We start from the raw sequence: 461,373 nt of genomic DNA, 5'->3' as shown, positions 1-461,373 counted from the left end.
GGTCGACACGCCGGCATCGTGCAGCTGGTGGTGCAGCTCGCGGTCGGTGTAGAGCGGGTTGACGTTCACCACCGTCAGCCCGGCGCGCAGGATGCCGAAGATCGAGAGCGGGTACTGCAGGCAGTTGGGCATCATCACCGCGACGCGGTCGCCGCGCTTGAGCTTGAGCTCATGCAGCAAGTAGCTGGCCATCTGCTGGCTGAGGCGGTCGATGTCGGCGTAGGTCAGCACCTTGCCGAAGTTGGAGAACGCCGGCTTGTCGCGGTAGGTGGCGATGGCCGTGTCCAGCACATCGACGATCGAGCGGTACTCATCGACGTCGATCTCGTGCGGAACTCCTGCGGGATAGCTGGCAAACGAGGGCCGTTCCTGCGTCATCGTGTCAAGCCCCTCCCAGGGTGCTAGGGTCGAGGCGCGGCCGGCCGATCCGGCGTTTCCCCCGAAAAATCGCGATGAGCATACCGGCAGTCGCCGCAAACCGGAATCTTTCCATACCTTTCCGAATGGTCAGGGCGGAGGGATCAGGCGCGGAGGGCTGAAGGGGCGCTCGATGGCGCGCGGTTTGGACCGGTCTTGCGCAGAAGAAAGTCCAGGGCTTGCGCAGCATTGGCGCGCCGGCCGCGGTCGTTTCAAGGGCGACCGGTCAGATCCGGATTCCCGCGCACGCGCAAATCCGGTGCCGTTGACTGTCTGTGCGGAAGTCCATGGGTTCCCGCGTTCGCGGGACCGACGATGGAGTGCTTGCCGATGTCTGATGGGCCACCGGCGCCATGCATGTCATGAACGGGCGGCTGCGGCGCAGAGGGTTGCACGGATTCGAACGCTCCCGCGCGGCTGCGCGGGAGCGGGCGCATCGATGCCGAGGTCAGGCCGCCTGCTTGGCGGCGAGCTGGCGCAGGACGTAGTGCAGCAGGCCGCCGTGACGGAAGTACTCGACTTCCTTCGGCGTCAGCAGCAGCACGCGCACCTCGAACTTGACCTCGCTGCCGTCGGCCTTCTTCGCCACGACCTGCGCGGTCTTGGACGTGCCGTCGTCCAGGCCGGTGATGTCGATCACCTCCGAGCCGTCCAGTTCCAGGGTCTGCGCGTTCTCGCCGTTCTTGAACTGCAGCGGCAGCACGCCCATGCCGACCAGGTTGGAGCGGTGGATACGCTCGAAGCTCTCGGCGATCACGGCCTTGATGCCGAGCAGGTTGGTGCCCTTGGCCGCCCAGTCGCGCGAGGAACCGGTGCCGTATTCCTTGCCGGCCAGAACCACTAGCGGCACACCGTCGGCCTTGTACTTCATCGCCGCGTCATAGATCGCCAGCTTTTCCGGCGTGCCGCCGGCCTTGGGGTAGTACAGCGCGTTGCCGCCTTCCTCGCCGCCGAACACCAGGTTCTTGATGCGGATGTTGGCGAAGGTGCCGCGCACCATCACATCGTCGTTGCCGCGACGGCTGCCGTAGCTGTTGAAGTCGGCCGGCTGCACGCCGCGCTCCTGCAGGAAGCGGCCCGCCGGCGAGTCCTTCTTGATGTTGCCGGCCGGCGAGATGTGGTCGGTGGTGATCGAGTCGCCGAAGATGCCCATCACGCGGGCGCCGTGCACATCGTCGATGGTGCCCGACTGCGCCGACATGCCGTCGAAGTATGGCGGGTTCTTGATGTAGGTCGACTTGGCGTCCCACTGGTACAGGCCGCCGTCGGGCGAGGCGATGTTGTTCCAGCGGCTGTCGCCCTTGAACACGTCGGCGTAGTTCTTCTTGAACATCTCCGGGCCGATGGTCTTGGCGATGAAGTCGCCGATCTCCTTGTTGGTCGGCCAGATGTCCTTGAGGTACACGTCCTGGCCGTCGCTGCCCCTGCCCAGCGGCTGGGTGGTCAGGTCGATGTCGGTGGTACCGGCGATCGCGTAGGCCACCACCAGCGGCGGGGAGGCCAGGTAGTTCATCTTTACTTCCGGGTGCACGCGGCCTTCGAAGTTGCGGTTGCCCGACAGCACCGAGGTCACCACCAAGTCGCCCTTGGCGATGGCGGCCGAGACGTCTTCCGGCAGCGGGCCGGAGTTGCCGATGCAGGTGGTGCAGCCGTAGCCGACCAGGTAGAAGCCGAGCTTCTCCAGGTCGTCCATGACGCCGGCTTTCTTCAGGTAGTCGGTGACCACCAGCGAGCCCGGGCCCAGCGAGGTCTTGACCCACGGCGCGGACTTGAGGCCCTTGGCCACCGCGTTGCGGGCGAGCAGACCGGCGCCCAGCATCACCGCCGGATTGGAGGTGTTGGTGCAGGAGGTGATCGCGGCGATCACCACCGCGCCGTCCTTCAGCTCCCAGCCCGCGCCACTGCTGGCGGCCGGCTCGTTGACCGACTCGTGCGCGCCGACGGCGGTGCCGCCGCCGCCCTCGTTGGCCAGCCGATCCACCTGACGCGCGTCGCTGGCGCGCTTCTTCTCGCGCGCCTCGGCGAACGGCGCCAGGCTGTCGCGGTAGTTCTTCTGCATGTCGCTGAGCAGGACGCGGTCCTGCGGGCGCTTGGGGCCGGCCAGCGAGGGCTTCACCTCGCCCATGTCCAGGTGCAGGGTGGCGCTGTACTGGGCATGTGGGCTATTGGCGTCGTGCCACAGTCCCTGGGCCTTGGCGTAGGCCTCGACCAGGGCGATATGGTCCTCGCTGCGGCCGGACAGGCGCAGGTAGTTCAGCGATTCGGCATCGACCGGGAAGATGCCGCAGGTCGCGCCGTACTCGGGCGCCATGTTGCCGATGGTGGCGCGATCGGCCAGCGGCAGGTGCTGCAGGCCTTCTCCGTAGAACTCCACGAACTTGCCCACCACGCCCAGCTTGCGCAGCATCTGGGTGACGGTCAGCACCAGGTCGGTCGCGGTGGCGCCCTCGGGCAGCTTGCCGGTCAGCTCGAAGCCCACCACCTGCGGGATCAGCATCGAGGAGGGCTGGCCCAGCATCGCGGCCTCGGCCTCGATGCCACCCACGCCCCAGCCCAGCACGCCGATGCCGTTGATCATCGTGGTGTGCGAGTCGGTGCCGAACACCGTGTCCGGATAGGCGTAGCTGACCCCGTCCTTGTCGGCGGTCATGACCACGCGCGCCAGGTGCTCCAGGTTGACCTGGTGGACGATGCCGGTGTTGGGCGGCACCACCTTGAAGTCGTTGAAGGCCTTCTGGCCCCAGCGCAGGAAACTGTAGCGCTCGGCATTGCGCTGGAATTCGATCTTGCCGTTGAGGTCCAGCGCGTCGGGCTTGCCGAACACGTCCACCTGCACCGAGTGGTCGATCACCAGTTCGGAAGGGATCTGCGGGTTGATCTGCTCGGCCTTGCCGCCCAGTTTGACCACCGCATCGCGCATGGCGGCCAGGTCGACCACGCAGGGCACGCCGGTGAAGTCCTGCAGCACCACGCGCGCGGGCATGAAGGCGATCTCGGTGTCCGGCTCGGCCTTGGCGTCCCACTTGGCCACCGCCTCGATGTGCTCGGGCGTGACGCTGACCCCGTCCTCGCCGCGCAGCAGGTTCTCCAGCAGGATCTTCATGGAGTAGGGCAGGCGGGCGATGTCGAAGCGCTCGCCGAGCTTGGGAAGGCTGAAGTAGGTATAGGAGGTTCCCGCCACGTCCAGCGTGCTGCGGGTCTTGAAGGTGTCACTCATGCTCGGGCTCCTGTTCGAGGTGACTTGCGCCAGGACCTGGTGGCCCGGCGCTGGCTGTTCGATGACGGCCTCGCTGTTCAGTATCGGCCTTCCGGCGTGACTGGGGAGTGTCCGGATGGCCTGCTGTGTGCCTGCCGGCACACGATTCCGCTATCGGTATGGAGATCCAAGTATGTATAATCCGTGCATACTTCAAGAGGTGCACTCATGGAAGCCACCGTCGCCGAACGCGGCCAGATCACCCTGCCCAAGGCGGCGCGCGATGCCCTGGGGCTGACCAAGGGCACGCTGCTGAAGGTGGAGCTGGACGGCAGCCGCATCGTGCTGCGCAAGAGCGTGGACGATGCGATCTCCAAGGCCCGCGGGCGCTTCGCGCTGGATGGCTTCGACTCGCCCGAGGCCGCCGTGCGCGCCGCCCGCGAGCCGGCCAAGCGCTGATCCTGCGCCTGTGATCGCCATCGATTCGCCCGTGCTGGTGGACCTGCTGACCGACGGCCCGCAGGCCGATGCGGCCGAGGCCTGCCTGCGCCAGTGCCTGGCCAGCGGCCGGGTCGTGGTCTGCGACATCGCCCTGGCCGAGGTCTGCAGCGCCCTGCGCAACGGCGCCGAGGCGCTGACGGTGCTGGAGGAGATGGGCATCCATTTCAGCGCGCTGGAATCCAAGTCGGCCCTGCGCGCCGGCGAGATGCAGCGCCGCTACCGCCAGCGCGGCGGCGGGCCGCATGCGCTGCCCGATTTCCTCATCGGGGCCCACGCGCTGCTGCAGTGCGACGCGCTGATCACCCACAACCACGCCTTTTACCGCGACTACTTCAAGGGATTGAAGCTGATCGCGCCGCGGGTCTGACCCGCTCCCTCTTCACACACGTTACGTACCGGAGTCGCACATGTTGGAAGCCTATCGCCACCACGTTGCCGAGCGCGCCGCGCTGGGCATCCCGCCGCTGCCGCTGACCGCCCAGCAGACCGCGCAGGTCATCGAACTGCTGAAGAACCCGCCGGCGGGCGAGGCCGACTTCCTGGTCGACCTGATCACCCACCGCGTCCCGGCCGGCGTGGACGACGCCGCCAAGGTCAAGGCCAGCTATCTGGCGGCGCTGGCCTTCGGCAGCGAACAGAACCCGCTGATCAGCCGCGAGCGCGCCACCGAACTGCTGGGCACCATGCTCGGCGGCTACAACGTGCACCCGCTGATCGAACTGCTGGACGATGCCACCGTCGGCGCCATCGCCGCCGACGGCCTGAAGCAGACCCTGCTGGTGTTCGACGCCTTCCACGACGTCAAGGAAAAGGCCGACGCCGGCAACGCCAATGCCGTGGCCGTGCTGCGCAGCTGGGCCGAAGCCGAGTGGTTCACCAGCAAGCCGGAAGTGCCGGCCTCCATGACCCTGACCGTGTTCAAGGTGCCGGGCGAGACCAATACCGACGACCTCTCGCCCGCCCCGGACGCCACCACGCGGCCGGACATCCCCATGCACGCGCTGGCGATGCTGAAGAACAAGCGCGAGGGCGCGCCGTTCGTGCCGGAGGAAGACGGCAAGCGCGGCCCGATCCAGGCCATCGCCGACCTCAAGGACAAGGGCCATCTGGTCGCCTACGTCGGCGACGTGGTCGGCACCGGCTCCTCGCGCAAGTCCGCGACCAACAGCGTGTTGTGGTGGACCGGGCAGGACATTCCCTACATTCCCAACAAGCGCTTCGGCGGCGTGTGCCTGGGCTCCAAGATCGCCCCGATCTTCTACAACACCATGGAAGATGCAGGCGCGCTGCCGATCGAGCTGGACGTGTCGCAGATGGAGCAGGGCGATGTGATCGAACTGCGCCCGTACGAGGGCAAGGCGCTGAAGGACGGCCAGGTCATCGCCGAGTTCAAGGTGAAGTCCGAGGTGCTGTTCGACGAGGTGCGCGCCGGTGGCCGCATCCCGTTGATCATCGGCCGCGGCCTGACCGCCAAGGCGCGTGAGGCGCTGGGCCTGCCGGCCACCGACCTGTTCCGCCTGCCGCAGCAGCCGGCCGACACCGGCAAGGGCTTCTCGCTGGCGCAGAAGATGGTCGGCCGCGCGATCGGCCTGCCGGAAGGCCAGGGCGTGCGTCCGGGCACCTACTGCGAGCCCAAGATGACCTCGGTCGGCTCGCAGGACACCACCGGCCCGATGACCCGCGATGAGCTCAAGGACCTGGCCTGTCTGGGCTTCTCGGCCGATCTGGTCATGCAGTCCTTCTGCCACACCGCCGCGTACCCGAAGCCGGTGGACGTCAAGACCCACCACACGCTGCCGGAGTTCATCTCCACCCGTGGCGGCATCTCGCTGCGCCCGGGCGATGGCGTGATCCACAGCTGGCTCAACCGCATGCTGCTGCCCGACACCGTGGGCACCGGCGGCGACTCGCACACCCGCTTCCCGGTGGGCATCTCGTTCCCGGCCGGCTCGGGTCTGGTCGCCTTCGCCGCGGCCACCGGCGTGATGCCGCTGGACATGCCCGAGTCGGTGCTGGTGCGCTTCAAGGGCAAGCTGCAGCCGGGCGTGACGCTGCGCGATCTGGTCAATGCGATCCCGCTGTACGCGATCAAGCAGGGCCTGCTGACCGTGGCCAAGCAGGGCAAGAAGAACATCTTCTCCGGCCGCATCCTGGAGATCGAGGGCTTGCCGGACCTGAAGGTCGAACAGGCCTTCGAGCTGTCCGATGCCTCGGCCGAGCGCTCGGCCGCCGGCTGCACCGTGCACCTCAACAAGGAGCCGATCATCGAGTACATCAACAGCAACATCACCTTGCTGGGCTGGATGATCGAACAGGGCTACAAGGATCCGCGCAGCCTGCAGCGCCGCATCGACAAGATGAAGGCCTGGCTGGCCGATCCGCAGCTGCTCAAGGCCGACGCCGACGCCGAGTACGCCGCGGTGATCGAGATCGACCTGGCCGACGTGCACGAGCCGATCCTGGCCTGCCCGAACGATCCGGACGACGTGAGGACCCTGTCCGAAGTGGCCGGCGCCAAGATCGATGAAGTGTTCATCGGCTCGTGCATGACCAACATCGGCCACTTCCGCGCGGCCTCCAAGCTGCTGGAAGGCAAGCGCGACATCCCGACCAAGCTGTGGGTCGCCCCGCCGACCAAGATGGATGCCGCCGAGCTGACCAAGGAAGGCCATTACGGGACCTTCGGCACCGCCGGTGCGCGCATGGAGATGCCGGGCTGCTCGCTGTGCATGGGCAACCAGGCGCAGGTGAAGGAGGGCGCGACGGTGTTCTCCACCTCCACCCGCAACTTCCCCAACCGCCGCGGGGCGCAACTCCAACGTGTATCTGGGGTCAGCCGAACTGGCCGCCATCTGCTCGCGCCTGGGCCGCATCCCGACCAAGGCCGAGTACATGGCCGACATCGGCGTGCTCGACGCCAATGCCGCGGACATCTACCGCTACATGAACTTCGACCAGATCGAGGATTACCAGATAGGCGAGAAGACCGCCGCCTGATCGTCCCGCGCAACGCGACGCTGGAAAGCCCGGTCCTGTGCCGGGCTTTCCGCATTTGCAGGACCATCCGCTGTAGCTTGCGGTTTCCCGGGACGCCTGCGCCGGCTGCGGACCATGAGCGTCACCGGACAGCGAGATGGCTTTCAGACATGCAGAGGACATCGTCGAAATACGGGATCGCGCTTGAAGCACAGAGCGGACAGTCCGCATGAGCAATGCGCGCGTCTTTTGTAGACAGCTGGCCGGACTGATGAGCCTTGGCAAGGTGTCGCAGAAGAGTGCGGCGGTGGATTCCGAGCTGCTTGCTGACCTGCCTGGTGCTCCAGCCATGGTGATTGAGCAGATGCCAGGCTTGCTGGCACTGCGCCGGGCTCAGCGACGGCAGCCGTCCCAGACGCTTGCCCTCCGCGCGTGCGACCGCCACGCCTGCGCGGGTGCGTTCGCTGATCAGGTTGTGCTCGAACTCGGCCAGCGGGGCCATCATGTGGAATACCAACCGGCCGCCCGAGGATGAGGTGTCGATATGTTCGGTAACGGACTGAAAGCCGATTCCGCGCTTTCCCAGGTCGTCCAGTAGACGGACCAGGTCGATGAGCGAGCGTCCTAGTCTGTCCAGCCGCCATACCACCAGTTTTCCGCCTGGTGTGAGGTTCTGCATGGCCTGACTGAGGCCGGGACGCAATGCCAGGCGACCGGAGATGCCGTGGTCGGAAAAGATCGCGTGACATCCGCAGGCCTCGAGCGCTCGCAATTGCAAGGCGAGATTCTGTTCGCAGGTGGAAACGCGTGCGTAGCCGACAATCATGAGTTACTCCTGATCGCTATCCTGCCTATCTTGTTTCTGGTTGACTTGTGGGCATGGAACCCCCCGTGCGCCCGTTCGAGAACAGGCGCGAAAATGTCCTTCTGTCGGTGTGATCGATCGCTCTGACGCCAGCGGATCCGCCAGAAAAGTTCAAGGCCCGCTGCAAGCTTCGTGGAATTGAATCCCCCAGCCTCCGTGTTGCGACACTTGATTCGCGTCGGACCCCGAATGCGCTGGCTAATATTTCGCCAGCTCGCGTGAGCGCCCGGTGAGGGTGGCTTGCGGAACGACCGAGCTTTCCTTGCGTTGAAGCTTGTCTACATATCGCAGTTCCCGTGCGAATGTGTCACGCGTGCTAACGCCCAAGCCGGCGGGCGCGAGCGCGCGTAAATTCGTCAAACGTGGAATGAAGAAGAATCAGGACGCGGGTTGAAGCCACCGTCCTCCGGCGTCGGCTGCATCGAGCGGACAACTGCATTTCTTAGGTCCGATCTCGATCGCCGTTGGAGCGGCCAGGACGCTCACCGACAAGCGCCACGATCGCGTTGATGCAGAGTGCGTCCTGGCCACACTCGCTCATGCATGATCCATTGCGCCGACAGGACCTTTCGACCCCGGCTTTGATCAAAGGCCGGCGGGCGCATTGGCGCTGGATGCCGCGCCAGATGATGGTTCCGTCGATGCACTCAACCTTCTTAGTCCGCGCTGAAGCGTGCGGGGGTGCACGCCGAGATCCCTCGCGATCTCGGCCATGGACTGTTGGCCCTGGTCGCGCAGGAACGCGGCCGTATGCAGTTGCCCCGTGCTCAGCAGCGGCAGCCGGCCGATCCGCTTGCCGGCAATGCGTGCGGAGGCAAGCCCGGCCCGGGTGCGCTCGCTGATCAACGTGCGCTCGAACTCGGCCAGCGCCGCCATGAAGTGAAATACCAATCGCCCCCCGGAAGTCGAGGTGTCGATGCTTTCGGTGAGCGAGTGGAAGGCCACGCCCCGATCACCCAGCGCCTCGAGGAGCTGCACGAGGTGGGGCAGGGAACGCCCCAGCCTGTCCAGTCGCCACACGGCCAGCGTATCGCCGGGCTTGAGGCTGTCCATCGCCCTGTCAAGACCCGGCCGGGACCGGGTGGCCCCTGAAACGCCGCGATCCTTGTAGATGCGGTCGCAACCTAGACGCTGCAGGGCTTGGACCTGGAGATCGAGATTCTGATCCTCGGTCGAGACCCTTACGTAACCAATGATCATTCCTACGGAACCACCCTGAAGAGACGGGCGTGGCTCCCAGCGCGAGCAGCGATGTCGGTCGTGCGAATGACAAAACTGACCAAAGTATGCCGGGGGTCACACCTTGAGTTGACACAACGGATCCTTATCGCCACAGGGCGGTTTGCGAAGCTGAACAGGGCAAAAATCAGCTGATCGAGCCATCTGTGAGGATCGTCACACAACCGATCCATTGTGTACCCACTCCCTACTTTTGGCGAGCTTGACAGGCAGCAGCCGATCGGAGGCCGTCCGGTGAAGGTCGGGGTGACGCGGGACGATGCGGACCCGGTGCTGGTCGAGCTGTACAACCGCGATCACCTGGCGGCGGTGTACGGGGAGGACTTCGCGGCGGCAGCGTTACTCGCCCTGCAGCGCCGCGCCCATGGATGGGGTGGCTCGGTTTCGGTGGTGGATGACAGGCGCTTTCTGGTAGCGCTGGCGCCGGATGCGGATCGCGATCCCCCCGACCTCGCCGAGGCGTCGCTGGTGGAACGCTGGCAGCGTGCCTTCAGCGCCGCGCCTTTCGCTTTCGGTCAGCAGCGCGCCCTGCTCGCGGTCGGCGTCGGTCGGGCGACCCTGGGCGCCGGCCTCAGACAGATGGATGGCGGCCATTTCCAGCTTCAGGAAATCGAGTGCCGCAACAGCGGTGCGCCGCTGCTCCTGCCGCCGCAGTGCGGCTGGTCGTGGCGTCTGGGCTACGAGCTGGACATGGAAGCGGCCCTGGCGTTCCACGAGGCGCTGGCGCAGGGTCGTGCGCACCTGGCGTTCCAGCCCATCGTCAGCTCCGCGCAGCTGGCGGCCCGGCTCTCGCACACGGCCGAATCGGGGCCGACCGGCGTGCCGCTCTACCAGGAAGCGTTGCTGCGGATGGTCGCCCGCGATGGCGAGGCGCCTTTGTCCGCCAGCAGACTGGTGGCGGCCCTGGAGCGCCTGGGACTGGTGCGGCTGTTCGATCAGGCGGTGCTGTCCGCGGTAATCCGCGTGCTTGAGGCGCAGCCGGATCTCAGCCTCGGCTGCAATCTGTCGTCCCTGAGCCTGGTCCCGGATGAGGGCTGGTGGGGAAGCGTCCTGGCCCGACTCAAGGCGCGGCCCAGCGTCGCTTCGCGGCTGACCTTCGAGATCACCGAGACCGCGCCGCTGCGCGACTTCGACCACGCAGTGGCCCTGATCAGGCGGCTGAAGGCGCTGGGCTGCCGGATCGCCATCGACGATCTGGGCGTTGGCCACACCCGTCTGGACTTCGTACGCGCGATCAGGCCCTCGATCATCAAGATCAGCGCGGATCTGGTGCATGACGCGGCGGTCAACCGGACCGCGTCCGAACAGTTGGAGCGCCTGGGCGCCATGGCCGCGGCGTTCGCGCCCGTCGTGGTGGCCGAAGGGATCGGGACACGACGGCAGATGGACGCCGCGTGGGAGGCCGGCATCCATTGGCTGCAGGGCGAAGCCGCGGCGGCGCACATCCTGCCCAGCCCGCAGGTCTCGCTGCGTCTGCCCTGCGAGCAGATCTCGTGGAGCTAGATCGCGCGACCCGACAGGTAGACGCGCCGCGCGACCGCATCCGCGGTCCGCGCCTCGGGCGCGCGTCGGTCATCGCTGGTGGCCGCGCCACGCGCCATCCCCAAGCGGCCGGGCAGTCCGGCCGCTGGACGTCGGACGCCTCGCAGAAGCCGGGCGCCGCGCACACATCTTCAGTTCGGTTCACGCATGCATGGATGCGTTGCTTCCGTAGCACCAAAGCGGGTCAGAAGACCTCACTTGACCGACATCGCTGACGTCACGAGCGGGCAGCGTCACTTTTACGAATGAAGCAGGGGGAAGGGTCGTGAACAGAATTTTTCGCAAGATATGGAGCCGCGCGCGCGCGCAGATGGTCGTCGCGTCGGAGCTGGCCAGCAACAAGGGCGTCGCGGTTGGCGGCGGACGCCATGTGGACGAGCGGGCAGGGCAGACGGTCGTCCCGACGGTCACGGTCCGCACGCGCGCCGACAGGCTTGCGCTGGGCGGGTTCATGACGTCTCGTGTATCGCGCGTCGCTTCGCGTTCCATGCTGGCGACCGTTGCGTCTATCCTTCGTCTGCCGGCAGCGGTCGCAGTTCTGTGGCTGCCGGGCTACTCCATCGCCTTTGCCGGCACCTGCGTCCAGCAGGACGCGATCGGAAACGGTTCGGCAACCGGAGCCGGCGCCAGTAGTCCGGCCACGTGCGGTTCGTTCTCGATCGCGATCGGCGCTGGCAGTGGCTCAAATGCGCAGAACTACAGCGTCGCGGTCGGCGACGGATCGACATCGACGGGGCTGAACTCGGTCGCCATCGGCCGGCAAACAAGCGCAACGGCCGAGGCAACCTCGGTCTTCGGCCAGGCGTCCAGTGCGAACACCATCGGCGGCACTGCGATCGGCAATAAAGCGAAGACCACGGCGGCTTATGGAACGTCGGTGGGCACCAATACCAGCGCAGCGGGCGCCCAGTCGGTCGCCATCGGTTACAACGCGAACACGGGCAATACCGGCGATATCGCCATGGGGTCCGGGGCCACGAGCTCAAGTGGCACCATCGGCGCTGGCAATGTGGCGATCGGACAAGGCGCGACGGCCAGCAGTGTGGGAGGTGGGTTTGGCGTGATTGCCCTGGGCGCGGGGGCAACGGCTGGTAGTTCGGGGTACTCCGGGGCGATGGCGTTGGGAGCGGGCTCGACTGCCCAGTTCCGCGGAACCGCCATGGGCTCTGGCGCCAAAGCGCAGTCGGATCTGTCACTGGCGTCGGGCTTCAATGCGATTGTCGACGCCAACTCCAGCCAGTCGACCGCCATCGGCAACGGCGCGAAGGTCATCGGCACCCCGGGTACCAATTCCACGGGAGCCGTCGCCCTGGGCAATGGCGCGACCACCAGCTCCGCGTACGCCCTGGCGATCGGCAACAACGCCAGTATCGATGACAGTTCCTCCTCCGCCATGGCGCAGGGCGCCGGGAGTGGCGTGAGCTACGCCGTAGGTGCCATGGCGCTTGGCACCAACGCCAAGGTCAACGGCGCGTCCGGCGCCACGTCTGATGGTGCGATGGCGCTTGGGAGCGGCGCGACCGTGGGTTCGGCCGCTCAGTACGCGATCGCCCTGGGCTCGGGCGCAAATGTGACGGCGGGGTCCGGCATCGCGATCGGCCGTCTATCCCAGGCAACCGCCCAGGATGCCGCGGCGTTTGGATACTCGAACATCGCCAGCGGCGTGAACGCGACCGCGGTCGGCAACCAGGTCACCGCCGCGGCTGCCGGCAGCATCGCCATCGCCGGCAATAGTGGACAAGTCGTGGGAGTCGCGGCTGGCTCCAACAACGCGATCGCGATCGGCACGGCTTCGCAGATCGACGGAAATTCGTCGTTCGCGATCGCGCACGGAAACGGCGCCACGGTCGCCTATAGCATCAATGGCGTGGCGATCGGCAATAGCGCGGCGGTGAAAGGAACCTCCAGCGCCGCCTCGAACGGCGCAATGGCCATCGGCCCTAGTGCGTCGGTTTCCGCTGGAGCGTCGAACGCGCTCGCGCTCGGTAACTCAGCCTCGGCAGCCGGGGTCGAGTCCACGGTTCTTGGCTACTCGAACATCGCCAGCGGTGTGAACGCCACTGCGGTGGGCAATCAGGTCACCGCGGCGGCCGACGGCAGCATCGCGATCGCCGGCAATAGCGGGCAGGTAGTCGGTGTCGCGGCAGGCTCGACCAATGGCATCGCGATCGGCACAGCTTCGCAGATCGATGGCAACTCAGCCGCGGCGATCGCACAGGGCAACAACACCAACGTCACGTACGCAACCAATGCCATCGCCCTTGGCAATGGCGCGAAGGTGAGCGGAGCGTCCGGCACTGCGTCGAACGGTGCGATGGCCATCGGCAACGGCGCGGTGGTCGGCGCAGGCGCCACCAACGCGATCGCCCAGGGCACGGGCGCCAGCGCCACGAAGGCGAACGCCATCGCCATCGGTAATGCGGCACAGGCGACCGGCTCGAGTTCGATCAGCGTGGGTACCGGCAATGTGGTGAGCGGCGCCAACTCCGGCGCGTTCGGCGACCCGACCACGATCACGGGCAGCGGCTCGTACAGTCTTGGCAACAACAACACGATCGCCAACAACAACGCCTTCGTGGTCGGCAGCGGCGTGACCACCACGCAGGACAACAGCGTGGTCCTGGGCAATGCGTCGGCCGATCGCGCGGCGGTGGCCGTAACGGGCGGGACGATCAACGGCACCGCCTATACCTATGCCGGTCCAGCGTCCGTAGCCAACGGCGTGGTGAGCGTGGGTGCGTCGGGCAAGGAGCGCCAGGTGATCAACGTGGCGGCGGGTCAGGTGACCTCGACCAGCACGGATGCAGTCAACGGCAGCCAGTTGTACGCCACCAATCAAGCCCTCGCGGCGTCGCAGACGCACTACTACAGCGTGAACGATGGCGGCACGCAGGGGGGGCAACTACAGTAACAACGGGGCCACGGGCATCAATGCTTTGGCGGCAGGCGTCGGCGCGAGCGCTGCTGGAGCGAACGCGATCGCCCTTGGTTATGGTGCAACGGCCAGTTGGACCGGGTCCATTGCTTTCGGCAACAATGCCAAGACGTTTGCCACAGGAGACATGGCAATCGGCAATAACGCTTCTGCCAACGGCGGTGGATATGGTTCCCTGGCCATTGGTGCAAACGCAAAAGCGAACAGCCCGGCCATTGTCATCGGCAATGGTGCTGTCGCCGGGGTCACGGCGGTTGGTACGCCCATTGCAATCGGCTTCAATGCGAATGCCGTCAGTACCTCGGGCAGTGGTGTTGCGATCGGTGATTGGGCTAAGGCGTCCGGAGCCGCTGCGATCGCCATCGGGGGTCAGCCTGGCGGAGCCTATGCAAGTGGCTCATCCACGCTCGCAGTCGGCGATCGGAGTGTTGCGTTGGGAAATGGCAGCGGCGCCAACTCGGCCGACAGCATCGCGCTGGGATCTCAAGCCATCGTGGATGCAAACTCCGGAACCGCTGTTGCGCAAGGTAAAGGCGCGAGGGTGGCCTACGCGCAGAATGCCTTGGCGATGGGTAACGGTGCAAAGGTAAGCGGAGCGTCAGGGAGCGTTTCGGATGGCGCTATGGCGTTGGGTAACGGGCGCTACCGTTGGCGCAGGCGCAACGAACGCCATCGCCCAAGGCACGCAGGCCAGCGCCAGCAGAGCAAATGCAATTGCCATTGGCAACGGCGCGCAGGCGACGGGTGCCAGTGCGATCAGCGTGGGCACCGGCAATGTGGTGAGCGGCGCCAACTCCGGCGCGTTCGGCGACCCGACCACGATCTCGGGCAGCGGCTCGTACAGCCTTGGCAACAACAACACGATCGCCAACAACAATGCCTTCGTGGTCGGCAGTGGCGTGACCACCACGCAGGACAACAGCGTGGTCCTGGGCAATGCCTCGGCCGACCGCGCGGCGGTGGCGGTGACCAGTGGCACGATCAACGGCACCACATACACCTATGCGGGCCCGGGCTCGGCGGCCAACGGCGTGGTGAGCGTGGGTGCGTCGGGCAAGGAGCGCCAGGTGATCAACGTGGCGGCGGGCCAGGTCAGCGGCACCAGCACCGACGCGATCAACGGCAGCCAGCTGTACGCGACCAACCAGGCGGTGAACCAGATCGGCACCACAGTCAACAACATCACCAACGGTGGCGGCATCAAGTACTTCCATGCCAACTCGACGCTGGCGGACTCGACCGCCACCGGGACGAACAGCGTGGCGGTCGGGCCGACCGCGGTCGCTTCGACAGCGGACGGCGTTGCCCTGGGGCACGGTGCCGTCGCCACCAACGCTGGCGATGTCGCGCTGGGCGCGGGTTCGGTCACGGCCTCGTCCAACCCCACGCCTGGCGGCACGATCGCCGGCACCAGTTACACCTATGCTGGCACCGCGCCAGCCAGCGTGGTCAGCGTTGGCGCGACCGGAAGTGAGCGCCAGATCACCAATGTCGCGGCCGGTCGGGTGAATGCCAGTTCTACCGATGCGGTCAACGGTTCGCAGCTCTACGCCACCAACCAGGCGACTGGCGTGGTCAACAATCGCGTGACCACGCTCGGCGGCAACGTCGCGACCGTGCTGGGCGGCAATGCCACCTACAATACGACCACCGGCGGTCTGACGATGACCAACGTCGGCGGCACCGGCCAGAACAACGTCAACGACGCGATCTCCACGGTGGCGGCGACGGCAGGCAAGGGCTGGAACGTGACCACGGCGGCTGCCGGCACGGGTACTGTGTCGGGCACCACCGCTGCCAATGTGGCGCCGGGCGCGACGCAGACCGTCACCGCCGGCGACAACATCGCGATCACCCAGAACGGCACCGACTACACGATCGCGACGAACCCGGACCTGGTCTCGACCAGCATCACCACGGGCAACAGCAGGCTGGACACCAACGGCCTGACCATCACCGGCGGCCCCAGCGTACTCGCCTCGGGTATCGACGCTGGCGGCCAGAGGATTACCAACGTCGCGGCGGGCACGCAGCAGACCGATGCAGTCAACCTGTCCCAGCTGCAGCAGGCGACCACGCACTACTACAGCGTCAACAGCTCCACCGCCACGCGCGCGGCGGGCAGCGGAACCAATTACGACAATCTGGGCGCGACCGGGGGCCTGTCGGTCGCCGCGGGTGCCAACGCCTCGGCGGGGCAGATCGGCGCGACGGCGATCGGCGATTCCGCCAACGCGGCGGGCGTGTCCTCTGTCGCATTGGGGCAGGAGGCCGCTGCCATCGGGACCGGCGACATCACCATAGGGCGTGGCTCCGGTACCGGCAGCCTGTCGAGCAACTACGGCAACATCGCGATGGGTCTGTTCACGGGAACGGATGTTGCGGGCCGGGACAACGTCGCGATCGGCGACAACGCGGGCAGGACTGTCACCGGAAGCAACAACGTTGCGTTGGGCATCGGAGGCAGCAACGTGAGCGGTGACCAGAACGTCGCGATCGGTGCCGCCGGCACGAACGTCACAGGCAGCTACAACGTCGGGTTGGGCTCCCTGGCCGGATCCGGCGTGACCGGGTCCAACAACGTGGCCCTGGGCCAGAACGCCGGCAGAAACATCAGCGCAAGCGATGCCGTGTCTCTGGGCCATAACGCGAGCGCCAACAACAGCAACGATGTGGCCTTGGGCGCGCGTTCGGTCACGGCGGCGGCGGTCGGTACCGCCAGCACGACCATCCAGGGCACGACCTACGCCTTCGCCGGCACCAATCCGGGCAGCACGGTCAGCATGGGCGCCCTGGGCTCCGAGCGCACCGTCACCAACGTGGCAGCCGGGCGCATCAGCGACACCAGCACCGACGCGGTGAACGGCAGCCAGCTCTACGCCGCCAACCAGGCGATCGACGTCGTCGGCGATCGCGTGACCACACTCGGCGGCAACGTCGCGACCGTGTTGGGGGGCAACGCGACCTACGACCAGACCACCGGCGGTCTGACGATGACCAACGTCGGCGGCACCGGCCAGAACAACGTCAACGACGCGATCTCCACGGTGGCGGCGACGGCGGGCAAGGGCTGGAACGTGACCACGGCGGCAACGGGCACGGGCACGGTGTCCGGCACGTCGGTGGCCAACGTGGCGCCCGGCGCGACGCAGACGGTGACGGCGGGCGACAACATCGCGATCACGCAGAACGGAACCGACCTGACGATCGCCACCAACCCCGATCTGGTGGCCACCAGCCTCACCGCCGGCAACAGCAAGCTGGACACCAACGGGCTGGTCATCACCGGCGGCCCGAGCGTGCTGGCTTCGGGCATCGATGCCGGCGGCCTGAAAGTCACCAATGTCGCGGATGGGACCGTGGCCGCGGGGTCGAAGGATGCGGTCAACGGTGGCCAGCTCTTCTCGGCGACGAGCGGAATCACCTCGCAGGGGCTGAACTTCACCGGCGATGATGCTTCGGCCGGCGCGGTGCATCGCGATCTTGGGCAGACGCTGGCGATCAATGGTGGGGCATCGACGGTGGGCACTTATTCGGGCGACAACCTGAAGACGGTGACCGACCCGACCAACGGGGCGATCAGCCTGCAGATGGCCGATGCGCCGAAGTTCGGCGCTGTCACGGTCAACGATGGCGGTAGCGGGAAGATCACCGGGGTCACAGCCGCCACGCTGTCGGCGGCCTCGACCGACGCGGTCAACGGTTCGCAGCTCTACGCGACCAACACCTATATCAACAACGCGTTCGGTGGCGGGGCCGACGTGGCGACCGGGACGGCCCCGACGTATACCGTCGGAGGCAATACCTACAACAACGTAGGCGACGCGTTCACCGCAGTGAACAACGGCAGTGTGGGTGTGGTGCAGCGCACGACCACGGCGGATGTCGCGACGATGACGGCCGCAGGCGGCACGGCGGCCAATCCGGGCAACGCGCAGCGGCTGACCAACCTCGCTGACGGCATCAACGGCAACGATGCGGTGAATCTGAGTCAGCTGACCAATGCCACCTCGAGCGTCACCACGGCCGGCCTGAACTTCGCCGGCGACAGCGGCATGGCCGCGCACCGCGACCTGGGGCAGACCCTGAACCTCAAGGGCGGCGCCACCGGCACGCTGACCGACAACAACATCGGTGTGGTGTCCGACGGCGCCGACACGCTGACGGTCAAGCTGGCCAAGGACATCGACCTGGGCGCCAACGGCAGCCTGACCACGGGCAACACGGTGGTCAACAACACCGGCCTGACCATCGCCGGCGGCCCGAGCGTGACCGGTGCCGGCATCAACGCCGGCGGCAGCGCCATCACCAATGTTGGCGCGGGCGTGAACGGCACCGACGCGGCCAACATGGACCAGCTCAACGCGGTCAGCGCCACGGCCAGCAAGGGCTGGAACGTGACGACGGCGGCGACGGGCACCGGCACGGTGTCGGGCACGTCGGTGGCCAACGTCGCGCCTGGCGCGACGCAGACCATCACGGCCGGCGACAACATCGCGATCACGCAGAACGGAACCGACTACGCGATCGCGCTGAACCCGGACCTGGTCGCGACCAGCATCACCACGGGCAGTTCCAGACTCGATACGAACGGTCTGAGCTTGACCGGCGGCCCGGGGGGAACGGTGGTCCTGGGCAACGCTGGTCTGGACAACGGCGGCAACAGGATCGTCAACGTGGCGGCCGGCACCGCAGCCACCGACGCGGTGAACGTGAGTCAGCTCACCTCCGCCATCGCCGGTGCCACCACCCATTACTACAGCGTCTCCGACGGCGGTAACCAAGGCGGGAACTACTCGGGCGATGGGGCCACGGGCAGCAACGCGCTGGCCGCAGGCGTCGGCACCAACGCCTCGGCCGCGGGCGCGACGGCGGTGGGTTCGGGCAGCAGTGCTTCCGGGACGGGCGCGACCGCGATCGGCCGTAATGCGAGCGCGAGCGCGCAGGGCAGCGTCGCCCTGGGCGATGGCGCCAGCGACGGCGGACGCGGCGCGGAGAGCTACACGGGCAAGTATTCCGGGGCCAGCAATGCGAGCGTGGGCACGGTGTCGGTGGGCGATGCCGCCACCGGTGCGACCCGCACCATCAGCAATGTCGCCGACGGCAGGCTGGCGACCGACGCGGTGAATCTGCGCCAGCTCGACGGCGCCGTGCAGACCGCCAATGCCTATACCGACAGCCAGGTGCAACAGGTCAACCAGCAGGTCGCGCAGAACAACGCCGACATCAAGAACGTCCAGGAAGGCCGCGATGGCTTCTTCCAGGTCAACAACACCGGCGCCCAGGCCAAGCCTTCCGTCACCGGTGCCAATGCCAGCGCCGGCGGTGCCGGCGCCGTGGCCTCCGGCGCGAACAGCCTGGCCGTGGGGACGCAAGCCGCGGCGACGGCGGACAACGCGGTCGCCCTGGGTAGCGGCTCGGTGGCCAGTCGCGCCAATACCGTGTCGGTGGGACAGGCGGGCAGCGAGCGGCAGATCACCAACGTCGCGGCCGGCGTCCAGGCCACCGATGCGGTCAATGTCAGCCAGCTCCAGGCCTCCCAGCAGGGCAGCGTGCAATACGCAAGCAATGCCGATGGATCGGTCAACTACAGCCAGGTGGCATTGGGCAATGGCCAGGCACCCACGACCGTCTCGAACGTGGCGGCCGGCGTCAATGGCACCGACGCGGTCAACGTCAATCAACTCAACCAGGGCTTCGGCAATGCCATCCGCTATACCGACGCGGTGGCGGGCCAGGTCCAGCGCGATGCGAACGGCGGTATCGCCGCGGCGGTGGCGACGGCCAATCTCCCCCAGTCCTACATCCCTGGGCGGGGCATGACGTCGGTGGGTCTGGGCTCATACCAAGGCCAGTCCGCGATCGCGGTAGGCGTCTCGGCGATCACCGACAACGGCCGCTGGGTCATCAAGTTCAGCGGTACGGCCGACACGCGCGGCCAGACCGGCGTTGGAGCGGGGGTGGGCTATCAGTGGTGATGACGGACAGGCGGCGGGCTTGCGCGTATGCGCCTGTCCGCATCCCAACGCCCACGGCGGCGCGAAGCCTCGCGCGGCGATCTCTCAACGTTCCTGCTCCGAGGACGACAGCATGAAGACCCTCCAAACATCAGGCGTTCGCACACTGCGGCTGCTGATCGTGTTGCTTTCCACCGCAGCCCTGATCGGCTGCGGCACGCTCAGCAAAGGCATCGAACACGACGGATCGAGTGCGCAGACACTGGTCTGGCCCGCCCCGCAGGATGCCAACGCCTTGGCCAAAGACGGGACTTACCCGATACCCGAGAGCCTGGGCCTGCTGCATCCTGGGCTGGACAAGGCGCAGGTTCAGCGCCTGCTGGGGCCGCCGCATTTTCATGAGGGCTTCGGGCCGCGCGAGTGGGACTACCTGGTCCATCTGCGCCAGCCGGGCACGTCCGATTTCACGACCTGCCAGCTCAAGCTGCTGTTCGGCAAGGACGGCAAGGTGGGCAGCCTGCATTGGAAGCCGGCAGGCTGCCTGCCGGCGACTTCGAAGGACGTCGCCACTCGGGCGCCCGCGACGCCGTCCCAGCCCTACGTCAAGACGCTGCAGCTCGACCTGCTGTTCCCCTTCGATCGTTGGGAAATCAAGGACCTGCGGAGTGAAGGCATGCGCCAGCTCGACACCTTCGCGGGCGACCTGCGCGCGCCGGAACTGGCGTCCACCCGCATCACGGTGCGGGCCTACGCCGATCGCCTGGGCACCCGGGACTACAACCTGCGGCTCTCGGAACGGCGCGCGGCCACGATCGCCCGGTATCTGACGCAGCAGGGTCGGATCGCGCCGGATCGCGTGCAATCGGTCGGCATGGGCGCGAGCGACCCGGTCAGCAAGGACTGCACCGATGCGATGCCGCGGACGGCGCTCATCGCCTGTCTTGCGCCGGACAGGCGCGTTGAGCTGAGCGCAGCGCCAGCCGGTTAAGGCGGCGGCTCAAGCGTATCCGGGCTTCAACTTTCCACCGATGAACAAATGAGAGCACTTCGATGAGGACTTCATTCTCGACCGCGTGCATGGCGATCCTGATCGCCGCAGTCGCGGGCCCTACGGCCGCGCAGACCCCGGCGCCCGCCGCCAGGACCGGAGGGGCAGCACCGCAGGCGTCAGCGCGACCGCTGCCCCCCGTGCAACGGTTCGGCGCCTGGACCATCGGCTGCAGGGACGAGCAGGGCCAGCGCTACTGCACCCTTGCGCAGGAGTTGCGACGCGATACGGATAACCAGCGTGTGGTGCTGCTCGAGGTGAAGCCCGATGGCATGCGCCACGCGCTCGCCGGATTGACCCTGCCGTTCGGTCTGGACGTGCATGCGGGGGTGAGCCTTCAGATCGACGAGGGCCCGGTGGTCCCCAACGTCCCGTTCCAGACCTGCCTGCAGCAGGGCTGTACCGTGCCGCTGAATCTGGACGAGAACGCCTTGCAGGCGCTGCGTCGCGCCAAGACACTGAAGATCGTCGCGCCTGTGGCCTCGGGCGGAGCAGCGACGTTCCAGCTACCGCTTCCGGGCTTCGAGGCCGCCTATGCGCAGATGGTCGCGCTCGCCGCAACGGCGCCTGCGCAGAGGCCATCGCGCTGATATCCGTGATCCGCAGAATGCGCAACGCCGTGACCGGAGGTGGGTGTCGCAAGTGACTGCCGCGCCGTCATTCGCCACGCGAGGCATCCCCCTCAGGGATCGTCCGCGCGATAGCCCACCGCGGGCAGGAAGTCGTGAACCTGCTGGAACCAGGCATCGGGCTGCTCCAGCCAGGCGAAGTGCCCGGCGTTGGGCATCAGGATCAGCTTGGAATGGGCCAGACCACGGTGCAGGCTCAGCGTCTGCTGCCACGGCACTTCGACATCGTCCGCGCCGGCCACCACCAGGGCCGGCACCTGGATGCGCGACAGCGCTGGGGCCAGATCGGTACGCACGCCGGCGACGAAGCGCTGGAAGGCCACCAGGGAGAAGCGCACCTGTTCGAAGGCGTCCCTGCCGTTGGCCGTCTTGGCCATGTCGTACATCTCGATCGGCACCGTCGCCAGGATCTGCGCCTTGAACGCGGCATCCGTGGTAGGCGGCGGATCGCCCTTGAACGCCTTCAGCGCCGCCTCGAAGCCGGGTCGGCCACGGCGTGACTCGACCTGCTGCAGGATTTGACGCTCCACCTCGGCCTGGCGCGCCGGGTCCGGCGCGTTGTTGGTGATCACCGCCGCCAGCAGCAGCAAGCCGCGCACGTGCTGCGGATGGCGCAGGCTGTATTCGAGGCTCTGGGTGCCGCCCATGGAGTGGCCGATGAACCAGGGCTGGTCCAGTTTCAGATGGCGACGCAGATTGTCCAGATCGCCCACGAAATCCTCCATCGTGACGGCCTCGGCCGTCGGGACCTGCGAGCGGCCGGTGGCGCGGGTATCCAGATAGACGATGGTGAAGTCGCGTTCCAGCGGCTGCAGCGAGAGGAACAGATACTCCGCGCTGGGCCCCCAGCCGGGCGTGGGCAGCAGCGCCACCGGTCCGTGGCCGGACACTTTGTACCAGAGGCGCACGCCGTTGGAGACGAAGCTGTGCTCGCCAGGGGCAAGCGGGTCGGGCACGGCGGCCGCGGCGGGAAGGCCGCTCGACACCAGGAGGAAACCTAGGCTCAGCAACATCTGCAGGCGTTTCATCGGCGCGCTCTCGGTCAAGGGCAGGGCTGCATGCGGTCGGTCCGCGGTCGCCCAGGAGACTAGCGTGTCGCCCGCTTCGCCAGCTTCGAAATCTTGCTAAGTTGGGCACGCTCCCACCGGCCTGGAAGCGTCCCATGCATGCCGCCATGTCCGAACTGCGCAAGGTGCCGCCCTGGCTGAGCCACACGGTGTCGGCGCGGGCGTCGTGGTCGTGGTGCGCGATGGAGCAGTCCTGCTTCGGCCCCGTGCAGCTGGATGCGCCGGCGCTGCCGTTCCACCATCTCAGCCTGCCTCTGGATCGTGGTGCGCTGCGTATTGGCATGTGCGTGGACGGCCGCCGCCATGTCGCGCGCATGGGGCAGGACGATATCGGGATCATCGCCGCGGGCGACGGTGGACGCTTCTGGTGGGACCGGCCGGTGGACTCGGCCTGCCTGTACTTCACCGACGCCGCGCTGGGCGAGATCGTGGGGCATGAGGTCACTGACCGATCGCATGGCCTGCGCTCCACCTTGCAGCTGCGTGCACCGGCCATCGCCGGGCTGCTGCGCGTGCTGCGCACCGATGCCGCCACCGGCCAGCCGCATGGCGCGCTGGTCGGCGATGCGGTGTTCGTGGCGCTGATTCCGCAGCTGATGCCCATGGCGCGCGTGCCGCCCGGGCCTCGTGCAGCGGACTGGCGGGTGGGGCGCGCGTTGGCTTACATCCACGCGCATCTGAGTGAACCGCTGGATCTCGCCTCGATCGCGCGGGCGGCGGCCAGCAGCCCCTTCCACCTGGCGCGCGCGTTCCGGGCGCGCATGGGCTGCACGCTCTGGCGGTACGTGCTGCGCGAACGTGCGCGCGGTGCGTGCTGGCGTCTGCGCGACGAGCGTCTGAGTCTGGCCGCGGTGGCCGAGGCGGCCGGTTTTGTCAGCTATTCGGGTTTCATTGCGGCCATGCGGCATGAGTTCGGCCAGTCGCCCCATCAACTCCGGCAGGCGATGTCGGTGGGCAAGCATTCGGCGAGGGACACGCCCGTTCGGCCTTGAGACTGTGCAGCGCCGCTGCACCTGTTGCGCAGGCTTGTCGGTGTTTCCGACAGTACAGCGTTCCGCGCTTACGACAACGGTCGAATGATCGATGCCAAGCGGTGATCCGCAGGAGCGAAGGCTAGCGTGACTCGGGTCCCAGGACATCGCCACGAATCATTTCATGCGGGCCAGGCATGATTTTCTACACGGCGACAACACATCCGTCCGGCCTAAGGTCGTGGACAAGGTGTGAAAGTGCAGGCCGGCCAGAGGCATGCACGGACCGGCGTAAGGACCCAAGCGTCCAAAGCAGTTGGCCGGTTAGCAAAGCGGCACGTATTCACCGCGCGTGGCAACACGCGCCAAGGCGATGCATAGTAGGGCATCGCGCTTGCTTGGTTTGCAGAGAAGGCGCACGGCCTCGGGATATTTCGATGGCCGGCTCAACGGGAGGACAGGGATGGACGAAGCGCGAAGGAAACGGCATTCGAAGCCGGATCAGGCGGGAGGGCCGCCATTGGACCTGGCCGCATTGGCCGGCTTGCTCAAGGTCTGCGATCTGGATATGGTCCTGCTGGATCCGCAAGGTGCGTGTCCGACCGTGGAGACGTACGCCGATCGGGACGCGCTGATCTACTCGGTCACGCCAGCATTCACCTTCCGCGGGCGATTCACGCTGCCACCGGACTGGTGCCTGTTCGGCTATGTCCACCAGACCGACCCGGATGCCAGTTGGTGTCACGGTGTCAGCCTGGCCACCGGCATGGTCCTCACTGTGTTGCCAGGGGCGGGCAGCGAGTTCGTCCTCAGCGCCGGCTCCAGGCTGACGCTGGTCCTGATCCCGCTGAGCGCCTTGAAGCTTTGCCTCTCTGAACTCGGACTAGGGGCCTCGCTGCCGGCGGTCGGACAGTATGTGCGGCTGTTCAAGCCCTCGGGCGATGCGACCGCGCGCAGGCTGGAACAACTCGCCGCACGACTGACGAGCGGGTCTGGCCAATCAGGGATCCAGCAGCCCAGTGATCGCCTGGAAGGCGCCAGCGCCTACGTGCGCGCCCACCTGATGGCCAAGTTCGCCGCGACGCCGGACGATCGCCCGCGGTGCTCCCGCGGCAGGCTCATGCATTACCGGATCCTCCGCCGCGCGGAGGATTTCATGCGCATGCACCTGCACAGAAATGTTTATATGCAAGAAATATGTCACACAGTCGGCGTGAGCGAACGGACGCTGCGCTATGCCTTCGATGATCTGCTGGGAATATCGCCCAACCGCTATCTCTCCATGCTGCGGCTGTGCACCGCAAACCGCAGTCTGTCGGCCAGCGACGCCAGCCGACATTCGGTCAAGTCGATCGCCTTGAACTGCGGTCTCTGGGACCTGTCGAAATTCGCAGGAAAATATCGGCGAATCTTCGGCGAGTTGCCCAGCGATACGCTGCTGCGCGGTCCGCCCGTCGGGCTCTGGCGCATGTGAAGACGTTCGCCGACTCATCCTATCCAAATTCATCTGCACAACAGCAGCGCCTTGGAGCGGTTCCGCGGCCGTAGGCGAGCGCATGCTTCGGCGCGCACGCGTCTGTCTGAGATAACAGTCGTGTCATCCGGCCTCCTCGGAACACGACGAGGCGCGGCTGCGGATAATCGCCTACCGCGCGGCGCAGGCGATCGATAGGTGGTCCAGCGGCGCGTATTCATCCGCGTGGAATGCGTGTTAATCGCCAGGAATTTGCCGAAATCGAATAGGCGATGCCCGTTATTTCCCATATTCGTTCCGGAATGACGCACCGGCCTGCGATTGGGCCGAGCTCTAATCCCCGTAACCGCGCTGTAACGAAAAATTACAGCGGACATGACAGGGGGTGGCGAATGAATCGCGTCTATCGTTTGATATGGAATCCCGCGCTTGGCGCGCCGGTAGTGGTCTCGGAACTGGCTCGGGCGAGACGAAGTAGCGCCCGCGGCGCTCGCACGCGCGATGGCATCGCGACAAGTCGCCTGGCCGGCGCCTGCGTGGCGGCGCTGCTGTTCTTGCCCTGTGCCGGCGTCCACGCCCAGCAGGTCGATCCCAAACTGGACGAGCTGCGCGCCCTGGTGGACAAGTACACCCTGGTCGAAGATGCCGAGACATCGGAGCCCGCGCCGGCCCCGGCGATGCGCCCTTCGACAGCGTCCTCCGTTACGACGACGGCGCCGGATGAACCACGCCAACGCGCTGGCTCAATCGCCGGCAAGCGCCGCGTCATGGACGTAAGCGCACCCAAACCGGACGCGGCGCCGCCGTCCGACTCGACTACCGCCAGCGCCGCGATCGCGCCCGACACGTCCACCACGCCGACCAGCAGCGCGCGCCTGCAGGCCTCCCCCTCGGCGTTGGTGTCGACCCAGGCCGTGGGCGCGCCCAACCTGGTCGGGACTTCGAGCGTGGCCGCGCGTGCGTCGACCAGAACCGCCGCCACGGTCGCGGTGCCCGCCACGCTCACTGCGCCGACCAGCGACGCGAGCCTGCGGGCGTCCACCTCGGCGCTCGTCTCCGCCCAGGCCACCAGCGCGCCCAACCTGAGCGGCGCGCCGAATGGCACGGTGGTGGGCAATGGAGGGCTGGTCGGCGGAGTGGTGCAGCTGCTCGACCCGACCCTGTCCAGCGCGCTCGGCGGCGATGGCTGGGTGATCAACGGCAGCATGGCGCTCAACGCCGATAACGTGCAGAAGGCCTACACCACGGTCAACGTGCTCGGCATCCCGACGGTCAGTCTCAGTCCCGTGGGTGCGCTGCTGAGCTCCTTGGGCGGTGCGTCGACGGGCGGCAACTCGCACTTGACCCTGATCGGCGGCGTGGTCTCAAACAGCTATCTGACCAACGTCAACAGCGGCAGCCCGGGAGGCCTGCTGGGCTTGCTGCTGCCGAACGGTTCGCCGGCCTACGCCACCAACTGCGTCAACGTGCTGGGCGTGATCACCGCCGACTGTTGGGGGGTGAACGCGGCCCAGGACTATCAGACCCTGGTCGGCGAGGGGGCGACGGCGAACGGTTCCAAGGAAGTGGTGATCGGCTCCAACGCCAGCCACACCCTGCCGAGCGTGGATGCGACGAGCGTGTATGCCGGCGGTTTCGTCGACGCCAATTACGACGCCAGGCTCGGCCACTCGGTGGTGGTCGGCGACAACGCTTCGGGTTCGGCCAACGGGCAGACCATCCTGGGTGCCAATGCCACCTCCGACCAGGCCAACAGCGTGGCGCTGGGCTATCGCTCCAATGCCAGCCGTGGCGCGGCCAGCGGCTATACCGCTTACGGGCTGACGACCGCGCAGACCTCGGCCGGCGAAGTGGCGATCGGCGCCACCGGCAGCGAACGCCAGCTCACCCATGTCGCCGCCGGCAATCAGGACACCGACGCGGTCAACGTCGCGCAGCTGCGCGGCGCGGTGTCGCAGATCCAGGCGATCGGCGATGGCGCGGTGATGTACGACGTGGATGCCGGCGGCGTCGTGCTCGACCACGTCACCCTGGGCGCGACCGGCTCGGGCGCGGCGGTCGGCATCTCCAACGTGGCCGCCGGCGTGGCGCAGAACGATGCGGTGAACGTCGGCCAGCTGGCGCCGGCCGTGGCCGCGCTGGGCGGCGGTGCGGCGATCGATTCGACCACCGGCGCGGTCACCGGACCGGTGTATTCGCTGGACGATGGCACCGGGACCGGGACGCGCGCCAACTACACCGATGTCGGCACCGCGCTGGAGAACCTGGACGGCCGCACGACGAGCAACACCACCAACATCACCAACCTGCTCGAAGGCACGGCCGGCCTGGTGCGTCAGGACCCGACCTCGCTCACGGTGACCGTGGCCGGGCAGACCGGCGGCACGGGCGTGAACTTCCGCAACGCCTCCGGCCAAGCGCGCACGCTCGGCGGTGTCGCGGCGGCCCAGCAGGACGACGAGGCGGTCAACCTGGCCCAGCTGCGCTCGGTGAGCGGGGACGTGGACAACCTCGGCGCACGGATGGTGCAGTACGACGTGGATGCCGGCGGCGCGGTGCTGAACCACGTCACGCTGGGCGCGGTCGGCTCCAGTGCACCGGCCGGCATCTCCAACCTGGCCGCCGGCGTGGCGCAGAACGATGCGGTCAACGTCGGCCAGCTGGCACCGGCGGTGGCCGCACTCGGCGGTGGTGCCGGGATCGATGCTTCCACCGGTGCGGTCTCAGGGCCGGTGTACTCGCTGGACGACGGCACCAATACCGGCACGCGGGCCAACTACACCAATGTCGGCACCGCGCTGGAGAACCTGGACGGGCGCACGACGAGCAACACCACCAACATCAACAATCTGCTCGAAGGCGCCGCCGGCCTGGTGCGGCAGGATCCGAACTCGCTGACGGTGACCGTGGCCGGGCAGACCGGCGGCACGGGCGTGAGCTTCCGCAATGCCTCCGGCCAGGCGCGCACGCTCAGCGGCGTGGCGGCGGGCCAGCAGGACGAGGATGCGGTCAACATGGCCCAGCTGCGCTCGGTGAGCGGAGAAATGGACAACCTCAACGCGCGGGCGGTGCAGTACGACGTGGATGCCAACGGCGCGGTGCAGGATCACGTCACCCTGGGCGCGAGCGGATCGGGCGCCCCGGTCGGCCTCTCCAACCTAGCCGCAGGCGCGGTGAACGCGGCCAGCAGCGATGCGGTCAACGGTGCCCAGCTGTTCGCCACGCATGGCGCCATCGCGCAGTTCTTCGGCGGCAGCACCCAGTACGACAGCAGCACCGGCACCTGGACCGGGCCGACTTTCAACATTACTCAGATCGACGGGACGGGCGGCACGGCCGGCAGCAGTTTCACCAACGTCACCGATGCCTTCGGCGCGGTCAGCAACTCGCTGGTCAACCTCAACAACCGGATCGGCCAGCTGCAGTCGGCCACCTACAGCTCGAAGTACCTGGCCGTGCAGTCCACCCGCGCCGCCGCCACGGCCACCGGCACCGATGGCGTCGCGGTCGGCCCGGAGGCCGCGGCCTCGGGCACCGGCAGCGTGGCGGTCGGCGCCGGGGCCAGCGCCAGCCAGGACAACAGCGTGGCGTTAGGCGCCGGCTCGACCACCTCGGTCGGCGCGCAGAGCGGCTACGACGGCGCCTATGTCCAGGCCGGCAGCAGCAGCTCGGCCGGCGAGGTGTCGGTGGGCAGCACCGGCGGCGAGCGCAAGGTCACCCATGTCGCCGACGGTTCGGACCGCTACGACGCGGTCAACGTCGGCCAGCTGCAGGGCGGGGTGAACTACGCCATCGACCGGGCCAACGCCTATACCGATCAGCAGCTGCAGAATATCCAGGTGGAGTCGGGCGGCATGTTCCGCGCCAACGATACCGCCGGGCTGGGCCAGCCCTCCGCCAGCGGCGACAACGCCACCGCCGGCGGCGCCGGTGCGGTGGCCTCGGGCAGCGGCAGCACCGCGATCGGCAGCGGCGCGCAGGCCACCGCCGACCGGTCGGTGGCCCTGGGCGCGGGTTCGGTCGCCGACCGCGTGGGCACGGTCTCGGTCGGCAGCAGCGGCGCGCAGCGGCAGATCACCAACGTGGCCGCCGGCACTGCCGACGGCGATGCGGTCAACATGGCGCAGTTCAACCGCGGCCTGACCGGGGTGCAGGACTGGTCGCGCAACTATGTCGACCAGCGCTACCAGGAGACCCGGCGCGATCTGCAACGCGTGGACAACCGCGCCATGGCCGGCGTGGCCTCGGCGATGGCGGTGGCCGGCCTGCCGCAGCCCTATGAGGCGGGCCGCAGCATGGCCTCGATGGCGGTCAGCGGTTACGACGGCGAGGCCGGCGTCGCCCTGGGCGTCTCGGCGATCTCCGAGGGCGGGCGCTGGATCTATCGACTCAGCGGGACGACCAACACGCGCGGCGATGCGGGCGTGACGGTCGGCGCGGGCATCCAGTGGTGAGCGGCGTGGACCGGTCGCGGGGGCAGGGGACCATGGACAGGACAGCGGGCCGCGCCGGGCCCTGGGTCGGGTGGCTGGCGTTCCTCGCGCTGGCGCTTTCCGGCTGCGCCGGCACTTCGCCGCCCCGCGACGCGGGGCCGGCGAGCGCGGAGGAACCCGCCTTCCCCGATCCCGCCCGCGCCCGCCCGCGCGGCGGCACCTTCGTGAACGTCGACAACCTGCGCCACTACGCGCCGGGCCTGAGCAAGGAGCAGCTCTACGCGCTGCTCGGCCCGCCGCACTTCAGCGAGGGCATGTGGGGCGTGCGCGAGTGGAACTACCTGTTCAACTTCCGCTCGGCCCGCGGGCAGGAACCGTTCCAGTGCCAGTTCATGGTGATCTTCGACCGCGAGGGCATCGCGCAGCAGGCGCACTGGAAGCCGCAGAGCTGCAGCGCCGTGCTCGATCCGCCCGCCGCCCCCAGGCCCAGGCCGGAAGCGGCGGCCGCCCTGCCGGCGCAGCCGCTGCGGCTGTCCGCCGACGCGCTGTTCGGGTTCGACAGCGCTACGGTCACTGCAGGGGGGAGGGCGCGGATCGAGCGCCTGCTGCAGCAGGTACGCGAGGCCAGCCAGGTGCAGGACATCCTGGTGGTCGGCTATGCCGATCGTCTCGGCGATGCCGCCCACAACCTGAAGCTCTCCCAGCGCAGGGCCGAAGCGGTGCGGCAGGTGCTGATCGAAGGTGGCGTGGCCCCCGCGGCCATCCGCGCCGAAGGACGCGGCAGCACGCAGCCGCTCGCCGACTGCGCCAAGGTCAAGGCGCGCGCCGCGCTGATCGCCTGCCTGGCGCCGGACCGGCGCGTGGAAATCAGCGCCAGCGCGGACAGGCGCGGCTAGTCGCCGCACCTGCCGCCCTGGCTGAAGCGCCGCTTCAGGCCTTGAGCCAGTCCCGCGCGGCGCTGACCATCGCCTTGCGGGCGAACACGAAGTCCCACAGGCTGCCGCCCAGCTGCCGCCACAGCACGGCCGCACGGACGGCGGCCAGCAGGATGGCGCGGATCTCGGATACCACGCCCGGCTGGGCCAGGTAGTGCGGATTGCCCTGGACCATGACCCGGGGGCGCAGGTGACTGATGGTGTCGGCGTAGAGCGTGCCCAGTGCCATCAGCACGTCTGGATGGGTGCTGCCGCGCTCGCCGGCCTGTGGTGCGATCTCCTCAAGGCCGCCGCTGACGGCGGCCACGGTCTCGGATTCGCGCACGAAGCGGCGCTCGACCTGCATCACCGCCAGCGCCAGCCGCGGCAGCGACTCGTCCTTGTTCTCGCCGCTGAAGTAGTCGCGCACCAGGCGCAGGCCGGGTCCGAGATTGGCGGCGCGCTCGTAGACCGCCTCGGTCGACGCGGCGTCCATGCGGAACACGCTGTCCAGCACCACGCCGGTCGCGCCGTTGTCCGAATGACCGGTCTCGGCGATGCGGCGCACCTGGGCCAGCGACTGGGCCAAGGCGGCCAGGGCCAGCACGCGTTCGGGCAGGGGCGCGCTCATGCGGCGCGCTCCCGCAGACGCAGTTCCAGCGGCGCGTCGGTGCGGTCGATCACCGAGCCGCCCAGGCAATCGTCGCCGTCGTAAAGCACCACCGACTGGCCGGGCGTCACGGCCCGCTGCGGGTGGGCGAATTGGATATCCAGCGTTCCATCCTCCAATACATGGACCGTGCAGGGCTGCGCGGCCTGACGGTAACGGGTCTGTGCGAGGCAGTCGAAGCGCGCGGCGGGCGCACTGCCGGCCACCCAGTGCATCGCCTCGCTGCGCAGTCGCGTGGACTGCAGATACGGGCTGGCGCTGTCCTGCGTCGACATACAGCACGTTGCTGGCCACGTCCTTGCCGACGACGTACCAGGGTGCCGCCGCGCGGCCGCGAACGCCGCCGATGTTCAGGCCTTCGCGCTGGCCAAGGGTAAAGAAGAACACGCCCGGATGCTGACCGATGACGACACCGTCAGGGTCGCGCATCTCGCCGGTCCTGGCCGGCAGGTACTGGCCCAGGAACTGGCGGAAGTCGCGCTCGCCGATGAAGCAGATGCCGGTGGAGTCCTTCTTGTCGTGCACCGGCAGCCCGGCCTGACGCGCCAGGCCGCGCAGGTCCGGCTTGTGCAGATGGCCGACCGGGAAGAGGGTGGCCGACAGCTGCTCCTGCCCGAGCTGGTGCAGGAAGTAGCTCTGGTCCTTGGCCGTGTCCACGCCGCGCAACAGGTGCCAGCGGCGGCCGCGCTGCTCGACGCGCGCATAGTGGCCGGTGGCGATCTTCTCGGCGCCCAGCGCGCGCGCCGCGTCGATGAAATGCTTGAACTTGACCTCGCGGTTGCACAGCACGTCCGGGTTGGGCGTGCGCCCGGCGGCGTACTCGGCCAGGAAGTGCGCGAACACTCCGTCCCAGTATTCCCTGGAGAAGTCGCGGAAATGGAAGGGGATGCCCAGCCGCCCGCACACCGCCACCGCGTCGCGGCGATCCTCCTCGGCCCGGCAGCCACCCGCGCTGTCCTGCCCCTGGCCCGCGTCGTCGTCGGCCCAGTTCTGCATGAACAAGCCGGCCACCGGCTCGCCGGCCTGGACCAGCTGCAGCGCGGCCACCGACGAATCCACGCCGCCGGACACGCCCACCACCACGCGCGGGGTCGCGCTCACGCCAGCTGGCTCACGGCCGACAGCGGGAAGCGGCGACCGGCCAGGTAGTCGGCGGCCACCTTCCACACCAGCGGGCTGCGATGGCGCGGGGCGGCCTGGCGCAACTCGTCGGGGGTCATCCACAGCGCGCGCACGATGCCCTCGTCCAGGGCGCGCTCGGCGTGGTGGGTCAGCGCCTCGCCGGCGAAGGCCAGGCGCAGGTACTGGCGGCCGGTCTCGGCCTTCCACTGGTAGGCGCCGACGAAGTGGGTCAGGCGCACGGTCCAGCCGCTTTCCTCCAGGGTCTCGCGCACGGCGGCGTCGAACAGGTGCTCGTCCGGCTCCAGGTGGCCGGCGGGCTGGTTGAGCACCAACCGCCCCTCGGCGTACTCCTCGACCATCAGCAGGCGGCCCTCGCGCACCACCACGGTGGCCACGGTGGTGTCCGGCTGCCAGATACGGTCTTCGGCGACGCTCACGGGGGAGAGATTCCTTGCAGGGAGGATTGGCCCGATATCGGGACAGTTGCGCACAAATCCAGGCCGGTGCCGGGCTTGAAACGCGCGCGGGGGTGCGCAAATTGTGCGTGCGCAGACGCACCTCGTCCAATCCGTATAATTGCCCCATGCCCCGTTCCCCCCAACACGAGCATGATCACGGCGTCCTGGTCGAGACCGGCAAGCCCGAGGTCGCGCCGCCGCCGCTGTACCAGGTCCTGCTGCTCAACGACGACTACACGCCGATGGATTTCGTCATCTCGGTGCTGCAGCAGTTCTTCAACATGGACCTGGAAAAGGCCACCCAGGTGATGCTGCACGTCCACACCCGCGGGCGTGGCGTGTGTGGCGTCTACACGCGCGAGGTGGCAGAGTCCAAGGTGGCCCAGGTCAACGAGTATTCCCGGATGAGCCAGCACCCTTTGCTGTGCACCATGGAACAGTCCTGATCCGGCGCGGATCGGTTCCCATCGCCGGCTGAACACCCAGTTCCAAAGGGGCTGTGGAAATCCCCGCGACAGGCCGCATATTGTTGGCAACAGCAGTTGGGAGCCATCCATGTTCAGCAAAGACCTCGAGCAGACCATCGGCCAGTGCTACAAGCGCGCCCGCGAGGCACGCCATGAGTTCATGACCGTGGAGCACCTGCTGCTCGCCCTTCTCGACAACCCCTCCGCGCAGGCCGTCCTCAAGGCGACCGGGGCGGACACCGTGCGCCTGCGCACCGACCTGGACCAGGCGGTCGAGGCCTCGGTCTCGCGCCTGGCCGAGGACGACGGCCGCGACACCCAGCCCACGCTGGGGTTCCAGCGCGTCCTGCAGCGCGCGGTCTACCACGTGCAGTCCTCGGGCAAGAAGGAGGTCACCGGCGCCAACGTGCTGGTGGCGATCTTCGGCGAGAAGGATTCCCACGCCGTCTACTTCCTCAACCAGCAGGACGTGACCCGGCTGGACGTCGTCAACTACCTCTCCCACGGCATCGCCAAGCAGGGCGATGGCGAGGCCGCGCCGTCCGGCGAGCCGGGCGAGGGCGGCAAGGCCGAGGCGGGCGAGGGCGAGGCCAAGGGCGATGCCCTGGCCGAGTACGCCAGCAACCTCAACGAGGCCGCGCGCAACGGCAAGATCGACCCGCTGGTCGGCCGCGCCGAGGAGATCGAGCGCACCATCCAGGTCCTGTGCCGCCGCCGCAAGAACAACCCGCTCTACGTGGGCGAGGCCGGTGTGGGCAAGACCGCCCTGGCCGAGGGGCTGGCCAAGCGCATCGTCGATGGCGATGTGCCCGAGGTGCTGGAGGACGCGGTCATCTATTCGCTGGACCTCGGCGCCCTGGTGGCCGGCACCAAGTACCGCGGCGACTTCGAAAAGCGCCTCAAGGCGGTGCTGAGCGCGCTGAAGAAGGTGCCCAATGCGGTGCTGTTCATCGACGAGATCCACACCATCATCGGTGCGGGCTCGGCCTCGGGCGGCACCATGGACGCCTCCAACCTGATCAAGCCGGCCCTGGCCTCCGGGGAGCTGCGCTGCATCGGCTCGACGACCTTCCAGGAGTACCGCGGCATCTTCGAGAAGGACCGCGCGCTGGCGCGGCGCTTCCAGAAGATCGACGTGGTCGAGCCGACCATCGCCGAGTCCTACGAGATCCTGCAGGGCCTCAAGCCCAAGTACGAGGCCCACCACAACGTCAGCTACGCCGACGAGGCGCTGCAGGCGGCGGTGGACCTGTCGGTCAAGCACATCGGCGACCGCCTGCTGCCGGACAAGGCCATCGACGTCATCGACGAGGCCGGCGCCCGCCAGCGCCTGCTGCCCGAGGACCAGCGCAAGCAGCTGATCGACATCGAGGAGATCGAGACGATCGTGGCCAAGATGGCGCGCATCCCGGCCAAGCAGGTCAGCGCGACCGACAAGGACGTGCTGCAGCACCTGGAGCGCAACCTGAAGATGGTCATCTTCGGCCAGGATCCGGCGATCGAGTCGCTGGCCTCGGCCATCAAGCTGGCGCGCTCGGGCCTGGGCAATCCGGAGAAGCCGATCGGCAACTTCCTGTTCGCCGGCCCGACCGGCGTGGGCAAGACCGAGGTCACCCGGCAGCTGGCCATGCAGCTGGGCATCGAGCTGGTGCGCTTCGACATGTCCGAGTACATGGAGCCGCACTCGATCAGCCGCCTGATCGGCGCGCCTCCGGGCTATGTCGGCTTCGACCAGGGCGGCCTGCTGACCGAGAAGATCGTCAAGACGCCGCACTGCGTGCTGCTGCTGGACGAGGTGGAGAAGGCGCACCCGGACATCTTCAACATCCTGCTGCAGGTCATGGACCGCGGCGTGCTGACCGACACCAACGGGCGCGAGGCGAACTTCAAGAACGTGATCCTGGTGATGACCACCAACGCCGGCGCGGCGCAGGCCTCGCGCCGTTCGATCGGCTTCACCAAGCAGGACCATTCCACCGATGCGATGGAGGTGATCCGGCGCGGGTTCACGCCCGAGTTCCGCAACCGTCTCGATGCGATCGTGCAGTTCCAGGCGCTGGGCTTCGACCACATCCTGCGCGTGGTCGACAAGTTCCTGATCGAGCTGGAGCTGCTGCTGCACGAAAAGCACGTTACGCTCTCGGCCACCCCGGCCGCGCGCGACTGGCTGGCCCAGCACGGCTTCGACCCACAGATGGGTGCCCGCCCGATGGCGCGCGTGATCCAGGACAAGATCAAGCGTCCGCTGGCCGACGAACTGCTGTTCGGCAAGCTCATCGACGGCGGCAAGGTCAGCATCGACGTGGTCGAGGACGAACTGGTCGTCACCAGCCAGTCCGAGCCCGAGCGCCTGCTGCCGGCGACGGTCGAGTAAGCGCCCTCCGGCGTGCCAGAACAGGAAAGCGGCCTTCGGGCCGCTTTCTTTTTGGTCTCCTGGCGGTCAATGGATCTTCTTGGCGCGTGCGTGTTTCGGCTTCGGGAGGCAGCGGTCCAGGGGTGTTTCCGGCTTTTCTCTGATTCGGGCGCTCGGCATCCTGCCTCGCGCGTCGAGGCCACGGGCTTCGAGTCGAAGACGTCGTGGCCTTTTCACGCACCAGGCCTCGAGTCGGCCGGGCATGGGGCAGATCAGCCGGGATGACCGGCGACTGCGCGCGGCGACGTGCGGCACTCGCGGAGGGCCGACGCAATTCCCGTGGGAGCAACTGTCTCCTCAAATCCCGCAACGTCCCCTGTAGAGCGGAGCTTGCTCCGCTGCTCTTCGTTCGGATCTTGGGGGAAGGCCCCAGCGGAGCGAGCTCCGCTCTACAGGTGGGATCCGCGAGCTTGGGTCAATTCAAGCGTTTGGCCATGGAGGCTGGCTGAGCTGGCTGTAGATCAGCGCTCAGCCGGTTCCAGGCTGGTTGGCGAAGTGGCGCACCCAGCCTCGCACGTCTGTCATCGACGGATTGACGCCACCGCACGCCGGCGGAGCGCTTTTCGACCCGAGCTGGGCGCATCCCCGAATCGCGCCCAAACGAAAAGGCAGCCTGCGGGAGGCTGCCTTCGGTGCAAACCGCCGGGGCGGCTTACTTCATGCGGTAGGTGATGCGGCCCTTGGTCAGGTCGTAGGGCGTCATTTCGACCTTGACCTTGTCGCCGGTCAGGATGCGGATGTAGTTCTTGCGCATGCGGCCGGAGATGTGGGCGATGATCTCGTGGCCGTTTTCCAGGCGCACGCGGAACATGGTGTTGGGCAGCGTCTCGGTGACGGCGCCTTCGAATTCGATTGAATCGTCTTTCGACATGGAAGCCTGCTGAGAGTGCGGGAGCGGACGTGCTGGCCCGCGAAGCCGGGTATTGTACCCCGCGCGGCGGCCTGTCGCAAAATTCCCGTTAAATGTCTGCCAGATCAGCGACCTGCAGCGCGCCGACGCGATCGGTCCACGGTCCCGGCGCCTCGGGCAGGGCGACCTGGTGCGCGACTTCGGCCAGGAAGGCGGCGCGCGGCATGCCGGTCGCGCCCATGCGCAGCAGGTGGTCGTTCTCGACCTGGGCATCGATCAGCGGCCAGCCCCAGCCGCGCAGCACGTGCGCCAGCCCGGCGAGCGCGGCCTTGGAGCCGCCGGAGACCGCGCTGAACATGCTCTCGCCGAAGAACATCCGCCCGATCGCCACACCATAAATGCCGCCGGCGAGCCGCTGACCGTCCCAGACCTCCAGGCTGTGCGCATGGCCAAGCCGGTGCAGGGCCAGATAGGCCGCCTGCATCTGCGCGGTGATCCAGGTGCCGTCCTGGCCCGGGCGCGGTGCCTGCGCGCAGGCCGCGATGACCTTGGCGAAGGCGGTGTCGGCGCGCAGCCCCCAGCCGCTGCCGCGCAGCTGCCGGCGCAGGCGCCTGGACAGGTGCACGCCGTCGGTGTGGAACACGGTGCGCGGATCGGGCGACCACCACAGCAGCGGCTGGCCTTCCGAATACCAGGGGAAGACCCCGGCGCGGTAGGCGTTGAGCAGGCGCGTCGGATGCAGGTCGCCGCCGACGGCCAGCAGGCCGTCCGGCTCGCGCAGGGCCAGGGCCGGGTCGGGGAAGGGGGCGCCCGGGTCGGCGTCGAGCAGGAACGGCAGGCGGCGGGTCACCGGCTCAGTCCGCGTCCGGGGCGCGGAACGGCGAGCGCGCGGCCAGGACGCGGGCGTGCTCGTGCACCGCCGCGTCCTCCTCGCGGCACCAGCGCGCCAGCGCCTCGCGGAAGTCGGGGTCGGCGATCCAGTGCCGGCTGCGCACGAAGCTGGGCAGGAAGCCGCGCGCGATCTTGTGCACGCCCTGCGCGCCGGGCTCGAACCGGGTCAGCCCCTCGCGCAGGCAGTAGTCGATGCCCTGGTAGTAGCAGGTCTCGAAATGCAGCCCGGCCAGGGTCGCATCGGCGCCCCAGTAGCGGCCATACAGCGTGTCGCCGCCGCGCAGGCACAGCGCGGCGGCGACCGGGCGGTCCTCGTGCTGGGCCAGGAAGATCACCAGCGCGCGCGGCATCGTCGCCGCCAGGTGCCGCAGGAACTCCAGCGTCAGCGCCGGCGAGTTGCCGTATTCGTGGAAGGTCTGCAGGTAGAAGCCATACATCGCCTCCAGGTCGTCCTCGCTGGCCTCGTCGCCATGGACCACGCGGAAGCGCACGCCGGCGCGCGCGACCTTGGCGCGCTCCTGGCGGATGTTCTTGCGGTGCTTGTGGTCCATCGCGCCCAGGAAGGCGTCGAAATCGCGCCAGCCGGCCGTGTTGTGCCACTGGTACTGGACGTCGGTCCGCCCCAGCCAGGTCTCGTCGAAGGCCGCGTCCTCGGCCTCGGTGTGGAAGTTCACATGCGCCGAGGACAGCTCGTTGCGGCCGATATAGCCGCAGATGGCGCTCAGCAGCGCCTGGCGCGCCGCGCCGTCGCGGGCGAGCAGGCGCGGGCCGGTCACCGGCGAGTAGGGCGCCGCGCACAACCACTTGGGGTAGTACTCCTGGCCGTAGCGCGCGTAGGCGTTGGCCCAGGCATGGTCGAACACGAACTCGCCGTGCGAATTGGTCTTCAGATAGCCCGGCGCGGCGGCGACCAGGGTGTCGCCGTCCCACAGCGTGAGGTGGTGCGGGGTCCAGCCCCAGTCGCTGCGCAGGCAGCCGGTCTGCTCCAGACCGGACAGGAAGGCGTGGCGCACGAAGGGGTTACGGCCGTCGTACAGCGCGTCCCAGGTGGCGGGCGGAATCGACGACAGCGAAGGCAGCGCACGAAGCTTGAGCATGAAGCGCTGATGCTACGGGCTCAGCTCCAGCAGGTCGATGGTGGGCGGGTTGAACAGCCGCAGCGGCAGCCCGCTCTCACCGACGCCGCCGGTGGTGTAGACGCGGATGCGGCCCTGCGGGCCGGCGTAGGTCTGTTCGCCCTGGTCGAAGCCGTGCTCGACCGGCAGCACGCGCCGGTACAGCCACGGGATCCGCAGCTGCCCGCCGTGCGTATGCCCGGCCAGCACCAGCAGATGCGGGCGGCTGCGCAGCCGGTCGGCGCTGTCGGGGTTGTGGGCAAGGACCAGCAGGGGCCGGTCGGCGAGCAGGGCATCGAGAAAGCGCGCATCGTCCTTGCTCGCCCAGCGATCGCCCAGGCCGGCCAGGGTGAAGCCCTTGAACGGCAGCGCACGGCCTTCGATCACCTGCACGCCATGGCGCGCCAGCGCCTGGCGTAGCGCGCGGTCGATGTCCGGGCCGGGCTTGCCCTGGTCGTGGTTGCCCAGCACGGCGTAGGTCGGGGCCTTAAGCCCGGCCAACGGCGCCAGCAGCGCGTCGAGCGACTGGCCCTGCGGCTGGTAGGTGAGGTCGCCGGCGATCAAGACCGCGTCGGGATGTTCGGCGTTGGTGCGCTCGACCACGCGCTTGAGGAAGTCGGCGCCCTTGAACAGGCCGACATGCGGGTCGCCGATCAGCGCGATGCGGGCGCTGGCGCCGGTGCCCACCAGCACGGTGTGGCGCACCCGCAGCAGATTCGGCTCGGCGAAGCGCGCCCAGGCGAACAGCAGATCGCCGGCGAGCAGCACGGCCAACCCCAGGCGCAGGCCAAGGCGGCGCGCCCGCCACAGGCCCCACAGCACGACGGCGGCGACCGGCAGGGCCAGCCAACCGCCGTCGAGCACCCAGGCCCTCAGTAGGCCGTGGGCGTCCATTCCCAGCGAAACCACCGCCTGGGCAGGAATCAGGCGCCCTTGTCCAGATAGCGCTCCGCATCCAGGGCGGCCATGCAGCCGAAGCCGGCCGAGGTGATCGCCTGGCGGTAGTGCTGGTCGGCCACGTCGCCGGCGGCGAACACGCCCGGCACCGTGGTCTGGGTCGCGTTGCCGTCCAGGCCGGACTGGATGGTCAGGTAGCCGTTGTTCATGCCCAGCTGGCCCTCGAACAGGCTGGTGTTGGGCGTGTGGCCGATGGCCACGAAGAAGCCGTGCACCTTCAGGTCCTGGGTGCTGCCGTCCAGCACCGACTTGACCCGCAGGCCGGTGACCCCGGCCTCGTCGCCCAGCACCTCGTCCACCACGTGGTGCCAGACCGGCACGATCTTGCCGGCGTCGATCTTGGCCTGCAGCTTGTCCTGCATGATCTTCTCCGCGCGCAGGGTGTCGCGGCGGTGGACCAGGTAGACCTTGTTGGCGATGTTGGACAGGTATAGCGCCTCTTCCACGGCGGTGTTGCCGCCGCCGACCACGGCCACGTCCTGCTCGCGGTAGAAGAACCCGTCGCAGGTCGCGCAGGCCGACACGCCGCGGCCCTTGAAGGCCTCCTCCGACTCCAGCCCCAGGTACTTGGCCGTGGCGCCGGTGGCGATGATCAGCGCGTCGCAGGTGTACTCGTGGCTGTCGCCGGACAGCTTGAACGGGCGCTGGGACAGGTCGGCGGTGTGGATGTGGTCGAAGATGACCTCGGTCTCGAAGCGCTCGGCATGGGCCTGCATGCGCGCCATCAGGTCCGGGCCCATCAGCCCATGGGCGTCGCCCGGCCAGTTGTCCACCTCGGTGGTGGTCATCAGCTGGCCGCCCTGCTGCAGGCCGGTCACGACCACGGGCTTGAGATTGGCGCGCGCGGCGTAGACCGCGGCCGTCCAGCCTGCCGGGCCGGAGCCCAGGATCAGCAGGCGGCTGTGCTTGGAAGTGCTCATGTATACTCGAAAAAGTGGGCTGAAAAGCGCGCAAGCCGGTGTCATCGGGCGTGCTGCGGACCACGCATAGGGTGACGGCGGGGCGGGGGCGAATCAAGGCGCGCCGGTGGAATGCACCAGGGCCGCGGCCCCTTCGGATGCCTGCGGGCGCCGATCCGGCGCCAGGGCTGCCGCGCTCAGAGGCGGCGCTGAATTCCGGATTCGATTCGTTTAGTATCAAGCACTAACACGATATTTCTGAGGTCGGATCCCAAGGTGGCAAAAGCGCTCCCGGAACGCGGCAAATCCAAAGGCGCACCCGCGGCGCGTCGCACCAAGCCGTCCACGCCGCCCAATCCCCGTCGTCAGCGCCTGTGGCGCGACCTGGCGCTGATCGTGATCGCGCCGGTGCTGCTGTACCTGCTGGCCTGCCTGTTCACCTATTCGCCCAGCGATCCCAGCTGGACCCAGTCGGTCAGCGTGACCGGGCAGATCCACAACGTCGGCGGCCGGGTCGGCGCGACCGTGGCCGACCTGCTGTTGGGCTTCTTCGGCTATGTGGCCTTCCTGCTGCCGATCATCCTGGGCGCGATCGCCTGGATCGCGCTGTTCGGCATGGACAAGGACGGCGATGGCGAGTCCGACCTGGGCCCGGCGCTGCGCCTGGTGGGCATGGTCGGATTCCTGATCTCGGCCTCGGGCCTGCTGTACGTGCGTCACATCTCGGCGGTGGACATCGCCAACGGGCCCGGCGGCATCCTCGGGCGCCTGGTCGGGCGCTCGCTGGAGATGCTGTTCGGCGCGCTGGGCGGCAACCTGTTTCTGCTGGTGCTGTTCCTGCGTCTCGGTGACCCTGGCGACCGGGCTGTCGTGGTTCGCGGTGATGGAGCGGATCGGGCAGGGCGTGTCGGCGCTGCCGGACCTGCTGCGCCGCGGCAGCAAGCAGGCCGAGGACTGGCAGCAGACCCGCACCCTGCGCGAGCAGCGCCAGGAAGTGCGCAAGGCCGACGCCGAGGTGCGCGCCAAGCGCGAGCCGGTCAAGATCGAGCCGCCGGCCGCGCCGGTGGTGGAGAAGAGCGAGCGCGCCAAGCGCGAGACCCAGATCCCGCTGTTCCACGGCACCGGTGGCACGGCCGACGGCCTGCCGCCGCTGGCCCTGCTGGACGATCCCAAGCCGCAGGCTAAGGGCTATTCGGAAGAGACGCTGGAAGTGCTCTCGCGCCAGATCGAGTTCAAGCTCAAGGACTTCCGCATCGACGTGCAGGTGGTCGGCGCCTATCCGGGCCCGGTGATCACCCGCTTCGAGCTGGAGCCGGCGCCGGGGGTGAAGGTCAGCCAGATCTCCTCGCTGGACAAGGACATCGCCCGCGGCCTGTCGGTCAAGGCGGTGCGCGTGGTCGACGTGATCCCGGGCAAGTCGGTGATCGGCCTGGAGATCCCCAACACCAGCCGCGAGATGATCTATCTTTCCGAGCTGCTGCGCTCCAAGGAATACGACAAGTCGGCCAGCCCGCTGACCCTGGCCCTGGGCAAGGGCATCGCCGGACAGCCGACCGTGGCCGACCTGGCGCGCATGCCGCACCTGCTGGTGGCCGGCACCACCGGCTCGGGCAAGTCGGTGGCGGTCAACGCCATGGTGCTGAGCCTGCTCTACAAGGCCAGCCCGAAAGAGCTGCGCATGCTGATGATCGACCCGAAGATGCTGGAACTGAGCGTCTACGAGGGCATCCCGCACCTGCTGGCGCCGGTGGTCACCGACATGAAGGAGGCCGCCAACGGCCTGCGCTGGTGCGTGGCCGAGATGGAGCGCCGCTACAAGCTGATGAGCGCGGTGGGCGTGCGCAACCTGGCCGGCTTCAACAAGAAGGTCAAGGACGCCCAGGACGCCGGCCAGCCGCTGATGGATCCGCTGTTCAAGCCCAATCCGGACCTGGACGAGATGCCGCGGCAGCTGGACACGCTGCCGTTCATCGTGATCTTCATCGACGAATTCGCCGACATGATGATGATCGTCGGCAAGAAGGTCGAGGAACTCATCGCCCGCCTGGCGCAGAAGGCGCGCGCGGCCGGCATCCACCTGATCCTGGCCACCCAGCGCCCCTCCGTGGACGTGATCACCGGCCTGATCAAGGCCAACATCCCGACCCGCATCGCCTTCCAGGTCAGCTCCAAGATCGACTCGCGCACCATCCTGGACCAGTCGGGCGCCGAGACCCTGCTGGGCCATGGCGACATGCTCTACCTGCCGCCGGGCACGGCCATGCCGGACCGCGTGCACGGCGCCTTCGTCTCCGACGAGGAGGTGCACCGCGTGGTCGAGCACCTCAAGGCCAGCGGCCCGGTGGACTACATCGAAGGCGTGCTGGAAGAGGTGCAGACCATGGGCGATGGCGTGGTGGTCGGCGCGACCGGCCTGCCCGAGTCGGCCGGCAGCGACGACCCGGAGGCCGATCCGCTCTACGACCAGGCGGTGCAGATCGTCACCGAGACGCGCCGCGCCTCGATTTCCGGCGTGCAGCGTCGCCTGAAGATCGGCTACAACCGCGCCGCGCGCCTGGTCGAGGCGATGGAAGCGGCCGGCGTGGTCAGCGCGCCCGAGCACAACGGCGACCGCAGCGTCCTGGCGCCGCCGCCGCGCTGAAGCGGCGGGGAACTTCGGCTGAGCGGCGCAACGCCGCCCGGCCATCCTTCGCTGGATCGTCGAGGCTGCCTCGCCTGCCGCGCGCGGGCCTGCAGCCGGATCCCGCCTGTTCGCCGCAGCCGCCATGGCCCGCCGATTCAGATTCGACGCGTCACACTTGCCGCATCACGACATCAGGGGTTTTGCATGATCCGCATGCTGAGATTGGCCGTGCTGGGCACGGCGCTGCTGGCCGGCACCGCGCTGGCCGACGCGCGCGCCGAGCTGGTCGCCTTCACCAACGGCCTCAAGGGCCTGGACGGGCAGTTCAGCCAGACCGTCTACAACGCCAACGGCGCGGTGAAGGAGCGCTCCAGCGGCCGCGTGGCGCTGTCCACGCCGGACCTGTTCCGCTGGGAGTACGCCAAGCCCTACGAGCAGCTGATCGTGGCCGACGGCAGGAAGGTCTGGATCTACGAACCGGACCTGCAGCAGGCCACGGTGCGCGACCAGGGCAGCGAGGCGCAGAGCAGCCCGCTGGCCGCGCTGCTCAAGCCCAAGGAACTGGACGCCAAGTTCGACGTCTCCCAGGCCCCGGCCGCCCAGGGCTTGGAATGGATGACGCTGACGCCCAAGCGGGATGATGCGACCAGCGGCTTCGAAGTGGCCGAACTGGGCTTCGCCAACGGCCAGCTCAAGCGCATGAAGGTGACCGACGCGGTCGGCCAGCGCACCGAGGTGGAGTTCAGCGGCTGGAAGCGCAACCCGGCCTTCGCCGCCGGCACCTTCAGCTACAAGCCGGCCGCCGGCGTGGACGTGGTCGGCGCGGCGCAGTAAGCCCGCCGCGACGACGCCTGGGCGCGCACCGCCTACAATGGCGGTGTGGCCCGCACCCGCACTTCCCAGCCTCCCACCGACGATCTGCTGAGCGTCGACCGCAGCGCGCTGCAGCCGCTGGCCGAGCGCATGCGCCCGCGCACGCTCGACGAGATGGTCGGCCAGCGCCGCCTGCTCGCGCCGGGTACGGCGCTGCGCCGCGCGGTCGAGTCCGGACGCGTGCATTCGATGATCCTGTGGGGGCCGCCGGGCTGCGGCAAGACCACGCTGTCGCTGCTGCTGGCGCAGTACGCCGATGCGGAATTCAAGGCGATCTCCGCGGTGCTCTCCGGCCTGCCGGAGGTGCGCCAGGTGCTGGCCGAGGCCGCGCACCGCTTCGCCCAGGGGCGGCGCACGGTGCTGTTCGTCGACGAGGTGCACCGCTTCAACAAGGGCCAGCAGGATGCGTTCCTGCCGCATATCGAGCGCGGCACGATCCTGTTCGTCGGGGCGACCACCGAGAACCCGTCCTTCGAGCTGAACTCGGCGCTGCTCTCGCGCTGCCGCGTGCACGTGATGGAGGCGGTCTCGCCGGCCGATATCGCCCAGGCGCTGCGCCACGCGCTCCAGGACAGCGAGCGCGGTCTGGGCGGGCAGGGGCTGGAGGTCTCCGATGAGGCGCTGATGCAGATCGCCGGCGCGGCCGATGGCGACGTGCGCCGCGCGCTGACGCTGCTGGAGATCGCCGCCGAACTGGCGGTGGACGAGGGCGGGCAGGTCACCGAGGCCACCCTGGTGCAGGTGCTGGCCGACCGCACGCGGCGTTTCGACAAGGGCGGCGAGCAGTTCTACGACCAGATCTCGGCGCTGCACAAGTCGGTGCGCAGCTCCAATCCGGATTCGGCCCTTTACTGGCTCACGCGCATGCTCGATGGCGGCTGCGACCGGGCCTATCTGGCGCGCCGGCTCACGCGCATGGCGATCGAGGACATCGGCCTGGCCGATCCGCGCGCCCAGCAGATGGCGCTGGAGGCCTGGGACATCTACGAGCGTCTGGGAAGCCCGGAAGGGGAGCTCGCCCTGGCGCAGCTGGTGCTGTACCTGGCCTCCACCGCCAAGTCCAACGCCGGCTATGCCGCCTTCAACCAGGCCAAGGCCGAGGTCCGCGAGACCGGCACCCAGGAGGTGCCGATGCATCTGCGCAACGCGCCGACCAAGCTGATGAAGGGCCTGGGCTACGGCCAGGGCTATCAGTACGACCACGACGCCGAGGGCGGCATCGCGCTGGACCAGACCGGCTTCCCCGATGCGATGGGCGAGCGCATCTACTACCAGCCGGTCGAGCGCGGACTGGAGATCAAGCTCAAGCAGAAGCTCGATGCCTTGCGCGCGGCGCGCGCCCAGGCGCGGGCTGACAAGGCGGGCTGAAGCGGCTATCGTCGCGGCCCACAGGAGATGGCATTTCTCCTCGAACCGCCGGCGGCGCGACCGTCGTGCTGATGATGCCTGCCCAACCCCACGCCGGGGTGGCAGGTGCGTGCCCCGGCATCGATCCTTCGGAGACCGTCATGCCGCAACACGCCTTACACCCCTGTCTTGTCCTGTCGATGCGCGCCTCGCGAGGTGCGGCATGAATCCGTCCCTGTGGTGGCAGCAGCTGGCGCTGGTGATGGGCGGCGGTGCGCTGGGCGCGGGCCTGCGCTTCTGGATCGGCGGTCAGATGCTGCGCCAGTTCGGCAGCGGCTTCCCCTACGGCACGCTGACGGCCAACTTCATCGGCTCGCTGGTCGGCGGCTTCCTGCTGGTGTGGCTGGAGAACCGTGGGCCCTCGGCGCTGTACCTGCGCGCGTTCCTGGTGGTCGGCATCCTGGGCGGGCTGACCACGTTCTCCTCGCTGATGATGGAAAGCCTGATGCTGGCGCGCACGGGGCGCGGCATGGTGGCCTTCGCCAACCTCGGGGTCAGCCTGGCCGGTGGGCTGGTGCTGGTCGCGCTGGGCGCCTGGATCGCGCTGCAGCTGCGGCCGGCGTCGTAAGCGCCGGCCACATGCTCAAAGCTTGCGCACGCGGAAGCTGCGGCCCTTGATCTTGCCGGCCGACAGGCGCGCCACGGCCTTGTCGGCCTGGCCGGCCTGCACGGCGACATAGCTGCGCACCGGGCCGATCATGATCTTGCCGATCGCGCTGCCGGGCAGGCCGGCGTCGCCGGTCAGGGCGCCGAGCAGGTCGCCGGGACGCAGCTTGTCCTTCTTGCCGCCGTCCACGCGCAGGGTGGCGAACGGCGCGCGCGGCGGCTGCGCCGGGCGGCCGGTGGCCAGCGGGGTCTTCATCCATTCCAGCGGCGCGCCGGTGAGTTCCTCGAGCATCCGCGCCCGGGGCAGTTCGCGCGGGGCGACCAGGCTGAAGGCCAGGCCGCTGCGCCCGGCGCGCGCGGTGCGGCCGATGCGGTGGGTGTAGGTGTCGGTGTCGGTCGGCAGTTCGTAGTTGAACACCGCGGCCAGGTCTTCCACGTCCAGGCCGCGCGCGGCCACATCGCTGGCCACCAGCACATTGCAGCTGCCGCCGGCGAAGCGCACCAGCACCTCCTCGCGATCGCGCTGCTCCAGGTCGCCGTGCAGGGCCAGCGCGGAGAAGCCGTAGCCCTGCAGCGAGTTGGCCACCTCGTCCACGTCCTTGCGCGTATTGCAGAACACCACGGCCGGCTCCACGCGCTGGGCCAGCAGCAGGCCGGCCAGGGCCTTCTGCCGCAGGGCGGGTTCGACCTCGCAGAAGCGCTGCAGGATGTCCGGCGCGGCGGCGGCGGTCTGACCTGCGGCCACTTCGAGCGGCTCGCGCAGCATGTCCTGGGCGATGCCGCGGATCGCGTCCGGCCAGGTGGCTGAGAACAGCAGGCTCTGCCGGGTCTTGGGCGTGCGACCGACGATCTCGCGGATCTGGTCCTCGAAGCCCATGTCCAGCATGCGGTCGCCCTCGTCCAGCACCAGCACGCGCACGCCGTTCAGATGCAGGGCTTTCTTGCGCATCAGCTCCTGCACGCGGCCGGGCGTGCCGACCACCACGTGCGGGTCGTGCTCGAGCGAGGCCAGCTGCGGCTCCAGCGCCATGCCGCCGCACAGCAGCGAGACCTTCAGATTGGGCAGGCCGACGGCCAGGCGACGCACGGCGCGGGCGACCTGGTCGGCCAGCTCGCGCGTGGGACACAGCACCAGCGCCGCGGGTCTTGACCAGGCCGGTGTCCACCCGCGCCAGCAGCCCCAAGGCGAAGGCGGCGGTCTTGCCGCTGCCGGTCGGCGCCTGGGCGATGAGGTCGCGCCCGTCGAGAACGGCCGGCAGCGCGCGCGCCTGGATTTCGGTGGGGCGGGTGTAGCCGGCGGCGTCGAGGCCGCGCCGCAGCGCGTCGCTCAGCGGCAGTGTCGAGAAATCATCCATGCACCATGATCGCATGGCGCACCGTGCGGCTCGCGCTTCTGGCGGCGCTCCGAAGGCTTGGCCCTCCAGCGCAGCGCATCGCCCGCGCTAATCCTCGAGCGCGTCCATGTCCTTGTCGCGCAGCGCCAGGAACGCCCAGAACGGCAGGCCGCGTTCGCGCCAGGCCAGCTGCGCCTGGTCCAGCACCGAGACCAGCGTGTCGAAGTCAGCCTCGTTGCGCGCATGCAGCTCGCCGGCGCTTTCCAGCAGCAGCACGTAGCCGGCGCCGGGCAGCCAGCTCAGGTCGCGCAGGCCGTCCAGCAGGCCATCCCAGTTGCGCCCGGTGCCCAGGGGAAAGTCCAGCGCCACGGCGATGCGCAGCAGCAGGGTCTGCTTGTCGCGCACGCCGAGCAGGTCGATCCGCCGCAGCACCAGGCGCGCGCTGAAGGCGTAGGCGGCCAGCACGTCCAGGTCCTGCATGCCGACGAAATACACGCCGGCGCGGCTGGCGTCCTCCAGATGCGGATCCTGATCGGCGTTCATGGACGCGGCACCTGGAACGAGCGGAAGCTCTCGTAATGGTCGGCGGTGTACCAGTACGCGCGCGGCGGTGTGCCACCGGTGATGATCCGGCGCGCGCCGCGGTTGGGCGCGCCGGGCGTGCGCACCGTGTACTCGTGATACCAGCCGCGCGGCTGGTTGGGCAGGCGTCCTTCGTAGTTGCCGAAGACCGTGCCGTCCTGCGGATACGGAAAGGGCCCGCCGCGGGCGATCAGCGCCAGGGTGTCGCGCGCCTCGGGCGGCAGGAAGACGGGCAGGGCGTCGGCCTGCGCCGCAGCGCCGGAGGCTGTGGTGGCGATCGGCGCCGGTGTGCTTTCGGTGGCAGGCCGCGGCGCGCGCGTGGCCTGCCAGGCGACCGCGGCGATCGCCACAGCGACCAGCAGCAGCCGTCCACGTCCCTGCCAGAATCCTTGTGGGCGCGGTCCCCGACCCGACATGCCCTTCCCCATTCAGCTTGGAGCCGGCAGTTTGGTCGCAGCGCCCCGGCTTGTAAACCAAGGCGGCGTCTGGCCACGGATATTCACGTCTTCGCGGCGGCCGCCGAGCTGGCAGCGCGGCGGCCGGTCAGCGCGGCGTCTGGTCGGTGCGCAGCACCGGATACAGGCCGTAGCGCGTATCCCAGGACGGGTGCCGGCGGGCGAAGAACTCCAGCCGCGCGCGCGGGCTGGCGGCGAAGGCCGGATCGTCCTTCAGCCGCTGCTCGAAGGCCGCCTTGACCTGCGGATCACGCAGCATCTGCCGCGCCACGTCCTCGGCCACGTAGCTCTCCATGTATTCCTTGCGCTCGAACGCGGCGTTGAACAGGCCCCACTGCAGCAGCGAATCCGGCGCGTCCGGGTCCAGCAGCGCCACCACCAGCCGCGCGCGCGGCTGGGCGATGGGCACGAACAGGCTGCCGGCCGGCAGCTGCGCGGATTCGTCGGCCCAGGCGCCGGCGAGCTTGAGGCGCTGGTGGCCTTCGGTGGAGGTCTTGTCGAAGTCGATGCGCGTGGCGCGGTAGGCCTGCGCCGGCGCATCCAGCGCCGCGTCGAGGCGGCGGTACTGCAGCCCGTGCGCGCGCAGGCGCGGCTCGACCATCGGCGCCCAGGCGACCGGCACCAGGTAGCCGGCGCGCGGCGCGGTGGTGGTCACCGCCGGCTCCATGGTGTCGCGCAGCGGGATGTGCCAGACCTGTGGGGTGTCTTCGTCGTAGCGCGTCATCAGCCCGCCGGAGACCTCCGAGGGCGTGCGCGTATAGGCATAGCCGAGGAAGTCGATCATGCGCGGGGTGTCGTTGGCCTTCCAGTCCAGCACCTGCGGCTGGCCGCCGAGCCGGGTGGCCGCCTCATCGGCCGCGGCCGCATCGCCGCGCCAGGCCGCGCCGTGCGCGGCGGCCTGCTGCAGCACAGCGACGATGGCGTTGCCGGTGATCGCCACGCGCTGCGGATAGCGCAGCCAGGAGTGCGTCTCCACCAGCACGCCGAAGCGGTTACGCAGCTGGAAGTAGCCGTGCGAGAAGCGCGGCGGATAGATCTCGTCGGCGAACCCGGCCGCCGGATTGTCGTTCTCGGCCAGCGAGGGATAGAACGGCAGGGCGTGCGAGCCCTGGCGGTCCAGCTGCGCGATCATCGCCGCGCGCAGTGCCTGGCCGTCGCGCTGCAGGGTGGCATCGCCCTCGTGCGAGGGCTCGACCTGCACCGAGATGTCGTGGCGGAACTTGGCCCCGTCGGTGACATGCAGGTCCATGGCGATCAGCGGGTCCCAGGCATCGACCAGGGCCAGCATCGCCTGCATCTCCGGCGCGTCGGCCTTCATGTAGTCGCGGTTGAGGTTGAGGTTCTGCGCGGTGGCGCGGAAGCCCATCTCCTCCGGGCCGCGCTGGTTGGGGCGGTTCCAGGGGCCGAAGCGCTCGTGCCCGTCGGCGTTGAACACCGGTACGAACAGCCAGACCACCTTGTCCAGCGTGCCCTTGGCGCGCTTGCCCTCCAGCAGCTGGCGGGCGACCAGGAAGCCGGCGTCCTTGCCATCGATCTCGCCGGGATGGATGCCGCCCTGGATCAGCACCACCGGCAGGCCGCGGGCGCGGGCCGCGGCGGGATCGAGCGCGCCGCTGGTGGAGATGGCCATGGCGTGCAGTGGCCGGCCCTCGGGCGTGGTGCCGAAGTCGAAGCAGCGCACCGCCTGCGGCCAGCGCGCGGCGAAGGCGGCGCACAGGCGCCCCACTTCCTCGTAGCGGCCGGTCCTGGTGAAGCCGGAGGCCTCGGAGGCGCTGACCAGCGCCGCATCGCCGGGCGCGGCGGCCACTGGTGCCAGGGGACTCAACAGCAGACAGGCGAGCAGGGCGGGGCGCAGGCGCATCGGGACGGGCACGGTTGGTGTACGGGGCGGCCATCATGCCAGCGATGCCGCGCGCGCCGGCCCGCGCGCGCGGGTGGGGAAGATCTGACAGGGTGGTCAGCCAAGCGCGCCGGAGCGCTCGCTAAGCTGGCGCACGATTTTTTGCCGTCGAATTCCCATGCACGCCACCTCGTCCGCGGCCCGCCTGCCGCGCCAGATCCCCTTCATCATCGGCAACGAAGGCTGCGAGCGCTTCAGCTTCTACGGGATGCGCAACATCCTGACCTCGTTCCTGGTCGGCACCCTGCTGCTGCATGCGCCGGAGGCCGATCGCGCGGCGATGGCCAAGGACGTGTTCCACAGCTTCGTGATCGGGGTGTATTTCTTTCCGCTGCTGGGCGGCTGGTTGGCCGATCGCTACTTCGGCAAGTACAACACCGTGCTGTGGTTCTCGCTGATCTATTGCGCCGGCCACGCGTGCCTGGCGATCTTCGAGCACGACCGGCAGGGCTTCTACACCGGGCTGTTCCTGATCGCGCTGGGCTCGGGCGGGATCAAGCCGCTGGTGGTGTCCTTCGTCGGCGACCAGTTCGACCAGTCCAACAAGCATCTGGCGCGCAAGGTGTTCGACGCCTTCTACTGGATCATCAACTTCGGCTCGTTCTTCGCCTCGCTGCTGACGCCGATCCTGCTGCGCAGCCATGGGCCGGCGGTGGCCTTCGGCGTGCCGGGGGTGCTGATGCTGATCGCCACGCTCGTGTTCTGGCTGGGCCGGCACCGCTATGTGCACGTGCCGCCGGCGGCGTCCGATCCGCATGCCTTCCTCAAGGTGGTGCGCAGCGCGCTGCTGGCGCGCGCGCCGGGGCGGGGCAGGCCCGGGCTGGCCCTGGCGGTGCTGGGCGCGGTGCTGGCCATGGGCGCGCTGGCGGCCACGCCGGTGCTGGGCTTCGTGGCGGCCGCGTGCCTGGCGCTGGGGCTGGTGATCGCCTTCGGCGGGGCCGGGGCCTCGCTGCAGCTGGAGCGCGCGCGGGGCATTCATCCCGATGCGGCGGTCGACGGCGTGCGCGCGGTGCTGCGCATCCTGATCGTGTTCGCGCTGACCACGCCGTTCTTCTCGCTGTTCGACCAGAAGGCCTCGACCTGGGTGCTGCAGGGCCAGGCCATGCAGATCCCGCATCACCTGGCGTGGTGGCCGAGCTGGCTGGTCAAGGACGCCGCGCAGATGCAGGCGCTCAATCCGCTGCTGGTGATGCTGCTGATCCCGTTCAATGCGCTGGTGCTGTATCCGCTGCTGCGCCGGATCGGCATCGATCCCACGCCACTGCGGCGCATGGGCGCGGGCATCGCGCTGGCCGGCGTGGCCTGGGTGGTGGCCGGGCTGCTGCAGCTGGCGCTGGACGGCGGCCATCCGGTGTCGCTGGCCTGGCAGACGCTGCCCTATGCGCTGCTGACCCTGGGCGAGGTGCTGGTCTCGGCCACGGCGCTTGAGTTCGCCTACAGCCAGGCGCCGGTGGCGATGAAGGGCGTGATCATGGCCTTCTGGTACCTGGCCACCACCTTCGGCAGCCTGTGGGTGCTGCTGACCAATGCCGGCGTGCGCAACGCCACGGTGACCGCGCACATCGGCGATACGGGCCTGAGCGAGGCGGCCTTCCTGATGTTCTTCTTCGCCGGGTTCGCCTTCCTGGCGGCGCTGGCCTTCGCCGGCTACGCACGGCGCTATCCGATGCAGGACAATTACCGGGCCGCCTGACCCGCGCGCGCCTTCGTCCCGCTTACAGGAACCGCATGATCACCCTGATCCTCATCGCCATCACCGTGGTCGTCTCGCTGCTGGCCTTGAACAACCGCCGCGTCGCCGACCGCCTGATCCTGTGGCCGCCGGCCATCGACAAGCTTCACCAGTACGACCGGCTGATCACGCATGGCTTCATCCATGCCGACTTCATGCACCTGTTCTTCAACATGCTCACGCTGTTCTTCTTCGGTCGGCAGATCGAGGGCTTCATGGAACAGCAGACCGGCACCTGGTGGGCGTATCCGCTGTTCTATCTGTCGGCGCTGGTGATGGCGATCCTGCCGACCTATCTGAAGCACCAGAAGGACCCGAACTACTTCAGCCTGGGGGCCTCGGGGGCGGTGTCGGCGGTGCTGTTCGCCTTCATCCTGCTGGCGCCGTGGTCGCAGATCCTGGTGTTCGTGATCCCGATGCCGGCCATCCTGTTCGCCGTGCTCTACGTGGTCTACAGCATCTGGATGGACCGCCGCGGCGGCGATCGGGTCAACCACAGCGCGCATCTGGCCGGGGCGGCCTACGGGATCATGTTCATGCTGATCATGGAGCCGCAGGTGCTGCAGCACTTCCTGGCCGAGCTGAGCCGCCCGCGCCTGTAGCCGCCCTGCGCTGGCCGTACAATCGGCGCCCCCCTGACAGCTTCGCGGAGAACGACCCAGTGAGCCGAACCCTAGTCCTGCTGCGCCACGGCCAGAGCGAGTGGAACCTGTCCAACCGGTTCACCGGCTGGGTCGACGTGGATCTGACCGAGCAGGGCCGCGCCGAGGCGGCCGCGGCCGGCAAGCTGATGAAGGACGAGTGCCTGAAGTTCGACGTGGCCTACACCTCGGTGCTCAAGCGTGCGATCCACACGCTGCAGGGCGCGCTGAAGGAGATGGATCAGGACTGGCTGCCGGTGCACAAGAGCTGGCGCCTGAACGAGCGTCACTACGGTGCGCTGCAGGGCCTGGACAAGGCCGAGACGGCGGCCAAGCACGGCGAGGAGCAGGTCAAGATCTGGCGCCGCTCCTACGACATCCCGCCGCCGCCGATGGAGGCGGCCGATCCGGGCCATCCGGCGCAGGACCGGCGTTACGCCATGCTCGACCGCAATGCGCTGCCGGCGACCGAGTCGCTGGCCACCACGCTGGAGCGGGTGCTGCCGTACTGGCACGACGCCATCGCGCCGGCGCTCAAGGACGGCAAGACGGTGCTGGTGACCGCGCACGGCAACTCGCTGCGCGCGCTGTACAAGTACCTCAACCATGTGAGCAAGGAAGAGATCCTGGAGCTCAACATCCCCACCGGCATCCCGCTGCTGTTCGAGCTGGACGACCAGCTGCAGGTCAAGTCCTTCCGCTACCTGGGCGACCCGGAAGCGGCCAAGCGCGCCGCCGAGGCGGTGGCCAATCAGGGTAAGGCCAAATAATGGCAAGCGCGCCGCTGAGGCGGTAACCCCGGGTAAGGGCAGGCGGTCGCAGGCCTTAACTGGCCGACATCCATCTGAATCCCTGTGGGAGCCGCCATGGCGGCTTCCACTTGTAGAGCGGAGCTTGCTCCGCTGGGGCTTGCCGATGATCCGGTCGAAACGCAGCGGAGCAAGCTCCGCTCTACAAGGATGCTGCGGCTTGATCCGAGAGACAGTTGCTCCCACAGAAGCAGCGTTTCACCGAAAGAGGCTCCCGCTGAGGCGCGAGCCTCGGGCCATTCCAAGAATCGGCCAGGGGGGGGGCTAGCGGAGGGTCAGCACTCGGCTGTGTCGAGGCGGTTGGGGAAGCCTGTTCAGACTAGTGCCGACCGGCCACGCGCCCCGGAAAAGCACAAAAAAAAACGGGCAACCCCCGTTGCCCGTTTCCAATGGTGAAACGCGAATCCGGTGGCGCGGCTGGTCAGGACCCTGCCAGCGCGCTCTTGCTTTGATCGAACGGAACATCGTCGCTGCCATAGGACGAGAGCAGGCGCTCGTAGACGGCGTTGTTGAGCCGCTCGAACTCCCAGTCCTGGGTGTTGCCATTCACGGAAAGCTGGTACAGGCCTTCGAGCAGGGTGAAATCGCTGGACGACACGCCCGCCACGCTGCCCGCCTCTTCGATCTGACTCATCGCACGTCCCCCTAGCTGATTCGTCGCTTGGTTCGTGGGGACTGCATATGCAGCTTCCGTGCCAAAATTCGACGCCACGTGGCGGGGCGTCACGGGGCGGCATCCGACTTCCGGGCGGCGCGAAAGTGACGCGCTGGGTCAGACCCTGCCATGCGCCGGTCTCACGCCGGGCGTGGCAGGCTGTGCATCCTCTCAGCCAAGGTCAGCGCCCCGTGCCCGACGTCCAACATGATCCCGCCGCCGGCAAGTTCTTCCTGGACAAGGACGGCCAGCAGGCCGAGTTGGAGTACCGTCGCCACGGGGCGCAGATGGTCATCACCCACACCTTCGTACCCGACGCGCTGCGCAATCGCGGCCTGGCCAGCGAGCTGGTGCGCGCGGCGCTGGACCTGGCCAGGAACGAGGGCCTGAAGGTCGTCCCGGTGTGCAGCTACAGCGCGGACTTCCTGCAGCGCCATCCCGAGTACGCCGATCTGCGGGCCTGAAGGCCCGCCCTGCAGGCCCGCGCGCCGCTACACTCCTGCCGTTTTTTGCAAGAAGGAATGACTTCCATGGGTACAGGAAAGACCATCGTCCCCGCACTGCTGGTGGCGGGCCTGCTGGCCGCATGCAGCCCGTCGTCGCCGCCCCAAGCCAGCGCGCCGGCCAACGGCGCGACGCCCGCCAACACCGCGCCTGCCGCCTCGTCGCCGCCGGCCCAGGCCGCGCTGGCCGACGTGGCCGAATCCGACCCGCGCTATGTCATCGGCATCAGCTATCCGCCGCAGATCAACCAGTACCCGGGCCTGGCCAAGGCCGTCGGCGATTACGCCGGCGCCGCGCGCCAGGGGCTGATGGAGGCGGTGAAGGACCTCGGTCAGGAGAAGCCGACCGCGCCGTACGAGCTGTCGCTGGCCTTCGACATGGTCGCCAACACGCCCGAGGTGGTGGCCGTGTCGGGCAACGGCAGCCGCTACACCGGCGGGGCGCACGGCGAGCCGCTGGTGGCGCGCTTCACCTGGCTGCCGCAGCGGCAGACGCTGCTCACCACCCAGTCGCTGCTGACGCAGGGCAAGGGCTTGGAGGCGGTCAGCAGCTATGTGCGCGAACAGCTGCACACCGCCGCCTCGCTGCGCAACGACGATCCCGGCATGTCGCCGGAGGACCGCGCCAGCCTGCTGCAGTCGGCCACCCAGATGATCGACGAGGGCACCGCGCCCAAGCTGGAGAACTTCAGCCTGTTCCAGCCGGTGATGAACGCCGACGGCAAGATCACCGCGCTGCGGTTCGTCTTCCCGCCGTATCAGGTCGGGCCGTACTCGGACGGCACCCAGACCGTGGACGTGCCCGCGCAGGTGCTCGCGCCCTATCTGGCGCCGGAAGACGCGGGGCTGTTCGTCAAGTAAGGGGAGGGCGGGCGCCACGCTGCGGATCGCCCGCGCCGCTTTGGATCAGGCGGCCGCCTTGCGCGGCTTGCCGTAGAGCGCCCGCAGTTCGTCCTTGGCGCGCTCCAGGATGTCCAGCCGCTGCCGCGGCAGGGTGCTGCCGGCGCGGTTGATGTAGAAGACCAGCATCGACATGGCCGAGCGGAAGGGCGGCGCCTTGCGCCGGGTGCTGGCCTCGGCCGCACGCTTCAGCGCGTGGGCGATGTCCTTCGGGTCGTCCTGCTCGAAGACGCCGGGCTTGAGGTCCAGCGAATGGCTGGTTTCGGTGACGTGCTGTGACCAGCGTGGGTCCTGGTGATGCTCTTCTTCCTGGGACGGGTGTGCGTGTTTCAACGTCATCATCAGTCTTGCTCCTGTTCGCGCTCAGTCGGGGGATGCTGGGGCGCAGCACGTAGGACGCTATCGATGAGGACCTAAAGAAAACGCGAACTGACTGTTGCAAAAGTCTTTGCGTTGCGCGGGGTTCCGAGGCACCGGTCCCATTTCGCGTTCTGCATCGCATCACAGGCCGGCATTCCGGGCGTGTTGACCGCGGCCCCGGACGTCCCCATCTTGGGTTCACGCTTCCGTGCGAACGCCATGCCCGCCTTGTCCTTCCATCCCGCCGTCCAGCGCTGGTTCGCCGGGGCGTTTCCGTCGCCGACGGACGCCCAGGTCCAGGCGTGGCCAGCGATCCAGTCCGGGCGGCACACGCTGGTGGCCGCGCCGACCGGGTCGGGCAAGACGCTGACCGCCTTCCTGGCGGCGCTGGATGCGCTGGTGCGCGAGGGCGTGGCGGCCGGCGGCGCGCTGCCGGACGAAACCCGGGTGCTGTACGTCTCGCCGCTCAAGGCACTGTCCAACGACATCCATCTGAACCTGGAAGCGCCGCTGGCCGGCATCCGCGCCGAACTGCGCGCGCTGGCGCTGCCCGATGTGGCCATCCGCACCGCCGTGCGCACCGGCGACACCCCGCAGCGCGAGCGCGCCGCAGCGCGCAAGCTGCCGCCGCATGTGCTGGTGACCACGCCCGAGTCGCTGTACGTGCTGCTGGGCAGCGAATCGGGCCGCGCCTCCCTGCGCCACGTGCGCACCGTCATCGTCGACGAGATCCACGCCGTGGCCGCCAGCAAGCGCGGTAGCCACCTGGCGCTGTCGCTGGAGCGTCTGGCCCACCTGTGCCCGACCCCGCCGGTGCGCGTGGGCCTGTCGGCTACGCAGAAGCCGATCGAGGAAGTCGCACGCTTCCTGGTCGGCAGCCGCCATGTGCACGGCGACACGCCGGATTGCGCCATCGTCGATATCGGCTATACGCGCCGGCGCGATCTGGCGCTGGAGCTGCCGCCCACGCCGCTGTCGGTGGTGCTGTCCGGCGACCAGCTGCAGCAGATCCACGAGCGCATCGCCGCGCTGGTGCGGGAGCACCGCACCACGCTGGTGTTCGTCAACACCCGGCGCATGGCCGAGCGCGTGACCCGGCACCTGGGCGAGCTGCTGGGCAAGGATGCGGTGGCCGCGCACCACGGCAGCCTGGCGCGCGAGGCGCGGCTGCTGGCCGAACAGCGCCTCAAGGCCGGCCAGCTGCAGGTGCTGGTGGCCACCGCCTCGCTGGAGCTGGGCCTGGACATCGGCGATGTGGACCTGGTCTGTCAGATCGGCTCGCCGCGCTCCATCGCCACCTTCCTGCAGCGCGCCGGGCGCTCCGGCCATGCGGTCGGCGGCACGCCCAAGGCGCGGCTGTTCCCGCAGTCGCGCGATGAGCTGGTCGAATGCGCCGCGCTGCTCGATGCCGTGCGGCGCGGCGAACTGGACGCACTCCACCTGCTCGAGGCGCCGCGCGACGTGCTGGCCCAGCAGATCGTGGCCGAGACCGCCACCCAGGACTGGGACGAGGACGCCTTGTTCGAACTGGTGCGTGGCGCCTGGCCGTATGCGCGGCTGACGCGCGAAGAATTCGACGCGGTGGTGCGCATGCTCTCCGAGGGCTTCGCCACCCGCAACGGCCAGCGCGCCGGCTACGTGCACCGCGATGCGGTCAACGGCCGCCTGCGCCAGCGCCGCGGCGCGCGCATGACGGCGCTGACCAGCGGCGGCACCATCCCCGAGACCGGCGACTACAGCGTGCTGCTGGAACCGCAGGCGCAGACCATCGGCACGGTCAACGAGGACTTCGCGGTCGAGAGCCTGGCCGGCGACGTGTTCCAGCTGGGCAATACCAGCTATCGCATCCTGCGCGTGGAGCCGGGCCGGGTGCGGGTGGAGGATGCGCGCGGCGCCGCGCCCAATATCCCGTTCTGGCTCGGCGAGGCGCCGGGCCGCACCGACGAGCTGTCGCAGGCGGTTTCGCGCCTGCGCGCGGAGGTGGGCGAAGCGGCCGAGCAGGGCGGACGCGAGGCCGTGCTCGCGCTGCTGCGCACGCAGCTGCGGCTCGACGCCGAGGCCGCGCGGCAGATCGCCGATTACCTGGTCGCCGCGGCGACCGCGCTGGGCGCGCTGCCGACCCAGCAGCAGCTGGTGATGGAGCGCTTCTTCGACGGCAGCGGCGGCACCCAGCTGGTCATCCACAGCCCCTACGGCAGCCGGCTCAACCGCGCCTGGGCCTGGCGCTGCGCAAGCGCTTCTGCCGCACCTTCAACTTCGAGCTGCAGGCGGCCGCGACCGAGGACGCCATCGTGCTGTCCCTGTCCACCAGCCACAGCTTCCCGCTGGAGGAGGTCTGGCATTACCTCAAGTCCGGCAGCGCGCTGGAGGTGCTGGTGCAGGCCTTGTTGGATGCGCCGCTGTTCGGCGTGCGCTGGCGCTGGAACGCGACCAACGCCTTGGCGCTGCCGCGCTTCACCGGCGGCCGCCGGACCGCGCCGCAGCTGCAGCGCATGAAGTCCGAGGACCTGCTGGCCACGGTCTTCCCCGACCGGGTCGCCTGCCTGGAGAACATCGTCGGCGAGCGCGAGGTGCCCGACCATCCGCTGGTCGCGCAGACGCTGGAGGATTGCCTGCATGAGGCGATGGACGCGCAAGGCTGGCTGGCGCTGCTGCGGCGCATGGAAAGCGGCCAGGTGCGCCTGCTGGCGCGCGATCTGACCGGCCCCTCGCCGCTGGCGGCCGAGGCGCTCAACGCGCGGCCCTACGCCTTCCTCGACGACGCGCCGCTGGAGGAACGCCGCACCCAGGCGGTGCAGTCGCGCCGCTACGGCGATCCGGAAACGGCCGATGACCTGGGTCGGCTCGATCCCGACGCCATCGCCGCCGTGCGCGCCGAGGCCTGGCCGCAGGCGCGCGACGCCGACGAACTGCATGAGGCGTTGAGCGGCCTGGGCGTGCTGACGCCGGCGGAAATCAAGGCCAATGCCGGCTGGGCCGGCTGGCTGCAGCAGCTGACGCAGGCTGGCCGCGCCGCGCGGCTGGTCGATGCGCAGGGCGCGCCGGGGCTGTGGATCGCCGCCGAGCGCCTGGCCCAGTTCGGCCCGCTCTACGCCGGCGCCGTTCCCGAGCCGGCCATCGCCGCGCCGCGTGGCTACGAAGTGGAGGACTGGCAGCCCGAGCCGGCCTTGCGCGAGCTGCTGCGCGCACGCCTGTCCGGATTCGGCCCGCTGCCGGCGGCCGTGATCGCGGCGGACCTGCAGCTGCCGCTGACCCAGGTGCAGGCCGGCCTGCTGGCCCTGCAGGCCGATGGCTTCGTCATCGCCGGCCGCTTCACGCCCGGCGCCGCGCAGGACGAATGGTGCGAGCGCCATCTGCTGGCGCGCATCCATCGCTACACGCTGGGCCGGCTGCGGCGCGAGATCGAGCCGGTCCCCGGCGCGCGACTACGCGCGCTTCCTGTTCCGCTGGCAGCACCTGGATGCCGAGTCGCGCGTGGCCGGCCCCGAGGCCCTGGCCGGCGTCCTGGCGCAGCTGGAAGGCTACGAGGCGCAGGCCGCGGTCTGGGAGCACGAACTGCTCACGGCGCGGGTGCGCGACTACGCGCCCTCGTGGCTGGACGAACTGTGCAGCGCCGGCCGCACCCTGTGGACGCGTCTGCGTCCGGCGCCCGGGACCTCGGCCTCGGTGATTCCGTCATCCCCGCGCACGCGGGGATCCAGCGCCTCGCGCGCGAAGGCCGCCACCAAGGTCGCCAAGCCGGCCGGCGGCACCGGCCAGTCGCTGCGCGCCACACCCATCCTGTTGCTGCCGCGTCGCACCGCCGCCCACTGGACGCGGCTGGCGCCGCACGGCGAGGGCGAGGCCGCGCTGGGCTCGCGGGCGCAGCGCGTCGCCGACTATCTGGCCACGCACGGCGCCTCGTTCTTCGACGAGATCGCCGAAGGCACGCGGCTGCTGTCCACCGAGCTGGAGGACGCCCTGTCCGAACTGGTCGCCCGCGGCCGCGCCCACTGCGACAGCTTCGGCGGCCTGCGCGCGCTGCTGGTGCCGGCCTCCAAGCGCCCGTCCGCGTTGTCGCGCAAGCGCCGGCGCGTGCCGCTGTTCGGCATCCAGGACGCGGGCCGCTGGGCGCTGGTGCGCAGCGCGCCGCAGGCCGAAGCCGACGACGCGCAGGCCCGCGCCCTGCAGGCCGAGGCCCGCACGTCCTCGCTCGAACATATCGCCCGCGTGCTGCTGCAGCGCTATGGCGTGGTCGCCTGGCGCCTGCTCGAACGCGAGGCCACCTGGCTACCGCCCTGGCGCGAACTGTCGCGCGTCTACCAGCGCCTGGAAGCGCGCGGCGAGATCCGCGGCGGTCGCTTCATCGAAGGCCTGAGCGGCGAACAGTTCGCCCTGCCCGAAGCGATCGGCCTGCTGCGCGATACCCGCCGCCGCCCGCACGAAGGCACCCTGCTGGCGCTCTCCGCCTGCGACCCCGCCAACCTGCTCGGCACCGTCCTGCCCGGCGAACGCATCCCGCGCGTGCCCGGCAACCGCGTGGTCTACCGCGACGGCGTGCCGATCGCGACCTGGGCGAGCGAGCGCTTCGAGGCGCTGGTCGAACTGGACGCCGATGCGCGCGCTGCGGCGCTGGCGCTGATGACCGGCACGGGCTCTGCGATTCAAAGCGGGAGGTCTGGCGTAGCAGAAGGAGAGGTCGGATCGCTTCTCTCGCTGCTCGACAAGCGAGCCTGATCTCGCCTGTAGCGCGCACATCCCCGGCCTGAAACCGAGCCGTGAGGCGGCGTTGGCTCGAGCGGCTATGCGGCGCTCCGGCTGGCCTCCTCCAGATGCAACAACGGGAATGGCAACCCTTGGGCATCCAAGGGGGAGCGGCCAGAGACGACAAACCCATTGGAGAGGTAAAACGCGACCGCGCGGGGATTCTGCTCGTTGACGTCTACTTTCAGGGCGCCTTTCAACTTTCTCGCATGCTCAAGCATGACCTTTCCACCGCCGCGCCGAAAGCTGGTAGGAGCAATAAACAATGCCTCCATCTTGTTATCGTCCAGCCCCATGAAGCCGATCGGCGATGACGCCTCGTCGCACAGGATCCAGACTTCAAGACCCGGCAAGGCTTGATCGCGCACGAGGGGAAGCAGCGATTGGATGTCTCGCTCCGACAGGAAATCGTGCGACGCGCGCACCGATTGTTCCCAGATGCCAAGGAGCGATGGATGGTCTTCCGGCTGCGCTTTACGGATGTTCATTTGGTAATGCTCTTTATATGGCGGCGTCTGCCGTGCCCAGCGCCGTATGGTAGATGGATACCAATGTCCGCAGAGCTTCCGTGGGACGGAATCGGATTCAGGCGCAAAGTTCCTGTGCAGGAGCCTCAGGGTTCCTGATCATCCCACCGCACCGGAACGTACTTGATCTCATGGTCGTTGTACGCGGCGGCGACGGCACGGCCACGCCCGCCACCCCACTGGATGGATTGCGTGGCGTACTTGTAGCCAGGCCCCAGTTGTTGTCGCACCAGAGCCACGGCCTTGCTGGCAGCTGCGCCGTGAAGCGTCACATGGAGCAGGGCGGCCATCAGAATGGCAAACGCTAGGCCCACTCCGAAAGTGAAGTACGGCCGGGCCATGCGGCGGCCGGCCGCGCGTGACGCCTCCAGCACGGGCGCCTTGCGCAGCTGGCGATAGGTCCAGACCAGTAAACCCAGCCAAAGCAGGGCCGCCAACCATGACAGGAGGCTCTGTCCGGGATACAGCTTGACCTGCGTCACCAGCAAGCCGATCGGCAGGACAAATGGAAGGATCAGGAGCGTCACGCCGATGACGGCGCCCATGATGAAGGCGCAAAGCACAGTAATCACGTGTGCGGCGCGGAGACTGCCCCGCATCAGGAAGACGCCCGCTGCGATGGCAAAGATGTTGAAGCTCGAGGAGTAGCCCAAGCCGTTGACCACGCAGTAGATCATCAATGCCAAGTCGATCAGTCCGAACAGCACCAGCATCACGCCGACCGTCTTCAAGATGCTTCGATAGTTCATGGAAACTGGCTTGGTCAATTCAATGGAAGGTCTACTGCCTGCTGCTTAGCGCGCCTACTATCTTCGTAATGGTCGAAGTGGTTTAAATCGATCATTAGGCACTTGCGTCCTAACCAAACGGCAGGGGGAGCTCGTGCTTACCAAGTACAGATTTGTAGTGATTGAGATAGCCCCAAAGCGCATTGCGCAGGTGGTTGAGCTCCACATACGCATCAGAGTCCAACTTTCCCTTTGCTGCAGCACAAGCATCGTCCGCCTGAACACAGAGAGCGTGGAGCGAATCACCTTGGATCAGCACGCCAGGAAAGCGCCGTCCCGGATGCCGCAGCACCGCTGCGTTGGTCTGGTCTGAGTAAATCTCAACGTCCGCGGTATGCATGATCTGGTGCCTATCGCCTGAAGTAGGCCGACCCGCGCAGCGGATTCGGCTTGAATGAATCGTTAGAGATCATGCACCGCACCACCCAAAACGCCGCAGCTGCAAGTGCGCCGCAAGCACCAAAGAAGGAGATGCCGCCGAGGTATTGCACCCAGCCTGCCATGGTCGGGATGCCGTCTACCATCGTGTCTACGCCATTGACCGACGAGGAGCTCCCCGGTCCGGAGTACCGCAAAGGCCACGAAAAAATGCCGACCGGGACTGCTCCCAAGACGAAGCCGGAGAGCAATGCGCTCCACCAGCGGAGCGCGCGGCGCCATCGGAGCAGGAGATATGCGGGAATGCCTAAGGCGACTACGTGAGCCGCCGAAATCACCAAACAGATCAGCAGGAATCCACGTGTACGAATCCAAATATATGGATCGCTCGAGTCAAACGTGGCGAACTGACCATATAGATACCAAAGCCCCAAGGCGCACGTAGGTGCGAGTGCTGCTGCGACAAACGCGATGATCAGTCTCATGAGCACCTAACCACTAGTGCAACCAAACTTGAGCATAAGCCCGATTCTGTTGGGCGCGGGAGTGGTCAGTCAATCATTGAATCCTTGGCTAGGGTGTTTGGTGCCGAATTGTTCGAATGATTAGGGCGAGCGGACGATGACTATCGCCAGTATGCTCAGAAAAAGAGCCAAGCCTAGAGGGAGAAGGATGCGGATACGGTCTGCGTACTTGCGGGCTCGCGAGGACCGCAATTCATGCCGCTTGGTACTGAATGCAATGCCGATGGTGGCCAGCCCGACGTTCGGGTTTGCGAGGGAAGGCATGCCTGTGTAGAAGAAACCGAGCGATCCACGTCGATCCACCCAGTCAGGTCGTTCCACTTTTACCAAGGCGTAGAAATTAAACACGGCATGCATGTAGACAAGCACAGCTGCCAAGAACAGGAATGAAGCAACTAAAAGTAAAGCTTGCATATGCGTCCAACCCGCCTGTAAACCCCGCGCCGTGGCCTGCCCTGGATTCTGTGATTGGAGGAGCGATGGGTCAATCGGCTTTCTGAAGGCAACTCAGTTCCTTGGTGGCACTCGCGCGCACCCGATCCGCTAAGTGAACGTCTAAACGATGGCGACACCGCTTCATAAATGGCACAGGGCATTGGGAGCTACCAATGCATTAAGCCGTTGAATTTGCAGAATGTAATCCAAGTCCTCGAAAGGACTCCACGCCGTGGGGTGTTGCCCCTTACGGGGCCAATCTACAGCAGTCCGCTGCCCCCCTGCGCCGGTCACCCCGCCGGCGCCAGCGCCGCCATCAGCCCCTTGGCCGCATTGAACCGGTCGGCCGGCTCGGGCAGGGGCAGCTTGATCTTCAGCTTGTCCGGGCCGTCCATGGCGTAGATGCGGGGCTGCTTCTGGATCAGCTGGATGACGGTCATCGGGTCGACCTTGGGCTTGGCCTCGAACACGATGCGCCCGCCACTCTCGCCCAGTTCCAGCTTGCGGATGCCCAGCGCGTCGGCGCTGAGCTTGAGCTCGGCGGTGGCGAACAGGTGCTTGACCGGGTCGGGCAGCAGGCCGAAGCGGTCGATCATCTCGACCTGCAGCTCGCGCAGTTCGTCCACGTCGCGGGCGCTGGAGATGCGCTTGTACAGGGTCAGGCGGGTGTGCACGTCGGGCAGGTAGTCCTCGGGGATCAGCGCCGGCACGTGCAGGCCGATCTCGGCGCCGCGGGCTTCTTCGCCCACGTCCACGTCGGGCAGGTGGCCGCGGCGGATCGAGCGCACGGCGCGGTCCAGCAGCTCGGTGTACAGGCTGAAGCCGATCTCGGCCATCTGGCCGCTCTGGTCCTCGCCCAGCAGTTCGCCGGCGCCGCGGATCTCCAGGTCGTGGGTGGAGAGCATGAAGCCGGCGCCCAGTTCGTCCATCGAGGAGATCGCCTCCAACCGGCGCCGCGCATCGTCGGTCAGCGCACGCGTTTCCGGCGCAACCAGATAGGCGTAGGAGCGGTGGTGCGAGCGGCCGACACGGCCGCGTAGCTGGTGCAGCTGGGCCAGGCCGAAGCGGTCGGCGCGGTTGATGATGATGGTGTTGGCGTTGGGGATGTCGATGCCCGACTCGATGATGGTCGAGCACAGCAGCACGTTGAAGCGCTGCTTCTGGAACCCCAGCATCACCTGTTCCAGCTCGCGCTCGGGCATCTGGCCGTGGGCCACGCCGATGCGCGCCTCGGGCACCAACGCCTGCAGGTCGCGCTGCATGCGGCCGATGCTCTCCACGTCGTTGTGCAGGAAGTACACCTGGCCGCCGCGGGCGAGCTCGCGCTGGAAGGCCTCGCGCAGCAGCGCCTCGTCCCAGACGGTGACGAAGGTCTGCACCGCCATGCGGTTGGCCGGCGGGGTGGCGATGATCGACAGGTCGCGCAGGCCGGCCATGGCCATGTTGAGCGTGCGCGGGATTGGCGTGGCGGTCAGGGTGAGCAGGTGCACGTTGGCGCGCATGGCCTTGAGCGCCTCCTTCTGGCGCACGCCGAAGCGCTGCTCCTCATCGACGATCACCAGGCCCAAATCCTTGAACTTGACGTCGGCCTGCAGCAGGCGATGGGTGCCGACGATCACGTCCAGCTGGCCCTCGGCCACCTTGGCCAGTTCGGCCTTGATCTCCTTGGTCGACTTGAAGCGCGAGAGCACCTCCACGCGCAGCGGCCAGTCGGCGAAGCGGTCGCGGAAGTTGCGGTAGTGCTGCTCGGCCAGCAGCGTGGTCGGCACCAGCACGGCCACCTGCTTGCCGGCGCTGGCCGCGGCGAAGGCCGCGCGCACGGCGACCTCGGTCTTGCCGAAGCCCACATCGCCGCAGACCACCCGGTCCATCGGCTGGCTGCTGGCCAGATCGCGCAGCACCGCCTCGATGGCCGCGTGCTGGTCCGGCGTCTCCTCGAAGGGGAAGGTCGCGGCGAACGGCTCGTACATGGCCCGGTCCACGTCCAGCGCCAGGCCGGCGCGGGCCTGGCGGCGGGCCTGGATCTCCAGCAGTTCGGCGGCCACGTCGCGCACCTTCTCCGCGGCGCGGCGCTTGGCCTTGGTCCAGGCCTCGCCGCCGAGCGAATGCAGCGGCGCGGTCTCCACCGAGGCGCCGGAGTAGCGGCTGATCAGGTGCAGCTGGGCCACCGGCACGTACAGGCGGTCGCCCTTGGCGTACTCGATCTCCACGTACTCGGCCGGCATGCCGCCGGCCTCCAGCGTGACCAGGCCGCGGTAGCGGCCCACGCCGTGGTCCTCGTGCACGATCGGCGCGCCCTCGGACAGCTCGCCCAGGTCGCGGATGATCGCCTCGGGTTCCTTGCCGCTGCGGCGCCGGCGATGCGGCTGGTTGGCGCGCTCGGGGAACAGCTGGCGCTCGGTCAGCACCGCGATGCGCGGGGCCTCCAGGGCGAAGCCGTCTTCCAGCGGCGACACGGCGATGGCGAACTTCAGCGGCGCGGCCTCGCCGTCGCTGGCAGCGCGTCCGCCGAGGAAGGCGGTGAAGTCGGGGACCACCTGCGGCTTCAGCCCGGCCGACTGCATCACCTCCAGCAGCGCCTCGCGGCGGCCGGCCGAGTCGGCCGCCACCAGCACGCCGCCGGGGTAGCCTTCGATGAACTGGCGCAGCGCGTGACCGGCGGGCGCGTCGCGCGGGGCCAGGGGCAGCGGCGGCAGTGTGACGTCGCCCAGCGGCGCGGCGTCCTCCACGCGCGGATGCGTCGGCCCGCACAGCTCCACGCGCGGGCGCTGGTTGAGCAGCTCGCGCAGCGGGTTGGGCGCCAGGTACAGCTCCTCGGGCGGCAGCACCGGGTGCTCGACGTCGTGCCGGCGCTGCTCGTAGCGCGACTGCGCCTGCAGCCAGAACGCGTCGGCGTTGGCCAGCGCGGCATCGGCCAGCACCGGCAGCGCCTTGTCGCCCACGTAGTCGAACAGGGTGGCGGTCTGCTCGTAGAACAGCGGCAGGTAGTACTCGATGCCGGCCGGCGCCAGGCCGGACTTGAGGTCTTGGTAGAGGCTGCTGCGGCGCGTGTCCACGTCGAAGCGCTCGCGCAGCGCGTTCATCGCCTTCTCCACGCTGCGCGGGTCCAGCGGTACCTCGCGCCCCGGCAGGATGCGGATCGCCTCGGTCTTCTCCAGCGAGCGCTGGGTCTCCGGGTCGAAGGCGCGGATGGTGTCGATGCTCTCGTCGAACAACTCGATGCGCAGCGGCGCCTTGGCGCCCATCGGATAGACGTCCAGCAGGCCGCCGCGCACGGCGAAGTCTCCCGGGTCCTGCACCTGCGGCACGTTGCGGTAGCTGGCCGCTTCCAGCCGGCGCTTCTCGGTGTCGAAGTCCAGCTTCTCGCCGACTCTGTAGTCGAAGCTGCTGCCGGACATGCGCGCCACCGGCGCCAGGCGCTGCATCAGGGTCTGCACCGGCACCACCACGATGCCGCGCGCCAGGGTGGGCAGGCGGTTCAGCGCGGCCAGGCGCTGGGAAACGATGTCCGGATGCGGGCTGAAGCGGTCGTAGGGCAGGGTTTCCCAGTCCGGGAACGGCAGCACCGGCAGCGCGGCGTCGGGGCCGAGCAGGGTGTGCAGGTCCGATTCGATCTGGTGCGCTGCATGGTTGTCCGCGGCGATGGCCAGCAGCGGGCCATCGTGGGCGCGCGCGGCCTGGATCAGGTACCAGGCCAGGGCGGTCGGGGAGGCGGGTGCGCGCCACCAGGCGCGCGCGTGGCCGGCGCGAGGCAGCGGCGGGGAGGGGACTGGCTTACTCATCAGCCCATCATTTTAACGTGGCCAGCGAGCCCGGCCGCGTGAGGCGGCCCGTCGGGGGAGCCCGGCGGGCGAGGCGCTTCAGGCCGGGCTGGTGGTCTCGGCGGGCAGGCGCCCGTCGGCGGTGTCCAGGTCCAGCACCACGCGCACCAGCCCCTGGGCCGGGCGCTCGGGCAGGACGCGGAAGCCGAGCGAGCGCACCAGCTGCAGCATGGGCTGGTTGTCGTGCTGCACATCGCCGAGCAGCTGCCGCAGATTGCGGCCGCGCGCCCATTTGACCAGCCTGCGCATCAGGTGACGGCCCACGCCCTGGCCGGCGATGAAGCGGCTGACCAGCACGGCGTACTCGGCCTGCTGGCCGTCGGGCAGCACCCGGGCCCTGGCCACGGCGCCGACCAGCGCCTCGCCGGGAGGCAAGGGCTCGGCCGCCACCAGGGCGAATTCGGTTCTTGGGTCCGGGCTGCACAGGCGCGCGGCCTGGTCCGCCGGAAGTTCGGCCATGGTCGTGAGAAAGCGCTGGCGGATCTCGATCGGTTCCAGCAGCTCGAATGCACCACGGATCGGCGCCGCATCCTCTTGCCGGATGGGGCGGATCAGCAGTTCCCGGCCGTCACGCAACCGGAAGTTCTCATGCCACGGCGGCAGTCGCTTTTGCCCGCTCATGGAACCGATGCTGGCACGGGCCGGGTGAAGTCCGGATTGACATGGGTGATGACGGTGCGGACAGGGTAGGGCGCATGGTAAGCGGGGGCGGTGCGTGTCGGTGACATGGCTTGGACACGGGGTGGTCGCCTGGCTGAAACCGGAGCGCCGGTTAGATCCGGGGCCTTGAGCTTTTCGCGCGAACGTCCATGGGTTCCCGCGTTTCGCGGGAACGACGAGGGTGGGGTTCGAAGCTCGATGACCGGGGTGAGCTTCCGAGCTTGATGGTCATGGTGAGCTTTCAGGCTTGATGGGCGTGGCCAGGAAAGCTTGATGACCGTTGCGCGACGCGACCGGCGCTGACACGGCATGGACACAGCTTAGCCGCTGCCGTCATCTGCCGCGGCCACGACAACGACGGGAGCGACAACCCCGACCGTCATTCCCGCGAAGGCGGGAATCCATGGACGTCCAAACGTCGCATCAACCGGGTTTGCCATCGCCGCGCGCCGCTGGACCTGCCGCACCGACATGTCACCCACACCCGACTGTCATCTGCCCGTCGTACTGCTGCAGCGCAGCGCCGATATCGTCGCTGGCCCTTGCATCTGCCCATCTCCCCATGACATCACGCCTCGCGCTCGCCTCGCGGCTGCCGGTGGTCCTGACCGTGCTGGCCGCGCCGCTGCACGCCCAGACCACCGACGGCGCCGCCGCCACCGATCCTTCCAAGCCCGCCGAGCTGTCGCAGATCGTGGTGTACGGCGACGGCGCCGTGCGCGCCGAGCAGACGGTCTCGGCCCAGGCCATCGACCTGCTGGCGCCGGGCAGCTCGCCGCTGAAGGCCATCGCCCGGCTGCCGGGCGTGGCGCTGCAGTCCTCCGATCCGTTCGGCACCTACGAGCTGGGCACGCGCCTGTCGGTGCGCGGCTTCAACCAGAGCCAGATGGGCTACACCCTGGATGGCGTGCCGCTGGGCGACATGTTCTACAACACCTGGAACGGCCTGCACATCAGCCGCGCCATCGCCGCCGAGAACATCGACCGGGTGGTATTCGCCCAGGGCGCCGGCGGGCTGGGCGTGGCCTCGACCAGCAACCTGGGCGGCAGCCTGCAGTTCTATTCGCGGCCGCTGGGGGACAAGGCCGGCGGCGAGGTGGCCGCGACCTATGGCAGCGATGCGACCACGCACGTCTTCGCCCGCGCCGAGACCGGCCAGCTGTCCACCGGCACGCGCCTGTCCATCTCCGGCGTGTACCACGACGCGGACAAGTGGAAGGGCAGCGGCACCCAGCCCGACCGCAAGCTCAACACCAAGTGGGAGCAGGAGATCGGCCGCGCCACGCTGACCACCTGGGTCAACTACTCGCTGCACCGCGAGCGCAACTACGCCGACCTCTCGCCGGCCACGCTGCGCACCATCGGCTACGACCTGGACTTCCTGGCGCCGGACTACGCCACGGCCATCCTGCTCTCGCAGGTCGATGCCAACCGCAAGGCCGCCGCGGCGCGCAAGCCGCTGCCATTCCCGTCGGCCGGCACGCAGTTCCCGGCGCCGTACAAGACCGTCAACGACACCTACTACGACAGCGGCGGCATCCGCCGCGACTGGCTGGGCGCCAGCACGCTGGAAGTGCCAGTGGGCGACTGGCTCAGCCTGAAGGGCACCTACTACCGCCACACCGACAAGGGCTCGGGCGGCATCTATACGCCGGCGGTGTTCAGCCCCGACGGCTTCCCGCTGTCGGTGCGCACCACCGAATACGGCGTGGACCGCGATGGCGCGCTGCTGGAGGCCACCGCCACGCTGGGCGCGCACAGCCTGCAGGCGACCTACTGGTACGAGGACAACCGCGGTTCGACCGATCGCAATTACTACGCGGCCAGTCTGACTCACCGCCCGGACGTGACCGACTTCCTGTCCAATCCGTTCCGCAGCGACTTCCTCACCGACCTCACCACCATCACCAACCAGGTCTCGCTGAGCGATCGCTGGTCGGTCAACGATCGGCTGACCATCGACGCCGGCTTCAAGGGCGCCAAGGTGCGCAACGGCATCGTCACTCGCGCCGGCACGCCGTTCATCAACGGCTATATCGAGGCCAAGGACTGGTTCCAGCCGCAGGTGGGCGCGGCCTGGCGCGTGGGCGGCAGCGAGTTCTTCGCCAACTATGCCGAGAACATGCGCGCCTTCCAGAGCTCGTTCCGCGGGCCGTTCGGCACCACCCAGGCCGGGTTCGAGGCGATCCGCGGCACGCTCAAGCCGGAGACCTCGCGCACGGTGGAAGGCGGCTGGCGCTTCGATGCCGATGCGCTGCGCGGTTCGCTGACGCTGTACCACGTCGAGTTCGAGAACCGCCTGCTGGCGGCCTTCAGCTCGGCCAACATCCTGGGCAATCCCAGCGTGCTGCAGAACGTGGGCAGCGTGACCAGCCAGGGCGTGGAGGCCGGTCTGACCTGGCGCATCGACCCGGCGCTGTCGCTGATCGGCTCCTATTCCTACAACGACAGCCAGTACGACGACGACACCGTCAACGGCACCACCACGGTACCCACGCGCGGCGTGCGGCCGGTGGACACCCCTGCGCAGTTGGCCAAGCTGGAGCTCAACTACGACGACGGCACGCTGTTCGGCAACCTGTCCGGCGCCTACACCTCCAAGCGCAACGTGACCTACACCGGCGATGTCACCACGCCGGGCTACACCCTGGTCGATGCGACGCTGGGCTACCGCCTCGCAGGCGGGATCTGGGACAACAGCGAGATCCAGCTCAACGCCACCAACCTGCTGGACAAGCGCTACATCGCCGCGCTGGGCTCGGGGCAGTTCTTCAACACCGCCGCCTCGCTCAACAACACCATGCAGGCCGGCGCGCCGCGACAGGTGTTCGTGACCCTGCGCAAGAAGTTCTAGGCTTCAGTCCGGCTGCCGCAGCCATTCCAGCCGGGTGGTCGCGCCGGCCTCGCCCAGGGCCTGCTGCAGTTGCGGCAGGGCCGGGGCGATGGCCTGCTCGAACTGCCAGGGGGCGTTGATCATCAGCATGCCGCTGCCGGCCAGGCGCAGCGGCGAATCGTCGGCGCGCACCTGCAGCTCGGCCAGCCAGACCGAACGCGCCGGCAGCGCCGCGGCCTTGCGCAGGAAGGGCTGCAGCGTGCGCCGCTGCTTGATCGGGTACCGGACCGCGAAGCTGGCGCCGGGCCAGCGGGTCAGGCCCTCGCGCACGGCGGCGATGATCTGCGGGTACTCGGCGTCCTGCGCCTCGTAGGGCGGGTCGATCAGCACCAGGCCGCGGCCGTACTTGACCTGGCCGATGCGCGGCGGCAGCAGGGCCTTGATCGCGCCGTAGCCGTCGCGCGCATGCACCGCCACGCGTGTGTCGCGGTGGAACAGCTCGCGCAGGGCCTGAGCCTCCTCGGGCTGCAGTTCGCAGGCGGCCAGGCGGTCGCCCTCGCGCAGGTGCTGGGCCACCAGCAGCGGCGAGCCGGGGTAGGCCACCAGCGCGCCGACCGGGTTGTGCGCCTGCACGGCGCGCAGATAGGCCTCGATGCTGGGGTGCAGCTGCGGCTGGCCGAACAGCTTGAACACCCCGTGCTCGGCCTCGGAGGTCTTGCGCGCCTCCGGCGAGGCCAGCAGGTAGTGGCCGCGCCCGGCGTGGGTGTCGAGCACGAAGTAGGGGCTGTCCTTGCGGTTCAGCGCCTCCAGCAGGTTGACCAGCACCATGTGCTTGAGCACGTCGGCATGGTTGCCGGCGTGGAAGGCGTGTCGATAGTTCATGCGCGCAAGGATAGAGCGCGCGGCAGGGCGCGGCTATGCTGGGCGGCATGCCCAAGGTTCTGGTCGTGGAAGACGAGCTCGCCATCGCCGACGCGGTGCTCTATGCGCTGCGCAGCGAAGGCCTGCAGGCCGAGCACGTGGCGCTGGCGCGCGAGGTGGCGCCGCGCGTGCGCGGCGGCGGCATCGACGTGGTAGTGCTGGACGTGGGCCTGCCCGACGGCAGCGGCTTCGAGGTGTGCCGGCAGCTGCGCGCCTTCAGCCAGGTGCCGGTGCTGTTCCTGACCGCGCGCAACGACGAGATCGACCGCGTGCTGGGCCTGGAGCTGGGCGCGGACGACTACGTGGCCAAGCCGTTCTCCCCGCGCGAGCTGGTCGCGCGCGTGCGCGCCCGCCTGCGCCGGCCGGCCAGCGCGGCGCCGACCGAGCGCGCGCAGGGCGCGTTCAGCATCGACGACGAAGGCCATCGCATCCGCTTCCGCGACCAGCCGCTGGACCTGACCCGCTACGAATACGCGCTGCTGGCCGCGCTACTGCAGCGGCCCGGCGCGATCCTCAGCCGCGCCCAGCTGATGGACCGCGGCTGGGACCGCGATGCCGACAGCGCCGATCGCACCGTGGACACGCACATCAAGACCCTGCGCGCCAAGCTGCGCGCGGCCGGCGCGCAGCCCGATCCGGTGCGCACGCATCGCGGGCTGGGCTATTCGCTGGAGCTGTAGCCGATGAAGCTGGGTCTGCGGCTGTTCCTCGGCTTCTTCCTGATCACCGGCCTGGCGGCGTTCTTCGTCATGCGCGTGTTCGTGGCCGAGGTCAAGCCGGGCGTGCGCCAGGCGATGGAGTCCACGCTGGTGGACACGGCCAACGTGCTGGCGGTGATGGCCGCCGACGACCTGGCCGCCGGGCGCATCGGCACGGGGCGGTTCGCGCGTGAGATGGACACCGCCTTCCAGCGCGAGGTCGATGCGCACATCTGGCAGATCCCGAAGAAGCGCATCGACTACCGGGTCAGCATCACCGACGCGCGCGGGGTGGTGGTGTTCGACTCGCGCGGGCAGGACCTGGGCCGCGACAACTCGCGCTGGAACGATGTCTACCGCACGCTGCGCGGCCAGTACGGCGCGCGCTCCAGCCCCGAGACGCCGGGCGATCAGGTGAACACCGTGATGCACGTGGCCGCGCCGATCTATGCGCCGGGCGATGCGTCGCGGCGGCTGATCGGCGTGCTCACGCTGTCCCAGCCCAACCGCACCTTCGAGCCGTTCATCGCCGCCAGCCAGCGCAGCATCCTGCGCCGCGGCGGTTGGCTGGTGGGGCTGTCGGTGCTGATCGGCGTGCTGATGACCTGGTGGCTGGCGCGTGGCATCGGCCGGCTCAACCGCTATGCGCAGGCGGTCAGCGCCGGCCTGCCGGTGGCGCCGCCCAAGCCGCGGCGCGATGAGATCGGCGACCTGGGCCAGGCACTGGAAACCATGCGCCGCAAGCTGGAGGGCAAGGACTACGTCGAGCAGTACGTGCAGTCGCTGACCCACGAGATGAAAAGCCCGCTGGCCGGCATCCGCGGCGCGGCCGAGCTGCTGCAGGAGCCGCTGCCGGAGGCCGAGCGCCAGCGCTTCGCGCGCAACATCCTGGACCAGCAGCAGCGCCTGACCGAGACCATCGACAAGCTGCTGGCGCTGGCCGAGGTCGAACAGCATGGCTGGCTGCAGACGCGCGCGCCGGTGGCGGTGGCAGAGCTGTTCGCGCAGGTGGCCGCGGCCATGGCGCCGCGCCTGCAGGCCGCGGAGGTGGCGCTGGAGGTGCAGGCCGAGGCGGGGCTGGTGGTGCAGGGCGATGCCTTCCTGCTGCGCCAGGCGCTGGCCAATCTGCTGGACAACGCGCTGGCGTTCTCGCCGCGGGGTGGGCGCATCGTCCTGTCGGCCGGTTCCGCCGAGGGCATGGTGGTGCTGCGCGTGCGCGATGCCGGGTCGGGCGTGCCGGACTATGCGTTGGCGCGGGTGTTCGAGCGGTTCTATTCGCTGCCCGCGCCGGGCAGTGGGCGCCGTGGTACCGGGCTGGGGCTGCCGTTCGTGCGCGAGGTGGTGCGGCTGCACGGGGGGCGGGTTGCGCTGTGGAACGGCGAGGAGGGTGGGGCGGTGGCGACGGTGGAGTTGCCTGTCGCTTGAGGGAGCGTTGAGCTGCGGCTGAGGGTCTTCGCGAAGAGCACCCCCTCCCGGCCTCCCCCTTGCGCTTCGCGCAAAGGGGAGGGGCAGGTCGCTTGCGCTGGTCGCGCGAAGGGGAGGGGCGAGGCGATCGCGTCAGGCGGGCTTGCGGAAGCGGTAGTGGCCGACCATCCACTCGCTGCCGCCGGCGTAGCCGAACAGCTCGGCGCAGGCCATCCAGAACATGCGCCAGCGCTGGTACCAGCGGGCCGCCTCGGACACGCCGTAGGTCTGGCGCATCAGGCCCATGATCTGGTCGCGGTGCGCGTCCTGGTTGGCCAGCCAGGCGTTGGCGGTCTTCTCGTAGTGCGTGCCGGGCAGCAGCCAGCGCTCCTCCAGGGTCAGCGCCTCCTGGAACTGCAGCAGCGTGTCGGCCGCCGGCATCAGCCCGCCGGTGAAGAAGTGCCGCCCCATCCAGTTGTCCTCGCCTTCGGTCTGGAACAGATAGGCCAGCTCGCGATGGCAGAAGATGTGCACGAACAGCTTGCCGCCCGGCTTGAGCCAGCCGTCCACGCGCCCCATCAGCGTCTGGTAGTTGCGCATGTGCTCGAACATCTCGATCGACACCACGCGGTCGAACATGCCCTGCGACAATTGCAGCGTATTGACGTCGCAGGTGATGACCTCGACGTTGAAGATTGCCCGCTCACGGCAGCGCGCCTCGATGAATTCCTTCTGCGGGCGCGAGTTGGAGACCGCGGTGATCATGGTCTTCGGATAGCGCTCGGCCATCCACAGCGTCAGCGACCCCCAGCCGCAGCCGAGCTCCAGGATGCGGCTGGCGTTGGCCAGATCGGCGCGCTCGCCGTACAGGCGCAGCATCTTCTCCTCGGCCTGGGTCAGCTCGGTGGTGTGTTCGTCCCACAGGCAGCTGCTGTACTTCAGGTGCTTGCCCAGGCACAGGCGGAAGAACTCCGGCGGGAGCTCGTAGTGCTGACGGTTGGCGGCCTGGGTCTCCACCGCGATGGCGTCCAGGCGCAGCGCGTCGAGCAGCGCCTGCTGGCGCTGGCGCACGGCCTCGGGACCGCCGCGGCGTTCTTCCTTCAGGCGCTGTGCGCACTGGCGACGGATGCCCAGGCGCAGCAGCGGATCGGGCAGGCGGCCGGATTCGGCCAGGCGCGTGGTAAGGCTTTCGCGCGAGGCATCGTGTTCGGGCAGGGGGCGGGCGGCGGACATCGGCAACTCCAGGGGGACTCAATGCGTGTGATGGGATCTGTAGCGAATGCGAGGCGCTAGGAAGTTCGGGTGCTGCGTCATGGGCCGCGCCTAAAGGACGGAGCGCTCAGTCGCCAAGGCCCCTCTACCGTCATTCCCGCGCACGCGGGAATCCAGGGACTTTCTGGCGGGAAAGCAAGGTCCATGGGTTCCCGCTTTCGCGGGAACGACGAGGTGTGGTTGGCAGCGCTCATCCCGAAATCCATGACGCCTACGCCTTCGGCGGACGCGGGAAGAAGGCGCTGACCCGGCGCTGATAGCGCGCATAGTCCTCGCCGCGACTGCGCAGCGACTGGGCCTCGGTGAAGGGGATGCCGGTGAGCCGATAGAGAAAGGCCAGCATCAGCACCGGGCCGCTGAAGGCGGCCAGCACCCAGCCCCACGGCAGCCCGACGGCCAGCAGCACGTAGGCGAACCAGTGCACCCACTCGAAGAAATAGTTGGGATGGCGCGACCAGGCCCACAGGCCGGCGTCGCAGGTGCGGCCCTTGTGCGCGGGATCGCGCTTCCACGCGGCCAGCTGGCGATCGGCCAGGCTTTCGCCGGCCAACGCCACCAGCCACACCGCGATCCCGGCCGCGGTCCAGGCCGAGAACGCGGCGCTGGGGTTGTGCGCCACGATCCAGAACGGCAGCGACAGCAGCACGATCATCAGCGCCTGGGCCAGGAAGAACAGCAGGAACTTGCCCTGGTGGTCGTGCCAGTGCTGGCGCAGATACGCGTAGCGGCCGTCCTCGTGCGCATCGCCGAACACGCGCCGGCCCAGATGCCAGGCCAGGCGCAGTCCCCAGGCCCCGCCCAGCAGCGCGACCAGCGAACGCGGCAGGGCCGCACCGTTCGCCGCAACGGCGTAGTACACCGCGCTGCCGGCCATGCCCGCGGCCCAGACCACGTCGACCACGCCGGCGTTGCGCGTGCGGCGCTGCCACAGCCAGGCCAGCAGCATCACCACCGCCGCCACCAGCAGCACGTACAGAATCAGCCAGCCGTTCATGCGCCTGCCAACACATAGGGGTATTGCACGGCGCGTGCGCCGGGCCGCGTCAGCCACAGCTGTACATCGCCGATGGAGCGCTCCAGGAAGCCGGCCTCGCAATAGGCCAGGTAGAACACCCACATGCGGATGAAACGCGCGTCGTAGCCCAGGGCGCGGACTTCGTCGAGCCGGCTGGTGAAGCGCGCGCGCCAGGCGCGCAGGGTCAGTGCGTAGCTGGGGCCGATGTCTTCCAGGTTGAACAGGCGCAGGTCGCTGGCCTTGGCCATCGCCCCGGTCATCGCCGCGACCGAGGGGATGAAGCTGCCCGGGAAGATGTGCCGCTTGATGAAGTCCACCGAATCGCGCGCTTGCGCATAGCGATGATCCTCGATGGTGATCGCCTGGATCAGCGCCTGGCCGTCGTGGGCCAGCAGGTCGCCGATCTTGGCGAAGTAGGTGTCCAGGTATTGATGGCCGATCGCCTCGATCATCTCGATCGAGACCAGCCGGTCGAAGCGGCCCTCCAGGTCGCGGTAGTCGCGCATCAGCAGGGTGATGCGGTCCTGCAGCCCGGCCTGCGCGATGCGCTGCGCGGCCAGGTCATGCTGCTCGCGCGAGATCGTGGTGGTGGTGACATGGCAGCCGTAGCGCCCGGCCGCATGCAGGGCAAAGCCGCCCCAGCCGGTGCCGATCTCCACCACCCGGTGCTGCGGTCCCAGCTGCAGCTTCTGGCAGATGCGGTCGAGCTTGCGCGTGGCGGCGACCTCCAGCGACTCGTCCTGGTCCTCGTAGATGGCCGAGGAGTACATCAGGTTCTCGTCCAGGAACAGCGCGAACAGCGCATTGCCCAGGTCGTAGTGCGCGGCGATGTTGCGCCGGCTGCCGCGGCGGGTGTTGCGTGAGCAGGCATGCAGCAGCTTCATCGCCGCGCCGCCCAGGCGCGCGGTGCCGCTGTCCATGGCGTCGAGCAGGTCGCGGTTGCGCACCAGCAGGCGCATCAGCGCGACCAGGTCGTCGCAGTCCCACAGCCCTTCCATCCAGGCCTCGCCCGCGCCGACGCTGCCGTTCAACGCGGCCATGCGCCAGAACGCCGGGTCGTGGACGCGCATGTGCGCGCTCAGCGGCGCCGGCTCGTCGACCTCGCAGTGGCCGAGCACGTGCATCTGGCCGGCCTCCTCGAGCACCAGCCGACCGCCGCGCAGCTGGCCCAGGGTGTCGAGCAGGCGGCGGCGCAGCAGGCGTTCGACGAACGAGCCGGAATCGGCCGGCGCGCTGGCGGCGGGCGTGGTGGACGCGTCGAGGCGGGTCATGGGGCGGCCCTCTTGTCGGGATGGTCGTGGACGGGATTGCCGCGCAGCCACAGGCGCAGCGCATGCCAATGGATGCCGACGATCACCTGCAGGGTCATCAGCGGATAGCGCAGCAGCGCCGCGGCCATGTGCCGGCCGCTCATCGGCCGGCGCCGCAGGCTCAGGGCGGCGTCGAAGCGACGCCCGCTGCCGCCCTGCGGATCGGGCGGGCACAGCACATCCATATGCACGCGCAGCGCCTGCCCCGGCACATCGAAGCGCCAGCGGTAGTCGTGTTCCATCGCCATGAACGGCGAGACATGGAAGCGCTTGTCGAAGCGCCACTGCAGGAACTCGCCATCGACCATGGCCTGCGCCACCGGCAGCACATAGGCATGGCGCTGCTTCCAAGGCGTGTTGGTGATCTGTGCCACCAGCGTCTCCAGCGTGCGGCCGTCGGCGGCGAAGCAGTAGTAGAACGTCACCGGATTGAAGCTGTAACCGAAGGTGCGCAGGTGGGTGAGCATGCGGATCGGGCCGCGCGGCCGCTGGCCGGTGCGCGCCTGCACCAGATCGCGCACCGCCTGATCCAGCGGCACCGCGGCATCGCCGAGGAAATCCGCGCGCCGGAACTCGACCACGTTGCGGCGCCCGCGCGACCACAGCCAGCGCCCGGCGAACACGCGGTCCAACTCGTCCAGGTCCAGATAGGCCATGAACAGCGGCCAGGTGAAGGCATGCGGCTTGGGTGCGTGGCGGCGATGGCGCACGCGGCCCACGTACAGCGCGCTGGCCAAGTCGTTCGGGGCGGCAGCGCGCTCGAAACCATCGGCGCGCGCACTGGCGTCGTGCACCTGGCCAGGGGCCGAAACCGTCTCGCGGGCGTGGCTCACGGCCATGGCGATCCCAGTGCGCGGGCCACGTCCAGTCCGCTGCGCAGCCCGTCCTCATGGAAGCCGAAGCCCCAGCCGGCACCCGCGTGCCACACCTGGCCGCGCCCCTGGATGCGCGGCAGCGCCGCCTGCGCGGCCACCGAGGCGGCGGTCTGGTGCGGATGGCGGTAGAGCATCCGGCGCAGCACGCGGGCCGGGTCGATGTGTGCGTCCTGGTTGAGGCTGACGATGAAGGGCACCGGCGCGTCCAGCGATTGCAGGGCGTTCATCCAGTAGCTCACCGTGCAGGTGTCGCCATCCTGCTCGGGCAGGCGCGCATTCCACGCGGCCCAGGCGCGCCGATCGCGCGGCAGCACGCGCGCGTCGGTATGCAGCACGGTGTCGTTGTCCTGGTAGGTGACCGCGCCGAGCACCGCGCGCTCCTCCTGGTCGGCGTCCTCCAGCAGCGCCAGCGCATCGTCGGCGTGGCAGGCCAGCACCACCGCATCGAAGTCCTGCTCGCCCGCGGCGGTCCACAGCCGTACCCCCTGCGCCTGGCGCTTGACGCCGTGCACGGGCGTGGCCAGCTGCACTTCCACACGCCAGGTTTGCTGCAGCGCCTGTACGTAGCGGTTCGAGCCGCCGCTGACCACGCGCCAGGGCGGGCGCCCGGTCAGCTGCAGCATGTGGTGGTTGTGCATGAAACGCACCAGATGCCGCATCGGGAAGTCGAGGATCGTCCTGGCCGGCGAGGACCACAGCGCCGAGGCCATCGGCACGATGTGCGCGTCGCGGAAGGTGGCCGAGTAGCCGTTCGCCGCCAGGTATTCGCCCAGCGTCGGTCCCGGCGCGGGCTCGGCCAGCACCTGCGGCGCCTGTCGGTAGAAGCGGCGCAGGTCGCCCAGCATCCGCCAGAACGTCGGGCTGGCCAGGTTACGCTTCTGGCAGAACAGGCCGGCCAGCGTGCCGGCGTTGTATTCCAGCCCGCTGCGCGCATCGCTGACCGAGAAGCTCATCGTGGTCGGCTGCGAGTCCACGCCCAGCGTGTCGAACAGGCGCGACAGCAGCGGGTAGTGGAGCGGATTGAACACGATGAAGCCGGTATCGACCGCATAGTGCCGCCCGTCGATCTCGATGTCGTGGGTGTGCGTATGCCCGCCCAGATAGTCGCCGGCCTCGAACAGCGTCACCTGATGACGCTGCGACAGTCCCCAGGCCGCGCCCATGCCGGCGATGCCGCCGCCGACCACCGCGATGCGGCTCATCGCGCGCCCCGCGTCCGGCGCAGCAGCCCCGGCGGCACCGGCTTGAGGTCGCGCACCAGGCCCATCCACGACATCAGCTTGAGCCCGTACCAGGTCAGGTCCACTTCCCACCACACGAAGCCTTGCCGTGCCGAGCCGGGGAAGTGATGGTGGTTGTTGTGCCAGCCCTCGCCGAAGGTCAGCAGCGCCAGCAGCGCGTTGTTGCGGCTGTCATCGCGCGTGTCGAAGCGGCGCGAGCCGAAGCGGTGCGCCAGCGAGTTGATCGTGACCGTGGCATGGAACAGCACCACCGTGGAGACGAAGAACCCCCACACCAGCAGCTGCGGCCCGTCGGTGTGCAGCGACGGCGCCCAGCGCTCCAGCGCCATGCCCAGCGCGAACAGCCCGGCGGCCAGCAGCACCGGCAGCAGCAGGTCGAAACGATCGATGAAGCGCAGCTCGGGGAAGCGGCGCAGATCCGGGATCGCGGTCCAGTCGGTGCGGAAACCGCGCGGGGTCAGGAACCAGCCCATGTGGCTCCACCAGAAGCCATGCTGGCGCGGCGAATGCGGATCGTCCGGCGTATCGGTGACCCGATGGTGGTGGCGATGGTGCGCGGCCCACCACAGCGGGCCACGCTGCACGCTCATCGCGCCCAGCGCGGCGAACGCTGCCTGCACCGGACGCGAGGTCTTGAACGCCTTGTGCGCGAAGTAGCGATGGTAGAAGGCGGTGATCGCGAACATGCGCGCCGCGTACAGCGCCACCGCGGTGCCGACGGCGAACCACGACCAGCCCACCCAGAACACGCCCAGGCACATCAGGTGCAGCACGATGAAGGGCACCGCACGCAGCCAGTCGATGCGGTCGGCGCGGGCCGCATCGAGCGGTGCGTCTTCGGCGGTGTCGAACCAGCGCCGCAGCGCCTGCCACCAGCGCGCGCGGGCGGCGGGCGGGGCAGGGGAGACGGGCGCATCGGCGAGGGCCGGGTCTGGCACGAAGACTCCTTCAGGCATTGCGTGAGGAGATGTACGTCGCACGCACCCTCCCGGATGCAGGGGTCAGCTGCCCAGCGTCAGCGCGGTGATGGCGCCCTTGGCGACGACCGGGCCGGTCGCCACGCCGCCCGGCGCGCCGCCAGGCGGTTCCATCGTGACCGCCAGCAGGGCGTCGGCACGCAGCAGCTTGCGCATCGGCTCGGGCAGGACATGCTCGACCGGATGCTCGGGATCCATCACGCCCATCGAGATCGGCTTGCCGCCCTTGGGGATGATCCACAGCTCGGGCACGCGCCCGTCCTGATGCATCGGCTGCATCGGCATGATGGTCATGCGGCCGTTGCGCGCGTCCATGGTCGCCACGTAGCCGGTGCTGCCGTCGTCCTGGGCCAGGGTGGAGACCATCTGCGGCATGCCGCTGGACGCGGGCGGCTGCTGCGCCACCGGCGGCGGCTGCGGGGCCGGCGGCACGCTGCGCAGGGTGGACACCAGCGCCAGCACCGCCACCACGGCGGTGGCCAGGCTGCCGATGCCGACGCTGCGCCACAGGCCCAGGTTGTTCCAGAAGCCGCTCGGCGCCGCCTTCGGCGCAGACGTCGCCGGCACGGGCTTGGCTTCCGGCAGCGCGAGGGCCGCGCGCAGGCGTGCCCAGACATAGTCGGGCACCGCGACCGGCTCCAGCTGTTCGAGCAACGGCGCCAGATGCGCTTCCCACTGCGCCACCTCGGCGGCGAAGGCCGGATCGTGGGCGATGCGCGCCTGCACCTGCGCCCGCTGCGCCTGGTCGAGTACGCCCAGCACGTACTCGCCGGCCAGCGGCCCGTGGCCGGGCGGATCCTGTTCGAAGGGTTCGGCGTGGGTGTTCATCGTTCCAGGCACGCCTTGAGCTTGGCCAGACTGCGGCGGATCCAGCTCTTCACCGTGCCCAGCGGGGTCTGGCTGCGCGTGGCCAGCTCCTCGTAGGTGCAGCCCTCGAAGAAGGCGGTGCGGATCAGGGTGCGCCGCTGCGGTTCCAGTTCCTCCAGGCAGACGTCCAGGCCGTGGGCCTGCAGGGCGGCGTCGGCGAGCTGTTCGGCGCCAGGCGTGTCGTCGATCAGCTCAGGCCCCAGATCGATGGGGACCGACTGACGCTCGTTGCGCCCGGCGCGCAGGCGGTCGATCGCGCGGTTGCGCGCCAGCATCGACAGCCAGGTCAACGCGCCGGCCTTGCCCGGATCGAACTGCACGGCCTTGCGCCAGACATTGGTATAGACCTCCTGCAGCACGTCCTCGGCCTCGCTGCGCTGGGTCAGCACGCGCAGGCACACGGCATACAGGCGCGGCGAGGTCGCCTTGTACAGGCGCTCGAACGCAAGATGGTCGCCGCGAGCCGTGGCCAGCAGCAGCTGGTCGGCGTCGTCGGCCAGGATGTCGCGTTCGGGGAAATCCGCCATGCGGCGCGCGTCTTCTGAAGAGAGGGCGGAAGGTGCCGCAGATCCTACGGGGCTTCCCGTCAATGCGGTCTCGACACGTTCACCCGGCCCTGTTGCGCTGCCACAGGAACAGCCCCGCCGCGGCGAGCAGGAGCAGCCATTCGCCCGCCACCAGCCCCAGGGTCGTGCCGCCCGGCAGCCCGTAGCGCGCGATGGCATAGGCACGCCAGGCCACGATGGGCGCATAGAAGAGCAGGGCCAGGACCAGGCCGTTGCGCGGCTGCCGGCTGCGCGCGAAATAGGCGAACAGCAACCCGATCCCGAACTCCATGCCGCCATAGACCGCCAGGAACTCGGTCTGCCCGGCCGGGGTGAGCGCGGTGAATCCCACCGCCTGCGCGGTGCTTTCCGGCGCCAGCGTGCACCACAGCGCCAGGGCGATGTAGAGCAGCGCGTTGAGCCACAGGTAGGCGTTGACCATGCCGCGTTTCCTCCGCAATCGGGGATGAGGTGAGGGCGCCGAGGGCGCGACACGCCGGCTGAGCAGGGCAGGCTCAATCCGCATGGCGCGCCTGCGGCGTCGTGTGGAGTGCGCAGCAAAGGATGCTGCACGCGTCCGGGAACCGCTTCAAGACGGGGAACATGGGGATCGGCTCCGGCTGCGATACCCGAAACTACGTCGCCCATGCGCGCGCGGATGCAGCGCGGTATCCCCAGACGGGCGCGCGCGGCATTGTGCGGTGGGTCACACCGTCGCGACACGCGGGTCTGAGACCTGGTCCAGCGCCGGAGACCAGCCGATGCAAGACGGACGCGGGTCGTGGCTGCCCACGCGCCTGGCCGCCGGCGATGCCGGCGCGCAGGTTTCATTGCGGCCGTTGAAGGCGGGCTGTCGTGGCGACAGGCGGCCGAACGGTTCTGCGCCGATCGTTTTTGATGCCAAAGCCGAGACGAAAACATCGGCTCACTCCACCTCCAGTCGCTTGAGAGCAGCGCTTCAAGCCAGCGCCCGCGCTAGAAAGTTGCGGACGACCGGGCTCGTTTCGCCGCGACGGGTGGCGAGCGCGAGCCGGATTACCAGCGCGGTATCGGCGAGGGGGCGAAAGACCACGCCCGCGATTGCGACCTGCGCCATGCTGGCCGGCACGAGCGCTACGCCCAGGCCAGTGGCGACGAAACTGACGATCGACGTGGTCTGCGGCGCTGTCTGGCCAAGGCGGGGCTCGATTCCCGCGGCCCGGAACGCGCCAATTACGGTGTCGTAAAGGGTGGGTCCCACCAGGCGCGGAAAGAGGAGTAAGGGGTCGTCCGCCAGGTGCGCCAAGGTGACCTCGGAATCTCCGGCGGCCGGATGCGAGGACGGGAGCGCCGCCAGCAGGGGCTCCTCCGCCACAGGCCGCAGCTCGAAATCCTCCAGTCCAAGCACGCCCGGACGCAAGAAGACGGCGTCGAGCGAGCCTTCGCGAAGTCCCACGGCCAAGCGGGTCGTGTTGGCTTCTTCCAGACGCACCTCGACCGCCGGATAGGCTGTGTGGAAGGTGCGGATGGCTGTGGGCACGATCGCGTTGAACGCGGAGGATGCCGTAAAGCCGATGCTCGACGCCCCCTCCTCACCACGCGCTGCGCGCCGTGCCGCGCGGCTGGCGTGCTCAGCCAGCGTCGGCATTGCTTCCACACCCTTCAGGAACGCCGCTCCGGCCGCCGTCAGTTCCGCGCCATGGGGGACGCGGCGAAACAGTTGGGCACCGACTTCGCGTTCGAGGCCACGGATCTGCGCGCTGAAGGGCGATTGGGCGATTCCGACTTTTTCGGCGGCGCGAGTGAAGTTCTTCTCGGCGACGAGGGCAAGAAAATAGCGGATGTGACGAAGCTCCATCGCTAGATGTTTAACGTCTTAAGAAGCCCTCGTCAATGTGTTGGATGTCTGAAAGCTGGGGGCCTAATCTGGGTTATCCAAAGGCGACACGCACGATGCCTCCAACCAGATCCTGGCGATTCATGCCCGCCACGCGGCCGGAGCGCTTTCTCAAGCCCCGGACGCAGATGCCGATGTCCTCATCTCGACCTTGCGGATGCGGCCGCACCGGCAGACAAGACGGCGGCGCGACGGTCGGCCTCTGATGCGCTGGAGCGCGCGGGAGGCGGATGTGCTCGCGTGCTTGGAAGTCCGTTCGGGGGACGTCCATTGCCGGCCCCGTCGCACGCCCCGACCGTTCAACATCTGAAGGAAATCGCGATGAAGACCGCACAGGAAGTCTATGCAGACCTTAGAGATTCCATCGGAGTCGACCTCAACACCGCGGTTTCCCTGACCGGACACGATCCGGTGACGCCATCGGTCCATCGAATTGGAGACGGCGCTGCCTCGGCCCTCGGCTTGTTGGGCGCCGCCATGAGCGGTCTTGGCGAGTTGAGGGGCGGGGCACGCCAGATCGTCACGATCGACGTCGAGGATGCGATCTCGCAGCTGATGGCGGTGTTCCTTACGACCGTGAACGGCGTGCCCGCCGAACGGCTTTTCGAGGACCCCTCCCTGTTTGCGGACAGCGACTTCTACCGTGCAGGCGACGGCCGATATGTCTATCTCCTGCTGACCTATCCGCACCTGCGGGCGCTGGCCTGCCAGGTGCTCGGTTGTCCCCCGTCACGTCGGCACTATGCCGACGCGATCGCGCGTTGGGACGCCTTCGTGTTGGAGGACGCCATCAGTGGGGCGGGGGGCACCTGCGTTGCCGTCCGGACCCAGGCGGAATGGCGCAGCCATCCCCAAGGGCGCTACCTCGCCGAGCGGCCGTTGATCGAGATCACCAGGATCGGCGACACGCAACCGTTGCCCCTGCCCGGGGAAAGGGCGGCGCTGCCTATGGAGGGATTGCGCGTCCTCGACAACACCCATGTCATCGCCGGGCCGATCGCGGCGCGATTGATGGCTGAACATGGAGCCGAGGTCCTTCATCTATCGACGCCGCGTTATCCCGACCCGCAGGCGATGCAGGTCGAGACCAATATCGGAAAGCGAAGCGCTTGGTGCGACCTCGACGAGCCAGCGGGACGCGCCGCATTTGAGCGGGTGCTGGGCGATGCCGACATCTATGTCGGCAGCTACCTTTCGCTCGATCGCAAGGGCTACGGGCCACTGGCGCTTGCCGAGCGCCGGCCGGGGATTGTCGTGCTCGATTTCCACTGCTGGGGCAAGGCAGGACCTTGGTCTCAACGCGGTGGGTTCGATCAGCTCGCCTGCGCCGCCACGGGTTTCTCGGCGGAGGAGGGCGCATTCGACGGCCCGCGCTTGCCGCCGACCTATCTGCTGAACGACTATCTGGCCGCGATCCTGGGGGCCGCCGGCGTGGCCGAAGCCCTTCGGCGGCGCGCGGTGGAAGGGGGCACCTACCATGTCCATCTCGACCTGGCGCGGGTCTGCATGTGGATCCAGGATCTTGGTCTGCTGTCCCGCGAGCAGGTGGTCGGCTTGCCGCCGCCCAATGCCGCCCGGCTGAAGGATCGATGCGTGCGCGTGCCAGGACCGTTTGGCGAAACGACGTACCTGCCGACCCGGATCAACTACTCCAACATTCGCCCGGTTCTCTCCCGTGGCGCCGAGCCTCTTGGCGCGTCCGCGTGTGCCTGGATAGGCAACTCAGCCAAGGCGCGGTGAATCCGTAGCGTCGGGGGTGTCGAGTGCGCGTGGAAGCAGTTCTTCGGCGAGGAAGCGCCCGAAGAGCCGATGCGGTTTCCGGGTACACCGACGCGGCACGGATCGCGATGCATCATTTAGCGCTCTTCAAAAGCCGCTGAGCGGCGTTCGGCTGCTGCTTGCATTGTCTCGCCGACATCGGCGGCCGCGGAAAGCTGTGCCTGTCAGGGCAGTTCGGGGCGAACGCTGAATGCTCTACGGCGTCCGGCAATCACGTGAAGACGGGGAGCCTGGCGATCGGGTGCGGCTGCGATATCAGAAACCGCCTCGCCCATGCGCGCGAATGCAGGGCGGCATCGTCCGACGCCGCCCTGCGGCGTTGTCCGATGGGCTTAGGGCATCGCGACGCGCGAGCCTGAGGCCCTGCGGACACCGAGGGACGAGACGATGCGACACGGATGCGCACTGTTGTTGTTGCTGCTGGGTCTGGCCGCCGGCGATGCCGGGGCACAGGCGATCTATCGCTGCGCCGCCGCGCAGGGCGCAGCCTACCAGGAGGCGCCCTGTGCCGGCCTTCCGCTGCAGACCTGGGCGCGGGCCGAGCTGGTCGCCGTGCCGGGCCCGCGCCTGGAGCGGGACGAGGCGCAGCGCAGGATCGAGACGACGCGCGAGGCCTGGCAGGCCTCGCTGACCCAGGCGGAATCTCGCGCCGCATCGCGCGTGCGTTTCTCGCGTGGCGCCAGGTCGAGGCCGGCGCCGATGCGCATCCCGCGGGCCGATGCCTGCGCGCGTGCCCGCGCGGCGCGGGCGGCGGCCCATGCCCGCCGCGGCCTGCACTGGTCCTTCGACGATGCCTCGCGCTGGGATGCGGCGGTGTTCAAGGTCTGCCGCTGGGGCTGAAGCAAAACGGCCCGCCGCGCGGCCCTTGGGGGCACACGCGGCGGGCCGCAGCGTTCACGCCTTCGGGCTTCAGTGCAGGCCCGGCACTTCGTTGGGGCGCAGGTCGAACACCAGCACCTCGGCGCCGCGGCCATTGGCCAGGGTCAGCGTGCCGGCATCGCGCACGCGCACGCCGTCGCCTTCGTTCAAGGCCTGTCCGTCGAGCTCGATCGAGCCGCGGGCCACATGCACATAGGCGCGGCGGTCATCGCCCAGCGTCAGCGAGGCGCGCTCCTCGCCGTCGAACAGGCCGGCGTAGACGCGCGCATCCTGGCGGATCTCCAGCGAACCCTGCGCGCCATCGGGCGAGATGATCAGCCGCAGCTGGCCGCGCTTCTCGGCTTCCGGGAAGGACTTCTCCTGGTAGCGCGGCGGCGCGCCGGTCACGTTGGGCACGATCCAGATCTGCAGGAAGTGCACCTTCTCCCGGTCCGAGCCGTTGAACTCGCTGTGCGTCACGCCGGAGCCGGCGCTCATCAGCTGCACGTCGCCCGGGCGGATCACCGAGCCGCTGCCCATCGAGTCCTTGTGCGCCAGTGCGCCTTCCAGCACGTAGGAGAAGATCTCCATGTCGCGGTGCGGATGGGTGCCGAAGCCCTGGCCCGGGGCGACGCGATCGTCGTTGATCACGCGCAGGTCCGAGAAGCCGATGAACTGCGGGTTGTAGTAGTGGCCGAAGGAGAAGGTATGACGCGAGTTGAGCCAACCGTGGTTGGCGACGCCGCGCTTGTCGGCCCGGATGATGTCGTGCATGGGGTACTCCTGGCGGGGTGTTCGGGATGGGGCGGTGGGGCCTGGCCTCACCGTGCGAGCATCCTACTGTCGCCTGGTGGTGCTATAAATCCGTCTTGGATGGAAATACTGTCAACCAAGAGATGACAATAAACGCCCTCGAAGATATGCGCGTATTCCAGGAGGTGGTGGACGCCGGCAGCTTCACTGCCGCGGCCGAGCGCGTGGGCACCTCCAAGCAGCTGGTCAGCCGGCGCATCGCCGCGCTGGAGGCCCGGCTGGGCGTGCGCCTGCTCAACCGCACCACGCGCCGGCTGAGTCCCACGCCACTGGGCCTGGCCTATCTGGAGCATGCGCGCGAGATCGTCGCCGCCGTCGACCAGGCCGAGATGGCCATCTGCCAGCAGGGCGGGGCGCGTCCGCGCGGCACCTTGCGCGTTAGCGCGCCGATGTCCTTCGGCACCCTGCATCTGGGGCCGGTGCTGCCGGCCTTCATCGCCGACTATCCCGAGGTCAGCGTGGAGCTGGACCTCAGCGATCGCGCGGTCGACCTGGTGGGCGAGGGCTTCGACGTGGCGCTGCGCATCGGCGCGGTGGCCGAGTCCACGCTGGTGGCCCGGCGCCTGGGCGCGCTGCGCATGGTCACCTGCGCCAGTCCCGACTACCTGCAGCGCGCTGGCACGCCGCACCAGCCCACCCAATTGCGCGAACACGCCTGCCTGCTCTACGGCCACGGCCGCACCAGCCAATGGCATTACCTGCGCGAAGGCCGCGCCCTGGCGGTGGAGGTCTCCGGCCGCCTGCACGCCAACAACGGCGAAGTACTGGTGCAGGCCGCGCTCGCCGGCCACGGCCTGGTCCATCTGCCGGCCTTCCTGCTCGACGATTGCCTGGCCGATGGCCGGCTGGTCCCGGTGCTGGAGGCGTTCGAACCGGCCCCCATCGCGATGAACGCCCTCTATCCCCAGCACCGCCAGGCCTCGCTGCTGGTGCGCGCCTTCGTCGACTTCCTCGTCGAACGCTTCGCCCCGGCTCACACCTCCGCGCCGTAAGCCGCGCCCCGGTTCAATCGGCTCGAGCCGGTTCAACCGACACAAGCAATCAACGCGCGTGAGCCGCTCTTCCCCCTCCTTTTCGCCGAAGCCGAAGGGGAGGGCCGGGGAGGGGTCGCTCTTCGCGAAGAGCCTCAACCCCCTCCCAACCTCCCCCTTGCGCGTTCGCGCAAAGGGGAGGGGCAGATCCCGAAGCAGCTGGACACGTGCGGCAAATGGGTGGGCGACAGAGGCTTCTGCCCCCTCCCTTTCGCCGCAGGCGAAGGGGAGGGCTGGGGAGGGGTGCTCTTCGCGGGGAGCCTGCTGCCTCCAGCTCCGGCGCTTTGCCGTGGCTGCGGGTATCCGCGTCCAAGCCAGGCCATGCCGCGACCTGAGCCAACCCCCTCCCGGCCTCCCCCTGCTGCGCAAGGGGAGGGGCAGAGCCTGAGGTCTTAGAGCTCACTGCTAGGCGGCCGGCGGGCTTACCGCGGACCCAAGGGTAAGCCTGCCGGCTCAAAGCTAAGCCGCTCGCCTCAAAGCTGTGCGCGCAGGCTCGATGCCAAGCCCGCCGGCTCAGCCCTGAGCCTGCGCCTCTCCCACCTTCGGCTCGCGCCGCAGTCCGCGCACCAGCACGAAGAACAGCGGCACCAGCAGCACCGCCAGGATCGTGCCGGAGAGCATGCCGCCGATCACGCTGATGCCGATCTCGCGGCGGCTGGCCGCGCCGGCGCCGGTGGCGACGGCCAGCGGGATCACGCCGGCGACGAAGGCCAGCGAGGTCATCACGATCGGACGCAGGCGCAGGCGCGCGCCTTCCAGCGCGGCGGCCATCGGCGTGCGGCCGGCCTTCTGCTCGGCCTCGGCGAACTCGACGATCAGGATCGCGTTCTTGGCCGACAGCCCGATCGTGGTCAGCAGGCCCACCTGGAAATAGATGTCGTTGGTGAACCCGGCCAGCGTGGTCGCCACCACCGTGCCCATCACGCCCAGCGGGATCACCATCAGCACCGCCGCCGGGATCGACCAGCTCTCGTAGAGCGCGGCCAGGCACAGGAAGATGAAGGCGATCGAGGCCGCGTACAGGTACAGCGTCTGGTTGCTCGACAGCCGCTCCTGGTAGGACAGCCCGCTCCACTGCAGGTCGAAGCCCGGCTGCTGGTCCACCAGCGCCTGCATCCGGTCCATCGCCTCGCCCGAGCTGCGGCCCTCGGCCGCGCTGCCCTGCAGCTGCAGCGCCGAGAGCCCGTTGAAGCGCTGCAGCAGCTGCGGGCCGCGCGTCCAGTGGCTGCTGGCGAAGCTGGAGAACGGCGCCATCTGGCCGTTGTCGCCGCGCACGTACCACTGGCCCAGGTCTTCCGGCACGGCGCGATAGGGCGCATCGCCCTGGATGTAGACGCGCTTGACCCGGCCGCGGTCGATGAAGTCGTTGACGTAGGTGCCGCCCCAGGCCGCCGACAGGGTGGCGTTGATGTCCGACTGGGACAGGCCCAGCGCGCCAGCCTGCGCGTGGTCGATGTCCAGCTGCAGCTGGGCCTTGTCGCCCAGGCCGTTCAGACGCACCGAGGTCAGCGCCGGATCGTCGCCGGCCTGTTCCAGCACCGTGCGCTGCGCCTGGTCGAGGGCATCGCGCCCCTTGCCCTGCGCATCGCGCATCCACAGCTCGAAGCCGCTGGACTGGCCCAGGCCGCGCACGGCCGGCGGCGCGAGCACGTTGATCCGTGCGTCCTCATGAGCGCGGAAATACTTGTTGGCCCGCTCGATGATCGCCGCGGCGGTGTTGTGGCGGTCGCGCTCGCCCCAGGGCGTCAGCGACAAAAAGCCCTGGCCCGCGTTCTGGCCGATGCCGGCGTTGTTGCGGCCCACCACCAGAAACACCGCCTCGACGTTGGCCTTTTCCTTTTCCAGGAAGTACTCGCTGATGCGATGGGCCAGCGCCTCGGTGGTGGCCATGGGCGTGCCTTCGGGCGTGGTGAACTGCACCGACAGCTGGCCCTGGTCCTCCACCGGCAGGAAGCTGGTCGGCATGCGCAGATAGAGCACGGCCATGACCACCACCACCACCGCGTACAGCGCCATCCAGCGCTTCGGACGGGTCAGCAGCACGCCCAGCCGGCGCTGGTAAGCGTGCTGGCTGCGCTCGACGCTGCGGTTGAACCACTGGAAGAACCGCCCCGGCCTGCGCTCTTTCTCCACCGGCTTGAGCAAGGTGGCGCACAGGGCCGGCGTCAGGGTCAGCGCGACCAGCGCCGACAGCGCCATGGCCGAGGCGATGGTGATCGAGAACTGCCGATAGATGATGCCGGTGGAGCCGCCGAACAGCGCCATCGGCAGGAACACCGCGCCCAGCACTACGGTGATGCCGACCAGCGCGCCGGTGATCTCGCCCATCGACTTCTCGGTGGCCTCCAGCGGCGGCAGGTGTTCCTCGTGCATGATCCGCTCGACGTTCTCCACCACCACGATGGCATCGTCCACCAGCAGGCCGATGGCCAGCACCATGGCGAACAGGGTCAGCGTGTTGATGGTGAAGCCGGTCAGCGCCAGCACGCCGAAGGTGCCCAGCAGCACCACCGGCACGGTGATCGCCGGGATCAGGGTGGCGCGCGCGTTCTGCAGGAACAGGTACATCACCACGACCACCAGCACGATGGCCTCGATCAGCGTGTGCACCACGCCTTCCACCGACACGCGCACGAAGGGCGTGTTGTCGCGCGGGTAGGCCACCTCCACGCCGGGCGGGAAGGTGGGCTTGAGCCGCTCGATCTCCGCGCGCACCGCATCGGCGGTCTCCAGCGCGTTGGCGCCGGAGGCCAGCGACACCGAAAAGCCCGAGCCGGGATAGCCGTTGAGGAAGCTGCTGTTCTGGTAGTTCTCCGCCCCGATCTCCACCCGCGCCACATCGCCCAGGCGCACGCTGGCGCCGCTGGGCAGGGTGGTCAGGATGATCTGGCGGAACTGCTCGGGCGTCTGCAGGCGCGACTGCGCCGTGACCGTGGCGTTCAGCGACTGCCCGTCGATGGCGGGCAGGGCGCCCAGCTCGCCGGCGGTGACCTGGGTGTTCTGCGCCTGGATCGCGGCGCGCACGTCGCTGGGCATCAGCCGGTAGGCGTTGAGCCGGTGCGGGTCCAGCCAGACGCGCATGGCGTACTGCGCGCCGAAAACGTTGATCTCGCCCACGCCGTTGATGCGGCTGATCGGATCCTGCAGCGTGCTGACCAGAAAGTCGGCCACGTCCACGCGCGTCATCTTGCGCGTGGTGTCGTACAGCGCGACCACCATCAGGCTGTCGCCTTGCGACTTGGACACCGTGATGCCCTGCTGCTGCACTTCCTGCGGCAGGCGGTTGATGGCCTGGTTGACCGCGTTCTGCACCTGGACCTGGGCGATGTCCGGATCGGCGCGCTGGTCGAAGGTCACGCTGATGCGCGACTGGCCCGAGGACGAGCTGGACGAGGAGAAGTACAGCAGATGATCGATGCCCTTGAGCTGCTGCTCGATCACCTGGGTGACGCTGTCCTCCACCGTCTTGGCCGAGGCGCCGGTGTAGTTGGCCGCGATGTTGACCTGCGGCGGGGCGATGTCCGGATACTGCTCGACCGGCAGGGTGGCGATGGCGATCGCACCCATCGCCATGATGCAGATGGCCAGCACCCACGCGAAGATGGGCCGGTGGATGAAGAAGCGCGGCAGCATCGGGCGCTCAGCCCTGTCCGGCGCGGGCGGCGGCCTGCTTGACGCTCACCTTGAGCCCATCGCGCAGATTCTGGCGGCCGCCGGTGACGATGCGGTCCCCGGGCTTGAGGCCCTCGGCCACCAGCCAGCGGTTGCCGACCGCGCGCACGGTGGTGAACTGGCGCTGGTGCACCACGCCGTCCGCGCCGACCACCCAGGCCTGGGCCTCGCCGCGCGGGGTGCGATCCACCGCCGCCTGCGGCACCAGCAGCGCCTGCTGGCGCACGCCCTGGCCGACCAGCGCGCGCACATACATGCCCGGCAGCAGCGTGCCGTCCGGGTTGGGGAAGCGCGCGCGCAAGGTGATGCTGCCGGTGGCCTGGTCCACGTCGATGTCGGCGAATTCCAGCGTGCCCGGCACGGCGTAGTCGCTGCCGTCGGCCAGCTTCAGCCGCACCGGCGTGGCCGCCGGCTGCACGCCGCCGGCGGCGACCGCGCGGCGCAGCGCCAGGTAGTCGGTGCTGGACTGGTTGATGTCCACGTTCATCGGGTCCAGCTTCTGGATGCGCGCCAGCGGATCGGCCTGGCCGGAGGTCACCAGCGCGCCGGGCGTGAACAAGGCGCGGCCCACTCGCCCGGTGATCGGCGCGGTAACCGTGGCGAAGCGCAGCCGGGTGCGCGCGGTGTCCAGCGCCGCGCGGCTGGCTTCGGCGTTGGCCGCGGCCTGCTTGTAGGCGGCGTCAGCATCGTCCACCTCCTGCTGGGCGATCAGCTGGCTCTTGCCCAGCACCTGGTAGCGCTGGGCCTGCAGCCTGGCGCTGGCCAGCGCCGCCTCGGCCGTGGCCAGGTTGGCGCGGGCCTCGTTGCTGGCGGCCTGGTAGAGCGTGGGTTCGATCTGGAACAGCGGCTGCCCGGCCTTGACCGTCTCGCCTTCGGTGAACAGTCGCTTGAGCAGCACGCCCTCCACCTGCGGGCGCACCTCGGATTCTTCCGAGGCCACCGTGCGGCCGGCCAGTTCGGTCTCCAGCGCCAGCGTCTCGGGCTGCAGCGTCAGCACCGAGACCACGGGGGCGGACTTCGACGCGGGCGCCGGTGGGGCGCTGCACGCGGACAGGGCCAGCACGATGGCGAACAGCGGTGCGGCCCAATCGAACGGACGAGGGGACGGAACGGTCACAAGGATCGGGGAGGTCATGCGCGGCAGGGCGAGGTGGGAGAGGCGCGCGGGCTCCCTGCCCGATGCGCTTGGGCCATCCTACTAGAAGGCCCGGCCTTCGCCATGACCTGCCGGCAAGGCGATGCGCATTTCGGTCTGTCCCGTTCTCGAGTCGTTGCCTGGCGGACGCACGCTTCGGCGGCAAGGCGCGGCGCGCTAGGGAACGCCGCCCGGGTGCAGGAAGGCCCCGAGGTCGCGCGCCGGAATGCACGGGCTGATCCGGGTGTCGGAATGACGATTGCGTCAGCGCGGACCTGCAGTCGGACGCACAGCGCACTTCTACTTGCGAAGCGATGCCGTCCCTCGCGACAGCTTGCAGCGACCTGCTGCCGCTGCGGGCTGCGAGGCCCAGCACCATCGCCCACAGGCGGTATCCCGGATTCGGCGGTCGGGACAGGCGATGTCGGACTCAGTAAACGTCGCGGCGATAGCGGCCGGCGGCCAGCAGCTGGTCCAGGCCGTCCTCGCCCAGGATGCCGCGCAGGGCCTCGTCCACGCCGGCGGCCATGCCGTGCAGCGCGCCGCATACATAGAGCGTGGCCCCGCGCGCGACGCAGGCCTGCACTTCCTCGGCGTGCGCGGCCAGCAGGTGCTGCACGTAGCGACGTTCGGCCTGGTCGCGCGAGAACGCCAGATCCACGCGCGCCAGGTGGCCGCCGCGCTGCCAGGCATCCAGCGCCTGTTCGAAGACATGGTCGTGGGCGCGGGTGCGTTCGCCGAACACCAGCCAGTGGCCGTGCGAGCCGGCCGCCGCGGCCTCGTGCAGCAGGCTGCGCAGGCCGGCGATGCCGGTGCCGTTGCCGATCAGCAGCATGGGGCCGTCGACGCGGTGGAAGCCGGGGTTGCGGCGCACGCGCGCCTGCACCGCGGCGCCTTCCGGCGCGTGCACGCACAGCCAGCCCGAGCCCGACCCATGGCGGCCATCGGGCCGCGTGGCCAGGCGCACGACCAACTCGGCGGCGCCGTCGGAGGGGATCGACGCCAGCGAGTACTCGCGATGCGGCAGCGGCGGCAGGCCGTCGATCCACGCCTGCGCGTCGTGCACCGGGGCCAGCGGCAGGTCCAGCTGCGGCAGGTCGCGCGCGGCGGCGGCGCTCGCCAGCGCCTGCGTCCGGCCATCGACCGTCACCGGCGTGGCGGCGTCCAGGCCGACATGCGCCAGCACGGCCGCGACGTGGTCGGCGCCATGCCACGGCGCGATCTCCAGGATGTCGCCGGCCTGCCAGGACGCGTCGGCCGGGGGCTGCAGGCGCACATGCCACATCGCCGCCGCGGCGCTGCCGGGATTGAGCCGCGTGCGGTCCAGCAGGCGCCAGGCCTGGAACGGCACGTCTTCCACCAGGGGCGCATCGGCGGCCACGCCGGTGAGTTCGGCCAGCTGTCGCTGCCAGTGTTCCAGCGCCTGGCTGTCGTTGCGGTCCACCTCGACGCTGGGGAACAGCGCCCGCGCGCCCTGCGCATGCAGCCAGTGTTCGACCCGGCGCGAGAAGCCGCAGAAGCGCGCGTACTGGCGATCGCCCAACGCCAGCACCGCATAGCCCAGCTCGGGCAGGGCGTGGACGCGGTCGAGCATGCGCCGCTCGAACGGACGCGCGGTATCCGGCGCTTCGCCGTCGCCGAAGGTGCTGATCACGAACAGCGCCCGCCGGGTCCGGGCCAGGCGCGCGGCATCCAGACGCGCGATCGGTTCGACCTGCACCGGCAGGCCGGCCGCCTGCAGCTGGCCGGCGGCGCGCCAGGCGAGCTGTTCGGCGAAGCCGCTCTGACTGGCGAAGGACACCAGCCACGGCTCGCCGTCGGCCTGCAGCAAGGGCAGGCGCGATGCGCGCGCGGCGCGCTTCCTTCGGCGCCGATCCAGGTACAGCATCCAGCCGGTGACGAAGAACAGGCTCATGCACAGGGCCGAGACCATCACGATGATCCGCCCCGGCAAGCCGAAGAAGCTGCCCGAATGCAGCGCGAACACGCTGGTCAGCACCTTGCGGCCCGCCGGCAGCGCGGCATAGGGGCTGCGCTCCAGCACCGCGCCGGTGGCCGGGTCGAGCAGATAGGTGTCGTAGGCGCGGTCGTGCGCGGCGCCTTCCAGCCTGACCCGTGCGGTGAGCGGGCGATCGCCCTTGGGCGCGAAGCGCAGGTCGAGGTAGCCCCCCGCGCGCAGGGCGGGGACCGCCGCGTCGAGGCTGGCCTGCACCCGGGCCAGGTCGAGCCGGCCGAAGCCGGCCGCGCCACGCGCGTCCTCGCGTTCGGCACCGCCCAGCAGCCTGCTGACCCCATCGCGGTACCAGTCGTAGGACCACCACAGCCCGGTCAGCGCGATCAGCACATACACCACCAGCAACCAGGTGCCGATCACCGAATGCAGGCTCCACAGGAAGCTGCGGCCGCTGCGTTTCCACTCCACGGCCAGCCAGGTGCGTGGACTGCGCCACTGCCGGGGCCAGCGCAGATACAGGCCGGACAGGCAGAAGAACAGCAGCATGAGCACGCAGGCGCCGGTGATCGCCTTGCCGGTCTCGCCGGCCGCCAGCCGCCGATGCAGGTCCTCGGCGAAGTCGAAGAAGCGCGCGCCGCGCGGCGCGTCGATCACCTGCCCGGTGTAGGGGTCGAAGTACAGCGACGTGCCGCCACGGCCATCGAAGCGCACCTCGGACGGATGCGTGCCGGTGGTGTCCACGCGCAGGCGCTGGATCGGCCCGCGCCGGCCCTGCGACAGGCGCTCGACCAGCGTGGTCAGGGGCAGCGCCTGCTCGCCGGCGGCATGATGGCGCGCGACCTGGGCCAGCGGCGGGTTCATGGCCCGCAGCAGCTCGTCCTGGAAGGACAGGCTGGCGCCGGTGAGCCCCATCAGGGCCAGCACCGTGCCGGCGGTGATGCCCAAAAACCAGTGGGTCTGGAACAGGAGGTTCTTGAGCACGTGGGGATTCCTGCGCGCCGATCGCCGAAAGGGGAGAGTTAGAAGCGCAGGCCGAGATTGAACATCGCGGTGCGGTCGTCGCCCATCGCCACGGCCGCGGCCAGGCCGCCGCTGTAGTAATGGGTGTCGAAGATGTTCTTCAGGCTGAAGGCCGCGTGCCAGTGCGGCGCGTCATAGGCCACGCCCGCATCGGCGACCACATAGCCGGGTAACGTGTAGCTGTAGGCGAAGCGGTCGCTTTCCCCGCGCATGCCGCCGTTGACCGACCAGCGCGACCATGCGCCGGGCAGCTGGTAGCGCGCGAATGCCGTGGCGCTGTGGCGGGGCACGTTGTTGAGGCGGTTGCCGACCGTCGACACCGCCTGGCCGCCGTCGTCGGTGATCACCGCGTCGGTGTAGGCGTAGCCGGCGTTGAGGCTCAGGCCATGGCCCAGATCCGCGGCGATGCCGAGTTCGGCGCCCCGCGTGCGCTGCTCGCCGATGGCGATGCTGAAACCGTCGTTGAGCGGATCGCCCTGCAGCACGTGCTGCCGACGCAGGTCGAACAGCGCCGTGGTCAACGTCGCACGGCCCTGCGCCAGGTCGATCTTCAGGCCCGCTTCCCATTGCCGGCCTTCCTCGGGCTCGAACCCGCGGCCGTCCACGTCGGTGCCGGTGTTGGGATAGAACGAGGTGGCGTAGCTCAGGTAGGGCCGCACGGCGGGCGTGAGGTCGTACATCACCGCCAGCGCACCGGTGGTGGCGTCGGCCGGATCGCGTTCGACGCGGCCATTGGCGCGGTTGGTGGTCCGGGTGGTGGTGAAATCCCGGCGCAGGCCGGCACTGACCAGCCAGCGCTCGCCCAGGTGCAGCTGATCGCGCGCATACAGGCCCAGCATCTCGACCCGTGTGCGGGTGTTGGTGCGGGGCGTGGCAGGGCAGCGGATCGGGCTGCCGTAGACCGGCGCGTACACGTTCAGCGCGGCGACGGTGCAGGTATAGGACAGCACATCCTCGCGCGTATCCAGGTAATCCATGCCGAAGGTCAGGTCGTGGCGCAATGCGCCGGTGGCGACCTGCTTCCACGCATGCGTATCCACCGACAGGGTATGGCCATCGTAGGCCTGGTCCTGCGCGCCGCGGCGCAGGGTGCGCTGGTCGGCGTTCATCGCCGTATTGCTGACCAACTGGCCGGTGACCCCGAAGTCCTGCACGCGCAGATTCTGGTTGAGCGTCCAGCCGTTGCCGAAGCGGTGGCTGAAGGCGTAGCCGATGCGCGACTGGCGCGCGCGGTAGGGATCCTGTCCCGGCTCGCCGGTGAAGGTGTCGCGCGCGATCGGCCCATTGCGGCTGGGCAGGATCGACCCCACCAGCGGCAGGCCCTGCTGGCGCAGGTATTGGCGCGTCTGGTAGCTGGCCAGCAGGGTCAGGTCGGTGTCCGGGCCCAGATCCAGCGACAGCGCCGGCGCGATGTGGCGTGCCCGGAACCAGACGTGGTCGGTGGCGTCGTCGCTGTTCATGGCCAGGCCGTTGAGGCGCAGCGCGGCCTTGCCGTCGGCCGACAGCGGCGTGTTGAGATCGAACGTGCCCTGCACCAAGCCATGGCTGCCGATCGTGGTGTCGATATGGTCGAAACGCTCGGCTTGCGGACGCTTGCTGACCATGTTCACCAGTCCGCCCGGCAGCACCAGCCCGTACATCAGCGAGGCCGGACCCTTGAGCACCTCGACCTGTTCGTAGCCGAACAACTGCTCGGCCACGCGACTGGACGCGGCGGTGCGCAAGCCATCGACGAACAGCGAATCGGAGGCGACCTGACCGCGGATGATCAGGTCGTCCCAGCCGCGTCGGCCGAAGGTGTTGCTGACCACGCCGGGGACGTTGTGCAGGGCGTCGGCCAGGCTTTGCGCCTGCTGCGCATCGAGCAGGTCGCGCGTGACCACGCTGACCGATTGCGGCGACGCGCCGGGCGCCAATCCGGACTTGCCGACCTGAGCAGGCCCGCGGCTACGGAAGCCGCTCGTCGCCGTGCCGGTGACGCGCACGGTATCCAGTTCCCTGGCTTGGGGCGCGGCGTCGGCCGCGGTGGTTTCGTCGCCGGGCTGGGCATGCAGGGCGAACGGCGCGCAGCTCAACAGGCACGCGCACAGGGAAGTGGAGCGGGGCAGAAGCATCGAGGGGATTCTTGAGAACGCGAATTGTTCTCAACAATGATAGGTGGCCCGCGGTACTGCTGCAATGCAGCGGCGTCTCGTCGCGGCCCGCCTGACAGGCCACGTGTAGATCTCCTGGAGAAAAGACCCGCTGCGCAACGCGCCGGAAGGCATCTCTTGAGGCCTCAGCGCGGGCGCAGGCAGCCGCGCGACGTCCGGAAAACGACGATCGCTCAGGTATGCGCCGGGCGCGGCCCGTCCGCATCCTCGTCGTCGTGCTCGTCCTTGGCCGGCGGCGCCGGCTCGGGCATCAGCGCCAGCAGACGATCAGCCAGCGCCTTGTAGACCGGCTTGCGGCATACCAGCGCCGAGGCGCCGCGGGCGAGCAGGGCGGTGGCCAGGATCGGCAGCATCATGTCGCTGTTGTCGGTCAGCTCCAGGCAGATGATCGACGAGGTCAGCGGCGCCTGGGTCACGCCGGTCAGGTAGGCGCACATGCCCAGCAGCACCATCGAGGACGGGTCCACGCCCGGCAGCAGCAGCGCCAGGTTGTGGCCAATCCCCGCGCCCACGGCCAGCGCCGGCGAGAACAGGCCGCCGGGGATGCCCGCCACGTAGGACACCAGGTTGGCGGCGAACTTCATCAGCCCGAACTCGTGCCCGACCACCGCATGGTCCTGCACCAGGCTGCGCGCCTGCTCGTAGCCGGTGCCGAACGCGCCGGCGCCGAAGACGATGCCCAGCAGCGCCAGCACCAGGCCGCAGCCGCCGGCGAACAGCACCGGGTTGGCCGCGCGCATCCGGCCCAGCCAGCGCGGCCGCCCGTCCATCGCCGCCAGGATCATGCGGCTGAAGACCCCACCCAGCAGACCGGCCACGGCCCCGCACAGCAGCACCGCCAGCCAGCCCAGCCCCAGCGGCAGGGCCGCCTGCACCGTGCCGAAATAGGTGTAGGCGCCCAGCAGCCCCAGGGAGACCACACCGCCGACGATCACCGCCGTCAGCAGCGTGCCGGAGAAGGTGTGCTCGAAGCGGCCCGACAGCTCCTCGATCGCGAACACCACGCCGGCCAGCGGCGTATTGAACGCCGCCGCGATGCCGGCCGCGCCGCCGGCCAGCAGGAAGTGCGTGGCATCGCGCGGATCCTTGAAGCCCAGCGCCCGCCCGATCACATACATCAGGCTGGCACCCACGTGCACCGTCGGCCCCTCGCGGCCGACCGAGGCCCCGCCGAACAGCGCCAGCACGGTCAGCGCCAGCTTGCCGGCCGAGACCCCCAGCGACAGGTTGCGCCTGCGGAACTCGCGGTCGGGCAGCTGCAGCGCGGCGATCACCTGCGGGATGCCGGAGCCGCGGGTCGGCTTGAGCGCCCCGTTGGTGAGCCAGGCCAGCGCGGCGAACACCGTCGGCGTCAGCAGCAGCGCCCACCACACCGAGTGGTGGATGACCCGCGAGAACAGCCCGAAGGCCGCATCGGCCGCCCGGGCGAAGATCAGGGCCACCACCGCCACCGCGACGGCACCGCCCCACAAGGCCACGCGCCGCATCCAGCGCTCCCGCGACCACAGCGGCGCCAGCGCGCCGCCCGCTTTGAATGGCTCGAACATGTGACCCAGTGTCGCATGCGGCGGCGCGACAGCCCAAGGCTTGCACGCGCGGACAGGCATAATGCGCAGCCGGCAAGCCCTGCCTTTGATCCCTTTCGACACGAACCCATGACCGAAAAGAACACGCTGAACCTGGACGCCATCGCCCAAGCCAAGGCCAAGCTGGCCGAAGAACTGCGCAAGCTCGAGGCGCAGGAAGTCGAGCTGCGCCAGCAGGAGGCCACGGACGCGTTTTCCAACGTGATCAAGCTGCTGCAGACCTACGGCAGCCACTTCAACGCCAAGCAGAAGGCCGAGATCGCCGCCCTGACCGGCGCCAGCGAGCCGCGCGCCAGGAAGTCCGCCGGCTCCAGCACCCGCGGTACCACCGTGGCGCCCAAGTACTGGCTGCCGCATACCGGCGAGACCTGGACCGGCCGCGGCCGCACGCCCAAGGCCTTTGCCGCCTGGGAAGGCACCGCCGCCTACAACGAGTGGAAGGCGCGCCACCCGAAGGACAAGTTCCCGGCCTATCCGGGCTGAACCGCCCAGGCGGACGCCGCCATCGCTGCAACCCGACGCCCGCGCCCGCCGCGGGCGTCGCGTTTTGGGCGGCGGCGAGGGCAGGGACGGGGCGGGGCAGTGCCGAGGGCGTGCGCTACCATGCCGCGCCCCGCAATCCGACCTTGAAGACGAACGCGCCATGACCGCCACGCGCCTTGAACTGACCCGCCCCGACGACTGGCACCTGCACCTGCGCGACGGGCAGGCCCTGGCCTCGGTGGTGGGGCATACCGCGCAGCGCTTCGCGCGCGCCATCGTCATGCCCAACCTCAAGCCGCCGGTGGCCACCGTGGCCCAGGCCGAAAGCTATCGCGAGCGCATCCTGGCCTGCCTGCCGGCCGGGTCCGGTTTCCAGCCGCTGATGACCCTGTACCTGACCGAGGACACCGCGCCGGAGGAGATCGCCCGGGCCAAGGCCAGCGAGCACGTGTTCGCGGTCAAGTACTACCCGGCCGGCGCGACCACCAACTCGCAGTCCGGCGTGCGCGACCTGGCGCGCGTGAACGCGGTGCTGGAGGCGATGGAGAAGCACGAGCTGCCGCTGCTGCTGCACGGCGAGGTGACCGACCCGGCCGTGGACATCTTCGACCGCGAACGCGTGTTCATCGAGCGCCACCTGCTGCCGCTGCAGGCCCGCTTCCCCGGCCTGCGCATGGTGCTCGAGCACATCACCACCAAGGACGCGGTGGACTTCGTCACCGGCGCCCCGGCCAACGTCGGCGCCACCATCACCGCCCACCACCTGCTGCTCAACCGCAACGCCCTGTTCGAAGGCGGCATCCGCCCGCACAACTACTGCGCCCCCATCCTCAAGCGCGAGACCCACCGCCAGGCCCTGCTGCAGGCCGCCACCAGCGGCGATGCGCACTTCTTCCTCGGCACCGACAGCGCCCCGCACCCCCGCGGCGCCAAGGAAACCGCCTGCGGCTGCGCCGGCCTCTACACCGCCCACGCCGCCATCGAGCTGTATGCCGAAGCCTTCGACCAGGCCGGCAAGCTGGACCAGCTGGAAGCCTTCGCCAGCTTCCACGGCCCGGATTTCTACCGACTGCCGCGCAACCAGGAGCGGATCGTGCTGGAGCGCAAGGCCTGGACGGTGCCCGAGACCTATCCGCTGGCCGATTCGGTGGTGGTGCCGATGCGGGCGGGGGAGGGTGTCGCGTGGTCGCTGGCTTAGCGATAGCTGGCTCGGTGATCTTCAGGAAGCAAAAATGTTCTTCAGAGTGACAGGCACTCCCAGCTCCCTTGCATGCTTGGGGAATCAATTCAACGATTAGGAAGATTTATCGCGGGTAAGGAACGGGATGGCATTTTGTTACGAGGAAGTTGAACATTCAATGTGTACCGATTCGATATTGGCTGGGGCTTCTAGTTCATGGCGCGGCGAGTGCGCCATGTGAAGCATCGAATTCACCGTTGTCACTGCTATCCGGCCGCAAAGCGTATGAAACGAAGTTGAGAAACGAAACGGCCTTGAGGCTGTTTGCCTCGCTGTCGTAATCAAGACTTTCGCCATGTAAGACGGCGTGACGGTTTAGGCCGCCGCCTCGTGCGGCTCGCCGTCCGCCGCTTTCGGTCATCGGCGTTTCCCTCAGCAGTGGCTCAAGGTAAGCATGTTCCAATGTGTCCGGGTCGATGCGCTTGGCGTACTTGCGCAGGCCGCCATTGGCGAACAATTGATAGCCGGTGCAATCAAAGCAGATGCCGTCTGCCTGGGCGAACAGTAGTGGAATCGAACTGGCGTAATCGCCGGTGCGATGTGACGCCAACGCGCTGCGAATGAACCGTTCCCGCTTCGGGTGGTGCCTGGTCAATTCCTGCTCAATGCGGTCCAGTGCGTCGCAAAAGTATCCAGCCAGTTCCAGATGGACCTCATCGGGCGAGCCTTCGGCGAGTTCTTCCCTGAAATAGGTCAGGTCCGTGTACGGCATTTCGGGATCGAGGTACCACCCCGCCTCAGCCAGCGCGACCAGGTTGTCGCGCACCCGTTCGGGCAGGCGCTGGAGAGCTTCGCCAATCTCAGTCAGGCTGGGCAGCCGCGCCTGCAGGTTGGCGAACACGCTTCCGACCGTACTGGCGACGCGCTGCACGGCATCGAAGTTGGCCTGCCGTACCACCTCGCCGATCTGATCCATGCCGGTCATCTGAGCTTGACGTATGGTCTCTGAAAGGGCGCTGCCGATCAGGCTCGTGTTCCATCTCGGCTGCATCAAATCAGGCATTTGGGCACGTTGCGCGTCTACGTCTTGCGTGACGACCGACAGTGGCCGAGCGGCCTGCATGGCTTCCAGCCAAGGGATAGAAGTGCGGAGCGTCGACAGCGGCGCGAGACTGGCGGCGATCGTCTGGAACTGTCTGGCCACGGTGCTGCCGGTCACCTTGTTGATCGAAGGTTCGAGCGCTTGCTGGATTTGACGGACAGCGCTGAATTGCTGGCGACGAATGGTTTCGTGAACCAAGCCTGCCACCGTTTGTTGCCGCGCCTTGGCCCGGTCAACGATACATCTGGGCAGAGCATCATCGTTCTCAGTCCCCGAGTTACTTGTTTCATCGGCGCGGCTCTCTGTTCGCTGCAAAGCAATCTAGACATAAGGAATTTGTCAGCGCGGTGATCGCAAGAGCACGGCAGTTAGAAGAGCAGGCGGCGCAGGTCCAGCTGCGTGGTTGACGATGGCGGACATCGACTTCCCTATCTTGGAAGGAGTCAGGTGGATTTGTTCGGGAGGAGCCACAGCTGTGTCGGAAGCTCGATAACATCCTCGTCAACCAAGCCATGGGCACCGCGCCGCATGGCCCCTGCCTGGGTTCGGACAATCAGGTGCCGCTCCTGCATCAAGGCGAACACGGCCTCCTGTAGCTGTTGACGGCGTGCGGGCGTCTCGTTGGCCGTGAGCTGCACCAGGTCGCCGAAACGAAGCGGGGTATGCATCTGCTCGACACGCTTGGGAATGTCCTCGCGAAGCGCGTCCAGCGTGACGCGACTGGCGTTCTCGTCGAAACGGTTGTCGAAGGCCAACTGCCCGTTGTTGCCGATGAACCCAAGCATATTGAAGCCCGGGCCGCCGGGATGGTGCAGGTTGTTATTCTCCCAATGGATCCGTTTCATTTCCTCGTTTGCCCGCAAGTGCTGGGCGAGGTGCATCAGCCAATAGCCGCGCCGGCTTGACCGCGGCACGATATAGAACGGTGTGCAGTAGGTCGCGCCGGAGATGCTCCGGATCTGTTCTGTCATGATCGACTGGATAGCCCGCCGCCAAGTGAGGTCGCCGTCGCCATCGGTCCCCCCATTCTTGATCGCCAGCAACTGCTCGGCGGTCAGGACACCACCCAGGCCAGTGCGCTGCAAGGCCGGGTTGAGCTTGTCGACCATCTCCTCAGACAGAAAGTTAACCAAATTGTCGATCATCCAGGTCAGAAACACCTCGGCGAACGGCAACGCGGCGAAGATCGTCCTCACGGTCTCCAGGTTGACGCGGCTCCAGCCGTACTGGTCGAGGATGAAGACGCTGCGCCCATTCTTCTTCTGCCGGGCCTGAATATCCTTGAGCAGGTCCGGCAGCTTCTTATGGAAGTCGCTGTGGTGGACCTCGACCGTCGTGTTCCCGGCATGTGCGTCCGCGCTGTCGGCGATAACCCGATCCAGAAACGTTTTTGTGGCGGCGTGTTTTTCGATTAAATGAACATGCGCATGGATCGCGTACGGCTTGCGGATATTGCGCTGCTGCCGATCGAGAGCGACCAGCGCACGGGCTTCCTTAAGCGCCTCGAGCAGAACGAGGGGGGAGCCGCCTACGGTGCTGCCGGCTGGTGTCTGGTATTGGCCGCCGCCGGCGAATCCGTCCACCAGCGTGACACGAATACCTTCGCTGTTCGGGTTCTGGGCGAGGATGCGCAGGTAGTTAACGAGGTAGGCGCGCAGGACCTCATGCTTGGCGAGGCTGTGGTCTTCAATGGTGGGCAGCGGGCCATCCAGCGTCCATGCATATCCCCCTTTCGCCATGAATCAAGGTCCCCTGTTATCCCGATATATCCAGGGTAGCAGGCATTTCGTTCCAGGTGCGGCCGTTGAGTAGGCGGCCATTCTTTGACTTGGCACGGCGCTGGCCGTCGGCGCCCCAGCCCCCCCATTGCTTGAAGAAGAACGCAACTTTTTGCCGCTTGCACTGCAGCCGTACCGCCTCGGCCCACTCCGGCGCCATCGGTCGCGCCTTCGGCCCCGACTCGCCCCCCACGATCACCCAGTGAATATCGGTCAGATCGAGCGGCCCCACGTCTTCCAGCAATGGTTCCACCGACAGGAAGCGGATCCGTGCCTGGATGCCGCGCAGGTGATCGATCCGTGGCACGCCGTGGCGTCGGTTTTCGACCGACACCCCCAGCCAGACGTTGTTAGGAACGGTGCGTGTCTTGAAGAAGCGAGCCATGCGCGCAGCGCGCTTGGTTAGGACCTGATAGGAATGCTGCGGCGTCCGGGCCATGACATCGACGATCTGCTCAATGTACGTGTCGGGGACCTTTTCGTGGAACAGATCCGACATCGAGTTAACGAAGTAGATCGTCGGCTTTTTACGGCGCAAGGGCTCCTCGAGCCGGTGCGGGAGCAGGGTGAGTGCAAACCCGTTCTCATAGCCAGGCGTGCCCATGGCGCGTAGCCGCCGTGCCAACGTCTCGGCGTAGCAGTGCTTGCAGCCGGCCGAAATCTTGGTGCACCCGGTGACCGGGTTCCACGTCTGTTCGGTCCATTCGATTTTCGACGTCGTTGCCATGGAAGCATCCCTGAGTGCTTACGGTGTCCGCTGCGCGTCGCCGCGGTTGAGACCGCGCGCAAGTGTATGCGCTCGGCGGAGTGAATGACTGCCGCAACTGCTACCGTTCTGCGTCATGGCCGATCCTCCAACAAACGCGCCGCCGGATTGTCGGCAACGCCACCGGCCTGGAAATACCCCATGACGCTCGACACCGACCGGTGCTCGGTCAGCTGTATGATCGCCGGCAGCGCGACCCCTTGGCGGCTGGCCTCGGTCACGAACCCCGACCGCAGGCTGTGCCCGCCAAAATTCCCTTCCAGCCCAGCCAAGCGTGCCCAACGCTGCACGATCTCCCCGACCGCGGCCGGGGACAGGGTAGGGCCGACGCGCTGCTTCCAGAGCCGCCGGAAGATGCCCCCCTCGGTGATGCCTGCCGCCTCCAGCCAATCCTGCAGGGCGCAGGCATCGGCAGCAAACCACAAGGCGGAGCTGGCTACCGCCCAGACCTCCGAACTTCAGCGTTTGACAGTTCGGCTTGAGGAGCAGCTCAAGGAAGTCGGCCCGCAGCGCGATGCGGCCATTGCCAAGGCGGCGGATGGCGAAACCACCCGGCACACCCTGGAGGCGCGGATTCAGTCGTTGCAGGACGCTGCTCAAGCCGAGCGCGAGTCATTTGGCCTGCATGTCCGTGCGGTCGAGGATCGAGCCCTCAGTGAGATCGACCGAGCGCGGCAGGAGACTAAAGAGGCACAGGGCCGACTGCTGGAGGCTTCCCGCCAAGCGGCGGCTGCTGAGAAATCGCTGCGGGAGCAAATTCACCAGGCCAACTTGAAGACCCTAGAAGCGTCACGAGATTCCGCGGCGCAGCGGGCTCGTGCGGACGCGCTCGGGGGCCAGCTGGGAGCATCGGGAGATCTGCCCGCGGCACTTGAGGCGGCAATCCGCCGATCCGAGGCTCGGCCCAAGCCCCGGAAATCGCATAGTCGAGCCAAAGTTGCGGTCTCGAAGGCGGAACCAAAGAGGCAGCCGAGCTCGCCAGGATCACGCGGGCGTCGTACGAACTACGCAATCATTGGCAACTGTAGGTTCCAAGTTGTTGATCGAAATAGAAACGGCTGTAGGGGAATGACACAGTCACGGCCCACGTCATGGGTGAGGATCAGACGACAGAGTTTAGGGACTACCGACAGATATGATGCGGTGACCAGCCAGCAAAGCTTTTACATAATATACATTATGCGAAGTTAGATCTGGCGGGATCCCAGGCTGGCGGTCTGGTCCTGCCTGGCTCCCCGCCAAGCTGCCGCCTCACTTTGGAGGCGGTCCTCCACGTCCCCGCTATGCTCCAGGTCTTCGACCAGGGACAGGCCAATGAATGATCGCTACCAGCCCGCGCGTGGGCCGCACGATGGATTGTGGTGGCAGATCGCGCTTGGCGTCTTCGTCGGCCAGCTGATGAGTGCGGCTGTGGCGGGCATCGCGTTCCTCCTTCTGGCGGGCTTTGCGGCCAGTCAGGCCGAAGATGCGGCGAAGCAGCTCAGCCGTCAGCTGCAGCAGGCCACGCGCCAGGCGCAGTCTGCGGTGCCGCCCACGCCGAGCTACGCGCCGGCGCCGACCAGGACCAGGCGTCCGCTGTCGGACGATGAGCGCTGTATGGGCGGCCGCCGGCTCAAGCGACTGCCGAATGGCTGGCAGGACCTGCCCCATGAGCCTTGCTGAGGCCGCCGGTTTTGCGGACCAGGCGGCCCCTTCCGCCACCTAAGCCTCAAACCTCCCCGGCGCGAGCGCATCGATCATGTAGTCGATGAAGCAGGTGATGCGCGAGGCGAGCGTGGTGTTGCGGTAGTAGACGGCGTTGATCGATTGGCGCACGTCGAGGGTGGCCTTGGGCAGCAGCTGGACCAGGTCGCCGCGCTGGCGGTCGGCCGCGGTCATGAAGTCGGACAGGCAGGCGATGCCCTCGCCTGCGAGCGCCAGTTGGCGCAGGATCTCGCCGCTGGAGGAGGCCAGGTCGGGGCGGATCTGCAGCGGCTGGCCCTCGGCGTCGCGCAGCGGCCATCGGTTCAGCGACTCCGGCTGGGTGAAGCCGAGCAGCGAGTGCGCCTTCAGGTCCGAAACGCGCCTGGGCGTTCCGGCGCGCGCCAGATAGGCCGGGCTCGCCAGCAGGCGCAGCCGGCTGGTGGCGACCGGGCGCGCATGCAGGGTCGAGTCCTTCAATGGCCCTATGCGGAACGCCACGTCGGTGCGCTTTTCCAGCAGGTCGGTGATGCCCTCGTTGCTGGCCAGCTCCAGCTCCACCTTGGGGAACCGCGCGCGGAAGCCCGCCACCCGCGGCACGATGACGTGCAGCATGAAGGGCGTCGCCGCATCCACGCGCAGGCGGCCCACGGGCTGCTGCCGCCGGACGGCCATCTGTTCCTCGGCCGCCTCGACCGAATCCAGGATGGCACGGGCGCGGGCCAGGAACGCGGCGCCCTCCTCGGTCAGCTCCAGTCGCCGTGTGGTCCGGCGCAGCAGCGTGGTGTCCAGCTTGGTCTCCAGCCGGGCCAGGGTGCGGCTGATCCCGGACACGGTCTGCTCCAGGTGCTCGGCCGCGGCGGTGATCGAGCCGGCGTCCACCACGGCGACGAAGGCCTGCAGTTCGTCCAGGGTGATCTTCATTGTTGATGCCGGATCAAAAGTGTCTGACCTATTAGGGCGTTTTTCCGCGAATGTAAAGCCCCCAGACTGCACGCCATCGCTTCCTTCCGTGAAGCGCCCTGACGTGAGTCCACCATGCCGCTCGCCCTCCTCGCCCTGACCCTGGCGGCCTTCGCCATCGGTACGACCGAGTTCGTCATCGTCGGCCTGATCCCGACCATCGCGACAGATCTAGGGGTCACCCTGCCCTCCGCCGGCCTGCTGGTCAGCCTGTATGCGCTGGGGGTCGCCATCGGCGCGCCCATCCTCACGGCCATCACTGGCCGGGTGCCGCGCAAGCCGCTGCTGGTCGGGCTGATGGCCTTGTTCACCGTAGGCAACCTGTTGGCCTGGCTGGCGCCGGGCTACGCGACCCTGATCCTCGCCCGCCTGCTGACCGGGCTGGCGCATGGCGTGTTCTTCTCGGTCGGCTCCATCGTCGCCACCAGTCTGGTGCCGCGCGAGAAGGCGGCCAGCGCCATCGCTACCATGTTCAGCGGCATGACCGTGGCCTTCGTCACCGGCATCCCGCTGGGCACGTTCATCGGTGAGCACTTCGGCTGGCGCACCACGTTCCTGGCGGTGGCGGCCTTCGGCCTGGTGGCGATGATCGGCGCGCAGTCGCTGGTGCCGCGAAACATCGCGCATGCCGCGCCGGCTCCGCTGCGCCGCCAGCTGCGCGTGCTGCTGCAGCCGCGCCTGCTGCTGGTCTACGCGATGACCGCGGTCGGCTATGGCGGCTCGCTGATCGCCTTCACCTTCCTCGCGCCCATCCTCGAAGACATTTCGGGCTTCCGGCCGCAGATGGTGAGCCTGGTGCTGCTGGCCTATGGCGTGTCGGTGGCCATCGGCAACGTCTGGGGCGGTCGCCTGGCCGATCGCCGCGGGCCGGTCGGTGCGCTGAAAGTCATCTTCGGCCTGCTGGCGCTGGTGCTGTTGGTGCTGACCTTCACCGCCTCCTCGCCGTGGCTGGTCGTGCTGACGGTGCTCGCCTGGGGCGCGGTGGCCTTCGGCAATGTGCCCGCCCTGCAGGTCTATGTGGTGAGGCAGGCCGAACAGGTGGCGCCCGATGCGACCGATGTCGCTGCCGGTTTCAACATCTCGGCCTTCAACCTGGGCGTGGCCGGCGGCTCCTGGGCCGGTGCGCAGGTGGTCGCGCATCTGGGGCTCGCCCATACGCCCTGGATCGCCGCGCTGGTGACGCTGGGCGCGCTGGGCCTGACCGTCCTCTCGGGCCGGTTGGATCGCCGCAACGCCGCGTCCCTGTCCCACACCGCCTGATCTCCCCTCGCCTTCCTCTCAACGCAATCGGAGCTTTTCCCCATGAGCATTCCTTCCTTCGGCGTCGGCACTTTCCGGCTGACTGGCCAGACCGTCATCGATTCGGTGCGCAACGCGCTGGAGCTGGGCTATCGCCACATCGACACCGCGCAGATCTACGGCAACGAGGCCGAGGTCGGTCAGGCCATCGCCGAGAGCGGCGTCGCGCGCGATGCGCTGTTCCTGACCACCAAGATCTGGGTCGATCACTACGCCCGGGACAAGCTGATCCCCAGCCTGCGCCAGAGCCTGGACAGGCTGCGCACCGACCGCGTGGACCTGACCCTGATCCACTGGCCGGCGCCCGGCAACGGCGTGGCGCTCGCCGAGTTCATGACGGCATTGGCCGAGGCCAAGGCGCTGGGCCTGACCCGCCAGATCGGCGTGTCCAACTTCAATATCGCCCTGACCCGCGAGGCCATCGCGGCGGTGGGCGAAGGCGAGATCGCCACCAACCAGATCGAGCTGAGCCCCTACCTGCAGAACCGCAAGCTGACCGCCTTCCTGCAGGAGCAAGGCATCGCGGTCACCTCGTACATGACCCTGGCCTACGGCAAGGTGCTCAAGGACCCGGTACTGATGCGGATCGCGGACAAGCACCAGGCCACCGTGGCGCAGGTCGCGCTGGCGTGGGCCCTGCAGCTGGGCTACGCGGTGATCCCTTCTTCGACCCGGCGCGAGAACCTGGCCAGCAACCTGCTCGCGCGCGACCTGCGGCTGGATGCGGACGACATGGCGCAGATCGCCACGCTCGAGCGCAATGGCCGCGAGGTCGATCCCGCCGGCTTGGCGCCGGCCTGGGACTGACGCGCTGCCGCGCATGCCTAGCGCCGGCCTGATGGTCGCGGGCTTCCGCACCCGGCTTGGCCGAGTCCTTCCTTCCCAACTTTTCCAAACGGCCGGCCGGCGCTCGCCTGCCCGCCGAGGAGACCCATGATGTCCAACACCCAAGATCCTCTCTTCCAGCCCTATGTCCTGGGCGAGCTCGAATTGCCCAACCGCATCGTGATGCCGCCGATGACGCGCTCGCGCGCCAGCCAGCCGGGCGATGTGCCGAACGCGCTGATGGCCGCCTACTACGCCCAGCGCGCCAGCGCCGGTCTGATCGTCAGCGAAGGCACCTGGATCGCGCCGCTGGGCAAGGGCTATGCCTGGACGCCCGGCATCCACAGTCCCGCGCAGGTGGAAGGCTGGCGCCAGGTGACCGAAGCCGTGCACGCCGCCGGCGGGCGGATCTTCGCCCAGCTCTGGCACGTCGGCCGGCTCAGCCATACCAGCCTGCTCGACGGGCGATCGCCGGTGTCGTCCTCGGCCATCCAGGCCGAAGGCGTCAACGTGTTCGTGGCCGAGCGCGACGGGAAGCCCGGCTTCGTCCAGGCCTCGATGCCGCGTGCGCTGGCCACCGAGGAAATCCCCGGCATCGTCGACGAGTTCCGCCAGGCGGCGCGCCATGCGATGGCCGCCGGCTTCGACGGCGTCGAGCTGCACGCGGCCAACGGCTACCTGGTCAACCAGTTCATCGACTCCAACGCCAACGACCGCACCGATGCCTACGGCGGCTCGCTGGAGAACCGGCTGCGCTTCCTGGAAGAAGTGGCCACGGCGCTGGTCGAAGGCACCGGGGACAGGCGCCGCGTCGGCATCCGCCTGGCCCCGCTGACCACGCTCAACGGCTGCTCGGACGCGCAGCCGCAGGTCACCTACCTGGCCGCGGCCAAGCGGCTGGGCAAGATCGGCGTGGCCTACCTCCATATCGCCGAGGCCGACTGGGACGATGCGCCGCATATGCCGCTCGAGTTCAAGCAGCAGCTGCGCGCGGCCTTCCCCGGTGCGCTCATCTACGCGGGCAAGTACACCGCCGAGCGTGCGCGCGCCGCGCTGGAGGAAGGTTGGCCCGACCTGATCGGCTTCGGTCGGCCCTTCGTGGCCAACCCAGATCTTCCCGAGCGTCTGCGCGCCGGTGCGCCGCTCAGTGCGCACGATCCGGACACGCTGTTCGGCGGCGGGGCGCATGGCCTGACCGACTACCCTGCCCTGTCCGCATCCGTGGCTGGCGGCGGCTAGAAGACGGGTCATCGGCGTTGCGTGCACGCCTCGCGCGGAACTGTCTACGATGCCGTCCCCCTTCCAGGAAAGACGGCCTTGGCGATCTATCTCATCCGGCATGGCGAGACCGAATGGTCGCGGTCCGGCCGCCACACCGGCAGCACCGATCTCCCGCTGACCGAACACGGCGCGCAGATGGCAAGCGCGCTTGCGCCGCTGCTGGCCGGTGTGCGCTTCGCCAGCGTGCTGGTCAGCCCGCGCCAGCGCGCCCAGGACACCTGCCGGCTCGCTGGTCTGGGGCGCGATGCGCGGATCGAGCCGGATCTGGCGGAATGGGACTACGGCGACTACGAAGGCCTGCGCTCGACCGAGATCCAGGCCGCGCGACCCGACTGGGACATCTGGCGCGATGGCTGCCCCGGCGGCGAATCGCCGGCGGCCGTGTCCGCGCGCGCCGACCGGCTGGTCGCGCGTCTGCGTGCGCTGCCGGGCGATGTGGCGGTCTTCAGTCACGGCCACTTCGGGCGTGTGCTGACCGCGCGTTGGCTGCAGCGGCCGGTCGACCTGGGCCAGCATCTGATCCTGGATCCGGCCACGCTGTGCGTGCTCGATCTGGACGCCCGCCACGCGAACGTGCCGGTGATCCTGCGCTGGAACGTGTCCGCTCCGGCGCTCTAGTCGCTTTCGCGAGATCTGTCGCGAGGGCTCTGGTGCAGCGGGGTCGTCCAGGCAAGCGCGCGAGCGGGTTCGCGCAGCACATGCCAGGCCCGGCAATGCCCTGTGCGATTTCCTTCGCGTGATGCTTGCGGAAGGCCCGGGGCGTCATTAGAATGCCGGGCTCCCAAGACACCGGGGCCATAGCTCAGCTGGGAGAGCGCCTGCATGGCATGCAGGAGGTCGGCGGTTCGATCCCGCCTGGCTCCACCACGTTTCAATCGCAGTCGTTAGGCCCGTCTGCGAAGCATCACAGGTTTCACCGCGTCCCCATCGTCTAGAGGCCTAGGACATTACCCTTTCACGGTAGCGACCGGGGTTCGAATCCCCGTGGGGACGCCAAGTTGTACGAAGAGCGCAGCGTTGTCCGGCTGCGCTTTTTCTTGAAGTTCGGGGCCATAGCTCAGCTGGGAGAGCGCCTGCATGGCATGCAGGAGGTCGGCGGTTCGATCCCGCCTGGCTCCACCACTTCATCGCCGCATCCAAGACGCGCGGGTCGGAAGACCGACCCGTTCGCGTCAGATGTTCCAGACGCGTCCCCATCGTCTAGAGGCCTAGGACATTACCCTTTCACGGTAGCGACCGGGGTTCGAATCCCCGTGGGGACGCCAGGTTTACGAGAAGCGCAGCGCTCACCCGCTGCGCTTTTTTGTTTGCCGAGGTTTTGGCGTAAGCCTGCCTATGCGTTGAGCGGATCGAAGAGCTCACTTCGAACGGATCGAAGCGCTCACTTCACCAACCAGCCTCGACCCGGCCGGGCGTGGCTCCCCGGCTCGGTCCGCCATCCCTGGCGGATTCGCCGCCGCGGGCCATCCTAAGGCCCGCTTTCCGCACGCCCGACCGGGTCGAGGCGCTGCGGCGAACGGATCAGGACTTCTTCCAACTCGAAGGCATCGAGCAAATGCTCTGCCCCCTCCCTTTCGCCGCAGGCGAAGGGGAGGGCCGGGGTGGGGTGCTTTTGCTTTTGCTTTGGTGGCTCTACCGGGAAAGCCCCGACCCCTCCCCATCCCTCCCCTGCGCTGTGCGCAAGGGAGGGGGCCTCAAGTCGATGATTTCCCGTCGCTGATCGCGTTTTGCGCGAGGAAAGGTTTAGAACACCCCCGCGAACCGAAGCCTTGCGACCTGACGCTTGCGGCAGCGGGCCGGCGGGCGGTGGCCGCGACGAGCGAGGCAGGAAGCCGAGCGCCCGAGTCGGGGCAGGATGCCCCGACCGAGGGAAGAGCGGACGCCGCCCGCCGGCCCGCTGCCCCTCCGAAGCCATGGTGCCCACAGTCGAAGCCGTAACCGCCGCAGTCGAAGCCATAGCGCTCCTCGCAAAAGCGCGGGATGCAAGCAAGCTCAATATGCAAGTCGCGAGCGCACGAGGTCGGCAAGCATTAGCCCCACATGAAGACGAACACGCTTCAATCTTCATGCCCACGCCACCCCGGTTTCATCAAAATAAACAGGCGCAACGCCGTGCTTGCGATGTCGCCCCGCGTTCCGCCTGCCGATCCCTAGGAGTCTCGATGTCGAAGCCAGCCAGTGCCCTGTTCGCCCGCCATGAAACCGCTTTCGCCAGCTGGATCCGGCGCAACGGCTATGCGCCCGCGGAGGCTGTCGAGTACTTCTTGAACGACTCGCCCTACTTCAAGGGCGAGACCGAGCATCTGGATGCACAGCAACGTGCGGAGCTGGTGGAGCAGACCCGCGTGTTCCTGAGCAAGCTCAGCACCGAGAACCACTTCGCCATGCAGTTCCCCACGGTGTATCTGTGCACCGACAAGCAGGGGCGCCGGCTGCGCTACACCATCACCATGACCATCGGCGAAGACAAGGCCGAGTGGATCGGCCGCGTGTGGGCGGGCAGCGAGTATCTGGGCGAAGTGGCCGGCAGCGGCAGCGGCCCGAAGGCCAACTACCTGGCCCTGGCGCGCATGCATGTGGAGTCGCAGATCGACTGCGCCGACGCGATCGTCAAGCGTCCCCTGCCCGACTTCTGGTAAGCGCCCGCCTCAGGCGAGCGCGGACGCCTCGGCATCGACCGCGTCGACGCGGCGCAGCGTGGCCACGCCGTGGCCGCGTTCGGACAGATACTCCAGCCACTTGCCCAGGAAGGTGTTCATGCGCATGCGGTGGCTGATCAGCTCGGCCGGCGGCGGGAACAGCCCGATCACGTCCTGCCAGCGGCGCCCCACGTAGCAGTGCGTAGCCTCGGCCTGGCGCGCATCGCGGTACACCCGCACGAACGCCGAAGGATCCGGCTCGCCGGTCTGCGGATCGATCAGGCCGTAGGTCAGGCGCAGCTCGACCGTGTAGCGGTGGGTCTCGATCACGTCCACACGCAGATCCAGGCCATCGCCGATGCTGGACACGTACTGGCCCGGCGCCAGGTCGATCGGGGCGAACAGCCGCGCCAACCGGCCGTAGTTTTCCGCGTACAGCCCCATCAGCCAGCCGAAGCGGCCCAGCTTGGGGAGGTGCGCGGCGCGGGAGAGCGTCAATGCCATGGGGGGATCCTACACGCTGGCAGGCGCATGCGGCAGCATTGACGCCCGGTGGGTTGTGCACCTAACGTGGAGGTCCGCCCGCGCTTTTCCAACCGCCGGGCCGGCACCGTTTCCAGCGCCGTAAAGCCGGGCAGATGCCAGCGGCTTCAGAGCATTTCGCGCTGTAGGCCCAGGGTGGACATCACCTTGCTGGCGATTTCCTCGATCGAAGTGTGCGTGGTGCTCAGCGTGGGCAGCCGCTCGGTGCGGAACATGTCCTCCGCCGCGGCGACCTCGCGTTTGCAGGTCTCGAACTTGGCGTAGCTCGAGTTGGGCCGGCGCTCCTGGCGGATCTGGCACAGCCTGTCCGGGTCGATGGTGAGGCCGAAGAGCTTCTTGCGATACGGGCGCAGCCTGGCGGGCAGCCGGTCGGTTTCCAGATCCTGGTCGGTGAGCGGGTAATTTGCCGCCTTAACCCCGTAATGCAGCGCCAGATAGACGCAGGTGGGGGTCTTGCCGGCGCGCGACACCGCGACCAGGATCAGGTCGGCCTCGTCGTAGTTGATCGCCACGCCATCGTCGTGGGTCAGCGCGAAGTTCATCGCGTTGATGCGGCGGTGATAGGCCTCGAAATTGACGATGCCGTGCGCCTGGCCCACGCGCGACTGGCGCACCGCGCCCAGCTCGCGCTCCATCGGATCGATGAAGGGCGCGAAGACATCGAGCATCAGCGCACCGCTGGAGGCCAGCGCCTGGGCGATGGAAGGATCGACGATCGAGTGGATCACGATCGGGCGCGCATCGTGGCGCAGGCCCGCTTCGCGGATGCGTTCGATCGCATCGCTGGCTTTTTCCGGATCGTCGACGAACGGAATCCGGTCGGTGATGAAGGAGAAACCGGAGAACTGCGTGAGCAGGCTATGCCCAATGGTTTCAACGGTGATACCGGTTCCATCCGAGACATAGAACACCGGCCGGACACTCGACATTGCCTTCATCCTGTCTGTTGAAACTGAAAACCCCGCCAATTCAAGCTTGTGATGCTTGTTTTGGCACTGCATCATAACCGCCTTTCCCCCTAGGACGCGGCCCGACGCTGCAACCCCACCGGGTGTGGCAACGGCTGCTATCGGAGCGTAGCGCTTGAACCAGAACATCCTGTGGCTGCATGAGCTTGGCTTGTCGGATTTGGCCCGCGTGGGCGGCAAGAATTCCTCGCTGGGCGAGATGATCGGCAACCTGGCCCAGCTGGGCGTGTCGGTGCCTGGCGGCTACGCCACCACGGCCGAGGCGTTCAAGGACTTCATCGCGCACAACGATCTGTCCAAGCGCATCTTCGACAAGCTCGAGACGCTGGATGTCGAGGACGTCGGCGCGCTGACCGCGGCCGGCAAGGAGATCCGCGGCTGGGTCATCGATGCCCCGCTGCAGCCCGAGCTGGACAAGGACATCCGCAGCGCCTATGCGCAGCTGTCCGCCGAGAACGGCGGCGGCGATGTGGCCGTGGCGGTGCGTTCGTCGGCCACCGCCGAGGACCTGCCCGATGCGTCCTTCGCCGGACAGCAGGAGACCTTCCTCAACGTCACCGGCGCCGACGATGTCGTGCACAAGGTCAAGGAAGTCTTCGCCTCGCTCTACAACGACCGCGCGATCGCCTACCGCGTGCACCATGGCTTCAAGCACGAGGACGTGTTCCTCTCGGCCGGCGTGCAGCTGATGGTGCGCTCGGATGTGGGCGCCTCGGGCGTGCTGTTCACCCTGGACACCGAGTCCGGCTTCCGCGACGTGGTGTTCGTCACCTCCTCCTTCGGCCTGGGCGAGATGGTCGTGCAGGGCGCGGTCAATCCCGACGAGTTCTACGTCTACAAGCCCACGCTCAGCGCCGGCAAGCCAGCGATCCTGCGCCGCTCGCTGGGCAGCAAGCAGGTACGCATGGTCTATTCGGATGTGCCGGGCGAGCGCGTGCGCATCGAGGACACGCCCGGCGAGCTGCGCAACACCTTCTCCATCAGCGATGAGGATGTGCAGGAGCTGTCCAAGCAGGCGCTGATCATCGAGAAGCACTACAAGCGCCCGATGGATATCGAATGGGCCAAGGACGGCGTCAGCGGCAAGCTGTTCATCGTGCAGGCGCGCCCGGAGACGGTGAAGTCGCGCAGCCATGCGACCCAGATCGAGCGCTTCGCGCTGTCCGCCAAGGGCGCCAAGGTGCTGGCCGAAGGCCGCGCGGTGGGCGCCAAGATCGGCGCCGGCGTGGCGCGCGTGGTGCGCTCGCTGGAGGACATGGACCGTGTGCAGCCGGGCGATGTGCTGTTCGCCGACATGACCGATCCGGACTGGGAGCCGGTGATGAAGCGCGCCAGCGCCATCGTCACCAACCGCGGCGGCCGCACCTGCCATGCCGCGATCATCGCGCGCGAGCTCGGCGTCCCGGCCGTGGTCGGCTCGGGCAATGCGACCGAGCTGGTCCAGGACGGCCAGAAAGTCACCGTCAGCTGCGCCGAGGGCGACACCGGCTTCATCTACGACGGCGTGCTGGAGTTCGAGCGCACCACCACGGACCTGGGCAACATGCCGCCGGCGCCGCTGAAGATCATGATGAACGTCGCCAACCCCGAGCGCGCGTTCGACTTCGGCCAGCTGCCCAATGCCGGCATCGGCCTGGCGCGGCTGGAGATGATCATCGCCAGCCACATCGGCATCCATCCCAAGGCGCTGCTCGAGTACGACCAGCAGGACGCGGCGACCAGGAAGAAGATCGATGCCAAGATCGCCGGCTACGGCGCGCCGGTGGACTTCTACGTCAACCGCCTGGCCGAGGGCATCGCCACGCTGACCGCCTCGGTCGCGCCCAATCCGGTGATCGTGCGCCTGTCGGACTTCAAGTCCAACGAGTACGCCAACCTGATCGGCGGCACGCGCTACGAGCCGGAGGAAGAGAACCCGATGATCGGCTTCCGCGGCGCCAGCCGTTACGTCGATCCTTCCTTCACCGATGCCTTCGCGCTGGAGTGCCGTGCGGTACTGAAGGTGCGCAACGAGATGGGCCTGGACAACCTCTGGGTCATGATTCCGTTCGTGCGCACGCTGGAGGAAGGCCGCAAGGTGGTCGAGGTGCTGGAGGCCAATGGCCTGAAGCAGGGCGAGAACGGCCTGAAGATCATCATGATGTGCGAGGTGCCGTCCAACGCGCTGCTGGCCGAGGAGTTCCTGGAGATCTTCGACGGCTTCTCGATCGGCTCCAACGACCTGACCCAGCTCACCCTGGGCCTGGACCGCGACTCGTCGATCGTCGCGCACCTGTTCGACGAGCGGAATCCGGCGGTCAAGAAGCTGCTGTCGATGGCGATCAAGGCCGCGCGGGCCAAGGGCAAGTACGTGGGCATCTGCGGTCAGGGCCCCTCGGACCATCCCGACCTGGCCGAGTGGCTGATGAAGGAAGGTATCGAGTCGGTCTCGCTCAATCCCGATACCGTGGTCGATACCTGGCTGGCGCTGGCCAAGACCAAGGCCGCATGATGGGGGCGATGCACGCGCTGCTGGCCGCGACGACCGCCGCGCCGGCGCAGGCCAGGGCGGCCGGCGCACCGGCGTTCGACTGGAGCACGGTGGACTGGGCCGGGATCCTCCTCAACTGGGGGATCGCGCTGGTCATCGTGGTGGTGGGCATGTGGCTGTCCAAGCGCCTGAGCCTGGCGCTGGAGCGTGCCCTGACCCGCGCCCGCGTCGAGAGCACGCTCAGCAGCTTCCTGCGCAATGTGTCCTATGCGGTGCTGCTGGTGCTGGTGTTCGTCAGCGCGCTGACCAAGATCGGCGTGCCGGCGACCTCGCTGGCCACGGTGCTGGGCGCCGCCGGCCTGGCTGTCGGCCTGGCGCTGAAGGACTCGCTGTCCAACATCGCCTCGGGCGTGATGCTGATCGTGCTGCGACCGATGCGCGACGGCGACCACGTGGTCGCCGCCGGCCAGGAAGGCATCGTCGATGAGATCCGCGTGTTCCAGACGCGCATCCGCGCCTTCGACCAGCGCGTGATCACCCTGCCCAACAGCACCATCACCACCGCGCCGATCATCAACTACTCCACCCTGCCCACGCGCCGGCTGGAGATCGCGGTGGGCGTGGGCTACGACGACGACCTCAAGCAGGCCCAGCGCATCCTGCTGGAGATCGCCGAGCAGAACCCGCTGGTGCTCAAGGACCCCAAGCCGTTCGTGCAGGTCACCAACCTGGGCGAGAGCAGCGTGGACCTGATGCTGTTCGCCTATGCCAGCAATGGCGATTTCGGCAGCGCCAAGAGCACGGTGATCGAGGCCATCCGCAACCAGCTGCTGGAGCAGGGCCTGTCCATCCCCTACCCCCAGCGCGATCTGCATGTCTATCACCACGACGCCGACGGGCGGCCGCTGGCCGAGGTGCTGACCAAGGCGGTGACCGACGATGGCGATACGGGCGCGGCGCCGGGTGCGGCCAAGGGCAATTAACGCGGCTTCATCGTGTGAGTTGAACAGCAAGAAGGCGGCCAAGGCCGCCTTCCTGCTGTCTGTAGCTGGGTGGGAGCAGGTGTCTCCTCAAATCTCGCGGCGGTCCGCCTGTAGAGCGGAGCTTGCTCCGCTGCTCTTCGTGCAGTTCGCGGGAAAGCCCCAGCGGAGCAAGCTCCGCTCTACAGGTGGGAGCCGCCCGTGGCGGCGACGGGCTGTCCCCGGTTTCTCGGCGATCCCAGCTGTACCCAGAAGTCAGACTTCCCTTCCTGAGGAAACCCACACCCGTCGTTCCCGCGAACGCGGGAACCCAGCGTCTTGATCCACCGCGCGAAAGTCCCTGGATTCCCGCCTTCGCGGGAATGACGGTAGGAAGTGGCTGGCGTCTGTCAGTCGCCGCCCTTGTGTGAGCCGCCATGGCGGCGATGGGGCTCTACCGGGAAGGCCTCATCGCCGCCATGGCGGCTCACACCGAGCGAAGTTCGCCGCGAGATTGCAGCGTGCTCAGCCTTGCTCTGGCAGCGCCAGCTGCGCCAGGTAGCGGCGGTAGTGGCGCAGCTCGGCGATCGAGTCATGCACGTCGCTCAGTGCCGTGTGCGAGGACTGCTTCTTGACGCCCTCCAGCACCTGCGGCGCCCAGCGCCTCGCCAGTTCCTTGAGCGTGCTCACGTCCAGGTTGCGGTAGTGGAAGTAGCGCTCCAGGCGCGGCATCAGCCGGTGCAGGAAGCGGCGGTCCTGGCAGATCGAGTTGCCGCACATCGGCGAGGCGTTGGCAGGCACCCAGCGCGCCAGGAACTCAACCGTCGCCGCCTCGGCCTGGCCCAGGGTCACGGTGCTGGACACCACCCGGTCCCACAGCCCGGAGCGCCGGTGCTGGTTGCGATTCCATTCGTCCATGCGCTCCAGCGCGTCGAGCGGATGGGCGATGGCGAACTCGGGTCCCTCGGCCAGGATGTTGAGCTGGGAATCGGTCACGACCGTGGCGATTTCCAGGATCGAATCGCGGTCCGTGTCCAGTCCTGTCATCTCAAGATCGATCCAGATCAGGTGGCTGGCGTTGAGGGCTGTGGTCATGGCGAAGAAGTGAGCGGAACAGTCGTTCATCATAGCGCAGGGCTTCTGCGCGGCCGTCGGCGCGGGCTGTCCGGTGCAGGGACGCGCTCGCGTTATGGACGATGCAGATCAGCCATTACGGAGCCCGGCGTGCGCAACCCGCCTCACTTGCAGCCCGCGGCGGACGCCGGTGCATTGTCCACAAGTCCTATCTCCGCAGCGACGCGTCAGCGCGACGGTGGGAATGTGGGAGCCGCCATGGCGGCGACGGGGATTTATCGGGAAAGCCTCATCACCGCCGTGGCGGCTCCCACGGAAGCGGGACGGCGCGTTGCGGGCGTCGGCAAGGAGCACATGCCGGCGCTGGATGGCGTGCGCGGGCTGGCGGCGCTGGCGGTGGTGGTCTCGCATCTTCCGGGCAAGTCGGCGGCTTGGGATCGCGTGAACTTCGGTGCGTGCGGGGTGCTGCTGTTCTTCGCGCTCAGCGGCTTTCTGATGGCCTACCTGCATCTGCACCAGGCCTTCAACGCGCAGACGGTGCGCCGCTTCTGCGTGGCGCGGGTGGCACGCATCGTGCCGCTGTACTACCTGGTGGTGGTGCTGTCGTTCCTGGTCTCGCACTTCGTCCACCAGGGCTTCCACTACCAGATGGATGCGGCGCAGCTGGTGCGGCATCTGGCCTTCGTCGGTTCGGTCGGGGTGTTCTGGTCGGTGGGGCCGGAGTTCCAGTTCTACGGCTTCTTCGTGCTGCTCTGGGGGCTGACGCTGCTGCGGGGCACGCCGCGGACCCTGGCGCTGGGCGCGCTGGGGCTGTTCGTCGTGGCCAGCTACGTCACCTCGCCTGCCCTGCCCGGCGTGCTGTTCGTGACCAAGCTGCATATCTTCCTGGCCGGCGTGGCGGTGGCCATGCTGCGCTGGCGCCTGCTGCAGCGCCAGGCGCTGTTGCGGCCTGCGACCATCGGCGGCCTGCAGCTGCTGGCCTGCCTGGGCGTGGTGCTGCTGCTGATCCCCTATCAGCACATGCTGCTGCCGCTGTTCCCGGCCGGCGAGGTCGCGGAGCATGAGCACTGGTACTACTCCGATCTGGCGCGCACGCTGATGGCGGCCCTGGCGGTGCTGGCCTTCTCCTTCCGCACCCGCGTGTCGGACGCCTTGCTGGCCAATGCCGCGGTGCGCGAGCTGGGGCGCATCAGCTTCTCGCTCTACCTGCTGCACATGCCGGTGCTGGACGCGATGCAGGCGCTGGGCCTGTTCGGCCATCTGAACCCGTGGGTCGCCGGCATCGGCTGCGTCCTGGCGAGCGTGGCGCTGGCCGCGCTGGTCAATCGGGCGATCGAGACGCCTGCGCGGCGCTGGGTGACCCGCCGGCTGGGCGCCTCGCATCCCGTGCCGGCGGGCTAAGGGAGCCGGATCGGCGACGCGGCCGGTCCGACGGTCAGTCCAGCAGCGGCCTGCCGCGTTTGGCGCGGAAGTAGTTGGTCAGGCGGCGACCCGCCTCCTCGCCAAGCACCCCGCCGGTGACCTGCACGCGATGGTTGTGGCGCGGGTCTGCAAGCAGGTCGAACACGCTGCCGGCCGCGCCGGTCTTGGGATCGGAGGCGGCATAGACCACGCGCGCCAGCCGGGCATGGACCATGGCCATGGCGCACATCGCGCAGGGTTCAAGCGTGACGTAGAGCGTGCAGCCCACCAGCCGATGGTTGCGCAGGTGTGCCCCACCCTGGCGCATGGCGACGATCTCGGCGTGCGCGCTCGGGTCGTGGTCGCAGCGGTTGCGGTTGCCGCCCTGGCCGATGCAGTGGCCGTCGGCATCGACGAGCACCGCGCCGACCGGGATCTCGTCCAGCTCGTGCTGGGCCTGATCGGCCACGGCGAAGGCCTGACGCATCCAGGCCTCGTCCTGGGCATCGGGCGCGCGGGCGATGGCCTCGGCGGCGGGATCCATGACGACACGGTCTCTTGAGGGGGACGAGGGCGCGATTCTACGCGGCGCCCCTGCGCCGTTCACGCCGCGCTACCCGGATGCGGCGACAATTCGACCTGCAACAGCACCGCTGACGTGCGGCCCCGGGCCAACGACCCCGCCGCAGACGCAACGCGAATGCCGCCCTCGCGCGGCCCCTCAAGCGCAGCGTCATGATCGATCAGCTCACTCCTTCGACCCCGGTTCTCCAGGCAAGTCCTGCACTGCGTCTGGCGGCCGGTCGTGGCCCGGCGCGCTCGATCCGGCCTGCCCTCCCGATCATCCACCCCATGGAGGCACCATGAGCTACACCCTGCCCGATCTTCCCTACGCCTACGACGCGCTGGAACCCAACATCGACGCCAAGACGATGGAGATCCACCACAGCAAGCACCACCAGACCTACGTCAACTCGCTCAACGCGGCGGTGGAAGGCACGCCGTGGGCCGAGCTGCCGGTCGAGGAACTGGTGTCGCGCATCGCCGAGCTGCCCGACAAGCTCAAGGGGCCGGTCACCAACCATGGCGGCGGCCACGCCAACCATTCGCTGTTCTGGACGGTGATGTCGCCCCAGGGCGGCGGCGAGCCCAGCGGCGAGCTGGCCGCGGCGATCGACGCCGAGCTGGGCGGCTTCGAGGCGTTCAAGAAGGCCTTCACCCAGGCGGCGATCACCCGCTTCGGCAGCGGCTGGGCCTGGCTGTGCGTGGACAAGGCCGGCAAGCTCAGCGTGGAGAACAGCGCCAACCAGGACAGCCCGCTGATGCAGGGCCTCACGCCCATCCTGGGCCTGGACGTGTGGGAACACGCCTACTACCTCAAGTACCAGAACCGCCGGCCCGAATATATCGAGGCCTTCTACAAGGTGGTCGACTGGACCGAGGTGGCGCGCCGCTACCAGGCCGCCAAGCAGGGCTGAGTTGTTGCGGCGGGCGCGCTGCGATGGCGCGCCCACCGCTTCCATCGCGTGTTGCGGGACGCGGCCTAGTCGCGTCCCGCACCCGCCAGGCGGCTCGCTACTCCACGTCCGCCTTGACCTGCGCGTGGCTCATCAGCGCGAAGATGAAGGTGCCGCCGAGCACGTTGCCGACCAGGGCCGGCAGCACCACGCCGACGAGCGAGGGCCAGACCTGCGCCTGGCCGAGCAGGATCACATACATCACCTCGATCGTGCCTACCACCACGTGAGCCACGCCGGCCACGCCCATCAGCCAGGTCACGATCACGATCATCGCCAGCTTGTTCTGTTCGATCGCGTGCAGCATCCACACCAGCGTGGCGATCAGCCAGCCGGCCAGCACCGCGGTGCCGAAGGTCGTGGCCAGCGGCACCTGGCCCAGGTGCAGGCCGATCTCCAGCAGCGCCTTGTCCACCTCGGGCGTGAACATGGGCAGCCAGGCGAACACCGCTGCGGCGATGAAGCCGCCCACCAGGTTGCCCAGCAGCACGATGCCCCACAGCCGCAGCAGCCGGCCCAGGCTGTACAGGCTGAAGTTGCGCATCACCGGCAGGACCGGGGTGATGGTGTTCTCGGTGAACAGCTGCTGCCCGGCGCTGATGACGAAGACGAAGCCCAGCGCATAGCCGGCGGCCTCGATCAGGAACGCGGCCGGCGCATCCGGCAGGTACGCCTGCAGCAGCGCGCGGCCCAGGAAGGACATGCTCATCGTCATGCCGGCGGCGATGGCCGACCAGAACAGCGCGAAGAAGTCGCGCGCCAGCTCCTTCTCGCCCTGCCGGCTGATGCGCTCGTGGACCGCGGCCGCCTTGGACGGCGCGCGTTCCTCGAGCTCTTCCTCGCGGACATTGTCCAGCTCCGCGACCGGTTCGGCCATGGCAGTGATCCAGGGTGTGGGGGCGCATATCGTGGAAGCGCAGGTGTCTCCAAAGCGTGCACGAAGGCGCCGGCACGAGGCTTTCCGGTCGTCGTATGCTCTGGCTTCTCCCCTCCCGGCTATGCCCTCCCAAGGTCCGCCATGCGTTTCTCCTCCGACGAGATCGCCGCAGCGCTTGCCACCGTGCGCGCCGCCCTGCCGCCGACGCCGCAGTACCGCTGGCCGCTGATCGAACAGGCGCTGGGCGCCGAGGTCTGGATCAAGCATGAGAACCACACGCCCGTGGGCGCCTTCAAGGTGCGCGGCGGGCTGACTTATTTCGAGGAGCTGCGCCGCGCCCAGCCGGAGGTGCGGCAGGTGATCAGCGCCACCCGCGGCAACCATGGGCAGTCGGTCGGCTTCGCCGCGCGCCGCCACGGCCTGCAGGCGACCATCGTGGTGCCGCACGGCAACTCGGTGGAGAAGAACGCGGCCATGCGGGCGCTGGGCGTAGAGCTCGTCGAGCATGGCGAGGACTTCCAGGCCGCGTCGGATCACGCCGCCGCGCTGGCGAGCGCGCATGGCCTGCACCGCATTCCCTCCTTCCACCGCGAGCTGGTGCGCGGCGTGGCCACGGCCTACGTGGAGTTCTTCGAGGCGACCAAGGCCGCTGGCGGGGCGCCGGATGTGCTGTTCGTGCCCATCGGCCTGGGCTCGGGCTTCGCCGGCGCGGCGGCGGCGCGCGCCTACTGCGGCGTGAGCACGCGCTTGGTCGGCGTGGTCTCGGCGCATGCCGAAGCCAGCCTGCAGTCCTGGCGCAGCGGCATGCTGGTGGAGTCGCCCGCCAACACCCGCCTCGCCGACGGCATGGCCTGCCGTTTGCCGGTGGCCGAGGCGATGGCGGTGGTGCGCGCCGAGGCCGAGGACGTGGTCGCGGTCACCGACGATGAGGTGGCCGCCGCGATGCGCCTGCTCTACACGGCCACCCACAACGTGGCCGAGGGCGCCGGTGCCGCCGCGCTGGCGGCGGCCATGCAGCAGCGCAGGTTCTGGGCGGGGCAGCGCATCGGCGTGGCGCTCACCGGCGGCAATGTGGATGCGCCGCTGTTCGCCGAGGTGCTGGCCGGATGAGGCCGGGCGTCCGGGTCGGTCGCCCGGCCCTCTCGCGGCGGGCCTGACGGATGCTGCGTTCGATCCGCGTCAGGCGGACGCGGCGGCAAGCGCCCTGATGCGCTGCGCGACGTCGGGATCGGTCGGGTTGTAGACGATCATGCTCAGGTCCGGCCGACCGTCGACGGCGAAGGCCGAGTATTCCAGTGCGATGGGCCCCAGCTCCGGGTGCAGCAGGCGCTTGAGGTGTTCGCCGCCGCCCGCGTCGAGCACTTCGTTGTCGTGCCACAGCGCTTCGAACTCCGGGCTGAGCCTGCAGAGCTCGTCCACCAGCTCACCGACTTCGGAGGCCAGGCCGGCGCGCGCCACGTCGGCGCGGAAGCCGCCCACCACGAAGCGGGCCACGCTGTCCCAGTCGTGCTGTTTGGCGCGCGCGGCCGGATCGCGGAACAGGAAGTAGAGGATGTTGCGCTGGCCCACCGGCAGCGCGCCGTAGTCGGTCAGCACGACGGTGGCGGCCCGGTTCCAGGCCACGATCTCCCAGGTGGCGGTGCGGATGATCGCCGGGCTCGCGTCGAGCAGATCGAGCAGTCGCTGCAGGCGGGGGCTGACGCTGTCCACCGCCTTGTAGCGGACCTCGGGCGGCCGTCCCAGTCCGAGCATGAACAGATGTTCGCGCTCGGCCTCGGTGAGCATCAGCGCGCTGGCCACGCGGTCCAGGACCTCAGGCGAGGGCGCGCCGCCGCGGCCCTGCTCGAGCCAGGTGTACCAGGTCGGGCTGATGTGGGCGCGTTGCGCGACTTCCTCCCGGCGCAGCCCGGGCGTCCGCCTGCGACCGGTGAAGCCGAAGCTGGCCGGGTCCAGGCGCGTGCGGCGGCTTCTCAGGAATTCGCCGAGGGATTTGGCCGTGCCGACGGGCATGCGGAGCCTGTTAGTCGCTTTACTAGGATGAGATCACTAATTTACCGGTATGGCGTTCGGCCAGATAGTGCGCAGCTCCACGCTCAGGACACCGCACCATGCGCATCTTTCTTACCGGCGCGACCGGCTTCATCGGCTCGGCCCTCGTCCCCGAACTCATCGGCGCAGGCCACCAGGTCATCGGCGTCAGTCGCTCCGACGCGGGCGCCCAGGCGCTGCGCGCCGCGGGCGCCGAGGTCTATCGCGGCACGCTCGAAGATCCCGAAGGCCTGCGTGCCGGCGCCGCCCAGGCGGACGGCGTGATCCATACCGCGTTCGATCACGACTTCTCGCGCTTCGTCGAGAACTGCCAGAAGGACGGGCGCGTCATTGCCGCGCTCGGCGAGGCGCTCAAGGGCTCCGACCGTCCGCTGGTCATCACCTCGGGAACGGGATTCGGCATTGCCCGGGACGGCGAACTGGCGAGCGAGGACGTCTTCAATCCCGACCATCCCAATCCGCGCGTCGCCTCCGAGCTGGCCGGCAATGCCCTGCTGGAGGCTGGCGTGAATGTGTCGGTGGTGCGGCTGCCGCAGGTCCACGATCCGCTCCGGCAGGGCCTGGTCTCGCCGCTGATCGCCGTCGCCCGCGAAAAGGGCTACGTCGCCTATGTCGGCGAGGGCCGCAATCGCTGGTCGGCCGGGCATCTTGCCGATGTGGTGCGCCTGTACCGGCTTGCCGTGGAGGCGGCCGTTCGCGGGGCGCGCTATCACGCGGTCGGCGAGGAAGGCGTCAGCAGCCGCGACATCGCCGAATCGCTCGGTCGCGGGCTGAAGCTGCCGGTGGTGTCGGTCGCGCCGAAAGAGGCCCCGGCCTACTTCGGCTGGCTGATGCACTTCGCCGCGCAGGACATGCCGGCCTCCAGTGCCCTCACCCAGGCGCGGCTGCACTGGCATCCGACGGGGCCGACGCTGCTCGCCGATCTCGACCTGGCCCGCTACGCGCAATAAGCAGCGGCTGCGGTCGAGCGCGCCACGGCAATCCGCGGCGCGCATGGGTCATGCGCATCGGGTCGGCGAACGTGCGCAGCTGATCCGGTGCATGGACGCACCGGGTCGGGTGCTTCACCCGCCGGCGCGATACCGCGCGACCACCTCGGCCACCAGATCGGCATTCCCGCCGGTGACGCGCCCATCGCGGCTCAGACGCCCGTCCTCCAGCCCGATGCGCGTGGACCAGCGCTGCTCGCGGGCACGCTCGATGAAATGCCAGACGGTCGCATCGAAGCCGTGCAGCAGGATGGGACGCGCGACGCCGGCCCGCGTCAGCACCTGCACGATGTCGGTGGCGATCCGGTCCGCTTCGTCGATGTCCTGTTCGCCCACTTCGATCAGCACGCGCAGCACACGCCGATGGTCCTCCAGGGCAATGAAGCGCTCGGCGTCATCGACCGTGGACAGCCCCGCTTCGACCCCGACGCCGATCTCGTGTAGCAGCGACATCACCGCGGGCGCGTCCGGCTCGGACAGATTGACCGAGGCATAGTCGGGCAGATGCCGCCACGCCGCGATGCAGGCGCGCGTGGCCGCCTCGTCGTCTTCGATCCACGCCCCGGTGGACACCCCGATCAGCGTGCCGGGGCAGGCCTGGCGCATGGCCGGCATCAGCGCATCGACCGCGGCCAGATGCTCACGACCATCGGCTCCACGCGGATGAATATGTAGTTCCCCCGCGCCCGCCGCGACGCATGCGATGCCATCGCGGGCCATCGCCTCGATCGTCAGAGGAAGCCGCGGATGGAAGCCAGGCGGCCTTGCGCCGTTGAGACAGGCTTGAACGATCACCGGGACCCTCGTTCGTCGTCGTTGACCCGGCCAGTCTAATGCCGCGGATCGTCGTGTCCCGCGCAGCGGCAGCGCTGACGGCACGGCCGTGTCTCGGGTGTGGCGGCCTATCCGCAGCAGAAAGCACGACTCGCGACCGCGGCACCAGCAGTCGGCACCGCAAGATTTTCGCTAGGCTGTATCGACATTCAGTCCGTCCACATCGGTATCGAGGCGAGGTACAGGAAGGCCAGGAAGTGGCTGGGCTTGCGGTCGAATCGGGTCGCGATCCGGCGGAACTGCTTGAGCTTGGCGAAGCAACGCTCGATGCGATTGCGCAGGCGGTAGCGCGCCTTGTCGTAAGCCCGCGGCTGCTGGCAACTGCGTGGCGGGATCACAGCTTGGGCACCGTGTGATCGGATCAAAGCCACCAGCTCCCGGCTGTCATAGCCCTTGTCGGCCAGCACGAACTTGGGCTTGAAACCGGCCAGCAGTGCAGGGGCCTGCGTGATGTCGTTGCGCTCCCCGCCTGTGAGCAGAAACCGCACCGGGCGGCCCTGCCCATCCACGGCCAGGTGAATCTTCGTGCTCAGACCTCCTCGGGAACGCCCCAGAGCCGAGTCCGAAGCCCCCCTTTTCCGGTCGCCGCCTGTGCGTGCGCCCGGACGATGCTGCTGTCGATCATCAGGTATTCGTTGCCTCGATCCCGGATCAGGCTCTGGAACACCTGCTCCCAGATGCCCTTGGCGGCCCAACGGGTAAATCGCTTGTGCACGCTTTTATAGGCCCCATAGCGGGGCGGCAGGTCGCTCCAGCGCGCGCCAGAGCGCAACACCCACAGTACGCCATTGACGAAGGTGCGGTTGTCGGCTGCCGTACGGCCAGGATCACTGGCCTTGCCTGGAAGCAGCGCTTCGATCCGCTCCCACTGGGTCTGGCTCAACTCGTAGCGGCTGGGCCGCGCAGGCTTGGTCTTCAACATCCTGCGGAAGATAACCACTGAATGTCGATTCGACCTAGCGCTCCGCCGACGCGTCCGCAGGCTGCAGCAGCAGCCGCACCAGCGGATTGGGGAAGCGTCGCGACATGGTGACCGCGTGGAAGGTCTCCACGATGTCGGGCAGCTGATCGCCTTCCACCAGCACGCCTGCGGCGATCTCGTCCTTGACGACGATGGGCGGCAGGACCGCCAGGCCGATGTCCTCGCGGGCCAGCAGGCGCATCATCGCCATGTCCTCCACTTCCGCCACGATCTGCGGCCGTACGCCCAGGCGATCGGCCAGGGCGTCGAAGCCGGTGCGCACGCTGCTGTCCACGGTCGGCAGGATGATGGGATGGTCTCGCAGGCGCTCGGCGAGGCTCGCGGCATGGCCAAGCCGGTCCGGCGTGCCCACCAGGCTGACCTGGCGCTGTGCCAGCCGGTGGGTGACGAACGGGGTCAGCGCGTCGGCGGGCGGCGCCTGATTGAGCAGCACGACGTCCAGGTTGAGCGCCTCCAGCGCCCGCAGCAGTTCGCCCGCACTGCCAGAGCGCAGGATCAGATCGATGTCCGTGCGGCCAAGCACCGGGCGCAGGAACTCCATCTGGAAATTGCGCGACAGCGTGGCCAGCGAACCCACGCGCAGCGCCTGCCGTGCCGCACCGGTCTGCCGCAGCGTGCCCAGCAGCTCGTCGCCGGTGGCGAAGATCGCGTCGGCGTGGTCGAGCACGATATGCCCGGCCTCGGTCAGATGCAGCTGCCGCCCTCGCCGCTCGAACAGCGCATGGCCCAGGCGCTCCTCGAGCTTGCGGATCTGGACCGACAAGGCCGACTGGGTCAGGTGCAGCCGCTCCGCGGTACGGGTGAGGTTGCCGTCGTGCGCGACCGCCCAGAAGTAGCGCAGGTGGTTGTAGTTCAACGCGGCCATATCGTTCGATATTAGCGAACGATATGGCGAACACAATGAATTTTTGTTCGTCCCCGTCGATCCCTATCGTGGCGCCCGCCTGCCACCGCGCTCGATCCAGGGGACCGCCTTGTCGCTCTATCTGCTGCCGCTGTCTGCCCCGCTCCTCCTGCTGCTTGCCGCCAGTCTTGGCGGCCTCCGCAGCGGGCGGCGCCCGCCCCTGCTGCCCCTGGTCGCCGAAGGCGCGGCGCTTGGCGCCCTGCTCATCGCGCTGGCCTCGCTTGCGCTGCTGATCGTGCAAGGCGCTGGCACCAGCGCCTTGCTGGGCTGGGGCGGCATCGGCCTGTCGGTGCGGCTGGACGCGGTGAGCGCGACGATGCTCCTGCTGGTGGCCTTCGTCGGCTGGATCGTGGTGCGCTATGCCCGCACCTATCTGGACGGCGAGGCGCGGCAGGGCTACTTCATCGGCTGGCTCTGCGCCGCGCTCGCGGCCGTCCTGCTGCTCGTCCAGGCCGGCAATCTGGTCCAGCTCGTGATCGCCTGGATCGCGACCAGCCTCGCCCTGCGTCGCCTGCTGCTGTTCTATCCCGAGCGCGTGGCCGCGCGGCGTGCGGCACGCAAGAAGCGGCTGTTCTCCACGCTGGGCGCCGTTGCGCTGATCGGCGCGGCCGCCCTCATCTGGACGCGCCTGGGCACCACCGACATCGCCACGATCAATGCGATGGCCCGCGCGGGAGCACACACCTGGCCCCTGGTCGCGGCGGCTGCCTTGCTCGCGCTGGCCGCGGTCCGGAAGTCCGCCCAGTTCCCGACCCATGGCTGGCTGACCGAGATGATGGAGGCGCCCACGCCGGTGTCGGCCCTGCTGCATGCCGGCGTGGTCAACGGCGGCGGCTTCCTGCTGATCCGGTTCGCCGACCTCATGCTGCTCAGCCCCGGCGTGCTGGCCGTGCTGGCCATGCTGGGCGGCTTCACCGCGCTGTTCGGCGCGCTGGTGATGCTGACCCAGCCCGCGGTCAAGACCTCGCTGGCCTGGTCCACGGTCGCGCAGATGGGCTTCATGATCCTCCAGTGCGGCCTTGCGCTGTTCCCGCTGGCGCTGCTGCATATCGTGGCGCACTCGCTCTACAAGGCGCATGCCTTTCTCGCTTCCGGCGGCGCGGTCGAGCAGGTGGCGGCCACGCGCCGGCCCGGGCCGGTCGCGGTCCCCAGCGTGTCGGCGGTCGGTCGGGCCTTCCTGATCGCGCTGGCGATCTATGTCGGGATCGGTGCGGTCTTCGCGCTCACGTTCGGCTTCGGGCACAAGTCGCCCCAGGCGCTGGCGCTGGGCGCGATCCTGATCTTCGGGGTGGCCTATCTGCTGGCCCAGGGCCTGGCCGACGCGGCGCCGCGCGCGCTGACGCGCAGGACCGCGCTCTACGCCTGCGCCGCGGCGGTCGGCTATTTCGCGCTGCAGAGCGTCGCCGAGTGGCTGACCTCGGGCGTTCTGCCCGCCACGCCGGCGCCGGGTCGACTGGAGTGGACGCTCCTGGCACTCGCGGTGCTGAGCTTCGGGCTGGTCGCGGTGGCGCAGGCGCTGTTCCCGCTCTGGGCCTCGCATCCGGCGGCCGCCGGACTGCGCGTCCATCTCTCCAATGGACTGTACGTCAACGCCGCGCTCGACCGCCTGCTCGGCGGCTGGTCGGTCACCAAGGCCTCGTGACCCCACAAGCGACAGGACACTCCTCATGCCGATGACCTCGACCGAATCGCCGCGCCTGTCCCATGACGGGATCATCGATGCGGCGCATCGCGCGGCGCGCGCGATCCCCCCGCTCTGGCCGCTGGCCTCGAGCGTTGCGGTCAATCCCTTCCTCGGCCAGACGGGCGAGCCGCTGGCGACCGCGGCCGCGCGCCTGCGGCGTACAGCCGGCATCGCATTGACCATGCCGCGGGCCTGGTATGCGCAGCGCTGGCACGCCGGCGAGATCGCCGAAGCGGACCTGCAGGCGGCCTTGCAGCGCGCTCCGGCAGCGCCGCGCCCACCTAGCCTGTCCACCCTCAAGCACGCGATGCAGGGCGCGCGCGGCGCACCGCAGGCGATCCCGACCGTAGCCGATCTGGCCCGCCAGCTCGCGGCGATCGACTGGCCGGGCATCGTCAACGAGCGCATCGGGCACTGGGCATCGAGTTACTTCGATCAGGGCCAGGCGCTTTGGAGCGCCGGGCCATCCGGCGGCGCCTACGCCGCGTGGCGCGTCGTCGCGACCCACGACCTGACTCCGGAGGTCGCCGGCCTGACGGGGTTCGCGCGGCACGTGGCGCAGATGCCCGTCAGTGCCGACGACGCGATCGTCGAAGGCGCTGTCAGCCTCGGGCTCTCCCAGGACGCGCTGGAGAGCTACTTCCACCGGCTGCTGAGCACGCTCGGCGGCTGGGGTCAGCTGGCCCGGTATCGGCTGTGGCAAGCGGAGTTGAACGGCGGCCACGATGCGTCCGTCATCGACCTGCTCGCCATCCGCATGGCCTGGGACGTGGCGCTGCTGCGCAAGTTCGGTGCAGCGCTGGCGTCCCGGTGGCAGATGGCCCTCTGCGCTTACGCCGCGCCGGTGTCCGCGACGTCGGGGGACCTCGTCGACAGCCTCCTGCAGGAGGCGGCCGAATGCGCGGCGCAGCGGCGGCTCGGCGCCGTGCTTGCGGACGCATCCCCGCCGCGTTCGCACGCTGGTCGCCCGCAGCTGCAGATGGCCTTCTGCATCGACGTGCGCTCGGAAGTGTTCCGCCGTGCGCTGGAAAGCCTGGATCCCGGCATCCAGACGCTCGGGTTCGCCGGCTTCTTCGGGCTGGGCATCGGCCATCGGCGTTTCGCCTCGGATGTAGTCGAGGCGCGGCTGCCTGTGCTGTTGGCGCCGGCTGTCTTCACCCGCTCCGGGGAGGCCACACCTGCGCTGGCCGCTGCGGACCTGCGCGCTCGCATCAAGGCGCGGACCAAGCGTGCCTGGGGCCGCTTCAAGCTGGCCGCGATTTCCTCCTTCGCCTTCGTCGAGGCCACGGGCCCTGTCTACGTCGCCAAGCTGCTGCGCGACGGGCTGGCGCTGACGCGGCATCGCGCGCCGAACGACCCCGCACCGCATCCGGCCAGCAGCCTCGACCTTGAGACACGGCTGACCATGGCCACGCGCGTGCTCAAGGCCATGTCGCTCACCACCGGCTTCGCCAGGCTCGTCGTGCTCGCCGGCCATGGCGCCAACGTGGTCAACAATCCGCATGCCAGCGCCCTGCACTGCGGCGCCTGCGGCGGCTACTCGGGTGAGACGAACGCGCGGCTGCTGGCCTCGCTGCTCAACGATCCCGAGGTGCGCGCCGGGCTTGCCGAGCGCGGCATCGCGATCCCCGCCGACACGCTGTTCCTGGCCGCGCTGCACGACACCACCACCGATGCGGTCCAGCTCTACGCCGCCGATCATCCCTCGCCCGAGCATGCTGCCGATCTCGAACAGGCGGCGCGTTGGCTGCAGTCCGCCGGCGCGCTGGCGCGAGGCGCACGCGCCCTGCGCCTGCCCCGCGCCCAGCGCAGCCAGGACATCGCCCAGCGTGCCCGCGACTGGGCCGAGCTTCGCCCGGAATGGGCGCTGGCCGGCTGCCAGGCCTTCATTGCCGCTCCGCGGTCACGCACCGCGGGGCGCGATCTGGCGGGCAAGGTCTTCCTGCACGACTACGACTGGCGGCGCGACGAAGGCTTCGGTGTGCTGGAGCTGATCCTGACCGCCCCGGTCGTGGTCGCCAGCTGGATCAGCCTGCAGTACTACGGATCGACCGTCGCACCGGAGGTCTTCGGCGCGGGCAACAAGCTGCTGCACAACGTCACCGGCGGCATCGGCGTGGTCGAAGGCAACGGCGGCCTGCTGCGCGGCGGCCTGCCCTGGCAGTCGATACACGATGGCGAACGGCTCATCCACGAACCGCTGCGCCTGTCCGTCCTGATCGAGGCCCCGCCCGAGGCCATCGCCAACGTGCTGGAGCGTCATCCGCAGATCCGCGCACTGTTCGACAACCGCTGGCTGCATCTGTTCTCGATGGATGATCAGGGCCGCATGGCCAGGCGCTATGCTGGCGCGCTGCGCTGGGAGGCGGGCTTCGGCGACAGACATCCCGCGTCGGTGCCCGCCTGAGTGCCCGCCAGGCGGTCATGGCGGCCGAGGGGATCGTCCTGGAGAGCGAGCGGCCGAGACTTGGCTCGCTGAGAACACGTCTATCTGCTGCCACCAGGCACAAGGTTTTCCTGGATCCAGGAGGCCACGTCGGTGACTGGGATGCCGTGGCGATCGTTGAACGTTCCACGCTTGTCCCATGCCACGCCCCGCCCCTGAGCGAAGGCCGCTCGATACTTGCGCATCATGTCGTGCGGGTCGCGCGCCAGTTCGTCCAACAACTGCTGCTCTGTCCACTCCGAGCGACGGAATGGTCGGCCCAGGCCCGCCTGCAGTTTGTCGGCGACCTCTCCGTAGGTCACGGTGTCGCCGGCCAGATACACGATCTCGTTCCGGATGCGGGGCCGGGCGAAGACGATCTCGGCAGTCAGCACCCCGATGTCGTCGGGCGTCGTCAGCGTCACGGCGGTGTCGAGGCTGCCCAGTGCACGGACGGCGTCGTGCTGCAGGTCGACCACGCCGAACTCCGGTTCGAACAGGTAGCTCATGAACATGCCGGTCGAGATGATCACCCACTCGGTCCGATCCTGGCCGCGCAGCAGTTCGCGCACGTCCAGCTGCGCATCGAAGATGTCCTGCGGACTGCCGCGGCCGATCACGTCGAAATCGACGCCGAACTGCCAAGGGAAGTATCTTGGGATGCGCGCCTGCAATGCGGCGCGCGCCAGCTTCATCGGGGTGTCGATCCCCGCCGCATAGCCTGCGCAGCCGATGACCGTGTCGTATCGCGCGAACAACGCTGCCAGTTCGTCGATGGTGCTCTTCACCAGGTCGCCTGCCACGATCTCGATTCCAAGGTCCTGGATCTCGGCGATGTCCCGCCGCTTGGCTGGCGCACTCGACTCGATGGCGCTTGTACGCAGCAGAACACTGATTCTCGCGCCATCGACCTGCCTGGCCCGGCGCGCGAGATTGCGCAGCACCGGCAGGCCGAGTTCACCGGCGCCGAGCACGAGGATGTTCTGCGACGTCGCGTTGGGATCTGTCTGGTTCATCGGGTAGCCCATCGGAAGGAATCGCGGCACTCTAGCGACGAGCAGATGCAGGCATAAGAAGGCACAGACGTGATACCGAGAGGATCGTTGTGAATCGTGAAGACATTCTTCAGTACGCGCAGGCCGTGTGCGATGGCCTGCGCGATGATGACGACGGCCTGCGGCGTGAGGTGCTCGCGCACGCCGGAAGCCGTTGGTCCCTCGGCATCGTGCATACCCTCGGCGTGTACGGCAGGTTGCGCCACGCGGAGATCGGCAGGCGCATGCATGGAGTGACGCAACGCATGCTGACCTTGACGTTGCGGCAGCTCGAGCGCGACGGGCTGGTGCTTCGTCACGACTTCGAAGAGGTGCCTCCCAGAGTCGAGTACGAATTGTCCGAAACAGGCATGGAGCTGCTTGTTCGCATGGTCCCGCTGTGGACGTGGATCGTCGAGAACGCGGACCGCTTCCGCGAGGCAAGACGGGATTTCGACCTGAGGCACCGTGATGCGGCTCCCTGACCGGCGACGGCTTCGGGGCGACCAAGCTCGCCGAGACGAGCCTGCCTGGACAAGGCGACCTCGAACCCATGCGCTGCAACGCCATGCCCGGAGATCGCTGCTCCGCAAGGCATCGCCTCTCGATCAGGCAGGAGATCGTGGGATCACGTCGTTGTCTTGACGCCTTGCGTGGGCATCAGGAAAGGGCGTGTCCTCACTCCCACTCGATCGTCGCCGGCGGCTTGCCGGAGATGTCGTAGACCACGCGCGAGACGCCGCGCAGCTCGTTGATGATGCGGTTGCTGACGGTGCCGAGGAAGTCGTACGGCAGGTGCGCCCAGTGGGCGGTCATGAAGTCGATGGTCTCCACCGCGCGCAAGGCGATCACCCATTCGTAGGCGCGGGCGTCGCCGACCACGCCGACCGATTTCACCGGCAGGAACACGGCGAAGGCCTGGCTGGTCCTGTCGTACAGGTCGGCCTTGCGCAGCTCGTCGATGAAGATGGCATCGGCCTTGGCCAGCAGTTCGGCGTACTCGGGCTTGACCTCGCCAAGGATGCGCACGCCCAGGCCGGGGCCGGGGAACGGATGGCGGTAGACCATGGTGCGCGGCAGGCCGAGCTCGACGCCCAGTCGGCGCACCTCGTCCTTGAACAGCTCGCGCAGCGGTTCGACCAGGCCCAGCTTCATGTGCTCGGGCAGCCCGCCGACGTTGTGGTGGCTCTTGATGACATGGGCCTTGCCGGTCTTGCTGCCGGCCGATTCGATCACGTCCGGGTAGATGGTGCCCTGGGCCAGCCACTTGGCGTTGCTGAGCTTGTTGGACTCCTCGTCGAAGATCTCAACGAACAGGTTGCCGATGATCTTGCGCTTGGCTTCCGGATCGCTGACGCCTTCCAGCGCCTTGAAGTAGCGCTGCGCGGCGTTGACCCGGACCACCTTGACGCCCATGTGCTCGGCGAACATCGCCATCACCTGGTCGCCTTCCTGCCAGCGCAGCAGGCCGGTGTCGACGAATACGCAGGTCAGCTTGTCGCCGATCGCCTTGTGCAGCAGCGCGGCGACCACCGACGAATCCACGCCGCCGGACAGGCCCAGGATCACCTCGTCCTCGCCGACCCGGGCGCGCACGCGGGCGATCTGGTCCTCGATGATGTTGGCCGCGGTCCACAGGGTCTGGCAGCCGCAGATGTCGACCACGAAGCGGCGCAGCAGGGTCTGGCCCTGCAGGGTGTGGGTGACCTCCGGATGGAACTGCACGCCGTACCAGCGCTTGTCCTCGTTGGCCATGGCGGCCACGGGGATGCGGTCGGTGGTGGCGGTGATGGTGAAGCCCGGCGGCGCGACCGACACATGGTCGCCATGGCTCATCCAGACATTCAGTCGCGGCTCCCCGCCGTGGTCGCTCAGGCCCTTGAACAGCGCATCGGCGTGGATCACGTTGACTTCGGCATGGCCGAACTCGCGCTGATCGGCCGCTTCGGTCGCCCCGCCCAGCTGCGCCGCCAGGGTCTGCATGCCATAGCAGATGCCGAAGATCGGCAGGCCCGAATCGAACACTTCCTGCGGCGCGGCCGGCGCGCCCGGCAGCGTGGTCGATTCCGGACCACCGGAGAGGATGATGCCCTTGGGCTGGAACGCGGCGATCTCGGCCGGGTCGTGATCCCAGGCCCAGATCTCGCAGTACACGCCGATCTCACGGATGCGGCGGGCGATCAGCTGGGTGTACTGCGCGCCGAAATCGAGGATCAGGATCTTGTCGGTGTGGATGTTGGTCATCGGGGCCGGGAATCGGGAATGGAGAATCGGGAATGGGTAAAGCGGTGAAGGCGCTGGTTCATCGATTCCCGACTCCCGATTCCCCATTCCCGGGCAAGCATCAGCCTGCGCGGTAGTTCGGCGGTTCCTTGGTGATCTGCACGTCGTGGACGTGGCTCTCGCGCTGGCCGGCGCCGGTGATGTGCACGAACTGCGGCTTGGTGCGCATCTCCTCGATGGTCGCGCAGCCCACGTAGCCCATCGTGGCGCGCAGGCCGCCGATCAGCTGGTGGATGATCGCGCTCAGCGGGCCGCGGTACGGCACGCGGCCTTCGATGCCTTCGGGCACCAGCTTGTCGGCGTCGGAGGCGTCCTGGAAGTAGCGGTCCTTGGAGCCCTTCTCCATCGCGCCCAGCGAGCCCATGCCGCGGTAGCTCTTGTAGCTGCGGCCCTGGAACAGCTCGACCTCGCCCGGGGCTTCCTCGGTGCCGGCGAACAGGCCACCGGCCATCACCGTGGAGGCACCGGCGGCCAGCGCCTTGCCGATGTCGCCCGAGTAGCGGATGCCGCCGTCGGCGATCAGCGGGATGCGGTCGGCCAGCGCCTCGGCGACCATGTTGACCGCGGTGATCTGGGGCACGCCCACGCCCGCCACCACGCGCGTGGTGCAGATCGAACCCGGGCCCACGCCGACCTTGACCGCATCGGCGCCGGCGTCCATCAGCGCCAGCGCGGCGTCGCCGGTGACGATGTTGCCGCCGATCACCTGCAGCTGCGGATAGGTCGTCTTGACCCAGGCCACGCGATCCAGCACGCCCTGCGAATGGCCGTGCGCGGTGTCGACGATGATCACGTCCACGCCGGCGGCGGCCAGCGCCTCGACGCGCTGCTCGGTGTCGCCGCCGACGCCGACCGCGGCGCCCACCAGCAGGCGGCTGTCGCGGTCCTTGGCGGCGTTGGGACTGTCGGACTTCTTCTGGATGTCCTTGACCGTGATCAGCCCGCGCAGGGCGAAGGCGTCGTTGACCACCAGGACCTTCTCGATGCGGTGCTTGTGAAGCAGCTCGAGCACTTCCTCGTCGCTGGCGCCTTCGCGCACGGTGATCAGGCGATCCTTCTTGGTCATGATGTGGCGGACCGGATCGTCGAGCTTCTTCTCGAAGCGCATGTCGCGGCTGGTGACGATGCCGACCAGCTGGTGGCCGTCGACCACCGGCACGCCGGAGATGTTGCGCGCGCGGGTGAGCTTGAGCACCTCGGCGATGGTGGTGTCCGGGCCGACGGTGAACGGCTCGGTGATCACGCCGGCCTCGAAGGTCTTGACCTTGGCCACTTCGGCGGCCTGGGCCTCGACGGTGAGGTTCTTGTGGATGATGCCGATGCCGCCCAGCTGGGCCATGGTCACGGCCAGACGATGCTCGGTCACCGTGTCCATGGCCGCCGACAGCAGCGGCAGCTTGAGCTTGAGGTCGCGGGTCAGGCGCGTTTCCAGGTTCACGTCCTTGGGCAGGACGGTCGAGTGCGCGGGGACCAGGGAAACGTCGTCGTACGTCAGTGCTTCAGCCAGGATGCGGAGCATCGGCTCACCTAACCGGTTCTAGGGAAGCGCGACATTTTAACGTATTGGGGCGGGGATTGGGGATTCGGGATTGGGGATTGGCCACAACAAAGCGTCCCGCTGCCGTCCGATCCCGGACGCAAACGGAATCGGCCAACGCATGCCTTTTGCCCTCGCTTTCAACCAATCCCGAATCCCGAATCCCCAATCCCCGCCGCATCAGCAGCCTCGATCGTGTTCTGCATCAGCGTGGCCACGGTCATCGGGCCCACGCCGCCGGGGACCGGGGTGATCCAGCTGGCGCGCTGGGCTGCGGCCTCGAAGCCCACATCGCCGGTGAGGCGGCCGTCCTCGAGCCGGTTGATGCCCACGTCGATCACCACCGCGCCGGGCTTGACCCACTCGCCCGGGATCAGCTGCGGCCGGCCGACCGCGACCACCAGGATGTCGGCGTTGCGCACGCTGGCTTCGAGCACATCGGCCGGGGTGAACTTGTGGCAGCAGGTCACCGTGCAACCGGCGATCAGCAGTTCCAGCGCCATCGGCCGGCCCACGTGGTTGGACACGCCGACGATGGTGGCGTTGCGCCCGCGCACCGGCTGGTCGGTGTGGCCCAGCAGGGTGACGATGCCGCGCGGGGTGCAGGGGCGCAGGCCGAATTCGCGCAGGGCCAGGTGGCCCACGTTCTCCGGGTGGAAGCCGTCCACATCCTTGCGCGGGTCGATGCGGTGGATCAGCCGGCGCGCGTCGGGAATGCCCGGCAGCGGCAGCTGTACCAGGATGCCGTGGATCTTCGGGTCGGCGTTGAGCTGGTCGATCAGGGCCAGCAGCTGGCCTTCCGTGGTGCCGGCCGGCAGATCGTAGTCGTGGGCGACGATGCCGACTTTCTCGGCCGCGCGACGCTTGTTGCGCACGTAGACCGTGCTGGCCGGGTCGCCGCCCACCAGCACCACGGCCAGGCCCGGCGCGCCCTTGCCGGCGGCCACGCGCGCGTCGACCCGCTGCTTGAGCTGGTCCAGGAGGTCCTCGGCGATGCGACGGCCGTCGAGGATGCGGGCGGGGGCGGAAGCGGTCATCGAAGGCGCGGTATAGAGTGCAGGCCCCCTATTGTCCCCGATTGGCACCATGACCGACACCACGCACCTCGAAGCGGCCGCCTTCCGCCGCCTGCTGCAGCATCTCAACGTCGAGCGGCCGGACGTGCAGAACATCGACCTGATGATCCTGGCCGGCTTTTGCCGCAACTGCCTGTCGGACTGGTACCGCGAGGCGGCCGAGGCCGCCGGCACGCCGATGACCAAGGACCAGGCCCGCGAGGCGGTCTACGGCATGCCCTTCGCCGAATGGAAGGCCAGGCACCAGCCCGAGGCCACGGCCGAGCAGCTGGCCGCGTTCGAGGCGGCACGCAAGCGACACGGCTGAGCGTGGGGCTGAAAGCCCCTCCCCTGCACGCGCAGGCGCGCAGGACCGGTGCCGCTGCTCAGCCCTCGCCCACGCCCAGCTTCTCGCGCAGCGCGGCGCGGTAGGTGCGGCTGCACGGCAGCGTGGTGCCGTCCTTCAGATGCAGGCGGGCCTCGCCCCCGTCGATGGGTTCGATCGAGGCCACCTGGGCCAGGTTGACGATGTAGCTGCGCTGGATGCGCACGAAGCGGTCCGGGTCCAGTCTGGCGGCGATCTCGGTCATCGTGCTGCGCAGCGGGTAGTCGTGGCCGCGCACGCGCAGGTTGACGTAGTTGCCCGCCGCACGGACCCATTCGACCTCATCGGTGGCGACCAGGAAGTCGCGCCCGAGCTTGCGCACCAGGAAGCGCTCGGGCCGGTCCACCGGCTCCAGCGGCTGGCCCTCGTCCGGCGGGGCCAGCAGGCTGGCCTCGCCCTGCAGCCGGCGCATGGCCAGCCGATAGAGCTCGATCAGCAGCACCCACCAGAAGTAGCCGCGCACGTCCTTGAGATACTCGTAGAACAGGCCCTTGGGCCAGTCGCCGAAGTCGTAGTGACCGCCCATCCACCAGTAGGCCAGCGTGCGCAGGGCGACCATGCCCGACACGTGCGTCACCGAGACCGCCACGCTGAACAACAGATGCCGCGGCAGCTGCCTGCGCCAGGTGTCCCAGTGGAACGGATAGCGGCGGGAGAACCAGGCGATCGGCAAGACCATCGCCAGCCACATCAGGTGACTCGAGCATTCCCAGACCACCGGCTCCCAGTCGGCGAAGTGCAGCCCGACCTTGTGGATGTCCATGATCACGGTGACGCTGCTGAAGGTCGCCCCCACCACCGCGTTGAGCACCCAGAAGCCGATCTCGAACCAGCGCTTCCACGGCAGGAAGCGTTCGTAGGCGGTCGGTGCGGGTGCAGGCATCCGGCCATTCTACGAGTCCTTCGGTCCGTGCCGCTCCCATCGCGGCGCTTGCCGCCGCGCGTGCACGGGACCCCGTCCCCGCAGACCCGCGGTTGGTCCCAAACCCGCGGGGTGTGGTCACTTTCGGCTGGTCCGGCCAGGACGCAGGGGAAACACTGAGCAACATCCCGGCCGACGCTCTGCCATGACCACGCCCTTGCCTGCTCCTCTCTCCGATCACCACCCCGATGGCTCCGCGCTGTCTGCGGCTACTCCGGTCGGTGCGCGCGACCACCGTGCCGATCTGATGCTGCTGCTCGCGCTGGCGCTGGTGCGCTTGATCGCCCATCTGTGGCTCAACGGCGCCTATGGCTTCCACCGGGACGAACTGCAGGTGCTGGACGACGCCCGGCATCTGGACTGGGGCTATGTGCCCTACCCGCCGCTGGTGCCATGGCTGGCGCGGCTGGAGCTGGCCGTGTTCGGGACCTCGCTCATCGGCTTCCGCATCGTGGCCGTGCTCGCCCAGTGCGGTGCGATGGTGCTGGCGGGACTGATCGCCGCCGAGCTCGGCGGCCGGCGCTTCGCCCAGGTCTGCGCGGCGCTGGCCACGGCGTGCATGCCGTTCGGCCTGGTCAACAGCAGCATCCTCATGTACTGCGGCCCGGACCTGCTGTGGGTGGTGGCGGCCGCGTGGCTGGTGCTGCGCCTGGCCAAGGGCGGCGATCTGCGCCTGTGGCTTGCGCTTGGCGCGGTCTTCGGCCTTGGGCTGATGACGCGCTACACCATCGTGTACTGGGCCATCGGCCTGGCCGCGGGCGTGCTGGCCGGACCGATGCGCGCGCAGCTGCGCACGCGCTGGCCCTGGCTGGGCGTGGGCGTGGCCTTCGCGATCTTCCTGCCCAACCTGGTCTGGCAGGTACGGCACGACTTCATCTACCTGGACTTCGTCGCCCACATCCATGCGCGCGATGTGGCCATCGGCCGCACGGATTTGTTCTTCCCCGAGCAGCTTTACGCCAACGCCAGCGCGCTGACCCTGCCGATCTGGCTGGCGGGACTGGGATTCCTGACGCTGGCCGGTTCGATGCGCCCTTACCGCGTGCTGGCCTGGATGTATGCGGTGCCGTTGCTGCTGTTCGCGCTCTCGCGGGGACGCGGCTACTACATGGCGCCGGGCTATCCGATGCTGCTGGCGGCCGGCTATGTGGCCATCGAGCGCTGGTGCGCCTCCATGCCGGCGGGTCGCGCGCATGGACTGCGCATCGCCGTGGCTGCCTTGCTGGCGGTCGGCCTGCCGCTGGGCGCATCGCTGCATCTGCCGATCGCGCCGATCAACTCCCCGCTCTGGCACTTCAACCGGCGCCTGCACGGCGACTATGCCGAGCAGGTGGGCTGGCAGGAACTGGCCCAGCGCGTGGCCACGGTCTACCGCGCCCTGCCCGAGGCCGAGCGGGCCAACACCGCCATCCTGGCCAACAACTATGGAGAGGCCGGCGCCATGGCCCTGTACGGCCCGGCGCTCGGCCTGCCGCCGGTGATCAGCCGGACCAACTCGGCCTGGTATCGCGGCTATGGCAACCCGCCGCCGAGCGTGATCATCGAACTGGGCAATACCGAAGAGGATCAGCGCGGCAGCGTCGCCAAATGCACCTCACACGGCGTCTTCCGCAACCGCGAGGGGGTGGCCAACGAGGAATCTGCGAACGGCTACGCGATCTTCGTCTGCCGCGACATCCCGCCGATCTGGCCGCAGATCTGGGGCGTCAAGCCGCGGTTCGGTTGAGCGGCGCGGGCGCGCGGCCTGGTTCAGGCCGGAACGCAGTGCTCGACGATCAGCTGGATCGCGTCGCCGCCGCGATAGTCGTCCGGGGCCAGGCGATAGGCGATGTGCAGCCGAGGCGGTGGCGGTTCGCGCGTGAGGCCGTTGAAGTGGATCGCGTCCAGCGGCTTGCTGCGCTGCGGGCAGCGCAGCACCAGCTTGCGATGGCGCTCGCCGATCGGCCGCCAGTCGATCACCTCGAACACGCCGTCGAACAGCGGTTCGGCGAAGCCCTGCCCCCATGGCCCACCGTCGCGCAGGGCCTCGGCGTGGGCGCGGTCGAACTCGTGCGGCAGCAGCTCGCCGTCGCTGAGCAGTTCGGCCTGCAGCAGCGCGGCATCGAGCGAGGCGGCGGCGTACGCGTGGAAGGCGGCCTCGAACGCCGGCAGCTGCGCGAGATCCAGGCTCAGGCCGGCGGCCATCGCATGACCGCCGAACTTCTGCATCAGCCCCGGATGCTGGGCATCGACCGCCGCCAGCGCATCGCGGATGTGGAAGCCGGGGATCGAGCGGGCGGACCCGCGCAGCGCGTCGCTGCCGGGCTCGGCCGGGGCGAAGGCGATCACCGGGCGGTGCACGCGATCCTTCATCTTCGAGGCGACCAGGCCGACCACGCCAGGGTGCCAGTCGGCATCGAACAGGCACACCGCGATCGGCACCTCGCCATCGAGTGCGGCGACCTTGGACAGGGCGGCCTCGGCCGCATCGGTCATCTGCTGCTGCACGCCGCGGCGTTCGGCGTTGATCGCATGCAGCACGCCGGCCATCTCGCGCGCCGGGCCGTCCTCGTCGCACAGTAGGCAGGCGATGCCCAGCGCCATGTCCTCCAGCCGGCCGGCGGCGTTCAGACGGGGCGCGACGGCGAAGCCGACATCGGCGGCGCTGAGCGTCTCGGCGCGGCGGCCGCAGACCTCGATCAGCGCCCGCAGGCCGGCGCAGCCCTGCCCCGCCCGCAGCCGGCGTAGGCCGGCGGCGACCAGCGCACGGTTGTTGGCATCCAGCGGCACCAGATCCGCTAGGGCGCGGCGCCCGTCTGGACACTTTTTCGGTAGCTGTCGAAATTTAGGCAACCTCGCCTGTGGATTCGAAACAGAGCCGAACACTTCAGATATTCCTTGGGTTGTGCACTTTTGGCCAGGGTCCATCGTGCGAGGAGATGCTAGCTAACAACTTGCACCAACCCTACCAGCCGTGTGACTCCGTCGGAAGCGGACACAAAACAGACTTCGGCGCAGCCCCCGAGGGGCTGCCGATATCCGCCTGAAAGGAGCAATAAACCCAAGGATATGCCTTTAATATCAATTAGTTACTTGATACTAGCTGCCATAGTTGCTGCCCTGATTACGTTCGCCAAGGCTCAGGTGTGAGATCAGACGCTGCGTGATACAGCGGCAGACGATAGGTCCCGAATAGCCGCCGAAGCCGGCCCCAGTCGCGCCCTAGGAAGAGCCAGCGGAAATCTTCGTCGAATTGAAACTCCGAACGGAATGGATAGGTCGGCCTGTCATTGTCCACTCCTTCCAGAAGATCGAACCCATCTAGCGCAAGCACGCTGATCGCAGGCGCATCCTTCCGCTTCCGCCTACCCTCAAAGCCACATAGCCGCTCGGTTACCCTGCCAAGGAGTTCGGCAGGCGCAGGACGCAGATCAATGATCTCCGTCGCAACTCCTCTTGCACCTGCCGCACGCGTAACTGCAGCGAGCACTGCTTTGGCGCACAAATCGTCTGGGCAAGCCAAAAACGCCGGTGTTCGGAAACTCGGAAACAACGCATGTACGAATTCCGAGGCAACCTGTTCGGCGAGAACTTCACCTTCGCGTAGCGAGGTCATTTACTGCAGCCCCTGCGGACCAAGACCTATCCGCTCGCCCATGGCGCGCACATAGAACGGTTCGAGGCTGGCATCCTTTAACCAACCCGGGAGATCACCAGGCTCAAAAGCAGTCAGGTCGACGGTGGTTCGAAGCGCTCGGCAGTGCGGCTGCAATTCCGTCGTAGTGGCACGGGCGACACGCTCGGCATCTTTCGCTGGCACAGAGACGGCAACCAACAGTCCTCGCTGTTCGGAGCCATAGGGCGCACCGATGCCAGCCAGATAAGCCGCCTCGACACAATCCAGACCCGCGTAGAGCGCAATCAACCGGTCGACTAACCAAGTAGGCCAATCGCTGGAAGCCCCTATCCAAAGCTGCTGACCGCCCGTGTCGATCCGCTCGACGATGGCCACCTCTCCATGATCGAGCAGCGCAGCGATTTCTTCGGGATACAGCGTACAACCTACCTCGTTTGGGTTGAGCATCAGTGTCGCACCCCGTGTCCATTCGAATAGTTGACGTCCGGTTAGCACCAAGACAGTCGCTGCAGACCCGGCCGCTGTTCTGGCCTGCGATTCTTCGGTGAAGAATGGCAACACGGTCAGACCTTCGGGCGTTGTGAACTGGATGAAGCGCAGACGTTCACCACGACGACCACTGCGTGGCGTGTGAGCGTAGACCGTTGCATCCAGCAGCGCACGGAAAAAGGCCGGTTCCGCCGACTTGTCGGCGAGTGCCTCATGCATCAGCCTGGCGAGTTCGTCTGCAGGAATCACGCGTGTTCGTTGGGCTCGGTTAGACTAAGGAATACTTAGTCTAACCGGATTGTATGCCTCCGCGCCCATGCCTGGAAGCAAGCCCACGCCTCGGGCGCGACCGTGCGCGCCCCTTTCCCGACGCGCACTACTTGCGCACTATTTTGGTGATGGTGCCATCCATACCGGTCGAGGTGAGCTCGAAGTTAACCTGATCGCCCTGCTTCAGGGCGGTCAGGTCCACCTCGGGCGCCTTGAAGGTCATGGTCATCGCCGGCCACTTCAGAGCATCGATTGGTCCATGAGCGATCGTGATCGTCTTCGCAGCGGTGTCGACCGCCTCGACCGTGCCGCTGGCCGACGCCATGGTAGCCGCCGATGCCATTTCCGGCATGGGCATCGATTCGTTGGAAGCTGATGCCGCCGTGGATGCTTTCGATTCTGCAGGCATTTCCGCATGATTCGTCGACGCGGGGGCATTCGCATCCCCCGAAGGCGACGAGCAGGCGGTCAGCAGTGCAAGGGTGAGTACGAGGGTGGGCATTTTCATGGGTTCTCCTTGGGCTAGATGATGAGTGCAAAAAAGGGACCACCTACGCAGCTGCCAGTGCCCAGGTGGTCATACTTCGTCAGCAAGGGCAATTGCGGTCGCCCTCTTGTGTAGCAGCGGTCCTATCCGTGGTGATGACGCGGTCGTAGCGCTTCGCGGCGCCATCCACCAGTTCAGCGGTCACACACGAGTCCTCGGTGACGGTGACGCGTGCGTGGCCGATGGTTTTGTATAGCGTGGCACCGCTGCTCTTGTAGGGGACGAAGCCGCGCTGGATCGCCAGCGACGTGCCGACATCCGGTGCCGGCGTGTGCTTGAAGCACACCTGGAGCTGATGATCGGCGATCTGGTGGACCGAGCCGACTGGGGCTCGCTCACGCGGCGCGGCCGCAGCAGCGATCGGGAGCAGCAGGCTGATGGCGAGCGATGTTAGATGCAGTTTCATGGGAACCTCCTGATAAGTCAGAGGGAGTGGCACGCCGGGCACCAAACGGGGCGCTCGCCGTGGCCGGTCATGTCGGCAACGCCGACGAAGAAAGTGAGCTGGGACGTGATTGGCGTGATCGCCGCAAGCGACGCCGCTGCAGCAACCGGTACGCGGCCGGAATCACGAGCATCGAGAGCAACGGCGCACTGAGCATGCCGCCGACCATCGGCGCAGCAATGCGCTGCATGACTTCCGAGCCGGCGCCGCTTCCGATCAGGATCGGGAACAGACCGGCCAGGATCACGGCTACGGTCATCGCCTTTGGTCGCACGCGTTGCACGGCGCCTTCGCGGATCGCGGCGTCGAGTTCCGCCTCGCCCGCGCTCGGATTCGCGGCGAGTTGGCGTTCCCACGCGTGGCGCAGGTACAGCAACATGATGATGCCGAACTCGGCGGCGACGCCGGCCAGGGCGATGAAGCCGATCAGCGTGGCGACCGATACGGCATGGCCCATGCCCCAGATCAGCCACAAGCCCCCGACCAATGCGAGTGGCAGGCTGAGCATGATGATCGCGGCCTCCGACACGCGTCGAAACACCAAGTAAATCAGGCCGAAGATGATTACCAACGTCGCGGGAACCACCACGCGCAGCCGCTCACTGGCACGTTTGAGGTACTCGTACTGGCCGGACCAACCCACGGCGTATCCGGCTGGCATCGGCACCTGCTTTGCGACCGCACGTTGCAGATCGGTCACCACCGAGCCGAGATCGCGTCCAGCCACATCCACGTAAACATAATTGCTGAGGCGAGCGTTATCGCTGCGCAACATCGGCGGGCCTTCGCTGAAGCTCAGCTCGGCGACCTGTCCCAACGTCAGCTGCACACCACTTGGCGCGAGCAAAGGCAACTGCGCGAGTGCGGCCGGCGAGTCGCGGATCGTGCGTGGATAGCGCACCACCACCGGGTAGCGTTCGCGGCCCTGGATGGTCTCCGCGACCGGTTCTCCACCCACCACCGTCGCAATCAACCGCTGCACATCGGCCTGGCTTAAGCCGTACCGGGCGGCCATATCGGGCCGCACCTTCACGTCGATGTAGCGACCACCCGCGATGCGTTCGGCCAGCGCCGAACTCACGCCGGGCACGGTGCGTGCAACCCGTTCGATGCGATCGCTCAACTGCGCCAGCACCGCAACGTCGGGCCCCGAGACCTTGATGCCGATCGGGCTCTTGATGCCGGTGGCCAGCATGTCGATGCGGTTGCGGATGGGCGGCACGAACAGGTTCGTCAGCCCCGGCACCTTGACTGCGCGGTCAAGTTCCTCGCGCAGCTTCTCGGGTGTCATCCCCGGCCGCCATTGGCTGCGCGGCTTGAAGGTGATCGTCGTCTCGAACATCTCCAGCGGTGCCGGGTCGGTGGCGGTCTCAGCCCGGCCCGCCTTGCCAAACACGTGGTCCACTTCGGGCACGGTCTTGAGCATGCGGTCAGTCTGTTGCAGCAACTGCGATGCCTTGCCAGCAGACAAGCCGGGCAATGCCGATGGCATGTATAGCAGCGTGCCTTCCTCCAGGGGCGGCATGAACTCACTGCCAAGACGTAAGAGCGGAATCAGGCTAACCAGCAGCACGACACCGGCCAGCGCCAATGTCAGTTTCGGGAAACGCAGCACTGCATCCAGCACCGGCCGATACAGCGCGATCAGGATGCGATTGAGCGGGTTGTCTTTCTCGGATCGGATATGGCCGCGGATCAGGTAGCCCATCAGTACCGGAATCAGGGTGATGGACAGGCCCGCCGCAGCGGCCATGGCATAAGTCTTGGTGTAGGCCAGCGGTGAGAACAACCGTCCTTCCTGCGCCTGCAAGGCGAACACCGGCACGAACGACAGCGTGATCACCAGCAGACTGACGAACAGCGCCGGACCGACCTCGCTGGCGGAAACCGCCATCAGCTCCCAGCGCTCGGCGCCCTCGGGTTCACGGTGGTGCTCGTCGCGGAAATGCTCGAGGTGCTTGTGCGCGTTCTCGATCATCACCACCGCGGCATCGACCATCGCGCCAATCGCGATCGCGATGCCACCGAGCGATAGCAGGTTCGCGGTGATGCCCTGCATGTGCATGACGATGAAGGCCGCGAGCACGCCCAAGGGCAAGGTGATCACCGCCACCAAGGAGGAGCGTACGTGCCACAGGAACAGCGCACACACCAGGGCGACGACAAGGAATTCCTCGCCGAGCTTGCGAGTGAGGTTGCGCACGGCTTCGAGGATCAATTCGGAGCGGTCATAGGTCGGCACGATTTCGACACCGGCCGGCAGGCTTCCCTTCAGGTCCTGCAGCTTGGCCTTGACGGCTTCGATCGCGGCCAAAGCGTTCTTGCCCGAACGCAGAATGATCACGCCGCCGGCGACTTCGCCTTCGCCATCGAGTTCGGTGATGCCGCGGCGCAAGGCCGGTCCGCGTTGCACCATCGCCACATCCTGCAGTAGCACCGGCACGCCGTCGTTGCCGGTCGTCACAGGGACGCGCTCGAAATCGGCGCGCGTACGCAGATAGCCTTCGCTGCGTACCATGAACTCGGCTTCGCCCTGCTCGATCACCGAGCCGCCAGTGGCGCCGTTGGCGGACTGAATGGCTTCGACGAGTTGGTTGATGGTGAGGCCGCGCGCCGCCAGCGCCTGCGGATTTGGCACGATTTGCCAGGCTTGGACCATGCCGCCGACGCTTGCGACTTCGGCCACGTCGGGCACGGTCTTGAGGTCGTAGCGCAGAAACCAGTCCTGTAAGGCGCGCAGCTGCCCCAGGTCGTGCTTGCCGGTGCGATCGACGAGCGCGTACTCATAGATCCAGCCAAGACCCGTGGCATCCGGCCCGATCGCCGGACTGACCTGCGCCGGCAAGCGATCACGTACCTGGCTCAGATACTCGAGCACGCGCGAGCGTGCCCAGTACAAGTCGGTCTTGTCGTCGAACAGCACGTAGACGAACGAGTCGCCGAAGAACGAGAAGCCACGCACCGCCTTGACGCCCGGCACCGACAGCATCGTTGTGGTCAAGGGATAGGTGACCTGGTCTTCGACGATGCGCGGCGTCTGCCCGGGCCATTCGGTGCGGATGATGACCTGCGTATCCGACAGGTCGGGCAAGGCATCGAGCGGCGTGTGCAATACCGACCAGATGCCGGCCGCTGCCAGCGCAATGGCAGCCACCAGCACAAATAGCCGGTTAGCGATAGAGGCGCGAATGATGCGGGCGATCATGGCTGCCGTCCCGCCGCAGGCACATCACGAATGGTGCAATCCGGGTTCGCCTCGGGCGCGAACTTGGGCACCAACTGCATGTCCATGTAGGGCGACTTGCCGGGTTTGTCGAAGTGCTTGTCCGGCACCATCGGGTCATACCAATAGGTCACTGGGCATTGCCGTGCCTTGGGTGACGCGGTGACCGCTGGTGTTGCAACGGCTGGGGGCGCCTTCTTCTTGGGCGGTACTACGGGTGGCGCCGGGCGCGCGGGCGCAGCCTGCGGCGGCATCGCCATGTCTGGCATACCGGGCATGACATCGCTCGGCATGTTCGCTTCTTCATCACCCGCACCGGCATTGAGGCGTTCGAGTGCGCCTGACAGGTTCGCTTCGGAATCGATCAGGAACTGCCCCGAGGCCACCACCTTCTCGCCACCTTTCAGCCCCGCGAGAATTTCAGTCATGCCGTCACCACTGCGACCGGTCTGCACGCGCACGGGATGGAACATGTCGTCGGCGCCGAGCACGATCACGCGAGCCTGCGCACCCGCTCCGATCAACGCGTCCGTCGGTACCAGCGGCCGTTCGATACTCGCAGTTGGCTGCAAGGTGATCTGCGCGAACATGCCCGGTGCCAGGAGACCGTCCGGGTTGTCCAGAACGATGCGGGCCCGTTGGGTGCGGCTACTCATGTCCACTTGCGGCAGCAAGGTTTCCACGCGGCCGTGGAAGGCCTCGCCTGGCAATGCGTCGACAGCCGCTTCCACCAACGTACCCGTCGCGATGCCCGCAGTGCCCGCTTGCGGAATCGACGCTTCGAGCCAGACCGTCCGGGTACCGTTGACGCGGAACAGCAGCGTGCCTATCGGCGCCGACTGCCCTTCGCGCACGCCGATTTCGCTGACGACGCCGGTCACGGGTGAGGTCAAGGTGAGTCGTCCGCGCTGCCCCGCACCACTGCCCGCGGGCAGACCCAACGCACGCAACCGTTCGTGGGCGGCGGATTGCAAACCTCGTGCGGCGGCGGAGCGAGCTCCACCTAACGCTCGCGCTTCGGCAATCGCAGTGTTCCAACTTGGCGCGATGATGCTGGCCAGGGGTTGCCCCGCGCGCACCGGCTCAAACGGGGCACGCACGTGCAAGCGCTCGACGATGGCGTCGACTCGCGCACTGACGATGCGTTCCTGACGCAGGTCCCAGCCAATGGTGCCCGGCACGCGGACGGCTGCCGTCAGTCGGCCAGGCTTGACCACCACCGTGCGGATGCCGAGGTTCTGGCGCACGCCCGGTGCAACGGCAACGCCGCCGGCCGTCGCCTCGTCGGCGTACTTCGGCACCAGTTGCATGTCCATGAAGGGCGACTTGCCAGGCTTGTCGAAGTGTTGGTCGGGCACCATCGGGTCGTACCAATAGAGCGCCTTGCGTTCGGCGGACTGCGGGCTCGAGGTGTCGGCGGCGGATGAACTCCCGTGAGTGCGCCCCCACCAGTAACCGAGGCCGACGGCGGCCACCAGCGCAAGGGAAACAGCAGCAGTGACCACGCTGCGACGAGTGGTATTCATGGCTGCATCTCCGAGGGCAACAGGAAGGCCAGCGCGGCCCAGGCACGTCCGAGTTCACCCAGGTGTTCGGCGTGCGCGAGGTGCACATCGAGTTCGTCACGTCTGGCGTTGAGCCACGGCTGCAGTTCGCCGCCGGCGCGATACGCGGCGAGCGTCGTCGCACTGCGGTCCTGCGCGAGCGGCAACAGGGAGTGCTCATGCAGGGCGACCTGGCGCTTCAGCCCTTCCCATCGAGCGAGATCCGCGCGAATGCGCGCCGCTTCCTGGCGACGCAGGTCTTCGCGGGTCGCCAACGCGGCCTGATAGTCCGCTTCCCGGGCTGCGATGCCACGATCCTGCCGGTTACGCGAGAACAGCGGCAAGCCGATGCCCACTTCGAACATGATCATGTCGCTGCGACCACCGGCACGCTGGCCATAGGACGCACCCACGCTCCAGTCCGGATGCTTGTCGGCGCGGGCGACATCGATCGCAGCTGCGGCGGTTTCGAGCTGAGCGGTGGCGGGAAGCAACGGCCCTACCCGATTCACCTCTGCCAGCAATCGGGCTTCGGATACAGGCAGCGAGTCAAAGTTCGGGGCTTGATCGGCAACCTCGACCGGCGCGTCGCCCAGCCAGCGCGCCAGCCCGGCTTGTGCCGCCAGCTTCTCGGCACGGGCGGCCTCGATGCGGTTGTCGAGTTCCAGCAGTGCGGCCTCGGTGGCGAGTGCGTCGCTCACCGGTTCGCCACCGCTCGCCACGCGTGCCTTCGACACCTTCGCCGCCAGCGCGGCTTGCTCACGCAGCTTCTGCAGCGCCGTCAATTGGCGCTGCGCGGCCCACACGGCGATCCAGGCTTCGGCCGTGGCGCGGCGCACGGCCAGCACTTCGGCGTCTGCTTGCGCCTGCGCTTCGTCGATCTGGCGCGCGGCGAAGGACTGACGCGCTGAACGCTTGGCCCGCGAGGGAATCTCTTGCCGCAGCCCGATCTTCTTCATGGTCATGTCGTCGGCGCGCGTATCGAAGGCATCGCTTCCGGTGACTGGCAGGTTGTCGATGCCGACCATCAGCATTGGATCAGGCAAGGCGCCGGCGCGGGCTGCTTCTTCTTGCGCGGCCAACACACCGGAGCGGCGGGCATCGAGCATCGGCGCACGCTCGCTGGCCAGACGGATGGCTTCCGGCAGCGTGAGCTTATGGGATGCGGCCAAAGCCGCAAATGGCGTCGCCAGCACGGCCACGCACAAGGTCCGGACCAACGCACACTTAAGTGCGGCCCAGGACCGACAACGATCAAAACGGGAGTTCATGACGCCTCCGAAACGGACATGGCCGCGCGCACGGCGCATCGGCGCCGGCGCGGATTCGCTACGTCGTTTCGGGGGCTAGATCAGAAGACTGCAGAAACGCAGCCGTGGGGGCGGATCGGATCGGGCGATCGGCACGTCAGCCTGGATGGTGACGTGGGATACAGGTTGCACGTAGACCGGCGCCAGGATGAGCGCCGGCAACGCAAGCGGTGGCACCGATAGCTTGGCGGTGTCGGTAGTAACTGTGTGATCAGGATTACAGTGCTTCTGACAAAGAAGCGGATTGTCCTTGTCGTGCTGCTGGGCCATGCCCATCTCGGCGCAAGGCTCCGCCATCGCCATGGTCTGGGCGGACATCTGCTCCATCGGGCACAGATACGCCGCCAGCGCCGCCTGCTGGAACAGCAGGCAGACGATCACCAGGACGGCGATCTGTAGGCGGTGGCGGGCGCGCCGGGTCATGGGCGGGATGGTACTCCTCTGGCGGCGAGCAAGCCGAATAGTCCATAGACGCGGTTTAGCGCGGCGAGTTCCCAACATCCGGTGGCCAACCGACTACCCACAGCACGGCCTTTGCTGCTGGATGGGCGGACACGGCACCGTGCCGTAGGAGCAGAAAACACAGCAGTCGCCCGGTTCGGGCTTCAGCAGCTCGCCACAGGCCGTGCACTCGTAGAAGAACTGGCACGCCGTCGTCGGCATGGTCTCGACGGCCTGGTGACCGCATTGCGGACACGTCAGCGTGCTCTGCAACTGCAACTCAGCCACCGTTGGCCCTCGCCTTGGCCGGGAAGCCTGCCTCGGAGATCGCACGCGCGATAGCTGGCACGTTGGTGCGATCGGCATCGAAGTCCACGGTGACAGTAGCCGCCTTGGTGTCGACTTGTGCCTTGGAAACGCCGGGCACCTTGTCCAGGGCCTTTTCGATCGTGATGCTGCACGCCGGGCAGGTCATGTTTTCAACATCGAGGACGGCCTTCTTCGGCGTCGCGGCCCACGCCATGCCCGTCCACAAGATCATCAACCCAACAATCCACTGGCGCATCGTTCGTCTCCTACATGAACCAAGCTACGTAATACGGGAAGAGCAGCAGCAGCGCGATCACGACGGTTGCCATCCAGAGCCAACGCCGGCGGCGGCGCAGCCCGCCTGGATCAATGCAAGCTCCGTCCGTTCGACAGCGGGAGGCAGGACCGTACAGACTCCAAAATGCCCAGCCAAGGCACGCCAACGTGGCCACGCTGAACCAAGGTCGCCAGGCATCCAGCGCGGTGAGGTTGGCAATCCACGCGCCGCTGACGCCCAGCAGCACCAGAACCAGCGGCACCACACAGCACACGGACGCCGCGATGGCGGCAAAACTCGCCGCAACGATGGCTGGCAGGGAGGATTTGGCGGGGAGGTTGGCCATGAGCGCATACTACGGTCTGTACCTGGGTACGGAGTCAAGCCATGGCCGAGAGCGCCCTCACCATCAGCAAACTGGCGGCATCGGCCGGCGTGCATGTCGAAACCGTGCGCTACTACCAGCGCCGCCGGCTGTTGCCGGAACCCCAACGGCCCTTGGGCGGCTTCCGCCACTACGGACCAGCCGATGTCACCCGTCTTCAATTCATCCGGCGAGCCCAAGCGATGGGATTTACCCTGGATGAAATTGCCGGCCTGCTGGAACTCAAGGGCAAGCGGGCCTGTGAGCAAACGCGTCGACTGACCGAACTCAAACTGGTCGATGTTCGCGAACGACTCGATGCGTTACATCGGCTGGAAGTCGATCTTATGAACCTCATCGCTGAATGCAGTCAGGCGCCTGGCGGCGAGTCGTGTCCGACCCTGGACCGTCTAGAGCATGCGACGGAGCACTCGGACAAGCGCGGTCGATGCGCCGCGATAGCCGATTAGGCATGACCATGTGCATCGTCACATGGCGTCATTTCGACTTGCAGCGTCGCGTGGTGAATGCTGAACCGCTCCTCCAGTGCAGCGGCCAGTGAGCGCCGGACTTGTTCTCCATCGCCCCCATCGCGCAACACGATATGCGCCGTCAGCACCGGCTCCTTGGAGCCCAAGGCCCAGGCATGCAGGTCATGAACCGCGATGACGTTGGGGTGCGACAGCATCATGGTGCGGACCTCGTCCAACTCCAGGCCATGCGGCACGCCTTGCATCAGCACCTGACCAGCTTCCCGCAACAATGTCCACGTACGCGGCAGCACCCAAAGTCCGATGAGGACTGCGATGATGGGGTCGGCCACCGTCCATCCGGTGAACTTGATCACCAACGCGCCGACGATGACACCGACGGAACCCAGCATGTCGCTCCAGACTTCCAGATAGGCGCCCTTGACGTTGAGGCTGGTGCCGCTGCCCGCCTTGAGTAGGCGCATCGAGATCAGATTGATGACCAGGCCAATCGCAGCGATCACCAGCATGCCGCTCGAGGCGACTTCCGGCGGATCGCGAAAGCGGCCGACGGCCTCCCACAGGATGTAGCCGGCGACCAGGAACAGCAGGCCACCATTGATCATCGCGCCTATGGCTTCCATCCGCGCATAGCCATACGTGCGCTTGGCGTCGGGTGGTCGTCGGCTCAAACGCACAGCGAACAACGAGATTGCCAGCGCAATGACATCTGTGCCCATGTGAGCGGCATCGGACAGCAATGCCAGGCTATTGGTAATCAATCCACCGATGACCTCCGCAATCAGGAACGCGGTAGTTAAGCCAAAGGCCCACCACAATGGCTGTTCGTGCTTTATCTCGCCGGTGCCGTGATCGTGTCCTGCGCCCATAAGAAGTCTCCCGTAATCGAATCGATGGTTCGAACGCGTTATTCGGTCTGCGGACTCGTTCCGAGCATTGCCCGCATCAGTGCGGGCAATCGCCGGATGTGGCGAACAAGCAGTGCTACCGCCAGCGCGAGATACACCCAGGCCAAGGCCGTCAGCACGGCGATCTCGCGCTCGGGCGTGGCCTGGTAGAAGAAGGCCAGCCCGAGTTGCGTCACGAACAGACTCGCCAAGGCCAATGCCCCCCAGAGGCTAAGCCGCAGCGGCAACAGCAGCGCCAGCGCGAACACGGATTGCGCCGCCGTCAGGAAGAACTCCTCGTGCTGGCGCGCATCCAGCGGAAGCGACATCACTCGCCCAGCGCCGATGCTCATCGCGATCGGCAACATGCCGACCAACAGCGTCCACTGGTTGATCTTGTCACTGATCATGGTGGTGAGGCCGGCACGGGCGCGGCCATCAAGGGCGAACAGGATGGCGATGGTGACCGCTGGCGCTTCGCTGGCCAGCGGTGCCAGCCACTGGACTACAAGGAACTCGTCGATGCCTAGACGACGACCTGAAGCCACCAGCGATTCGGCGAAGGGTTCGGCCGCCAGCAGGATGACACCGGCCGCCACCACACTCATCGCCGCCATCACCGTCCAGCGCTTGGCGGGCGTCAACTGCGCGATCACCGCGCCTGGGCCCGGTTCTTCGTCTTCCTCTTCCTCTTCGTTCTCCGCGCGCGAGGTGCGCCACAGGTACAGGCAGAACAAGACGCCCAGCACGAGAAAGTCGATTATGCCAATGCTGTTCTTCAGCAAGATGATGAAGGCATACGCGCTGGCTAGGGCGAGGAAAACGATCTCGACCGAGTTTTCGTACTGCAGCACGATTCCTCGCTGTCGCGAACGCCACCAATGCAGGCCCACCAGCAGCGGCCAGGCCAGGCCGATCAGCAGACGATTGGCGCCTGTCATGTTCGCTGCGGCGTAGGCGACGTAACCCGAGGCCGGATCCTGCCCGGCGCGATAGGCGTAGTAGAAGTCGACCGCGTATTCGGGCAGCACTGTAATCAACGCAACCACCGCCAGCACGAAACCGGTGGCGATGTATTTTTCCGCCGCTTCGGCACCCCATGACAACAGGAAGCCCGCTGCCAGGATCGCAAGACCAAACAGCACCGCATCACCCAGCGCACCCGCGCTACCGCTGGTGATGCGCAGATACGTGGCGGGCAGGACGGCCGCTACTGCGGCGCTCACGGGAACGACGAATTCACGAATGCCGTTATGGAGGCGAGTCATGCGCGGCTTCTCCTTCGATGAGTCATTCGGCTGGGCTCGACGGGCCGATTGCCTCGTGCCGCTCCACCGGCACGACGAACACGGCCCCTACCGGCAGGTCGCCGATGCGGCCTACCTCATGGATCAGGGCCACAATCTGTTCGGTCCGCGCATCTTCGCAATAGGCTTCCAACCGCACGTCGGATTCACCCTCTGGCGCCAGATCGGCACGGACGATGGCTTCGTTCGGATGCACGACGCCGTGCACCCGGGACAGCGAGAGGTGGTAGAGGCCCGCACGCTCGATTACCCGCACGATGCGATCAGCCAGCGATGGACGGACAAAGGCGACAATCATCTTCATGGTGGGCACTCCCGATGTTGAAGGACGCGACAGGCCGGGCCCGCCGCACCCAGTCACGGCACCGCTTCGGCCATCAACGGACGTCGTTGATGGGAATCGACTGATCGATGGTGCTCACGTATATCCAGCCGGCTTCCGCTCGACCCGTCCGCCCGATCTGGCGAAAAATCTCCACCGCACGCCCTACGTCGCTGTCCTCGCAGAACAGTTCCATCTGCACTTCGTTGATCACTTGATCACCGAACTCGACCGAATACTCCTGCTCGCGCGCACTGAGTGCGCGCAGCAGGCCTTTCACGTCGAACAGGCTGAGGCGCTGGAAGCCGGCGGCTTCCAGCGCGTGGATCAAGTCTGAGACACGATTGCGGTGCACAAATGCCTTGATCTGTTTCATGACGCAGTCTCCTGAGAATTGTGCTCGGCCGCCTTGCGGTCGGAGCGGTTTTCAAGCCATTCGTACAGAACCGGAAGCAGGATCAACGTGAGCAGCGTTGAACTGATCAGACCGCCAACGACCACCGTCGCCAACGGACGTTGCGTTTCCGCGCCGACACCGCTGGACAGCAGCATCGGCACCAGACCGAGGATCGCCACGCTCGCGGTCATCAGCACCGGTCGCAGACGCAGAGCCGTGCCCTGCACCACCGCTTCGCGCACCGACAGGCCTTTCTCACGCAGCTCGTTGAGGAAGCTCACCAGCACGATGCCGTTGAGCATCGCCACGCCGAATACCGCGATGAAGCCGATCGCTGAGGGCACCGACAGGTACTGGCCGGTGACAAACAAGGCCAACAATCCGCCAATGGTGGCGAACGGCACGTTGGCCAGAATCAGCGCCGCGTACTTGACCGAGTTGAAGGCGGTATAGAGCAACACGAAGATGAAAAAGATCGTGACTGGCACGATCAGCGCCAACTTGGCCAGCGCACGCTGCTGGTTCTCGAACGCCCCACCCCACTCGATCCAGTAGCCCGGCGGCAGCTTCACCTGCTGCTTAATCGCCGTCTCAGCGTCCTGGACGAAGCTATCGACGTCGCGGCCTCGGACGTCCATCTGGATCACCGCATAGCGTTGCAGTTGCTCGCGACGGACGAACGAGTAACCTTCGGCCACGTTGATGTCGGCTACCTCCGACAGCGGCACCAAGGCGCCGGTTGCCGTGCGGAGCGGGATGCGACGCAATGACTCGACCGAATCGCGTGTCGCGTCATCCAGCCGCACTGCGATATCGAAGCGTTTCACGCCATCGAGCAGTACGCTCACCGGTTCGCCGCCCAGGCCATTGCGGACGATGGTGAGCACCTCCTCAGCGTTCATGCCATGGCGGGCCAGTTCGTCGCGCTTGACCGCGATGCGAATCTGCGGCTTGCCGATGTTGGCTTCCAAAGCAAGGTCGGCCACGCCCGGCACCTTGTCCAGCACGCGCTTGATGCGGCCGCTCAGCTTGTCGAGTTCGCCCAGGTCTTCACCGTAAAGCTTCAGCGCCAAGGTGGCGCGCACGCCGGAGATCAGTTCCTCCACGCGCATCTGGATCGGTTGGGTGTAGCCGGGCACCACGTTCGGCACGACCTTCTCCAGCGTCTCTTGCATCGCCGCTTCGAGCTGCTTGATGTCGCGGCCCGACTTCCACTCTTCCTCGGGTTTGAGCGCGGTGTAGATCTCCATGTAATTGACGTCGGCGGTCTCGCCCTTCTCGGCACGGCCGATCATCGCCAGCGTGGTCTCGACCTCCGGGAATTGCTTGAAGGCCGCGGCGATGGTGTTGCTGGTCTTGATCGATTCGTTGAGCGAGGTCGACGGGATGCCCGTCACGCGCCACATGATCGAGCCTTCCTGCAGTTGCGGCATGAACTCCTTACCCAGGAAAGGGAACAGCGCCAGGCTCGCGACCAAGGCGACAAGCGCGCTGATCACGACCACTTTCTTGCGGCCCAGCGCCTTCGCCAACAGCGGCTGATAACCACGCTTGATCCTGGCCACCAACCACGTATCGCGCTCGGGCTTGGGCTTGAGAATCATCGACGCCAAGACCGGGATCAGCGTCAGGCTCAGGATCAGCGAACCGGCCATCGCGAAGGCGATGTTGAATGCCATCGGCTTGAACATCTTGCCTTCGAGGCCTTCCAGCGCGAACAGCGGCAGGAACACCACGATGATGATGCCGATCGCGAACGTGATTGGATTGGCCACTTCCTTAGCCGCGGCCAACACCGCAGAAGTCTTGTCGACCTTCTCTCCGTGTTCCAACCGCTCCGCCATGATCCGGAAGGCGTTCTCCACCATTACCACCGCGCCGTCGACCATCATGCCGATGCCGATCGCCAGGCCCGCGAGCGACATCAGATTGGCGGACAAGCCGACCTGCCCCATGCCGATGAAGGCAATCAGCATGGCCAGCGGCAGTGTGACGATCACGACCAGCGCTGAGCGGACCTCGCCCAGGAACAGGAACAGGATTACCGCGACCAGCAGCGAGCCTTCCACCAGCGCCCGCACCGCGGTTTCGACCGCCTTGTTGACGAGGTCAGTGCGCTCGTACATCGGCTTGAGCACCATGGTCTTCGGCAGTGCATCGCGCACCACGTCAAGCTTGCCCTTGACCGCCTCGACCACGTCCTTGGCGTTCTCGCCGATGCGGGCCAGCGCCTGGCCCATCACGACTTCCTGGCCGTCGCGGGTCACCGCACCGAAGCGCGGCGCGGGGGCTTCGACCACGGTTGCCACGTCACGCAGATACACCGGCACACCGTCCTCCGACTTGAGCACGATCGCGCCGATGTCCTCGGTCGACTTCAGCAAACCCAGACCGCGCACCAGGAACTGCTCGCGGCCCACGTCCATCACGTTACCGCCGACCTGGCCGTTGTTGGCGGGGAGCGCGTTGATGACATCGCCGAAGCCCAGCCCGCGGGCGTAGAGGCGTTGCGGATCGATCTGCACCTGGTACTGGCGTTCGCCACCGCCCCAGGAACTAACGTCGTCCACGCCCGGTGCCGTGCGCAGGATCAGCCGCACGGTCCATTCCTGCCATGTGCGCAGGTCCATATCGGTGACCTGGTCCTTACTGACGCCGGGCGCGCGTTCGACGGTGTACCAGTACACCTGCCCCAGGCCCGACGTGTTCGGGCCCATGCTCGGCTTGCCATAGCCTTCAGGCAGACGATCGCCGATTTCCTGCAGGCGTTCGTTGACCAGTTGTCGCGCGAAGTAGATGTCCATGTCGTCCTTGAAATAGACCGACACGTACGACAACCCGAACAGGCTGACCGAGCGGATTTCCTGCACCTTCGGCAGGCCGGCCAACGCAGACTCCACCGGCGTGGTGAGCAACTGCTCGACGTCCTCGGCGGCCAGGCCCGGGGACTCGGTGTAGATGTTGACCTGGACCGGCGTCACGTCGGGGAAGGCATCGATCGGCACGTTGCGAACGGCGCTGATGCCGAGGAAGGCGACGACCGCGAACACGATCAGGACCAGGAACTTGTAGCGCAGGGAGAGTTCGACCAGGCGATTCAGCATGGCGCACCTCCCGCAAAGGCGGGATTGGCGTCAGAGATCATCACTCTTCTCCTAACTGCGACTTGAGCATCTGCGCTTTGACGGCAAAGGCGCCTTCGACCACGACGGCGTCGCCGGGCTTGAGGCCTTCGCGGATGACGGTCCGATCGCCGATCGCTTCACCGGTACGCACCGGCGTCGGTTCCAACGCACCGGTCGCGTTGCGACGGAACACGACCGTGTCGCCTTCCAACTGCACCACCGCGTCGGTTGGCACCGACACCATAGTCACGGCGGCGTTGCCATCCTTGGCGACGTCGCTGGCCTCGAAGAACACATCGACGTAATCGCCGCTGTGCAGGCGGTCGTCCCGGTTCGGAACCTCGATCCGCACCACCGCATTGCGGGTCGTGTCCGACGTGCGATGCGCGGGATGCTGAACGGTACCCTTCAGGCGCTCGCCGTTGAACACCACCGTCGCTTCCGTGCCGGGTGTGATGCGCGGAACGATCCCCGATGGCAGCTTGGCGTCGACCCAAACCACCGATTCATCGACCAGGCGGAACAGCGTCTTGCCCGGTTCAATTTTCTCGCCGACGACCACGGCATCCTCGGTGATTCGCCCGGCATGCGGCGCGGTCAAGGTGAACTGGCCGTTGCTGCGCCCGGCCGCCGTGCCCGGCAAGCCATACGCCTGTGCCGTTGCGCGAGCGCGATCGAGCGCGACCTGTGCCTCGTTGATGCGGCGCCCGGACACGGCCTCACGACCGAGTGCAGAGACGCGGCGCCATTCCTGTTCGGCGATGCGCAACTCTGCCTGGGCATTGGCGACTTCGACGCTGGACAGCGTCACCAGCGGTGCGCCGGCGCGCACTTCGTCGCCGAGCTTGGCATGGCGACGCACGACCAGGGCTTCGACACTGGGCGTGATCAGCGCCGTGCCGTAGGCATTGTCGAGCACTTCACCGGGCGCACGCAGCTGTTCGCTCATCGAAGCGGGCTGCAACGCCTGCACGACGATGCCGGCAGCTTTCATCGCTGCGGCATCGAGCTTGACGGGCGCGATGCCGGCTTCGCTTTCGGTGGGCGCTTCAGCGCCTTCGGCTTCGGTCGGGGCCGACTCGGTCGAGGGGGACCTCGAACATGCGGCCATGGCAAGCAGTAACGCCGCGGCCAGCAACGGCGACATCAGACGGAACGGGGTCATCGAAAGTTCTCTCATGGGGTGCCCTCCAGGCCGGCCCAGCGTTCAAGCTGTCCGGTGGCGGCGAGGTAATCGGCGTAGCTGCGCCACAGGCGCGCTTCGAGTTCGGCGCCGGCGAGTTGCGTGTCGAGGGTCTGCTTGAGTTGCAGCAGGTAGTCAGCGGTGGACAGCTCGCCCTCGCGCCACAAGCGCTCAAGGAGAGTGGCGCGACGCTCCACATCCGTGCCGCGGCTCGCCTGCCAGCGCGACCAGGCCGATTGCGCTGCGGCGTAGCTGTCGATCGCACGGCGACGATCGGCATCGAGTTCGACGCGCACGCGCTCGGCCTCGGCGATCGCGACATCGGCATCGGCCTGAGCTGCCACTACCTCGGCGCGATAGGAATTGCGCACGAACAGCGGAATGCTGAGCGACACGCCGACCACGTTGTCCTGCACATTGCCGTAGTCGATGCGTCCGCCGCGCACGCCCACGGTGGGATCGGCCACCCGATTGCGGCGGGCAACGGTCACTTCGCGTTCGGCAGCCAGCGCAGCGGCTTGTGCGGCTTGCCAGTCGGGCAACTGTTCGATGCCGGTATGGGAGGGCATCGGCGGCGGCAATGCGTCGCTGGGCAGCGTCAGGCTCGCCAGGAGTTCCGGCGAGCCGCCGACCGCGCGGAAACGCGCTTCGGCCTCCGCCTGTTCGGCGACGAGTTGCGACTGCTGGGCTTGCGCTTCATCGCGGGCCAGCAGTGCCAAATCGCGCTCCAACCCGGAAATGTCGGCTGCAGCAAACTGCTTTTGTGCCAACTCGCCAAAGCGCGTGACCAACGCCAATCGACGTTCACCGGTGCGCACACGTTGCTGCGCCGTCTGTAGCTCAGCCCAACTGGCGAACCACTGCTTGGCGAAATCGCGGCGACGCAGCTTGGCTTCAGCGGTGGCTAGATCGACCCGCGCGGAGGCCGCGTCGCGACGCGCGCGACGCTTGCCGCTCAGATCGAGCGTGAGGTTGAGGCCAGCGGTTGTGGTGCGATCCGGGCCTTCATCGTCGCCGGCCAACTCGACTTCGGGGTTGTAGAGCGGTCGTCCGGCCGCATCGTACCGGGCACGGGCTGCGGCCAGTTGCGCTTCGGTGGCGCGATAACTCGGATGGTGTTGCCAGGCGGCCTGCAGCGCCTCGCGAAGTGCGACTGGGGCCTGTGTATCGGGGGTTTGGGCGGCCATGGCCAAGCCCGACAGCAAACTCGCTGCCAGAACCAGGACGGCCAGCCGCGCGACGCGACGTCGTCGCGGCGAACGAACAAGGTGCATTGGAAGATCCTCTGAGTCGACGGTGTCCTCTGGCGCTCCGCGCCAAAGGGGCAAAACACCTGACTCAGGCGATCGGCGGCCTCAGTTCCAAGGGTTGCGACGCGCTGGGCGGCAACCCGGACGTACGCATAGGCAGCGCCTGCGGCACGAGCACAACCACGATCTGCGTATCCGGCACCATGGCGGCAGCATGATGGCAACCGCAGTGACTGCAAGCGGCATGCCCGAGCTTGAGCTTCGTGGAATCGTCATTACCGCTATCCAGCGGCGATGCCTTCACCGCCACGGCATGGCTGCCATCCGTGCCGAAGCCCATGTCCGCGAAATCGTGCTTCGCACAGGCGGCCGCCGCGCCGATCTTCAGGGCGAAGATCAGCAGCACCAGTACCGCCAGCCGCGTGGAAGCGCGCAGGCGGGCCAGCAGCAGGCAGGAGGAGGCGACCGGGTTCATCCTGCCAGCCTAGCCGGTGCCACGGACGTTATAAAATCTCATCAGGCCGGTTCCCGGGAGCGGGTCATGCCGTTCCTCGCTCGTGGACACATGCGCGACGGTATCCACGTCACTTCCTCAGCAGGCGCATGCCGTTGCCCACCACCAACAGGCTGGCGCCCATGTCGGCGAACACCGCCGCCCACATCGTGGCCTGACCGGTAAAGGTCAGCACCAGGAATACTGCCTTGATGCCCAGCGCCAGGGTGATGTTCTGCGTCAGCACGTGAGCGGTGGCGCGCGACAGCCGGATGAAGGCCGGAATCTTGCGCAGGTCGTCGTCCATCAGGGCCACGTCGGCGGTTTCGATCGCGGTGTCGGATCCAGCCGCGCCCATGGCGAAGCCGATGTCGGCCCGTGCCAGGGCCGGGGCGTCGTTGGTGCCGTCGCCAACCATGCCGCTGGTACCCTGTGCGGCGAGCGCTTCGACCTCGCGCAGCTTGTCTTCGGGTAGCAGGTTGCCTTGGGCGCGGTCGATACCGACCTCACCGGCGATGGCCTGCGCCGTGTGCGGGTTGTCCCCGGTCAGCATCAGGGTCTTGACCCCGAGCGCGTGCAAGTCGGCGATCGCCTGTCGGCTGCTGTCCTTGACCGTATCGGCGACCGCGAACACCGCCTGCACGCCGTCGCTGCCTACGACGGCGACCACGCTCTTGCCTTGGGCTTCCAAGGCCGCGAACTGCGCTTCCAACTCGGCGGAACTGGCACCCAACTCCTGCACGAGCCGGTGATTGCCCAGGTGGTAGAGCGACCCAGCGACGCGGCCACTCACGCCGCGGCCCGGCAGTGCAGCGAACTCCTCGACCTCTTGCATCGGCACGCTGTCATTCTGTCCCGCCACGGCGATGGCCTTGGATACAGGATGATCGGAACGCGCCGCCAGGCTGGTCGCTATGGCGCGCACGCGGGTCGCATCAGCCTGGCCCCAAGCCGCGAAATCGGTCTGTTTAGGCTTGCCGTGGGTGATCGTTCCGGTTTTGTCCAGCGCCAACCACCGCAGCTTGCGGCCATTCTCCAGGTACACGCCGCCCTTGATCAGGATGCCGCGTCGCGCCGCCGCGGCCAGACCGCTGACGATGCTCACCGGGGTGGAGATCACCAGGGCGCAGGGACAGGCGATCACCAGCAGCACCAGGGCCCGGTACGTCCAGTCCAGCCAGTCCGCGCCCATCAAGAGCGGCGGCACCACCGCCACGCCCAGGGCGACGGCAAACACCAGCGGGGTGTACCAGCGCGCAAACTGATCGACGAAACGCTGGGTCGGCGCACGATTGCCCTGCGCGGCTTCGACCGCGTGGATGATGCGGGCCAAGGTGGAATCGCTGGCCACGGCGGTAACGCGATACTCCAGGGAACCTGCTTCGTTGATGGTGCCGGCGAATACCGGGTCGCCTTCGGCCTTTTCGACCGGCAGGCTCTCGCCGGTGATCGGCGCCTGGTTGACCGTCGAACGGCCGAGCACCACCATGCCGTCCAGCGCTATGCGTTCGCCGGGCTTGACCCGCACTCGGCTGTCGAGTGCGACGGCCTTGGCATCCACCTCGATCCAGCGCTGATCGTCTTGCAGAACGGTGACACGTTCGGGCGTGAGATCCATCAGGCCGCGTATCGCATTGCGGGCGCGATCCAGCGACTTGGCCTCGATCACCTCGGCCAACGCGAACAGCACCATCACCATCGCCGCCTCGGGCCAATGGCCAATGAGCATCGCGCCCGTGACAGCGATCGACATCAGGGCGTTCATGTTGAGATTGCGGTTCTTGAGCGCAATCCAGCCCTTCTTGTAGGTCGACAGACCGCCAGTCCCGATGGCGACCAACGCCAGCGCGATGACCAGCCACGTCGGGGCGCCGAGCCAAGACACGACTTCGGCCAGGATCGCCGCCACACCGGAGACGGCCAATGGCCACCACGCGGTGCGTGTCGGTACCGGCGCGCCCGGCTCTGCGCCACCTTGGCTGCCCACCACCTCGGCCTCGAAGCCCAGCGACTTCAGGCCGGTCAGCACGTCAGGCAAGGCCTCGGCCGCGTGACGCACGGTCAAGGTGCGCTGCACGAGGTTGAAGGCCAGCGACGCCACCCCGGGCATGCCGCCGAGTTTGCCGCGGATCAGGCCTTCCTCGGTGGGGCAATCCATCTTCGCGATACGCAGTGCTGTTTCCACGTCGGAGGACGGCGTATCCATGGGCGCCGCCTGCATGCCGATCGCGGCCAGCGCTTCGTCCACGGGCGTCAGCGCAGACAAGGTGTGGTGCACCGACAACGTCCGTTGCACCAGATTGAATTCCAGATCCGTCACTCCCTGGACTTGGCCGAGCTTGTTGCGGATCAGCGCCTCTTCGGTGGGGCAGTCCATGTTCTGGATGCGATAGCGCATCGGCGACCGGACGGCCGCTGCTGCGGGCACCGTCGTCGTTGCCACTGCCTGCGTGCTACCGCAGCTATTGCAGGTGTCGCTCATCGCGTGGGTTCCTCCATGCAGGCCTGTAGGGTCTGCGGGATCGATCGCATCTGGAAGGCGTCGCGCCGAGCGCCGTCCCTGCTGCCGCGCGCAGGCCACATGCCGTGCCTCATTGTTCCACTCGTGCGGACACGCGCGAGGTGCGGGCGTTGAAGTAGAAGCCGCCGATGGCGATGACCGCGACAGTCACTTGCGCTAGCAGCGACTGCCAGGACGGATACACGCCGAGCCAATCGATTCTCGGAGCAGCGACCAGGGCCTGGCCTATCCAGCCGGCCTCCTGCAGCGCCGCCACGCCCTTGCCAACGAGCACAACCGCGAGCACCGCAATCAGGATCGAGCTGATCGAGAAGAACTGGCCGATTGGCAAACGCTTGCTCATGCGCAGCATCCAATAGGCGACCGCCGCGAGCACGACGCAGCCCGCCACTAGTCCGCCGAGAATCGCGGTGCTGTTCTCCTGGCTCCACATCGCGATGAAGAACAAGATCGTTTCGAACACTTCGCGATAGACCGCGACGAAGGCCAGCAGGAACAGGAACACCGCCGAGCGTCGCGTCAGCGCCGCCGACACCTTGGCGTGCAGATACTGTTGCCAGCGGCCGGCCAGGCTCTTCTGGTGCATCCAAATCCCCACGCTCAGCAGCACCGCGGCAGCGAACAATGCGGAGACGCCTTCAGTCACCTCGCGATTGGCGCCGCTCACATCGACCAGGTGGGTGGCGATCGCCCAGGTCGCCACGCCCGCCAGCAACGCGCCGATCCAGCCGGCGTGCACCGCCGGCAGGACCTCGCGGCGCTCGGCCTTGCGCAGAAAGGCGATCATGCCGATCACGATCAACAACGCCTCAATGCCTTCGCGCAACAGGATGGTGAAGCTGCCGAGGAACGCCGTGGTGCGATCGGTATGCGCGTCCTGCAGCACGCCCTCGGCGCGGTCGAAGAGTCCGGTGACCTGCGCGGCCTGCACGGTCGCGTCGGCCACCGGCACGCGCCGGCCGATCATGTCGCGATAGCGCGCCATCGTCGTTTCCAGCTCCCGCATCAGCGCGTTGTCGCGGGCGGCGAGCGTGGGTTCGACCGGCTCCACCCCATCCAGGTACGCCGACAAGGCCGCGGTCTTCGCCTGCACGGCATCGCCGGCCTCGTAGGCGCTGAGGCTTTCGGCCATGCGTTGGCGGGCCAGCGTGAACGGCCCGGCCGCTACGCCTGACGCCGGGTGCTGCAGCGCCTGCGGGTGCGCGCGCAGGTAGGCAACGATCGCCCGCGCTTGTGCCGCCTCGCTGCCGGCGGCCACCAGATCCGCCTCGCTGGTGCGGGTCAGCGCTTCCAGCGTGGGAATGCGCTGGCGCCAGGCGGGATCCTCGCGCCACAGGGTTTCACCCTCGGCCCGCGCCTGCGGCGAATGCGCCAAGCTGCCGACATGGAACGCCAACGCCCAGCGATCAGCCTCGGGCAGCGACGCGAAGCTGGTCATGGCCGTGCCCTGGATGCCTTGCGAGATCGCCTCGTACAAGGCGAAGGGCGTGCGCCGGGCGGCGCGGGTGGCATCGGTGAAGGCGATCGGGGGCGGATCAGGCTCGCCGCGGCCGGCCCGTCGCCAGCGCCTGACGGGCCGTGGCAAGCGGCACACTGCGCGGCGTACAGATCCGCGCCGTGGGCAGGATCAGGAGGCGTCGCCGGCACGGCACCCACCGGATAGCTGGCCAGCAGGCCGTCTGCCAACTGGTGCGCCAACGAGGCGACGTGCCCAGCATCGGCCTTACCCTCGACGGCTGCGACCAGTTGATCCGCCTGGCCGATCAGCGCCGCTTGGCCCGGCGTGGTCGGCAGCACCGCCAATTGGCTCCGCACGGCGCCTGCAAACTCGCGCATCTCTGCGTACTCGGCCTCGGACACGACGCGTCCGGCTTGCACGGCCGCGCTGTAGTCGACAGCCACATAGTCCAGCAATTGCCAGGTCTGGCGCGGATTCACTGCCGACGTGGGGGCCCCAAAGACCGGCAGGCACATCGAGGCCAACAACGCGATCAGCAAGCCACGGCAAAAGGAGTTCGTCACGGGAAGCGCCTGGATGGGAGAGAGTCGAAAACGGGAATGGGAACCAGTTGCAATTGCACAGGGTAAACCCCGTACCACCTACAGAGTCAAGCGGCTGTATTCCCTGGCATGGCGACTTCGTTGTTGCAGGGCATAGCACCCGTAGGCCCCACAGGGTAAAGTCCGTAGCCGCTATAGGGTCAAGAGGCGTCGATGAAGATCAGCGAAGCGGCCGAATCCAGCGGCTGCCATCTGGAAACCATCCGCTATTACGAGCGCGTGGGGCTCATGCCCAAACCGCACCGGACCGCCAGCGGTTACCGCGAGTACCGCGACGAGGAGGTGGATCGGCTGCGCTTCATCACCCGCAGCCGCAACCTGGGCTTCAGCCTGGACGAGATCCGCAGTCTGTTGCGGTTGGAGCACAACCGCATGTTGTCCTGCGCCGAGATCGATGCCATCGCCCGCGAGCATCTGGCCGATGTCCGTAGCAAGGTCCGCGAACTCAACCGCATCGCCCGCGAACTGGACCGCACGATCAACGCGTGTTCGGGCGGCGCCCGCGGCCAATGTTCGATCCTGGCCACCTTGCGCGAACCACCGCCGGCCAAGCGGACAGAGAAAGCAGCAAATGTGCGTCGGACCAGGCAAGCGTGAAGCGTCCCGCAGCCCGATGCAATGACCGAAACCGCGCATGAGCCTGCGCATCGCATTGGTCCAGGCGGACTTTCCGGTCGGAGACCTCGACGGCAATGCCGCTCGCATTGCCGAACGGATCGCCGAGGCGCGCGATCTCTACCGCGCCGACTTGGTGCTCTTTCCCGAACTCACAGTCAGCGGCTATCCGCCCGAGGATCTGCTGCTACGACCGCAGTTCCTGTCCGACTGCGTCGCCACGTTGCACCGCGTCGCGCAAGAGGTCACTGGGATCGTGGCCGTAGTGGGCTGGCCGGAAGCTGTCGGCGCTGTGGTCTACAACGCACTGAGTGTGCTGCGTGAAGGCGCCGTTACCACGACCTATCGCAAGCGCGATCTACCCAATTACGCGGTCTTTGATGAGCGGCGTTACTTCGCTGTCGATCCCGATGGTGGGCCATGCGTCTTCGACGTCAACGGCGTCACCGTGGGCGCGATGATTTGTCAGGACTTGTGGGGATTGGAGCCCACGTTTGAAACCGTCGCGGCCGGCGCTCAGCTGATCCTGATCCCGAATGCTTCGCCATTCGAGCGCGACAAACATGCTGAGCGCGATGCACTGCTCGCCGAGCGCGCCCGCGCGAACCAAGTCGCGCTCGCATACGTCAATGTCGTCGGTGGCCAGGATGCGATCGTGTTCGATGGCGCGTCCCTGCTCGCCGACGCCAATGGCCACGTACACCCGGCGGCCATTGCCTTCGAGGAACACGCACTGGTTGCTGATTTCGATCCGCATTCACGTAGCTTTACCCCAGTCGCGTGGCCGATCGACACCGATGTCGGCCGCGACGCGGTCGCCTGGCGGGCAATCGTGCGGGGGCTAACGGACTACTGCAGCAAGAACGGCTTCGATCGGGTCTGGGTCGGCCTGTCCGGCGGACTGGATTCGGCGGTCGTGCTGGCGATGGCCGTCGATGCGCTCGGCGCCGACCGGGTCACCGCCGTGCGCCTGCCATCGCGCTACACCAGTGCGTTGAGCAACGATCTGGCCGCCGCGCAATGCGCGGCCCTGGGCGTGGCACTACGGACGGTGCCGATCGACGCACCGTTTCAGGGCTACCTCGACACGCTCAGTGGTCTGTTCGCGGGTACGACGATCGATGCGACCGAAGAGAACCTGCAATCTCGCGCGCGCGGCGCGGTGCTGATGGCGCTGAGCAACAAGCTTGGCGGGTTGCTGCTGACCACTGGCAACAAGAGCGAGTACGCGGTCGGCTACACCACGATCTACGGCGACATGTGCGGCGGCTATGCCCCGCTCAAGGACGTGTACAAGACCGAGGTGATCGCACTGGCACGCTGGCGCAATACCGTGGGCGGCGCACCGGTCATTCCACCCGAGGTGATCGCCCGGCCGCCGACGGCAGAACTGCGCGAGCATCAGACCGATCAGGACACGTTGCCGCCCTACGACGTACTCGACGCAATCCTGTTCCGCCACATCGATCAGGAGCAGTCGCGCGAGGAGATCCTGGCGGCCGGATTCGCCGCTTTCGTTGTCGACCCGGTGCTGGAGCTGGTGCACCGCCACGAATGGAAGCGGCAGCAGGCGGCGCCGGGACCGAAGATCTCGCGCCGGGCGTTTGGACGCGAACGGCGTTACCCGATCACCAATGCCTATGCTCAGGTGTTCCCCACACCGTGATCCCACGAGCAACGTTAACCGCTACCTCGGAACCGCCACCCGCCCTTTCCGCACCTTGAACCGCGTGGCATTCAGATGCTGACCATCCTCGCGCCGTCCCGAAAACGTGCCTAGCCCGAGGAACAACGGTGAGCAAACCAGCTACTCAATCGGGCTTTGTCAAGCTCCCCACGATCCTCACGCAGTTAGTCGTGGATGTCGGCGCCGCACTGGCCGTGCTGATCGCGACGGCCACGCCGTCAGTGTTCAAACCGGCGGGCGACCCATCGCGGTTGGGCGACGAAAGCCGCCCGCTAGTTGATCGCATCACTCAGATCTTGAAATCATCGAAAGCCACGTGGCTTTCCGGAACCTCCAGTTCCGCCAGCATGTGGCGGGTAGCCGACAGCATCGCCGGGGGGCCACACAAATAGAAATCGCACGATTGCAGGTCGGGATGGCCTTGCAGCAGATGATGGGACGCCGCCTCGTGCACCAGTCCCTGCAACAGCGCATCGTCGCATTCGGCGGCTTCCGAAATCACCAGGTGCCAGGTGAAATTGGAGCTCCTCGACCTGCCCTTTCAAGGCAACTGAAATAACTGGCATCTGGGCATGGCCGCATCGACCCGCCGGGCTTGGCGGACACGCGCCGGTGGCACCAGGTGGTGCGCAAGGCGGACGAATCCGGTTCGCCGGGCGTCGCCCTGATGGGTTTGGCCAGCGATGAAGGCATCCGCCGCAATTCGGGCCGAATGGGTGCGATGCAAGGGCCGCTTGCGTTGCGGAAAATGCTGGCCAACCTGCCGGTGCTGCACGCCAGCGCGCTGTATGACGCCGGCGACGTAGCCTGCGAAGGCGAAGCACTCGATGACGCGCAGGCCCGTTATGCCGAACGCGCCAAGGCCCTGCTCGACGCCGGTCACTTCGTCGTCGGCATGGGCGGCGGACACGAAATCGTTTATGCAAGCTATTCCGGCCTGGCTTCGCATCTGGCGAACGCGCGGCAACGTATCGGCATCTTCAATTTCGATGCACACTTCGACCTACGCGAACAACCGCGCGCCAGTTCCGGCACGCCGTTCCTGCAAGCCATCGAGGACGCGCGACGCCTGGGCCACGACGTTCGCTACCACTGCCTTGGCGTCAGTCGAACGAGCAATACGCCAGACTTGTTCGCCGTGGCCGACAGGGTCGACGCGCGCCATATCCAGGACGACGCGCTATCATGGACGTGTGCCGAATTGTCGCCACCACTGGACATCGACAACGCGACCGCGCGCGTGGCAGCACGACTCATCCACTGAGTCGTCGGTCGCCGCTGAGCCGTATCGTGGAAGACGGGTTTCGGCTTCGGCCGCAACCGCTACCGAAACCCGTTCACCGCAAAGCGTCACATGCCTTTGCCGGCGGCGAACTCTTTCGGGCTCAGGCGACCATCCTTGTTGGCATCCAGCATGCCGAAATGCGGGCCGAGGCGGTGCTTGGCCAACTCGGCCTTGGACAGCGTGCCATTCTTGTCCGTATCAAGCGTGGTGAACTCGTCCGGCTTGGCATCCATCTTCATCGCACCATGGTTCATCTTGCCGTGATCCATCTGGCCATGGTTCTGCGCTGGTGCCGTCGTTTGTGCCATCGCGGTGCCCGCAAAGAACAAGGATGCCGCCAATAGGGAAATCATCGTTTTCATCGTTCTACTCCAGTGGAAAGTGGGACCTTAGTGACAGGACGAGCCGCCCGCGGACCCGGCGGGACGGAGCGTAGTGGTGGTAGCGGGTTCGGCAGTCGGCATCCGCGCAAGGCGAAGCGCGTTGGCAACCACCGATACTGAACTCAGGCTCATCGCCAGCGCGGCGATCATCGGGCTGAGCAGCAAGCCGAAGGCCGGGTACAACACGCCTGCGGCCACCGGCACGCCGATGGCGTTGTAGAGGAAGGCGAAGCCGAGGTTCTGCTTCATGTTGGCGACGGTTTCTTCGGAAATCGCCCGCGCCTGCAGGATCCGCCGCAGGTCGCCCTTGACCAGAGTCACCTGCGCACTGGACATGGCCACGTCGGTGCCGGTGCCCATTGCGATGCCGACATCGGCGGCGGCCAGCGCCGGCGCGTCGTTGATACCGTCGCCGGCCATCGCCACCCGCTTGCCCTGCGCCTTCAATGCCTGCACCAATTCCGCCTTGTCCTGCGGCTTGACGTTGCCGCGCACGTCGTCGATACCGAGCGTGCGGCCGACCGCTTCCGCGGTGGCTTGCGCGTCGCCCGAGGCCATGACGATATGCAGGCCCGCGGCGCGCAATTCGTTGAGCGCCGGCAGCGTGGTCGGCTTGACCGGATCAGCCACGGCGATGGCGCCGGCCAGGCGACCGCCGGAAGCCAGGTACATCACGCTCGCGCCCTGCCCGCGCAAACGTTCCACTGCATCGGCCAACGGCGCGACGTCGGCGCCAACGGATGCCATCAGCGCCTGGTTGCCGAGGACCATATCTTGGCCTTCGACGCGACCGCGCACGCCCTGCCCCGTCACTGAGTCGAAATCTTCGGCTGGCGTCAGCGTAACGCCACGACGCCGGGCTTCGGCGACGATCGCCTCGGCCAACGGATGTTCGCTGCCCTGCTCCAGACTGGCCGCCCATTGCAGCACTTGGTCGGCATTGAAGCCGTCCATAGTCAGGCTGTCCTGGAACGCCGGTTTGCCTTCGGTCAACGTACCGGTCTTGTCGACGACCAACGTATCGATCCTGCGCAGGTTCTCGATCGCTTCCGCATCGCGGAACAGCACGCCGGCGTGCGCGGCGCGACCGGTGGCGACCATGATCGACATCGGCGTGGCCAGTCCCAGCGCGCACGGACAGGCGATGATCAGCACCGACACGGCGTTGAGCACAGCATAGGTCCACGACGGCTCCGGTCCGAACAGGCCCCAGCCGAAGAACGTCGCCAAGGCCACGCCGAATACCGCCAACACGAACCAGAACGCGACCTTGTCGGCCATGCGCTGCATCGGTGCGCGCGAACGCTGCGCCTGCGTGACCAGTTGCACAATCTGCGCCAGCACGGTGTCAGAACCGATCTTCTCTGCGCGAATCACCAGGCTGCCGGTGCCATTGATCGTGGCGCCGATCACGCGGCTGTCTGCGGTTTTTTCCACCGGGATTGGCTCGCCGGTCAGCATCGATTCGTCGAGGTTCGAGCGCCCTTCCAGCACGACGCCATCGACCGGCACCTTCTCGCCCGGACGCACGCGCAGGCGGTCGCCGACATGCACGTGTTCGAGCGGCACGTCTTCTTCATCGCCACGATCGTTGATGCGTCGTGCGGTCTTCGGCGCCAATCCCAGCAATGCCTTGATCGCGGCCGAGGTCTTCGAACGTGCGCGCAATTCCAGCAACTGGCCCAACAGGGTCAGCGACACGATCACCGCTGCCGCTTCGAAATACACGCCGACGCGGCCGTGTTCGCGGAAGGAATCCGGGAAGACGCCGGGCACGAGCGTCGCCACCACGCTGTAGCCGAAGGCAGCGGCCACTCCCACGCCGATCAACGTGAACATGTTCGGGCTGCGGTTGCGGATCGACTGTACGCAGCGTTCGAAGAACGGCCAGCCGGCCCACAACACGACCGGCGCACTCAACGCGAGTTCCAGCCAAGTGCGCGCCTGCGTGGACAGGCCGGGGATGCGATGGCCGAACATGGCCAGTACCAGCACGACCACGCTGAGCGGCAGTGACCACCAAAAGCGATGACTGAAATCGCTCAGCTCAGGATTCTCTTCCTCGTCCAGGCTGGGCATTTCAGGTTCCAGCGCCATGCCGCAGATCGGACACGTGCCCGGCCCTTCCTGGCGGATTTGCGGATGCATGGGGCAGATATAGATCGTGCCCTTCGGCATCGCTGCCGGCACCTCGGGTTTCGGTGCAAGGTACTTGGCCGGTTCGGCGACGAACTTCTCGCGGCAACGCGCCGAACAGAAGTGATATTCGTTGCCCGCGTGACTGGCGTGGTGCGGCGTAGTGGCGGGGTCGACCTGCATGCCGCAGACCGGATCGGTCAGCGGATCCGCATTCGCGGCATCGGGTTTCTTGCTGGAACAACAGCCGTGCGCCGCATCGTGGTCGTGGTGCGCGGCCGGCGCCGGCGCGGTCGCCTTCGCATCGGACGAACAGCAGCCCTGTCCCGCGGCGTGGTGATGATGGTGGGGATGTTTGGAAGGATCAGGCGTGTTCATGTGTTTCCCCGACGAGCGCATTTAGGATGGGGCAACCCTGCAGTTCCCCGTGACCCGGACAGGCATCGACCAGGCTAACCAGGCCGTCGCGCAGGCGGGTCAGTTCCGCCAGCTTGGCTTCGACGCCGGCCAGCCGCGCTTGCGCGGCCTGCCTGACCTGGGCCATGTCGGAAGTACGGTCGCCCGACAGGCTCAGCAGATCGCCGATGTCGGCCAGGGTGAAACCGAGCGCCTTGGCGCGCTGGATGAACTGCAGTCGCGCCACGTCGTCCTGGCCGTAGTTGCGGTAGCGCGATTCCAGGCGCGCCGGCGATGGCAGGACGCCTTCCCGTTCGTAATAGCGGATGGTGTCCGGCGTGACGCCGGCCTGTTTCGCGAGTTGTCCGATATGCATGTCCCGGCTCCAAGGTCAGGCGTGGCGGATTTCCGCAGCCTCAATGACGCCGTCATGATTGCGGTCGATGCGGTCTCGGCACTTGGCCTGGCATGCTGCCGACATCTGCGGATTGTCGGTTTCGGCCGCCTCAAGGAGACCATCGCGATTGACATCGCGCTGGGCGAACTGGTGCTTCAAGAGGCGGGCCTGTTCGTCGGCCTTTTGATCGCACGTGGCAAGATGGATTTCGTGCGGCGTGGACTGACCCATGGCCAACGTGGTGAGGGGCGCCAGAGACAGCAAGCCGGCGCTGATTGCAAAGATGTGGGAAGCTATTTTCATGATCTGTCTCCAGCGACAAGTTCTGGAAGAATTCGGTTTTTCAGCTAGGTGACCCTGGCTGACAAGGCCAGCTTGCACTTTGGAGTTACCTCCAAGGTCAAGCGTTTTGTCTCGGATTCAGGAAAATATTTCGCCTTCATTCATGCAGGGATGTCCTAAGGCAAGATGGGCATCAATGCTGGGCGAAAGCCTGTGTGCTGCCATCACGGGCAACCTGCTCCACGGTGTACGGCTCCGTTCGCCCGTCCGGCAGTTCCATGCCCGGCGAACCGGCCGGCATGCCGGGAAGCACCAGTCCCTTCACGTCGGGCTTCCGCACCAGCAACCGCTTGATGTCTTCCGCCGGCACGTGGCCTTCGATGAAGTAGCCCGCCACTTCCGCGGTGTGGCACGACCCCTTGCCATACGGCACCCCAAGACGCTGTTTGATCGGGGTGACGTCGTTCTGGTTGTCCACCTGCACCGTGAATCCGGCTTGTCGCATGTGTTCGACCCATTGGTTGCAGCAACCGCAAGTGGGACTCTTGTGCACCAGTACCACTGGCAATGTTGGCGTGGCCGTTGCCTGCACCTCAGGCGATATGCGGGTACCTTCGGCGACGGTTGCAACCGGCTTGGCGCAGGCCGCCAGGGCAGTGCCGCCTAACAACACCAGGATCGGAAAAGCGTGACGAATCAACATGGCGGCTTCCTCAGCGTTTGGGTCGCGATGACCAATGGATGTGGACGATGCGCCAGCCCTGCGTCCCACGCTTGAGCACCATGGTCTCGGTACTGAGCAGGGTCAGGGGCTTGCCATCCTTGCTGGCATGCAATTCGCTTTCGCTGCCGACCCAAGCCAGTTCGCCCACCGCCTTTGCCGTGCGTTGCTTCAGCTGTACATGCGCGCCTTTCAGGAATTCCGCATCGTGCTTGGCATGCCCATCAGGTATTCGGTCCTGGAGCGCTCGGCACCACCGCTTTCCAAGATCAGCACATCATCGGCCAACCAATTGCCGGCGCGTTTCAGGTCGCCAGCCTGCAATGCACTCGAGAAGGCTTCCACGACAGCGACAGCAGGCTTCGCTTCGGCGGCGATGGCGGGCTCGCTGGCCTTCGCATGCTGCGCGGGATCATGGGCTTGCGCGGCGAACGGCAGGGCCAGCAAGGTCAGGAAAACGATTCGATGGATCATGAGACTAATGCTCCGGTCAGTGTTGGTGATCGTGTCCATCGCTGGCCGGTTTGGTTTCGGGCATGTCCATGCCGGCATGCGGGTCGACGACCGCCGGCTTGGCTGTCGCAGAGACAGCCGGCTTGGCGGCAGGAGCAGCGGCGTGGACGTGCTCCTTGCCATCGGCATGGGTATGCACTTGGCCGCCGGCCGGTGCTTTGGTGTTCTTCGGCGCGTCGTCGTGCGGTGGCGTGCCCGGAGGATGCGGGTGCGGCTTCGCCTCGCTCATCGGCATGCCGGCCATCTCGTCGTGCCCCTCGCCTTCGGCATGCTCATGCTCCTCGCCCTCCTCCGCATGCGAATGGCCGCCGCTCTCGCCACCACCATGCGAGTGCCCTCCGCTGCTGGCGACCAAGGTTTCGTATCCCGCCTTGTTGAGCTTCGGCAATTCCTGCAGGAAGGCGGCCATGTTCCAGATGTATTCGTCATTCATGCTCTTGCCCCACGCCGGCATGCCGCTGGCCTTGATGCCGTGCTTGATCACCCAGAACGCTTCGGCTGCATCGACCGATTCCTTTGCGAGATTGGGCGGCGTCGGGTACAGGCCCTTGCTCAGTTCGGTTTCCTGCATGCCCGGGCCGAGATGGCAACCCGTGCACATGGCGTTGTAGTTACCGGCGCCTTGGCGAATGCGTGCCGGGTCATTGAGGTTGGCCGGCAGTTGCAGCTTGTGCGCGCGGGTGTCGATCGAGCGCTCGCGCAGCGTTTGCAGCACCGCATACACGGGCTTGGTGTGTGTGTCGTCGGCGCCGATGTTGTAGATGCCCGACCAGACGAAACCGGCCGTCCCCACGAGGGCGACACCGGACAGGAGGCTCATAGCGAGCAGGGACTTTCGTGTTACGAACGGCATGGTGATCTCCCCAATCAGAACCAGATGCGGATGCCCGCCACAAAGCGGGTGTCGTTGACGTCTTCACCTTCTTCACGGCGCAAATCCGCGGTGCGGCCGAAGGCTCGTTCATGGACTACTCCGAGGTAAGGCGCGAATTGCCGGGTGAACTCGTAGCGCAGGCGCACGCCGGCTTCGGCGGTGCTCAGGCCGGAACCGATGCCGCGGCGCGCGTCGTTCTTGCCGTAGACATTGACTTCAATCAGCGGCTGCAGGATCAGCCGGTTGGTCAGCAACGTTTCGTACTCAGCTTCCAGGCGCGCACCGGTTTGCCCGGATTGGCCGATGTAGGCCGTGGCCTCGACTTCGAACTTGTATGGCGCCAGGCCCTGCACGCCGATCGCGACGAAGTTCTGCGAATCGCCGGGCTTGAAGTCGTGGCGCATGCCGGCGACCACGTCCCACCAGGTCGAAACGCTGCGCCCGTAAAGCACTTCCAGATCGGCCGACTCGGTACGCCCATCGACCCGCTCGCCTTCGCTGCGCCACCACAGGCGGTCCAGGTCTGTGCCGATCCAGCCTTGTCCTTCCCAAGCCTGCCCCTTGCCCGGATCGGCATTCCAGCCTTCCAGGCGATTGAGTAGCGTATAGCTGTGGATGGCATTATCGAGGTGTTCCATGTGCTTGGAGGGCGGCATGGCGGCAGCGCGGTCGGCTTCGATGATCGGCGGAATCGGCGTGCGCGGCTCGCCAGGTGCCATCTCCATGTCGCCGTGCTGCATGCCGGGCATGGCTTCCATCGACATGCCGGCCATGTCATGCCCCATGCCAGCGTGGTCCATCGGCGGTGCGATTTCGGCGGGGGGCTCCGGCATCGCATGGTCCATCTTGGAATGATCCATCGGCATCGCGGCAGGTTTGGCTGCCGTGGCCGGTGCCATCGGGTGCCCGGCATGGGGATCCGCAACCGCAGGCTTGGCGGCTATTTTCGGCGCCGGCTCGGCTACTGGCTGCTTCTTCGCCGTCGGCTTGGTTTCGGTCGACGGCGACATCGGCATGGCCATCTTCGAATGGTCCATTTCCTGCGCCCCGGCGGGCAGTGCCGTTGCCAGCGCGATGCCCAGCAGTGAGGTCTTCAAGGCATTCATGCGACGCCCTCCCCTACCTGCACGGCCCGCATCATGCCTGCCTCCATGTGATAGAGCAGGTGGCAGTGGTAAGCCCACAGGCCCAATGCATCGGCACGCACGCGGTAACTACGCTTGCTGCCTGGCGGCATGTCCACGGTGTGCTTGCGCACCATGAAGTTGCCGGCGGCGTCTTCCACATCGCTCCACATGCCGTGCAGATGGATCGGATGGGTCATCATGGTGTCGTTGACCAACACGATGCGTACGCGCTCGCCGTAGTTGAGCCGCAATGGCGTCACCTCGGAGAACTTCTGCCCGTTGAAGCCCCAGGCGAACTTCTCCATGTGCCCGGTCAGGTGCAGTTGGATCTCTCGACCGGGATCGCGGCCATCCGGATCCTCGAACGTGCTCTTGAGCATCGAATAACTAAGCACGGTGCGGCCGTTGTCGCGCAGGCCGTTGCCCGGATCGTCGAGGCGCGAGCTGACGGTCATCGCCTGGTTGTCGAGCAGCGGGTTGCGCGTTTCGCTGGCCGGGTGTGTGACCATGCTCCCGGGGTCCATGTCCGCCATCGCGCCGCCTTTCATGCCGGCCATGTCATGACCCGCGTCCGGATCGGCATTGGCCGGCTTCGACTCCTGCGTCATCGCGCCGTGGTCCATGCCGGCCATGCCCATGTTGGCGCCGCAGCTCATTTCCATGCCCTTGCCGCCGGACATATCCATGCCGCCCATGCTTCCATGATCCATTCCCATGTCCTGCATGGTCAGCAACGGGCGCGGATCGATCGCCGGGACCGGTGCGCGCAGGCCTTCGCGCACCGCCAGCGTGCCGCTCACGTAACCGGTGCGGCCCATATCCTGGGCAAAGATCGTGAAGGCATCCTGCCCCGACGGCTCGACGATCACATCAAAGGTCTCAGCCACCGCGATGCGGAATTCGTCCACAGTCACTGGATGCACGTATTGCCCATCGGCGGCGACCACGGTCATCTTCAGACCCGGGATGCGCACGTCGAAATAAGTCATCGCCGAACCGTTGATGAAACGCAGCCGCACCTTTTCCCCGCTGCGGAACAGACCGGTCCAATTGCCCAACGCCGTGGTGCCGTTCATCAGATAGGTGTAGGTGTTCGCGTTGACGTCCGACAGGTCAGTCGGCGACATGCGCATCTGCCCCCACATCTTGCGATCCTCGACCGTGGCGGCCACGCCATCGCGCTTTGCATCGTTGAAGAAGTCCCCGACGGTGCGCATGTAGTAGTTGTCGTACATCGACATCTTCTTCAGCCGCGCGAACAGCCGTGTCGGATCCATGTCGGTCCAGTCGGACAGCATGACCACGTAGTCTCGATCGTAGGCGAAGGGTTCCGGTGCGATCGGATCGATGATCAGCGGCCCGTACAAGCCGGCCTGTTCCTGGAACGCCGAATGGCTGTGGTACCAGTAGGTACCGCCCTGGTTGACCGTAAAACGGTATTGATACGCCTCGCCACGGGCGATGCCGTTGAAACTCAGCCCTGGCACGCCGTCCATGTTGGCCGGCAGGATGATGCCGTGCCAATGGATCGAGGTTTCATTGCCGTGGATCGAGCCGGTGGGTAACGCGTTCGCCACGCGCAGGTTCACCGTGGTGCCTTCACGCCAGCGCAGGATCGGTGCCGGCAGCGAGCCGTTCACAGTGATCGCCGGCCGCACACGCCCGGTGAAGTCCATCGGGGTTTCGCCGATGGTCAGATCGAAGTCGGTGCCGGCCAGGACGTTGGCGTTGCCGGGGCCTTTCAGCGCCCAGCTGTTCTTGGGCCACAACCCCAACCCCAGCGCCGCACCACCGGCGGCCAGACCTTGCACGAAGCGGCGGCGCGATGGCTGGAATGCGCCATCTGCCGTCCAGCCGAATTTTTCGGAAAACATGGAAACTCCATCAACGCGTCCAGAGGATCCGGTGTTAAGACCGGAACAGCCTGCGATCCCATGCGGTTCACAGCACGGTAAAACACACGCAAGCGAAGGGGCGCCGCAGGCGCCTTGGGACACTTAGCCGATGGGAGGTCGGACCAGATGCGGCAACGTGGGATCCGCGTGACGGAGGGACAGCGGACGGACCACGTCCGAGTGCAGCGGGCCCACGCCAAAGGCGGCCACGGTCATGAGTGCAGCCGCAACGGCCTGCGTACAGGCGCATCGGCAGACACTGGACTTGCAGCAATCCGGGGTCGAGTGCTTGGTTTTTTGCGCCTGTTCAGCAGGCAGCGCTCCGACAGTATTCGACGAGGAGCGTTCTGCCGTCATCTGCGCCATGTCGTGGCAGGGCGAACTACTCGACATCGCCACAGTCATCGGGTGTGATCGGGTCTGTCCCGTCGACACGCTATCCGGTGAAGCGCCAGGCATCAGTATGACGGACGCAGCTGCCGTCCCTGCCCCATTCAGGATCAGGGCAACGATCAGCATCACGCGCAACAGGGCAGACCGCAACGTCATTCAAATACTCTACCCCAGTCTGGCAGTGCGGGCCAGTCACATCCAGACACGAGCAGTCTGGAGTTCACTTCCAGGTTATCGAAGTGTTACGTCGCCGAACGGAGTTCGTTCTCGCCTTTCTCGTACTGGTTGATTCGAGGGCTCGCTGCTGTGGGTCAATATTGGTAGGCGAGCTGCGGCGACTCCCCCTTCGCACCTACCCGGCGAGTGAGCTGGGCTTGAATGGCGACACTCGCAGACGTGGACGTCATCGAAGTTCCTTGGCCGAAGCAGTGTTGGGAAGTACAACGCGATGCCCAGTCAATGTCGATCGAAGGTCTGCATTGACGCCTGTCCTGGACAGTGTACGAGCCGGAATGCCTGGTTGATGCGTCCGTGGACGTCACGAGGACTCGACGTCCACAGCCGCCAAGGGTTTGTGCCGGGGGAGCGACAGGGAAATCGCGGCGGCGAGCCCTACCAGCACTGCCGAGATCCACAGGCACGCCGCCAAGCCCGCCACCTGGAATATCCACCCGGACAGCACGGTACCCAACAATCGGCCAAGCGCATTGGCCATGTAATAGAAGCCTACGTCGAGGGAAACGCCGTCTTCGCTGGCGTAGCTGACGATCAGGTAGCTGTGCAGCGAAGAGTTGATCGCGAACAGCACCCCGAATACCAGCAAGCCAACGACCAGGATCGTCTGTACGGACTCCTCACGCGCCAGCAGCATCGCCATCACCGCCGGCACGAGCGCCAGGATCGCCGCGCATACGAAAGCCGAGCGTCCGTCTGGCACCTTGCCGCTGCGCTTGCCGGTGAAATACGGCACCACCGACTGCACGATGCCGTAGCCGATGATCCATACGGCCAGAAAGCCACCGACCTGCCAGAAATCCCAGCCCAGCGTCTGCGCCAGGAACACCGGCAGCGCGACCACGAACCATACGTCGCGGGCACCGAACAGGAATAGCCGTGCTGCCGACAGCAAGTTGATCGCCCGGCTCTTGGAGAAGATGTCGCGGAACTTCGGCTTGTGCTTTGCCTTGCCCAGGTCGCGCTTGAGCAACGCCAGGCTCAACAGCCATACGATCAGCAGCACGCCGGCCATCAGCGCCACCGCCGGCGCAAACCCCATCGTGGTCAGCATGGCGCCGCCGAGGAAGAAGCCGATGCCCTTGAGCGCGTTCTTCGAGCCGGTCAGCGCCGCCACCCAGCGGAACAGGGCCCCCTGCTGATCGCCCGGCACCAGCAGCTTGATGCTGCTCTTGGCGCTCATCTTGTTGAGGTCCTTGGCGATGCCCGACAGCGCCTGCGCCGACATCACCCAGGGCACGGTCAGCCATGCGCCGGGCACCAGCAACATCGACAGGGCCACGACCTGCAGGGCCAAGCCGATGTTCATCGTCCGGTTGAGGCCGATCCGCGCGCCCAGCCAGCCGCCGACCAGATTGGTGACGACGCCGAAGATCTCGTAGAACAGGAACAGCAGCGCTACCTGCAACGGCGAGTAGCCCAACTGGTGGAAGTGCAGCACCACCAGCATGCGCAATGCACCGTCGGTCAAAGTGAAGGCCCAGTAGTTGCCCGTGATCAACAGGTACTGGCGAACATCGGGCGACAGGCGGGACAACATGGACTTACCCTGCCTGACCCACCAACTGGACCAACTCGGCGGTACGGTTCACGTAGCCCCATTCGTTGTCGTACCAAGCGTAGATCTTCACCTGGGTGCCATTGATCACCATCGTCGACAACGCGTCGACGATGCTGGAGCGCGGGTCGGTCTGGAAATCGATTGATACCAACGGCTGGGTTTCGTAACCCAGGATGCCGTTGAGCTCGCCCTCGGCGGCGGCCTGCAAAAACGCGTTGACTTCCTCGACCGTGGTCGGCCGCTCGACCTCGAACACGCAGTCCGTCAGCGAGGCATTGGTCAGCGGCACGCGCACGGCATGACCGTTCAACCGCCCCTTCAGTTCGGGGAATATCTCGGCGATCGCGGTGGCCGAGCCGGTCGAAGTCGGGATCAGGCTGCTGCCACAGGCCCGAGCGCGGCGCAGGTCCTTGTGGGGCGCATCGACGATGACCTGAGTGTTGGTCAGGCTGTGGATCGTGGTCAGGCTGCCATGGCGGATGCCCAGCTTTTCGTGGATCACCTTGACCACCGGCGCGAGGCAATTGGTCGTGCACGAGGCAGCCGAGACGATGCGGTGCTGGGCCGGATCGAAGCGCTGCTGGTTCACGCCCATGACGATGTCGAGCGCGCCGGCCGACTTGACCGGTGCAGTGACGACCACACGCTTCACGCCCTGGTCGAGGTAGGGCCGCAGCACGTCGGGTTTGCGGAACTTGCCCGAGGCCTCGATGACCACATCGCAGCCGGACCAATCGGTGGCGGCGATGTCCTTGTTGCGGGCCACCGGGATACGGACGCCATCGATCACGAGGGCATCGCCATCGGCGATCGCCTCGTGCTGCCAGCGGCCATGGATCGAATCGAAGTTCAGCAGGTGCGCCAGGGTGGCCGCGTCACCGGCCGGGTCGTTGATCTGAACGAAGGAAAGCGCGGGATTGCCCCAGGCGGCGCGCAGGGTCAGGCGCCCCATGCGACCAAAGCCGTTGATGCCGATGCGTAGAGTCATGGTGGCGTGCAGTCGAAAGGAAGACGAAAGGTATCAGGTGGACGCCGTGCCGATCTCGCGGACGCGGGTCTCCAGCACCAGGCGATCGAGGGCTTCGACCTTCAGCGCCATCAGCAACGCGATCCGGTGCTGCAACAGATGAAGTGCATTGGTGAAGGCGCGGCGCACCTGGTCCTCGGTGCCGGTGACTTCGGCCGGATCCGGGACGCCCCAATGCGCGGTGATCGGCTGGCCGGGCCACACCGGGCACGTCTCGCTGGCGGCACGATCGCATACGGTGATGACGATATCCATCTGCGGCGCATCCGGTTCGGCAAACTCGTCCCAGGCCTTGCTACGCAGGCTGTCGGTCGACAATCCGACGTCCTGCAATACCTTCAAGGTCATCGGATGGATCTGGCCGCGCGGCTGGCTGCCGGCGCTGTAGGCATTGAATCGTGTCTTGCCCAGTTGGTTGGCCAAGGCTTCGCCCATGATGCTGCGGGCGGAATTGCCGGTGCACAGGAACAGGAGGTTGTAGCGACGGCTCATGACAGGGTCTCGGGGTTGGGCAAATCAGGGGCGCGCTTCGTACCACGCCTTGGAGGCGGTCACGATGCGTACGACGGACAACATGACGGGAACCTCGACCAGCACGCCGACGACGGTCGCCAGCGCCGCGCCGGAGTGGACGCCGAAGACGCTGACGGCGGTGGCCACGGCCAGTTCGAAGAAATTGCTGGCGCCGATCAATGCGGAAGGTCCGGCCACGCAATGGGCAACACCGAACTTGCGGTTGAGCCAGTAGGCCACCCCGGCGTTGAGATACACCTGGATCAGGATCGGCACGGCCAGCATGGCGATGATCAGCGGTTGTGCGACGATCTGCCGACCCTGGAAGCCGAACAACAGAACCAGCGTGACCAGCAAGGCGCCAAGCGAGACCGGCCCCAGTCGCTTCAGCAGGGCTTGCAGCGCCGCCTCGCCACCTCGCTGCAGGATCCAGCGACGCAGGACCGCGGCGATCAGCACGGGCACGATGATGTAGAGCTCCACCGACAGCAGCAGCGTCGACCATGGCACGGTGATCGACGAAATGCCCAGCAGCAAGCCCACAACCGGGGCGAAGGCGAACACCATGATCGCGTCGTTGAGCGCGACCTGGCTGAGGGTGAATTGCGGCTCGCCCTCGCACAGATTGCTCCAGACGAACACCATGGCCGTGCATGGCGCCGCGGCCAGCAGGATCAGCCCGGCGATATATGAATCCAACTGATCCGCCGGCAGATAACGGGCAAAGACGTGGCGGACGAAGAGCCAGCCCAGCAGCGCCATCGAGAACGGCTTGACCGCCCAGTTGACGAATACGGTGACGCCGATGCCTTTCCAGTGCTGCTTGACCTGTCCCATCGCGCCGAAGTCGATCTTCAGCAGCATCGGGATGATCATCAACCAGATCAGTACCGCGACCGGCAGGTTGACCTTGGCGATCTCCATCGCGCCCAGCGCGGCAAAGCCGTCGGGAAACAGGTAGCCCAGTCCGGTGCCGACGACGATGCACAAGGCCACCCACAAGGTCAGGTGGCGCTCGAAACCGCCCATGCGCCGGGAAAGCGGTACCGGTGAAGCGATCGTCTCGTTCATGCCGCGTCCTTCCTCCGGCGCGTGGGCTCGCACACCTGGCTTGGCAGGCAGTTCGTGGCACCGCCACAGCAGTTGCGGGTCAGGAAGGCGATCAAATTGGTCATGGCCTCGAAGTTGGCGCGATAGCGCTTGAAGCGACCGCGCGCCTCGCACTCGATCAAACCGGCACCACTGAGCTCCTTCAGGTGGAAGGTCAGCGTGGCGCCGGGCAGCGACAGGGTCTCGGCGATCTCGCCGGCCAACCGGCCTTGGGGACCTGCCTCGACCAGCAGGCGGAAGACCGATAGCCGGGTGGTCTGGCCCAAGGCGGCGAGCGAGAGGGTTGCGTCTTTGATTTCCATTTTTCTAAAATAATCGAATATACGAAGCGTAGCAACCCGCGATGACAGGAAAACGACAGCCTGGCTGGCACTGGCCTCACCTTCTCCTGCTGGCCGGCTTGCCGCTGGTGGCGATGGTCGCCATCCGCCTGCATTTGCCCACCACCGCAGTACTGTTCGGCTGGGTGCCTAGCTATTCCGCGGCACTGCGTGATCTCTTCGCTTTTGGCGCCTTGTTAGCTTCGACCAGCTTGACCAGCTCTTTCTTCTTGCGCAGGGACAGGCCGTTCCACTGCAGCAGAAGTTCAGCGAGCAGGTCGTCCTCGGTATAGAGAAAGGCCGGCGGGATGCCCAGCACCTCGGCTAGCCGCTTAGCCCGTTTGAGCTGGGGTTCGTGCTTGCCGCGCTCGTATTGATTGATTGTGGGAGAGGCCACGGCAGGATCCAAGCCGGCAAGCACACCGAGTTGCGTCTGCGACAGGCCTGAGCGCTCACGCGCCTGGGCCAGTCGTAGCGCAAAAACCGGGTATTTTGCCGTTCGAGTCGTCACTACCACCCCCTAAGGAAGCCTTAAGGATGGCGGAAGTGACCGGTTCTTGGATACTAAGTTATTCTTAGAGCCCCAACAACCACCTCTGCCCTACATGGCGTCGCCCGCCCCCGCCACCGTCGATGAACTCGGGCTAAGAGGATGCCTGTACCTATGGGCGCTATTGACTGGGCAGGAATACCGCCTACCGATCGCGCAGACCAAGCGGATGACCCTGGTAGCTATGGGGTACTTACAGGAGCGCGGCGTCATCGAAGTGCCTTGGCCAGAGGCACGCTGGGAACTAAAGCCCGATGCCCGGATCACGCCGATCGAAGGCTTGCAGTGGCATCTGTCCTGGGCCGTGTATGAGCCGGAGCGGTTGGTCGATGCGCTGGATGACTACTTCAACTCCCTGGAACGCGACGACTTTACGACGGCAGAACGATTGCGGCTTTGGACCGAACTGGGATCCGCCGAGGCCGAACGTTTCTTCGAGCAGCAACTGCTGAAGCATCGGTTCTCCGGTGAGTGGGCACAGGACATCGCGTTCGCCTATCGGGAAAGCGGAGTAGTACTAACGGTAGCCCAGTGGCGCTACTGTGCCTGGGCGGCAGTACGGCGTGGCGCTTCCATGGCCATGCAGCACGGACCCCAGGTGGATGGCCTGCGCGACACGATCTATCAGGAAATACGCCGACGTGCGACTTCAGTAGCGAGCGGCACGTGGGATGGCTGTTCGTTTCCGCCCTTTAACCCGCAACCTGAAAGCGCATTGGGTCGCGGCTTCGTTCATAGGCTGACGCGCTTGGGACAACTCTATTGGACAGGGTGGCCAAGTACAGAGGTGTTGATTGGCCACGGTCTCGAACATTGTCGTGTTTAACAGATGCTGCGGATCGTGACGGTTCTGTCCCACTCATTTCGCAACGCGTGGCTAGGTCATCCAAACTGCACAATCAACGCAAATCGATCCCCCGAATTATCAGCTGCAGCCGGGTGTTGCCGCGGTAACTTTGCGCATCCAGACAATAAGCAAACGTCACGCTGACTCCAACACTGACAGGAGGGTTCCCCTCTTTGTTGGCTCCAAACCAGACCGCATCGATGTCAGTTGCGCTGTTTGAGAGCCGTAACTTCAAGTGGGTTCCGTCGCCAATCAGGCGCATATCGTTCACGCGCCAAGTACCCATGAATATTGGCTGCTCGAATTCTCGGCCATAGGGCTCCAACGCCGACAACTCGCGTACATGATCTAAACCAGGTGCTTCGAGCAACCCGTCAACTAGCAGATACGGTGATGGCAGTTCTTCGCCATAGGCTTCTTTGACACACGTATCCCATGCATCAACCAAGGTGGGAATATCGCTTCGCTTCACCTTGAGCCCGCCCGCACCACGATGCCCGCCAGCGCTCAACAATAGGCCTGGCCAGCGTTGTTTAATTAATGTCAGCGCTTGCAGGACGTTAACGTGCGGCGTTGTTCGTATTGATCCGGTGGCAATGCTCTCGTCACTCGCAAGCGGCGATAGGCATATCGTTGGCAATCCGAACTGCTCCACCATTCGAGTGGCGGTAATACCGTGAACCCCTGCATGCGACCGTTCCCCCAGCCATAGACAGAGTCCGAGTCGCCCATCGCGGATACCGGCTTTAGCCAAAGGTTCTGCAATACTGCGCAGTGTCGCTTCAATGTCCTTTCGCTCGCGATTGTTGGAATCAAGTTCCTGGAGGATGCGGAATGCCTCCTCCTCGCTGGTGGCACACAGAAACTCCACCCCCAGCATGGCATCGGTTAGCCGGCCTCTAGCATTTATGCGTGTCGCGATCTGAAATGCAATATCGGCAGCTGTCCAGTCCCCTTCCTTCTTTAGCAAGCGGCGCATAGCTTGCCAACAAGGTCGCGGCTTCGAATTCATCAAACGGAGCCCGCGCTGCACGATCATTCGATTGTTTAGCGAGTACGCAAGAGACGACGCGTCCGCAATGGTCCCAACCGCGCAATAATCTAGAAGATCAGAGACACGTGGCGATTCCGGGGTTAAAGACCCACGCTCAATTAACAGCTCGCGAGTAGCCGCCATGACCAGCAATGCGGTATGGCAACCGGCTATCGCCTTATCTGGAAATTTGCTATCGCGCCGCACCGGGTTCACCACGGCATGAGCTGATTGCGGCGGCCCTTCTTCGGGAATGCCGTGATGATCCGTCACCACGACGGAATGGCCAGCAGCGACCAACCGGGAGATTCGCATCTCATCGGTACTCCCCTGATCCGCCGTAATAATGCACGTGCTTGGCGGAAGCTGAGGGAGCATGCGATCGACTAGCGCATCGCTGAGGCCGTACCCCTCGATCATCTTATGCGAGAGAAAACTATAGATTCGGCCAACCGGATACCCCATCGCCACTAGAGCGTTTTTGAGAATCGCGTGGGAAGTGGCGCCATCAGCATCGTGATCAGTAACCAGAGCAATTGGTGTGTGCGCAGAGATTGCGTCGGCAAGGTGCCCGGAGGCCTTATCAATGTCGGGCAATGCGTGCGGCCCATCGATCTCGTTAGGCGATGGGATAATTAGGGAGCGAAGCTGCGAGAAGGAAACCCCATGTAATCGACCTGATATCACCCGCGCCTGCAACGGCGTATAGCCGAGACTAATGGCCTGCTCCTCCACAGGCTTATCGCGCGATCGATCCTTAAGCATCATGTTTGTGCTGTCTGTCATCGCCCAGGCTTTCCTGCAGAAGGCTTGATTGGGAAGACATTGCTGCCTGCCTTCCGACTCTTGACTGCAGAAATGTCACCCCCACAGAACAGGCAAGCTGAAGCCTCCTTGCATTCCTCTGCCAGAAGCGGGGTCAGCAAAGGCGTTATATCCGCGGAGCTGTGGTGAAACCGCCTATATATTTCGACATGATGCTGTCGAAGCGCTTGAACTTGACGTTGAGCCACAGCTAGTTCTTCTTGCAGCCGTTCGTTTTGAGCGCGGAACAGCGCAATCAATGCTTCGCCTGAAGTAGATCGGCGCCCTGCCTTCAACGATTTCAGCGTTTCCGCTACAACATGATCATAACGCCTTAGAGTCGTTCTCGATGCGGGCACACGTGCCGAAACCTCGCTCGCATTGAATACGTAGCCCTTCCCGAGCTTCGCCGCCTCATCCGCCAACTCATGAATTACCGTGCGAATGCGACCAGACAATTCTTCACCGCGAAGTTGTTTTCTCATTTCGCTACAACCTCGACTCCGAGCCCCATCTGCTCCAGCTTGAGGGTCGTATTACTGAAAATACGCAGGTAATGACTGAACATGGGAGACTCCGAAGGAATAACTTTCAGCGCCACCTGCGCCTCGCTACGAAGGCGTCTGATCTCAGCGACATGCCCAGAATTGTTGCGATCTACGATCAGATGCTCGCAAGCGCCACTATTCTCCTCACTATCTCCACCGCAGGTGAAACAGCTGAGATAGTGTGGGCACGGGTTCATTGCCCAATTTAGGGTACACAGACCGTGCGGCATGATGTTTATCATTCGCAGTGCACCCGCCAGATATTCCTCCGCTTGCTCTCTAGAGATATCCGCCAGACGCGAATATGTGTCGCTGATCTCGCCGACGATCACTCCGTCTCGCACGGCATTCCTTAAGCGTTCTGCTCGCTCTTCGCTCGACGTTTGGTCATATGTGGCATTCTGACCGACGTCCTTGCGACCAAAGATCAGAGCAATCTGCTGCTGACTAAGACCGCCTCGCTGATACTGTGTGTTGAGCCAGTGCCGCACGTCATGCCAAGTAAACTTGGCGATCTCGCCTGTCCTTGGATCTACAATCCCGAATCTCTGAAAAACACTAATCTTTGTTTTTCCATCATTTCGACTTAGCCACCGCGCCAAGTCGGTGACGGTGACCGCTAGAAAATCGCTAGTGCGAGAATTTCCACCCCGGCCGCGCCTGCGGAGCAGCAACGCCTCGTGAGCTTCCAGGTATGATTCTCCCCCTGGGCCTCTAATGAGGGCAAATGATCGTTTGAATTGGGCCTCCAGGCCTTCATCTCTAACCGGATTCGGATAAAACTCTCCTCGCAACTGCATTTCTCTGGCGTCTTGAATGATCGCTCGGACAGACGGATACAGCTTGTGTGTTGTGGTTCGCGCGCGCAGCTTGAATTGATTCTCGTTAATGAGTCGAGGATCGAAATTCCAACTGCGTATTTCCTTCCCCTTGCAGGTCATGGTGCGGAGCTCACCTGCGCGGGCGGCACGCTGCTCGGCCAGCATCCTTTCCAGGCTCATGTACGTCACGCCCAGTCTGCGACCTGCTTCAGACTTATTACCACCGCACTCCTCTAACGTGCCGATCGCATCGATCAGCTTCTTCTTGAACTTGTGCCAAACCGCATCGGGATTAATGAGCCGATTGGCTGGATCTGCGGTCCATTCGTGCGCGAATTTTGATGTGAAGTAGCATGCAGCCGCCTCATTGGAAGACACCTTAAGCCAATCGACTGGCTCATTCTCACGCTGTTGCGCGGCAAGCTTTCGCAAATCCTCGGTGGAAGATTTCAATGCGGAAACAGCGGCACGGATTGCCGGCACTAGACTGGGAGGCACCACCTTTGGAACGGGACGCCCTTTCTTCTCGGGGAAGTACAGCAATTGCAAGGCGCCATCGTGCTCGATGAGACAATTTTCCGGCAAATTCGCCAACTCGCCCACACGAAATCCGGCCCCGACATCGATAGTGAAAATCTGCAGATAGAAGCGATCGATGTCACTTATATCGTCTCTTGAATTGACAGCAATCAGGTCGCGTATGACCTCGTCTGGCATTAACTTTTCATGGCGACCTGCATCATTGCCCTTGCGCCCGTGCTTAGCTGGCTTCTTCATGCCGGAGACGTAGCTCAGTCTCGATCGCGTCCGCAAATTCAGCCACTTCGCGAACGTCGCGAGCACCTTGCATAGTCCGTATGCGCCCGCAGCTGCGCGATTCTTTCTGATCCGCCGTTCTGCAGCGTAGAAATCTTCGTTCTTGAGCGTGTCGAATGACCGTGCCCCGAGAACTTCCCCTAAAATTGCCACGACCGTTAAGCGGGCCTGAGCCGAACCTTCTCCAAGATTTCGTGTCATCCGTCCATGGAGAATCCAAATCTTGCATGCCGCCTTCAAGTTGGCATGAACGATCTTGTCAAAGTAGAGGTATCTGCTGATGCCATTGCCAGGACGTAACACCCATGAAATTACATTCCATTGATCCGATTCGAATGACGCTCCAGGCGGAATCAAGGCGAGCAAATGCGACCCCAACTCCGAAATTGAGGAATCCGCCGTGTGCTCATGCAGCCAACGAGAAAGTGCGGCCGACATCCTAATGCCCCTCTTCAATAGCCGTGATCACGTCTTTGATCCCGGCGTATACCTGTTCAAAATCCTTGCCCAATTTGCTGCGCTCTTTTCCAGCCTCGGCATGGCTCCATCGTTCATGTTCGCGCTGGACATACTTCATTGAAGCGCTGTGATCGCCATCCCGCCACGCTTGAAAATGTGGGCATCCTCCGTAGCACGCCCAAAACGGATGAGTTGGGCACGCCCCGCTGCTGCCACATGAGCCAACGACAGCGGGGGCGCCCGAGTGAAAATCGGGAACGAGAATTTGCTTCTCTCCTAACGCAGGTACAACCACGCCTTGAAAGAAGGCCGCATTAAGACCGGCGAATAGCCCGCCTAGTGCACGGTCTGCTCGCTCGATGGCAGGCAGCAACTCCGAAGCCACCGCATCAATGTAGGCCTGAGCCGATGTAGGATCATCGTGCTCGAAGATTGTCTGGATTTCGTCTCGAGGAGTACCCTGCATGGCAAGACGCGTTCCGCCGGTATGACGAACGCGCTTCGCTCCAAAAACAAGTACCTTTCCAGTCCTTGGACTGACGATATTGCTTTCAATACTCCATCGACGCAGCAATCTGGTCATGGTGCCCGTAGGTACCTGCCCATGCTCATGCCACTCCATCGGAAGTTCTAGACCGTATTGATCGCGCGAACCGATAGTGGTTGCATTTCGATTGTTGCCGCCTTGTTTTCTGCCTGGCACGACAATCAATCGGTCGAATTTTTCCTGTAGAGCCAAGAGTAATGGGCGGTCGCCCAATGCCTGTATCGATTTCCCCAGCGCCTCGCTTACAGGCCACAACTCGGCAACATCGCCCGTTTGCGCCTTTACCTTCGGAATTCTTAAAAAGTATTGCCAGCGTTGCCCCTTATAGGTGACCAAGGCATCTTTGCGCATACCAAGTAGTTGCAGTGGACGCTTATAGGTCTCAAAGAGAATCCAGCCAAAAACCCGGATAATGCATTCAACATCAGATTCATCACCTACGGGCATGGCCAATGCGCGTCGGGCCAGTTCCGACTCCCCCGACGTGTATGCCCCAGTCTCTGCATTCCAGGTCAGTACGTCCTGCATGCCCGCCGGTTGTGGCCACGCGACCCATTCGTCCATTTCCAGTGCGATAGCTGGGCTCGCTCCCGCCATTGATCGCTGAGCCATCTCCCTATAGAAGATTCGGAGCATTGTTCGAGCTTCTTTTGAAAGCAGCACCCACATTGCTGCCCATTCCTTGATGGACAGAGCGCCAAGCCCACCTGAAAGCTCTATCCCCAGACTGTTTGCCGCCATAACAAGGCCATGCAACATCCGATGCACGTGCTGCGCCCACGACGCGGATTTGGTTCGCAATTGCTCCAATGCAATAACTTGCAAAGGCTCAACAACAGCATTTGACAGTCCGCCCTGTCGCCAATCCAACCTCCTCGCTGAACCACCCAGGCTGAACCGCCAGACATCATCCGTTACGTCGATAAACACTGGGGCGTCTGGATTGAATTCATTGCGGACGAATTTGCGTCCGTCCGAACCTTCCCACAGGCCAGTTTCATGGTTCTGCATCATTGCAATGCCGTCCATGACCAGTTCTCATTTTCGGATCGCATCACTCCCTTCGCTCGGTCGGCTCGAGCACGTCTTGAATAGATCTCAAGGCTCTTTTCGCTCTCCCAGCCACCCCAGTACACAAGATCCTGCAGTTCCTGATTGGTCTTGGCGCGCAGGTACATCCGATTGAAGAAGGCGTGTCGTGCCAGATGCCAGTGGAAGTTGATGCCAGTTGCCGCCTTGATCGCGGACGCCACATCATTCGCAGTGCTGATAGAAAGCGGCTTACCGTTCGTTGCTACGATCAGGAATGGATGGGGAAGGACCCACCGATATACCTGGCGGCCATGCTCCTTGACCGAGGCGCGACGAAAGCGAGTCGTGTATTGGGCAATTAGATGCGGAAACCTGGTCTCCTTCCATAGAAAGCGAAGGTCGCGACTTAGGGTTTTTGGCCTTGGGGCATGCGCTCCTCTCGAGTCAATCACTCCGTCGTCACGCTCTTCGATCCTGACGACACTAATGTAGTTGCGACCCAACGCCGGACAGTCCTGGAGCCTCAGGCTTAGCACCTCACCAAGTCGCAAGCCGAACTCAATCGTCAATCTCCAAAGTAGATAGTCCCGCCATGCAATATCTTGGCCGACGTTCCTACTTCTATTTTCAGGTAATAGAAATTCTTCGATCCGCGCCAGTTCTTCGTCCGTCAGATCTGGCGCTACTCTCTTCTTCCGCGTCTTGATCCGTGTCCTTGTCCACTCGCGACCTTGCGAGTTGGCAAGAAGTTCGATTTGCATAACGCGTTCTGCGACTGCTGAATTCGATGTCGCATACTGAGTTATGAAATGCACACAGATTTGTCGGCAGAAGTGCAGGGTCTGGTTGTGTGTGGTTCTCGATTCAGGCGTGAGCCTTGCTTTCCCGTCCTCACCTAGCCGTACCCGCAACCAGGCCGAGAAAGCGGAGATCTGCGACGGCGCCAAGCCTTCACCACTCAGGAGTTGTGCATCCAAGTCAACGCCGCGCTCGTCAGCCCATGAGTACAAGCTTGCGATCCCGTATAGCGATCCTGACCTTGTCTTCTGCGAGTCGCTCTTCTGAGCGAGATGCGTTTCATAGATGGACGACGCGATCGGCAGTCGACCGGATTCGCGATGCATCAAGACGTACCGGCTGGTTGCGTCCTGATCCAGGAACGGAATCACCCTATACGCCAAGCTAACTCGGTCAGGCCTCAAAGTGAACACCTATGAAGTTTATATCATTGATATAAATAGACTTATCTATAAGTCCAATACATGCCGCGCCTAAGACGTTAACGAAAGTTGCGTAGAAGGGCAACCAGTCAATATCCCTCTCAGGATTTAGGGGGGCAAAGACCGATCTAGGGCAGGTCTAGGAGCTTTGACCCTAGAAGAAAGTGTCCAGATCCGCCCCCACCTAAGTCGGCGATGGTGCCGACGGCGACCAGGTCGAGCAGTGCAGTCAGATCGGGCCGGTTTTTCGGAGGAACGCGGCCATGGAGGTCCGCCGTCTGATGCTCGCGATCAGCGCCTGCCCTCGACTCGCTCGAAGGATGATCGCCATGAAGCCTGCGACGCAGCGCCAGCAGCACGTAGAACATCACCCCGACCCCGGCCAGCGCCTTGCTGGGGAAGCCGTCGCCGGCCAGGTTGGGATTGACGATGGCGTGCGCGGGCGGCAGCGCGGCGCCGGGCAGATGGTGGTCGGTGACCAGCACCTGCCAGCCCAGGGCGCGCGCCTGCGCGATGCCGGCATGGCAGGCGATGCCGTGGTCGACGGTGACCAGCAGGTCGGGCTTGAGCGCGGCCAGCTCGGACACCAGCGAGGGCGACAGTCCGTAGCCGTGGGTCACGCGATTGGGCACCGCGGGGGTGACGTGGCGCGCGCCGAGCAGGATCAGCCCGCGCACGGCGACCGCGCAGGCCGTGGCGCCATCGCAGTCGAAGTCGCCGACCACGACGATGTGCCGGTCCTGCGCGATGGCCTCGGCCAGCAGCGCCACCGCCGCGTCCATGCCGCCGAGCAGCTCCGGTGGATGCAGCTGGGCCAGGCGCGGTCGCGCCTGGGCTTCGGCCAGGGCACCGCGCCCGGCGTAGATCCGCTGCAGCAGCGGCGGCACGGCGTCCGACCACGGGCCGCCGGCGGCGACGCTGCGCCGGGAGATGCGGGTGGCCGGCCTCATGCGTCCAGGCGTGTCAGCGTGCGGCGCAGCAGGCGCCAGCGCTGGCCGGCGGTGAGCCTGAAGCGCGCGCCGTCCTGGAAGTCCAGCACCACGCGCGCCAGCTCGCCGCGGCGCAGCTCGGCCAGTAGCGGCGCCAGCACCTGGTCGGTGAACATCGCCGGCGACTTGAGATGGCGCAGGTCGACCAGCGCGTCGACGCCCTGTTCGAGGGCATCGAAGGTGCCGGCCTGGCGCGCCAGCGCCAGCAGCAGCTCGTCGCGGCTGCGCACCTGCCGATACGGCGTGGTGACCGCCTGCGGCAGCACGCCCGGACCCCAGAACCACAGCGCGTTGACCGCCGGCTTGCCCTGCGCGGCGCGCTGGGCGTTCCAGGGATGCTGGTGCAGCAGTACCTGGGCTTCGGTGAACAGCGCGCGCCAGCGGCGCCCGGCATCGCCATGCGGCAGATGGCCGAACAGGTCGTCTCCCAGCACCTGCTCGGGCGCGGCGAATTCGGGCAGCGGCGTGTCGCTGAGCAGGCGCAGATACCAGCGCGCGGGCGTCGGCGCGTCCAGCAGGAAGCCGGCATCGCCGAACAGCGGCTTGAGCGCCGGCAGCAGCGCATCGACGTCGGCCTGTTCCAGGCCCAGCGCGGGTCCATGCGCGAGCAGGCGCGCGCCGGTCATGTCCGGCGCCAGAAAGGCGGGATCTGCGCGCAGCCAGCGCGACTGGGCGGCATCGCCGGCGTCGAGCTGCCGGGTCAGCGCCGCGACCGGCCAGTGATCGGGGACCAGTTGGAAATGGCGGCGCAGTTGGGCGCGCTCGCCCGCCTCGCCCTGGTCGCGGTCGGCGCGGGCCAGGGCCTTGCCGGCCTGGGGCGGCAGCTCGCCGGCGAGCTGGGCACGCGCCGGCAGCAGCAAGGTCGCGGACGCCATGCTAGTGCGACGGACCAAGGTCGAGGCGCACGTGACGCATCGAGCGAAGACGCGCGGCGTGCTTCAGCGCCCGGCCGAAGCTATGCCGCGCGATCGCGCCATCGCACCGCAGGCGATCAACGCCGCGCATCGGCACGCCCACGCGCTCAGGCGCCGTAGGAGACGCTGACGATCTCGTACTCGTGTTCGCCCGCGGGCGCCTGGATGGTGACGCTGTCGCCCTCGTTCTTGCCGATCAGCGCGCGCGCGATCGGCGAGGAGATGGCGATCAGCGACTGCTTGATGTCCGCCTCCAGGTCACCCACGATCTGGTACTTCTTCTCCTCGTCGGTGTCGACGTCGGCCAGCACCACTGTGGCGCCGAACACCACGCGCGTCCCGGCGTTGAGCGCGGCCACGTCGATCACCTCGGCGGTGGACAGCTCGCTCTCCAGCTGGTTGATGCGGCCTTCGATGAAGCCCTGCTGCTCGCGGGCGGCGTGGTACTCGGCGTTTTCCTTCAGGTCGCCGTGCGCACGCGCCTCGGCGATGGCGGCGATCACTTCCGGACGCTTGACCGACTTGAGGTGGTCGAGCTCGTCACGCAGGCGCTGGGCGCCCTGCTTGGTGATGGGGGCTCTCATGCTTGCAACTCCTTGTGCAGCTCCTGCAGCGCCAGCACGGGGCCGGTGCCGCGGAACTCCAGCGAATTCACCAGCGCGCGCGCGCCGGCGATGGTGGTCGAATACGTGAGGCGCTGCTGCAGCGCTTCACGACGGATGGAGAACGAGTCGGAGATCGCGCGACGGCCCTCGGTCGTGTTGACGATGTAGACGATCTCGCCATTCTTGATCAGGTCCACGATATGCGGGCGGCCGTCGGTGACCTTGTTGACCTGCGCGCATTCGAAGCCGTGCGCGCGCAGCCATTGTGCCGTACCGACCGTGGCCACCAACGTGAATCCGCGCTCGACCAGCGCCTGGGCCACCGGCAGCACGCGCTGCTTGTCCGGGTCGCGCACCGAGACGAAGGCCTTGCCCGGCTGCGGGGCCTTGATGCCGCCAGCCTCCTGCGCGCGCGCCATCGCCGCGCCGAAGCTGCGACCCACGCCCATCACCTCGCCGGTCGAACGCATCTCCGGCCCCAGGATCGGATCGACGCCCTGGAACTTGGCGAACGGGAAGATCGCCTCCTTCACCGAGTAGTAGTCCGGCACGACCTCGACCGTGGCGCCCTGCTCGGCCAGCGTCTTGCCGGCCATGCAGCGTGCGGCGATCTTGGCCAGCGCCACACCGGTGGCCTTGGACACGAACGGCACCGTGCGCGAGGCGCGCGGATTGACTTCCAGCAGGTAGACCACGTCCTGGCCGTCGTCGCCGGTCTGGATGGCGAACTGGGTGTTCATCAGGCCGACCACGTTCAGGGCCTTGGCCAGCTCCACCACCTGGCGGCGCAGCTCGGCCTGGGTCTGGGCGGAGAGCGAGTACGGCGGCAGCGAGCACGAGGAGTCGCCCGAGTGCACGCCGGCTTCCTCGATGTGCTCCATCACCCCGCCGATCAGGACCTGACCGTCCTTGTCGGCGATGATGTCCACATCGCACTCGACCGCGTTGTCCAGGAAGCGGTCCAGCAGCACCGGCGAATCGTTGGACACCTTGACCGCATCGCGCACGTAGCGCGCCAGGTCCGATTCGCCATAGACGATCTCCATGGCGCGGCCGCCGAGCACGTAGCTCGGGCGCACCACCAGCGGATAGCCGATCTCGCGCGCCAGCAGCAGCGCTTCCTGGTCGTTGCGGGCGATGCGGTTGGGCGGCTGCTTCAGGCCGAGCTTGTCGACCAGCTGCTGGAAGCGCTCGCGGTCCTCGGCCAGGTCGATCGAATCGGGCGAGGTGCCGATCACCGGCACGCCGTTGGCTTCCAGCGCACGCGCCAGCTTCAGCGGGGTCTGGCCGCCGTACTGGACGATCAAGCCCTTGGGCTGCTCCAGCTCGACGATGGCCAGCACGTCTTCCAGCGTCAGCGGCTCGAAGTACAGACGGTCGGAGGTGTCGTAGTCGGTCGAGACGGTCTCCGGGTTGCAGTTGACCATGATGGTCTCGAACCCGTCCTCGCGCAGCGCCAGCGCCGCATGCACGCAGCAGTAGTCGAACTCGATGCCCTGGCCGATGCGGTTGGGGCCGCCGCCGAGGATCATGATCTTGTCGCGCTGGGTCGGCTGGGCCTCGCACTCGTCCTCGTAGGTCGAGTACAGGTAGGCGGTGCTGGTGGCGAACTCGGCCGCGCACGAGTCCACGCGCTTGTAGACCGGCTTGACGCCCAGCGCCTTGCGCAGCACGCGCACGGCGCCCTCGTCGGTGCCGGCCAGCTGGGCCAGGCGCGCATCGGAGAAGCCGGCGCGCTTGAGCCTGCGCATGCGCGCGGTGTCCAGCGAGCCCAGGCCTTCGGCGGCCACGCGCTGCTCCTCGGCGATGATCTCCTCGATCTGGTCCAGGAACCACGGATCGATGAAGGACAGCGCGTAGATCTCCTCCACGCTCATGCCGGCGCGGAACGCATCGCCCACGTAGAACAGACGCTCCGGGCCCGGGGCCTTGAGCTCGCGGCGCAGCGTGGCCAGGTCGTCCTCGCTGGCCAGGTCCAGGCCGGTGGGGTCGAAGCCGACCTTGCCGGTCTCCAGGCCGCGCAGCGCCTTCTGCACCGATTCCTGGAAGGTGCGGCCCATGGCCATCACCTCGCCCACCGACTTCATCTGCGTGGTCAGACGCGCGTCGGCCTGCGGGAACTTCTCGAAGGCAAAGCGCGGGATCTTGGTGACCACATAGTCGATCGAGGGCTCGAACGAGGCCGGGGTCAGGCCGCCGGTGATCTCGTTCTTCAGCTCATCCAGCGTATAGCCCACCGCCAGCTTGGCCGCGACCTTGGCGATCGGGAAGCCGGTGGCCTTGGAGGCCAGCGCCGAGGAGCGCGACACGCGCGGATTCATCTCGATCACCACCACCCGGCCGGTGGTCGGGCTGATGCCGAACTGCACGTTCGAGCCGCCGGTGTCCACGCCGATCTTGCGCAGCACCGCGATGGAGGCATCGCGCAGGCGCTGGTATTCCTTGTCGGTCAGGGTCTGGGCCGGGGCGACGGTGATCGAGTCGCCGGTGTGCACGCCCATCGGGTCCAGGTTCTCGATCGAGCAGACGATGATGCAGTTGTCCGCCGTGTCGCGGACCACTTCCATCTCGAACTCCTTCCAGCCCAGCACCGACTCTTCCACCAGCACTTCGTGCACCGGCGAGAGTTCCAGGCCGCGCTTGATGATCTCCTCGAACTCTTCCTTGTTGTAGGCGATGCCGCCGCCGGTGCCGCCCAACGTGAAGGACGGCCGGATGATGGTCGGGTAGCCGACCTTGGCCTGGATCTCGACGGCCTGCTCGAAGCTGCGCGCCACCTCGGCCTTGGGGCATTCCAGGCCGATCTCGCCCATGGCCACGCGGAACAGCTCGCGGTCCTCGGCCATGCGGATGGCGTCGCGCTTGGCGCCGATCAGCTCGACGTCGTACTTCTCCAGCACGCCGTGATCGGCCAGGTCCAGCGCGCAGTTCAGCGCGGTCTGGCCGCCCATGGTCGGCAGCAGCGCGTCGGGGCGCTCCTTGGCGATGATCTTCTCGACCGTCTGCCAGTTGATCGGCTCGATGTAGACCGCGTCGGCCATCTCCGGGTCGGTCATGATCGTGGCCGGGTTGGAGTTGACCAGCACCACGCGGTAGCCCTCGTCGCGCAGCGCCTTGCAGGCCTGTGCGCCGGAGTAGTCGAACTCGCAGGCCTGGCCGATGACGATCGGGCCGGCGCCGATGATGAGGATGGTCTTGAGGTCGGTGCGCTTTGGCATTTCGCTACTCGTGTTGGCGTCGCGCAGGCGGCGGCGACGCTGGAATCGGAAGGCATGGCCGCGGCCATGCCGACAAGGCGGTCAGATGCGCGGACTCAGCCGCGCGCCTGGGTTTCCATCAGCTCGACGAACCGGTCGAACAGCGGCGACACGTCATGCGGGCCGGGCGAGGCTTCCGGGTGGCCCTGGAAGGAGAACGCCGGCGCATCGGTCAGCGCGATGCCCTGGTTGGTGCCGTCGAACAGCGAGCGGTGCGTCACGCGCACATTGGCCGGGACGCTGGCCTCGTCCACCGCGAAGCCGTGGTTCTGCGAGGTGATCATCACCCGGCCCGAGTCCAGGTCGATGACCGGATGGTTGGCGCCGTGATGGCCGTGTCCCATCTTCACCGTCTTCGCCCCGGCGGCCAGCGCCAGCAGCTGATGGCCCAGGCAGATGCCGAAGGTCGGCACCTTCCTGGCGACGAATTCCTTGATCGCTTCGATGGCGTAGTCGCACGGCTCCGGATCGCCGGGGCCGTTGGACAGGAACACGCCGTCGGGATTGAGCGCCAGCACCTGCGCCGCAGGCGTCTGCGCCGGCACCACGGTCACCTCGCAGCCACGTTCGGCCAGCATGCGCAGGATGTTGAGCTTGACGCCGTAATCGTAGGCCACGACCTTGAACTTGGCCGCGGCCTGGACCGGCTTGCCGGTATCCAGGTCCAGCTGGCCCTCGGTCCACGGATAGGTCTTGTCGGTGGAGACCACCTTGGCCAGGTCCATGCCCTTGAGGCCGGGGAACTTGCGTGCAGCTTCCAGTGCCTGCTCGACATCGATCTGCCCGGCCATCAGCGCGCCGTTCTGCGCGCCCTTCTCGCGCAGGATGCGCGTGAGCTTGCGGGTGTCGATGCCGGCGATGGCGACCACGCCGCGCGCGGCCAGCCAGTCCTGCAGCGAGATCTGGCTGCGCCAGCTGCTGGGACGGCGCGGCACGTCGCGCACGATCAGGCCGGCCGACCAGACCTTGGCGGCCTCGTCGTCCTGGTCGGTGCAGCCGGTGTTGCCGATATGGGGATAGGTCAGCGTGACGAGCTGACGGGCGTAGGACGGATCGGTGACGATCTCCTGATAGCCGGTCATGGCGGTGTTGAACACCACTTCGCCGACGGACAGGCCGTTCGCGCCGACCGATTCACCCTCGAATACGGTGCCGTCTTCGAGGACCAGGATTGCGGGTTGGGTCACTGCAGGTTCGCCTTGGGGATGGGAGGAACCCTGCGCCCACGTCCAACTTGCGGCTGCAAGAAACCGCGGACGCGGCGCTTCTCCGGTCCGAGGCGATGTGGGTTAACAGGCGAGTGCGAATTGTACGGACCCGGCGCCCCCCGCGCCAGCCGCTTTTTTCGCACGGCGCCCGGGCCTGACGAAATTCGCTCAACGTTGCGGCGGGGCGAGCAACCCCATCGCCTGCCACGCAAGGCCGCAGGATGTGGCGTGATTCACGCGGCGATCGGGAGCTCGACACGCCACGCCGACGGCTACACTGGCCTTGATGACGCTGAACGCCTACTGGCTTCACACCCTCATGGAGGTGGCCGCCTATTCGGTGGGCTTCCAGCTCTATCTGCGCGAGCGCCGGCGCCTGCCCTACCCCGGGCAGATCGACCGGGTCCAGGCGCTGCTGCTGGTGGCCGGCACCGTACTGGGCGCGGCCGTCGGCAGCAAGATCGCCTACTGGCTCTACGATCCTGCGTATGCCTTCGCCGACTTCCCCTCGTTCCGTCGCCTGCTGGAAGGCAAGTCCATCATCGGTGCGCTGCTGGGTGGCTGGGCCGGCGTCGAGCTCGCCAAGCGCCTTGCCGGGATCCGCGGCTCGACCGGTGATGCCTTCGTCCTGCCGCTGACGGTGGGCATGATCATCGGGCGCATCGGCTGTTTCCTGGGCGGCCTGGCGGACCATACCTACGGCAACCCCACCACCCTGCCCTGGGGCGTGGACTTCGGCGATGGCATCGCGCGCCACCCGACCCAGCTTTACGAGATCGTCTTCGTCGCACTGTGGGGCGGGCTGTTGACCCGCTATGGCGGGCGCCTGCCGCGCCCGGGCGACCGCTTCAAGCTGTTCCTGGTCGGCTACCTGCTCTACCGCCTGGCGGTCGAGTCGATCCGGCCGATCCCGCTGTACTACTTCGGCCTGCTGTCCGGCCTGCAGCTGCTGTGCGTCCTGGGCGTGGCCTACCATGTGCGCGACCTCCCACGCATCGCATGGACCCCTGCATGGCGGCAAAAGTAAGGCCTTACCTGTTCTACGACACCGCGGTGTCGGTGTGCTCGACCTGCCTGCGCCGGGTGGAGGCGACCATCCTGTTCAAGGACGGCGGCGTCTACCTGGAGAAGTGGTGCCCGCAGCATGGCCGCGAGCGCGTGCTGATAGCCGACGACATTGAGTACTACCGGCTGTGCCGCGAGCGCTTCATCAAGCCGCCCGAATTGCCGCAGCGCTTCAACACCGAGCGGCGCTGGGGCTGCCCCTACGACTGCGGGCTGTGCCCCGAGCACATGCAGCACAGCTGCCTGACCCTGATCGAGGTCACCGATCACTGCAATCTGCGCTGCCCGATCTGCTATGCCGATTCGGGCCCTCATCGCCCCGGCTTTCGCGATCTGGCCACGATCGAGCGCATGCTCGATGCGGTGGTCGCCAACGAGGGTGAGCCGGACGTGGTGCAGATCTCCGGCGGCGAACCGACCCTGCACCCGCAGTTCTTCGAGATCCTCGATGCGGCCAAGGCCCGTCCGATCCGCCACCTGATGGTCAACACCAACGGGCTGCGGATCGCCAAGGACCCGGCGTTCGTCGAGCGCCTGGCCGGTTACATGCCCGGCTTCGAGCTGTACCTGCAGTTCGATTCCTTGCGCGAGGAGGTCCACCAGGAGCTGCGCGGCGCGCGCCTGGTGGAGGTCCGGCGCCGGGCGCTGGAGGCGCTCAACCGGCTCGGCATCTCGACCACGCTGGTGGTCACGGTCAAGAAGGGCCTCAACGATGGCGAGTTGGGCGAGATCATCGACTTCGCCCGGCGCCAGCCCTGCGTGCGCGGGGTCACCTTCCAGCCGATCCAGCACGCAGGCCGCACCGAGGGCTACGACCCGGCGCGCGACCGTCTGACGCTGACCGAGGTGCGGCGCGGCATCCTCGAGCAGAGCGCGCTGTTCCGGCCCGAGGACCTGATCCCGGTCCCCTGTCATCCCGATGCGCTGGCGATGGCCTACGCGCTGAAGCTGGAGGACCGCGTCGTGCCGCTGACCGGTCTGATCCCGCCGGAGGTGCTGATCGAGGGCGGCCGCAACAGCATCGTGGTGGAGAAGGACGATCAGCTGCGCGAGGCCGTGTTCAAGCTGTTCGCCACCAACCATTCGCCGCAGTCGCAGGCCTGCTCATTGTCCGACCTGCTCTGCTGCCTGCCGCAGGTGCAGGCCCCGCAGGGGCTGGACTACCGCAACGTGTTCCGTGTGCTGATCATGGCCTTCATCGATGCGGAGGGCTTCGACCTGCGCTCGGTGAAGAAGAGTTGCGTCCACATCGCCCAGCCCGATGGCACGATCGTGCCGTTCGACACCTTCAACCTGTTCTACCGCGACGACCGGCGTCAGCAGCTGCAAGCGCTGCGCGCCTGGGTCGACGGCACCCCGCTCAAGGACGCAACGGCATGAACACCGCGGACCAAGACGACACCTCGCCACCGCAGGCACAGCCGCCCGAACTCCCGCCCGCACCCGAGCCGCAGCGCGGCGGCCTGCCGGTCTGGGCCAAGGTCATCATCGGCATCCTGGCCACGATCGGCGGGCTGACCCTCCTGCTGGCGGCGGCGTGCTTCGGCATGATCGCGATGAACAACTGAGCGACGCCGCGGCCGCGGTACCGCTTCAGTCCAGCAGATCGCGCACGCGATACAGCCCCGGCGGCCGGTCCGTGAGCCGCTGTGCGGCATGCAGCGCACCGCGGGCGAAGATGTCGCGGTTGGTGGCGCGGTGGGTCAGTTCCACACGCTCGCCCAGGCCGGTGAACTGGACCAGATGCTCGCCGACGATGTCGCCGGCGCGCAGGCTGGCGTAGCGCGGCGTGGCGCCGGCCAGTTCGACGCCCTGCCCCAGGGTCAGGGCAGTGCCGGACGGCGCGTCCTGCTTGTGGATGTGGTGGGACTCGATGATGTCGCAGTCCCAGCCGGGCAGCGCGGCGGCCGCGCGTTCGACCAGCTCGGCCAGCACGGCCACGCCCAGGCTGAAGTTGGAGGCCCACACCACGGGGATGTCGCCGCCGGCCTGCTGCAGCGCGGCGCGCTGGGCCTCGGACAGCCCGGTGGTGCCGGAGACCAGCGCGGCCTTGCGCTGCAGGCAAAGGGCCAGGATCGGGTCGAACCCTTCCGGCAGGCTGAAGTCGATGGCCACGTCGAACACCGGCGCGCCAGGCAGCTCGCTGGCGGCGAAGTACGCCACGCCATCGACCACGCGCGTGGCCGGCGGGCGATGGGTCACCGCGGCCACGACCTGCAGCGCTGGCTCGCCGGCCGCCAGTCGCAGCAGCGCCTGGCCCATGCGGCCCGAGGCACCGTGAATCAGCACCCGCAGCGGCGGGTTCGTGCGGTCGCCCTTCACCGTCATGCGGCCGCGGCGGCTGGCAGGGCGGCGATGGCCTCGGACACCAGTTCGCCCAGGATCTTCATGCCGGCCTCGATCTTCTCGCCCGGCACGGTCACGAACGACAGGCGCAGCGTGTTGATCTGCGGATCGGTGGCGTAGAAGGGTGCGCCGGGCACGAAGGCCACGTTGCGCGCGATCGCCTTAGCCAGCAGCGCGGTGGTGTCGATGCCGTGCGGCAGGGTCACCCAGACGAACATGCCGCCCTGCGGCCGCGTCCAGTGCGCCTGCGCCGGGAAGTAGCGCTCGAGCGCATCGAGCATCAGCTGGCACTGGCGCGCGTAGAGGTCGCGGATGGTCGGGATGTGCTCGTCCAGGAAGCCATCGCGCACGGTCTCGTAGACGATGCGCTGGCTGAAGGACGGCGTATGCAGGTCGGCGGCCTGCTTGGCCTGGACCAGCTTGGAGAACAGCGGCTCGGGCGCGACCACATAGCCCAGGCGCAGGCCCGGGGCCAGCACCTTGGAGAACGAGCCCATGTAGATCCCGCCCTCGGGGTTGAGCGAGAGCAGGCTGGGCAGGTGTTCGCCGCCGTAGCTCAGTTCGCCGTAGGGATCGTCCTCGACCACCGGCACGCCGGCGGCCAGCGCGGTGGCGACCAGCGCCTTGCGCCGGGCCAGCGGCAGGCGCTTGCCGGTGGGATTCTGGAAGTTGGGCAGGCAGTACATGAAGCGCGCGCCGTCCAGCAGCGCGGGCGTAAGCGCGTCGACATCGATGCCGTCCTCGTCCGACGGCATGCCGGCGAAGGCCGGGGCGAACAGCGAGAAGGACTGCAGCGCGCCCAGGTAGCTCGGCGTTTCGACCAGCACCTTGCTGCCCTCATCGATCAGCGTCTTGCCGAGCAGATCCAGGCCCTGCTGCGAGCCGGTGACGATCAGCACGCGGCTGGCTAGCACCGGCGCGCCGGCGGCCGCCAGGCGCTGCGCCACCCACTCGCGCAGCGGGCCGTAGCCCTCGGTCGGGCCGTACTGCAGCGCGGCCTGCGGCGCCTCGGTGAGCACCTTGTCGGTGGCCGCGCGCATGCGCTCGACCGGGAAGGTCGAGGCGGCCGGCAGGCCGCCGGCGAAGGAGATGACCTCCGGGCGCTCGGTCACTTTGAGGATTTCGCGGATCGCCGAGCTGGTCAGGGCCAGGGCGCGCTGGGACAGGGTGATCTGGGTGCTCATACCGCCAAGGATACCGCGCGCGCCGGTGCCGCATCGCGCTGCGACGCGGAAGGCCTAAGTGGGCGCTGGCCGTCCTGCTGGCGAAAAATCCACCAATGCGGAAACGGGCCTTATCCGGCGCGCCTGCCGCCGGGTTGTCCACAGGGTTGTGCCGCCGGTCATCCACAGGCGGTGTGGAAAACCTCAGCGGTGCGACAGACGCATGTGGAACTCGTGCGCATCCTCGCCTTCGACCACGAAGCCCAGCCGCTCGTAGAGGCCACGCGCCGGATTGGCCTTGAGCACGTGCAGGGTGACGTCCTTGCCGGCGGCGCGCGCCTGCTCGATGTACTCCTCCAGCAGCGCCCGGCCCAGGCCCTGCCCCTGCAGCTCGGGGGCGACCTGGATCTGCATCACCACATGGTCCGGCCCGCTGCGATCGAGCTTGAGCAGGCCGACGATGCGCTCCTCGCGCAGCAGCACCTGCGCATGCTGGTAGCCGTTCAACAGGCGGGCCAGCATGCTGCCGGGCGAGGTATCGACCCCGGAATTGCGCATGTGCTCGCGCATGGTCGCCTCGCGCAGGGCCAGCAGCGCCGGCACGTCGTCCGGCGTGGCCGCGCGCCGCTGCAGCGAGGCGGCCAGGCGCCGCGCCGGCGACAGCGCCGGCATCGACGAGGCCCCGTCGAGCACGCGGCCGATGCCGCTGGCATCGACCTCGGCCGCCGCCCGCGCCAGCGCGCCCAGGTCGACATCCGCATCGAATCCCAGCCGGAAGTGCAGCTCGCCCGCCGGATTGCGCAGCGAATGCAGCGAGGCGATGCTCACCCCGTGCCGCTCGAACACGTGCAGCAGCGCCCGCAGCGAGCCGGGCTGATCCAGCGGCAGATGCACCGACAGGCTGCGCGTCTCGGCCAGGTCGGCCAGTAGATAGCCGATGCGCTCGAAGCGGTAGTTGCCCTCGGCCAGCGCCGTGGCGCCGATGGCGGCCTTGTTGGCGGCCAGCACGTCCTGGCGGAATCCGCCGCGCGCCGCCTCATCGCCCTGCCCGACCAGATCGCGCAGCCGCGTGACCTCCTCGACCAGCGTGTCCAGCACCTGCGGCACGTGCGGATTGCCGAACTGGATGTCCTCGTAGATGGCCGGATTGAGCGCCAGGATGCGCGCGATCATCGCCCCGTCCATCTCGAAGGACGCCGAGCGGTACGGGAACAGCTCGGCCAGTGACCCGACGTGTTCGGCATGGCGGCGCAGCACGCCAGCCTGCGCCAGGTGGGTGGCGTGGACCAGGGCCTGCACCAGCGCCATGACCTGATCGTGGTGCTCGGGCGTGGTGCGCACGCACTGGGCCTGCAGCGCGTCGAGCAGCCGCTGCAGCCAGGGACGCCAGGCGTCCAGGCGCGCCTCGCACACCACCATCGGCCGGCCCTTGAGCGTGGGCGACTTGGGCGGCGCGGTCATCGGATGCAGGCCGACGACTTCGGCCTGCGAGGCGAGCATCGCGGCGACCGGGCCGGTCTTGATCGAGGTCAGGTCGATCCACAGCTGCCCGGCCTCGCGCCCGGCCGCCAGGCGCACGTAGTCGCCGATCACCTGCTCGGTGATGCGGATCGGCGCGCTGAACACCAGCACCTGGGCCTGTTCGATCAGCTGCTGCGGCGTGCGCGAGGCGGGATCGGCCGGATCCTGGCCGATGACACGCACGCCCAGGTGCCGCTCGAGGAAGGCGCCCAGCCAGCGGCCGTAGGCGCCGGCGCTGCCGACGATGCCGACGCAGGACACCGGGCTCATGCCAGCCGCTGCGCGGGGAAGCGCGCCGGGGTGGCCAGCGCCGCGGGCGCGGCGGCGTGCACGTCCAGTTCCTCCACGCCCGCGGCCAGGGTGGCCTCCAGCGCGGCGTGCACGCCGGCCAGGGCGCTGCCGATCGCACTCTCGAGCGGCTCACCGCGCAGATGCAGGCCCAGGGTCAGCGCGACCAGCACATCGCCGGTGCCGGCCACGTCCACCGGCAGCCACGGCGTGGCCCAGCGATACACCGCCTCGTGCCCGACCAGCAGCGTGACCAGCTCGCCCGGGGCTCCCTCGACGCTGTGCACAAGTGCCCACTGCGGCCCACGCGCCAGCAGTTGCCGCGCGGCGGTCAGCGCATCGTCCTGGGCCAAGCTGGGCAGCCCGGTGAGGCGGCCCAGTTCGAAGGCGTTGGGCGTGACCATCCACGCGCGCGGCAGCAGGCGCTCGACGAAGACCGTCTCCAGCGCCGGCTCGACATAAGGGCCGGTATGGGTGTCGCCGATCACCGGGTCGAGCACGTAGCGCAGCGCCGGGGCCTGCGCCTGCGTGCGCTCCAGCCAGTCGGCAAAGGCCTCACCGTTGGCCAGGCTGCCGAAGTAGCCCGACACCAGGGCGCGGGCGCGCTGCGGCAGGCCGCGCTCGCTGGCGCCGAGCAGCAGATCGGTTAACCACTGCGCCGGCAGGATGTGGCCGCGCAGGGTCGGATAGAAGGGTGTGTTGCTGAGCAGCGTGGTCGGCACCTCGGCCACCCGCAGGCCGAGCGCGCGCAGCGGCGGCGCGGCGGCGCTGTTGCCGGCATGGCCATAGACCAGCTGCGACTGCACGGTCAGGACATCGACCGGCGCTGGCCCTTCCGGGCGCTGGCGTCGACCGTGGACGAGATGGCTTTCGCGCGTGTTTTGGGTCATGCGCGCATTGTAAGTGGGTGGTGGGGCGGGGATTGGGGATTGGGGATTGGGGATTGAAGCGTCGCCCGCGCATCGCTGCTCCTGCCCCCTCCCTTGCGCGCAGCGCAGGGGAGCTCGAAGTCGCGGCTAGCGACTGAGGGGGAGGGGTTGGCTTTTGCTGTTGCTGTTGCTTCTGTTGTTGCTGTCGCTGCTTGCGCAGCAACGCCAAAAGCAAAAGCACCCCTCCCCGGCCCTCCCCTGCGCTGCGCGCAAGGGAGGGAGCGGATCAGGGTGCTTTGCGGGTGCCGATTGCGGGTATGGCGCGGAGGTTCTGAGTCGGCGAGCCGACTCAGGACCCCAAGCTCACGACGTCATCCGGTCCCAGAAGCCCTTGACGCCATCCAGGAACGTGGCCGACTTGGGCGAATGCTTGCGCGCGTCCTCGCCGACGAAGGTGGCCTCGAACTGCTCGAGCAGCTCGCGCTGCTGCTGGGTCAGGTTGACCGGGGTTTCGACCACGACCTTGCAGAACAGATCGCCGGTGGCGCGGCTGCGCACCGACTTGACGCCCTTGCCGCGCAGGCGGAACAGCTTGCCGGTCTGGGTCTCGGCCGGGACGCGGATCTCCGCCTCGCCGCCCAGGGTCGGCACGCGCACGGTGTCGCCCAGCGCGGCCTGCGAGATACGGATCGGCACATCGCAATGCAGATCATCGCCGTCGCGCTGGAAGATGGCGTGCTCGCGCACACGCACCTCCACGTACAGATCGCCTGGCGGGGTGCCGGTCGGGCCGGCCTCGCCCTCGCCGGCCAGGCGGATGCGATCGCCGGTGTCCACGCCGGCCGGGATCTTGACCGACAGCACGCGCTCTTCCTCCACGCGCCCGGCGCCATGGCAGACGCGGCAGGGGTTGCGGATGATCTGGCCGCGTCCGTCGCAGTGCGGACAGGCCTGCTGCATGGTGAAAATGCCGCGCTGCATGCGCACCTGGCCGCGACCGCCGCAGGTGGTGCAGGTCTCGACCTTGCCGTCCTCCGAACCGCTGCCGTGGCAGGGCTCGCACACGGCCATGGTCGGGATCTCGATGCGCTTCTCGACCCCGGCCACGGCCTCTTCCAGGTCCAGCTCCATCACATAGCCGATGTCGGCACCGCGACGGGCCTGACGCGCGCCGCCGGCCCCACCGAAGATGTTGCCGAAGATGTCGCCGAAGATATCGCCCATGTCCGGCCCGCCGAAGCCGGCACCGCCGCCGCCCATGCCGTGCTCGAAGGCCGCATGGCCGTGCTGGTCGTACAGGCGGCGCTTGCCGCCGTCGGACAGCACCTCGTAGGCCTCCTTGCACTCCTTGAACATCACCTCGGCGGTGTGGTCGCCGGGATTGCGGTCGGGGTGATACTTCATCGCGCAGCGGCGATAGGCCTTCTTCAGCTCCTCGTCGCTGGCGTTGCGGGCCACGCCCAGGACTTCGTAATAGTCACGCTTACTCATAGGCGGGGATTGGGGATTCGGGAATCGGGATTCGTTAACGGCAAAAGCGGAGAGATCCTGTCTCTTCCGCTCTTATGCACCGCAGACAGGGACAAGGATCGGGGGGGCGGGGATCCGCAGGCCAAGGCCTTTACGAATCCCCAATCCCGAATCCCTGCTTACTTCTTATCGTCCTTGACCTCGGTGAACTCGGCATCGACCACGTCGTCGGCCGCACCGCGCGCCTGCTGGGCGCCGGCGTCCGCACCCGGACCGCCCTGCTCGCCCGCCGCGGCGGCGGCGTACAGCGACTGGCCGGCCTCTTCCAGCGCCTTGGAACGCGCCTCGATCTGGGCCTTGTCGTCGCCCTTCATCGCCGTCTCCAGGTCGGCCAGCGCGGCCTCGACCTTGCCGATCACATCGCCGCCGACCTTGGCGCCGTGCTCGGTGATCGCCGTGCGGGTCGAGTGGATCAGCGCGTCGGCCTGGTTGCGGGCGCCGACCATTTCCTGGAACTTCTTGTCCTCGTCGCGATGCGCCTCGGCATCGGCGACCATGCGCTGGATCTCCTCGTCCGACAGGCCCGAACCGGCCTTGATCTCGACCTTCTGCTCCTTGTTGGTCTTCTTGTCCTTGGCCGACACGTGCAGGATGCCGTTGGCGTCGATGTCGAAGGACACCTCCACCTGCGGCAGGCCGCGCGGGGCCGGCTCGATGCCGGACAGGTCGAAGCGGGCCAGCGACTTGTTGAAGCGGGCCTGCTCGCGCTCACCCTGCAGCACGTGCACCGTCACGGCCGACTGGTTGTCCTCGGCGGTGGAGAAGGTCTGCGAGGCCTTGGTCGGGATGGTGGTGTTCTTCTCGATGATCTTGGTGAACACGCCGCCCAGGGTCTCGATGCCCAGCGACAGCGGGGTCACGTCCAGCAGCAGCACGTCCTTGACGTCGCCGGCCAGCACGCCGCCCTGGATCGCGGCGCCCAGCGCCACGGCCTCGTCGGGGTTGACGTCCTTGCGCGGCTCCTTGCCGAAGAACTCGGCCACGGCCGACTGCACCTTGGGCATGCGGGTCTGACCGCCGACCAGGATCACCTCGCTGATGTCGCTGGCGCGCAGGCCGGCGTCGTTGAGCGCGGTGCGGCACGGCTCGATCGACTTCTTGATCAGGTCGTCGACCAGGGCTTCCAGCTTGGCGCGGGTCAGCTTGATGTTCAGGTGCTTGGGACCGGAGGCGTCGGCGGTGACATACGGCAGGTTGACCTCGGTCTGCTGCGAGGAGGACAGCTCGATCTTGGCGCGCTCGGCGGCGTCCTTCAGGCGCTGCAGGGCCAGCGGGTCCTTGCGCAGGTCGATGCCCTGGTCCTTGTTGAACTCGTCCACCAGATAGTCGATGACGCGTGCGTCGAAGTCCTCGCCACCCAGGAAGGTGTCGCCGTTGGTGGCTAGCACTTCGAACTGCTTCTCACCGTCCACGTTGGCGATCTCGATGATCGACACGTCGAAGGTACCGCCGCCCAGGTCGTACACGGCGACCTTGCGGTCCTTGGTGTCGCCCTTGTCCAGGCCGTAGGCCAGGGCCGCGGCGGTGGGCTCGTTGATGATGCGCTTGACGTCCAGCCCGGCGATGCGGCCGGCGTCCTTGGTCGCCTGGCGCTGGCTGTCGTTGAAGTAGGCCGGCACGGTGATGACCGCCTCGGTGACCTTCTCGCCCAGGAAGTCCTCGGCGGTCTTCTTCATCTTCTCCAGCACGCGGGCGGAGATTTCCTGCGGGGCCATCTTCTTGCCGTCGGCGGTGGCCACCCAGGCATCGCCGTTGTCGTGGGCCAGGATGGTGTACGGCACCAGGTCCAGGTCCTTCTTGACTTCGGCGTCGGTGAACTTGCGGCCGATCAGGCGCTTGACCGCGTAGAAGGTGTTCTTGGGGTTGGTGACCGCCTGGCGCTTGGCCGAGGCGCCGACCAGGACTTCGCCGTCCTTGGTGTAGGCCACGATCGAAGGCGTGGTGCGGTCGCCCTCGGAATTCTCGATGACGCGGGCCTTGCCGCCCTCCATGATCGCCACGCACGAGTTGGTCGTGCCGAGGTCGATGCCGATGATCTTGCCCATGATGTGACTCCGTTAGGAAGCGTGGTTGTCGGGGTGTGGCGGGCGGATCGCGCCTGCCGATGAACCCGATATAGGGATGTGATGGTGGGCTTCAAGCGCCCGTGGAACACAAAATCTCGATCCGGACAGATCCGCCGGTCGCGTTCAGTCGTGGCGGGCCACGACCACCAGCGCCGGACGCAGTAGCCGGCCGCCCAGCAGATAGCCCTTCTGGAACACCTGCACGACGCTGCCCGGCGCGGCGCCGCTGGCGTCGGCCTGGCTGATGGCCTGGTGGTGTTCGGGATCGAAGGGCTTGCCGACCGGGTCGAGCACGGTCAGGCCGTTGTCGTCGGCGACCTTGAGCAGCTGCTTCTGGGTCAGCTCCAGGCCATCGCGCAGCGGGCTGGGCTCGGCGCCGGCGGCGGTCAGGCCGGCGTCCAGGCTGTCGAACACGGGCAGCAGCTGGTTGAGCAGCTTCTCGTTGGCGAACTTGCGGGCGTTGTCCACGTCGCGGGCCACGCGCTTGCGCTGGTTCTCAAGGTCGGCACGCTCGAGTAGGACCGAGGCGCGCAGCTGGTCCAGTTCGTTGCGCAGGGTCTGCAGTTCGGCCTGCAGCAGCGCCTCGGTGGAAGCCTGGGCGTCGGGGTGCGCGGCGGCCTGCTCGCCGCCCGGATGTTCGTTAGAAGTCATGTCTGTGGTTTCCGTCCTGGCGGTCGGATGTCCGCCGCAAGCCCCACCTATGGGGTCGGCGCGGACGGATTCAAGTCATCGCCGGGACGCAGCATTGCCGCGCCGAGCGCATCGGCCGCCGCCTGCACCACAGGAATCACGGTCTGGTAGGCCATGCGCGAGGGCCCGATCACACCCAGCACGCCCAGCACCTGGCCGCTGGCCTGGGCCCGGTACGGCGCGGCGACCAGCGACATCCCGTCCAGCGGCGCCAGGCCGGTCTCCTCGCCGATGAAGATGCGCACGCCCGGCGCGTTCATGGTGCGCTCCAGCAGTTGCAGGATCTCGCGCTTGCGGGCGAAGGCCTCGAACAGCTCGCGCAGCCGGTCCAGGTCGGACAGGTCCTGCACGCCCATCAGCCGGGTCTGCCCGGCCAGCACCATGTCATCGTCCGAAGGGGTCAGCGCGTGGTCGGCCAGCTCGACCGCGTGGGCCAGCAGGCCTTCCATCTCCGAGCGCGCCGCGCGCAGCTCGCGCAGCAGCGTGGCGCGGATGTCGGCGATCGGGCGGCCGGCGAAATGGTGGTTGAGGTAGTTGGCCGCGCGCTCCAGCTCGGAGGGGTCGAAGCTGCGGCGCGGCTCGATCACCCGGTTCTGCACCTCGCTGTCGGCGAACACCACGATCGCCAGCACCCGGCGCCCGTCCAGCGGCACGAAGTCGATGTGGCGGAAGGCGAACTGCTCGCGCCGCGGCGCGCCGACCACGCCGACGAAGCGGGTCATGGCCGACAGCAGCTCGGAGGCGTTGCCCAGCAGCGCCTGGGTCCCGGTGCCGGCCGGCAGCTCGGCGCGCAGGCGCGCGACCTCGCGCTCGGCCAGCGGCTGCATCTGCACCAGGCTGTCGACGAACACCCGGTAGCCCTGCGGGGTGGGAATGCGCCCGGCCGAGGTATGCGGCGAGGCCAGCAGCCCGGCGTCCTCCAGGTCGGCCAGGATGTTGCGGATCGTCGCCGGGCTGACGTCCAGGCCGGCGTGCTGGGCCAGCGTGCGCGAGCCGACCGGCTCGCCATCCTGGATGTAGCGGGCGATCAGGGTGCGCAGCAGCTGCCGCGAACGCGCATCGAGGTCCGGACTTGAGGGCTTCATGACGCTTTAGATAGCGTCCCGTCGCCGCCCTTGCAACCGGGCCGCGCCTGTCTCAACCGCTGCGCCGGCTGCCCCTACAATGCCGGCCACTATGCTCCGACACCTGACCATCAAGGACTTCGCCGTGGTGCGCGCCACGGACCTGGAATTCGGCCCCGGCATGACGGTGATCTCCGGCGAGACCGGCGCCGGCAAGTCGCTGCTGGTCGACGCGCTGGGCTTTCTGTCCGGCGCGCGCGCCGATGCCGGCGTGGTGCGCCACGGCGCCCAGCGCGCCGAGCTGTCGGCCGAGTTCGAGCTCGCGCCGGCCGCCCCTGCCCTGGCCTGGCTGGCCGAGCATGCCCTGGACGAGGCCGGCGCCTGCCAGCTGCGCCGCGTGCTGCGCGCCGACGGCGGCTCGCGCGCCTGGATCAACGGTCGCGCCGTGCCGGTCTCGCAGCTGGCCGAACTGGCCGGCCTGCTGGTGGAGATCCACGGCCAGCACGAGCACCAGGCGCTGCTGTCCAAGCCGCGCCAGCTGGACCTGCTGGACGCCTTCGCCGGCAGCGCGCCGCAGCTGGCCAAGGTGCGCCAGGCCGCGGCCGCCTGGTCGACGCTGCTGGCCGAGCGCGAGCGCCTGACCGCGCAGGGCGATGTCTCCGACCGGCTCAACTATCTGCAGCACCAGCTCGACGAACTGCGCGCCGAGGACCTCAGCCCCGACGCCATCGAGGCCCTGTCCCAGCAACATCGCCGCCAGGCCCACGCCTCCAGCCTGATCCAGGCTTGCGAGGACGGGCTGACCCGCCTGTCCGGCGACGAAGGCCCCTCGGCCAGCCGGCTGCTGCTGCAGACCCGCGCCGAGCTGGCGCGCGTGCTCAGCCACGAGCCGCGCCTGGGCGAGGTCGACGGCCTGCTCGACAGCGCCCAGATCCAGCTGCAGGAGGCCCTGGCGCTGCTCAACCAGGTCCGCGACGACCTGGACGTGGATCCGGCCCAGTTCGAGCGCGCCGAGCGCCGCCTGGGCCGGCTGCACGACCTGGCGCGCAAGCACCGCGTCGCACCCGAACAGCTCGACGAGGTCGCCACCCGTATCGAACAGGAGCTGGACGGCCTGCGCGGCGCCGGCGAGCGCCTGGCCGGGCTGAATACCGAGATCGAGGCCGCCCGCCAGGCCTGGAAGGCCGCCGCTGCGGCCTTGACCAAGGTCCGCACCAAGGCCGCCACTAGCCTGGCCAAGCAGACCAGCACCCTGATCGGCGAGCTGGGCATGGGCGGCGGCAAGCTGGAAGTCCAGCTCGAACCCATCGACGCCGAGCGCCCCGACGCCCAGGGCGCCGAGCGGGTCGAACTGCTGGTGGCGGCCAACGCCGGCCAGCCGCCGCGGCCGCTACGCAAGGTCGCCTCCGGTGGTGAGCTTTCGCGCATCTCGCTGGCCATCGAGGTGGCCGCGCTGGGCTCGGACGCGGTGCCGACCATGGTGTTCGACGAGGTCGACTCGGGCATCGGCGGCGCGGTGGCCGACATCGTCGGCAAGAAGCTGCGCGACCTGGGCCGCGCGCGCCAGGTGCTGTGCGTGACCCACCAGCCGCAGGTCGCCGCCCAAGGCCATGCCCATTACCGCGTCAGCAAGGCGCCGGTGGACGGCATGACCCAGTCCTCGGTCGAATCGCTCGACGCCAGCGCCCGCCGCGAAGAGCTCGCCCGCATGCTCGGCGGTGTCCAGGTCAGCGCCGAGGCCCGTGCCGCCGCCGGCAAGCTGCTCGAAGCGGTGGACTGACGCCGCCCCGTCCTGTTGGATGGGAAAGCACCGACCGCGCGTGACGCCGCCCTGTAGAGCGGAGCTTGCTCCGCTGGGGCCTTCCCCACGAACCGAACGGAGAGCAGCGGAGCAAGCTCCGCTCTACAGGTAAGCCGCGAGCTGATCGGAAGAGACGGCTGCTCCCATGGCACGTGGATCAGGACTTCTGCCGACCCGAAGCCTCCCGCACCACGTGCGGGGAAGCGGCCCGCCGGACCGCTTTCCCTCCGAAGCCAAGACGCTCACGCGCCGTGCCCCTCGATGAATAGGGGGTGCGAAAAAAAGGCCGGGATTTCCCGGCCTTTTCCCCCACATCCAGCAAGGCGGCTTACTTGCGCTTCTTGCGCACGTACAGCACCAGCGAGTGTTCCTCGATCTCGTAGCCGTGCTCGGCGGCGATCTTCTCCTGCAACGCCTCGATCTCGTCGCTGGAGAACTCGATGACCTTGCCGGTGTCGATGTCGACCATATGGTCGTGGTGTTCGCCGCGGTCCAGCTCGTAGACGGCCTGGCCGCCCTCGAAGTTGTGCTTCAGCACCAGGCCGGCGGCCTCGAACTGGGTCAACACGCGGTAGACCGTGGCCAGGCCGATCTCATCGCCCACGCCCATCAGCGCGCGGTAGATGTCTTCGGCGGTCATGTGCCGGGGCTTGGCTTCTTCCAGCAGCGCCAGGATGCGCAGGCGCGGATGCGTGACCTTCAAACCGACCTTGCGCAGATCGAGCGATTCCATCGTGGGGCTCCCATTCATTGGCGGTTTAACGCCAGCTGCCTTGCGGTTGGGTCGCGGCGATGCGGCGCAGTGTATCATCGGCGGGCTTGTTCCCGACCTTTGCAGACCCGTCCTTCATGCGCAAATTCCTGCTTATCGCCGCCCTTGGCCTGGCCACTTCCGGTTGCGGCATCATCTACAAGCAGCCGATCTACCAGGGCAACCTGCTGCGTCAGCAGGACGTGGACAAGCTCGCCGTGGGCCAGAGCAAGCAGCAGGTGCTCGCCCTGCTGGGCACCCCGTCGGTGGCCGACCCGTTCCATGCCCAGCGCTGGGACTACACGGCCACCGAGCGCACCGACCGCTTGGGCCATACCCAGATGAAGAACTTCACCGTGTTCTTCAATGGCGATGCGGTCAGCAAGTGGGAAGGCGACTACTTCCCCAACCAGGACGAGGAACTGGCCCGCAACAGCGTCCGCCAGTTCGGCCCCAACCTGGCCAAGGACAAGAAGAAGAAAGGCGGCGGCGGCTGATCCGCGCCTGAGCGCGACGCCTTAAGGCGTCGCCGCGCGGCGCCGGCGGGCATCCTTCGGATCGACCTGCAGCGGACGCAGCAGCTCCACCCGATCGCCCTCGTGCAGTCGCGTCTGCGGCGTGGCCTGCACGCCGAACACCGCCACGCCCGTGGCCTGATCCTGACCCTCCAGCCGCGCCTCGCGCAGCGCATCGGCCACGCTGGCGCCCTCCGGCAGTTCCAGCGTCGCGGCGCGGTAATGCCGCGGCCAGGCCAGCACCACCTCGACCTTCATCGCCTTTAGTCGCCGCGGTCGGCGGTGCGCACGAAATCGTCCACCATGCGGTCGGCCAGCGTCTGGAAGCCCAGCGTGAACGCCGGCCCCAGCAGCCGGCTGGACGGTTCGAAGTCCAGCGTCAGGCTGACCTTGCTGGTGCCCTCGCCCAGCGCCTGGAACTCCCACAGCCCGTGCAGCTTGCGGAACGGGCCGTCCTTGAGCTGCATGTCGATGCGCCGCGGGCGCTCGAGCGTGTTCTCGGTGGTGAACCAGGTGCGCAGCGCGCCCAGGCCCAGGTCCAGCCGCGCCACCATGTGCGCCCCGTCGGCGGAAATCACCTCGGCCCTGTCGCACCAGCTGAAGCGGCGCGGATACGCGCGGACGTCGTTGACCAGATCGAACATGTACTCGGCCGGATGTTCGACCAGGGCGCTGCGGCGGATGGTGGGCATCGTGTGTGGGGTGCGAGTGAGCGGCGAAACAGGGCGGGCTCGCCCCGACCGGCTCCATCGGCGACAATGGACGGATGGCAAAGAAGTCGGACAAGGATAAAGCAAACAGCACGGGCACCATCGCGCTGAACAAGCGCGCGCGCCACGAGTACCACCTCGAGCAGCGCATGGAGGCCGGATTGTCCCTGCAGGGCTGGGAGCTGAAGTCGATCCGCGCCGGCCGCGCCAACATCGGCGAGAGCTACGCGGTGGTGCGCCAGGGCGAGCTGTTCCTGTTCGGCGCGCAGTTCACCCCGCTGATCCAGGCCTCCACCCACGTGGTGGCCGACGACCGCCGCACCCGCAAGCTGCTGCTGCACCGGCGCGAGATCGACTCGCTGATCGGCAAGGTCGAGCGCGACGGCTACACCCTGATCCCCACCGCGATGTACTGGAAGGGCAACAAGGTCAAGCTGGAGCTGGCGCTGGCCAAGGGCAAGCAGACCCACGACAAGCGCGCCTCGGAGAAGGACCGCGAGTGGGCGCGCGACAAGCAGCGCGTGATGCGCCGGCACAACCGCGACGCTTGAGCGCGCCGCGGGTCCTCTAGCGGTCGCGGTGCCTCGGCTGGCCTCCTGGCAAGGCCGCATTCGGCACGCCCGCTAGGTCGCCGCCAGCATCTTGACCAGATTGGGCACGCCGCAGCCCTGCATGTAGCGATCGCGGCCGATGTCGGTGCAGTGCGCCATCAGCAGCGCCTTGATCCGGTCGGGCGCGCCGATGAACTCGCGCCGCACCGACAGGAAGCCGGCCACTAGCCCGGACACGTGCGGGGCGGCCATGCTGGTGCCGCTCATTTCCAGCATCCAGGTGGACGGCTCGCGCAGGCGGTAGTCGTAGTGCGCCGAGATGATCTTCTCGCCCGGGGCCACCACGTCCGGCTTGCAGCGCCCGTCGGCCGTTGGGCCCTTGGAGGAGAAGTAGGACACGCCATAGCTGTGCGGGTTGGTCTTGTGCACCGATCCCACCGCGATGGCCTCCTGCAGATTGGCCGGATCGCCGATGGTCATGTCCATGTTGGCCGCCAGCGGCACGCCGTCCTGCTGGACCAGCCAGGCCAGGCCCTCGTTGCCCGCCGCCAGCACCACCACCACTCCCTGCCGCCACAGCCGGCGCAGCTCGTTGCACAGCGGGGTGAAGCCGCAGCCATAGCTTTCGGCGTCGAACCAGCCGCCCAGGCTCAGGTTGACGCCGTGGATCACCAGCTGGCCGGCCTCGTCGTTGATCCTGGCGACCTGCTGGATCGCCTTGATGATCCACGAGTCGCGCCCGCGGCCTTCATCGTCGAGCACCTTGAAGCCATACAGCTGGGCCTGCGGCGCGATCGCGGTGAACGCGACCTTCGCCCCACCGTCCTGCCCGGGATACGGCGCGCTGCACTGCCCGGCGATGATGCCGGCCACGTGCGTGCCGTGCCCACTGCGGTCCATGTGGGTGAAGGCGCGGCCGTCGGCGCGTCGCAGCAGCTTCGGCGCGCCGCGCACGGTGCAGTCCCACTGCGCCGGCACCAGGTCGCGCTTGCCGGCCTGGTAGAAGTGCGGATGGCCGGCGGCGATGCCGGTGTCCAGCACCGCCCAGCCGATGCCCTGCCCCAGCGCGTGATAGGCGCTCTGCGCGGCGTCGGCCTGGATCACGCTGCGCGAGCGGTCCAGCAGGGCGCGCTTGCCCGCGTCTCGCCACAGCCGCCTGAAGCTCAGCGCCTTGAAGTCGTTGCGCAGCGATTCGATCTCGAAGCGCGTCAGCTGCGCGGACACGAAGCGGTCCAGCGTGTCCTCCAGCACGATCGCCTCATCCAGCGCTGGCCCCGACAGCCCGGTCTGCGGCGCGGCAAGCGCACGGATCCGCGCCACCAGGTCCGCCTTGACCTCGGCCGGGCGCAGTCCGGAGGGCAGTTGGTCCAGCTCGATCAGCACCTCGTGCCGCGTCGCCCCGCCCATCGCCTCCATCCGGTCGGAGAGGTCCTTGAGCACCACCGTGCTGGTCACCGGCTGGTCGAAGCCGGCCCCGACCACGTCGCGGACCCGGCTGCGCACCTGCGCGATGGACAGATAGCCCGAGCCCGAATGCGGATTGCGCGGCCCGTCCGGGTTGATGCCCGGCGCGGCGTAGTTGCTGAAGCGGCCGTCGGCGCCGACGATGTCATCGGACAGATCCGCGTCCAGCGCGACCGGATCGCGGCGGTCGGCGACGTTGAACCAGGCGCGCACGCACGGCGGGAACGGCAGCTTCTTCTGCTTGATGTCCTGCTTGAACATGCTGCGTACCGCCGGCAGCCCCAGCGGCGAGCCGATGGTCAGCAGCAGCGCGACATCGCACTGGCTGGCCTTGAGCTTGCGCAGCACCTCGTAGGCGATCATCGAGCCCTGGCTGTGGGCCACCACCACGAACGGCCCGCCGCCGGACATCAGCCGCTCGCGCAGGCTGTCCTCCATCGCCGCGCGCCGCGTCGGGACGAAGAAGAAATCGTGCACATCCTGCAGCAGCGCGGCCGAGACCAGCCGCATCAGGATCTCGTTCAGGCCCGACCACAGGCCGCGCGCGCCAGGGCCGGCCGCCGCCTCGAGTGCCGCGCCGTCCTGGACCTGCTCCAGCACCGCTTCCAGCTGGGCGCGCTGCTGCGGCGTCTGCGCCAGCGCATCGACCAGCGCATGCAGGTCGCCCCCGGCCGGCGGCAGGCCGAAGGCGGACAGCACGCGCTGCTCGGCCTGGCTGATGGTCGGGCCCTCGTCGCGATCGCTGCAGGTGCCGGCCTCGGGCACCGGATAGCGCTTGCGATCCACCCAGTAGGCCATGCGCGTGCGCTCGCCCATGGCCCGGCCGAACAGCGCCTGGTCCCACTGGCAGCGCAGCACCTCGGCCGGCGGCTTGTTGCCGATGCCGTGGATGTAGACCACGGTCATCGCCTTGCCCTGGGCGCCGGCCATGTAGCCGCTGCGCGCCAGCGGGGTCTCCGGCGCGGCCGCGGCCCTGCTGGCGGTGGCGCTCTTGCGCCGGGTCGAGGACGTGGACGGGGCGGCCTTGCGGGCCGGGGGCTTGCGGGCCATGCGCGTCTCCTGCCGGGGGATGTCCATGCCAACGCCGGCGCTGGGCCGGCGCGATCAGGCCACTGCAGGCTAACCGGGCCGCGTCGCACGCCTTGTGACCGGTGTGCTGCGCCCCTACACTGGCTGCATCGGAACGATCTTCCGACCCAGTTCGAACCGGGGGTGCACTGGCTTCGACGGGGGTTGCGAAATTGTCTGGTGCATGCCGAGGGGGCAGCTTTCCTCGTAAATCCAGCGGCAAAATCATAGTTGCCAACGACGACAACTACGCTCTCGCCGCTTAAGGCGTAAGCCCCGAACCCACTTGTGCCCGTGCTCGTGGATGTAGGGTCATTATCACGGAACCGGCGTTGACGGCTGCCTGTCAGTCATCGCTTAACCAAAACAGGCTGGTCCTGGGGTGCGCTTCGCACGCCGTGCTGCTCCGGGACGAGATCCAACGGTGAGCTAAGCATGTAGTACCGGGCATGGAGTGCCTTCGGACGGGGGTTCAATTCCCCCCACCTCCACCAAACACTTGAATGGATTCAACGAGTCGGGCCGCCTGTGAGGGCGGCCTTCTTCGTTTCCTGGCCATCGCATTGAAACGCCGACCGATCGACGGGTGCTCGCCGCGGGGCAGACCTATAGCGTGACCGTGGGCCCGCATCCGCAGGCCGCGCCACATGGCCGCCGCAACCTGGTCCTCATTCTGCCGCCGCATGGTGCGCCGGCCGTCGTCCCGGGCGGCGACTGGCGTCCGACCGGCTTCCGCGACCGCTAGGAAGCGATCCAGCCGCTACTGACCTGCGCCGTGGGCGCGCAGCTGATCCATCACTTCGTAGCAGGCGCCCATGGTGTGGTAGTCGGTCTTGCCGGCGGGGCTCTTCTCGTCGCTGTATTTGCGGTTGTCCGAATCCAGGATGCGGTACCAGGCGCCGTAGGTGTGGTCGATCATGTGCGCCCACGAGAACTGCCACAGGCGGTCGTACCAGTCCCAGTACGCCGCATCGCCGGTGCGCAGGGCGATCAGGGCGGCGGCGGCCAGGCTTTCGGCCTGCACCCAGAAGTACTTGTCGTCGTCGCAGACCTGGGTGGGCTGCTGCGCGATGTCGCCGCCGTCGGCGGGCAGCGGCGTCACCAGCGGTGCGAAGCCGTAGTACAGCCCGCCGCGCTTGTCGTCCCAGCTGCGCGCCACGGCGGTGTCGAACAGGTGGCGCGCGGTCGGTACCAGCCAGTCGATGCCGCCGTCCAGCTCGCGGTCCAGAATCAGCAGCAGCTTGGCCCATTCGGTCTGGTGGCCGGGCTGGAAACCCCAGGGGCGGAACAGGTGCTTGGGATTGTCCTTGTTGTATTCCCAGTCCACGTTCCAGTCGGTGTCATAGTGCTCCCACACCAGGCCGCCGGCCTTGGCCGCCTGACGGCGGGTCATGTGGTCGGCCAGCAGCAGGGCGCGATCCAGGTAGCGACGCTCGCCGCTGGCCTGCCAGGCCGCGAGCATGGCCTCGCACATGTGCATGTTGGCGTTCTGGCCGCGGTAGGTGCTGAAGTTCCAGTCGGCGTCGGCTTCGTCGCGGTACAGGCCGGGGCCGGCTTCCCAGAAGCGCTGCTCGAGCAGGTTCCAGGTCTCGTCCATCCAGCCGCGCGCCTCTTCCACGCCGGCCTTCAGCCCGCAGGCGTAGGCCAACAGCACGAAGGCCACCCCGTAGCAGTGGTTGGTGGTGTCCTCCGGCACGCCATCGCGCAGGGTCCAGACATAGCCGCCGTTGGCCGGGTTGCGGTGCACCTGGCGCAGGTAGCGCAGGCCGTGCAGCATCGCCTCGCGGTATTCGGGACGCTCGAACTCGCGCCAGGCCATGGCGTAGTTGAAGACGAAGCGCGTGCTGCTGACCAGGTGACGGTGGCCGGCGTCGTAGACGGTGCCGTCGTCCTTGAAGTACTGGAAGAAGCCGCCGGCCGGATCGATCGCGCGCGGGTGGTAGAAGGCCATCGTCTGCGCGATGTGCTCGCGCAGGAAGTCGGTGGAGCGGAAGTTGGGCATCGGGGCAGCGTCCATCGGATTGATCACAGCAGAGACAGGACTTCGGCACGGGTCGGCATGGCCGCGAACGCGCCCTTGCGCGTGACCGCCAGCGCGCCGGTGGCGGTGCCGAAGCGCACGGCTTCTTCCACGCGGGCCGGGTCGGCGCAGAACGCGCTGAAGCCCGCGCCCGCCCCGCCCAGTTCGACCAGCCGGACCAGCAGCCCGCCGACGAAGGCATCGCCCGCGGCGGTGGTGTCGCGCACCTGCACGGCGAAGCCCGACACCTGTCCTTGCGCCTGGCGTGTGGTCCACACCACCTCGCCGGGCCCGTCGGTGATCACCAGAAGTTCGGTGCGCCCGGCCAGCAGGCGGGCGATGACGCCGGCCTCGGCCTGCGCATCGTGGCCGGCGAGGAACTGCAGCTCCTCGCGAGAGAGCTTGACGACCTGCGCCAGCGCCAGGCCTTGCCACAGCGTGGGCGTCGGATCGACGCCCTCCGGCCACAGCGCCGGGCGCAGGTTGAGGTCGAAGCTCACCACGGCACCGGCCTGGCCCGCGCGCTGCGCGCCGGTGAAGGTGGCCTGCGCGCAGTCCGTGTCGGTCAGGCTGTTGGAGCAGAAATGGAAGACATCGGCGCGCGCCAGACAGTCGGCGTCGAAATGCTCGGCCCGGAACAGCAGGTCGGCCGCAGGCGGGCGATAGAAGCTGAAGCTGCGCTCGCCCGCCTCGTCCAGGGCCACGAACGCCAGCGCGGTCTTGGCTTGCGCGGTACGCACGGTATGGCCGACGCCGACGCCGAAGCCAGCCAGCGCCTCATGCAGGAAGTCGCCGAACATGTCCTGCCCCAGCATCCCCACGAACTGGCTGTCCGCGCCCAGGCGCGCGGCGGCCACCGCGACATTGGCCGGCGCGCCGCCGGCGTACTGCTCGAAGGCGCGGGCCTGGCCTTCGACCGGCGGTTGGGCCAGCAGGTCGATCAGCACTTCGCCGAAGCAGACTAGAGAGGCCGGGCGGCCGGGCGCAGCGTCATGCGGCATGCTGGGAATTCGCAGAAGAGAGCGGGAAGAGACGGACTTGCAGTGCGGCCATGCGCGCGGGAGCCAGCGCTGGCGCACACGGCGCGGCAGGGGCGCGCGGGAGGTGAGACTGAATCGCCATTTGGCCGTGTTCAACCGATTTAGATCGATTGAAATTTCGCATACCGCGCATTGGATTGCATCCCGCAGCGCAGCACCAAGGCGCGCGAAAGCCGGTCGGAGCCGCCAGCCTAGGTGACGCGCAAGGTGCGCGCCACTCGCCCGACCCGACTCAGCCTGCCGCTTCGGCCGCGCCCTCGCCCGCCTCGCGCCGCTCGGCGCGGCGCGCCAGACCGTAGAGCGCCAGGCCCGCCGCGGCGGTGGCCGCGCCGACATAGCCGGTGACCGTCCAGCCCAGCCCCGCGCTGATCGCCAGTCCGCCGAGCCACGGCCCCAGCGCGTTGGCCACGTTGAAGGCGGCGTGGTTGGACGCGGCCGCCAGGGTCTGCGCGCTGGAAGCCACGTCCATCAGCCGGGTCTGCAGCACCGGCGCCAGGCTGACCATGGTGCCGACCGCGATCACCGCCGGCAGCAGCGTCCACACCGAATGGGCGCTGGCGGGGAACGCCAGCAGCACCAGCGTCGACCAGGTCAGCACCACCGGCGTGGCGCGGAACTGCAGTCGGTCGAACAGCCAGCCGCCGCCCACGTTGCCCAGGATGCCGCCGACGCCGAAGGCCACCATCGCCGCCGGCACCCAGCGCTCGTCCAGGCGGGTGACCTCGAGCAGCGTCGGCGCCAGGTAGGAGAACACGCAGAACATGCCGGCGAAGCCGATCGCGCCGATGGCCAGCGCGTACCAGACCTGCGGGCGGTGGAAGTCGCGCAGTTCGCGCAGCGGATCCTGGCGCGGCTCGTTCGGGTTCGGCTTGAGGAAGGCGGCCACCAGCGCCACGGTCAGCAGCGCGAGCGCCCCGACCAGCCCGTAGGCATAGCGCCAGCTCAGCACCTGGCCCAGCCAGGTCGCCAGCGGATTGCCGATCAGCATCGCCACCGTCAGGCCGAGCATGACCCGGCTGACCGCGGCGGCGCGGCGGTCGGGCGGGCTCATCGAAGCGGCCACCAGCGCGGCCACGCCGAAGTAGGCGCCGTGCGGCAGCCCGGCGATGAAGCGGAATACCAGCCCCACGCCGTAGTTCGGCGCCAGCGCGCTGGCCAGGTTGCCCAGCGCATAGAACCCCATCAGGAGCAGCAGCAGCGTGCGCCTCGGCAGGCGCGCGCCCAGGATCGCCAGTACCGGCGCGCCCACGACTACGCCCAGCGCGTAGGCGCTGATCAGATGGCCGACCTGCGGCTCGCTGATCGACAGCCCGCGGGCGATATGGGGCATCAACCCCATGGAGGCGAACTCGCCCACGCCGATCGCGAAACCGCCCATCGACAGGGCGAAGAGGATCAGCACATAGACGCGGCGGGAAACGGGCGCGGCCGGCGCGGTGACGGGCGTGGGCGCAGTGGCCATGGGGGATGCCTGGCGGATGCGGAAGGCCGTGCATTATGACGCGCCGCAACATCGACCTGATCACACGCAGCTTTCCACGGCGCGCGGTGTCGCGGGAGACCATCGCGGGCGCGCTGTCACAAAAGCAACGGGCCGCGATGCGGCCCGTTGTGTCGTGCGACGTGTGGAACTTGCGGTTCGTCAGCCGCCCTGCTCGACCGGCAGCACGCGGATCTCGACGCGGCGGTTCTGCGCGCGGCCGGCCTCGGTGTCGTTGCTGGCGATGGGATAGCGCTTGCCCATGCCGATCACCTCGAAGCGCTGACGCATCAGGCCCTGGCCGATCAGGTAGTCGGCGACCGAATTGGCGCGCGCCTCGGACAGGGTCTGGTTGACCGCATCGCTGCCCACGCTGTCGGTGTGGCCGCTGACTTCCACGATGGTCTGGTTGAACTCCTTCAGCGTGGCGGCCACGTTGTTGAGCGCCGGATAGAACTGCGGCTTGAGCGCGGACTTGCCGAAGTCGAAGGTCACCCCGTCCGGCAGGTTGAGCTTGATGACATCGCCGTCGCGGCTGACGTCGATGCCGGTGCCGGCGGTCTGGCGACGCAGCTGCGCCTCCTGGCGATCCTGATAGACGCCGATCGCGCCGCCGGTCAGGCCGCCGACGCCGGCGCCGATCAGCGCGTGCTGGCGACGCGAGGTCGCATCGTGGCCGCTGAGCAGGCCCACCGCCGCGCCGATTCCGGCGCCGATCAGCGCGTTGTTGCGGGTGCGGTTGGGATCGTTCGGGTCGCTGGTCTGGCCGGTGTAGGTGGCGCAGCCGGCCAGCACGGTCGCGGAGAGGACGCCGCACAGCAGGGTGCGGGAGAGCAGCTTGGAGGTGTTCATGGTGAGAGAACCTTTCCGGGGGTGGATCCGGGTGTGTTGCGGTGTGCGCACGCTAACGCCCACCGCGACAAATTCCGATGAATCGCGCAGTGCCGAGCCTGGAGAGGTTCAGCGGCGCGTAGTCCTGTCAGGTTCAACGCGTCGCCGCATACGCGGCCAGCGCGGCCTCGCGCCCTTCGGACAGATCCACCAGGGGCCGGCGCGGATACTCGGGCGCCAGGCGCTCAAGCAGGTCGGGCGACTCCCATGGCGCGAAGCGCGCCTGCAGCGGCAACGCTTCTAGTTCGGGCACCCAGCGGGTGATGTAGTGCGCCTTCGGATCGAACTTCTGCGCCTGGGTTACCGGATTGAAGATGCGGAAGTACGGCGAGGCGTCGGCGCCGGTGCCGGCCACCCATTGCCAGCCCAGCGTGTTGTTGGCCAGGTCCGCATCGACCAGCGTGTCCCAGAACCAGCGCGCCCCTTCCAGCCAGTGCACGCGCAGGTGCTTGGTCAGATAGCTGGCCACGAGCAGGCGCACGCGGTTGTGCATTACGCCGGTGTGCCACAGCTGACGCATGCCCGCATCGACGATGGGCACGCCGGTGCGACCGCGCTGCCACGCCTGCATCCGGCTGGCATCGGCCCTGGCCCACTGGAAGCCGTCGAAGCGCGGGTTGAGGTTGTCCTCGATCGTGTGCGGGAAGTGGTGCATCAGGTGATAGGCGAACTCGCGCCACACCAGCTGGCGGATGAAGCCGTCGATGTCGCGCTCCAGTTTGGCGCTGCGCACCTGCTCCAGCCGCGCGATCACCCGCCAGGGTGCGATCTCGCCGAAGTGCAGATGCGGCGACAGCTGCGAGGTGCCGGTCCGGTCCGGCAGGTCGCGCTGGTCCAGGTAGCCCGACAGCGCACCGTCGACGAAGACCTCCAGCGCCTCGTGCGCGCCGGCTTCGCCGGGCTGGTGCTGCGCCCAGAAGCCCGCATCCCAGCCCAGCCGCGGCTTGAGGCCGAGCGCGTCGACGCCGTCGCTGCCGATGCGCGCGGGCACCGACGGCAGCGTGCGCGGGGCGTCGTGCAGCGCACGCTGCGGCAGCGCGGCCAGCACGCTGCGGTAGTAAGGCGTGAACACCCTGTACGGCCCGCCGCTCTTGGTGGTCACGTCCCAGGGCTCGGCCAGCAGCGCGGCGTTGCAGCTGCGCGCATCGAAGCCCTGGTCCTTCAGCGCCTGCTTGATCGTGGCATCGCGCGCCTGGGTGGTCGGCTCGTACTTGCGGTTCCAGAACAGCGCCTGTGCCCCGCTCTGCGCGATCAGCGCCTCCAGCACGCGGCTGCTGTCGCCCTGGCGCACGACCAGGCGCGAGCCGCGTGCGTGCAGATCGGCACTCAGCGCCTTGAGCGAGCGGTGGCGCCAGGCGTTGGACGCCGCGCCGGGCGCCCAGCGGCCTTCCTCGTGCGGGGCGTGGATGTAGACCGGGATCGGATCGAAGCCGGCCTCCAGCGCCATGTGCAGGGCCGGATTGTCGGCCAGGCGCAGATCGTTGCGGAACCAGACCAGTGCGACGGGCATGCGGGCCTTGGGGCGGAAGGAGACGCCCGCGATGGTGCACGCCCGGCCGGCGCGGGGCGGTGAAGCCGCGCGCCGACGGGCTTACTCGAAGCTGCCCACCGAATCGTGCGCCAGATTGTCGAAGCGGGTGTACTCGCCGAAGAACTTCAGCTTGCACGAACCGGTCGGGCCGCCGCGGTGCTTGCCGATGATGATCTCGGCCAGGCCCTTGTCCGGCGAATTTTCCTTGTTGTAGTAGTCGTCGCGGTAGATGAACACGATCATGTCCGCGTCCTGCTCGATGGCGCCGGATTCGCGCAGGTCGGCCATCACCGGGCGCTTGTCGGTACGCGTTTCCAGCGAGCGGTTGAGCTGGGACAGGGCGATCACCGGCACGTTGAGTTCCTTGGCCAGGCCCTTGAGCGAGCGGCTGATCTCGGAGATCTCGGTGGCGCGGTTCTCGCTGTTGCCCGGCACGCTCATCAGCTGCAGGTAGTCGATCACGATCAGGCCCAGCTCGTGCTCGCGCTTGAGGCGGCGGCACTTGGAGCGCAGCACCTCGGGCGACAGGCCCGGGGTGTCGTCGATGAAGATCTTGGTCTCCTTGAGCATGCGGATGGCCGCGGTGACGCGGCTCCAGTCCTCGTCCTCCAGCTGGCCGTTGCGCAGGCGCTGGGCGTTGATTCGCCCGTTGGAGGAGATCAGGCGCAGGGCCAGCTGCGCCGAGGACATTTCCATCGAGAACACGGCCACGGCCTTCTTCGACTTGATCGCCGCGTACTCGGCGATGTTCAGCGCGAAGGTGGTCTTGCCCATGGCCGGACGCGCGGCCAGGATGATCAGGTCGGTCGGCTGCAGGCCGGCGGTCATGCCGTCGAACTCGGTATAGCCGGTGGGCAGGCCGGTGATGGTGCCGCCGTTGTTGTAGCGGTCCTGCAGCACCGAGAACGCGTCCTTCAACGCGTTGGGCATGGCCACGAAGTCGCTGCGCCCGCGCGCGCCGGCCTCGGCGATGGCGAACACCTTCTGCTCGGCCGCGGCCAGCAGTTCGGCGCTCTCGCGGCCTTCGGGCTGGAAGCCGTTGTTGACGATCTCGGTGCCCACGTCGATCAACTGGCGCATCACCGCCTTGTCGCGCACGATCTCGGCGTAGGCGGTGATGTTGGCGGCCGAGGGCGTGGAGCTGGCCAGTTCGATCAGGTAGGCGCCGCCGGCGATCAGGTCCGACTGGCCCTGCCCTTCGAACCATTCGCCCAGGGTCACCGCGTCGAACGGGCGGCTGCGCTCGGCCAGCTCGCTGATGGCGCGGTAGATCAGCTGGTGGTCGCGGCGGTAGAAGTCGTTCGGGGTGAGCTTGTCGTTGACCCGGTCGTAGGCATCGGGCACCAGCATCAGCCCGCCCAGGACGGCCTGCTCGGCCTCGATCGAGTGCGGGGGCATGCGCAGCTGTTCGATGCGCGTATCGGTGGGATCGTTGCGGAATTCGCGATCGCGACGGGGTGCAGCCATGGGTGTGAGGTCTCGAAGGGCGAACGCGCCAACGCGCGCGCCCATGTTAGTCAGCCGGCCGCTCGACCGGTATGCATAAGCCTGTGGACAAGTGGTGGAGAAGATGTGCGCTGCGCGTCTCATCGGCTGCGAGCGCGCGGTGTGGATCGAAGTGGCTTCTTCTCTAATCCGCGTGTGTCGGCGTCCTGAGTTCGGGGGGCAGCGTTGAGATTCAAGGCTTCGATTCGACAGAAGTCACGATCCATCGGCCGCCGGGCCTCGGCCCCGCCTGAACTGCTGAAGATGCTGGTGGCAACATTGCTTGTCTGGCCCCATGACCGTGGGAGCCGCCATGGCGGCGACGGGGCTTTCCCGGCAAAGCTTCATCGCGGCGCAGGCATTGCCGGTAGAGCCGCATCGCCGCCATGGCGGCCCCCACCTGTAGAGCGGAGCTTGCTCCGCTGCTTTTCGGCCCGATCATGAGGAAGCCCCAGCGGAGCAAGCTCCGCTCTACAGGCAGGCCGCTGAGATTTGTGGAGACAGTCGCTCCCACCGAAGCCACAGCACCCAAGAGCCACTGGTGCAAGCGGTGTGGTCGATCTTTCCCGAACCAGGATTGCGTTGGTCGTTGGGGGGCCGGACCGCTGACCTTCCGAAGTCCCACGCACGCACGTCGCGATCAACAACCCTTGCGAAGAAGATCCCCAACGAAAACGGGCGCCTCGCGGCGCCCGTCGTATCGAACCGCGTCGCCTGAAGGATCAGGCCTCGGCTTCGACCACCACCTTGACGGTGGTTTCCACGTCGGCGTGCAGCTTCAGCAGCACGTCGTACTCGCCGATGTTGCGCAGCGGGCCTTCGCCCATGACCACTTCGCTCTTTTCCAGCGGCAGGCCGGCGGCGGTGAAGGCCTCGGCGATGTCGCGCGGGCCGACCGAACCGAACAGCTTGCCTTCTGTCGAGGCGTTGGCCTTGACGGTGACGCTGGCGCCTTCGAACTTGCCGGCGCGGCCGGAGGCCTCGTCGTGGATGGCCTTGGCCTTGGCTTCGTACTCGGCGCGCTTGGCCTCGAACTCGGCCACGTTGGCGGCGGTCGCCGGCACGGCCTTGCCCTGCGGCACCAGGTAGTTGCGGCCGTAGCCCGGCTTGACGCTGACCTTGTCGCCCAGGACGCCCAGGTTGGTCACTTTCTGCAGGAGGATCAGATCCATTTCTTTGCTCCGTTATTCGTTAGCGGCGCAGGAGCGCCGCAACGGTTGCTGTCCGAATAGGACGGGTGTCGTTGAAGCAGTGGTGAGTAGAGAGGAGTGAGGAGCGAGCGACAGCCGAGGCTTTGCTCACTACGCACTCCCTGCGGCGCTAGCCGCCGCTCACTTCCGCACTCAGACGTCGTGGTTGTCGGTGTACGGGATCAGGGCCAGGAAACGGGCGCGCTTGACGGCCGTCTGCAGCTGGCGCTGGTAGCGCGCCTTGGTGCCGGTGACGCGGCTGGGGACGATCTTGCCGGTCTCGGTCAGGTACTGGCGCAGGGTGTTGAGATCCTTGTAGTCGATCTCCTTGACACCTTCGGCCGTGAACTTGCAGAACTTGCGGCGACGGAAGAACTTGGACATGGTCAGGGTTCCTTAGGCGGCTTCGGCGGAGTCGGAATCGTCGTCGGACTTGGCGGTGTCGCCTTCGTCGTCGCGACGGCGGCGCTCGCCGCGCTCGGGCTTGTCGCTCTTCTCGTCCTTGCTCTTCATGATGATCGACATCTCGGTGTCGGCCACGTCGCCGTCGCGCTTCATGATCAGGTGACGCAGGATGGCGTCATTGAAGCGGAAGGTCTCGGTCAGCTCGGCCAGGGTGGCCTGGTCGACTTCGACGTTCATCAGCACGTAGTGGGCCTTGACCAGGTTCTGGATCGGATAGGCCAGCTGACGGCGGCCCCAGTCTTCCAGACGCACGATCTTGCCGTTGCCGTTCTCGATGATGCCCTTGTAGCGCTCGACCATGGCCGGCACCTGCTCGCTCTGGTCCGGGTGGACCAGGAACACGATTTCGTAAAAACGCATTGTCGTTCCCTTTCGGATGATGGCCGAAGGCGCGATGCCGCCGGCCGGACAGCCCCCCGCCGATGCGGTGGAGCAAGAGCCCCGACGGCCTGGTGGCCGGCAGGGAGCAGGAAATTATGTCAGGTCAAGGGGTTGCGTGCAATCGCGCGGGGATCGGGCGCAATTCGGGCGGCTGCAGGCCGGCAGCCGGAGCCGGCATCAGGGCTGCGCAGGCAGCGTCAGCGACGCGCCTGCCCCCTGCCCCGTCTGGCGCTCCCTGAGCCTTAGGCCGCGTTCGCGTCGGTAGTGAAGCTCTCGCCGCAGCCGCATTCGGCCGTCGCATTGGGGTTGGCGAACAGGAACTCCTCGCCCAGCCCGCGCTTGCCGAAATCGATCCGGGTGCCGTCCACCAGCGGCAGGCTGTCGGCATCGACATAGATGCGCACGCCGTCCTGCTCGAACACGGTGTCGTCTTCGCGCTGTTCGCGGGCCAGGTCGGTCACATGGCCCCAGCCCGAGCAGCCGGTGCGGGTCACGCCGAAGCGCAGGCCCAGCGCGCCGGGCGTGGTCTGGACGAAGCGCTGGACGCGCTGGTGGGCGAGCGGCGTGAGAGTGATGGCCATGACGATGCCTGCGATGCTGCGGACCGGAATTATAAGGTGTGGGTGCGCCGCCGGCGGCCCCACGGAGCGAACGGAGCGTGCCCGCCGCGTGCGCCAACCGGTAGACTTGCGCGTTCATTCAGATCGAGCCGAACGGGCCGGGATTCAAGACATGACGGTGGTGAGCGTCGAACATGCGCTGGCGGGCAAGCTCCCGGCCGGCGGCGAGGTGACGGTACGCGGCTGGGTGCGCACGCGGCGCGACTCCAAGGCCGGCCTGTCCTTCGTCAACGTCAGCGACGGTTCGTGCTTCGCCCCCATTCAGGTCGTGGCGCCCAACACCCTGCCCAACTACGAGTCCGAGGTGAAGCACCTGACCGCCGGCTGCGCGGTGATCGCCACCGGCACCCTGGTGGCCTCGCAGGGCCAGGGCCAGCGCTTCGAGATCCAGGCCGAGTCGGTCGAGGTGGTCGGCTGGGTCGAGGATCCGGAGACCTATCCGATCCAGCCCAAGGCGCACTCGCTGGAGTTCCTGCGCGAGGTCGCGCACCTGCGCCCGCGCACCAACCTGTTCGGTGCGGTCACCCGCATCCGCAACTGCCTGGCCCAGGCGGTGCACCGCTTCTTCCACGAGAACGGCTTCAACTGGATCTCCACGCCGATCATCACCACCTCCGACGCCGAGGGCGCCGGGCAGATGTTCCGCGTCTCCACGCTGGACCTGGCCAATCTGCCGCGCAACGCCGCCGGCGAGGTGGACTTCGGCCGCGACTTCTTCGGCAAGGAGACCTTCCTGACCGTGTCGGGCCAGCTCAACGTCGAGGCCTACTGCCTGGCCCTGAGCAAGGTCTACACCTTCGGCCCGACCTTCCGCGCCGAGAACTCCAACACCACCCGACACCTGGCCGAGTTCTGGATGATCGAGCCGGAGATCGCCTTCGCCGACCTGGCCGAGGACGCGCGCCTGGCCGAAGAATTCCTCAAATACCTGTTCAAGGCCGTGCTCGACGAGCGCATGGACGATCTGAGCTTCATCGCCGAGCGCGTGGACAAGACCGCGATCAGCAAGCTGGAGGCGTTCATCAACGCACCGTTCGAACGCATCGACTACACCGATGCCATCGAGCTGCTGCGCAAGTCCGGCAAGAAGTTCGACTTCCCGGTCGAATGGGGCCTGGACCTGCAGACCGAGCACGAGCGCTGGCTGACCGAGGAGCACGTCGGCCGCCCGGTGGTGGTGACCAACTACCCCGAGCACATAAAGGCCTTCTACATGCGCCTGAACGACGACGGCCGGACCGTCGCGGCGATGGACGTGCTGGCCCCGGGCATCGGCGAGATCATCGGCGGCAGCCAGCGCGAGGAGCGCCTGGATGTGCTGGACGCGCGCATGGCCCAGTTCGGCCTGGATCCGTCGCACTACGGCTGGTATCGCGACTTCCGCCGCTACGGCACGGTGCCGCATGCCGGCTTCGGTCTGGGCTTCGAGCGCCTGGTGGTCTACGTCTGCGGCCTGTCCAACATCCGCGACGCGATCCCCTACCCGCGCGCGCCGGGCAACGCGGAGTTCTGAGCGCCATGCATGCGCAGCTGGTGGTGCAGGTGGCGACGTTCGTGGCCGGGTTCGCGGCCTTCGGCTTCGGCCTGGTCGGCATCGCCCGCAGCCTGCGCCTGCAGAAGCTGCTGATGGCCAAGCAGGAACAGGGGCTGGACGTGCGCGCCACCAAGGCCGACCCGCAGGTGCGCGCGGCGATGCAGAGCCTGCGCGCGCCGCTGCTGTGGGCCACGGTGCTGGCCGTGTGCTCGGTGGCGCTGCCCTCGCTGGCCCGACTGGTGCTGGCGTGATCCTGTTCTTCGCCCTGCTGTTCGTGGCCACGGCGATCGCCGGGTTCTGCGCCTTCGTGATCTTCTGGCCGCTGACCCTGATCCACGTGCGCGACCGCCATCCGCAGGTGGCCGAGGAACTGGGTCCGGGCGCCTTCATGAAACCCGCCGCGCTGGCCTGGCTGCTGCGCGGCACTTACCTGCAGCGCCGGGACGGCGCATTGAACGGCCTGGCCACGCCGGCGCGCATCGCCGCGCTGGTGATCGTGTGCGGCCTGGCCATGGCCGGGCTGCTGTGGCTGGCCTACGAGGTAGTGAAATGAACGAGACGACACGCGTCCAGTGGTGGCTGGCCACTCTGGGCCAGACCCTGATCTGGGCCCGGCTGCGGATCAAGGAGGCCGGCACCGCCGAGGTGCTGGATAGCGACGGCAATACGCTGGCCTACGACAGCGAGGACAGCGCCCGCGGGGCGCTGTTCGACGCCGAATTCGTCGCCTACGACGGTCTGGACGAGGAAGATGCGCTGCTGCGCGGCTTCTCGCTGCACGAGGTCATCCCGCCGCACGCCGACGACGATGCCGCGCTCAAGCCGATGATGGTGCAGCGGCTGGGCGGCGGGCACGCCTGAGCGAGGGCGGCATGTACACCCCGCGCGCCTTCGCGCAGACCGACCTGGCGCGGTTGGATGCGCTGATCGCGCGCGATGCCTTCATCACCCTGATCACGCAGCACGACGACGGCACGCCCGAGGTCAGCCATCTGCCGGTGCTCTACGCCCGCGACGGCGCGCGCATCGTGCTGGAAGGCCATTGGGCCAAGCCCAACCCGCAGGCACGCCACACGGGCAAGGCCCTGGCCATCGTCCACGGCCCGCACGCCTATGTCTCGCCTTCGGCATATCCGGACAAGGCGCAGGCCGCGCGGGTGCCGACCTGGAACTACGCTGTCGCCCATCTGCACGGCGTGCTCGAACGCGTCGAGGATACCGATGCCCTGGCCGACCTGGTCGACCGGCTCAGTGCGCATTACGAGGCCAGTGTCGGCCGCGACTGGCGCTTCGAGCACGACGATGCGCGCCTGATCCGGCAGCTGGCCGGCATCGTCGGCTTTCGGCTGGTGGTCGAGCGGGCCGAGCTGAAGTTCAAGCTCAGCCAGAACCATCCGCGCGCCAATCAGCAGGCGGTGATCGAGGATCTGGCCGCGCGTGACGATCCCGAGGCGCGCGAGGTTGCCGCGCTGATGCGTGGCGATGCAGGCCTGATCGATACCGCAGACTGACGAGGCGGCGCCCATCTGTAGAGCGGAGCTTGCTCCGCTGCCTTTCGGCCGGATCGTCGGCAAGCCGTAGAGCGGAGCTTGCTCCGCTGCCGTTCGGCTGGATCGTCGGCAAGCCGCAGCGGAGCAAGCTCCGCTCTACAAGGAGGTTGCGGCTTGATGTGAGAGCCGTTGCTTCCGCCAGGCAGAACGCGACGCCATAACACGCTTGGCGTCACAGTAACGCCCCGCGATCCGAATCGGAGTATTGCGATGGACCTGAACCTTTCCGGCCGCCATGCGCTGGTCTGCGGCGCCTCGGAGGGCATCGGCCGGGCCGCGGCGATCGAGCTGGCGCTGCTGGGCTGCGATGTCACCGTGCTGGCCAGGCGCCAGGCCATGCTGCAGCAGCTGGTGGCCGAGCTGCCCGTCGTGCGGGAAGGCCAGACGCATGGCTGGCTGTTCGGCGACGACGGCAAGACCGAGATGCTCTCCACCGATGTGGTCGGCCTGGCCGCGCGCAAGCCGGTGCACGTGCTGATCAACAACGGCGGCGGGCCGCCGGGCGGACGCGCCATCGACGCGGATCTGGAGGCCTACCTCACCGCCTTCCGCCACCACACCCTGGCCAACCATGTGCGCGTGCAGGCGGTGCTGCCCGGCATGCGCGCCGCCGGCTGGGGCCGCATCGTCAACGTGCTCTCGACCTCGGTGTACGAGCCGATCCCCAACCTGGGCGTGTCCAACACCATCCGCGCCTCGGTGGCCGGCTGGGCCAAGACGCTGTCGCGCGAGCTGGGGCCTGATGGCATCACCATCAACAACGTGCTGCCCGGCTTCACCTGCACCGCGCGCATGGACCACATCGTCCAGGACCGGATGCAGGCCAGCGGCCAGAGCGCCGAGCAGATCCTGGACGGCATCGCGCAGGGCGTGCCCGTGCGCCGCCTCGGCGAAGCGGCCGACATCGCCGCGGCCGTCGCTTTCCTCGCCAGCCCCGCCGCCGGCTACATCACCGGCGTCAGCCTGGCCGTGGACGGCGGCCGGCTGCAGTCGATCTAGCGTCTGCACGCGGCCACGACCCTTACCCTGATCGAATCCGCCCATGCCTGAAGGTCCCGAGATCCGTCGCGCCGCCGATCGCCTGTTCGAGGCGGTCGGCAACCAGCCCCTGGAGCAGGTGTGGTTCTACCCGCCTTCGCTCAAATCCAAGCAGCGCGGGCTGATCGGCGCGCGCATCACCGCCATCGAGACGCATGGCAAGGCGATGCTGACGCGTTTCGACAACGGCACCACGCTGTACACGCACAACCAGCTTTATGGGGTGTGGCGGATCGCCGAGGCCGGCGAACGGCCGGAGACCACCCGCAGCCTGCGCGTGGCGCTGGAGACGGCTGACAAGGCCATCCTGCTGTATTCGGCCTCGGACATCGCGCTGTGGAAGAACGCGGACCTGGCCCGCCATCCCTTCCTGTCCAAGCTCGGGCCGGACGTGCTGGACAAGCGCCTGACCGCGGCGGCGGTGGAGCAGCGGCTGCAGGAGCCGCGCTTCATGCGCATGTCGCTGGCCGCGCTGCTGCTGGACCAGGGCTTCCTGGCCGGGATGGGCAACTATTTGCGCTCGGAGGTGTTGTTCGAGGCCGGCATCGCGCCCACGCGCGATGCGGCGGGCTTGAACCCGGACGAGCGCCGGCTGCTGGCCAGGGCGCTGCTGGACGTGCCGCGCCGCAGCTATCGCAGCCGCGGCATCCGCAAGGCCGCAGGCATGCGCGCCGACTACCTGACCGATACGCCCGATGGCTTCGCCTTCAAGGTCTTCGACCGCGCCGGCGAGCCGTGCCTGGACTGCGGCACGCTGATCCGTCGCCGCGAGCTGGCGGGGCGGCGGCTGTACGACTGCGCGCATTGCCAGCGCTAGCGGCTGGTCCGGGATGAGCGCTGCCCTCGTGGCCTTTTGGCCAACGGCGGCCATCAGGCCTTCCCGAGAAAGCCCCCATCGCCGCCGTGGCGGCTTCCACCTGTAGAGCGGAGCTTGCTCCGCTGGGGCTTTCCCGATGACCCGACCGAAGCGCAGCGGAGCAAGCTCCGCTCTACAAGGCGGTCACGACTGGTCTGAGAGAGAGTTGTGGCCACCAAGCCTTGGGGCGTGAGTTCCATACCGTCTTCGCAAAGGCTTCTGCGATAATCGCGGGCATGAGCGATCTCAAAGACCTGCTGCGCAACAACCTGGACTGGGCCGACAGGGTCCGCAAGGACGATCCGGGCTTCTTCGAACGCCTGTCCAAGCAGCAGTCGCCGCGCTATCTGTGGATCGGCTGCTCCGATTCGCGCGTGCCTGCCAACCAGATCCTGGGGCTGGACCCGGGCGAGGTGTTCGTCCATCGCAACGTGGCCAACGTGGTGGTGCACAGCGACCTCAACTGCCTCTCGGCGGTGCAGTTCTCGGTCGATGTGCTCAAGGTCGAGCACATCCTGATCGTCGGCCACTACGGCTGCGGTGGCGTGCATGCCAGCATGACCGGGGCGCGGATGGGCCTGGTGGACAACTGGCTGCGGCATGTGGGCGACGTGGCCGGCAAGCACGCGGCGCGGCTGGAGCGGGTGGAGAACGAGGCCCTGCGCCACGCGCGCCTGTGCGAGCTCAACGTGATCGAACAGGTCGCCAACGTGTGCCATACCACGATCCTGCAGGATGCCTGGGCGCGCGGCCAGCAGGTGGCCGTGCACGGCTGGTGCTACAGCCTGTCCGACGGCCGCGTGCGCGAGCTGGGCATGGACGTGGCCGGGCCCGACGATCTGCAGCCGGCCTACGCGCGCGCCCTGGCGGCGATGCCGACCACCGGCAAGCGCGACGCCTAGCCTGCCCCGCCTCGTTCCCAGGAGTCCGCCATGCTGCCCGCCCCGCTCAACCTGCAGGCCTGGATCGAGGAACACCGCCACCTGCTCAGGCCGCCGGTCGGCAACAAGGTGATTTACGCCGGCGACTTCATCGTGATGGTGGTCGGCGGGCCGAACGCGCGCACCGACTACCACTACGACGAGGGGCCGGAGTGGTTCTACCAGCTCGAGGGGCAGATGGTGCTGCGCATCCAGGAGGATGGCGCGCCGCGCGATATCCCGATCGGCGCCGGCGAGATCTTCCTGCTGCCGCCGCGCGTGCCGCATTCACCGCAGCGCATGGAACACTCGGTCGGGCTGGTGATCGAGCGCCGCCGTCTGCCGGGTGAGCAGGATGGGCTGCTGTGGTTCTGCGAGCGCTGCAACCACAAGCTCTACGAAGAGTATTTCCCGCTGCGCAACATCGAGACCGACTTCCCGCCGGTGTTCGACCGCTTCTACGCCTCGCGCGAGCACCGCACCTGCCAGGCCTGTGGTCACCTCAACCCGGCGCCGACGCGCTATGTGATGCCGGATACGTGAGCAGGAGTGCGTGGTGCGGCGAGGAGTGAGCGGTAGCGGCTTAGGCCTCGCGCGCTTGCCTTCGCTTTACTCACTCCTCACGCCTTCGCGCTCACGCCTCGCCCCACCATGTCCCCGTTCCTGCGCAGCCTGATCCGCCTCAAGCCCCGCGATATTCCGGTGCGGGTGGCGCTGCGCAACTCCTTCGCCGTGTTCGCCTCGCTGGCCGGCGGGGTGTGGGCCGGCGAGCCGGCGATCGGCCTCGGCATGGCGATCGGCGCGCTGCAGACCATGTTCGCCGACCAGCCCGGCGCCTACGGGCTGCGCATGCGGCGCATGCTGATGACCGCCTCGATCGCCGGCCTGTCGGCGGCGGTCGGCATCCTGGTCGGCCAGCACCTGGCGCTGCTGGCGGTGGCGGTGTTCGCGGTGGGCTTCGCCGGCGGCCTGGTGGTGGCGCTGGGGCCGCTGGCCGCGCGCAACGGCCTGGCCAGCATGATCCTGCTGATGGTCTGCGCCAACATGGGCCTGTCGCCCGCGCAGGCGCCGGGCGTGGCCTTACTGATCTTCGCCGGCGGTCTGCTGCAGATGGTGATGGCGGTGGCCGCCTGGCCGCTGCAGCGCTACCGACCCGAGCGCTTCGCCCTGGCGACCATCCTGCAGCAGCTGGCCATCACCGCGCGCACCCGTCCCGACGCCAGTCAGCCCTCGCCCACCCTGCAGGCGGCGCAGGACACGCTGCTGTTGCTGCACGGCCAGCACCACACGCGCGGGGTGGCGCTGCAGTCGTTCCGCATCATGGCCGAGCTGTGCGAGCGCACCCGCATCGACCTGCTGGCACTGGCCGATGTGCATGCGCGCCTGGAGGACGCCAAGGCGCGCGAGCTGCTCGAGACCGTGCTCAAGCAGGCCGCCCTGGTGCTCGACCATCTGGCCGCGGCGCTGCGCGAGGCCGCCTCGCCGCAGCGCGCCGAGGGCGACGTGGCCCGGCTGCAGGCGCTGGTGCCGGCGGTCGAGGCCGCGCGCAAGCAGGCGGCCACGACCCGCGATCAGCGCCTGCTGCGCCTGGCCAGCGGCCGCGCCGCCGGGCTGGCCGGGCAGCTGCGTGCGCTGGTGCGCAACGGCTACTGGGCCAGCAGCCAGGGCCAGATCAACGCCCAGCAGGTCGAGGCGCGGCTGCCGCCTTCGATGCGGCCCAATTCGCCCTGGGTGACCCTGCGCGCCAACCTGACGCTGTCCTCGGCCGCGTTCCGCCACGCGCTGCGCTGCGCCACCGCGCTGATGGTCGCGCTGGTGCTGGAGAAGACGCTGAAGCTGCCGCACGGGACCTGGATCCCGATGACCACCGCGATCGTGCTCAAGCCCGATTTCGGCGGCACGCTGAGCTTCGGCGCCGGGCGCGTGGTCGGCACCCTGGCCGGGCTGGTGGTCGGCACGGCGCTGATCCACTACGCGATGGACGGCACGGTGGTGCGCCTGTTGCTGCTGTGGCTGTTCTGCTTCGGTTTCCGCCTGACCACGCAGATGAACTACGGCCTGGGCGTGGCCCTGCTGACCGGCATGCTGGTGATGCTGCTGTCCTTCGAGGGCTACGCGCCGGGCGAGGCGCTGAGCGCGCGCGTGGTCGCCACACTGATCGGCAGCGCGCTGGCGATGCTGACCTATGCGCTGTGGCCCACCTGGGAAGGCAAGCGCACCCGCACCGCGCTGGCGACGCTGCTGGAGGCCGATCAGCGGCACCTGAGCGCCCTGCTGGCCGGGCGCGTGGACGTGCTGGACGACACCCGCGTGGCCGCGCGCGCGGCGCGCACCAATGTGCAGGCTTCCATCGACCGGCTGCGCGCCGAGCCGCGCCGCCACGGCAACCGCGACGAGGCGCAGCTGGCCGAATCGCTGCTGGCCAACGCCACGCGCCTGATGCGCGCGCCGCTGACGCTGGAGGCCCAGCTGCGCGAGGGCGCCGCGCTGCCCGATCTGCCTGAGCTTGGCGCCTTCGCCCAGGCGCTGGATGCGGCCCTGGGCGCGCAGGTGCGCTATCTGCGCCAGACCGGCAAGTTCTCCGAGATCCCCACCCTGCGCCCGGACGAGCGCCGCCTGGCCGAGGCGGTGCCGCACGAGCAGGAGACCGCCTTCGCCCTGCTCGATGCGGCCGACCGCATCGCCGACAGCGTCGATACCGTCACCCACCTGCTACGCCGCCGCCATGCCCGGTCTTCTGCGGCCCCGGTCGCGGCGGCGGGCGGCGCGCCCGGGTAGACTCCGAGGCTTCGCCGCGCGCTCCGAGGCTGTCGGACGCCGGTGCTTCCTCGATTCGCTCAAGTTCCCAAGTTTCCATGTCCGACGCCCGCACGCACGCCATCGCCCTGGACGCCGCAGATCCGCTGCGCGGCTTCCGCCAGGAATTCCTGATTCCCCGGCACAAGCACACCGAACAGGTGTACTTCTGCGGCAACTCGCTCGGCCTGCAGCCCAAGGGGGCGCGCAAGGCGGTCGAACAGGTGCTGGACAAGTGGGCGCACGAGGCGGTGGAGGGCCACTTCCGCGGCCAGGGCCAGTGGATGACCTATCACGAGCAGGTGCGCGAGCCGCTGGCGCGCGTGGTCGGCGCGCTGCCCAGCGAGGTGGTGGCGATGAACACCCTCACCGCCAACCTGCACTTCATGATGGTCAGCTTCTACCGGCCCACGCCCGAGCGCCCGGCAATCCTGATCGAGGCTGGCGCGTTTCCTTCCGACCGGCATGCGGTCGAGTCGCAGATCCGCTTCCATGGCTTCGACCCGGCCACCGACCTGATCGAGCTGGAGCCGGACGAGGCCGAAGGCACCATCTCGATGGCGGCGCTGGAGGCGGCCATCGCCATGCACGGCCATCGCCTGGCGCTGGTGCTGTGGCCCGGCATCCAGTACCGCACCGGGCAGGCCTTCGACCTGGCCGAGGTGGCGCGGCTGGCGCACGCGGCCGGGGCGGTGGCCGGCTTCGACCTGGCCCATGCGGTCGGCAACCTGCCGCTGGCGCTGCACGATGCGGATGCGGACTTCGCCGTGTGGTGCCACTACAAGTACCTCAACGCCGGGCCGGGCGCGGTGGCCGGCGCCTTCGTGCATGCGCGCCATGCGCACACCGACCGGCCGCGCTTCGCCGGCTGGTGGGGACACGAGAAGCAGACCCGCTTCCTGATGGCGCCGCAGTTCACGCCGACGCCGGGCGCGGAGGGCTGGCAGCTGAGCAATCCGCCGGTGCTGGCGATGGCCCCGCTGCTGGCCTCGCTGTCGCTGGTCGATCGCGCCGGCGGCATGGCGGCGCTGCGCGCCAAGTCCGAGCAGCTCACCGGTTTCCTGGAAGAGCTGATCGAGGCGCGCGTGCTGGACACGCTGGAGATCATCACCCCGGCCGAGCCCGAGCGCCGCGGCTGCCAGCTCTCGCTGCGCGTGGCCGGCGGCCGCGAGCGCGGCCGCGAACTGTTCGACTACCTGGTCTCGGTGGGCGTGCTGGGCGACTGGCGCGAGCCGGACGTGATCCGCATCTCGCCGGTGCCGCTGTACAACAGCTTCAAGGACGTCTACCGCTTCGTCGAGGAAGTGGAACTGTGGCGCGGCGTATGAGCCCGGTCGCCACCGCGGGCGCCATGCGTTGAACGTCTCGGCACGCCCCATCACCCTGATCGGCGCCGGCCTGGCCGGCAGCCTGCTGGCGATCCTGCTGTCGCAGCGCGGCTGGCAGGTGACCCTGTTCGAGCGACGCGGCGATCCGCGCATCAAGGGCTACGAGTCGGGCCGGTCGATCAACCTGGCCCTGGCCGAACGCGGCCGCCACGCCCTGCGCCAGGCCGGTGCCGAGGACGCGGTGATGGCACGCGCGGTGATGATGCGCGGGCGCATGGTGCATGCGCTCGGCGAAGCGCCGCAGCTGCAGCGCTACGGCCGCGACGACAGCGAGGTGATCTGGTCCATCCACCGCGCCGACCTCAACATCGCCCTGCTCGACCTGGCCGAGGCGGCCGGGGCGAAGATCCAGTTCTACCGGCGTCTGCATACGGTCGACTTCCCCGCCGGCTATGCGCGCTTCATCGATGACCGCGACGACTCGCCGCACGACATCCGCTTCGACACGCTGATCGGCGCCGACGGCGCCGGCTCGGCGCTGCGCGCGGCGATGGACCGCGCCTGTCCGTTGGGCGCGCGCACCGAGTTCCTGGGGCATTCCTACAAGGAACTGGAGATCCCGCCGGCCGAGGACGGCGGCTTCCGCATCGAGCCCAACGCGCTGCATCTGTGGCCGCGCGGCGACTACATGTGCATCGCCCTGCCCAACGACGAGGGCACCTTCACCGTCACCCTGTTCCTGCCCAACGAGGGGCCGACGAGCTTCGCCACGGTGGCCAGCGGCGCGCAGGCCCGCGCCCTGTTCGAACGCGACTTCCCCGACGCCCTGCCCCTGATCCCCGACCTGGTCCACGACTGGGAGGCGCATCCGCCCGGCCTGTTGGGCACGCTCTACCTGGACCGCTGGCATCTGGGCGGGCGCGCGGTACTGCTGGGCGATGCGGCGCACGCGATGGTGCCCTTCCACGGCCAGGGCATGAACTGCGCCTTCGAGGACTGCGTGGCGCTGGCCGAACAGTTGGACCGGGCCGATTCGCTGGCCCAGGCCTATGCGGCCTTCGAGGCCCAGCGCAAGCCCAATGCCGCGGCGATCCAGGCCATGGCCCTGGACAACTACATCGAGATGCGCGACCGCGTGGACGATGCGGACTTCCTGCTGCAGCGCCAGCTCGAGCAGGCGCTGCAGCAGCGCCACCCGAACCGCTTCGTGCCGCACTACACGATGGTCACCTTCATGCGCATCCCCTACGCGGTGGCGCTGGAACGCAGCGAGCTCCAGCGCCAGCTGCTGCGGGAGGCGACCGCCGGCCATGCGGACCTGGCGCAGATCGACTGGGACCTGCTGGACCGGCGCATCCAGGAGACCCTGCCAGCGCTTGACTCGCTACTCTGAGGCGCCAGCACCCTGGGCGCCGGTAACGCCGCTTGCCGGTTCACTGGCTTCCCAGCTCCTTCAGAATGCCGCGCAGGCGGGCATCGTCGGGGGCGAGCTCCGAGGCCTTCCGGTAGCTGCGGATCGCCTGCTCACGCTGTCCGTCGGCGCGATAGGCTTCGCCCAGGCTGTCATGCACATTGGCCGATGCCGGATGCGCGCCGGCATTCCACTGGAAGACCGCGATGGCCTCCGGCACGCGCTGCATCCTCAGCAGGCGATAGCCCAGCGTGTTCAGCGCTCTTTCGGAAGTGTCGTACTGGCTGGCGTTCGCGCCCAGCGTCTCGTAAGCCTTGCGCATGCCCGGCACGCCCTGCGACAGGGCCAGGGGAATCAGCAGGTCGCCCAGGTTCTTCCTGGCCAGCGCCACCGGCTTGCCGTGCAGCACGTCCATCAAGTCCTTGCCCAGCGTCACCACGGTATCGCCCTGCCAGTAGTTGTCCAGGATGGCCACCATCGATTCATCCTGTTCGGAGCGAAGCCAGAAACTCTGGTAACCCGGCACGCTGCCCGTGTGCGACACCACCTTGTACGTGCCCCCCGACGGCGTGTGCCACTGCTCCACCCCCCAGCCATAGCCGTACTCCGAGCGGTAGTCGGTCCACATGGCCTGCCGCCAGCGCTCGTCCAGGAGCGCGTTTCCATAGAGGGCGCGGTCCAGGCGGAACAGATCGTCGACCGTGGCATACAGACCGGCAGCCGAGAACGAGACCGTCGGATCGATCGGCATGGGGCGTACCAGGCTGAGGTCGGGCCTGGTCTGATAGCCCTCGGCCAGGCGCGGGATGACCTCGCTGGCGTGATACAGCCCGCTGTGCGCCATGCCGGCCTTGTCCAGAATCCGGCTCCGCAGGTTCGCCTCATAGCTGGCGCCGGTCACCTGCTCGATGAGCAGGCCGAGCAGGAAGTAGCCGGAGTTGTTGTAACGCCACACCGTGCCCGGCGCGCTCTGCAGTTTTCCCGGGATCCACGCCTTGGCGAAGTCTTGCGGCGCGAACGATTGGCGTGCCTGGGTCTGCCACCAGGGATCGTCGTAGCTGCTGGGGACATCGACGATGCCCGAGGTATGGTTGAGCAGTTGCGCCACCGTGACCGCGGCAGCGGGCGTGTCGCCATAGAGCGCGGGCAGATACTCGCCCAGTGTTCCGTCCAGCCGCAGCTTGTGCTCCTGCACCAGTTGCAGGACCAGGATGGCGGTGATCGGCTTGCTCAACGAGCCGATCCGGAACACCGCGTCGGCCGCGTTCGGCACCTGCCATTCGCGGTTGGCCAGCCCGTAGGCGGCGCGGTACACGACACGTCCGTGCTGGGCGACAAGCACGACGCCATTGAAGCCCCGGTTCGTGGCGTAGCTGTCGACCAACTGCTTCAGCTCGGCGGGTCGGGCCTGTGCCAGGGCCTGTCCCGAGAGGCCGGCCAGCAGCACCAGGAGCGCTGCCATGAAGGCCGGCATGCGAAACCGGACCCGATCGCCTTTCAGGGCGAAAGCAAAGCTGAAACGGCGCATCCACGGACCTTTGGGTTTCGATGACTGCCGCTTGGATGCAGAAAAGCGCGCGCGGGTTTAGAGCCCCCATCCACATGGCCGATGGCGCACGTCCGAGCGGTTCCAAGCCGCCACGTCGCGTCAGGGCTGCATGGCGCCGGTCGAACCGCGCAGCACGCAGCGCGTGGCCATCACCAGCCGGCGCACCGGCAGCTCGGGCGACTTCATCCGCTCCAGCAGCAGCGACATGGCGGCCCGGCCCATCTCCTCGACCGGCTGTTCGACCACGCTGATGCCGGGCTCGACCAGCTCGGTCCAGCGCTCGTTGTCGAAGCCGGCCAGGGCCAGCTGATCCGGGATGGACAGCGCCGCCGCGCGCGCGGCGCGCAGCGCGCCCATCAGCAGCAGATTGTTACTGGTCACCAGCGCCCGCGGCCGGTCCGGCTGCGCCAGCCACGGGCCGACCGCGGCGATGGCGGCCTCCGCCGTGGGCTCGATCTCGCGGTAGTCCGGCGCCAGGCCGTGGGCCTGCATCGCGGCCAGATAGCCGTCACGGCGCTCGGTCGCGGTGGTGCTGGTGCTGCCGAACAGGCCGCCGATGCGGCGATAGCCCTGCGCCAGCAGATGCCCGACCAGCTCGGTCATGGCCGCGGCGTTGTCGATCACCACGCTGTCGTGCCGTCCGCTGGCCGGCGCGCGGTCGACCAGGACGGTGGGATAGTCCCACTGCATGCGCTCGAGCCGGCCCACGGTGGTGCGGGTGGGCGCGAAGATCAGGCCGCTGATGCGCTCCTCCTGCATCATCTGCAGGTACAGCGCTTCGCGCGATGGATCCTCGTCGGTGTTGCACAGCATGACGCGCAGCCCCTGCTGATAGGCCACCGCCTCCACCGCGCGGATCAGGGCGGTGAAGAAGGGATTGCGGATGTCGGCCACGATCACCCCGACGATGCCGCTGTGGCGCGAGCGCAGGCGCCGGGCCTGCAGGTTGAGCCGGTAGCCGGTCTGGGCGATGGCCGCCTCCACCCGTGCGCGGACCTCGGCGCTGACTGCGCCGCCGCCGATCACGCGCGAGACCGTGGACTTGGACACGCCCGCCACGCGGGCCACGTCGTTGATGCTGATGCTCACTGGGATCGTTTCCCTCGCTTCCTCGCCGGTGCCGGCTGCCGTGGCCTGGCCACAGCGTAGCGCGGCCGCGGCTTTTGGCTTTTGTGCAGTGCACATTGAAATTTTGGATGGGAACGTTCCCAATTGCGCCCCAAGAGATCTGCTTGGAGTTCCTCGTGTCGCCACAACCCTCCCCCGCGCCGGTCGCGCTGGAACTCGTTCGCCTCAATGCCCACGCCCGCGACAAGGCCGATGCCATCGCCCAGGTCGCCCAGTTGCTCACCGCCGGCGGCTGCGTGGCCGAGGGCTATCAGGCCAGCATGTCCCGCCGCGAGGAGCTGGCGAACACCTTCCTCGGCCATGGCGTGGCCATCCCCCACGGCCTGGGCGAGGACCGTCACCTGGTGCGCCGCGACGGCATCGCCGTGCTGCAGCTGCCGCAGGGCGTGGAATGGAATCCGGGCCAGATCACCCATCTGGTGGTTGGCATCGCCGCCCAGTCCGACACGCACATCACCCTGCTGCGCCGGCTGACGCGGCTGATCCAGGACGAGGCGACGCTGCAGCGCCTGTTCACGACCACCGAGGCGGACCAGATCGTCGCCGCGCTGTCCGGCGAGACGGCCAGCCAGCCGGCCGCGCCGGTCAGCGACCTGGAGCATCGCTTCGACTGGACCATCGCCTACCCCAACGGGCTGCATGCGCGCCCCGCCACGCGCTGGGCCGAGGCCGCGCGCCGCTTCGTGGCGCGCCTGCAGGTCCGTGCCGGCGACCAGGCGGCCGACGCCAAGAGCCTGGTGGCGCTGCTGCAGCTGGGCCTGCGCCAGGGCGATGCGATCGTGGTCTCGGCCGAGGGTCAGGACGCCGAGCCCGCCCTGGCCGCCCTGCGCAAGGCGATGGACGGGCTGATCCTGCAGGAGAAGGCCGACGCCGAACGCGCCGCCCAGCGCCGCGCCGCGCCGGTCAACGGCTGGACCCCGCCCGAGGCGCAGGCGGCCATCGTCGGCATCGGCGCCAGCCCCGGCCTGGCGATCGCGCCGGTGCATGTGCTGGCCGGCGCGCAGACCGAGGTGGCCGACCGCCCCACGCCGCTGGGCGAAGGCGGCGCGCAGCTGCATCAGGCGCTCAGCCGCACCCGCCAGCAGCTGCGGGCGCTGGAGGACGACACCCAGCGCCGGCTCGGCGCGGCGGACGCGGCGATCTTCAAGGCCCAGGGCGCGCTGCTGGACGACACCGATCTGATCACCCGCGCCTGCCAGCTGATGGTCGAAGGCCATGGCGTGGCCTGGTCCTGGCATCAGGCCATCGAACAGACCGCCTCGGGCCTGGCGGCGCTGGGCAACCCGGTGCTGGCAGGACGCGCCGCGGACCTGCGCGACGTCGGCCGGCGCGTGCTGGCCCAGCTCGATCCCAGCGCCGCCGGCGGCGGCCTGGCTGAGCTGCCCGACCATCCCTGCATCCTGCTGGCGGCCGACCTGTCGCCGTCGGACACGGCCAACCTGGATCCGCAGCGCGTGCTCGGCCTGGCCACCGCGCAGGGCGGCCCGACCTCGCATACCGCCATCCTCTCGCGCACGCTCGGCGTGCCGGCGCTGGTGGCCGGCGGCGCCGACCTGCTGGCCGTGGCGCCGGGCACCGAGGCCATCCTCGACGGCAACAGCGGGCGCCTGTACCTGTCGCCCTCGGCCAACGACCTGGCCGCCGCGCGCGCCTGGATCGACGAGCAGCGCCAGGTGCGCGAACGCGAGGCCCAGCAGCGGGCGCAGCCGGCGCAGACCACCGATGGCCATCGCATCGACATCGGCGCCAACGTCAACCTGCCCGAGCAGGTGCCGCTGGCGCTGGAACAGGGCGCCGAGGGCGTGGGCCTGATGCGCACCGAATTCCTGTTCCTGGAGCGCAGCAGCACGCCGGACGAGGAAGAGCAGTTCCAGACCTATGTGGCCATGGCCGCCGCGCTGGACGGGCGCGCGCTGATCGTGCGTGCCCTGGATATCGGCGGCGACAAGCAGGTGGCGCACCTGGAGCTGCCGCACGAGGAGAATCCGTTCCTGGGCGTGCGCGGCGCGCGCCTGCTGCTGCGCCGTCCCGACCTGCTCGAACCGCAGCTGCGCGCGCTGTACCGCGCCGCCGCCCAAGGCGCGCGCCTGTCGATCATGTTCCCGATGATCACCTCGGTGCCCGAGCTGGTCGCCCTGCGCGGCATCTGCGAGCGGCTGCGCGCCGAGCTGGACGCCCCGCAGGTGCCGATCGGCATCATGATCGAGGTGCCGGCCGCGGCCGCCCAGGCCGACCTGCTGGCCCAGCACGCCGACTTCTTCTCCATCGGCACCAACGACCTGACCCAGTACGTGCTGGCGATCGACCGCCAGAACCCCGAGCTGGCGGCCGAGGCCGACAGCCTGCATCCGGCCGTGCTGCGCGCCATTCACAGCACGGTCGAAGGCGCCCGCGCCCACGGGCGCTGGGTCGGCGTGTGCGGCGGCCTGGCCGGCGATCCGTTCGGCGCCTGCCTGCTGGCCGGCCTGGGCGTGGACGAGCTGTCGATGACGCCCAACGACATCCCGGCGGTCAAGGCGCGCCTGCGCGCCGCGGCGCTGGCCGATCTGCAGGCGCTGGCGCAACAGGCCCTGGCCTGCGCCGATGCCACTCAGGTGCGCGCGCTCGAGGGAGCCGGCGCATGAGCCCACGCGTGCTGACCGTCACCCTGAATCCGGCGATCGACCAGACCGTGCGTCTGGATACGCTGGAGCCCGGCCACGTGCACCGCGCCGGGCGCAGCCGGGACGACGCCGGCGGCAAGGGCATCAACGTGGCCGCCTGCCTGGCCGACTGGGGCGTGCCGACCACGGCGCTGGGCGTGATCGGCGTGGACAACGAGGCGGTGTTCCGCGGCCTGTTCGAGCTGCGCGGCATCGCCGATGCCTGCCTGCGCGTACCGGGGCTGACCCGCACCAACATCAAGCTGGTCGAACGCGACGGCCGCACCACCGACATCAACCTGCCCGGCCTGTGCCTGGACGCCGGCGCCCTGAACGCCGTCGGCCAGCGCCTGGCGGCGCTGCTGACGCCGCAGATGCCGGTGGTCCTGTCCGGCAGCCTGCCGGCCGGCCTGCCGCCCACCGCCTGGGCGCAGCTGCAGGCCCAGGTGCAGGCGGCCGGCGCGCGCGTGCTGCTGGACAGCAGCGGCCCGGCGCTGGTGGCCGCACTGGACGGCGAATCGGTGCCGTTCGCGGTCAAGCCCAACCGCCACGAGCTGGAAGCCTGGACCGGTCAGGCCCTGGACGACCGCGAGGCGGTGCTGGACGCCGGCCGCGCCCTGCTGGCGCGCGGGGTGTCGCTGGTCGCCATCTCCATGGGCAGCGACGGGGCCCTGTTCCTCGACCGCAGTGGCGCCCTGCTCGCCCGGCCGCCGCGCCTGGCCGATGGCAGCACCGTCGGCGCGGGCGACGCGATGGTGGCCGGCATCGCCGCGTCGCTGCTGGAGCCGTCCTTCGACCTGGCCGGCTGCGCGCAGCGGGCCACCGCCTTTTCCATGAGCCGCCTGCACAGCGGCGATGCCCGCCGGCTCGATCCGGCCCAGGTCCGCGCCTGGGCCGGTGAGGTCCGGATCGAACGCGTGGCCTGACCCTTCGCGGCCCGGCACATCCCAGAGTCCCAGGAGTTCTCCCATGCAAGCTTCCATCGTGGTCATCGCTGCCGGCGCGCGCAGCACCGAGGCGGTCCTCGCCGCCGAGGCGCTGCGCCGGGCGGCGCGTCAGCGCGGCCTGGAGCCGGCCGTGGAGATCCGCAGCGACCAGGGCATCACCGGCGCGCTGCAGCCCGGGCAGTGCGCCGGCGCCAGCGCCGTGCTGCTGGTCGGCGACGGCGACGCCGAGCGCGCGCGCTTCGGCCAGGCCGCGATCACCGAGGTCGGCCTGGATGCGGTGCTGGACGACCCCGAAGGCGTGCTGGCCGGCTGGGTCGGTGCGGCCGCCGCCGCGCCGGCGGCGCAGGACGACAAGCACATCGTCGCCATCACCTCCTGCCCGACCGGCATCGCGCACACCTTCATGGCCGCCGAGGGCCTGCAGCAGGCCGCTGCGGCGCTGGGCTACCACCTGCGCGTGGAGACCCAGGGCTCGGTCGGCGCGCAGGACACGCTCACCGCGGAGGAGATCGCCCAGGCCGACGTGGTCCTGATCGCCGCCGACCGCGAGGTGGAGCTGTCGCGCTTCGGCGGCAAGCGCGTGTTCAAGAGCGGCACCAAGCCGGCCATCAACGATGGCCAGGCGCTGATCCGCAAGGCGCTGGCCGAGGCCAGCGTGCAGGCCGGCGGCGCCGCGCAGGCCGCACCGAGCGAGAAGACCAAGAGCGCCGGTCCGTACAAGCACCTGATGACGGGCGTGTCGTTCATGCTGCCCTTCGTCACCGCCGGCGGCCTGCTGATCGCGCTGGCCTTCGCCATCGGCGGCATCTACGCCGGCGACGATGCCAATCGCGGCACGCTGGCCTGGAGCCTGCTGCAGATCGGCGCCAAGGGCGGCTTTTTGCTGATGGTGCCGGCGCTGGCCGGCTATATCGCCTACTCGATCGCCGACCGGCCGGGCATCGCGCCGGGCATGATCGGCGGCGTGGTCGCGGCGAACATGGGCGCCGGCTTCATCGGCGGCATCCTGGCCGGCTTCGTCGCCGGCTACGGCGTGGCCTGGATCAACCGCGTGCTGCGCCTGCCGCGCAGCCTGCAAGGCCTCAAGCCAGTCCTGATCCTGCCGGTGCTGGGCACGCTGCTGGTCGGCCTGCTGATGATGTACGTGATCGGCACGCCGGTGGCGCACCTGCTGACCTGGCTGACCGAGTGGCTGCGCAGCATGCAGGGCACCAGCGCCATCCTGCTGGGCCTGCTGCTGGGCGGGATGATGGCGGTGGACATGGGCGGGCCGGTCAACAAGGCCTCCTACGCGTTCTCGACCGCGCTGATCTCCAGCCAGGTCTATACGCCGATGGCCGCGACCATGATCGGCGGCATGACCCCGCCGCTGGGCATCGCGCTGGCGACCTGGCTGTTCCGCAATCGCTTCACCGCCGAGGAGCGCGGCACCGCCGGTGCGGCCGGCGTGCTCGGCCTGGCCTTCGTCACCGAGGGCGCCATCCCCTACGCCGCGCGCGATCCGCTGCGCACCATCCCCGCCCTGGTGCTGGGCTCGGCCGTGGCCGGCGCGATCTCGATGGCGGCCGGCGCCGAGCTGAAGGTGCCGCATGGCGGCGTGTTCGTCCTGCCGATCCCGAACGCGGTGACCCACCTGGGCACCTATCTGCTGGCCCTGGTCGTGGGTGTGGTCGTCACGGCCGTGGCCCTGCGCCTGTTCAAGAAGCCGGTCGTGGCCAAGGGCTGACCCGCCCGCGCCGACCCGCTTCGCTTCGACTGCCTCGCGCGGCGCCGCAGCCGCGCGTTCTTACCCACGCCGTTCTCCTGATCAGGAACCCGACGCATGTCCACCCTCCTCCATCGCGTGCTGCCGGCCGCGCTCACCCTGGCTCTCGCTCCCCTGGCCCATGCCCAGGAGGTGGTGACGCCCAAACTGTCCTACACCGGCGAGGCCGCCGCGATGCTCGGCGGCGGCGAGGGTTCGGGCAGCGCCTACGCGGGCCAGGCCATGGCCGGTGTGGACGTCGATCTGGACAAGGCCTTCGGCTGGTCCGGGGCCACGCTCAAGGCCTATGTGATCAACCGGCATGGCACCAACCTGGTCAACAGCAGCCTGGGCAACAGCACTTCGGTGCAGGAAATCTATGGCGGCCAGGGCACGCGCCTGGCCAACCTGACGCTGGAACAGAAGCTGCTCAACGACCGCCTGGTGCTCGAGGCCGGTCGCAGCGTGGCCAATATCCACTTCCTGGGCTCGGACCTGTGCCAGTACTTCCAGGGCAACTCGGCCTGCGGCAATCCGACCTATGTGTTCCGGACCAGCAGCTTCACCTGGTGGCCGGTCTCCAGCTGGATGGCCGACGCCAAGGCTTGGGTGACGCCGCAGGTCTACGTGCACGTCGGCGCCTACCAGGTGGACCCCAGCCAGGCCAAGGACGGTGAGCACGGCCTGCGCTGGAGCACGCGCGAGGCGACCGGCTGGATCGTGCCTTACGCGGTCGGCTGGCAGAGCTCGGCCGATGCGCGCCACAAGGCGATGTACGAACTGGGCGGCTGGCAGGACAACGCCCCCTACCGTGATCCGCTGTACGACGCGGCCGGCACGCCGGCGGTGCTGAGCGGCCAGGACTACGCCAGCCGGCATGGCCGCTCCGGCGTGTACGCGCGCTTCGAGCAGCAGGTCAGCGGGCCGGACGCCACGCACGGGCTGACCCTGTTCGGCGCCGTGCTCAAGGGCACCTCGGGCCAGCTGATCGAGGACTGGTTCGCCCAGGCCGGCCTGGTGCACAAGGGCACCTTCGCCAGCCGCCCGCACGACGATGTCGCGCTGGTGGTCACCCGCCAGCAGTACAGCGATGCGGCGCTGGAGAACCTGCGCCTGGCGCGCGCCGCGGCCGGCGGCGTCGGCACCCCGCAAAGCGGCCAGACGATGATGGAGCTGAGCTACGGCTTTGCGGTCAATCCGCACCTGCGCATCGCGCCCAGCCTGCACTACGTGATGCATCCGGACCAGTTCAACGCGCCGGGCCGCCTGCAGGATCTGCCCAATGCCTGGGTCGCGGGACTGAGGTTCGATCTCAGCCTCTAAGCGCGGCACTCGGCCGCCGGTGTGCGCCGGCGGCATACTGTGCGGCCGTTCGTCGTGCCGTATCCGCAATGGCTGAGAGTTTCTTCTTCTACGACCTGGAGACCTTCGGTCAGGACCCGCGCCGCACGCGCATCGCCCAGTTCGCCGCCCAGCGCACCGACGCGGCGCTGAACCCGATCGAGGACCCGGTCACCTTCTACGTGCAGCCGGCCGACGACCTGCTGCCCTCGCCCATCGCCACGCTGATCACCGGCATCACCCCGCAGCAGGCGCTGGCCGACGGGGTGCGCGAGTGCGAGGCGATGGCGCGCATCTTCGAGGAGATGGCGCGGCCACAGACCTGCACGCTGGGCTGGAACACGCTGCGCTTCGACGATGAGTTCGTGCGCCACGGGCTGTTCCGCAATTTCTTCGATCCCTACGAGCGCGAGTGGCGCGGCGGCAACTGTCGCTGGGACCTGCTGGACGTGGCGCGGCTGTTCCATGCCCTGCGCCCGGAAGGCGTGCACTGGCCGCAGCGCGAGGACGGCAAGGGCACCTCGTTCAAGCTCGAACACCTGGCCCTGGCCAACGACGTGCGCGTCGGCGAGGCGCACGAGGCCATGTCCGACGTGCGCGCCACGCTCGGCATCGCCCGCGCCATGCGCCGCGCGCAGCCGCGCCTGTGGGACTACGCGCTGCAGCTGCGCAACAAGCGCTTCGCCGCCGGCCTGATGGACACCGTCGGGATGACGCCGCTGCTGCACGTCTCGCAGCGCTATCCGGCCCAGCGCCTGTGCGCCGCGCCGGTGCTGCCGGTGGCGCGCCATCCGCGCATCGACAGCCGCATCATCGTGCTCGACCTGGACGGCGATGCCCAGGCGCTGCTGGACCTGGATGCGCAGGACATCGCCGACCGGCTCTATACCCCGCGCGGCGACCTGCCCGAGGACGTGCGCCGCGTGCCGCTCAAGGAAGTGCACCTCAACCGCTGCCCGGCCCTGGTGCCCTGGCACTACCTGCGCGCGGACGACTTCGCGCGCCTGGGCATCGTCCCCGAGGCCGTACAGGCCCAGGCCGACCTGCTGCGCGCGCATGCGCCCGCGGTGGCCGAGAAAGTGCGTCAGGTGTTCGCCAGCGAGCGCGCGCAGGAGACGCCGGACGCCGATGCCTCGCTGTACCACGGCTTCCTGGCTGAGGGCGAGCGGCGCAAGCTGGCCGAGGTGCGCGGCACGCCGCCGGCGCAGCTGGGCACGCGCGACTTCGGCTTCAAGGATGGGCGGCTGCAGGAGCTGCTGTTCCGCTATCGGGCCCGCAACTGGCCCGAGACGCTCGACGCCGCCGAACGCGCACGCTGGGACGACTACCGCCGCGCCCGCCTGGCACCGGGCACCGTGCTGGCCGAGCAGAGCCTGCCCGACTATCTCGCCCAGATCGCGCAGCTGCGCGCCGAGCCTACCACCGACGGCGCCAAGCAGGTGCTGCTGGACCGCCTGGAGGTCTGGGGGCGTGAACTGCAGATCGGGCTGTAACCTCTGCACGCCGCCTTAGCCGCCCGGCCGCCACGCTGCCGACCTGATCCGAGACCCGTTCGCTGCATGAGCCCCTATTTCTCCGACGCCAGCTTCAAGTTCCTCAAGGCGCTGGCGCGCCACAACGACAAGACCTGGTTCGCCGCGCACAAGCAGCAGTACGAGGACCATGTCCGCCAGCCGTTCCTGCGCCTGCTGACCGACCTGCAGCCGGATCTGGCCGCGGTCAGCGACAAGTTCCGCTCCGACCCCAAGACGGTCGGCGGCTCGCTGTTCCGCATCTACCGCGATGCGCGCTTCTCCAACGACAAGTCGCCCTACAAGCTCTGGCAGGGCGCGCGGCTATACCACGAGCGCCGCAAGCAGGTGCCCGCGCCCTCGTTCTATGTGCACCTGCAGCCGGGTGAGAGCTTCGTCGGCGCCGGCCTGTGGCATCCGGAGCCCGACACCTTGCGCAAGCTGCGGCAGTTCATCTTCGACAACCCGATGACCTGGAAGGCCGCCGCGCATGCGCCGGCCTTCCGCAAGCGCTTCGAGTTCGAGGAATCGGAGATGCTCAGCCGTGCGCCGCGCGGGTTCCCGGCCGAATTCGCGTTCATCCACGATCTCAAGCACAAGAACTTCGTGTTCTGGCGCTCGCTGGACGATGCGACGATGACCGGGCCGCGGCTGCGCCAGACCCTGGCCGCGGATCTGGCCGCGCTGGGCCCATTCATGGACTACCTGTGCGCGGCGCTGGACCTGGAGTTCTGAAGTTGCCGGCGCGCTAGGAATCCTGCGCGAAGTAGCCCGAGGCATCGACGAAGCGCTGGACGGCCGAGGCGTCGGCATAGTCGAGCTCGATCATCTCGGCCAGCGCCTTGGCCTTGTCCGCGCTGCGACGATAGTTCGCCTGGCAGATGGCATAGCCGACGTAATAGCCCAGGTCGCGGGTGCCGAAGCCGTTGTCGGTGTTGTTGTAGAGCCAGGCGCTGTAGTCGTTGCCGCCCATGTCCTTGCGGAAGGCCGCGCGAATCGCGGCGTCATGCGCAGGCCCGTAGGCGACGTAAGGCAGGTCAGGCAGACGACCCGTCACCTGTTCGGCCACGAAGTCCGCAACGCCCTCATAGACCGCCTGGGCCAGCAGGCTGGCGCGTGCGCCACGCTGCTGCGTGTGCACGGTCTCGTGGATCACCAGCAGGTCCAGGTTCTCCAGCGGCCGGCTGGCGAAGTAGCCGCGAAAGAAGCGCTGCAGGCGTTCGGGCATCTGCGACAGATCCACGCGCTCATCGCTGGTGGCCATCTCCACGCCGATCAGGACCTTGTCCTCCTGCGTGGTGCCGGCAGAGCGCAGCGCGCCGACCTCGAAGTAAATGCCGGCCGGCTTCAGCGCCGGATACAGCTGCGCGAAGCGCCGCAGGTGGTGCTGCACCTTGTCCATCGCCGCTCCGGCCAGGGCGGTGCGAGGCCGCACCGAATCCCAATAGCGCGGATAGGCGCGGATCGCATCGACATAGGTCGCCGCGTCGTAGTCCTTGGCGAGCGCGAATGCCGCCAGCCCCGGGCTGCCGCGATCCAGGTAGGTCGTCTGCAGCACCTCGATCTGCTGTGCCCGGTCCGGCAGGACCTTGACCTGATCGTAGGCCTGCCAGAACAGCGCGACATCGCGGTCGACGACCTCGATCCGGTGACCAGCCGGCACCGCCGCCGTCGCCGCACCGGTGCAGGCCAAGGCCAGCACCAGTCCCCACCCCATCTTCGACATGCAGATCCCCGGGTTCGCATGGAACCGGCCCATGGTTTCATCGGCCGCCTTCGATCACAAGCCCGAGGCGGGTCCTCGGGCACGCGCCTTGACGGCCGCACCTGCCGCGCTCTGTACTCTTCAACACACTCCAAGCGCCGGGTAACACGATGCGAAAGTGGATGCTGGCTGTGCCCCTGCTGGCCTTGCTGCTGTTGGCGGGCTTCGTCGCGGCCGGGCCGTACATCGCCATCCACGGCATCCGCGACGCACTGGCCGCGCAGGACACGGGCAAGCTGGACCGCTACGTCGACTTTCCCAACCTGCGCCTCAATCTGCGCGCGCAGCTGCAGGACCGCATGGTCCGCGCCGCCGGCGTGGACGCGCAGTCCAGCTTTCTTGGCGCGCTGGCGCTCTCGCTGGCCGGCGGCGCGGCAGGGGTCGGCGTCGATGCCATGGTCACCCCGACCGGCATTGCCGCGCTCCTGCAGGGACGCTCGGTCTGGAAGCGCGCCCTCGGCGACACCGCCAACGGCGATACCTACGGCCCGCCCGCGCCGGCCGAACCGCTCAAGGGTGCCGAGCACCACTACGCGTCGCTCTCGCGTTTCACCGCCACCACCCGCACCGACAGCGGCGCCCCGATCACCTTCGTGTTCGAACGTCAGGGCCTGGTGTGGAAGTTGACGGATATCCGCTTGCCGCTTTGAGGCGGGGAGTGAGCGAAGAGCAGTGAGGAGTGAGCAGAGCGAAAGCATCGGCAGGGCTTCTACTCACTCCTCTCCACTCACTTCTCGTTCGCCACCCCATGCGGCACATGCCCCGCCGCGGTGTGCGGATGGGCACTGTCGATGTTGTGTTGCGAGTCGTCGAAGAAGATGTCGGCGCCGAAGGCAGCCAGAAACGGGCCCTTGTGCCTGCCGCCCAGGAACAGCGCCTCGTCCAGGCGTACGCCCCACTCGCGCAGGGTGCGGATCACGCGCTCGTGCGCCGGCGCCGAGCGTGCGGTGACCAGGGCCGTGCGGATCGGCGCGTGCTCGCCGGGCGGGAAGGCGGCCTGCAGCTGATGCAGCGCGGCGAGGAAGCCGCGGAACGGGCCGCCGGAGAGCAGTTCGCGCGCCTTCTCCTGCTCGTGGCGGCCGAAGGCTTCCACGCCCTGCTCGCGCGAGATGCGTTCGCTCTCGTCGCCGAAGATCACCGCATCGCCGTCGAAGGCGATGCGCAGCTGGTTGGACAGCCGTCCCGCCGGTAGTTCCCCCGCCGCCGCAGCGGCCTCCTCGGCGCGTTCGCCCGGCGGCTTGGGCAGGATGGTCGCCGCGGCGATGCCGTGGCTGAGCGCGCTGCGCACCGAGTCGGGGTTGGCCGAGAGGAACAGATCGGTGCCGAACGGCTTGATGTAAGGCCAGGTCGGCTCGCCGGCGGTAAAGGTGGCCCGCACGATGTCCAGGCCATAGTGCTGGATCGAGTTGAAGATGCGCAGGCCGGTGTCGGCCGAGTTGCGCGACAGCAGGATCACCTCGACGCGCGGCGTATCGGCCGGCGCGCCCTGGTTGAGCGCCAGCAGCTTGCGCACCACGGTAAAGGCCACGCCTGGCCCGAGCACGTCGTCCTCGTGCGCCCGCTGGTAGGCGGCGTACGCGTCCAGCCCTTCGGCCTGCCACAGGGCGTGGCTCTCCTCCAGGTCGAACAGGGCGCGCGAGGTGACGGCGACGGTGAGCAGGCGGGGCGAGTTGTCGGGCATCTAGCAGGGATTCGGGATTCGGGATTCGGGATCAGAAGATTTCGTCGGTGGCTGCGAATGGTCGGGTTGCCAGTGGTCGCGGTGCTTTTGCGGTCTCTGGGCTCTGGGCCCTTGCACCTGGCAGCTGGCCCCGCCTCAAACCAGAAACTGTTCGCTCAGGATCCGCTCTTCCAGGTTGTGCTCCGGGTCGAACAGCAGGGTCACGGTGTGCGTGCGCGATTCGTGGATGGTCACCTCGGTGACGTTGCGGAACTCGTGCGAATCGGCGGTGGCGCTGACCGGGCGCTTGTACGGGTCCAGCACCTGGATGCGCACCTCGGTGTCGGCCTTGAGGATGGCCCCGCGCCAGCGCCGCGGGCGGTAGGGCGCGATCGGCGTCAGGGCGATGGTGTGGCTGCCCAGCGGCAGGATCGGGCCATGGGCGGAATAGTTGTAGGCCGTGCTGCCGGCCGGCGTGGCCACCAGCACGCCGTCGCCGGTCATCTCCTCGATGCGGGTCTGGCCGTTGAGATCCACGCGCAGCTGCGCGGCCTGCCGGGTCTGACGCAGCAGCGAGACCTCGTTGTAGGCCAGCGAGGTCACCTCGATGCCCGACTCGGTCTGCGCGCGCATCTCCAGCGGGCGCAGCTTGGTCGGCTCGGCCGCGGCGATACGCGCGGGCAGATCGTCGTCGCGGTGGTGGTTCATCAGGAAGCCGACCGTGCCCAGCTTCATGCCGAACACCGGCTTGCCGAGCAGGCCGTGGCGGTGGAGGGTCTGCAGCATGAAGCCATCGCCGCCCAGCGGCACCAGGATGTCAGCCTGGTCGGGGGCATGCTGGCCGTAGCGCTGGCTCAGTTCGGCCAGGGCCTGCTGTGCGGCTTCGGTATGGCTGGCGAGGAAGGCAAGGCGCGGCGCGGTCATGCGGTGAAGGATACCCGGCGCCCGCCCGCGGCGCGTGTTGCGTCTTCAACCGACGCAAAAACAAGCGGGGCCAGGTGTCGCCACCCGGCCCCGCGTGCCTTTCTCGGCTGGCCTGGATCAGGTCAGCTGCGACAGGCGCTGCACCGCGACCGAGGCGGTCGGGTAGTCCAGCGTGCGCTGGGCGGCGATGTCGTCGAGCATGGAGCGGGTGAAGCGCAGCGTGGGATCGTCGCGCTGCATCCAGCGCCCGACCTTGGCCTCGGCGCTGTCGCCGGGCAGGGCCAGCACCTGCGCGGTCATCGCGCGCAGGTGGGCGGAGAGCTCGTCGCGCAGCACGCCACGGGCCACCGCATGCCAGCGGCCGTCGACCTGCAGCGCGTCGATCTGCGCGAACAGCCAAGGCAGGTGCAGCGCATCGCCCAGGCGGTAGTACACCTTGGACACCGCCACGGCCGAGAGCTTGTGCGCGCGCGCCAGTTCGATGATGTCCGCCGAAGGCTCCAGGTACGGCAGGGCCGCCAGCTGGCCGGCCAGCGCATCGGGCACGCCCTTGGCCTTCCAGTCGGCCAGCGCGGCCTCGTAGGCCGGCCGCAGCGAATCGGGCAGCACGCCGTCGGCCGCGCGGATGTCGTTGAAGCCGGCGTGGTAGCGCTCCACCGCCGTGGCGATGGCCGGAATCGGTCCGGTGCGGGTCAGCAGCCAGCGGGTGAAGCTGCGCTGCAGCTTCCAGATCACCTGCAGGGCGTCGATCTGCACCGCCTCGGCCACCTTGCCGTCCAGGGCATCGATCTGCGCCCACAGCGCCCGCGCGTCCAGTGTCTCGCGGGTGATGGTGTAGGCCTTGGCGACCTCGCCGATGTCGCGGCCGGTGTCCTCCTGCATGCGCAGCAGGAAGGTAGCGCCCATGCGGTTGATGGTCGAGTTGGTCACCGCGGTGGCGATGATCTCGCGCTTGAGGCGGTGCTGCTCCATCTGCGCGGCGTACTTCTTCTGCAGCGGCTGCGGGAAGTAGCGCTGCAGCTCCTTGGACAGGTACGGATCCTCGGGGATGTCGGTGTGCAGCAGCTCGGCGAAGGCCACCAGCTTGGAATAGGACAGCAGCACCGACAGCTCCGGCCGGGTCAGGCCCAGCCCACGCGCCTTGCGGTCGGCGAACTCGGCGTCGCTGGGCAGGTATTCGATCTGCCGGTCCAGCAGGCCGCGCGCCTCCAGCACCTGCACGAAATGCTGCTTGGAGCCCAGGCGCGAGACGCTCATGCGCTCCATCAGGCTCAGCGCCTGGTTCTGGCGGTAGTTGTCGGTCAGCACCAGCTGGCCGACCTCGTCGGTCATGCTGGCCAGCAGGGCGTTGCGCGCCGCTTCGGTGAGCTTCTTCTGCCGCACCACGCCGTCGAGCAGGATCTTGATGTTGACCTCGTGGTCGGAGGTGTCCACGCCGGCGGAGTTGTCGATGAAGTCGGTGTTGAGCAGCACGCCGTTCTGGGCCGCCTCGATGCGGCCCAGCTGGGTCAGGCCCAGGTTGCCGCCCTCGCCCACCACCTTGCAGCGCAGCTGGCCGCCGTTGACGCGCAGCGCGTTGTTGGCGCGGTCGCCGACATCGGCATTGCTCTCCTGCACGGACTTGACGTAGGTGCCGATGCCGCCGTTCCACAGCAGGTCCACCGGCGCCTTGAGGATGGCGCTGAGCAGCTCGGTCGGCGACAGCGCGGCGATGCCCGCGTCCAACCCCAGCGCCTGCTTGACCTGCGGGCTCAGCGGGATGGTCTTGAGCGTGCGCGGGAACACGCCGCCGCCGGCCGAGATCAGCTTGGTGTCGTAGTCGGCCCAGGACGAACGCGGCAGTTTGAACATGCGCGCGCGCTCTGCGAAGGACCTGGCCGCATCGGGGTTGGGGTCCAGGAAGATGTGGCGGTGATCGAAGGCGGCCACCAGGCGGATCTTCTCGGACAGCAGCATCCCGTTGCCGAACACGTCGCCGGACATGTCGCCGATGCCGACCACGGTGAAGTCCTGGGTCTGGCAGTCGCGGCCCAGGGCGCGGAAGTGGCGCTTGACCGATTCCCACGCGCCCTTGGCGGTGATGCCCATGCCCTTGTGGTCGTAGCCCACCGAGCCGCCCGAGGCGAAGGCATCGCCCAGCCAGAAGCCGTGGTCGATGGCCAGGCCGTTGGCGATATCGGAGAAGGTCGCCGTGCCCTTGTCGGCGGCCACCACCAGGTACGGGTCGTCGGCGTCGTGGCGCACCACGTCCAGCGGCGGCACGATCTTGCCGCCGACGATGTTGTCGGTGATGTCCAGCAGACCCTGAATGAACATCTTGTAGCAGGCGATGCCCTCGGCCATGACCGCGTCGCGCTCGCCGCTGGCCGGCGACTGCTTGACGTAGAAGCCGCCCTTGGCGCCGACCGGCACGATCACCGTGTTCTTCACCATCTGCGCCTTGACCAGGCCCAGCACCTCGGTGCGGAAATCGTCGCGGCGATCGGACCAGCGCAGGCCGCCGCGCGCCACCGCGCCGAAGCGCAGGTGCACGCCCTCCACACGCGGGCCGCAGACGAAGATCTCGCGGTACGGGCGCGGCTTGGGCAGGTCGGGCACCTTGGCCGAATCGAACTTGAAGCTGATCGTGTGCGCCGGCGCGCCGTCTGCGTCGACCTGGTAGTAGCTGGTGCGCAGCGTGGCCTCGATGGTGCCCATCAGGCTGCGCAGGATGCGGTCGTCGTCCAGGCTGGAGACGCCGTCGAGCAGCTTGAGCATGGCCGCATGCACGGCCTCGGTCTGCGCGTCGCGCGACTGGGTGGCCGCCTGTGCGAGGGCGTGCAGCGCCTTGTGCGTGTCCTCGTCGGCCGTGTCGGCCAGGGCCAGCAGCGCCTGCGCCGCGGCTTGCGCACGCTTGCCGTCGCGCGCCTTGGCCTTGCCGTCCAGCGTCGGGTCGAAGCGCACCTCGAACAGCCGCACCAGCAGCGCGGCCAGCAGCGGGTAGCGGCCCAGCGTGTCCTCGACCGAAGCCTGGGTGAAGGGCACGCCGGTCTGCAGCAGGTACTTGGTGTAACTGCGCAGCACCGCGACCTGGCGCCAGCTCAGGCCCGCGCGCAGCACCAAACGGTTGAAGCGGTCGTTCTCGGCATCGCCGCGCCAGACGCGGGCGAAGGCCTCGTCGAAATCCTCCGCGCGCGCGGCCACTTCGATGTCGCCGCCGGCCGGCTCGACCTCGAACTCCTGGATGTAGGCCACGCGCCCGTCCAGATCGAGGCGGAAGGGATGCTCGGAGATCACGCGCAGGCCCATGTTCTCCATCAGCGGCAGCGCGTCGGACAGCGGGATGTCGATGCCCAGGTGATAGAGATTCAGGCGCAGCGCGCCTTCGCCGGCGCGGTGCCGCGGCGAGCGGTACAGGCTCAGGCGCAGGTCGTCGGCGTCCTTGAGCTGGGCCAGGCGCTCGACGTCGTCGGCGGCCAGCTCGGTGGACACGTTCTCGATGTAGTACTGCGGCAGCGCCCGGCCGAAGCTGGACGCCAGCGCCAGTCCGCGCGCCTCGCCGTGGCGCTGGATCAGCGTCTCGCGCAGGTCGTCCTGCCAGTTGCGCAGCAGATGCGACAGGCGCGACTCCAGCTCGGCCGCATCGACGCTGACCTCCTCGCCCGGGCGCGGGCGCACGGTCAGGTGCAGCTGCGCCAGCGGCGATTCGCCCAGCTGCACGGTGGTGTCGACCGCGTCGCCGTGCAAGGCCTCCTTCATCAGCGTCTCGATGCGCAGGCGCAGCTGGGTGTTGAAGCGGTCGCGCGGCACGTAGACCAGCGCCGACCAGAAACGCCCGTAGCGATCGCGGCGCAGGAACAGCTTGCTGCGCACGCGCTCCTGCAGGCCCAGGATGCCCATCGCGGTGCGCGCCAGCTCGTCCTGGCGCGACTGGAACAGCTCCTCGCGCGGCAGCGTCTCCAGGATATGGCGCAGCGCCTTGCCGCTATGGCTGTTGGGCGACAGGCCGGACTGGCGCATGACGTGCTCGTGGCGCTCGCGCACCAGCGGGATCTCCCACGGGCGGCGGTTGTAGGCGCTGGAGGTGAACAGGCCCAGGAAGCGCTGCTCGCCGGTGATGCGGCCGTTGGCGTCGAAGGACAGCACGCCGATGTAGTCCATGTAACCCTTGCGATGCACCGTGGCGCGCGCATTGGTCTTGGTCAGGATCATCGCCTCGGCTTCGCCGGCCTCGTTGAGCAGGTTGGCGGCCAGCGAGCGCACCGCACGCGGCTTGCCCGAGGCATGGCCCCGCATCAGGCCCAGGCTGGTGTCCTCCTGCGGCACCAGCACTTCCTCGCCGCCCTGCTTCTGCACGCGGTACTCGCGATAGCCGAAGAAGGTGAAGTGGTCGTTGGCGGCCCACTGCAGGAATTCCTGCGTCTCGCGGCGCATGCCATCGGAGACCGGCATGCGGCGCGTGGCCAGGTCCTCGGCCACGGCCAGCATCTTCTCGCGCATCGCGCTCCAGTCGCCGACGATCTGACGCACCTCGGCCAGCACGCGGCGGATCTCGGCCTCGATGCGCGGCATCGCCTCGGCCGGCTGGCGGTCGATCTCCAGCATCATCAGCGATTCGGCCTTGCCCTCGCCCACCGCCGTGGCCTTGCCCGACTTGTCGCGCTCGAAACGCACCACCGGATGGCCCAGCACATGCACGCCCACGCCCATGCCGGCCAGGGCCATGCTCACCGAATCGACCAGGAAAGGCATGTCGTCGTTGACGATCTGCAGCACCGAGTGCGAGGACTCCCAGCCATTGGCCTTGGCGCTGGCGTTGAACACGCGCACGTTGGCCGTGCCGGGCTTGCGCACGCGCGCGAACTCCAGCATGTCCACCGCCATCGCGGCCCAGCCCTGCGCGCTGTGGTGCGGGAACTCGTCCTGCTCCATGCGCCGGTAGAAGGCATCGGCGAAGACCTTGGCCTGCTCGCGCTTGGCGCTGGGCACCAGCGTCTTCAAGGCGTCGTGGATGGGCTGCAGCGAGAACGCTGGGGTGGACGCGCCGGCCTTCGTAGCGCGCGTCTTGGGCGGGGTTGCAGGAACGGGCTTGGCCGACGGCGCGATGGCCTTGGCGGGCTTGCTGCTGGACTTGCCTGAGGGCGGGGCCGAGGCGGCCTTGGAGGTCGAAGCGGATTTATTGCGGAGCCTGCTGCCGGTGGTGCTCATACAGTCGCTTACATCGAGGAAGTTAATCGCGCATTGTAGGCCTGCTCTCTTAAACCTTCGTGTTGCGCGGCATCATGATCAATCGACTTGAGCGCATGCCGATTGCTCACACTTCCAGCGCGTTTGCAAGTCTTGGAAGCCGTGCGTCAGGCGCTGACGCGTTTGCTCGACGCGCGGATAAACGGTCATTGCATGTCGATCCCGTCACCGCCCCATCACTCGATCTTCACAAGCGCGGATAAACCGCGTCGCGACTGCATTTTCGGGGTATTCAAATTCTGAACTGGACGGTATAGTCCAGCCCCCATGAGCCTGTCTGACGCCACTCCGACCGCAGCCGAGCGACGCCAGCGGGTCTTTACTGCCATGCGCGCGCTGATGGCCGAGCAAGGTTTTCGCGTGAGCATGGATGCGCTCGCCCAGCGTGCTGGCTGCTCCAAGCAGACGCTGTATTCGCAGTTCGGCAGCAAGCACGCGCTGCTGCGGGATCTGATGCACGAGCAGCTGCAGCTGACCACCGCGCGGCTGGGAAGTTTCGAGGATGGCGTGCGTGCACCGCTGCTGGCCTTCGCCGAAGAATACCTCGAGCGGCTGGCCGAGCCCGACGTGGTCGCGGCCTGTCGGTTGTTCAGCGCCGAGTCGCCGCAGTTCCCCGACGAAGCCCGCGGCATCTGGCGCGATGGCGGCGAGCGCCTGCATCAGCACCTGGCCCAGTGGCTGTCCCAGGCCATGCAGGCCGGCCTGCTGAGGCATGACGATCCGCACGCGTCGGCCGAACTGCTGTTCGGCATGCTGCTCGGTCTGGACCTGGAGCGCGTGCGCTTCGCCGAGCCGCAGCGATTGCCCGCCGCACGCCGCGCCTGGGCGAGCCGGGCGGTCGAGGCCTTCCTGCGCGCCTTCGCGCCCGACGCACACGCCGCCCGCTGCCGCTGCTAGCGCCGCCCACTTCCTGCCACCTCACCACCCTTCAGTTTTTCCGGAGCCCTCTCCCATGACCGCCCCAACCCGCCCGCTCCTGCTCAGCCTCGCTCTCATGCTGGCCCTGGCCGCCTGCAAGAAGGAGGAGCAGCAGGCTCCGCCGCCGCCGGAAGTGGGCGTGATCGACGTGCAGCCGACCAGCGTGCCGCTGACCCGCGCGCTCAGCGGTCGCCTGGCGCCGGTGCGCAGCGCCGACGTGCGTGCCCGCGTGCCCGGCGTGCTGCTCAAGCGCGTCTACGAGGAAGGCACCGACGTGAAGGAAGGCCAGGTGCTGTTCAAGATCGACCCGGCGCCGCTGCAGGCCGACCTCAGCTCGGCCCAGGGCCAGCAGGCCTCGGCCCAGGCCACCTACACCAACGCGCACATCGCCGCCGAGCGCGCCCGCAAGTTGGCGCCGCAGCAGTACGTGTCCCAGTCCGACCTGGACGACGCCGAGGCCGCCGAGCGCAGCGCCGCGGCCGCCCTGCAGCAGGCCAAGGCCGCGGTGACCAACGCCCAGATCAACCTGGGCTATGCCAACGTCACCGCGCCGATCTCCGGCCGCGCCGGCAAGCAGCAGGTCACCGAGGGCGCGCTGGTCGGCGCCGAGGGCGTGACCCTGCTGACCACCGTGGACCAGATCGATCCGCTCTACGTCAACTTCACCATGAGTTCCTCCGAGCTGCAGTCGCTGCGCCAGGCCCAGGGCCAGGGCAGCGTCAGCCTGACCGACACCAAGGACACCAAGGTCAAGATCAAGCTCCCCAACGGCCAGGTCTACAACCAGGTCGGCACGCTGGGCTTCTCCGACGTGGTGGTCGACCAGGCAACCGGCACGGTCTCGCTGCGCGCCACCGTGCCCAACCCCGACAAGGCGCTGCTGCCCGGCAGCTTCGTCACCGTCGAGGCCGACCTGGGCACGCGCAGCGGTGTGTACCTGGTGCCGCAGGAGGCCATCCAGCGCGACACCAACGGCGCCTACGCCCTGGTCGTCGGTGCCGACGGCAAGGTCGTGCGCAAGGACGTACAGATGGAAACCACTTCGGTGGACCACAAGTGGGTCGTCACCGGCGGCCTGAAGACCGGCGACCGCGTGATCGGCGTCGGCCTGCAGAAGGCCAAGGAAGGCGGCCAGGTCAAGGCCGTGCCCTACGCGCAGGCCTTGGCGGCCAGCCAGCAGCAGGCCGGCGGCAAGCCCCAGCAGCCCGCCGCCGCGGGCGCCGACGCCAAGCAGGGCGACACCCAGCAGCCTGCGCAAGACCAGGCCAAGTAAGGATTCACCCCCATGCCCAAGTTCTTCATCAATCACCCGGTCTTCGCCTGGGTCGTCGCGATCCTGATCTCGCTGGCCGGCGTGATCTCGATCCTCAATATGGGTATCGAGTCCTACCCCAACGTGGCGCCGCCGCAGATCACGGTGCAGGCGACCTACCCCGGCGCCAGCGCGAGCACCACCGAACGTTCGGTCACCCAGGTGATCGAGCAGCAGCTGACCGGCATCGACAACCTGCTGTACTTCAGCTCGACGTCCAGCTCCTCGGGCCGCGCCACGATCACCCTGACCTTCGAGACCGGCACCAATCCGGACATCGCCCAGGTGCAGGTGCAGAACAAGGTGTCGCTGGCCCAGCCGCGCCTGCCCAGTGAGGTGACCGCGCAGGGCGTGGTGGTGGCCAAGGCCAACGCCGGCTTCCTGATGGTGGTCGGCGTGCAGTCCGAGAACGCCTCGATCGACCGCAACCACCTCAACGACATCATCGCCTCGCGCGTGCTCGACCAGATCTCGCGCGTGCCGGGCGTGGGCAGCACCCAGCACTTTGGTTCCGAGTACGCCATGAACATCTGGCTGGACCCGCTGAAGCTGCAGGGCTACAACATGTCCGCCAGCCAGGTGCTGGCGGCGGTCAAGGCGCAGAACGTGCAGTTCGCCGCCGGCTCGATGGGCTCGGACCCGGCGCCGGAAGGCCAGGCCTTCCAGGTCACGGTCTCGGCCGAGGGGCGCTTCACCGAGCCCGAGCAGTTCGAGAACATCATCCTGCGCGCGGACAACGACGGTGCGACCGTGCGCCTGAAGGACGTGGCGCGCGTGGCCTTCGGCGCGCAGAACTACGGCTTTGACACCAAGTACAACGGCAAGCCGGTCGGCGCCTTCGCCATCCAGCTGCTGCCCGGCGCCAACGCGCTGAGCGTGTACGAGGCGGTCGAGGCCAAGATGAACGACCTGGCGGCCAGCTTCCCGCCGGGCGTCACCTGGTTCACGCCCTACGAGACCACCACCTTCGTCAAGATCTCCATCGAGGAAGTGGTTCACACGCTGATCGAGGCCATCATCCTGGTCTTCCTGGTGATGCTGATCTTCCTGCAGAACTTCCGCGCGACGATCATCCCCACCCTGGTGATTCCGGTGGCGCTGCTGGGCACCTTCATGGGCCTGGACATCATCGGCTTCACCATCAACCAGCTGACCATGTTCGCCATGGTGCTGGCGATCGGCATCGTGGTGGACGATGCGATCGTGGTGATCGAGAACGTCGAGCGCATCATGGCCGAGGAGAAGCTCCCGCCGCGCGAGGCCACGATCAAGGCGATGGAGCAGATCACCGGCGCGGTGGTGGCCATCACCGTGGTGCTGGCGGCCGTGTTCATCCCCTCGGCCCTGCAGGGCGGCGCCTCGGGCGAGATCTACAAGCAGTTCGCGCTGACCATCGCCATCTCGATGGGCTTCTCGGCGTTCCTGGCGCTGGGCTTCACCCCTTCGCTGTGCGCCAGCTTCCTCAAGCAGCACGATGAGAACAGCCACGAGAAGAAGAAGAACATCGTCTTCCGCACCTTCGAGAAGTACTACGGCAAGACCGAGAAGGGCTATGTGGGGATGATCGGCCGGCAGGTGCGCCACGCGCCGCGCTGGATGCTGCTGTTCGCCGTGCTGGTGGTGCTGACCGGCTTCCTGTTCACGCGCATCCCCACCAGCTTCGTCCCCGAGGAAGACCAGGGCTACGCGCTGGCCATCGTGCAGACCCCGCCGGGGACGCCGATGCAGAAGACCAACGAGGTCATGGACCAGATCCGCGGCACGCTGGGCAAGCTGGATGGCTTCGAAGGCATGATGCAGATCACCGGCTTCAGCTTCCTGGGCCAGGGCGAGAACGTGGGCATGGCTTTCATCCGCCTCAAGCCCTGGGACGAGCGCCCGGTGGCCACGCAGTTCATCGGCCAGGCCAACGGCGCGCTGCAGGGCATCAAGGGCGCGCAGATCTTCGTGGTCAACCTGCCGACCATCCAGGGCCTGGGCCAGTTCGGCGGCTTCGACATGTGGCTGCAGGACCGCACCGGCGCCGGCCAGGATGCGCTGATGGCCGCGCGCAACCAGCTGCTGGGCATCGCCTCGCAGGACAAGTCGCTGATGCAGGTGCGCCCCAACACGCTGGAGAACGCCCCGCAGCTGCAGCTGAAGGTCGACCGCGTGCAGGCGCAGTCGATGGGCCTGTCGGTCAGCGACATCTACACCTCGATCCAGCTGATGCTGGCGCCGGTGTACGTCAACGACTTCTTCTACGGTGGCCGCATCAAGCGCGTGAACATGCGTGCCGACGCGCCCTTCCGCACCGGGCCCGAGTCGCTGGAGCAGTTCTATGTGCCCAGCAGCACCGAGAGCGATGCGCAGGGCAATCCCTCGATGATCCCGCTGTCCAACGTGGTGTCGACCAGCTGGGCCTCGCTGCCGCCGTCGCTGGCGCGCTACAACGGCTATTCAGCGGTCAACATCAACGGTTCGCCGGCGCCGGGCAGCTCCTCGGGCCAGGCCATGGCCACCATGGAAGGCATTGTGCGCGACAAGCTGCCGGCCGGCTTCGGCTTCGACTGGTCGGGCATGAGCTACCAGGAAATCCTGGCCGGCAACAGCCAGACCCTGCTGCTGGTGCTGTCGCTGGTGGTGGTGTTCCTGTGCCTTGCGGCGCTGTACGAGAGCTGGTCGATCCCGGTCTCGGTGCTGCTGGTGGTGCCGCTGGGCGCCCTGGGCGCGCTGGCCTTCACCATGCTGCGCGGCCTGTCCAACGACATCTTCTTCCAGATCGGCCTGATCACCGTGATCGGCCTGGCGGCGAAGAACGCGATCCTGATCGTGGAGTTCGCGGTGATGGAACGCGCACAGGGCCGCACGCTGCACGACGCCATCGTCAACGCCGCGCACCTGCGCATGCGCCCGATCCTGATGACCTCCTTCGCCTTCATCATGGGCGTGGTGCCGATGGCCCTGTCCAGCGGCGCCGGCGCCAACGCGCGCCACGCCATCTCTACCGGCGTGATCGGCGGCATGGTGTTCGCCACCGTGCTGGGCTTGCTGCTGATCCCGATGTTCTTCATCGTGGTGCGGCGCCTGCTGGGCGACAAGATGGACGAGCCCTCCAAGGAATACCTGGCCTCGCACCAGGACGGCGGGCAGGACGGCCAGCCGCCGCGTCAGGACACCCCGCAGGGGCATGGCGGTCACTGACCGTCTGCCTTGAGGTCCTGAAACCCAAGAAGCCCCGGTGATGCCGGGGCTTCTTCTTTGGGGCCGGGTGTTGCTTGGGGTCGGTCTTGCTTGGTGGGAGCCGCCATGGCGGCGATGAGGCTTTACCGGCAAAGCCCCTCGCCGCCATGGCGGCTCCCACGGTGCTGAGCGGCCCGCCTCTCGTGAGAGAGGCGCCGCACATGACTCCTAAATTTCGAATCAGCGAGCACCCACCAGAACCGTCATTCCCGCGAACGCGGGAATCCAGCGCCTTGCGCCTGTCCGCGCGAAAGTCGCTGGGTTCCCGCGTGCGCGGGAACGACGGTCGGAGCTTTGGTGCCGACTGCAAATGCACAGCCGCCGGCACGCCCGGGGCGGCCAGCACCCCGCGCGGCTTTCAGCGCAATCCGGTCTCCGCGCGCGCGATCACCAGGCGCTGGATCTCGCTGGTGCCCTCGTAGATCTCGGTGATCTTGGCGTCGCGGAAGTAGCGCTCCAGCGGCATTTCCTTCGAGTAGCCCATGCCGCCATGGATCTGCACGGCCTGGTGGGTGATCCACATCGCCGCCTCCGAGGCGGTGAGCTTGGCGATGGCCGCCTCGCTGCTGAAGGCCTTGCCCTGGCCCTTGAGCCAGGCCGCGCGCAGGGTCAGCAGCAGCGAGGCGTCCAGCTTGCACTTCATGTCGGCGATCTTGGCCTGGGTCATCTGGAAGGTGCCGATCGGCGCGCCGAAGGCCTTGCGCTCCTTCACGTACTCGACGGTCTTCTCGTAGGCGGCGCGGGCGATGCCGATGGCCTGCGAGGCGATGCCGATGCGGCCGGCGTCCAGCACGCCCATGGCGATCTTGAAGCCCTGCCCTTCCTCGCCGATCACCTCGGCCGGCTGGGCCACGTAGTCGGCGAACTCGATCTCGCAGGTGGCCGAGGCGCGGATGCCGAGCTTGGGCTCGGTCTTGCCGCGGTGGAAGCCGGGCCTGTCGGTGTCGACGATGAAGGCGGTGATGCCGCGCGCGCCCTTGTCCGGATCGGTCATGGCGAACAGCACGATGTACTTGGCCACCGGCCCGGAGGTGATCCAGCTCTTCTTGCCGTTGATCACGAAGCTGCCGTCGGCCTGCCGCACCGCGCGGCAGCGCATGGCCGTGGCATCCGAGCCGGACTGCGGCTCGGTCAGGGCGAAGGCGCCGATCTGGCTGCCATCGGCGATGGCGCGCACATAGGTCTGCTTCTGTTCCTCGCTGCCGAACTTCAGCAGGCCCGTGCAGTACAGCGAATTGTTGACCGACATGATGGTCGAGTGCGCGCCGTCGCCGGCCGCCACCTCGATCATCGCCAGCACGTAGCTGATCGGATCCATGCCGGCGCCGCCGTACTCGTCCGGCACCTCGATGCCCATCAGGCCGTTCTCGCCCAGCAGCTGGATGTTCTCCAGCGGGAATTCGCCGGTCTTGTCGAAGTGCTCGGCGCTGGGCGCGATCTTTTCCTGGGCGATGCGGCGGGCCACATCCTGGATCATCAGCTGCTCGTCGGTGTATCCGAAATCCACGGTCGTTCCCCTCCCATTGGGTGATGGCGAGGATTGTAGCGAACCACCATGCGGTTGCGTATGGAATTGACCGAACCCGGCATCGCCGGCAAAATATCTCCATATCTTGATATAGAGATAAATATGGATCTGGAAGCCTGGTCGGCGCGCCTGAAGGTCTTCGCCGACGCCACCCGCGTGCGTCTGCTGGCCCTGCTGGCCGGCGAGGAGCTCACCGTGGCCGAGCTGTCGGCCATCACCCGGCTGGCCCAGCCGCGGGTGTCCACGCATCTGGCCAGGCTCAAGGATTCGGGCCTGGTGCGCGACCGCCGCGCCGGCGTGTCGGCGTATTACCGCTTCGACGAGGACAACCTGGATCCGGCCCAGCGCGAGCTGTGGCGCAGCCTGCGCGCCGGCAGCGACGACCCGCTGCTGCGCCAGGACGCCGAGCGCGTGGCCGAGGTGCTGGCCGCGCGCGCCGCCACGCAGAACTGGGCCGACAGCGTGGCCGGCGACATGGAGCGCCATTATTCGCCGGGCCGCACCTGGGAAGCGCTGGCGCGCACCGCCCTGCCGCTGCTGCACACCGGCGACGTGCTGGACATCGCCTCCGGCGATGGCGTGCTGGCCGAGCTGCTCTCGCCGCATTCGCACCGCTATGTCTGCGTGGACACCAGTGCGCGCGTGGTCGCCGCCGCGGGCGAACGCCTGCGCCGCTTCCCCAATGTGGAGGTGCGCGAAGGCGACATGCACGCGCTGCCGTTCGAGGCCGGCACCTTCGACCTGGTGGTGCTGATGCATGCGCTGACCTATTCCCAGCGCCCGGCCAAGGCCGTGGCCGAGGCCGCACGCGTGCTGCGCCCGGGCGGCAAGCTGCTGCTGTCCAGCCTGGGCCGGCACGAGCACCAGTCGGTGGTCAACGCGTACGGCCACGTCAATCTGGGCTTCACCGACGCCGAACTGCGCCGGTTCGCCGAGAAGAGCGGCCTGCAGGTGGCCAGCCTGCAGGTGGTCACGCGCGAACGCCGCCCGCCGCATTTCGAAGTCATCTCGCTGACCGGCATCAAGCCGTGAGGAGCGCCGCATGAGTACCACCCAATCCCTGCCCTGGCTCAACCCGGCCCGCACCCAGCTGCTGCTGGACGCGCTGGCCAGCCGCATCCTGATCATCGATGGCGCGATGGGCACCATGATCCAGCGCCACAGGCTGGAAGAGGCCGACTACCGCGGCGAGCGCTTCGCCGGTGGCTTCGACAGCCTTCAGGCGCAGGATCACGCGCATGGCCCGGGTTGCGACCATGGCCACGACCTCAAGGGCAACAACGACCTGCTGCTGCTCAGCAATCCGCAGGTCATCGCCGGCGTGCACACGGCCTACCTGGAGGCCGGCGCCGACCTGGTGGAGACCAACACCTTCAACGCCACCGCCGTCAGCCAGGCCGACTATCACCTCGAACACCTGGTCTACGAGTTGAACAAGGAAGGCGCGCGCATCGCCCGCCAGTGCTGCGATGCCGTCGAGGCCGCCACGCCGGACAAGCCGCGCTTCGTGATCGGCGTGCTCGGGCCGACCAGCCGCACCGCGTCGATCAGCCCGGACGTCAACGACCCGGGCTTCCGCAACACCAGTTTCGAGGCCCTGCGCCAGACCTATCGCGAGGCGGTGGAAGGCCTGATCGACGGCGGCGCCGACACGCTGATGGTCGAGACCATCTTCGACACGCTCAACGCCAAGGCCGCGCTGTTCGCCATCGAGGAAGCCTTCGACGGGCGTGGCGCGCGGCTGCCGGTGATGATCTCCGGCACCATCACCGACGCCTCCGGGCGCACGCTGTCCGGGCAGACGGCCGAGGCGTTCTATACCTCGCTCATGCACGCCCGCCCGCTGTCGATCGGCCTGAACTGCGCGCTGGGCGCCAAGGACCTGCGCCCGCACGTGGAGACGCTGGCGACCGTGGCCGACTGCTATGTCAGCGCGCATCCCAATGCCGGCCTGCCCAACGCCTTCGGCGAGTACGACGAGACGCCGGAGGAAATGGCCGAGACGCTGCACGAGTTCGCCACCGCCGGCCTGCTCAACCTGGTCGGCGGCTGCTGCGGCACCTCGCCGGATCACATCCGCGCCATCGCCGAGGCCGTGGCCGGGATCGCGCCGCGCCCGCTGCCGCAGCGCCTGGCGCAGGCGGCCTGAGATGGGCATGAAGAAGATCCTGCTGATCGGGGCCAGCGGCACGCTCGGCCGTGCCGTGCGCACCCTGCTCGCGCCGCGCTATGAGGTGATCGCCGCCTCGCGTCACGACGCCACCCATCCGGTCGACCTGCGCGACGAAGCCAGCGTGCTGGCGCTGTTCGAACGCGTGGGCCGCCTCGACGCCATCGTCTCCACCACCGGCAACGTGCACTTCGGCCCGCTGGCGCAGATGACCGCGGCCCAGTTCGACAGCGGCCTGCAGGACAAGCTGCTCGGCCAGGTGCGCCTGGCGCTGCTGGGCCAGCGGTATCTCAACGACGGCGGCTCGATCACGCTGACCACCGGCATCCTGGCCGAACAGCCGATCGCCCAGGGCGTCAACGCCACCGCGGTGAACGCGGCGGTGGAGGGCTTCGTGCGCGCGGCCGCCTGCGAACTGCCGCGCGGCCTGCGCATCAATGCGGTCAGTCCCACCGTCCTGGCCGAGGCGTGGGACGCCTACGCCGACTTCTTCCCCGGCTTCGAGCCGGTCCCCGCCGCCCGCGCGGCGCTGGCCTTCCAGCGCAGCATCGAGGGCGTGCAGACCGGACAGATTTACAAGGTCTGGTGATGTCCACTGCTGCACCCTCGCCCCGCTACACCCGCCTGTCCGGCCTGGAGCCGCTGGTCATCACGCCGCAGCTGCTGTTCGTCAATGTCGGCGAACGCACCAACGTCACCGGCAGCGCGCAGTTCCGCAAGATGATCAAGGAGGAGCGCTACGAGGAGGCGGTCGAGGTCGCCCGCCAGCAGGTGGAGAACGGCGCGCAGATCCTCGACGTCAACATGGACGAGGGCCTGATCGACTCGGAGAAGGCGATGGTGCGCTTTCTCAACCTGATCGCCTCCGAGCCGGACATCGCCCGCATCCCGGTGATGGTGGACAGCTCCAAGTGGAGCGTGATCGAGGCCGGCCTGCAGTGCCTGCAGGGCAAGGGCGTGGTCAACTCGATCTCGCTGAAGGAAGGCGAGGACGCCTTCATCGAACACGCGCGCAAGGTGCTGCGCTATGGCGCCGCCGCGGTGGTGATGGCCTTCGACGAGACCGGCCAGGCCGACACCTGCGCGCGCAAGGTCGAGATCTGCACGCGCGCCTACCGCATCCTCACCGAGCGGGTCGGCTTCCCGCCCGAGGACATCATCTTCGATCCCAACATCTTCGCCGTGGCCACCGGCATCGAGGAGCACGACAACTACGCGGTGGACTTCATCCAGGCCACGCGCATCATCAAGGACACCTTGCCGCACTGTCACGTGTCCGGCGGCGTGTCCAACGTGTCCTTCTCCTTCCGCGGCAACGAGACGGTGCGCGCGGCGATCCACTCGGTGTTCCTGTACCACGCCATCAGGGCCGGCATGGACATGGGCATCGTCAACGCCGGCGCGCTGCCGATCTACGACGACCTGGACCCGGAGCTGCGTGAGCGCGTGGAGGATGTGATCCTCAACCGCCGCAAGGACGGCACCGAGCGCCTGCTGGAAATCGCGGAACGCTACAAGGGCAAGAAGGGCGAGAAGCGGGTCGAAGACCTGGCCTGGCGCGAGAAGTCGGTGCGCGACCGCCTCGCCCACGCCCTGGTCAACGGCATCGATGCCTACGTCGAGGCCGACACCGAGGAGGCGCGCGCCCAGGCCGCGCGTCCGCTGGATGTGATCGAAGGCCCGCTGATGGACGGCATGAACGTGGTCGGCGACCTGTTCGGCGCCGGCAAGATGTTCCTGCCCCAGGTGGTCAAATCCGCGCGGGTGATGAAGAAGGCGGTGGCCTATCTGCTGCCCTTCATCGAAGAGGAGAAGCTGCGCACCGGTGATGTGGGCAAGTCCAACGGCAAGATCATCATGGCCACGGTCAAGGGCGACGTGCACGACATCGGCAAGAACATCGTCGGCGTGGTCCTGGCCTGCAACAACTTCGACGTGGTCGACCTGGGCGTGATGGTGCCGACCCAGACCATCCTGGACCGCGCCCGTGCCGAGAACGCCGACATCATCGGCCTGTCCGGCCTGATCACGCCCTCGCTGGAGGAGATGACCCACGTGGCGCGCGAGATGCAGCGCCAGGGCTTCGAGATGCCGCTGATGATCGGCGGCGCCACCACCTCGCGCGCGCATACAGCGCTGAAGATCGACCCGCACTACAGCGCGCCGACGATCTGGGTCAAGGACGCCTCGCGCGCGGTGGGCGTGGCCCAGTCGCTGATCTCGCGCGACATGCGCAGCGCCTTCGTCGCCGCCAACGACGCCGACTACGCCGAGATCCGCGAGCGCCACAAGAACCGCGGTGACGCCAAGCGCCTGGTCACGTTAGCCAAGGCACGCGGTCAGAAGTTCGACGGCGGCTGGGACCACTACACGCCACCGGCGCCCAGGCGCCTGGGTATCACCGTGCTGGACGACTATCCGCTGGCCGAGCTGGTGGACTGCATCGACTGGACGCCGTTCTTCAACGCCTGGGAGCTGTTCGGCAAGTATCCGGCCATCCTGACCGACGCCGTGGTCGGCGCCCAGGCCAGCGAGCTGTTCCGCGATGCGCAGGCGATGCTCAAGCAGATCGTCGAGGAGAAATGGCTGACCGCCAAGGCCGTGTTCGGCCTGTGGCCGGCCAACAGCGTGGGCGACGATGTCGAGGTGGTCGTGGGGGACCACCGGGATTCGGGATTGGAGATTGGAGATTCAACGCAGCCAGCCCCATCCCCAATCCCGAATCCCCAATCCCGGCACTTCCTGCGCTTCCTGCGCCAGCAGGTCGACAAGCCGGCCGATCGTCCGGACTTCTGCCTGGCCGACTTCATCGCGCCCAAGGACAGCGGCAAGCAGGACTGGATCGGCGCGTTCGCGGTGACCGCGGGCATCGGCATCGAGCCGCATGTGGCGCGCTTCGAGGCCGCGCACGACGACTACAACGCGATCCTGCTCAAGGCCCTGGCCGACCGCCTGGCCGAGGCCCTGGCCGAACGCCTGCACCAGCGTGTTCGTACCGAGTTCTGGGGCTATGCGGCCGACGAGGCGCTCGACAACGCCGCGCTGATCGCCGAGAAGTACCGCGGCATCCGCCCTGCCCCCGGCTATCCGGCCTGCCCGGAGCACAGCGAGAAGGGGCTGCTGTTCGAGCTGCTGGACGCCCCCCGGAACGCCGGCATGACCCTGACCGAGAGTTTCGCCATGCTGCCCACCGCGGCAGTGAGCGGCTACTACTTCAGCCACCCCGGCGCGCAGTACTTCGTCGTGGGCCGCGTCTCCAAGGAGCAGGTCGCCGACTACGCCCGGCGCAAGGGCGTGGATCTGGCACAGGCCGAACGCTGGCTGGCTTCCAACCTGGATTACGACCCGGAATAGCGCCGCCTCCAGCGCCTGCCCCGAGACCCAGGCCGCTTACCAGCGGCGCATGAGAGGGCTGCGCAGGTGCGTGGTATTCGGGGCCCTGGCATCGACATCCGTGCGCCTGCCATCGATCGCCCTCAGGTACAGCCCACTGCTGCGGCACACGTTGATATCGCTGTAGAGCAATGTGCGGCCGCCACGAAAGCCAATGCGGAAGTCTTGCACGCAATGCGCGCCGGAGACTTCGATGATCGCCACGTTGAAGCCTCCAGGCAGTGGCGCGATCGTGATCGGCACGAAATTGCCGTCGCCGGCGGGTGCCACCGAGACCGACACCACGCTGTCGTAGCTGGTATTGATCAGCTTGAAATAGCGTGTGTCGCTTCCCTCGGTGTGAGCGTTGGCAGCATGAGACGCAGTCGCAAGCAGGGCGACCAGGGCGAGGTGATGCACGATGGACATTGCAGTGGCTCCGACACGGGAAAGGAGCCGGAGGCGGGTGACGCACGCTCCGGCATCGCCATCAGGCCGTGGCGTCGTGGCGCTGGGAAGCAATTCGGGACCAATCGTAGTAGTGCGCCCACCAATCGTAGCCGGCCGCCGGAATCGCTTCCGACGGCATGCAAATGCGCCTACGATGCGGCCGCCCTCACTGAGCGCCGGAGGGCAAGACGCCGTCGCCCTGATCCGCACGCCACCATCCGCAAGCCAAGTCGACACCGGAGCAGCATGAAGATTCGCCTGGGCAGTCTCAAGATCGGCCTGTTCGCCTACATGGCGTTGTGGACGGCGGTCGCGCTGATATTTGCTCTGCAGAACAAGCTCAACCACGGAATGCCCGCCACCAACTGGCCGCTCTGGGACATGCTCCGTTGGTCGTTGATCCAGTGGTACACCTGGGCGGCCCTCGCACCCACCGTGTTCCGGCTGGCCGAGCGCTACCCGGTACGCGATACGCTGATCTTCCACGGATTGGGCAGGCAGCTTCTGATCAGCCTGTGCGTGACGTTCATCGCGATGATGATCGGCGCGATGGTGTCCACGCTGTTCGAACCCAGCGGCTTCGACGAACAGCTCAGGTACTTCCTGCAGCAACACTACGCGATAGGCCTGCTGACCTATTGGATGTTGTTCGCCATCCAGCAGGCCGTCCACTTCCACGCCGAGAAAGCGCGACGTGAGCTGGAGGCCAGCCAGCTGGCCACCGACCTAGCACAATCGCGGCTGCTCGTGCTCAGGTCGCAGCTGCAGCCGCATTTCCTGTTCAACACGCTGCACGCCATCATCACCCTGCTCGAAGAGGACAGCGCCTCGGCCGAGGACATGCTGCTGCGCCTAAGCGAACTGCTGCGTGCGTTTCTGGAGGACTACGATGGCCAGGAAATCAGCCTGCGCCAGGAACTGGTGTTGTTGGAGCTTTATCTTGGCATCCAGCGCACACGCTTCAAGGACCGCCTGACTACACGGATCTACATCGCTCCTGACACGCTCGACTGCGCGGTGCCGAGCCTGATCCTGCAGCCGATCGTCGAGAACGCGATCCACCACGGCATCGGCAAGCGCGTGGGCGCGGACAGCATCGAGATCGAGAGCCGCCGCGAAGGCGATATGCTTTACCTGGACGTGCGCAACCGTAACAGCGACATCGACAATCAAGGTGCTAGCACCAGCGTCGACCAGCTTGCCTGCGATGCCAGGCAGGTTCCTAGTCACGGCATCGGCCTGTCCAACACCCGCCTGCGGCTGAAGGAGCTGTATGGCTATGCCGCGCGGGTGCGCCTGGATATCACCTGGCCGCAGGGCGTCGTCTGCCGCATCCAGTTGCCGTTCCGCGCGTTCGAAGAGCCCACGGCCGAAACATTCGGACGCGACAGCCGGGGAGTAGCCGCCAACAAGCGCGACGCCGGCCTGTTCAACGAAGAAGACGACCCCGAAGTGCCGCGCGCATGAGCATCACCGCGCTGGTCATCGACGACGAGCCAATCGCGCGGCTTGCGATCGTTCGGCTGTTGCGCGATGACCCTGAGATCGAACTGGTCGGCGAGTGCGGCGATGGGGTATCCGCCGTCGAAAGGATCCGCGAGAGTTCGCCCGATCTGGTGTTCCTGGACATCCAGATGCCCGGCATCACCGGTCTCGACGTGGTGGCGACGATCGGCGCTTCGCGCATGCCGGCGACCGTCTTTGTGACCGCCTACGAACAGTTCGCGGTGCGCGCGTTCGATGCCAACGCCGTCGACTATCTGGTCAAGCCATTCGGCCGCGAACGTTTCGCCGATGCGCTTCGCCGGGTCAAGTTACGGCTGGCGGCGGCGCAGGGCTCCGACGGCGAGGCCGCCGCGCGGATCATGCAAGCGCTGGATATGCTGCGCCGGCGCGAGGACTACCTGGTGCGGATCCCGGTGCGCGAAGGCGAGCGTGTGGTTTTCGTCGATGTCGAGGACATCATCTGGATCCGCTCAAACCGCAACAATGTGCAGATTCACGTGCCCGGCCGCGTGCACGAGCTGCGCGAGACCATGACGACGCTGCAGGCGCGCCTTGACCCGCAACGCTTCGCGCGTGTCCACCGCTCGGCGATCGTCAACATTCAGCGCATCAAGACGATCGATCCCTGGTTCAACGGCCACCATGTGGTCACGATGGACAACGGCCAGCAACTGCGTATGAGCCGTTACCAGCATGAGACCTTCATGCGCCTGGTGACCACGCAGCGTCCCGGCGCCCAGGCTCCAAAAATTCCGCCATGACCGATCATCAGGCGCATGGCCGCAAGAAGGAAGACGGCAAGCAGCCACTTCTCGTTGACCAAGCACCCCGCTCGTTATGCAGAGCTCCATCGCCGCCATGTCTGCTCCCGCGGAACGCCGCGTCTTGCTCTTCAGCGAGCGAGAAAGGTCTTCCCCGAAAAGAAGGGCCGCCGCTCCTCCGAAGCCATGGACATCCATGCGCCGCGGTCCCTGGTTTGGGAAGGGCCCGAAAAAAGCCCCGCGTTAGCGGGGCTTCTTGATGACAATCGGGTCAGGCGTCAGTCGCCCTGCTGTTTCTGCAGGTGCTCCCAGCGCTCCTGCGCATCGAGGGTGCGCTCGGCGGTCAGGCGCGCCTCCAGGCGCTCCAGGCCAATTTCCTCGCCGGTGTCGACGCAGTAGCCGTAGTCGCCGGCGTCCAGGCGCTTGAGCGTGCTGTCGATCTTGCCGATCAGCTTGCGGTAGCGGTCGCGCGTGCGCAGTTCGAGCGAGTTCTCGGTCTCGCGGGTGGCGCGCTCGGCCTCGTCGCCGACGTCGCGCACTTCGTCCTTGAGGTTCTCGATGGTCTGCTTGGATTCCTCGACCAGGTCGGCGCGCCACTGCAGCAGGCGCTGGCGGAAGTACTCCAGCTGCAGCGGGCCCATGTACTCCTCGTCGGCCTTGGGCTTGTAGCCGGCCGGCAGCACGGGGCGGCCGGTGGCCTCATCGACGGTGTACTCGACCTTGCGGACCTTGCCCTTGGGGGCGGGTTCCGGGGTGCGTCCGGTGACCGCGACGGCGATCTTGCCGGTCACGCGGGCAACGGCGGGCTTGGCCTGGGCGGCGGGTTTTTCGGTTTTCGAAGGGGTCTTGGAAGCGGGCACTGTGTTCTTTGCAGGGGCAGCCTTGGCAGCCGACGCTACAGGGGCCGATGTCGCGGCGGTCTTCACTGCGGGGGCCTTGCTGGGGCTGGTCGCCTTGGCGGGAGCGGATTTAGCCGGAGCGGGCTTGGCAGCCGGCTGCGGAGCGGTCTTCGGCGCGGCCTTCCCTGCCGTGGCCTTCTTGGCCGGCGCGGGCGCCGGCTTCTTCGCCGCCGTGGTCTTGGCGGCGGTGCTGGGGTTCGTGGCCTTCTTCACGGGTGCGGTCTTGCCTGCCGTCTTCTTGGCGGGCGCAGGCGCGGCCTTCTTGGCCACCACGCCCTTGGCCGGCGACTTGGCGACAGCCGCCTTCTTGGCGACGACAGCGGTCTTGGCGGCCTTGACGGCCTTTTTTGCGGGTTTCTTGGCTGCCACGAACAGCGTCCTTGAATCATTCCCGGGCCGGGAAAAGCGGGCCTTTATAGCCTACCCGGACAGGTGCGGCAACCACACCAATCACAGGCGCGCAAAACCATGGCTTATCATCGGACCATGCTTCAACGCGGACTCATCGCCCTGTTGCGCGGCTACAAGCGCTTCATCAGCCCGTTGCTGGGCCCACGCTGCCGTTTCGAGCCGACCTGCTCGGTCTACGCCATGCAGGCGATCGAGCGCTTCGGCCCGCTGCGCGGCGGCTGGATGGCGCTGCGCCGGATCGGCCGCTGCCATCCGCTGCATCCGGGCGGCGACGACCCGGTGCCGCCCGCGCCCCACGCCTCCTCACCGCATTCAGGATCCTGCCGATGCCCGCCACCGTGATCGTCAACGCCCGTATGGTCAACGAGGGGCGCGAGACCACAGGTGACCTCAGCATCGAGAACGGCCGCATCACGCGCATCGCGCCGCAGATCGCGATCAACGCCGGCCAGACGGTGATCGAGGCCGGCGGCCGCTGGCTGCTGCCGGGCATGATCGACGACCAGGTGCACTTCCGCGAGCCGGGCCTGACCCACAAGGGCGATCTGGCCACCGAGTCGGCCGCGGCCGTGGCCGGCGGGCTGACCAGCTTCATGGACATGCCCAACACCAACCCGCCCACCCTCACCGCCGAGGCGCTGGAGGCCAAGTACGCGCTGGCCAAGGGGCGGGCCTGGGGCAACCACGGCTTCTACATGGGCGCCAGCAACGACAACCTGGCGCAGATCCAGCGCGTCGATCCGCGCGCCACGCCCGGGGTGAAGGTGTTCATGGGCGCCTCGACCGGCAACATGCTGGTGGACGATCCGGACACGCTGGACGCGATCTTCCGCGACGCGCCGGTGCCGATCATCACCCACTGCGAGGACACCCCGACCATCAACGCCAACCTGGCGCGCTACCGCGCGCAGTACGGCGATGAGATCCCGGTGGAGTTCCATCCCGACATCCGCTCGCGCCAGGCGTGCATCGCCTCCACGCGCCTGGCGCTGTCGCTGGCCAAGCGGCACGGCACGCGCCTGCACGTGCTGCACCTGTCCACCGCCGACGAGCTGGCGCTGTTCAACGCCGGGCCGCTGGTGGACAAGGCCGGCAAGCGCCTGAAGCAGATCACCGCCGAGACCTGCATCCACTTCCTGCGCTTCGACCGCACCGACTACGCGCGCCTGGGCAACCTGATCAAGTGCAATCCGGCGATCAAGGACCCGGCCGACCGCGTCGCGCTGATCAAGGCCGTGGCAGAGAACGTCATCGACGTGCTGGCCACCGACCATGCGCCGCACACCCTGGACGAGAAATCCCAGACCGACTACACCAAGGCGCCCGGCGGCCTGCCGCTGGTGCAGTACGCGCTGGTGGCCGCGCTGGAGCTGGTACACGAGAAGAAGCTCAGCATCGCCCAGGTGGTGCAGAAGTTCGCCCATGCGCCGGCGCAGCTGTTCGACATCAAGGAGCGCGGCTTCCTGCGCGAGGGCTACTGGGCCGACCTGGTGCTGGTGGAGGACGAGGATTTCACCGTCAGGCGCGAGGATGTGTTGTCCAAGTGCGAGTGGTCGCCGTTCGAGGGCACCACCTTCCACCACAAGATCGACGCGACCTGGGTCAACGGGCGCATGGTGTGGAACGGCGAGCAGCTGGTCGGCACGCCGCGCGGCATGCGCCTGGAGTTCGAGCGTTGAGGCGGCTGTGGCTGGCCGCGCTGCTGGCGCTGGCCGGCGGCGCCACGGTCCTGGGCGGGGCCGCGGCGCAGGCGCAGCAGGCTGAAGCGGCGACCTTCCCCGCGTCGGTGTCGCAGGGCGCGCTGGTGTTCGGCAAGGTCGCGCCAGGCAGCGTGGTGCGCTACGGCGGACGCACGCTGCGGGTGAGCGGCTATGGCACGGTGGTGTTCGGCGTCGGGCGCAACGAGACCGGGCCGCTGCGCGTACAGGTGGGTGCGCCGGGCGCGGCTGCGCAGACCGTCGAGATCGCGGTGACGCCGCGCGACTGGCCCACCGAGCGCGTCAACGGCGTCCCGCCCAAGTCCGTCAACCCACCGCCGGAAATCGCCGCGCGCATCGAGCGCGAGCAGGCCGCGGTGACGGCGGTGCGCACGCGCGACGACGACCGCACCGACTTCGCCACGCCCTTCCTCTGGCCGGTGCAGGGACGGATCAGCGGGCGCTTCGGCAATGCCCGGGTCTACAACGGCCAGCCCTCGCCCGCCGGGCATTCGGGCATGGATATCGCCGTGCCGACCGGTACGCCGGTCAAGGCGCCGGCCGGCGGCGTGGTGACCTTCGCCGCGCCCGACCTGTACCTCACCGGCGGTACGCTGGTGCTGGACCATGGCTTCGGCGTGAGCTCCAACTTCCTGCACCTCTCGCGCATCGACGTGAAGGTGGGCGATGTGGTGCGGCAGGGCCAGGTGATCGCCGCGGTCGGCGCCACCGGGCGCGCGACCGGGCCGCATCTGCATTGGGGCATGAACTGGTTCGATGTGCGCATCGATCCGCTGCTGGTGTTGGAGCGCGGGAAGTGACGCCCGATGTTTCGGTCAGCGCTTCGATTGTTGGGCGCAACTGTTTCTCGGGTCAAGCCGTGGCCTCCTTGTAGAGCGGAGCTTGCTCCGCTGCGTTTCGACCGGATCATCGGCAAGGCCCAGCGGAGCAAGCTCCGCTCTACAGGCGGGAGCGGAATCTGTGGGAGAGGCCATGGCGGCGATGAGGCTTTACCGTTAGAGCCTCGTCGCCGCCATGGCGGCTCCCACAGGTGAGGCCCCATGGGCCTACCCCCTACCCTTCGCTTTCGGGCCGTTGGGCGGGGATAACCGGTATAACCGAATCGTCTGCGGCTGGCGTCTGCGGCCTTGTGGCGTGGATCCGGGTCGCGATGCGTGGCCGGCGAAGCTGCGATCCCGCCCCGCCTTCTCGGCGAGGCGCATCGTGCGCAGCGCCACATTCCTTCCCCCTGGAGATGCGCGATGTCCAACGAGCAACTCAAGCCCACGCTGGGCACGCTGCACCTGTGGGGCATCGCGGTCGGGCTGGTCATTTCCGGCGAGTACTTCGGCTGGAGCTACGGCTGGGGCGTGGCCGGCACGCTGGGCTTCCTGGTCACCACGCTGCTGGTGGCCGCGATGTATACCTGCTTCATCTTCAGCTTCACCGAGCTGACCACCGCCATCCCGCACGCGGGCGGGCCGTTCGCCTACAGCTGGCGCGCATTCGGTGCCACCGGCGGCATGGTGGCCGGCATCGCCACGCTGATCGAGTTCGTGTTCGCCCCGCCCTCGATCTCGATGGCCATCGGTGCCTATCTCAACGTGCAGTTCCCCGCGCTGGATCCCAAGCTGGCCGCGGTCGGGGCCTATGTGGTGTTCATGGGCTTGAACATCCTGGGCGTCAGCATCGCGGCCACCTTCGAGGTCGTGGTCACCGTGCTGGCGGTGCTGGAGCTGCTGGTGTTCATGGGCGTGGTCGCGCCGGGCTTCTCGTTGGCCAACTTCGCCGCCGGTGGCTGGGCGGGCTCGGACCGCTTCAGCGCCGCGGCGCTGGCCGGGATCTTCGCGGCGATCCCGTTCGCGATCTGGTTCTTCCTGGCGATCGAAGGGGCGGCCATGGCCGCCGAGGAGGCCAAGGACCCCAGGCGCACCATCCCGCGCGCCTACATCGCCGGGATCCTGACCCTGGTGGTGCTGGCGTTCGGCGTGATGCTCTTCGCCGGCGGCGTGGGCGACTGGCGCGCCTTGAGCAACATCAACGATCCGCTGCCGCAGGCGATGAAGGCGGTGGTCGGCAACAGCTCGACCTGGCTGCACATGCTGGTGTGGATCGGCCTGTTCGGCCTGGTCGCCAGCTTCCACGGCATCATCCTGGGCTATTCGCGCCAGTTCTTCGCGCTGGCGCGGGCCGGCTTCCTTCCACACGGGCTGGCGAAGCTGTCGCGCTTCCGGACGCCGCACCGGGCCATCCTCGCCGGCGGCCTGATCGGCGTGGCGGCGATCTACAGCGACGGGCTGGTCAGCCTGCAGGGCATGAGCCTGACCGCGGCGATGATCACTATGTCGGTGTTCGGCGCGGTGGTGATGTACATCATGAGCATGCTGAGCCTGTTCAAGCTGCGCCGCAGCGAACCCGGCCTGGCGCGCAGCTTCATCGCGCCGGGCTACCCCGTGGTGCCGGGCATCGCGCTGCTGCTGGCGGTGGTCTGCCTGGTGGCGATGGTGTGGTTCAACCCGCAGATCGCCGGCGTGTTCGTGCTGCTGATGGCGCTGGGCATGGGCGTGTGCCGGCTGAGCCTTCGCGGCGGCGGACCGCAGCCGGACCGCGCGGTCGACGCGGCCTGAATCCGCCCATCGGCATGCTGCCCGCATGAGCGGATTCGTCCATAGCGTGGGCGGGGCGCAATGGCGCTTCGCCGATCTCAAGACCCTGCTGGCGCGGGCGACGCCGGCGCGTTCGGGCGATCGCCTGGCCGGCGTGGCGGCGCAGACCGACCGCGAGCGCGTGGCCGCGCAAATGGCCTTGGCTGAGCTGCCGCTACGGCACTTCCTCAATGAGGCGGTCATCCCGTACGAGGAAGACGAGGTCACCCGGCTGATCATGGACCGTCATGACGCGGCGGCCTTCGCGCCGGTTGCGCACCTGACCGTCGGCGACTTCCGCGACTGGCTGCTGGGCGAGGCCGCGACCGAGGCCAGCCTGGCCGCGCTGGCGCCGGGGCTGACGCCGGAGATGGTCGCCGCGGTGTCCAAGCTGATGCGCGTGCAGGACCTGGTGCTGGTGGCGGCCAAGGTGCGCGTGACCACCGCCTTCCGCAATACGCTCGGTCTGCGCGGGCGGCTGTCGACGCGCCTGCAGCCCAACCATCCCACCGACGATGCAGCCGGCATCGCCGCCAGCGTGCTGGACGGCCTGCTGTACGGCAACGGCGATGCGGTGATCGGCATCAACCCGGCCAGCGACAGCACCGGCGACATCGTCGAGCTGCTGAAGATGCTCGACGGCGTGATCGGCGGCTACGAGATCCCCACCCAGTCCTGCGTGCTGGCCCATCTCACCACCACGCTGAAGGCGATCGAGCGCGGCGCGCCGGTGGACCTAGTATTCCAGTCGATCGCCGGCACCGAAGGCGCCAACGCCAGCTTCGGCGTCAACCTGGCGCTGCTGCAGGAAGGCTACGAGGCCGGCCTGGCGCTGGGCCGCGGCAGCGTCGGCGTCAACGTGATGTATTTCGAGACCGGGCAAGGCAGCGCGCTGTCGGCCGAGGCGCATCACGGCGTGGACCAGCAGACCTGCGAGGCGCGGGCGTACGCGGTGGCGCGTCAGTTCAAGCCGCTGCTGGTCAACACCGTGGTGGGCTTCATCGGGCCGGAGTATCTGTTCGATGGCAAGCAGATCATCCGCGCCGGGCTGGAGGATCACTTCTGCGGCAAGCTGCTCGGCGTGCCGATGGGCTGCGACATCTGCTACACCAACCATGCGCAGGCCGACCAGGACGACATGGACGTGCTGCTGACCCTGCTGGGCGCGGCCGGGATCAACTTCATCATGGGCATCCCCGGCAGCGACGATGTGATGCTCAACTACCAGACCACCTCGTTCCACGATGCGCTCTACGCGCGCCAGGTGCTGGGCCTGCGCCCGGCGCCCGAGTTCGAGGCCTGGCTGGAGAAGATGCAGATCCTGCGCCTGCGCGAGGGGCGTTTCGAACTCGGGCGCGATGTGCCCGCACCGTTCCGCAAGGCGCTGGGGCAGCTATGAGCGCGCAGGACGATCCACCCTCGCCGACCGCGCCCGATGCCTGGGCCGCGCTGCGCCGCCTCACGCCGGCGCGCATCGCCCTGGGCCGCGCCGGCACCAGCCTGCCGACGCGCGCGCAGCTGGAGTTCCAGTTCGCCCATGCGCAGGCGCGCGATGCGGTGCATCTGCCGCTGGACCACGCGGCGCTCGCGCAGGCCGCCGGCGCGCTGGCGCTGGTCGTGCTGCCGCTGCACAGCGCCGCCGCGGACCGCGAGACCTATCTGCAGCGCCCGGACCTAGGCCGTCGCCTCGACGACGCCTCCGCCGAGGCCCTGCGCGCCCACGCGGCGCTGAAGGCGCGCAGCTGCGATATCTGCATCGTCCTCGCCGACGGCCTGTCCGCCTTGGCCGTGCACACCCACGCCGCGCCGATGCTGCAGCGCCTGCGCGACCACGCGCGCACGCAGGCCTGGTCGCTGGCCCCGGTCTGCGTGGTCGAACAGAGTCGCGTGGCGGTGGGTGATGAGATCGCCGAACGGCTCGGCGCGCGCCTGTGCGTGATGCTGATCGGCGAGCGCCCGGGCCTGAGTTCGCCCGACAGCCTTGGCGCCTACCTGACCTTCGCCCCGCGCGTGGGCCTGACCGATGCGGCGCGCAACTGCATCTCCAACATCCGCGCCGCCGGCCTGTCCTACGACACGGCCATGCACAAGCTCGCCTATCTGATGGGTGAAGCGATGCGTCGCCAGCTCTCCGGCGTGCAGCTCAAGGACGAGGCCCAGGCCCCGGTGCTGCTGGAGGGCGATGGGCCGCGGCCGGGGAACTTCCTGTTGCCGGATACGGATTGAGGCGCGGCCCGCAGGCGTCGCGCGGCGGCCTGGATGTCTGGTGCTCCGGCGGCGCAACGTCCATGGATTCCCGCGTTCGCGGGAATGACGATTTCAAGACTCCAACTGCGTCACTCCCGCGAAAGCGGGAGCCCATGGACTTTTTCACGCTAAAGCTGACGCGCTGGGTTCCCGCCTTCGCGGGAACGACGGTCGATTCTTCTTGGACGCCCCCGATATCCGCATTGTGCGGCGACGAGCGCCGCCGCAGCTGGCTCAGCTCCCGCCACGCGCCGCGCGCCACGCCGTCCATACCAGCCTGGCGGGCCTCGCCGGTGTGCTGCCCTGCGCGTCGGCATGCAGGTTGGCCAGGCGCAGGCGCAGCAGCGCGGCGATCAGGCGCCGGGGGCGCGGTCCGTCCACACGCGCGGGCCAGCGCGCCAGCAGCGCATCGCGCCAGGCGAAGGTATCGGCGTGCGGTGGGACTTCCATCCAGCGCAGGAACAGCAGCTGCGCGGCCATCGGCTCCAGCGCGTTGACCCTGCGCGCACCGGGGAACAGCGCCGCCTCGACCTGCTGGATCGCATTGGCCAGCGGCATCACCAGCGGCAGCGCGGCATCGGGCGATTCGGGCAGCGAGCGCATCAGGGTCAGCCCCGGCAGCGCATCGGCCAGCACCTCCCACGGCGCCGGGACCGGCTCCAGCACGCGGCCGAGCGGATGGCGCGAACGCCTGCGCGACCAGTCGCGCAGTTCCTCGCCCCACCAGGCCAGCTTGGCATCGGCAGGCAGCGGATCGCCGGCGATGTTCATCGCATCGAACAGCTCCTGCAGCAGCGCGAACCAGGCCTCGGCCAGCGGTCGCTGCGCGGCGGGCACGAAGGCCTGCACCAGCGGCCACTCGGGCCAGCGGGCGCGCCACTTGTCCAGGAAGCTGTCCAGGGCGGTGGACATCAGCGCCCGCCGACCTGCGGCCAATGCGCAGGGTCCAGCAGCTGCGCCGGCGTGTCGAGCATCACCTCGGCCTGCCAGCTGACCGGATCGTCGTCGTCCAGGCGATAACCCCACAGCGCGGCGATCGCGGGCATGCCGGCGGCGCGCGCGGCCTGGATATCGCGCGCGTCGTCGCCCACATAGACGCAGTCGTCGATGCGCGCGCCGAGCAGGCGTGCGGCCTCCTGCAACGGCAGCGGATGCGGCTTGCGCTCGGCCAGCGTGTCGCCGCCGATCAGCACCGCGCAGCGCGACTGCCAGCCCAGCAGCGGCATCAGGTCGCGGGCCAGGCCCTCGGGCTTGTTGGTGACGATGCCCCAGCGGCTGCCGTGGGCCTCCAGCGCGGCCAGCATCGCCTCGATGTCGTCGAACGGGGCGCCATGCCGGCCCAGCTCCTCGGCATAGACCTGCAGGAACTCCGGCACCAGCGCCTCGCGCGCCTGCGGCGACAGTTCGGGAAACGCCGCCCCGCACATCGCCCTCGAGCCTTTGGACACGTGGGGCCGGATGTCGGCCAGCACCATCGGCGCCCGGCCGCGCGCGGCCAGCATCCGGTTGACCGTGGCCAGCATGTCCGGCGCGCTGTCCAGCAGCGTGCCGTCGAGGTCGAACAACGCCACAGGCGGAAAGCAGGGGCCGGCAATCTCCTGCGCCGGGCTGGAAGCGCCTTCGCCCTCGTCCTGGCCTGCGCCGCCCGCCCCCTCGCCCGCTACGCTCATGCCTTCGCCGCGCACGCCAGGTAGTTCACTTCGGTGCGCCGGCTCAGGCGGGCGGCGCTGCGCCAGGGCTCGTAGACCAGGCCGCTGACATCGCGCATCTGCAGGCCGCTGGCGCGCACCCAGGCGGCCAGTTCGGCCGGCTTGATGAAATCGGCATAGCGGTGGGTGCCCTTGGGCAGCAGCTTGGCGATGTACTCGGCACCAACCACCGCCAGCGCGAATGCGGCCGGGGTGCGGTTGAGCGTGGACATGAACAGCTGGCCGCCGGGCTTGAGCAGGCGCGCGCAGGCGTCGATCACCGCGCCCGGATCGGGCACGTGCTCGAGCATCTCCATGCAGGTGATGGCATCGAAGCTTTCCGGCTCCTCCTCGGCCAGCGCCTCGACGGCGATCTGCCGGTAGTCCACCTCCACCCCGGATTCGAGCTTGTGCAGGCGCGCGACTTTCAGCAGCTCCGGCGCCAGGTCGATGGCGACCACCTGGGCGCCGGCGGCGGCCAGCGCCTCGCTCAGCAGGCCACCGCCGCAGCCCACGTCCAGCACGCGCTTGCCGGCCAGCGGCAGGCGGCTGGCGACGTACTGCAGGCGCACCGGGTTGAGCGCATGCAGCGCCTTCTGCGGGCCGTCCGGGTCCCACCAGCGGGTGGCCAGGGCGCCGAACTTGTCCAGTTCGGCCTGGTGGAAATTGGCGTTGGATGCGGGGGTCATGGCGCGTTCCTTTTCGAAGGCCTCGCGGCCGTGGGGCCGCGGGAAACAGCGGCCAGCATGCGCAAGGGCCGCATCAGGGAGCGTGAGGGGTCAGGCCGGATGCAGGCCGGCGATGCGCTGGCGCCACTGGCGCGCGTTGGCGACCACGCCGGCCATGTCGATCCCGACCGGCTGGCGGTCGACCAGGCGTTCGCGCCCGGCGATCCACACATCGGTGACCTGGTGGCGACCGGTGGCGTAGACCAGTTGGGAGACGACGTGGTGCAGCGGCTGGGTCTCCAGCGCGGACAGGTCCACGCAGGCGATGTCGGCCTGCTTGCCCACCTCCAGCGTGCCGACCAGATGGTCGAAGCCGATCGCCCTGGCCCCGCCCAGCGTGGCCGCGCGCAGGGCGGCGAAGGCGTCCAGCGCCACCGCGTCCTGGGCCACGGCCTTGGACAGGATCGCCGCGGTGCGGGTCTCGCCGAACATGTCCAGGTCGTTGTTGGAGGCGCAGCCGTCGGTGCCGATGGCCAGGTTCACCCCGGCGCGGGCCAGCGCGCAGGCCGGGCAGAAGCCGGAGGCGAGCTTGAGGTTGGATTCCGGGCAGTGCACCACCGACACGCCGCGTTCGGCGCACAGGTGGATCTCGCCTTCCGTCAGCTGGGTCATGTGCACGGCGATCAGGCGGTCGTTGATCAGGTCCATGCGGTCCAGGCGCGCGATCGGGCGCTGGCCGTAGTCCTTGAGCGACTGCTCCACCTCCTGCGCCGTCTCGTGCAGATGCAGGTGCACCGGCACGTCGAGCTGGTCGGACAGCATGCGCACCCGCTCGAAGTTGGCGTCGTTGACCGTATACGGCGCATGCGGCGCGAACGCGGTGGCGATCAGCGGATCGTCGCGCCACTGGTCGTGGACCTGCCCGGCACGGTCGAAATACTCGTCGTCGCTGCTGGCCCAGGCGGTGGGGAAGTCGATCACCGGCAGGCCGATGCGCGCGCGGAAGCCATGGTGCTTGTAGGTGGCCGCCTGCACGTCGGGGAAGAAGTAGTTCTCGTTGACGCAGGTGGTGCCGCCTCGCAGCATCTCGGCGATCGCCAGGGTGATGCCGTCGGCGATGAACTCCGGCCCCATCACCGCGCCTTCCACCGGCCAGATGTGCTGCTGCAGCCAGACCTTGAGCGGCAGGTCGTCGGCGATGCCGCGCAGCAGGGTCATCGGGTTGTGCGTGTGGGCGTTCACCAGGCCGGGGATCAGCGCAGCCTCGGGCCGCTGCACGACCTGTTTGGCGGCAAAGCGCGTGCGGGCCTGCGCGATCGGCGCGATGGCCACGATCGCCCCGTCGGTGATGGCCACGGCGTGCTGCTCGAGCACCACCGCGTGCGGTTCGACCGGCACCACATAGCCGGCTTCGATCAACAGGTCGCAGGATTCAGCGTCGGACGGATTCACGGGTGCCTTGGTTACCAAAGAGGATCAGCCGGCCTTGCCCAGCATCAGGCGCCGGGTCAGGAACGAAGCGGGCCAGATCAGCATGAAGAAGAACGCTGAGTACGGGTTGGGCCACAGGTAGGCCAGCGGGATCGCCAGCAGGAACACCGCGATCGACACCGTGCTGCGCACCACGAACCAACGCGCCTGGGCCGCGCCCAGGCGCTCGGACAGCGACTCCTGCCGCGCCACCCACACCCGGGTGAGAAAGCCGAAGAAGGAGATCGTCGCCAGCACCACCGCGTAGAAGGCGAAGCGCCCGGGCGAGGCGCTGCTGACCGACTCGGAGTACTCGCGCGTGGCGAACGGCATCAGCGCCACGAACATCAGCTGCCAGATCGTGCCCCACACCAGCCGGCCGCTGACATGGCGCACGTGGCGCCAGGTCTGCATATGGCTCATCCAGAAGGTGGCCGTGACCAGGAAGCTGACGAAGTAGGCGATGAACAGCGCCAGCGTATGGCCGTTCGCCGCGCCCTCGCCCAGGCGCTCGACCATTTCCGCGTCGGGCAGCTTGAGCTCGATGGCCAGCAGGGTGATGGCGATGGCGAAGACCGCATCGCTGAAGAACACCACCCGGTCGTGCGGAAACACATCCGCGCGCGCCTGGGCATCGCCCTGCTGTTCCTGCACCAAGCCAAGATCCTGCATGCGACGCTCCCTGCGCGCTGGATGGGGGTTACTTCACCCGGCTGACGTACTCGCCGGTGCGGGTGTCGACCTTGATGATCTCGTCGGTGCCCACGAACAGCGGCACGCGCACCACCGCCCCGGTCTCCAGGGTGGCCGGCTTGCCGCCGGTGCCGGCGGTGTCGCCCTTCACGCCCGGGTCGGTCTCGGTGATCTTCAGCTCGACGAAGTTCGGCGGCGTGACCTGGATCGGGTTGCCGTTGAACAGGGTCACCACGCAGGCCTCCTCGCCCTTGAGCCACTTCTTGGCATCGCCCACGCCGGCCTCGTCGGCCTGCACCTGCTCGAAGGTCTCCTGCTGCATGAAGTGCCAGTACTCGCCATCGTTGTACAGATACTGCATGTCGGTATCGACCACGTCGGCGGCCTCGATCGAGTCGGTGCTCTTGAGGGTCAGTTCCTGCACGCGGCCCGAGCGGATCAGGCGGAAGCGCATGCGGGTGAACGCCTGGCCCTTGCCGGGCTTGACGTAGTCGGTCTCGGTGATGATGGCGGGTTCGTTGTTGACGCAGGATCTTCATCCCGTTCTTGACGTCGTTCATGCCGTAGGTGGCCATGGGCAAACTCCTGGAGATAAGACAGACCCGCCGCCATGCGCGAGCGGCCGGATACAATGGGGACGCCCGCCGCAACCGGCGAGCGCATGCTTCGTTCAAACGCTCATGATACCTGCAGCACCCCTTTCCAGACAGCCGGCCCCCGCCGCCAGCGCTACCGCCCCCGCCCCGCTGCAGCCTTCGGGCTGGCAGCAGGCGCTGCGTCGGGCCGTGCGCGATCCGGGTGAACTGCTCGCGCGGCTGGGCCTGCACGACGCCGCGCTGGGTGTCTGCCCGCAGGCCGCGGCGCAGTTCCCGCTGCTGGCGCCCGAAGGCTTCGTGGCGCGCATGCGCCACGGCGACCCGCACGATCCGCTGCTGCGCCAGGTCCTGCCGCTGGACCAGGAGCTGCGCCTGCTGCCCGGCTTCGGCCTGGACGCGGTCGGCGATGCGGCCGCGCGCTCGGCCACCGGCGTGATCCAGAAGTACCAGGGCCGCGCCCTGATGGTGGCCACCGGCAGCTGTGCGATCCACTGCCGCTACTGCTTCCGCCGGCACTTCCCGTATGGCGAGGAGACCGCCGCGCGCGACCACTGGGCCGAGGCGATCGCCCGGGTGCGCGAGGATGCGAGCATCGACGAGGTGATCCTGTCCGGCGGCGACCCGCTGTCGCTGTCTACGCCCAAGCTGGCCGAGCTGACCGATGCCCTGCGCCAGGTGCCGCACCTCAAGCGCCTGCGCATCCACAGCCGCCTGCCGGTGGTCCTGCCCGAGCGCGTCGATGCCGCCCTGCTGCAGTGGCTGGGCGCGCTGCCCTGGCCGGTGGCCTTCGTCCTGCACGCCAACCACGCCAACGAGTTCGATGCCAGCGTCGATGCGGCCCTGGCCGCGCTGCGCGGCAGCGGCGCGACCCTGCTCAACCAGGCGGTGCTGCTGCGCGGCGTCAACGACAGCGTCGACGCACTGGCGGCGCTGTCCGAACGCGGCTTCGCCGCCGGCGTGCTGCCCTACTACCTGCACCAGCTCGACCGCGTGCAGGGCGTGGCCCACTTCGAGGTGGACGACGCCACCGCGCTGGCGCTGCATGCCGAGCTGGCCGCGCGCCTGTCCGGCTACCTGGTGCCGCGCCTGGTGCGCGAGATCCCGGGCGATACCGGCAAGCGCCCGCTGCGCTGAGCGCGCGCGGCCGTAGCACAGGACGGCCTTCACGAATCCGCAAGCCAGCCGATGGTCAGGATGGACGCTCCGGTGACCATGCTGTATTAAACGCCGTCCCCCGCTCCCAGCACGAAGCGCCATGCAGATCGGCAAAGACACGCCCGTGCGGCTGATGATCATCGACGACAGCGGTGAGGCGGCAGAGGGCGTGGTCAGCACGTTCCGCAACGACGGCATCGCCGTGCGGCCGCTGCGCCCGCTGGATGCGGAGGAACTGGTCCAGCAACTGGCCAGCCAGCCGGTGGACCTGATCCTGGTGGCCAAGACCGCCCGCACCCTCACGGTCTCGGCGGTGCTGGAGCAGGTCGCCGCCGTCGGCAAGGACATCCCGGTGGTGGTGATGGTCGACGCCTCCGGCACGCCTTCGGTGGTGGACGACCTGATCAATGGCGCCAGCGCGGTCGCCGTGTGCTCGCGTCCCGATCACCTGCTCAGCGTGCTGCGCGCCGAATGGGAGGACCTGGAGGCCCGCCGCGGCCTGCGCCGCCTGGAGGCCCAGCTGCGCGAGACCGAGCGCCGCTGCGATGCGCTGATCGCCTCCTCGCGCGACCCCATCGCCTATGTGCACGAAGGCATGCACATCCGCGCCAACGATGCGTATCTGGACATGTTCGGATTCGCGTCCTTCGAGGACATCGAGGGTCTGTCCCTGCTGGACCTGATCGCGCCCAAGGATGTGGAAGACTTCAAGCAGCTGCTCAAGCGCATCGGCAAGGGCGAGCCGCCCCCGCCGCGCTACGAGTGCGAGGCACGCACGCTCGACGGCGAGGCCTTCCCGGCGGTGATGGAGTTCGCCACCGCCACCTACGAGGGCGAGGCCTGCGTGCAGGTGGTGTTCCGCCGCCGCGAGCTGGATACCGAACTGGCGCGCGAGGTCGAGGACCTGCGTCAGCGCGACGTGGTCACCGGCCTGCTCAACCGCCCCACCTTCCTGCATGCGCTCGAGGATGCCGTGGCCCAGGTCGGACAAGGCGAGCAGCAGTACGGCCTGCTACTGGTCGAACCGGATCACTACGCGCGCCTGCTGCCGGACATCGGGCTGGGCTCGGCCGATGCGCTGATCGCGGCGATGGCGGCGCGCTTCTCCAGCCTGATCGGCGAAGGCATGGTCGCCGCCCGCTTCAGCGAGCACGGCTTCGCCGTGCTGTGCCACTGCAGCCATGCCGACACCGCGGCGCTAGCCGAGCGCCTGCGCGCCGGCTTCGCCGCCCATGTGTTCGAGATCGGCAGCCACGCGGTGACCGCCACCCTGAGCGTGGGCGGCGTGCAGATCGGCGAGAAGATCGCCAGCGTCAGCCAGGTGCTGGCGCGGGCCAGCGAGAACCTGCAGTCGGTGGCCAGCGTCGGCGGCAACGGCGTGCTGATCTTCGACCCGGCCGCGGTGGACCGCGCCGAGGCCGAGTACGCCCAGCGCATCCTGGACCTGGTGCGCGAGGCGCTGACCGGCAGCGGCTTCGCCCTGCACTACCAGCCGATCATCCCGCTGCTCGGCGCGCCGGGCGATTTCTACGAAGGCTTCCTGCGCCTGGACAACGGCAGCGGCGAGCGGATCAAGCCGGTGACCTTTCTGGCCATCGCCGAGGAAGCCGGGCTGCTGGCCGACATCGACCGCTGGGTGGTGCGCGCGGCCATCGCCGCACTGGCCGCGCGCGAACGCGCCGGGCGCCCCACGCGCATGATGGTCAAGATCAGCCAGGCTTCCTTCGGCGATACGCGCCTGGTGGAGACCATCGCCCAGGAACTGGCCGCCACCGGGCTGCCGGGCGAGCGGCTCTGGCTGGAGACCACCGAGGCCAAGGTCTTCACCCACCTGCGCGCGGCGCAGGAGCTGCTGCAGTCGGCGGCGCGCCTAGGCTGCAAGGTCGGGCTGGAGCAGTTCGGCACCGGGCTGGACTCGTTCCAGCTGCTGGCGCACTTCACCCCGGCCTTCCTCAAGCTGGACCGCAGCTTCACCCAGGACCACACCCGCGTGGCCGAGAACCAGGACAAGATCCGCGAGATCACCGCACGCGCGCAGCGCGACGGCATCACCACCATCGCCGAGCACGTGCAGGACCCGGGGACGATGTCGCTGCTGTTCGGCGCCGGGCTGGACTACGTGGAAGGCTCGTTCGTCGCCAACGCGATGCCGGAGATGAGCTTCGACTTCAACGCCTGAAGCGCTAGAGCGAAGGCGCCGCAGGATGCGAAAAGCCCGCCGAAAGGCGGGCTTTTCGTTGCCAAGCATGGCGGTCAGCCGGCTTACATCACCGTGCTGGCGCGCTGCTGGACCTGCGCGGCGCGCAGGGCGGCGATGCGCTCGGGCAGCGGCGGGTGGCTGAGGAACAGCTTCTTCAGGCCCTGCCCCATGCCGCCGGCGATGCCGAAGGCCTCCACCTGCGCCGGCAGCGTGCTGGTGCTGTGGTTGGCCTGCAGGCGCTCCAGCGCGGCGATCATCTTCTGCCGGCCGGCCAGCGTGGCGCCGCCGTGGTCGGCGCGGAACTCGCGGCGACGCGAGAACCACATCGCGATCATCGTGGCGAACAGGCCCAGCACCATCTCCAGCGCGAACACGATGATGTAGTAGGCGAAGCCGCGGCTGTTGCCCTCGCGGTTGCCCGACAGGTAGCTGTCGATCACGCCGCCGACCACGCGCGCCAGCACGATCACGAAGGTGTTCAGCACGCCCTGCAACAGGGCCATGGTCACCATGTCGCCGTTGGCGACGTGGCTGACCTCGTGGCCCAGCACGGCCTCGGCCTCGTCGCGGCTCATCTGCCGCAGCAGGCCCGTGGACACGGCCACCAGCGCGTTGTTGCGGTTGGCGCCGGTGGCGAAGGCGTTGATCTCCGGCGCCTCGTACACGGCGACCTCGGGCATGCCGATGCCGGCGGCCTGGGCCTGGCGGCGCACGGTCTCCAGCAGCCACTGCTCGGCCTCGTTGCGCGGGGTTTCGATCACCATCGCGCCGGTGGCGCGCTTGGCCATCCACTTGGACATCAGCAGCGAGATGATCGAGCCGCCGAAGCCGAACAGCGCGGCCATCACCAGCAGGCCGGCCATGCTGGCCGAATTGACCCCAAGCAGGGACATCACAACGCTGGCCAGGGCCAGCACGGCCAGGTTGGTCAGCAGGAACAATGCGATGCGGGTAAACACGGTCGACTCCAGGGAAAGAGGAATGAGGGGGAACGAGATGAATCTTGTGGACGCCCCGGTTTGACTTCAAGCTGCCGGCTGACCGGTTGTTCAGCGATTGCGCGTCGATTTCGTCAATGTCATCAAGCTCCTACCGCGGCCGCTTCGCGCCCTCGCCCACCGGCCCGCTGCACGCCGGCTCGCTGCTGGCCGCGTTCGGCAGCTGGCTGCTGGCGCGCCACGCCGGCGGGCAGTGGTGGGTGCGGATCGAGGACCTGGACCCGCCGCGCGAAGTCCCCGGCGCCGCCCAGTCACAGCTGCAACTGCTGGAAAAACTCGGCCTGCGCAGCGATGGACCGGTGCGCTGGCAGCACGCGCGCGGCGACGCCTACGCCGCCGCGCTCGAGCGCTTGCTGTCGCGCGGGCTGGCCTTCGAATGCCACTGCAGCCGCGCCGACCTGGCCGCCACCGGTGGGGTCCACCACCAGTGCGTCGCCCGGGCCCGGCGGCCCGATCCGGCCATCCGGCTGCGCGTACCCGGTGACTGCATTGTCACCTTCGACGACGGCCTGCAGGGCCCGCAGCGCCAGGAGGTCGGGCGCGTGGTCGGCGACTTCGTCCTGCGCCGCGCCGACGGGCCGTGGGCCTACCAGCTGGCGGTGGTGGTGGACGACGCGGACCAAGGCATGACCGATATCGTGCGCGGCGCCGACTTGCTGGACTCCACGCCGCGCCAGATCCTGCTGCAGCAGGCGCTGGACCTGCCCACGCCGCGTTACCTGCACCTGCCGGTGCTGCTGGATGCCCACGGGCACAAGCTGTCCAAATCCGAAGGCGCGCAGGCCCTGGATGCCGACAACGTGCTGCCCGCGCTGCGTTCGGCCTGGGTCCAGCTGGGCCAGGCGGCGGGCGTGCTGGCAGGTGCCGATACGGTGGACACGCTGCTGCATGCGGCGCAGCATGGCTTCGACCCCGCGCGCCTGCCCGCTTCGGCGGGAATCCATGCTGCGTCGCACAACAAACATGCTGCAGGTGCTGACTAGAATCGCCAGCCCCTTGCCTCCTTAGATGCGCTTCTCCATGACTCCTCGCGTTGCACTGGTTACCGGCGGGACCGGCGGCATCGGCACGGCCATCTGCCGCAAGCTGGCGGGTCTGGGCCATCGGGTGGCCACCAACTACCGCGACCCGGTGCGCGCCCGCACCTGGCAGCAGCGCATGGCCGACGAAGGCGTGGACATCGCCCTGGTGCAGGGCGACGTGCGTTATCCCGAGCAGGCGCAGGCCATGGTCGATGAGGTCACCGCGACGCTGGGGCCGGTCGACATCCTGATCAACAACGCCGGCATCACCCGCGACACCACCTTCCACAAGATGGACGCGACGCAGTGGAACGAGGTGATCGACACCAACCTGTCCTCGGTATTCAACATGACCCGGCCGGTGATCGCCGGCATGCGCGCCCGGCGCTGGGGCCGGATCGTGCAGATCAGCTCGATCAACGGCCAGAAGGGCCAGTACGGCCAGGCCAACTACGCCGCGGCCAAGGCCGGCATGCATGGCTTCACCATCTCCCTGGCGCAGGAGAACGCGCAGTTCGGCGTCACCGTCAACACCGTCTCGCCCGGCTACATCGCCACCGAGATGGTGATGGCCGTGCCCGAGGAGATCCGCAACAAGATCGTGGCCCAGATCCCCACCGGCCGCCTGGGTTCGCCCGAGGACATCGCCTACGCGGTGGCCTTTTTCGTGGCCGAGGAGGCGGCCTGGATCACCGGCGCCAACCTGTCGGCCAACGGTGGTCAGTACATGGGCTGGTGAGTCCGACCAGGGTGCCCGGCGCGTGCCCGGGCGGCCTCGCCCGACAGTGCCACTCCAAACCCCAAACGCTCCCAAAGTATGGTTGCGCCGCAAAAAACCCGGGCGCATGCTCCGCGCACATTGATTGAGGTGACTGCTCCATGGCTGCGATCCGGATCATCAAGAAGTACCCCAACCGTCGTCTCTACGACACCGAAATCTCCAGCTACATCACCATCGAGGACGTGCGCCAGCTCATCGTCGATGGCGAAGAGTTCGAAGTGCGCGACGCCAAGAGCGGTGAGGACCTGACCCGCCTGGTGCTGCTGCAGATCATCAGCGACCAGGAGCAGGACGGCGAGCCGCTGCTGTCGACCCAGCTGCTCAGCCAGATCATCCGTTTCTACGGCGATTCGCTGCAGGGCTTCATGGGCAACTACCTGGAGCGCTCGATGCAGATGTTCATGGACCAGCAGGCGCAGTTCCGCCAGCAGATGGGCAACCTGCTGGGGCAGACGCCGTGGGCGATGATGAACCAGCTCACCGAGCGCAACCTGGAGATCTGGCAGGACTTCCAGCGCAACCTCACCAGCGGCCTGAGCCGCGGCCCCACGCGTCCGACTTCCACGCCCGGCACGGGCGGCAGCAACGGCGCGAAGGATGGCCCGACGACGCGCGAGAGCTCCAGCAAGTCCACGCGCCGCTAAAGCGCGGCGTTTTTCGCACCGCGAAGCGGCCGCTCCGCTTCGACCCACCGACGCCCTGGCCTGGCCCGTGGCGTCCGATCCGACCGGCCGCGATGGCGCCGGCAATACGGCTCGAGTCATTGGTGCGTCGCGCACTCCCGCAACGCCGACCCTGAGCCAGATTTCTTCAAGCGATAACCAAGCGGCAGGCGCAGCAAGCGCCGTCCGCTCAGGGTGCCTGTACGCATCTCCGCGTTCGGTCAGGCAGGTGTCCGGCACAGATCGCGGCCCCAAGACAGACGCGATTGTGAGCATTGAGCGACACCCTCGGCATTGCCCTGCCCCACGCCATGCTGCGCAGCATGGATTGCCGCGCATCGCGGCGACAACAGCCCGCACGGACGGGGCCGCAAGCCTGCGGAGTATCCTTGCGGGCTGTCCTTCATCGATCCTGCATCCATGACTCCACGCATCGCATTGGTGACCGGCGGCATCGGCGGCCTGGGCACGGCGATCTGCCGCGCCCTGACCGAGGCCGGCCACACCGTCATCGCCACCGACCTGCCGGCCGAGCCTGCGCGCCTCGAGGCCTTCCAGACGGCCACCGACGGGCGCGTGGCCTTCGAACCGGCCGATGTCGGCGACGATGCGCAATGCGCGCAGCTGATCGCCCGCGTCCAGGCCACGCACGGCGCGCTGGACATCCTGGTCAACAATGCCGGCATCACCCGCGATGCGACCCTGCGCAAGATGGAGCTGGCGCAGTGGAACGCGGTCCTGCAGGTCAATCTGACCAGCGCCTTCCAGCTGTGCCACCACGCCATCGCCGGCATGGTCGAGCGCGGCCACGGCCGCATCGTCAACATCAGCTCGGTCAGCGGCCAGACCGGCAACTTCGGCCAGGCCAACTACGCGGCGGCCAAGGCCGGCCTGCATGGGCTGACCATGTCGCTGGCGCGCGAGGTCGCTTCCAAAGGCGTCACGGTCAACAGCGTGTCCCCGGGCTATGTGCGCACGCCGATGACGGCGGCCATGCCGGCCGAGGTCCTGCAGCGCGCCACGGGCCTGGTGCCGGTAGGCCGGCTGGGCGAGCCGGAGGACATCGCCCGCGCGGTGCGCTTCCTGGCCGAGGACGCGGCCGGTTACATCACCGGCGCCAACCTGCCGGTCAACGGCGGGCTGTACATGGGCTTCTGAAGACGCGCTACAGCGGCTGGTCGCTCGCCGGCTGGCCGCCGCAGTAGCGGGCGCGGAACTGTTCGGCCTCGGGCATCAGCTGCTGCAGGCGGGCGATGCGGTTGGACGGGTCCGGGTGGGTAGAGGCGAACTCCGGCGGACGCTCGCCGCCGCCCAGCTGGGACATGCGCTCCCACAGTGGGATCGCCTGCTGCGGGTCGTAGCAGGCCGCCGCGGCCAGCATCAGGCCGACCTCGTCGGCCTGCGATTCATGGTTGCGGCCGTAGGGCAGCACCACGCCGTACTGCACGCCGGCGCCGAGCGCGGCCATGGTCTGCTGGTCCATGCCGGACATGCCGGCGGCCACCTGCCCCATCTGCACCAGCTTCTGCTGGGCCATGCGCTGGGAGCTGTGGCGCAGCAGCGCATGGGCGATCTCATGCCCCATCACCACCGCCAGCGCATCGCGCGTCTGAGCGATCTGGAACAGCCCGGTGTAGACGGCGATCTTGCCGCCCGGCAGGCAGAACGCATTGGCTTCGTCCGAGCGCAGCACGCTGACCTGCCAGTCGTAGCCGGACAGGTCCGGCACCGGCTGGTCGTGCTGCTTGGCCAGGTCGGCCGCCACCTGCGGCACGCGCGCGATCAGGCGCTGGGCGATGGTCGCCACTTCCTGGCTGGTCGGATCGCTGGCCGGCAGCAGCGCGCCCTGCTGGCGCGCCTCGCCCAGCACCTGCTGGTAGGCCTGCACGCCGAGCTCGGATTCCTCGCTGGGCGTGGCGCCGTAATGCGCGTCCTGGCCGGTGTAGGGATCGGTCTGGCGGCTGGAGATCCACTGAAACGCCGCATAGCCGGCGAACAGCAACAGGATCCACCAGCGGATCCCGAATCCGCGCCGCCGCTGCATGCCCCCATTGCCATAAGCCGCATTCATGCCTTGATCCTTGTCAGATGCCGCGCACCACGCGGAAGCCTACCCGCGCACTGGTCATGTCCGAGTCCTGCGAGGCGCGCCACGCCGCCCGTGCCTGCTGCGGCGAGGAGGCCCACCCGCCTCCCCGGATCACCCGGGCCCGGCAGCCGGGATTGAACCACGCCGCGCCGTCGCCCGGCGCACGCCGGAAGCTGGCGTGCCAGCAGTCGGCGACCCACTCGCTGATGTTGCTGCCCACGTCGTACAGCCCCCAGGCGTTGGGCTTGAACGTGGCCACCGGCGCCGGGCCCCACCAGCCATCGCCGTAGCCGACGAAGGCGTTGCCCCAGTGGCGACCGCTGGGCGAGACGTCGTTGCCGCCGGTCAGGTTGCCCACGCCCGCCGGCGGCGGGGTCGAGTTGCCCCACGAGTAACGCCCCTGGCTGCCGGCGCGCAGGATGTATTCAAACTCGGCCTCCGAGGCCAGGCGGTAGGCGTGCCCGGTCTGCTCGGCCAGCCAGTCGGCGTAGGCCTCCGCGTCGCGCACGCTGACGTGCAGCACCGGCATGTCGTCGGCCGCCTTGGCGCCGGCGTAGTCCGACTGCCAGTCCACGCCGCTGCGGCGCACGAAGTTGCCGCTGCGCTCGTCGTAGACAATCGAATGCCCGCGCCGCGTCGCCCGCGAACGGTATTGCGTGGCCTGCACGAAGCGCCGGTACTGGCCCACCGTCACCGCCGTGCGCGAGACGGCGAAGCCGCGGTCGAAGCGCACGTAATGCGCCGGCTGCTCGGCTTCGGACGCGCCTGGCTCGTCCTCGTCGGCGCCCATGCGGAAGGCGCCATGCGGCACCACCACCATCACCGGCGTGCGGCCGCCGCCATGCATGGCATCGGTGAAGGACTGGCCGGGCCGGAACAGGCCGTAGTGCGTGGCCAGATCGATACGCTGGCGCAGGTCGGCGGCCACCGGATCGCCGGGCCGGGCGATGCGCAGGGCGGCCTCCAGCTTCTGCCGCGCGTCCTTCAGACCCAGCGGCGAGACCAGATCGTCCACGCCGGCGTCGCGCAGCGCGGCGATCTGGCGGGTGCGCTCGGCTTCGATGCGCGCATAGCCGTCCTTGACCGTCTGCGCGTCCTCGCGCAGGCCGTTGGCGAAGCCCATCCAGCGGGCGGCCTCGTCGAAGTCGCTGGCGCGCGCGGCGTCGTCGGCGCGGCGGATGAAGGCGCTCTCCGTCGCCGCCATGCCCTGCAGGGCGCGCGGCTGGCCCGGCGCCTGCGCCAGCACGGCGCGGAAAGTGCTCAGGGCGCCGTCCTTGCCCTCCTCGCCCAGCAGGCCCTGGCGCAGTTGGCTCTCGCCGGTGGCGTTGAGCCGGGCCAGTTGCTCGGCCAGATCGACCTGCTCCAGATACGGTTCGGCGCGCGGATCCTGCGCCAGCACCGTGCGCACCACCGCGGCGATGCGCACCGCGCGCGCCAGCGCCTCCGGATCGTCCTGCGCGGCGGCGACCGCGCGCCGGCCCTGGGCCAGCAGGGCGGTGCCGGCGTTGGCCAGGCCACGCTTGGCGACGGCGTCGTTGGGATTCAGGCGCAGCAGCGCCAGGTACAGCGGGATGGCATCGCGCGGCTGTTCGAACAGGTCGCCCGCGCGCAGCGCGGCGGCGGCCTCGCGGCGCGCCTGGCGCACCTGGCTCGATTCCAGCGCCAGCGCGGGCGGCGACCAGTTCAGCGCGGCATCGCCATTGCTGTCGCTGATGGTCACGCTTGGCGTGCGCGCTGGCGCTTGGCCGGACGCGGGGGCCGGGCTGGCCACAGGCGCGGCCGGCCGCGCGACGGGCTCGGGCGCGCGGTCGCAGGCTGTCAGCAGCAGCGCCAGCAGCGCCGGGGCGAATCGCCGCAAGGTTCCTCCTGTCATGATCCAAAGGCGGCCGATGGCCGGGGACGTTAGGCTATTGTCGCCTCAACCGTGCCAAGGCGTGTGCAAGCCTGCGCGATGGGGCGCCCCCTGGTTCCCAACCTCGAGACCCGCGTGCCCCTCTGGATCGACACCCCCGACGCGCTGCGAGCGCACCTGCAGCAGCTGCCCGCCTGGGTGGGCCTGGACACCGAATTCATCCGCGAGAAGACCTTCTGGCCGCAGCTGGCCCTGGTCCAGATCGCCATCGGCGACACCATCCTGCTGGTCGACCCGCTGGTGCCCGGCATGCCGCAGGCCCTGGCGCCGCTGCTGTCCGATTCTGGCGTAGTCAAGGTGATGCATAGCGCCAGCGAGGACCTGATCGCGCTGCGCTGCGCCTGCGGCGTGCTGCCCTCGCCCTTGTTCGACACCCAGATCGCCGCGGCGCTGGCCGGCATCGGCGGCGGCATGGGCTACCAGAAGCTGGTGGCGCAGATCACCGGGGTCACCCTGGCCAAGGGCGAGACCCGCTCGGACTGGCTCAAGCGCCCGCTCAGTCCCGCGCAGCTGGAGTACGCGGCCGACGATGTGGTCCACCTGGGCGCGCTGTACGCGGCGCTGACCGAGAAGCTGCAGGCGCTGGGCCGGCTGGAGTGGCTGCAGGCCGACGGCGCGCGGCTGATCGCCCAGGGCGAGGACGATGGCGGCGAGCGCTGGCCGCATCTGGCGCTGCGCAGCGCGCAGTTCCTCGATGCGCCGGCGCAGCATCGCCTGCTGCGGCTGCTCCGGTGGCGCGAGGCGCAGGCGCGCGCCAGCGACCGGCCCAAGAGCTGGATCCTGGACAACGAGCTGGCCGTGACCCTGGCGCGCACGCCCATGGCCTCGCGCGAGGCGCTGATCGACTGGCTCGAAAGCCAGCCCAAGTCACCGCGCAAACTGGCCGACGCGCTCTGGCAGGCCCTGTCCACGCCGCTGCCGGACGAAGCCGACGCCCCGCTGGCCAGGAACGGCGACCAGGACAAGCAGCGCCTGAAGAAGCTGCAGGACGCCGTGGCCGCGCACTCGGCCGCGCTCGGCCTGCCCGACGGCATCCTCGCCTCGCGCCGCTGGCTGGAGGCGCTGATGGAGCACGGCCAGTGGCCGGCCGCGCTGGAAGGCTGGCGCCGCGCCCAGCTCGAACCGGTGCTGGCGCCGTTGCTGGCTTCGCCACGGGCCTGACCACAAGCCCCGTCCCAGGGCGCGAGCCCGCTATCGCGCCAGCAGGCCAGGCGCTACGCTACGACGTCCTCCGGACCGGTCCTTCGCACGCGCGGCCTCGCGCTGCGAACGCGAGCCCGGCGCGGGACGTCCCGTCGCCCGCCTCGGAGAAGCTGATGTCTCGGTTGCACCGTCCTGCCCTGTTCTTCGCCAGCACCACGCTGTTGCTGTCCGCGCTGCTGGCCATGCCGACGCTGCTGGCGCAGCAGAAGCCCGAGCCCGATCGCCCCGCGCACTTCGTCGTGCCCGACGACCCGGAGGCGGATTTCGTCCGCCGCGAGGTCGAGATCCCGATGCGCGACGGGGTCAAGCTGCATACGGTCATCCTGGTGCCCAAGGGCGCCCATCGCGCGCCGATGCTGCTCACGCGCACGCCCTACGACGCCGACGGCATGACCACCCTGGCCAAGAGCAACCGCCTGGCCGCCGTGCTGCAGGGCTACGACAACTTCCCCGAGCTGTTCAACAAGCACGGCTACATCCGCGTGGTCCAGGACATCCGCGGCAAGTACGGCTCGGAGGGCGACTACGTCATGAACCGGCCGCAGATCGGCCCGCTCAACGACAGCAACGTCGACCACTCCACCGACACCTGGGACACGGTGGACTGGCTGTCCAAGAACGTGCCCGAGTCCAACGGCAAGGTCGGCATCCTGGGCATCTCCTACGACGGCTTCACCAGCCTGATGGCGCTGTTCCATCCGCATCCGGCGCTGAAGGTGGCCATCCCGATGAACCCGATGGTCGACGGCTGGCGCGGCGACGACTGGTTCCATAACGGCGCCTTCCGCCAGACCAACCTGCCCTACATCTACGAGCAGGAGGCCACGCGCGGCAACACGATCCACTGGATCCAGACCGACGCCGACGACTACGACTTCTACCTCAAGGGCGGCGCGGCCGGCCTGATCGGCAAGCGCCGCGGCATGGACCAGCTCGGCTTCTTCCGCAAGCTGCTGGCGCACCCGTCCTACGACGCCTTCTGGCAGGAACAGGCGGTCGACAAGCTGCTCGCCAAGGAGCCGCTCAGCATCCCGGTGATGCTGGTGCATGGCCTGTGGGACCAGGAAGACATCTACGGCGACATGGCCGTGTACGCGGCCCTGGAACCCAAGGACACGCGCAACGACAAGGTGTTCCTGGTGATGGGCCCGTGGAACCACGGCGGCCAGCGCGAGGACGGCACCCACCTGGGCGCGATCAAGTTCGACACCGACACCGCCGCGACCTTCCGCCGCGAGGTGCTGCGCCCGTTCCTCGACCACTATCTGATGGACGACGCGCCGCCGATGCAGGTCTCGCCGGTGACCGTCTACCGCACGGGCGAGAACCATTGGGAGCACCTGAAGTCCTGGCCGCAGGGCTGTGCCTCGGGCTGCCGCATCGCCGAGCAGCCGCTGTATCTGAAGGACAACGGCACCGCGGGGTTCGATGCGCAGGCCACCGCCGGCAGCGACGAGTACGTGTCCGATCCGTCCAACCCCGTGCCCTTCCTGCCCCGGCCGCTGCCGGCCACCGGCTACGACGACAACCCGTGGCCGAGCTGGCTGGTCAGCGACCAACGCCAGGCCGCCGCCCGCCCGGACGTGCTGACCTTCGTCACCGAGGTGCTGGACGCGCCGCTGCGCATCAGCGGCACGCCCAAGGTGGACCTGCGCCTGTCCACGACCGGCAGCGACGGCGACTTCGTGGTCAAGCTGGTTGACGTCTACCCCGACGTGGTGCCGGACGATCCCAAGCTGGGCGGCTACCAGCTGATGGTCTCGGCCGACATCCTGCGCGGGCGCTATCGCGAGAGCCTGGAGCACCCCAGCGCGATCCAGTCCAACACCACCGTGCCGATCCGCTTCGACCTGCCCGTGGCCAACCACACCTTCCTGCCCGGGCACCGGGTGATGGTGCAGGTCCAGTCGAGCTGGTTCCCGCTGTACGACCTCAATCCGCAGACCTTCGTGCCCAACATCTTCCTGGCCCAGCCCAAGGACTACCGCGAGGCCACCATCAGCGTGAAGCTTGGCGGCGCGCAGGCCAGTTCGGTGCTGCTGCCGGTGGTCAGCGGCATCAAGTGATGCAACAGGGCGGCGGCGATTCGACGCCGCCTTGCCCTTGCGCAAGCCGACGCCAGCATCCCCCACATGTCTTCCGATGTCCCCCCCGAGGCGGCCGCCCGGCCGCTGCGCATCGATCCGAGCCTGCGCCTGGATCAGGACGACCTGAGGATCCTGCAGATCCTCTCGCGCCAGGCGCGCGTGACCAAGTCCACCCTGGCCGGCGAGATCGGCCTGTCGATCACGCCGACCTGGGAGCGCGTGCGCAAGCTCGAGGCCGCCGGCCTGATCCGCGGCTACCGCGCGGTGATCGACTGGCAGCGCCTGTTCAAGACCAGCCAGGTGCTGGTGCAGATCGTGCTGGGCCAGCACACCGCCGCTTCGATGCGCACCTTCGCCCAGCGCATGGCCGACGCCCCGGAAGTGGCGTTCTGCTACGCCACCGGCGGCGGCATCGACTACATCGCCATGATCGAGTGCAGCGACATCGCCCAGTACCAGGCCTTCATGGAGCAACTGCTGCGCGAGGACCTGGGTATCGCCCGCTATTCCACCTACGTGGTCACCAAGGCCATCCGCGCCCCGGGCGAGCGGCCCCTGCCCGCCCTGGACGCGCCGCGGGAGGGCTGAGCGCCGGCCAGGCGCGTGCCCGGTCCATGCCAGAACGCCTCCGCGCCATCGCCTGGCGATCGCACGCAGACCGGTTGGCAATCCGCGGACGCATCGCTAGAATGGCGCTCCCCTTGGGGCCATAGCTCAGCTGGGAGAGCGCGTCGTTCGCAATGACGAGGTCGGGAGTTCGATCCTCCCTGGCTCCACCAAGTTTCCCGTTTGCGTTCATCCGCAAATGTTCAACAAAGGTCTGATTCAAAGGGATTTCCCTGAGAATCAGGCCTTTTTTGTTTGCAGCTTTGGCGCGGCCTCGCCGACTTTGCGTACCAACCCGCGCTGAGGCCCAGCAGCCCGTGTCCACGAGGTCGGAACTGGAAAGTTCACTGGGTGGCCATGGGCCGGGCGCCCCACTAGAACCTGGCCTCCGGGGTGCTGATTGCCATCACGCCTTCCTCGCCGCCACTGCGCCTGGAGGCCACCCAGGCGGACATTCCCGCACATGCGCGCTTGTCCTATAGTCGTCCCGTCTACGCATTGGGGAATGCCGTATGTACAAGTGGATGCTTGGCTGGGCGCTGCTGTTGGCCGGCGCAGCGCCGGGGATGGCTGCGGCTGGGGACGCGGTTCCGGCTGCGGAGACAGCGGACATGATCCTGCCGGTTTCCGGCGAACTGGGCATCGATCCGCAGGGTAAGGTCTTCGCGATCGATATCCGCACCATCGTTACTCCACCGCTGAAGGACCTCATCGAGAAGTCGGTGCGGCAGTGGAAGTTCGAGCCTGTGATGCACGACGGCAAGCCCGGCTATGCCAAGACGTCGATGCAGCTGGCACTGGTGGCGACCAAGGTGGACAGCGGCTACCAGTTGCACATACGCGACGTCCGCTTCTATTCGACCCGACAGCCCGCGACATCCATGGAGCCGCCACGCTATCCCGTAGACGCGGCACGCGCCGGCGTGATGGGCAACGTGCTCCTGGCCGTGCGCATTAATGCCCAGGGACAGGTCGTGGATGCGATGGCGACCCAGGTCGCGTTTCCATATCGCGACATGAAGCCAAAGCAGAGCGCGCAATGGGCCAAGGCCTTCGGCAAGGCCTCCATCGAAGCCGCCAGGAAATGGCAATTCACGCCAGCCAATGTCGAGTTCGGCGATGTCGCCGATGCCACCTTGATCCTTCCGGTGACGTTCTGGCTGGGCGAGTCCAAGTCCCCCATCAACGGGTGGCAGGAACTTCCGACCATCATCCGCACGCCGATTCCTTGGCTTGCCGAGGCTGAGCAGTCCTTCGATCCGGTGGGTCTGCGCGATGGACAGTCGCTGGCGCTGCAATCTCCGGTGCACTTGTTGACCGTCGTTAACGGACAGGCGCTGTAGAACAAGCGAGGTTTCGACCAGCTTTGAGACAAAGAAAAAGCCCGCCATCGGCGGGCTTTTTTCGTTGCGTGCGTTTCGGACTCAGAGCGCGATCGGGCGCAGCTTGCCCTGGTGCAGCTCCAGCGTGCGGTCCAGGCGGGCGGCCAGGCCGCGGTCGTGGGTCACCAGGACCAGGCTGGTGCGCTGGGCGCGGTTGAGGTCCAGCATCAGCGAGAACACGGTCTCGGCGGTCTTGTCGTCCAGGTTGCCGGTGGGCTCGTCGCCCAGCACGCAGCCGGGGTTGTTGACCAGCGCCCGGGCCACGGCCGCGCGCTGGCGCTCGCCACCGGAGAGTTCGCCCGGCTTGTGCTCCAGGCGATGGCCCAGGCCGACGTGCTCGAGCAGCGTGGTCGCGCGCTGGCGCGCCTCGCTCAGGTCGCCGCCGCCCAGCGCCACCGGCATCATCACGTTCTCCAGTGCGGTGAACTCGGGCAGCAGGTGGTGGAACTGGTAGACGAAGCCCAGCGCCCGGTTGCGCAGCTTGCCGCGCGCCGCATTGGACAGGCCCGACATCTTCTGCCCGGCGACGAAGACCTCACCCGAGGTCGGCGTATCCAGGCCGCCCAGCAGGTGCAGCAGCGTGCTCTTGCCGGCGCCTGAGGCGCCGACGATGGCCACGGTCTCGCCGGCCTGCACGTCCAGATCCAGGCCGTCGAAGACCGGCGTCTTCATCTTGCCTTCGGCATAGGTCTTGGCCAGCGCCTGCGCGCGGATCACGCTGCTGTCTTGCATCGGCTTACTCATAGCGCAGGGCCTCGGCCGGGTCGGTGCGTGCCGCGCGCCAGGCCGGATACAGCGTGGCCAGGAAACTCATGGTCAGCGCGACCAGGGCGATCACCACGATCTCGTGCGGGTTGAGCACATACGGCAGGCCGGTGATGTAGTACACGTCCGAGGGCAGCAGGACGACGTGGAAGGTGTGCTCGATCAGCTCCAGGATGCGCTCCAGGTTCATGGTCAGCACGATGCCGCTGATCACGCCGACCACGGTGCCGATCACGCCGATCAGCGAGCCCTGCACCATGAACACCTGCATCACCCCGCGCGGGGTCAGGCCCAGCGTGCGCAGGATGGCGATATCGGCCTGCTTGTCGGTCACCAGCATGACCTGCGAATTGACCAGGGTGAAGGCGCCCATGAGTATGATCAGCGACAGCAGCACGCCCATCACCGTCTTCTCCATCTTCAACGACTGGTAGAGGTTGGCGTTGTCGCTGGTCCAGTCGCTGATGCGGTATGGATAAGGACTGACTTCCTGAAGGCGCCGTGCCAGATCGCGCGCCACGTCGTAGGCCTGGTCCATGTCGTGCAGCATCAGGCGCACGCCGGTGACGCCGTCGCCCATGCGCTTGAGCCGCTGCAGGTCCTGCATGTCGACGAAGGCCATGCCCTTGTCGATGTCGTTGTAGCCGACGGTGAAGATGCCGGTGACGGTGAAGCGCTTGGTCTGCGGCAGGGCGCCGACGATCGTGCTCTGCACGTCGCTGGTCAGCACGTTGACCTTGTCACCCACGCGCACGTTCAACCATTGCGCCAGCTCGCTACCCAGCAGGATGTTGAACTTACCCGGCTGCAGCGAATCGACCGAGCCCTGGTCCATCTTCTTGGCCAGGACTGAAACGTGCGCTTCCTGGTCGGGCACGATGCCGCGCACCACCGCCGGCATGTTCTGCGTCGCGTTGCCGGCGATCAGGCCCTCGCCATCCACATACGGCGCCGCCCCCGCCACCCGCGGATCCTCCATCGCCAGCTTCACCGCCGTCTGCCAATCCCGCATGGGCTCGCCGGTCGAGGACACGGTCGCGTGCGCGGTCATCTGCAGCAGGCGGTCGCGGATCTCGCGCTGGAAGCCGCTCATCACCGACAGCGTGGTGATCAGCACCATCACGCCGAGCGCGATGCCGATGATCGAGGCCATCGAGATGAAGGAGATGAAGCCGTTGCGTCGCTTGGCGCGCAGATAGCGCAGGCCGATGGCGACCGGGATGGGTTTGAACATTGCGGCCTGCGGTGAGGTGAACCAGTCCGTCGCGGGCCTGGCGGTGCGCTATGGTGCCATCGCCGCGCCGCGCGCGGAAATGGCCAGCCCGTCGGCGGCCAGACGCAGTTCACGTCGTGCGCGCGCCTGCAGCGTATCGGGCCACCAGACCAGGTGACCGCGCCGGCCGGCGGCGTCGCGCCAGGCCAAAAACGCCAACGGTCCGCGCCACTGCACCTGGCAGCGCGTCAGCGTTACGCCATCCAGCGTGGGCGCGGCGTCGCCGCCGGGGATGACCAGCAGGCACGATGGCCGCCGCAGATAGCGCCGCAACGACACGCTCGCCTGCGCCGCGCTGCACGGCCCCAGCAGCGCGATCCCCCAGCCCGGCAGGCCGCTGGCCAGCACCGCGCAGACCGCGAGCACGCCGATGAGCGCCAGCATCGCGCCCAGCAGGCGCGAGGGGCGCCACTCAAGCCGGCAGCTGGCGGATGCGTTCCATGAGCTGGGCGAGCGCGGCATCGGGGCAGTCCTCGTAGCCCATGAACCAGCGCCAGAGCTTATCGTCCTCGCATTCGAGCAGCGCTAGGAAAACCGCCCGCTGTTCCTCGGAATCGTCCTGCCAGGCGTGGTCCAGGTAGCGCTCGAACAGCTGGTCCAGCTCGCGCATGCCGCGCCGGCTGCGCCAACGCAGGCGCTTGATCACCGGGTCGAAGGTGGGGTCGCTCGCATCGCTCATGGGCGTGTCCAGTTCGTGGAAAGCAAAACGCCCTCCATCGGAGGGCGCCGTGCGGGCAGCAGTCGAAGCGATCAGGCCGCGCGGGCCAGCATCAGCTTCTTGATCTCGGCGATCGCCTTGGCCGGGTTCAGACCCTTGGGGCAGGTGCGCGCGCAGTTCATGATGGTGTGGCAGCGGTAGAGCTTGAACGGATCTTCCAGATCGTCCAGGCGCGCACCGGTGTCCTCATCGCGCGAATCGATGATCCAGCGGTAGGCCTGCAGCAGGATCGCCGGGCCCAGGTAGCGCTCGCCGTTCCACCAGTAGCTCGGGCAGCTGGTCGAGCAGCAGGCGCACAGGATGCACTCGTACAGGCCGTCGATCTTCTTGCGGTCCTCGGGCGACTGCAGGCGCTCGCGGTCCGGCGCCGGGCTCTGCGTGCGCAGCCAGGGCTTGATCGAGGCGTACTGGGCGTAGAAGTGGGTCAGGTCCGGCACCAGGTCCTTGACCACGTCCATGTGCGGCAGCGGATAGATCGGCACCTCGCCGCGGCCGCAGTCCTCGATGGCCTTGGTGCAGGCCAGCGTGTTGGTGCCGCTGATGTTCATCGCGCACGAGCCGCAGATGCCTTCGCGGCAGGAGCGGCGGAAGGTCAGCGTCGGATCGATCTCGTTCTTGATCTTGATCAGCGCGTCCAGAACCATCGGGCCGCACTTGTCCAGATCCACCTCGTAGGTGTCGGTGCGCGGGTTCTGGTCGTCGTCCGGACTCCAGCGGTAGATCTTGAAGGTGCGCGTGTTCTTGGCGCCCTTGGCGGGGAAATGCTTGCCCTTGCCGATCTTGGAATTCTTGGGGAGTGCAAACTCAGCCATGGCTTAAAATCCGGGAATGGGGATTAGGGATTGGGGAATGGGAAGCAGGGGCGAAAAGCGCGAGCGCTTTCTTCGATTCCCGATTCCCGATTCCCGTCTCCCGGCTCTGGTCAGTAGACGCGCGGCTTGGGCGGAACCACGTCAACATCCTTGCTGAGCGTGTACATGTGCACCGGGCGGTAGTCGAAGCTGCACTTGCCCTGCTCGTCGACGCTGACCAGTGTGTGCTTCTGCCAGTTGACGTCGTCGCGCTCGGGGTAGTCCTCGTGCGCATGCGCGCCGCGGCTCTCGTGGCGCTGTTCGGCCGAGTTGATCGTGGCCACCGCGTTGAGCAGCAGGTTGTTGAGCTCGTAGGTCTCGATCAGGTCCGAGTTCCACACCAGCGAACGGTCGGAGACCTTCACGTCCTGGAAGCTGTCGAACACCTTGGCCATCTTCTCGCAGCCCTCGGCCAGCGTCTTGCTGGTGCGGAACACGGCCGCGTCGGCCTGCATCGTGCGCTGCATGTTGTCGCGGATGACCGAGGTCGGCGTGTCGCCATTGGCGTGGCGCAGCTTGTCCAGCAGGCCCAGCGCCTTGTCGCAGGCGTCCGACGGCAGGGTCTTGTGCGGCTGGTTGGGCTGAATGGTCTCGGCGCAGCGGTTGGCCACCGCGCGACCGAACACCACCAGGTCCAGCAGCGAGTTGGACCCCAGGCGGTTGGCGCCATGCACCGACACGCAGGCCGCCTCGCCGATGGCGTACAGGCCGTGCACCACCGCATCCGGATCGTCGCCGACCTTGCGCACCACTTCGCCGTGGTAGTTGGTCGGGATACCGCCCATGTTGTAGTGCACGGTCGGCAGCACCGGGATCGGCTCCTTGGACACGTCCACGCCGGCGAAGATGCGCGCGCTCTCGGCGATGCCGGGCAGCTTCTCGTGGATGACTTCCGGGCCCAGGTGGGTCAGGTCGAGCAGGATGTGGTCCTTGTGCTCGCCCACGCCGCGGCCTTCGCGGATCTCGATGGTCATCGAGCGCGCCACGACGTCGCGCGAGGCGAGATCCTTGTAGTGCGGGGCATAGCGCTCCATGAAGCGCTCGCCGCTGGAATTGCGCAGGATGCCGCCTTCGCCGCGCACGCCCTCGGTGATCAGGCAGCCCGCGCCGTAGATGCCGGTCGGATGGAACTGCACGAACTCCATGTCCTGCATCGGCAGGCCGGCGCGCATGGCCAGACCGCCGCCGTCGCCAGTGCAGGTGTGGGCCGAGGTGGCGCTGAAGTAGGCGCGGCCGTAGCCGCCGGTGGCCAGCACCACGCCATGGGCGCGGAACAGGTGCAGCGTGCCCTCGGCCATGTCCAGGGCCAGCACGCCGCGGCACACGCCCTCCTCGTCGAAGATCAGGTCGAGCGCGAAGTACTCGATCATGAAGCGCGCGTTGTGCGCCAGCGACTGCTGGTAGAGCGTGTGCAGCATGGCGTGGCCGGTGCGATCGGCCGCCGCGCAGGTGCGCTGCGCCGCCGGGCCTTCGCCGTACTTGGTGGTCATGCCGCCGAACGGACGCTGGTAGATCTTGCCGGCCTCGGTGCGCGAGAACGGCACGCCGTAGTGCTCCAGCTCGATGATCGCCGGGATCGCCTCGCGCACCATGTACTCGATCGCGTCCTGGTCGCCCAGCCAGTCCGAGCCCTTGATGGTGTCGTAGAAGTGGTAGCGCCAGTCGTCCTCGCCCATGTTGCCGAGCGCGGCGGAGATGCCGCCCTGCGCGGCCACGGTGTGCGAACGAGTCGGGAACACCTTGGTCAGGCAGACCGTGGACAGGCCCTTGGCCGCCAGGCCGAAGGTGGCGCGCAGGCCCGCGCCGCCGGCGCCGACCACGACCATGTCGTACTTGTGTTCGGTGATCTTGTATGCGGAAGACATGGTGGCGTTAGTTCCCCAAGGCGATGCGGACCACGGCGAACACGCTGGCCAGCGCACCGAGGAAGCAGACGAAGCGGACCAGCAGCTGCGACACGAAGGCGGTCAGCGGGGTGTGCACGTAATCCTCCAGGATCACCTGCAGGCCCAGCTGCGCGTGCCAGAACATCGCCACCAGGAAGGCCACCAGCAGCGTGGCGTTCCAGGGCCGGGCGATGGCGTCGGTGGCGGCCAGGTAGTCGGCGTGGATCAGGCCGACCACGAAATAGACAAACCACAGCCCGAGGAAGATTAGGGCCACGGCCGTATAGCGCTGCACCACCCAGTGATGCAGGCCGGCGTGCGCCGAGCCCAGGCCCTTGGCCTGCTTGAGCGGGTTGCGGAAGCTCATGCCACACCTCCCTTGGCCAGCACGCCGCCCCAGACCAGCAGCGCCAGGACCAGGCTACCGGCGCTGACCAGCCAGCCGTTGCGCACGAAGGCCGAGACCGCATAGCCCAGGCCGCCGTCCTGCGCCAGGTGGCGGATGCCGTTGAGCAGGTGGTAGGTGAAGGCCCAGGTCCACAGGAACAGGAAGACCAGCCCGTACCACGTGCCCGCCTGGGCGGAGATCCAGGTCCAGGCATCGGGGCCGGAGGCCAGCGCGACCAGCGCGGCGGCGATCAGCAGTGCGCCGAGGGACAGGATGACGCCGGTGGCGCGATGCAGGATGGACGTGGCCATCTGGATCTGCCAGCGATACACCTGCAGGTGCGGGGAAAGCGGACGTTGACGTGTCGCCATTGGATTGGCTCTTAGTCTCGGCTGGGCGGTCGGGAAAGGCCGCGTTGGCTGGAAGGCGCCGTGGATTCGACTTTCAGAAGTCGATGCAGCGCCCGTTCTTTTCCCAGTCCCCGTAGCGGGTCGGCTCGGGGCCGTCGCGGCCGCCGATCTCCTTCTGCGCCGGAGCCTGTTCGGGCTTCTGCGTTTCAGGCTCGGGGACGGGGGTGGGAGGGGTTTGGCCTATCATGTGAGTCTCGCAACGCACAAAATGTTAATCCTCACGATCTTGACTGACAACCACGCAAATCCCAGTGAACGGGCCTTTGCCCTCCCCGACCACGGCGTGGTCGGTCTGGAGGGGTCGGATGCGGTGGCGTTCGCGCAGGCGCAGTTCGCCAACGATCTGCATGCGCTGGAGGACGGTCGCTGGCAGTGGAACGCCTGGCTGACGCCCAAGGGCCGGGTGATCGCCGTTTTCGCCGTGCTGCGTCTGGCCACGGATCGACTGGTGCTGGTCGTGCCCGATGTGCCGGCCGTCGAACTGGCCACCGCGCTCAAGCGCTTCGTGTTCCGCAAGAAGGTCGTCGTCTCCGTGCCCGCCGACCTGCATGCCCAGGGGCTGTTCGCCGCCTGGACGAACGCGCAAGGCGCCCTGCTCGCCCAGGGCGACGCCGGCATCGCGATGGATGTCGGCAGCGCCCACCAGCCGCGCACGCTGCTGCTGGGCAAGACCGCGGGCGAAGCGGATGCGGCCGCGCTGGAGCGCTGGCGCGACCTGGATCTGGCGCACGGCCTGCCGCGCCTGGAGGCCAGCCAGCGCGAACAATGGACGCCGCAGCAGCTCTCGCTGGAGCGCCTGCGCGCCTTCAGCGTCAAGAAGGGCTGCTATCCCGGCCAGGAGATCGTGGCCCGCACGCATTTCCTCGGCAAGGCCAAGCGCGGTCTGGCGCTGCTGGAGAGCGACACCCTGCTGCAGGCGGGGGCGCCGGTCGCGGACGCCGAACGCGAAGTCGGCCAGGTGGTCTGCGCCAGCCATCGCGCCCCCGGCCCGGTGCTGGCGATCCTGCCGCTGGAGCTCCCTGCCATCGACCTGTACAGCGGCGACCAGCACCTGGCCCAGCGCGTCCTGCTCGACGGACTGGCGCGCTGAGGCGACGCCCTCGCTCAGGCGTGGGCGAGCAGCGGCGGCCTGGGCATCGGCGTGATGCCGTCGACGGCCAGCATCCTGGCCAGCCAGGCGCGCACCTGCGGGAAGGCCTCCAGCGACACACCGCCATCGTCGGCGCAGTGCGTGTACGCGAACAGCGCCAGATCGGCGATCGACATCGTCTCCGCGCCGAACCAGGCCTGCGCCTGCAGGTGACGCTCCATCACCGCCAGCGCATCGGCGGCACGCTCGCGCAGCCGCGGCAGCTCCGCGTGGCGCGGTGAGTCCGGCGGGATCCAGCCACAGATGAAGCGTGCCACGGCCACATAGGGCTCGTGGCTGTACTGCTCGAAGAACATCCACGCCAGCACCTGCGCCCGCTGCCAGGGATCGGCCGGCATCAAGGCACTGCCCTCGGCCAGCCAGCACAGGATTGCGTTGGACTCGGCCAGCACCTGCCCGTCCTCGCGCTCGAGGATCGGCACGCGCCCATTGGCGTTCTTGGCCAGGAACTGCGGCGTGCGCGTCTGCCCGGCCGCGCTGTCCACCTCGACCCAATCGCACGGCCGCTGCAGCAGCGTCAGCGCCATGCGCACCTTGTGGCAATTGCCCGAAGAGGACATGCCATACACCTTGATCGTCATCACTGCCCCCATGGGCCGGCCCGGACCTATTGTGCCGGCAGGATCCACCGCCTGGTTGGGGTGGATGAGCTTTGAGCCACCGTCGAGGTGATCAATCCCGCGCTGGCTTACCCGCCTTCAGCGCGCCAGCCTCACGATGCCGACGACGACCCCGATCAACAACAGCACGATGCCTGCGGCGATGGCCATGCCCGCCAGCGCACGCCGCCGCGACGTCGCGGCGCTCGCCGCGACCGCGTTGATCGCAGAAACCATCCCCCATCCGCATCCACACAACATGAGCAGGCCAGCCGACATCAGGCCGGGGAATCGCGCGCTATCCAACTCCGCCTCGCTGTTCAGCCAGGTGACATGACCCTGCAGCGCCACCAGTGCGCCCAGACTGAAGGGCAGCGCCGAGAACGTTGCGACCACCAGCGCCTGGCAAATGCCGTCGAATGTCGCGGCCTTGCACCGGAGCCAACCGAGCGCCATGCGCAGCAGGCCAGCGCTGATCGCGGCCCGCAGCCAGCCGCCGATGACGGCGGCAAAGATCAGCACCAGCGCAACCGCCTGGATCGGAAGTTTCGTGCCAGGGACCAGCTTGTCGGCCGCCATGTCGAAGTAGGTCAGGCCGAAATAGGCGAGCCAGGCACAGGCCATGCTCCAGGGCCTTGCCGGGACCGCGAGGGCCGCATGACGCGGGGCGAACAGAACCGACATCGGCAGACTGCCGCGGCGGAACGGATAGCAGGCCAGGACCAGCAGGCCAGCGAGCAGCAGGCCGGCAAACGGCCAGCACCAGTCCCGCCAGCTCCCCCACAGCGACTGCCGGGACTCCAGTTCCAGCGGAAACACCAGCAGGTCGCGTGCCTGTGCCATGTCCCGCGCCGCGCGCTCCATGCCGCTCGCGGGAATCTGCTTGGCCAGGCGCGTCCACTCTCCCGTGATGTGCAGTGTCTTGCCCTCCACGCGCGTGCTGCGCACGAAGCGGAACCAGGGGTTTTCGACAACCTCGCGCGCATCCGGAATGTCGAATCCGTTCCCAGCCTGCACTTCCATCGTCTGCACCGCGAAGCGGGGACCGCCCAGCGCATACGGCGTGCTGCGCGCCTGATTGGGCAGCTTGGTCATCCAGTCGTTGAGCTGGAACAGCCAGAGATCGAGCACGGTCCCGTCGACGCGTTTCCACATCAGGCGATATCGCTCATGCATGTCGACCATGCCCTCGCCGGGCTCCTGCATGACGGGTTTGCCTAGTGCCGAAAGGCCTTCGTAAAAATCCTGCATGTACCTGAGATAGCGCTCACCGGTGGCTTGGTCGCCGTTGCGCCGATACCCCGACGCGACCGACTCGCCCTCTCCCTGCCGGTAGCGGGTGGACAGATCGAACGTGGCCTCGTAACCATCATCGGTCGAGCGCACCTGCACCCGTTCGGAGACCTCGACCTGCGGCTTGGCTGGCAGAGGGTACGGAATATCGATCAGTGCACCGCCGCCAGCCACCAGCGGCAAGCCGACGCGATAAGGCAGCGCCAGGCGCTCGTTCAGGGGGCCGAACTCGCGGTCGCGCGTGGCGTCGATCCACACCTCGCCGCCAGGCAGATGCGCACGCACGACCACGTGATCGAACAGGTTCGCAGATGGCAGTGCTTCGCCCAGGTTCTTCCCCGGTTGGGTGTTGACGAGGACCGGCTCGGCGCGCACACCGGCGAGCCCGAGCAGGGCGACCAGCAGGGTGGTCTTGTCCTTGCAGTCGCCAAAACGGTCGGCGAGCGTCGCCTCCGGCGCGTGCGGCGCATGCGAATTGACGCCCATGTCCAGGCCCGTGTAACGGATCTGGCCCTGCACGAACGCAACGGCGCGCTGCAGCGACGCCTCCGGCTGGGCCGGATCCAACTTGAGCTGCGAGGCCATCGCGGCGGCCACCGCCGGATCACGGAAGCTGCGTGGATACAGGGGCGCCGCCCAGGCCACGATGTCGGACCAGCTCCTGGCCGTGGACAGGCGGATGGTGCCCAAGCTGGCATAGCCTGCCGGCGTTTGCTCCGGCTCGATCACCGATGGCAGGTTGCGCGCGGTGATATCCAACGTCTCCACACCGCCAGCACCGGTCTTGGAGATCGCGAATCCCGGAACGCTCACTTGCGCGAAGACCGGCTGGATCTGCGGGTAGCGCACCCGCACGCGCCTCCAGCCGACCGGCACGTTGTAGCGCGCCCCGAAGTCGTCGTAGTAAGCGGACCCGAAGATCGGGTTCTGCCCGATCACCATGAAGCTGTAGTCGAGCCGATCACCGACCCGCAGGTCCGGCACCGTGACGTTCAGCGTGACCCGCCCATCCAGCAATCCCGAGTCGAGCTGCTGCTCCCGACGCAGACGGGCATAGCTGGCACGGTCCCGCATGTCGATGCGGCGGCCGTCGCGCAGCACCTCGATCTCGCTCAGCACCAGGCGCTGGTACTCCGGCTGGTAATCGACGCTGAAGTTTCCGCCGTCGGTCAGCCCTTGCTCGCGCAGTACGGTGAATCCGATATGCCGATACCAGACCGGCTTCGCGCCGGTCAGATCGACCTGGTCGGACACGACCTCATACCGGAGGTTGCCCGCAGCCGGTGCGGGATGACCGGTCTCCGTCGGTTCATCGGCGACCCAGGCTGGCGTTGCCGCCATGTCCGGACGATCGATCGCCCCTGCCGCCGCCGCGACCGCCAGCCATAGCGCCATGCCAAACCACACCTTGCCTATCATCCTTTCCCCATGGCCCGCGTCATGGCGGGCAGTTCCTGTTGGCGCGCCCAAGGCTGCCGAAACACCCCGACGCCGATGCGCCGTCCCCACGGCGCGCACTTCATTGTAGGACCGTCCGGGCCTGGGCGATCGACCTGCCCCATACGCAAAGGGCCGGCTCTTTCGAGCCGGCCCTGCTTGTCGCCCTTGTTGTCTGGGAACCTCAGCCGCGCGGGCTGGAATCCAGCGCGGCGGTTTGGGTGACCACGCGGCCGTCGATCACGGGCAGGCGGTCCGAGTCGGGCTTGCGGTCCAGGCGCACGGTCTTCTCGGCGCCGTCGTAGCGGTAGGTCACGTTGTAGCCGGTGACCTCGCTGGACTTGCCCATGGCGATGCGGCTGCCGGGCTTCTGGTCCATGCGCATGGTGCCGGTGGTGCCATCCGGGTTGCGATAGGTCACGTTGTAGCCGGTCACGCGCGAGGACTCGGACGTGGCGTTCTCGGTATGGCACTGGCGCTCGGTGCGCTGCACGACGCGGCCGCCGACGTGGTTGCGGTCGATGCGGTTACCGGCGAAGCCGCCGGCCACGGCGCCGGCGGCGGTCGCCAGGTCGCGACCGTGACCGCCGCCGATCTGGTGGCCGACCAGGCCGCCGACCAGCGCACCGACGACGGTGCCGCCGACATTGCCGTCGCGCTCGGGCAGACGGTCGTTAACGACCACGTCCTCACAGACCTCACGCGGGGTCGTGGTCGTGGTGGTCTCGCGCACCGGATCGGTGCCGATCACCGTGGCGTACAGCGTGCCCTTCTGCGTGATCGGCACGACATTGACGATATCGGCGTAATCGACCTGCGTGCCCGTGGGCACCGCGCTGGCCGGCAAGGCATCGCCGTTCTCCAGCGGCGTGGTCGCCGCCAGCTCGCCCTGCGGCGCGGTGGCGAAGGTCTCCGCCGAACTCCGGTGGTTCATGTAAGCCGCAGTGGCAACGCCGCCGAACAGCAGCGCCCCAGCGCCAACCAGGATCAGGGTGGTGGTGTTCTTCATGACGCCTCTCCATCACGGGCCTTGCCCGCACTGTGTTGGCCTGGATTGTTGTCGCATGAAGCTGAACAAGGCACCGAACGACACAGCCGAACCCCGCTAGCGGCTAAACGCCGTGCCAGGCGACGCCGTGTTAGCGTTTCCAGATCCAGATCGCTGCGAGGCCGTCATGCCAAGCCCTCTCGTTTCCCCGCTGCTGCGCTGGGCGCGCCGGCTGCGCCACCCCACCCTGTTCAAGCTCACCGCGCTGCTGTTCGTGGTGGACCTGGCGGTACCGGACTTCATTCCTTTCGTCGACGAGATCCTGCTGGGCCTGGGCACGCTGTTGCTGGCCAACTGGAAGGACCGCCGCGCCCAGCCGTCGCTGGACACCCGGCCGCGCTCGGCACGCTGATCGCGTGCTGACCGACAGCCACTGCCACCTCGACGCCGCAGAGTTCGACGCCGATCGCGACGCAGTCATCGCCCGTGCCCTAGCGGCCGGCGTGCGACGCCAGGTCGTCCCGGCGATCGATGCGGCTGGCTGGCCGGCGCTGCGCAGGCTGTGTAGCCAGCACGCGGGGCTGTATCCGGCTTATGGCCTGCATCCGATATTCCTGCAGGCCCACGCGCCGGAGCATCTGGATCTGCTGCGCGAATGGATCGAGCGCGAGCGCCCTGTGGCCATCGGTGAGTGCGGGCTGGATTTCTTCGTCGAGGGATTGGACCACCAGACGCAGCAGATTTACTTCGAGGGCCAGTTGGCGCTGGCGCGGGAGTTCGACCTGCCGCTGATCGTGCATGCGCGGCGCGCGGTGGAAGCGGTGATCGTGGCGGTCCGCAAGGTCGGCGGGCTGCGTGGCGTGGTGCACAGCTATGCCGGCAGCGAGGAACAGGCCCGGCAGCTGTGGGACAACGGCTTCATGATCGGCTTGGGTGGACCGGTGACATACGAGCGCGCCCAGCGCCTGCGCCGCCTGGCCGCGCGCATGCCGCTGGAGCATCTGCTGCTGGAAACCGATGCACCCGATCAGCCCGATGCCGAACACCGCAGACAGCGCAACGAGCCGGCGCGTCTGGCGCGCGTGTGCGAGGTGATCGCCGAGCTGCGCGACCAGCCGTATGAAGAGGTCGCACGGGTTACGTCCGATAACGCCACACGGCTGTTCGGACTTCGGGACTGAGCCCTGCCCAGGGGGTCCCAACTGCCGGCGCCCAAGGCTCACGGTTCCCGCGTCGCTTCACGATGTCCCGGCCGCCGATGGGAAGGCGGCCCACCCTCACACGGTGGCGGGCGTTTCTTCCTTGCGCGGCTTGAGCAGCAGTTCGATGGCCCGCCCCGCCGCGGCGAAAGCGAAGGTGCCGGTGACGTGGGTGGCCGCGCCCAGGCCGGCGCCGCAGTCCAGTTTCAAGGCCGCCTCGGCGCCCAGCACCGGCCGCAAGCCGCAGACGCTGCCATCGGCCTGCGGGTACTGGACGTTCTGCAGGGAGTAGATCGCCGACACGCCGAAGTAGCGCTGCGGATTGCGCGGAAAGTTGAACTCGGCGCGCAGCTTCTTGCGGACCAGCGCCAGCATCGCATCGTGCTCGGTGCGCGAGAGATCGCGCACGCGGACCTGGGTCGCGTCGGTTCGCCCGCCGGCCGAGCCCACGGTGATCATCGGCAGCTTGCGGCGGCGGCACCAGGCGATGGTCTCGACCTTGGTGCGGAAGCTGTCGCAGGCATCGATCACCAGGTCCAGCGGCTGGCCAAGCAGCGCCTCCAGGTTGGAGGAGGTCAGGAAGGACTCGACGACCTCCAGCTGGATCTCCGGATTGATCGCGCGGCAGCGTTCGGCCATCACCACGACCTTGTTGCGGCCGTACTGTCCGTCCAGCGCCGGCAGCTGGCGGTTGGTATTGGACAGGCAGATGTCGTCGGCATCGATCAGCACCAGCCTGCCCACGCCGCTGCGTGCCAGCGCCTCGACCACCCACGAGCCGACCCCGCCCATGCCGATCACCGCGACCGCGCGCTGGGACAGGCGTTCGACCGCGCCGACGCCGTAGAGGCGGTCCACGCCGGCGAAGCGTTCTTTCCACAGGGTGGTGACAGGGCTGACAGTTGGCGAGGCGGCGGCGTTCATGACGCTATTGTAGGAGCGCGGCTTCGGCCGTCGTACCATCGATCACACCGTCCCAAGGAGCACGCCCCGTGGCCAGCCAAGCATCCCGTTTCCTGTTCCTGTTCCTGCTCGGCCTGCTGGTCGGCGGGGTGATCACGGTGATGGGGATGCGCGCGCTGCAGGCGCGGCAGGATCCGTTCCCGCATAGCGTGATGCACGTGATGGCCAAGCAGACCGATGTGCTCAAGGCGAATCTGGCCGCCAACCGCTGCACGGCCAGCGACGCTCTGCCCCGGCTGCAGACGCTGCGCGCGGTCAGCAACGATCTGGAAACTGCGTTCCCCGATCTGGCCGAGGACTCCAGGTTCGTGACCCATGCCGGCCAGCTGCGGGCGACGCTGGACGGCGCGCTGTCGGCGCCGCCGGTCGGCTGCCCGGACACCAAGGCCGTGGTCGCGCGCATCGGCGAGGCCTGCAAGGCCTGCCACGACGACTTCGCGCACTGACCGGCGGCGGAGGATGAACGGCGTCTGATGAGGCCTTCGGTCGGGCCCGTGGCAAGCGGTTTCAATTGATGCCGCGTTCATGGCGATGACAACACGATGCCGGGCACGCGGCGCTTGCCGCATTCCACCTGGCACGCCCGCGGGGCGAAGGAGTCATCCGATGCAGTTCAAAACTCTCGTCCTGATGAGCGCTGGCGTGCTGACCCTGGCGGGCTGCGCTACCACCAGCCCGAACTATGGCTACCGCGATGATTACCGCGGTTCCTCCTATCCGCCCGCCTCGTCGCGCTACTGCGCCGACTGCGGCATCGTCACCCGCATCGATCCGGTCTCCTCCAACCGCAGCGCGCCCACCGGCACCGGTGCGGTGCTGGGCGGCATCGTCGGCGCGGTCGCCGGCCGCGAGATCTCCAAGGAGACCGGCGGCAGCAAGGGCAACAAGAACGTGGCCGCCGTCGCCGGCGCGGTGGGCGGCGCGCTGGCCGGCAACGCGATCCAGGACCGCGTCACCGGCGATACCTATGACGTGACCGTGCGCATGGACGATGGCCGCACCATCGTGATCAACCAGCGCGACCTGGGCGGCGTGACCGAGAACACCTACGTGCGCGTGGTCAATGGCCGTGTGGTGATCCGCTGACCTGTCGGCAGCCGAATGGCAGGCACGAAAAAGCCCGGCTTCCGCCGGGCTTTTTCGTTTGCGCCTGGTCGCGGGGGAACGACCCGCGCGGGCTCAGACAGGCTGGACAGCGTCGGCCTGCAGGCCCTTCTGGCCCTGGACGACGGTGAAGGTCACCTTCTGGCCTTCCTTGAGGCTCTTGAAGCCCTGCGTCTGGATGGCGCGGAAGTGCACGAACACGTCCTCGCCATTCTCACGACTGATGAAGCCAAAACCCTTCGCATCGTTGAACCATTTCACGGTTCCGGTTTCGCGGTCTGCCATTGCGGATCTCCTTGGAACAGGGGTTGGGTACGCCGGGTCGGGCGGCTGGTTGCAAGGAGGAGCCGAGGTACGACGATGTAGCGGATCTTTGGATCTACCGCATCAGGCCACGATTCACGGTGACCTTGGCAAACGCAGCGGCTTGACAGTAGCGCGGCCAATATGAAAAAGCAACGCCCTTCAACGCACGTTCATAAAATCATAACCCCATGTTCCTAAAGGAAAAATAAGTGGAATTACAGACGGCGATGTACGTCTTGGCGGCGCTGATGATCCTGGCCGGCGTGCTCGGCGTGGTGCTTCCGGTACTTCCGGGACTTCCGCTGGCCTTCGCCGGCATGCTGCTTGCGGCATGGGCCGGCGGATTCGAGCAGGTCGGCTGGGTCACGCTGACCGTGCTGGGCCTGCTCACCGCGCTGTCGCTGGCCGTGGATGTGCTGTCCACCGCGATGGGCGCGCAGCGGGTCGGCGCCAGTCGCCTGGCCATCATCGGCTCGGTGATCGGCACCGTGCTGGGCCTGTTCTTCATGCCGCTGGGACTGCTGGTCGGGCCCTTCGCCGGTGCGCTGGTTGGCGAGCTGATCCACGGGCGCGAGCTGCGCCAGGCCGGCAAGGTCGGGCTGGCGACCTGGGTCGGGCTGGTTGTGGGCGTGGTGCTCAAGGTGGGCTTGGCCTTCGCGATGCTGGCGGTGTTTTTGATCGCCTGGTTCTACTAGGCCTGCCCTCGATCTCCCGGAAGGTCCCAACGCCTTCACGCAACGCGTGAAGGCGGCTTTGCCAGAATCCCGCCGCATTGGGCCCAAGGCGGCCTGCGGGGATTGGGGATGTCGGTCGCATGACCTGGATGATCGCGGCAGCGGTGGTGCTGACGCTGGTGGTGGTGCTGCTCGCGCTGAACTTCGCCACGCCGGAGAAAAAACTCGAGCACGTGCCGCCGCATCGCCATGGTGTGGACGATCCGCAGTTCATGCGCGAGATGTCCGTGCTGCTCGGCCCGGCCATCACCCCGGGCAACCGCATCGAGGTGCTCAACAACGGGCACGAGATCTTCCCGGCGATGCTGGACGCCATCGCCGGCGCCCGGCGGACCATCACCTTCGAGACCTATATCTACTGGTCGGGCCGGATCGGACGCGAGTTCAGCCAGGCGCTGGCCGAGCGCGCCCGGCAAGGCGTGCAGGTCAAGGTGACCATCGACTGGGGCGGCAGCCTGAAGATGGACCGGCGCCCTGGTCGAGGAGATGGAACAGGCCGGCGTGGAGGTCCATCGCTACCGCCCGCTGGTCTGGTACAACCTGCAGCGCATCAACAACCGCACCCATCGCAAGCTGCTGGTGATCGATGGGCGCATCGGCTTCACCGGCGGAGTCGGCGTGGCCGACCAGTGGCTGGGACAGGCGCAGGATCCGGAGCACTGGCGCGATACTCACTACCGCATCGAAGGCCCGGTGGTGGCGCAGGTGCAGACCGCCTTCAACGACAACTGGATCAAGTCCACCGGCCGGGTGCTCGATGGCGAGGCCTTCTACCCGCTGCTGGATCCCGTCGGCGAGAGTCCGGCGCAGCTTTTCCTGGCCTCGCCTTCCGGCGGCAGCGAGAGCATGCATCTGATGTATCTGCTGGCCATCGCCGCGGCCACGCGCACGATCGACCTGGCCGCGGCCTACTTCGTCCCCGATGCGCTGATCACCCGGTCGCTGCTGGAGGCGCGGGCGCGCGGCGTCGCCATCCGTGTGCTGCTGCCCGGTCCGCATATCGATTCGCTGTCGGTGCGGCTGGCCTCGCGGGCCAGCTGGGGGCCGCTGCTGGAAGCCGGCATCCAGATCAGCGAGTACCAGTCGACGATGCTGCACACCAAGCTGCTGATCGTCGATGGCCTGCTGGTGTCGGTGGGCTCGACCAACTTCGACATCCGCTCGTTCCGGCTCAACGACGAGGCCAGCCTCAACGTCTACGACCCGGCGCTGGCCGAACGCATGACGGCGCTGTACGAGAGCGATCTGGCCAAGGCCACGCCTTATTCCCTGCAGCGCTGGCGCACACGGCCGCTGCGGGAGAAACTGTTCGAAACCCTCATCCTTCCCATCAGGTCACAGCTATGAGCCGCCCGCACCCCCTGCCCCGACTCTTGTCCCTGCTGTGCGTTGCCGCCGCGCCTGGCGCGGCGGCTGCCCAGGACGGCACCACCACCATTACCCCGGCCTCGGTCGAGGCCTGCGGTCTGATCACCGTCGACGCCCAGCGCCTGGCCTGCTACGACACTGCGATCAAGCGCGTGGCGCCCAGCACCGCGCAGGCCGATGCGGCGGCCAGCATCGCCAAGGAGCAGAAGGATCTGGACGCCAGCAGCGCCAAGGCCAAGCGCCGCGGCGGCTCGATGTACGCCGACGACGACTACGACGCGGTGCTGGCCAATGCGGGCAAGGGCTCGCTGCTGGACTCGCGCTGGGAGCTGGCGGCCGCATCCAAGCTGGGCGTGTTCCAGATGCGCGCCTACAAGCCGGTGTACCTGCTGCCGGCGTTCTGGACGTCGAAGAAGAACGAGATGCCCTCCTCGCCCAATCCGGACAACACGGTGACCGTGGCGCAGGACCTGCAGAGCATCGAGACCAAGTTCCAGCTGAGCTTCAAGACCAAGTTCGTGGAGAACCTGTTCGGCGACAACGGCGACATCTGGGGCGGCTATACGCAGAGCTCGCGCTGGCAGACCTACAACAGCGAGGCCTCGCGCCCGTTCCGCGAGACCAACTACGAGCCGGAAGTGATGATGGTGTTCCGCACCAACTATTCACTCGGCGACTGGCACGGGCGCCTGGCCGGGCTGAGCCTCAACCACCAGTCCAACGGCCGCGGCGACCCGCTCTCGCGCAGCTGGAACCGGGTGATCGGCATGATCGGCTTCGACCGCGACAACTGGGCGCTGGTGGTGCGGCCGTGGTACCGCATCCCGGAGGGCCACGACGACGACAATCCGGACATCGAAAACTACATGGGCCGCGGCGACGCCACGCTGACCTACAGCCACGATGGCCACGAGTTCTCGCTGATGGGCCGGCACTCACTGCGCGGCGGCGACCAGTCGCATGGCGCGCTGCAGGCTTCCTGGGGCTTCCCGATCGACCGCAACCTGCGCGGGCATATCGAGATCTTCCACGGCTATGGCGAGAGCCTGATCGACTACAACCACAAGGCCACCTACATCGGCCTGGGCATCTCGCTGCTGGAGTGGTACTGAGGCCCGGCGCTGGCGCGCAGCGGCGCGCCAGCGCGCTTCAAGCCCTCGACTGGGCGATCAACGCCTCAATCGGCGCCGCCAGCTCGTCGAAGCCGCTGCGCACGTCGTAGCGCTGGCCGTTGAGGAAGAAGGCCGGCGTGCCGTTCACGCCGCTGCGCAGGCCGCCGTCCAGGTCGGCCTGGACGCGTTCGAGCAGCGAGCGCGACTGCAGCGCCGACTCGAGCGCATCGGCCCCAAGCCCCAGGGTCTCCAGGAGCTCGGCGTACAGCGACCCGCCGAGCCGGTCCTGGTTTTCGAACAGCGCGTCGTGGGCCGGCCAGAACTTGCTGTGTTGGCCGGCGAATTCAGCCACCAGCGCAGCCGGCAAGGCCTGGGGATGGGCCTGGCTCAGCGGGAAATTGCGGAACACCAGACGCAGGTCGTGGCCGAAGCGGGCCTGCAGCTGGCGCACGACCGGGAAGGCCTGGGCGCAGTACGGACACTGGTAGTCGGCGTACTCGACCAGCGTGACCGGCGCATCGGCCGGACCCTGGGCGTGGTCGTCGGGGCCGACCGGGATGCGAAGCGTGGACATGGGAGTCTCCTTGTGCGGCCGGCTCGGCCTTCAGCCTTTGGGCAGGGCGTCGAGCGCGTCCAGGACGCCGTCCACGCCGGGATTGATCGCGGTGGGCGAGAGATAGCTCCAGGCGATCGTGCCCTGTGCATCGATCACGAACAGGGCGCGCTTGCAGTAGCCGTGCTCGGCATCGTAGGCGCCGTAGCGTCGGGCGACGGCGCCCTTGGGTTCGAAGTCCGACAGCAGCTCGAACCCCAGCTTGCGGTCGGCGATGAAGGCCTGGTGGCACCAGACGCTGTCCACCGAGATGCCGAGCACCGTGGCCCCGGACTTGGCGATCAACGGGAGGGCGGTGTTGAACAGCACCAGCTCGTCGCCGCAGACCGGGCTCCAGTCCGCCGGATAGAACACCAGCACGACCGGCCGGCCGCTCAGCTCATGCAGCGCGAGCGCCTGGTCGGGTGTGGCATTGAGGCTGAAATCCGGCGCCTGCGTGCCGGCCGGGAGAACGGCTATGGGACTGTCTGAGGCGGATATGGCAGCGTTCCTGTCGACCGGATGTCGCCCACTGTCGCGCAGCGACTGGAAACATGGCGTCAGGAAGACCGGCCTGGTCGTGCGCCCGTTCGGCGCGGACCTCTCCCCGGTGGCACGTAGAATGGTCGGCCGTCCCAGGCCTTCTCAAGGAACTCCGCGATGCACGATCCCGGCACCGAGCCACCGCGTTCCGCACGGCTGCGCGGGGGCGGCGCGCGATGAGCCAGACGCCGAGCCATGATCCGCAGACCGTGGTGATCTGGCACAACCCGCGCTGCGGCAATTCGCGTGGGGCGCTGGAGCTGATCCGCCAGGCCGGCATCGAGCCGCATATCGTCGACTACCTCAACGACCCGCCGGATCGGGCCACGCTGACCGCGACGCTGGCGGCCACCGGCCAGCCCCTGCGCGAACTCATGCGCCGCAAGGAGCCCGAGTATGCGCAGCTGGGCCTGGACGATCCGGGCATCGACGATGCGGGGCTGATCGAGGCCATGCTGCGCCATCCGGTGCTGATCAACCGCCCCATCGTGATCACCGCACGCGGGACGCGGCTGTGCCGACCGCCGGAGCAGGTGCTGGCGCTGTTGGCGGACTGAGGGTTACTCGAACCAGCCGCCGCACGAGGTGATGCAGCCGCGCCAAGTGCTGGTGCAGCTGGCGTAATCGGGACTGGGATCGACGCATGTCGGGCCGCCCGGATTGTTCGCTCGCTGGCAGCGCTGTTTGTCCGCATCCTTCACCCAGGGCGAGCACCGCTGCTCGACGTGATCCCGCTGCGCCTGGCAACTGCCCCGCGCGCTCAGCGCCAAGGACTCGGCCGCGTTATTGCACTGCAGGCGCTGCTGGTCGCATTGCTCGGCACAGACGGCACCGGCCGCACTAGCCGGCCGATGCACCTTGTCGGCCCAGCAACCGCTCAGCGCCGAGGCGCACAGCAGGATCGCCACGGCACGAATCGACAGACCGTTTCCCATCGTCACCCTCCCTGTGGCAACGGACCGGAGCTACTGCCAGTCGGTGATGCCTTCGCGGCGGTAGGTCTCGTGGAAGGACGGCAAGGCCTTCATCCGCGCCGCAAACGCCTTGAGCACCGGCCAATCGTCGGTGGGCCGCGGCATGTAGCGCGACCAGCGCATCAGCATGGTCAGCACGAAATCGGCCGCGCTGCGCTGCTCGCCCAGCAGGTAGGGGCCGTTGGCTTCCAGATGGTCGGCCACCTGCTGCCAGGCGTACTCAAGCGCAACGCGCGCGGCGGCCTTGACCGGTTCGATGTTGATCTCGCCCGCCGGTTCGTCCGGATAGAACCAGCTGCGATACGCCGGCATCAGCGTATAGGTGCAGAAGAACAGCCAGCGGTAGTACGCGGCGCGCTCCGGCGTGCCCACGGCCGGGGCGAGGCCGGCCTGCGGATGCAGCTCGGCCAGGTGCATGACGATGGCGGCCGATTCGGTCAGGACCTGCCCGTCCAGCACCAGCGTGGGCACGCGGCCCTGCGGGTTGAGCCGGAGGTACTCGGGCGATCGCTGCGCGCGGGTGTCGAAATCGACCAGCTCCAGCCGGTGCGGGATGTCCAGTTCGATCAGGAGCCAATGCACGACCAGGCTGGCGGTGCTGGGGCTGTAGTAGAGAACGGCGTCGGTCATGGAGGCGGCCTGCGTGGGGGGTCAGTCGCCGACCAGGCGGCCACCGCAGTCCAGCACGCAGTCGCGGTGCGTGGTGGCGCAGGAGGCCGCCGTCGGCTTGGGATCGGAGCGGGCGCCGCCGAGCGTGGCGGGCGCGCTGTGCATCGGCGCGCCGGTGCAGGCCGCGCGCAGCGTGTCGCACTGGCGCGCGCAGGCCTGGCCTTGCGGGGTGGCCGGGCGCAGCAACGTGGTCTCGGACACGCCGGGATCGGTGCTGGCGCAGGCGGCGAGCAGCGGCAGACACGCCGCCAGGATCCATGCTTTCACCACCCCTCCTGCCGCAAACGAACAGGGCCGGAGTATGCACGCCGGCCCTGCTGTCCTGCACGCGTTGGCGCCGCAGCGCTTACGCCGGTTCGACCACCACCGGAATCTTGCCGATCCTTGCCTGCCACTGGCGCGGGCCGGTCTTGTGCACCGACTCGCCGGTGGCATCCACCGCCACGGTGACCGGCATGTCCTTGACCTCGAATTCGTAGATCGCCTCCATGCCCAGGTCCTCGAAGGCCAGCACGCGCGCGGCCTTGATCGCCTTGGACACCAGATAGGCCGAACCGCCGACCGCCATCAGATAGACCGCCTTGTTGTCGCGGATGGCCTCGATCGCCGCCGGGCCGCGCTCGGCCTTGCCGACCATGCCCAGCAGGCCGGTCTGCTCCAGCATCTGCCGGGTGAACTTGTCCATGCGCGTGGCCGTGGTCGGGCCGGCCGGGCCGACGACCTCATCGCGCACCGGGTCTACGGGTCCGACGTAGTAGATGAAGCGGCCCTTGAGGTCCACCGGCAGCGTCTCACCGCGGTTGAGCATGTCCACCATGCGCTTGTGCGCCGCATCGCGGCCGGTGAGCAGCTTGCCGTTGAGCAGCAGCACCTCACCGGGCTTGAAGGTGGTGACTTCCTCGGCGGTGATGGTGTCCAGGTCCACACGGCGCGCGCCCTGCGGGTTGTAGGTCAGCGTGGGCCAGTCCTCCAGCGAGGGCGGGTCGAGCATCACCGGACCGCTGCCGTCCAGGGTGAAGTGGGCGTGGCGGGTGGCGGCGCAGTTGGGGATCAAGGCCACCGGCAGGTTGGCCGCGTGGGTCGGGTAGTCCTTGACCTTGATGTCCAGCACCGTGGTCAGGCCGCCCAGGCCCTGGGCGCCGATGCCCAGCGCGTTGACCTTCTCGTACAGCTCCAGGCGCAGCTCCTCGGCGCGGTTGGAGGCGCCGCGGGCCTGCAGGTCGACGATGTCGATTGGCTCCATCAGCGCTTCCTTGGCCAGCAGCATCGCCTTCTCGGCGGTGCCGCCGATGCCGATGCCCAGCATGCCCGGCGGGCACCAGCCGGCGCCCATGGTCGGCACGGTCTTGAGCACCCAGTCCACGATCGAGTCGGACGGGTTGAGCATGGCGAACTTGGACTTGGCCTCCGAGCCGCCGCCCTTGGCCGCCACGATCACCTCCACCTTGTTGCCCGGCACCACCTTGACGTTGACCACGCCCGGCGTGTTGTCGCGGGTGTTGATGCGCTTGCCGGCCGGATCGGCCAGTACGCTGGCGCGCAGCTTGTTGTCCGGGTCGTTGTAGGCGCGGCGCACGCCCTCGTGGACCATGTCCTCCACGCCCATCGTGGCGTCGTCCCAGCGCACGTTCATGCCGATCTCGAGGAACACGGTGACGATGCCGGTGTCCTGGCAGATCGGGCGGTGGCCTTCGGCGCACATGCGCGAGTTGATCAGGATCTGGGCGATGGCGTCCTTGGCGGCCGGCGATTCCTCGCGCTCGTAGGCGGCGGCGAGGTTCTTGATGTAGTCCACCGGGTGGTAGTAGCTGATGTACTGCAACGCATCGGCCACGGACTGGATCAGGTCTTCCTGCCGGATCGACACCGGCGCGGTGGACGCCGGCGGGGCGGCATGGGTGTGGAGGTTCATGGCTGGCTCGACGCTAGCGGTGGGAAGTGAGGAATCGGGACATTTTAGGCCAAACTGCCGCGCCGGCCCCGCTGTCACACCGGCGCCCGCTCCCGCGTCCTGGGACTCATGCGACCCGCCATCCGTTTCGAAACGCACCGTTCCCGCCTGTTGGCGCTGGCCCATCGCCTGCTGGGCAGCCGCGCAGAGGCCGAGGACGTGGTCCAGGAGGCCTGGCTGCGCTGGCAGGGCGCGGCGCAGGAGGAGATCCGCGACGAGGAGGCCTGGCTGGTCACCGCCACCACGCGTTTGGCGCTGGACCGGTTGCGCGCGGTGCGCAACGCCCGCACCGACTACGTCGGCCCATGGCTGCCCGAGCCGCTGCAGGTGGCGTTGGCCCCCGACCCGGCCGAACGCGCCGAGCAGGCCGAATCGGTGTCCTGGGCCTTGATGGCGCTGCTGGAGCGGCTGGGGCCGGACGAGCGCGCCGCCTTCCTGCTCAAGGAAGTGTTCGACTACGACTACGAGGCGATCGCCGCGTTGCTGGGCCACAGCCAGGCCAACTGCCGGCAGCTGGTGCACCGGGCCCGCGCGCGGCTGCAGGCCGGGCACGCGCGGTTCGAGGTGCCGGCCGATCGCCATCGCCGCCTGCTGGAGACGTTCATGGCCGCCTCGCAGTCCGGCGACCAGGCGGCCATCGCCGCGTTGCTGCGCGCCGATGCGCGGCTGGTATCCGACGGCGGCGGCAAGGTCACCGCCGCGCTGCGCCCGCTGCTGGGCGCCGAGCGCATCGCGCGGCTGTACTGGGCCATCGCCCGGCGTGGCGCCCAGGTGGAGGCGCGCGTGGGCTGGGTCGATGGCGAGCCGGCGATCCTGCGCTTCGTGGACGGCCGGCTGCATTCATTGACCATGCTGGTCAGCGACGGCGAGCGCATCAGCGACATCCTGACCCTGATGAATCCGGACAAGCTGGCCGCCGTGGCGGTCCAGTCGGGCCGCCCGTAGCGCCGACCGTGCGTGTCTGGGTCCGAACCTGGCGACGATCTTCTTCAACCTCCCCTGTGCGGAAGGAGACGCCGGAGCTGTCACGCGAGCCACCTCTGGCGCGTCCTTGCAGGGAAGGCGGCCCTGTCGGTCGCCACGCTGAAAGGATCTTGCGCATGAGCGCCACCACCTTCGCCCGCATCGACTACACCCGCCATCTGCCCAAGGCCACCCAAGCGCTGCTGACGCTCAGCCAGCACGTCCACGGGGGCGTGCTCGAACACGCGCTGGTGGAACTGGTATTCCTGCGCGTCTCCCAGCTCAACGGCTGCGCCTACTGCCTGGACATGCATGCCACGGCGCTGCGCAAGGCCGGCGTGGAGCCGCGCAAGCTCGATACCGTGGCGGCCTGGCGCGACAGCCGCCTGTTCGACGCCCGCGAGCGCGCCGCACTGGCCTGGGCCGAGGGCCTGACCACCCTGCCCTCGGGCGAACCGGAAGAGGCCGCGTACCAGGCGCTGCAGGCGCACTTCGACGAGGAAGCCATCGCCACCCTGACCATGGCCGTGGCCACCATCAACGCCTGGAACCGGCTCGGCGTGGGCCTGCAGCCGCAGATGCCGTGAGGCGCCCGCCGCCGTCAGCGCGGCGGCGGCAGTCCCAACGCGCCGGCCTGGATCGACAGGATCGCCAGCAGTACCGCCAGCAGCACGGCGCCCTGCAGCACGAAGGCGATCCGCGCCGGCCAGCCGCGCGCGGCATAGCCGCAGACGAACAGCAGCGCGATCGGCGCGGCGCCGAAGCCCATCTGGACCCACCAGCCGGGCGTGCCGCCCTTGGGCACCAGAGGCCCGGTCAATCCGATGCCGAACAGCAGCAGGGCCAGGGCATTGCAGAACAGGGGGAGCACGTGGCGCATCGTCCGATTGTGCCCGTCGCCACGCCCGGCTGCAGCGCGGCTCGGCCTTGCGTTCACACAAGGCCATCGGCCTGCAACGCCGCGTCTTCGTGATGGGCGCTGCGTGGGCGTGGGGACGGCGCTAGGCTGCGCGCTCATCTCCAGCCCGGAACACACCATGTCGCTGTCCCTTTACCAAGTCGCCATCCCGTCCCTGCAGCGCGGCCTGCGCCAGCTCTCGCATGTGCTGGAACGCGGCGCGCGCCACGCCGCCGAGGCCGGCCTGGACCCGGCCACGCTGATCCAGGGCCGGCTGGCACCGGACATGCTGCCGCTGGCGGCGCAGGTGCAGCGCGTCAGCGACACCGCCAAGGGCACGGGCGAGCGCCTGTCCGGCGTGCCCTCGCCCAAGCTGGCCGACACCGAGCAGACCTTCGAGGAGCTGCAGGCGCGCATCCAGGCCACCGCCGACTATCTGGCCTCGCTGACGCCCGAACAGGTCGATGCCGGCGCCACGCGCGAGATCACGCTGAAGTTCGGCAAGCTGGGCACGCGCCTGGAAGGCGTGGACTATCTGCTGCAGTTCGGCCTGCCGAACTTCTATTTCCACGTGGTCACCGCCTACGACATCCTGCGCCACCACGGCGTGCCCGTCGGCAAGCTCGACTATCTGGGCCCGATCGGCACGCCGATCACCGAGTGAGCTTCATGCTGGCGCACCGGCGCAGCCTCGCGCCGGTGTGCGCAGCGGACCCGCGATCGCCAGCTTTGCCGGCCCTGCGCAGGGTTGGCATCATGGTCGACCGCTTGTGCGATCCGTTGTGGCGAAGATGAAGATCCCGTTTCCCCCGCTGCTGCAGGACTGGCTGGGCGTGATCCTGCCCGTCGCGCAGGTCCTGCTGATCCTGCTGCTGACGCGGCTGCTGCAGCTGCTGCTCAAGCGCCTGATCGGCCGCGCCGCGGCACGCTACGACCTGCCGCCCGAACTGGCCATGGGCGTGCGCCGGGTGCTCAACACCGTGCTGCTGATGGCGGCCACGCTGCTGATCCTGGAGCGTCTTGGCGTGTCCGGCACCGTGCTGTGGACGGCGTTCACCGGCTTTGCGACGGTGGGCGCGGTGGCCTTCTTCGCCGCGTGGAGCGTGCTGTCCAATATCTTCTGCACGTTCCTGATCTTCATCGTGCGTCCGTTCCGCCTGTACGAAACGGTGGAACTGCTCGAGAACGGCGAGAAGCCCGGCATCAAGGGCAAGGTGATCGACGTCAACCTGCTCTACACCACCCTGCAGGAAGAAGCGGCCGGCGACGGCGCGCCGGCCACCTCGGTGCAGGTGCCCAACAACTGGTTCTTCCAGCGCGGCATCCGCCGCTGGCGCGACGCGCAGCGCATCGCCGGCAGCTGACTCAGCGCAGCTGGCTGTCCTTGCTGCCGCGGCGGTTGTAGCCGCTGGCGGACTTCTGCTCGGCATCGTGCGCGGCCTGGCACTGCACGCACAGGCGCACGCCGGGAATGGCGTCGCGTCGCGCCTTCGGGATCGGGGCATCGCATTCTTCGCAATGGGTCAGCCCGGGACCGCTGGGCAACTGGCTGCGGGCGCGCTGGATCGCGTCCTTCACCGTCGCATCGATCTGGTCCTGCACCGCGCCATCGTTGGCCCAACCGGTGGCCATGGCCGTCTCCTGCCTGTGGACGAGTCCCCGACCCTACGCCGATCCAGATGAATCCGCAGCGAGCCGCGCGGGCCAGACGCCCGCGCCCGGCCGGATCGGTGCGGTTTCGCTAGCATGCACGGCTCCACCGCCGCCGGGCCGCCCGCGCATGCCGTCTGCCATCGAAGAAGTCCGCGACGCCGGCGCGGTCGACCCGGCCATGCTGGTCGAGCGCGGTACGCCGCTGGTCCTGCGCGGCCTGTGCGCGCACTGGCCGATGGTGCAGGCGGCGCGGCGCTCGGACACCGAGTTCGCCAAGCTGCTGGCCGCGCACGACAGCGGCGCGGCGGTGGACACGCTGCTGATGCCGCCGGAGGCCAACGGCCTGGTCGGCTACGACGCCACGCTGGAGGGCTTCAACTACCAGCACTTCAAGGTGTCGGTGACCGATGTGCTGACCCGGCTGGCGCAGTACAGCCGCCGCGAAGGCCCGGTACACGGCGTGGCCCTGCAGAGCGCACCGATCGCCGGCTGCCTGCCTGGCATACTGGCCGACCATGCGATCGAGGGCCTGCCGGCCGCCATCGCGCCGCGGCTGTGGTTGGGTAACCGGGTCACCACGCCGGCGCACTTCGACGCCTTCCACAACATCGCCGTGGTGGTCTGCGGGCGGCGGCGTTTCAGCGTGTTCGCGCCGGAGCAGGTGCGCAATCTCTACATCGGCCCGCTGGACTTCGCGCCGACCGGCGCGGCGATCAGCCTGGCCGACCTGGACGATGACACGGCGCAGTTCCCGCGCCTGGCCCAGGCGCGCGAACACGCCTTGGTCGCCGAACTGGCGCCCGGCGATGCGCTGTACCTGCCGCCGCTGTGGTGGCACCACGTCGCCTCGCTGGAGCGCCTGAACGCGCTGGTGAACTTCTGGTGGCAGCCGCCCCTGGCCGATGGCCGTGCGCCGAGCCCCGGGATCGTGGCGCTGCTGCATGCGCGCCTGGCCTTCGCCGGCCTGCCCACGCACGAGCGTCAGGCCTGGCGGGCGCTGCTGGAGCACTACGTCTTCGACGAGGAAGACCCGGCCGCGCATATCCCGGAAGCCAGGCGCGGCGTGCTGGGCGCGCTCGATGCGCAGGCCCTGGCGGCCTTGCGCCAGCGCATCGCCAATTCGCTCTAGGCCCCGGGCGCTGATCCCGCGTTGACGCCGGCGCCGTCACCCTCTCCTTTCACCTTGCGGAGCTTGACCATGGAACAGACCGTCCATCCCTTTTCCGAACTGTTCGCCCAGCTCGGCCTGGCCTCGGACGAGCGCAGCATCCGCGCCTTCATCGCCGAACACGCGCCGCTGCCCGATGCCATGCGTCTGGAGGAGGCCCCGTTCTGGTCGCCGGCCCAGGCCCAGCTGCTGCGCGAGGAACGCATCGACGATGCCGACTGGGCGGTGGTGGTCGACCAGCTCAATGTCGCCCTGCACGCCACGCCCGAGGCCTGAATCCTCAGTCGATCCGGGCCTGACCTGATTGTCATGCCCGCAGCGGCGCATTTGCCAGGAACCCAAGCGCACGCGTGCTATCACCGGCACACACCCGACACCGCCCGGAGTTGCGCCATGCGTCGTCTGCCCGTGTTGCTCGCCGCGCTCATCGCCCTGCCCGCCCTGGCCCACCACGGCTGGAGCAGCTATGACGCCAACAAGACCTTGAAGATCTCCGCACCGCTCGCCCAGGTGCAGTACCGCAACCCGCATGCCGAAGTCGGCGTCGACTACCAGGGCAAGCGCTGGAACGCGGTGCTGGCACCGATCAGCCGCATGGCCTCGCGCGGCCTGCCGGACGGCGCACTCGTAGTCGGCAAGACCGTCACGATCGAAGGCTATCCGCGCCTGGACGGCACGGCCGAACTGCGCGCCGAACGCATCACCGTGGACGGCAAGACCATCGAACTGCGCTGATCTCGCGAGACCAGCATGGACGTCATGGCCTCGGGCCCAGCAGCTGGAAGCCTCCGCGCTGGGCCAGTGGATGCGGGCCGACTGGGGCTATCCCTTCGCCAACGTGCTGCACCTGGGCGGGCTGGTGCTGCTGCTCGGCAGCATCGGCCTGCTCGATCTGCGCCTGCTGGGCTTCGGCCGGCGGCTGGAGCTGGAACAGGTCTCGCGCCTGCTCACGCCGCTGGGCATCGTCGGGCTGCTGGTGCTGGTGGTCACCGGGGTGATGCTGTTCAGCGCCGACGCCACCGCCCTGCTCGGCAACCGCATGATGCAGTTCAAGCTGATCGCCGTCGCCGTGGCGGTGATCAATGCGCTGGCCTTCCGCCTGTGCTTCGGCGGAAGGCTGCACGCCTGGCGCCATCGCCCGCCGCCGCTGGGACGCGCGATGGCCGCGCTCTCGCTGCTGGCGTGGCCGACCATCCTGGTCGCCGGCCGGATGATCGCCTACACCTGAGCCCGCGCGCTCCGCCCCTCCCCTTGCGCAGCAGGGGGAGGCCGGAAGGAGGTTGGATCAGGTCGCGGGTTGCTTGGTGCGAAGCATTCGAAGCAGAAGCAAAGGCAAAAGCTGGATTCCCGCGTTCGCGGGAATGACGACCTGAAGGAGCGGCGGATCAGCGGGTGAAGCAAGACAGAAGCCTGTTTGCCGCCCGAACTCCAGCCCCGCGCACGATCCCGCCCGCTTCATCCACCAATCATCCTGCGCCAGGCAGGCCCGGCTAGGCTGGCCCCTGGTTCGATACGCCGCAACAGCGGCAGGAGCGCTCCGCGTTGCGATCCCTGATCCTGCTGGCACCCATCGCCGTGTCCGCAGCCCTGGCCGCCTGCACGCCCACCAAGACCCCGGAAGTCGCCGCTCCCGCTCCATCGCCGCAGACAGCGCCGGACGCCTCACCGCCCGACACGCCGATCCGCCACGCGGATTACGACTGCGAAGACACCCGCATCGCCGTGGCCTTCTTCGGCCAGGCGCGCGCCGAAGTGACGCTGGACGCGCGTCTGCTGGTGCTCAAGCCCGCCCTCGCCGCCGATGGCGCGCGCTACGCCGACGATGCCGGCAACGCCTTCTGGGCCAAGGGCATGGACCGGGCGACGCTGACGCTCGCCCAGGACCCCCACGACAAGACCTGCACGGCGCTCCCGCCGGAAGCGCCACAGCGCTGACGGACCGCAGCCTGCGTCAGCGCGCGTGCTGCAGCGCGCGCTGCACCGCCGTTTGGGCCAGCGGCGCCATCACCGCATAGCCGGCCGCGTTGGGATGCACGCCGTCGCCGGAGACCTTCGCATCCAGGCCACCCTGCCCGTTGTCCAGCGCGCTGTAGTAGTCCAGATACACCGCGCCGGTGCGCTGGGCGTACTGCCTGATCCAGTCGTTGAGCGCGCGGATCTTCGGCGCCGGCTGCAGGCCGGGCTTCCACGGGTAGTCGCTGGCCGGCAGCACCGAGGCCAGCACCACGGCGATGCCGTTGGCCTTGGCCAGCTGCGCCATCGAGGCCAGGTTGTCCTGGATCATCTGCGGCGTGGCCGGCCCGGTATTGCCGGCGATATCGTTGGTGCCGGCCAGGATCACCACCACGGCAGGCTTGAGATCGATCACGTCCTGGCGGAAGCGCACCAGCATCTGCGGCGTGGTCTGCCCGGAGATGCCGCGGTTCACGTAGGGCTTGCCCGGGAAGAACGTCTCGCTCCCGGTCTTTCCCCAGCCTTCGGTGATCGAATCGCCGAAGAACACCACGCGCCGCTCACCGCGCGCCGGCGCGGCCAGCGCCGCGTTCTCATCGCGATAGCGCGACAGCTGCGGCCAGTCGGCCAGCTGCCGCTGCATGGCCTGCACCTGTTCGGCGCTGGGCGTCTGCGCGGAGACGTTGCCGCTCATCGCGGCGATCAACAGCAACACCGGCAGGCCGGCACGAGGCGATACGCGCTTGAACATGAGTCCCTCCCAGGCATGTCATGCGGACCAGTCTATCGCCTCGCGCCGGCGCGTCCGTTCAGGGCTTGGGCTTGTCCGTCTTCTTGTCGGCCGCGGCCTTGTCCGCCGCCGCCTTGCGCTCGGCCGCATCCTTGACCGCCGCGGCGAAGCGCGGTTCCTCACGCAGCAGCTTGGACTGCGGGTCCAGCGTGTAGAGGTCGTTGTCCTGCAGCGCGACGTGGCCGCGGCCGTCCGTCATCGGCACGGTGACGGTGCGCCCGCTGGTCGAGCCGATACGCACGTCCACCGGCATCGGAAACGGCAGATCGTCCGGCGTCTTCCAGCGCAGCGACAGGCCGCCGGCATCGCGCTCGGCGATCAGCTCCGGCAGCGCGGCACGATACAGGTACACGTCGAAGAACCAGCCGTAGTCCTTGCCGGTGACCTTGTTGACGATGTCGATGTAGTCCCTGGTCGAGACATAGCGCGGCTTGAAGTGGCCCGGGCGCGGATGCGCGCTGCCGTACACCGCCAGACGGATCGAGGTGAAGAACGCCTCGTCGCCGATCAGCGAGCGCAGCGTGTGCAGCATCAGCGAGCCCTTGTAATAGATGTCCAGACCCGCGCCGTGCTCGCGGTTGTAGACCGCCTCCTCGGTCTGCGACTTGCCGCTGACGATCGGCACGCGGTTGGTCACCGCGGCGCGCTGGTCCAGCAGCGCGGCGTGGTAGTCCATCTCGCCGCGCAGGTACTGCAAGTACAGCGGCTGCATATAGCTGCCGAAGCCCTCGTGCAGCCACATGTCGTCCCAGTCGGCGTTGGTCAGCTGGTTGCCGAACCACTCGTGCGAGAACTCGTGCTGCATCAGCCAGTCGTAGCCGTACTTGTCCTTCTTGTAGTCGTTGCCGTAGGCGTTGATGGTCTGGTGTTCCATGCCCAGGTGCGGGGTCTGCACCACGCCCACCTTCTCGTCGCCGAACGGATACGGGCCGATCTGGCTCTCGAAGAAGTCCAGCATCTTGGGCAGCTCGTCGAACAGCGCCTTGGCCTGCGCGTCCTTGTCGCCCTTCAGATACCAGTAGGCCAGCGGGATGGTGTTGCCGTAGCGGCTCTTGTAGCTGCCGCTGAGCTGCTCGTACGGGCCCACGTCCAGGGCGATGGCGTAGGTGTCCGGGTTCTTGGCGCGCCAGTGGTAGGTGCGCCAGCCGTTGCGCTCCTGCATGCCGAGGAACACGCCGTTGCCCGGCGCCACCAGCGGCGCGGGCACGGTGATGTGCTCGTCCACCAGCGCGGGCTCGCCCTGCGGATGGTCGATGCACGGCCACAGCAGATCGCAGCCCTCGCCCTGGATGGCCGAAGCCACCCACGGCTCACCGGTGGGCGCGGTCGCCCAGACGAAGCCGCCGTCCCACGGCGCGCGCTTGGCCACGTGCGGCTGGCCCGCATAGACCACGCGCAGCTTGACGCTGCCCCCGGCCGGCACTTGCCGCGGCAGGGTCACGCGCATGCGGCCTTCGGGGTTCTGCCAGGCCTCGCGGGCCACCGGCTTGCCGTCCACCTCGACCCGGCTGACCGCGTATTCCGGATCCAGATCGACCACCAGCGCCTGCAGCGGGGAGAGCGCCTTGAAGGTCAGCGTCGCATCGCCCTCGATCCGGCGCTGGTCGGGAATCACCTTGAAGCCCAGGTCGGCGTGCTCGAAGCTCACCGCCAGCTGCTCCGGCGTGCGCGGCAGGCCGGTCTGCTTGGTCACGGGACTGAGCTCGGCGCCGTGCGCCTGGGACACGCAGGCCAGCGCAAGCGCCAGGGTGGAGACGAGCAGACGGGAACGGGACATGGCAGGCCTGGCGGAAAGGGAAACCGCCGCAGCGTGCCAGCAAACCGCCGCCGCTGCATCCATCCGAAGTCATGCCCGCCGGGATGCCCGGCTCAATCGTCCTCGGCGGCGGCCTCGCGCCCCTGCTGGCGGATCATGGCCTCCATCCGCGCCTCGTTGATCGCCTCGCGCACGCCGTCCAGATCGGCGGTGCGCGTATCCGGCGTGAACTCGCCAGTCAGCACCGTGTCCGGCTGCAGCGCGCCGGCCTCGAACAGCGCCCACATCTCCTCGCCATACCAGGTGTCCAGCAGCTCCGGCGCCCAGCGTCCCAGGCTGGCGGTGAGATTGTTGACGTCGCGCAGCAGCATGCGCCGCGCCGCGTTGTTGCCTCCGGCGCTGACCACCTGCGGGAAATCGATCACCACCGGGCCGTCGGGGCCGACCAGCACGTTGTATTCGGACAGATCGCCGTGGATCAGGCCGCAGCACAGCATGCGCACCACCTGGCGCATCAGCACGGCGTGGAACGCGCGCGCCTGGTCGGCTTCCAGTTCGACCTCGCCCAGGCGCGGGGCGCTGAAGCCCTCGGCATCGGTCACCAGCTCCATCACCAGCACGCCGTGGAAGTAGCCGAAGGGTTCGGGCACGCGCACACCGGCGTCGCGCAGCTGGTAGAGCGCATCGACCTCGGTGTTCTTCCAGGCGACCTCGGCCTGCTTGCGGCCGTACTTGGTCGCCTTGCCCATGGCGCGGGCCTCGCGGCTGCCGCGCACCTTGCGCCCTTCCTGGTACTGCACGCGCTGCTGGAAGCTGCGCTGGGCCATGTCCTTGTAGACCTTGGCGCAGCGCACTTCGTCGCCGGCACGCACCACGTACACCGAGGCTTCCTTGCCGCTCTTGAGCGGTCGCAGCACCTCGTCGATCACACCATCGTCGATCAAGGCCAGCAGGCCGGGGGGAGTCTTCATCGCGTCATGCCAGGGGACTTGCGTCGCAGGTCCGTTGCGGGCGGGCCAGTGTCGCATCCCCGGGGCGAGCGGTGTTGAAGATCCCATCGCGATTCACAGCCGGCGGCCTGCCCTCGGGCTTGTCGCGGCGGCCGGGCTGGCCCTACAGTCGCGCACCGCCGCGCCCTCGCGGCACCTGCCGAAGGGACGACAGCGCCGATGCATCCGGTCAGCACCATGGAAGTGTTCCTGATCGCCATGGCGATCATCTTCTGCGTCCCCTTCCTGATCTGGCGGCTGGGCCGCACCGAGTATTTCGCACCGCTGGTGGTGGTGCAGATCATCACCGGCATCCTGCTCGGGCCGGGCATCCTGGGCGCGGCGCTGCCGGGCTACTACGCATTCGTGTTCACCCCGCAGGTGGTGCAGATCCTGACCGGCCTGGGCGGCTGGGCGGTGATGCTGTTCGTGCTGATCGCCGGGATCGAGCTGGACCTCAGCCAGGCCTGGGCCAACCGCCGCGAGAGCGGCATCACCGCCGGCCTGGCGCTGGGCGTGCCGCTGCTGTTCGGCGGACTGGCGGCGGTCGGGCTGCTGCGCTTTCCGGGCTGGATCGGTGCGCAGGGCCACTCCTGGCAGTTCGTCGCCGGCGTGGGCATGGCCTGCGCGGTGACCGCGCTGCCGATCCTGATCCTGCTGATGGAGAAGCTGGCGATCCTGCGCCAACCCATCGGCCAGCGCATCCTGCGCTATGCCAGCCTGGACGACATCGCCATCTGGGGCGTGCTGGCCCTGGTCCTGCTGGACTGGGAGCGGATCGGCCGACAGGTCGGCTTCCTGGTCGGCTTCGCCGTGGCCTGCGTGCTGTTCCGCAGGCTGATGCGCGCGATCGGCGAGCGCGACCGCTGGTACGTGATGCTGATCTGGCTGGCGCTGTGCGCGTTCGGCGCGGACTGGTCGGGCCTGCACTTCATGGTCGGCGCGTTCCTGGCCGGCGTGGTGATCGACGCCCACTGGTTCGACCAGGCCGACATGGACCGCCTGCGCCACAACGTGCTGCTGGTGATGATGCCGGTGTTCTTCCTGAGCACCGGCCTGCGCACCGCCTGGAGCGTCGGTGGCGCGACCGTGTTCCTGGCCGCGCTGGTGCTGCTGGTGGCCGCCGTCGCCGGCAAGCTGGCCGGCGTACACCTGGCCGGCCGCCTGCTGAAGTGGAAGCCCGGCGAGGCCAGCCTGATCGGCTGGCTGCTGCAGACCAAGGCCCTGATCATGATCATCTTCGCCAACATCCTGCTGGACAAGGCGATCATCACCAGCGCCACCTTCACCGCCCTGCTGCTGATGGCCGTGATGAGCACCATGCTCTCCATCCCGCTGGCCACGCCGCGGCTGCGGCGGCTGCAGCAGCAACAAGACTGAAAGCCGGGCGGGCGGCGCGACCGCTTGCCCACCGGCCACGACGCCTGTAGGATCGCCGCCTCTTTTCGCATCCTCCCGGACCGCCGTCATGCGTGCCGCCTTTCACCCAGGAAATCTCACAGCGTCGTAATCCCGACGCCCCCGCATGGGCATGAGGCCCAGGCGGAACCGTGACCTGTTGGCGCATTGCGCCGGTGAAACGAGATGCACACCAAACTGCGTTCCCCTGCGCGCCGCATCGGCGCGCGTGTGGCAGCTGCGCCTGTACCGCCAGCTGCTCAATTCCTCAATCAAGCAAGACGACATCTTGCCGACCGTCGCGCAGGGCCTGCTGTCGCTCGGCGTGCGCCAGGCACCTGCCGACACGGCGGCCGCGCGCGCCAAGGTCGAACAGTTGCTGGCGCGCCCGCGCTCCATGGCCACGCCGCTCGCCCTGCCCTTCATCAAGGAACTGGCCGGCATCTTCGGCCTGTCGCGCGACCAGCTGCGCGTGGTGTGGTTCGTCTGCATCCTGCACGACCACCGTCCGCTGATCGACGCGGTCGAGGCCGGCGCCAAGCGCTGGCCCGGCACCCGCGGCGGCCTTCTGCGCCTGCTCGGCGATACGCTGGAACTCCCGCCGGCCCGGCTGCGCGAGACCATCCGGCCACGTGGCGCGTTGCTGTCCAGCGGACTGCTGTACGCCAGCTTCGTGCACTGCAGCGATGCCTCCGAGTGCCTGGAACCGGCCGACCACACCAGCCAGCTGTTCGAGGATGGGGCGCTGGACGAACGCTTCCTCGGCCGCCTGTTCGAGCGCGCCGAACCCGGGACGCTCAAGCTGGCCGACTACGGGCATCTGCAGGCGGCGGTTCAACGCATCGCCGACCTGCTGCGCGCCGCGCGCCGAGACGGATCGGGCGCCAACGTGCTGCTGCACGGCCCGCCAGGCACCGGCAAGAGCGAGCTCACCCGCGCCCTGGCGAGCACACTGGGCATGGAGCTTTATCTCGTGCGCAGCGCCGACAGCGATGGCGAGCCGATCGACGCGCTGGCCCGGCTGCGCGCCTTCGAGACTGCCCAACGTGCCTTGGCGCACAACCCGCGGGCCTTGCTGCTGTTCGATGAGATCGAGGACGTCTTTCGCCACGGCAACGGCGCCGACAGTCCCAAGGTCAGCTACAAGAGCTGGGTCAACCGGCGCCTGGAAAGCATGACCCTGCCGTGTGTCTGGATCGGCAACCGCATCGACGGGCTGGACGACTCGCAGCTGCGCCGGTTCGACATCGTGCTGGAAGTGGTGCCGCCGCCGCGCAGCGCCCGCCGCGCCCTGCTGGAACGGGCACTGGATGCCACCCCGGTTCCTGCGTCGCTGCTGGAATGCATCGCCGAACGGGAGGCCTTCGCGCCCGCGCACTTCACCCGGGCCGCGCGCCTGATGCGGCGCCTTGCGCCGGCACCCGAGGCGCGAGCAGGCATCCTGCGCGACTCGCTGAACGCGCTTCTGCGCATCGCCGGCGAGCCGCCGCTGCAAGAGGACGGGCCGCGGACCACCTTCGATCCCGAGCTGGTCCGAAGCACCCCGCCGCTGGCGCCGATGCTGTCGCTGCTGGAACGCCGTCCGCAGGCGCGCATCTGCCTGTACGGCCCTCCAGGCACCGGCAAGACCGCGCTGGCCGCGCATCTGGCCCAGCGCCTGGACATGCCCCTGCACCGCAAGCGCGCCTCGGACCTGCTGGGCAGCTGGGTGGGCCAGACCGAGGCCCGGATCGCCGCGATGTTCGAGCAGGCCACGCGCGACGGCGCCCTGCTCTGCCTGGACGAGGCCGACAGCTTCCTGCGCGACCGCCAGAGCGCGCGGGCCGCCTGGGAGGTCACGCAGGTCAACGAGTTGCTGACCTGGCTGGAGGACTTCGAGGGCGTGTTCGTGGCGTCCACCAATCTGATGGGTGCCCTGGACGCGGCCGCGCTGCGTCGGTTCGACTTCAAGCTGCGCTTCGACTATCTGGATCCGCGCCAGCGCCTGCAGCTGTTCGAGCGCCACGTGGCCCAGCATCGTCTGCATCCCGACCTGGATGAGGCCGATCGCATGCGCCGGCTGCAGCGCCTGGATCGGCTGACCCCGGGCGATTTTGCGGCGGTCCGGCGCCGGCTGGAAGCGGCCGACGGTCAGGCGGGTCAGCGCGATCTGCTGGCCTGGCTGGACGAAGAGCAGGCGCTGAAGCCGGACAACAGCCGCCCGATCGGCTTCGCCCACTGAATCCAGCCTTCGCTCAGCCCAGCGCGTCCAGCGCCGCGGCCAGATCGGCGGCCAGGGGGGCGTTGAGCAGGTAGGGGGTGCGGCCGCCGTCGAGCGAGAACTCCAGCGAGGCGGCGTGCAGGAACAGGCGCTTGAGGCCGATCTGCTCGCGCAGGCGCTTGTTCGCCTCCGGATTGCCGTACTTGTCGTCGCCGGCCACCGGGTGGCCGATGTGCTGGGCGTGGACGCGGATCTGGTGGGTGCGGCCGGTCTCGATCAGGACCTCGCAGTAGGACTGGCCGCCGCGGCGTTCGAGCACCCTGAAGTGGCTGACGCTGGGCTTGCCGCCGTCGTTGACCTGGACGTGGCGCTCCCCGCCCTGACGCAGGCCGACCAGCAGCGGCGAGTCCACGTTCATGGTGCCGTCGGGCAGGCGCCCGGTCAGCAGGGTCAGGTAGCGCTTGCGGATGCCCTTGGCCGGGCCGGCGTCCTCGCGCAGCAGCGCCTGCAGCTCGGTCAGGGCGGAGCGCTTCTTGGCCAGCACCAGCAGGCCGGAGGTATCGCGGTCCAGGCGGTGGACCAGCTCCAGCGGCTGGTTGGGGCGCAGGGCGCGCATGGTCTCGATGGCGCCATGGCTGATGCCGCTGCCGCCGTGGCTGGCCACCCCGGTGGGCTTGTTGATGACCAGCAGGCGGGCGTCCTCGAACACGATCGCCGCCTCCATCCGCGCCAGGAAGCCGGCCGGCGGCGCCGATTTGGGCCCGGCCTCCTCCAGGCTGACCGGCGGCACCCGCACCTCGTCGCCCGCGGCGAGCTTGCGCTCGGCCTTGGCCCGGCCCCCGTTCACGCGGACCTGGCCGCTGCGCACCAGCTTGTAGACCAGGCTGCGCGGGGCGCCCTTGAGCTGGCCGAGCAGGAAATTATCCAGCCGCTGGCCATCGCGGTCGGCGGGCACGACCACCGTGCGCACGGCACTGCGGGCGGGCGGCGAGTCGGGGCGTGGCGGTACGGTCATTTCCGGCAGCTTCTCTGTTACACTCGGCGATGCGAGATAAGGGTTTGATTTCGCAGGAAAGTTCTACACGGGCCAGAAGCCCAGCTTCCCTCGCGAAAGCCCGGCACAGTGCGCGACCACCGCCCCCGGGGCGGCCATGTTAGCGGCTCGCCGGCAGGCCCCGACACCCGCCGGATGCGTCAGACATCCGAAGCTGAACACGTCCCGCGCGGTAACGGCCCTTCCCGGGCGGTCGCCGACGGTCCCGCAACACCGACACATGACAAAGCGCTCCCGCGGCCCGCCGTGGTGTCGAAGCGCTGGAAGCTCCAACCCGCCCCACCCGCGCAGCGCGCGAGGGGCGGCCGAACGTTCCAGAGGCAAAACGCCATGGCGCCCCGCGCGGTAGCAGCGCGAGGAACGCAACAATGAAACGTATGTTGATCAATGCCACGCAGGCGGAAGAACTGCGCGTGGCGATCGTGGACGGGCAGACGCTGTACGACATCGATATCGAGCAGCCCTCCAAGGAACAGAAGAAGTCCAACATCTACAAGGGCCGCATCACCCGGCTCGAACCCTCCCTGGAAGCGGCCTTCGTCGATTACGGCGCCGAGCGTCATGGCTTCCTGCCGCTGAAGGAGATCTCCCGCGACTACTTCCAGTCCGGGGTCGACCACCACAAGGCCGGCCTGCGCGAACTGCTGCGCGAGGGCCAGGAAGTGGTGGTCCAGGTCGACAAGGACGAGCGTGGCAACAAGGGCGCGGCCCTGACCACGTTCATCTCCCTGGCCGGCCGCTACATGGTGCTGATGCCCAACTCGCCCACCGCCGGCGGCGTCTCGCGCCGGATCGAGGGCGATGACCGCGCCGCGCTGAAGGCGGCCATGGACGCGCTGACCATCCCCGACGACATGGGCGTGATCATCCGCACCGCCGGCGTGGGCCGCGACGCCGAAGAGCTGCAGTGGGACCTGGATTACCTGCTGAGCGTGTGGAAGGCCGTGGCCGAGGCCGCGCTGGCCAAGCCGGCGCCGTTCCTGATCTACCAGGAGTCGCGCCTGATCGTGCGCGCCCTGCGCGACTACCTGCGCTCGGACGTGGGCGAGATCCTGGTCGACACCGCCGAGCTGTACGAGACGGCCAAGGAGTTCATGCAGCAGGTGATGCCGCACAACCTGCGCAAGCTCAAGCACTACACCGACGACATCCCGCTGTTCAACCGCTTCCAGATCGAGTCGCAGATCGAGGCCGCCTACGAGCGCAACGTGCGCCTGCCCTCGGGCGGTTCGATCGTGGTCGACCAGACCGAGGCGCTGACCGCCATCGACGTCAACTCGGCGCGCGCCACCAAGGGCGGCGACATCGAGGAGACCGCGTTCCACACCAACTGCGAAGCGGCCGAGGAAGTGGCCCGCCAGCTGCGCCTGCGCGACCTGGGCGGCCTGGTGGTGATCGACTTCATCGACATGTCCTCCTCCAAGCACCAGCGCGAGGTCGAGAACCGCCTGCAGAACGCGCTCAAGTACGACCGCGCCCGCGTCCAGCTGGGCCGCATCTCGCGCTTCGGCCTGATGGAAATGAGCCGCCAGCGCCTGCGCCCGAGCCTGGGCGAGTCCAGCCAGATCGTGTGTTCCGCGCTGCGACGGCCATGGCCGCATGCGCAGCGTCGAGTCGCTGTCGCTGTCGATCATCCGCGTGGCCGAAGAGCACGCGATGAAGGACAACACCGGGCAGGTCCTGGTGCAGGCGCCGCTGGAGATCGCCAACTACCTGCTCAACGAGAAGCGCAACGCGCTGCGCGAGATCGAACAGCGCCACGACGCGCCGATCATCATCGTCGCCGACGAGCAGCTGCACACCCCGCACTACGAGGTCACCCGCCTGCGCGAGAACGAGCTGGGCGAAGAGTCGAGCAAGCCCAGCTACCAGCGCGGCACCCCGCGCAAGCTGCCGGTGCATGCGCTGACCAAGGCCCAGCTCAACATCCCCGCCGCCCCGGCGGTGACCACGGTCAAGCACGCCCAGCCCGCGCCGATCCGCCAGGAGCGCGAAGCACCGGCCCCGGTCGAGCCGGCTCCCGCGCCCGTCGCCCCGGCGCCGCAGCCGGTCGCCGCCGCCACCGGCGGCGTGGTCGGCTGGCTCAAGCGCGTGTTCGGCGCCGCCAGCGCCCCGGCGCCGGTCGCCGCGCAGCCGCAGCCGGCGCGCGAGGCGCGTCCGGCCCGCAACGAGCGCGGCAACACCGGTCAGCAGCGCCGCAACGGCAATGAAGGCAACCGCGGCCAGGGAGGCAACAACGCCCGCGGCGGCCAGCAGAACGGCAATGGCCAGGCGCGTCGCGACAACCGCGAGGCGCGCGGCAATCGGGACGGCGGCCAGGCGCAGACCGGCAACGGTCAGGCGCCGCGCAACAAGGGCGAGGGTCAGCAGAACAAGCAGCCCCAGCAGCAGCCCAAGGCCGCGCAGAACCAGAACCCGCCCAAGCAGCCCAAGCCCCAGCAGGACAAGCCGCAGCAGGACGCCCCGGCGCAGCAGGCCCAGCCCGCGCAGCCGCGTGCGCCCAGGCCGCCGCGCGAGCCGGCCAAGCCGGTCGAGGCCACGCCCGAGCTGCTGGCCGCCACGGCTGTGACCGCCGGCCTGAACGCCGAGGCGCCCCAGCCCGTGCCGGCAGCGACGACCGAACCGGTCGCCGAAGCGCCCAAGCCCGCGCCGGCCGCACCGCTGGCCGTCGATGCCGATGCCGAGACCGAGGACAACGCGCGCGACGAGCAGGACGAACTGAACGCCGACGGCGCCGAGTCTGGCGACGACAACGGCACGCCGCGCCGTCGTCGCGGCCGTCGCGGCGGTCGCCGCCGTCGTCGTGGCAATGGCGAGCAGGCCGCTGGCGATGCGTTCGAGCAGGATGCCGCGGGCGAGGAAGAGCCGGTGGTCGTGCCGTCGTCCTCGCAGCCGGAGTTCGACTTCGACGACGCCGAGGCGCCCGCCCCGGCCGTGCCGGCGGCCAAGCCGCGCGTGCGCACCGAGGCCGCCACCGCCGCGGTCGCCGCGGCCAGCGCCACTGCCGTGGTCGCTGCCATCCCCCCGGACAGCAAGCCGTCGTCGCCCACCGAGGAGCCGCAGGTCGCGTCGTCGTTCGATGCGCCGGCGCCGACCCACGAGGTCGCCGCCCCGGTCGTCGAAGCGGCAACGCCGCCTGCGCCGGTGGCCGAGCCGGTGGCCGCTGAGCCGGTTCCCGCAGGCCCCGAAGTGCACGTCAGCGTCGAAGTGCAGCCCGAGCCGTCTCCGGTCGTGGCCGAGATCGCGCCCGAGCAGCTTCCGGTGACGACGGCCGCCCCGACCGCCGATGCGTCGGTGGAGGCGCCGGCTGAGGTGCCGGCCCCCGTGGCCAGCACCGCGCCCGAACCCGAGCTGGCCGCCCAGGCCGAAGTGACCGCGCCCGCCGAGGAAGCCCCGGCAACGGCGCAGGCCACCGAGGACGAGACGCCGGCCGATGCCCCGGCGTCCAAGCCCGCGGCGGCCTCGGGCTCGCTGTTCTTCGCCGCCGACGCGCAGACCCCGCGCTCGGTGACGCGCCACCTGTTCGAGCCGGCGCCCGCGCCTCGCGTGTCCGACGAACAGACGCCCGCGCAGAACGACAGCCACGGCGGCACGACCGACAGCGAGCGCAGCGCCTGAGCCAGCGACGCGGACCGGGCCCGGCTTCATCGCCAGGCCCGGCATCGGGATGAAACGGAACGGGCGCCCTCAGGCGCCCGTTTCGCTTTGCGTGGCCTTCTGAGTGACTCTTTGTCTTTACGTTCTCGCGTCCCTACGAAGGGACGACCAGCCTGTATGAAGCAACCGACAGTCCGTACGACTGGACCAACACTCCGTCATCCCCGCGAGCGCGGGGAGTGCTTCCTGGCAGACGCATGTCTGACCATCCAGTGCCTGTTGCACTCCAGAGCGAAAGTCCCTGGGTTCCCGCGTTCGCGGGAACGACGGTAGAGGTTTCGCTGCGGCGGGGACCCACACCCCGTGGTGCTTTGCGCGGGCTTTAAGTGACCTTTTGCGTGTCCCTACGAAGGGACGAACAGTTCGTGCTAACGGACCGACAACCCGTCATTCGCGCGAAAGCGGGAATCCATGGATGTTCGCACGCAAGCCTCAAAGTCCCTGGATTCCCGCTTTCGCTGGAATGACGGGTTGTCGATTGATCGGATCAAGGGGACACTTCGCGAGCGCGCTCTGCGAGCGCCCTACGCCAGCCTGAGCGGCGCACGCACAGCAATGAAAGGCCGGCAGCACACCGGCATCTGCCGCCCTCGCACGTTTCACCCTCGCACGATCAAAGACTCTTCGACGGATCGATCAGCCCGTACTGCGCCGCCAGGCGCGCCAGCGCCATCGTGTCCTGCACCTGCACCTTTTCCAGCAGGCGCGTCTTGTGCGTGCTGACGGTCTTGGGGCTGAGGTTGAGGCGCTTGGCGATCTCGCTCTGGCGCAGGCCCTGCACCAGCATCATCACCACCTCCAGCTCGCGCGCGCTCAGATCGTCGAACGGCGAGGCCTCCTCGCTCATGCTCGACAGCGCCAGGTTCTGCGCCACGTTGCTGCCCAGGCAGCGCTTGCCGCGCGAGACATCGCGCACCGCGCGCAGCAGCTCGGCCGCATCGCCGCCCTTGCCGACATAGCCCGAGGCACCGGCCTCGAGCAGCCGCTTGGGCAGCGGGCCATCCTCGAGTACCGAGACGATGATCACGCGGCTGCCGTAGTCGCCGCGCACGATGCGCTCGGTCACGTCGAAGCCGCTGAGCCCGGGCAGGTGCAGATCGCACAACACCACATCGGGCTTGAGCTTGCGGATGGCCGGCAGCGCTTCCTCGCCGCTCTCGGCCTCGCCGACCACCTCGATATCCACCTGGCCGGCGAGGATCAGCTTCAGGCCAGTCCGCACCAGCGCATGATCGTCCACCAGAAATACCCGGATCGTCATCCTTGCCATCCCCTTGTAGGCATATGCCGCTCCCGTGGTCAGCCTACTCGCGGCGGGTGAAACTGGGCAAGGGCGCGGGCTGGTTGTGGTGGCGAAGTGCGCGGGGTGTCACCGGACACGGGCGCGCCGGGAAGTTGGATTAACAGGGGTCGTTGCCCGGATGGGAACGAGCTCAGCGGCGGGAGCGTCCAGAGATTTCTGCCTACCCGCAAACAGACCCCCGTCATTGCCGCGAAGGCGGGAATCCATGGACGTGCGCGCGCAAGCCCCAAAGTCCCTGGATTCCCGCTTTCGCGGGAATGACGATAGAGGGTCCGCGGCGGCTTCAGGTGGAGGCGTGAAAGCCGGAAGCCTGGAAGCCGGCCGCGGCGCCGCGCTTACTTGGTGGTGTAGCCGCCGTTGACCAGGATGGTCTGGCCGGTCATCCACCAGCCGTCGCTCACCAGGAAGCGGATCCACGGCACGATGTCCTCGATGTCGGTCAGGCCGGTCTTGGACGAGGGCGACAGCGCGGCGGCGGTCTTGTGGTAGGCCACCGCATCGGCGCCTTCGGCGGGATAGAAGAACGGCGTGTCCATCGGGCCCGGGCCGATCGCGGTCACCGAGATGCCGCGGTCGCCCAGTTCCTTCGAGGCAGCGCGGGTGTAGTGTTCCACCGGGGCCTTGGTGCCGGCATAGCTGGAATAGAACGGCGTGTAGGCGCCCAGCAGCGAGGTCACCAGCGTGCAGATCTTGCCGTTGTCGCTCAGCGCCTTGCCGGCTTCCTTGATGAAGAAGAACGCCGACTTGGAGTTGACCGCGCTCATCTGGTCGAACTCATCCTCGCTGATCTCGGTCATCGGCTTCTTCAGCACCTTGCCCACGGTGTTGACCGCGATGTCGATCGAGCCCATCGCGGCCTTGGCATCGGCGAACAGCTGCTCCATCGCGGCGGCGGTGGTGAGATCAGCCTGGAAGGCGAAGGCCTTGGCGCCCGTCGCCTTGATCTCTGCCACGGTCTTGTCGGCGTCGGCCTTGGTGGAGGCGCTGTTGTAGTGGATCGCCACGGCCTTGGCCCCGTGCCTGGCCAGGTCGGTGGCGAGCAGGCCGCCGAGATTCTTGGCGCCACCGGCGATGAGGACGGTCTTGCCCTGGAGGGAATGGTCGGTCATTGGAAGATCCTTGGCTGTGGAAGACGGGAACCACGTCGGCCAGCTTCGGAAGAACGCGATACGAAGACCGCCTCCCCCGCTTGCGGGCGTGCCTCACACCATATAATCCAGGCCAAGAACATAAAGCCGACATGTGTGACTTCACATGTCGTGGATCCTGACCAATCGAGGGACGCAGCGCCGTGGACCGGATCGACCTGTTCCGCATCTTCGTCCGCGTGGTGGAGGTGGCCAGCTTCACCCGCGCGGCCGACACGCTCGGCATGCCGCGCTCCTCGGTCTCGGCCGCCGTGGCCGAGCTGGAAGGCCGCATCGGCGTGCGCCTGCTGCACCGGACCACGCGCAAGGTCGCCCCGACCCAGGACGGCGCGGCCTTCTACGAGCGCTGCCTGCGGGTGATCGCCGACGTCGAGGAGACCGAGGCGCTGTTCCGCCAGGGCAAGACCAAGCCCTCGGGCAAGCTGCGCGTGGACGTGCCCGGGCGCATCGGGCGGCTGATCATCGCCCCGGCGCTGGGCGGCTTCCTCGACGAATACCCGGAGATCGACATCAGCCTGGGCGTCACCGACCGCGCGGTCGACCTGGTCGAGGAGCGGGTGGACTGCGTGGTCCGGGTCGGGCCGCTGAGCGATTCGGGGCTGATCGCCCGCACGCTCGGCACGCTGCCGCTGATCAACGTCGCCAGCCCCGCCTATCTGGCCCGGCACGGCACGCCGCACGCGCCCGAAGACCTGGCCGGCCACTGGGCGATCCACTACGCCTCGCCGTCCAGCGCCCGGGTCGAACCCTGGGAATGGATGGAAGGCGACACGCCGAAGACCTTGCACGTGCCCGGCCGGGTCACGGTCAACAACGCCGAGGCCTGCATCGCCTGCTGCCTGGCCGGCCTGGGCCTGATCCAGATCCCGGCCTACGACGTGCGCGACGCGCTGCGCGCCGGCACGCTGGTGGAGGTGATGCCCGGGCATCGCGCCGCGCCGCTACCGATGACCCTGCTGTATCCGCATCGCCAGCACCTGTCGCGGCGGGTGCAGGTGTTCGCCGACTGGGTCGAGCGGCTGCTCAAGGAAGCGATCGCACCATGAAGCGCTGTGCGCCCGTCTGCGGGTTCAACGAGCGGCTGGCTATCCTGACCGCGCCGCCCTGCCCGACTGCCCGCGCCCGATCGATGCGCCGAAGCCCATGACCACCCCGCGCCGTTACAAGCCGTCCAAACGCCGCGAAGCGACCTCCGAACAGCGCCGCCAGCGCATCAAGCAGGCCGCGTGGTCGGTGTTCGCACAGCAGGGACTGGATGCGGCGACGATCTCGGGCATCGTTGCCGCCAGCGGCGCGTCGACCGGCAGCTTCTACAACGACTACCGCACCAAGCAGGCGGTGTTCGACGAACTGCTGGCAGATCTGCTGGCCCAGGTGCGCGCGGTCACCGCGCAGGCGCGCGCCCGCGCCGACGACCTGGAGACCATGCTGCAGCTGTCCTATCGCGACCTGCTGGTGCTGATCCTGGGCATCGAGGCGGCCCTGCCCTTCATCGCGCGCAACCAGCACCACATCCGCACCCGGCTGTACGACCTGGACGGCATCGATTCGCTGCTCGGCGATATCCGGCGCGACGTGGTGCGCGGCATGCCGGGGCTTGCGCTGGCGCCGTGGCAGGTCTCGCTGGTCGCCAGCCTGATCGTGTCCAACGGCATCGAGACGCTGCTGCTGCTCGAGGGCCGCGACCGCATCGACATCGACGAAGTGGCCGGGCTGATGACGCGCTTGGTGATCGGCGGCATCGGCAGTCTGGCTGCAGCGCAACAAATTTGACGACTTCCTCAAGTATGTCCATGCTCCGCGCCGGGAGGACCACACCATGCGCGAAGCGGACTACGTCATCGTCGGGGCCGGACCGGCCGGCTGTGCCCTGGCCGCGCGCCTGGCGGCCGCGGCGGAAAAGCCCAGCGTCGCGCTGATCGAAGCCGGCCCGCCCGGCCCGTCCCTGCTCTCGCGCATCCCGGCCGGCATCGCCGCACTGGTGCCGTTCAAGTCCGCGCGCAACTACGCCTTCCAGACCGTGCCCCAGGCCGGGCTGGGCGGGCGCCGCGGCTACGTGCCGCGCGGGCGTGGCGTGGGCGGTTCGAGCCTGATCAACGCGATGATCTACATACGCGGCCAGCCGCAGGACTACGACGGCTGGGCCGCCGCCGGCTGCCCGGGCTGGGGCTGGCACGACGTGCTGCCGCTGTTCCGGCGGTCGGAGGCCAACCAGCGCGGCGCCGATGCGCTGCATGGCGACCGCGGGCCGCTGGTGGTGTCCGACCTGGCCTCGCCCAGCGCGGTCTCGCAGGCCTTCATCGAGGCGGCGCTGCAGTCGGGCTATGCGGCCAACCCGGATTTCAACGGCCCCAGCCAGGAAGGCATCGGCCTGTACCAGGTCTTCCAGCGCAACGGCGCGCGGCTGGACGCCGGCTCGGCCTACCTGGCCGACGCCGCGCGCTGGCCGCACCTGCGCATCCTCAGCGACACCCGCGCCGAGCGCGTCGTCTGCGAAGGCCGCCGCGCGACGGGCGTGGAGGTGGTGACCCGGCACGGGCGCGAGACGATCCGCGCCCATCGCGAAGTGATCCTCTCGGCCGGTGCGATCGGCTCGCCGCAGCTGCTGATGCTCTCCGGCATCGGGCCGGGCGCGCATCTGGCCGAACACGGCATCGGTGTGGTCCACGACGCGCCCGGCGTGGGCGCCAATCTGCAGGATCACCTGGACTATGTGGGCCTGAAGCGAATGAAGGGCCCGGGCCTGCTCGGCTTCGGCCCGGACACGCTGCTGCGCGGCGCGGCGGCGTTCCCGGCGTGGCGGCGCGGCCATGGCATGCTCACCAGCAACCTGGCCGAAGCCGGCGGCTTCGTCCGCAGCGCGCCGGAAGTGGACCGGCCCGATCTGCAGTTCCACTTCTGCGCGGCGCTGGTCGACGACCACGCGCGGCACACGCATCTGGTGCGCGGCGTGACCCTGCACGTGTGTGCGCTGCGCCCGCTGAGCCGCGGCTGGATCCGCCTGGCCTCGCCCGACCCGGCGCAGGCGCCGCTGATCGATCCGAACTTCCTTTCCGCGCCAGACGATGTGGCGCTGACGCTCAAGGGCGCACGCGCCGTGCACCGCATCCTCGATGCAGCGCCGCTGGCGCGCTACGGCGGCAAGCTGCTCTACGCCAGCCCGCGCCCGGACGATGCGGAGCTGCTGCGCCTGATCCGCGATCACGCCGACACCATCTACCATCCGGTCGGCACCTGCCGCATGGGCCGCGGCGTCGGCGCGGTGGTCGCCCCGGACCTGACCGTGTATGGCCTGCAGGGCCTGCGCGTGGCGGACGCCTCGATCATGCCGACGCTGATCAGCGGCAATACCCAGGCGCCGTCGGCCATGATCGGCGAGAAGGCCGCCGATCTCATCCTCGGCAGGAGCGCCGCATGAATCACGACGACCTGCAGACGCTGTTCGCGCCATTGCACCGGGCCTCGCGCGCCACGCCCGCGGCGGATGCGCACATGCGGCGCGCATGGCTGGAAACGCTGGCACAGCTGGTGCGCGAGAACGTCGAGCAGATCGTGCAGGCCATCGACGCGGATTTCGGCGGACGCTCGCACGACGAGAACGCGCATGCTGGAAGTGCTGCCGGCGCTGCGCGGCATCCGCCACGCCCAGCGCCATGTGCAGCGCTGGATGCGCCAGGTGCGCCGGCCGGTGGACGTGGTGTTCCAGCCCGCCAGCGCCTGGCTGCGCTATGAGCCGCTGGGCGTGATCGGCATCATCGCGCCCTGGAACTATCCGCTACTGCTGTCGATCGGCCCGCTGGCCGATGCGCTGGCCGCCGGCAACCGGGCGATGCTCAAGCCGTCCGAGCTGACCCCGCGATTTTCAGAACTGCTGGCGCAGCTGGTCGCGCGCTACTTCGCCCCCGACCTGGTGACCGTGGCGACCGGCGGCGTGGACACGGCCAGGGCGTTCTCGTCCCTGCCCTTCGACCATCTGCTGTTCACCGGCTCGACCGCGGTCGGGCGCGAGGTGATGCGCGCCGCCGCCGACCATCTCACCCCGGTGACGCTGGAACTGGGCGGCAAGTCGCCGGCCTTCGTCGCGGCGGACTATCCGCTGGCCAAGGCCGCCGATGCGATCGCCTTCGGCAAGTTCCTCAACGCCGGGCAGACCTGCATCGCGCCGGACTACGTGCTGGTGCCGCGCGCGAAGATGGACGACTTTGCCGCCGCCGTGCTGGACGCGGCGCGACGGCGCTATCCGACGGTGGCGGGCAATGCGGACTATTCGGCGGTGATCACGCCACGCCATCGCCAGCGGCTGGCATCGGCGCTGGACCAGGCGCGCGCGGCCGGCGCGCGCGTGCAGGCGCTGGATGCGGGCGGCGCGACGGAGAAGATCGCCCCCACGCTGGTACTCGACCCGCCGCAGGACAGCCTGCTGATGCGCGAGGAGATCTTCGGCCCGGTGCTGCCGCTGATCGGCTACGACCATCTGGACGAGGCCATCGCCTTCGCCGCCGCGCGCGAGCGCCCGCTGGCGCTGTACTGCTTCAGCGGCGAGCGCGCCGTACAGCGACGCGTGCTGGACGGCGTGACCTCCGGCGGCGTCACGCTCAACGGCACGCTGCTGCATATCGCCCAGGACAGCCTGCCCTTCGGCGGCATCGGCCCCAGCGGCATGGGCGCCTATCACGGGCAGGAAGGCTTCAAGCGCTTCAGCCATGCGCGCGCGGTGTTCAAGGTCGGGCCGATCAACGTGTTCCAGCGGATGGGTCCGCCGTGGACGGGGCTGGCGCGGCGCATGTTCGGCTGGCTGGCGCGCTAGGGCGGCGCGATCCGGTTCGTGCAAAGAAGAAGGAAGCAAGGCGCCGCCTTGCTTCCCTTGAGCGCTTCAATCAGCACACCACTGCAGGTAGCGCGCGTTGCTTGCCGCCTGCCTTGCAAACGCAACGCTCGCGAGCGGCGCGTTCTGCTCCCCTGCTACGGCGTCATCACGACCTTGCGGCAGTCTTCCTGCTTCTCATCGAAGATCTTGTAGCCCTGCGCCGCATCGGCCAGCTTCATGCGGTGGGAGATGATGATGTCCGGGTCCAGATCGCCATCCTCGATGAAGCCCAGCAGCTCCGGCAGATACTTGTGCACATGGGTCTGGCCCATGGCGAAGGAGAGCCCCTTGTCGAAGGCGTCGCCGATCAGGAAGCCATGGATGAAGCCCGCATAGACGCCGGGCACGCTCACCACGCCGCCGCGCTGCGTGGCCGAGATGCACTGGCGGATCACTTCGCCGGAGCTGGTCTCGATCTTCAGCGTGCTCAGCACGGTCTCGGTGGTGCTGCCCTTGGCCTCGAAGCCCACCGCATCGATGGACGCGGAGACGCCTCTTCCGTTGGTCAGTTCCAGGATCCGCTCCGACGCGTCGCCCTCGCTGAAGTCGATCGGGATCACGCCATAGGCGCTCACCGCGAAGTTCAGCCGGTACTGCTCCGAATCCACCATGAAGATCCGCTCGGCGCCCAGCATGCGCGCGCACGCCGCGGCCATCAGGCCCACGGGACCCGCGCCGAAGATGGCGACGGTAGAGCCCGGTTCGACCCTGGCGTTGAGCACGGCCTGATAGCCCGTCGGCAGGATGTCTGACAGGAACAGCACCTTCTCATCGGCCAGACTGCCGGGCACCGCGAACGGCCCCACGTTCGCCTTGGGCACGCGCACATATTCGGCCTGCCCACCCGGAACGCCGCCATACAGATGCGAGTAGCCGAACAGGGCCGCAGGCGGCGTCATCTTCGAGCGCTTGCGCACGCTGGCGCCTTCGTCGGGGTTGGTCGTCTCGCAGGCGGCGAACAGTTCGTTCTCGCAGAAGAAGCACTTGCCGCAGGCGATCACGAACGGGATGACCACCCGATCGCCCACGCTCACCTCGGTCACCGCCGGGCCCGCGTCTTCCACCACGCCCATGAACTCGTGGCCGAAGATGTCGCCGTGTCGGGTCTCCGGGATCTTGCCGTGGAACAGGTGCAGGTCCGATCCGCAGATCGCGGTCGCCGTCACACGCAGGAGGATGTCGTCGGCCTCCACCAGCTGCGGATCGGGAACGGTCTCGACGCGCACGTCCTTGGAACCATGGTAGGTCAACGCTTTCATCTTCGGATCTCCGGTGAGTCGGGCCTTCCACCCTCCTCGCCGTGCCGTTAGCGCAGTAGCACCGCAGGCACGCTCCAGCGTCAATCTTTGTTAACGCCAAGCTTTGCGGTCTGTCATGCCGACGCGTTCGTTGCAGTGCGCTGCGTGGCCCGTTCGCAGCGCCCGCAGGCGCAACTCACCCGTCCGCCTTGCCGCAATCGGCCAGATCCGTCCAGCCGAACAGCCGCACGGCGTTGTTGAAAAGGATGTCGCGGCGTTGCGCCTCGGAGAGGTAAGGCGCCGTGCGGAACCGCGCGATCGCCTGCGCCGTGGCCTCGGGCCACACCATCTGGTCCGAGCCGAACAGGATGCGCTTGCCGAAGCCGTAGATCATGAGCTGCTGAAGATAATGATCCATAAAAGGACGCGGCTCGGCCCAGTCGATCGCGCCCAGGTCGACGTAGACCTGCGGATAGGCATGCAGCAGCGCCACCGTGTCATCGAGAAAGGGCCAGCCGGCATGCATGATGATCAGCTTCATGCGCGGGTGACGCACCAGCACCTCCTCGAACGAGGACGGGTTGCCCAGGCGCTCGCGGTGCAGCGGCTGGCCGCGGTAGACGATGCCCGCCGGCCCGGCGCCCGAGTGCACCGCGATCGGGACGTCCAGCGCATCGGCCAGCGCCCACAGCGGCTCAAGACGCGGATCGTCATGGGCGATGCCGTGGTACTGGTATTCGACCTCGCCGATCATCGCCAGCTTGCCCGCCGCATGCCGAGCCCGGATCTGGTCGAGCATGGCGGCATCGGGGATGTCGTCGATCTCCAACCCGCCGCGCAGGCGCGCCGGATCGAGGGCGATGATGCGATCGTCCGTCGCCGTGCTGGCGCCGCCCACGATCGCCCGCACCACGCCGGCCTCGCGCAGGGCCGCGGCGGTGGCCCGGGCGTGGTCCGCACCGTTGAACACCCGCATGGGCTGGCCATCGCCTAGGTTGGGCACGCGCGCCTCGAAGCGCCCATCGCGCTCGTAGCTGTGGATGTGGATGTCGATGACCGGCTCTACGCCGGCCACGCACGTCGGCGCGGACGACAGTGCGAGCGCAAGCAGCAAGGGGACCATGGTGCCTCCGTGTGGTGTGGGATACCGCTTGAAAACGCATCCTGGAGCGCCGAGGATCCGGCGTATTGCGAATTCGTGCCCTCCTGGCCTGCCAAGGGACCGCCATGACGTCCGACCCGCCCGTGACGCTGCTGCGCAAGCTCCCCGACGACCGCCCCGACCTGCTGCGCGCACGCGGCCAGTGGTCGTCCTGCGCCATGGAGCACTCGCTGATCCCCGCGATCGAGCTGGAGGAGCCGGGCTGGGCCTTCCATCACCTCGCCCTGCCGCTGGGCCCGACGCGGCCGCGCGTGGTCCTGAAGGTGGACAGCGGCCATGAACACGGGCGCGCCCCGCCCGAGACGCTGACCATGATCCAGGCCGGCGTGACCGGATCGGCGCGCTGGGATGCGCCGATGGAATCGGCCTGCCTCTACTTCACCGACGGGGCCATGGCCGGCGCGCTGGGCGTGGCGCACGAAGGCGTCCGCCAGGCGATCCGCAGCCGCTTGCACTATCGCGCGCCCGGCATGGCGCGGCTGCTGCGCGCCCTGCTGGCCGACGCCTCGGCCGGCCAGCCGCACGGCACGCTGATCGGCGACGCCATCTTCCTCGCCGTGGCCGCCCAGTTGGTGCCCCGGGCCTCGCGCCCAGCGCACGCCAGCCGTGGCGGCGAGCCCTGGCGCGTGCGCACGGCCCTGGCCTTCATCCATGCGCACCTGAGCGAGGAACTGGACATCGCGCAGATCGCCGATGCGGCCGCGACCAGCCCCTACTACCTCAACCGCGCCTTCCGCGCCGCGCTCAGCTGCTCGATCTGGCAGTACGTGCTGCGCGCCCGGGCGCAATTCGCGCTTGCCCTGCAGCACGACAGCAACGCGACGCTGGTGCAGGTGGCGGACGCGGCAGGCTTCAGCAGCTATGCCGGCTTCATCGACGCGATCAGGCGCGTCTGCGGCAGAACCCCGGCCCAGGTGCGCCAGGCGATCGGCCCATCGCGCGGAACCGAGGCACTTTCCTGAAGCCAGGCGGCATGCGGGCTGACACAGCCCGGCAAACCGTGCTGACCCCGCGTACACGGAACCGCCGATAGGGTCGATGCGCCCGACCACCCAAGGAACCGATATGCGCCTCGTTCGCTCGTCTGTGTTCATGGCCGCCGCGTGTCTCGCGCTGGCCGCCTGCGCCCCCCACCCCCGCCCCGACGGCCCGCCGCCGCCCCCGCCGCACGCGCACGGCGACCGACAGCCGCCCCCGCCGCCGCCCGAGATGGCACCGCCGCCGCCGGAGGCGCCAACGCCGCCGACGCAGAATCCGTAACGCTGCGGACCGACCCGCCGTGCACCACGCGCGGCGGGTCGGATCAGGCTCGCAAGCCTGTTCATGCGAGGACAAAGCCCTTGGCCGCCAAGGGCTTTGTTATTTCTGCGGCCGCGTCCCAACCTATCGAGCGCGTGCCTCGGCATCGCGATGGAAGCGGCTTCGATAGGTGGCCGGCGGCAGGCCGGTGGCGACACGGAAGTGCTGGCGAAAACTGGTGGCCGTCCCGAAACCGGCGCGCATGGCGATCTCTTCGACCGACAGGCTGGTCTCCTTCAGCAGATCGCTAGGTGGAGTTGACGTGTTGCCGCTGAATCCATTCCACCGGCACGATCTCAGTCCTCACGAAGGCGCCAGCCTCGCCATGAAGCAGGTGGGATTCCGAAAACCAGAGCCGGAGTGCAGCCCCCATCACGGCCCTCGCGAAAACTGCACCCTGAGAATTGCACCCTGACCCCTATTTTGAGACCCCTATTTTGATCATCACCGCGACGACACCCGCTACCGCTGGCGCCACCTCGCGTCCGGGCGGATCGTCACCCGGACCAAGGTCGAAATGCAGGAGGAGTTCGGCCTCAAGGCCGATGTCCTCAACGCACTTGCCGCTGGCTGGAAAAAGATCTCCCGCGGCTTTGCCTTGGAGCCGGAGCCGCGGATGCCGCCCGGGCCGCGGTGGACTTTTCCCAAGCTTATTAAGTGAACAAATACTAAATATATGTTCGCCAACAGCACGACAAAAGCGCGCTGTAGTGGCAGTCTACTTTCGTCGTGACGGGCTGATCGCCCTTGCACGGTGGGGGGCCGTGAGGCCCGCGGGGTGGAAGCCCCACAAGTTCCTGCGGCGTTCCGAGTCGTCGATGTCCGATGTCGAGGGTTGAGGGTCGTGGGATTCAGGTGGCGTCGGCAAGGTCGACGCCAATGGGCTATAGGAGGGCGAAAGCTGGCGCTTCCCCGTCTCGGGTGTAGCAAGGGCTGCATGTGCAGCACACCGAGACAAGATCATGAACGAGCAGCAAGTTGATCGGAAGCACGACAAGCGTCAGCGGTTGGTCGGTTACCTCAAGCGATTCCTGAGGAAGCCTTGGTTCATGCGGTTGGTAATCGGAATCATCTGGAAATTGCTCGATCGTTTCTTTTGATGGACGCCGGCGGCTACGCACGATACGACAAGACCAGCACCCTCCCATAGAACAGCAATCAATACATCAGAGGAGACACTACGGAGGAAACATGTTGAATAGAGCCCTCAAGATCGTCCGCGAGGTTCATCGGATGAAACAGGGCGAGCTTGCCGATTCGTTGGGAATCTCGAAGTCATATCTATCTGAGCTGGAACGAGGCGAGAAGAAAGTGAGCCTCGACGTGTTGAACAAGTATGCAAGCACCTTCGATGTACCTGCATCCACTTTCTTGAGCTTTATGGAAGCCCTCGAAGGTCAGTCCGAAGCCAGGCGCGCGCGTGCCGAGAAACTTCTTAGCGTCCTCGCATGGACTGTAGAGAATGAGCACTCCGAGGATGAAGAAAGTGCCGCGACCAAAAAAGCGAACTGAGCGGTACGATGTCTCGACTTCGCACCTGCATGGTTTGAGTAGCCATTCTCGACTCGCCGAGATTTTGTATTGGGCCGGGACACCGGGCCAGCTCAAGACCTTCAGCCGGCGCGCTGACAATTACAGCCGCTACATGGAAAAGTCGAAGACAGGCAAGGAGCGCTTGATCGAGGCTCCGGCTGCGCGACTCAAGAAGTTTCAGGCTCGGCTTCTTGACCTTCTGAACCGCATCAAGCTGCCCGATTACGTGCATTCCGGTCGCGTTGGCAGCTCATACCTAAGCAATTCCGCCGCGCACTGCGCGGCGAACGGCTGCACGATCACGATGGACATTGAGGGGTTTTACCAGTCGGTGACCCTACAACGGGTCGCGCGATTCTTTGAGGTATGGCTGAAATGTTCGCCCGATGTTTCTCTAACGCTGGCGCACCTACTTTGTTGCGATTGGCACCTTGCTACTGGAAGTCCGGCTAGTCCCCTCGTGTCCTTTTGGGCGTATCGCGAAGTGTTCGATGCAATTGACGACCGGGTGCGCGCTCGTGGCGGCGTGTTCACGCTCTACATCGACGACATGGGAATCACCGGAAACGGATTCGGGCACACCGACGTTCGTTGGGTGAGCCGGCTACTGCTTCGTGCTGGACTCAGAATCAAAGAGACGAAGACGCGCGTATTCCGGGCCGACGGACCAAAGCTCGTCACTGGCCGCGCTATGCGCAACGGCGTCAGCCGGGCCCCCAACAAGCAGCATCGGAAAATGGGCCATGCGCAGGCTCTGCTCGACGCGAATCCGAATGATCCCACATTGCGCGCCAGCGTCGCCGGGCATCGGCGTCACCTCGCGCTGCTAGACGACGACCGGCGGGTACAACACCGCGCGGAGGCCGCGAGAGTGGCAAAACCAAAATAAGAAAGTAGGTGAAATCATGAGTCGGAACAGTCACCAGCGCCGCAAACAAAAGCTGCGCAAGCGGGCGCAGGAACCCAAGCGATTCGATCTCTACAACTCGGCGGACCGTGCGATTGTCATGCGTGATCTCAAGCAGCTCATCGCCAATCTAACTACCCCAGCGGCCCTGAGCGACAAGGTTATGGAGTTCAGCCGGAGACTGAGTGACCAGACGCCGTTCTTCATTGACTGCGAACCGGAACCGTGGAGCCGTCAGAGCTGTTGCGACAGGAATGTTATGGAATTCGCCAAGATTCATGGTGGGGAGCCTGTTTTCGGGTTCCGCCTTTGGTCAAACGGCGACGTCTACATCGAAGCTGAAAGACACGCCATTTGGAAAAACGGCGACGCCATTCGCGATGTCTCGTTTGTAGACACCGGAGAGACGCGCATCCTTTTCCTGCCTGACTCCGAGAGCGTCACAGGAGGATTTGGAGCGGCGTCCCAGAAGATTCGCTATGCCTTCACTGCGCGCGACCGCCAGCTCCTCGCAGTGTTCAAGCACATGGAGGCCGCGGTGCCCCATGAGCAGATGACAAGTGATGAATCGTGGGAAGTCATGCCGTCCTATGAGGAATGGCAATCGGGCAAGCGCATGCCCAACATCATCCCGACCGTGCGAACGAGGGTCTCTTGAAGAAAAGCCGCCCTCGCGGGCGGCTTTATGAAGGAAGCTGCATCAGTAGGGTAAGCGGCGAGGGAAGTTTCGGAGCCGTGGATACTTTCCACAAATTAAGCAGTGTATGGCGGAGAGAGTGGGATTCGAACCCACGGAAGGTTTAACCCTTCGCCGGTTTTCAAGACCGGTGCCTTAAACCGCTCGGCCATCTCTCCGGGTGCGTGTCGGGGCCTGGCCCGACAGCAGAACGCCCGGCGCGGTGGCCGGGCGTCGCATTCTCGCATGGGCCGCGGGCGCAGGTGTAGCCGCGCGCGGCGTGCGGGTCAGGAGGCCTTGCGCAGGCCCAGTTCGACCAGGCGCTCGGTGCACTTGCCGCCGCAGTCCAGGCGCGACTCCTCAATCTGCTGCGGCAGGTGTTCGGCCAGGTAGTCGATGAACACGCGCACGGCCGGCAGCAGGCCGCGGCGCGAGGCGAACACCGCGTGGCAGATGCCCTGCGGCAGCGACCATTCCGGCAGCACCACTTCCAGCTCGCCGCTGCGCACCGCGTCGGCGCAGACGGTCTCGGGCAGCATGGTGATGCCGTAGCCGTCCTTGGCCAGCGCCTTGAGCAGGGGAAAGTCGAAGCCGGCCAGGCGCGGCTGCAGCTCGATCTTGCGCACCTCGCCGTTGGGGCCGTGCAGCTCCCAGCGCTGGCGCGCCTCGTCCTCGCTCATCGACATGGTCACGTGCTGGGCCAGGTCTTCCGGCGCCTGCGGGCGGCCGGCGCGCTGCAGGTACTTGGGGCTGGCCACCAGCAGTTCCTGGATCTGGCCGAAGCTGCGCATCACCAGGCTGCCGTCGTCGTCGAGCTTGGCGCGCACGCGCAGGGCCACGTCGTAGCCCTCGTTGATGATGTCCACGCGGCGGTTGTTGACGTGCAGCTGCAGGCGCACCTTGGGGTACTTGTCCAGGAAGGCCGGCAGGATCTTGGGCAGCTGCATCTGCGCCACCGCCACCGGCACGCTGACGCGGACCACGCCGCGCGGCTCGGCCGAGAGGCGGTCGACCACCTCGCGGGCGGCCTGGGCCTCGGCCAGCATGGTCTGGGCGTGGCGGTGCACGCTCATGCCCACGTCGGTGACCGCGAAGCGGCGCGTGGAGCGCTGCAGCAGGCGCACGCCCATGTCGGTCTCCAGTTGGCTGATGCGCCGGCTCAGACGCGACTTGGGGATGCCGAGCGCGCGCTCGGCGGCGGCGAAACCGCCATGGTCGACGACCATGGCGAAGTAGTAGAGGTCGTTGAGGTCCTGCATGGCGCCATCCCGAATCTGGAACGATTCAGGGTATTTAACACCCGTATGTTTGCCCATGCAACGAAAACGGACCAAATGGGGTGGGATTCTTCACCCCGTCGGTGGGCCAATCGGCCCCTGCCCCAGGGCCACGCGCCCGCCAGGCGCGACGCGTGGCCTTCGGCTGGCGTCAGTTGCTGGTGCTGGTGGACGCGGGCGCGGGCGTGGCGGCGGGCGCGGCGGCGTCCTTGGCCCAGGTGCCCTTGGCCGCGGTGCACTGCTTGTGGGTCTTGCTGGTGTCGGTGCTGCCGTCGGCGAGCTTGCAGTGATGGGTCTGCGCGGTGCCGGTGTGGGTCTTGGCGAAGGCGGTGGTGCCCAGCGCCAGGGCGGCGCCGAGGGTCGCGATCTGCAGCAGCTGCTTGGTGTTCATGACAATGACCTTCCGATTGAGGACGAATGCGCCGGCGGCGAGGCGCCCGGATCGAGCGCGGCCGAGGACGCCCGCGCTTGATAATCCTGTCGGAAATGTCAGGCAAGCCCGCGCGCGGCTGGCGCTTGCCGGGGGTTCACACGTGGCGGCGCTGACACAGCTTGGCGCGCGGCCGCACATGGCGGCGCGCACGCGGACACGGCCGCCGCTGCGGGCTCAGGCGATGCGTTCCAGGCCGCCCATGTACGGGCGCAGGGCCTGCGGCACGTCGATGCTGCCGTCGGCGTTCTGGTAGTTCTCCATCACCGCGATCAGGCAGCGGCCGATGGCCACGCCCGAGCCGTTGAGCGTGTGCACGCTCTCCGGCTTGCCGGTGGCCGGGTTGCGCCAGCGCGCCTGCATGCGGCGCGCCTGGAAGGCCTCGCAGTTGGAGACCGAGGAGATCTCGCGGTAGGTGTCCTGCGAGGGCAGCCAGACTTCCAGATCGTAGGTCTTGGACGCCGAGAAGCCCATGTCGCCCGAGCACAGCAGCATGCGCCGGTACGGCAGGCCCAGGCTCTCCAGCACCACCTCGGCGCAGCGGGTCATGCGCTCGTGTTCCTCGTCGCTGTCCTGCGGGCGGGCGATGGCGACCAGCTCGACCTTCTCGAACTGGTGCTGGCGGATCATGCCGCGCACGTCGCGACCGCCGCTGCCGGCCTCGGAGCGGAAGCACAGCGAATGGGCGGTCATGCGCATCGGCAGCGCGGCGTCCTCGACGATGCTGTCGCGCACGATGTTGGTCAGCGAGATCTCGGCGGTGGAGATCAGGTAGCGACGGTGCTCGCCCAGTTGGGTGGCGAACATGTCTTCCTCGAACTTGGGCAGCTGACCGGTGCCGATCAGGCTCTCGGCGTTGACGATCACCGGGACATTGGTCTCCTGGTAGCCGTGCGCGCCGGTGTGCAGGTCCAGCATGAACTGCGCCAGCGCCCGGTGCAGGCGCGCGATCGGCCCGCGCAGCACGGTGAAGCGCGCCCCAGACAGCTTGGCCGCGGTGTCGCCGTCGAGCCAGCCGTTGCGCGCGCCCAGTTCCACATGGTCCTTGACCGCAAAGTCGAACGCGCGCGGCGTGCCCCAGCGATGCTGCTCGACATTGCCCGACTCGTCGCTGCCCGGCGGCACGCTGGCCTGCGGCAGGTTGGGGATGCCCAGCGCGACGGCCTCGATCTGCGCGCGCAGCTGGTCCAGTTCGACCTCGGAGGCCTTGAGCTCTTCGCCGAAGCCGGCGACCTCGGCCATCAGCGGGGCGACGTCCTCGCCCTTGGCCTTGGCCTGGCCGATCGCCTTGGAGCGGGTGTTGCGTAGGTTCTGCAGCTCCTGCGTGCGCACCTGCAGCTGCTTGCGGCGCGCCTCCAGGGATTCCAGCGCGGACACGTCCAGCTCGAAGCCGCGCGTGAGGCGCAGGCGTTGGGCGAGTTCGGCGGGCTGGGTGCGGAGCAGTGCGGGATCGAGCATCGTGGCAGTCGTGCGGCGGTGAGCGGGAAAGGCGTGGATTATCGCCTTTTCCACAGCGCCACGCCCGCCGCCAGCCAGCGTGCAGTCGGGAGCGCGCGGCCGGCCTGTGCAAGAATCGCGGCCTGCTCCTCACGCCCTGCCCGCACCATGTCCACCTCCCGCGATCGTGCCTTCACCTTCCGCCTGCCGCACAAGGCGCTGTGGATCGCCCTGGGGGCGTTCGTGGCCGGGCTGCTGCTGTTCGGCATCGTGTGGCTGTCCAACCGGGGCGATGCGAGCTTCTATTCGGTCCAGCCGGCCGACCAGAGCGGCACCGAGGCGGCCACCGCGCCGCTGCCCGAGCCGGCGGCCGCCAATCAGGGCGCCAGCGGCATGCAGGCGCCATCGGCCGACGCGCAGGCGCAGGCCGACGCGGGCACCAGCGGCGCCAGCGCGTTCCCGGCGCCAGTCGTGGAGGACGCCCCTGCCCGCTCCAGCGGCGAGACTGCCCCGCCCGTCGCCTCCGCGCCGGCCGCCCCCGCGCCGCCGCAGAACCGCGCCACGCCCCTGCCGATCGATGGCCAGAGCCCGCCGCCCACCTATCCGCCGTCCGCGCTGCGCAAGGGCGAGACCGGCACGGTGATGGTGCGCATCCAGGTCGATGCGCAGGGCAATCCCGGCGGCGTGGCGCTGATCCGGCGCAGCGGCTCGCGCGATCTGGACCGCGCGGCGATGGAGGCGGTGCGCAAGTGGAAGTTCCAGCCGGCCATCGACGATGGTCAGCCGGTGGCGGGCGCGGTGGACATTCCGGTGGAGTTCAACCTGGAGCGCTGAGCGCCCACCACACGCGTTTCGCATCGCTGAACCGTGCAGGTGCAGCATGGCCTGCCTTTACCGGCCTCTCACGTGTGAGCAACGAATGGCTGCAGACACTCCCCTACGCGCCGCCAACGGCGCCTAGCAAGGAGTCCTGACATGTCGCAGACCCAGACCGAATTCAATGCCCAGGCCCAGCGCGACGCACACGCCGACGCGCGGCCGGATGGGCGGCGCCCTGGGGCGCGCCCGCTGCTGTGGTTGCTGCTGCTGGTCGTGCTGGCCGCGGGCGCGTGGTGGCTGAGCGGCGATCGCCGCGCCGAGATGGCCCCGCCGACCGACGGCACGATGCCTGCCACGCAGCCGACCGCCGACTCCGCAACTGCCGATCGTCCGAATCAGCCGGTGGTCGCCAAGCGCAGCGAGCCCGCCCGCACCGCGTCGGCCAAGAAGGTCGCGCCGGATCGCGCCCCGGCCCTGCTGGCCAGCAATGCGCAGCCGAAGTATCCGCCGTCGGCGCTGCGCGCCGGTGAGGGCGGCACGGTGCTGCTCAACGTGCAGGTGGACGCGCGCGGCGAGCCCTCGCAGATCACCATCGCCCAGCGCAGCGGCAACCGCGACCTGGACCGCGCCGCGCTGAGGGCCGCCAGCGACTGGCGCTTCAGCCCGGCCATGCGCGATGGCAAGGCCGTGGCCCAGCTGGTGCGTGTGCCGGTAGAGTTCTCGCCGCAGTAAGGCAGGCGCCGGCGTCAGCGCTTCAACCAAGACCCGCAGGCGCTCGCCGCCTGCGGGTTTTTCGTACGCCCTACTTCACCGGCAGGCTGATGAAGCTCGGCTGCTGCGGCGTATGCCACACGCGCTGGGTGGCCTTCTGGTAGTCGCCCGGCTTGGCGAAGAAGATGTTATCCACGTACGTCTGCGGGTTGCGGTCGTACAGCGGGAACAGCGTGGACTGCACCTGCACCATGATCCGGTGGCCCTTGCCGAAGGTGTGGTTGGCGTTGGGCAGGTCGAAGTCGTAGGCCAGCGCCTGGTTGGGCGTGATCGCCTTGGGATGCTCGAAGCTCTCGCGATAGCGGCCGCGGAAGATGGTCAGGCCCACCGGCAGCTCGTAGCCGCCCATCTTCGGATTGGAGGCCACCTCGTCGGGCTGCACGTCGATCAGCTTGACCACCCAGTCGCTGTCGCTACCGCTGGTGGAGGCCTGCAGGTTGACCTGCGGGCGGCCGGCGATGGTCAGCGGCTCGGTCAGCGGCTCGGAGACATAGGTCAGCACGTCCGGGCGGCCGTCGACGAAGCGCTGGTCCTGCACCAGCCAGGTGGTCCACATCTGGCGATCGGAGAAGTCCACCGGGCGCGGCACGAACGGCACCGGCTTGGCCGGGTCGGACACGTACTCGTCGTACTGCGCGCCGTCCGCGGCCGGCGCCTGGAAGCCCAGCTTGCCGCCGGCCAACAGGTACAGCGCCTTGGGCTTGGCCTTGCAGCCCTGCTCGCACACTTGCGGCCAGGCCTTGTAGCGGTCCCAGTGGTTGGCGCCGGTGTCGTAGATCAGCACCGGCGGGGTGTCGGCCTTGGGCGCGCCGTCCTTGAGGTACTGGTTGAAGAACGGCAGCAGCACGTCGCGGCGGAACTGCAGCGCGGTGTCGCCATCCCACTGCAGCGCGCCCAGGCTGCTGCCGTCGTAGTTGACCTGGCTGTGGCGCCACGGGCCCATCACCAGGTAGTTCTTGTCGTTGCCGGTGTCGCGCGCCTCCATGGCCTCGTAGCTGTGGTTGGCGCCCCACATGTCCTCCTGGTCCCACAGGCCCTGCAGCCACATGGTCGGCACCTTGATCGGGGTCCTGGCCATGACCTTGTCCAGCGCCTGCTCCTGCCAGAAGGCATCGTAGGCCGGGTGCTCGGTCAGCTTGTGCCACCACGGCAGCTGGTCCAGGCCGGCGGCCTTGGCGTAGTCGCCGGCCGAGCCGGCGCGCAGGAAGTTGCTGTAGTCGTCGAAGCCCTCGCGCGCGATCGCGCTGCCCTTGCCGCGCTTGCTCAGCTGGCCGGTGAAGTAGTCGAAGTTGACCTGGCGGAACGCGCCGTAGCTGAACCAGTCGTCGCCCATCCAGCCATCGACCATCGGGCTCATCGGGTTGGCCACCTTCAGCGCCGGATGCGGGTTGGTCAGCGCCATGACCACGGTGAAGCCCTCGTAGGACGAGCCGAGCATGCCGACCTTGCCGTTGGACTCGTGCACGTTCTTGACCAGCCAGTCGATGGTGTCCCAGGCGTCGGTGGCGTGATCCACGGCGGTGTCGTTGAGCGGACCGCGCAGCGGCCGGGTCATCACGTAGTCGCCTTCCGAGCCGTACTTGCCGCGCACGTCCTGGATCACGCGGATGTAGCCGGCATCGACGAACACCTCATCGCCCTGCCCCAGCAAATCGCGCATATGCGGCGAGTCCAGGCGCGAGGTGCGGCCATCGGCGTTGTACGGCGTGCGCGTCAGCAGGATCGGCGCGTTGTGGGCGCCCTTGGGGATGACGATGACGGTGTGCAGCTTGACCCCGTCGCGCATGGGGATTTCCACGACGCGCTTGATGTAGTCGTTGGCCGCGTCCGGTGCGACGAAGGGCTTGCCGGTGATGTCCGGCGTCATGGGCGAGGTCTGGGCCAGCGCGGGCAGCGCGGCGGCCATGAGCAGGGACAGCAGGGTCGGACGCAACGCGGCGATGCGCATCGTGGGGCTCCAGGCGGGGTGACTGAACGGACAGTCTATGGGCGCGCCACCCACAGGGCACCGTGACTGATGGCATACGGCAACCCGCTTCACGGTTGGCTTCCCCCTGTAGAGCGGAGCTTTCTCAGCTGGGGCCTTTCCCACGAACCGTCCGCTGGGCCTTTCCCGCAAAACGAACGAAGAGCAGCGGAGCGAGCTCCGCTCTACAGGCAGGCCGCTGCGGGATTTCGGAAACAGTTGCTGCCCCTTGTAGAGCGGAGCTTGCTCGCTGCGCTTTGGCCGCATCCTCGGCAAGCCTCAGCGGAGCAAGCTCCGCTCTACAGGGAGGCTGCGACTCGATCTGAGGGACAGTTGCTCTCCCCAAATCCCGCACTCAGCTGCCGACCTGGGTGCTGAGGGCCGGCGCGTCGGAACGGTCTCGGTGCGGATGCCTGACGACTTCAGTCGATCGCGATCGGGACCCGCGTCTGCCCTTCGCCCTGCACCACGAAGCGCTCCACCGTCAGCGCTTCCAGCCCCATCGGGCCGTAGGAATGCAGGCGCGTAGTCGAGATGCCGATCTCGGCGCCCAGGCCCAGCTCGCCGCCATCGGAGAAGCGCGAGGACGCGTTGACCATCACCACCGCCGCGCGCAGCGCCGCCACGAAGGCGGTCGCATGCGCCTCATCGCCGGTGGCGATGACCTCGGTGTGGTCCGAGCCGTAGTGGCGGATATGGGCGATGGCCGGCTCCAGCCCGTCGACCACGCGCACGGCCAGCACCAGGTCGAGGAATTCGGCGGCGTAGTCCTCGTCCGAGGCCGGCTTGGCCTCGGCGACCAGGATGCGCGTGGCCTCGTCGCCGCGCAGCTCCACCCCGCGCGCGAGCAGCGCCTTGGCCGCGGCGGGCAGGAAGGCGTCGGCGATGTCGCGGTGGACCAGCAGGGTCTCCAGCGCATTGCAGGCGCTGGGGCGCGAGACCTTGCCGTCCACCAGCAGCTTCAGCGCCAGGTCCAGGTCCGCGCTGTCGTCCACGAACAGATGGCACACGCCCTTGTAGTGCTTGATCACCGGCACGCGCGCGTGCTCGGCGACGAAGCGGATCAGGCCCTCGCCGCCGCGCGGGATGGCCAGGTCGACGATGTCGCTCAGCTGCAGCAGCGCCAGCATGGTCTCGCGGCGCAGGTCGGTGACCAGGGTCAGCGCGGCGGCCGGCACGTGCGCGGCCTCCAGCGCGGCCTGCAGCACGGTGGCGATGGCGGTGTTGGAGTGGATGGCCTCCGAGCCGCCGCGCAGGATCACGCCGTTGCCGGCCTTGATGCACAGCGCGGCCGCGTCGGCGGTGACGTTGGGGCGGGCCTCGTAGATCATCGCGATCACGCCCAGCGGCACGCGCACCTTGCTGACGCGGATGCCGTTGGGGCGCGTATCGGTGCGGGTGACCTGGCCGACCGGATCGGGCAGCGCGGCCACCTCGCGCACCGCGGCGGCGATGCCGGCGATGCGCTCGGGGTTGAGCGTGAGGCGGTCGAGCATGGCGCTGCCGACGCCCTTGGCGCGCGCCGCGTCCAGGTCCTTGGCGTTGGCCTCCAGGATCTCCGGCGCGTGGTCCAGCAGGCCCTGGGCCATGGCCTCCAGCAGCGCGGCCTTGTCCGCGCTGGACAGCTGCGCCAGCACCTGGGCGGCGTCGCGGCAGGCCAGCGCCTGGGTCTTGATGTCGTCGGTCATGGCAGGGACTCAACTCGAATGAAGAGGGTTCTGGTGGAGGCCACCATTGGACGGGCGCCTCCCCCTGTAGAGCGGAGCTTGCTCCGCTGCGCTTCGTTCGGTTCGTGGGGAATGCCCCAGCGGAGCAAGCTCCGCTCTACAGGGAGGCCACGATGCGAGCGGAAGAGACAACAAACAGGGGTCACAGCAGCACCAGGTCGTCGCGGTGGATCACGTTCTCGCCATAGCTATACCCCAGCACGGCCTCGATGTCGCGCGAGTGCCGGCGGGCGATGCGGCGGATGTCGGCGGCCGAATACTGGGCGATGCCGCGCGCCAGCCGGCGCTGGCCGTCCTCGCCGCGCAGCTGCACCTCGACCATGTCGCCGCGGCGGAAGTCGCCCTCGGCGCCGATCACGCCGCCGGGCAGCAGCGAGGCGCCGCGTTCGACCAGGGCGCCGGCCGCGCCGGCATCGACCAGGATCGCGCCGGGTTCGACCGGGGCGTGCCGCAGCCAGCCCTTGCGCGCCGCGATGCGCGTCTGCGCCGCATGCAGGCGCGTGCCGCGCAGGCGGTCCTGGGCCAGCCCGCGCACGACCTCGGCGCTGCGGCCGTTGAACAGGTAAGTCTCAACGCCCGCCGCGCCGGCCTTGGCCGCCGCTTCCAGCTTGGTGCGCATGCCGCCGGTGCCGACGCTGCTGCCGCTGCCGCCGGCCATGGCGAACACCTCCGGCGTCAGCGCCGTGACTTCGTCCAGCGGGCGCGCGGCCGGGTTGCTGCGCGGGTCGGCGGTGTACAGGCCGTCGATGTCGGTGGCGATGAACAAGGCGTCGGCATCGACCAGCGCGGCCACCACCGCGGCCAGGTTGTCGTTGTCGCCGAGCTTGAGCTCGTCGATGGAGACGGTGTCGTTCTCGTTCACCACCGGCAACGTGCCCAGCGCCAGCAGCTCCAGCAGCGTGGCGCGGGCATTGAGGTAGCGGCGGCGGTTGCGCAGGTCGTCATGGGTCAGCAGCACCTGCGCCACCGGCCGCTCGAAGAAGCGCTGCCACAGCCCGATCAGCTGCGCCTGTCCCAGCGCGGCCAGCGCCTGGCGCGCGGCGATGCCGGCCCCGGCCTCGGCCGCCTTCGGCACGATCGCGCGCCCGGCGGCGACCGCGCCGGAGGACACGATCACGACCTCGCGCCCGGCCAGCACGTTGGCCGAGACGAACTGCGCCAGCCCCAGCGCGAACTTCGGCGACAGGCCACCCCCGTCGGCGGCCAGCAGGCTGCTGCCCACCTTGAGCACCGCGCGACGCCACGGCGGCAGCAGCTGCTCGGTGAACGCGGTGGCGGTGGTCGTGGCGGCGTCGTTCATGGGGGTTCGGGGATGGAAAGGGCTGGAGCGCGTGGTGTGGATTGTGCGAAGGGTGCGAAGCCGGCGGCGCTCGCCCTATCGTCATTCCCGCTTTCGCGGGAATGACGGATTTTGTTGGCTGTTCGCATCCCAGGATCCATACGAAGCGCTAGGGCGTATTCCACTCGTACACGGTCAGCTCGGAGGCGTCGCGCAGCGCCAGCGGGTCGGTGGCGACCAGGGCCCTGGCCTGCTCCAGGCTGTCGAGGTTCTTCAGGATGTAGGCGCCGCCGCTGCCGTCGCTGAAGCCGCCGGCCATGTGCAGCTGCCCTTCGACCTTGAGATTGATCAGCCAGTCCTTGTGCGGGCCGACCACGTCGGCGGGAAAGTCGGCCTTGCGGATGGCCATCACCAGATACAGCTTCATCGATGCATCTCCTGCTTGTCGTTGCGTGGCCGAGCGCGATGGGTGCGCTGCGAAAGCCACTGGATCCCCGCCTGCGCGGGGATGACGCCCTTCGTGATCGGCGCGCGATCCAGTCGTCGGATCGTGTCGCGACCACCAAACGCCGCCCTGTTCTTCAGGAAAGGCGGCGGCCCTTCAAACGCGCAGCGCCTCCCAGCGCTGGCGCAGCACCTCCAGCTGCAGGTCCGCCGCCGCGCCGGGCGAGACGCGCGCGGCCAGGCTGCCTTCGGGCGTGCGGCCCTGCCCGGCCGTGTCGGCGCTGGCCGCGGCGGCCTTGTAGGCCTCGCGGAACGGCACGCCGGCCACGGCGGCTTCCACCGCCACGTCGGTGGCGTACATGCCCGAATCGATCGCGGCGCGGATGCGGTCCTGCCGCCATTCCAGATTGGCCAGCAGCGCCGGCAGCAGCTCCAGCGCGGCCAGGCCGCGGCCGAAGCCGTGGAAGATCGCGCCCTTGGAGGCCTGCAGGTCGCGGTGGTAGCCCGACGGCAGCGACAGCAGCTGCTCGATCTCGGTGCGGGCCGCGGCGACGCTGGCGTGGGTGGCGCGCATCAGCTCGATCACGTCCGGGTTGCGCTTGTTGGGCATGATCGAGCTGCCGGTGGTGTACTGCGCCGGCAGCGCGACGAAGCCGAACTCGCCGCTGGTGAACAGCGACAGGTCCCAGGCGATGCGGCGCAGGTCCAGCGTGGCGCTGCCCAGGGCCTCCAGCGCGGCAAGTTCGAACTTGCCGCGCGAGAGCTGCGCGTAGATCGGCGAGACCTGCAGGCGGGCGAAGCCCAGCGCGGCGGTGGTATGGGCGCGATCCAGCGGCAGGTTGACACCGTAGCCGGCGGCGGTGCCCAGCGGGTTGGCGTCGATCAGCTTCAGCGTATCGGCCGCGCGCACCGCATCGTCGATGAAGGCCTCGGCCCAGCCCGCCCACCACATGCCCGCCGAGGACACCACGGCGCGCTGGATGTGGGTATAGCCGGGGATCGGCAGGCTTTGTTCGGCCTGCGCGCGCTCCAGGGCGACGCCGGCGATCTGCCGGCTCAGCTGCGCCAGCGCGCCGAGCTTGTCCTTCAGCCACAGGCGCGTGGCGACCAGGATCTGGTCGTTGCGGCTGCGGCCGGTGTGGATGCGGCGGCCGGCATCGCCCAGGCGCTCGGTCAGGCGCGCCTCGATGGCCGAGTGCCCGTCCTCGTACTGCGCATCCAGCACGAAGGCGCCGCTGCGGAAATCGTCGGCCAGGACGGCCAGCTCGCGCCTCAGGCCGGCCAGCTCGGCTTCGGACAGGATGCCGATGTGCTGCAGGCCCTCGGCATGCGCGGTGCTGGCGGCGATGTCGTGAAGAAAGAATTCGCGGTCCAGGATGACGTCGTCGCCGGCCAGGAAGGTCTGGATCTTGGCATCGACGGCCACGCCGGGTTTCTGCCACAACAGGTCTGCCATCGGTCTTGCTCCTGCGAAGGCGGCGGTCAAGCCGACCTTGGATTGGGTGTTGGCGCTTGGCCCTTGTAGAGCGGAGCTTGCTCCGCTGGGGCTTCACCGGGAGAAGCAGCGGAGCAAGCTCCGCTCTACAAACAATTCGGTCTCAGTGCGGGATCGCGGTGAGCTCGGGCAGGCCGAGCGCCAGGTTGAGGTTCTGCATCGCCTCGGGTGGCCGCGCCCTTGAGCAGGTTGTCCAAGGTGGACACCACCACCACGCGCTTGCCGCCCGGCGCCAGGGTGAAGCCGCCGATCTGCACGCCATGCCGGCCCGCGATGCGGCTGACCCAGGGCGCGTCGTCGACGACGTCGATCAGCGGCTCGCCGGCGTAGCGCGCCTGGTAGCGGGCCTTGATCGCCTCGCGTGTCATCGGCTGCTGCAGCCACAGGTTGACCGTCATGGTGATGCCGCGGAAGTGCGGCGCCACATGCGGCATGAACTCCACCGGCACGCCCAGATGCGCGGACACCTCGCGCTCGTGCATGTGGTCGGTCAGCGAGTACGGCATCAGGTTGTCGGCCAGCAGCGCCGGGTTGTTCTTGTCCGACGGCGTGGTGCCGGCACCGGAGTAGCCGGACACGCCGAAGCACTGCGGCGGCCCGGCCAGCTGGTCCAGCAGCGGCGCGATCGCCAGCTGCATCGCCGTGGCGTAGCAGCCCGGATTGCTGATGTGCTTCTGCCCGGCGTAGGCGCCGCGGGTCAGCTCGGGCAGGCCGTAGTACCAGCTCGGCTCGAAGCGGTAGTCGGCCGACAGGTCGACTAGCACCGTCTCGGGGCGCGCGGCGGCGACCGCGTCGGCATAGGCCTGCGCCTTGCCGTTGGGCAGCGCCAGGATCACCGCGTCGGCGCCCTTGGCGGCGACCGCGTCGGCGTCCAGGTTCTCGAAGCGCAGTTCGCCGGCGTACGCAGCGTTGTGCTCGCGCACCGGCTGGCCGTCCAGCTCGCGCGAGGACACGAAGACCAGGCGCAGCTGCGGATGGGCGGCGATCAGCTTGATCAGCTCGGTGCCGGTGTGGCCGCGGGCGCCGACGATGCCGACGGTGAAAACAGGGGAAGTCATGCGTGTTTGTCCAGCTGGAACTGCAGATGAGCCCTGACCGCGGGCCATTCGCGGTCGAGGATGGAGAAGATCACCGTATCGCGCAGGGTGCCGTCGGCATGGCGCCTGTGGTTGCGCAGCACGCCGTCCTGGCGCGCGCCCAGCCGCGCGATGGCCGCGCGCGAGGCATGGTTGAACCAGCTGGTCTCGAACACCACCGAGGCACAGCCCAGCACATCGAACGCATGCCCCAGCAGCAGCTGCTTGGCCTGCGTGTTCAGGCCGGTGCGCTGCGCGCGCGGCGCATACCAGGTGTAGCCGATGCTCAGCCGCGGCACGCCCGGCTCCAGATCGTAGAAGCGCGTGCTGCCGGCGACCTTGCCCTGGGCGTCCAGCACGGCGAAGCACAGCATCGCCCCGCGCGCCTGCTGTTCCAGCGCGTCGGCGATATAGCCGTCCACCGCCTCGACCTTGGGCACGCCGGTGTACCACAGCGCCGGCAGCACGCCATCGGCCACGATCGCGCGCAGGCCCTCGGCATGCGCGCCCGACAGCGGCTCCAGCACGACGTGTTCGCCGCGCAGGGTCGGCACGGTCCGCCAGGGGTTGGCTGCGGTCTGCATCATCGTCAGCCCTCCAGTGTCGGCCGGCGCGTGGCGCAGTGGGCCACGCAGCGCTGGATCTGGGCGAAGTCGTCCATGCCGTACCAGAACACCTTCCACTTCTGCTGCTTGAAGCAGCCGTCGGACTCGGCGTAGTAGAAGATGTTGACCTGGTTGTTGTGGCGCGAGCGCCAGAACAGCTGCGGGGTCTCCTCGCGCATCACGTTCCACACCGCACGGCCCAGGCCCTCGCCCTGCGCATCGTCGGACACGGCGAACTTGTCCAGGTAGACCATGCCCTCGCCTTCGGTGAGCAGGATGGCGGTGCGGTAGTTCTCGCTGACGTAGGCGCGCAGCAGCGGCGTGTTCCGGTAGTAGTCGGGCACCAGCTTGCGGCCGAAGCTGGACTCGATCAGCGCGGTCAGCCGCGGCAGGTCCAGTTCGTCCCAGCCGGTGGCCTTGAGCACACGCTCGCCGCGGCGCACCAGGGTGCCCGACCCCTTGTGGGTGAACAGCTCCTTGGCCAGGTCCGCCGGCCGGGTGATCGACACCGAGGACTCCAGCGGCAGCTTGTCCAGCAGGTCCTTGATCTGCTCGATCTTGACCTTCATGCCGCCATGGATCCACGGCTGCTGGATCAGGTGGTCGTACTCGGTGGACAGGTTGATCGAATCGATCACCTTGCCCTGCTCGTCCAGCAGCCCGCCGGTGCCGGTGAGGAAGATGATTTTGTAAGGCTGCAGTTCGCGCACCAGCTCGTTGGCGGCGAAGTCGGCGTTGATGTTGAGGATCTGGCCCGACGGGGTCTCGCCCAGGCTGGTGATCACCGGGATCGAGCCGGCCTGCAGGCTGGCCTCGATGGGCGCCAGGTTCACCGCCTTGACCTCACCCACCAGCCCGTAGGTGGCCTGATCCAGGTAATCGGCCTCGAACACGCCGCCGGTGATGGAGGTCGCCCGCGCGCCGGCGGCCTGCAGCGCCTCGACCAGCTTGAGGTTGGAGGACTGGAACACGCGGCGCACGATCGCCAGGCCTTGCGGCGAGGTCACGCGCAGGCCGTTGATGGTGTGCTTCTCGATGCCGGCGGCGGCCAGCTCGGCGTCCAGCTGCGGGCCGGCGCCGTGCAGCACGATCGGGGTCAGGCCGACCTCCTGCAGGAAGGTCAGCGAGGAGGTCAGGTCGTCCAGCTCGTCGCGCAGGACGGCGCCGCCGACCTTCACCACCGCGAAGCGCTTGGCGTCCAGCTGCGAGAAGCGCTTGAGGTACTGGCTGATCTCCTTCGCGCTGGCCATGCTGGAGAGCAGGCGCACGATGGTCTGGCGGGTCTGGGCGTTGGCGACGGGGATGTTCACGGTGTGCGCAAGTCTGGAAAGGAGGGGGAAGACGCGGCGTTAGCGGCCGTTGATGATGCGATCGACGGATTGCACGTAGCGCTCGAGCTGCTCCAGCGTCACGAACTCGTCGGCGGTGTGCGCCTGGGCGATGTCGCCCGGCCCGAAGACCAGCGCGGTGTAGCCGCCGGCGGAGAACAACGAGGCCTCGGTCCAGAAGTCCACCGCGTTGCCGATCGGCAGGCCGAGTTCGTCGGCGACATCGCGTGCGGCCAGGCGACGTTCCTCCGCGCGGGCGATATCGCCGGAGGGCAGGCTCGGGCCGCGGAAGGTTTCCTCGAAGTGCGCCGCGGCCGGCTCGGCGAAGCCGGCGAAGGTGGCCAGCAGGTCGTCGATGTCCATCGAGGGCAGCGGCCGGAAGCCGAAGCGCAGCTCGGCGCTCGGCGCGATCATGTTGGCCTTGATGCCGCCCTCGACCCGGCCGATGTTGAAGCGCAGGCCGGTCAGCCCGCCGAAGCGAGCGTGGGCCAGCGACTCGACATGGTCCAGCGCCCTGCCGCCCCAGCGCATGGCCTGGTGCAGCGCGCTGGCCGAGGGATCCTGCTTGCCCGAGGCATGGCCGGCGCGGCCGCTGAACTTCATCAGCACCGAGCTGATGCCGCGATGGGCCAGCACCGCCTCGCCCATGGTCGGCTCGGCCACCAGCACCGCCTCGTAGGGCAGCTGGCGGGCCAGGAACGCGGCGATGCAGCGCGGGTCGTTGGCCTCCTCGTCGGAGGAGAACAGGAAGGCCGCGTCGCCGTCGCCGGCATTGGCCGCGGCGACCAGCGCGGCCGCCGCGCCCTTGATGTCGCACACGCCCAGACCGATCACGCGATCGGACTGGCGCCGCATCACGTGCGGATCGGCACTCCAGTGCGGCGAATCCGGCACCGTGTCCAGATGCACGTTGAACAGGTACTTCGGCGTCCCGCGCACGGCGTAGAAGCTGATCGCGCCGGCGCCGTGATCGATCACCTCGACCTTGAAGCCCGGCAGCTGCTGGCGCAGGTAGTCGAAGATGCCGCCGGTGGTCAGCGCACGCGGCGGGTTGCGGGTGTCGAAGGACACCAGCTTCTCCAGATGCGTCAGCGTGGTTTCGAGCAGGGTCGTCATGGGGCGGGCAGTAAGTGATGGGACGAGAAGTGAGGAGTGAGCGGGGCCGCGCGGCCCTGCCCTTCGGCTCAAGGTGAGGGTGCGGCGAGCTGCGCGGCGTTGCGGCTGTAGAGCTCCATGTCCAGCTTCTCCATCAGCCGGTCCGGCCGGGCGGCCGGCTGGAAGCCGAACTGCGCGTACAGGCCGTGCGCATCCCAGGTGGCCAGCATGAAGCGGCGCAGGTCCTGCAGCCGCGGATGGGCCATGACGGCCTGCATCAGCTGCTTGCTGTAGCCCTTGCCGCGCTGGTCTTCCAGCACGAACACATCGGCCAGGTAGGCGAAGGTGGCGCCGTCGGTGATGACCCGCGCGAACGCCACCTGCCCTGCCCCGTCCACATAGCCGCCGAAGCACAGCGACCCGTCGATGGCGCGCTGCACGGTGTCGCGCGGGATGTCCCGGCTCCAGTAGGCCTCGGACGAGAGGAAGCGGTGGATCAGCGCCACGTCCAGTTCCTGCTTGTCGGTGCTGATGCGCAATGGGGACTGCATGGTGTCGGGATCCTTCATGGAACGCATCGGGCGCATGGACTCGGCTGCCACATGCGTGGGGATCAGGCCGGCGCCGCTCACGTGGCGTAGAACCAGGCCGTACGGATCAGGCTGTCCTCGACCTCGAACACCGCCATGGTCTCCTGCGCCTGCGCACCGAGTCCGTGGATCCGCTCGTGATCGAACACCATCCGGCCCAGCACCGTTCGCGACAGCAGCTCCGCCCGCAAGGCCGGGTTGTTGAAGCGATGTTCGGCATAGAACGCGGCGAGCGCGTCCTTGCCCCGCAGCGCGGGCGATACGGCCGGCATCCGGTAGGACGTGAAGTCCTCGGCGAAGCAGGCAAGGAAGGCGGTCAGGTCGCGGCGGTTGTAGGCTTCGAACTGCCGCGCGACCGGATCGATCACGGCGGACATGGCGGTAGGGTCCAGGTGGAATGCGGACGATCCATCCACGGATGACCGGACCGAAGCCCGGCCACCCGCGGCGCGACTCAGGGGTTGACCTGCGCGTACAGCGTCGAGCTCATGCCGAACAGCTTGATGAAGCCTTCGGCCTCCTCCACGCCCCAGTCGGCCGACTGCGCATAGGTCGCGCCCTTGGCGTTGAGGATGTGCGGGGACTTGACCGCCACGGCCTCGACCCGGCCGCCGTCGGTGCGCAGCACCACCTCGCCGTTGACCTTGGCCTGCGAGGACTTCAGGAAGGCCTCGATGTCGGTCTTGAGCGGGTCGTGGTAGAAGCCTTCGTACACCAGCTCGACCCACTTGCGCGCCACTTCCGGCTTGAAGCGGTTCTGCTGCTTGGTCAGCACGGCATCCTCCAGCGCGCGGTGCGCGGCCAGCAGCGACACCAGGCCCGGCGCCTCGAACACGATGCGGCCCTTCAGTCCGATCACGGTGTCGCCGGTGTACACGCCGCGGCCCACGCCGTAGGGGGCGAAGAGCTTGTTGAGCTTGGCCAGGATCTTCTCGCCGGCCAGCTTTTCGCCATCCAGCGCGACGGCCTCGCCTTCGACGAAGGTCAGGGTCACCGACAGCGGCGCCTGCGGCCACTCGGCGCGCGGCGCGCACCAGCCGCGCGCGCCCTCGCCCGGGGCTTCCCAGCGATCGATCTCGCCGCCGGACATGGTCAAGCCGAGCAGGTTCTCGTTGATGGTGTAGGCCTGCTGCTTGGCGCGCACGCCGAAGCCGCGCTCCTCCAGATACTTCTGCTCGTAGGCGCGGGTCTGGGTGTGCTCCTTCTGGATCTCGCGGATCGGGGCGACGATCTCGTAATCGCCCAGCGCCTTGACCGCCAGGTCGAAGCGCACCCTGGTCGTTGCCCATGCCGGTGCAGCCGTGCGCGATCGCCTTGGTGCCCAGCTCGGCGGCGCGCTTGAGCGCGGCATCGACGATCAGGTAGCGGTCGGAGACCAGCAGCGGGTACTGGCCCTGATAGCCCTCGCCGGCCCAGACGAAGGGCTTGACGAAGCCGTTCCAGATCGCCGGGCCGCCATCGACGGTGACGTGGCTGGCCGCGCCCAGCTCGGCGGCGCGCTTCTCGATGAAATCGCGCTCCTGCGCATCCACGCCGCCGGTATCGGCGAACACGGTGTGCACGGCATAGCCCTTCTCCTGCAGATAGGGAATGCAGAAGCTGGTGTCCAGGCCGCCGGAGAAGGCGAGGACGATGTCCTTGAGGCCGGGAGTGGGGACTGGGGAATCGGGAATGGGAGAAGCGGTGCTCATGGCGATTTCCTTGATGGCACGTAAAAGTGGGGGTAAAGGCTGTTGCTACGACGATTCTCTATTCCCGATTCCCGATTCCCGCTTGCGAAGCAAGCGCGGCCATGATCGCCTTCTGCACATGCAGCCGGTTCTCGGCCTCGTTGATGGCGATGCACTGGGGCGAGTCCATGACCGCGTCGGTGGCCTTGACGTTGCGGCGCAGCGGCAGGCAGTGCGAGAACACGCCATTGTTGGTCAGGGCCATCTTGGCCTCGTCCACGATGAAGTGCTTGTACGCATCGCGGATCGGCTTCTCCGGGCCCCAGTTGCCGAAGTACGGCAGCGCGCCCCAGCTCTTGGCGTAGACCACATCGGCGCCGGCATAGGCGCTTTCGATGTCGTGGCTGACCTGCAGCGAGCCGCCGCTCTCGGCGACGTTGGCCTCTGCCCAGCCCATGTAGCGCCGGTCCAGCACGTACTCGGGCGTCGGGCACAGCAGGGTCACGTCCATGCCCATGCGCGTGGCGATGGTCAGGGCCGAGTTGGCCACCGCGGTGTTGAGCGGCTTGGGGTGGTAGGTCCAGGTCAGCACGTACTTCTTGCCGCGCAGGTCGCTGGTGCCGAAGTGCTCCTGCAGCGCCATGATGTGCGCCAGCTCCTGGCATGGATGGGTGATGGTCTCCATGTTGATCACCGGCACCGGGCTGTACTTGGCGAAGCTCTTCAGCACCCGGTCCTCGCGGTCGGTGGCCCAGTCGACGAACTTCGGGAACGCGCGCACGGCCACCAGGTCGGCATAGCGGCCCAGCACCTGGGCGACCTCGGCGATGTGCTCCTCGGCCTCGCCGTCCATCACCTTGCCGAAGTCGAACTCGATCGGCCACGCGTCCTTGCCCGGCTGCAGCACCACGGCATGGCCGCCCAGCTGGAAGGTGCCCAGCTCGAAGCTGGTGCGCGTGCGCATGGACGGGTTGAAGAACACCAGCGCCACCGACTTGCCCTTCAGCTCGTTGCCCAGCTTGTTGCGTTTGAACAGCGCGGCCTGGGTCAGCAGGGCGTCCAGCTCCGGACGGCTCCAGTCCTGCGTGTTCAAGAAGTGCTTCAGCGGCATCGGATCATCCTTTGCGAGAGGTCGGGGCGCGGGGCGCGCGGTTGCGGTTGAAACCTTGGCGTCATGGAAAAACGAAAAAACCCAGCCTGTGGGCTGGGTTTTTCCGGTGTGCAGGACAAGACCTCCGGGGACCCAGCTAGTGTGCGGATTCCGGTCGGCGAGCACGCGAAGTCATGCCCGAGGCCATCCGGGCGGCGCTTGCGTACAGGTGCGAAGAGGTCTTCATCGGGCGCGCATCCTCGCACGCGCCATGCTGCGGCGCAAGGCCGCCGCGGCACTCAAGGATTGCCGGCGCGCTGCTGGCCCGGCGCATACGGCGTGACCGAGACGCGGATGCGCAGCCGGTTGCCCGGATCCTCGGGCAGGCGCGAGCGGTACTTGGTGCCCTTGTAGACGTAGTCGACGTCGTAGGCGATCGGCCGCCGGAACTCGCGCTCGACGGTGACCATGCGGCAGTTCTGCCCGGTGGTGGGCGGCTTGGCCGGGGCCTCCTCGGGCTTGGCGTTCTTCTCGTCGCTGCTGAAGACCCCCTTGACCGAATCAACCAGGCGCGCGATGCGCCCCTCCGCCTTGGGCGCGTCATCGGCCTCACCGGCCGCCGGAGGGTCGCACTGCGGCTCGCTGCGGGTGGCGCGCAGGGTCTGGTAGACCGGTTCGACCGACAGGACCTGAGCGTAGTCGATGCGCACGTTCTCCACCGGCACGACGGCGACCTGCTGCGCGGCCACCGGGAGGCATACGGACAGGCACGCGATCAGGAGGGCACGGGAAGCTGGAGGCATGCAGCGCGGGGGAGATGAGCGAGCAACGACTCCACAGTGTAGGCAGCGGTCCCACACCCACGCTGAATCCGGGCTGTCGCCCGCGGTCCGGGGTAGAATCGCTGACCTGCTTCCGCGCCCCCGCCTCCATGCCCCTGCAGTTGTTCAACACCCTCACGCGCAGCGTGCAGCCGTTCGCGCCGCTGGATCCGGCCAGCCCGACCATGTACGTGTGCGGCCCCACCGTCTACAACTACGTGCACATCGGCAACGCGCGCGGCCCGGTGGTGTTCGGCGTGCTGGCGCAGCTGCTGCGCCGCCGCTATGGCGGCCTGCGCTACGCGCGCAACATCACCGACGTGGACGACAAGATCAACGCCGCCGCGGCCGAACAGGGCGTGCCGATCAGTGCCATCACCGACAAGTTCGCCGCGGCCTACCGGGCCGACATGGCGGCCCTGGGCGTGGTGCCGCCGGACATCGAGCCGGAGGCCACCGCGCACATCCCGCAGATCATCGCCATGATCGAGCAGCTCATCGCCGGCGGCCACGCCTACGCCGCCGACGGGCACGTGCTGTTCTCGGTCGGCTCGTTCGCCCGCTACGGCCAGCTCTCGCGCCGCGACCCGGACGAACTGCTGGCCGGCGCGCGCGTGGACGTGGCGCCGTACAAGCGCGACGCCGGCGACTTCGTGCTGTGGAAGCCCTCCAGCGACGCGCTGCCCGGCTGGGACTCGCCCTGGGGCCGCGGCCGGCCGGGCTGGCACATCGAGTGCTCGGCCATGGCCGCCGCCCACCTGGGCACCACCATCGACATCCACGCCGGCGGCGTGGACCTGCAGTTCCCGCACCACGAGAACGAGGTTGCGCAGAGCGAGTGCGCGCACGGCGGGGCGGCCTTCGCGCGCTTCTGGCTGCACAACGGCATGCTCAACTTCGGCGGCGCCAAGATGAGCAAGTCGCTGGGGAACATCGAGCGCGTGCACGACCTGCTGCAACAGCACCCGCCCGAGGCGCTGCGCTACGCCCTGCTCTCGGCGCACTACCGCCAGCCGCTGGACTGGTCGGATGCGCTGATCGAGCAGTCGGTGCGCACGCTGGATCGCCTGTACGGCACGCTGCGCGACCTGGGCGAGGTCGAGGCGAGCGCCCGGATTCCCGACAGCATCGAGGCGGCGCTGGACGACGACCTCAACACGCCGCTGGCGCTGGCCGAGCTGGCGCGCATCGCCGCCGAAGCCCGCAAGGCCGAGCGCGGCGAAGACAAGGCGGCGCTGAAGGCCCAGCTGCTCGGCGCCGGCCTGGCGCTGGGCCTGCTGCAGCAGGCGCCGGCCGACTGGTTCAGCCGTGGGACCAGCGGCGATGACGATGCCCGCATCCAGGCGCTGATCGACGCGCGCGCGGCGGCAAAGCAGGCCCGCGATTTCGCCCGCGCCGATGCGATCCGCGACCAGCTCGCCAGCGAGAACATCGTGCTGGAAGACACCCCGCAGGGCGTGCGCTGGAAGCGCGGCTGATTTGGCGGTCGCCTTCTCCCGTCGGCGCCGAGCGTCCTGCGGTGAAAGGTGCACCGCAAGGCGCGAATATCGAGGCTGCGGGCCTGCGACCGCGGTCGGAGCGAAGTCCGCGCGGTGCCGAACCTCCCTGCTCCGCCCGGCCCTCACCCCACCCCTCGAGGGAGAGGGGCTGATCCCTGCACTATGGAAGACCGATGACCGACACCGTATTCCCCCTCGAACCCACCGCCGTGCAAGCGCAGGCGGCGATCAAGGAAGAGTTCGCGTTCTTCTCCGACTGGGCCGAGCGCTACCAGTATCTGATCGACCTGGGCCGCAAGCTGCCGCCCTTCCCCGATGCATGGAAGACCGATGAACACCGCCTGCTCGGCTGCCAGTCGATGGTGTGGATCGTGCCGCAGGGCAACGCGCAGCGGCTGGACTTCCAGGCGGCCAGCGACTCGGCCATCGTCTCGGGCCTGATCTACCTGGCACTGCGCGTGTACTCCGGCCGCCCGGCCGCCGAGATCCTGGCCACCGAGCCCGGCTACATCGCCGACATCGGCCTGGCCAAGCATCTCTCGCCGACCCGCAGCAACGGCCTGGCCGCGCTGCTGGCCTTCATCCAGGACACCGCCAAGGCGCAGGCCGCGTGAGCGTGCCACCGCCGGTCCCGGAAGCGGACGTCAGCGTCCGCGAAGTGCTGGCCCAGCCGGGCTTCATCCGCACCCTGGCCTACCGCATCGGCGCCATCCTCTCCTACCAGGTCGTCTCGGTCGCGGTCGGCTGGCACATCTACCAGATCACCGGCAATCCGCTGGCGCTGGGCCTGATCGGCCTGGCCGAGGTGCTGCCGTTCGTGTGCACCGCGCCGTTCGCCGGCTATCTGGTGGACCACCTGCCACGGCGCAAGCTGGGCATGGCCGCGTCCTTCGGCCTGCTGCTCACCCCGCTGATCCTGCTGTGCGTCACCCGCGGCTGGCTGCCCGCCCAGGGCGTGTGGCCGATGTACGCGGCGGTGTGCCTGACCGGCATGGTCCGCTGCTTCCTGACCCCGGTGTACAACGCGCTGTTCGCGCGGGTGCTGCAGCGCCGCCAGTACGCGCGCGGCACCAGCATCGCCAACGTGTTCTTCCAGACCGGGCTGGTGCTCGGCCCGGCGCTGGGCGGCGGCCTGGTGGCCTGGGGCGGCACCACGCTGGCCTATTCCGTCGCCGCGGTGCTGGCGGCGGTCGCCATCGGCGTGCTGGTGCCGCTGAAGGTCGAAGAGCCGGTCGCCACCGGGCCGCGCGCGCCGGTGTTCAGCAGCATCGCCGAGGGGATGCGCTTCGTGTTCTCCAACCAGATCATGCTCGGCGCGATGGCGCTGGACATGTTCTCGGTGCTGCTGGGCGGCGCGGTCTCGATGCTGCCGGCCTTCATCCACGACATCCTGCACTACGGTCCGGAAGGCTTAGGCGTCCTGCGCGCCTGCCCGTCGCTGGGCGCGGTCGCCGCGGGCCTGTGGGTCGCGCGCCACCCCATCGACAGGAACGCCGGCCGCATCCTGATGATCGCGGTGGCCGCCTTCGGCCTGTGCACGATCGCCTTCGGGTTGTCGCGGCACTTCTGGCTCTCGGCCGCGATCCTGGTCGTCTATGGCCTGTGCGACGGCGTGTCGATGGTGCTGCGCGGGACGATCATGCAGCTGGCCACGCCCGATGAGATGCGCGGCCGCGTGTCGTCGATCAACAGCATCTTCATCAGCTCGTCCAACGAGCTGGGCGCGTTCTACGACGGGGTGATGGCGCGTCTGCTCGGCCTGGTGCCGGCGGTGGTGCTGGGCGGCTGCGTGACGCTGTGCGTGGTCGGCATCACCGCGTTCAAGGCCCCCAAGCTGCGCGGCCTGGCGATCAAGGATCTACAGTAGAGCGGAGCTTGCTCCGCTGCTTTCCGTACAGATCTTTAGGAAAGCCTCAGCGGAGCGAGCTCCGCTCTACCGGGAGGCGGGTGCTACCAGATCAGGTCGTCCGGGACCTGGTACTTCGGGTCGGCGTAGGGATCGTCCTCGGCCGGGGCGTTGGGATCGACCTTGAGCGCGACCGCCTGGGGGAAGACCTCCTCGATCTGCGCCAGCAGCGCGGCCTCGACCAGCAGATAGCGCCCGGCCTGCTGCACCACGCCCAGCTCGCCGGCGTTGAGCGCCTTGAGCTGGTCGGCGGTGACGTGGATGCGCTTGATCTTGCCGCCGTAGGGGAAGTGGCGCACGACCTCGGCGGCCGGGTCGTTGAGCGTCCTGCCGACCAGCATGGCATCGACCTTGGCCCGCGCCTCGCGGCGCAGGCGGGCCTCTTCCTGCTTGAGGCGCTCGGCCTCGATGCGCTCGTCCTTTTCCTTCTGCGCGCGGATCGCATAGGCCTTGGCCAGGTCGATGTCCTCGCGCGAGCGCGGCTTGCCCGAGCGCTGCGGCTGACCGCCCGGGCGCCCGCCCTGCGGCTGCGGGCCGCGGTGGCGCGGCTGCCCGCCCGGCTTGCCGCCGGCGTGCGGGCGCCCCTCGCCCTTGCCGCCGCCCGGACGCGCGCCCTGCGGCTTGTGTCCTTGCGACGGCTTGCCGCCGGGCTTGCGCTCGGCCGGGCGCTCGGGCTTGGGCGAAGGCTTGAAGCCCAGGCCCAGCAGCTGGTCTCGCAACGAATCGGTCATCTGTGGATCAGTTCGGTGGATCAGTAATGCGGGGGCGGCGGTTCGTCGCCCGGGTCGGAATACAGCTCGGAACGGACCTTCTTCAGGTCCGCCAGCAGGTGGCGGACCAGTTCGGCATTGCGGCTGCCCTCGGCCCTGGCGTCGGCCAGGGCCTCGCTCAGCTCGGCCAGCGCGTGCTCCTGGAAGGCCAGGCGCATCTCCAGTTCGACGAAGCGCCGCTCCAGGCTGTCCGGCAGGGGGTCGGACGGCGTGGACATTACTTGGCGATGCCGAGCAGTTCCACGTCGAAGGTCAGCGTCGCGTTCGGGCCGATGCCGCCACCCGGCGCGCCGGCATCGCCGTAGCCCAGGCTGGCCGGGATCCAGAAGCGGTACTTGGAGCCCACCGGCATCAGCTGCAGGCCTTCGGTCCAGCCCGGCACCACATTGGCCAGCGGGAAGGTCGCCGGCTCGCCGCGCTGGTAGGAGCTGTCGAACACGGTGCCGTCCAGCAGCTTGCCCTCGTAGTTCACGCGCACGGTGCTGGCGGCGGTCGGACGCTCGCCGCTGCCCTGGCGCAGCACCATGTACTGCAGGCCGGAGGGGGTGGTGACCACGCCCTTGACGTCCTTGTTCTTGCTCAGGAACGCCGCGCCCTCGTCGCGGTTGCGCTGGGACAGGCCGGCCTGGCGCTCGCTGGCGTAGGCCTGCACGGTCTGCTTGGCCTGGTCCTCGGTGAGCAGGGTGTTGCCCTTGGCCAGCACGGTGCGCACGGCCTGCATGACCACCGGCAGTTCGACCTCGTCCTTCAGCGAGGCCAGCTTGGGGCCGACCATGTAGCTGCCGATCAGCTGACCGACGTGCTGCTTGTTCACGGCCGGCGGCTGGGCGCCCGGCGGCTGGCCCGGCGGGGTCTGGCCGGCCTTGGCGGCCATGTTGGCGCGCAGCGCGGTATCGGTGGCCTGGGCCTCGGCTTCGCTCAGGGTGGGCTTCTCGCCCTTCATGGCGCCCTGCAGGGCCTGCTGCAGCGAGGCCGGGTCGATGTAGTCGGCGATCGGCGCGAACGAGCGGCCGATGTCCATGCCGATGGCATAGCTCACCTTGTCACGCTGGGTCTCCAGCGTGGTCTTGTCCTGCGCCATCGCAGTGCCTGCGATCAGGGCCGAAGCCAGGCCGAGGCCCGCCACCCAAGTGCCAATCGATTTCATCCAGTGCATCCCTCGTGCGACAAAAAGCGCCGGGGCTCCCGGCGCGACAGACGCACATTGTGGCATGCACGGCGGCGCTGCCGCTTTGCAGCACGTGGCACCACCCCTGCCATTGGTTGGGGAAAAAAACAGGGGACGGCGCTTGACGCCGCTCGCTTTGGTGTTATAGTCACCTACAACACCACTAACCCAAAGCAGAGAAAGCGATGGACAAGCGTCTCAGGACCTCCCCGACCGTGGCCTTCGCGCTCCTGCTGCTGGCCATGGGCACCGTCGGCCTGTTCGGCCATCTGCGTGCCGCTTCGGCCGTTTCGCTGACGACCGCCGCGGCCGCCCCCGCCCTGCCGCAGGTGCTGGACGACACCGCCGCGGCCACCGCCTCACCCGCCCAGGACGGCACCCGCGCACGACGGCACTCGCTGTCGATGCCCTACTTCTCCTTTGCCCGACTGCTGCGACCCGGGAGCTGAACCATGACACCCATCCAGTGGAGCGACGGCGCTCCCATCTACCGCCAACTCAAGGAAAAGGTCATCGCCATGATGCTCGATGGTGAACTCAAGCCCGGCGACGCCCTGCCCTCGGTGCGCCAGGTGGCCGCCGAATACCAGCTCAACCCCATCACCGTCTCTCGCGCATACCAGGAACTGGCCGACGAGGCCTTGGTCGAGAAGCGGCGCGGCCTGGGCATGTTCGTCACCGAGGAGGCCGCCAAGAAACTGCTGGCCACCGAGCGCGAGCGCTTTCTCAAGGACGAATGGCCGGCCGTGGCCGAACGCATCGCCCGCCTGGGCCTGACCTTCGAAGAATTGCCCAAGGGAGGCAATCCATGAATGCCGTGACCACCCCGGTCGTGCAGGCCAGCGACCTGCGCAAGACCTACCGCAACAAGGCAGCGCTGGACGGCGCCAGCTTCCTGATCGAATCCGGCCGCATCGTCGGCCTGATCGGCCCCAACGGCGCCGGCAAGACCACCGCGCTCAAGGCGATCCTGGGCCTGACCCCGTTCGAGGGCGAGCTGAAGGTGCTGGGCATGGACCCGCGCCACAGCCGCGACGCATTGATGCGCGAGGTCTGCTTCATCGCCGACGTGGCCGTGCTGCCGCGCTGGATGAAGGTGTCCGAGGCCATCGACTTCGTCGGCGGCGTGCATCCGCGCTTCGACCGGGCCAAGTGCCTGCGCTTCCTCGAGGGCACCCAGCTCAAGCCCAACCTGCGGGTGCGCGAGATGTCCAAGGGCATGATCGTGCAGCTGCACCTGGCCCTGGTGATGGCCATCGACGCCCGGCTGCTGGTGCTGGACGAACCGACCCTGGCCTGGACATCCTCTATCGCAAGCAGTTCTACCAGCGCCTGCTGGAGGACTACTTCGACGAGGACAAGACGATCATCGTCACCACCCACCAGGTGGAGGAGATCGAACACATCCTCACCGACGTGATGTTCATCCGCGACGGGCGCATCGCCCTGACCGCGACCATGGACGAGGTCGGCTCGCGCTACACCGAGCTGCTGGTGTCCGAGGCCAGCGTCGAGCAGGCCCGCAGCCTGCGTCCGATCGACCAGCGCGCCCTGCCGTTCGGCAAGACGGTGATGCTGTTCGACGGCGTGCCGCGCGCCCAGCTCGACGCGCTGGGCGAAACCCGCAACCCCGGCCTGGCCGATCTGTTCGTGGCCATCATGAAAGGAACCTACGCATGAACGCCCCTGCCCGCACATTGACCAAGCCCGGCGTGTTCGCCTGGCTGCTGCGCCGCGAATACTGGGAAAACCGCGGCGGCTTCCTCTGGGCCCAGGTGATCACCGGCGGCATCGTGCTGTTCTTCGCCGCGCTGGGCGCGGTGATCGGCGCGATCCAGATGCGCAGCCACATGGGCGGCGACACCGTCGGCAGCGACTTCAGCAAGCTGGCCACCGGCTACGGCATCGCCGGCGACATCGCGCTGCTGTCCGGCTTCGCCATCGCCAGCGTGGTGGTCGCCTTCGTGGTGTTCTTCTACTGCCTGGGCAGCCTGTACAACGACCGCCACGACCGCAGCGTGCTGTTCTGGAAGTCGCTGCCGGTGTCGGACACGATGACGGTCGCCTCCAAGCTGACCTGGGCGCTGCTGCTGACGCAGGTGGTGTCGGTGGTGGTCGGCCTGCTGGTCGGGCTGGGGCTGTGGGTGATCATCGCCGTGGCCTCCTCGGCGGCCGGTCTGCCCGGCGCCGGCGCGATCTTCACCGCCTCGCATCCGTTCCGCATCATCGGCTCTGTGCTGGCCACCCTGCCCATCTACATGCTGTGGTCGCTGCCGGCGATCGGCTGGCTGATGCTGTGCTCGGCCTGGGCGCGGCGCGTGCCCTTCCTGTGGGCGGTACTGGTGCCGCTGCTGTTGTGCCTGGTGGTCAGCATCATGGCGGCGATGCCGGGCGTGCGCCTGCCGCTGGGTCCGGTCTGGTACACGGTGATGTACCGCGGCCTGCTGAGCGTGATCCCGGGCATGTGGCAGCCGGCGCGCATGGCCCATAACGAGACGGCCGAGAGCGCGCTCAACGCCGCCGGCGATCCGACCGACAGCCTGCGCATGGGCCTGCACAACCTGACCGACCCGTCCATCTACGCCAGTGCGGACCTGTGGATCGGCGCCGCGGTCGGCATCGCGCTGATCGCCCTGGCCGTGGTCATCCGCCGCCGCCGCGACGACGCCTGATTTCCCCTTCATCTTCTCGCAAGGATTCGACGATGCAAACGCTCACCCGCTGCCTGCTGTTCACCGCCCTGGCCGTGTCCGGCGCCACCCCGCTGCTGGCCCATGCCGCCGACGAGGCGCATTGCAAGTTCTCCGAGCCGCGCAAGCTCGATCTGGACCTGGCCGGGGCCAAGTCGGTGTTGTTCAAGGTCGGCTCCAACGACCTCAAGCTCAAGGCCTCGGCCGGCGCATCCGGCGCGCTCTCCGGACGCGCGTGCGCGTCCAGCCAGGATCGCCTCAAGGACCTGACCCTGACCCAGCAGCGCCAGGGCGACAAGCTGGTGGTCAGCCTGGCCGAGGACCGGCCGCTGCGCTTCTCCATGGGCGAGAGCTATACCTACCTGGACATCAGCGGCACCGTGCCCGCCGATGTGCTGGTACAGCTGGACGTCGGTTCGGGCGATGCGACGCTGGACGGCGCCAGGGCGGCCAGCGCCGATGTGGGTTCGGGCGATGTGGAGCTGCGCGACATCGCCGGGCCGGTGACCGCCAAGGTCAACTCCGGCGATCTGAAGCTGCATGGCGCCGGCAGCCTCAGGCTGCTCTCGATCGGCTCGGGCGATGTCGAGGGCGATCGCATCGGCGGCGCGGTCGAGGTCGGCGATGTCGGTTCGGGCGACCTGACCCTGCGCCAGACCGGCGCGGTGACGGTGAAGTCGATCGGCTCGGGCGACGTCGGCCTGCGCGGCGTGTCCGGGAACGTCGAGGTCGGCTCGATCGGCTCGGGCGACCTGCGCGTGGATGACGTGCGCGGCAACTTCACCGTCCACAGCGTCGGCAGCGGCGATGTCGACACCGGGCACGTCAGCGGCACGGTCAGCGTCCCCAAGGACCGCTGAACTCCACATCCATTTCCTGCAAGGAACCATCCGCCATGAAGATGTCCCCGTTGCGCGTGATGCTGAGCACCGGCGTGCTGATCCTGGCCGCCTGCCAGCCGGCCACTAACGGCCTGGCCGAGGCCCAGAAGGGCCTGGAGAAGGCCTCGGCCGAGATGGAAGACAGCAAGGGCGAGCTGGCCAAGGCCCAGGAGAAGCTGGCCACCGAGAACTTCTCGCTGAAGGACGATGGCAGCCACCTGCCCAAGGCCGAACTGACCCCGGACGGCGAACTGCTGATCGACGGCAAGCCGGTGCCGATGAACGCCGAGCAGAAGGCGCTGGGCCGGGCCTATCGCACGCAGATCCAGAGCGTGGCCCGCGACGGCATCGCCATCGGCCTGGAAGGCGCCAAGCTCGGCATCGACGCCGCCGCCAGCGCGCTCAAGGGCGTGCTGTCCGGAAAGTCCGACGATGAGATCAGCAAGCAGACCGAGGCCACCGTCAAGGAGAAGATCAAGCCACGCGTCCAACAGCTGTGCGCGCGCATGCCGGCCCTGCTGCAGGCGCAGCAGGCCTGGGCCGCGGCCCAGCCGGAGTTCCGGCCGTACGCGACCATGGACGAAAGCGACGTCAAGGACTGCATGAACAAGCAGGACTGGGACTTCTGACGACAACGCGGCCGCGATGGGCAAGGGCGTCACGGGGCACGGTGCTTACAATGCGCCTCATGTCCAGATTCCTTCGCCCGTCCCTGCTCGCGGCCGCGGCCGCGCTCGTCCTGACCGCCTGCGGCAACGGCGGCCAGCCTTCGGCCCGCGCCGAGCGCATGAAGCCGGCCACCTCGGTGACCACGATGGAGGTCATCCTGCGCCAGTCGCCGGGCGCGCCGGTGGGCATCGGTCCGGGCGGGACGCTGAAGATCGACGACGTGGTGCTGCCGCAATCGTCGGAAAAGACCGCCGAGCTGCAGGACTACTTCGGCCAGCTGCAGATGCGTCGTCAGCAGGTGCTCGACCAGCTGCAGGCCAGCGGCGGCAAGCCGGTCACCATTGCGCCCGACGCGCAGCTGCGTACCCTGCAGCAGCAGCTGCTGACGGATTTCCCCGAGCTGCGCGCCTACTCGGCCAGCATGGAGACCATCCGGCTCGAGGCCCGCTGAGTCGGCGGTCTCTCGCACGATGAGGCGCTTGCCTCAGCCGGCGGGCAGGCCGTCGCAGAGCCGGGCCAGATGCTCCAGCGTGGCGCGCACCGCGGGCGATCGCCTCAGATCCGGATGGACGGACATCCACAGTGGCCGGGCCGGAAGTGGCGGCTGATCGGGCAAGCGCACCAGTTCGGCGTGGGCCTGCCCCAGCAGGCACGGCAAAAGCGCAACGCCCGCGCCGGCCATGGCCGCCTGCAGCTGGGTGATCACATCGTTGGAGCGCAGCGTGATCGGGCGAGGACCGGCGAAGGCGCGCAGCCACGCCTGCTGCGGCAGGTGATTCAGCGAGGACTCGAAGCCGATGAAGGTCCAGTCCCGCGCGTCGCGCTGCTGGAGCTGGCCGGTGGCATAGAACGCGAAGGCGAGCGTGCCCACGCGCTTGACCACCCGCCCGGCGGCCTGCGGCCGAACCAACCCGATGGCGATGTCGGCTTCGCCACGCTCCAGCGAGGCGACCTGCGAGCTCGCCGACAGGGACAGGCGGATCTGCGGATGCCGGGCCTGGAACTCCGCCAGGCTTGGCGCGATCAGATAGGCGGCCAGTCCGGGCAGCGCACTGATCGCGACGGTCCCCGAGGCCTCGCTGGCATGACCGCGCAGATGGCGGATGACGGCTTGCGACTGGTCTTCCACCCCACGCGCCGCCTGCGCCAGGGCCAGCCCGGCCTCGGTCAGCCGCGTGGCGCGCGGCGATCGGACGATGAGGGTGAGCCCGGTGGCCGCCTCCAGGCGCGCGACGCGGCGGCCCACGGTGGCGTGATCGACGCCGAACTCGGTCGCCGCCGCGGTCAGCGACCCCAGCCGTGCCACCGCAAGGAAGTAGCGAAGATCCTGCCAGTCGATCATGGGCGCAATTCTGCACGCTTGCCGCGCAGGATCGCGCGTTCCGCGCAAGGCGACGGGCCGCTAGCTTGGGCCCCACGCACATCCCTTGCAGGACCCTTGATGATCCTCTTCCACGCTGCAGGCGCCAGCTCGCAGGCGCCCCATATCCTCTTGCGCGAAGCCGCCCTGCCCTTTTCGCTGGAACACGTCGACCTGCTGCACCACAGCTGGTCCGGCGGCGACTACCGCGCCGTCAATCCGAAGGCCTACGTGCCGGCCCTGCGGCTGGACGATGGCGGCCTGCTGACCGAATGCGCCGTGATCCTGCAATGGATCGCCGATCACGCGCCGACCTCCCGGCTGATCCCCGCCGCCGGCACGCCGGCACGCTATCGCAGCTTGGAATGGCTCAACTTCATCGCCACCGAGTTGCACAAGAACTTCATCACGCCGGAGCGGCACGGCGGCGTGGCCGCCAACTTCCTGTCCAGGACCGAGGCCGGACAGGCGCAGACCCGCCTGCACGTCGCGCCGCGCCTGGCGTATGTCGAGCAGTGCCTGCGCGGACGCGCGTTCCTCGACGGCGAAGATTTCACCGCACCGGATGCCTATCTGTTCACCATGCTCACCTGGGCCGGCCGGATCGGCCTGGGACTGACGGAATGGCCGAACCTGCAGGCATTCTTCGATCGCACCAGGCAACGCGCGTCCGTGCGCGAAACGCTCGAGGTCGAGGGTCCGCCGCATGCCTTGCTCGAATCGCGAACCCGGCACGCGCAGGACCTTCCTTGATCGACCCCACCTGCGATATCCCGCCGATGCGGGCTTCGCTCAGCCGCCGCCACCGCCCGGCTTGCCGTGGATGCCGCCCTTTGCCAGCGCCGCCGGATCGAGCAGCGGCTTGAGCTGCGCCTCGCTCATCCCGGTGACCTCGATGGCCACTTCCATCACCGGCCGGTTCTGCTTGTAGGCCTGCTTGGCGATGGCCGCGCCCTTCTCGTAGCCGATCACCGGATTGAGCGCGGTGACCAGGATCGGATTGCGCTCCAGCGCGGCGCGCACGTTGTCCTCGCGCACCGTCAGCCCGGCGATGGCCGAGTCGGCCAGCAGGCGCGAGACGTTGCTCAGCAGCTGCACCGATTCGAGCAGGTTGGCGGCGATCAGCGGCAGGGCCACGTTGAGCTGGAAGTTGCCGGTCTGCCCGGCCACGGTGATCGCGGTGTGGTGGCCGATGACCTGCGCGCAGACCATCACTGTGGCCTCGGGGATCACCGGATTGACCTTGCCCGGCATGATCGAGCTGCCCGGCTGCAGGGCGGGCAGCTCGATCTCGCCCAGGCCGGCCAACGGGCCGGAGTTCATCCAGCGCAGGTCGTTGGCGATCTTGATCAGCGCCACGGCCAGCGCATTGAACTGGCCGGAGAGTTCGACCGCGTCGTCCTGCGCGGCCAGGCCCTCGAACTTGTTGGCGGCGCTCTCGAACTTGACCCCGGTCTGCTCGCTCAGCGTCTTGGCCACCTGCTTGCCGAAGCGCGGATCGGCGTTGATGCCGGTGCCGATGGCGGTGCCGCCCAGCGGCAGCCGGCGCAGGCGCTTGAGCGCGTCGGCGATGCGGTCCTCGGCCGAGGCCAGCTGCGCGGCCCAGGCGCCGAACTCCTGGGCGAAGGTCAGCGGCATGGCGTCCATCAGATGGGTGCGGCCGGTCTTGACGATGCCCCCGGCCGCGTTGCCGCGCGCGGTGATGGTCTTGCGCAGGTGCTTGAGCGCCGGCAGCAGGTCCTCGACCACGGCCAGCTGCGCGCTGACGCGGATCGCGGTGGGCACCACGTCGTTGGAGCTCTGCCCCAGGTTGACGTGGTCGTTGGGATGCACGGCCTGCGCCGCCTTCTTCGCCCCCTCGCCCTTGCCGCCGGCGCGCGAGGCCAGGTTGGCGATGACCTCGTTGGCGTTCATGTTGGACGAGGTGCCCGAACCGGTCTGGTAGATGTCGATCGGGAAGTGCGCATCGTAGGCGCCGTCGGCCACCTCCAGCGCGGCCTTGCGCACCGCCTTGGCGGTGGCCTTGGGCAGCAGGCCCAGCTCGGCGTTGACCTGCGCGGCGGCGGCCTTGATCAGCCCCAGGGCGCGGATGAAGCCGCGCGGCATCGGCCGGCCGGAGATGGGGAAGTTCTGCACGGCGCGCTGGGTCTGCGCACCCCACAGGGCCTCGGCGGGCACCTGCAGCTCGCCCATGCTGTCGTGTTCTAGACGGACCTTGTTCGACATCAGCGTGTTTCCTTCTGTTTCGAGGGCTACGGCTGGCACGCGTGTGTTCCGCAGCGGCTGGCTGGACGCGGCGAAGGATACGCCCCGGGGCGTGACCCGGACGGGACGGGTAAACTGTGCGGCCCACCCGCCACGCCTGGCCTGCGCGCACCGCGCGCCGGCGTCCGCCCCGCTTCTTCCTTCGCCAGCCTCCCGCAATGACCAACGCCTCCCTGCTCGCCCTGTCCCCGCTCGACGGCCGCTACGCCACCAAGGTCGACGCGCTGCGCCCGATCTTCTCCGAGTACGGCCTGATCCGCGCCCGCATCAAGGTCGAGGTGGAATGGCTGCTGGCCCTGGCCGCCGAGCCAGGCATCGTCGAACTGGCGCCCTTCTCCGCCCAGGCCATCGCCCGGCTGCGCGCGCTGGCCGAGGACTTCAGCGTCGAGCAGGCCGCGCGGGTCAAGGAGATCGAGCGCACCACCAACCACGACGTCAAGGCCGTGGAGTACTTCATCAAGGAGCAGCTGGCCGGCGACGCCGAGCTGGGTCCGGCGCTGGAATTCGTGCACTTCGCCTGCACCAGCGAGGACATCAACAACCTGTCCTACGGCCTGATGCTGCACCAGGCCCGCCAGCAGGTGCTGCTGCCGGCGCTGGAGGGCATCGCCGCCACGCTGCGCGCGCTGGCCCACGCCCAGGCCGACCAGCCGATGCTCTCGCGCACCCACGGCCAGACCGCCTCGCCGACCACGCTGGGCAAGGAGATCGCCAACGTCGTGGCGCGCCTGGAGCGGCAGATCCGCCAGCTCGGCGCGGTCGAGCTGACTGCCAAGATCAACGGCGCGGTGGGCAACTACAACGCCCACGCCATCAGCTACCCGGAGGTGGACTGGCCGGCCTTCGCCAAGGGCTTCGTCGAGCGCCTGGGGCTGGTGTTCAACCCCTACACCACCCAGATCGAGCCGCACGACAACGTGGCCGAGCTGGGCGATGCCGCGCGCCGCGCCAACACCATCCTGATCGACTTCTCGCGCGATGTGTGGGGCTACATCTCGCTGGGCTACTTCAGGCAGAAGCTCAAGGAAGGCGAGATCGGCTCCTCGACCATGCCGCACAAGGTCAACCCGATCGACTTCGAGAACGCCGAAGGCAACTTCGGCGTGGCCAACGCGCTGTTCGAGCACTTCAGCGCCAAGCTGCCGATCAGCCGCTGGCAGCGCGACCTGACCGACTCGACCGTGCTGCGCGCGCTGGGCACGGCCTTCGGCCACACCCAGGTGGCGCTGGACTCGCTGGCCAAGGGCCTGGGCAAACTGACCGTGGCGCCCGAGCGCCTGGAGGCCGACCTGGACGCGGCCTGGGAAGTGCTGGCCGAGGCCGTGCAGACCGTCATGCGCCGTCATGGCCTGCCCAACCCGTACGAGCAGCTCAAGGCCCTGACCCGTGGCCAGGGCATCACCGCCGAATCGATGCGCGCCTTCGTCGAGACCCTGGACCTGCCGGCGCAGGATAAGGAACAGCTGCGCGCGCTGACCCCGGGCCGCTACACCGGCCTGGCCGCGACCCTGGCCCGCCAGATCTGACCGCTGCCGCGGTGGCCGACGCCGAGCCATCGCCGCGATCGGGCGCCAGTGCCATGCGGCTGCTGATCAACATCGACGTGCCGGACCTGGACCGCGCGCAGGCGCTGTACGGCGACGCCTTTGGCCTAAGACCCGGACGGCGCCTGGGCGAAGGCGTGCTGGAACTGCTCGGCGCGGCCGTGCCGATCTACCTGCTGCAGGCCTCGGCCGGCACGCCCGCGGCGGCCGACCGGCCGCGCGACTACGCGCGCCACTGGACGCCGCTGCACCTGGACGTGGTGGTCGACGATCTGGCCCATGCCCTGGCCCGCGCCGAAGCGGCCGGCCTGGTGCGCGAAGGCCAGGTGCGGCAGGCCGACTGGGGCTGCATCGCCACTTTGCACGACCCGTTCGGCCATGGCTGGTGCCTGATCCAGTTCAGCGCGCAGGGCTACGCGGCGATCGCACGCTGAGCTTGCTAGGCTCCGCCCTCCCGCAAAGGAGGAGGCGTTGGATCATGCGCGCGATCCGGACCATGGTGACGATTGGACTGATGCCGGGAATTCTGGCACTGGCGGCCTGCGGCGGCGCCTCGCCCAGCACCTCCCCCACCGCTTCGCCCGCCGCGGCAGCGCAGACCCTGGTCGATCCTGCCAGCGGCGCGCAGTGCGGCGGCAAGGACCTGCGGCTGACCCGCGACCGCGCCAGCGTGGTCATCGACGGGGCCTGCGGCGCGGTGGTGATCACCGGCTCGCACGTCGAGCTCAACCTGAGCCAGGCCCAGTCCCTGCGCGTGGAAGGCCACGACATCACCGTGCTCAACGAAAAGCTCGGTCAGGCGACGGTGACCGGCCAGCGCAACACCCTCAACCTGACCCAGGTCGACCTGGTCCAGCTGGAGGGCGACGACAACGTCGTGCTGGCCACGCGGATCGGCAGGATCCGCTTCCTGGGCAATGGCAATACCCTCAATCCGTCCGGCAAGCCCGCGGTGGAAGACCGCGGTCGCGACAACAAGGTGCTGTAAGCGCCGGGCAATCGCGGGACAATGCGCGTCTTCCGCCGCCCGTCGGCACGCCCAGGCCCGCCGCCATGCCCTCGCCTGCTTCCCCGTTCGCCCGCACGCTGTATCTGACGCTGTTCGTGATCGGCAGCGCGGTGCCGCTGCTATGGTTCTGGCCCTGGCTGAATGTCCACGGCCTGGACCTGCCGGCGCTGGTGCGCGAGCTGTTCTCCACGCGCGTGGGCGGCTTCTTCGGGCTGGACGTGCTGTGCTCTGCCGTGGTCCTGTTGGTCTGGATGCAGTTGGAGCACCGGCGCCTGCCGGTCCGGCGCGCCTGGCTCGCGGCGCTGGCCACCTGCTGCATCGGCGTGTCCTCCGGGCTGCCGCTCTACCTCTATCTGCGCCAGCGCACGCTGGACGCCGCCGTTCCGACTTCCTGACTCGATCCGACCCCATCATGTCCAAACGCACCACCTCGCCTGCGCGCGCCCCGCGCGTCCTGCCCATCGAAGTCGACGCCGGCGGCCGCTCGCTGCTGGGCATGTCGCCGCAGGCCTTCCTGCGCGACTACTGGCAGAAGCGCCCGCTGCTGGTGCGCAACGCCTTCCCGGGCTTCGTCTCGCCGATCGAGCCGGGCGATCTGGCCGGGCTGGCCTGCGAGGAGGCCGCGCTGTCGCGCCTGATCCAGCACGACCGCGCCCGCGATGGCTGGAGCGTGCGCAGCGGGCCGTTCGAGGAGGCCGAGTTCCCGGCCATGCCCGACCACGACTGGACGCTGCTGGTGCAGGACGTTGACAAGTGGGATCCGGATATCGCCGCGCTGCTGGAGGCCTTCGACTTCCTGCCGCGTTGGCGCATCGACGACATCATGGTCAGCTTCGCCGCGCCCGGCGGCTCGGTCGGCGCGCACGTGGACCAGTACGACGTGTTCCTGCTGCAGGCCCACGGCCATCGCCGCTGGCAGATCGATGCCTCGCCCAATCCGCCGCTGGCCTTCCGCGACGATGTCGACCTCAAGCTGTTGCGCCGCTTCAGCGCCAGCCACGACTGGGTGCTGGCGCCGGGCGACATGCTCTACCTGCCGCCGGGCGTGCCGCACAACGGCGTGGCCGAGGATGCGTGCCTGACCTTCTCGGTCGGCATGCGCGCGCCCTCGGCCGCCGAGCTGATCGGCGACTACCTGGACACGCTGGTGGCCGACGCCGACGAGGGCATCCGCTACCAGGACCGCGATCTGACCGTCCCGGCCGATCCGTTCGAGATCGATGCGGCGGCGATGGGCCGGGTGGTCGAGGCGCTCAACGCGCTGCGCATGAACGATCCGGACCGGCTGGGCGAATGGTTCGGCCGCTTCATCACCACCTACCGCAGCGCCGGCACCGCGGCCGTGCCCGAGCACGCCCCGGACCGGGCCGAGGTCGAGGCGGCCCTGGCCCAGGGCGCGGTGCTGCAGCGCCATCCGATGACGCGCATCGCCTGGCGCCGGGCGCGCAAGGGCGCGGTGCTGTTCGCCAGCGGCCAGGCCCTGCCGATGCCGCTGCGCGATGCCCGCCTGCTGGCCGCCGCCGAGGTGCTGGACCAGGCGGCATATCAGACCTTGGGCGAAGCCGGCCGTGCGGCGACATCGGTTCTGGTAAGTTCCGGCCATTACCTGCTGCCAGGAAGCGATGAGGATGACCACGACTTCGACACCGACTGACTTCACGCTGCGACCGGCCTCGTTCATCGCCGACCGCGAGGCGCTGCGCTGGGTGCGCGAGGAGGTGTTCGTCGCCGAACAGCACATCCCGCCGGATACCGAGTGGGACTCGCTGGACCCGGCCGGCGACCACCTGCTGGCGATCAGCTCGACCGGCGCGCCGATCGGCACCGCGCGCCTGACCCCGGACGGCCGTTTCAGCCGCCTGGCGGTGCTCAAGCCCTGGCGCGGCCGCGGCGTCGGCGAGGCCCTGCTCAAGGCCATGATCGACAAGGCTCGCGCCAACGGCTGGAAGGACCTGACCCTGTACGCGCAGGTCGCCAACGAGGGCTTCTACACCCGGCACGGCTTCGTCTCCATCGGCGAGCCCTTCGACGATGTCGGCATCCCGCACCAGTTCATGCGCCTGAAGCTGCGCGACTGAGCGCGCCATGCTGGTCGAGCGCCAGTCCGAGGCGGTCGAGGCCCTGGTCGCCCTGGCCGCCGCCACCCGCAGCCTGCTGTGCTGCTACACCCGCGAGCTGGACCCGGGGCTGCTCGACGCCCCGCCGGTCCTGGAGGCCCTGCGCACGCTGGCGGTGCGCCAGCGCGGCGTGGAGATCCGCATCCTGATGCAGGACCTGGAAACGCCGCAGCACGCCGGATCGGCCCTGATCCCGCTGGCCCAGCGCCTGCCCACCAGCTTCCAGCTGCGCTTGGTGACCGAGCCGGTGGACCGGGTCTATGCCGCCGCCTTCGCGGTCAACGACACCGGTGGCCATTACTTCCGCCCGCTCGGCCACCGCATCGAGGGCGAATTCGAGCCCGACGCACCCGGCCGCAGCCGCCAGCTGCGCGAGGCCTTCGCCCGCTACTGGGAACGCGCCCGTCCCTGCACCGAGCTGCGCGCGCTTGGCCTGTGAAGCGCCTGTGCAGGGCCGCAATGCGGTGTCCGCGGCAATGTCCCGCATAGTGGGTCATTGTCACCACGCCGCGCCGCTGACGCCGGACACACGCCGGTGAGATTCAGGCCCACGCCTATACTTTGATGGTTGCGCCGCATTGGTGCGCGTCGGACCCGCCAGAGCGGGCGACGCGCCTGCCGCGCCCGCCTTTCCAACCCACAAAACGACGCCTCAAGGCCACCATCGTGGACAATCTTCTCAAGCAGTTCGTGCAGTCCTCCCAGCTCAACGGCGGCAGCGCCGCCTACGTCGAAGACCTCTATGAGCAGTACCCGGTCTCGCCGGACAGCGTGGATCCCAAGTGGCGCGCCTATTTCGACGGTTTCAAGGGCCGCGAGGCCGGCGATGTGCCGCATTCGGCCGCCATCTCGCACATCACCCAGGCCGCGAAGCAGGCCGCCAACGCCGCCAACGGCGCGGCGCCCTCCGATGAGCGCGAGCGCCACGTCGGCCGCCTGATCACCGCCTACCGCTCGCGCGGCCATCTGAACGCCCGGCTCGATCCGCTGAACCTGACCGAGCCGGTCAACCCGCCCGACCTGACCCTGGACTGGCACAACCTGTCCGAGCGCGATCTGGACAGCGAGTTCAGCACCGGTGGCGTGGGCGGCCAGCCGCGCATGGTCCTGCGCGACCTGGTGGCGCGCCTGAAGGCGACCTACACCGGCTCGATCGGCGCCGAATTCATGCACATCCCGGACTTCGAGCAGCGCCGCTGGCTGTACGAGCGCCTGGAGACCGCCGGCGGCCAGTACGGCCTGGACGCGGACACCCGCAAGCGCACGCTGGAGCGGCTGACCGCCGCCGAGGGCCTGGAGCGCTACCTGCACACCAAGTACGTGGGCCAGAAGCGCTTCTCGCTGGAAGGCGGCGACTCGCTGATCCCGATGCTGGACGTCGTGCTGCGCCGCAGCGGCGGCGACGGCATGCGCGACATCGCCGTGGGCATGGCCCACCGCGGCCGCCTCAACGTGCTGGTCAACACCCTGGGCAAGAACCCGCGCAAGCTGTTCGACGAGTTCGAAGGCAAGTTCGAGCACGCCCACGACGACCGTGCCCACACCGGTGACGTGAAGTACCACATGGGCTTCTCGGCCGACGTGGCCACCCCCGGCGGCCCGGTGCATCTGGCGCTGGCCTTCAACCCCTCGCACCTGGAGATCGTCGACCCGGTGGTCGCAGGCTCGGTGCGTTCGCGCCAGGAGCGCTACCACGACACCGAGCGCAGCCACGTGCTGCCCGTGCTGATCCACGGCGACGCCGCCTTCGCCGGCCAGGGCGTGGTGATGGAGCTGTTCCAGATGTCGCAGGCGCGCGGTTTCGCCATCGGCGGCACCGTGCACATCGTCATCAACAACCAGGTCGGCTTCACCACCAGCGCCCGCGACGACGCGCGCTCGACCCTGTACTGCACCGACGTGGCCAAGATGGTCGGCGCCCCGGTGCTGCATGTGAACGGCGACGACCCGGATGCGGTGGTGTTCGCGGCCAACCTGGCCTACGAGTTCCGCCAGGCGTTCAAGAAGGACGTGGTCATCGACCTGGTCTGCTACCGCCGCTGGGGCCATAACGAGGCCGACGAGCCGGCCGCGACCCAGCCGCTGATGTACCAGGTCATCCGCAAGCACAAGACCACCCGCGAGCTCTACGCCGAGCGTCTGGAGCAGGACGGCGTGATTGGCGCCGACGACGCCAAGGCCATGGTCGACGCCTACCGCGACAAGCTGGATTCCGGCGCCTACACCACCGAGCTGGCCAAGCCCGAGCGCGACCCGCTGGCCATCGACTGGTCCAAGTACCTGTCGGGCAAGCTGTCCGATCCGGTCGATACCACGGTCAAGCTGGACAAGCTCAAGCAGCTGGCCAAGGTCATCAACACCATCCCGGAAGGGGTGAGCCTGCACGCGCGCGTGGCCAAAATCTACGAGGACCGCGCCAAGATGACCGAGGGCGAGCTGCCGGGCGACTGGGGCTTCGCCGAGAACCTGGCCTACGCCACCCTGCTGTCCGAGGGCAACACCCTGCGCCTGGTCGGCCAGGACTCGGGCCGCGGCACCTTCTTCCATCGCCACGCGATCCTGCACGACCAGAAGACCGACAGCTACTACCTGCCGCTGCGCCAGCTGGTGGACGACCCGCAGGACGCCACGGTCATCGACTCGCTGCTCAGCGAGGAGGCGGTGATGGCGTTCGAGTACGGCTACTCGACCACCGATCCCAACGCGCTGTGCATCTGGGAAGGCCAGTTCGGCGACTTCGCCAACGGCGCGCAGGTGGTGATCGACCAGTTCATCGCCGCCGGCGAGGCCAAGTGGGGCCGCATCACCGGCCTGGCGCTGTTCCTGCCGCACGGCTACGAAGGCCAGGGCCCTGAGCACAGCTCGGCGCGCCTGGAGCGCTTCCTGCAGCTGTGCGCGCTGGAAAACATGCTGGTGTGCGTGCCGACCACCCCGGCGCAGTGCTTCCACATGATCCGCCGGCAGATGCGCATGACCACGCGCAAGCCGCTGATCGTGATGACGCCCAAGTCGCTGCTGCGCCACAAGCTGGCCGTGTCCACGCTCGAGGAGCTGGCCGACGGCGAGTTCCAGCACCTGATCCCCGACGCCAAGGCCGATGCGAAGAAGGTCAAGCGCGTGGTGGCCTGCTCGGGCAAGGTCTATTACGACCTGCTGGAGGATGCGACCAAGCGCGGTCAGGACGACGTGGCGATCCTGCGCGTGGAGCAGCTCTATCCGTTCCCGCGCGAGCTGCTGGCGGCCGAGCTGAAGAAGTACGCCAACGCCACCGACGTGGTGTGGTGCCAGGAAGAGCCGCAGAACCAGGGCGCCTGGTATCAGATCAAGCACCATCTGCAGGCCTGCCTGGCGCAGGGCCAGTCGCTGCACTACGCCGGCCGCGCCCGTTCGCCCTCCCCGGCCGCCGGCCACATGGCCGAGCACGTGGCCGAGCAGCAGCAGCTGGTCGCCGACGCGCTGGTCAACACCTTCGGCAACGACCTCGTCGCCGAATAAGCCTTTCACCCTTTCGATCAACACTCCAGAAATCCCTAGGACGCTCCCGCATGGCCACCGAAGTCAAAGTTCCGGTCCTTCCCGAATCCGTTTCCGACGCCACCATCGCCAGCTGGCACAAGAAGGCCGGTGAGGCCGTCAAGCGCGACGAGAATCTGGTCGACCTCGAGACCGACAAGGTCGTGCTGGAGGTGCCCTCGCCGGTGGACGGCGTGCTCAAGGAAATCAAGTTCGCCGAGGGCGACACGGTGACCTCCTCGCAGGTCCTGGCGATCATCGAGGAAGGCGCCACCGCGCAGGCCGCACCTGCCAAGCCGGCCGAGGAAGAGGTCAAGCCGGCCGCCAAGTCCGAGGCCCCGGCCAAGGCGCAGGCCCCCGCCCCGGCCAAGGCCGAAGCGCCCAAGGCCGCCGCCGGCGCCGACAACCTGCCCCCGGGCGCGCGCTTCACCGCCATCACCGAGGGCGTGGATCCGGCTCAGGTGGAAGGCACCGGCCGTCGCGGCGCGGTGACCAAGGAAGACATCGTCAAGTTCGCCGCCGGTGGCGGCGTGGGCAAGGCCGCCGGCGCCCGTCCGGAGGAGCGCGTGCCGATGACGCGCATCCGCAAGACCATCGCCAAGCGCCTGATGGATTCGAAGAACTCCACCGCGATGCTGACCACGTTCAACGAGGTCAACCTGGCCAAGGTCAGCGCGGCGCGCAAGGAACTGCAGGACGAGTTCCAGAAGGCCCACGGCATCAAGCTCGGCTTCATGAGCTTCTTCGTCAAGGCCGCCGCCAACGCGCTGCAGCGCTTCCCGCTGGTCAACGCCTCGATCGACGGCGAAGACATCGTCTATCACGGCTACAGCGACATCTCCATCGCCGTGTCCACCGACAAGGGCCTGGTCACCCCGGTGCTGCGCAACGTCGAGCGCCAGTCCTTCGCCGAGGTCGAACAGGGCATCGCCGACTACGCCGCCAAGGCGCGCGCCGGCAAGCTGGGCCTGGACGATCTGCAGGGCGGCACCTTCACCATCACCAACGGCGGCACCTTCGGCTCGCTGCTGTCCACCCCGATCGTCAACCCGCCGCAGAGCGCCATCCTGGGCATGCACGCCATCAAGGAGCGCCCGATCGCCGAGAACGGCCAGGTCGTGATCGCGCCGATGATGTACATCGCCCTGTCCTACGACCACCGCATCATCGATGGCAAGGACTCGGTGCAGTTCCTGGTGGACATCAAGAACCAGCTGGAGAACCCGGGCCGGATGTTGTTCGGTCTGTGAGGCCGGGAATCGGGAATGGAGAATCGGGAATCGAACGCGCGTCCCTCCCCTCCCTTCCCGCCTGGACCTGGATGGGAAACGGCACGCGCCTACGCCCGTGCCATTCCCCATTCCCTATTCCCCATTCCCGTGAGCGAATGAAATGAGCGAAACACAGCAATACGACGTCGTCGTCATCGGTGCCGGTCCGGCCGGCTATCACGCGGCCATCCGCGCCGCCCAGCTAGGCATGAAGGTCGCCTGCATCGATGCGGCGCTGGGCAAGGACGGCAAGCCGGCCCTGGGCGGCACCTGTCTGCGCGTGGGCTGCATCCCCTCCAAGGCGATGCTCGACTCCTCGCGCCAGTTCTGGAACATGGGCCACCTGTTCGGCGAGCACGGCATCAGCTTCAAGGACGCCAAGATCGATGTGGCCACCATGGTCGGCCGCAAGGACAAGATCGTGAAGCAGTTCACCGGCGGCATCGGCATGCTGTTCAAGGCCAACAAGGTGACCCCGTACTACGGCTTCGCCCAGCTGCAGCCGGGCAACCTGGTCAAGGTCAAGCAGCACGACGGCAGCGAGGTCGAGCTGCAGGGCACCAACGTGATCCTGGCACCGGGTTCGGATTCGATCGAGCTGCCGTTCGCCAAGTTCGACGGCGAGAACATCGTCGACAACGTCGGCGCGCTGGACTTCACCGAGGTGCCCAAGCGCCTGGCGGTGATCGGCGCGGGCGTGATCGGCCTGGAGCTGGGCAGCGTGTGGAAGCGCCTGGGCGCCGAGGTCACCATCCTGGAGGCGCTGCCGGACTTCCTGGCCGCCGCCGATGCCGAAGTGGCCAAGGCCGCCGCCAAGGAGTTCAAGAAGCAGGGCCTGGACATCAAGCTCAGCGCCAAGGTCAGCGCGACCGAGGTCACCGGCAAGGGCAAGAAGAAGGAGGTCGTGGTCACCTACACCGACGCCTCCGGCGAGCAGACCCTGACCGTGGACAAGCTGCTGGTGGCCGTGGGCCGTCGCGCCGCGACCAGGGGCGTGCTGGCCGAGGGCACCGGCGTGCAACTCAACGAGCGCGGCCAGATCGTGGTCGACGAGCACTGCCACACCGGCGTGGACGGCGTGTGGGCCATCGGCGACTGCGTGCGCGGCCCGATGCTCGCGCACAAGGGCTTCGAGGAAGGCATCGCGGTGGCCGAGCTGATCGCCGGCCTGCCGGGTCACGTCAACTTCGACACCATCCCGTGGGTCATCTACACCGAGCCGGAGATCGCCTGGGTCGGCAAGACCGAGCAGCAGCTCAAGGCCGAGGGCGTGCCGTACAAGGCCGGCAGCTTCCCGTTCGCCGCCAACGGCCGCGCCGTGGCGATGGCCGAGCCGGCCGGCTTCGTCAAGGTCCTGGCCCATGCCGAAACCGACCGCGTCCTGGGCATGCACCTGGTCGGCGTCAACGTCTCCGAGCTGGTGCACGAAGGCGTGCTGACCATGGAGTTCAGCGGCTCGGCCGACGACCTGGCCCGCATCTGCCACGCCCACCCCTCGCTGTCCGAAGTGGTGCACGACGCCGCCATGGCGGTGGCCAAGCGGGCGATTCATAAGGCGAATTAGAGCCGGGAATCGGGAGTGGAGAATCGGGAATGGCAAGCGCGTTCCCGTCACACCACTCCCACCGCATGACGCCGGACCTATGTCCGGCGTCATGCGTTCAGGCTTTTGATTTTCCCATTCCCCATTCCCAACTCCCCATTCCCCATGAAAAGCATCTGCGTCTACTGCGGCTCCAACGCCGGCGCCAAACCCGTCTACGTCCAGCGCGCCACCGAACTCGGGCAGCGACTGGCGGCCGAAGGCCTGCGTCTGGTCTACGGCGGCGGCAAGGTCGGGCTGATGGGGGCGGTGGCCGATGCGGTGCTGGCCGCCGGCGGTGAGGTGGTCGGCGTGATTCCGCAGCAGCTGGTGGACTGGGAAGTGGCCCATCGCGGCCTGACCCAGCTGGAGATCGTCGGCTCCATGCACGAGCGCAAGGCGCGCATGTTCGACCTGGCCGATGGCTTCATCACCCTGCCCGGCGGCTTCGGCACGATGGAGGAGATCTTCGAGATGCTGACCTGGCGCCAGCTGGGCATCGGCAACAAGCCCTGCGCGTTCCTGGACATCGACGGCTTCTACCAGCCGCTGATCGCGATGATCGACCGCATGGTCGAGCAGCGCTTCCTGCACGCGGCCCAGCGCGCCGACCTGTGGCATGGCGAGGACATCGATGCGCTGCTGGGGTGGATGCGCGCGTATACGCCAGCGCAGGCGAGCAAGTGGATCGATGAGAAGCGCCGCGAGGCGCTGCGGTAAGCAGCAGGCGCGTAGCGACGCGTTCATCAGACTGGCGCCCAAGGGCGGTTGCGGCGCGGATCGACGAGAAGCGCCGCGAGGCGCTGCGGTAAGCAGCAGGCGCGTAGCGACGCGTTGATCGGATTGGCGCCCAGGGCCTGTTGCCGCGCGGATCGACGGAAAGCGCCGCAGGCGCTGCGCTGAGCCAAGGCAACGGAGGCGTCGGGCCACGGGCCTGCCGATCGACGTCTCCGCGCGGGCGACCGGCGCTGTCGCGTCGCCTCCCACCAGCGAGGATTCCGTGAGCGCGATCACGCTGCGGATCGCGGCCGCGGATGGACGGCAGAAGGCGCGCGGATTGACGGTGCGCGCCGCCTACGCAGCGCCACCAAAGGCCTCTACAATCCTGCGCAGGGGACAGGTCAGGACACAGGGTATGGCGCGCATTCTCATCGTCGACGATTCACCGTCGCAGCTGCTGGGCATCCAGCGCATCGTGGAAAAGCTGGGACACACGTGGATCACCGCCGAGGATGGCGTGCAGGGGGTCGAGGTGGCCAAGCGCGAGCTGCCCGACATGGTCCTGATGGACGTGGTGATGCCCAACCTCAACGGTTTCCAGGCCACCCGCCAGCTCAGCCGCGAGCCCACCACCAAGCACATCCCGGTGATCCTAGTGACCACCAAGGACCAGGACACCGACCGCATGTGGGGCATGCGCCAGGGGGCCAAGGCCTATCTGACCAAGCCCTTCTCCGAGGACGAACTGTCCGAGGTCATCGAGCGCATCCTCAGCGCCGCGCGCCAGCCGCCGACCTCGGCCGCCTGACGCCGGCCGGCCACCGCGAAACACGAAACGGGCGCCCTGAGGCGCCCGTTTCGCATTCTGGCTCGACGCCGAGCGTGGGTCAGCTGTCGGCGAAGGCCTTGGCCAGCTTCTCGTAGGCCTTGCGCTGGGCCTCGGTGACCGCGCGCGGCGCGGTGATCTCCAGCTCCACGATCTGGTCGCCATCCGGCGGACCCGGCAGGCCGCGGCCGCGCAGGCGCAGCTTGCGCCCGGCGTCGGAGTCCGGCGGGATCTTCAGCTCGACCGAACCGCCCAGCGTCGGCACGCTCACCGTGGCGCCCAGCGCCGCCTGCCAGGGCGTGACCTGCAGGACGTGGATGATGTTGCGCCCGTCCACTTCGAACTGCGGGTCGGCCGCGTACTCGATCTCCAGCAGCAGGTTGCCGCCGCCGTTGCCCTGCCCGCTCAGGCGGATCGCCTGGCCGGGCTTGATGCCCTTGGGCACGCGCACGTCCAGCTGCTTGCCGTTGACGGTCACGCGGATGCTGCTGCCCTCGTAGACCGCCTTGAGCGGCACCGACAGCTTGGCGCGGGTATCGCCGCGCGGCGCCTGGCCGCTGCGGAAGCCCGGACCGCCGCGTGCGCGCTGGCCGAACAGGTTCTCGAAGAAATCGCTGAAGCCGGCACCGCCGCCCCCGGCGCTGCCGAAGACTTCCTCGAAGTCGAAGCCCTGGCCGCCATAGCCGCCGCCGAAGTCCTGCGGCTGATATTCCTGCCCGGGCCGATAGCCGCGCGCGCGCAGCTGATCGTAGGCCGCGCGCTTCTCCGGATCGCGCAGGGCCTCGTAGGCCTCGTTGACCGCCTTGAAGCGCTCCTCGGCATCGGCCTCCTTGCTGACGTCGGGGTGGTACTTGCGCGCCAGGCGGCGGTAGGCGGTCTTGATCTCCGCCTCGCCGGCCGTGGGTTCCACGCCAAGCGTCTGGTAGTAGTCCTTGAATTCCATCGTACCTCCGCAAGAAAGCCCGCGGCTTGGCAGCCGCGGGCCCGATCCTGGCCACGATGCGGTCAACACCGCATCGCGACCGGTTCATGGGACCCGCGCGGAACGCGGGCCGGGGTACAGGTTACTGGATCGACCCGACCTGGATGCGACGCGGCGCGGCCTCGGGCCGCTTGGGGATCACCACTTCCAGCACGCCGTTGCCACCGGTGGCGACGATGCCCTCGGCATCGGCGGTGTCCGGCAGGGTAAAGCTGCGCGCGAACGCGCCGTGGCGACGCTCCTGACGGGTGAAGCGGGCGTCCTCGCCGGCCTGCGGCGCGGCGCGCTCGCCACGGATGCTCAGGACGTTCTTGTCCATCTGCACCTCGATCGCCTCCAGGTCCACGCCCGGCAGGTCGGCGAAGATCACGAAGCGGTTGGCCTCTTCCTTCACGTCCACGCGCGGGGTCCAGCCCACGCTCTCGGTGGCGGCCTGGCCGGCCTGCGCGAAGCGGTCCAACACGCGTCCCAGTTCGAGCTGGCCGGGGCGGACGGGCCAGCCTTGATAGCGCACGAAATTCATCATGAATGTCTCCGATTGGATGGCCGCAGACGCGACGTGCGTGCGGCAGGGGCCCGTGGCCTCCGTGACCAACAGATAAGCGCCGCACGCGGCTTTTCAAGGGTTTTGACGCCGCCTTCCCACGGCCCTGCCTAGGGTACGGTTCACGCGGCCGCCCTCCCGCGCCTCCAGGCTCCCATGACGATCCAGATCGGCGACCCCATCCCCGAAGTCATCCTGACCCGCATCCGCCAGGGCGTGGAGAAGGTCGACACCCCGACCCTGTTCGGCGCGCACAAGGTCGTGCTGTTCGCGGTGCCGGGCGCCTTCACCCCGACCTGTTCGGCGCGCCATTTGCCTGGCTTCATCGAGCACTTCGACGCATTCCGCAAGCGCGGCATCGAAGTGTATTGCGTTTCGGTCAACGACGCGTTCGTGATGAAGGCCTGGGCGAATCGCTGCACGTGCCCGAAGGGCTGCAGCTGCTGGCCGACGGCAGCGGCGACTTCGCACGCGCGCTGGGCCTGGAGCTGGACCTGGGCGCGCAGGGCATGGGCCTGCGCTCCAGGCGCTACGCGCTCTATGCCGAAGACGGCGTGGTCAAACAACTCTGGGTCGAGGAGCCCGGTGCGTTCGAGGTCTCCTCCGCCGACTACGTGCTGCAACACCTTCCCGACTGATCCTTCCCACCGCACATCCATCAAGCGAGGCAAGCCAATGTCCAAGACATCAGCCACCAAGTTCAACCACACCTCGGCCGCCGACCTGGCCGATCGCGAGACCCTGCGCGCCAACGCGCGCAAGAAGCTCGAGGACGGCGCGATCACCGATTCCTATACGGCCGACCGCGAGGAAGTCGTCAAGCTGCTCAACGAGGCGCTGGCCACCGAGTACGTGTGCGTGCTGCGCTACTACCGCCATTACTTCATGGCCAAGGGCATGCTGGCCGACGCAGTCAAGGCCGAGTTCCTGGAGCACGCCAAGCAGGAGCAGGACCACGCCGGCATGCTGGCCGAGCGCATCGTCCAGCTCGGCGGCGAGCCGGACCTCAACCCCGACACCCTGACCGCGCGCTCGCACGCCGAGTACAAGGAAGGCAGCGACCTGCGCGACATGGTCAAGGAGAACCTGATCGCCGAGCGCATCGCCATCGACAGCTACCGCCAGATGATCAACTACATCGGCGACAAGGACACCACCACCAAGCGCATCCTCGAGCGCATCCTGGAGCAGGAAGAAGAGCATGCGGATGAGTTCGCGGACATGCTGGAAGGGTGGATCGGGAAGTAAGCCAGGGACCAGGCGTATCGCCGCCTCTGGTTTCAGCAAGCAGCTCCTGCAAGGAAGTAGATCTCGCACACAGACGCCGGGCATCGCCCGGCGTTTTCTTTAGGACATGCCCCCAATCCCGGCATGCGCGCCCGGACGACCAGCGCCGGCCCCGCCCCCTGGCCTCTGACCCCCGGCCTCTGCTTCCCTACCGCAACACCCGGAACCTCAGCGTGCTCCACGCGCCGCTGTCGGCCAGCGCGGTCAGCGTGTGCTCGCCCGGCTGCTCGAAGCCGTGCTCGAAGCTGCGCGCGCCACGGGTCAGGCCGATCCAGCGCCCGTCGAGCAGCCACTGCACCTCGGTCTCGGTGCCCAGGGCGCGCAGGCGCACGCTGGCCGGCTTGTCGCTGCCCGGCGCACGCGCCAGCGTGGCGCCATCGTTGAGGCCCTCGATGCGCAGCGCGGCGCTGGCCTCGCGTCCATCCGGCGCGCAGTCCGGCGCCAGCGGCGGCAGCTGGGCGGCGCGGCGTTCGGCCACGCTCAGCCAGGGCGAGGCCAGCGCCGGCCAGCGCGCAATGCTCGCCTCCTGCGCCGCATGCGGCCGGGTGCATTCGGCCGACAGACGCTGGCCGCTGGCGGCATCGCGCAGAAAGCTCTCCCGCCCAGCGCGCCAGAGCCTTGCGTCGCGCTCGGCGAAGGTCGGCGGCACGTTGCCGTCCAGCGTCCAGGCCTGCAGCCGGCGCTGGCACAGCTGCGGCGCCTGCGGGTCGGGCGGCAGGCCCAGCGGCCAGCACACCTCGACCTGGGCCACATTGGCCGGTGGCGCCACGGCCGCCGCATCGCCGCGGCTGCGCGGCAGGCTGTCGATTACCTCGAACATCAGCGGCAGCGCGGTCACCGCCCCGTACTGGCCCGGCAGCGGCGTGCCGTCCGGCCGGCCGACCCACACACCGACCGTATAGCGGCGCGTGCCGCCGATCGCCCAGGCGTCGCGGTAGCCGTAACTGGTGCCGGTCTTCCAGGCCACGCGCGGGCGGCCACCGGTGTCGAAGGTGCCCACGCTCTCGCCAGGCCGAGGGTTGTCCTGCAGCACCTGGCGGATGATCCAGGCCGCGCCGGGTGAGAGCAGCCGGCGGTTGGAGATCGGGTCTTCCGGGCGATAGCGCACGCGCCCGGCCAGCCCGTCGCGGTTGAATGCGGCGAACGCGCCGACCAGGTCCTCCAGGCGCGCGCCGGTGCCGCCCAGGATCATCGCCAGGTTGGGCACCGCCCCGCGCGGGAAGCGCAGCGCGACGCCGCCGTTGGCCAGCCGCGCGGCGAAGCGCGCCGGGCCGACGTGGTCCAGCACGTCCACCGCCGGCACGTTGAGCGACAGGCGCAGCGCCTCGGCCGCGCCGACCGGTCCGTTGAAGGCGGCATCGAAGTTCCCGGGCCGGTAGCCGCCGAAGCCCTGCGGCGCGTCGACCAGCAGGCTCTCCGAGTGGATCAGCCCATCGTCCAGCGCCAGCCCGTACAGGAAGGGCTTGAGCGTCGAGCCCGGCGAACGCCAGGCCTGCACCATGTCCACGTGGCCCAGGCGCTTGTCGTCGCCGAACTGCACCGAGCCCACATAGGCGCGCGCCTCCATCGTCGTGTTGTCCACCACCAGCAGCGCCGCCGAGGTGCGCTCGGGCAGGTTGGAGAAATAGGCGGTGACGCGCTGTTCCAGCGTGCGCTGCAGGTCGGCGTCCAGCGTGGAGACGATGCGCGCGGCGCGCGGCTGCTGCTGATGCAGGCGCTCGGCCAGCAGCGCCGCGCTCAGCGGCGGCTGCAGGGCGCGCGCGACCACCGGTTCGATGCGGGCATCGTCCACCTGCGCCTGGGTCCACACGCCCAGGGCGACCATGCGCGCCAGCACCTTGTCGCGCGCCGCCCGCGCGGCCTGCGGATGGCGGTCCGGACGCAGCCGGCTGGGCGATTGCGGCAGCACCGCCAGCAGCGCGGCCTCGGCATGCGACAGCCGCGCGGCCGGCTTGCCCAGGTAGGCCCAGCTGGCGGCCTCCACGCCCTCGATGGTGCCGCCGAACGGCGCGCGCTCCAGATACAGGTCGAGGATCTGCCGCTTGCTCAGGTGCGCCTCCAGTTGCAGGGCGCGCAGCAGCTGCTTGGCCTTGCCCCAGGGCGTGCGCGTGTGCGGGTCGAGGATGCGCGCGACCTGCATGGTGAGCGTCGAGCCGCCCGAGACGATCTGCCCGCGCCGCAGCATCTGCCCGCCCGCGCGCAGCAGCGCCCACGGATTGACGCCCGGATGCCGCCAGAACCAGCGGTCCTCATAGGTCAGCAGCGCCTGCAGGTACAGCGGCGAGACGCCCTCGGGCGAGGCCGGATAGCGCCATACCCCGTCGCGATCGGCGAAGGCCCGCAGCGGCGTGCCGTCGCGCGCCACCACCAGCGTGCTGGTATCGCGCGCCTTGGGCAACGGCGGCGGGAAAGCGAAGTCCAGGACCAGCAGCGCCACCAGCACAGCGACGGCCGTCCAGCGCAGGAGCTGCCTCAGACGCGGGAGCTTAGAGCGCCACGCGTTCATCCGAACTCATCTGGCGTGCGATCAGACAAGGAAAGTCCGCGACTCGATCAAAGCGGAGAACGCACTGGCGCGGACAGGCGCTCAGCAACGCCCTGCCAACTCAGGCACGTCGGCCACGGCACTTGTCCGCTCGGTTGTAAGCACGCGCGCCTTGGCCCAGGGGACGTCGCATTCGACCGACATCTCATAGTCGGTGATGACGAACGTGCCGTGTACGCGGACCCGCTTCATGTGGCGATCCAGTATCAGCCGCTGGGCCTGCGCATCGCCGAGCATCATCGCCAGGGCTGCCTCGCCGTTGCTGAGATCGATCACCCTGATGCCGTAACCCTCGAAATGGGGAAGGCGCGCCGCAGAAGGCGCGTCAGGAACAATCGAGTAACTTGCTTCGATTCCGTTGGAACCCGCCGGCTGCCACTCGGCCAGCAGGTCTCCCGATACCTGCTCCTCCCCCCTGAAACTGACAGGCTCCCGCAAGCCGATCTTGCTCGCCACCTTCAACTGCGAAGCCGGGGGCATGACGAACGGAGGTAATTCGTAGTCGGCTCTCGCGATCAAAGGCATTGCCGCCGTGACCGCCAGCATCACACCCATTGCTGGCCGCCGCAGAGGCCTCACGGCTGCACTACCGTGATCGTGGTCGGAGTGGAGGTGCCGACACCGCGGATGTCGGGGCGGTACATGTCCTCCACCAGCGGCGGCGGCACGGTGTAGGTGCCCGGGGTGACGGCGCGGACCAGGTAGAACACCTTGGCGCCGCTGCCGCCGCGACCCAGGCGCAGGGCGGCCACGTAGCGGTCGTCGCGGAACTCCTCGTGCTTGACCTCGGCCGCGTCGCCGCGCTCAGTGAGAGTGATGCCATCGACCACCACGTCGGCCCACTGCTTGGCGTCGGACAGGTTGAAGTTCTCGATCTCCAGCCCCGCCGGCAGCAGGTCGGTGAGCAGCGCGTCGGGCACCTCGGTGTCGGCGGTGATGCGCAGGCCCACGATCAGCGCCTCGCCCTCCTTCAGCGTGCCGCCCTTCCACTCGCTGCCGTCGGTGGCGTAGTAGCGCCGGGTGACGCCGATCTTCGACCGGTCCTCGGCCGGTGCGGTGCGCGGCACGCCGGCGATCTCCAAGCTGGCGTAAAGCGGCGGCTGGCCCTGTGGGCTGAAGCTCACGCCCTTGGCCAGGGTGGCCATGTCGAAGCTGCGCGCGAACAGGCGCAGGTCCTGCACCGTCTCGCTGGCGCCGTCGGCCGACCAGGTGCCGCCGAGCGTCTTGGCCTGCGCATCGCCCAGCAGCGACTTGCCCAGCCGCGCGATGGCGACCTGTTCCTGCGTACTCAGGTAGAACCAGCGCGCCTTGCGGCGCTCGTCCAGCTCGCGGCCCAGGGCGATCACGCGCGCGTCGTACTCGGGTTTGGACAGCTTGCGCTCGCGCACCAGCGCCAGCATCAGCGCGTCGTCGCGCAGCCGGGTGCCGTAGTCGCCCAGCCACTCCGGCCGGTCGCCGGTCTTGTCGAAGCCCAGCGCGATGGCGCGCGCGCCGCGCTTGGTATCGCCCTGCAGCGACAGCGCCAGCCCCAGCTGCACCAGCGGCAGGCCGGTCATCGACTTGCCCCGGTCGTTGTCGTACAGCGCCCGTAGCGTGCCCAGCGGCGCACGGCCCACGCGCGCCAGCACGTAGCCGGCATAGGCCTGGTTGGCGAAGCGCAGGTGATCGCGGAAGTTGGACCCGTAGAACTGGTTGCCGCCGGACAGCAGGTCCTCGCTGAGACGGTTCAAGGCCTTCTGCAGCACCGTGTCGGGCACGGCGAAGCCGCCTTCGCGCGCGTCGAGCAGGAAGTCGGCCACGTACGGGGTGATGTACGGCACCACGTCGCCATCGTCGCCCCACATCGAGAAGTTGCCGTTGGCCACCTGCATCGAGGCGATGCGGGCGAAGGCACCCTCCATGCGTTCGCGGCGCTTGGCCGGGTCCAGGCCCTTGGTGCCCAGCAGGTCGGCGGTGGCCTGGTCCATCACCAGGGCGGCGTAGCCCTTGCTGGTGGTCTGCTCGATGCAGCCGTAGGGGTACTTGAGCAGATCCTCCAGCGCGGCGGCGAAGGGAATCGGCGGCAGCGCGCTGACCACCATGCGCGCGCGCACCGAATCGGGCATCAGCCCGTCGGCGAAGCCCGCACCCATCGTCACCGGCGCCAGCGGATCGATCACCCGGCTCTCGGTGTGGGTTACGCTGGGCCAGCCGGCGCGCACCGGCAGGTCGAAGCTGCGGTCGACCTTGAAGCCGTCGGCCGCGCCGTCCACGCGCACGCGCACCTGCGCGGTCGTATAGCCCTCACGCGCCTGCAGCGGGAAGCTCAGCGTGGTCTTGGCGCCGTCGGCCAGCGACACGCTGCGGCTGCCCTCGCCGATGGCCAGCGGCCCGGTGCCGTCCACCTGCACGCGGAAGGTCCCCGGCCTGCCGGTGAAGTTCTGCACATCCAGGGTGACCATGCTGCGGTCACCCGGCGCCAGCACGCGCGGCATGCTGGCCTCGGCCACCACCGGCGCGCGCACCAGGGTCTGGGTGTCGCGGCTGCCGTAGTGGTCGTCCGAGTAGACCAGCGCCGACACGCGCAAGGTGCCGTTGAAGTCGGGCACCTTGAGCAGCACGCGTGCGTTGCCCTTGGCGTCCAGCTTCACCGGCCCGGCGAACAGGTCCACGGTCTGCACCTTGGCGGTCGGCCGCCGCGCCTGCGGCAAGGCGCCCAGCGCCATGTCGCCGCCGAAGCGCAGCTTGGCCGTGTCGCCCTCGTAGCTCTCGATCACCCGGCCGTAGACGTCGTAGCTGTCCACGCCCAGGCGGCGCTGGGCGAAGAAGTGCGCGGTGGCGTCGGGCACCGGATAGCGGGTGATGTTGAGGATGCCCACGTCCACCGCCGAGACGGTGACATGCGCGTCCTTGCCGGCCAGCTGCGGCACGCTGACCGTCACGGCCAGGTCCTGGCCGGGCTTCATCTGCTCGGGTGCCTTCAGGCCCACGGCCACGCGCCGCGCGCTGCGGTCCATCGGCACGTGCGCCACGCCGACCGCGCGCGCGGGGGTGATCTTGGACGGCGCGCTGCCGCCGCGGAACACCAGCGCGGTCACATAGACGTCGTGGCGCTCCCAGTCCTGGGTGACCGGGATCTCGAACACGCTGCCGGCCTTGGCCTCGATGTTCTTGACGTAGAGCATGTGGTCGGACTCGACCATCAGCACGCCCTTGCCGTCGTGCGGCGGGGTGAGCGTGACCTTGAGCGTGTCGCCGGCGCGGTAGCCGGTCTTGTCCAGCGACAGCTTGACCTTGTCCGGGCGCGCGTCCAGGCCGCGGTTGTCGTCGTTCCAGCTCCAGCCGGCGGTGAACGGATAGCGCGTCGTCAGCCCGGTGGCCGGGTCGAACACCTCCAGCCGGTAACCGCCCCACTCCACCGGGAAGTCCACGCGCACCGCGTCGCCGCCGACATCGACGGCCCTGGTGTCGACGTTCTCGAAGCGCTGGGTGTAGTCGAACGACCAGCCGGTGTCCTCGTCATGGGTCCAGTGGTAGTCGCGGCGCTCGCGCACCAGGGTGACCTTCAGCCCCTTGCCCGGCTGGCGCGCCCCGGCCGCGTTGAAGCGGGCGATCTCGAAGCCCGCCGTGCCGTTGGCCGCCGAGCCTTCCTTGTCGTCGAACAGCGGCCGCACGCCGGCCAGCACGTCGGCCGGCCACAGCACGCGCTTGAGCGAGCGGTTGACCGTGCGTCCGCCGGTTTCGTACACGCTGCCGGTGACGATGGCCGCCACCGGCGTGACCGGCTTGACCTCGTCGGGCAGCGACAAGGTCTCCTCGTAGTGGCCCTTGGCGTCGAACGTGGCATCGACAACGTCCTTGGCCTCCTTGGGCAGCTGCACCGTGGCATCGCCGAAGAACCAGCCCGGCAGCTTGTCCAGCGGATGCTGCTCCACCGCCACGGCCAGCTTGGCGGTGAAGCGGTTGCCGTCGGCCGGCGCGCCGTACAGATAGGCCGCATCGGCCTTCAGCGCCAGGCCCTGGCCGGGCTTGAGGATCTCCGGCGCGGACAGGTCCAGCTTCATGCGCTCGGGCAGGAACTCCTCGATGCGCAGGGTCATGCCCTGCACCGCCTGCGCGCTGGCCGGGTCGGTGCGGAACTCCACCTGCCAGCGCCCGGTGGGCGCCTCCACCGGGATGGCCTGCTCGAAGGCGAAATAGCCCTGCTCGCCCGGGGTCAGCCGGGTCTCGCGGAAGATCTTGCCGTCGGGCTGCTTCAGGCGCAGGTACAGCGGCTGCCCGGCCTTGACCGGCTTGCCGTCGAAGTCGCGCAGCAGCGCCGACACGCGCACCGTCTCGCCGGGGCGATAGAGGTCGCGGCCGGACCAGGCGAACACGTCGAACCAGGCCTGCTCGCGCCCGGCCACGGCGAATTCGGACAGGTCCAGCGCCGGCTGGTTGAACGGCAGCAGGGTGACGTCCTTGCCGCGGCTGGCCACCAACACCTGGCCGGCGTTGAGCGTGTACTTGAGCAGCGCGTTGCCGTTGCCGTCGGTCTCGCCCTTGAGCACGGTCTCGCCCTTGGCGTCGAGCACGCGCAGCTGCGCACCGCCGGTGGCGCTGCCGTCGGCCAGCGAAGCGGTGTGGACGAACAGCGTGTCCTTGTAGGCGCGCGCGTGCAGCCCCAGGTCGCTGACGCTGAAGAACGCGGTCTGCAGCTGGTCGGAGTAGCGCCCCACGCGCTTCATCACCGCGAAGTACAGGCCCGGCTCCTGCAGTTGCTTGATGTCCTGCACCGGCAGATAGCTGACCATGCGCTCGTTGGGCTTGCCGCCCAGCACGAAGCGGTTGAGGTAGACCGAATCGGCCAGCTCGCCCAGTGGCTTGTTCTGGCTGTAGTCCTCGTCCAGCGACCAGGCGCCGCGACTGCCGCCGCGCTGGTACTGGGCGAAGAAGCGCGGCAGCTGCGATTCGCGCACGCGCAGAAACTCCACGTCCACTTCCGGCACGTTGATCGACACCACCGGCAGACCGCGGGTGTCCTTGGCCGGCAGCACGCTGCCCTGCGAGGCGAAGGCCACCGCCGGCTCGATCTGCCCGGTGTGCACGACCTGTTCGAGCGCCTTGCCCAGGCTGCCGCCGGCCGCGGCCAGCAGGCCCGCATCGATCTTGACCGTGTAGTCGCGTGCGGCCTCCACCGACGGGAAGCGCAGGATCCTGGCGTGCTCATCCAGCACCCAGCTGCCGCTGACCACCGCGCCCTTGTCGTCGCTGACGTGGATCAGCTTGTCGAAGTCCTGCGACTCGACCAGCGGCTGGCTGAATTCCAGCGCGATGGCGACCTGGCCCTCGTGCTGGTCCGGATAGGCGTTGACCAGGCCGAAGCCGGCGATGGACTTGGTCTTCTGCGCCTGCACCGCCTCGCCGGACACCGCCGGCAGATCGCCGGTCTTGTTGCGATCGCAGCCGGTCAGGGCGAGCAGCGCGAAGGCGCCGGCCAGCAGGGCGGCGCGCCAGGGGCGGCGCGACGGTCGCGACCGGATCGAAGAAGGCGCGTCCTGCGCGGCGACACGTTGCGGCGACAGCGCGCCGCGACCCTGGATACTCTCCATGCAACACCAGTCCCTTCAGCCGGTTTTGCGCGGGAGTATAGAGGGCGCGGATGGAGGCTGGAGGGGCCGCCGTGGGCTTTCTGGGCAATGGGAAGGAAGGGGCTACCGGGAAAGCCTCATCGCCGCCATGGCGGCTCCCACCTGTAGAGCGGAGCTTGCTCCGCTGCGTTTCGACCGGATCATCGGCAAGCCCCAGCGGAGCAAGCTCCGCTCTACAAGGGGGCGCGGCTTGATCTGAGAGACAGTTGCTCCCACCGAGCCAGAAGCGAGGGCGGCGGTGCTTGTGCTGCGCGTCCTGCCCGCGCTTGGCCATGGCGCTGCGGGATGCCCATCGCGCCGCCCGAGGACACATGCCGGCGACCAAGATGCAGGTGGGAGCCGCCACGGCGGCGATGAGGCTCTACCGAAACCGCATCATCGTCATTGCCCCCGGAACGAGCCAGCTCCCAAAGACATCATGCCAGCCCGCGCAAAAGAAAACGGCCGCGCCTGTGCAAGGCGCGGCCGCTCACGATGTCCACACTGGCTGGCCAGCGAGCCGGCGACCCTCGTCACCGGCCCGGCCAGCCGCGCCGGCTCAGCCGGCAGGCGACGGCGGCGGCGCCTCGGCGCTGGCATCGGCCGCCACCGCGTCCTCTTCCTCCTCCAGCGAGGCGTCCAGACGCTCGATGGCCTGCAGCTTCTCGCCCTTGGACAGGCGGATCAGGGTCACGCCCTGGGTGTTGCGGCCCACGCACGAGATCTCGGTCGAGCGCGTGCGCACCAGCGTGCCGCCGTCGGAGATCAGCATCACCTCGTCGGTATTGCCCAGCAGCAGCGCACCGACCAGCTTGCCGTTGCGCTCGTTGGTCTGGATGCCGATCACGCCCTGGGTGCCGCGCCCCTTGCGCGGGTAGTCGGCCAGCGGAGTGCGCTTGCCGTAGCCGTTCTCGGTGGCGGTGAGGATGTAGCAGCCCGATTCGTCCTGGATCGTCTCCAGCACGGTCTCATCGTTGGATTCGACCACCTCGTCGGCCGCCTCGTCCTCCGACTCGGCGCCGGCGCCGGCCGCGCGCTCGGCCACGATCAGGCTGACCACGTCCTCGCCCTTGGCCAGCCTGATGCCGCGCACGCCGGTGGCGGTACGGCCCATGGAGCGCACCGCCTCCTCGCCGAAGCGCACGGCCTTGCCGTTGGAGGCGAACAGCAGCACGTCGCGCTCGCCGTCGGTCAGCGCCACGCCGACCAGCGCATCGCCCTCGTCCAGGTTGATGGCGATCTTGCCGCGCGCCAGGCGGAAGGCGAACTCGGTCAGCGGGGTCTTCTTGACCGTGCCATTGCGGGTGGCGAAGAACACGTAGCGACCCTGTGCGTACTCGCGCACCGGCAGCACCGCCTGCACCTTCTCATCGCCTTCCAGCGGGATCCAGTTGATGATCGGGCGGCCGCGCGCGTTCGGCCCGGCCTCGGGCAGCTGGTGCACGGCCAGCCAGAACACGCGGCCCTTGCTGGTGAAGGTCAGCAGCGTGTCGTGGGTGTTGACCAGCCACAGCTGGTCGATGAAATCCTCGTCCTTGGTCGTGGCCGCGTTGCGGCCGCGGCCGCCGCGCTTCTGCGCGCGGTAGCTGCTGGCCGGCTGGCGCTTGGCGTAGCCGGCGTGGCTCAGGGTGACCACCATGTCTTCCGGGGCGATCAGATCCAGGATGTCCAGGTCTTCCTCGCTCTGGCGGATCTCGCTGCGGCGCGCATCGCCGAACTCGGCCTTGACGTTCAGCAGCTCCTCGCGGATGACCTCCTTGAGCACATCGGGGTTTTCCAGGATGCGGATCAGCCCGGCGATGGTGTCCAGCAGCTGGCGGTACTCCTCGGTGAGCTTTTCCTGCTCCAGGCCGGTCAGGCGGTGCAGGCGCATCTCCAGGATCTGCGTGGCCTGGACCTCGGTCAGCTGGTAGCGGCCATCGATGAAGCCCACGCCTTTGGGCAGGTCCTCCGGCCGCGAGGCCTCGGCGCCGGCGGCGGCCAGCAGCGAGCCCACCAGGCCCGGTTCCCAGGTCTTGGCGAGCAGGCGTTCGCGCGCCTCGGTCGGGTTGGCCGAGGTCTTGATCAGCTCGATCATCTCATCGATGTTGGCCAGCGCGACGGTCAGGCCTTCGAGGATGTGGGCGCGGGCGCGGGCCTTGCGCAGTTCGAAGATCGTGCGACGGGTCACCACCTCGCGGCGATGGCGCACGAAGGCTTCCAGCATCTGCTTGAGGTTCAGCAGCTGCGGGCGGCCGTCGACCAGGGCGACCATGTTGATGCCGAACACCGACTCCATCGGCGTCTGCGAATACAGGTTGTTGAGGACCACCTCGGCCGATTCGCCGCGCTTGATCTCGATGTAGATGCGCATGCCGTCCTTGTCGGACTCGTCGCGCAGCTCGCTGATGCCCTCGAGCTTCTTCTCCTTGACCAGCTCGGCGATCTTCTCGATCAGCCGCGCCTTGTTCACCTGGTAGGGGATCTCGGTGACGATGATCGCCTCGCGCCCGGTGCGGTCGTCGACCTCGACCTCGGCCTTGGCGCGCATGCGCACGCGGCCGCGGCCGGTGCGGTAGCCGGCGATGATGCCGGCGGTGCCGTTGATGATGCCCGCGGTCGGGAAGTCCGGCCCCGGGATGTAGTCCATCAGCGCATCGATGTCGATCAGCGGGTTGTCGATCAGCGCGATCAGGCCGTCGACCACCTCGGACAGGTTGTGCGGCGGGATGTTGGTCGCCATGCCCACCGCGATGCCGGCCGAGCCGTTGACCAGCAGGTTCGGGAAGCGCGTCGGCATCACCGACGGCTCCAGCTCCTTCTCGTCGTAGTTGGGCACGAAATCGACGGTTTCCTTGTCGATGTCGGCCATCAGCTCGTGGGTCAGGCGCGACATGCGCGCCTCGGTGTAACGCATCGCCGCGGCCGAGTCGCCGTCGACCGAACCGAAGTTGCCCTGCCCGTCCACCAGCAGGTAGCGCAGCGAGAACGGCTGGGCCATGCGCACCAGCGTGTCGTACACCGACTGGTCGCCGTGCGGGTGGTACTTACCGATCACGTCGCCGACGATGCGCGCGGACTTGTAGTACGGCTTGTTGCTGTGCGCGCCCAGTTCGTTCATCGCGTACAACACGCGGCGATGCACCGGCTTCAGGCCGTCCCGGACGTCCGGGAGGGCGCGGCCCACGATCACGCTCATGGCGTAATCGAGGTAGCTCTTGCGCATCTCGTCTTCGAGGTTGACGGGGATGATTTCCTTGGCGAGATCAGCCATTCGAGGTCCGTGCTTGTGTTCGGTACATCGGGCCGAAACGGGCCAGGCCGCCAACGGCGCGGCAGGCTGGTTTCGGAGGGGATTTCAACCTTGAAATTGTAACACGCGCCCGCCCCCCGATGCGTACCGGGAAGCGCCAAGAATCAATCACTTGCGCGCGGAAGCGGGCCTTGCGCGCGGGCCTGCGGCGACCGCGCCCAAGGCCTTGCGCAGGGCGCATCGCAAGCCCCGGTCGCGTTCTTCAGCCGAAGGCGGCGCGCATCTTCTCGGTGGTGGGCCGCTCGACCACGCCCTTCTCGGTGACGATGGCATCGATCAGGCTGCCCGGGGTGACGTCGAACACGGGGTTCCAGGCCTTGATGCCCTCGGCCACGGTGCGCACGCCGCCGATGCCGTGCAGCTCGCCCGGATCGCGTTCCTCGATCTCGATCAGCTCGCCGCTGGGCGTGTCCATGTCCACGGTCGAGGACGGCGCGACCACCATGAACTTCAGGCCGTGGTGGCGCGCGGCGATCGCCAGCTGGTAAGTGCCGATCTTGTTGGCGGTATCGCCGTTGGCGCAGATGCGGTCGGCGCCGACCACCACCCACTGCACCGCGCCGGTCTTCATCAGGTGCGAGGCGGCCGAGTCGGCGATCAGGGTGGCGTCGATGCCGTCCTGCTGCAGCTCCCATACCGTCAGGCGCGCGCCCTGCTGCCACGGCCGGGTCTCGTCGGCGAAGACCTTGCCGATGCGGCCCTGCGCCACGCCGGCGCGGATCACGCCCAGCGCGGTGCCGAAGCCGGCGGTGGCCAGCGAGCCGGTGTTGCAATGGGTCAGCACGCCGCTGCCTTCGCCGATCAGTGCCGCGCCCAGCTCGCCCATGTGGCGGTTGGCGGCCAGGTCCTCGCTGGCGATGGCCTGCGCCTCGCGCTCCAGCACCTCGCGCCAGTCGGCGCCGGTGGACTGCAGCGCGCGGCGCATGCGCGCCAGCGCCCAGGCCAGATTGACCGCGGTGGGGCGGGCGGCGTTGAGGCGCTGCAGGGCCGGTTCGAGCTTCAGCGCGGCCTCGGCGCCGTCGGCGGCCTCGATGGCGCGCCCGGCCAGCACCGTGCCCCAGGCCGCGGCGATGCCGATCGCCGGCGCGCCGCGCACGGCCAGCGCATGGATCGCCGCGGCGACCTCGTCGCTGGTGCTGCAGCTCAGGTGTTCGACCACGAAGGGCAGCTTGCGCTGGTCGAGCAGCTGCAGGGCATCGCCGGTCCACAGCAGGGGCCGGATGCGGTCGTAGCGGGCGTAATCGAAGGTCTCGTTCATCGGCGCATTTTACCCGCGCCGATGTGGCGGTTCATCGGACCCGGAACAGGCCCCGGCATCCGCCATCGACCCACACGCCCTGCGCGTCCCAGCCCCAGGTGCTGCCTTCCTTGCAGGCGGTGTCGGAGAGCTGGCGCAGCAGCGTGGCCGGCGGGCTGGTCACCTGCGCATCGCAGCGGCGGCGCTGCTGGTCCTGCGATTCGCAGCGCAGCACCTTGTGGCGCAGGTCGAACTCGCCGCCGTCGTCATCGCCGGCGCCGCTGATGAACTCGCCGCGGCAGCCATGGTCGACCCAGACGCCGAAGCGGCCGTAATCCCAGGTACGGCCCTTGATGCACGGCATGTTGGACACCTGCCGGGTCAGGCGCACGCCGGCCGAGGTGTCCACGTCGCAATACTTCAGGTTCTGGTCCTTGGACTCGCAGCTGAAGTGCTCCACCGGTACCTCGCCTGGCGGCGTGTCGTGGCCGCCGAACATCCAGCCCACGCTGCCGCAGGCGGACAGCATCAAGGCGGCGGTTCCCGGAAGCCCGGCCTGCAGCACACGACGGATGGACACGACATTCCCCTGAGCGATACGCAAGCTTCAACTCCCTGCGAGCACTGCATGCCAGCATAGTGACCTGTTTACGATCCGTGTATGCCTTTGGTGTGTCAGGCCCGTGCGAAATCGAAGGCCAGCACGTCGGCGATGCTCGCCGTCCCCAGCATCGCCATCAGCAACCGGTCGATGCCTACCGCCACGCCGGCGCAGTGTGGCATGAGGGGCAGGGCCTCTAGCAAGAGGCGATCCTGCGGCGGCTGCACCAGACCGCGTTCGGCCCGGCGCCGCTGGTCGCCGGTAAAGCGTGCGCCCTGCTCGGCCGCGTCGCGCAGCTCGTGATAGCCGTTGGCCAGCTCGACCGCGCCCAGGTACAGCTCGAAGCGCTCGGCCACCGGCGGATCGCCCGCGCGCAGCCTGGCCAGGGCGGCCTGGCTGGCCGGCCAGTCATGCACGATGGTGATGCAGTCGGCCGCGAACGCCGGCTGCAGGTGGTGGGTGATCAGCAGGTCCAGCCAGTCGTCGCGGGTGAGCCCTTCGCCGTCGATGCGCACCGACGCCAGCGGCGCCTGCAGCTGTTCCAACGTGGCGCTGAAGGGGTCCAGCTGCAGGCCGCGCAGGAACAGCTCGCGGTAGGTCAATTCGTCCACCCGTGCCTGCCGGTCGACCAGGGCCAGCGCCAGGCGCACCAGCTCGATCGTCTCCTGCGCCAGGCGCCGGTGGTCCCAGCCGACCCGATACCACTCGAGCATGGTGAACTCGGGGTTGTGGCGGCCGCCGGCCTCGCCATTGCGGAACACGCGGCCCAGTTCATAGCAGTCGCCGATGCCGGCGGCGAGCAGGCGCTTGAGCGGGTACTCGGGCGAGGTGCGCAGCCAGCGCGTGCGCGCGCCGGCGCTGACATGGCCGCTGAACGCGGTCGTGAAGCTGTCGATGTTGGGCTCGGTGTTGCCGGCCTGGGACAGCACCGGTGTCTCGACCTCCAGCACCTCGCGCTGGGCGAAGAACGCGCGCACCTGGGCGTTGAGCAGGGCGCGCAGGCGCAGCACCTCCGGGCGGGCGCTGGGCTGCCAGCTCACGCGTGCTGGTCCAGGAAGGCGATCAGCCGCGCCTCGTCCCAGACCTCGATGCCCAGGTCCTGCGCCTTGGTCAGCTTGGAACCGGCCTCGCTGCCGGCGACCACGAAGGCGGTCTTCTTCGACACGCTGCCGGCGACCTTGGCGCCGAGCGCCTCCAGTCGGGCGCCGGCCTCGTCGCGGGTCATCGATTCCAGGCTGCCGGTGAGCACCACGGTCTGGCCGGTCAGCGGCCCGGCCTGGATCGCGCCGGCCTGGGGCGTGATCGCGTCCAGGCGCGCCAGGGCCTCGCCGGTGGCCTGCAGCAGGTGGGCGTGGTCGTCCGCGTCGCGCCATTCGACCAGCGCTGCGGCGGTGTTCTTGGGCAGGCCGGCGGCGATCAGCGCGTCCTGGTCGGCCGCGAGGATCTGCGCGACCTGCGGCATCGCCGCGGCCAGCGCGGTGGCGCGGATCCGGGTCAGCTTGGGGATTTCCAGGTCGACCAGCAGCGTGGCCAGGTCCAGGCCTTCGCGCAGCAGCGCGCTGGGCGGATGGCTGTCGACGATCTCCACCCCGCGCGCCAGCAGGTCGTCGATGGCCTGCTGGTTGCCGGACTGTTCGAAGAAACGCCCCAGCGCGCGCGCCACCTCGCCGCCGATGTCCGGCACACGCTTGAACACGGGCCAGGGCAGCCTGCGCACCAGCTCCAGATCGCCGAACCACGCCGCCAGCGCCTTGGCCGTGCTCTCGCCGACATGCTCGATGCCCAGGGCGAACAGGAAGCGCTCCAGGGTCGTGCGCTTGCTGGCCTCCAGCGCGGCGACCAGGTTCTCGGCCCACTTGGTCGCGATCTTCTTGCGGTTCCAGTCGAAGGCCGGCAGGCCGGCGCGCAGCAGGTCGGCCTGCCAGGTCTCCGGCACTGCGTCGCCGTCGCCGCGCACGCCGGCGAGCGTGGCCTCCAGCTTCGCGTACGCGCCGGCGGCCAGATGCTCGCGCGCCTCGCGCAGGAAGCCCTCCGGCGTCTCGGCACCGGTGACCAGGCGTAGCTGCAGCAGCTGATCCAGGTCGAGCGTGTAGAGATCGGCCACGCCCTGGACCACGCCGGCATCGACCAGCACCTCGATGAACTTCTCGCCCAGCCCGTCCACGTCCATCGCCCGGCGCGAGACGAAGTGGCGGATGGCCTCCTTGCGCTGGGCCGGGCAGCTCAGCTCGCCCGAGCAGCGCCACACCGCCGCGCCCTCCTCGCGCACGATGTCCGAGCCGCACACCGGGCACTGCGCCGGCATCTGCCAGGGTGCGGTGCCGGCGGGACGGCGCTCGAGGATCACGCTGACCACCTCGGGGATCACATCGCCGGCGCGGCGCACGATCACCGCATCGCCCACGCGCACGTCCAGGCGCGCGATCTGGTCGGCGTTGTGCAGGGTGGCGTTGGTGACGGTGACCCCGGCCACCTGCACCGGCGCCAGGCGTGCGACCGGCGTGGCCGCCCCGGTGCGACCGATCTGGATCTCGATGTCCTCCACCGTGGTGGCCTGTTCCTGCGCCGGATACTTGTGCGCAAGCGCCCAGCGCGGCGCGCGCGAGACGAAGCCCATCTCGCGCTGGCCGGCCACGTCGTCCAGCTTGTAGACCACCCCGTCGATGTCGAACGGCAGCGAATCGCGCTGTTGCCCGATCTCCCGGTAGTAGCGCAACAGCCCCTCGGCGCCTTCGACCACCTGCGACAGGTCGCTGACCGGGAAGCCCCATTCGCGCAGGCGCTGCAGCGTGCCCGAGTGCGTGTCCGGCAGCGCGCCCTCCTCGACCTCGCCCACGCCGTAGGCATAGAACGCCAGCGACCGCTGCGCGGTGATGCGCGCATCGAGCTGGCGCAGCGAACCGGCCGCGCCATTGCGCGGATTGGCCAGCACCTTGCCACCATGCAGGCGCGCCTGTTCGTTATAGGCCTCGAACGCTGCCCGCGGCATATACACCTCGCCACGGACTTCCAGGACGCTGGGAATGGGGAATGGAGAATCGGGAATGGAAGCCGCCCCGCTCTTGCCTTTCCCGACTCCCGATTCCCCATTCCCCATTCCCGCAACACGCAACCGCAGCGGAATGGCCCGCACCGTACGCAGATTGGCCGTGACGTCCTCACCCGTGGTGCCGTCGCCGCGCGTGGCGCCCTGCACGAACACGCCCTGCTCGTAGCGCAGGCTGATCGCCAGGCCATCGAGCTTGGGCTCGGCCGAGAACTTCAGCGTGCGCCGTCCCAGCCGCTCGGCGATGCGCCGCACGAAGTCCTCCACCTCGGCGTCGTCGAAGGCGTTGCCCAGCGACAGCATCGGCAGCGCGTGGCGCACCTCGGCGAAGCGGCCGGAGGCCACCGCGCCGACGCGCTGGGTCGGCGAATCGGGCGTCACCAGCTCGGGGTGGGCGGCCTCCAGCTCGTCCAGCTCGCGCAGCAGGCGGTCGTATTCCGCATCGGGAATATTGGGCTCATCGAGGACATGGTAGCGATAGCTGGCGTCATCCAGCTGCTGGCGCAGTTCGGTCACGCGCGCCTGGGGGGTCTTGGCCGGGCTCATCGGCAAATCTTACGCGAGCGGCATGTCACAGCCTGCGATGTCGATGCATGCGAGATGTAGCGACTTACAAACACTGAACATGACAGGCGTTAGGGTCGGATCTCCCCCGCCGCTGCCCTTGCCCATGCGAACCCCCACGTCCGCACACGGCCGCCCGTCGGCCCTGTTTCTGTTTCCCTCGCTCCTCACCTGCGCCCAGCCGTTCGGCCGCGGGAGCCATGATCCCTGCACATGCATCGTGCCCCACCGTTCGGAGCCTTGGGCTTGAACGCGCCGGTCGCCCCGCCGCGCGCGGGCAGCCGGATCGAGGCGCTGGATTTCGTCCGCGGCCTCTGCCTGCTGGTGATCGCCTTCGACCACACCTCCAGCTTCGCGCGCAAACTGGGCTACGACGGGCGCGAATGGTTCACGCCGACGATGCTGGGGTATTCCTCGGCGGCCGAGCTGTTCCTGTTCGTCTCCGGCGCGCTGATCGGGATCCTGCACACGCGCCCGGGCGTGACCTTCGCCCAGCGCTTCGTGCGCCTTTCGCACCGGGCCGGGCACCTGTACCTGTACAACGCGCTGGCCTTCGTCGCGCTGCTGGCGATCTGCTCGATCATGCTGCCCTCCAGCCTGGAGGCGCTGGGCCTGGCCGACCATGTGCAGCGCCCGGACGACTCGGCGCTGTCTTTCCTGCTGCTGGCCAACAGCCCGCCGCTGCTGGACATCCTGTCGCTGTACGTGGCCTACCTGCTGGTGTCGATCGTGTTCGTGCCGCTGGCCCAGCGCGCCGCGCCGCTGGCCTTCGGCCTGACCCTGGGCCTGTACCTGCTGTGCCAGCTGCCGGCCGCGCGCGCGGCGCTGGGCCTGCACGGCGAGGGCTACGGGCTCAATCCCTTCGCCTGGCAGCTGTGCTTCATGGGCGGCCTGCTGTGCGGACGGCTGGGCGTCCTGGACCGGCTGGAGCGCTGGATGCGGCGGTCCGCGGCGGCCGTCGCGGTCCTGGGCGCGCTGGCGCTGGCGACGGTGGCCTTCGTCGCCGACCGCAAGCTGGGCCTGAGCGATGCCTGGTGGTGGGACAAGCATCAGCTCGGCCTGCTGCGCATTCCGCACGCGGCGCTGGTGCTGGCCGCGTACTTCTGGCTGTCCGCCGCACTGCGCGATCGGCGGATGCCGCGCCCGGCGCTGGCGCTGCACGAAGTGTTCGCCTCGATGGGCCGCCATTCGCTGGAGGTCTTCACCGCCGGCATCCTGCTCACCTACGCCGCCGCGCTGCTGGTGGGCAGACTGGACCTGGGCACCTCGGGCTACTTCCTCACCCTGCTCTGCCTGGCCGCGGTGCTGTGGGGCTTCTCCCGCTACCTGGCCTGGCGCCGGCGCGTGTCGCGCCCGCGCACCGCCCAGCCCGCGCCGCCGCGATGAGGCGCCGGCGCGATCCTTGGTGGGTGTGATGAAGCGCTAGCGCGTCGGCGTGGCGTCGCAGAGGCGACGTCGCGAGCCGCGGATTACCAGCGCGGCGCCTTGCTCAGCGGCGGGGCCTCGTGCTGGCGGTCGTAGCCGCGCAGCTCCTCGCGGATGTGTTGGATGCGCTGGCGGCCCAGCGCGTTGCGGCTGTCGTCCAGGACCACGCCGTCGAGCAATTCGGCCATGCGCTGCACGTTGGGCAGCATCATCTCCCAGGCGTCCAGCGCGGTCATCGGCGCCGGCAGGGTCAGGAAGAAGGCGATGGCCGGGGTCTCCAGCTCGCGGATGGCGGCCATGTCGAAGCTGCCGGGCTGCATGATGTTGGCCATGCTGAACACCGGACCGCGCTCGGGGTGATGCTCGATCAGGCGGTGGAACACGTTCATGTGGCCAAAGGTCAGGCCGGTCTTCTCCGCGGCCACCACGATGTCCTCGCCGCGCAGCATCTGGCCCGACTTGGCCGCCACGTACAGCGAGATGATCTTGTCGAAGTCCGAACCCGGACGCTTGCCCAGGTCGCTGTCACCGGCACCGGGATCGGCCAGGCCCAGGTCGGGCTGGCTGACGCCCTCGCCGCTGTAGTCCGGATCGGCCGGATCGCCGCCCAGGCTGGGCTCGACCCGCGTCGCATCGCCACGCTCGCCGGATTCCACGCGGCGCCCCTGCGGCGCCTTCTTGGGTCGGCCGAAGATCACCATCGCGATGATGAGGATCACGCCCACCACGGCAATGCCGATCCTCAGCATCATCACGTCCGACATGGGCTGGGGCTCCTTCTCAAAAACTGGCCGGATGGTGCCACGGCTGGTGCTTCAGGGCCAGAAGCGAGCGCGCAGGAGTGAGAAGTGAGTGAAAGCGCGAGTACCGCACCTGCTTGCTCACTCCTGACTCATCCAAACTCGCTCCTGCCTTCAGGCCGCGCCCGCCAGGCGCGAGGCTTCGGCCAGATCGACCGACACCAGGCGCGAAACGCCCGGCTCGCGCATGGTCACGCCGGAGAGCTGATCGGCCGCTTCCATCGTCGCCTTGTTGTGGCTGACGAACAGGAACTGCACCTTCTCGCTCATCTCCTTGACCATGTTGGCCAGGCGGCCGACGTTGGCCTCGTCCAGCGGCGCGTCGACCTCGTCGAGCAGGCAGAACGGCGCGGGATTGAGCTGGAAGATGGCGAACACCAGCGCCACCGCGGTCATCGCCTTCTCGCCGCCCGACAGCAGCGAGATGCTGGACACGCGCTTGCCCGGCGGGCGCGCCATGATCGACACACCGGTGTCGAGCAGGTCGTCGCCGGTCAGCTCCAGATAGGCATGGCCGCCGCCGAACAGGCGCGGGTACAGCGCCTGCACGCCCGAGTTGACGCGGTCGAAGGTCTCCTTGAAGCGGCCGCGGGTCTCGCGATCGATCTTGCGGATGGCCTCCTCCAGCGTTTCCAGCGCGGCGGTGAGGTCGGCGTTCTGCGACTCGAGGTATTCACTGCGGGTGCTGGCCTCGCCGTATTCGTGGATGGCCGCCAGGTTGACCGGCTCCAGGCGGCGCATCTTGTAGTCCAGCTGCTGCACCGCGGCTTCCCACTCGGCCGGGTCGGCGATCTCGGGCAGCGTCTCGATCACCGCCTGCAGCACGAAGCCGGCCTGCTCCACCGCGGTGGACAGCTGCTCGGCCTTGAGCACCAGCGCCTGCTGGTCCAGGCGGCGCTGGGCGATGGCCTCGCGCTGGGCCAGGGCCTGCTCGTCGCGCTTCTGCCGGGTCTGCTCGTACTGGCGCAGGCCGTTGTCGATGCCGTCCAGCGCGGTGCGCGCCTCGGCCAGCACGCGCTCGACGCGCACGCGCTCGTGCAAGGCGTTCTCGCGCTGTGCTTCCAGCTCGGACACCGGATCCTCGCCGCCGTTGAGCTGGGCGGTGATCTCGCCCAGGCGCGAATCGAGCTGGCCGCGCTGGCCGCCCATGCGCTCCAGCGCCTGGGTCAGCGAGGCGATCTGGGTGCGCTGGGATTCCAGGGTCAGGGCCAGCGCGTGGGTCGCCTCGCGCGTGGTGCGGGCCGCTTCGCGGGCGGCATCGCGCGCGGCGGTCAGGGCGCGGCGCTCGGCGTCCAGCTGCTGGCGCGCGTCCTCCTGGTCGGCCATGCGGGTGACCGCGTCCTCCAGGCGGGCGCGGGCCTCGGCGGCCTGGTCGCGGGCCTGTTCCAGCGCGTCGGACAGCTGCGCTAGTTCGCCATCGATGCGCTCGATGCGGGTGCGCGCGGCATCCAGCCGGCCCTGCTGGCCCTGCAGCTGGCCGGCCAGTTCGGACACGGCGCGATGGGCCTGGTACAGGCTGCGCTGGGCTTCCTCGCGCGCCTGTTCGCCGGCCAGGGCGACCTCGCGCAGCTCGGCCAGGTCCTGCTCGGCCTGCGCCTCCTGCGCCTGCAGCTGGTCGATCTGCTCGCGCAGAGTCTGGATCTCGCGCTCGCGCAGCAGGGCGCCCTGCCTGGACGCGCTGGAGCGCTGCACGTGCACCCAGCCCTGGCCCAGGCGCTCGCCGCCGCGGGTGACGATGGCATCGCCGGCCGGCAGGGTCGGCAGCAGAGAGCGCGCCTGGGCGAGGTCTTCGGCTGCGTGCAGGCGGGCCAGCAGGCGGCGCACGGCCAGCGGCCCGCGCACCTTGGCCGCCAGCGAGGTCGGCGCGAAGGTCTCCTCGCCTTCCTGAGGCGAGACCAGCGCGATGCGGCCCTCGTCCAGGTCGGCCAGCGCCTCGACCAGCGACTCGGGCGACTGCACCAGCACGCCTTCGATCAGCCGCCCCAGCGCGCCTTCGACCGCGTTCTCCCAGCCGGCCTCGACGGTGAGCGACTCGCCCACGCGGGTCGCCGAATCCAGCCCGCGCGCCCGCAGCCAGGCCAGGGCGGCGCCCTGCTCCTGGCCTAGCGCGGCCTGCTGCAGGGTCTCCAGCGAGGACAGCCGGCCGCGTGCGGCCTGGGCGTCCTTGCGTACCTGGGCCAGCTGCGCCTGCAGCGCCTGCTGGCGCTCGGCCACGCCGGAGACGGCCTGCTTGTGCTGCTCGACGGTCTCGTTGAGCTCGTCCAGCGAGGCCTTCTTGACCTCGTACTGCTCGAACAGCGCCTCGTAGGCGGCCGACAGCGCCTCCAGGTCCAGCCCGGCGCGCTCGGCGGTGAGCGCCTCGCGCCGGCGCTCGGATTCCAGCGACTGCCGGTCCAGGTAGTCCACGCGGGTGCGCTCGACCTCGCCGGCCCGCGAGGACTCGGCGGTGGCGCGGTTGTGGGCCTCCCAGCGCTGCTGCCAGTCGGCCAGCTTCGCCTCGGCCTCGCGCAGGGCATCCTGGCGCATGACGTCGTCCTCGCGCAGCTGCTCCAGCTGCGGCTCGGCCTCTTCCACCGCCTCGCGCAGCACGTCCAGGCGCGCGCTGTCGCTCTCGATGTGCGTGCCCAGCTCGGCCAGCTGCGCCTGGGCCTCGGCCTGGGCCTTGACCAGGCGCGTGGATAGGTCGCGCTGATGCTGAATCTGCTGTTCGATGCGGGCCAGCGTGCTGCCGACCTGGTAAACGTCGGCCTGGGCGCGGCCCAGCGCCTCGACCGCCTCGTCGCGGCGCACGCGGTCGCCCTCGATCTGGGCCTCGGCCTCGCGCTGCTCGGCGATCAGCTGCTGCAGGCGGGTCTCCTCGACCGAGAGACCCTCGCGCAGGCCGCGCAGCTGGCCGTCCAGGCCGCGGTACTCCAGCGCCTTCCACTGCGCGTCCTTGATCCGGCGCTCCTCCTGGTAGGCCTGGTACTGCTCGGCCTGGCGCGCCTGGCGCTTGAGGTGCTCGAGCTGCTTGTCCACTTCCTCGCGCAGGTCGGACAGGCGCTCGAGGTTCTCGCGGGTGTGGCGGATGCGGGTCTCGGTCTCCTTGCGGCGCTCCTTGTACTTGGAGATGCCGGCGGCCTCCTCCAGGTACACGCGCAGGTCCTCGGGCCGGGCCTCGATGATCTGGCTGATCATGCCCTGCTCGATGATCGAGTAGCTGCGCGGCCCCAGGCCTGTGCCGAGGAACAGGTCGGTGATGTCGCGCCGGCGGCACTTGGTGCCGTTGAGGTAGTAGTTGCTCTGCCCGTCGCGGCTGACGGTGCGCTTGACCGAGATCTCGTTGAACGCGGCGAATTCGCCGGAGATGGTGTGGTCGGCGTTGTCGAAGATCAGCTCGACCGTGGCCTGCGCCACCGGCTTGCGCGCCGCCGAGCCGGAGAAGATCACGTCGGTCAGCGAATCGCCGCGCAGGCGGCTGGCCGAGCTCTCGCCCATCACCCAGCGCACCGCGTCGATGATGTTGGACTTGCCGCACCCGTTGGGGCCGACCACGCCGGTCATGTTGGTCGGCAGGTGCAGCGTGGTGGGATCGACGAAGGATTTGAAGCCGGACAGCTTGATCGTGGACAGGCGCATGCGTCGCGTCGCGTTGGCGGCGCGCGGGCCCTCTCAAAGGGGGGAGAAGGCCGCGCAGCCGGGGTGATGGAGTCCGGCGGCGCTTGGCGCGGGCCTGCGGGGCCCGGCGCGGCAGGGCCGTCGGCGGACACCGGAGTATACCGGCGCCCTACCGGGCCGGCCGGACGGGTTCAGGCTTCCAGGCGGCGCTCGTCGGCCGGGTCGAAGCAGTGCAGGCGCGCGGGGTCCAGCTGCAGGCCGATCGGCTCGCCCGGCGCGGGCAGCGCGCGCGGGGCCACGCGGGCCACCAGCGCCAGCTTGCCGGCCAGCAGGTGGACGAAGATCTCGTTGCCGACCGGCTCGATGTTCTCCACGGTGGCCGCGAAGCTGCCCGGGGCGCCGGCCTGGACCAGATGCAGGTCCTCCGGGCGCACGCCCACGATCAGCGCCCGGCCGGGCGTGGCCGGCGCCGGGGCGGCGCCGTGCCAGGGCACCAGGGTGCCGTCGTCCAGCCGCAGGCCCTCGGCCTGCGCGGTGCCGCGCAGCACGTTCATCGCCGGGCTGCCCAGGAAGCCGGCCACGAACAGGTTGGCCGGCCGGTCGTACAGCGCCATCGGCGTGTCGATCTGCTGGATCTGCCCGTCCTTGAGCACCACGATGCGCTGGCCCAGGGTCATGGCCTCGACCTGGTCGTGGGTGACGTAGATCATGGTCGTGCCCAGCTGCCGGTGCAGGCGGGCGATCTCGCTGCGCACCGAGTTGCGCAGCTTGGCGTCCAGGTTGGACAGCGGCTCGTCCAGCAGGAACACCGCCGGCTCGCGCACCAGCGCCCGGCCCAGCGCCACGCGCTGGCGCTGGCCGCCGGACATGGCCTTGGGCAGCTTGTCCAGCATCGAGGTCAGCCCCAGCGTTTCGGCCGCGGCCTGGATGCGCGCGGCGATGGTGGCCTTGTCGTGCTTGCGCAGCTTCAGGCCGAAGGCCAGGTTCTGCGCGACCGTCATGTGCGGATACAGCGCGTAGGACTGGAACACCATGGCGATGTCGCGATCCTTGGGCGCCACGTCGTTGACCACGCGCGGGCCGATCTTCAGCGTGCCGCCGCTGATCTCCTCCAGCCCGGCGATCATGCGCAGCAGGGTGGACTTGCCGCAGCCCGAGGGCCCCACCAGCACCATCAGCTCGCCGTCGGCGACCTCGAAACTGGCGCCGTGCACGGCCACCTGGCCGTTGTCGTACACCTTGCGGACCTGATCCAGCTGCACACTCGCCATCGTGTCTCCTTCAGTTTCGTTGCTGCACCGCACACGGCATCGCGCTGGGCGCGCGCTGCGGCGAAGGCTACGCCCGACCCGGTGACGAGCGCAGGCGCGACGCGGTATTCTGCCATGTAAGCGTTTTCACCACGCCAATCCCACAATCGACTTGCCGGAGGGGGCGATGTCGAAATCTCCCACGCATTCGTATGCGCCGCATGGCCGGACGGGGCCACGCGCTACCATCCGTCGCGCCTCGCGCCCCGGCCCGTCGACGCGGCCGGCGCCCGATCCTTCTTCCTCGTTCCAGGAATCCCGCATGAGCTCTTCCGACCCCGCGCAGTGCGTCCTGCTGGCCGACATCGGCGGCACCAACGTGCGCTTTGCGCTGGCCGACACCGGTGCCGACAACCCGCTGCTGGTGGACAGCACGCGCGAGTACGTCGTGGCCGACTTCCCCTCGCTGGCCGATGCGGCCAAGCACTACATGGACCAGACCGGGACCACGGCGCGCAACGGCGTGTTCGCCGCGGCCGGCCGGGTCGACGGCGACGAGGTCCGCGTCACCAACCACCCCTGGGTGATCCGCGTGCCGCGGCTGAAGAAGATGCTCGGCTTCGAAGGCGTGAAGCTGATGAACGACTTCGCCGCCCAGGCCATGGCCTCCTCCCTGCTCGGCCCGGATGACGTGGCCCAGGTCGGCGGCACGCCGTGGAAGCCGGTGCCGCTGTCGCGCAACCTGACCTATGCGGTGATCGGCCCGGGCACGGGCCTGGGCGCCGGCGGCCTGCTGGTGCGCGACGGCAAGCGCTATGCGCTGGAGACCGAAGGCGGCCATGTCAGCTTCCCGCCGGGCAATCCGGAGGAGATCGAGATCCTGGAGCGGCTCTCGCGCCAGTTCGGCCGGGTGTCCAACGAGCGGCTGATCTGCGGCCCGGGCCTGGTCAACATCCATCGCGCGCTCAGCGAGATGGCCGGCGAGGACCCCGGTCCGATGCAGCCCTCTGACGTGACCGCGCGCGCGGCCGAAGGCGATGCGCGCTGCCTGCATGCGCTGGACGTGTTCTTCGCCGTGTTCGGCGCGATCGCCGGCGACCTGGTGCTGACCCTGGGCGCCTGGGACGGCGTGTTCCTGTGCGGCGGACTGGTCCCGCGCCTGCTGCCGCAGCTGCAGCGCTCGGGGTTCCGCCAGCGCTTCGAGCACAAGGGCCGCTTCTCGCCGGCGATGGGCAAGATCCCGGTGCTGGCCAACCTGCACAAGCAGCCGGGCCTGCTGGGCGCGGCGGCCATGGCCGTGGAGGTGTTCGGGCCCGCCTACAAGCACGCGCCGGAACCGCCGGTCGCCTGACTGGAATCGTATTGGTATCTTCTCCGCGCGCCCGGTCGAAACGCGATCGCGCTAGACTTGGGGCCTGCTGACGACCGCAGCGGAATTGCAGATCCCACTGGTATTGCCAGTGGTCTGCTTCAGCCCGGTTCGCGACGCGCCCTCTTTCCCGCCTGTCACAGCCGCCTGCCATGACCCTGCATCCGCGCATCGAAGCCGTTACCGACCGCATCCGCCGCCGCAGCGCGCAGCCGCGCCGGGCCTACCTGGAAGGCATCGACGCGGTGCTCAAGGACGGCCCGCAGCGCACCCGCCTGAGCTGCGGCAACCTGGCCCACGCCTTCGCCGCGTGCGGACCGACCGACAAGGGCCGGCTGCGCGCGGACGTGACGCCCAACTTGGGCATCGTCACCGCCTACAACGACATGCTCTCGGCGCATCAGCCATTCGAGCACTACCCCGAGATGATCCGCCAGCTGGCGCGCGAGCTGGGCGCCACCGCGCAGGTCGCCGGCGGCGTGCCGGCGATGTGCGACGGCGTCACCCAAGGCCGGCCGGGCATGGAGCTGTCGCTGTTCTCGCGCGATGTCATCGCCCAGGCCACGGCGATCTCGCTGAGCCACGACATGTTCGACGCGGCGCTGTACCTGGGCGTGTGCGACAAGATCGTGCCGGGCCTGCTGATGGGCGCGCTGGCCTTCGGCCATCTGCCGGCGGTGTTCGTGCCGGCCGGGCCGATGACGCCGGGCATCCCCAACAAGGAAAAGGCCGCCGTGCGCGAGCGCTACGCCGCCGGCGAGGCCACCCGCGAGGAGCTGCTGGAGGCCGAATCGGCCAGCTACCACGGCGCCGGCACCTGCACCTTCTACGGCACGGCAAACTCCAACCAGACCCTGCTGGAGGCCATGGGCCTGCAGCTGCCGGGCACCAGCTTCGTCAACCCGGACCTGCCGCTGCGCGACGTGCTGACCCGCGCGGCGGCCGAGCGCGCGCTGCGCATCACCGCCCTGGGCGAGGACTACCGCCCGATCGGCCATCTGGTGGACGAGCGCGCGATCGTCAACGCGATCGCCGCGCTGATGGCCACCGGCGGCTCGACCAACCACACCATCCACTGGGTGGCGGTGGCGCGCGCGGCCGGCATCGTGCTGACCTGGGACGATATCGACGAGATCTCGCAGGTGGTGCCGCTGCTGGCCCACGTCTATCCCAACGGCGAGGCCGACGTGAACCGCTTCGCCGCCGCCGGCGGCACCCAGTTCGTGTTCCGCGAGCTGCTCGACGCCGGCCTGATGCACGACATCCCGACCATCGTGGCCGGCGGCATGCGCGCCTACTGCGACGAGCCGCGCCTGGCCGATGGCCAGCTGGCCTACAGCCCCGGCATCGCCACCAGCGCCGACGAGAAGGTGGTGCGCCCGGTGTCGGCGCCGTTCGAGGCCCAGGGCGGCCTTCGCCTGCTGCGCGGCAATCTCGGGCGCTCGCTGATCAAGACCTCGGCGGTCAAGCCCGAGTACCGCCGCATCCATGCCCCGGCCGTGGTCGTGGACGACCCGCGCAGCCTCAACAAGCTGCACGCCGCCGGCGCCCTGCCGCAGGACTTCGTCGCGGTGGTGCGCTACCAGGGCCCGCGCGCCAACGGCATGCCCGAGCTGCATTCGCTGGCGCCGCTGCTGGGCCTGCTGCAGAACCAGGGCCGGCGCGTGGCGCTGGTCACCGACGGCCGCCTGTCCGGCGCCTCGGGCAAGATCCCGGCCGCGATCCACATCACCCCCGAGGCCGCCGCCGGCGGCCCGCTGGCGCGCCTGCGCGAGGGCGACATGATCCTGCTCGACGCCGAGGCCGGCGTGCTGGAGGCGCAGGTCGACGCGGAGGAATGGCAGCTGCGCACGCTGGCGCCCGACACCGCCCGGCCCTCGCACGACCTGGGCCGCAACCTGTTCGCGCTCAACCGCGCCCAGGTGACGCCGGCCGACCAGGGCGCGGTGTCCATTTCCTGCGGCCCGCCCACGCCCGAGCACGGCTGGGAGGTCGACGCCGAATACGAACTGGGCGACACCCCGCAGGCCGCCGCGGCCCCGCACGAGGCCAAGGACGCCTGACCGGCGCCCTGCCCCATCCCCTTCCACGCACGCAAGGCACGACCATGATCATCTCCAAGCGCCAGCAACAGACCGAAGACCTGCTTCGCCGCGCCGGCATCCTGCCGGTGGTCGCAGTGGACACGCTGGACCAGGCCCGGGGCGTGGCCCATGCGCTGCTGGAAGGCGGCCTGCCGGTGATCGAGCTGACCCTGCGCACGCCGGTGGCGATGGAAGCGCTGGCCACGCTCAAACGCGAGCTGCCGCAGTTCGCCATCGGCGCGGGCACGGTGCTGACCATCGACCAGATCGGTCAGTGCGTGGGCGCTGGCGCCGACTTCATCGTCACCCCCGGCACCCCGGCGCACATGGCCGAGGCGCTGGCCGCCGCGCCCATCCCGGTGATCCCCGGCGCGGCCACGCCGACCGAACTGCTGACCCTGCTGCAGCTCGGCTTCCACGTGTGCAAGCTGTTCCCCGCCAATGCGGTGGGCGGGCTGGCGATGATCAAGGGCCTGCACGGGCCGATCCCGCAGCTCAAGCTCTGCCCCACCGGCGGCATCACCGAGGCCACCGCCGCCGAATACCTGGCCCAGCCCAACGTGGTGTGCATCGGCGGTTCGTGGATGGTGCCCAAGCAGTGGATCACCGCGGGCGACTGGACTTCCGTGCGCGAGACCGCCGCGCGCGCCGCGCAGATCGTCAAGCAGGCGCGCGGCGGCTGAGTTTGGCCTGTGCAGGCGCTGCCGGCGCCTGCGCTTGCGGTCGAAAGGCGCTGGATTCCCGCATTCGCGGGAATGACGGGGATGCGAGTGCTTCGCCCCTCGCCGCTTGATGCCGGCAATACGAAGTTCTCAGGCGCGAACAAACACCCTCAAACCGTCGTTCCCGCGAAAGCGGGAACCCATGGACATTGGCGCTAGCGCTTGAAAGCCGCTGGATTCCCGCCTTCGCGGGAATGACGAAGCGGCGGCGGCGTAGGCAGCGCCTACGCGCCTCTGGACGCAACCTCGCGCGGTAGCGACCACCACACCACATCCACATCCGGGCGAGGACAGTGAACCGCGTCCCGCGCCGATCGCCGCGCCGGACGCCTTTCCTCGCTTCGAGACTTCTCCATGACATCGCACATCGCACCGCGACGCTCGGCCGTCGCCGCCGCGCTCTACGGGCTGCTCAATCCGATCCCGTTCGGTTGCTTCGTCGCCGCGCTGATCTTCGACATCACCTACGCCAACACCGGGGTGATCCTGTGGATGAAGAGCGCGGCGTGGCTGATCGTGCTGGGCCTGGTCGCCGCCATCATCCCGCGCCTGGTCAATCTGGCGCAGGTGTGGATCACCGGGCGCCGCACCGCGCAGGGCGCGGACCGGCTGGCCTTCTGGCTCAACCTGCTGGCCATCGTCGCGGCGATCTTCAACGCCTTCGTGCACAGCCGCGATGCCTATGCCGTGATCCCCGCCGGCGTGTGGCTGTCGGCCCTGACCGTGCTGCTGCTGGCCATCGGCAATGTGCTGATCGCCGTGCGCGACGCCCGCCTTGGAGGCTATGTCCATGATTGATTCCCTCACCCGCACCACCCTGGGCCTGGCCTGCGCGATCCTGCTGGCCGCCTGCGGCGGCAAGGCCGAACTGCATCCGGCCCAGCAGTCCGGCGACGCGCCGCCGTTGCCGGCCGCGCGCAACTTCCTGGTGCCGCCGATGCAGGTGCCCGCCGGCGTGGGCTGGAAGGACGGCCAGACGCCCAAGGTCGCCGATGGCCTGAAGATCGAGAAGATCGCCGACGGCCTGATGCATCCGCGCCAGCTCTACGTGCTGCCCAACCACGACGTGCTGGTGGTCGAGGCCAACGGCCCCGGCGCCGAACCGGTGACCACGCCCAAGCAGCTGATCGCCAACAAGATCAAGGGCCAGTCCGGCAAGAGCGGCAAGGGCGGCAACCGCATCACCCTGCTGCGCGCCGGCGCCGACGGCCGCTGGGAAAAGCACGTGTTCCTGGAACACCTGCACTCGCCCTTCGGCGTGCAGCTGATCGGCAACGATCTGTACGTGGCCAATGCCGATGCGATCATGAAGTTCCCCTACGTCGCCGGCCAGACCCGCATCACCGCGCCGGGCGTGGAGTTCACCGACCTGCCGGGCACCATCAATCACCACTGGACCAAGGCGCTGCTGGCCAGCCCCGACGGCCGCAAGCTGTACGTCGGCGTGGGCTCCAACAGCAACATCGGCGAAAACGGGCTGGAGCAGGAATACCGCCGCGCGGTGGTGCTGGAAGTGGACGTGGCCTCGGCCGGCAGCCGCATCTACGCCTCGGGCATCCGCAACCCCACCGGGCTGCAGTGGGAGCCGACCACGGGCAAGCTGTGGGCCATTGCCAACGAGCGCGACGAGATCGGCGCCGACCTGGTGCCCGACTACCTGACCTCGGTGCAGGAAGGCGGCTTCTACGGCTGGCCCTACAGCTATTACGGCCAGCACGCGGACACGCGCGTCAAGCAGCAGCGGGACGACCTGGTGGCCAAGGCGATCAAGCCGGACTACGCGCTGGGCTCGCACGTGGCGGCGCTGGGCCTGTGGTTCTCGCAGGACAACGCGCTGCCGGCCAAGTACCACGGCGGCGCCTTCGTGGCCGAGCACGGCAGCTGGGACCGCTCGCCGCTGAGCGGCTACGAGGTGGTGTACGTGCCGTTCCAGCGGGGCATGCCGGCGGGGCCGCCGCAGACGGTGGTCAGCGGCTTCCACTCCGACGACGAGAAGCAGCTGTTCGGCGCGCCGGTGGGCCTGGCGCAGGACGCCAGCGGCGCGCTGCTGATCGCCGACGATGTGGGCGATACGGTATGGCGTGTGAGTTCGCGCTGACGATGCGTGGGAGCGCTGCTTCTGGTGGGAGCCGCCATGGCGGCGATAGGGCTTCATCAGGAAAGCCCCACTCGTCATTCCCCCGAACGCGGGAATCCAGTGACTTCGGCACGGAACGTAAAGACGCTGGGTTCCCGCTTTCGCGGGAACGACGAGAGAGGGTTGGCTGGTCAAGCGTGCTTGTAAAGCCCCATCGCCGCCTTGGCGGCTCCCGCCGTGCGGACGCCGACGCCGCAACGCGGTGTGCGATGCGACTGGGCCCGTCGCGGCGCGCGAGTTGGTAGGCTGCGCTCCCCCGCCGTCGCCGCAAGTCCCGGACATGCTTCAGACCCACGATCCCCGCGCCCTGCGCGACGCCTTCGGCGCCTTCATGACCGGTGTGACGGTGGTGACGGCGCTGGACGCGCAGGGGCGGCCGATCGGCTTCACCGCCAACTCCTTCGCCAGCGTCTCGCTGGACCCGCCGCTGCTGCTGGTCTGCCTGGCGCGCAGTTCGCGCAATCTGGCAGCCTTCACCCAGGGCCCGGGCTTCGCGGTCAACGTGCTGGCCGAACACCAGAAGGACATCTCCAACCGATTCGCCCAGCCCGTGCAGGATCGCTTCGCCGGCCTGCGCCTGGCATGCCGGCCCGCACGGCGCGCCGCTGATCGAGACGGTGGCGGCGTGGTTCGACTGCGCGCTGGAACGCGTGGTCGAGGCCGGCGACCACGTGATCCTGCTCGGCCGCGTGCATGCCTTCGAGCACAGCGCCGCCAACGGGCTGGGCTACGTGCGCGGCAGCTACTTCACCCCGCGCCTGGCCGAGGAAGCCACGCGCACCGCCAGCGCGGCTCCCGAGGCGCGCGCGGTGGCGATCGCCACGCGCGAGGACCAGGTGCTGCTGTTCGAGGACAGCGACGGCCAGCTGCGCCTGCCCGCCTTCGATATTCCGCAGGGCGAGGACGCGACGCTGGCCAGCCGCCTGCGCGAGGCGACCGAGCTGCCGGTGGTGGTCGGCTTCGTCTATGCGGTGTGCGGCCACGGCCGCGAGCGCCGCATCGTCTACCGCTGCGAGCTGGGCACCGGCGTCGCCACCCATGGCGTGTTCTTCGCGCCCGAGGCGATTCCGCTGGAGCGCATCGGCGATGAGGAGATGCGCGGCATCCTGCAGCAATACGTCGGCGAGAGCGCGCTGCTGCCGCAGCTGCCGACACGTCAGGCCGACTGACCCGGCGCCCGCGGCATCGCGCCAGGCGCGCCTTACGCCGCGGCGGGTTCGACTGCGTCGCCGACCACCGGGCCTTCGGTGTTCGGCTTCCAGCCCAGGGCTGGCGCGACGTATTTGGCGAAGGACTCCAGCACGTGCAGGTTGTAGTCCGGCCCCAGCTGGCTGGGGATGGTCAGCATCAGCGTGTCGGCCGCCATCACCGCGCTGTCGGCCTTGAGCTGGTCGATCAGCCTGTCCGGCGTATCCGCATAGGTCTTGCCGAAGGTCGAGCGGAAGCCGTCGATGATGCCCACCGTATCGCTCGCCCCGTCGCCGCGCTGGCCGAAGTAGCGCGCGTCCAGCTCGTTGACGATGGGGAACACGCTGCGGCTGACCGACACGCGCGGCGCGCCGCTGTGCCCGGCCTCGCGATAGGCCTGGCGGAAGCGCGCGATCTGCTCGGCCTGCAGGGCGTGGAAGGGCTTGCCATCGTCCTCGGTGAGCAGCGTGGAGGACATCAGGTTCAGGCCGTGGCGCCCGACCCATTCGGCGGTCTCGCGCGTGCCCGAGCCCCACCAGATGCGCTTGACCAGGTCGGGCGCGCGCGGGCTCGATCGCCAGGCGCTGGCCGGGCCCGACCAGCTGCGGATCGCCCGGCGCGATCGGTTCGCCCTTGATGGCGCGCAGGAACAGCGCGAACTTCTCGCGCGCCAAGTCGCCGCCGCGCGGGTCGGCCGCGCCGGTGTAGCCGAAGGCCTCGTAGCCGCGCAGCGCCGGCTCGGGCGAGCCGCGGCTGATGCCCAGCGCGATGCGGCCCTGCGCGATGGCATCCAGCGCGGCGGCCTCCTCGGCCAGGTACAGCGGATTCTCGTAGCGCATGTCGATCACGCCGGTGCCGACCTCGATGTGCTGGGTGCGCGCGGCGATGGCCGCCAGCAGCGGCATCGGCGCGGCCTGCTGGCGCGCGAAGTGATGCACGCGGAAGTAGGCGCCATTGACGCCCAGGGCATCGGCGCCGACGCCGATCTCCACCGCCTGGCGGATCATCTCGACCGAGGTGCGGGCCACCGAACCCGGGCTATGCCCGTAGTGACCGAAGCTCAGGAATCCGAATGCGCGCATGGCACGACCTCCACTGGTCCATCGAGCACTGAATGGTCCCGCATCCCGGCATGCCTGCCCGTGAACGTGCCTCGCTCTTCTGCTGGCGGGTGGGAGCCATCACGGCAGCTCCCTCTTGTAGAGCGGAGCTTGCTCCGCTGCTCTTCGTTCGGTTCGTGGGAAAGGCCCCAGCGGAGCAAGCTCCGCTCTACAGGTGGCGACGCACAACCTCGCTCACGGCGCCGCGATCCGCACCGTCGCCGGCAGTCTGGTGACGCGCAGCGCACCGTCCTGCCACTGCGCGGGCTTGCCGTCGATGGTCGCCTGGCCCGGCGTACCCGCATACGGCCAGGGCAGGACCAGGCCGCCCTTGGGCAGCTTCAGGCCGGCCGGCACGTCCAGCTGCAGTTGGCCATCGGCGCGCCTGAGCGTGTAGCTCAGCGGACCCTCGGGCGTGCGCAGGCCAGCGATGGCGATGCCCTCCCCGTCCAGCCAGGCCGGCGGAATGCCCGCGGCCAGCACCAGGCTGTCGTCCAGCTCGCGCGTGTAGGCGAACATGTCCAGCGCGGTGCGCACGAAGTCCGACGCCACCCAGGCATGCGGCAGGTCGCCGAGGAAGAACGGCACCCGCGGCGTATGCGAGACCACCTCGGCCCACTGGTTCCAAGGCTGAGGGGTGCGATGGGCGAAGAAGAAGTCCACCGCGCGGTTGGCGCGCGTGCGCCAGCCCAGCCGCACGAAGGCGGCCACGTTGCGCCACTCGTAGGGCGTGTAGTCCTTCCACGCACGCTGCCCGTCGGCCCGCTGCTCGAATTCGGTCCAGTAGCGCTGGAAGGTGTTGTCCAGCAGCGGCTGCGGCAGCTGGCCCTGCTCGCCGCCCGGCGCCAGGGCGATGGTGGTCGAGGTGGAATCGAAATCGCCCAGCTCGGCCGAGCCGGGCAGGAAATCGATGCCGCGCTCGCGCGCCGCCGCCTGCAGCGAGGCCATCAGATCGGCGCGGAACTGATCGCGCGAGGCGGCCATGCGCTTGGCGTCCTCGGTCTTGCCCAGGACCTGGGCCAGTTCGACCCCGTCCTTGTAGCCCCTCAGCGCCCAGAAGTTGTCCCAGTACGAATGCACCGGCTTGGCCGAATAGCCCTCGTGGCTGATCGACACGGGCATCATTCCGTAGAAGGCCGGATCCTTGGCGCGGTTCTGCTCGGTGCGCTCGGACAGGCGCAGCTGTTCCATGTAGCGATAGGCGCCCTCCACGTGTGGCCACATGCGCTGCACGAAGGCCGTATCGCCGGTGTAGCGCCAGTAGTCGGCGATGGCGAAGATCAGCTCGCCGTGGCTGTCGTTCTCCGGCACCGGGTCGCTGCCGCGGCGGTCCACGCAGCACGGCACCATGCCGTCCTTGAACTGGAACGGCGCATACCAGGCGATGTAGTCGCGCACCACCTGCGGACGGCCCATGCGCAGCAGGCCCTCGGAGATCATCGCCCCGTCGCGGATCCAGCTGCGGTTGTACGAGCGCGTGCCCGGCTGCAGGCGCGGCCCCACGCGCGAGATCAGCATGTGCGCGGTGGCGGTGCGCAGCGTATCGACCAGCGGCTGGCCGGCGGCCGGCACGGTGAAGCGCACGCGGTCCAGCTTGTCGCGCCACAGCGCCGCCACCGCGTCCTGACGCGCCTGCGCGCCGCAGTCCGCGGCGGCCACGCTGCTCGAGCAGCGCGGCTTGCCGGTCATCGGAACGCGCAGGTCGAACTGGCGCGACTGGCCCGGTTCCAGCGTCAGCTCGTACACGTAGGCCCCGGAGGCCAGGCCGGTCTCGTCGACCACCTCGGCCTGCGCCGGCACCGCGTCGTCCAGCAGGTGCGAGACCGCCATGCCGCCGTCGAAGCTTGTGGCGAAGGCGGCGTCGGGCGCCTGCGAGGCGTACACCCGCGGCGCGCCGTTGACGCGCGCGGTGCGGCCGTCGAAGGCGATCGACTCGATCCGGCTCACCCCGCCCTGCACGCTCAGGAACTGCGTCGGCGGGTTGACCTGGAACGGCCTCAGCGCCAGCGCCAGGCGATACGCATGCGCGCGGCTGTCCGGATTGCGCAGCGTATAGCGCACGACCAGCTGCGAATCGGCCGGCGTGCCGTCGGCGAAGGCCGTGGTGGTCAGCGCCAGCGCGGGATGGCGCCACTCCACGCTGGGGATCGGCAGATAGCCGTCCTGCAGGCTTTGCTGGGCCTTGACGTCGGTCCAGCTCACCAGCCGCCCGTCGGTCACCACGAACGGTTCGACACTGAAGCCGCCACGCGCGACTTCCACCGCGCCGTCCTCGCCGATCAGGCCCTGCTCGGTGCCGCCATCCAGACCGATGATCGTCCAGTACGGCTGCTGGCCGCTGAAGCCGCGCGGATACCAGCCCTTGGGCGAAGCAGCCGCGATCGTCTTGATCACCTCGTTGGGCGTGGCCGAGAACGCCAGCGGCAGCACCTGCAGTTCGGCCAGGCCGAAGGAGTTGTGCGGCCCTTCGGCGGGCAGCACGCGCACGTAGCGCGCTTCGGTTTCCGGCAGCGCGATCCAGTCGGTGCCGCCATCGCCATCGACCACCGCGCGCGCGTCGCGCCACTGCACGCCGTCGTCGGACAGCTGCACCAGGTAGTCGCTGGCCTGCTCGCCCGGCTTCCACACCAGCTTGAGCCCGCCGAACTCGCGCACGCTGCGCAGGTCCAGGGTCAGCTGCGGCGGCGTGGCCGCGTCGAAGTCCGCATACCAGGCCGTGTCCGGATTGCCGTCCACCGCCAGCGCAGCGCTGCTGCCGCCGTTGGCGGTCGAGGCACTGGCCGAGCCGGTGAGCGGGCTGGTGTCCTGCGGCGGCAGCGCGGTGAAGGTGAGCGCATCGAAGCACACCGAACCCTTGCCACCGGCGTTGTTGTAGATCGTGTATTCCAGCTTGGCGCTATGGCGCAGCGTCTTGTCCGGGTCCGGCCCCGGCCTTGTCGATCTGGCGCTTGCGATAGGTCACCGGCGTCCATTCGTCGGGGAAGTCGTAGGCCGGCCGATTGACCCACCACACGTTGTCGCCCGAGGCATCGGTGAGCTTGAACTGCAGATCGTTGGCCGGCGAGGACCCGCGCAGCTGGAAGTCGAAGCGATAGTTGTCCGGATAGTCCAGCGCCACCTGGCGCTGCAGCCCTGCATAGCCGGACACACCGTGGTAGTCGTAGTCCAGGCACAGCGCCTTGCCGCCATCGGCCCCGGGCACCGTGCGCAGGCTCGCGGTGACCTGGTTGGAGGTCACCACCTTCCAGGTGGAAGGATCGTCGAACGCATCGAGCACGCGCGTCTGCGCTAGCGCAGACGCAGGCAAGCCAAGCGCGATCAAGAAAGCGACAAGCGGGCGGCAACGGGACATATCAGTAGCCATCGAGAAGTTCATAGAAGGTTGCCAGAGAACCGGCGGCCTGGGCTGTCGCTCTAGCTGTCGCTCTAGCGGTCGCTCTAGCTGTTGCTCTAGCTGTCGCTCTAGCTGTTGCTCTAGCTGTCGCTCTAGCTGTCGCTCTAGCTGTCGCTCTAGCTGTCGCTCTAGCTGTTGCTCTAACTGTTGCTCTAACTGTTGCTCTAGCTGTTGCTTTGGCTTGCAACTTACCCCTTAAGGCGCGGCGGAGGGCCGAGGACCAGACCCGCAAGGGCGTCGCACATGGATGTGCGACGTTTTCCGAGGGGACAGGATGTCCCCTTGGAAAATCCCTCGGCCCGCAGCGGACCTGCGCGCAGCGCAGGCGCGCCGCCCGGGGCGTGTTTTCTTTTGCCTACTTTTCTTTGCACGAGCAAAGAAAAGTAGGTCGGGCGGCGCAGCCGCACGAAAGCCTTTGCTTGTATAGGCAAGCCGCTGCGCGATCCACGTGCCCGCTGAACAGGAAACGTGACTCGGCCCTCCATGGCGAGACGATCCGACTTCGGAACGTCCGGCCCGGCCATCCCTGGCCGGGCGTTCGGCGCCACGCGCGCCAGTGGCGCGCAAGCGTGGCGCCTCACCCCTTCACACTCCCCAGCAACAGCCCCTGGATGTAGTACCGCTGCAACAGCAGGAACAGCAGCAGCACCGGCACCACCGTCACCACCGCACCGGCCATCATCAGCTCCACGTCCATCACGTGCTCGCGCGAGAGCGAGGCCAGCGCCACCGGCAGCGTGTAGTGATCCTGGTCGGTCAGCACGATCAGCGGCCACATGAAGTCGTTCCAGGCCGCCATGAAGGTGAAGATCGACAGCGTCACCAGCACCGGCTTGAGCATCGGCAGCACGATCTGGAAGAAGATCCGCAGCTCGCCGGCGCCATCGATGCGCGCGGCCTCCAGCAGCTCGTCGGGAATGCTGCGCGCGTACTGGCGCACCAGGAAGATGCCGAACACCGTGGCCAGCGCCGGCACGATCACCCCGCCGAAGCTGTTGACCAGATGCAGCTGCTTCATCAGCAGGAACAGCGGCAGCATCGCCACCTGCGCCGGGATCACCAGCGCGGCCAGCAGCACCTGGAACACCCGCTCGCGCCCGGCGAAGCGCAGCTTGGCGAAGGCATAGCCGGCCAGCGTGTTGAACAGCAGCGATCCAAGCGTGATGGCCAGCGACACGATCAGGCTGTTGACGAAGTTGTCGGCCATGCCGGTGCGTTCGAACAGCTGGTGGTAGTTGGCCAGCGTCGCGGCGCTGGGCAGCATCGGCGGCGGGAAGCGGCTGGCCTCGCCGGCCGGCATAAACGACACCGACACCATCCACGCCAGCGGCGCCAGGCTGACGATGGCCAGCGCCAGCAGGCCGCCGTTGACCAGGATCGCGTTCCAGCGCGAGCCCCCGACTTCGCGGCTCATGCCGGGCCTCCCGCGCACCGGGCGCGCATGTGCAAGCCCCTCATACCAACCCCTTCCTGCGGCCCAGGCGCAGCATCACGGTGGTCACCGCCAGGATGATCAGGAACAGCAGGAAGGCCACCGCCGAGGCGCGGCCCAGGTTCCACCATTTGAAGCCTTCCTCGAACATGAAATACAGCACGCTCACCGTGCTCTGCAGCGGATCGCCGCGGGTCATCACATAGGGCTCGGCGAACAGCTGGAAATAGCCAGAGATGGTGATCACCCCGACCACCAGCAGCACCGGGCCCAGCATCGGCAGGGTGATGTGCCAGAACTGCTTCCAGCGGTTGGCGCCGTCGATGCGCGCGGCCTCGTAGAGGTCGTGCGGGATCGCCTGCAGCCCGGCCAGGAAGATCACCATGTTGTAGCCGAAGTTCTTCCACACCGCGAACAGCATGATCATCGGCATGGCCCAGTGCGGATCGCCCAGCCAGTCCGGCGCCGGCACGCCCAGGTGCACCAGCACGTAGTTGACCAGCCCGTACTGGGTGTTGAACAGATAGCGCCAGATCACCGCCACCGCCACCAGCGTGGTCACCACCGGGGCGAACAGCGCGGTGCGGAACAGCGCGCGGAAGCGCGCGGCCGGCGCGTTGAGCAGCAGCGCGGCGCCCAGCGAGGCGGCGATGGAGAGCGGCACGCCCACCAGCACGAAGTAGGTCGTGTTCCACAGCGCCTTCCAGAACATCGGCGTGCGCAGCAGGTCGATGTAGTTGTCCAGCCCGATGAAGCGCAGGTTGTGCGGATCGGCCAGCGCGTAGAGATCGAAGTCGGTGACGCTCAGCGCCAGCGCGGCCAGCACCGGCAGGCCGAAGAACACGCCCAGCACGATCAGCGCCGGCGCGGTGAACACCCATCCGGCGAGCGAACGGTTCATCGGGCGGTCTCCGTCTGTTTGGCGTCGCTGCCGGGATGGTCGCGCTCATAGATCCAGCGGCGCTTGGCCAGGATCTTGTCCACGCGCTGATCCAGGTCGGCCACCGCCGCGTCCTGGCTTTCGCCGCCGCGCACCACCCGCTCGGTCACCAGCCGCATCTCCTGCACGATGCGCTCCCATTCCAGCACCTTGGGCGTGGGCTTGACCCGCTCGAGCTGGTCGGCGAAGGCGCGCGCCAGCGGATCGCCTTCCAGCTGCGGCGTATGCCAGGTCGAGCGGCGCGGCGGCAGGTCGCCGATCAGCGCGTGGAAGCGCTGCTGGATGTCCGGACGCGAGAGGAACTCGATCAGCTTCCACGCCGCCTCCTTGTGGCGCGAACTCTGGAAGATCACCAGGCTCGAACCGCCGGCGATGCCCGCGCCCGGCCCGTGCGGCCCCGGCAGCGCCATCGTGCCCCACTGGTCCTTCAGCGCCTCGGGCGCGCGGATGCGGAACTCGCGGATGTTCCAGGGCCCGGACAGGTAGAAGGCATAGGTGCCGCGGAAGAACTCGTCCCAGACGTTGGAGACCTGGGTCTCGGACATCTTCGGCGCCCAGCCCTGGGCGAAGGTGTTGGCGTAGAAGGCCAGCGCCGCGCGGAAGCCGGGGCTCTCGAAGTTGCCGCGGTTGTCGTGGTCGCGCAGCAGCGGATCGTCCTGCTGCAGGGCCAGCGAGAGCTGCTGCTCGAACTCGTTGAGCGGCATCAGGATGGCGTAGCGGTCCGGCCCGACGTGGGCCTTGATCTGCGCCATCGCCTGGTCCCACTGCGCCCAGGTGGTGATCGGCAGCTTCACCCCCGCCTCGCGGAGGATGTCCTTGCGATAGAACAGCAGGCGTGTGTCCACATACCATGGGATGCCCACCAGCTGCCCGTCGATGAGGTTGGTCTGCCAGATGCCGGGGAAGTAATCGTCCTGCTTGACCACCGCCGAGCGCCGCACGTAGGGCTCCAGCGGCGTGAGCGCCTTGAGCGTGGCGAACTCGGCGATCCAGGTATTGCCCAGCTGGCACACGTCCGGCAGCGTGTCGGCGGCGAAGGCCGTCAGCAGTTTTTCGTGCGCGGCGGTGCTGGGGATCTGCTGCAGGTCCACGCGGATGTCGGGATGGGCGGCCTCGAACTCGGGCAGCAGCGTGCCGAGCACCTCGCCCTCGCGGCCGATCGCCCAGAAGCGCACGGTGGTGCGCTGCGCATCGCGCGGTACGCAGGCCGCCAGCGCGGCGATGCCCACCAGCAGCATCAGCGCCAACGCGCCGCGCAGCCGCCGTGCGGGGCGCGCGTGGGAAAAGCGGGATGGACTCATGCGCGACTCAACCCGGTTGCTGCGGGCGCTGCTGCTGTTGCTGTGGCTCGGACTGCGAATTGGGCACGCGCGATTCGGCCGTACCCAGCGCGCGCGCGGTGGCCGCGTCCATCTGGCCCGGCGCCTGCGCGGTCTTGGCCGCCTCGGCCTGCGCGCGCTTGTCCTTGTCGTCCTTGCCCTTGTCCTCGCTGGCCAGCCAGCCGCCGGTGAAGCCCGCCCGCTCCAGTCCCTTGCGGATGTGCGGGTTCTTCTTCATCACGTTCCAGACGAAGTCGTCGCGATAGTTGGCGATCATCGTCAGGATCGGGCCCTGGTCGATGCCGATGTAGTCGCTGCCCACCCAGCCGTTGTCCGGCACCACGCGGCCGGTCTTGATCGGGATGTCGTAGGTGAAGCTGCGATTGAACGCGTCCAGGAAGCCGTAGCTGGAATAGATGTAGTCGCCGAAGCGCTTGTGCATCTCCTCGGTGGCCGGGATCACGATCTCCGGCGCGAACGGCAGCGAGGCGATGGCCGCGGTCGGGGCGATGGTGCCGTCGTCGAAGTTGTCGCGCAGGCCGGCGCCGCGCGCCGAATAGTGGCGGAACTCGCGCATCTCGCCGCGATACTCCTGCTGGGTCTGCTGGGGCCCGTCCGAGGCGGTCAGGCCCCACACGTTCTCGCCGTAGTCCTTCCACTTCATCGGGTTGGAGATGGCGTACTGGCGATGGGCATAGGCGGCGCGGCGGCTGTTCTCGAAGTAGTCCATGCCGTGCTCGCGCATGTAGTCGTCCTGGATGCCGCGGAAATCGACCCAGACATGGGTGTACTGATGGGTGAACAGCGGGCCGTAGGACAGGTACTCCTGGCCCTGGTAGACGCCCCAGATCTCGTTGTAGGTGCGCGTCCACACCTGCCAGGCGTCGGGCTCCACCGCATGGGTGGGCGAGCCCAGCGCCAGGATGTAGACCATCATCCCCTCGCTGTAGCCGGTCCAGTCGTGGTTGATGAAGCCGCTCTCGGGGAACCAGCCCATCGAGATCAGCGGCGAGCGCGGCTGGATCCAGGTCCAGTCCACGCGCCGGTAGATCTGCTCGGCCAGGTCGCGGATCTGCTTCTCGCGCGGGTCATCGCCGTCGTAATAGGACTGGGCGAACAGCACGCCCATCAGCAGCAGCGAGGTGTCCACCGTGGACAGCTCCACCCAGCTGGAGAAGCGCTGGCCGGTCTGCATGTCCAGGAAGTGGTAGTAGAAGCCCTTGTAGCCGGCCGTGCCGGTGGGCTGCTTGCCCTGCTTGAGCTCGTAGAGGAACTTCAGCGTGGTCAGCGTGCGGTCCACCGCCTGGCTGCGGCTGACCCAGCCGTTCTCGATGCCGATCGGATAGGCGGTCAGCGCGAACCCGACCGAGGCCACCGAGGCGAACGGCCGCGACGGATAGCGGTCCGGCGTCATGCCGTTGCTTTCGTTGGTGGTGTCCCAGAAGAACTGGAAGGTCCGGCGCTCGATGTCGCGGAACAGCGCCGGCAATTCGGGTTTCTTGTCTTCCACGGGAAGCTCGACGGGCGGACGCCCGGTCACCTTGACCGGCTTGACGGGCGTGGGTTCGGGTTGCTGCTGGCAGGCCGCCAGCAGCACGGCCAGGGCCGATGCCGTCAGCGGCAGCAGCGAGGTGAGGCGTCGACGCGTCTTCAAGGCTCAAGATCCATGTAAACGTTTACACCTGCAAACGAAGTCCGGCGCAAAACGAAAGCGGTGCGGGGGTGGTGCAAGGTTAACAGCCGTGGCCTGCCGAGTCAGAGCGCCGCGGCCGCCGGGGCCGAGTCGCGCACCACCAGTTCAGGCACCAAGGGCGCCGGATCGGGCAGCGCCAGCGGCGCCTTGGCCTGGATGTCCTGCAGCAGCCGCCGCAGCGCGTTGGCGCCCAGCTCGGCGATGCTGATGCGCATGGTGGTCAGCGGCGGGTGGACGAAGCGCGCCACCGGCACGTCGTCGAACCCGGCCAGGGCGATGTCCTGCGGCACGCGTACCCCGGCCTGGTTGAAGGCGAACAGGCAACCCAGGGCCATGGTGTCGTTGGCGGCGAAGACCGCATCGGGCCGGCTCCCGGCCGCCAGCAGCGCGGTGCCGGCCTCCATGCCCGAGGCCTCGTCGAACCGCCCCGGCAGCACCTGCTCGGCCACCCCGGGCAGCAGCTCGGCCAGCGCGTCGCGATAGCCGCGCAGGCGCTCGGCCGCGTCGAAGTTGCAGGCCGGCCCGGCGATGAAGGCGATGCGCCTGCGGCCGCTGGCCACCAGGTGGCGCATCATCGCCACCGCGCCGCCGTGGTTGTCGATGTTCAGGACCGGATAGTCGCCGTGCGGCAGGTGCGTGTTGATCAGCACCACCGGCAGACCATCGGGCAGGTTGTCGGTGAGGAAGCCCGGCTGGTCGGCATAGGGCGAGAGCACCAGCAGCCCGTCCACGCGCCCGCGCATCGCGCGCAGCGCCGCGCCCTGGGCGTCCTGGGCGCCGTGGTAGCTGGACACCAGCAGATGGCGGCGGTGCTCGCGCGCCACCCCGTCGATGCCGCGGATCAGCTCGGAGAAGAACTCGCCGTACAGGTCCGGCAGGACCACGCCGATGGTCTGGGTGCTGCGGCTGCTCAGGCTGCGCGCGGCGGCATGCGGCTGGTAGCGCAGGCGCCGGGCGGTCTCCAGGACCAGCTTGCGGACCTCCTCGGCGACGTTGTCGTGACCGTTGAGCGCCCGCGAGACGGTCGCCACCGAGACCTGCGCCTCACGCGCCACATCCCGGATGGTGATGGTTCCGTTGCGCGACATCCGCCCTCCGCGGTCTGGCTGACTGGTTCTGGCGCTGAATGTAAGCGCTTCCACTCCGCGCGGTCCATCCTACCTTGGGCCGATGCTAGGGCGGCGCCGGATCAAAAGCCCGCGAAATTGGTGCCGTCGCACGCCTGGGCAACGCGCGCCCGCTCAGGCGCTGGCGGCCTCGCCCGGGGTCTGGGCGACGATGCTCATGGCATGGATGTCGGTCTGCATCATCGGGCCCAGCGCGGCATACACCAGCCGGTGCCGGGCCAGCGGCAGCTTGCCGGCGAAGGCCTCGCTGACCACCCGGACCTTGAAGTGCCCGCGGCCGTCGCGCGCGCCGGCGTGGCCGGCGTGGCGGTGGCTCTCGTCCTCCAGCTCCAGCACCGTCGGCGCCAGGCAGGCGTCCAGCGCCTGGCGGATGCGCTCGATCCGCGTCGCCTCGCTCACGGCAGCACCTTCAGGAACGGACGCACGTCCACCCGCGCATAGACACCAGCCAGCGCATAGGGGTCGGCATCGGCCCAGGCGCGCGCGTCCTCCAGCGAGTCGAACTGCGCGATCACGATGCTGCCGCTGAAGCCGGCCGGGCCCGGATCGGGCGAATCGATCGCCGGGCATGGCCCGCACACCAGCAGCCGGCCGGCATCGAGCAGCGCCTGCAGCCGCGCCAGGTGCGCCGGGCGCGCCGGCTGGCGCAGCGGCAGGGAATCGGGGACATCATGGCCTTCGATGGCGTACCACATGGCATTAAGACCGCTGGACTTCGGATGGGCCTGCGATTGTACGGATGCGCCCGCGCTGGACAGGCGGCCGGCCAAACCGTACTCTGCGAACCTGATTGGCACGGCACGACCCGCAGCGGCCATCGCCCAGGCCCGCCCGGACCTGCCCGCGACCCACACGCTGCCAAGCGCGTCCTTAAGGCCAGACCACCTGATCCTTCGTTGCCCGCCGCCCTCCCCACAGGCGAGCGCCGCATTGGCTGACGTGCGCACCTCGACCGCCCACGCAAGGCTTGACCACCTGTAGTACCCCGGCGCCGCCCCTTGCGGGAAGCGCATGCCCCCTGGCAATCGCAGGGCCGGCCCCGGCGTTCCCCCACGCCAACCGGTCCGGACCGCAGTGTTGACGCGACCCGCTTTCGACCCTCGATGACATCGCAATCCGCGCCCGACGCGACCGCTTCCACCGACAAGCCGCAAAGCCCGCAGCAGCACGAGATGCCGCTGGCGATGGTGCATGGCCAGCCGGTGCTGCAGATCCCGCAGGATCTGTACATCCCGCCGGACGCGCTGGAGGTCATCCTCGATGCCTTCGAGGGCCCGCTGGACCTGCTGCTGTACCTGATCCGCCGGCAGAACCTGGACATCCTGGACATCCCGGTGCTGGAGATCACCCGCCAGTACGTGGATTACATCAACGTCATGCAGGAGCTGCGCTTCGAGCTGGCGGCCGAATACCTGGTGATGGCCGCGATCCTGGCCGAGATCAAGTCGCGCATGCTGCTGCCGCGGCCGCAGGCCGAGGACGGCGAGGAAGGCGACCCGCGCGCCGACCTGGTGCGCCGCCTGCAGGAGTACGAGCGCTTCAAGCAGGCCGCCGAGGACATCGACGCCCTGCCCCGCCAGGACCGCGACACCGCCGTGGCCCACGCCCATGTGCCGGACCGCACCGCCATCAAGGTGCCGCCGGAGGTGGACCTGAAGGAGATGCTGCTGGCGCTGCACGATGTGCTCAAGCGCGCCGAGCTGTTCTCCGGCCACGCGATCAAGCGCGAGGCGCTGAGCGTGCGCCAGCGCATGGGCGAGGTGCTCTCGCGGCTGGAGGACGGCAAGTTCCACCGCTTCGAGACCATGTTCACCGTGGCCGAGGGCCGGCTCGGCGTGCTGGTGACCTTCCTGGCGATGCTGGAGCTGGCCAAGGAGCAGCTGCTGGACATCGTCCAGGAGGCCCCGCTGGCGCCGATCTACATCAAGTCCCTGGCGCTGAACAACACCAACGAGCCGCTGCAGTTCTCCAGCGAGTTCGACGACACCGACGCGGCCAACGACGCATGAGCGCGCCGGCCACCACGACCCGCACGCGCTGACGGCGCGGCCAAGACCCTCGCATGCACGACGACGACGCTTTCGATACCGACACCGCGACCGCCCCGGTCGCCCACGCGGACCAGGGCCTGATCAACCGCATCGTGGAGGCCGCGCTGCTGGCCTCGGCCCAGCCGATGAGCCTGGCGCAGCTGGCCGAGCTGTTCCCGGAGGACCGCCCGGCGCCGGAAGGCAGCCTGGACCTGGCGCTGGAACAGCTCGCCCAGGCCTGCGCCGAGCGCGGCGTGGAGCTGGTCGAAGTGGCCAGCGGCTGGCGCTACCAGGTCAAGCCGGACGTGCACGCCTGGGTCAGCCGCATGTGGACCGAGCGCAAGACCCGCTACACCCGCGCCACCCTGGAGACCCTGGCGCTGATCGCCTACCGCCAGCCGATCACCCGCGGCGAGATCGAGCAGGTGCGCGGCGTGGCGGTCAGCAGCAACATCATCCAGGCGCTGGAAGAGCGCGAGTGGATCCGCGTGGTCGGCCACCGTGACGTGCCCGGCAGGCCGGCGCTATTCGGCACCACCAAGGGCTTCCTGGACTACTTCGGGCTCAAGCGCCTGGACGAACTGCCGCCGCTGTCCGAGCTGAAGGACATCGCCGAGCTCGACCCGCAGCTGCCGCTGCCCGGCGCCCCGCTGCCGGCCCGCGCCGCCGCCGAGGGCCAGCCCGACGCGGACGCGGATGTGGATGCAGATGCAGACGCGAATGCGGATGCGGATGCGGACGCTGAGGCCGTGCCGGCCGATGACGCCGCCAGCGCCGACGAAGACGGCGAACAGCCGGCCTCCCCCGACTCCCCGCCGGCGCAGGACGCGCCGGACGCCGACGGCGAACAGCCGCCGCCGGCCACGCAGGACGCCCCCGACCTCGACGCGCCCCTCGCGGACGCGGCCGAACCCACCGACGCGCCGCAGACCGACGCGCCGGCTTCCACCACCCACCAAGAAGACGACGCCGATACGGTCTCGTCGGAGCACAAACATGAGTGACACCCCCCGCAGCAAGCTCTCGCTGAAGCGCGACGCCGCCGCAGCCCCCGAAGTCCGCCTGGAGGAACGCTTGCACAAGGTGCTGGCCCAGGCCGGCCTGGGCTCGCGCCGCGCGCTGGAGCAGCGCATCGCCGATGGCCTGGTCAAGGTCAACGGCCAGACCGCGCAGATCGGCATGTCCATCGGCAGCGGCGACCGCGTCGAGCTGGACGGCCGCAGCTTCGTGGCCAGCGCGTTGACCGAGCCCACCCGCGTGCTGATCTACAACAAGCCCGAGGGCGAGGTGACCACGCGCGAGGACCCCGAAGGCCGGCCGACCGTGTTCGAGGCCCTGCCCGCGCTCAAGGGCGCGCGCTGGATCGCCATCGGCCGCCTGGACATCAACACCACCGGCCTGCTGCTGCTGACCACCGACGGCGAGCTGGCCAACGCGATGATGCACCCCTCCTTCGAGGTCAGCCGCGAGTACGTGGTGCGCGTGCGCGCCCCGGAAGGCCAGGACACCGTGCCGGACAACCTGGTCGATCGCCTGCGCCGCGGCGTGGCGCTGGAGGACGGCCCGGCCAAGTTCGACGAGATCGAACGCATCGGCGGCACCGATTCGCACGACTGGTACCGCGTGACCCTGAGCGAGGGCCGCAACCGCGAGGTGCGCCGCCTGTGGGAATCGCAGGGCTGCCAGGTCAGCCGCCTCAAGCGCATCCGCTACGGCGCCATCGAACTGCCGCAGCCGCTGCTGCGCGGCCAGTCGCAGGAGCTGCCCGACGCCCAGGTCCAGGCGCTGCGCAAGCAGCTGGGCCTGGAGGACGGCGCCCCGGCCGCGCTGACCCTGCAGCCGGTGATCGGCCAGCGCAAGGCGGCCAAGGCCACGCTGCAGATCAATGCGCGCGGCGCCGGCAATGCCTACGTCAACGGCCACAGCACCGCCGACGAAGGTCGCGAGCTGCGCCGTTTCGACAACGTGCGCGAGGATCGCGGCCGTGGCCGCGGCAAGGGCGGCGGCTTCAAGGGCGGCCTGACCGTCAGCGGCGAAGCGGCGGCCAAGCAGTCGCAGAAGCCGTTCAAGCAGCGCAAGGAAAAAGGTCCCAAGCCGCTGCCGGAAGGCAACCCGGCCGCGTTCCGCAGCTGGTACGTGCCCGACGGCGTGGACACCGGCCCGAGCGGCCACCGCAACGCCGGCCCGAAGAAGCCCTTCGGCGGCAAGCCGGCCGGCGGCCAGCGCCGCGGTCCGGGCGGTGGTGGCGGTGGCAACGGCAACAGCCCCTATGGCGGCGGCTTCGGCGACGAGCGCGGTCCGCGCGGCCAGGGCGCAGGCCAAGGCCAGCAGCGCAAGGCCAAGCCGTACGGGCATCCGGGCAATGCGCCCAGCTTCCCGTCCGACCACGCCACGCCCGGCAGCTATAGCCCGTACGGCCAGCGCCAGGGCCAGGCCCGCCCCGGCGGTCGTCCGGCCGGCGGCAACCGCCCCGGTGGCAACGGCCCGCGTCCGGGTGGCAACCGCGGCCCGGGCGGCAATCGTTCCGGCGGCGCGCCGCGCGGTCGCGGTCCGCGGGGCGGCGGCCAGGGCTGATCCGGCCGGCGGACGCGCGGTCTCGCGCGTCCGCACCTGGCCCCCCGTCGGTCGACGCGTGCGCGGATATGAGAACCAATCTCATCTTCGCGGCTATACTGCAACGCGTTCCTCTCCCCTGCCCAACACGATCCGCCCATGTCTTCCGCTTACGGCGCCGAAACGGTGCTTGAGGTCCGTCACTGGACCGACGACTACTTCAGCTTCACCACCACGCGCAGCGAGGCCTTCCGCTTCGAGAACGGCCAGTTCGTGATGATCGGCCTGGAGGGCGAGACCCGCCCGCTGCTGCGCGCCTACTCGATCGCCAGCGCCAACTGGGAAGAGCAGCTGGAGTTCTTCAGCATCAAGGTGCCCAACGGCCCGCTGACCTCGCGCCTGCAGCACATCCGGCCGGGCGACAGCGTCCTGATCGGGCGCAAGCCCACCGGCACCCTGCTGATCTCCGACCTGCACCCGGGCCGGCACCTGTACCTGCTGGGCACCGGCACCGGCATGGCGCCGTGGCTGAGCATCGTCAAGGACCCGGAGACCTATGAGCGCTTCGACAAGGTGATCCTCACCCACGGCGTGCGCTACGAGCAGGATCTGGCCTACCGCGACTACTTCGAGCGCGAGCTGCCGCAGCACGAGTTGCTGGGCGAGCTGCTGCGCGAGCGGCTGCTGTACTACCCGGCGGTGACGCGCGAGCCGTTCCGCAACCAGGGCCGGCTGACCGAGCTGCTGGGCAGCGGGCAGATGGCCCAGACGCTGGGCCTGCCGCCGATCGACCCGGCGCGGGATCGCTTCATGATCTGCGGCAGCCCGCAGATGCTGGCCGACCTGCGCACGCTGCTGGACAGCCGCGGCTTCGAGGCCTCCCCGCGCATCGGCAGCCCCGGCCACTACGTGTTCGAGCGCGCCTTCGTCGAGAAGTAGTCGCCAGCCTCGCCGTGGACCCCGCCTTTGTGGCCCTCTGGCCGATGGCGGCTCCCTGTAGAGCGGAGCTTGCTCCGCTGGGGCTTCCCCCACGAACCGAACGAAGAGCAGCGGAGCAAGCTCCGCTCTACAAGAAGGCTGCGGCTTGATCCGAGAGACAGCTAGCAGGCGGGAGTCGCTGCGCGCGCTCAGCCCAGCGCATCCTCGATGTCCCGCGCCAGCGACGCGGGCGCATTGCGCGATCCATAGCGGCGCAGGACCTGGCCGTTGCGGCCGACCAGGAACTTGGTGAAGTTCCACTTGATGCGCTCGGTGCCGAATACCCCCGGCCGGTCGTGCTTGAGCCGCTGCCACAGCGGATGCGCGTTCGGGCCGTTGACCTCGACCTTGGCGAACATCGGGAAGGTCACCGCGTAGTTGAGGCTGCAGAAGGCGCGGATCTGCGCCTCGTCGCCCGGCTCCTGGTGACCGAACTGGTCGCAGGGAAAGCCCAGCACCACCAGCCCGCGATCGCGATACTGCTGCCACAGCAGCTCCAGGCCGCCGTACTGCGGGGTGAACCCGCACTGGGAGGCGACATTGACGATCAGCAGGACCGAGCCGGCCCAGTCGGCCAGCGGCTGCTCGTGGCCATTGATGTCCAGCGCCGCGAATTCGAAAACACCCCGCATGCCTACCTTCCGTTGTCCCTGGCCGACCGATCATAGGCGCCATGATGGCGCCGCACCTAATGTTATGTGATTTACGTCACAAATTTTAGGCTATCGAGGGTGGCCGGTCACGCGTGACGATTGCGTCAGTCCATGCCTTCGGTCATGGGCCGCGGCGCCGGGTCCCGGTTAGCCTCGGGGGTCGATGTCCACCACCCCGATCCGGAGCCACATGACCCACCGCCTGACCCTGGCGCTCGCCCTCGCCCTTGGAACCGCCATGCCCGCCTACGCCCAGACCTCTGCGACGCCCGCCGCCAGCCAGGCCAGCAATCCATTCTTCGTCCAAAGCCCGCTGCCGCTGCACTACCCGCAGTTCGACAAGATCACGGACGCCGACTTCGCCCCGGCCTTCGATGCGGGCATGGCGCAGCAGCTTAAGGAGATCGCGGCGATCGCCGACAACCCGGCCAAGCCGAGCTTCGACAACACCTTCGTGGCGCTGGAGCAGAGCGGCCAGCTGCTGGATCGGGCGACCTCGGTGTTCTTCAACCTGGTCGGCACCGACACCAACGACACGCGCAAGCAGCTGCAGGCCGACTACGCCGGCAAGTTCGCCGCGCACCGCGATGCGATCAACCTCAACGGCAAGCTGTTCGCGCGCATCCAGACCGTCTACGACGGCCGCGCCGGCCTGGGCCTGGATCCGCAGAGCCTGCGCCTGGTCGAGAAGGTCTACGGCGACTTCGTGCGCTCCGGCGCCAAGCTCTCCGACGCGGACAAGACCCGCTTGAAGGCGATGAACGCCGAGCTGGCCACGCTGTCGACCAAGTTCAGCCAGAACGTGCTGGCCGAGGTCAACGACTCGGCCCTGGTGCTGGACGATGCCCGGCAACTCGACGGCCTGAGCGCGGCGGAGATCGCCGCCGCGGCCGACGAAGCCAAGGCGCGCAAGCTGCCCGGCAAGTACGTGCTGACCCTGCTCAACACCACCGGCCAGCCGCCGCTGACCCATCTGACCGACCGGGCCACGCGCGAGCAGCTGTTCAAGGCCTCGGTGAACCGCGGCAGCCGCGGCAACGCCTACGACAACACCGCCATCGTCTCGCGCATCATGACCCTGCGCGCGCAGAAGGCGAAGATGCTCGGCTATCCCAACTACGCCGCCTACTCGCTGGAGAACCAGACCGCCAAGACGCCCGAGGCCGTCAACGCGATGCTGGGCAAGCTGGCCCCGGCTGCCGTGGCCAACGCCAAGCGCGAGGCCGCCGACCTGCAGGCCATGATCGACGCCGAACAGAAGGCCGCCGGCAAGCCGGGCTTCGAACTCGCAGCCTGGGACTGGGCCTTCTACAGCGAGAAGGTGCGCCAGGCCAAGTACAACTTCGACGAGTCCCAGCTCAAGCCCTACCTGGAGATGCGCAACGTGCTGGAAAACGGCGTGTTCTACGCCGCCAACCAGGAGTTCGGCCTGAGCTTCAAGGAGCGCCACGACCTGCCCAAGTACCACGCCGACACCTTCGTCTACGACGTGTTCGATGCCGACGGCTCCCAGCTGGCCATCTTCATCTTCGACCCGTAT

At 68.4% G+C, this 461,373-nt stretch carries 382 protein-coding genes, 6 tRNA genes, 1 other RNA gene, 23 pseudogenes and 1 riboswitch (2 of these 413 cut by a window edge); of the genes and pseudogenes, 182 read left to right on the top strand and 230 right to left on the bottom strand.

All coding sequences use genetic code 11. The features are described 5' to 3' along the window. Together ACFJIT_RS07475 and acnA are read right to left on the bottom strand one after the other, a co-directional pair. Positions 1-378: the 5' end (the start) of an AMP-binding protein gene (locus ACFJIT_RS07475; RefSeq protein WP_379655463.1), read on the bottom strand. It extends 1,308 nt beyond the left edge of the window; the window shows 378 of its 1,686 coding nt (coding positions 1-378); it begins with the start codon at positions 376-378; the stop codon falls past the left edge of the window. 487 nt (positions 379-865) lie between these two features. Next, positions 866-3,634: an aconitate hydratase AcnA gene (gene acnA, locus ACFJIT_RS07470; protein ID WP_379655462.1), complete on the bottom strand. Its 2,769-nt coding sequence runs from the start codon at positions 3,632-3,634 to the stop codon at positions 866-868. Between the two features lie 207 nt (positions 3,635-3,841). Here acnA and ACFJIT_RS07465 point away from each other — a divergent pair, with 207 nt between their 5' ends. The 3 genes and pseudogenes from ACFJIT_RS07465 to ACFJIT_RS07455 all read left to right on the top strand — a co-directional run bounded on the left by ACFJIT_RS07465 (position 3,842) and on the right by ACFJIT_RS07455 (position 7,111). Next, a complete protein-coding gene (locus ACFJIT_RS07465; RefSeq protein WP_379655461.1) occupies positions 3,842-4,072 on the top strand; it encodes an AbrB/MazE/SpoVT family DNA-binding domain-containing protein in 231 nt (76 codons plus the stop codon). Positions 4,073-4,082: 10 nt separating this feature from the next. Beyond that, complete coding sequence (locus tag ACFJIT_RS07460) at positions 4,083-4,481, top strand: type II toxin-antitoxin system VapC family toxin (RefSeq protein WP_130518614.1); 399 nt, start codon at positions 4,083-4,085, stop codon at positions 4,479-4,481. Between the two features lie 40 nt (positions 4,482-4,521). Beyond that, positions 4,522-7,111 (top strand): annotated as a pseudogene (locus ACFJIT_RS07455) (bifunctional aconitate hydratase 2/2-methylisocitrate dehydratase). A 121-nt stretch (positions 7,112-7,232) separates the two neighbouring features. Here ACFJIT_RS07455 and ACFJIT_RS07450 read toward each other — a convergent pair. Then, positions 7,233-7,916 carry a recombinase family protein gene (locus ACFJIT_RS07450; RefSeq protein WP_379655460.1) on the bottom strand — a complete coding sequence of 228 codons (684 nt, stop codon included), beginning with the start codon at positions 7,914-7,916 and terminating at the stop codon, positions 7,233-7,235. A 624-nt stretch (positions 7,917-8,540) separates the two neighbouring features. Continuing rightward, positions 8,541-9,155 (bottom strand): recombinase family protein, encoded by a 615-nt coding sequence (locus ACFJIT_RS07445; protein ID WP_379655459.1) that lies wholly within the window; start codon positions 9,153-9,155, stop codon positions 8,541-8,543. A gap of 273 nt (positions 9,156-9,428) precedes the next feature. Here ACFJIT_RS07445 and ACFJIT_RS07440 point away from each other — a divergent pair, with 273 nt between their 5' ends. From ACFJIT_RS07440 to ACFJIT_RS07415, 6 genes and pseudogenes are all read left to right on the top strand, one after another. After that, positions 9,429-10,697 (top strand): EAL domain-containing protein, encoded by a 1,269-nt coding sequence (locus tag ACFJIT_RS07440; protein WP_379655458.1) that lies wholly within the window; start codon positions 9,429-9,431, stop codon positions 10,695-10,697. Positions 10,698-11,001: 304 nt separating this feature from the next. Further along, the gene (locus tag ACFJIT_RS07435) at positions 11,002-13,647 is read left to right on the top strand and encodes an ESPR-type extended signal peptide-containing protein (RefSeq protein WP_379655457.1); all 2,646 of its coding nucleotides are present in this window, start codon (positions 11,002-11,004) and stop codon (positions 13,645-13,647) included. Continuing rightward, positions 13,616-14,113, top strand: a pseudogene (locus ACFJIT_RS07430) (hypothetical protein); the annotation flags it as partial. The gene ACFJIT_RS07435 and the pseudogene ACFJIT_RS07430, both read left to right, overlap by 32 nt. Before the next feature lie 172 nt (positions 14,114-14,285). Next, positions 14,286-19,649: a YadA-like family protein gene (locus ACFJIT_RS07425; RefSeq protein ID WP_379655456.1), complete on the top strand. Its 5,364-nt coding sequence runs from the start codon at positions 14,286-14,288 to the stop codon at positions 19,647-19,649. 112 nt (positions 19,650-19,761) lie between these two features. Then, the gene (locus ACFJIT_RS07420; RefSeq protein WP_379655455.1) at positions 19,762-20,616 is read left to right on the top strand and encodes an OmpA family protein; all 855 of its coding nucleotides are present in this window, start codon (positions 19,762-19,764) and stop codon (positions 20,614-20,616) included. 89 nt (positions 20,617-20,705) lie between these two features. Continuing rightward, the gene (locus ACFJIT_RS07415; RefSeq protein ID WP_379655454.1) at positions 20,706-21,266 is read left to right on the top strand and encodes an invasion associated locus B family protein; all 561 of its coding nucleotides are present in this window, start codon (positions 20,706-20,708) and stop codon (positions 21,264-21,266) included. A 92-nt stretch (positions 21,267-21,358) separates the two neighbouring features. On the opposite strand, the gene ACFJIT_RS07410 is transcribed toward ACFJIT_RS07415, so the two are convergent. Continuing rightward, positions 21,359-22,333: an alpha/beta fold hydrolase gene (locus tag ACFJIT_RS07410; protein WP_379655453.1), complete on the bottom strand. Its 975-nt coding sequence runs from the start codon at positions 22,331-22,333 to the stop codon at positions 21,359-21,361. A gap of 164 nt (positions 22,334-22,497) precedes the next feature. On the opposite strand from ACFJIT_RS07410, the gene ACFJIT_RS07405 reads away from it, so the two are divergent. The 5 genes and pseudogenes from ACFJIT_RS07405 to ACFJIT_RS07385 all read left to right on the top strand — a co-directional run bounded on the left by ACFJIT_RS07405 (position 22,498) and on the right by ACFJIT_RS07385 (position 30,146). Further along, the gene (locus tag ACFJIT_RS07405; protein ID WP_379655452.1) at positions 22,498-23,364 is read left to right on the top strand and encodes a helix-turn-helix domain-containing protein; all 867 of its coding nucleotides are present in this window, start codon (positions 22,498-22,500) and stop codon (positions 23,362-23,364) included. 499 nt (positions 23,365-23,863) lie between these two features. Beyond that, positions 23,864-24,817, top strand: a complete 954-nt coding sequence (locus ACFJIT_RS07400; RefSeq protein ID WP_379655451.1) for a helix-turn-helix domain-containing protein — start codon at positions 23,864-23,866, stop codon at positions 24,815-24,817. A gap of 272 nt (positions 24,818-25,089) precedes the next feature. After that, a pseudogene (locus tag ACFJIT_RS07395) lies at positions 25,090-25,347 on the top strand (ESPR domain-containing protein); the annotation flags it as partial. Positions 25,348-25,584: 237 nt separating this feature from the next. Then, entirely contained in the window at positions 25,585-29,271 is a 3,687-nt protein-coding gene (locus ACFJIT_RS07390; protein WP_379655738.1) for a YadA-like family protein, read from the top strand. A 32-nt stretch (positions 29,272-29,303) separates the two neighbouring features. Next, complete coding sequence (locus ACFJIT_RS07385; RefSeq protein WP_379655450.1) at positions 29,304-30,146, top strand: OmpA family protein; 843 nt, start codon at positions 29,304-29,306, stop codon at positions 30,144-30,146. A gap of 34 nt (positions 30,147-30,180) precedes the next feature. On the opposite strand, the gene hflD is transcribed toward ACFJIT_RS07385, so the two are convergent. From hflD to ACFJIT_RS07370, 3 genes and pseudogenes are all read right to left on the bottom strand, one after another. Continuing rightward, complete coding sequence (gene hflD / locus ACFJIT_RS07380; RefSeq protein ID WP_130522478.1) at positions 30,181-30,795, bottom strand: high frequency lysogenization protein HflD; 615 nt, start codon at positions 30,793-30,795, stop codon at positions 30,181-30,183. Further along, a pseudogene (gene mnmA, locus ACFJIT_RS07375) lies at positions 30,792-31,935 on the bottom strand (tRNA 2-thiouridine(34) synthase MnmA). The gene hflD and the pseudogene mnmA overlap by 4 nt, the downstream one beginning before the upstream one ends. Next, a complete protein-coding gene (locus tag ACFJIT_RS07370; RefSeq protein WP_379655449.1) occupies positions 31,932-32,393 on the bottom strand; it encodes an NUDIX hydrolase in 462 nt (153 codons plus the stop codon). The pseudogene mnmA and the gene ACFJIT_RS07370 overlap by 4 nt, the downstream one beginning before the upstream one ends. Positions 32,394-32,539: 146 nt before the next feature. Here ACFJIT_RS07370 and clpS point away from each other — a divergent pair, with 146 nt between their 5' ends. Together clpS and clpA are read left to right on the top strand one after the other, a co-directional pair. Beyond that, positions 32,540-32,860: an ATP-dependent Clp protease adapter ClpS gene (gene clpS, locus ACFJIT_RS07365; protein WP_130522480.1), complete on the top strand. Its 321-nt coding sequence runs from the start codon at positions 32,540-32,542 to the stop codon at positions 32,858-32,860. 109 nt (positions 32,861-32,969) lie between these two features. Next, positions 32,970-35,255: an ATP-dependent Clp protease ATP-binding subunit ClpA gene (gene clpA / locus ACFJIT_RS07360; RefSeq protein ID WP_130518578.1), complete on the top strand. Its 2,286-nt coding sequence runs from the start codon at positions 32,970-32,972 to the stop codon at positions 35,253-35,255. A gap of 691 nt (positions 35,256-35,946) precedes the next feature. Here clpA and infA read toward each other — a convergent pair. From infA to trxB, 5 genes are all read right to left on the bottom strand, one after another. Next, positions 35,947-36,165 (bottom strand): translation initiation factor IF-1, encoded by a 219-nt coding sequence (gene infA / locus ACFJIT_RS07355; RefSeq protein WP_130518576.1) that lies wholly within the window; start codon positions 36,163-36,165, stop codon positions 35,947-35,949. 88 nt (positions 36,166-36,253) lie between these two features. Continuing rightward, positions 36,254-36,994, bottom strand: a complete 741-nt coding sequence (gene aat, locus ACFJIT_RS07350) for a leucyl/phenylalanyl-tRNA--protein transferase (protein WP_379655448.1) — start codon at positions 36,992-36,994, stop codon at positions 36,254-36,256. A gap of 4 nt (positions 36,995-36,998) precedes the next feature. Further along, positions 36,999-38,132: a GNAT family N-acetyltransferase gene (locus tag ACFJIT_RS07345; RefSeq protein ID WP_379655447.1), complete on the bottom strand. Its 1,134-nt coding sequence runs from the start codon at positions 38,130-38,132 to the stop codon at positions 36,999-37,001. Between the two features lie 12 nt (positions 38,133-38,144). Then, complete coding sequence (locus ACFJIT_RS07340; protein ID WP_379655446.1) at positions 38,145-39,059, bottom strand: metallophosphoesterase; 915 nt, start codon at positions 39,057-39,059, stop codon at positions 38,145-38,147. A 14-nt stretch (positions 39,060-39,073) separates the two neighbouring features. Then, positions 39,074-40,027: a thioredoxin-disulfide reductase gene (gene trxB / locus ACFJIT_RS07335; RefSeq protein ID WP_130518568.1), complete on the bottom strand. Its 954-nt coding sequence runs from the start codon at positions 40,025-40,027 to the stop codon at positions 39,074-39,076. A gap of 255 nt (positions 40,028-40,282) precedes the next feature. On the opposite strand from trxB, the pseudogene ACFJIT_RS07330 reads away from it, so the two are divergent. The 4 genes and pseudogenes from ACFJIT_RS07330 to crcB all read left to right on the top strand — a co-directional run bounded on the left by ACFJIT_RS07330 (position 40,283) and on the right by crcB (position 45,477). Then, positions 40,283-42,647: pseudogene (locus tag ACFJIT_RS07330) on the top strand (DNA translocase FtsK). Positions 42,648-42,833: 186 nt separating this feature from the next. Beyond that, a complete protein-coding gene (gene lolA, locus ACFJIT_RS07325; protein ID WP_130531360.1) occupies positions 42,834-43,463 on the top strand; it encodes an outer membrane lipoprotein chaperone LolA in 630 nt (209 codons plus the stop codon). Positions 43,464-43,592: 129 nt separating this feature from the next. Next, positions 43,593-44,870: a replication-associated recombination protein A gene (locus tag ACFJIT_RS07320; protein ID WP_337052743.1), complete on the top strand. Its 1,278-nt coding sequence runs from the start codon at positions 43,593-43,595 to the stop codon at positions 44,868-44,870. Between the two features lie 14 nt (positions 44,871-44,884). Then, a riboswitch (Fluoride riboswitch) is annotated at positions 44,885-44,958 on the top strand. A gap of 114 nt (positions 44,959-45,072) precedes the next feature. Next, a complete protein-coding gene (gene crcB, locus ACFJIT_RS07315) occupies positions 45,073-45,477 on the top strand; it encodes a fluoride efflux transporter CrcB (protein ID WP_379655445.1) in 405 nt (134 codons plus the stop codon). Between the two features lie 15 nt (positions 45,478-45,492). Here crcB and dbpA read toward each other — a convergent pair. From dbpA to ACFJIT_RS07295, 4 genes and pseudogenes are all read right to left on the bottom strand, one after another. Next, positions 45,493-46,870 (bottom strand): annotated as a pseudogene (gene dbpA / locus ACFJIT_RS07310) (ATP-dependent RNA helicase DbpA). 87 nt (positions 46,871-46,957) lie between these two features. Continuing rightward, positions 46,958-47,392 carry a barstar family protein gene (locus ACFJIT_RS07305; RefSeq protein ID WP_130522489.1) on the bottom strand — a complete coding sequence of 145 codons (435 nt, stop codon included), beginning with the start codon at positions 47,390-47,392 and terminating at the stop codon, positions 46,958-46,960. Then, positions 47,389-47,847: a ribonuclease domain-containing protein gene (locus tag ACFJIT_RS07300; protein ID WP_379655444.1), complete on the bottom strand. Its 459-nt coding sequence runs from the start codon at positions 47,845-47,847 to the stop codon at positions 47,389-47,391. The genes ACFJIT_RS07305 and ACFJIT_RS07300 overlap by 4 nt, the downstream gene beginning before the upstream one ends. Before the next feature lie 127 nt (positions 47,848-47,974). Beyond that, a complete protein-coding gene (locus ACFJIT_RS07295; RefSeq protein WP_379655443.1) occupies positions 47,975-49,747 on the bottom strand; it encodes a M14 family metallopeptidase in 1,773 nt (590 codons plus the stop codon). 157 nt (positions 49,748-49,904) lie between these two features. Here ACFJIT_RS07295 and ACFJIT_RS07290 point away from each other — a divergent pair, with 157 nt between their 5' ends. Genes ACFJIT_RS07290 through gpmA form a run of 3 tightly spaced genes read left to right on the top strand, consistent with a single transcriptional unit; the run spans position 49,905 to position 52,929 of the window. Continuing rightward, positions 49,905-51,479, top strand: a complete 1,575-nt coding sequence (locus tag ACFJIT_RS07290) for an oligopeptide:H+ symporter (protein WP_379655442.1) — start codon at positions 49,905-49,907, stop codon at positions 51,477-51,479. A gap of 35 nt (positions 51,480-51,514) precedes the next feature. After that, positions 51,515-52,120 carry a rhomboid family intramembrane serine protease gene (locus tag ACFJIT_RS07285; RefSeq protein WP_130518548.1) on the top strand — a complete coding sequence of 202 codons (606 nt, stop codon included), beginning with the start codon at positions 51,515-51,517 and terminating at the stop codon, positions 52,118-52,120. A 59-nt stretch (positions 52,121-52,179) separates the two neighbouring features. Continuing rightward, a complete protein-coding gene (gene gpmA, locus ACFJIT_RS07280) occupies positions 52,180-52,929 on the top strand; it encodes a 2,3-diphosphoglycerate-dependent phosphoglycerate mutase (RefSeq protein ID WP_379655441.1) in 750 nt (249 codons plus the stop codon). A 460-nt stretch (positions 52,930-53,389) separates the two neighbouring features. Here gpmA and ACFJIT_RS07275 read toward each other — a convergent pair whose 3' ends face one another. Next, a complete protein-coding gene (locus ACFJIT_RS07275; protein ID WP_130522494.1) occupies positions 53,390-53,602 on the bottom strand; it encodes a hypothetical protein in 213 nt (70 codons plus the stop codon). A gap of 212 nt (positions 53,603-53,814) precedes the next feature. Between ACFJIT_RS07275 and ACFJIT_RS07270 the strand changes: the two genes are divergently transcribed. After that, on the top strand, positions 53,815-54,087 hold the full coding sequence (locus tag ACFJIT_RS07270; RefSeq protein WP_234852490.1) for a GNAT family N-acetyltransferase: 273 nt from the start codon (positions 53,815-53,817) through the stop codon (positions 54,085-54,087). 66 nt (positions 54,088-54,153) lie between these two features. Next, positions 54,154-54,987, top strand: a complete 834-nt coding sequence (locus tag ACFJIT_RS07265) for a PdaC/SigV domain-containing protein (protein WP_379655440.1) — start codon at positions 54,154-54,156, stop codon at positions 54,985-54,987. 45 nt (positions 54,988-55,032) lie between these two features. On the opposite strand, the gene ACFJIT_RS07260 is transcribed toward ACFJIT_RS07265, so the two are convergent. After that, positions 55,033-55,368, bottom strand: a complete 336-nt coding sequence (locus tag ACFJIT_RS07260) for a DUF3175 domain-containing protein (RefSeq protein WP_130518538.1) — start codon at positions 55,366-55,368, stop codon at positions 55,033-55,035. Positions 55,369-55,605: 237 nt separating this feature from the next. Here ACFJIT_RS07260 and ACFJIT_RS07255 point away from each other — a divergent pair. Further along, a pseudogene (locus ACFJIT_RS07255) lies at positions 55,606-60,102 on the top strand (DEAD/DEAH box helicase). A 65-nt stretch (positions 60,103-60,167) separates the two neighbouring features. On the opposite strand, the gene ACFJIT_RS07250 reads toward ACFJIT_RS07255, so the two are convergent. The 6 genes from ACFJIT_RS07250 to ACFJIT_RS07225 form a co-directional block, all read right to left on the bottom strand. Next, a complete protein-coding gene (locus ACFJIT_RS07250; RefSeq protein WP_379655439.1) occupies positions 60,168-60,617 on the bottom strand; it encodes an acetyltransferase in 450 nt (149 codons plus the stop codon). 125 nt (positions 60,618-60,742) lie between these two features. After that, on the bottom strand, positions 60,743-61,405 hold the full coding sequence (locus ACFJIT_RS07245) for a hypothetical protein (RefSeq protein ID WP_379655438.1): 663 nt from the start codon (positions 61,403-61,405) through the stop codon (positions 60,743-60,745). Positions 61,406-61,514: 109 nt separating this feature from the next. Then, complete coding sequence (locus ACFJIT_RS07240) at positions 61,515-61,784, bottom strand: DUF6959 family protein (protein ID WP_379655437.1); 270 nt, start codon at positions 61,782-61,784, stop codon at positions 61,515-61,517. A gap of 10 nt (positions 61,785-61,794) precedes the next feature. After that, a complete protein-coding gene (locus ACFJIT_RS07235; RefSeq protein WP_379655436.1) occupies positions 61,795-62,307 on the bottom strand; it encodes a hypothetical protein in 513 nt (170 codons plus the stop codon). 764 nt (positions 62,308-63,071) lie between these two features. Beyond that, complete coding sequence (gene mfd / locus ACFJIT_RS07230) at positions 63,072-66,563, bottom strand: transcription-repair coupling factor (RefSeq protein ID WP_379655435.1); 3,492 nt, start codon at positions 66,561-66,563, stop codon at positions 63,072-63,074. Between the two features lie 78 nt (positions 66,564-66,641). Further along, entirely contained in the window at positions 66,642-67,223 is a 582-nt protein-coding gene (locus ACFJIT_RS07225) for a GNAT family N-acetyltransferase (RefSeq protein WP_130518524.1), read from the bottom strand. Positions 67,224-67,824: 601 nt separating this feature from the next. On the opposite strand from ACFJIT_RS07225, the gene ACFJIT_RS07220 reads away from it, so the two are divergent. Further along, complete coding sequence (locus ACFJIT_RS07220) at positions 67,825-70,116, top strand: TonB-dependent receptor (RefSeq protein WP_379655434.1); 2,292 nt, start codon at positions 67,825-67,827, stop codon at positions 70,114-70,116. Positions 70,117-70,119: 3 nt separating this feature from the next. Here ACFJIT_RS07220 and ACFJIT_RS07215 read toward each other — a convergent pair whose 3' ends face one another. Continuing rightward, entirely contained in the window at positions 70,120-70,977 is an 858-nt protein-coding gene (locus tag ACFJIT_RS07215; RefSeq protein ID WP_379655433.1) for a 23S rRNA (adenine(2030)-N(6))-methyltransferase RlmJ, read from the bottom strand. A 35-nt stretch (positions 70,978-71,012) separates the two neighbouring features. On the opposite strand from ACFJIT_RS07215, the gene creB reads away from it, so the two are divergent. Both creB and creC read left to right on the top strand, forming a co-directional pair. Further along, positions 71,013-71,696: a two-component system response regulator CreB gene (gene creB / locus ACFJIT_RS07210; protein WP_379655432.1), complete on the top strand. Its 684-nt coding sequence runs from the start codon at positions 71,013-71,015 to the stop codon at positions 71,694-71,696. A gap of 3 nt (positions 71,697-71,699) precedes the next feature. Continuing rightward, entirely contained in the window at positions 71,700-73,139 is a 1,440-nt protein-coding gene (creC, locus tag ACFJIT_RS07205) for a two-component system sensor histidine kinase CreC (RefSeq protein WP_379655431.1), read from the top strand. Between the two features lie 132 nt (positions 73,140-73,271). Here creC and ACFJIT_RS07200 read toward each other — a convergent pair whose 3' ends face one another. The 10 genes from ACFJIT_RS07200 to ACFJIT_RS07155 form a co-directional block, all read right to left on the bottom strand. Next, a complete protein-coding gene (locus tag ACFJIT_RS07200) occupies positions 73,272-74,351 on the bottom strand; it encodes an SAM-dependent methyltransferase (protein WP_379655430.1) in 1,080 nt (359 codons plus the stop codon). Between the two features lie 250 nt (positions 74,352-74,601). Next, positions 74,602-75,384 (bottom strand): DUF1295 domain-containing protein, encoded by a 783-nt coding sequence (locus ACFJIT_RS07195; RefSeq protein ID WP_379655429.1) that lies wholly within the window; start codon positions 75,382-75,384, stop codon positions 74,602-74,604. Continuing rightward, entirely contained in the window at positions 75,381-76,676 is a 1,296-nt protein-coding gene (locus ACFJIT_RS07190; protein ID WP_379655428.1) for a class I SAM-dependent methyltransferase, read from the bottom strand. The genes ACFJIT_RS07195 and ACFJIT_RS07190 overlap by 4 nt, the downstream gene beginning before the upstream one ends. Then, positions 76,673-77,554, bottom strand: a complete 882-nt coding sequence (locus ACFJIT_RS07185) for a DUF1365 domain-containing protein (RefSeq protein WP_379655427.1) — start codon at positions 77,552-77,554, stop codon at positions 76,673-76,675. The genes ACFJIT_RS07190 and ACFJIT_RS07185 overlap by 4 nt, the downstream gene beginning before the upstream one ends. Continuing rightward, positions 77,545-78,792, bottom strand: a complete 1,248-nt coding sequence (locus ACFJIT_RS07180; RefSeq protein ID WP_379655426.1) for an NAD(P)/FAD-dependent oxidoreductase — start codon at positions 78,790-78,792, stop codon at positions 77,545-77,547. The genes ACFJIT_RS07185 and ACFJIT_RS07180 overlap by 10 nt, the downstream gene beginning before the upstream one ends. Further along, on the bottom strand, positions 78,789-79,787 hold the full coding sequence (locus ACFJIT_RS07175) for an acyl-CoA desaturase (RefSeq protein WP_379655425.1): 999 nt from the start codon (positions 79,785-79,787) through the stop codon (positions 78,789-78,791). Before ACFJIT_RS07175 ends, ACFJIT_RS07180 begins: the two co-directional genes overlap by 4 nt. Before the next feature lie 45 nt (positions 79,788-79,832). Beyond that, a complete protein-coding gene (locus tag ACFJIT_RS07170) occupies positions 79,833-80,636 on the bottom strand; it encodes an anti-sigma factor domain-containing protein (RefSeq protein ID WP_379655424.1) in 804 nt (267 codons plus the stop codon). Continuing rightward, a complete protein-coding gene (locus tag ACFJIT_RS07165) occupies positions 80,633-81,202 on the bottom strand; it encodes a sigma-70 family RNA polymerase sigma factor (RefSeq protein ID WP_130518502.1) in 570 nt (189 codons plus the stop codon). The genes ACFJIT_RS07170 and ACFJIT_RS07165 overlap by 4 nt, the downstream gene beginning before the upstream one ends. A 79-nt stretch (positions 81,203-81,281) precedes the next feature. Then, entirely contained in the window at positions 81,282-81,662 is a 381-nt protein-coding gene (locus ACFJIT_RS07160) for a DUF4345 family protein (protein WP_340649991.1), read from the bottom strand. Between the two features lie 516 nt (positions 81,663-82,178). Further along, positions 82,179-83,057 carry a LysR family transcriptional regulator gene (locus ACFJIT_RS07155; protein ID WP_379655423.1) on the bottom strand — a complete coding sequence of 293 codons (879 nt, stop codon included), beginning with the start codon at positions 83,055-83,057 and terminating at the stop codon, positions 82,179-82,181. Positions 83,058-83,417: 360 nt separating this feature from the next. On the opposite strand from ACFJIT_RS07155, the gene ACFJIT_RS07150 reads away from it, so the two are divergent. Together ACFJIT_RS07150 and ACFJIT_RS07145 are read left to right on the top strand one after the other, a co-directional pair. Next, a complete protein-coding gene (locus ACFJIT_RS07150; protein ID WP_379655422.1) occupies positions 83,418-84,836 on the top strand; it encodes a CoA transferase in 1,419 nt (472 codons plus the stop codon). A gap of 447 nt (positions 84,837-85,283) precedes the next feature. Further along, complete coding sequence (locus ACFJIT_RS07145) at positions 85,284-85,715, top strand: hypothetical protein (RefSeq protein WP_379655421.1); 432 nt, start codon at positions 85,284-85,286, stop codon at positions 85,713-85,715. A gap of 69 nt (positions 85,716-85,784) precedes the next feature. On the opposite strand, the gene ACFJIT_RS07140 is transcribed toward ACFJIT_RS07145, so the two are convergent. Further along, positions 85,785-86,507 carry a pirin family protein gene (locus tag ACFJIT_RS07140; RefSeq protein WP_379655420.1) on the bottom strand — a complete coding sequence of 241 codons (723 nt, stop codon included), beginning with the start codon at positions 86,505-86,507 and terminating at the stop codon, positions 85,785-85,787. 146 nt (positions 86,508-86,653) lie between these two features. On the opposite strand from ACFJIT_RS07140, the gene ACFJIT_RS07135 reads away from it, so the two are divergent. Continuing rightward, positions 86,654-87,538, top strand: a complete 885-nt coding sequence (locus ACFJIT_RS07135) for a LysR family transcriptional regulator (RefSeq protein ID WP_379655419.1) — start codon at positions 86,654-86,656, stop codon at positions 87,536-87,538. Positions 87,539-88,090: 552 nt separating this feature from the next. On the opposite strand, the gene ACFJIT_RS07130 is transcribed toward ACFJIT_RS07135, so the two are convergent. The 5 genes from ACFJIT_RS07130 to ACFJIT_RS07110 all read right to left on the bottom strand — a co-directional run bounded on the left by ACFJIT_RS07130 (position 88,091) and on the right by ACFJIT_RS07110 (position 99,058). After that, complete coding sequence (locus tag ACFJIT_RS07130) at positions 88,091-91,210, bottom strand: efflux RND transporter permease subunit (protein ID WP_379655418.1); 3,120 nt, start codon at positions 91,208-91,210, stop codon at positions 88,091-88,093. Between the two features lie 7 nt (positions 91,211-91,217). Beyond that, on the bottom strand, positions 91,218-92,384 hold the full coding sequence (locus ACFJIT_RS07125) for an efflux RND transporter periplasmic adaptor subunit (RefSeq protein ID WP_379655417.1): 1,167 nt from the start codon (positions 92,382-92,384) through the stop codon (positions 91,218-91,220). A gap of 430 nt (positions 92,385-92,814) precedes the next feature. Further along, positions 92,815-95,319, bottom strand: coding sequence for a PepSY domain-containing protein (locus tag ACFJIT_RS07120; protein ID WP_379655416.1), 2,505 nt, complete (start codon positions 95,317-95,319; stop codon positions 92,815-92,817). Between the two features lie 38 nt (positions 95,320-95,357). After that, entirely contained in the window at positions 95,358-97,472 is a 2,115-nt protein-coding gene (locus ACFJIT_RS07115; protein WP_379655415.1) for a TonB-dependent siderophore receptor, read from the bottom strand. Between the two features lie 212 nt (positions 97,473-97,684). Further along, the gene (locus tag ACFJIT_RS07110; protein WP_379655414.1) at positions 97,685-99,058 is read right to left on the bottom strand and encodes a chloride channel protein; all 1,374 of its coding nucleotides are present in this window, start codon (positions 99,056-99,058) and stop codon (positions 97,685-97,687) included. Between the two features lie 108 nt (positions 99,059-99,166). Between ACFJIT_RS07110 and ACFJIT_RS07105 the strand changes: the two genes are divergently transcribed. Together ACFJIT_RS07105 and pyrC are read left to right on the top strand one after the other, a co-directional pair. Continuing rightward, positions 99,167-99,580 (top strand): H-NS family nucleoid-associated regulatory protein, encoded by a 414-nt coding sequence (locus ACFJIT_RS07105; RefSeq protein WP_130522525.1) that lies wholly within the window; start codon positions 99,167-99,169, stop codon positions 99,578-99,580. Between the two features lie 160 nt (positions 99,581-99,740). Continuing rightward, a complete protein-coding gene (pyrC, locus tag ACFJIT_RS07100) occupies positions 99,741-100,778 on the top strand; it encodes a dihydroorotase (RefSeq protein WP_379655413.1) in 1,038 nt (345 codons plus the stop codon). Positions 100,779-100,974: 196 nt separating this feature from the next. Here pyrC and ACFJIT_RS07095 read toward each other — a convergent pair whose 3' ends face one another. The 4 genes and pseudogenes from ACFJIT_RS07095 to ACFJIT_RS07080 form a co-directional block, all read right to left on the bottom strand. Further along, complete coding sequence (locus ACFJIT_RS07095) at positions 100,975-102,060, bottom strand: hypothetical protein (protein ID WP_379655412.1); 1,086 nt, start codon at positions 102,058-102,060, stop codon at positions 100,975-100,977. A gap of 245 nt (positions 102,061-102,305) precedes the next feature. After that, complete coding sequence (locus ACFJIT_RS07090) at positions 102,306-103,601, bottom strand: three-Cys-motif partner protein TcmP (protein ID WP_379655411.1); 1,296 nt, start codon at positions 103,599-103,601, stop codon at positions 102,306-102,308. A gap of 16 nt (positions 103,602-103,617) precedes the next feature. Continuing rightward, on the bottom strand, positions 103,618-104,367 hold the full coding sequence (locus tag ACFJIT_RS07085) for a DUF5131 family protein (protein WP_379655410.1): 750 nt from the start codon (positions 104,365-104,367) through the stop codon (positions 103,618-103,620). Positions 104,368-104,480: 113 nt separating this feature from the next. Next, a pseudogene (locus ACFJIT_RS07080) lies at positions 104,481-104,813 on the bottom strand (tyrosine-type recombinase/integrase); the annotation flags it as partial. A 907-nt stretch (positions 104,814-105,720) separates the two neighbouring features. Between ACFJIT_RS07080 and ACFJIT_RS07075 the strand changes: the two are divergent. Then, positions 105,721-106,068, top strand: coding sequence for a chloride channel protein (locus ACFJIT_RS07075; RefSeq protein WP_379655409.1), 348 nt, complete (start codon positions 105,721-105,723; stop codon positions 106,066-106,068). 39 nt (positions 106,069-106,107) lie between these two features. Here the strand turns inward: ACFJIT_RS07075 and ACFJIT_RS07070 are convergent, their stop codons facing one another. Continuing rightward, a complete protein-coding gene (locus ACFJIT_RS07070) occupies positions 106,108-107,010 on the bottom strand; it encodes a LysR substrate-binding domain-containing protein (RefSeq protein ID WP_379655408.1) in 903 nt (300 codons plus the stop codon). Positions 107,011-107,124: 114 nt separating this feature from the next. On the opposite strand from ACFJIT_RS07070, the gene ACFJIT_RS07065 reads away from it, so the two are divergent. The 9 genes from ACFJIT_RS07065 (at position 107,125) to ACFJIT_RS07025 (ending at position 113,093) form a co-directional block, all read left to right on the top strand. Next, the gene (locus ACFJIT_RS07065) at positions 107,125-108,309 is read left to right on the top strand and encodes an MFS transporter (protein WP_379655407.1); all 1,185 of its coding nucleotides are present in this window, start codon (positions 107,125-107,127) and stop codon (positions 108,307-108,309) included. Positions 108,310-108,351: 42 nt separating this feature from the next. Next, positions 108,352-109,155 carry a 2,5-didehydrogluconate reductase DkgB gene (gene dkgB / locus ACFJIT_RS07060; RefSeq protein WP_379655406.1) on the top strand — a complete coding sequence of 268 codons (804 nt, stop codon included), beginning with the start codon at positions 108,352-108,354 and terminating at the stop codon, positions 109,153-109,155. Between the two features lie 129 nt (positions 109,156-109,284). Beyond that, positions 109,285-110,412, top strand: coding sequence for an alkene reductase (locus ACFJIT_RS07055; RefSeq protein WP_379655405.1), 1,128 nt, complete (start codon positions 109,285-109,287; stop codon positions 110,410-110,412). 78 nt (positions 110,413-110,490) lie between these two features. Continuing rightward, the gene (locus tag ACFJIT_RS07050) at positions 110,491-111,072 is read left to right on the top strand and encodes a histidine phosphatase family protein (protein ID WP_379655404.1); all 582 of its coding nucleotides are present in this window, start codon (positions 110,491-110,493) and stop codon (positions 111,070-111,072) included. A 173-nt stretch (positions 111,073-111,245) separates the two neighbouring features. Then, positions 111,246-111,321 (top strand) — tRNA-Ala (locus tag ACFJIT_RS07045). A gap of 53 nt (positions 111,322-111,374) precedes the next feature. Beyond that, positions 111,375-111,450: transfer RNA gene (locus tag ACFJIT_RS07040), tRNA-Glu, on the top strand. 50 nt (positions 111,451-111,500) lie between these two features. Continuing rightward, a tRNA-Ala gene (locus ACFJIT_RS07035) sits at positions 111,501-111,576 on the top strand. 67 nt (positions 111,577-111,643) lie between these two features. Beyond that, positions 111,644-111,719, top strand: a tRNA-Glu gene (locus ACFJIT_RS07030). An 897-nt stretch (positions 111,720-112,616) separates the two neighbouring features. Beyond that, the gene (locus ACFJIT_RS07025; RefSeq protein WP_130531442.1) at positions 112,617-113,093 is read left to right on the top strand and encodes a hypothetical protein; all 477 of its coding nucleotides are present in this window, start codon (positions 112,617-112,619) and stop codon (positions 113,091-113,093) included. A gap of 9 nt (positions 113,094-113,102) precedes the next feature. Here the strand turns inward: ACFJIT_RS07025 and ACFJIT_RS07020 are convergent, their stop codons facing one another. Beyond that, positions 113,103-113,597, bottom strand: coding sequence for a DUF1249 domain-containing protein (locus ACFJIT_RS07020; protein ID WP_130518411.1), 495 nt, complete (start codon positions 113,595-113,597; stop codon positions 113,103-113,105). A 146-nt stretch (positions 113,598-113,743) separates the two neighbouring features. Continuing rightward, complete coding sequence (locus tag ACFJIT_RS07015) at positions 113,744-114,565, bottom strand: pyruvate, water dikinase regulatory protein (RefSeq protein WP_130518795.1); 822 nt, start codon at positions 114,563-114,565, stop codon at positions 113,744-113,746. A gap of 154 nt (positions 114,566-114,719) precedes the next feature. Here ACFJIT_RS07015 and ppsA point away from each other — a divergent pair, with 154 nt between their 5' ends. Beyond that, entirely contained in the window at positions 114,720-117,095 is a 2,376-nt protein-coding gene (gene ppsA / locus ACFJIT_RS07010) for a phosphoenolpyruvate synthase (protein ID WP_379655403.1), read from the top strand. Further along, the gene (locus ACFJIT_RS07005) at positions 117,092-118,057 is read left to right on the top strand and encodes a mechanosensitive ion channel family protein (RefSeq protein WP_379655402.1); all 966 of its coding nucleotides are present in this window, start codon (positions 117,092-117,094) and stop codon (positions 118,055-118,057) included. Before ppsA ends, ACFJIT_RS07005 begins: the two co-directional genes overlap by 4 nt. A gap of 501 nt (positions 118,058-118,558) precedes the next feature. Here ACFJIT_RS07005 and orn read toward each other — a convergent pair. After that, positions 118,559-119,128 carry an oligoribonuclease gene (gene orn / locus ACFJIT_RS07000; protein WP_130522547.1) on the bottom strand — a complete coding sequence of 190 codons (570 nt, stop codon included), beginning with the start codon at positions 119,126-119,128 and terminating at the stop codon, positions 118,559-118,561. Positions 119,129-119,461: 333 nt separating this feature from the next. Between orn and ACFJIT_RS06995 the strand changes: the two genes are divergently transcribed. Next, on the top strand, positions 119,462-120,508 hold the full coding sequence (locus tag ACFJIT_RS06995; RefSeq protein ID WP_379655401.1) for an acyltransferase family protein: 1,047 nt from the start codon (positions 119,462-119,464) through the stop codon (positions 120,506-120,508). Between the two features lie 34 nt (positions 120,509-120,542). Here the strand turns inward: ACFJIT_RS06995 and tadA are convergent, their stop codons facing one another. Next, positions 120,543-121,052, bottom strand: a complete 510-nt coding sequence (gene tadA, locus ACFJIT_RS06990; protein WP_306991992.1) for a tRNA adenosine(34) deaminase TadA — start codon at positions 121,050-121,052, stop codon at positions 120,543-120,545. A gap of 319 nt (positions 121,053-121,371) precedes the next feature. Between tadA and ACFJIT_RS06985 the strand changes: the two genes are divergently transcribed. Then, positions 121,372-121,986: a superoxide dismutase gene (locus ACFJIT_RS06985; protein WP_379655400.1), complete on the top strand. Its 615-nt coding sequence runs from the start codon at positions 121,372-121,374 to the stop codon at positions 121,984-121,986. 97 nt (positions 121,987-122,083) lie between these two features. Here ACFJIT_RS06985 and ACFJIT_RS06980 read toward each other — a convergent pair whose 3' ends face one another. Further along, a complete protein-coding gene (locus tag ACFJIT_RS06980) occupies positions 122,084-122,902 on the bottom strand; it encodes a formate/nitrite transporter family protein (protein ID WP_130522551.1) in 819 nt (272 codons plus the stop codon). A gap of 141 nt (positions 122,903-123,043) precedes the next feature. Between ACFJIT_RS06980 and ACFJIT_RS06975 the strand changes: the two genes are divergently transcribed. Next, positions 123,044-124,012, top strand: a complete 969-nt coding sequence (locus ACFJIT_RS06975) for a threonine dehydratase (RefSeq protein WP_379655399.1) — start codon at positions 123,044-123,046, stop codon at positions 124,010-124,012. Positions 124,013-124,081: 69 nt separating this feature from the next. Here the strand turns inward: ACFJIT_RS06975 and ACFJIT_RS06970 are convergent, their stop codons facing one another. After that, positions 124,082-124,912, bottom strand: a complete 831-nt coding sequence (locus ACFJIT_RS06970; RefSeq protein ID WP_306991980.1) for a helix-turn-helix transcriptional regulator — start codon at positions 124,910-124,912, stop codon at positions 124,082-124,084. A gap of 98 nt (positions 124,913-125,010) precedes the next feature. On the opposite strand from ACFJIT_RS06970, the gene ACFJIT_RS06965 reads away from it, so the two are divergent. Continuing rightward, positions 125,011-125,901: an SDR family oxidoreductase gene (locus ACFJIT_RS06965; RefSeq protein ID WP_379655398.1), complete on the top strand. Its 891-nt coding sequence runs from the start codon at positions 125,011-125,013 to the stop codon at positions 125,899-125,901. A gap of 114 nt (positions 125,902-126,015) precedes the next feature. Here ACFJIT_RS06965 and ACFJIT_RS06960 read toward each other — a convergent pair whose 3' ends face one another. The 3 genes from ACFJIT_RS06960 to ACFJIT_RS06950 form a co-directional block, all read right to left on the bottom strand. Beyond that, positions 126,016-126,735 carry a 3-keto-5-aminohexanoate cleavage protein gene (locus ACFJIT_RS06960; protein WP_379655397.1) on the bottom strand — a complete coding sequence of 240 codons (720 nt, stop codon included), beginning with the start codon at positions 126,733-126,735 and terminating at the stop codon, positions 126,016-126,018. Between the two features lie 188 nt (positions 126,736-126,923). After that, positions 126,924-127,696, bottom strand: a protein-coding gene (locus tag ACFJIT_RS06955) for an IS5 family transposase (RefSeq protein ID WP_379653933.1) whose coding sequence is annotated in 2 segments (ribosomal slippage) — positions 126,924-127,357 and positions 127,357-127,696 — 774 coding nt in all. Because the reading frame shifts where the segments join, the coding sequence is not laid out codon by codon here. 34 nt (positions 127,697-127,730) lie between these two features. Further along, entirely contained in the window at positions 127,731-128,621 is an 891-nt protein-coding gene (locus ACFJIT_RS06950; RefSeq protein ID WP_379655396.1) for a LysR family transcriptional regulator, read from the bottom strand. Positions 128,622-128,730: 109 nt separating this feature from the next. On the opposite strand from ACFJIT_RS06950, the gene ACFJIT_RS06945 reads away from it, so the two are divergent. Further along, positions 128,731-130,302, top strand: coding sequence for a proton-conducting transporter membrane subunit (locus tag ACFJIT_RS06945; RefSeq protein WP_379655395.1), 1,572 nt, complete (start codon positions 128,731-128,733; stop codon positions 130,300-130,302). Between the two features lie 31 nt (positions 130,303-130,333). Then, positions 130,334-132,751, top strand: a complete 2,418-nt coding sequence (locus tag ACFJIT_RS06940) for a YbcC family protein (RefSeq protein ID WP_379655394.1) — start codon at positions 130,334-130,336, stop codon at positions 132,749-132,751. 80 nt (positions 132,752-132,831) lie between these two features. Here the strand turns inward: ACFJIT_RS06940 and ACFJIT_RS06935 are convergent, their stop codons facing one another. Beyond that, complete coding sequence (locus ACFJIT_RS06935) at positions 132,832-133,785, bottom strand: aromatic alcohol reductase (protein WP_379655393.1); 954 nt, start codon at positions 133,783-133,785, stop codon at positions 132,832-132,834. Between the two features lie 89 nt (positions 133,786-133,874). Here ACFJIT_RS06935 and ACFJIT_RS06930 point away from each other — a divergent pair, with 89 nt between their 5' ends. Beyond that, the gene (locus ACFJIT_RS06930; RefSeq protein ID WP_379655392.1) at positions 133,875-134,288 is read left to right on the top strand and encodes a winged helix-turn-helix transcriptional regulator; all 414 of its coding nucleotides are present in this window, start codon (positions 133,875-133,877) and stop codon (positions 134,286-134,288) included. 193 nt (positions 134,289-134,481) lie between these two features. On the opposite strand, the gene guaA is transcribed toward ACFJIT_RS06930, so the two are convergent. The 3 genes from guaA to folD all read right to left on the bottom strand — a co-directional run bounded on the left by guaA (position 134,482) and on the right by folD (position 138,711). Next, a complete protein-coding gene (guaA, locus tag ACFJIT_RS06925) occupies positions 134,482-136,047 on the bottom strand; it encodes a glutamine-hydrolyzing GMP synthase (RefSeq protein WP_130561684.1) in 1,566 nt (521 codons plus the stop codon). A gap of 100 nt (positions 136,048-136,147) precedes the next feature. Continuing rightward, positions 136,148-137,605 (bottom strand): IMP dehydrogenase, encoded by a 1,458-nt coding sequence (gene guaB, locus ACFJIT_RS06920; RefSeq protein ID WP_130561683.1) that lies wholly within the window; start codon positions 137,603-137,605, stop codon positions 136,148-136,150. A 158-nt stretch (positions 137,606-137,763) separates the two neighbouring features. After that, positions 137,764-138,711: a bifunctional methylenetetrahydrofolate dehydrogenase/methenyltetrahydrofolate cyclohydrolase FolD gene (gene folD, locus ACFJIT_RS06915; RefSeq protein WP_379655391.1), complete on the bottom strand. Its 948-nt coding sequence runs from the start codon at positions 138,709-138,711 to the stop codon at positions 137,764-137,766. On the opposite strand from folD, the gene ACFJIT_RS06910 reads away from it, so the two are divergent. Next, on the top strand, positions 138,710-139,006 hold the full coding sequence (locus tag ACFJIT_RS06910; RefSeq protein ID WP_130533134.1) for a DUF1244 domain-containing protein: 297 nt from the start codon (positions 138,710-138,712) through the stop codon (positions 139,004-139,006). The genes folD and ACFJIT_RS06910 overlap by 2 nt on opposite strands. Before the next feature lie 58 nt (positions 139,007-139,064). Here ACFJIT_RS06910 and ACFJIT_RS06905 read toward each other — a convergent pair whose 3' ends face one another. Beyond that, a complete protein-coding gene (locus ACFJIT_RS06905) occupies positions 139,065-139,946 on the bottom strand; it encodes a LytTR family DNA-binding domain-containing protein (RefSeq protein WP_337052587.1) in 882 nt (293 codons plus the stop codon). A gap of 184 nt (positions 139,947-140,130) precedes the next feature. Here ACFJIT_RS06905 and ACFJIT_RS06900 point away from each other — a divergent pair, with 184 nt between their 5' ends. Beyond that, the gene (locus tag ACFJIT_RS06900) at positions 140,131-141,711 is read left to right on the top strand and encodes a glycosyltransferase family 39 protein (RefSeq protein ID WP_337052588.1); all 1,581 of its coding nucleotides are present in this window, start codon (positions 140,131-140,133) and stop codon (positions 141,709-141,711) included. 23 nt (positions 141,712-141,734) lie between these two features. Here the strand turns inward: ACFJIT_RS06900 and ACFJIT_RS06895 are convergent. The 11 genes and pseudogenes from ACFJIT_RS06895 to ACFJIT_RS06845 form a co-directional block, all read right to left on the bottom strand. After that, positions 141,735-142,766: pseudogene (locus tag ACFJIT_RS06895) on the bottom strand (DHHA1 domain-containing protein); the annotation flags it as partial. A gap of 814 nt (positions 142,767-143,580) precedes the next feature. Beyond that, positions 143,581-144,339: an SseB family protein gene (locus ACFJIT_RS06890; RefSeq protein WP_130522582.1), complete on the bottom strand. Its 759-nt coding sequence runs from the start codon at positions 144,337-144,339 to the stop codon at positions 143,581-143,583. 127 nt (positions 144,340-144,466) lie between these two features. Continuing rightward, positions 144,467-144,868 carry a copper-binding protein gene (locus tag ACFJIT_RS06885; RefSeq protein WP_234852496.1) on the bottom strand — a complete coding sequence of 134 codons (402 nt, stop codon included), beginning with the start codon at positions 144,866-144,868 and terminating at the stop codon, positions 144,467-144,469. A gap of 79 nt (positions 144,869-144,947) precedes the next feature. Then, positions 144,948-145,313 carry a hypothetical protein gene (locus ACFJIT_RS06880; RefSeq protein ID WP_130522583.1) on the bottom strand — a complete coding sequence of 122 codons (366 nt, stop codon included), beginning with the start codon at positions 145,311-145,313 and terminating at the stop codon, positions 144,948-144,950. A gap of 67 nt (positions 145,314-145,380) precedes the next feature. Continuing rightward, positions 145,381-148,557: an efflux RND transporter permease subunit gene (locus ACFJIT_RS06875; protein ID WP_130522584.1), complete on the bottom strand. Its 3,177-nt coding sequence runs from the start codon at positions 148,555-148,557 to the stop codon at positions 145,381-145,383. Further along, complete coding sequence (locus ACFJIT_RS06870) at positions 148,554-150,101, bottom strand: efflux RND transporter periplasmic adaptor subunit (protein ID WP_130522585.1); 1,548 nt, start codon at positions 150,099-150,101, stop codon at positions 148,554-148,556. The genes ACFJIT_RS06875 and ACFJIT_RS06870 overlap by 4 nt, the downstream gene beginning before the upstream one ends. Further along, positions 150,098-151,321, bottom strand: a complete 1,224-nt coding sequence (locus ACFJIT_RS06865; RefSeq protein WP_234852498.1) for a TolC family protein — start codon at positions 151,319-151,321, stop codon at positions 150,098-150,100. The genes ACFJIT_RS06870 and ACFJIT_RS06865 overlap by 4 nt, the downstream gene beginning before the upstream one ends. 144 nt (positions 151,322-151,465) lie before the next feature. Further along, a complete protein-coding gene (locus tag ACFJIT_RS06860; protein ID WP_130522587.1) occupies positions 151,466-151,852 on the bottom strand; it encodes a hypothetical protein in 387 nt (128 codons plus the stop codon). 93 nt (positions 151,853-151,945) lie between these two features. Continuing rightward, positions 151,946-152,158, bottom strand: coding sequence for a GDCCVxC domain-containing (seleno)protein (locus ACFJIT_RS06855; RefSeq protein ID WP_130522588.1), 213 nt, complete (start codon positions 152,156-152,158; stop codon positions 151,946-151,948). Further along, positions 152,151-152,435, bottom strand: coding sequence for a heavy-metal-associated domain-containing protein (locus ACFJIT_RS06850; RefSeq protein WP_130522589.1), 285 nt, complete (start codon positions 152,433-152,435; stop codon positions 152,151-152,153). The genes ACFJIT_RS06855 and ACFJIT_RS06850 overlap by 8 nt, the downstream gene beginning before the upstream one ends. A gap of 10 nt (positions 152,436-152,445) precedes the next feature. Further along, the gene (locus ACFJIT_RS06845; protein WP_130522590.1) at positions 152,446-152,802 is read right to left on the bottom strand and encodes a mercuric transporter MerT family protein; all 357 of its coding nucleotides are present in this window, start codon (positions 152,800-152,802) and stop codon (positions 152,446-152,448) included. 41 nt (positions 152,803-152,843) lie between these two features. Here ACFJIT_RS06845 and ACFJIT_RS06840 point away from each other — a divergent pair, with 41 nt between their 5' ends. After that, the gene (locus ACFJIT_RS06840; RefSeq protein WP_130522591.1) at positions 152,844-153,290 is read left to right on the top strand and encodes a MerR family transcriptional regulator; all 447 of its coding nucleotides are present in this window, start codon (positions 152,844-152,846) and stop codon (positions 153,288-153,290) included. Here the strand turns inward: ACFJIT_RS06840 and ACFJIT_RS06835 are convergent. The 11 genes from ACFJIT_RS06835 to ACFJIT_RS06785 all read right to left on the bottom strand — a co-directional run bounded on the left by ACFJIT_RS06835 (position 153,287) and on the right by ACFJIT_RS06785 (position 166,818). After that, a complete protein-coding gene (locus tag ACFJIT_RS06835; protein WP_130522592.1) occupies positions 153,287-154,180 on the bottom strand; it encodes a cation diffusion facilitator family transporter in 894 nt (297 codons plus the stop codon). The two genes, ACFJIT_RS06840 and ACFJIT_RS06835, sit on opposite strands and share 4 nt — an antisense overlap. A 38-nt stretch (positions 154,181-154,218) precedes the next feature. Continuing rightward, positions 154,219-155,466, bottom strand: coding sequence for a sodium:proton exchanger (locus tag ACFJIT_RS06830; RefSeq protein ID WP_162456371.1), 1,248 nt, complete (start codon positions 155,464-155,466; stop codon positions 154,219-154,221). A gap of 22 nt (positions 155,467-155,488) precedes the next feature. After that, positions 155,489-155,809 carry a P-II family nitrogen regulator gene (locus ACFJIT_RS06825; RefSeq protein ID WP_130522594.1) on the bottom strand — a complete coding sequence of 107 codons (321 nt, stop codon included), beginning with the start codon at positions 155,807-155,809 and terminating at the stop codon, positions 155,489-155,491. 73 nt (positions 155,810-155,882) lie between these two features. After that, entirely contained in the window at positions 155,883-156,203 is a 321-nt protein-coding gene (locus ACFJIT_RS06820; protein WP_130522595.1) for a P-II family nitrogen regulator, read from the bottom strand. Continuing rightward, positions 156,200-159,328 (bottom strand): efflux RND transporter permease subunit, encoded by a 3,129-nt coding sequence (locus tag ACFJIT_RS06815; RefSeq protein WP_130522596.1) that lies wholly within the window; start codon positions 159,326-159,328, stop codon positions 156,200-156,202. Before ACFJIT_RS06815 ends, ACFJIT_RS06820 begins: the two co-directional genes overlap by 4 nt. 40 nt (positions 159,329-159,368) lie before the next feature. Then, positions 159,369-160,514 carry an efflux RND transporter periplasmic adaptor subunit gene (locus ACFJIT_RS06810; RefSeq protein WP_165394505.1) on the bottom strand — a complete coding sequence of 382 codons (1,146 nt, stop codon included), beginning with the start codon at positions 160,512-160,514 and terminating at the stop codon, positions 159,369-159,371. 11 nt (positions 160,515-160,525) lie between these two features. Then, positions 160,526-161,806: a TolC family protein gene (locus ACFJIT_RS06805; protein ID WP_130522598.1), complete on the bottom strand. Its 1,281-nt coding sequence runs from the start codon at positions 161,804-161,806 to the stop codon at positions 160,526-160,528. A gap of 64 nt (positions 161,807-161,870) precedes the next feature. After that, the gene (locus tag ACFJIT_RS06800) at positions 161,871-162,257 is read right to left on the bottom strand and encodes a hypothetical protein (protein WP_130522599.1); all 387 of its coding nucleotides are present in this window, start codon (positions 162,255-162,257) and stop codon (positions 161,871-161,873) included. 109 nt (positions 162,258-162,366) lie between these two features. Beyond that, complete coding sequence (locus ACFJIT_RS06795) at positions 162,367-164,673, bottom strand: heavy metal translocating P-type ATPase (protein ID WP_379655737.1); 2,307 nt, start codon at positions 164,671-164,673, stop codon at positions 162,367-162,369. A gap of 193 nt (positions 164,674-164,866) precedes the next feature. Beyond that, a complete protein-coding gene (locus ACFJIT_RS06790) occupies positions 164,867-166,273 on the bottom strand; it encodes an FTR1 family protein (protein WP_379655390.1) in 1,407 nt (468 codons plus the stop codon). Then, positions 166,231-166,818 (bottom strand): c-type cytochrome, encoded by a 588-nt coding sequence (locus ACFJIT_RS06785; protein ID WP_379655389.1) that lies wholly within the window; start codon positions 166,816-166,818, stop codon positions 166,231-166,233. Before ACFJIT_RS06785 ends, ACFJIT_RS06790 begins: the two co-directional genes overlap by 43 nt. A 192-nt stretch (positions 166,819-167,010) precedes the next feature. Here ACFJIT_RS06785 and ACFJIT_RS06780 point away from each other — a divergent pair, with 192 nt between their 5' ends. After that, positions 167,011-167,454 carry a helix-turn-helix domain-containing protein gene (locus tag ACFJIT_RS06780; RefSeq protein ID WP_130560916.1) on the top strand — a complete coding sequence of 148 codons (444 nt, stop codon included), beginning with the start codon at positions 167,011-167,013 and terminating at the stop codon, positions 167,452-167,454. A gap of 37 nt (positions 167,455-167,491) precedes the next feature. Beyond that, entirely contained in the window at positions 167,492-169,138 is a 1,647-nt protein-coding gene (locus ACFJIT_RS06775) for an NAD+ synthase (RefSeq protein ID WP_130522602.1), read from the top strand. A 310-nt stretch (positions 169,139-169,448) separates the two neighbouring features. Here ACFJIT_RS06775 and ACFJIT_RS06770 read toward each other — a convergent pair whose 3' ends face one another. Then, entirely contained in the window at positions 169,449-169,661 is a 213-nt protein-coding gene (locus ACFJIT_RS06770) for a hypothetical protein (RefSeq protein WP_130522603.1), read from the bottom strand. A 93-nt stretch (positions 169,662-169,754) separates the two neighbouring features. On the opposite strand from ACFJIT_RS06770, the gene ACFJIT_RS06765 reads away from it, so the two are divergent. Beyond that, a complete protein-coding gene (locus ACFJIT_RS06765; protein ID WP_205956140.1) occupies positions 169,755-170,423 on the top strand; it encodes an arginase family protein in 669 nt (222 codons plus the stop codon). Between the two features lie 86 nt (positions 170,424-170,509). Here ACFJIT_RS06765 and ACFJIT_RS06760 read toward each other — a convergent pair whose 3' ends face one another. The 17 genes from ACFJIT_RS06760 to ACFJIT_RS06680 all read right to left on the bottom strand — a co-directional run bounded on the left by ACFJIT_RS06760 (position 170,510) and on the right by ACFJIT_RS06680 (position 184,837). Continuing rightward, positions 170,510-170,806 carry an EF-hand domain-containing protein gene (locus ACFJIT_RS06760; protein WP_130522605.1) on the bottom strand — a complete coding sequence of 99 codons (297 nt, stop codon included), beginning with the start codon at positions 170,804-170,806 and terminating at the stop codon, positions 170,510-170,512. A gap of 27 nt (positions 170,807-170,833) precedes the next feature. Then, a complete protein-coding gene (locus ACFJIT_RS06755; protein ID WP_130522606.1) occupies positions 170,834-173,341 on the bottom strand; it encodes a heavy metal translocating P-type ATPase in 2,508 nt (835 codons plus the stop codon). After that, a complete protein-coding gene (locus ACFJIT_RS06750; protein WP_130522607.1) occupies positions 173,328-173,735 on the bottom strand; it encodes a heavy metal-responsive transcriptional regulator in 408 nt (135 codons plus the stop codon). The genes ACFJIT_RS06755 and ACFJIT_RS06750 overlap by 14 nt, the downstream gene beginning before the upstream one ends. A gap of 15 nt (positions 173,736-173,750) precedes the next feature. Next, complete coding sequence (locus tag ACFJIT_RS06745; RefSeq protein WP_130522608.1) at positions 173,751-174,059, bottom strand: hypothetical protein; 309 nt, start codon at positions 174,057-174,059, stop codon at positions 173,751-173,753. A gap of 172 nt (positions 174,060-174,231) precedes the next feature. After that, complete coding sequence (locus ACFJIT_RS06740; protein ID WP_130522609.1) at positions 174,232-174,741, bottom strand: DUF411 domain-containing protein; 510 nt, start codon at positions 174,739-174,741, stop codon at positions 174,232-174,234. Positions 174,742-174,751: 10 nt separating this feature from the next. Continuing rightward, complete coding sequence (locus tag ACFJIT_RS06735; RefSeq protein WP_379655388.1) at positions 174,752-174,910, bottom strand: nuclear transport factor 2 family protein; 159 nt, start codon at positions 174,908-174,910, stop codon at positions 174,752-174,754. 41 nt (positions 174,911-174,951) lie between these two features. Continuing rightward, positions 174,952-175,272: a hypothetical protein gene (locus tag ACFJIT_RS06730; protein ID WP_379655387.1), complete on the bottom strand. Its 321-nt coding sequence runs from the start codon at positions 175,270-175,272 to the stop codon at positions 174,952-174,954. Beyond that, entirely contained in the window at positions 175,250-176,125 is an 876-nt protein-coding gene (locus ACFJIT_RS06725) for a c-type cytochrome (protein ID WP_379655386.1), read from the bottom strand. The genes ACFJIT_RS06730 and ACFJIT_RS06725 overlap by 23 nt, the downstream gene beginning before the upstream one ends. A 14-nt stretch (positions 176,126-176,139) precedes the next feature. Then, complete coding sequence (locus ACFJIT_RS06720) at positions 176,140-177,252, bottom strand: copper resistance protein B (RefSeq protein ID WP_130522611.1); 1,113 nt, start codon at positions 177,250-177,252, stop codon at positions 176,140-176,142. Next, a complete protein-coding gene (locus tag ACFJIT_RS06715; RefSeq protein WP_130522612.1) occupies positions 177,249-179,147 on the bottom strand; it encodes a copper resistance system multicopper oxidase in 1,899 nt (632 codons plus the stop codon). Before ACFJIT_RS06715 ends, ACFJIT_RS06720 begins: the two co-directional genes overlap by 4 nt. Before the next feature lie 123 nt (positions 179,148-179,270). Next, on the bottom strand, positions 179,271-179,687 hold the full coding sequence (locus tag ACFJIT_RS06710; protein WP_165394506.1) for a CopL family metal-binding regulatory protein: 417 nt from the start codon (positions 179,685-179,687) through the stop codon (positions 179,271-179,273). A gap of 412 nt (positions 179,688-180,099) precedes the next feature. Beyond that, complete coding sequence (gene arsJ, locus ACFJIT_RS06705) at positions 180,100-181,335, bottom strand: organoarsenical effux MFS transporter ArsJ (RefSeq protein WP_130522613.1); 1,236 nt, start codon at positions 181,333-181,335, stop codon at positions 180,100-180,102. Between the two features lie 4 nt (positions 181,336-181,339). After that, the gene (locus ACFJIT_RS06700; RefSeq protein ID WP_162456375.1) at positions 181,340-182,344 is read right to left on the bottom strand and encodes an ArsJ-associated glyceraldehyde-3-phosphate dehydrogenase; all 1,005 of its coding nucleotides are present in this window, start codon (positions 182,342-182,344) and stop codon (positions 181,340-181,342) included. A 33-nt stretch (positions 182,345-182,377) separates the two neighbouring features. Next, the gene (locus ACFJIT_RS06695; RefSeq protein WP_130522615.1) at positions 182,378-182,875 is read right to left on the bottom strand and encodes an arsenate reductase ArsC; all 498 of its coding nucleotides are present in this window, start codon (positions 182,873-182,875) and stop codon (positions 182,378-182,380) included. 24 nt (positions 182,876-182,899) lie between these two features. Beyond that, positions 182,900-183,967, bottom strand: a complete 1,068-nt coding sequence (arsB, locus tag ACFJIT_RS06690) for an ACR3 family arsenite efflux transporter (protein ID WP_379655385.1) — start codon at positions 183,965-183,967, stop codon at positions 182,900-182,902. After that, complete coding sequence (locus ACFJIT_RS06685; RefSeq protein WP_130522616.1) at positions 183,964-184,308, bottom strand: helix-turn-helix transcriptional regulator; 345 nt, start codon at positions 184,306-184,308, stop codon at positions 183,964-183,966. Before ACFJIT_RS06685 ends, arsB begins: the two co-directional genes overlap by 4 nt. A 172-nt stretch (positions 184,309-184,480) precedes the next feature. Beyond that, positions 184,481-184,837, bottom strand: coding sequence for a helix-turn-helix domain-containing protein (locus ACFJIT_RS06680; RefSeq protein WP_130522617.1), 357 nt, complete (start codon positions 184,835-184,837; stop codon positions 184,481-184,483). A 94-nt stretch (positions 184,838-184,931) separates the two neighbouring features. Here ACFJIT_RS06680 and ACFJIT_RS06675 point away from each other — a divergent pair, with 94 nt between their 5' ends. Further along, the gene (locus ACFJIT_RS06675; RefSeq protein ID WP_130522618.1) at positions 184,932-185,702 is read left to right on the top strand and encodes a hypothetical protein; all 771 of its coding nucleotides are present in this window, start codon (positions 184,932-184,934) and stop codon (positions 185,700-185,702) included. 73 nt (positions 185,703-185,775) lie between these two features. On the opposite strand, the gene ACFJIT_RS06670 is transcribed toward ACFJIT_RS06675, so the two are convergent. The 10 genes and pseudogenes from ACFJIT_RS06670 to carA all read right to left on the bottom strand — a co-directional run bounded on the left by ACFJIT_RS06670 (position 185,776) and on the right by carA (position 199,955). Beyond that, positions 185,776-187,542: a DHH family phosphoesterase gene (locus ACFJIT_RS06670; RefSeq protein ID WP_130522619.1), complete on the bottom strand. Its 1,767-nt coding sequence runs from the start codon at positions 187,540-187,542 to the stop codon at positions 185,776-185,778. Further along, positions 187,539-188,045 carry a hypothetical protein gene (locus ACFJIT_RS06665; protein ID WP_130522620.1) on the bottom strand — a complete coding sequence of 169 codons (507 nt, stop codon included), beginning with the start codon at positions 188,043-188,045 and terminating at the stop codon, positions 187,539-187,541. Before ACFJIT_RS06665 ends, ACFJIT_RS06670 begins: the two co-directional genes overlap by 4 nt. After that, positions 188,042-190,183: a hypothetical protein gene (locus ACFJIT_RS06660; RefSeq protein WP_162456376.1), complete on the bottom strand. Its 2,142-nt coding sequence runs from the start codon at positions 190,181-190,183 to the stop codon at positions 188,042-188,044. Before ACFJIT_RS06660 ends, ACFJIT_RS06665 begins: the two co-directional genes overlap by 4 nt. A 1-nt stretch (position 190,184) precedes the next feature. Beyond that, positions 190,185-191,780 carry a hypothetical protein gene (locus ACFJIT_RS06655; RefSeq protein WP_162456377.1) on the bottom strand — a complete coding sequence of 532 codons (1,596 nt, stop codon included), beginning with the start codon at positions 191,778-191,780 and terminating at the stop codon, positions 190,185-190,187. After that, complete coding sequence (locus ACFJIT_RS06650; RefSeq protein WP_130522623.1) at positions 191,762-192,952, bottom strand: tyrosine-type recombinase/integrase; 1,191 nt, start codon at positions 192,950-192,952, stop codon at positions 191,762-191,764. Before ACFJIT_RS06650 ends, ACFJIT_RS06655 begins: the two co-directional genes overlap by 19 nt. A 385-nt stretch (positions 192,953-193,337) precedes the next feature. Then, positions 193,338-193,953: pseudogene (locus ACFJIT_RS06645) on the bottom strand (DHH family phosphoesterase); the annotation flags it as partial. Further along, the gene (locus tag ACFJIT_RS06640) at positions 193,950-194,867 is read right to left on the bottom strand and encodes a phosphoglycerate mutase (protein ID WP_337052601.1); all 918 of its coding nucleotides are present in this window, start codon (positions 194,865-194,867) and stop codon (positions 193,950-193,952) included. The gene ACFJIT_RS06640 and the pseudogene ACFJIT_RS06645, both read right to left, overlap by 4 nt. Positions 194,868-195,013: 146 nt before the next feature. Beyond that, positions 195,014-195,490: a transcription elongation factor GreA gene (greA, locus tag ACFJIT_RS06635; RefSeq protein ID WP_130518259.1), complete on the bottom strand. Its 477-nt coding sequence runs from the start codon at positions 195,488-195,490 to the stop codon at positions 195,014-195,016. Next, positions 195,487-198,729: a carbamoyl-phosphate synthase large subunit gene (gene carB, locus ACFJIT_RS06630; RefSeq protein WP_337052603.1), complete on the bottom strand. Its 3,243-nt coding sequence runs from the start codon at positions 198,727-198,729 to the stop codon at positions 195,487-195,489. Before carB ends, greA begins: the two co-directional genes overlap by 4 nt. Positions 198,730-198,824: 95 nt before the next feature. Continuing rightward, entirely contained in the window at positions 198,825-199,955 is a 1,131-nt protein-coding gene (gene carA, locus ACFJIT_RS06625) for a glutamine-hydrolyzing carbamoyl-phosphate synthase small subunit (protein ID WP_337052605.1), read from the bottom strand. A 307-nt stretch (positions 199,956-200,262) separates the two neighbouring features. Between carA and ACFJIT_RS06620 the strand changes: the two genes are divergently transcribed. From ACFJIT_RS06620 to ACFJIT_RS06610, 3 genes are read left to right on the top strand one after another with little or no spacing between them, the layout of a single operon-like run. Continuing rightward, complete coding sequence (locus tag ACFJIT_RS06620) at positions 200,263-201,003, top strand: prolipoprotein diacylglyceryl transferase (RefSeq protein ID WP_379655384.1); 741 nt, start codon at positions 200,263-200,265, stop codon at positions 201,001-201,003. Beyond that, entirely contained in the window at positions 200,988-202,421 is a 1,434-nt protein-coding gene (locus tag ACFJIT_RS06615) for a radical SAM protein (RefSeq protein WP_379655383.1), read from the top strand. Before ACFJIT_RS06620 ends, ACFJIT_RS06615 begins: the two co-directional genes overlap by 16 nt. Next, positions 202,418-202,609, top strand: a complete 192-nt coding sequence (locus tag ACFJIT_RS06610; RefSeq protein ID WP_130533143.1) for a hypothetical protein — start codon at positions 202,418-202,420, stop codon at positions 202,607-202,609. Before ACFJIT_RS06615 ends, ACFJIT_RS06610 begins: the two co-directional genes overlap by 4 nt. 25 nt (positions 202,610-202,634) lie before the next feature. Here the strand turns inward: ACFJIT_RS06610 and dapB are convergent, their stop codons facing one another. The 9 genes and pseudogenes from dapB to hrcA form a co-directional block, all read right to left on the bottom strand. Further along, a complete protein-coding gene (dapB, locus tag ACFJIT_RS06605; protein WP_379655382.1) occupies positions 202,635-203,369 on the bottom strand; it encodes a 4-hydroxy-tetrahydrodipicolinate reductase in 735 nt (244 codons plus the stop codon). Continuing rightward, positions 203,366-204,571, bottom strand: coding sequence for a PLP-dependent aminotransferase family protein (locus ACFJIT_RS06600; protein ID WP_379655381.1), 1,206 nt, complete (start codon positions 204,569-204,571; stop codon positions 203,366-203,368). The genes dapB and ACFJIT_RS06600 overlap by 4 nt, the downstream gene beginning before the upstream one ends. A gap of 183 nt (positions 204,572-204,754) precedes the next feature. Beyond that, positions 204,755-205,072: a GNAT family N-acetyltransferase gene (locus tag ACFJIT_RS06595; RefSeq protein ID WP_306996125.1), complete on the bottom strand. Its 318-nt coding sequence runs from the start codon at positions 205,070-205,072 to the stop codon at positions 204,755-204,757. 165 nt (positions 205,073-205,237) lie between these two features. Further along, positions 205,238-206,341: pseudogene (locus ACFJIT_RS06590) on the bottom strand (prephenate dehydrogenase); the annotation flags it as partial. After that, entirely contained in the window at positions 206,338-207,249 is a 912-nt protein-coding gene (gene pdxY, locus ACFJIT_RS06585) for a pyridoxal kinase (protein WP_337052610.1), read from the bottom strand. The pseudogene ACFJIT_RS06590 and the gene pdxY, both read right to left, overlap by 4 nt. A gap of 342 nt (positions 207,250-207,591) precedes the next feature. Further along, positions 207,592-208,719, bottom strand: a complete 1,128-nt coding sequence (gene dnaJ / locus ACFJIT_RS06580) for a molecular chaperone DnaJ (RefSeq protein ID WP_130522635.1) — start codon at positions 208,717-208,719, stop codon at positions 207,592-207,594. 158 nt (positions 208,720-208,877) lie between these two features. Further along, entirely contained in the window at positions 208,878-210,803 is a 1,926-nt protein-coding gene (dnaK, locus tag ACFJIT_RS06575) for a molecular chaperone DnaK (RefSeq protein WP_337052611.1), read from the bottom strand. 144 nt (positions 210,804-210,947) lie between these two features. Next, positions 210,948-211,475 (bottom strand): nucleotide exchange factor GrpE, encoded by a 528-nt coding sequence (gene grpE, locus ACFJIT_RS06570; RefSeq protein WP_337052613.1) that lies wholly within the window; start codon positions 211,473-211,475, stop codon positions 210,948-210,950. A 47-nt stretch (positions 211,476-211,522) separates the two neighbouring features. Continuing rightward, a complete protein-coding gene (gene hrcA / locus ACFJIT_RS06565; RefSeq protein WP_130531546.1) occupies positions 211,523-212,599 on the bottom strand; it encodes a heat-inducible transcriptional repressor HrcA in 1,077 nt (358 codons plus the stop codon). A 91-nt stretch (positions 212,600-212,690) separates the two neighbouring features. Between hrcA and recN the strand changes: the two genes are divergently transcribed. Beyond that, entirely contained in the window at positions 212,691-214,358 is a 1,668-nt protein-coding gene (gene recN / locus ACFJIT_RS06560) for a DNA repair protein RecN (RefSeq protein ID WP_337052614.1), read from the top strand. A 349-nt stretch (positions 214,359-214,707) separates the two neighbouring features. Here the strand turns inward: recN and fur are convergent, their stop codons facing one another. Further along, a complete protein-coding gene (fur, locus tag ACFJIT_RS06555; protein ID WP_130522640.1) occupies positions 214,708-215,112 on the bottom strand; it encodes a ferric iron uptake transcriptional regulator in 405 nt (134 codons plus the stop codon). Positions 215,113-215,228: 116 nt separating this feature from the next. Between fur and ACFJIT_RS06550 the strand changes: the two genes are divergently transcribed. Further along, a complete protein-coding gene (locus tag ACFJIT_RS06550) occupies positions 215,229-215,627 on the top strand; it encodes an outer membrane protein assembly factor BamE (protein ID WP_337052615.1) in 399 nt (132 codons plus the stop codon). A 21-nt stretch (positions 215,628-215,648) separates the two neighbouring features. Here ACFJIT_RS06550 and ACFJIT_RS06545 read toward each other — a convergent pair whose 3' ends face one another. Beyond that, a complete protein-coding gene (locus ACFJIT_RS06545) occupies positions 215,649-215,903 on the bottom strand; it encodes an RnfH family protein (RefSeq protein WP_337052616.1) in 255 nt (84 codons plus the stop codon). 5 nt (positions 215,904-215,908) lie between these two features. Next, complete coding sequence (locus tag ACFJIT_RS06540) at positions 215,909-216,337, bottom strand: type II toxin-antitoxin system RatA family toxin (RefSeq protein WP_337052617.1); 429 nt, start codon at positions 216,335-216,337, stop codon at positions 215,909-215,911. Positions 216,338-216,411: 74 nt separating this feature from the next. Between ACFJIT_RS06540 and smpB the strand changes: the two genes are divergently transcribed. Then, on the top strand, positions 216,412-216,906 hold the full coding sequence (gene smpB / locus ACFJIT_RS06535; RefSeq protein WP_130518223.1) for an SsrA-binding protein SmpB: 495 nt from the start codon (positions 216,412-216,414) through the stop codon (positions 216,904-216,906). Positions 216,907-216,978: 72 nt separating this feature from the next. Here smpB and ACFJIT_RS06530 read toward each other — a convergent pair whose 3' ends face one another. Then, on the bottom strand, positions 216,979-219,447 hold the full coding sequence (locus ACFJIT_RS06530) for a S8 family serine peptidase (protein WP_379655380.1): 2,469 nt from the start codon (positions 219,445-219,447) through the stop codon (positions 216,979-216,981). A gap of 131 nt (positions 219,448-219,578) precedes the next feature. Between ACFJIT_RS06530 and ssrA the strand changes: the two genes are divergently transcribed. Further along, positions 219,579-219,932: a transfer-messenger RNA gene (ssrA, locus tag ACFJIT_RS06525) on the top strand. Between the two features lie 266 nt (positions 219,933-220,198). On the opposite strand, the gene ACFJIT_RS06520 is transcribed toward ssrA, so the two are convergent. The 10 genes from ACFJIT_RS06520 to ACFJIT_RS06475 form a co-directional block, all read right to left on the bottom strand. Beyond that, positions 220,199-221,455, bottom strand: a complete 1,257-nt coding sequence (locus ACFJIT_RS06520) for an AGE family epimerase/isomerase (protein WP_379655379.1) — start codon at positions 221,453-221,455, stop codon at positions 220,199-220,201. 8 nt (positions 221,456-221,463) lie between these two features. After that, positions 221,464-222,459, bottom strand: a complete 996-nt coding sequence (locus ACFJIT_RS06515; RefSeq protein ID WP_130561666.1) for a carbohydrate kinase — start codon at positions 222,457-222,459, stop codon at positions 221,464-221,466. A 271-nt stretch (positions 222,460-222,730) separates the two neighbouring features. Further along, on the bottom strand, positions 222,731-223,960 hold the full coding sequence (locus ACFJIT_RS06510; RefSeq protein WP_130531552.1) for an MFS transporter: 1,230 nt from the start codon (positions 223,958-223,960) through the stop codon (positions 222,731-222,733). Between the two features lie 180 nt (positions 223,961-224,140). Then, a complete protein-coding gene (locus ACFJIT_RS06505) occupies positions 224,141-224,830 on the bottom strand; it encodes an OmpA family protein (protein ID WP_130561665.1) in 690 nt (229 codons plus the stop codon). Between the two features lie 133 nt (positions 224,831-224,963). Beyond that, a complete protein-coding gene (locus ACFJIT_RS06500) occupies positions 224,964-226,379 on the bottom strand; it encodes a deoxyribodipyrimidine photo-lyase (RefSeq protein ID WP_337052619.1) in 1,416 nt (471 codons plus the stop codon). A gap of 81 nt (positions 226,380-226,460) precedes the next feature. After that, a complete protein-coding gene (locus ACFJIT_RS06495; RefSeq protein ID WP_165394507.1) occupies positions 226,461-227,867 on the bottom strand; it encodes a replicative DNA helicase in 1,407 nt (468 codons plus the stop codon). A gap of 740 nt (positions 227,868-228,607) precedes the next feature. Further along, on the bottom strand, positions 228,608-229,057 hold the full coding sequence (gene rplI / locus ACFJIT_RS06490) for a 50S ribosomal protein L9 (protein WP_130518196.1): 450 nt from the start codon (positions 229,055-229,057) through the stop codon (positions 228,608-228,610). Positions 229,058-229,228: 171 nt separating this feature from the next. Then, positions 229,229-229,459 carry a 30S ribosomal protein S18 gene (gene rpsR, locus ACFJIT_RS06485; RefSeq protein WP_093137332.1) on the bottom strand — a complete coding sequence of 77 codons (231 nt, stop codon included), beginning with the start codon at positions 229,457-229,459 and terminating at the stop codon, positions 229,229-229,231. Between the two features lie 12 nt (positions 229,460-229,471). Further along, positions 229,472-229,900 carry a 30S ribosomal protein S6 gene (gene rpsF, locus ACFJIT_RS06480; RefSeq protein WP_130522648.1) on the bottom strand — a complete coding sequence of 143 codons (429 nt, stop codon included), beginning with the start codon at positions 229,898-229,900 and terminating at the stop codon, positions 229,472-229,474. 263 nt (positions 229,901-230,163) lie between these two features. Continuing rightward, positions 230,164-230,502 (bottom strand): iron-sulfur cluster assembly accessory protein, encoded by a 339-nt coding sequence (locus tag ACFJIT_RS06475; RefSeq protein WP_130531555.1) that lies wholly within the window; start codon positions 230,500-230,502, stop codon positions 230,164-230,166. 151 nt (positions 230,503-230,653) lie between these two features. Between ACFJIT_RS06475 and asnS the strand changes: the two genes are divergently transcribed. The 12 genes from asnS (at position 230,654) to ACFJIT_RS06415 (ending at position 241,956) form a co-directional block, all read left to right on the top strand. Then, the gene (gene asnS / locus ACFJIT_RS06470; protein ID WP_130522649.1) at positions 230,654-232,054 is read left to right on the top strand and encodes an asparagine--tRNA ligase; all 1,401 of its coding nucleotides are present in this window, start codon (positions 230,654-230,656) and stop codon (positions 232,052-232,054) included. Positions 232,055-232,059: 5 nt separating this feature from the next. Continuing rightward, complete coding sequence (locus ACFJIT_RS06465) at positions 232,060-232,326, top strand: hypothetical protein (protein WP_379655378.1); 267 nt, start codon at positions 232,060-232,062, stop codon at positions 232,324-232,326. Next, positions 232,323-232,628 carry a hypothetical protein gene (locus ACFJIT_RS06460; RefSeq protein WP_130518189.1) on the top strand — a complete coding sequence of 102 codons (306 nt, stop codon included), beginning with the start codon at positions 232,323-232,325 and terminating at the stop codon, positions 232,626-232,628. Before ACFJIT_RS06465 ends, ACFJIT_RS06460 begins: the two co-directional genes overlap by 4 nt. Then, complete coding sequence (locus ACFJIT_RS06455; protein WP_379655377.1) at positions 232,625-232,936, top strand: hypothetical protein; 312 nt, start codon at positions 232,625-232,627, stop codon at positions 232,934-232,936. The genes ACFJIT_RS06460 and ACFJIT_RS06455 overlap by 4 nt, the downstream gene beginning before the upstream one ends. Before the next feature lie 11 nt (positions 232,937-232,947). Further along, complete coding sequence (locus ACFJIT_RS06450) at positions 232,948-233,586, top strand: FMN-binding negative transcriptional regulator (protein WP_379655376.1); 639 nt, start codon at positions 232,948-232,950, stop codon at positions 233,584-233,586. A gap of 249 nt (positions 233,587-233,835) precedes the next feature. Then, on the top strand, positions 233,836-234,624 hold the full coding sequence (locus ACFJIT_RS06445) for an SDR family oxidoreductase (protein ID WP_379655375.1): 789 nt from the start codon (positions 233,836-233,838) through the stop codon (positions 234,622-234,624). 43 nt (positions 234,625-234,667) lie between these two features. Further along, positions 234,668-235,480, top strand: a complete 813-nt coding sequence (gene nei, locus ACFJIT_RS06440; RefSeq protein ID WP_379655374.1) for an endonuclease VIII — start codon at positions 234,668-234,670, stop codon at positions 235,478-235,480. 275 nt (positions 235,481-235,755) lie between these two features. Continuing rightward, on the top strand, positions 235,756-236,421 hold the full coding sequence (gene can / locus ACFJIT_RS06435; RefSeq protein ID WP_130518179.1) for a carbonate dehydratase: 666 nt from the start codon (positions 235,756-235,758) through the stop codon (positions 236,419-236,421). Between the two features lie 30 nt (positions 236,422-236,451). Further along, positions 236,452-236,982 (top strand): 3-hydroxyanthranilate 3,4-dioxygenase, encoded by a 531-nt coding sequence (locus ACFJIT_RS06430; RefSeq protein ID WP_379655373.1) that lies wholly within the window; start codon positions 236,452-236,454, stop codon positions 236,980-236,982. Positions 236,983-237,090: 108 nt separating this feature from the next. Next, positions 237,091-239,217: an FUSC family protein gene (locus tag ACFJIT_RS06425; RefSeq protein ID WP_130522656.1), complete on the top strand. Its 2,127-nt coding sequence runs from the start codon at positions 237,091-237,093 to the stop codon at positions 239,215-239,217. Between the two features lie 77 nt (positions 239,218-239,294). Continuing rightward, positions 239,295-240,563 carry a kynureninase gene (kynU, locus tag ACFJIT_RS06420; protein WP_379655372.1) on the top strand — a complete coding sequence of 423 codons (1,269 nt, stop codon included), beginning with the start codon at positions 239,295-239,297 and terminating at the stop codon, positions 240,561-240,563. Between the two features lie 28 nt (positions 240,564-240,591). Continuing rightward, positions 240,592-241,956 (top strand): FAD-dependent oxidoreductase, encoded by a 1,365-nt coding sequence (locus ACFJIT_RS06415; RefSeq protein WP_379655371.1) that lies wholly within the window; start codon positions 240,592-240,594, stop codon positions 241,954-241,956. A 40-nt stretch (positions 241,957-241,996) separates the two neighbouring features. Here ACFJIT_RS06415 and ACFJIT_RS06410 read toward each other — a convergent pair whose 3' ends face one another. Both ACFJIT_RS06410 and ACFJIT_RS06405 read right to left on the bottom strand, forming a co-directional pair. Next, positions 241,997-243,502: a serine hydrolase gene (locus ACFJIT_RS06410; RefSeq protein ID WP_379655370.1), complete on the bottom strand. Its 1,506-nt coding sequence runs from the start codon at positions 243,500-243,502 to the stop codon at positions 241,997-241,999. Between the two features lie 120 nt (positions 243,503-243,622). Then, the gene (locus ACFJIT_RS06405) at positions 243,623-244,612 is read right to left on the bottom strand and encodes a LacI family DNA-binding transcriptional regulator (RefSeq protein ID WP_131658843.1); all 990 of its coding nucleotides are present in this window, start codon (positions 244,610-244,612) and stop codon (positions 243,623-243,625) included. Positions 244,613-244,719: 107 nt separating this feature from the next. On the opposite strand from ACFJIT_RS06405, the gene ptsP reads away from it, so the two are divergent. From ptsP to ACFJIT_RS06375, 6 genes are all read left to right on the top strand, one after another. Then, positions 244,720-247,275, top strand: a complete 2,556-nt coding sequence (ptsP, locus tag ACFJIT_RS06400) for a phosphoenolpyruvate--protein phosphotransferase (RefSeq protein WP_379655369.1) — start codon at positions 244,720-244,722, stop codon at positions 247,273-247,275. Further along, a complete protein-coding gene (gene pfkB / locus ACFJIT_RS06395; RefSeq protein WP_379655368.1) occupies positions 247,272-248,219 on the top strand; it encodes a 1-phosphofructokinase in 948 nt (315 codons plus the stop codon). Before ptsP ends, pfkB begins: the two co-directional genes overlap by 4 nt. Positions 248,220-248,262: 43 nt before the next feature. Next, a complete protein-coding gene (locus ACFJIT_RS06390) occupies positions 248,263-249,966 on the top strand; it encodes a PTS fructose transporter subunit IIC (RefSeq protein WP_379655367.1) in 1,704 nt (567 codons plus the stop codon). Between the two features lie 96 nt (positions 249,967-250,062). Beyond that, positions 250,063-251,307, top strand: a complete 1,245-nt coding sequence (locus ACFJIT_RS06385; RefSeq protein ID WP_379655366.1) for a carbohydrate porin — start codon at positions 250,063-250,065, stop codon at positions 251,305-251,307. Positions 251,308-251,375: 68 nt separating this feature from the next. Then, a complete protein-coding gene (gene sbcB, locus ACFJIT_RS06380) occupies positions 251,376-252,818 on the top strand; it encodes an exodeoxyribonuclease I (protein ID WP_379655365.1) in 1,443 nt (480 codons plus the stop codon). 66 nt (positions 252,819-252,884) lie between these two features. After that, a complete protein-coding gene (locus ACFJIT_RS06375) occupies positions 252,885-253,571 on the top strand; it encodes a DUF2461 domain-containing protein (RefSeq protein ID WP_379655364.1) in 687 nt (228 codons plus the stop codon). A gap of 13 nt (positions 253,572-253,584) precedes the next feature. Here the strand turns inward: ACFJIT_RS06375 and ACFJIT_RS06370 are convergent, their stop codons facing one another. Further along, positions 253,585-254,562 carry a DUF2268 domain-containing putative Zn-dependent protease gene (locus ACFJIT_RS06370; protein ID WP_379655363.1) on the bottom strand — a complete coding sequence of 326 codons (978 nt, stop codon included), beginning with the start codon at positions 254,560-254,562 and terminating at the stop codon, positions 253,585-253,587. 149 nt (positions 254,563-254,711) lie between these two features. Here ACFJIT_RS06370 and ACFJIT_RS06365 point away from each other — a divergent pair, with 149 nt between their 5' ends. After that, complete coding sequence (locus ACFJIT_RS06365; RefSeq protein ID WP_379655362.1) at positions 254,712-255,251, top strand: DUF2939 domain-containing protein; 540 nt, start codon at positions 254,712-254,714, stop codon at positions 255,249-255,251. A 77-nt stretch (positions 255,252-255,328) separates the two neighbouring features. Here the strand turns inward: ACFJIT_RS06365 and ACFJIT_RS06360 are convergent, their stop codons facing one another. The 3 genes from ACFJIT_RS06360 to ACFJIT_RS06350 form a co-directional block, all read right to left on the bottom strand. Further along, positions 255,329-256,282, bottom strand: coding sequence for a 5'-nucleotidase (locus tag ACFJIT_RS06360; RefSeq protein WP_130522667.1), 954 nt, complete (start codon positions 256,280-256,282; stop codon positions 255,329-255,331). 135 nt (positions 256,283-256,417) lie between these two features. After that, a complete protein-coding gene (locus ACFJIT_RS06355; protein ID WP_130518151.1) occupies positions 256,418-257,185 on the bottom strand; it encodes an NAD kinase in 768 nt (255 codons plus the stop codon). A gap of 117 nt (positions 257,186-257,302) precedes the next feature. Then, positions 257,303-262,372, bottom strand: a complete 5,070-nt coding sequence (locus tag ACFJIT_RS06350; RefSeq protein ID WP_379655361.1) for an NAD-glutamate dehydrogenase — start codon at positions 262,370-262,372, stop codon at positions 257,303-257,305. A gap of 312 nt (positions 262,373-262,684) precedes the next feature. On the opposite strand from ACFJIT_RS06350, the gene ACFJIT_RS06345 reads away from it, so the two are divergent. From ACFJIT_RS06345 to ACFJIT_RS06335, 3 genes are read left to right on the top strand one after another with little or no spacing between them, the layout of a single operon-like run. After that, a complete protein-coding gene (locus ACFJIT_RS06345; RefSeq protein WP_379655736.1) occupies positions 262,685-263,308 on the top strand; it encodes a TetR/AcrR family transcriptional regulator in 624 nt (207 codons plus the stop codon). 55 nt (positions 263,309-263,363) lie between these two features. Beyond that, a complete protein-coding gene (locus ACFJIT_RS06340) occupies positions 263,364-264,602 on the top strand; it encodes an efflux RND transporter periplasmic adaptor subunit (protein WP_337052650.1) in 1,239 nt (412 codons plus the stop codon). A gap of 12 nt (positions 264,603-264,614) precedes the next feature. Beyond that, positions 264,615-267,824 (top strand): multidrug efflux RND transporter permease subunit, encoded by a 3,210-nt coding sequence (locus ACFJIT_RS06335; RefSeq protein ID WP_379655360.1) that lies wholly within the window; start codon positions 264,615-264,617, stop codon positions 267,822-267,824. A gap of 397 nt (positions 267,825-268,221) precedes the next feature. Here the strand turns inward: ACFJIT_RS06335 and ACFJIT_RS06330 are convergent, their stop codons facing one another. Further along, positions 268,222-269,370, bottom strand: a complete 1,149-nt coding sequence (locus ACFJIT_RS06330) for an acyl-CoA dehydrogenase family protein (protein WP_379655359.1) — start codon at positions 269,368-269,370, stop codon at positions 268,222-268,224. 123 nt (positions 269,371-269,493) lie between these two features. Here ACFJIT_RS06330 and ACFJIT_RS06325 point away from each other — a divergent pair, with 123 nt between their 5' ends. From ACFJIT_RS06325 to metH, 4 genes are read left to right on the top strand one after another with little or no spacing between them, the layout of a single operon-like run. Next, positions 269,494-270,423 (top strand): ArsR/SmtB family transcription factor, encoded by a 930-nt coding sequence (locus ACFJIT_RS06325; protein WP_379655735.1) that lies wholly within the window; start codon positions 269,494-269,496, stop codon positions 270,421-270,423. A 10-nt stretch (positions 270,424-270,433) separates the two neighbouring features. After that, positions 270,434-271,540 carry a homocysteine S-methyltransferase family protein gene (locus ACFJIT_RS06320; RefSeq protein WP_379655358.1) on the top strand — a complete coding sequence of 369 codons (1,107 nt, stop codon included), beginning with the start codon at positions 270,434-270,436 and terminating at the stop codon, positions 271,538-271,540. Positions 271,541-271,547: 7 nt separating this feature from the next. Continuing rightward, positions 271,548-272,150 (top strand): short chain dehydrogenase, encoded by a 603-nt coding sequence (locus tag ACFJIT_RS06315; RefSeq protein ID WP_379655357.1) that lies wholly within the window; start codon positions 271,548-271,550, stop codon positions 272,148-272,150. After that, a complete protein-coding gene (gene metH / locus ACFJIT_RS06310; protein WP_379655356.1) occupies positions 272,150-274,915 on the top strand; it encodes a methionine synthase in 2,766 nt (921 codons plus the stop codon). The genes ACFJIT_RS06315 and metH overlap by 1 nt, the downstream gene beginning before the upstream one ends. Positions 274,916-274,951: 36 nt before the next feature. Here metH and ACFJIT_RS06305 read toward each other — a convergent pair whose 3' ends face one another. After that, entirely contained in the window at positions 274,952-275,362 is a 411-nt protein-coding gene (locus ACFJIT_RS06305) for a hypothetical protein (protein ID WP_379655355.1), read from the bottom strand. Positions 275,363-275,629: 267 nt separating this feature from the next. On the opposite strand from ACFJIT_RS06305, the gene ACFJIT_RS06300 reads away from it, so the two are divergent. After that, positions 275,630-276,850, top strand: a complete 1,221-nt coding sequence (locus tag ACFJIT_RS06300; RefSeq protein ID WP_379655354.1) for a sensor histidine kinase — start codon at positions 275,630-275,632, stop codon at positions 276,848-276,850. After that, positions 276,847-277,650 carry a LytR/AlgR family response regulator transcription factor gene (locus tag ACFJIT_RS06295; RefSeq protein WP_379655353.1) on the top strand — a complete coding sequence of 268 codons (804 nt, stop codon included), beginning with the start codon at positions 276,847-276,849 and terminating at the stop codon, positions 277,648-277,650. The genes ACFJIT_RS06300 and ACFJIT_RS06295 overlap by 4 nt, the downstream gene beginning before the upstream one ends. A 278-nt stretch (positions 277,651-277,928) precedes the next feature. Here the strand turns inward: ACFJIT_RS06295 and dksA are convergent, their stop codons facing one another. Next, positions 277,929-278,918 carry an RNA polymerase-binding protein DksA gene (dksA, locus tag ACFJIT_RS06290; RefSeq protein WP_130518131.1) on the bottom strand — a complete coding sequence of 330 codons (990 nt, stop codon included), beginning with the start codon at positions 278,916-278,918 and terminating at the stop codon, positions 277,929-277,931. Positions 278,919-279,017: 99 nt separating this feature from the next. Between dksA and yidD the strand changes: the two genes are divergently transcribed. From yidD to eutC, 6 genes are all read left to right on the top strand, one after another. Continuing rightward, positions 279,018-279,302 (top strand): membrane protein insertion efficiency factor YidD, encoded by a 285-nt coding sequence (gene yidD / locus ACFJIT_RS06285; protein WP_130518129.1) that lies wholly within the window; start codon positions 279,018-279,020, stop codon positions 279,300-279,302. Continuing rightward, on the top strand, positions 279,287-280,639 hold the full coding sequence (locus ACFJIT_RS06280) for a dihydroorotase (RefSeq protein WP_130532051.1): 1,353 nt from the start codon (positions 279,287-279,289) through the stop codon (positions 280,637-280,639). Before yidD ends, ACFJIT_RS06280 begins: the two co-directional genes overlap by 16 nt. Further along, positions 280,636-281,478, top strand: coding sequence for a M23 family metallopeptidase (locus ACFJIT_RS06275; protein WP_379655352.1), 843 nt, complete (start codon positions 280,636-280,638; stop codon positions 281,476-281,478). Before ACFJIT_RS06280 ends, ACFJIT_RS06275 begins: the two co-directional genes overlap by 4 nt. Before the next feature lie 441 nt (positions 281,479-281,919). Beyond that, on the top strand, positions 281,920-283,284 hold the full coding sequence (gene eat, locus ACFJIT_RS06270) for an ethanolamine permease (RefSeq protein WP_130561654.1): 1,365 nt from the start codon (positions 281,920-281,922) through the stop codon (positions 283,282-283,284). A gap of 25 nt (positions 283,285-283,309) precedes the next feature. Next, positions 283,310-284,701, top strand: coding sequence for an ethanolamine ammonia-lyase subunit EutB (locus tag ACFJIT_RS06265; protein WP_379655351.1), 1,392 nt, complete (start codon positions 283,310-283,312; stop codon positions 284,699-284,701). Next, entirely contained in the window at positions 284,698-285,528 is an 831-nt protein-coding gene (gene eutC, locus ACFJIT_RS06260; RefSeq protein ID WP_379655350.1) for an ethanolamine ammonia-lyase subunit EutC, read from the top strand. Before ACFJIT_RS06265 ends, eutC begins: the two co-directional genes overlap by 4 nt. 255 nt (positions 285,529-285,783) lie before the next feature. Here the strand turns inward: eutC and ACFJIT_RS06255 are convergent, their stop codons facing one another. The 6 genes and pseudogenes from ACFJIT_RS06255 to efp form a co-directional block, all read right to left on the bottom strand. Continuing rightward, positions 285,784-286,461, bottom strand: a complete 678-nt coding sequence (locus ACFJIT_RS06255; RefSeq protein ID WP_379655349.1) for a phytoene/squalene synthase family protein — start codon at positions 286,459-286,461, stop codon at positions 285,784-285,786. Next, positions 286,461-287,120 carry a phosphoglycolate phosphatase gene (locus ACFJIT_RS06250; protein ID WP_379655348.1) on the bottom strand — a complete coding sequence of 220 codons (660 nt, stop codon included), beginning with the start codon at positions 287,118-287,120 and terminating at the stop codon, positions 286,461-286,463. The genes ACFJIT_RS06255 and ACFJIT_RS06250 overlap by 1 nt, the downstream gene beginning before the upstream one ends. Before the next feature lie 95 nt (positions 287,121-287,215). Then, the gene (gene ubiG, locus ACFJIT_RS06245) at positions 287,216-287,926 is read right to left on the bottom strand and encodes a bifunctional 2-polyprenyl-6-hydroxyphenol methylase/3-demethylubiquinol 3-O-methyltransferase UbiG (protein WP_130532058.1); all 711 of its coding nucleotides are present in this window, start codon (positions 287,924-287,926) and stop codon (positions 287,216-287,218) included. A gap of 90 nt (positions 287,927-288,016) precedes the next feature. Beyond that, the gene (locus tag ACFJIT_RS06240; protein ID WP_379655347.1) at positions 288,017-289,357 is read right to left on the bottom strand and encodes a TRZ/ATZ family hydrolase; all 1,341 of its coding nucleotides are present in this window, start codon (positions 289,355-289,357) and stop codon (positions 288,017-288,019) included. 24 nt (positions 289,358-289,381) lie between these two features. Beyond that, positions 289,382-290,047, bottom strand: a complete 666-nt coding sequence (locus ACFJIT_RS06235; RefSeq protein ID WP_379655346.1) for a TMEM175 family protein — start codon at positions 290,045-290,047, stop codon at positions 289,382-289,384. A 28-nt stretch (positions 290,048-290,075) separates the two neighbouring features. Next, positions 290,076-290,643, bottom strand: a pseudogene (efp, locus tag ACFJIT_RS06230) (elongation factor P). Positions 290,644-290,748: 105 nt separating this feature from the next. Between efp and epmB the strand changes: the two are divergent. Both epmB and ACFJIT_RS06220 read left to right on the top strand, forming a co-directional pair. Further along, positions 290,749-291,798, top strand: a complete 1,050-nt coding sequence (gene epmB / locus ACFJIT_RS06225) for an EF-P beta-lysylation protein EpmB (protein WP_130533192.1) — start codon at positions 290,749-290,751, stop codon at positions 291,796-291,798. A 121-nt stretch (positions 291,799-291,919) separates the two neighbouring features. Beyond that, complete coding sequence (locus tag ACFJIT_RS06220) at positions 291,920-293,998, top strand: EAL domain-containing protein (RefSeq protein WP_379655345.1); 2,079 nt, start codon at positions 291,920-291,922, stop codon at positions 293,996-293,998. A gap of 83 nt (positions 293,999-294,081) precedes the next feature. Here ACFJIT_RS06220 and htpX read toward each other — a convergent pair whose 3' ends face one another. Next, positions 294,082-294,978, bottom strand: coding sequence for a protease HtpX (gene htpX / locus ACFJIT_RS06215; RefSeq protein ID WP_130518099.1), 897 nt, complete (start codon positions 294,976-294,978; stop codon positions 294,082-294,084). 116 nt (positions 294,979-295,094) lie between these two features. Between htpX and gluQRS the strand changes: the two genes are divergently transcribed. The 4 genes from gluQRS (at position 295,095) to ACFJIT_RS06195 (ending at position 298,640) form a co-directional block, all read left to right on the top strand. Continuing rightward, positions 295,095-296,000 carry a tRNA glutamyl-Q(34) synthetase GluQRS gene (gluQRS, locus tag ACFJIT_RS06210; RefSeq protein ID WP_379655344.1) on the top strand — a complete coding sequence of 302 codons (906 nt, stop codon included), beginning with the start codon at positions 295,095-295,097 and terminating at the stop codon, positions 295,998-296,000. Between the two features lie 37 nt (positions 296,001-296,037). After that, a complete protein-coding gene (phbB, locus tag ACFJIT_RS06205) occupies positions 296,038-296,778 on the top strand; it encodes an acetoacetyl-CoA reductase (RefSeq protein WP_379655343.1) in 741 nt (246 codons plus the stop codon). Positions 296,779-296,918: 140 nt separating this feature from the next. Then, positions 296,919-297,464, top strand: coding sequence for a polyhydroxyalkanoate synthesis repressor PhaR (gene phaR, locus ACFJIT_RS06200; protein ID WP_130533195.1), 546 nt, complete (start codon positions 296,919-296,921; stop codon positions 297,462-297,464). A 438-nt stretch (positions 297,465-297,902) separates the two neighbouring features. After that, positions 297,903-298,640: a beta-ketoacyl-ACP reductase gene (locus ACFJIT_RS06195; RefSeq protein WP_379655342.1), complete on the top strand. Its 738-nt coding sequence runs from the start codon at positions 297,903-297,905 to the stop codon at positions 298,638-298,640. A gap of 7 nt (positions 298,641-298,647) precedes the next feature. Here ACFJIT_RS06195 and ACFJIT_RS06190 read toward each other — a convergent pair whose 3' ends face one another. Together ACFJIT_RS06190 and ACFJIT_RS06185 are read right to left on the bottom strand one after the other, a co-directional pair. Further along, the gene (locus ACFJIT_RS06190; RefSeq protein ID WP_379655341.1) at positions 298,648-299,553 is read right to left on the bottom strand and encodes a M48 family metallopeptidase; all 906 of its coding nucleotides are present in this window, start codon (positions 299,551-299,553) and stop codon (positions 298,648-298,650) included. 13 nt (positions 299,554-299,566) lie between these two features. Further along, complete coding sequence (locus tag ACFJIT_RS06185; RefSeq protein WP_379655340.1) at positions 299,567-301,429, bottom strand: SUMF1/EgtB/PvdO family nonheme iron enzyme; 1,863 nt, start codon at positions 301,427-301,429, stop codon at positions 299,567-299,569. A 129-nt stretch (positions 301,430-301,558) separates the two neighbouring features. Here ACFJIT_RS06185 and rnd point away from each other — a divergent pair, with 129 nt between their 5' ends. From rnd to ACFJIT_RS06160, 5 genes are all read left to right on the top strand, one after another. Beyond that, complete coding sequence (rnd, locus tag ACFJIT_RS06180; RefSeq protein ID WP_379655339.1) at positions 301,559-302,644, top strand: ribonuclease D; 1,086 nt, start codon at positions 301,559-301,561, stop codon at positions 302,642-302,644. Positions 302,645-302,799: 155 nt separating this feature from the next. Further along, positions 302,800-304,752 carry a CocE/NonD family hydrolase gene (locus ACFJIT_RS06175; protein ID WP_379655338.1) on the top strand — a complete coding sequence of 651 codons (1,953 nt, stop codon included), beginning with the start codon at positions 302,800-302,802 and terminating at the stop codon, positions 304,750-304,752. 66 nt (positions 304,753-304,818) lie between these two features. Next, complete coding sequence (locus ACFJIT_RS06170) at positions 304,819-305,361, top strand: Lrp/AsnC family transcriptional regulator (protein WP_379655337.1); 543 nt, start codon at positions 304,819-304,821, stop codon at positions 305,359-305,361. 115 nt (positions 305,362-305,476) lie between these two features. Beyond that, positions 305,477-305,552, top strand: a tRNA-Ala gene (locus ACFJIT_RS06165). Between the two features lie 339 nt (positions 305,553-305,891). Next, positions 305,892-306,722, top strand: coding sequence for a hypothetical protein (locus ACFJIT_RS06160; protein WP_286574637.1), 831 nt, complete (start codon positions 305,892-305,894; stop codon positions 306,720-306,722). 81 nt (positions 306,723-306,803) lie between these two features. Here ACFJIT_RS06160 and lolD read toward each other — a convergent pair whose 3' ends face one another. The 9 genes from lolD to ACFJIT_RS06115 all read right to left on the bottom strand — a co-directional run bounded on the left by lolD (position 306,804) and on the right by ACFJIT_RS06115 (position 313,239). Next, positions 306,804-307,505 (bottom strand): lipoprotein-releasing ABC transporter ATP-binding protein LolD, encoded by a 702-nt coding sequence (gene lolD / locus ACFJIT_RS06155; RefSeq protein WP_130518069.1) that lies wholly within the window; start codon positions 307,503-307,505, stop codon positions 306,804-306,806. Next, complete coding sequence (locus tag ACFJIT_RS06150; protein WP_337052685.1) at positions 307,498-308,760, bottom strand: lipoprotein-releasing ABC transporter permease subunit; 1,263 nt, start codon at positions 308,758-308,760, stop codon at positions 307,498-307,500. The genes lolD and ACFJIT_RS06150 overlap by 8 nt, the downstream gene beginning before the upstream one ends. Positions 308,761-308,808: 48 nt before the next feature. Next, positions 308,809-309,183, bottom strand: coding sequence for a hypothetical protein (locus ACFJIT_RS06145; protein ID WP_337052687.1), 375 nt, complete (start codon positions 309,181-309,183; stop codon positions 308,809-308,811). A gap of 28 nt (positions 309,184-309,211) precedes the next feature. Next, positions 309,212-309,478, bottom strand: coding sequence for a succinate dehydrogenase assembly factor 2 (locus ACFJIT_RS06140; RefSeq protein ID WP_130532071.1), 267 nt, complete (start codon positions 309,476-309,478; stop codon positions 309,212-309,214). A gap of 71 nt (positions 309,479-309,549) precedes the next feature. After that, positions 309,550-310,329 (bottom strand): succinate dehydrogenase iron-sulfur subunit, encoded by a 780-nt coding sequence (locus tag ACFJIT_RS06135; RefSeq protein ID WP_130518061.1) that lies wholly within the window; start codon positions 310,327-310,329, stop codon positions 309,550-309,552. Positions 310,330-310,439: 110 nt separating this feature from the next. Further along, positions 310,440-312,233 carry a succinate dehydrogenase flavoprotein subunit gene (gene sdhA, locus ACFJIT_RS06130; RefSeq protein WP_337052688.1) on the bottom strand — a complete coding sequence of 598 codons (1,794 nt, stop codon included), beginning with the start codon at positions 312,231-312,233 and terminating at the stop codon, positions 310,440-310,442. Positions 312,234-312,240: 7 nt separating this feature from the next. Beyond that, a complete protein-coding gene (sdhD, locus tag ACFJIT_RS06125; RefSeq protein WP_130518057.1) occupies positions 312,241-312,621 on the bottom strand; it encodes a succinate dehydrogenase, hydrophobic membrane anchor protein in 381 nt (126 codons plus the stop codon). Next, positions 312,618-313,013 (bottom strand): succinate dehydrogenase, cytochrome b556 subunit, encoded by a 396-nt coding sequence (gene sdhC / locus ACFJIT_RS06120; protein ID WP_379655336.1) that lies wholly within the window; start codon positions 313,011-313,013, stop codon positions 312,618-312,620. The genes sdhD and sdhC overlap by 4 nt, the downstream gene beginning before the upstream one ends. Before the next feature lie 73 nt (positions 313,014-313,086). Further along, complete coding sequence (locus tag ACFJIT_RS06115) at positions 313,087-313,239, bottom strand: DUF1674 domain-containing protein (RefSeq protein ID WP_130518053.1); 153 nt, start codon at positions 313,237-313,239, stop codon at positions 313,087-313,089. Between the two features lie 39 nt (positions 313,240-313,278). Between ACFJIT_RS06115 and ACFJIT_RS06110 the strand changes: the two genes are divergently transcribed. Continuing rightward, entirely contained in the window at positions 313,279-314,142 is an 864-nt protein-coding gene (locus ACFJIT_RS06110; protein ID WP_379655335.1) for a YgfZ/GcvT domain-containing protein, read from the top strand. A 14-nt stretch (positions 314,143-314,156) separates the two neighbouring features. Here the strand turns inward: ACFJIT_RS06110 and ACFJIT_RS06105 are convergent, their stop codons facing one another. The 3 genes from ACFJIT_RS06105 to ACFJIT_RS06095 all read right to left on the bottom strand — a co-directional run bounded on the left by ACFJIT_RS06105 (position 314,157) and on the right by ACFJIT_RS06095 (position 318,540). After that, positions 314,157-314,783, bottom strand: a complete 627-nt coding sequence (locus tag ACFJIT_RS06105) for a glutathione S-transferase family protein (protein WP_379655334.1) — start codon at positions 314,781-314,783, stop codon at positions 314,157-314,159. A 117-nt stretch (positions 314,784-314,900) separates the two neighbouring features. After that, positions 314,901-317,513, bottom strand: coding sequence for a DUF3857 domain-containing protein (locus ACFJIT_RS06100; RefSeq protein WP_337052691.1), 2,613 nt, complete (start codon positions 317,511-317,513; stop codon positions 314,901-314,903). Positions 317,514-317,715: 202 nt separating this feature from the next. Continuing rightward, positions 317,716-318,540 carry a glycine zipper 2TM domain-containing protein gene (locus ACFJIT_RS06095; protein ID WP_130518045.1) on the bottom strand — a complete coding sequence of 275 codons (825 nt, stop codon included), beginning with the start codon at positions 318,538-318,540 and terminating at the stop codon, positions 317,716-317,718. 166 nt (positions 318,541-318,706) lie between these two features. Between ACFJIT_RS06095 and ACFJIT_RS06090 the strand changes: the two genes are divergently transcribed. Further along, a complete protein-coding gene (locus ACFJIT_RS06090; protein WP_130522698.1) occupies positions 318,707-318,931 on the top strand; it encodes a DUF6116 family protein in 225 nt (74 codons plus the stop codon). A 4-nt stretch (positions 318,932-318,935) separates the two neighbouring features. After that, entirely contained in the window at positions 318,936-319,700 is a 765-nt protein-coding gene (locus tag ACFJIT_RS06085) for a TatD family hydrolase (protein ID WP_337052694.1), read from the top strand. A 96-nt stretch (positions 319,701-319,796) separates the two neighbouring features. On the opposite strand, the gene ACFJIT_RS06080 is transcribed toward ACFJIT_RS06085, so the two are convergent. Then, the gene (locus ACFJIT_RS06080) at positions 319,797-320,642 is read right to left on the bottom strand and encodes a tRNA threonylcarbamoyladenosine dehydratase (protein WP_337052695.1); all 846 of its coding nucleotides are present in this window, start codon (positions 320,640-320,642) and stop codon (positions 319,797-319,799) included. Between the two features lie 68 nt (positions 320,643-320,710). On the opposite strand from ACFJIT_RS06080, the gene ACFJIT_RS06075 reads away from it, so the two are divergent. Then, entirely contained in the window at positions 320,711-321,127 is a 417-nt protein-coding gene (locus ACFJIT_RS06075) for a hypothetical protein (RefSeq protein ID WP_130518039.1), read from the top strand. Between the two features lie 160 nt (positions 321,128-321,287). Then, complete coding sequence (locus ACFJIT_RS06070) at positions 321,288-321,767, top strand: glycine zipper 2TM domain-containing protein (RefSeq protein WP_337052696.1); 480 nt, start codon at positions 321,288-321,290, stop codon at positions 321,765-321,767. A 93-nt stretch (positions 321,768-321,860) separates the two neighbouring features. Here ACFJIT_RS06070 and ACFJIT_RS06065 read toward each other — a convergent pair whose 3' ends face one another. Continuing rightward, positions 321,861-322,070 carry a cold-shock protein gene (locus ACFJIT_RS06065; RefSeq protein ID WP_130518035.1) on the bottom strand — a complete coding sequence of 70 codons (210 nt, stop codon included), beginning with the start codon at positions 322,068-322,070 and terminating at the stop codon, positions 321,861-321,863. A 230-nt stretch (positions 322,071-322,300) separates the two neighbouring features. Here ACFJIT_RS06065 and ACFJIT_RS06060 point away from each other — a divergent pair, with 230 nt between their 5' ends. The 3 genes and pseudogenes from ACFJIT_RS06060 (at position 322,301) to ACFJIT_RS06050 (ending at position 325,305) form a co-directional block, all read left to right on the top strand. Then, positions 322,301-322,786 (top strand): DUF456 domain-containing protein, encoded by a 486-nt coding sequence (locus ACFJIT_RS06060; protein WP_379655333.1) that lies wholly within the window; start codon positions 322,301-322,303, stop codon positions 322,784-322,786. A 119-nt stretch (positions 322,787-322,905) separates the two neighbouring features. Then, positions 322,906-324,172 (top strand): annotated as a pseudogene (locus ACFJIT_RS06055) (phosphatidylserine/phosphatidylglycerophosphate/cardiolipin synthase family protein). Next, positions 324,169-325,305 (top strand): phospholipase A, encoded by a 1,137-nt coding sequence (locus ACFJIT_RS06050; RefSeq protein WP_337052698.1) that lies wholly within the window; start codon positions 324,169-324,171, stop codon positions 325,303-325,305. Before ACFJIT_RS06055 ends, ACFJIT_RS06050 begins: the two are co-directional and overlap by 4 nt. Before the next feature lie 37 nt (positions 325,306-325,342). Here the strand turns inward: ACFJIT_RS06050 and ACFJIT_RS06045 are convergent, their stop codons facing one another. After that, positions 325,343-325,879, bottom strand: a complete 537-nt coding sequence (locus ACFJIT_RS06045; RefSeq protein ID WP_337052699.1) for a thioredoxin domain-containing protein — start codon at positions 325,877-325,879, stop codon at positions 325,343-325,345. Positions 325,880-325,909: 30 nt separating this feature from the next. Next, positions 325,910-326,377 carry a redoxin domain-containing protein gene (locus ACFJIT_RS06040; protein ID WP_379655734.1) on the bottom strand — a complete coding sequence of 156 codons (468 nt, stop codon included), beginning with the start codon at positions 326,375-326,377 and terminating at the stop codon, positions 325,910-325,912. 239 nt (positions 326,378-326,616) lie between these two features. Between ACFJIT_RS06040 and arsC the strand changes: the two genes are divergently transcribed. Then, positions 326,617-326,997 (top strand): arsenate reductase (glutaredoxin), encoded by a 381-nt coding sequence (gene arsC, locus ACFJIT_RS06035; protein ID WP_337052700.1) that lies wholly within the window; start codon positions 326,617-326,619, stop codon positions 326,995-326,997. A gap of 3 nt (positions 326,998-327,000) precedes the next feature. Here arsC and ACFJIT_RS06030 read toward each other — a convergent pair whose 3' ends face one another. From ACFJIT_RS06030 to ACFJIT_RS06015, 4 genes are all read right to left on the bottom strand, one after another. Beyond that, on the bottom strand, positions 327,001-327,375 hold the full coding sequence (locus tag ACFJIT_RS06030; protein ID WP_337052701.1) for a hypothetical protein: 375 nt from the start codon (positions 327,373-327,375) through the stop codon (positions 327,001-327,003). 30 nt (positions 327,376-327,405) lie between these two features. Then, a complete protein-coding gene (locus tag ACFJIT_RS06025) occupies positions 327,406-328,044 on the bottom strand; it encodes a glutathione S-transferase family protein (RefSeq protein WP_337052702.1) in 639 nt (212 codons plus the stop codon). A gap of 21 nt (positions 328,045-328,065) precedes the next feature. Next, positions 328,066-328,350: a hypothetical protein gene (locus ACFJIT_RS06020; protein WP_130533213.1), complete on the bottom strand. Its 285-nt coding sequence runs from the start codon at positions 328,348-328,350 to the stop codon at positions 328,066-328,068. 79 nt (positions 328,351-328,429) lie between these two features. Next, positions 328,430-329,995: a fumarate hydratase gene (locus tag ACFJIT_RS06015; RefSeq protein WP_130518019.1), complete on the bottom strand. Its 1,566-nt coding sequence runs from the start codon at positions 329,993-329,995 to the stop codon at positions 328,430-328,432. Between the two features lie 108 nt (positions 329,996-330,103). Here ACFJIT_RS06015 and ACFJIT_RS06010 point away from each other — a divergent pair, with 108 nt between their 5' ends. Both ACFJIT_RS06010 and ACFJIT_RS06005 read left to right on the top strand, forming a co-directional pair. Then, entirely contained in the window at positions 330,104-330,979 is an 876-nt protein-coding gene (locus tag ACFJIT_RS06010; protein ID WP_337052703.1) for an RNA polymerase sigma-70 factor, read from the top strand. A gap of 155 nt (positions 330,980-331,134) precedes the next feature. Continuing rightward, positions 331,135-331,584, top strand: coding sequence for a carboxymuconolactone decarboxylase family protein (locus ACFJIT_RS06005; protein WP_337052704.1), 450 nt, complete (start codon positions 331,135-331,137; stop codon positions 331,582-331,584). A 14-nt stretch (positions 331,585-331,598) separates the two neighbouring features. Here ACFJIT_RS06005 and ACFJIT_RS06000 read toward each other — a convergent pair whose 3' ends face one another. After that, positions 331,599-331,877, bottom strand: coding sequence for a hypothetical protein (locus tag ACFJIT_RS06000; protein ID WP_130518013.1), 279 nt, complete (start codon positions 331,875-331,877; stop codon positions 331,599-331,601). Positions 331,878-332,034: 157 nt separating this feature from the next. Between ACFJIT_RS06000 and ACFJIT_RS05995 the strand changes: the two genes are divergently transcribed. Further along, the gene (locus ACFJIT_RS05995) at positions 332,035-332,559 is read left to right on the top strand and encodes a DUF1993 family protein (RefSeq protein ID WP_306991681.1); all 525 of its coding nucleotides are present in this window, start codon (positions 332,035-332,037) and stop codon (positions 332,557-332,559) included. A 127-nt stretch (positions 332,560-332,686) separates the two neighbouring features. Further along, the gene (locus ACFJIT_RS05990) at positions 332,687-333,259 is read left to right on the top strand and encodes a mechanosensitive ion channel family protein (protein ID WP_130518009.1); all 573 of its coding nucleotides are present in this window, start codon (positions 332,687-332,689) and stop codon (positions 333,257-333,259) included. 1 nt (position 333,260) lies between these two features. On the opposite strand, the gene ACFJIT_RS05985 is transcribed toward ACFJIT_RS05990, so the two are convergent. Further along, positions 333,261-333,527, bottom strand: a complete 267-nt coding sequence (locus ACFJIT_RS05985; protein ID WP_130518006.1) for a DksA/TraR family C4-type zinc finger protein — start codon at positions 333,525-333,527, stop codon at positions 333,261-333,263. A gap of 148 nt (positions 333,528-333,675) precedes the next feature. Between ACFJIT_RS05985 and ACFJIT_RS05980 the strand changes: the two genes are divergently transcribed. The 5 genes from ACFJIT_RS05980 to ACFJIT_RS05960 all read left to right on the top strand — a co-directional run bounded on the left by ACFJIT_RS05980 (position 333,676) and on the right by ACFJIT_RS05960 (position 336,651). Further along, the gene (locus ACFJIT_RS05980; RefSeq protein WP_379655332.1) at positions 333,676-334,677 is read left to right on the top strand and encodes a cupin-like domain-containing protein; all 1,002 of its coding nucleotides are present in this window, start codon (positions 333,676-333,678) and stop codon (positions 334,675-334,677) included. A gap of 69 nt (positions 334,678-334,746) precedes the next feature. Next, a complete protein-coding gene (locus ACFJIT_RS05975; protein ID WP_130518002.1) occupies positions 334,747-334,992 on the top strand; it encodes a DUF2789 domain-containing protein in 246 nt (81 codons plus the stop codon). A gap of 117 nt (positions 334,993-335,109) precedes the next feature. Further along, positions 335,110-335,451: a DUF6152 family protein gene (locus ACFJIT_RS05970; RefSeq protein WP_379655331.1), complete on the top strand. Its 342-nt coding sequence runs from the start codon at positions 335,110-335,112 to the stop codon at positions 335,449-335,451. A gap of 70 nt (positions 335,452-335,521) precedes the next feature. Next, the gene (locus tag ACFJIT_RS05965) at positions 335,522-335,944 is read left to right on the top strand and encodes a hypothetical protein (protein ID WP_379655330.1); all 423 of its coding nucleotides are present in this window, start codon (positions 335,522-335,524) and stop codon (positions 335,942-335,944) included. A gap of 314 nt (positions 335,945-336,258) precedes the next feature. Further along, positions 336,259-336,651, top strand: coding sequence for an MliC family protein (locus ACFJIT_RS05960; protein ID WP_379655329.1), 393 nt, complete (start codon positions 336,259-336,261; stop codon positions 336,649-336,651). A gap of 16 nt (positions 336,652-336,667) precedes the next feature. Here ACFJIT_RS05960 and ACFJIT_RS05955 read toward each other — a convergent pair whose 3' ends face one another. The 3 genes from ACFJIT_RS05955 to ACFJIT_RS05945 form a co-directional block, all read right to left on the bottom strand. After that, complete coding sequence (locus ACFJIT_RS05955; protein WP_379655733.1) at positions 336,668-337,363, bottom strand: SGNH/GDSL hydrolase family protein; 696 nt, start codon at positions 337,361-337,363, stop codon at positions 336,668-336,670. Positions 337,364-337,478: 115 nt separating this feature from the next. Next, positions 337,479-339,236, bottom strand: coding sequence for a M1 family metallopeptidase (locus ACFJIT_RS05950; protein WP_379655328.1), 1,758 nt, complete (start codon positions 339,234-339,236; stop codon positions 337,479-337,481). Between the two features lie 92 nt (positions 339,237-339,328). Beyond that, positions 339,329-340,186, bottom strand: a complete 858-nt coding sequence (locus ACFJIT_RS05945; protein ID WP_130517991.1) for a PA4780 family RIO1-like protein kinase — start codon at positions 340,184-340,186, stop codon at positions 339,329-339,331. 198 nt (positions 340,187-340,384) lie between these two features. Between ACFJIT_RS05945 and ACFJIT_RS05940 the strand changes: the two genes are divergently transcribed. Both ACFJIT_RS05940 and ACFJIT_RS05935 read left to right on the top strand, forming a co-directional pair. Continuing rightward, positions 340,385-341,584, top strand: coding sequence for a cation:proton antiporter (locus ACFJIT_RS05940; protein WP_379655327.1), 1,200 nt, complete (start codon positions 340,385-340,387; stop codon positions 341,582-341,584). 247 nt (positions 341,585-341,831) lie between these two features. Continuing rightward, on the top strand, positions 341,832-343,823 hold the full coding sequence (locus ACFJIT_RS05935) for an AAA family ATPase (protein WP_379655326.1): 1,992 nt from the start codon (positions 341,832-341,834) through the stop codon (positions 343,821-343,823). A gap of 13 nt (positions 343,824-343,836) precedes the next feature. Here ACFJIT_RS05935 and ACFJIT_RS05930 read toward each other — a convergent pair whose 3' ends face one another. Beyond that, the gene (locus ACFJIT_RS05930; RefSeq protein ID WP_379655325.1) at positions 343,837-344,817 is read right to left on the bottom strand and encodes an RluA family pseudouridine synthase; all 981 of its coding nucleotides are present in this window, start codon (positions 344,815-344,817) and stop codon (positions 343,837-343,839) included. A gap of 416 nt (positions 344,818-345,233) precedes the next feature. On the opposite strand from ACFJIT_RS05930, the pseudogene rne reads away from it, so the two are divergent. Beyond that, positions 345,234-348,474 (top strand): annotated as a pseudogene (rne, locus tag ACFJIT_RS05925) (ribonuclease E). Positions 348,475-349,126: 652 nt separating this feature from the next. Here the strand turns inward: rne and ACFJIT_RS05920 are convergent. Continuing rightward, positions 349,127-349,774, bottom strand: coding sequence for a response regulator (locus tag ACFJIT_RS05920; protein WP_379655324.1), 648 nt, complete (start codon positions 349,772-349,774; stop codon positions 349,127-349,129). A 377-nt stretch (positions 349,775-350,151) separates the two neighbouring features. Continuing rightward, positions 350,152-350,925, bottom strand: coding sequence for an SDR family oxidoreductase (locus ACFJIT_RS05915; RefSeq protein WP_379655323.1), 774 nt, complete (start codon positions 350,923-350,925; stop codon positions 350,152-350,154). Between the two features lie 182 nt (positions 350,926-351,107). On the opposite strand from ACFJIT_RS05915, the gene ACFJIT_RS05910 reads away from it, so the two are divergent. The 4 genes from ACFJIT_RS05910 (at position 351,108) to ACFJIT_RS05895 (ending at position 355,771) form a co-directional block, all read left to right on the top strand. Next, positions 351,108-352,010, top strand: a complete 903-nt coding sequence (locus ACFJIT_RS05910; protein WP_379655322.1) for a LysR family transcriptional regulator — start codon at positions 351,108-351,110, stop codon at positions 352,008-352,010. Between the two features lie 97 nt (positions 352,011-352,107). Continuing rightward, positions 352,108-352,737, top strand: coding sequence for a TetR/AcrR family transcriptional regulator (locus ACFJIT_RS05905; protein ID WP_130532097.1), 630 nt, complete (start codon positions 352,108-352,110; stop codon positions 352,735-352,737). A gap of 46 nt (positions 352,738-352,783) precedes the next feature. Next, positions 352,784-354,382, top strand: coding sequence for a GMC family oxidoreductase (locus ACFJIT_RS05900; protein ID WP_379655321.1), 1,599 nt, complete (start codon positions 352,784-352,786; stop codon positions 354,380-354,382). Between the two features lie 186 nt (positions 354,383-354,568). Further along, positions 354,569-355,771: a coniferyl aldehyde dehydrogenase gene (locus ACFJIT_RS05895; RefSeq protein WP_379655320.1), complete on the top strand. Its 1,203-nt coding sequence runs from the start codon at positions 354,569-354,571 to the stop codon at positions 355,769-355,771. 155 nt (positions 355,772-355,926) lie between these two features. Here ACFJIT_RS05895 and ACFJIT_RS05890 read toward each other — a convergent pair whose 3' ends face one another. Then, positions 355,927-357,090 (bottom strand): zinc-dependent alcohol dehydrogenase, encoded by a 1,164-nt coding sequence (locus ACFJIT_RS05890; protein WP_379655319.1) that lies wholly within the window; start codon positions 357,088-357,090, stop codon positions 355,927-355,929. A gap of 175 nt (positions 357,091-357,265) precedes the next feature. Further along, positions 357,266-358,192, bottom strand: coding sequence for an amidohydrolase family protein (locus ACFJIT_RS05885; protein ID WP_379655318.1), 927 nt, complete (start codon positions 358,190-358,192; stop codon positions 357,266-357,268). 104 nt (positions 358,193-358,296) lie between these two features. Here ACFJIT_RS05885 and ACFJIT_RS05880 point away from each other — a divergent pair, with 104 nt between their 5' ends. Further along, entirely contained in the window at positions 358,297-359,193 is an 897-nt protein-coding gene (locus ACFJIT_RS05880; protein WP_379655317.1) for a helix-turn-helix domain-containing protein, read from the top strand. Positions 359,194-359,614: 421 nt separating this feature from the next. Here the strand turns inward: ACFJIT_RS05880 and ACFJIT_RS05875 are convergent, their stop codons facing one another. Continuing rightward, positions 359,615-359,770, bottom strand: a complete 156-nt coding sequence (locus ACFJIT_RS05875) for a helix-turn-helix domain-containing protein (protein WP_379655732.1) — start codon at positions 359,768-359,770, stop codon at positions 359,615-359,617. A 722-nt stretch (positions 359,771-360,492) separates the two neighbouring features. Between ACFJIT_RS05875 and ACFJIT_RS05870 the strand changes: the two genes are divergently transcribed. The 4 genes from ACFJIT_RS05870 (at position 360,493) to ACFJIT_RS05855 (ending at position 362,628) form a co-directional block, all read left to right on the top strand. Continuing rightward, positions 360,493-360,630: a hypothetical protein gene (locus ACFJIT_RS05870; protein WP_379655316.1), complete on the top strand. Its 138-nt coding sequence runs from the start codon at positions 360,493-360,495 to the stop codon at positions 360,628-360,630. Between the two features lie 91 nt (positions 360,631-360,721). Beyond that, positions 360,722-361,042 carry a helix-turn-helix domain-containing protein gene (locus ACFJIT_RS05865; protein WP_379655315.1) on the top strand — a complete coding sequence of 107 codons (321 nt, stop codon included), beginning with the start codon at positions 360,722-360,724 and terminating at the stop codon, positions 361,040-361,042. Then, positions 361,008-361,952 carry a reverse transcriptase family protein gene (locus ACFJIT_RS05860; RefSeq protein WP_379655314.1) on the top strand — a complete coding sequence of 315 codons (945 nt, stop codon included), beginning with the start codon at positions 361,008-361,010 and terminating at the stop codon, positions 361,950-361,952. Before ACFJIT_RS05865 ends, ACFJIT_RS05860 begins: the two co-directional genes overlap by 35 nt. Before the next feature lie 16 nt (positions 361,953-361,968). Then, positions 361,969-362,628, top strand: coding sequence for a hypothetical protein (locus tag ACFJIT_RS05855; protein WP_379655313.1), 660 nt, complete (start codon positions 361,969-361,971; stop codon positions 362,626-362,628). Positions 362,629-362,735: 107 nt separating this feature from the next. On the opposite strand, the gene ACFJIT_RS05850 is transcribed toward ACFJIT_RS05855, so the two are convergent. The 4 genes from ACFJIT_RS05850 to serS form a co-directional block, all read right to left on the bottom strand. After that, positions 362,736-362,825, bottom strand: a tRNA-Ser gene (locus tag ACFJIT_RS05850). Between the two features lie 108 nt (positions 362,826-362,933). After that, the gene (locus ACFJIT_RS05845) at positions 362,934-363,905 is read right to left on the bottom strand and encodes a LysR substrate-binding domain-containing protein (protein ID WP_165394514.1); all 972 of its coding nucleotides are present in this window, start codon (positions 363,903-363,905) and stop codon (positions 362,934-362,936) included. A 169-nt stretch (positions 363,906-364,074) separates the two neighbouring features. Continuing rightward, positions 364,075-364,314 (bottom strand): hypothetical protein, encoded by a 240-nt coding sequence (locus tag ACFJIT_RS05840; RefSeq protein WP_130522750.1) that lies wholly within the window; start codon positions 364,312-364,314, stop codon positions 364,075-364,077. Positions 364,315-364,530: 216 nt separating this feature from the next. Beyond that, a complete protein-coding gene (gene serS / locus ACFJIT_RS05835) occupies positions 364,531-365,811 on the bottom strand; it encodes a serine--tRNA ligase (protein WP_379655312.1) in 1,281 nt (426 codons plus the stop codon). A gap of 136 nt (positions 365,812-365,947) precedes the next feature. Here serS and ACFJIT_RS05830 point away from each other — a divergent pair. Beyond that, positions 365,948-366,624, top strand: a pseudogene (locus ACFJIT_RS05830) (energy transducer TonB). Positions 366,625-366,765: 141 nt separating this feature from the next. Then, complete coding sequence (locus tag ACFJIT_RS05825; RefSeq protein WP_379655311.1) at positions 366,766-367,341, top strand: TonB family protein; 576 nt, start codon at positions 366,766-366,768, stop codon at positions 367,339-367,341. Positions 367,342-367,411: 70 nt separating this feature from the next. On the opposite strand, the gene ACFJIT_RS05820 is transcribed toward ACFJIT_RS05825, so the two are convergent. From ACFJIT_RS05820 to ACFJIT_RS05755, 14 genes and pseudogenes are all read right to left on the bottom strand, one after another. Next, complete coding sequence (locus ACFJIT_RS05820; RefSeq protein ID WP_379655731.1) at positions 367,412-369,286, bottom strand: CocE/NonD family hydrolase; 1,875 nt, start codon at positions 369,284-369,286, stop codon at positions 367,412-367,414. 482 nt (positions 369,287-369,768) lie between these two features. Further along, the gene (locus ACFJIT_RS05815) at positions 369,769-371,034 is read right to left on the bottom strand and encodes a glutamate-5-semialdehyde dehydrogenase (protein ID WP_130522755.1); all 1,266 of its coding nucleotides are present in this window, start codon (positions 371,032-371,034) and stop codon (positions 369,769-369,771) included. 181 nt (positions 371,035-371,215) lie between these two features. Continuing rightward, positions 371,216-372,373 (bottom strand): glutamate 5-kinase, encoded by a 1,158-nt coding sequence (gene proB, locus ACFJIT_RS05810; RefSeq protein ID WP_130532112.1) that lies wholly within the window; start codon positions 372,371-372,373, stop codon positions 371,216-371,218. A gap of 148 nt (positions 372,374-372,521) precedes the next feature. Beyond that, on the bottom strand, positions 372,522-372,779 hold the full coding sequence (locus ACFJIT_RS05805) for a YciI family protein (RefSeq protein WP_379655310.1): 258 nt from the start codon (positions 372,777-372,779) through the stop codon (positions 372,522-372,524). 174 nt (positions 372,780-372,953) lie between these two features. Continuing rightward, the gene (gene argH, locus ACFJIT_RS05800; RefSeq protein ID WP_379655309.1) at positions 372,954-374,252 is read right to left on the bottom strand and encodes an argininosuccinate lyase; all 1,299 of its coding nucleotides are present in this window, start codon (positions 374,250-374,252) and stop codon (positions 372,954-372,956) included. 142 nt (positions 374,253-374,394) lie between these two features. Beyond that, positions 374,395-375,349 (bottom strand): annotated as a pseudogene (argC, locus tag ACFJIT_RS05795) (N-acetyl-gamma-glutamyl-phosphate reductase). Further along, entirely contained in the window at positions 375,346-375,951 is a 606-nt protein-coding gene (locus ACFJIT_RS05790; protein WP_379655730.1) for a GNAT family N-acetyltransferase, read from the bottom strand. Before ACFJIT_RS05790 ends, argC begins: the two are co-directional and overlap by 4 nt. Positions 375,952-375,956: 5 nt before the next feature. Next, positions 375,957-377,222, bottom strand: a complete 1,266-nt coding sequence (locus tag ACFJIT_RS05785; RefSeq protein ID WP_337053773.1) for an acetylglutamate kinase — start codon at positions 377,220-377,222, stop codon at positions 375,957-375,959. A gap of 99 nt (positions 377,223-377,321) precedes the next feature. Further along, complete coding sequence (locus ACFJIT_RS05780) at positions 377,322-378,416, bottom strand: acetylornithine deacetylase (protein WP_131659680.1); 1,095 nt, start codon at positions 378,414-378,416, stop codon at positions 377,322-377,324. A gap of 68 nt (positions 378,417-378,484) precedes the next feature. Then, the gene (locus ACFJIT_RS05775) at positions 378,485-378,946 is read right to left on the bottom strand and encodes a GNAT family N-acetyltransferase (RefSeq protein ID WP_130523050.1); all 462 of its coding nucleotides are present in this window, start codon (positions 378,944-378,946) and stop codon (positions 378,485-378,487) included. A 77-nt stretch (positions 378,947-379,023) separates the two neighbouring features. Further along, entirely contained in the window at positions 379,024-379,362 is a 339-nt protein-coding gene (locus ACFJIT_RS05770; protein ID WP_337053582.1) for a nuclear transport factor 2 family protein, read from the bottom strand. A gap of 77 nt (positions 379,363-379,439) precedes the next feature. Then, positions 379,440-380,676, bottom strand: a pseudogene (locus ACFJIT_RS05765) (argininosuccinate synthase). A gap of 58 nt (positions 380,677-380,734) precedes the next feature. Continuing rightward, positions 380,735-381,766, bottom strand: coding sequence for an N-acetylornithine carbamoyltransferase (locus ACFJIT_RS05760; protein ID WP_337053583.1), 1,032 nt, complete (start codon positions 381,764-381,766; stop codon positions 380,735-380,737). A 278-nt stretch (positions 381,767-382,044) separates the two neighbouring features. Next, entirely contained in the window at positions 382,045-382,548 is a 504-nt protein-coding gene (locus tag ACFJIT_RS05755) for a hypothetical protein (protein WP_228257898.1), read from the bottom strand. A 128-nt stretch (positions 382,549-382,676) separates the two neighbouring features. On the opposite strand from ACFJIT_RS05755, the gene cysS reads away from it, so the two are divergent. The 3 genes from cysS to ACFJIT_RS05740 all read left to right on the top strand — a co-directional run bounded on the left by cysS (position 382,677) and on the right by ACFJIT_RS05740 (position 385,932). After that, a complete protein-coding gene (gene cysS / locus ACFJIT_RS05750; protein ID WP_337053584.1) occupies positions 382,677-384,044 on the top strand; it encodes a cysteine--tRNA ligase in 1,368 nt (455 codons plus the stop codon). A gap of 194 nt (positions 384,045-384,238) precedes the next feature. Next, positions 384,239-384,679, top strand: coding sequence for a SufE family protein (locus ACFJIT_RS05745; RefSeq protein WP_337053585.1), 441 nt, complete (start codon positions 384,239-384,241; stop codon positions 384,677-384,679). Further along, complete coding sequence (locus ACFJIT_RS05740) at positions 384,676-385,932, top strand: MFS transporter (protein WP_337053586.1); 1,257 nt, start codon at positions 384,676-384,678, stop codon at positions 385,930-385,932. The genes ACFJIT_RS05745 and ACFJIT_RS05740 overlap by 4 nt, the downstream gene beginning before the upstream one ends. Positions 385,933-386,015: 83 nt before the next feature. Here ACFJIT_RS05740 and ACFJIT_RS05735 read toward each other — a convergent pair whose 3' ends face one another. From ACFJIT_RS05735 to ACFJIT_RS05725, 3 genes are read right to left on the bottom strand one after another with little or no spacing between them, the layout of a single operon-like run. Beyond that, entirely contained in the window at positions 386,016-386,702 is a 687-nt protein-coding gene (locus ACFJIT_RS05735; protein WP_337053587.1) for a DUF2058 family protein, read from the bottom strand. 20 nt (positions 386,703-386,722) lie between these two features. Then, entirely contained in the window at positions 386,723-386,959 is a 237-nt protein-coding gene (locus ACFJIT_RS05730; RefSeq protein ID WP_130517917.1) for a SlyX family protein, read from the bottom strand. After that, complete coding sequence (locus ACFJIT_RS05725; RefSeq protein ID WP_379655308.1) at positions 386,959-387,822, bottom strand: FKBP-type peptidyl-prolyl cis-trans isomerase; 864 nt, start codon at positions 387,820-387,822, stop codon at positions 386,959-386,961. Before ACFJIT_RS05725 ends, ACFJIT_RS05730 begins: the two co-directional genes overlap by 1 nt. A gap of 272 nt (positions 387,823-388,094) precedes the next feature. Here ACFJIT_RS05725 and ACFJIT_RS05720 point away from each other — a divergent pair, with 272 nt between their 5' ends. The 7 genes and pseudogenes from ACFJIT_RS05720 (at position 388,095) to ACFJIT_RS05690 (ending at position 392,600) form a co-directional block, all read left to right on the top strand. Then, the gene (locus ACFJIT_RS05720) at positions 388,095-388,358 is read left to right on the top strand and encodes a hypothetical protein (RefSeq protein ID WP_337053588.1); all 264 of its coding nucleotides are present in this window, start codon (positions 388,095-388,097) and stop codon (positions 388,356-388,358) included. 3 nt (positions 388,359-388,361) lie between these two features. Beyond that, a complete protein-coding gene (locus ACFJIT_RS05715) occupies positions 388,362-388,721 on the top strand; it encodes a GntR family transcriptional regulator (RefSeq protein ID WP_130532124.1) in 360 nt (119 codons plus the stop codon). Beyond that, positions 388,718-389,589, top strand: a pseudogene (locus ACFJIT_RS05710) (ABC transporter ATP-binding protein). Before ACFJIT_RS05715 ends, ACFJIT_RS05710 begins: the two are co-directional and overlap by 4 nt. Then, positions 389,586-390,581, top strand: a complete 996-nt coding sequence (locus ACFJIT_RS05705) for an ABC transporter permease (RefSeq protein WP_379655307.1) — start codon at positions 389,586-389,588, stop codon at positions 390,579-390,581. The pseudogene ACFJIT_RS05710 and the gene ACFJIT_RS05705 overlap by 4 nt, the downstream one beginning before the upstream one ends. A gap of 32 nt (positions 390,582-390,613) precedes the next feature. Then, the gene (locus ACFJIT_RS05700; protein ID WP_379655306.1) at positions 390,614-391,459 is read left to right on the top strand and encodes a hypothetical protein; all 846 of its coding nucleotides are present in this window, start codon (positions 390,614-390,616) and stop codon (positions 391,457-391,459) included. Positions 391,460-391,494: 35 nt separating this feature from the next. Further along, the gene (locus ACFJIT_RS05695; RefSeq protein WP_379655305.1) at positions 391,495-392,109 is read left to right on the top strand and encodes a hypothetical protein; all 615 of its coding nucleotides are present in this window, start codon (positions 391,495-391,497) and stop codon (positions 392,107-392,109) included. A gap of 59 nt (positions 392,110-392,168) precedes the next feature. Further along, on the top strand, positions 392,169-392,600 hold the full coding sequence (locus ACFJIT_RS05690) for a hypothetical protein (RefSeq protein WP_379655304.1): 432 nt from the start codon (positions 392,169-392,171) through the stop codon (positions 392,598-392,600). A 33-nt stretch (positions 392,601-392,633) separates the two neighbouring features. Here the strand turns inward: ACFJIT_RS05690 and ACFJIT_RS05685 are convergent, their stop codons facing one another. Beyond that, complete coding sequence (locus tag ACFJIT_RS05685) at positions 392,634-393,491, bottom strand: LysR family transcriptional regulator (RefSeq protein ID WP_379655303.1); 858 nt, start codon at positions 393,489-393,491, stop codon at positions 392,634-392,636. A gap of 99 nt (positions 393,492-393,590) precedes the next feature. On the opposite strand from ACFJIT_RS05685, the gene ACFJIT_RS05680 reads away from it, so the two are divergent. Continuing rightward, positions 393,591-394,262: a glutathione S-transferase N-terminal domain-containing protein gene (locus ACFJIT_RS05680; protein WP_379655729.1), complete on the top strand. Its 672-nt coding sequence runs from the start codon at positions 393,591-393,593 to the stop codon at positions 394,260-394,262. A 39-nt stretch (positions 394,263-394,301) separates the two neighbouring features. Here the strand turns inward: ACFJIT_RS05680 and ACFJIT_RS05675 are convergent, their stop codons facing one another. After that, complete coding sequence (locus ACFJIT_RS05675) at positions 394,302-395,735, bottom strand: aspartate ammonia-lyase (protein ID WP_130522774.1); 1,434 nt, start codon at positions 395,733-395,735, stop codon at positions 394,302-394,304. A 197-nt stretch (positions 395,736-395,932) separates the two neighbouring features. Between ACFJIT_RS05675 and purB the strand changes: the two genes are divergently transcribed. The 12 genes from purB to pilH all read left to right on the top strand — a co-directional run bounded on the left by purB (position 395,933) and on the right by pilH (position 408,338). Then, entirely contained in the window at positions 395,933-397,300 is a 1,368-nt protein-coding gene (purB, locus tag ACFJIT_RS05670) for an adenylosuccinate lyase (protein ID WP_130532128.1), read from the top strand. Between the two features lie 53 nt (positions 397,301-397,353). Next, positions 397,354-397,752: a VOC family protein gene (locus ACFJIT_RS05665; protein ID WP_379655302.1), complete on the top strand. Its 399-nt coding sequence runs from the start codon at positions 397,354-397,356 to the stop codon at positions 397,750-397,752. A gap of 80 nt (positions 397,753-397,832) precedes the next feature. Beyond that, entirely contained in the window at positions 397,833-398,306 is a 474-nt protein-coding gene (locus tag ACFJIT_RS05660; RefSeq protein ID WP_379655301.1) for a DUF3060 domain-containing protein, read from the top strand. A gap of 65 nt (positions 398,307-398,371) precedes the next feature. Further along, entirely contained in the window at positions 398,372-398,722 is a 351-nt protein-coding gene (locus ACFJIT_RS05655; protein ID WP_379655300.1) for a DUF2834 domain-containing protein, read from the top strand. A 17-nt stretch (positions 398,723-398,739) separates the two neighbouring features. Next, positions 398,740-399,981 (top strand): JmjC domain-containing protein, encoded by a 1,242-nt coding sequence (locus tag ACFJIT_RS05650; protein ID WP_379655299.1) that lies wholly within the window; start codon positions 398,740-398,742, stop codon positions 399,979-399,981. Further along, complete coding sequence (locus tag ACFJIT_RS05645) at positions 399,956-400,405, top strand: GNAT family N-acetyltransferase (RefSeq protein WP_165394515.1); 450 nt, start codon at positions 399,956-399,958, stop codon at positions 400,403-400,405. Before ACFJIT_RS05650 ends, ACFJIT_RS05645 begins: the two co-directional genes overlap by 26 nt. A gap of 7 nt (positions 400,406-400,412) precedes the next feature. After that, a complete protein-coding gene (locus tag ACFJIT_RS05640) occupies positions 400,413-400,883 on the top strand; it encodes a hypothetical protein (RefSeq protein WP_130517887.1) in 471 nt (156 codons plus the stop codon). Between the two features lie 227 nt (positions 400,884-401,110). Further along, entirely contained in the window at positions 401,111-403,939 is a 2,829-nt protein-coding gene (locus ACFJIT_RS05635) for a 2-oxoglutarate dehydrogenase E1 component (RefSeq protein ID WP_379655298.1), read from the top strand. A 50-nt stretch (positions 403,940-403,989) separates the two neighbouring features. Next, complete coding sequence (gene sucB / locus ACFJIT_RS05630; RefSeq protein ID WP_379655297.1) at positions 403,990-405,207, top strand: dihydrolipoyllysine-residue succinyltransferase; 1,218 nt, start codon at positions 403,990-403,992, stop codon at positions 405,205-405,207. A 142-nt stretch (positions 405,208-405,349) separates the two neighbouring features. Then, entirely contained in the window at positions 405,350-406,792 is a 1,443-nt protein-coding gene (gene lpdA, locus ACFJIT_RS05625) for a dihydrolipoyl dehydrogenase (protein WP_379655296.1), read from the top strand. A 144-nt stretch (positions 406,793-406,936) separates the two neighbouring features. Next, on the top strand, positions 406,937-407,530 hold the full coding sequence (locus ACFJIT_RS05620) for a TIGR00730 family Rossman fold protein (RefSeq protein ID WP_379655295.1): 594 nt from the start codon (positions 406,937-406,939) through the stop codon (positions 407,528-407,530). Positions 407,531-407,945: 415 nt separating this feature from the next. Continuing rightward, the gene (gene pilH, locus ACFJIT_RS05615; RefSeq protein WP_130522786.1) at positions 407,946-408,338 is read left to right on the top strand and encodes a twitching motility response regulator PilH; all 393 of its coding nucleotides are present in this window, start codon (positions 407,946-407,948) and stop codon (positions 408,336-408,338) included. A 79-nt stretch (positions 408,339-408,417) separates the two neighbouring features. On the opposite strand, the gene ACFJIT_RS05610 is transcribed toward pilH, so the two are convergent. Beyond that, positions 408,418-409,299 carry a DnaJ C-terminal domain-containing protein gene (locus ACFJIT_RS05610; protein ID WP_130517876.1) on the bottom strand — a complete coding sequence of 294 codons (882 nt, stop codon included), beginning with the start codon at positions 409,297-409,299 and terminating at the stop codon, positions 408,418-408,420. A gap of 121 nt (positions 409,300-409,420) precedes the next feature. After that, the gene (locus ACFJIT_RS05605; RefSeq protein ID WP_379655728.1) at positions 409,421-409,861 is read right to left on the bottom strand and encodes an Hsp20/alpha crystallin family protein; all 441 of its coding nucleotides are present in this window, start codon (positions 409,859-409,861) and stop codon (positions 409,421-409,423) included. A gap of 177 nt (positions 409,862-410,038) precedes the next feature. Here ACFJIT_RS05605 and ACFJIT_RS05600 point away from each other — a divergent pair. Both ACFJIT_RS05600 and ACFJIT_RS05595 read left to right on the top strand, forming a co-directional pair. Continuing rightward, positions 410,039-410,520, top strand: a pseudogene (locus tag ACFJIT_RS05600) (peroxiredoxin). Positions 410,521-410,557: 37 nt separating this feature from the next. After that, complete coding sequence (locus tag ACFJIT_RS05595) at positions 410,558-411,130, top strand: bacterioferritin (protein WP_379655294.1); 573 nt, start codon at positions 410,558-410,560, stop codon at positions 411,128-411,130. Between the two features lie 187 nt (positions 411,131-411,317). Here ACFJIT_RS05595 and pbpC read toward each other — a convergent pair whose 3' ends face one another. The 8 genes from pbpC to ligA all read right to left on the bottom strand — a co-directional run bounded on the left by pbpC (position 411,318) and on the right by ligA (position 428,024). Then, entirely contained in the window at positions 411,318-413,675 is a 2,358-nt protein-coding gene (gene pbpC, locus ACFJIT_RS05590) for a penicillin-binding protein 1C (RefSeq protein ID WP_379655293.1), read from the bottom strand. An 81-nt stretch (positions 413,676-413,756) separates the two neighbouring features. Continuing rightward, positions 413,757-414,269 (bottom strand): hypothetical protein, encoded by a 513-nt coding sequence (locus ACFJIT_RS05585; RefSeq protein ID WP_379655292.1) that lies wholly within the window; start codon positions 414,267-414,269, stop codon positions 413,757-413,759. Between the two features lie 20 nt (positions 414,270-414,289). Then, entirely contained in the window at positions 414,290-419,284 is a 4,995-nt protein-coding gene (locus ACFJIT_RS05580) for an alpha-2-macroglobulin (protein WP_379655291.1), read from the bottom strand. A gap of 577 nt (positions 419,285-419,861) precedes the next feature. After that, positions 419,862-422,555, bottom strand: a complete 2,694-nt coding sequence (gene gyrA / locus ACFJIT_RS05575; RefSeq protein ID WP_379655290.1) for a DNA gyrase subunit A — start codon at positions 422,553-422,555, stop codon at positions 419,862-419,864. A gap of 241 nt (positions 422,556-422,796) precedes the next feature. Then, positions 422,797-423,852, bottom strand: coding sequence for an S-methyl-5-thioribose-1-phosphate isomerase (gene mtnA, locus ACFJIT_RS05570; RefSeq protein ID WP_379655289.1), 1,056 nt, complete (start codon positions 423,850-423,852; stop codon positions 422,797-422,799). A gap of 31 nt (positions 423,853-423,883) precedes the next feature. Further along, complete coding sequence (locus ACFJIT_RS05565) at positions 423,884-424,411, bottom strand: DUF3011 domain-containing protein (RefSeq protein ID WP_130522793.1); 528 nt, start codon at positions 424,409-424,411, stop codon at positions 423,884-423,886. 95 nt (positions 424,412-424,506) lie between these two features. Further along, complete coding sequence (epmA, locus tag ACFJIT_RS05560) at positions 424,507-425,472, bottom strand: EF-P lysine aminoacylase EpmA (protein ID WP_379655288.1); 966 nt, start codon at positions 425,470-425,472, stop codon at positions 424,507-424,509. Continuing rightward, entirely contained in the window at positions 425,469-428,024 is a 2,556-nt protein-coding gene (gene ligA, locus ACFJIT_RS05555; RefSeq protein ID WP_379655287.1) for an NAD-dependent DNA ligase LigA, read from the bottom strand. Before ligA ends, epmA begins: the two co-directional genes overlap by 4 nt. 264 nt (positions 428,025-428,288) lie before the next feature. On the opposite strand from ligA, the gene opgC reads away from it, so the two are divergent. Next, complete coding sequence (gene opgC, locus ACFJIT_RS05550) at positions 428,289-429,428, top strand: OpgC domain-containing protein (protein WP_379655286.1); 1,140 nt, start codon at positions 428,289-428,291, stop codon at positions 429,426-429,428. Positions 429,429-429,511: 83 nt separating this feature from the next. On the opposite strand, the gene zipA is transcribed toward opgC, so the two are convergent. The 3 genes from zipA to ACFJIT_RS05535 form a co-directional block, all read right to left on the bottom strand. Continuing rightward, a complete protein-coding gene (gene zipA, locus ACFJIT_RS05545) occupies positions 429,512-430,231 on the bottom strand; it encodes a cell division protein ZipA (protein WP_379655285.1) in 720 nt (239 codons plus the stop codon). A gap of 150 nt (positions 430,232-430,381) precedes the next feature. Next, on the bottom strand, positions 430,382-433,885 hold the full coding sequence (gene smc / locus ACFJIT_RS05540; protein WP_130561603.1) for a chromosome segregation protein SMC: 3,504 nt from the start codon (positions 433,883-433,885) through the stop codon (positions 430,382-430,384). 170 nt (positions 433,886-434,055) lie between these two features. Further along, entirely contained in the window at positions 434,056-435,135 is a 1,080-nt protein-coding gene (locus tag ACFJIT_RS05535; RefSeq protein WP_379655284.1) for an ABC transporter ATP-binding protein, read from the bottom strand. Positions 435,136-435,436: 301 nt separating this feature from the next. Here ACFJIT_RS05535 and glk point away from each other — a divergent pair, with 301 nt between their 5' ends. The 7 genes and pseudogenes from glk (at position 435,437) to ACFJIT_RS05500 (ending at position 442,595) form a co-directional block, all read left to right on the top strand. After that, on the top strand, positions 435,437-436,465 hold the full coding sequence (gene glk, locus ACFJIT_RS05530; RefSeq protein WP_130517843.1) for a glucokinase: 1,029 nt from the start codon (positions 435,437-435,439) through the stop codon (positions 436,463-436,465). A 170-nt stretch (positions 436,466-436,635) separates the two neighbouring features. Continuing rightward, the gene (edd, locus tag ACFJIT_RS05525; protein ID WP_130517841.1) at positions 436,636-438,546 is read left to right on the top strand and encodes a phosphogluconate dehydratase; all 1,911 of its coding nucleotides are present in this window, start codon (positions 436,636-436,638) and stop codon (positions 438,544-438,546) included. Between the two features lie 44 nt (positions 438,547-438,590). Then, on the top strand, positions 438,591-439,250 hold the full coding sequence (gene eda, locus ACFJIT_RS05520) for a bifunctional 4-hydroxy-2-oxoglutarate aldolase/2-dehydro-3-deoxy-phosphogluconate aldolase (RefSeq protein ID WP_130517839.1): 660 nt from the start codon (positions 438,591-438,593) through the stop codon (positions 439,248-439,250). A gap of 393 nt (positions 439,251-439,643) precedes the next feature. Next, positions 439,644-440,087: a DUF2231 domain-containing protein gene (locus tag ACFJIT_RS05515; protein WP_379655283.1), complete on the top strand. Its 444-nt coding sequence runs from the start codon at positions 439,644-439,646 to the stop codon at positions 440,085-440,087. After that, the gene (locus ACFJIT_RS05510) at positions 440,080-441,387 is read left to right on the top strand and encodes a PQQ-dependent sugar dehydrogenase (protein WP_379655282.1); all 1,308 of its coding nucleotides are present in this window, start codon (positions 440,080-440,082) and stop codon (positions 441,385-441,387) included. The genes ACFJIT_RS05515 and ACFJIT_RS05510 overlap by 8 nt, the downstream gene beginning before the upstream one ends. Positions 441,388-441,706: 319 nt before the next feature. Beyond that, positions 441,707-441,943: pseudogene (locus ACFJIT_RS05505) on the top strand (flavin reductase family protein); the annotation flags it as partial. Next, positions 441,888-442,595, top strand: coding sequence for a flavin reductase family protein (locus ACFJIT_RS05500; RefSeq protein ID WP_379655727.1), 708 nt, complete (start codon positions 441,888-441,890; stop codon positions 442,593-442,595). The pseudogene ACFJIT_RS05505 and the gene ACFJIT_RS05500, both read left to right, overlap by 56 nt. Before the next feature lie 32 nt (positions 442,596-442,627). On the opposite strand, the gene ACFJIT_RS05495 is transcribed toward ACFJIT_RS05500, so the two are convergent. The 10 genes and pseudogenes from ACFJIT_RS05495 to ACFJIT_RS05450 form a co-directional block, all read right to left on the bottom strand. Continuing rightward, a complete protein-coding gene (locus tag ACFJIT_RS05495) occupies positions 442,628-443,092 on the bottom strand; it encodes a hypothetical protein (protein ID WP_379655281.1) in 465 nt (154 codons plus the stop codon). Between the two features lie 181 nt (positions 443,093-443,273). Continuing rightward, positions 443,274-443,621, bottom strand: a pseudogene (locus ACFJIT_RS05490) (LLM class flavin-dependent oxidoreductase); the annotation flags it as partial. Between the two features lie 288 nt (positions 443,622-443,909). Beyond that, a pseudogene (locus ACFJIT_RS05485) lies at positions 443,910-447,066 on the bottom strand (discoidin domain-containing protein). 619 nt (positions 447,067-447,685) lie between these two features. Then, a complete protein-coding gene (locus ACFJIT_RS05480; RefSeq protein WP_379655280.1) occupies positions 447,686-448,522 on the bottom strand; it encodes a carbohydrate ABC transporter permease in 837 nt (278 codons plus the stop codon). A gap of 40 nt (positions 448,523-448,562) precedes the next feature. Beyond that, the gene (locus tag ACFJIT_RS05475; RefSeq protein WP_130517827.1) at positions 448,563-449,441 is read right to left on the bottom strand and encodes a carbohydrate ABC transporter permease; all 879 of its coding nucleotides are present in this window, start codon (positions 449,439-449,441) and stop codon (positions 448,563-448,565) included. Beyond that, positions 449,438-450,718 carry a sugar ABC transporter substrate-binding protein gene (locus ACFJIT_RS05470; RefSeq protein WP_379655726.1) on the bottom strand — a complete coding sequence of 427 codons (1,281 nt, stop codon included), beginning with the start codon at positions 450,716-450,718 and terminating at the stop codon, positions 449,438-449,440. Before ACFJIT_RS05470 ends, ACFJIT_RS05475 begins: the two co-directional genes overlap by 4 nt. 70 nt (positions 450,719-450,788) lie before the next feature. Then, on the bottom strand, positions 450,789-452,339 hold the full coding sequence (locus tag ACFJIT_RS05465) for a glucoamylase family protein (RefSeq protein ID WP_379655725.1): 1,551 nt from the start codon (positions 452,337-452,339) through the stop codon (positions 450,789-450,791). 215 nt (positions 452,340-452,554) lie between these two features. After that, positions 452,555-453,580 (bottom strand): LacI family DNA-binding transcriptional regulator, encoded by a 1,026-nt coding sequence (locus tag ACFJIT_RS05460; RefSeq protein ID WP_130517821.1) that lies wholly within the window; start codon positions 453,578-453,580, stop codon positions 452,555-452,557. A gap of 153 nt (positions 453,581-453,733) precedes the next feature. Further along, positions 453,734-454,018: a BolA family protein gene (locus tag ACFJIT_RS05455; protein WP_379655279.1), complete on the bottom strand. Its 285-nt coding sequence runs from the start codon at positions 454,016-454,018 to the stop codon at positions 453,734-453,736. Further along, positions 454,015-454,314, bottom strand: a complete 300-nt coding sequence (locus ACFJIT_RS05450; RefSeq protein ID WP_130517817.1) for a YciI family protein — start codon at positions 454,312-454,314, stop codon at positions 454,015-454,017. Before ACFJIT_RS05450 ends, ACFJIT_RS05455 begins: the two co-directional genes overlap by 4 nt. A 408-nt stretch (positions 454,315-454,722) precedes the next feature. Here ACFJIT_RS05450 and ACFJIT_RS05445 point away from each other — a divergent pair, with 408 nt between their 5' ends. From ACFJIT_RS05445 to ACFJIT_RS05430, 4 genes and pseudogenes are all read left to right on the top strand, one after another. Beyond that, the gene (locus ACFJIT_RS05445) at positions 454,723-455,628 is read left to right on the top strand and encodes a ScpA family protein (protein ID WP_130517815.1); all 906 of its coding nucleotides are present in this window, start codon (positions 454,723-454,725) and stop codon (positions 455,626-455,628) included. A gap of 53 nt (positions 455,629-455,681) precedes the next feature. After that, positions 455,682-456,650 (top strand): annotated as a pseudogene (gene scpB / locus ACFJIT_RS05440) (SMC-Scp complex subunit ScpB); the annotation flags it as partial. Beyond that, a complete protein-coding gene (locus ACFJIT_RS05435; protein ID WP_379655278.1) occupies positions 456,646-458,223 on the top strand; it encodes a pseudouridine synthase in 1,578 nt (525 codons plus the stop codon). The pseudogene scpB and the gene ACFJIT_RS05435, both read left to right, overlap by 5 nt. Before the next feature lie 138 nt (positions 458,224-458,361). After that, the gene (locus tag ACFJIT_RS05430) at positions 458,362-459,141 is read left to right on the top strand and encodes a ferredoxin--NADP reductase (protein ID WP_130517810.1); all 780 of its coding nucleotides are present in this window, start codon (positions 458,362-458,364) and stop codon (positions 459,139-459,141) included. A gap of 188 nt (positions 459,142-459,329) precedes the next feature. Here the strand turns inward: ACFJIT_RS05430 and ACFJIT_RS05425 are convergent, their stop codons facing one another. Further along, positions 459,330-459,812, bottom strand: a complete 483-nt coding sequence (locus ACFJIT_RS05425) for a glutathione peroxidase (protein WP_130517808.1) — start codon at positions 459,810-459,812, stop codon at positions 459,330-459,332. A 211-nt stretch (positions 459,813-460,023) separates the two neighbouring features. Here ACFJIT_RS05425 and ACFJIT_RS05420 point away from each other — a divergent pair, with 211 nt between their 5' ends. After that, positions 460,024-461,373, top strand: the 5' portion of a protein-coding gene (locus tag ACFJIT_RS05420; RefSeq protein WP_379655277.1) for a M3 family metallopeptidase. The gene runs 810 nt beyond the window's last position; 1,350 of the gene's 2,160 nt are visible here — the first part of the coding sequence; the start codon lies at positions 460,024-460,026; its stop codon lies beyond the right edge, outside the window.

Source organism: Pseudoxanthomonas sp. UC19_8, from assembly GCF_042700505.1.
Classification (GTDB): Bacteria; Pseudomonadota; Gammaproteobacteria; order Xanthomonadales; family Xanthomonadaceae; genus Pseudoxanthomonas_A; species Pseudoxanthomonas_A winnipegensis.
This window is presented reverse-complemented; position numbering and strand designations above follow the sequence as displayed.

Coding starts and splice junctions, on each gene's coding strand:
- ACFJIT_RS05450 (WP_130517817.1), bottom strand. CDS start 454,314: ATGTGGTACGCCATCGAAGGCCATGATGTCCCCGATTCCCTGCCGCTG.
- ACFJIT_RS06715 (WP_130522612.1), bottom strand. CDS start 179,147: ATGTTTTCCGAAAAATTCGGCTGGACGGCAGATGGCGCATTCCAGCCA.
- ACFJIT_RS06510 (WP_130531552.1), bottom strand. CDS start 223,960: ATGGCCACTGCGCCCACGCCCGTCACCGCGCCGGCCGCGCCCGTTTCC.
- ACFJIT_RS06530 (WP_379655380.1), bottom strand. CDS start 219,447: ATGGACATCCCCCGGCAGGAGACGCGCATGGCCCGCAAGCCCCCGGCC.
- yidD (WP_130518129.1), top strand. CDS start 279,018: ATGGCTTATCATCGGACCATGCTTCAACGCGGACTCATCGCCCTGTTG.
- ACFJIT_RS07160 (WP_340649991.1), bottom strand. CDS start 81,662: ATGGTCAACGCCTACCTGTGGCTCAACGCGCTGCTCTACATCGCCCTG.
- ACFJIT_RS05780 (WP_131659680.1), bottom strand. CDS start 378,416: ATGACGACCCTGCTCGAAACCACGCTGACGCATCTGGAGAAGCTGGTG.
- ACFJIT_RS07200 (WP_379655430.1), bottom strand. CDS start 74,351: ATGTCCGCCGCCCGCCCCCTGCCCGAACACGATGCCTCGCGCGAAAGC.
- clpS (WP_130522480.1), top strand. CDS start 32,540: ATGCCCCGTTCCCCCCAACACGAGCATGATCACGGCGTCCTGGTCGAG.
- ACFJIT_RS05815 (WP_130522755.1), bottom strand. CDS start 371,034: ATGACCGACGACATCAAGACCCAGGCGCTGGCCTGCCGCGACGCCGCC.
- ACFJIT_RS07170 (WP_379655424.1), bottom strand. CDS start 80,636: ATGAACACCCACGCCGAACCCTTCGAACAGGATCCGCCCGGCCACGGG.
- arsC (WP_337052700.1), top strand. CDS start 326,617: ATGAGCCAGACGCCGAGCCATGATCCGCAGACCGTGGTGATCTGGCAC.
- rpsF (WP_130522648.1), bottom strand. CDS start 229,900: ATGCGTTTTTACGAAATCGTGTTCCTGGTCCACCCGGACCAGAGCGAG.
- ACFJIT_RS05915 (WP_379655323.1), bottom strand. CDS start 350,925: ATGACCGACCATTCCCTCCAGGGCAAGACCGTCCTCATCGCCGGTGGC.
- ACFJIT_RS06695 (WP_130522615.1), bottom strand. CDS start 182,875: ATGAGCCGTCGCTACAACCTCCTGTTCCTGTGCACCGGCAATTCCGCC.
- ACFJIT_RS05650 (WP_379655299.1), top strand. CDS start 398,740: ATGTCCAAACGCACCACCTCGCCTGCGCGCGCCCCGCGCGTCCTGCCC.
- ACFJIT_RS06640 (WP_337052601.1), bottom strand. CDS start 194,867: ATGGCGTCCGCGACCTTGCTGCTGCCGGCGCGTGCCCAGCTCGCCGGC.
- ACFJIT_RS06780 (WP_130560916.1), top strand. CDS start 167,011: ATGAAGATCAGCGAAGCGGCCGAATCCAGCGGCTGCCATCTGGAAACC.
- ACFJIT_RS06170 (WP_379655337.1), top strand. CDS start 304,819: ATGTCTTCCGATGTCCCCCCCGAGGCGGCCGCCCGGCCGCTGCGCATC.
- ACFJIT_RS06030 (WP_337052701.1), bottom strand. CDS start 327,375: ATGGGAAACGGTCTGTCGATTCGTGCCGTGGCGATCCTGCTGTGCGCC.
- ACFJIT_RS06340 (WP_337052650.1), top strand. CDS start 263,364: ATGACCGCCCCAACCCGCCCGCTCCTGCTCAGCCTCGCTCTCATGCTG.
- ACFJIT_RS05860 (WP_379655314.1), top strand. CDS start 361,008: ATGAAGAAAGTGCCGCGACCAAAAAAGCGAACTGAGCGGTACGATGTC.
- ACFJIT_RS05595 (WP_379655294.1), top strand. CDS start 410,558: ATGTCCAAGACATCAGCCACCAAGTTCAACCACACCTCGGCCGCCGAC.
- ACFJIT_RS06220 (WP_379655345.1), top strand. CDS start 291,920: ATGCAGATCGGCAAAGACACGCCCGTGCGGCTGATGATCATCGACGAC.
- ACFJIT_RS05655 (WP_379655300.1), top strand. CDS start 398,372: ATGCCCTCGCCTGCTTCCCCGTTCGCCCGCACGCTGTATCTGACGCTG.
- ACFJIT_RS05905 (WP_130532097.1), top strand. CDS start 352,108: ATGACCACCCCGCGCCGTTACAAGCCGTCCAAACGCCGCGAAGCGACC.
- ACFJIT_RS05895 (WP_379655320.1), top strand. CDS start 354,569: ATGCTGGAAGTGCTGCCGGCGCTGCGCGGCATCCGCCACGCCCAGCGC.
- ACFJIT_RS05980 (WP_379655332.1), top strand. CDS start 333,676: ATGCCGTCTGCCATCGAAGAAGTCCGCGACGCCGGCGCGGTCGACCCG.
- ACFJIT_RS06080 (WP_337052695.1), bottom strand. CDS start 320,642: ATGAACGCCGCCGCCTCGCCAACTGTCAGCCCTGTCACCACCCTGTGG.
- ACFJIT_RS06975 (WP_379655399.1), top strand. CDS start 123,044: ATGCGTTTCTCCTCCGACGAGATCGCCGCAGCGCTTGCCACCGTGCGC.
- ACFJIT_RS07225 (WP_130518524.1), bottom strand. CDS start 67,223: ATGAGCGGGCAAAAGCGACTGCCGCCGTGGCATGAGAACTTCCGGTTG.
- ACFJIT_RS06350 (WP_379655361.1), bottom strand. CDS start 262,372: ATGAGCACCACCGGCAGCAGGCTCCGCAATAAATCCGCTTCGACCTCC.
- ACFJIT_RS07135 (WP_379655419.1), top strand. CDS start 86,654: ATGCGCGTATTCCAGGAGGTGGTGGACGCCGGCAGCTTCACTGCCGCG.
- ACFJIT_RS07005 (WP_379655402.1), top strand. CDS start 117,092: ATGATGGGGGCGATGCACGCGCTGCTGGCCGCGACGACCGCCGCGCCG.
- ACFJIT_RS06740 (WP_130522609.1), bottom strand. CDS start 174,741: ATGTTGATTCGTCACGCTTTTCCGATCCTGGTGTTGTTAGGCGGCACT.
- ACFJIT_RS05705 (WP_379655307.1), top strand. CDS start 389,586: ATGAACGCCCCTGCCCGCACATTGACCAAGCCCGGCGTGTTCGCCTGG.
- smc (WP_130561603.1), bottom strand. CDS start 433,885: ATGCGCCTGTCCACGATCAAGCTGTCCGGCTTCAAATCCTTCGTCGAT.
- ACFJIT_RS06010 (WP_337052703.1), top strand. CDS start 330,104: ATGCGACCCGCCATCCGTTTCGAAACGCACCGTTCCCGCCTGTTGGCG.
- ACFJIT_RS06620 (WP_379655384.1), top strand. CDS start 200,263: ATGACGCTGAACGCCTACTGGCTTCACACCCTCATGGAGGTGGCCGCC.
- ACFJIT_RS06335 (WP_379655360.1), top strand. CDS start 264,615: ATGCCCAAGTTCTTCATCAATCACCCGGTCTTCGCCTGGGTCGTCGCG.
- eat (WP_130561654.1), top strand. CDS start 281,920: ATGTCCAACGAGCAACTCAAGCCCACGCTGGGCACGCTGCACCTGTGG.
- ACFJIT_RS06265 (WP_379655351.1), top strand. CDS start 283,310: ATGAGCGGATTCGTCCATAGCGTGGGCGGGGCGCAATGGCGCTTCGCC.
- ACFJIT_RS06810 (WP_165394505.1), bottom strand. CDS start 160,514: ATGACCCCGTTCCGTCTGATGTCGCCGTTGCTGGCCGCGGCGTTACTG.
- glk (WP_130517843.1), top strand. CDS start 435,437: ATGAGCTCTTCCGACCCCGCGCAGTGCGTCCTGCTGGCCGACATCGGC.
- ACFJIT_RS07285 (WP_130518548.1), top strand. CDS start 51,515: ATGATCACCCTGATCCTCATCGCCATCACCGTGGTCGTCTCGCTGCTG.
- ACFJIT_RS06370 (WP_379655363.1), bottom strand. CDS start 254,562: ATGTCGAAGATGGGGTGGGGACTGGTGCTGGCCTTGGCCTGCACCGGT.
- ACFJIT_RS06365 (WP_379655362.1), top strand. CDS start 254,712: ATGCGAAAGTGGATGCTGGCTGTGCCCCTGCTGGCCTTGCTGCTGTTG.
- ACFJIT_RS05645 (WP_165394515.1), top strand. CDS start 399,956: ATGACCACGACTTCGACACCGACTGACTTCACGCTGCGACCGGCCTCG.
- ACFJIT_RS05845 (WP_165394514.1), bottom strand. CDS start 363,905: ATGCAGGACCTCAACGACCTCTACTACTTCGCCATGGTCGTCGACCAT.
- ACFJIT_RS06305 (WP_379655355.1), bottom strand. CDS start 275,362: ATGTCCATCGTGCATCACCTCGCCCTGGTCGCCCTGCTTGCGACTGCG.
- ACFJIT_RS07450 (WP_379655460.1), bottom strand. CDS start 7,916: ATGATTGTCGGCTACGCACGCGTTTCCACCTGCGAACAGAATCTCGCC.
- ACFJIT_RS06465 (WP_379655378.1), top strand. CDS start 232,060: ATGCATGCGCAGCTGGTGGTGCAGGTGGCGACGTTCGTGGCCGGGTTC.
- ACFJIT_RS06195 (WP_379655342.1), top strand. CDS start 297,903: ATGACTCCACGCATCGCATTGGTGACCGGCGGCATCGGCGGCCTGGGC.
- clpA (WP_130518578.1), top strand. CDS start 32,970: ATGTTCAGCAAAGACCTCGAGCAGACCATCGGCCAGTGCTACAAGCGC.
- sucB (WP_379655297.1), top strand. CDS start 403,990: ATGGCCACCGAAGTCAAAGTTCCGGTCCTTCCCGAATCCGTTTCCGAC.
- ACFJIT_RS05470 (WP_379655726.1), bottom strand. CDS start 450,718: ATGCTGCTGGTGGGCATCGCCGCGCTGGCGGCCTGCGTACCGCGCGAT.
- ACFJIT_RS06655 (WP_162456377.1), bottom strand. CDS start 191,780: ATGGACGGCATTGCAATGATGCAGAACCATGAAACTGGCCTGTGGGAA.
- hflD (WP_130522478.1), bottom strand. CDS start 30,795: ATGAGCGCGCCCCTGCCCGAACGCGTGCTGGCCCTGGCCGCCTTGGCC.
- ACFJIT_RS06100 (WP_337052691.1), bottom strand. CDS start 317,513: ATGATAGGCAAGGTGTGGTTTGGCATGGCGCTATGGCTGGCGGTCGCG.
- ACFJIT_RS07220 (WP_379655434.1), top strand. CDS start 67,825: ATGACATCACGCCTCGCGCTCGCCTCGCGGCTGCCGGTGGTCCTGACC.
- ACFJIT_RS05730 (WP_130517917.1), bottom strand. CDS start 386,959: ATGTCCACGCCGTCCGACCCCCTGCCGGACAGCCTGGAGCGGCGCTTC.
- ACFJIT_RS05990 (WP_130518009.1), top strand. CDS start 332,687: ATGAAGATCCCGTTTCCCCCGCTGCTGCAGGACTGGCTGGGCGTGATC.
- ACFJIT_RS05945 (WP_130517991.1), bottom strand. CDS start 340,186: ATGAAGACTCCCCCCGGCCTGCTGGCCTTGATCGACGATGGTGTGATC.
- ACFJIT_RS05605 (WP_379655728.1), bottom strand. CDS start 409,861: ATGAATTTCGTGCGCTATCAAGGCTGGCCCGTCCGCCCCGGCCAGCTC.
- ACFJIT_RS06495 (WP_165394507.1), bottom strand. CDS start 227,867: ATGGCTGCACCCCGTCGCGATCGCGAATTCCGCAACGATCCCACCGAT.
- ACFJIT_RS07215 (WP_379655433.1), bottom strand. CDS start 70,977: ATGAACTATCGACACGCCTTCCACGCCGGCAACCATGCCGACGTGCTC.
- gyrA (WP_379655290.1), bottom strand. CDS start 422,555: ATGGCTGATCTCGCCAAGGAAATCATCCCCGTCAACCTCGAAGACGAG.
- ACFJIT_RS06425 (WP_130522656.1), top strand. CDS start 237,091: ATGTCCCCGTTCCTGCGCAGCCTGATCCGCCTCAAGCCCCGCGATATT.
- ACFJIT_RS06940 (WP_379655394.1), top strand. CDS start 130,334: ATGACCTCGACCGAATCGCCGCGCCTGTCCCATGACGGGATCATCGAT.
- ACFJIT_RS07070 (WP_379655408.1), bottom strand. CDS start 107,010: ATGAAGATCACCCTGGACGAACTGCAGGCCTTCGTCGCCGTGGTGGAC.
- ACFJIT_RS05475 (WP_130517827.1), bottom strand. CDS start 449,441: ATGAACCGTTCGCTCGCCGGATGGGTGTTCACCGCGCCGGCGCTGATC.
- ACFJIT_RS05790 (WP_379655730.1), bottom strand. CDS start 375,951: ATGCAGACCGCAGCCAACCCCTGGCGGACCGTGCCGACCCTGCGCGGC.
- ACFJIT_RS05930 (WP_379655325.1), bottom strand. CDS start 344,817: ATGACCGTACCGCCACGCCCCGACTCGCCGCCCGCCCGCAGTGCCGTG.
- ACFJIT_RS07125 (WP_379655417.1), bottom strand. CDS start 92,384: ATGACCTCCCCGATCCTTGTGACCGTTCCGTCCCCTCGTCCGTTCGAT.
- dapB (WP_379655382.1), bottom strand. CDS start 203,369: ATGACGGTGAAGGGCGACCGCACGAACCCGCCGCTGCGGGTGCTGATT.
- ACFJIT_RS06610 (WP_130533143.1), top strand. CDS start 202,418: ATGAACACCGCGGACCAAGACGACACCTCGCCACCGCAGGCACAGCCG.
- ACFJIT_RS05725 (WP_379655308.1), bottom strand. CDS start 387,822: ATGGCGCAGGACAAGACCACGCTGGAGACCCAGCGTGACAAGGTGAGC.
- ACFJIT_RS07085 (WP_379655410.1), bottom strand. CDS start 104,367: ATGGCAACGACGTCGAAAATCGAATGGACCGAACAGACGTGGAACCCG.
- ACFJIT_RS06015 (WP_130518019.1), bottom strand. CDS start 329,995: ATGAACCTCCACACCCATGCCGCCCCGCCGGCGTCCACCGCGCCGGTG.
- ACFJIT_RS06315 (WP_379655357.1), top strand. CDS start 271,548: ATGAAGAAGATCCTGCTGATCGGGGCCAGCGGCACGCTCGGCCGTGCC.
- ACFJIT_RS05680 (WP_379655729.1), top strand. CDS start 393,591: ATGATCCTCTTCCACGCTGCAGGCGCCAGCTCGCAGGCGCCCCATATC.
- asnS (WP_130522649.1), top strand. CDS start 230,654: ATGACGGTGGTGAGCGTCGAACATGCGCTGGCGGGCAAGCTCCCGGCC.
- ACFJIT_RS06910 (WP_130533134.1), top strand. CDS start 138,710: ATGACCGACACCACGCACCTCGAAGCGGCCGCCTTCCGCCGCCTGCTG.
- ACFJIT_RS05430 (WP_130517810.1), top strand. CDS start 458,362: ATGTCTTCCGCTTACGGCGCCGAAACGGTGCTTGAGGTCCGTCACTGG.
- ACFJIT_RS05745 (WP_337053585.1), top strand. CDS start 384,239: ATGACCGACACCGTATTCCCCCTCGAACCCACCGCCGTGCAAGCGCAG.
- lolD (WP_130518069.1), bottom strand. CDS start 307,505: ATGAGTAAGCCGATGCAAGACAGCAGCGTGATCCGCGCGCAGGCGCTG.
- ACFJIT_RS07180 (WP_379655426.1), bottom strand. CDS start 78,792: ATGAGCCGCATCGCGGTGGTCGGCGGCGGCATCGCCGGCATGGGCGCG.
- ACFJIT_RS06760 (WP_130522605.1), bottom strand. CDS start 170,806: ATGAAAACGATGATTTCCCTATTGGCGGCATCCTTGTTCTTTGCGGGC.
- ACFJIT_RS07345 (WP_379655447.1), bottom strand. CDS start 38,132: ATGCTCAAGCTTCGTGCGCTGCCTTCGCTGTCGTCGATTCCGCCCGCC.
- dnaJ (WP_130522635.1), bottom strand. CDS start 208,719: ATGAGTAAGCGTGACTATTACGAAGTCCTGGGCGTGGCCCGCAACGCC.
- ACFJIT_RS05820 (WP_379655731.1), bottom strand. CDS start 369,286: ATGGCCGCCGCGCTGCCCGCGCTGGCCCAGACCTCGCCCATGACGCCG.
- dnaK (WP_337052611.1), bottom strand. CDS start 210,803: ATGGGCAAGATCATCGGCATCGACCTCGGCACGACCAACTCGTGCGTG.
- ACFJIT_RS07055 (WP_379655405.1), top strand. CDS start 109,285: ATGTCCAACACCCAAGATCCTCTCTTCCAGCCCTATGTCCTGGGCGAG.
- ACFJIT_RS05685 (WP_379655303.1), bottom strand. CDS start 393,491: ATGATCGACTGGCAGGATCTTCGCTACTTCCTTGCGGTGGCACGGCTG.
- ACFJIT_RS07130 (WP_379655418.1), bottom strand. CDS start 91,210: ATGCTGCCGCGCTTCTTCATCCACCGGCCCATCTTCGCGTGGGTGCTG.
- ACFJIT_RS06280 (WP_130532051.1), top strand. CDS start 279,287: ATGCCCGCCACCGTGATCGTCAACGCCCGTATGGTCAACGAGGGGCGC.
- tadA (WP_306991992.1), bottom strand. CDS start 121,052: ATGGATCCCGCCGCCGAGGCCATCGCCCGCGCGCCCGATGCCCAGGAC.
- can (WP_130518179.1), top strand. CDS start 235,756: ATGAGCGATCTCAAAGACCTGCTGCGCAACAACCTGGACTGGGCCGAC.
- recN (WP_337052614.1), top strand. CDS start 212,691: ATGCTCCGACACCTGACCATCAAGGACTTCGCCGTGGTGCGCGCCACG.
- argH (WP_379655309.1), bottom strand. CDS start 374,252: ATGGCAGACCTGTTGTGGCAGAAACCCGGCGTGGCCGTCGATGCCAAG.
- ACFJIT_RS06685 (WP_130522616.1), bottom strand. CDS start 184,308: ATGGAAATCAAAGACGCAACCCTCTCGCTCGCCGCCTTGGGCCAGACC.
- ACFJIT_RS07015 (WP_130518795.1), bottom strand. CDS start 114,565: ATGTCGAGTGTCCGGCCGGTGTTCTATGTCTCGGATGGAACCGGTATC.
- pdxY (WP_337052610.1), bottom strand. CDS start 207,249: ATGACCCAAAACACGCGCGAAAGCCATCTCGTCCACGGTCGACGCCAG.
- ACFJIT_RS06665 (WP_130522620.1), bottom strand. CDS start 188,045: ATGAGAAAACAACTTCGCGGTGAAGAATTGTCTGGTCGCATTCGCACG.
- pyrC (WP_379655413.1), top strand. CDS start 99,741: ATGACCGCCACGCGCCTTGAACTGACCCGCCCCGACGACTGGCACCTG.
- ACFJIT_RS06600 (WP_379655381.1), bottom strand. CDS start 204,571: ATGAGCACCCAGATCACCCTGTCCCAGCGCGCCCTGGCCCTGACCAGC.
- ACFJIT_RS06800 (WP_130522599.1), bottom strand. CDS start 162,257: ATGAACCCGGTCGCCTCCTCCTGCCTGCTGCTGGCCCGCCTGCGCGCT.
- infA (WP_130518576.1), bottom strand. CDS start 36,165: ATGTCGAAAGACGATTCAATCGAATTCGAAGGCGCCGTCACCGAGACG.
- ACFJIT_RS06355 (WP_130518151.1), bottom strand. CDS start 257,185: ATGACCGCGCCGCGCCTTGCCTTCCTCGCCAGCCATACCGAAGCCGCA.
- ACFJIT_RS07075 (WP_379655409.1), top strand. CDS start 105,721: ATGAATGATCGCTACCAGCCCGCGCGTGGGCCGCACGATGGATTGTGG.
- purB (WP_130532128.1), top strand. CDS start 395,933: ATGACCAACGCCTCCCTGCTCGCCCTGTCCCCGCTCGACGGCCGCTAC.
- dkgB (WP_379655406.1), top strand. CDS start 108,352: ATGAGCATTCCTTCCTTCGGCGTCGGCACTTTCCGGCTGACTGGCCAG.
- mfd (WP_379655435.1), bottom strand. CDS start 66,563: ATGAGTAAGCCAGTCCCCTCCCCGCCGCTGCCTCGCGCCGGCCACGCG.
- ACFJIT_RS05515 (WP_379655283.1), top strand. CDS start 439,644: ATGACATCGCACATCGCACCGCGACGCTCGGCCGTCGCCGCCGCGCTC.
- ACFJIT_RS06410 (WP_379655370.1), bottom strand. CDS start 243,502: ATGCGCCGTTTCAGCTTTGCTTTCGCCCTGAAAGGCGATCGGGTCCGG.
- ACFJIT_RS05870 (WP_379655316.1), top strand. CDS start 360,493: ATGAACGAGCAGCAAGTTGATCGGAAGCACGACAAGCGTCAGCGGTTG.
- ACFJIT_RS06905 (WP_337052587.1), bottom strand. CDS start 139,946: ATGCCTGCACCCGCACCGACCGCCTACGAACGCTTCCTGCCGTGGAAG.
- ACFJIT_RS05920 (WP_379655324.1), bottom strand. CDS start 349,774: ATGACGATCCGGGTATTTCTGGTGGACGATCATGCGCTGGTGCGGACT.
- ACFJIT_RS05880 (WP_379655317.1), top strand. CDS start 358,297: ATGACGTCCGACCCGCCCGTGACGCTGCTGCGCAAGCTCCCCGACGAC.
- ACFJIT_RS06980 (WP_130522551.1), bottom strand. CDS start 122,902: ATGGCCGAACCGGTCGCGGAGCTGGACAATGTCCGCGAGGAAGAGCTC.
- ACFJIT_RS05445 (WP_130517815.1), top strand. CDS start 454,723: ATGACATCGCAATCCGCGCCCGACGCGACCGCTTCCACCGACAAGCCG.
- metH (WP_379655356.1), top strand. CDS start 272,150: ATGTCCACTGCTGCACCCTCGCCCCGCTACACCCGCCTGTCCGGCCTG.
- ACFJIT_RS05890 (WP_379655319.1), bottom strand. CDS start 357,090: ATGAAAGCGTTGACCTACCATGGTTCCAAGGACGTGCGCGTCGAGACC.
- ACFJIT_RS07175 (WP_379655425.1), bottom strand. CDS start 79,787: ATGCCTGAAGGAGTCTTCGTGCCAGACCCGGCCCTCGCCGATGCGCCC.
- ACFJIT_RS06950 (WP_379655396.1), bottom strand. CDS start 128,621: ATGGCCGCGTTGAACTACAACCACCTGCGCTACTTCTGGGCGGTCGCG.
- ACFJIT_RS06730 (WP_379655387.1), bottom strand. CDS start 175,272: ATGGACACGATCACCAACACTGACCGGAGCATTAGTCTCATGATCCAT.
- ACFJIT_RS06985 (WP_379655400.1), top strand. CDS start 121,372: ATGAGCTACACCCTGCCCGATCTTCCCTACGCCTACGACGCGCTGGAA.
- ACFJIT_RS06670 (WP_130522619.1), bottom strand. CDS start 187,542: ATGACAGACAGCACAAACATGATGCTTAAGGATCGATCGCGCGATAAG.
- ACFJIT_RS05755 (WP_228257898.1), bottom strand. CDS start 382,548: ATGCCTCCAGCTTCCCGTGCCCTCCTGATCGCGTGCCTGTCCGTATGC.
- ACFJIT_RS06545 (WP_337052616.1), bottom strand. CDS start 215,903: ATGAAGGTCGAGGTGGTGCTGGCCTGGCCGCGGCATTACCGCGCCGCG.
- epmB (WP_130533192.1), top strand. CDS start 290,749: ATGATACCTGCAGCACCCCTTTCCAGACAGCCGGCCCCCGCCGCCAGC.
- ACFJIT_RS06835 (WP_130522592.1), bottom strand. CDS start 154,180: ATGGGCGCAGGACACGATCACGGCACCGGCGAGATAAAGCACGAACAG.
- ACFJIT_RS06105 (WP_379655334.1), bottom strand. CDS start 314,783: ATGACGATCAAGGTGTATGGCATGTCCTCTTCGGGCAATTGCCACAAG.
- ACFJIT_RS06675 (WP_130522618.1), top strand. CDS start 184,932: ATGGCGTCGCCCGCCCCCGCCACCGTCGATGAACTCGGGCTAAGAGGA.
- acnA (WP_379655462.1), bottom strand. CDS start 3,634: ATGAGTGACACCTTCAAGACCCGCAGCACGCTGGACGTGGCGGGAACC.
- ACFJIT_RS07140 (WP_379655420.1), bottom strand. CDS start 86,507: ATGCACGACATCATCCGGGCCGACAAGCGCGGCGTCGCCAACCACGGT.
- guaA (WP_130561684.1), bottom strand. CDS start 136,047: ATGACCAACATCCACACCGACAAGATCCTGATCCTCGATTTCGGCGCG.
- ACFJIT_RS06870 (WP_130522585.1), bottom strand. CDS start 150,101: ATGAATACCACTCGTCGCAGCGTGGTCACTGCTGCTGTTTCCCTTGCG.
- ACFJIT_RS06845 (WP_130522590.1), bottom strand. CDS start 152,802: ATGGCCAACCTCCCCGCCAAATCCTCCCTGCCAGCCATCGTTGCGGCG.
- edd (WP_130517841.1), top strand. CDS start 436,636: ATGACCCTGCATCCGCGCATCGAAGCCGTTACCGACCGCATCCGCCGC.
- ACFJIT_RS05775 (WP_130523050.1), bottom strand. CDS start 378,946: ATGCAGTCCCCATTGCGCATCAGCACCGACAAGCAGGAACTGGACGTG.
- ACFJIT_RS06390 (WP_379655367.1), top strand. CDS start 248,263: ATGCAAGCTTCCATCGTGGTCATCGCTGCCGGCGCGCGCAGCACCGAG.
- ACFJIT_RS06255 (WP_379655349.1), bottom strand. CDS start 286,461: ATGTCCACCGCCCTGGACAGCTTCCTGGACAAGTGGCGCGCCCGCTGG.
- ACFJIT_RS07415 (WP_379655454.1), top strand. CDS start 20,706: ATGGCGATCCTGATCGCCGCAGTCGCGGGCCCTACGGCCGCGCAGACC.
- ACFJIT_RS05700 (WP_379655306.1), top strand. CDS start 390,614: ATGCAAACGCTCACCCGCTGCCTGCTGTTCACCGCCCTGGCCGTGTCC.
- ACFJIT_RS05840 (WP_130522750.1), bottom strand. CDS start 364,314: ATGAACACCAAGCAGCTGCTGCAGATCGCGACCCTCGGCGCCGCCCTG.
- ACFJIT_RS05690 (WP_379655304.1), top strand. CDS start 392,169: ATGTCCAGATTCCTTCGCCCGTCCCTGCTCGCGGCCGCGGCCGCGCTC.
- ACFJIT_RS06360 (WP_130522667.1), bottom strand. CDS start 256,282: ATGCCCGACAACTCGCCCCGCCTGCTCACCGTCGCCGTCACCTCGCGC.
- ACFJIT_RS06875 (WP_130522584.1), bottom strand. CDS start 148,557: ATGATCGCCCGCATCATTCGCGCCTCTATCGCTAACCGGCTATTTGTG.
- folD (WP_379655391.1), bottom strand. CDS start 138,711: ATGGTGCCAATCGGGGACAATAGGGGGCCTGCACTCTATACCGCGCCT.
- ACFJIT_RS07090 (WP_379655411.1), bottom strand. CDS start 103,601: ATGGCGAAAGGGGGATATGCATGGACGCTGGATGGCCCGCTGCCCACC.
- ACFJIT_RS06385 (WP_379655366.1), top strand. CDS start 250,063: ATGTCCACCCTCCTCCATCGCGTGCTGCCGGCCGCGCTCACCCTGGCT.
- ACFJIT_RS06725 (WP_379655386.1), bottom strand. CDS start 176,125: ATGCCGTTCGTAACACGAAAGTCCCTGCTCGCTATGAGCCTCCTGTCC.
- ACFJIT_RS07105 (WP_130522525.1), top strand. CDS start 99,167: ATGACCGAAAAGAACACGCTGAACCTGGACGCCATCGCCCAAGCCAAG.
- ACFJIT_RS07390 (WP_379655738.1), top strand. CDS start 25,585: ATGGACGTAAGCGCACCCAAACCGGACGCGGCGCCGCCGTCCGACTCG.
- ACFJIT_RS06005 (WP_337052704.1), top strand. CDS start 331,135: ATGAGCGCCACCACCTTCGCCCGCATCGACTACACCCGCCATCTGCCC.
- mtnA (WP_379655289.1), bottom strand. CDS start 423,852: ATGAACGAGACCTTCGATTACGCCCGCTACGACCGCATCCGGCCCCTG.
- ACFJIT_RS05665 (WP_379655302.1), top strand. CDS start 397,354: ATGCGGCTGCTGATCAACATCGACGTGCCGGACCTGGACCGCGCGCAG.
- ACFJIT_RS07115 (WP_379655415.1), bottom strand. CDS start 97,472: ATGCTTCTGCCCCGCTCCACTTCCCTGTGCGCGTGCCTGTTGAGCTGC.
- ACFJIT_RS05885 (WP_379655318.1), bottom strand. CDS start 358,192: ATGGTCCCCTTGCTGCTTGCGCTCGCACTGTCGTCCGCGCCGACGTGC.
- ACFJIT_RS05580 (WP_379655291.1), bottom strand. CDS start 419,284: ATGGAGAGTATCCAGGGTCGCGGCGCGCTGTCGCCGCAACGTGTCGCC.
- ACFJIT_RS06320 (WP_379655358.1), top strand. CDS start 270,434: ATGAGTACCACCCAATCCCTGCCCTGGCTCAACCCGGCCCGCACCCAG.
- ACFJIT_RS07275 (WP_130522494.1), bottom strand. CDS start 53,602: ATGAGTCAGATCGAAGAGGCGGGCAGCGTGGCGGGCGTGTCGTCCAGC.
- arsB (WP_379655385.1), bottom strand. CDS start 183,967: ATGAACGAGACGATCGCTTCACCGGTACCGCTTTCCCGGCGCATGGGC.
- ACFJIT_RS06175 (WP_379655338.1), top strand. CDS start 302,800: ATGTCTCGGTTGCACCGTCCTGCCCTGTTCTTCGCCAGCACCACGCTG.
- ACFJIT_RS05425 (WP_130517808.1), bottom strand. CDS start 459,812: ATGCGGGGTGTTTTCGAATTCGCGGCGCTGGACATCAATGGCCACGAG.
- ACFJIT_RS07235 (WP_379655436.1), bottom strand. CDS start 62,307: ATGAGACTGATCATCGCGTTTGTCGCAGCAGCACTCGCACCTACGTGC.
- ACFJIT_RS07425 (WP_379655456.1), top strand. CDS start 14,286: ATGGCGCTATGGCGTTGGGTAACGGGCGCTACCGTTGGCGCAGGCGCA.
- ACFJIT_RS07190 (WP_379655428.1), bottom strand. CDS start 76,676: ATGACCCGCCTCGACGCGTCCACCACGCCCGCCGCCAGCGCGCCGGCC.
- serS (WP_379655312.1), bottom strand. CDS start 365,811: ATGCTCGATCCCGCACTGCTCCGCACCCAGCCCGCCGAACTCGCCCAA.
- ACFJIT_RS06000 (WP_130518013.1), bottom strand. CDS start 331,877: ATGCGCCACGTGCTCCCCCTGTTCTGCAATGCCCTGGCCCTGCTGCTG.
- eda (WP_130517839.1), top strand. CDS start 438,591: ATGATCATCTCCAAGCGCCAGCAACAGACCGAAGACCTGCTTCGCCGC.
- ACFJIT_RS05940 (WP_379655327.1), top strand. CDS start 340,385: ATGCATCCGGTCAGCACCATGGAAGTGTTCCTGATCGCCATGGCGATC.
- ACFJIT_RS05610 (WP_130517876.1), bottom strand. CDS start 409,299: ATGGAATTCAAGGACTACTACCAGACGCTTGGCGTGGAACCCACGGCC.
- kynU (WP_379655372.1), top strand. CDS start 239,295: ATGTCCGACGCCCGCACGCACGCCATCGCCCTGGACGCCGCAGATCCG.
- ACFJIT_RS06540 (WP_337052617.1), bottom strand. CDS start 216,337: ATGCCCACCATCCGCCGCAGCGCCCTGGTCGAACATCCGGCCGAGTAC.
- smpB (WP_130518223.1), top strand. CDS start 216,412: ATGGCAAAGAAGTCGGACAAGGATAAAGCAAACAGCACGGGCACCATC.
- rplI (WP_130518196.1), bottom strand. CDS start 229,057: ATGGATCTGATCCTCCTGCAGAAAGTGACCAACCTGGGCGTCCTGGGC.
- ACFJIT_RS06880 (WP_130522583.1), bottom strand. CDS start 145,313: ATGAAACTGCATCTAACATCGCTCGCCATCAGCCTGCTGCTCCCGATC.
- arsJ (WP_130522613.1), bottom strand. CDS start 181,335: ATGTTGTCCCGCCTGTCGCCCGATGTTCGCCAGTACCTGTTGATCACG.
- grpE (WP_337052613.1), bottom strand. CDS start 211,475: ATGACTTCTAACGAACATCCGGGCGGCGAGCAGGCCGCCGCGCACCCC.
- ACFJIT_RS06190 (WP_379655341.1), bottom strand. CDS start 299,553: ATGAATGCGGCTTATGGCAATGGGGGCATGCAGCGGCGGCGCGGATTC.
- proB (WP_130532112.1), bottom strand. CDS start 372,373: ATGAACGACGCCGCCACGACCACCGCCACCGCGTTCACCGAGCAGCTG.
- ACFJIT_RS05480 (WP_379655280.1), bottom strand. CDS start 448,522: ATGAGCCGCGAAGTCGGGGGCTCGCGCTGGAACGCGATCCTGGTCAAC.
- ACFJIT_RS05965 (WP_379655330.1), top strand. CDS start 335,522: ATGCGGGCCGACTGGGGCTATCCCTTCGCCAACGTGCTGCACCTGGGC.
- creB (WP_379655432.1), top strand. CDS start 71,013: ATGCTGGGCGGCATGCCCAAGGTTCTGGTCGTGGAAGACGAGCTCGCC.
- gluQRS (WP_379655344.1), top strand. CDS start 295,095: ATGTCATCAAGCTCCTACCGCGGCCGCTTCGCGCCCTCGCCCACCGGC.
- ACFJIT_RS06615 (WP_379655383.1), top strand. CDS start 200,988: ATGGCGGCAAAAGTAAGGCCTTACCTGTTCTACGACACCGCGGTGTCG.
- greA (WP_130518259.1), bottom strand. CDS start 195,490: ATGAGAGCCCCCATCACCAAGCAGGGCGCCCAGCGCCTGCGTGACGAG.
- orn (WP_130522547.1), bottom strand. CDS start 119,128: ATGACCACAGCCCTCAACGCCAGCCACCTGATCTGGATCGATCTTGAG.
- ACFJIT_RS07155 (WP_379655423.1), bottom strand. CDS start 83,057: ATGGAGCTTCGTCACATCCGCTATTTTCTTGCCCTCGTCGCCGAGAAG.
- ACFJIT_RS06595 (WP_306996125.1), bottom strand. CDS start 205,072: ATGCTGGCCCGCCTGTTGAACGGCTACCAGCATGCGCAGGTGCTGCTG.
- ACFJIT_RS07150 (WP_379655422.1), top strand. CDS start 83,418: ATGAAGACCGCACAGGAAGTCTATGCAGACCTTAGAGATTCCATCGGA.
- ACFJIT_RS06515 (WP_130561666.1), bottom strand. CDS start 222,459: ATGCCGCATGACGCTGCGCCCGGCCGCCCGGCCTCTCTAGTCTGCTTC.
- ACFJIT_RS07465 (WP_379655461.1), top strand. CDS start 3,842: ATGGAAGCCACCGTCGCCGAACGCGGCCAGATCACCCTGCCCAAGGCG.
- ACFJIT_RS06850 (WP_130522589.1), bottom strand. CDS start 152,435: ATGCGCCAGTGGATTGTTGGGTTGATGATCTTGTGGACGGGCATGGCG.
- ACFJIT_RS05535 (WP_379655284.1), bottom strand. CDS start 435,135: ATGGCGAGTGTGCAGCTGGATCAGGTCCGCAAGGTGTACGACAACGGC.
- ACFJIT_RS06445 (WP_379655375.1), top strand. CDS start 233,836: ATGGACCTGAACCTTTCCGGCCGCCATGCGCTGGTCTGCGGCGCCTCG.
- ACFJIT_RS07295 (WP_379655443.1), bottom strand. CDS start 49,747: ATGCGCCTGCGCCCCGCCCTGCTCGCCTGTCTGCTGTTGAGTCCCCTG.
- ACFJIT_RS05805 (WP_379655310.1), bottom strand. CDS start 372,779: ATGAAGCTGTATCTGGTGATGGCCATCCGCAAGGCCGACTTTCCCGCC.
- sdhD (WP_130518057.1), bottom strand. CDS start 312,621: ATGAGCTTCCGCAACCCGCTCAAGCAGGCCAAGGGCCTGGGCTCGGCG.
- ACFJIT_RS06860 (WP_130522587.1), bottom strand. CDS start 151,852: ATGACCCGGCGCGCCCGCCACCGCCTACAGATCGCCGTCCTGGTGATC.
- ACFJIT_RS07290 (WP_379655442.1), top strand. CDS start 49,905: ATGCACGCCACCTCGTCCGCGGCCCGCCTGCCGCGCCAGATCCCCTTC.
- ACFJIT_RS05770 (WP_337053582.1), bottom strand. CDS start 379,362: ATGTCCGCCGTGATCGATCCGGTCGCGCGGCAGTTCGAAGCCTACAAC.
- ACFJIT_RS06885 (WP_234852496.1), bottom strand. CDS start 144,868: ATGAAAATGCCCACCCTCGTACTCACCCTTGCACTGCTGACCGCCTGC.
- ACFJIT_RS05865 (WP_379655315.1), top strand. CDS start 360,722: ATGTTGAATAGAGCCCTCAAGATCGTCCGCGAGGTTCATCGGATGAAA.
- ACFJIT_RS06455 (WP_379655377.1), top strand. CDS start 232,625: ATGAACGAGACGACACGCGTCCAGTGGTGGCTGGCCACTCTGGGCCAG.
- ACFJIT_RS06115 (WP_130518053.1), bottom strand. CDS start 313,239: ATGATAGGCCAAACCCCTCCCACCCCCGTCCCCGAGCCTGAAACGCAG.
- zipA (WP_379655285.1), bottom strand. CDS start 430,231: ATGTCGGACGTGATGATGCTGAGGATCGGCATTGCCGTGGTGGGCGTG.
- ACFJIT_RS05825 (WP_379655311.1), top strand. CDS start 366,766: ATGTCGCAGACCCAGACCGAATTCAATGCCCAGGCCCAGCGCGACGCA.
- ACFJIT_RS06830 (WP_162456371.1), bottom strand. CDS start 155,466: ATGACTCGCCTCCATAACGGCATTCGTGAATTCGTCGTTCCCGTGAGC.
- ACFJIT_RS06505 (WP_130561665.1), bottom strand. CDS start 224,830: ATGAACACCTCCAAGCTGCTCTCCCGCACCCTGCTGTGCGGCGTCCTC.
- ACFJIT_RS06965 (WP_379655398.1), top strand. CDS start 125,011: ATGCGCATCTTTCTTACCGGCGCGACCGGCTTCATCGGCTCGGCCCTC.
- ACFJIT_RS06065 (WP_130518035.1), bottom strand. CDS start 322,070: ATGGCAGACCGCGAAACCGGAACCGTGAAATGGTTCAACGATGCGAAG.
- lpdA (WP_379655296.1), top strand. CDS start 405,350: ATGAGCGAAACACAGCAATACGACGTCGTCGTCATCGGTGCCGGTCCG.
- ACFJIT_RS06900 (WP_337052588.1), top strand. CDS start 140,131: ATGACCACGCCCTTGCCTGCTCCTCTCTCCGATCACCACCCCGATGGC.
- ACFJIT_RS05855 (WP_379655313.1), top strand. CDS start 361,969: ATGAGTCGGAACAGTCACCAGCGCCGCAAACAAAAGCTGCGCAAGCGG.
- carB (WP_337052603.1), bottom strand. CDS start 198,729: ATGCCAAAGCGCACCGACCTCAAGACCATCCTCATCATCGGCGCCGGC.
- creC (WP_379655431.1), top strand. CDS start 71,700: ATGAAGCTGGGTCTGCGGCTGTTCCTCGGCTTCTTCCTGATCACCGGC.
- ACFJIT_RS07195 (WP_379655429.1), bottom strand. CDS start 75,384: ATGAACGGCTGGCTGATTCTGTACGTGCTGCTGGTGGCGGCGGTGGTG.
- ACFJIT_RS06820 (WP_130522595.1), bottom strand. CDS start 156,203: ATGAAACAGATCAAGGCATTTGTGCACCGCAATCGTGTCTCAGACTTG.
- ACFJIT_RS06295 (WP_379655353.1), top strand. CDS start 276,847: ATGAGCATCACCGCGCTGGTCATCGACGACGAGCCAATCGCGCGGCTT.
- ACFJIT_RS05460 (WP_130517821.1), bottom strand. CDS start 453,580: ATGTCGCGCAACGGAACCATCACCATCCGGGATGTGGCGCGTGAGGCG.
- ACFJIT_RS06050 (WP_337052698.1), top strand. CDS start 324,169: ATGAGCCGCCCGCACCCCCTGCCCCGACTCTTGTCCCTGCTGTGCGTT.
- ACFJIT_RS06045 (WP_337052699.1), bottom strand. CDS start 325,879: ATGTCCACGCTTCGCATCCCGGTCGGCCCCGACGACCACGCCCAGGGT.
- pfkB (WP_379655368.1), top strand. CDS start 247,272: ATGAGCCCACGCGTGCTGACCGTCACCCTGAATCCGGCGATCGACCAG.
- ACFJIT_RS07185 (WP_379655427.1), bottom strand. CDS start 77,554: ATGGCCGTGAGCCACGCCCGCGAGACGGTTTCGGCCCCTGGCCAGGTG.
- ACFJIT_RS07265 (WP_379655440.1), top strand. CDS start 54,154: ATGGGTACAGGAAAGACCATCGTCCCCGCACTGCTGGTGGCGGGCCTG.
- ACFJIT_RS07410 (WP_379655453.1), bottom strand. CDS start 22,333: ATGAAACGCCTGCAGATGTTGCTGAGCCTAGGTTTCCTCCTGGTGTCG.
- ACFJIT_RS05985 (WP_130518006.1), bottom strand. CDS start 333,527: ATGGCCACCGGTTGGGCCAACGATGGCGCGGTGCAGGACCAGATCGAT.
- ACFJIT_RS06660 (WP_162456376.1), bottom strand. CDS start 190,183: ATGTCGGCCGCACTTTCTCGTTGGCTGCATGAGCACACGGCGGATTCC.
- ACFJIT_RS05675 (WP_130522774.1), bottom strand. CDS start 395,735: ATGTCGAACAAGGTCCGTCTAGAACACGACAGCATGGGCGAGCTGCAG.
- ACFJIT_RS05975 (WP_130518002.1), top strand. CDS start 334,747: ATGGAACAGACCGTCCATCCCTTTTCCGAACTGTTCGCCCAGCTCGGC.
- ACFJIT_RS06550 (WP_337052615.1), top strand. CDS start 215,229: ATGCGCAAATTCCTGCTTATCGCCGCCCTTGGCCTGGCCACTTCCGGT.
- ACFJIT_RS06755 (WP_130522606.1), bottom strand. CDS start 173,341: ATGAACACGCCTGATCCTTCCAAACATCCCCACCATCATCACCACGCC.
- ACFJIT_RS05495 (WP_379655281.1), bottom strand. CDS start 443,092: ATGTCCTCCACGCTGCTCACCGAGGACGATGGCAAGCCCTTCCACGCC.
- guaB (WP_130561683.1), bottom strand. CDS start 137,605: ATGCTCCGCATCCTGGCTGAAGCACTGACGTACGACGACGTTTCCCTG.
- ACFJIT_RS05785 (WP_337053773.1), bottom strand. CDS start 377,222: ATGGCCAGCGCGAAGGAGATCAGCCAGTACCTCAAGCGCTTCTCGCAG.
- ACFJIT_RS07110 (WP_379655414.1), bottom strand. CDS start 99,058: ATGTTCGAGCCATTCAAAGCGGGCGGCGCGCTGGCGCCGCTGTGGTCG.
- phaR (WP_130533195.1), top strand. CDS start 296,919: ATGGCTGCGATCCGGATCATCAAGAAGTACCCCAACCGTCGTCTCTAC.
- ACFJIT_RS07320 (WP_337052743.1), top strand. CDS start 43,593: ATGCGCCCGCGCACGCTCGACGAGATGGTCGGCCAGCGCCGCCTGCTC.
- nei (WP_379655374.1), top strand. CDS start 234,668: ATGCCTGAAGGTCCCGAGATCCGTCGCGCCGCCGATCGCCTGTTCGAG.
- ACFJIT_RS06995 (WP_379655401.1), top strand. CDS start 119,462: ATGCCGGCGCTGGATGGCGTGCGCGGGCTGGCGGCGCTGGCGGTGGTG.
- ACFJIT_RS06805 (WP_130522598.1), bottom strand. CDS start 161,806: ATGCACCTTGTTCGTTCGCCGCGACGACGTCGCGTCGCGCGGCTGGCC.
- eutC (WP_379655350.1), top strand. CDS start 284,698: ATGAGCGCGCAGGACGATCCACCCTCGCCGACCGCGCCCGATGCCTGG.
- ACFJIT_RS06775 (WP_130522602.1), top strand. CDS start 167,492: ATGAGCCTGCGCATCGCATTGGTCCAGGCGGACTTTCCGGTCGGAGAC.
- ACFJIT_RS05760 (WP_337053583.1), bottom strand. CDS start 381,766: ATGCCGCTGAAGCACTTCTTGAACACGCAGGACTGGAGCCGTCCGGAG.
- ACFJIT_RS06145 (WP_337052687.1), bottom strand. CDS start 309,183: ATGCTGGCGCTCATCGGCGTGCTCGCGGTCTGCGCGGTGCTGGCCAGC.
- pilH (WP_130522786.1), top strand. CDS start 407,946: ATGGCGCGCATTCTCATCGTCGACGATTCACCGTCGCAGCTGCTGGGC.
- crcB (WP_379655445.1), top strand. CDS start 45,073: ATGAATCCGTCCCTGTGGTGGCAGCAGCTGGCGCTGGTGATGGGCGGC.
- pbpC (WP_379655293.1), bottom strand. CDS start 413,675: ATGAACGCGTGGCGCTCTAAGCTCCCGCGTCTGAGGCAGCTCCTGCGC.
- ACFJIT_RS05720 (WP_337053588.1), top strand. CDS start 388,095: ATGGACAAGCGTCTCAGGACCTCCCCGACCGTGGCCTTCGCGCTCCTG.
- ACFJIT_RS06160 (WP_286574637.1), top strand. CDS start 305,892: ATGTACAAGTGGATGCTTGGCTGGGCGCTGCTGTTGGCCGGCGCAGCG.
- ACFJIT_RS07025 (WP_130531442.1), top strand. CDS start 112,617: ATGTCGAAGCCAGCCAGTGCCCTGTTCGCCCGCCATGAAACCGCTTTC.
- ACFJIT_RS07165 (WP_130518502.1), bottom strand. CDS start 81,202: ATGGCGGATTTCCCCGAACGCGACATCCTGGCCGACGACGCCGACCAG.
- ACFJIT_RS07300 (WP_379655444.1), bottom strand. CDS start 47,847: ATGTCGGGTCGGGGACCGCGCCCACAAGGATTCTGGCAGGGACGTGGA.
- ACFJIT_RS06090 (WP_130522698.1), top strand. CDS start 318,707: ATGCCAAGCCCTCTCGTTTCCCCGCTGCTGCGCTGGGCGCGCCGGCTG.
- ACFJIT_RS07065 (WP_379655407.1), top strand. CDS start 107,125: ATGCCGCTCGCCCTCCTCGCCCTGACCCTGGCGGCCTTCGCCATCGGT.
- ACFJIT_RS07245 (WP_379655438.1), bottom strand. CDS start 61,405: ATGAACTATCGAAGCATCTTGAAGACGGTCGGCGTGATGCTGGTGCTG.
- ACFJIT_RS07240 (WP_379655437.1), bottom strand. CDS start 61,784: ATGCATACCGCGGACGTTGAGATTTACTCAGACCAGACCAACGCAGCG.
- ubiG (WP_130532058.1), bottom strand. CDS start 287,926: ATGACCCCCGCATCCAACGCCAATTTCCACCAGGCCGAACTGGACAAG.
- ACFJIT_RS07445 (WP_379655459.1), bottom strand. CDS start 9,155: ATGATCATTGGTTACGTAAGGGTCTCGACCGAGGATCAGAATCTCGAT.
- ACFJIT_RS05970 (WP_379655331.1), top strand. CDS start 335,110: ATGCGTCGTCTGCCCGTGTTGCTCGCCGCGCTCATCGCCCTGCCCGCC.
- ACFJIT_RS06325 (WP_379655735.1), top strand. CDS start 269,494: ATGGATCTGGAAGCCTGGTCGGCGCGCCTGAAGGTCTTCGCCGACGCC.
- ACFJIT_RS06430 (WP_379655373.1), top strand. CDS start 236,452: ATGCTGCCCGCCCCGCTCAACCTGCAGGCCTGGATCGAGGAACACCGC.
- ACFJIT_RS06500 (WP_337052619.1), bottom strand. CDS start 226,379: ATGCCCGTCGCACTGGTCTGGTTCCGCAACGATCTGCGCCTGGCCGAC.
- ACFJIT_RS05715 (WP_130532124.1), top strand. CDS start 388,362: ATGACACCCATCCAGTGGAGCGACGGCGCTCCCATCTACCGCCAACTC.
- ACFJIT_RS06795 (WP_379655737.1), bottom strand. CDS start 164,673: ATGCGCTATCGCATCCAGAACATGGACTGCCCCACCGAAGAGGCGCTG.
- sbcB (WP_379655365.1), top strand. CDS start 251,376: ATGGCTGAGAGTTTCTTCTTCTACGACCTGGAGACCTTCGGTCAGGAC.
- ACFJIT_RS05435 (WP_379655278.1), top strand. CDS start 456,646: ATGAGTGACACCCCCCGCAGCAAGCTCTCGCTGAAGCGCGACGCCGCC.
- ACFJIT_RS06815 (WP_130522596.1), bottom strand. CDS start 159,328: ATGCTGAATCGCCTGGTCGAACTCTCCCTGCGCTACAAGTTCCTGGTC.
- trxB (WP_130518568.1), bottom strand. CDS start 40,027: ATGAGCACTTCCAAGCACAGCCGCCTGCTGATCCTGGGCTCCGGCCCG.
- cysS (WP_337053584.1), top strand. CDS start 382,677: ATGCCCCTGCAGTTGTTCAACACCCTCACGCGCAGCGTGCAGCCGTTC.
- ACFJIT_RS05660 (WP_379655301.1), top strand. CDS start 397,833: ATGCCGGGAATTCTGGCACTGGCGGCCTGCGGCGGCGCCTCGCCCAGC.
- ACFJIT_RS06700 (WP_162456375.1), bottom strand. CDS start 182,344: ATGACTCTACGCATCGGCATCAACGGCTTTGGTCGCATGGGGCGCCTG.
- ACFJIT_RS05640 (WP_130517887.1), top strand. CDS start 400,413: ATGCTGGTCGAGCGCCAGTCCGAGGCGGTCGAGGCCCTGGTCGCCCTG.
- ACFJIT_RS06150 (WP_337052685.1), bottom strand. CDS start 308,760: ATGTTCAAACCCATCCCGGTCGCCATCGGCCTGCGCTATCTGCGCGCC.
- sdhA (WP_337052688.1), bottom strand. CDS start 312,233: ATGTCTTCCGCATACAAGATCACCGAACACAAGTACGACATGGTCGTG.
- ACFJIT_RS06970 (WP_306991980.1), bottom strand. CDS start 124,912: ATGCCCGTCGGCACGGCCAAATCCCTCGGCGAATTCCTGAGAAGCCGC.
- ACFJIT_RS06520 (WP_379655379.1), bottom strand. CDS start 221,455: ATGGACGCTGCCCCGATGCCCAACTTCCGCTCCACCGACTTCCTGCGC.
- lolA (WP_130531360.1), top strand. CDS start 42,834: ATGATCCGCATGCTGAGATTGGCCGTGCTGGGCACGGCGCTGCTGGCC.
- ACFJIT_RS07260 (WP_130518538.1), bottom strand. CDS start 55,368: ATGATGACGTTGAAACACGCACACCCGTCCCAGGAAGAAGAGCATCAC.
- ACFJIT_RS06135 (WP_130518061.1), bottom strand. CDS start 310,329: ATGGCTGAGTTTGCACTCCCCAAGAATTCCAAGATCGGCAAGGGCAAG.
- ACFJIT_RS06070 (WP_337052696.1), top strand. CDS start 321,288: ATGCAGTTCAAAACTCTCGTCCTGATGAGCGCTGGCGTGCTGACCCTG.
- ACFJIT_RS07385 (WP_379655450.1), top strand. CDS start 29,304: ATGGACAGGACAGCGGGCCGCGCCGGGCCCTGGGTCGGGTGGCTGGCG.
- ACFJIT_RS06235 (WP_379655346.1), bottom strand. CDS start 290,047: ATGCAGGATCTTGGCTTGGTGCAGGAACAGCAGGGCGATGCCCAGGCG.
- ACFJIT_RS06140 (WP_130532071.1), bottom strand. CDS start 309,478: ATGAGCGATGCGAGCGACCCCACCTTCGACCCGGTGATCAAGCGCCTG.
- ACFJIT_RS07420 (WP_379655455.1), top strand. CDS start 19,762: ATGAAGACCCTCCAAACATCAGGCGTTCGCACACTGCGGCTGCTGATC.
- ACFJIT_RS06475 (WP_130531555.1), bottom strand. CDS start 230,502: ATGGCCATCACTCTCACGCCGCTCGCCCACCAGCGCGTCCAGCGCTTC.
- ACFJIT_RS05735 (WP_337053587.1), bottom strand. CDS start 386,702: ATGACCGATTCGTTGCGAGACCAGCTGCTGGGCCTGGGCTTCAAGCCT.
- ptsP (WP_379655369.1), top strand. CDS start 244,720: ATGGGAACGTTCCCAATTGCGCCCCAAGAGATCTGCTTGGAGTTCCTC.
- ACFJIT_RS07250 (WP_379655439.1), bottom strand. CDS start 60,617: ATGAACATCCGTAAAGCGCAGCCGGAAGACCATCCATCGCTCCTTGGC.
- ACFJIT_RS05695 (WP_379655305.1), top strand. CDS start 391,495: ATGAAGATGTCCCCGTTGCGCGTGATGCTGAGCACCGGCGTGCTGATC.
- ACFJIT_RS06935 (WP_379655393.1), bottom strand. CDS start 133,785: ATGAACCAGACAGATCCCAACGCGACGTCGCAGAACATCCTCGTGCTC.
- ACFJIT_RS05950 (WP_379655328.1), bottom strand. CDS start 339,236: ATGTCCCGTTCCCGTCTGCTCGTCTCCACCCTGGCGCTTGCGCTGGCC.
- ACFJIT_RS06750 (WP_130522607.1), bottom strand. CDS start 173,735: ATGCATATCGGACAACTCGCGAAACAGGCCGGCGTCACGCCGGACACC.
- ACFJIT_RS06025 (WP_337052702.1), bottom strand. CDS start 328,044: ATGACCGACGCCGTTCTCTACTACAGCCCCAGCACCGCCAGCCTGGTC.
- fur (WP_130522640.1), bottom strand. CDS start 215,112: ATGGAATCGCTCGATCTGCGCAAGGTCGGTTTGAAGGTCACGCATCCG.
- ACFJIT_RS06095 (WP_130518045.1), bottom strand. CDS start 318,540: ATGAAGAACACCACCACCCTGATCCTGGTTGGCGCTGGGGCGCTGCTG.
- ACFJIT_RS07305 (WP_130522489.1), bottom strand. CDS start 47,392: ATGAACGCCGATCAGGATCCGCATCTGGAGGACGCCAGCCGCGCCGGC.
- phbB (WP_379655343.1), top strand. CDS start 296,038: ATGACTCCTCGCGTTGCACTGGTTACCGGCGGGACCGGCGGCATCGGC.
- ACFJIT_RS06710 (WP_165394506.1), bottom strand. CDS start 179,687: ATGCTGATCGTTGCCCTGATCCTGAATGGGGCAGGGACGGCAGCTGCG.
- hrcA (WP_130531546.1), bottom strand. CDS start 212,599: ATGAAGCCCTCAAGTCCGGACCTCGATGCGCGTTCGCGGCAGCTGCTG.
- ACFJIT_RS05620 (WP_379655295.1), top strand. CDS start 406,937: ATGAAAAGCATCTGCGTCTACTGCGGCTCCAACGCCGGCGCCAAACCC.
- sdhC (WP_379655336.1), bottom strand. CDS start 313,013: ATGGCGACACGTCAACGTCCGCTTTCCCCGCACCTGCAGGTGTATCGC.
- ACFJIT_RS06450 (WP_379655376.1), top strand. CDS start 232,948: ATGTACACCCCGCGCGCCTTCGCGCAGACCGACCTGGCGCGGTTGGAT.
- ACFJIT_RS05585 (WP_379655292.1), bottom strand. CDS start 414,269: ATGGGTGTGATGCTGGCGGTCACGGCGGCAATGCCTTTGATCGCGAGA.
- ACFJIT_RS06375 (WP_379655364.1), top strand. CDS start 252,885: ATGAGCCCCTATTTCTCCGACGCCAGCTTCAAGTTCCTCAAGGCGCTG.
- ACFJIT_RS05955 (WP_379655733.1), bottom strand. CDS start 337,363: ATGAGCGGCAACGTCTCCGCGCAGACGCCCAGCGCCGAACAGGTGCAG.
- ACFJIT_RS05995 (WP_306991681.1), top strand. CDS start 332,035: ATGTCGCTGTCCCTTTACCAAGTCGCCATCCCGTCCCTGCAGCGCGGC.
- ACFJIT_RS06825 (WP_130522594.1), bottom strand. CDS start 155,809: ATGAAGATGATTGTCGCCTTTGTCCGTCCATCGCTGGCTGATCGCATC.
- ACFJIT_RS06745 (WP_130522608.1), bottom strand. CDS start 174,059: ATGAAAATAGCTTCCCACATCTTTGCAATCAGCGCCGGCTTGCTGTCT.
- ACFJIT_RS06720 (WP_130522611.1), bottom strand. CDS start 177,252: ATGAATGCCTTGAAGACCTCACTGCTGGGCATCGCGCTGGCAACGGCA.
- ligA (WP_379655287.1), bottom strand. CDS start 428,024: ATGAGCCCGGCCAAGACCCCCCAGGCGCGCGTGACCGAACTGCGCCAG.
- ACFJIT_RS05900 (WP_379655321.1), top strand. CDS start 352,784: ATGCGCGAAGCGGACTACGTCATCGTCGGGGCCGGACCGGCCGGCTGT.
- rpsR (WP_093137332.1), bottom strand. CDS start 229,459: ATGTCCAAGTTCTTCCGTCGCCGCAAGTTCTGCAAGTTCACGGCCGAA.
- ACFJIT_RS06840 (WP_130522591.1), top strand. CDS start 152,844: ATGGCCGAGAGCGCCCTCACCATCAGCAAACTGGCGGCATCGGCCGGC.
- ACFJIT_RS05510 (WP_379655282.1), top strand. CDS start 440,080: ATGATTGATTCCCTCACCCGCACCACCCTGGGCCTGGCCTGCGCGATC.
- ACFJIT_RS06300 (WP_379655354.1), top strand. CDS start 275,630: ATGAAGATTCGCCTGGGCAGTCTCAAGATCGGCCTGTTCGCCTACATG.
- ACFJIT_RS07020 (WP_130518411.1), bottom strand. CDS start 113,597: ATGGCATTGACGCTCTCCCGCGCCGCGCACCTCCCCAAGCTGGGCCGC.